The sequence below is a fragment of the gamma proteobacterium symbiont of Axiagastus rosmarus genome (assembly GCF_059730925.1).
In genome coordinates this window covers 1605459-2062304 of sequence record NZ_AP035925.1, presented here as the reverse complement: position 1 = coordinate 2062304, position 456846 = coordinate 1605459, and the positions used below count along the sequence as shown (strand labels likewise).

Sequence of the window (456846 nt, the reverse complement as noted above, 5' to 3'; positions counted from 1 at the left end):
GCAGGCAATGGTCACAACGATTCCTTATCGCTTCAGGTTCAGTACGTTGCACTATAGCCATAATCGGTGACGGAATGCAGCTTTACCGCTGGCTGGCAGGCTTCGCCGGATGCGGTGCGAGGCATTTTTCAACGCCTCGCACCGTGCAACCTTCCTTCAGCCGGTCAGCGCGATGTGCGATCTCAGAACCACACTTCTGCCTGTACGCCAAAGTTCCAGCTACCGCCAGCGGTAAAGCCCGCGCTGCCGAAATCATCGTTCAGCGCATAGTTGTCCAGCGCTTTAGACCAGTTCATCCAGGTCGCGAACAGGCGAATCTCCGGTCGCACCAGCATGTCGTTGATGTTGCCGACTTTAAATGTTGGCGCAAAGGTCAGCTTATACACGTCGCCCTTCACCGCGTTGTACGTCGCGATGCTGCCGCCATCCTGATAGCTGCGGCCATTGGGTTTGAGGTCCATATACAGCCACGACGCTTCATATTGCAGCGCAAAGTTTTCCGTAATCGCCTGGGAGGCGCGCAGGTTGATGGTTGCCCAGTCATGGCGATCGCCTTTGCGGTAGCGATCCTCGCTGTGCTGCGCCAGCAGCGATGGGGCCACTGACCAGCGATCGCTCAGTGGCATCACGCCAAAGGTGGCCAGTCGCAGCGCGCTGGCGTTGCGCGTTAAGTCGCCGTCGCCACCGATCTGCCGGGTTTCTGCGCCCAGCCCTTTCCCCCATTGAATGGCGTGAGTGCTGCTGCCCGGTGCCAGTCCGTAGAAGCGGTTTTTATCGTGCCAGGCCAGCATGGTAAACACGCCGTGCTTTGCCGTATCGTCACTGCGCAGCGCATAGCTGCCGGTGGTCGATGCGCGCCCTTTCAGCTCGTCGTTGCCGTTTGCGCTCATGCCGGTCAGCATCCACTGCCAGTTACCGTAAAACTGGTTCGAGGTCAGCAGCAGGTTTTGCACGTTGTTATCGTCGTAGCGGCTGCTGCCCAGGTCGCCAAAACTGCGGCCATAAATGGAGAAATCGCTGCGCCATTGCTCGTTCCATTGCAGGTTGCTGATGCCGCCGCCGGTGCCGCCAAGAAAGACGATATCGGTATCAGTGAAGTGCAGATCAAAATTGTCGCCGTCAAAGCGTTTGCCCGCCCACAGCGAGGCATGCCGGGCAGCACCGCTGAAGCTGGGGAAATCCCCCATTTCGACATACACCTGGCGGATATTCAGATTATTGTCGTTATTCTGCACCCACGGGTCCGGACTGGATGAGCCATCTGCCAGCAGCGCTTTGAAGTTGGCCCACGAACCATTACTGAACCGGGTTTGGTTATGAAAGCCCAGCTCGATGTAGTGATCTTTTTCATTACCTAACCGGCCAATATGCGCATCGCCGCCGATCGAACTGGCAGGCGAAATAGCAGGTCCGGCACGTCCGCCGCGCCCTTTATCATTAACCAGCAGGCCGGAACGGGCGTACCCGGAAAAGCGGAACGTGTTGGTTGTTCCGGCGCTCGCCTCCTTTTGCTGCTGCTCATCGCGCGCGATTTTCTCTTCCAGCTGGGCCAGACGCTGCTCCAGCGTTAATGACTGTGCCGCTGCACTGCCACCCACCATCATCCCCGCGATAGCCAGCGCCAGGCGCGCGGTTTTAGCCTTATGCATCACCATATTTATCTCTCTTATTATGTCCATTCATTAATTACAACGGGATTGCCTTTGACGCAGCGAGAGCATAAATAAGCGGATTGCGGTTCTTTTTGATCAATATCATTAAATTAAAAAGTGATATTTTACATGAACTTATAAAATGATTGATTAATTCAAGGTCTTTTTTTACTTAAACGGGAAAATCCTTTGCGACCTGTCTTAAAAGACGGGTGAATTAATTTTTCTTTTCCGATCCCATTCGCAGAATGGCGCTTTTTCCGGCCCGGAAAATCTGCTTAGCCAGCAGCAGAAATAAAACGCAAATTTGCGAGCTGTGCCGCATCGCTTAATGCGGCAACCAGATGAGACGGCGCAATTATTCGGGCAAGCCTGCGCCTCGCTGCTACGCTTAGTGGTTGGATTATCCTTACAAAAGCTGGAGATATTATGAGCAATGACGATCGCAAGCCGACCACCACGGATGCTGGCATTCCGGTAGCCAGCGACGAACATTCTTTGTCCGTCGGTCCTGACGGCCCGCTGATGCTGCACGATCACTACCTGATTGAGCAGATGGCTAACTTCAACCGCGAACGTATTCCAGAGCGTCAACCGCACGCCAAAGGCAGCGGTGCATTTGGCTATTTTCAGGTGACAGAAGATGTCAGCCGCTACACCAAAGCGGCGGTATTTCAGCCCGGCACCAAAACCGATGTGGTGATGCGCTTCTCCACCGTGGCCGGCGAGCGTGGCAGCCCGGACACCTGGCGCGATCCGCGCGGCTTCGCGATCAAGTTTTACACCAGCGAAGGCAACTACGACATGGTGGGCAATAACACGCCGGTGTTCTTTATCCGCGACCCGATGAAATTCCAGCACTTTATCCGCTCGCAGAAGCGCCGTGCCGACAACAATCTGCGCGATAACGATATGCAGTGGGATTTCTGGACGCTGTCGCCAGAGTCGGCGCACCAGGTGACCTGGCTGATGGGCGACCGCGGCATTCCGAAAAGCTGGCGCCACATGAACGGTTACTCCAGCCACACCTATATGTGGGTTAACGCCGCCGGGGAAAAATTCTGGGTTAAATACCACTTCAAAACCGATCAGGGTGTGGAGTTCCTGACGCAGGATAACGCCGATCTGCTGGCCGGCCAGGACGGCGATTACCATACGCGCGATCTGTTCAGCGCCATCAAAAATGGTGATTTCCCCAGCTGGACGCTGTACATGCAGATCATGCCGTTTGCCGAGGCGGAAACCTACCGCTTCAACCCGTTTGATCTGACTAAGGTCTGGCCACACAGCGATTATCCACTGATTAAAGTCGGCAAACTGATGCTGAACCGCAACCCGACCGACAACCACGCGCAGATTGAACAGGCGGCGTTTGAACCAAACAGCCTGGTGCCCGGCATCGGGCTGAGCCCGGATAAGATGCTGATTGGCAGGGTGTTTGCCTATGCCGATGCCCACCGCGCCCGTCTTGGCGTTAACTACAAGCAGATTCCGGTTAACGCCCCGCAGGCACCGGTGCACAGCTACAGCAAGGATGGCGCGATGCGCATCAATCCGGTCAGCGATCCGGTTTATGCGCCGAACTCGAAAGGCGGTCCGGTGGCGGACGGCGAGCGCTACCCGACGGATTCCACCTGGGAAGCGCACGGCAACATGGTGCGCGCGCCCTACACGCTGCGTCAGGATGATGATGACTTTGGCCAGGCCAATACGCTGGTCAATAAAGTGCTGGATGAGGCGGCACGTGACCGTCTGGTGAATAACGTCAGCGGTCATCTGCTCAACGGCGTGGAGGAGCCAGTGCTGTCGCGCGCGTTTGAATACTGGCGCAACATCGACCAGACGATTGGCGATCGCATTGCCCAGCGGGTGCAAACCGAGCGCGCCAAGCGTTAATGCGCTGATATCAGAGCAATAAAAAAGGCGCCCGCGGGCGCCTTTATTGCATCGACAGGATTATTTCAGACGGAACGCCACCACGCTGTCGCCGGCTTTGGTGCCGAGCGAACCGTGACCGCCTGCGGCAATCACCACGTACTGCTTACCGTCGCTGCCCATGTAAGTGGATGGCGTCGCCTGCGCGCCGGCGCTAAGCTCCTGCTGCCACAGCAGTTCGCCGGTGGTGCTGTCATAGGCGCGAATGAAGTTATCTGCGGTCGCACCGTGGAACACCAGATCGCCGGCCGTCAGCAGTGGCCCGCCGTGCGCCACCATGCCCATCGGGAAGCCAATCGGGAAGCGGCCCGGCAGGAAGCTGGTTTTCAGGTTTTTCGTGGTGCCAACGCGACGCAGCCATTCGGTTTTGCCGGTTTTCAAATCCACGCCGACCATGCGGCCCCACGGCGGTGCAATGCACGGAATGCCGAGACCGGAGGCCAGCTGCTGGATGTGGATGGCGTAATCACCGTGGAAGTTTTCGTTCCAGTAAGGCTGGCCATCTTTGGTGAACAGGCGCTCCGTCGCCGTGGCGGGCGTACGCTTGATCAGGTTGTATTTGTAGGCGAGGCGCACCGGTGCGGCAATCAGCATCTGACGCTGCGGATCAACCGCCACCGATCCCCAGTTAAACACCCCGATATTGCCCGGGAACACCAGCGAGCCGCCTTCTGTGGCTGGCGTCCACGGATTGCCGTCATAGCGCAGGCTACGGAAATCCATACGGCAGGCCATTTGATCAAACGGTGTGATGCCCCACATTGACTTCTCAGTCAGCGGCTGCGGAATAAAGTTCAGACTGGATACCGGCTGGGTGGCGGCGAATTTCTCGCCCGGCACGCCGCCTTCCGTCGAAACCTTCACGTCGTTAACCGGATAAACCGGCTGGCCGGTCAGGCGATTGAGCACAAACAGATTGCCGGTTTTGGTCGGCAGGATCACCACCGGCTGTTTCTGGCCCTGATAATCGATATCGACCAGCGATGGCTGTGACGGATTATCTCGGTCCCACAGATCGTGATGGGAGCTCTGATAGCGCCATTTGAATGCACCGGTCTGCAGATCGAGCGCCACTAACGCATCACGGAATTTCTCTGTATTGCTATTGGCATCGCGCTCGATGCCCAGTTCATCCGGCGAGGCGTTGCCAAACGGCACATACACCAGGCCGTTTTTCAGGTCAGCGCTCAGCGTACCCCAGGCCACCGGCGTATCCTGCGGATAGGTCTGGCCAGCAGCTATCGGCGCGGTATTTTGCGGATTAGCCGGATCAAAGTTCCACACCAGACGACCACTTTGCACATCATAGGCGCGAATTACGCCAGAGGGGTTACCGCTGTTGAAGCCGTTATCCATAACCGAGCCGCCGACAATCACCAGATTGCCCGCGACCAGCGGCGCGGCGGTCTGCATCAACGCGTGTGGACGAACCTCACCCATATTGGCATGCAGATCCACCACTCCGTTGTTGCCAAAATCGGCGCACGGTTTGCCGCTGTCGGCATCCAGCGCAATCAGCCGGGCGTCAGTGGTGGCGTTAAAGATGCGCTTGCGGCACATCGCCGGCGTCGCCGCCGTGTCCTGTGCGGCAGCCGGTGCGCCCGCGTAATAGCTGACGCCACGGCAGGTCTGATGCTGCTGCAGATAAGAACGATCTTTCGCCGGCGTGTATTTCCACTTCACCGCACCACTCTGCGGATCGAGCGCGTGGACCTCATTGTGCGGCGTACAGAAATAGAGCATGCCGTTGGCTTTCAGCGGCGTGGCTTCGAAGGTGTATTCGGTGGCATCGTTATCCTGACGCAGATCGCCGGTGTGATAGGTCCAGGCCACTTCGAGATTGCGCACGTTCTCTTTGGTGATCTGATTCAGGGCGGAGAAACGCAGGCCGTCGGCGGTGCCGCCGTAGGCGGTCCAGTCAGCGCTCGCGCCCTGCTCGCTGTTTTGTTCACGCGCATTGGTGATGGTGCCGGCCTGCGGCAGCGGATCGTAAAAGCACAATCCAATTACCAGCACAATCATGATGGCCACCGTGCTGCCGAGCAGGCCGTGGAAGCGACGCTGTCCCTGATACAGCGGTTTGACCACCCACGGCATCGCCAGCCACAGGCCGATCACGCCAAACAGATCGCCGCGCGGGATCCACTGCCACTTGTCGAAGCCGACTTCCCAGATCATCCATGCCAGCGTAATCCACATCAGCACCGCATACAGGCTTAACGCGCTGCGCTGATTGCGGAACAGTAAAATGGCGGTGATCAGTAATCCCACCGCCATCAATGCGTAAAATGCGCTGCCGCCCATCATCAGCAGCTTGCCGCCCATATAGAGCAGCGCAACACCCAGAATCGCCAGCACGAGACTGGTCAGTTTGTTTATCATGCGAATCCCTCAACGCTCATCATTATTAACCACCCCAAACTAAAGACACATAAACTCAACAAAATCTTAACTTACGTAACCGTTAGTTAAAAATCTGCCTGGCGGCGTGTCGTTAGTGCCGCTTATCAATGTAGCTCTGCTCCTTCCTGCTGCGCCCCGCTTCGCTCGTAGTGTGAGTGAAATCACGTTTCAATTTTGTTGGAGGAAATTAATCAATCATCAGGAAAATCCGCATTTTTTGATAACGCAGCGTGCGATATGACTCAAGGCGCGACAGGCGTGCTGCCCGGCAGCCTGCAATTTGTCGGCGTACGTATTTCTGGTGAAATTATTTAATTGATTAGTGGCGTACAAATGCGATTTGTCCTGGTCATGTCAGAACCGGATGCAAAAAAAGCAGGCAACGCTGCGCTTTGCTCCAAAAATAACGCCTGTCCGGCGCGGTGACATTGATAAATGAAATAGCGTATTTATTATTTTGAGAGTTTCCTTAGCCTGTCTGCCAAATTAATCGGTGATATATATTATCTGACTGCTCTGCGGCAAAGCCGCTTATAAAAAGAAGGTTATTATGATCAGCGCAGACGCTTTTTATCGCAAATTACGTTTTCCATTTAAACTCACACATGCTGCCATTAAATTTTCCGTGGCCAATGCGCACGCCCGGCAATATCAGGTCCTGTCAGCAGAACAGACCATCGATCTGCTGCTCAGCGATGACCGGCTCTCAGTGTGCCGCTATGGGGATGGGGAACTGGAAATGACGCTATTTAAGAATATTGGCTTTCAGTCTTTTGATGAGCGCCTTTCCATTCGCCTGAAAGAGATCATGCGCCGTGGCACGCAGAGCGATAATCGCTGTCTGTTGTGTATGCCTGATGCCTTTCGCGGCACCGGGAATATGCGTTTTGGCTCAGCGCTATTCTGGTTTTTTCATAAAGCGTTTTTCTTTCGCCACTATGAGCATTTATTAAAGAAAGGCTATCGCTATGGTAATACGTCGGTAACGCGACCTTATCATGATTATAAAGATAAACAGCCGGCGGCACGTATTTTTGCCAAATTTAAACAGCTGTTTCATGATAAAAAAATTCTGATTGTTGAGGGTAGCGGCACGCGCCTTGGTCTCGGTAACGATCTGCTGGATGGCGCACGGCAGATCCGGCGCATTACCACCCTCAACCGTAACGCGTTTTCGGTTTATAACGAGCTATACAGTAATGTGCTGGCGCACGCGCGCGATTTCGACATGGTATTGATCTCCCTTGGACCGACGGCAACCGTGCTGGCTTACGACCTCAGTCAGCACGGCATTCGCTGCATTGATACCGGCCATATCGATATTGAGTATGAGTGGATGCGCAGCGCGGCACGCACTAAGGTGCAGGTCGCGGGGAAAAATGTGAATGAGGTCGGTTTATTACAGAGTGACGAACAGCAGGAAGCGGATGCGCATTACCGCAGCCAGATTCTGCTGCACGTCGGTTTAGGTCAGGAGCCACTGCGCAGTGCCGCGGTGGTCACGCAGCCGATAGTGTGATGCAGCGCACCGTAACCGATCGTGCCCGCGATCGGTTTGGTGCAGCACGCTCAGATAGCGGCTATTTATTAGCCAGCGCGATGGTTCCGACTGCGGCGGCGCGGGCACTATGCCATGGCGGACACTAATTAGTTAGCAGCCTTAGCAATCTGGCATTACCTTTGCTTAATGATTCCTGTGTTCATTTTCAGGAGTCGCATGATGAAAGCGTCCTCAACCCGCTACACCATTTTCTCGCTGCTGTTTCTCATCGCACTGATTAACTACATCGACCGCGGTGCGCTGTCGTTCGCCGCCAACGCCATCTCGCAGGAATTTCACTTCAGTAAAGTGCAACTCGGTGCTGTGCTGGGCTACTTTGGCTTTGGCTATCTGTTCGGGTCGCTGTGCGGCGGTTTCCTTGCCGATCGGCTGGGCACCAAAAAGGTCTGGCTGATGGCCGGCATTCTGTGGTCGCTGCTGGAGATCGCCACCGCCTGGGCCGGAGAGCTGGGCATGGCGCTGTTTGGCGGCTCGGCGATCATGGGGTTTGCTGCACTGCGCGTGCTGTTTGGCTTCAGCGAAGGGCCGGCCTATGCGTTGATGAACAAAACCATCGCCCACTGGGCACCGGATAACGAACGCGGTTTCGCGCTGGGAATTGGCCTGCTGAGCACCCAGGTGGGCTCGCTGCTGACCGCACCGATTGCCGTCGGACTGCTGCTACTCACCAACGACTGGCGCATGATGTTTATGCTGCTCGGCGCGTTTTCACTGCTGGCGATGCTGCTGTTTGCGCGCCACTTTACTGATACGCCACAGCAGCATCCGCGCGCCAATGCCGTCGAGCGTCAGCTGATCATTGCCGGGCAACGCCAGCAGCCGCAGGACGAAGGCGCGCTGCCGTGGTGGCGCTTCTTCACCAGCCGCACGCTGGTGTGCAACGCGCTGGGCTATTTCAGTTTCCTCTACATCACCTTTACCCTGGTGACCTGGCTGCCGAAATATCTGCAGGATAATTTCCACTATGACCTGCACTCGCTGTGGTATGTGGCGATGATCCCCTGGAGCGGTGCCTGCCTGACGGTGCTGCTGGGCGGGCGCATCGCCGATCGCCTGCTGGCACGCTTTAACAATCTGCGGCTGGCGCGCAACCTGTTTGCCGCCGTGACGCTGTGCGCCACCGCCTGCTGCTTTATGGCTATTCCCTGGGTCGGATCTGCTGCCGGGATTATCGCGCTGATGACGCTCGGCAATGCGCTCAATGCGCTGGTGAATAACGTCTACTGGTCGGTCGTGATTGACGTGACGCCAAAGGCATCGGTTGGTACCTTCAGCGGCATGACGCTGGCCATCGCCAACCTCGCGTCGATCATTTCACCGATGCTGTGCGGCTGGCTGGCGCAGTACTACGGTTATAACGCCATGTTTACCGTCACCGCCTGTATCGCCTTTGGCAGCATGCTGGCCATGACGCTGCTGCAGCCGGAGAAACGCCTGCAAGCCGATGCGCCGCCAGCCGCCGCGCAGCAGGCTGTGTAAGGGTTATCGCCCGTGCCGCTGGCAGAAGGCGGCGATATCCGGCGACTGAAAATCCGCCAGGTGCGCCATCAGCTTCTCCAGCGGCCAGTTCCACCAGGCAATCGCCTCTAGCTGCGCCGCGATGTCAGTGCTGAAACGGGCGCGAATCGGTTTCGCCGGCACACCTCCGACAATGGTGTAAGGCGGCACATCTTTACTCACCACCGCCCCGGCCGCCAGCACGGCGCCGTCACCGACCGTCACGCCAGGCAGGACAATCACGCCGTGACCGATCCACACATCGTGACCAATGATCACCCGATCGGCACGGCGTCCGGCGAAGAAACCGGCATCACGCTGCGCGCGGCTGTCGTAATACTCCGGGCAGTAAGTGAAGCGATGCTGTGAGGCGCGGTCCATCGGATGATTCGGTGCCCCGATACGCACCTGATTGGCGATGGCCGTGAAGCGGCCAATCTGTGCATCCGCCACGCAGCAGTGTTCCCCAAGGTAGGAAAAATCACCCAGTTCGCTGTATTCCAGATAACTGTGCGCCAGAATTTCACACTGCTGGCCAATCTGCGTGTCGCGCAGACGGACGCTGGGATCGATCGCGGTGTGTTGCAGTTTAGCGGGAGGCTGGGTGGCAGAAATCATAAAGCAGGTGCTCCGTTGTGGTCAGATGTCTGGATAAGTGGTTGCCTCAACGCAACCGCGAGCCACAACACTAGAGCGGGAAGATGACAGGAATGCTATCGTGTTGCTCCACCGGGAGATCTTCAGGAGAAAATGGAATGAAAGCGTCCCTGCCGTTATTAGCCTTGCTATTCAGTACCGCACCCGCCTTTGCCGCCCTGCCGCCCGACATCAAAGCCGGAGAAATTGTGCAGGTCGAACTGGCGCAGCTGCATCCCACTCAGGCCGCCATTGGTTATCGCCAGCTGGATTACAAGCAGCATCGTTATCAGGCCGATCCGGAAAAGCTGTTCGATGACTATTGCGAAAGCATGGGACAAAAAGGGGTGAAAAGTTTCACGCCGCGCTCCACCCTGCGCGATCCGGCCAGTTTCAGCTGTAAGGCGCCGGTCGGCAGCGAGTCCGGCCCGATGAAAACCGCGGTGATCGGTCCGGATAATCAACTGTACCTGACTGATGGTCACCACACGTTCAGCAACTTTGCTGACATGGCCGGCCTGTCAACGCCGGTGCAGGTGCGCATTACCGATGATTTCCGCCCGCTGAAAAGCCAGGCTGCTTTCTGGCAGAAAATGGCGGCGGCACATCTGGTGTGGCTGGAGACGCCAAACGGTAAAATCGCCCCTGAAGCGCTGCCGCAGGAGCTGGGTCGCCAGCATATGCAGGATGATGAGTATCGTTCGCTGATCTACTTTGTGCGCGATATCGGCTTCGATAAGCCAGACAATCCGCCGCCGTTCCTGGAGTTCTTCTGGGGACAGTGGCTGAGCCGGGAACTGCCGCTGAAAGCGTTCAACCTGCGCGACCGCGACGGCTACGCCGCAGCGGTGAAAAAGGTGGCGGAGAAGATGGTGAGCGTGCCGAAGGATACGGTGATTGCGCAGAGTGATAATGGTCCGCTGACGGCGCAGGCGCTCGGTGCCAGAGACGCGGTGAACCAGAAGGCGCTGAACAAGTTAAGCGCCGATAACGGTAAGCTGAGCTGGGCGTTTAAACGTTAAGCGGGCTGGGTAGTGTTGGGTTTATCCAGGTGCGCATCAATGCGCACCCGACAAAATCACACACTATTGCTGCTGGTGCGCATCAATGCGCACCCGACAAAACCCCCATACCATTGTTGCTGGTGCACGGGCAGGCGTCTTTCACCGTTGTGGCAGGGTCGCCATGGATGGCAACCGAAAACGGCGGTTATACCAGCTCGCTGTTTTTAACATCCGCGGACGGTGCCAGCAGGTTTTGATCGAAGGCGCGCAGCGGCTGGCCGTGGCGAACGCGCAGTGGCCAGTCCGGGTTGGCCAGCGCGCTTTTGCCCAGCGCCACATAATCTGCGCCCTGATACAACGCCATGCCGGCGCGTTCGGCATCTGACAGCGATCCGTTGATCACCACCGGCAACTGTGGCGCAGCCTGGCGCGCCAGCTGCAGCAGCGACTCTGCCGCGTCCGAGAACGCTGGCTGCAACGCATCGTGCTCGGTCAGATGCAGATAATCGATACCTGATTCAGCCAGCAGCGCAAATACCTGGCGCGCTCCGGCAGCGCCCTCCTGCCATTTATGCGTAAAATCATTCACTTTCCCCTGGGAAATCCGCACGCCCAGCGTGACGTTGGCACCGATGCGCTGTCGCACCGCGGCAATCACCTCCCGCGTCAGCGTCAGTCTTGCGATAATATCGCCGCCCCAGCGGTCGCTGCGCTGGTTGGTGTAATCGGTAAAGAACTGATCGAGCAGATAACCGTTGGCCGCGTGAATTTCAATGCCGTCAAAACCGGCTGCCTCAATGGCGCGCGCCGCGCTGTCAGCAAAGGCGTCAATCACCTGCTCAATCTGTTCATCACTCATGGCGCGCGGCAACGGATAAGCGCCGTGGCCATGGTAAAACCGCAGCTGTTCGCCACGTGGCGGGATCGCCGAAGGCGCCAGCGTATCGCGCCGGTAAATATTGCCCTGCGATATCGCACCGGCGTGCATCAGCTGTGCAATGATTTTGCTGCCGTGCTGGTGCACGCTGTTGGTGATGGCCCGCCAGCCGGCGATCTGCTGGCGATTGACCAGCCCGGCCTGAAAAGCGTAAGTCTGTGACCAGGCTTCATCGATGTAGAGACCTTCGGTGATTACTGCGCCAAAGCCACCGCGGGCGAAACGCGTGTAGTACTGCTGCATACGCTCGCCCGGGACTCCATCCACACTGGCGGAGATGCGCGTCATCGGTGCCACCATCAGGCGATTGGTTAAATCGAGGTGGTTAAGCGTACTGCTCTGAAACAGGTGTTTGTCGGTCATTCGGCGCTCTGAAATAAATTATCATCAGGAGCCATTATAGTGAGTCGCCATTGTGGCAAAAATGACCGATTATGATACGTCTGCTTAACGGAAACCGTTACAATGAACTCCCGGGATATTGATGTTTTTCTGATGGTGTCGCAAACCCGCAGCCTGACGCAGGCGGCGCGGCGGCTCGGCACCACTACTATGACCGTGTCGCGCCGGCTGGCCTCACTGGAGGAGGATCTCGGCGTACGGCTGCTGCATCGCACCACGCGCGCCATTGCCCTTACCGATGAAGGCGAAGAGTTTCTTCCCTATGCCAGAACGCTGGCCGAGACCGAACAGAGCGCACGCAACCTGTTCGCGCCCGATAAACAGGGGGCCACCGGCCAGCTACGCATCACCGCGCCTACGGGGTTTGGCCGCCGCACCATCATTCCACTGCTGCCGTCACTGATGGAGCAAAACCCCGGGTTGCGCGTTGAGTTTCAGCTCAGCGACGATGTCACGGACATTGTCGGGCTGGGCTTTGATGTCGCGATTCGCATTGCCCCGCTGCGCGATTCCCGCCTGGTGGCACACCGCCTGGCCGATAACCCGCGCCGGCTGTGTGCGGCTCCGGGCTATCTGCAACGCTTCGGCACGCCGCGTCATCTGGCGGATCTGCATCAACACCACTGTCTGCGCCTGTCGAATGTGGTGCAGTGGAGTTTTATGGTGGACGCTCATCTCTCCAGCCTGAGTGTTGACGGGCGCTTTAGCGGCAGCAATGTCGAAGGGGTGCGTGCGCTGTGCGTGGCCGGCAGCGGCATCGCGCAGCTATCCGAATGGGATGTGCGGGAAGAGCTGGCATCCGGCGAACTGGTGGCGCTGGAGCTGGAGGACGCGCAGCCGCAGATGCTGGGCGTGTGGGCGCTGTTTCCCACCACGCGCCACCTGCCGGCGCGCGTCAGCGTGTTTGTTGCGGCGCTCAGACAGGCAATGCAACAGCAAAGCCGGCCCGGCGCGTGACGCGGGCGTACGAAAAAAGGCGGAGGGGTGAGCTCCGCCTTGTTTCAAGTTCCGGTCAGTGCGCCTGACCGGTCAGTTGCAAAAGGGCAACGATGATTTGCAGGATCACCCGGACCAGGTCCAGGAGTAATCGAACAAGTTCCATCACTTTCCTTCTCCTCTGACAGGAGCGCGCTGTTCAGCTTTCGGGGCCCTGACTCTACCCGCCGACCGCCTAAGCACATCTGTGAGGAGCGCTGAGCGGCACTCATTGTGAAAGCCACAGGCCAGCACCACCTGAAACCTGCCGGGGTTTGACTATCCGCGCCCCTGGAGTCATCAGAAAACAATAAGCATCCGCCGCGCTCAACACCTGTATAACCATACAGTATTTTAGCGAAACTTGAAATCTTTCGCTGCACATTTTATCATTCCTTTTGTGAGGAGTGCTGAGCACCCCGTTCCGAGCGCGGTTACCAGCCGGGTGACGAACATAAAAAAAGGATTTGGCGACCTGGCCAAATCCTTTTTTATTGCCTGCGATGACCCTACTGTGCGGCGCTGATACGCCAGATCGCGTTGCCGGCATCGTCGGCAATCAACACCCCGCCCTGATTATCCGTCGCCAGTCCTACCGGCAAACCGCGTACCTGCTTCTGATCGTCGGTGAGGAATCCTGACACCACCGTCTGCGGTTGCCCGACCGGTTTGCCGTTTTCAAATTTCACCCAAATCACTTTATAGCCGTTGAGCGGCGTGCGGTTCCAGCTGCCGTGTTCACTGATGAACGCGCCGCCGCGGTACTGCGGCATATTATCCGCGCCATAGAACAGCAGGCCGAGCGGTGCCACGTGTGAGCTCAGCGCATAGTCCGGTTTGATGGCTTTCGCGACCAGATCCGGCCGCTGCGGTTGCGCGCGCTCGTCGACGTGCTGACCAAAGTAGCTGTACGGCCAGCCGTAGAAACCTTTGTCCTGCACGGAGGTCAGGTAATCCGGCACCAGATCCGACCCGATTTCGTCACGCTCGTTGGCGATGGCCCACAGCTTGCCGCTTTGCGGCTCCCACTGCAGACCGGTAGGATTGCGGATGCCGCTGGCATAGATGCGGCTGGCACCGGTTGCGGCGTCCACTTCCCACACCGCCGCGCGGCCATACTCTGCGCCGATGCCGTTCTCGGTGATGTTACTGTTGGAGCCGACACCGACGTACAGTTTGCTGCCGTCCGGACTGGCGAGCAGCGCTTTGGTCCAGTGGTGATTCAGCTCACCGCCCGGCAGCGACGTCACCTCTTCCGGCGGCGTACGGATTTCGGTTTCGCCGGTCTGGTAAGGGAATTTCACCAGGCTGTCGGCGTTAGCCACATACAGCGTATTGCCAATCAGCTGCATGCCAAACGGCGCATTGAGGTTTTCGATGAACCGGTGCTGTTCCCACTTGCCGTTAACGTTGCGCAGCAGCGTGATGCGGTTGCCGCCCGGGCCACCTTTGCCGGAAGATTTCTGCACCAGGCTCATGATCAATTCTTTCGGTGCCGTGACCGGGTTTTTAACCCCGTTGGCTTCTGCCACCAGCACGTCGCCATTCGGCAGCACATACAGCTGACGCGGGTGCATCAGGCTGGCCGGGATTTTCTCGATCTTCAGGCCGTCGGCCACTTTTGGTGTCTCGCCCTCTTTCCACGCGGTGCCTTCCGGCACCTGCATCGGCGGCATAAAGAAGTTTTTGGCCTGCGGCAGCTGCGGATCAGGGCCGATTTGCCGTTGCGGATCGAGGTCCGATCCGCTGTCGCAGGCGCTCAGCAGTACCGCAATTCCCAGCGCACTCATAACACGAAATTTCATGGGCGACCTCCCTGTAAACGACGCTCGCGCAGCGCCAGCTGCAGATTCGCTATCAGCACCACCACCACCACCAGGGTGGAGAGCGTCACGCCCATCGGCACCACCGCATAGGCATCGCGGCTGTGAATGAATGCGTTGACGATGGCCAGCACGATCGCCAGCAGCGACAGCCAGAAATGGGTTTTCTCTGCGGCAGGTGCGCCACGGAATAAATGAATCAGGCTGATTAGTCGCGGCACAATCGCCAGCACCAGCCCGATGGCTATCAGCCAGCTGGCGGCTTTGGTCCACATGACGATGAAGGTTTGCAGATAGATAATATCAAACAGCCAGGCAGCAAAGAAAAAGCCCAGCGGCAACGGCTCAAGCAGGGTAAACAGCGTCACGCCAACAACCGAGCGTCCCGAGGTATGGTACATCGCACTCTCCCTATCACAGTTTTTCCAGGCGAGAGCGATCCGGCCAGGCATCGCTTCGCACGCCTGAGAAATATTAGTAAAGATAAAGAGTCATGCGCACAGCCCGCACAAAAAGTTAACCGTGCCGACGGAACTGGTTCAGTTCCTGTGCGTCGTGGCTGCAGAACAGTTGCACCTCTTGCGCGTGCTGCAGTGACAGTTCACGCAGCCGCTGCTGATTGCTGTGCCATGCGGCGCGGTCACTGCACATCAGGCGCTGATAGGCGCGCAGGCCCGGCGTACAGTGGCGCTGGCTGTGGTACATTTCACCGCGATAAAACCAGGCGTCGCCGCCATGCAGCAGCCAGCCGCCCTGGTGACGAATCGCCACGCCCGCATGGCCCAGCGTATGTCCCGGCAGCGGCACCAGCAGAATCTCATCGCTGAGATCGTCGACCGCCTTCACCGCATCAAAGCCATACCAGCGCTCGCCGCCGCTGGCGTAGCCGCGCCAGCCATCGTGCGCTGTCCACTGCTGCGGGCGAAACCGCTGACGCGCCAGCCAGCTGCTATCGCCCGCCTGGGTTACGGTATCCAGTTCACGCTGCAGCAGATGAATGCGGGCGGCCGGAAAATCACTGATGCCGCCGGCGTGGTCAAAATCGAGGTGGGTCAGAATAATGTGGCGCACATCTTCCGGGCGAAAACCCAGCAGCTGAATCTGTGCCAGCGCGCTGAGCTGCTCGTTATAGCAAATATTATTCAGCGCGCGGAAAAAGCCCGACAGGCGGCGGTCAGGATGGCGCATGTCCTGCGTGCCCAGACCGGTATCCACAAGGATTAAACCGTGACGGTCAGTTTCCAGCAGTAAGCAGTGGCACACCAGTTCAGCAAACGGACCTTTGCTGAAACCGTCGAATAGTGCGCCACCGAGCGGGCACATGCAGCCACAGTTGAGGTGATGAATTCGCATTGTTCTCCCCCAAAATAAAATGGCGCGAGCGCGCCGTTATTAAATGAATAAATAAAAAAGTGATTAAACATATATGTGCCATGATGATGGCAATTGCAAATAAACCAGAGCCATTCATTTATTACTTTATTTATTACTCATTTAATTTCAATGCATTGAAATATTGAGATTGTAGTTTTTAATGAGCAAAAAAATAACCGCAGCGCAAGGTTATTCACGCTACGGTTATTTAACGCGGTCGGTTAACCGTTATTGATTAATCAGGCAACGCGCGCCGCCCACCACAGGCGCAGCTTCAGCCCCCAGCTGCTGGTCCAGCCGCTGCTGGTGCTGACCACCTTGCCCTGATGCAGCACGATGAACGTCGGCGTGGCGCTGATTTGCCAGCGCTGTCCCAGCGCCCCGCTTTCATCATTGACGGCGAATCCCCGTACTCCTTTTTTATCCAGCCAGGTGGCAACGCGCGCATCGCTGCCGGATCGCAGAGCCACACTGACCACCTGCGTGCCGTGCTGACTGAGCGCGGCCACCGTCGGTGTGGTGAGTTTGCACACGCCACACCAGCTGGCCCAGACGTAAACCAGCACCGGCCGCTGCTGGCTCAGCGTCGCCAGGTTCACCTCGCCCTGCAGCGCGCTGAGCGGCTGCCGGGCCACATCCGCGGGCAGCTGCGGTGCACGCAGCCAGTCCATGGCCAGCAGCAGCGCCGCTGCCATCAGCACCAACAGCACGCCTTCACGCAGCCAGCGCGTTACCCGGCTCATGGCTGAGCCTGCAGCGCACCTTTTACCGCGGCTTCCAGCTGTGCATAAGGCACTGCCCCGCTGATCAGCTGATTGCCCACCAGCGTGGCGGGCGTACCCTGCACACCCAGCTGCTGCGCCAGCGTCAGGTTGAGGTTGATGGTGTCGAGGCTGGCGGAGCTCGGCGCCGACAGGCTAATGCCACTTTTGTCGAGCGCGGCGGCGATGCTGGCTTCATCATGGTTGCCTTTCTTTGCCATCAGCCGTTCATGCAGCTTAAGAAAGTTATTCGGCTGCTGCTCCCACACCGTCAGCGCCAGACGCGCCGAACTGAGCGAGCTTTCAGCGCGGTACGGCAGCGGCTTCAGTACCACCGCCACCTGCGGATAGTTGTGCAGCAGTTTTTCGATATCCGCCTCAAACTTTTTGCAAAAGACGCAGTTGTAGTCGGTGAAATAGACCAGCGTCAGTGCCGGTTTTTTGGCACCGATGCGCGGTGAGCCGGCATCGTTAAACAGCGCCGCGCGGTTTTTCTCTACCATCTGCGCAACCACGTTTTGCTGCTGGCGCGCGGCTTCTTTATCAAATGCGTCGGCGGCTTCTGCCAGAATCGCCGGATTTTGCACCAGGGTTTCGCGAATCAGCTGTTTGATGCGCGCCTCCTGCTCAGGGGTAAATGGCGCGGCGGCCAGGGCGGGTGCTGCCAGTAACATCAGCGAAAGTAACAGGGATTTTTTCATCATTTTTTTGCCTCAGAGAGTGTTGAAATCACCGCATCACGACTTAATAACGGCGATAAAATCTGGCCTTGCGGCAGTGCCGGGCCGTAAATCTGGTTAAAGGGAATCGCTACGCGATCGCGGCGGCGCAGGAACTCGCCGATGGCCGGATCCGGTTGTGTCCAGTCACCGCGCAGCAGCACCACATCCTCTGCGCCGAGGGCGGCACGCACGTCAGGCTGATTCAGCACCCGTGATTTATTCACTTTGCAGGTGATGCACCAGTCAGCGGTGACATCGACAAAGACGCGCTTATCCTGCTCCAGCGCCTGATTGATGGCGGCTTCGGTCAGTGGTTGCCACACCAGCGATTCTTCTTCCGGGGAGAGGCGCGTCAGCAGTAACAGCGCGCCCGCCAGCGTCACGGTAATGAACACCAGACCTGCCTGCGGCAGCGCGCGGCGTGCGATTAGCCAGCCCGTCAGCGCCAGCATAAGGATGGCCGCCAGCAGAATGGCGACGGTGCTGCCCCAGTGGGGAATCAGCAGCGTCACCAGCCACAGCGTTGCCAGCAGCATCAGCAGCCCCAGCAGCGTGCGCAGATGCAGCATCCAGCGCCCCGGGCGCGGCAGGCAGCGCGCCATGCCCGGCAGCGCCGCAACCAGCAGCCACGGCAGACTCATGCCGACGCCGAGCGCGACAAACAGCAGCCACAGCTGCGGCAGCGGCGCGGTCAGCGCATAGGCGACGGCGGTGCCAAGAAACGGTGCGCTGCACGGCGTCGCCAGCAGCGTAGCAAAGGCCCCCTGGCCAAAATGCCCTGCCAGACCGGCACCGCCGTGCGTCGCCAGCCGGGTAGTCAGGCCGGAAGGCAGGCGGAAATGCAGCAGATCGAACAGACTGGCGCTGAACAGGAACATCACCAGCACCATCACCAGCAGAAAGCCGCTGCTCTGAAACTGAATGCCCCAGCCCAGCGCCTGACCGCTGAGCCGTAGCACGGTCATCAGCAGCGCCAGCAGCAGGAAAGAGAACAGAATACCGGCGCTGGACGCGAGAAACTGCTGACGCGTCTGGCGTTGCGTCTGTCCCTGCTGCTGCACCAGACTGCTCAGTTTGATCGCCAGCACCGGCAGCACGCAGGGCATCAGGTTGAGAATCAGCCCGCCGAGCAGCGCCAGCAGCACTACCGACCACAGCGTGGCGTTTCCGGCAGAGGGAGAAAACAGCGGCTGATGACCAAGGGTCAGCTGGCTTTGCTGAGCGATACCGGCGTCAGCGATAACCAACGACAGCGCTTTACCGCGCAGGTCCGGCGCAGCCTCGCCCCATTCATCGCTCACCGCCACGCGGGCAGTCAGCGTCTCGCCCTGAACGCTGATTTGCGGCGCCGCCAGCATGCTGCCCTGCGGATAATCAAAGAACAGTTCCGGCTGCTGCCAGCCCTGCTGACGCTGCGCCCGGATTTGCAGCGTGCCATCAACGAAGCTGGCATCAAGCTGATCGGTCAGTCCGCTGTCAGCCGGGATCTGCCCCATCGCCTGGGCGAAGTCACGCGCAAAATCCGGACTGGCGGGCTGCGAGAGATCGAGCTGGAACGGAAAGTCCGTCAGAATGCAGACGTCGCTACAGGTGGACAGCGTCAGCGTGCCGGCCAGCGTGCCCTGCGGGGCAGATTCGAGCACGATGGGCAGCGTAACGTTGCCTTTGTAGCCCTGCGTGGTGAGGCCGCTGACGTCAAAGCGCGCTGGCACAGGCCACGACCAGCGGGCGTTGACATCCGGCGTTTGCCAGCGGATTTCCGGCGCGACGCCGCCTTCGCCCGGCGAACGCCAGTAGGTTTTCCAGCCCGGCTGCAGGCGAATATCCAGCAGCAGTTGCAGGTGATCGCCCTGCGGCGCGGCGCGCAGGCGCACTTCGGCGTGGCTGTTTTGCGCATTGCGCAGCCAGCCCGTATCGGCGGCTTGCACGGTCAGCGCGCAGCTCGCCACGAGGAGCAGCAGGCTCCTGATCAGGAATGTCATAATCGTTTCTCCGGTGAATAACAGGGTTTACGCGGTGGATCGCGTGGTGTTATTCCCGGAAGACGCAGAGCGTGAGATGGCGCCGTCGCAGCGGCACAAACAGCGGTTCACGTCGACAGACAGTGGCAGACGAGGTCTGGAAGAGCGTGGCGATCAACGCCAGCAGCAGTACGAGGAACGGCAGCGCGGTATCGAGCAGCGGCGCGCTGCCGCTGAGTGACTTAGCGCCCAGCGCACAGGGTTTATCACTGCTGGCACCGTCATCAACGGCGGCGCTGTGAACAGTAATGCTAACGACAGGCTGGGTCGGGAGATTGAAGCTGCGCTGGACGAGACAAAATGCCAGCACCAGACAAACCAGTGCCAGAATCCATTTTGCGCGTTGGGGCGATATCGTCATGCCACAGCCTCAGAGAAAAGTGCGGCCAGTTTATGCAAAAGCAGCAGAAACACCAACCCCTGCTGTGTAAACTTTTGTCTTTATGCCAGCGGGATCGTGCTGACTACTGTAGAGAGGGAGAAATTATTCACGTTGATTAATCAGCAAGCGCCAGCGGCGGCGTTCGCGCAGCAGGCGCTGATGCAGCCGCTGCAGCTGGGGTAACGTGAGCGCGGCGATCGCTTCTGGCGTAAGCACCGGCAGTCCCTGCTGTTTCCGCAGTGCCTCACTGGCGGCGTCGGCGTTCTGGTGTGGCTGGCACTGCGCCAGTAGCGTCGTCTGCCAGCCCTGCAGCGTTTCATCGTTGATGGCGGCGAGTTCACTCACCATGTCGCGCAAAAACGCTTTGCAGTGTTGCAGCAACGTGCGCCAGCCAATGGACGGTGATTGCAGCGCCAGCTGCAGTCCATCCACATCCGCCACGCGCTGGTAGCGCGCTGACACCACATAGCCAATCTGTTGCCCGACCCGCAGCCGCTGAAAGAAGCGTGGTTCAAACATCAGCGCCAGCGCACGCAGCGCCGCGAGGCTGGCATCATCGGCAGCGGGCAGCGGAATAAACAGCAACAAGGCCTGATCGTTTGCCGCACAGCGCAGCGCGCTGACGCCGTGCTGCAGCGCAGCCGCGCGCGCCGGCGCAGGCTGAGTCTGAACCACCTCGCTCAACCCGTGCGCGGCGTGCTGACTGACGCTTTCGCTGTGGCCGCACCAGGCGGCCTGCCATGCAGGATGCGCAGCCGGGGCCAGCAGCTGCTGCGGTAGCGCTTCCAGCAACTGACGAATCACAACACTTTGTGCAGCGCGGTGCGGTTGCGGCAGCACCGGTGCATTCAGCGCCGCCAGCACGCCAGGCAGCTGTTGCAGCGCGGGCATTGCATCGTCAGGCAGATCAATCACCAGTAGCCAGACGCCCTGCTGCTGTTGCCAGCGTCCGCTGCCACCGGCATGGCGCAGTGCGGCAAGCCGTGGGCGCAGCTGCTGCTGCCAGCTTAGCGCCGCCTCGTCACTCAGGGTGTGATAAAACGCCGGGCGCACCAGCAGCGTTCCCTGCGGCTGCACCGGACTTACGCGCAGCAACGGCGCGCCATTTACCGGGAGTTCCGGCAAATGCAGGACGTCAGCGCACGGATAAAATGACCAGTTAACCGGCGCGACCGGGCCAGCCGCGGTCGGTGGCCATGGCGCGCGCTGCAGGCAGAATCCCTGCGTGGTATAAGGCACGGCGGACAGCTGTCGCTGCGTCAGCAGCCGCGTGCACGAAGCCTGTGGCAGCGCGGCGATGAAACCGGTGAAATCTGCGGGAACGTCAGCTGACGGCGCCGATCCCAGCGCCCGTCCACGCAACTGCGTCAGCGGCGACAGCGCAGCGAAATCCTGCTGTGCCAGTTGCAAATAGTGACGATGCTGCGCTGGCGTGGCGGCGCGCACCGCACGCAGATGCTGCCAGAAGAGCTGTTCAATGCGTCTTGCTGCCGACGCTGACAGCACTGGCGCACAGAAGCGCAACGCCAGCCAGCTATGATCGGCGCTCTGCCACAGCCATTCACACTGCAGCGATGCGCACAGTTTCTCGCTGCGCAGCTGCGCCATCAGGCTGCCAGGAGCTTCATCCTGCCAGAAAGCCTCCAGCAATGTGACATTGTCACGCAAAGCGTTCTCTTCGCCGGTGATAAACAGGCTAAGCCAGAATGACTCTTCATCGGGAAGCTGGATGAGCGTTTCAACAGGCTCCAGCAAGGAAATGGCTGGCAATAAGGAGTACGCCGCACCGCCTGACTGGCGAACAGCAAACGCCTCGGCCAGCTGCTGTAATTCATCCAGCGATTGCGGTCCGCTCAGCCACAGTTGCTGGTTGGCGGCGACAAAATGCTGCTGATGAAACAGCCTCAGCGCCTGCTGCAGTTCCGTTACGTTGTCACCAAAGCACGCTGCGCTCCCGACGCGAAAGCGGCGCAGTGCGCCACCAGCTGCGTCGAGCAGCGCTGCTTCACTCAGCGTTTCGGCATGATGCCGCAGCAGCTGATATTCTGCCTCAATGACCGCCGCTTCCTGCGTAATCGCCGTACCGGTCAGCAGTGGCGCAGCCAGCATATCTGCCAGCCTTGCCACGCCCGCCGGCAGCGCCTGCGCCGGCAGCAGGAAGAACCAGGCACTGCGGCTGAGTTGCGTGGTGGCATTCACCTGACCACCCTGTTGCTGCAGCCACGGCATCAGGCGCTCGTCACCGGTAAAGCCAGCGCTGCCGCAAAACAGGAGATGTTCCAGCAGATGCGCCAGGCCGGGCCAGCGATCGGGTTCGTGCAGGCTGCCCGCGCCGACGCGCACCAGCGCCGCGCTTTCCCGCGCGTCGGGCTGGTGCGACAGATGACAGCGCAGACCGTTAGCCAGCGTCAGGCTGCGTTCGCACATCAGGTGACCCGCTGTTTGAAAATCAGCTCAGAATTGCTGCGGTTGCGGAACTGCAGCTGGGCGATTTTGGTATCGCTGCAGCTGGCTTCGCGGCGTGCCTCAAGAATTTTTCCATGATGCGGCGACTTGCTGCACACCGGGTCGGTGTTGTCGGCATCGCCGGTCAGCATGTATGCCTGGCAGCGGCAACCGCCGAAATCTTTCTCTTTCTCATCGCATGAGCGGCACGGTTCCGGCATCCAGTCGAAGCCGCGATAGCGATTGAAGCCAAACGAGTTGTACCAGATATCCTCCAGGCTCTGCTCCAGTACTGAAGGGAACTGCACCGGCAGCTGGCGCGCGCTGTGACAGGGTAACGCCGTACCTTCCGGCGTCACGCTGAGAAATATCGATCCCCAGCCGCCCATACAGGGTTTGGGTCGCTCTTCGTAGTAATCCGGCGTGACGAACAGCAGATTGGTGAGATTACCGCTGCTGCCCATGCGCTCACGGTAGCGCGCAACCACCGCTTCGGCGCGGGCAATCTGCTCGCGCGTTGGCAGTAATCCCTGACGGTTAAGATGTGCCCAGCCGTAGAACTGACAGGTGGCCAGTTCGACATCATCCGCCTCCAGCTCAATACACAGATCGATGATTTTATCGATCTGGTCGATGTTATGACGATGCAGCACGAAGTTCAGCACCATCGGGTAGCCGTGCTTTTTCACCGCTTTTGCCATCGCCAGCTTCTGCTTAAACGCCTTCTGCGAACCGGCCAGCGCGGCGTTCAGCGTTTCATCGCTCGCCTGGAAACTGATCTGGATGTGATCCAGCCCGGCGTCGGCGAAGGCGTCGAGCTTTTTCTCCGTCAGGCCAATGCCGGAGGTGATCAGGTTGGTGTAAAAACCCAGATCGCGCGCGGCGCGAATCAGCTCCGGCAGATCTTTGCGCGTCAGCGGTTCCCCACCGGAAAAGCCCAGCTGCACGCTGCCCATGGCGCGTGCCTGGCGGAACACCTCAATCCACTGTTCGGTGCTCAGCTCCTGTTCCTGCTGCGAAAAATCCAGCGGGTTCGAGCAGTAAGGGCACTGCAGCGGGCAGCGATAAGTCAGCTCCGCCAGCAGCCAAAGCGGCGCATTCACGCCAGGTTTATTCGGGTTCACGACACTGGATCCACTTCTGTTCAATGGCCGATTGCAGGAAGTCTTTGACGTCATCATCGACGCCGCCCGCTTCCGGAAAACGCGCATTGAGCGTGGCGATAATGGCCGCCACATCCTGCTTGCCGGTTACCAGTTCCAGAATGGCGGCAGCGGTTTCATTCAGCTTCGCCATCCCTTCCGGGTAAAGCACTACGTGGCTGTCCTGCGCGGCTTCCCATTGCAGACGATAGCCGCGGCGAAACACCGGAATCAGAGTCTCTTTCATGTGATTACACCAGTCTTGTACTGTGCCAGGCGACCTGATCGGTCACCGTGTGGTACGGCGGACGCTGCAGCGCGTATGCCATGGTCATGGCATCCAGCATGGTCCAGAGAATGTCGAGTTTAAACTGCAGGATCTCCAGCATACGGTTCTGCTGCTCAGCGCTGGTAAAGACTTCCAGCGCCAGCGCCAGGCCATGTTCCACATCGCGGTTCGCCTGGCTCAGGCGGCTGCGGAAGTAGAAATAGCCTTCCTCTTTGATCCACGGATAGTGCTGCGGCCAGCTGTCGAGGCGTGACTGATGAATCTGCGGGGCAAACAGCTCGGTGAGCGAGCTGCACGCCGCTTCCTGCCAGTTGGCGCGACGCGCAAAGTTGACATAGGCATCAACGGCAAACCGTACGCCTGGCAACACCAGCTTCTCTGACAGCAAGACTTTGCGATCGAGACCAACCGCTTCTCCCAGCTGCAGCCAGGCTTCAATGCCGCCTTCCTCACCGTTACGACCGTCGTGATCGAGGATACGCTGTACCCATTTACGGCGCGTTGCCGGATCCGGACAGTTGGCCATGATCGCCGCATCTTTCAGCGGAATATTGGTCTGATAGTAAAAACGGTTCGCCACCCAGCCCTGAATCTGCTCGCGCGTCGCGGCACCGTTGTGCATCGCGATATGGTAAGGATGGTGAATATGGTAATACGCGCCTTTGGCACGCAGCGCCTGTTCAAAGGCTTCGGGTGACAACGCCTCGGTAATGATCACGATGCGGACTCCTGCAAATGAATCGCCATGCCGTCCCAGCTCACTTCAATGCCCTGCTGCGTCAGGAACTGGCGCTGCGGCGAATGCTCGTTGAGAATCGGATTGGTGTTGTTAATGTGAATCAGAATTTTGCGTCTGGCCGGCAGCGCGGCCAGCAGCGCCATCAGCCCCTGCTCTTCCGCCAGCGCCAGATGGCCCATAGCTTTGCCGGTATTTTTGCCGACGCCGGTGGTCAGCAGCTCATCATCCTGCCACACGGTGCCGTCGATCAGCAGGCAGTCGGCTTTTTGCAGCCACGGCATAATCACCGCATCCGGTTCGCCGAGGCCCGGCGCATACAGCAGCGTCTGCCCGCTGGCGGTGTTTTCGATAAACAGCGCCACGTTATGTCCCGGCAGCGGACGATCGCGATACGGCGAATACGGTGGCGCATTGCTGAGAATCGGAATGGCGGTGAATTGCAGACTGGCGCAGACGTCAACGCGAAACGGCTCAAGCGGCGTAAGCGCACGATGCTGCAGGCCGCCGTTCCAGTGCTGCAGCATGGTAAAAATCGGGAAGCCGCTGGTGAGGTCGGCATGCACTTCCGGCGTGCACCATACCTGATGCGGGCAGCCCTCACGCAGGCTCAGCAGACCGGTGGTGTGATCGATCTGGCTGTCGGTCAAAATAATGCTGCCAATCGCCGTTCCGCGCAGCACGCCGTGTTTCACCAGTTCCGGTGTCCGGGCGATTTGCTGGCTGATGTCCGGCGAAGCGTTGCACAACACCCAGTCGGTACCGTTATCGCTAACAATGATTGAGGATTGGGTGCGCGCCTGCGCCTGGAGCGTGCCGTTACGCAGCCCGCTGCAGTTGGCGCAGTTACAGTTCCACTGCGGAAAGCCACCGCCAGCCGCCGAACCGAGGACTTTAATAAACATGTGAAGGACCGAAGCAGGAAAAGAAAATGCCCGCACGAACGGCGGGCAGGACGTCTTAGCGGTTGGAGATGTACAGCGTTACTTCCAGGCCCAGACGCAGGTCAACAAACTCAGGTTTTTTCCACATAATATTCTTCCTCATAGTCTTAAAACGCAGAGCAGGCTCTGCTAAAAACATTGCGACAGAAACAAAGCTTCCGCCAGCAATGGATAACGCGGGGCGATGTTGCGCCAATGTAGCGAGCAGATCAACCCTGATTGCGTAAGGAAATACACTTAGGCCTGCCAGATTTGGTGCAATACCCGCTGCCAGTTGCCCCAGGCAAGTTGTTCCAGCAATGCCTGATCATAGTTGAGACTGCGCATCAGCGCATACAGCCGCGGCAAACCGGTGACATCTTTAAGCTCTGCGGGCACGCTGATGCCGTCAAAATCCGACCCCAGCGCAACGTGATCGCTTCCCATAATAGTCATCAGATGCTCACAGTGTTTAACAATTTCGATCAAGCCGCCATCATCGTCGCGCTTACCGTCGGCGAGCAGAAAGGCGTTGCCGAAATTAATGCCGACCACGCCACCGCTATCGCGAATCGCCCGCAGCTGGTCGTCGGTAAGGTTGCGCGGCTGCGCGCACAGCGCGTGCGCATTCGAGTGGCTGGCGACCAGCGGCGCGGATGAGAGCCGGGCCGTGTCCCAGAACGCTTTTTCATTCATGTGCGACACGTCGATCATCATGCGCTGCTGATTCGCCAGCGCGATCAGCCGCTCGCCATCGGCAGTCAGCCCCGGACCGCTATCCGGCGAACCGGGAAATGCGCCGGTGACGCCAGCGCCAAAGCGATTTTCCAGATTCCAGAACGGACCGATGCTACGCACGCCCGCCTGCCAGAAGGCGGCAAGATCGGCGCCGTCGCCGTCAAAACCGTCCGCGCCCTCAATGTGCGCCACCATTGCCAGTATGCCATCGCGCCGGCAGGCGGCGATATCGGCGGTGCTGAGGCAGAGGCGCGCCCGGCCGTCAGAACGGGCAACCAGCGTTTTCAGAATCTCCAGCTGCTGCCACAGGATCTCCAGCGGCTGCCAGGCTTCACTGGCCAGCTGCGGCGCCTTTTCGCTGACGTAGCGCTGCGGCGGCACAAACAGCGCAAACAATCCACCGGCAAAGCCGCCCTGCTGCATGCGCGGAAAATCGAGGTGTCCTTTTTCGATACCGGTAAAGAAGGCAGCGGCCGGATCGTCGCGATGATGCAACCACAGGTTGAGCAACAGGTCATTATGACCATCAAAGGTTTTGATTAACATTGGGTTATCCGCCACGGATTTGATGCCGCCATGCTACGCGCATCCCGCCTGTTCGCCAAATACCGGCGCACAAAGGGTTACTGCTGTGCCACCTGCAGACCGCGATAAAAGGTCGGCTTGACATCGAGTGGCTGAGCAATCAGGCCGTACTTTTGATAAAAGTCGGCGGTTTCCTGCTGCTGTTGTACGGTGTGGTCGTCAATGCTCTGCCAGTGTGACTGACGTCGGGCAAAAGATTTGGCGGCAGCCTCCTGAGGAAAACCGATGATCTTTGCCAGCCTGGCGGAATACGCCTCAACGTGGTGATTGGCCCAGCGGTCAGCGGCCGCCAGCCGGTTAATATAATCCTGCAACGCCGCACGTTTACTGGCGTCACTCAGTGCCGCATCGGTGGCGGCGAGGAAGCTGTTGCCGCTGGAGAGCCCCACGCCGTTGATCAGCACGCGCCCGGTATGCGTCACTTCCGCCAGCGCGGTGTAAGGATCCCAGGTTGCCCACGCATCGACGGAGCCACTCGCCAGCGCAATGCGCGCATCGGCAGGCGTGAGAAAGCGCCAGCTGATTGCTTTATCGCTCAGCCAGGCGCTCTCCAGCGCTTTCAGCGCGATAAAATGACCGATCGACCCGCGCCCGGTGGCGATGCGTTTACCGCGCAGATCCCGCGGCGTTTTGATGGGTGAGTCCGGCGCAACCAGCACCGCCAGCCCGGCCGGGGTGGATTTGCTGACGGCCACCGCTTTAACCTGCGAACCTGCGGCCAGCGAGAACAGCAGCGGCGCATCACCAATAATACCGGCATCAACCGCCCCGGCATTCAGGGCTTCGGCCAGCGGAGCGGCGGCCGGAAATTCCGCCCATTCGATATGGTAGGAGAGATCGTTGAGCTGCTGCGCTGCTTCCAGCTCGGCGCGCATGTTGCCCTTTTGATCGGCAATGCGCAGGGTAACGCCGTGCGCCGCGACGCTGCCGCTGGCCAGTAACAGCATCGTTAAAGTCACTCTTTTCATTATCATTTCTCTGCAGATGAAAAGCCCAGACTACCCTGCGCGTAACAAATGACCGATGCCGATTTCGCATGAGGATTGCCGGAAGGAACATAACGATGCGCGGCTGATGAGGGCGCAAAAAAAAGCCCGCAACACGAGGTGCGGGCAAGGTAATACTGGAAGCAATGTGAGCAATGTCGTGCTCTTCTTCGGTAGAGCCACCGTCGAAGCGCAGAAGAATAATAATCATTCCTATTATCATCTGTAAAGCTCTAATTGAGAATTTTTCTCATTTCCACACTAAGGTTGTGCTTACCACCGTTGCCCGCTGGGTAAAAAAAGCGCAGATACGCGGCGGATTTGGGGAGTACGCTTGCTTTGCGATACACTCTCGCTATTGCCCGAGAATCGTTGAGTTCTATGCCAAAATTATTCCCCGCGCTGCTGCTTGGTCTCAGCGTCCTGAGTGCCTCTGCGCTCGCCGCGCCCGCGGACTCTATCCGCCACAGCGGCTTTGTCTATTGCGTCAACGGCACGGTTAACACCTTCAACCCGCAGATGGTCAGCAGCGGGCTGGTGGTCGATACGCTGGCGGCACAGTTGTATGACCGCCTGCTCGACGTCGACCCTTATACCTATCGCCTGATCCCCGATCTGGCGCAGAGCTGGGAAGTGCGCGATAACGGCGCGACTTACCGCTTCCACTTACGCAAAGATGTCTCGTTCCAGCACACCAACTGGTTTACGCCGACGCGCAAAATGAACGCCGACGATGTGGTCTTCAGCTTTGCCCGCATGTTCGATCGCCAGCATCCGTGGCATAACGTCAACGGCGGCAGCTATCCCTACTTCGACAGTCTGCAGTTTGCCGACTCGGTGCAGAGCGTGAAGAAGCTGGATAACGATACGGTAGAGATCCGCCTCAACAGCCCCGACGCTTCGTTCCTGTGGCATATCGCCACCCACTACGCGCCGGTGCTGTCACAGGAGTACGCCAGCCAGCTGAGCGCGGCAGGCCAGCAGGAACAGCTGGATCGCCAGCCGGTGGGCACCGGCCCGTTCCAGCTGAGTGAGTACCGTACCGGGCAATATCTGCGTCTGGCGCGCAATCCGCACTACTGGAAAGGCGTGCCGCGTCTGCAACAGGTGGTGATCGACCTCGGCGTGGGCGGCACTGGCCGCCTGTCGAAATTGCTGACCGGCGAGTGTGACGTACTGGCCTACCCGGCCGCCAGCCAGCTGTCGATTCTGCGCGACGATCCGCGCCTGCGCATGACGCTGCGTCCCGGCATGAATATCGCCTATCTGGCGTTTAACACCCGCAAACCGCCGCTCGACCGTCCGGAAGTGCGCCACGCACTGGCGCTGGCAATCAACAACGAGCGGCTGATGGAGTCGATTTATTACGGCACGGCGGAAACCGCAGCCTCGATTCTGCCGCGCGCCTCGTGGGCTTACGATAATGATGCGCGCGTGACGGAATACAATCCGGCAAAAGCGCGTGAGGCATTAAAAGCGCTGGGCATTGAGGATTTGCATCTGCGCCTGGTGGTGCCGACCACCTCGATGTCGTGGAACCCCAGCCCGCTTAAAACCGCCGAGCTGTTGCAGGCGGATCTGGCGCAGGTGGGCGTGCGCGTCACCATCGCGCCGGCCGAGGGACGTTTTCAGGAAGCACAGCTGATGGCCATGAATCACGATTTAACCCTGACCGGCTGGGCCACCGACAGTAACGATCCGGACAGTTTCTTCCGCCCGTTGCTGAGCTGCGCGGCGATTCGTTCGCAGACCAATTATGCGCACTGGTGTTCGCCGGCGTTTGATGAGGCGCTGCAGCGCGCGCTGCTGTCGCAGCAGCTGTCGGCGCGTATCGACAGCTACGATCGCGCCCAGCAGATGCTGGCGCAGGCGCTGCCGGTGCTGCCGCTGGCATCGTCGCTGCGCCTGCAGGCTTACCGGCACGACATTAAAGGCCTGGTGCTGAGTCCCTTCGGTAATGCCTCATTCGCCGGGGTTTACCGCGATGAGCACGGCGAGGAGTAAGCATGATCATCTATCTGTTGCGTCGCCTGCTGTTGCTGATCATCACCCTGTTCTTACTCTCGCTGGTGAGTTTCAGCCTGAGCTATTTCACGCCTAACGCGCCGCTGGAAGGCGCCTCGCTGTTCGATGCCTGGTGGTTCTGGTTTAAAGGGCTGCTGCAGTTTGATTTCGGTGTCTCCAGCACCAACGGTCAGGCAATTGATATACAGCTGCGCGAGGTGTTTCCCGCCACGCTGGAACTGTGCGTGCTGGCGTTTATGCTGGCGCTGCTGGTCGGTATTCCGCTCGGCATCTGCGCCGGCGTGATGCGCAATAAATGGCAGGATAAAGCCATCAGCGCGCTGGCGCTGCTCGGCTTCTCAATGCCGGTGTTCTGGCTGGCGCTGCTGTTTACCCTGCTGTTTTCGCTGACGCTGGGCTGGCTGCCGGTTTCCGGTCGTTTCGACCTGCTCTATCCGGTGCAGAACATTACTGGTTTTGCCCTGATTGACGCCTGGCTTAGCCCTTCACCGTGGCGGCATGAGATGCTGGTCAGCGCGCTGACGCACCTGATTCTGCCGGTGATCGTGCTGGCTGTGGCACCGACTACCGAAGTGATTCGCCTGCTGCGCAACAGCACCAGCGACGTGATGGATAAAAATTACGTCAAGGCAGCGGCAACGCGCGGCTTGTCGCGCTTCACCGTGATACGTCGTCACGTGTTGCACAACGCACTGCCGCCGGTGATCCCGCGTCTTGGCCTGCAATTCTCCACCATGCTGACGCTGGCGATGATCACCGAAGTGGTGTTCAACTGGCCTGGACTGGGGCGCTGGCTGATTAACGCTATCCGTCAGCAGGATTACGCGGCGATCTCCGCAGGCGTGATGGTGGTTGGCGGGCTAGTGATTCTGGTCAGCGTACTGTCGGATATTATCGGTGCGGCGCTCAATCCGCTGAAACACAAGGAGTGGTATGCCCTCAGATAACATCTACGCCGAGAAGCGGCTGCCGAGTGCGTTTCGCCTCAGCTGGCAGCGCTTTTATCGCGATACCAGCGCCATGATTGGCCTGTACGGCTTCGGCATCCTGCTGTTTCTCTGCCTGTTCGGCGGGCTGCTGTCCCCTTACGGTATCGACCAGCAGTTCCTCGGCTATCAGCTGTTGCCGCCGTCGTGGTCGCGCTACGGAGATGTCTCCTTCTTTCTCGGTACTGACGATCTCGGGCGCGATGTGCTAAGCCGTTTACTGAGCGGCGTGGCGCCGACGGTTGGCTCTGCGCTGCTGGTAACGGTGCTGGCAGCAATCTGCGCGATGCTGCTGGGCGTGCTGGCGGGGATAACCCACGGTTTGCGCTCGGCGGTGATGAATCACGTGCTGGATACGCTGCTGTCGATTCCCTCTCTGCTGCTGGCGATTATCGTGGTGGCCTTTCTTGGCCCGCGGCTGGAGCATGCAATGCTGGCGGTACTGCTGGCGCTGATCCCGCGTCTGGTGCGCGAAATCTACACGGCAGTGCATGATGAGATGGAAAAAGAGTATGTGGTGGCGCTGCGGCTGGATGGCGCTCGCAACCTGAATATTCTGTGGAATGCGGTGCTGCCAAACGTTCTGCCGCTGCTGGTCAGTGAATTTACCCGCTCGCTGTCGATGGCGATCCTCGACATCGCCGCGCTCGGCTTTCTTGACCTCGGCGCGCAGCTGCCCTCGCCCGAATGGGGTGCGATGCTGGGTGACGCGCTGGAGCTGATTTACGTGGCGCCGTGGACGGTGATGCTGCCGGGTGCCGCGCTGATGGTAAGCGTACTGATTGTTAACCTGCTGGGCGATGGCATCCGTCGCGCTGTCGCTGCGGGAGTGGAATAATGCCGTTACTCGACATCCGAAATCTCACCATTGAATTCATGACCGCTGAAGGTCCGGTGAAAGCGGTCGATCGCATCAATCTGACGCTAAACGAGGGCGAAGTGCGTGGCCTGGTGGGCGAATCCGGCTCGGGGAAAAGTCTGGTGGCGAAAGCCATCTGCGGCGTGACCAAAGATAACTGGCGCGTCACCGCCGACCGTATGGTGTTCGATGATATCGACCTGCTGCGCCTGTCGCCGCGCGAACGGCGGCGCATCGTTGGCCATAACGTGTCGATGATTTTTCAGGAGCCGCAATCCTGTCTCGATCCTTCTGAAAGTGTCGGCCGCCAGCTGATGCAGGCCATTCCACGCTGGACGTTTAAAGGCCGCTGGTATCAGCGCCTGTGGTTCTGGCGCAAAGAGCGCGCCATTGAGCTGCTGCACCGCGTCGGCATTAAAGATCACAAAGACATTATGCGCAGCTTCCCGTATGAGCTGACCGAAGGCGAATGTCAGAAGGTGATGATCGCCATCGCGCTGGCCAATCAGCCGCGCCTGCTGATTGCCGATGAGCCAACCAATGCCATGGAGCCCACCACCCAGGCGCAGATTTTCCGTCTGCTGAGCCGCCTCAATCAGAATAACAACACCACGATTTTGCTGATCAGCCATGACCTGCGCACCATGAGTCAGTGGGCGGACCGCATCAACGTGATGTACTGCGGACAAACGGTGGAAACCGCGCAGAGTGACGATCTGATGGAAACGCCGCACCATCCGTATACGCAGGCGCTGATCCGCGCCATGCCCGACTTTGGCCGCGCGCTGCCGCATAAAAGTCGCCTGAATACGCTGTCCGGCGCGATACCGTCGCTGGAACATCTGCCGATTGGCTGCCGTCTCGGTCCGCGCTGCCCTTACGCGCAGCGTAAATGCATCGAAACGCCGCGCCTGAGCGGCACTAAAGCGCATCTTTATGCCTGTCACTTCCCGCTGAATATGGAGAGCCAATAATGGAAACCCTGCTGGAAGTGCGCAACCTGAGCAAAACCTACCGCTACCGCACCGGGCTGTTCCGGCGCCAGCATGTTGAAGCGGTGAAAAACGTCAGTTTTACCCTGCGCGAAAAGCAGACGCTGGCCATTATCGGCGAGAACGGTTCGGGCAAATCCACGCTGGCGAAGATGCTGAGCGGCATGGTGGCGCCAAGCGAAGGCGAGATGCTGATTGACGATCACCCGCTTAGCTACGGCGATTACGGCTACCGCAGCCAGCGGATTCGCATGATTTTTCAGGATCCGTCGACGTCGCTCAATCCGCGCCAGCGCGTCAGCCAGATCCTTGATTTTCCGCTGCGGCTGAATACCGATCTTGATGATGAAGCACGCGAAAAGCGCATCATTGCCACGCTGCGTCAGGTCGGGCTGCTGCGCGACCATGCCGGCTACTATCCGCACATGCTGGCGCCCGGCCAGAAGCAGCGTCTGGCGCTGGCGCGCGCGCTGATTCTGCAGCCGAAGGTGATTGTCGCCGATGAAGCCCTCGCCTCGCTGGACATGACCATGCGTTCGCAGCTGGTGAACCTGATGCTGGAGCTGCAGGAGAAACACGGCATCGCCTATATTTATGTCACTCAGCATCTTGGCATGATGAAGCACATCAGCGACCAGGTGCTGGTGATGCATCAGGGCGAAGTGGTGGAGCGCGGCGGCACCGCTGACGTGCTGGCCTCGCCGCTGCACGACTTAACCAAACGGCTGATTGCCAGTCATTTTGGCGAAGCGTTAACCGCCGAGGCGTGGCGGCGCGAGCGTTGAGTGCTACGGCCGTAGCGGAAAACGCGGCGCGATTTACCCCATTTGATACAGACGTGCTAGAATCCGCACGTCGATTAACGTCGGTCGCACAATTTTTAATCATTGCGACCGCCAACAACAATGACCATAAGGATTACAGCTATGGGTTTTCTTTCCGGTAAGCGCATTCTGATTACTGGCGTTGCCAGTAAACTTTCCATCGCCTACGGTATTGCGCAGGCGATGCACAAACAGGGCGCAGAACTGGCTTTCACCTACCAGAACGACAAACTGAAAGGTCGCGTGGAAGAGTTCGCTAAAGAACTGGGTTCAGACATTGTTCTGCCGTGCGATGTGGCAGAAGACGAGAGCATCACTGCCCTGTTCACTGAACTGGCAAAAACCTGGCCGAAATTTGACGGCTTTGTTCACTCCATCGGCTTCGCCCCGGGCGACCAGCTGGATGGCGACTATGTGAACGCCGTTACCCGTGAAGGCTTCAAAATCGCGCACGACATCAGCGCCTACAGCTTTGTGGCGATGGCCAAAGAGTGCCGCGCGATGCTGAACCCGAACGCAGCACTGCTGACCCTCTCTTACCTGGGTGCAGAGCGCGCTATCCCGAACTACAACGTGATGGGTCTGGCGAAAGCGTCGCTGGAAGCCAACGTGCGTTACATGGCGAATGCGATGGGTCCGGAAGGCGTGCGTGTTAACGCCGTGTCTGCCGGTCCAATCCGTACCCTGGCCGCATCAGGCATCAAAGATTTCCGTAAGATGCTGGCACACTGCGAAGCGGTAACCCCGATTCGTCGTACCGTTACCATCGAGGACGTGGGTAATTCTGCGGCCTTCCTGTGCTCAGACCTGGCGGGTGGTATCACCGGTGAAGTGGTGCACGTCGATGGCGGCTTTAGCATTGCCGCAATGAACGAGCTGGAACTGAAATAAGTTCTGCGGGCGAGCCAGGTGCTCGCCCATTTTCTTTTCTCTCCCCGCCTTATAGCCACACGCTATTAATTATTCCCCATCATTCTTTTGCCGTGGACAGCCGTTCAGCGACGATAAGCTAGCCCTTGAGTGGCGATGCGCTTTTCAGATTTTCCCGTTGTGCACTCAGTCCGTTTTTTGCGAAAGGAATGACCATGGAACACCGCCGTTCTCCCGGCCATGACCACTGGTTTTATGAAAGCCAGACTCGCCCGCATACGTCCGCTGCTGCTCCCCTGGTTCCCGAAGCCGCTCATATTGATGACCGTTTTCTGCTCGGCCTGCAGCAGGAAGCCAGCGCACTGCAGCCGCTGCTGCAGCGCTTTCAGCCAGTGCTACAGGCGGCACGCGACCTGAGCCATACCCTGCTGCCTGATGTGGTCAGCACCTCGCTGACCCACACGCTAACGCTGTACGATCGTCTCAGCACCGCACTCACGGTGGCACAGGTGGCTGGCGTGCAGCGGCTGTGCAATCACTACTCGGCGCGGCTTAATCCGCTGCCGGGACCGGATTCTTCGCGCGAAAGCAATAATCGCCTGACGCAAATCACCCAGTATGCGCGCCAGCTGGCGATGCAGCCGGAGCTGATTACCGCCAGCAGCATCAGCGCGCTGGATGCGGTAGGCCTGACTGAATCCGATATCGTTACGCTCAACCAGCTAGTAGGCTACGTCAGCTATCAGGCGCGCGTGGTCGCCGCGCTTCAGGCGATGATGGGCCTGCCGGTGCGCTGGATCCCTGGCGTCACGCCGCCCACCGACGCCGATGCGGTGCTGTTCAGTCAGGCTGCTGCCTGGCAGCACGCCCTCAAGCCGGTTGAGCTGCGCTATGCCAGCGCTGACCAGCTGGCGGCGGTGACCTTTTGTCAGGGTATGGCCGGACTCGACGAGGCTGTCTGGCTGCTGGTGCACGATGCCCAGGCGCTGTATGGCTGGGCGACGCTGCGTCAGCGGCTTGAGGCTTATGGTGGGGAAGAGGAACAGCTGGCGCAGGCAGTCAGCGCGCGCGTACTGGGCTGCCGACGCCAGTTCGCGCAGCTGGCGAACGGCTGGCGCACGCGTTTGCTACACGATGTGGATCAGGCCAGCGATGACAGCCTGACGCAGCAGGTGATCGCGCTGAGCGCCCAGCTTACCCGGCTGCCGGAGCGCTTCAGTGCCGCCCATCTGCAGCCGCTGTTAAACGCGGGCTGGGGCAGCGAGCGCCTGTTCACACTGATGCAGGCGGTGGCATTTGCCAGCTGGCAGGATCGACTGCTGATGGCGTTGGGCGAAGCGCGCTAATCCGCCAGGTGGCGTCGTGCTTCGTCAAAGAAGTGCTGCGACAGCGGCGACGCCCTGCCCGGCTCGGCAATCACCAGCGCCGCCTGACGTCCCATCGGCGCGATATCAATCGGCCGGCGCGCCAGATGGTGCAACATTTCCGGTAGCAGATGGCCGCAGGGCGACACCATGACGCCCAGGCCAACCTGCGCACTCTGAATCAGCTGCATTACCGAGGCGCTTTCCACAATTACCCGCGGCAGCACGCCGGTTTCACGCAACTGTCCGTCGAGGTAACGCCGGAAATAGCGCGTGGGCTCGGCCAGGCACAGCGGTTGGCTCGCCAGCGTGTGCAGCGATAGCCGCTCATGCTGCAGCAGCGCCGGGAAGTGATCGGGATGGAAAATGGCTTCGACACCGCGATCGTTGAGCAGCGCGGTCTGGAAATGCAGTTCCCGCAGTGACGTCAGCTCAAAAAAGCCGATACCGCCGTCCACGGTGTGGCTGTTAAGCGCTTCCAGCAGTTGATCGGCGCTCATGGCAGAAACGCGATAGTCGAGCTGCGGATAGCGCGCTTCCACCGCTTTCAGTAACGCCGGCAGCGCCACGCTGCACTGCGGCATCACGCCCAGCCGCAGCGTGCCGTTGACACCGTGTTTGAGCGACTCCACTTCCAGCTTCAGTCCCTGATAGACCGAAACAATTTCGCGCGCCCACGTCAGCACGCGTTCCCCTTCCGGCGTGAAGCCGTCAAAGTTGTTGCTGCGATTGATCAGCGACAGCCCCAGCTCACGCTCAAGGTTTTTAAGCCGCATCGAGAGCGTGGGCTGGCTGACGAAGCTGGCCTCAGCCGCGCGGCCAAAATGGCGCTCGCGCTCCAGATTGCACAGATAAATCAATTGCTTGATGTCGATTTTCTTATCCACCGTCGAATTTTTATCGCGTTATGGTAGCAAAACTCGTCGCGCCCCAACGCGCACTCAGCGAAGAAATTTCTGCGTTGTCAGGCGGATTGCTCAGGCGGATAGCGGGTGATATATACAAGGAGACGCGGCGGGTCGCCACCGGTCGCGACCCGCATGATTAACGGTACCGCCCGGCATCAGGCGACGCCGAGCGCACTTTTCACCTCGTTAGCGATCTTCTCGACCTGCGGCCCGTAAATCACCTGCACATCGTGCTCGCTGACGCGATTAACCCCGTTAGCGCCGGTCGACAGCAGCGTTTGATCCACCACTTCTTTCATCTCTTTGACCCGCACGCGCAGGCGAGTGAAGCAGCAATCGACGTCCTCTATATTGGCCTCTCCGCCTAGCCCGCTGATGATCACGCGGGTGCGTTCATCCGCCGCCACCTGCTGCGGTTTGGCTTCCTCTTCGGATTCACGCCCCGGCGTTTCCACCTGCATCCGGGTAATCACCAGGCGAAAGCCCCAGTAATAAACCGGCGCGTAAATGGCGCCCAGCACCAGCGTCCACCACCAGTGGGTTTTGCTGCCGCCGAGAATGCCAAACACCAGCAGATCAATCGCGCCGCCCTGCACGTTACCGATCATCAGGTGCAGCATCGACATCAGCATAAACGACAGGCCGGTCAGCAGCGCGTGCATCACGTACAACACCGGCGAGACGAAGATGAAGCAGAACTCCAGCGGTTCGGTGATGCCGGTGGTAAACGAGGTCAGCGCACCGGCCAGCACCAGCGCTTTGACCCGCTGCTTATGTTCAGGTTTGGCAGTGTGATAGATGGCCAGCGCGGCGGCGGGCAGACCGAACATCATCACCGGGATTTTGCCCTGGGCGAGAAACTGCGTGGCGGTACGCACGGTGTCGTCCGGAATCGCGCCGGGATGGGTCAGCGAGGTGTTGAAAATATTCAGCGCGCCGACGATGGTCTGGCCGTCCACCGTCGCCATGCCGCCAATCGGCGTAAAGCGCACGGTTTCATTGAGGATGTGATGCAGGCCGGTCGGGATCAGCAGGCGCTCGCAGGCGCCGAGCAAAAAGGCACCGTACTGACCGCTTTTACCGATCATCTGGCCGACCCACGCAATGCCCTGGCCGATGGTTGGCCAGATAAGCGCCAGCAGCACGCCCGTCAGCGGCAGCACCACCACCGTCACGATGGGCACAAAGCGACGCCCGCCAAAAAAGCTGATCGCCGTGGGCAACTGCTGGGTATAGAAGCGGTTGTGCAGCATCACAGTGAGCAGGCCGGCAATCACCCCGCCCAGCACGCTCATGTTGTAGGTAAAAATGCCGAGCATGTCGATGTACTCGGCTGACGTCATCATGGCGCTGGTCTGGTCCATGCCCGCCTGCTGCAGCGCCTCGGGCGTGGTGGTGGCCGCCGTCAGCCCTTTCGCCGCCAGCGTGGCGCTGATCCCCACATTCATGGCGATATAGCCAATCACTGCCGCAAACGCGGCGGTGGGTTTCTCCGCTTTGGCCAGCCCAATTGCGCTGGCGACGGCAAAAAATACCGGCAGGTTGGCAAACAGCGCACCCGCCACTTTACGAATAAAACCGATGATCAACTGCGGCACCTGCAAACTGGCAAATGCTTCACCGGTGATCGCCGGATTCTGCAACGCGGCGGCCAGACCGAGAAAGATACCGGCGGCAGCAATGACGGAGATCGGCATCATTAAGGCTTTGCCGAATGCGTGAACCTGACTGGCAAGTTGCTTCATGGAGCGCGCCCTTTTGCTAACGGAAAGAGCAATTATTAGCCACTATTTGGCCGCGCACTTACCCGCCGGCGCGCGGTAGCGGATAATTTATGATGCCGATCACGCTTTCACCCCTGGCGCGCGATAAACGTTAACTATCGCACCATTAAGTCAATCAATTAGACAACTTTTGCCGTCAGTCGCACACTTCTCACCAACAGAAGTCATATTCTGATAACAATTCATAAACAATAAGCCTGCGACTATCATGAAATTTAAACGTAAGATTCAGCCCTATCGCGCCGCTGCGGGCGGCTGGGGCTCGCTGGAAGCCACCACCCGTTTTGTCCTTGACAGTAAAGCCGCCCTGAAAAACATGCGTAACCTGATGCGCATGAACAAAGCGCGCGGCTTTGACTGCCCGGGCTGTGCCTGGGGCGATGATAACAAGAGCACCTTCAGCTTCTGTGAAAACGGCGCGAAAGCCGTGACCTGGGAAGCGACACGCCGCGTCGTCGAGCCAGAATTTTTTGCCCAGCACAGCGTCAGCACTCTGTATCAGCAAAGCGACTATTTCCTTGAGTATCAGGGCCGTCTGACCCACCCGATGCGCTACAACAGCGCGACCGATCACTATGAACCGATTAGCTGGGATGACGCCTTTGCGCTGATCGCGCAGCATTTGCAGGCAATGGATCATCCGGATCAGCTGGAGCTTTACACCTCCGGTCGCGCCAGCAATGAAGCCTCGTGGCTGTACCAGCTGTTTGGCCGCGTGCTGGGCACCAACAATTTCCCTGACTGCTCCAACATGTGCCACGAAGCCAGCGGCACCGGACTGAAACGTAGCATTGGCGTCGGTAAAGGCACCATTCGCCTGGACGATTTCGACCACGCTGATGCGATTTTTGTCTTTGGCCAGAACCCCGGCACCAACCATCCGCGCATGCTGCACAGCCTGCGTCACGCCGCCGATCACGGCGCCAGAATCGTCACCTTTAATACCCTGCGTGAGCGCGGCCTGGAACGTTTTGCCGATCCGCAGAAGCCGCTGGAAGTGGTGACGTCGATGGCCGGCAACATCAGCTCCGCCTATTATCAGCCCAACCTCGGCGGCGATATGGCGGCGGTGCGCGGCATGGTTAAAGCGCTACTGGAAGAGCAGCGTAAACGGCTGGCCGCCGGTGAAAAAGGCATTTTCGATCAGGCCTTTATTGACGCCAACACCCAGGGCGTTGAGCAGTATCTGGCGGCTGTCGACGAGACCCTCTGGGAGCAGATCGTGCAGCAGTCGGGCCTGAGCGAAGCCCAGATTCGCGAAGCCGCCGCCATTTACCAGAGCGCCGAACGGGTGATCATCACCTGGGCGATGGGCATCACTCAGCACAAACACTCGGTCGATACGGTACGGGAAATCGTTAACCTGCAGCTGCTGTTTGGCCAGCTCGGCAAACAAGGCGCGGGCCTGTGTCCGGTACGCGGCCACAGTAACGTGCAGGGCAACCGCACCATGGGCATCGACGAGAAACCGTCGAAAGCGTTCCTCGATGCACTGGGCGCACATTTTGCTTTTGAACCGCCGCGCGAGCACGGTCATAACACGGTTGAAGCGCTCAACGCCATGCTGCGTGATGAAGTCAAAGTGCTGATTGCGCTGGGCGGTAACCTCGCCGCGGCGGCGCCGGACTCACCGGTTACCGAAGAAGCGCTGCAGCACTGTGGTCTGACGGTACACATCAGCACCAAGCTGAACCGCAGCCATCTGGTACCGGGCCACGAAGGCCTGATTCTGCCGACGCTGGGCCGTACCGAGCGCGATCGCCAGGCCAGCGGCAACCAGTTCATCACCGTGGAAGATTCGTTCAGCATGGTGCATGCCTCTGAAGGTGTCGGCATTCCGCTGGCGGAAACGCAGCGCTCAGAAACAGCCATTGTGGCCGGTATCGCGCACGCGACGCTGGGCAGCGACCACATCGACTGGCTCGGCATGGCCGCTGATTACAACGTCATTCGCGATCACATTGCGGCGACCATCCCCGGCTTCGCTGATTTTAACCGTCAGTGTGATATTCCCGGCGGCTTTTACCTCGGTAACGCTGCCGCAGAACTGCGTTTCAATACGCCATCGCGTCAGGCAGAATTCAGCGCGGCGGCACTGCCGACCTCGCTGTTCCCGCAGCTGGGCAATGACGTTGAAGTGCCGTTCACGTTGCAGACGCTGCGCTCGCATGACCAGTACAACACCACCATTTACGGCCTGGATGACCGCTATCGTGGCGTATACGGTCAGCGTGAAGTGGTGTTTATCCATCCGGACGACATGGCGTCACTCGGTTTCAGCGAAGGACAGCTGGTTGACATTGAAACCCTGTGGAATGACGGTCTGACGCGTCGCGTCAGCGGCTTTAAGCTGGTGCCGTATAATATTCCGCGCGGTAACCTCGCCGCCTACTATCCGGAGACCAATCCGCTGGTACCGCTCTCCAGCTACGGTGACGGCAGCGGCACGCCCACCTCTAAATCGGTACCGGTGAAGCTGGCGCTGACCGCCGCCGCGCCCACCCAGCGTATCGCCTGAGTTCTGTGCGTTACCAGAAAGTAAAAAGCCGTGTAAAGCGGCTTTTTCGCCTGTTTTAGCCTTGCCGCGCGGACCTGATTCGCGTAAAACTGTCCACCGCTCTTAGGCCACGAAACTAAATATATTATGTTCCAGGATAACCCGCTGCTCGCGCAGCTGAAAGAGAAGCTTCACGCGCAGACCCCGCGCGCCGAAGGTGTTGTGAAAGGCACGGAAAAAGGCTTTGGCTTCCTCGAAGTTGACGCTCAGAAAAGCTACTTCATTCCCCCTCCGCAGATGAAGAAAGTGATGCACGGCGACCGCATTTCCGCCGTGATCCACACTGATAAAGACCGCGAGAGCGCGGAGCCGGAAACCCTGATTGAGCCGTTCCTGACGCGCTTTGTCGGCCGCGTGCAGAAAAAAGATGACCGCCTGTCTATCGTGCCGGATCATCCGCTGCTGAAAGACGCGATTCAGTGCCGTGCGGTGCGAGGCCTGACCCACGATTTCCAGAACGGTGACTGGGCCGTGGCAGAGATGCGCCGCCATCCGCTGAAAGGCGATCGCGGTTTCTATGCCGAACTGACCGAATTTGTTGTCACCGCGGACGATCACCTCGCGCCGTGGTGGGTCACGCTGTCGCGCCACAATCTGGAGCGCGAAGCGCCGGAAGTGGGCTTTGGCGAGATGCTGGACGAACAGCTGCAGCGTGAAGATCTCACCGCGCTGAACTTTGTCACCATCGACAGCGCCAGCACCGAAGATATGGACGATGCGCTGTATGTTGAAGAGCTGGCAGAAGGCAAGCTGGCGCTGACCATCGCCATTGCCGACCCGACCGCTTACGTTGCCGCCGGCAGCGAACTCGACCAGCTGGCCTCCAGACGCGCTTTCACCAACTATCTGCCGGGCTTTAACATCCCGATGCTGCCGCGCGAACTGTCGGATGATGTCTGCTCGCTGCGCCCTAACGTCAGGCGTCCGGCGCTGGTGTGTCGCGTCACTGTACTGCCGGATGGCAGCCTGGCTGACGATGCCCACTTCTTTGCCGCGTGGATCGAATCCAAAGCCAAGCTGGTGTACGACGAAGTGTCGGACTGGCTGGAGAACAGCGGCAGCTGGCAGCCGGAAAATGACACCATCGCGCAGCAGATTCGCCTGCTGCATCGCCTGTGCCTGGCGCGCGGCGAGTGGCGTCAGACGCACGCGCTGGTGTTTAAAGATCGCCCTGACTACCGCTTCGTGCTGGGTGAGAAAGGCGAAGTGCTGGATATTATTGCGGAACCGCGCCGCATCGCGAACCGCATCGTGGAAGAAGCGATGATCCTCGCCAACGTCTGCGCCGCTAAAGTGCTGCAGGAGAAGCTTGGCTTCGGTATCTACAACCTGCACACCGGTTTCGACCTGGCGAACGCGGAACAGGCGGCTGGCGTACTGGCCGGGCACGGTATCACGGTTGATCCGCAGGCCATTACCACGCTGGAAGGCTTCCGTCAGCTGCGTCGTCAGCTTGATGCGCAGCCAACCCAGTATCTCGACAGCCGCATTCGTCGTTTCCAGAGTTTCGCCGAAATCAGCACCGAACCGGGCCCGCACTTTGGCCTCGGTCTCGACGCCTACGCGACCTGGACGTCTCCTATTCGTAAATTCGGCGACATGATCAACCATCGTCTGCTGAAGGCTATCGTGCGCGGCGAAAGCATTGCACGGCCACAGGATGACGTGACCCTGATCATGAGTGAGCGTCGCCGTCTCAACCGCATGGCCGAGCGCGATGTCGGTGACTGGCTGTACGCGCGCTTCCTCGCGCCGTTTGCCGGTACTGACCGTAAATTCAGCGCCGAGATCATCGACGTTTCGCGCGGCGGCATGCGCGTGCGCCTGCTGGAGAACGGTGCGGTCGCCTTTATCCCTGCCCCGTTCATTCACGCCGTGCGTGACGAACTGGTGTGCTCGCAGGAGAGCGGCACCGTGCAGATCAAAGGTGAAGTGGCCTACCGCGTGACCGATGTGATTGATGTGACCATCGCCGAAGTGCGCATGGAAACACGCAGCGTGGTGGCCCGTCCGGCCGCCTGAGCATGAAATCGTGCGGGATAACAGCCGTTATCCCGCATTTTTCCCCGCCCGCCTGAGCAGTTGTTAAATTTGTTTCCCGCTTCACACTTCTGATCCAATCCCCTGTCGTTAACAATTCATTACATTACTTTTAACTTGTTGTATTCCGATCGCCTTTTTCCCGGTCCCTACAAGGAGTTAACTCATGAACAACGTCAGAACCGGATTGATCTGGTTAGCGGTGGCGTTAATTGGTGCGGCTGCGTTCGCCATGCTGGCGCTCAGTCGCGGCGAGCACGTTAATGCCGTCTGGCTGGTGATAGCCTCCGTCGCCTGCTATAGCATCGCGTATCGCTTCTACAGCCTTTTTATCGCCAGGCGCATTTTTGAGCTGGACGACCGGCGCCGCACGCCGGCAGAGCGCTTCAATGACGGGCTGGACTATGTTCCTACCAACAAATGGGTGCTGTTTGGCCACCACTTTGCCGCCATCGCCGGTGCCGGTCCGCTGGTCGGGCCGATCCTGGCGGCGCAGATGGGTTTTCTGCCCGGCACCATCTGGATTCTGGTCGGCGTGATGCTGGCCGGCGCGGTGCAGGATTTTCTGGTGCTGTTTATCTCCACGCGCCGCGACGGTCGTTCGCTGGGTGAGATGGCGCGCCAGGAACTGGGCTCGTTCGCTGGCGTGGTCACCATGCTCGGTGCGCTCGGTGTGATGATCATTATTCTCTCCGCACTGGCGCTGGTGGTGGTGAAAGCGCTGGCTAACAGTCCGTGGGGGCTGTTTACCATCGCCGCCACCATTCCGATTGCCCTGTTCATGGGCGTGTATATGCGCTTTCTGCGTCCGGGTAAAATCGCCGAAGTGTCGATCATCGGCTTTGTGCTGATGATGGCGGCGATCATTTACGGCGGTGACGTGGCGGCCGATCCATACTGGGGACCGATTTTTACCCTGAAAGGCACCGAGCTGACGTGGGTGCTGGTGATCTACGGTTTTATTGCCTCGTCGCTGCCGGTGTGGCTGCTGCTGGCGCCGCGTGATTACCTCTCCACCTTCCTGAAAATCGGCGTGATCATCGGGCTGGCGGTGGGCATTCTGTTCGCCATGCCGGAACTGAAGATGCCGGCGGTGACGCGCTTTATCGACGGCACGGGGCCGGTGTTCTCCGGCGCGCTGTTCCCGTTCCTGTTTATCACCATTGCCTGCGGCGCGATCTCCGGCTTCCACGCGCTGGTGTCGAGCGGTACCACACCAAAACTGGTGGAGCGCGAAAGCCATATTCGCTTTATCGGCTATGGCGCCATGCTGATGGAGTCCTTTGTGGCGATCATGGCGCTGATTTGTGCCTCGGTGCTCGATCCGGGCGTCTACTTTGCCATGAACTCACCGGCGGCGCTGATTGGTACCACGGTGGAGAACGCGTCTCAGGTAATTAATGGCTGGGGCTTTGTGGTGACGCCGGAGATGCTGAGCGGTATTGCCGGCGAAGTGGGCGAAAGCACCATTCTCTCCCGCGCCGGTGGTGCACCGACGTTTGCCGTCGGGATGGCGCATATCATCACCGAGGTGTTTAACAGCCGTGCAATGATGGCGTTCTGGTATCACTTCGCCATTCTGTTTGAGGCGCTGTTTATCCTCACCGCCGTTGATGCCGGTACCCGCGCCTGCCGTTTTATGGTGCAGGATCTGGTCGGGACCGTGATACCTTCGCTGGCTAACAACCGCTCGTGGCTAGGGAACATGGCCGGTACCACCGTGGCGGTGGCCGGCTGGGGTTTCTTCGTGTATCAGGGCGTGGTCGATCCGCTCGGCGGCATCAATACCCTGTGGCCGCTGTTTGGCATCGGTAACCAGATGCTGGCGTCGATGGCGCTGATCCTCGGTACCGTGGTGCTGTTCAAAATGAAAAAGCAGCGTTACGCCTGGGTGACGATTGTGCCGACCGCCTGGCTGTTTATCACCTCCATGACCGCCGGCTGGCAGAAAATTTTCCATGAGAAACCGTCAATTGGTTTCCTCGCGCAGGCCAGTAAGTTCCGTAAAGGTCTCGATGAGGGCGTGATTATCGCACCGGCGAAAACCGTGGCCGACATGCAAACCATCGTGTTCAGCAACCAGATCAACGCGGCGCTGTGCGGCTTTTTCATGCTGGTCGCGGTAACCATGCTGATTGCGGCGTTCTTCGTGATCCGGCGCGCGCTGCGCAGTTCAGTGCCGACTACCCATGAGTCGGACGTGTCACTGCGTTCGGAGGTGCGAAATGTCTGAGGCCATTTTACGCTGGAAAAAGCCGCACGCGGGCTGGCAAATTCAGCAGTGCTTACCGCTCGCTGCCCGCGCCCCTGCCGCGCCGCGCTCACGCTGGCAGCGTCTGTGGCAGGGATTACAGCAGAGCTTCCGGTTAATGGTGGGCGTGCACGACTATCAAACTTATCTGAAGCATATGCGCGAAAAACATCCGGAACAGCCCCCCATGGATGAGCGCGCCTTCCATCGTTACTGCCTGGAGGCACGTTTTCCCAGCCAGGCGGGCAAACTCGGCAAGTGCCCGTGCTAACCTTTCAGCCCCGGAATTCGGGGCTTTTTCGTGCCATTCTTTAATAAAAACAAAAATATATTCAGTTTGCATCTTGTGCTGGCGCAGGAGGTTGAATACTGTTGCTAAAATAATGAGATACCCCTGCTGCGCATTCCTCCGGAGGAAGTTTCCATGACCGATGAACAAGGGCAAACGTTGCTATATACCTTGTTTGGCACAACCAGCCCTCATTGGCGTTTAACTTCAGATAGCGATGCGCTGCATTTTGCCGAAGATGAAAATGCCAATACCAATATGGCGGTGCCCCTGACGCCGGCTCAGGCCAGTCTGCTGCGTGCCATGACGGTAATTACCTCCAGCATCAACCTGACACTTTCACTGCACGGCTCGCCCGTGCCGATGCACTTTGTCGGCCGTAAAGTGAATCAGTCCACCTGGGCCGGTACCGCATCCGCCTGGGGCGATACCTCGTCGGTGGCGCGCGATTTAACCCTTGGCCTCTCCTTCGCCGAACAGGTGGTGTCAGAAGCGAATTCGGTGATCGTCATCCTCGATCAGCGCGGCAACATTCAGCGTTTTAACCGCCTGAGCGAAGAGTACACCGGCCTGAAAGAGCAGGAAGTGATTGGCCGCAATGTGTTTCAGCTGTTCATGACCAAACAGGAAGCGCAGGCGTCGCGCCGTAACATCGCCGGCTTCTTTCGCGACGGCAACTCCTACGAAGTGGAGCGCTGGGTTAAAACCCGAAAAGGTCAGCGACTGTTTCTGTTTCGTAATAAGTTCGTCCACAGCGGTAGCGGAAAAAATGAAATTTTCCTCATCTGTTCCGGAACCGACATCACAGAAGAGCGTCGGGCGCAGGAGCGCTTACGCGTTATGGCCAATACCGACACGGTGACGGGCCTGCCGAATCGCAATGCTATCCATCAGCAAATTAGCCTGGCACTGGAGCTGGCTAACGGCAGCCAGACCGGCGTGGTTTACCTCGATCTCGACAATTTCAAGAAGGTAAACGATGCCTACGGCCATATGTTTGGCGACCAGCTGCTGCAGGCGGTGTCGCTGGCGATCCTCAGCTGTCTCGGCAAGGACCAGACGCTGGCGCGCCTCGGCGGTGATGAGTTTGTGGTACTGGCTGAGCACACCAGTCAGGCGGCGCTGGAGGCAATGGCCTCACGCATTCTTGAGCGGCTGCGTCAGCCGTTCCGTATTGGGCTGATCGAAGTCTACAGCGGCTGCTCGATTGGTATCGCCCTCGCCCCGCTGCATGGTGAAGATCGCGAAAGTCTGATTCGTAACGCCGATACCGCGATGTACCACGCTAAAGAGAACGGGCGCGGCAAATTCTGCGTGTTCGCCAGCGAGATGAACCAGCGCGTATTTGAATATCTGTGGCTGGATACCAATCTGCGCAAAGCGCTGGAGCAGGATCATCTGGTGGTGCACTATCAGCCGAAGATCGATCGCGACGGCGAAGTGCGCAGTGCCGAGGCGCTGGTGCGCTGGAATTCACCTGAACGCGGCCTGGTGCCGCCTGGCGATTTCATCTCTTACGCGGAGGAGTCCGGACTGATTGTGCCGCTCGGGCGCTGGGTGATGCTGAACGTGCTGCAGCAAATCGTTAAATGGCGCAGCGAAGGCATTTACCTGCGCGTCGCTGTCAACGTTTCCGCCAAACAGCTGATCGACCAGAGCATCTACAGCGACCTGAAACAGGCGCTGAGCGAAGCGGGCATCAGCGAGTGTCCGATAGACATCGAGCTGACGGAAAGCTGTCTGATCGAGAATGAGACCGGTGCGCTGAAGCTGATGAAACAGTTTCAGGAGTTAGGCGCACAGGTGCATCTGGATGATTTCGGCACGGGCTACTCCTCGCTTTCCCAGCTGGCGCGCGTGCCGATCGATGCGATTAAGCTGGATCAAAGTTTTGTGCGCAATATCAACAAGCAACCGGTATCGCAGTCGCTGGTGCGCGCGATCGTTGCCGTGGCGAAAGCCCTGGATTTACAGGTCATTGCCGAAGGCATCGAAACCAAAGCCGAAGAGAAGTTTGTGCTGACCAACGGTGTCGATGGGCGTCAGGGTTATTATTATGCGAAACCAATGCCCGCAGAGCAGCTCGGGCATTGGCTGGCTAAGCATCCTGCCCGCGTTTAACGTCTTAGCGTACTGCTAACCGGCTTTACGCAGTGATGCGCTGTGACGATTTTGCAGCTGTACCAGACGTTCCATGTAGGCAATATCTTTCGGTTCCAGCGTGAAAGCATAGTCGACCCAATCCTCAGTGATATCCATCAGTTCTGCCCGTGACAGCTGCAGCACGCGCTGTCGCGCTTTCAGCATGGCACGGACTCCATTCAGTTTTGGCCGCAGCGTATCGATGAAGGTACGCGTGGTGCGGTAGCTGTCACCGGGCTGGAACACTTTGTCGACCAGACCACGGGTTTCATACCACTCTGCGCTGTGCGACTCCCCTTCACAGATCAGCTCTTCGGCCAGCTTCATCCCGGAGCGGCGCGCGACCAGCGAGTAGCCGCCCATGCCGGGGAACAGGTTGAAGGCAATTTCCGGGAAGCCCATACGCGCACTGTTCTGCGCCAGAATGAAGTGGTGCGCCAGCGCTGCTTCAAAACCGCCGCCTAAGGCACTGCCCTCAATCATCGCCAGCGTCACTGCGCCGGTATCAAACCCACGGGCCGCCGAATGGATGCAGTCAACACAGGCGCGGGCGTAGGCGCGCAGTGCTTCACGGCGGTTGTTGCGAATGCATTCGACAAAGAAACGCAAATCGCCCCCGGCGTTAAACATCTGCGGCACCAGCGATCCGGTCACCCAGAAATCAATCGGCAGACCGGAACGCTGGGCTGCGTAGCTCAGGTTCATGATCTCCTCAATTAATTCGTGGTTGAAACTGGGGCGCGGCTGAGCGCGCAGCATCATCCACATGGTGTGTCGGCCTTCCTCATAATAGGCGGCGAGCTGTGTGGTTTGGCCGACTTCGGTAAACAGGCGGCAGGTTGGTTGGTTAATTACTGTCATCGTCTCATCCTCTATTTATGTGATGCGTTAAACGCCACATCAGCGTAATGCAGAGTGAGGCCAGACCAAATGAGAGTTTGATTTATAACGTAAAATCCAGAGAGATCCCCGAGCCCCTGCCTGAGGAAAGATTAGCGGGCTTACTTAATGACGGCGCAACAGCCGGCAAGCGCATAAAAACGCTTAACGCATGGTGAATAAACGACAGCATCCACAGTCCCCGTCTCGTCCGGGCACGCAATCCCCTTAAATAAAAAAGGCACCCGCCGGTGCCTTGAGAAAACATCACGCGCTCAGCCTTGCCCGTACCAGGCGTTCTTCCCGTGCTTGCGCAGATAGTGCAGGTCAAGCAGGGTCTGAGCGATAGGCGGCAGCTCCGCGCGCAGCTGCTCAGTGTGCAGCGCCATATAGGCCACCTCTTCCAGCACCACCGCACTGTGCACCGCACTATGTGCGTCTTTACCCCAGGCAAACGGCCCGTGGGAGTTCACCAGCGCAGCAGGAATCGCGCCGGGCTCGATGCCGCGCTGCGCAAAGGTTTCAATGATGACCTGGCCGGTGTGCCATTCATATTCCTGCTCAATCTCTGCCCGCTGCATGGCACGGGTGCAGGGAATGGTGCCATAAAAATCATCAGCGTGCGTGGTGCCCCACGCCGGAATATCCCTGCCCGCCTGCGCCCAGATGGTGGCGTGGCGCGAATGGGTATGCACGATGCCGCCAATCTCCGGCCACGCCAGATACAGTGCGCGGTGTGTCGCGGTATCCGAGGATGGCCGCAGCTGGCCCTCCACGACATTGCCGCTTTCCAGTTCGACCACCACCATGTCGTCGCGCTGCATCTGCTCATATTTAACGCCCGAGGGTTTGATCACCAGCAGCCCGCGCTCGCGGTCTACCGCGCTGACATTGCCCCACGTAAAGGTCACCAGGTTGTAACGCGGCAGGTCGAGATTGGCCTCCAGAACCTGCTGTTTCAGCGCTTCCAGCATTGTGTTTTCTCCGCCATACAGTCATCACTGAATTGTGCGGAGCCACCGGTAAAAACGTTATGGAGGGAATGGCTGGATTAGCAGCGGAAAGTGGCTAAAGCGGGCAAAGTGTGGGGTTTGATACGGGATCCGGATGCGGACACCACGTCAGGATTTCAGAGTTTTCTTTCTGCATACACATCCGCTTACGCCTAGAATTATCTCAAGCCTGCGGCGGTACCAAAATGGTCTTTGCCAGCAGCGTGAACAACGCGCGCAAGTGGTTGCGCGCCAGCGTGCAGGCTGAAGGAAAAGCACCGCCTGAGTGCATCGGGCGAACAACTTCAGGGTGTAACATCTATACTTAACGAGTTGCCTCTGAGCAAACCATCAAGGAGATGTCCATGACTACAACAATGAAACGCGTGACGGTTGCCGTGCTGGCAACGACGTTAGTGGTGGCCCTGAGCGGCTGTTCCAACTGGTCGAAACGTGACCGCAACACGGCGATTGGCGCCGGTGCCGGTGCTATTGGTGGATCGGTGCTCACCAACGGCAGCGCGCTGGGTACCGTCGGTGGCGCTGCGGTGGGCGGAATTATTGGCCATCAGGTTGATTAATAATAATATTGTAGCAGGCTACGCAGCGCATCTACGTTACATCGGGCCACCTTGCGTGGCCCGCTTTCATTAACCACCCGCCAGTTTAACCTTCATGCCTTTGGCTTCCAGCAGCGTTTTAAGCAAATCACGCTTATCGCCCTGAATCTCAATCACGCCCTCTTTCAGCGCCCCGCCGCAGCCGCACTTCTTCTTAAGCTCGGCTGCCAGCTTTGTCAGCGCGTCATCATCGAGATCAATGCCGGTAATCAGGCACACGCCTTTACCTTTACGCCCGCTGGTCTGGCGCTGAATGCGCACGATGCCATCGCCTTTCGGTCGCTGCAGTTTCTCTTCGCTATGTGTAATACGGCCGGTTTCGGTGGAATAAACCAGCGGATTGTCCTGAGCCATTAGCCCTCCTGTAAACTGTGCAGGATTTGCTGCAGCGTCTGCGCCGGGTCGGCAGATTGGGTGATCGGTCGCCCAATCACCATGTAATCCACACCGGCCTGTTGTGCCTGCTGCGGCGTCATGATGCGGCGCTGATCGCCGGCCTCGCTACCCGCCGGGCGAATACCCGGCGTGACCAGTGCGAAGTCCTGCCCGATAACCTGTTTAAAGTGTGCGGCCTCCTGCGCCGAGCACACCACGCCATCAAGAGCGCATTCGCGCGTCAGTCGAGCCAGTCGCTCAGCCTGCTGCGCCGGCGATAAGGTGATGCCGAGGCCTTTGAGATCGTCTTCGTCCATGCTGGTCAGCACCGTCACCGCAATCAGCAAAGGCGCATCTTTGCCGAACGGCAGCAGCGCTTCGCGCGCCGCATTCATCATCCGCGCCCCGCCGCTGGCATGCACGTTGACCATCCACACGCCGAGATCTGCTGCCGCCGCGACCGCATGCGCCGTCGTGTTCGGGATGTCATGAAATTTGAGATCGAGGAATACCTCGAAACCGCGCGCATGCAACGTCTTCACCAGCGACGGCCCAAACAGGGTAAACATCTCTTTACCCACTTTCAGACGGCACTGGCCCGGATCGATACGGTCAACGAACTGCAGTGCGCTATTGAGATCATGATAGTCGAGTGCCACCAGAATCGGTGAGTGAGTAACAGGCATAACGTTTCCTCAGAGGCTGGCACCCGCAGGCGCGATGGACAAACGGCAAGCATTCTACCCGTGCAACCCGGCCACGACAACGTTGCGACGGCGATTGCCTTGCTGTTTGACGAGGCGATGCACAGTGCTGAAGCGTGGATGATAATTTCTCTATTAGTATGTTGTAACTACTATGCGCTGTAAATAATCACCGAACGCGGCCAGCTTACTGGCCGTCGAGTCCGCGAATCGGTTTAACGGAAGACCAGGCGCGGCACGATGGGCAGTGCCAGTAGAGGGCGTGCGCGGTGAAGCCACACTTCTGGCAGCGGTAGCGCGGTTTAGTGCGGATCTGCTCGCCGACCATGTCGCGCAGCACCATCAGACTCTCTTTGGCGCGGCCATCTTCTGCCTCATGCAGGTGGAAATCCATCAGACGATGGAACACCCGCATGGTGGGATGACGCTGCAGCTGACGGTTAATGTAGAGCTGCGCCGCTTCCGGCCCCTGCTGCTGCTCCAGAATGTCCGCCAGATAGAGTTCCGCCGCGGCCCCGGTGTTCTCTTCAACGCAGCGTTGCAGGAACTGCGCCCAGCTGTCAGGCTGCTCCAGCCGCTGATAGCAGGTTTCCAGCATCGGCAGCGTTTCGCTCACCAGTTCTTTGTCCTGTTCCAGCACGCGCTGCAGCCGCTGCGCCGCTTTCGCGTATTCGCCCTGCTCCATCAGGATTCGTCCCATCATGATGGAAACGCGCGCGCTTTGGTGGTCGGCCGCTTCACCCTTTTTCAACAGGCTCATGGCACGATCGAGGTCATCACTGCTCAGCGCCTGCAGCGCCAGCTCGCAGTAGAAATGAGCGATTTCGCCCTTTTGCTTATCTTTGCCGAGTTTTACCAGCCGCTCTGCCACCTCGATGGCTTTTTGCCAGTCACTGGTCGCCTGATGAATCAGCAGCAGTTGCTGCAGCGCGCTGATGCGAAAATCGGTTTCATCGATCAGCTGACTGAACATGTCTTCGGCGCGATCGTACAAGCCGGCAGCCATGTAATCGCGTCCCAGCTGCTGGATGGCCAGCAAACGCTGATCGTAAGTAAGCGACGCGCTTTCCATCAGCGACTGGTGGATGCGGATGGCGCGGTCGACTTCGCCGCGCGAACGGAACAGGTTACCGAGCGTCAGGTGGGCTTCAACGGTGCCGCTGTCCTCTTTCAACATATCGAGGAACAAATCGACCGCTTTATCCTGCTGATTAGAAAGAAGAAAGTTGACCCCTGCCACGTATTCGCGTGACAGACGGTTAGCTTCCTGTTGCTTATCCTGTTGCGCACTGCGGCGGCCCATATACCAGCCGTACGCCGCCGCGACAGGAAGAAGCAGAAACAGCAATTCAAGCATCGAACATTAATCCCGACGCACTGCAGTGGAGGTGCTATTTACCGCAGCAGATTGTTCATTTTGCGCCTGCATGCGCTTCAGTTTGCGCTGTGCATGCGCCAGCGAAACACGAATGCGCAGCCAGAACAGGCCACAGATCGCCCAGCCCAGCAAAAATCCGGCACCAAACAGGCAGGCCAGCAAGGTTGAAATGCGGAATTCGCCCTGCGCCAGCAGATAGTTGAAGGTGACAATCTGGTCATTATGCGCTCCGAGCGTGACGGAGATGATGAATATGACCAAAACCACGAGAAAAATCAGCAAATATTTCACAATGCGTCCTGTCGTGAGGTTATCCGGTAGAGTATGCCAAAAAAGTGCCGCCGTTGCTGCTTATCCGCGCAGCAGTTAGTGCCCTTTCTGCAAGTACAATCAATCATATGGGGGCAAAGGGAGAAATTACAATCCGTCATCGCGCCCGGCAATCTCACGCTGCTCTTCCGGCGGCACGCTGAGCGGGCCACAAAAGCGCTGCGCCAGCCAGGTTGCCAGCGTCACCAGCAGCCACGAGATCAGCGTCGCGACCACCAGATCGCGCGGCCAGTGCATGCCCAGTACCAGCCGGCTGCCCATGACCAGCGTCGCCCAGACAAACAGCACCACCACCGTAACAACATGCTGGCGCGGCCATAACAGGCCAATCACCAGCAGCGCCCAGCTGGCGGCAAACATGGTATGGCCAGACGGAAAAGCAAAGCCCGTCTCAAACGCCCAGTGATTTTTTAACCAGGCGGGCAGCTTTGTGTCATTGGCGAGCAAGGCGGACACCATTTCGCCGCGCTGCTGCCGTTTCAGCTGATAAAACTGCTGTTCGTTGACGCCGTGGCTGTGCTCAAGCCAGACCACATACGGCCGCGGCTCCTGCACCTGCTCTTTAATAAAGGTTTTGGTCGACTGACCGGCCAGAATCGCGCCGTTCATGATAATCAATAACAGAATGGCCGGCCTGAGGCGAAAGCGCAGGCACCACAATACCCAGCCGCTCAGAATCAGGCTGGTCAGCGTGCCCCACGGACTGGTGACGGTTTCGGTGATCCAGAACAGCACGCGCAACAGATGCCCGCTCTCCCCCGGTTGCCACTGCCAGCCGGAAAGCCATACGCCCAGCGGCATCAGCAGTAATAAAAACGCACCCAGCGTGGTGCGTTGCACAATTTTTAACATCTCGTCCCTTTATTGTTTCCCGACCTGACAGGCGTATTGCATAACTTTAGTTGAAAAAAGAATAACATACCCGTTGCGGCTTAGATAATTGTGCTTTATCACTACAATCACTCTGACTGATTAGCGGCCCTGGTTCAGGTTGTGGCACAATATTGGCAGTTTCGTCGGGCCAGTCGGGCCCGTGCGTTATCATGATGATAGCGCATCCTCTGAAGGTTCTGGAGAGTCACATGCAGCTGAAACGGGTAGCAGAAGCCAAACTGCCCACGCCATGGGGAGATTTCCTGATGGTTGGTTTTGAAGAACTGGCAACCGGCCACGACCACGTCGCGCTGGTTTATGGTGATATTAGCGATCACAATCCGGTGCTGGCGCGCGTCCACTCCGAATGTCTTACCGGCGATGCGCTGTTCAGCCTGCGCTGCGACTGCGGCTTCCAGCTGGAAGCGGCGCTGACCGCCATTGCGGAAGAAGGACGCGGCGTGCTGCTGTACCATCGTCAGGAAGGGCGCAACATCGGGCTGCTGAACAAAATTCGCGCCTATGCGTTGCAGGACAAAGGCTACGATACGGTGGAAGCGAACCATCAGCTGGGCTTTGCCGCCGATGAGCGTGACTTCACCCTGTGCGCCGACATGTTTAAACTGCTGGGCATTAATGAAGTGCGTTTGCTGACCAACAATCCGCGCAAAGTGGAGATTTTGTCAGAAGCGGGCATCAATATTGTCGAGCGCGTGCCGCTGATCGTCGGCCGTAACCCGAAAAATGCGCACTATCTCGATACGAAAGCTGAGAAGATGGGGCATCTGCTGCCGAAATCGTAATGCGGCGGTGCGCTCTCGCATCATGCACTTTCTGCGTCAATAATAAAGCCGGGCATGCCCGGCTTTGTTTTTTAGTTGAGCATATTGCGTATCACGTAATGCAGGATGCCGTCGTTCTGGTAATAGGTCAGCTCATTACCGGTATCGATACGACAACGAGTATCCAGCGTCTGCTGACTGCCGTCAGCCCGCGTCAGCGTTACCGGGACGCTGCAACCGGGCTGCAGCTGCGCCAGATTTGCCACGTCGATACGCTCTTCCCCGGTCAGCTGCAGCGTCTTACGCGTTACGCCCGCCGGGAATTCCAGCGGTAAAATACCCATGCCGATAAGGTTAGAGCGGTGAATACGCTCGAACGATTCGGCAATCACCACGCGCACGCCCTGCAGACGCGGACCTTTCGCCGCCCAGTCGCGGCTGGATCCGGAGCCGTACTCTTTCCCGGCGATCACTGCAAGCGGCACGCCCTCCTCCTGATACTTCATCGCCGCATCGTAGATAGCCAGCTGTTCCTGGCTCGGATAGTGCCGGGTATAACCGCCCTCGACACCAGGCACCATTTCGTTGCGAATACGGATGTTAGCGAAAGTACCGCGCATCATGACTTCGTGGTTGCCGCGTCGTGAGCCATACGAGTTGAAGTCGTTACGCTCAACGCCGTGCGCAAGCAGATAACGCCCCGCCGGACTCTCCGCTTTAATGCTGCCAGCAGGGGAAATATGGTCGGTCGTCACCGAATCACCGAGCATCGCCAGGATGCGCGCGCCACTGATGTCCTGCACCGGCTGCGGCGTTTTTTCCATATCGTCAAAGAACGGGGACAGCCGGATATAGGTGGAGCCTTCATCCCAGTCGTAGGTGGCGGCTTCGCTGACTTTGATCTGCTGCCACTCGGGCGTACCGTCGAACACCTCGGCATACTCTTTATGGAACATGTCGCTGGTGACTTTCTGCACCGATGCGGCAATCTCTTCCGGCGATGGCCAGATGTCCTGCAGATAGACATCATTGCCCTGCTGATCCTGACCGATCGGATCGGTCTGCAGGTTGATCTTCATGTTACCCGCCAGCGCATACGCCACCACCAGCGGCGGAGACGCCAGCCAGTTGGTTTTCACCAGCGGATGGATGCGCCCTTCAAAGTTACGGTTGCCGGACAATACGGCACCCACCGTCAGATCGCCCTCTTTGATGGCGCTTTCGATCTCATCCGGCAGCGGGCCGGAGTTACCGATACAGGTGGTACAGCCGTAACCCACGAGGTTAAAGCCCAGCTCATCGAGGTACGGTGTCAGCTGCGCCACGGCGAGATAGTCGGACACCACTTTTGATCCTGGTGCCAGCGAGGCTTTTACCCAGGGTTTACGCATCAGTCCGCGCTCGACGGCTTTTTTCGCCAGCAGGCCAGCCGCCATTAAGACGCTGGGGTTGGAGGTGTTGGTACAGGACGTAATCGCCGAAATCACCACGGCGCCATCATCCAGCTGGATGCGGTCGCCGGTTTCACTGTCCAGATAGCTGACCGTTTTATGCGGCTTCTGCGCGTGATTCACTTCCAGCTCGTTACTGGCGTCAAAGGCTGCCGGTACGTCGCCGAGGGAGACGCGATCCTGCGGACGTTTCGGACCGGCGAGGCTCGACTCAACCTCAGCCATATCCAGCGCCAGCGTGCTGGTGAAGATGGGCTCATCGCCCGGTTTACGCCACAGCCCCTGCTGTTTTGCATAGGCTTCCACCAGCTCAACCTGCTGCGCATCGCGCCCGGTGAGCGTCATGTAGCTGAGCGTTACTTCATCAATCGGGAAGAAACCGCAGGTTGCGCCATATTCTGGTGCCATGTTGGCGATGGTTGCGCGATCCGCCAGCGGCAGATCGGCCAGTCCGTCACCGTAGAATTCGACAAACTTACCGACCACCCCGTGTTTGCGCAGCATCTGCGTCACGGTTAATACCAGGTCGGTGGCGGTAATACCGGGGCGCAGTTTGCCGGTCAGCTTGAAACCCACCACATCGGGAATCAGCATCGAAACCGGCTGGCCCAGCATGGCGGCTTCAGCTTCAATGCCGCCTACGCCCCAGCCAAGCACGCCCAGGGCGTTAATCATGGTGGTATGGGAATCGGTGCCGACCAGCGTATCCGGATAAGCCACTTCTTTGCCGTCCAGCGTTTCATGCCAGATGGCTTTACCGAGGTACTCCAGATTGACCTGATGACAGATACCGGTGCCCGGCGGCACGACGCGGAAACGGTTAAAGGCTTTTTGCCCCCAGCGCAGGAAAACGTAGCGTTCGTGGTTGCGTTCCATCTCCAGGCGCACGTTTTCTTCAAACGCATCGTCATCGCCAAAATGGTCAACCGTGACCGAGTGGTCAATCACCAGATCGACCGGTGACAGCGGGTTAACTTTCGCCACATCACCGCCCAGCCGCTTCACGGCTTCACGCATCGCCGCCAGGTCAACCACGGCCGGTACGCCGGTGAAATCCTGCATTAATACGCGCGCCGGACGATAAGCAATTTCGCGATCGGCATGTGCAGTTTGCTGCCACGCCACCAGCGCCTGAATATCTGCTGCCGTTACGGAATCTTCATCCTGCCAGCGCAGCAGGTTTTCCAGCAGAACCTTGAGGGATTTTGGTAAGCGATCGATGTCACCGACCTGCTGAGCGGCTTTCGGCAAGCTGTAGTAATGATATTTTTTTGCCCCTACTTCCAGCGCATCCTGACTCTGCTCACGTAACGTTAACGACATAACTCCTCCTTTTATGGGCTCTTCTGCTAAACCTCAGAGAGTGCAAGGTTTAGCTTAAAGATAGACCACATTTTCGTTAACGTTTTGATAACAACACGAATTGACACACAAAACCGCAACGAAAAATGCCCTGACAAAAGTCAGGGCATTCAGAAAGCGTTAACTGGCAGGATTAGCGAATTACAGCACGGCCCAGACGGCCGCAGCCCAAAAGGCCATTGAGAAGGCATAAACGCTGAGCCATGAAAAAGTTGTGGTATTCATCTGTCACTCCTCCCGGATCGCGGGCAACAAAAAGCCATCGTCTTCAGCGTTGTACTGATGACACCGTTTTTTTAGATGCTGAGTGTTAAAGGACGGGCTTTTAACGTGCCCACCGGAGAGTCCGGTAAAATGCGCGACAGTATGTCTTAATAAGAATTGGACGCAGACTGCGTTATTTAGACTTCGGATCCATGAATGATTCGATAAAGCTGCGCTGCTGTTCACTCAGTTCCCAGGAAGCCGGGATTGCCACTTGCGGTTCAGCAGGCGTTTCTTTGGCTTTGCACACCGGTGCTTTAGGCTGACGCGCAGCAACCGGATATTTACGACTGAGTGTATTTGCCCACATGGCTTAACCCCACATACGCCAAATCATTAACGCCACCACTACCCAGAACAGTGCTGAAGCAGCGAAGACAGTCAACCAGGCTTTGCGACGGATGTTACCTGAACGCTCTACCTTGGTGCTTTTAGCCCGGAAGTCCGGTTGTACAGTTAATCTCGTAGTCATAGTTTTTGATAATCACTCTCAATAAAACGATTGATAACAACGATGAAGATTTAGGACGAATCCTAAACTTGTTAAGTCCAAAAATCCAGTTATTTTTATTGAGCACAACGATTAACGCTATTTATCAAAACCGCCAAAACTGATGAGATAAATTTAAGCACGCTGCAAACTATTAATTTAATAGTTACATTGTAAATTTGGCTTAAACCAAAATTAGATCCACTCTAAATTTGAGTTTAATTTAACGAGCCAGTTAAAAAGCCCTTTCTCATCAGCTCTTAACTGGAGTATGGGAATATTCCTGGCAGTCCGCAAAGCGGCAAAGTAAAAATTGTGTACTGATTCGCATTTAATAAATAACAATGAAAAAACATGTGACGCATGTTTCATTTACAAAAAAATAATGGAATTTTTTGAGGTTCTGCTGGTGCTAAGCGGCGGGAAGTGTGCGGGAAGTCGCTGGACATCCCGCAAAAATAATGGGTTAGGTGATTACCTGAAAGGAAGCTTGATATCGCGGAACATCGCTTCGATATCTTCGTTTGAGCGCAGCGCCACAGCGGCGTCCACCACGTCTCGCGTCAGATGCGGTGCGAAGCGCTGAATGAAATCATACATATAGCTGCGCAGGAAGGTGCTGCGCCGGAAACCAATCTTGGTGGTGCTATTGGTGAAGATTTCTGAAGCTTCAATGCGCACCAGATCCGGATCGGAAACCGGGTCCACCGCCATGCTGGCAATCACCCCAACCCCCAGGCCTAAACGCACATAGGTTTTGATCACGTCGGCATCGGTTGCGGTAAAAACAATACGCGGCGTTAAACCGGCACGGTTAAACGCAGTATCCAGTTCTGAGCGGCCGGTAAAACCAAAGGTGTAAGTCACCAGCGGGAAATCAGCCAGCTCCTCAATCGACACATTGGATTTCCCCGCCAGCGGATGATCCGGCGTGACCACAATGGCACGGTTCCAGTGATAGCACGGCAGCATAATTAAGTCGTCGTACAGGTGCAGCGCTTCGGTGGCAATGGCGAAATCGGCATTGCCTTTGGAGACCGCCTCAGCAATTTGTGTGGGCGAGCCCTGATGCATGTGCAGGGAAACGCGCGGATAGCGTTCGATAAAACCTTTGATTACGCCAGGCAGTGCATAACGCGCCTGAGTGTGGGTCGTGGCCACGTACAGCGATCCTTTATCTGGCCAGGTGTGTTCACCGGCAACCGATTTGATCGCATCCACTTTGGACAAAACTTCGCGGGCAATACGGATAATTTCTTCGCCCGCTGGCGTCACCTGCGTCAGATGTTTGCCGCTGCGGGCAAAAATCTGCACGCCCAGCTCATCTTCCAGCATGCGCACCTGCTTACTGATGCCCGGTTGCGAGGTATACAGCCCCTCTGCCGTGGAGGAGACATTGAGGTTGTGGTTAACGACTTCAACGATGTAACGCAACTGCTGCAATTTCATAGTTATATCTTCCCGATAGCGACAGAGGTGCATTCCCTGCAGGCGTGTATCCGCCCTGATGGCGTAATAATGAGGGAAAGCGAGTCAGCAAAATGCAATAAGCTATAACTACTATATCAGTTAACGTAAGAATGTAGAACGATTAGCTATAAGGATGGGAAAAAGGCCAGCGAACGCTGGCCTCCAGGGAGATTACTTCTTGGCTTCCTGCCACTTACCGTCGAGATAGAAAACCGACCAGCCGGTCGCTTTGCCCTCTTTTTCTGAGGCAACATACTGCTGTTTGGTCTTACGGCTAAAACGCACCAGCGTTTTATTGCCTTCCGGATCCACTGCCGGCGCTTCGGCCAGATACTTCAGTTTCTCCGGCAGACGGTCAGCAAAGCGCTGCAGCTCTTCCACCAACGGCGCACGGGTTTCACGCGATTTCGGGAAGGTGTTAGCGGCCAGGAACACGCCCGCAGCTCCGTCACGCAGCACGAAATATGCATCCGATTTTTCGCACGGCAGCTCCGGCAGCGGTACCGGATCTTCTTTCGGCGGCGCGACTTCGCCGTTACGCAGAATCTTACGGGTATTTTTACACTCGTCGTTGGTACAGGCCATGTACTTACCAAAACGCCCCATCTTCAGGTGCATTTCAGAGCCACATTTTTCGCACTCAACAATCGGACCGTCATAACCTTTAATACGGAATTCACCCTGCTCGATTTCATAACCGTCACACTCCGGGTTATTACCACAGACGTGCAGTTTACGGCCGTTGTCGATCAGGTAGCTGTCCATCGCGGTGCCGCATTTCTGGCAGCGACGACGGGCGCGCAGCGCGTTGGTTTCGGCATCATCGCCTTCCAGCACGTTAAGCACTTCGTTTTCCGGGATCAGGTTAATGGTCTGCTTGCAGCGCTCTTTCGGCGGCAGTGCATAACCGGAACAGCCCAGGAACACGCCGGTGCTGGCGGTGCGAATCCCCATTTTACGTCCGCAGGTTGGGCAATCGATCGAGGTCAGCACCATCTGGTTCGGCTGCATGCCGCCCTCTTCCGGATCTTTCTCCGCCTGCTCCAGCTGCTGGCTGAAATCACTGAAGAATGAATCCAGCACCGCTTTCCATTGCGCTTCGTTATTCGCAACCTGGTCGAGACTGTCTTCCATGTGCGCGGTGAAATCATAATTCATCAGCTCACGGAAGTTCTCTTCCAAACGATCGGTAACAATCTCACCCATCTTCTCGGCGTAGAAACGGCGGTTTTCCACCCGCACGTAACCGCGATCCTGAATGGTGGAAATGATCGAAGCATAGGTAGACGGGCGGCCAATGCCACGCTTCTCCAGCTCGCGTACCAGCGAAGCTTCGCTGAAGCGCGCCGGTGGCTTGGTAAAGTGCTGGCCAGGCAGCAGGGATTTCAGATCCAGCGTGTCGCCTACGTTCACCGGCGGCAGCGTCAAATCTTCATCATTTTTACGCAGCGCCGGCATCACTTTGGTCCAGCCGTCGAAACGCAGCGTACGCCCTTTCGCTTTCAGTTTGAAATCTGCCGCGCCGACGGTCAGCGTGGTGGAATCATATTGCGCGGGCACCATCTGGCAGGCCACGAACTGGCGCCAGATCAGCTGATACAGCTTTTGCGCATCCGCTTCCATATCCTTCAGCTGCTCGGCGGCAACGTTGACATCAGAAGGACGAATCGCTTCGTGCGCTTCCTGTGAATTCTCTTTGCTGGCGTAGGTGTTGGGCGCATCCGGCAGGTAGTTCTTACCGAATTTTTTCTCCACGTAGCCACGCGCCATCGCCACCGCATCCTGACTCAGGTTGGTGGAATCGGTACGCATATAGGTGATGTGACCCGCTTCATACAGACGCTGCGCCATCATCATGGTTTTCTTCACGCCAAAACCAAGGCGGGTGCTCGCCGCCTGCTGCAGCGTCGAGGTAATAAACGGCGCCGACGGTTTGCTGCTGGTCGGCTTGTCTTCACGATCCAGAACGGCGTAACGCGCCTTTTCCAGGATGGCCACGGCCGCTTCGGTTTGCTCGCGGTTAACCGGGCGGAACGCTTTGTCGCCCTGATGCGTCACCCTGACCGCCAGCGCATCGCCTTTCGGCGTCGACAGATCGGCGTCAATTTCCCAGTACTCTTCCGGTACGAAGGCTTTGATTTCTCGCTCGCGCTCCACCACCAGGCGCACGGCAACCGACTGTACGCGTCCGGCCGACAGGCCACGGGCAATTTTTTTCCACAGCAGCGGCGACACCATATAGCCCACCACGCGGTCCATAAAACGACGCGCCTGCTGCGCATTGACGCGCTCAATATTCAGTTCGCCCGGCTTCTCGAACGCCTGACGAATCGCATTTTTGGTGATTTCGTTAAACACCACGCGGCTGAAGCGTTTGTCATCGCCACCGATCACTTCCCGCAGGTGCCAGGCAATGGCTTCCCCTTCGCGGTCAAGGTCGGTTGCGAGATAGATGTGGTCGGCATCGGCAGCCAGGTTCTTCAGTTCGGAGACGACTTTTTCCTTGCCGGGCAGAATCTGATAGTCCGCTTCCCAGCCGTGCCACGGGTCAACGCCCATGCGATTAACCAGCGCGGCCTTTTCATCTTTCTTTACTTTCTTGCCGGTTTTCGCCTTTTCCCCGTCGGCACTTTTACGGGCCGTTGAACCACTGGTCGGCAAATCACGGATATGACCGACGCTGGATTTCACCACGTAGTCATTACCGAGGTATTTATTGATTGTTTTGGCCTTTGCCGGGGACTCAACGATGACGAGTGCTTTACCCATATGTACCTTTACCTAATTGAAACGTCCTGATAAACGGGAGAGGATTGGCAGCCCCAAAACCCAATGGGTTCAATATTGCTGCTGACTTTTTGCTTTTCAAGCCAGCGGGGACAATCTCTGGTCAGATTGCATCGGCATTTGCAACTTGATGATTAAGAGCGAGTTTTCCGTCTGACGGTATCACACATCCTGGTGTGATCTCCCTGAAAGCTGAATCGCCCACACTCTACCTGATAAAATCTGTTACGCAACTTAATTAGCATTCTGTTTAATTTCTCGCCAGTTTTCTGACCGAACGCTGATTTGCTGAACGCACCGACAGGCAAGTAATATAGAAGGAGAAAATTCGCTGTCAAAAAAGAGGTGAAAAATGTCAGCAGAAACGGAATCCATTTCACGCCAGGCGCTACTGGAAATCGCTAATCAGCTCATTGAGCAGCACGATGAATATTTTGCCGGGATGGAAGCCACTGAGGTGATTCAGCAGGGCGAGGTTCTGGTGTTTCGCGGCCCGTGGTTCCTCGACGATGAAGGGTTGCCGACTGCCAAAACCACGGCGGTGTTTAACGTGTTTAAGCACCTTGCCGTGGTGCTCTCCGCGCAGTATCACCTGGCATAAAAAAACCCGGCCTGCGCCGGGTTTATTCACAACAGCGGTTTATCACCGCGCTGCCAGATTTTCAGAATCAGCCGCTCGGCTGCCACGCTGGCACTGTGGGTCACGCGATCAATCATCTTTTTCTTACGCGCGAAGTGCACGCCCAGCACGCTAAAACGGTCCATGCGCGCAATGATCAGCGCATCGCTGGTACCAATCTCATCAATCAGCCCCAGATCCAGCGCCTGACGGCCATACCAGTGTTCGCCCGTCGCCACTTTGTCCAGATCCAGCGCCGGACGCATCTGATGCACAAAATCTTTAAACAGCTGATGGGTTTCATTCAGGTCTTCCTGAAATTTCTCCCGCCCTTCCTCGGTATTCTCACCAAACAGCGTCAGCGTACGCTTGTACTGGCCGGCAGTGTGCAGCTCCACATCAATGTCGTTACGCTTCAGTAGCCGGTTAAAGTTAGGGATTTGCGCCACCACGCCGATGGAACCAATGATGGAGAACGGCGCCGCCACGATGCGATCCGCAACGCAGGCCATCATGTAGCCACCGCTGGCGGCAACTTTATCCACTACCGCGGTCAGCTGCAGCCCCGCATCACGCAGACGTTGTAGCTGCGACGCGGCCAGGCCATAACCGTGCACCACGCCACCGGGACTTTCCAGCCGCAGCAGCACTTCATCACCCGGCTGCGCCACCGCCAGCACTGCGGAGATCTCTTCGCGCAGCGAGCTGACTTCACCGGCGTCCATACTGCCTTTGAACTCCAGCACATAGAGAGTCGGCTTCGCCGCTTCAGTCACACCGGCTTTGGCGTTGCGCTTTTCGGCTTTGGCTTTCTGTTTCTCTTCTTTCTTATGCTGCTTCAGCCACACTTTTTGCGCCTGCGGCTTCATCTTCGCCAGCTGCAGGTCCTCTTTCATCTCACGATAGGCTTCGTCGAGATGGGTTAAGCGCAGCTGACCGCCGCTGTGACGTTTACGCAGCGCGGCATTGAGCACAATCAGTACAATAGCTGCGATCGCCACCACGACGGTGACGGCCTTGGCCAGAAATAATCCATAGCTGGAGAGTAAATCCATTCTGCCGCCTTATTAAACAGTGAATTACAGTCAAACCCTGAGTTTACCCGCTTTGATGCCATTCGTCGCCTGAAATGCCGGCAGGCGGCACAGAATGCGCGTTGCGACGATTGCACCTTGCGCCAAATTGAGGCATAAAGCCAAAAAACCCTCTGACCTGCAAAGGACATCGCTGTGCATTATCAACCGAAAAGCGACCTGCTGGACAATCGCATCATTCTTGTGACCGGCGCTTCCGACGGCATCGGCCGCGAAGCCGCCCTGACCTATGCGCGCTACGGTGCGCGCGTGATTCTGCTCGGCCGCAATGCCACCACGCTACAGCAAACCGCTGAGGCGATTAATCAGCTCAATAAACAGCCCGCCGCTACGCTGCTGCTGGATCTGGCGCACGCCACACCAGAAAGCTGCCAGCAGCTGGCACAACAGGTTGCCGCGCTGGTGCCGCGGCTGGATGGCGTGCTGCATAACGCTGGCATTCTCGGTGAGATCGTGCCGCTGGCGGAACTCGATCCGGCGGTCTGGCAGCAGGTGATGCAAATCAACCTCGACGCCACCTTCTATTTAACGCAGGCGCTGCTGCCGCTGCTGCTAAAATCCGACGCCGGTTCGCTGGTGTTCACCACCTCCAGCGTGGGCCGCACCGGCCGCGCGGGCTGGGGCGCCTATGCCGTGTCGAAATTCGCCACCGAAGGCATGATGCAGGTGCTGGCCGATGAGTATAAAAACCGCCATCTGCGGGTGAACTGCATCAATCCCGGCGGCACGCGCACCAAAATGCGCGCCAGCGCCTTCCCGGAGGAGAATGCCAGCCTGCTGAAAACCCCGGCCGACCTGATGCCGCTCTACCTCTATCTGATGGGCGATGACAGCCGCCGTAAAACCGGCATCAGCTACGATGCACAACCGGGGCGCAAGCCGGGACCGGCCAGCGCATGAGCGATCGTCACCAGCAACGCCAGCAGCGGCTGAAAGAACAGGTTGACGCCCGCATCGCCGCCGCCACCGAAACGCGCGGCATCCTGATGGTGTTTACCGGCAACGGCAAAGGTAAAACCACCGCCGCTTTTGGCACCGCGCTGCGCGCCTGTGGCCACGGTAAAAACGTGGCTGCCGTGCAGTTTATTAAGGGCGAATGGCCCAATGGTGAACGTAATCTGCTGGCGCAGCACGGCGTGGAGTTTCAGGTGATGGCCACCGGTTTTACCTGGGAGACGCAAAACCGTGCCAGCGATACGGCCGCCTGCCAGCAGGTGTGGCAACACGCCAGACGCATGCTGCAAGACGCGTCGCTGGATCTGGTGATCCTCGATGAAATCACCTACATGGTGAGTATGGATTATCTCGATCTGGATGAGCTGATCGCTGCACTGCAGCAGCGTCCGCTGCAGCAAAGCGTGATTATTACCGGGCGCGGCTGTCACCGCACGCTATTGGAGATGGCGGATACCGTCAGTGAGATGCGTCCGGTCAAACACGCGTTCGACGCTGGAATTCAGGCACAGCAGGGAATCGACTGGTAAAACTGACGCCGCAGGCGCGGCGTCAGGGAGCATCAGGAACCGCGTTTATTACTGTTGCGACGCGGGCTGTTATTGCTTACCGCGCTATGACGTTTCACCGCCCGGCGGATTTGGTTCGCTTTGGTGCGGCGACGATCTTTCTCGACCGCCACTTTGGTCACCGTCTCTTCCGGCAGTCCCACCAGCTTACGCAGGTAGTTGACCGCCGGCAGTTCCATCTCCATCCAGCCGCCGCGCGGCAGACCTTTTGGCAGCTGAATATCGCCGTAGCGCACGCGCATCAGACGGCTAACCTGCACGCCAACCGCTTCCCACAGACGACGCACCTCACGGTTACGCCCTTCCGTCAGGGTGACGTTGTACCACTGGTTAATGCCTTCGCCGCCGGCGAATTTGATGGTTTTGAACGCTGCCGGGCCGTCTTCCAGCTGCACGCCCTTGCTCAGCTGACGCACTTTTTCGTCATCCACTTCACCGAATACGCGCACTGCGTATTCACGCTCAACTTCGCGGCTTGGGTGCATCAGGCGGTTGGCCAGCTCACCGTCGGTGGTGAACAACATCAGACCGCAGGTGTTCACGTCCAGACGGCCGACGGCAATCCAGCGTGAACCGCGCAGGCGCGGCAGACGATCAAATACCGTTGGGCGCCCTTCCGGATCGTTGCGCGTGCACAGCTCACCTTCCGGTTTGTAATACGCCAGTACGCGACACACCTCGGTGGCCGATTCAGCAATCGATACCAGATGGCCATCAATACGAATTTTCAGGGTTTTGTCATTTTCGATGCGATCGCCCAGCGTCGCCAGTTTGCCATCGACGCTGATGCGTCCGGCTGAAATCATTGCTTCGATTTCACGGCGCGAACCGTGTCCGGCGCGCGCTAATACTTTTTGTAATTTCTCGCTCATGGAGCTGCCTCGTTGTCGCCTTCCCAGGCGTCGTGGTAATGAAGAGGTAAGATACCGGCGTTACCAGGTCCCGTATCAGAATCTGTGACCGCTTCGCGCCAGGTGCCAGCGCGGACGGCCGGAGATTTTACACCAGCTACAGTTTCGTTAACACCTTTTCCTTTTCTGCCGATAATAAAGCGCCGGAGATCCGGAGGCTGAAGCAGGCAGCACGGTCATTGATTCAGATTTCTGATTGATTTGCGTAACGAGCGTCAGGATAGCAGGCGCAACCCGCTGAAATTACGTTGTTTTGCCTGAGACCGTTAATTTATTTAATGTTGCGCCGATTAGTGCCGCAATAGATTAAAGAGACTCACCAGTCTGTTACCCGCAGCGTTCCCGGCCATGCCGCAGTTGCGCAAACAGAAAATCGGTTCAAAACACTAAAATCAGCACAAAGAACTGAATAATGGCGTTAGCAAAGTTTATTACAGCCAGCAACCCCAGCCATACAGCGGATTGGCGCTGCAGGTTGGATTAAGTCTGTATTTTCGCTTTTATTTGATAAAGATTAAATATGATGAATTGTTCTGCCGCGAAAACTGTGTAAAATTTAATCCTGAATTCGGCTAAGCAGTATCAGAAATTATTTTAATTACTTTTTATAAGCTTTCAAACAACAAGCCATTAACAAATAATGGTACAGCTGGCCTGATAATATAATCCGGCGCGCTCGGGAAATGGCGCGCTAATCGTTTCACGGATTGAATTTAATTTGTCTGTCGAAAGTCTTCACCAGGGATTTTGCTGACGGACATTAAATGAAGACCGCCATCATGAGAACCTCCCTGCTTTGGCCGGCGCTTGCAGCGCTGGCACTGAGCGGCTGTTCCGTGGGCCATACTGAGTACAGTCGTACGGCGCTGCAGCACGTGGATATGAGCGTGACCGGCATCCCGACGGTACTGGGTTTGGGCATCCTCGGTACAACCATTCCGTTAACGCCGGAATACAGTCTGACTGCCGCGCACGTGGCCAAAACCGCCGTGCAGCGCGTGAAGGCTTATCACCCCTATTGCGACGTCGCAATTATTTATCATAAAAACAGTCCGGATACGCTGGCGAAATTCCGCAGCAGCGCGGTGGGCGAGCGAATTAAAATGTATGGCTATAGTTTTATTTCCGCGATGCCGGTGGAGTCGAGCGGCGTTAATCTGGCGCGCACCGCCATTAATAATCGCTGGAATAAAAAACCCTGTATGGCAATGGCTTCCGATGCCGGTGTCGTTCAGGGGATGTCAGGCGGCGCTGTCTATAATGCCGACCAGACAATCAGCGGAGTGATTGTGGGTTACAGCCATGAAATTGCTAACGTACGCAGCAAAAAAGTCATCTTAAAAGATGTCTCGCTGTACATTCCGTACGGCGATTTCAAACGCTGGCTGGAAGCCAATATCGGCCAGACGCCACAAACAGCGCCTGGCCCGGCGTAATCACAGGAACGGGCGGGTATCGCCTGCCCCTTCACGCACGATGACGGGCGCATCGCTGGTGAGATCGATCACGGTGGTTGGCTGCTGGCCCAGCGTGCCGCCATCGATAATTAAATCCACCAGCTTACCGATGCTGTGCTGGATCTCTTCCGGATCGGATTCAGTGAAATCATTGCCTGGCAGCATCAGTGAGGTCGACATCATCGGCTCATTGAGGCGTTCCAGCAGCGCCAGCGCCACCGGGTTTGACGGGACGCGCAGGCCGATGGTTTTACGTTTATCGTTCATCAGACGACGCGGCACTTCTTTGGTGGCCTTCAGAATGAAGGTGTAATTGCCTGGCGTGTTGTTTTTCAGAATGCGAAACGCGCTGTTATCCACCTGCGAATAGGTCGACAGCTCAGAGAGATCGCGGCACATCAGGGTAAAGTTATGGTTACCATCGAGCTGACGAATGCGGCAGATGCGCTCCATGGCATTCTTCTCTTCCAGACGGCATCCCAGCGCGTAGCCGGAATCGGTCGGATAGACAATAACGCTGCCTTTATTGAGATAATCCACCGCCTGATTAACCAGGCGCGGCTGCGGATTTTCCGGATGAATGTGAAAAAGTTGACTCATAAAAACCTCATATCACCCATCAACGTGCAATCTGACCGGCGCTAAAGCGGGAAAACGCTCCCAGACCGGCTCCACGCCGCCCGGCAGCCATAGCTTGCGCCCCAGTTCAATCCACGGACAGGGTTGGTGAAAATCGGACCCCTGTGAGGCCGCCAGCTGATTATCGCGCGCATAGCTCGCCAGCTGGGTACGTTCATTCGGTGCCTGCTGACACTGCGCCACTTCCATCGCATCGCCGCCTTCTGCGGCAAAATGCGCAATCAGTCGCTTCAGCCATTTGGCCGACAGCCCGTAGCGCGCAGGATGGGCCAGTACCGCCACGCCGCCAGAATGATGAATAGCATCAATGGCTTGTTTAATTGTACACCATTGTGGTGGCACGTAGCCGGTTTTGCCGCGCGCCAGATAGTTTTTAAATACCTGCGCCATGTTATCGGCTTTGCCCAGCTCTACCAGATAGCGGGCAAAATGCCCGCGGGTAATCACCCCGCCCTGCGCCAGACGCTGAGCGCCGGCCAGTGCGTCAGGAATGCGCGCGCGCTCCAGCCGTTCGGCAATCAGTTCTGCACGTGCCATACGGCACTGGTGCTGCTGCGCCAGAAAAGCAGTTAACGCCGGATGCTGCGTATCAACGTTGAGTCCGACAATATGAATTTCGTGATTTTCCCACAGCGTAGACGCTTCCACACCGGCCAGTACCCGCAGCGGTAGCTGAAGCTGCTGCACCGCCGCCTGCGCTTCGGCAACGCCCGCCACGCTGTCATGATCGGTAATCGCCAGCACGCCGACGTGCATCTCAACGGCGCGCTGCACCAGCGCGGTCGGCGTCAGCAAACCGTCAGAAGCCTGGGTATGGCTGTGTAAATCATAAAGTGGAAAACGGGCGATATCTGACAAGGTCACTCCAGCGACTGCATTAAACCGGCTGGCATGATAACGATTTTGCCCGTAACTGAAAAAGGGTATTGACTTTTTTCACCCGAACCAGTTAACTAGTACACAAGTTCACACATAACGGGTATTTAATCATGGCTCTTATCGGTACGCATGTTAATGGTTGGTGGCGCGATGATCCCTTTCACGGGCGACGTCGTGATGCACATTTTGCGTAACCGCAGTGCAGATACCTGAGCCCGCCACCGAGCGGGCTTTTTTTTGAGCGAAATTCAGAGAATCCATTATGGCTAATGCGAAACCTACATTGAAGTTGATTACCGGTACCGCGCCCTACCGCGAAGATCCGGCCGCAGTGTTTCATCAATTATGCGGCGCACGTCCGGCAACTCTGCTGCTTGAATCTGCCGATATCGACAGCAAGCAGAACCTGAAAAGCCTGCTGATTGTCGACAGCGCGCTGCGCATCAGCGCCCTGGGCAATGTTGTTACCCTGCAGGCGCTGTCGGAAAACGGCCGCGCGCTGCTGCCGCTGCTGGACGAAGCGCTGCCGCCCGAGGTGCGCATCGCCGTGCGCCCGGACGGACGTGAGCTGCATTTCACGCCGGTTGAGGGTCTGCACGATGAAGACTCCCGCCTGAAGGCGCTGTCGGTGTTTGATGCGCTGCGTCTGATTCCGCATCTGGTGAACAGCCCGGCCGAAGAGCGTGAAGCCATGCTGCTGGGCGGCCTCTTTGCCTACGACCTGGTGGCGGGATTTGAAGATCTGCCGCCGCTGCGCAATGACCAAAGCTGCCCGGACTACTGCTTCTACCTCGCCGAAACGTTACTGGTGATCGATCACCAGCAGCGCAGCGCCCGTCTGCAGGCCAGCCTGTTTGCGCCGTCCACCAGCGAGTTTCAGCGTCTGCAGAGCCGTATTGAACAGCTGCACGGTCAGATGACGCAGCCAGCGCCTGCGCTGCCAGTGCAGCGCGTCGAGCAGATGACGCTGAGCACCAGCCAGAGCGATGAAGCTTACTGCAACGTGGTAAGCGAACTGCAGCAGGCCATTCGCATCGGTGAAATTTTCCAGGTGGTACCATCGCGCCGCTTCTCACTGCCGTGCCCGTCACCGCTGGCGGCTTACGATACGCTGAAAAACAGCAACCCCAGCCCGTACATGTTCTTTATGCAGGATCAGGATTTTGCGCTGTTCGGCGCTTCGCCGGAGAGCTCGCTGAAGTATGACGCCAGCTCACGCCAGATCGAAATCTACCCGATTGCCGGTACGCGTCCGCGCGGTCGCCATGCGGATGGCTCGCTGGATCGCGACCTTGACAGCCGTATTGAACTGGAAATGCGCACCGATCATAAAGAGCTGGCTGAGCACCTGATGCTGGTTGATCTGGCGCGCAACGACCTGGCGCGTATCTGTGTGCCCGGCAGCCGTTACGTGGCGGATTTAACCAAAGTGGACCGCTACTCGTTTGTGATGCATCTGGTGTCCCGCGTGGTAGGCACGCTGCGCAACGATCTTGATGTGCTGCACGCCTATCGCGCCTGCATGAACATGGGCACGCTGAGTGGCGCACCGAAAGTGCGCGCGATGCAGCTGATTGCGGAAAAAGAAGGTACGCGGCGCGGCAGCTACGGCGGCGCGGTCGGCTACTTCACCGCCAGCGGCGACCTGGATACCTGCATCGTCATCCGCTCCGCCTGGGTGGAAGGTGGCGTCGCCACCGTGCAGGCCGGTGCCGGCGTGGTGCTGGATTCTCAGCCTCAGGCTGAAGCGGATGAGAGCCGCAACAAAGCCCGCGCGGTATTGCGCGCCATCGCTACTGCCCATCACTGCAAGGAGATTTTCTGATGGCCGATATCCTGCTGCTCGATAATATCGACTCCTTTACCTACAACCTCGTTGATCAGCTGCGTACTTTTGGCCACAACGTGGTGATTTACCGCAACAACGTCCCGGCAGAAGTGCTGATCGACCGCCTGCAGCAGATGGAAAACCCGGTGCTGATGCTCTCACCCGGCCCTGGCGCACCGAAAGATGCCGGCTGCATGCCGCAGCTGTTACAGGCGCTGCGCGGTCAGCTGCCGATCATTGGTATCTGTCTCGGCCATCAGGCTATCGTCGAAGCTTACGGCGGGCACGTCGGCCAGGCGGGCGAAATTCTGCACGGCAAAGCCTCCGCCATTACCCATGATGGCGAGGCGATGTTTACCGGCCTCAGCAACCCGCTGCCGGTGGCGCGTTACCACTCGCTGGTGGGCAGCAATACGCCGGCGGAACTGACGGTTAACGCCGGCTACAACGGCATGGTGATGGCGGTGCGTCACGAAACGGACCGCGTGTGCGGCTTCCAGTTCCATCCCGAGTCGATTCTCACCACGCAGGGCGCACGTCTGCTGGAGCAAACACTGGCCTGGGCGCTGGCGAAATAACAGGGAGATGATGATGCAAACTATTCTGGAAAAACTGTATCAGGCGCAAACGCTGAGCCAGGCCGAGAGCCACCAGCTGTTCAGCGCGATTATTACCGGACAGCTGGAGCCGACGCAGCTGGCAGCGGCGCTGATCGCCATGAAAGTGCGTGGCGAGCGCCCGGAAGAGATCGCCGGTGCCGCCTCCGCGCTGCTGGCCGATGCCAGACCGTTCCCGCGTCCGGACTATACCTTTGCCGATATCGTTGGCACCGGCGGTGACGGCAGCAACAGCATTAATATTTCAACGGCCAGCGCCTTTGTCGCCGCCACCTGCGGGCTGAAAGTGGCCAAGCACGGCAACCGCAGCGTCTCCAGCAAATCCGGATCTTCCGATCTGCTGGCCGCTTTCGGTATCAATCTCGACATGCCGGCGCAGCAGGCACGGCAGGCGCTGGACGATCTCAACGTCTGCTTCCTGTTTGCGCCGCAGTATCACAGCGGTTTCCGCCACGCGATGCCGGTGCGCCAGCAGCTGAAAACCCGCACGCTGTTTAACGTGCTGGGTCCGCTGATCAACCCGGCGCGCCCACCGCTGGCGGTGATAGGCGTTTATAGTCCGGAACTGGTGCTGCCCATCGCCCAGACGCTGAAAGTACTGGGCTACCAGCGTGCTGCCGTGGTGCACGGTGGCGGCATGGATGAAGTGGCGCTGCACAGTGCGACCCAGGTCGCTGAGCTGCGTGACGGCGAGATCACCAGCTATCAGCTGACGCCGGAAGACTTTGGCTTCAGCTTCCAGCCGAAAGAGGCACTGGCCGGCGGCACACCGGAAGAAAACCGTGACATTCTGACGCGTTTGCTCCAGGGTAAAGGCCAGCCCGCCCACGAGCAGGCCGTTGCGGTAAATGTCGCAATGTTGCTGAAAGTATTCGGAAATGAAGATTTGCGCGATAACGCTGAGCGCGCCATGGCTGCCATTCGCAGCGGTCAGGCGTACGAGCGCGTTGTGGCACTGGCAGCGAGAGGATGAAATGAGTATCAAGGGCACCGTATTAGAGAAAATTGTGCAGGATAAAGCCCTGTGGGTTGAAGCACGTAAATCGCAGCAGCCGCTGGCCTCCTTCCAGAACGATCTGCAGCCGGCGGAACGTCATTTTTACGAGGCGCTGCGTGGCACGCGCACCGTCTTCATTCTGGAGTGTAAAAAAGCCTCCCCGTCTAAGGGACTGATTCGCGCCGATTTTGATCCCGCGACTATCGCCGGGATCTATCGCCATTACGCCTCTGCAGTGTCAGTGCTGACCGATGAGAAATATTTCCAGGGCAGCTTTGATTTCCTGCCGGTGGTCAGCGCCGCCATCACGCAGCCGGTGCTGTGCAAAGACTTTATTATCGATCCCTACCAGATTTACCTGGCGCGCCATTATCAGGCCGATGCCATTCTGCTGATGCTGTCCGTACTGGATGATGAGCAGTACCGTCAGCTGGCTGCGGTGGCGCACAGCCTGAAAATGGGTGTGCTGACCGAAGTCAGTAATGAAGAAGAGCTGGAGCGGGCTATCGCGCTGGAAGCTAAAGTGGTCGGCATCAACAACCGCGATCTGCGTGATTTGTCGATTGACCTGGATCGCACGCGTCAGCTGGCCCCGCGTCTCAGCCATGGCGTCACCGTGATCAGCGAGTCCGGCATTCATAATTACGCCCAGGTGCGCGAGCTGAGCCATTTTGCCAACGGCTTTTTAATTGGCTCGGCGCTGATGGAAGAGCACGACCTCGACGCCGGTGTGCGCCGCGTGCTGCTGGGCGATAACAAGGTGTGCGGCCTGACCCGCCCGGAAGACGCGCAGGCCGCGCATCAGGCTGGCGCGCTGTATGGCGGCGTGATCTTTGCCGCCGGTTCGCCGCGCCAGGTTAACGAGGCGCAGGCGCAGGCGGTGATCGCCGCTGCGCCGCTGAAGTATGTCGGCGTGTTCCGCAATCAGCCTATCGGTGACGTTGTCACGTTAGCCACGCGCTTATCGCTTGCGGCCGTCCAGCTGCACGGCGATGAAGACAAAGCCTACGTCGCGGAACTGCGCCAGGCGCTGCCGGACAGCGTGCGCATCTGGAAAGCACTGAGCATTAAAGATCGGTTGCCGCCACGCGACTGGCCGCACGTTGATCGCTACGTGCTGGATAATGGCCAGGGTGGCAGCGGTCAGCGCTTTGACTGGTCGCTGGTGCAGGGCGAAGACCTGGCTGATGTGCTGCTGGCCGGTGGCCTGAGCGCCAATAACTGCGTCGAAGCCGCTCAGCTCGGCTGTGCCGGCCTCGACTTCAACTCCGGCGTGGAGTCCGCGCCGGGCATCAAAGATGCCAGCAAAGTCGCGGCGGTATTCCGCACGCTGCGCGCCTATTAATTGCGTCTGCCCGCCTGCGGGCGGGCCGGATAAGGAAGAGGACACGATGACGACATTACTTAATCCCTACTTTGGCGAGTTCGGCGGCCAGTATGTGCCGCAGATTTTGATGCCAGCACTGCGTCAGCTGGAAACGGCCTTTGTTGAAGCACAGCGCGATCCGGCGTTTCAGGCTGAATTTACTGACCTGCTGAAAAACTACGCCGGTCGCCCGACGGCCCTGACGCTGTGCAGCAACCTGACCAAAGGCAGCAAAACCCGCCTGTACCTGAAGCGCGAAGACCTGCTGCACGGCGGCGCACACAAAACTAACCAGGTGCTGGGCCAGGCGCTGCTGGCAAAACGCATGGGCAAAAACGAGATCATCGCGGAAACCGGTGCCGGTCAGCACGGCGTGGCGTCGGCGCTGGCGTGTGCCCTGCTCGGCATGAAATGCCGTATTTACATGGGCGCAAAAGACGTTGAGCGTCAGTCACCCAACGTGTTCCGTATGCGGCTGATGGGCGCAGAGGTGATTCCGGTACACAGCGGCTCGGCCACGCTGAAAGATGCCTGTAACGAGGCGCTGCGCGACTGGTCCGGCAGCTACGAAACCGCGCACTACATGCTCGGCACTGCCGCAGGTCCGCATCCATTCCCGACCATTGTGCGTGAATTCCAGCGCATGATTGGCGAAGAGACCAAAGCGCAGATTCTGGAAAAAGAGGGTCGCCTGCCGGATGCGGTACTGGCGTGCGTCGGCGGCGGTTCTAACGCCATCGGCATGTTTGCGGACTTCATCGAAGAGAGCAGCGTGCGCCTGATCGGCGTGGAGCCTGCGGGTCACGGTATTGACACCGGTGAGCACGGTGCGCCGCTCAAGCACGGTCGCGTCGGCATCTATTTCGGCATGAAGGCGCCGATGATGCAGACCGAAGAGGGACAGATCGAAGAGTCCTACTCCATCTCTGCCGGTCTCGATTTCCCGTCGGTCGGTCCGCAGCATGCGCACCTGAACAGCACCGGCCGCGCTGACTACGTGTCAATCACGGATGATGAAGCGCTGGATGCCTTTAAAACGCTGTGTCGTGCCGAAGGCATCATTCCGGCACTGGAGTCATCGCACGCGCTGGCGTATGCGCTGAAGATGATCCGCGAAAACCCGGACAAAGAGCAGCTGCTGGTGGTGAACCTTTCCGGCCGCGGTGACAAAGACATCTTTACCGTTCACGATATTCTGAAAGCTAAGGGAGAGATCTGATGGAGCGTTATAATCAGCTGTTTCAACGTCTGTCCGCAAAACAGGAAGGCGCGTTTGTGCCCTTCGTCACCCTTGGCGATCCGTCGCCGGTGCTGTCGCTGAAAATTATTGATGCGCTGGTCGCGGGCGGTGCGGATGCGCTGGAGCTGGGCATTCCGTTCTCCGATCCGCTGGCCGATGGACCGACGATTCAGGGCGCTACGCTGCGCGCCTTTGCCGCCGGCACCACCGTGGCGCAGTGTTTTGAAATGCTCGCCACCGTGCGCCAGAAATATCCCGACCTGCCGATTGGTTTGCTGATGTACGCCAACCTGGTGTTCAGCAGAGGTATCGACAACTTCTACGCGCAGTGTGCTGCGGTGGGCGTTGACTCGGTGCTGGTGGCAGACGTGCCGGTGGAGGAGTCGGCACCGTTCCGCCAGGCGGCGATGCGTCACAACATTGCGCCGATCTTTATCTGTCCGCCCAACGCGGATGACGATCTGCTGCGCGAAATCGCCTCGCACGGCCGTGGCTATACCTATCTGCTGTCACGCGCCGGCGTTACCGGTGCGGAAAATCGCGCCAGCCTGCCGCTGCACCATCTGATCGAGAAGCTGCGCGAATATCATGCTGCGCCGCCGCTGCAGGGCTTCGGCATCTCTGAGCCGGGTCAGGTGAAAGAGGCCGTTGCCGCCGGAGCCGCCGGAGCCATCTCCGGCTCGGCCATCGTAAAAATCATCGAGCGTAATCAGAACGACCCAACGGCGCTGCTCAGCGAACTGCAAACGTTCGTCAGCGATCTCAAAGCGGCTACCCGCTGAGTTGGCACGGCCCTGCACTGGCTGCAGGGCCCTTCTTACTTCCTGCCTCTTTTTTTCTCCCCTGCGACAAACTTTTTCATCGCACCTGAGTTGCCGAAATGCGAGGCACGGCCCACACTTAAGCGTGCCGTCACGTTACGGTGCACCACCATCTATGACAGGGAGATAACCAATGAAATTGTTCAAAGTCGTTGCGGGTTTTTTAGTGGCTGCAGTGATGGCGCTCACCTTAAGTGCCTGTGCACCAACAGCAACAAAGGAAGGGACCGGCGGTTACATCGATGACACGGTCATTACCACCAAAGTGAAGGCACAGCTGCTGAATGATGAGGCGCTGAAATCGACAGAAATTAACGTTGAGACCTTCAAAGGGAAAGTACAGCTGAGCGGCTTTGTCAGCTCGCCGCAGATGGCCAACCGTGCGGTTGCGGTAACGCGTAACGTAGCGGGGGTAAAATCCGTCGTCAACAATATGCAGATTAAGTAACTAAACGGGCGACCTGCGGGTCGCCCTTTTTCTTTCTGGTGTAAAAATCAGAAACGGTAGCCCGCGCCAAAGAAGAACACCCACGGATCGATGCGGGTATTGATATTCTGCTGTTCGCCCGCCGCTTTGAATTTCACCTCGGTATCGATGTCCATGTACCACAATGACGCGTTGAGCATCCAGTCGCGGTTGATCTGATAATCCAGCCCGACCTGACCCGCCACGCCCCATGAATCTTTCACGCTCAAATCGCTCAGCTGCGCATCCTGCCCGGTCTGGTTGAACTTCGCATCGTAGAAGGTGGTGTAGTTGATCCCGACGCCAACGTAAGGGCGCAGCGCGCTTTGGCTGTCGAAAAAGTAGTACTGCGCCATCAGGGTGGGCGGCAGCTGACGCACGGTAGCGAGGTTGCCGGTCGGGCCAAGTCCCACTTTGTGGCGGAACGGCGTGGCCGCCAGCAGCTCAACGCCGATATTGTCGGTCGCCATCCAGGTAAACGTCAGACCCAGCTGGGTATCATTACTGACGCTGAAGCCGCCCATACCCAGCACATTATCAGAGCCTTCGGTCGGACGAACGGTCGCGCTACCGGCGCGCACAAAAAAATCACCGGCCTGGTGAGCCAGTGCCAGTTGCGGGATCGCCAGCGCCAGCAGCAGCGCGCATTTAGCCAGTTTCATAATCACTCCTTTGCCGGAAAACAGGGTATTGAGGTTAATCGCGGCACAAGATTTACCCCTTTTTTGCGAAAAGATCATCAGCATCAATTCAAATTAATTACTTATAAAACAATGAATTGATTCAGATCAATTTTGCCTTTACAAGCGGACATAAAAATCCTGTTGCCGCCATGACACGGCGTGATTATGTTGCTATTCCCCTTTTGTGATTTTGGTTCGAAGCCTCAGGAGTGGCGGGCGATCAGATGAGCGATTTACTTAACCCCTGTATGACCTGTGGCGCCTGCTGCGCCCATTTTCGCGTTTCTTTTTACTGGGCCGAAGCCGACGACGGCGGTGGCGCGGTGCCGGTTGAACTGACAGAACCCCTGAGCCTGATGATGCGCAACATGCGCGGCACCAACGATCGTGCCCCGCGCTGCGTGGCGCTGCAGGGTGAAATTGGCGGCTGTGTATCCTGCGGGATTTATGCGCAGCGGCCGTCACCATGCCGGGAGTTCGCCATGTCCGGCGAAAATGGCGTGCCGAATGACGCCTGCGATCGCGCGCGGGCGCGCTATGGTTTACCCGCGCTTTTTCACCCTTCTTTACCTGAGATGACAGAAAGTTATGGGATTCCGGGTGCCAGCCTGCCTGCAGAACATGTACAATCGCCGGGTTAATTAACCCGGTTCCTTCAAGGAGTGTACATGTCTATCACGGCAAGCTCGTTATACCGTGACACAGGAAATTTTCTGCGCCATCAGCTGGTCACCATCGTGCTGATGGCGTTGCTGACCTCGTTTATTACCGTGATTGTTGGCCACGCCCTGACGCCGGGCGAGGATCAGTTATCCTTGCTCAGCCAGACCGACAGCAGCGCCTCATCGCTGTTTGAAATCGTCCAGAACATGTCACCAGATCAGCAACGCATTCTGCTGCGCGCCTCTGCCGCCGGCACTTTCGCTGCCCTGATTGGCAACACGCTGCTATTGGGCGGCATGCTGTGCCTGCTGCCGATGGTATCCAGTGGACAGCGCGTCAGCGCGCTGCGCGCGATTGGCGCCTCTGCGCCGCTGCTGCCGAAACTGCTGGTGCAGACCTTCCTGATCACCCTGCTGGTGCAGCTGGGCTTTATGGTACTGATGGTGCCGGGTGTGATTCTGGCGATTCTGCTGTCGCTGGCGCCGGTGATGCTGGCAAGTGAAAAAATGGGCATTTTCAGTGCGATGCGCGCCAGTATGCGTCTGGCCTGGAAGAACATTAAGGTGATCGCCCCGGCGATTATTTTGTGGCTGCTGGCGAAAATTGCGCTGATGTTCTTCTTCTCCTCGCTGACCGTGCTGCCTGCCAATATCGCTTCGGTGGTGCTCAACGCGCTGGGCAACCTGGTATCAGCCATTCTGATTATCTATTTGTACCGGCTGTATATGCTGTTACGTTAAGCGTTATGGCGCCCGCGGCGGCGCCGTAACTCAACGCTCCTGCCCCTGACTGGAAACGCTATGAAGCAGTTACTCGATTTTCTTCCCCTGGTAGTTTTCTTTATTTTCTACAAGCTGTACGACATTTTCGTCGCCTCCGGCGCGCTGGTGGTAGCGACCGGTATCGCGCTGGTGGTCAGTTGGGTGCTGTACCGCAAGCTGGAGAAGATGACCATTTTCACCTTTGTGCTGGTTGCGGTGTTCGGCACCCTGACCTATGTGTTCCACAATGATGAATTCATCAAGTGGAAAGTCACGGTGATTTACTCGCTGTTCGCGCTGGCGCTGCTGTACAGCCAGTGGTTTATGCAGCAACCGCTGATCCAGACCATGCTTGGCAAAGAGCTGCAGCTGCCGGGTGCGGTATGGCGTCGGCTGAATATCGCCTGGGCCCTGTTCTTCCTGGCCTGCGGCCTGGCGAATATTTATGTCGCGTTTTGGTTATCCCAGGCGTTTTGGGTTAACTTTAAGGTGTTCGGTCTTACCGGCCTGACCCTGCTGTTTACGCTGTTAAGCGGCCTGTATATCTGGCGACAGATGCCGCAACAAGAACAAAAATAATCGATGCAGCCCGGTCTCCGCCGGGCTTGTCTTCACCTGCAGAAGAACTGAGCAATGGACGAAAAACATAAGTTGCCGCTAGGCGAGATGGTCTCGCGTACCCTGGCGATGCCGGCAGATACCAATGCCAACGGTGATATCTTCGGCGGCTGGCTGATGTCGCAGATGGATATGGGCGGCGCGATACTGGCTAAAGAGATTGCCAAAGGCCGCGTGGTAACGGTGCGCGTGGATGGTATGACCTTCCTCAAGCCCGTCGCAGTCGGCGATGTGGTGAGCTGCTACGCGCGCTGCATCCGCACAGGCAATAGCTCGATGACCATTAACGTGGAAGTGTGGATTAAAAAAGTGTCGTCCGAACCGATCGGCCAGACCTACTGCGCCACCGAAGCGGTGTTTGTTTACGTGGCGGTCGATAACAGCGGGAAATCCCGTCCGCTGCCGGAAGGCCAGGCCAATCTGAGCAATTAAGCGTATAAAAAAGCGGCCCGGAATGGCCGCTTTTTGTTTGCCTGTCTGGCTTTACTCGATGTTCGCGCCGCCGTTAATGCGGAACACGATGTTCATCGTCAGCCCTTTGCCCGGCCGTCCTGGCTGATAGCGCCATTTCTTCATCGCCTGCTTCACTTCGCGCTCAAACATGTTGCGCGGCTCGGCGGACAAAATCTCTACGTTATCGACGCGCCCATCGCTGTCCACGTCAAACTTCACCCGCACCCGCCCTTCAACGCGCAGCGCGAACGCACGCGCCGGATAGGCCGGCTTGCTGACGCTCATCGCTTTCGGTCCATCCGACACCGTCTGCGTCGGGGCCGGGTTACTCTTTGGTGCCGTCGAGGGGCGCGTTTGCGCGGCTGGCGCGTCCTGTTTAAACGGATTCTCCTGCGGCTTCACCTGCTGACGCGGTTTCGGCTCTGCCTTCTTCTCCACCTTTGGCTTCGGTTTCGGTTTTGGCTTCGGTTTAGGTTCCGGCTTAGGGATCGGCACCGGCTCGGCTTTTGGTGGCTCTGGCGCGACTTCCGGCTCGGGTTCCGGCTCGGGCGGCGGCGGCGGGGTTACAGCTGCCGGTGCCGGTTCAGGCTGCACTTCGGGGGCCACCATGCTAATGCTGATAGGCTGAGACGCTTTAGGAACCTCAATGGTCTGATGAAATGAAGCATAAAGAATGCCGGCGATTACCGAACCGTGAAGGAGCACGGATAAAATCACGGACACAGGCGTTCGGGTTGGAAAAGGCGTAGTCAACGTCGTCATATCAGTCATGTTCATTGAGTGAAGCGCTGATTTTAAATGCAAATAGCAATCAGTTTCAATAAGCACGCTACTGAAGGCTAAAAGAAAGGCGCTTTTTAACCCTGCCTGCGTTGCAGCGCGCGCCCATTATCTTTCGTTTGCACTCTGTTTAGCGATCACTTAACGTGTCTCGCAAATTCGGCAAGTCTAACGGGAGTATCCCATCGTGCTTTACGTCATTTATGCGGAAGATACCGCAGATTCACTGGAAAAACGTAACTCTGTGCGCCCGGCACACCTGGCGCGTCTGCAGCTGCTGCAGGATGAGGGGCGTCTGATTGTCGCCGGTCCTCTGCCTGCCGTCGACAGTAATGAGCCGGGCCCGGCTGGTTTCACCGGTTCTGTGATTGTTGCCGAGTTCTCATCGCTGGAAACGGCCCAGTCGTGGGCCAATGACGATCCGTATATCGCCGCTGGTGTGTACGACAAAGTCACGGTTAAACCGTTTAAACGGGTGTTCTGATGCAGTGGCAGCCCCTTCTGTTGTTAGTGCTGGTGCTGCTGCTGATTGGTCGTGCGCTGTGGCTGTGGCGCCGTCAGGGCTGGCGTCAGGCGCGCCAGCACATCGTCATGCTGGTGGTACTGGCGGCGGCCCTGCAGATAGTGAATGTTTCACTGGTATTACGCGGCCACTGACGACCGCGTTCATTGCTCAGGTATTCTGCGTGATAAACAGGATGGAGCGGCGCTGCTGCTGCGCTACCTGATGACGAATCGCATGGATGCGCTTATAACGACGTGACTGCCCTTCCAGCCAGCGGGCACGACGGCGATGCGCCTGGCGTAACATTCTCCAGCGGGCCACTTCATTTCTGCTGCGTCTCATCACATCCTCTCTGACTGGCTAAACCCGCGACGCATTATAGTGATCTGGCTAAAAATGCCAAATCGAAACCTTCATCGAAACGTCATCAACGATTAAAGGTTTCGCTGGCGCAGATCAACACGTAAACTTTGCCCATCAAAGCGCGAACGGGACGTCCACTTTATGACCACATTTTATACCCTTATCAGCTGGTTGCTGCTGTTTGGCTACTGGCTGCTGATTGCCGGGGTTACGCTGCGCATCCTGATGAAGCGGCGTGCGGTGACCTCGGCGATGGCCTGGCTGCTGATCATCTACATTCTGCCGCTGGTGGGTATTATCGCCTATCTGTCGTTTGGCGAACTGCATTTAGGTAAACGTCGCGCAGAACGCGCCCGCACCATGTGGCCCTCGACCGCCAAATGGCTCAACGACCTGAAACAGTGTCGTCACATTTTCGCGACTGAACACAGCGACGTGGCGCGTTCCCTGTTCGAGCTGTGCCGTCATCGTCAGGGTATTGCCGGCGTTAAAGGCAATCAGCTGCAGCTGCTAACCAGCGCCGATGACGTGATGCAGGCGCTGATCCGCGATATTCAGCTGGCGCGCCATAATATTGAGATGGTGTTTTACATCTGGCAGCCGGGTGGTCTGGCTGATGATGTAGCGGAATCGCTGATGGCTGCCTCACGGCGCGGCGTGCACTGCCGCCTGATGCTGGACTCCGCCGGCAGCGTGGCGTTCTTCCGCAGTCCGTGGGTGGGCATGATGCGCAACGCCGGTATTGATGTAGTCGAGGCATTGCAGGTCAGCCTGTGGCGTGTATTCCTGCGCCGCATGGATTTGCGTCAGCATCGCAAAGTGGTACTGATCGATAACTATATTGCCTATACCGGCAGCATGAACCTGGTGGATCCGCGCTTCTTTAAACAGGATGCTGGCGTGGGTCAATGGATTGATCTGATGGCGCGCATGGAGGGCCCGGTGGCCACCACCATGGGCATCGTCTACGCCTGCGACTGGGAAATCGAAACCGGCAAACGCATTCTGCCGCCAGCGCCGGACGGCAATGTGATGCCGTTTGAGCAGGAGAGCGGTCACACCATTCAGGTGATCGCCTCAGGTCCGGGCTTCCCGGAGGACATGATTCATCAGGCGCTGCTGACGGCGGTGTATTCGGCGCGCGAGCAGCTGATCATGACCACGCCCTACTTCGTGCCGAGCGACGACTTACTGCACGCCATCTGTACCGCCGCGCTGCGTGGCGTTGAGGTGAGCATTGTTGTACCGCGCCACAATGACTCGCTGCTGGTCGGCTGGGCCAGCCGCGCCTTCTTCACTGAACTGCTGGAAGCCGGGGTGAAAATCTATCAGTTTGAAGATGGCCTGTTGCACACCAAGAGCGTGCTGGTGGACGGTCAGCTCAGCCTGGTGGGCACGGTGAACCTGGATATGCGCAGCCTGTGGCTCAACTTCGAGATCACGCTGGTGGTGGATGATGACGGCTTTGGTAGCGATCTCGCCACCGTCCAGGATGATTATATCGCCCGTTCGCGTCTGCTGGACGGCGCGCGCTGGGCAAAACGTGCCTGGTGGCAGCGCATCGTCGAACGACTGTTTTACTTCTTTAGCCCTTTACTGTAAAACGAGCGAAAATATTACCGCCTTAGGGCAAGCAGGAATGACCATGGATTTAAATAATCGCCTTACTGAAGATGAAACGCTGGAACAGGCTTACGATATTTTTCTTGAGCTGGCAGGCGATAACCTCGATCCGGCAGACATCATTCTGTTCAATCTGCAATTTGAAGAGCGCGGCGGCGCCGAGCTGTTTGATCCATCCGAAGACTGGCAGGAACATGTGGATTTCGATCTCAACCCTGACTTCTTCTCAGAAGTGGTGATCGGCCTCGGTGAAGCGGATGGCGAACCGATTACCGATGTGTTCGCGCGCATCCTGCTGTGCCGTGAGAAAGACCACAAGCTGTGTCATATTCTGTGGCGTGAATAAGCCGCAGCGCATAAAAAAACGCCGGGCACTGCCCGGCGTTGTTGTTTATGGCACCGCCCTTATAGCGGATCAACTTTCAGACAGGACACCGCATGGCGGAAACTGCCTTCGAGTAGCGGTCGGGTTTTGGCGCACTCCGGGCCGGCAATCGGGCAGCGGGTGCGGAATACGCAGCCTGATGGCGGATTGATCGGCGACGGCAGTTCCCCTTCCAGCAGCTGAATCTGCTTATTCTTCTCCAGGTCCGGATCAGGAATCGGCACCGCCGACATCAGCGCTTTGGTATACGGATGCTGCGGATCGTTATACACCGCATCATAGGTACCCAGCTCAACCGCGTGGCCGAGATACATCACCAGTACACGATCAGAGATGTGCTTCACCACCGCCAGGTCATGCGCGATGAAGATCAGCGACAGGCCCATTTCATGCTGCAGTTTCTGCAGCAGGTTGACCACCTGCGCCTGAATCGACACGTCGAGCGCCGAGACCGGCTCATCACAGATAATCAGCTTCGGCTCAAGAATCAGCGCACGGGCGATGCCGATACGCTGGCACTGGCCACCGGAGAACTCGTGCGGATAGCGGTTGATGAGGTTCGGCAGCAGACCGACCTTCATCATCATGGTTTTAACCTTATCCTTCACTTCCTGACGCGGCATCTTCGGATAGTAGGTGCGCAGCGGTTCGGCAATGATGTCACCAATGGTCATACGCGGGTTGAGCGAGGCCAGCGGATCCTGGAAGATCATTTGAATGTCGCTGCGCGCCTGACGCCACTCTTCCTGGCTCTGACCCAGCAGATCGCGCCCCAGCCACGCCACGCGCCCGTCGGTGGCTTTCACCAGACCGATAATGGCGCGCGCCAGCGTGGATTTGCCGCAGCCGGATTCACCGACCACGCCGAGGGTTTCGCCTTCATACAGACGCAGACTGACACCATCCACCGCTTTCAGGGTTTTCGGCGGCTGCCAGAACCACTGCTTGCCGTCTTTGATATCGAAATGCACCTTGAGATCGGCGATTTCCAGCAACACTTTTTTCTCTTCAGTTACGGTGCTCATACTAACTCCTCCACCGGTTTGAAGCAGGCGCGCAGGCGCCCTTCGGCAAACGGTTCAAGCGGCGGTGATTTGGCACAAATATCCATGGCATATGCGCAGCGCGGCTGGAACGGACAGCCCTGCGGCAGACGCAACAGGTTGGGCGGGTTGCCGGGAATGGTGGTCAGCGACTCTCCCTCCGCGTCAAGACGCGGCACCGCGCTTAGCAAACCGATCGAATACGGATGGGCCGGCTGGTAGAACACATCGCGCGCACGGCCATACTCCATGGTGCGCCCGGCATACATCACCAGTACCTTGTCACAGATCCCGGCAACAACGCCGAGATCGTGGGTGATCATGATGATGGCGGTGTTAAATTCACGCTTCAGCTCATTCAGCAGCGTCATGATTTGCGCCTGCACGGTGACATCCAGCGCGGTGGTTGGCTCATCGGCAATCAGCAGCTTTGGCCGGCACAGCAGCGCCATGGCGATCATTACGCGCTGACGCATGCCACCGGAAAACTCGTGCGGGAACATCTTCATGCGCTTGCGCGCTTCCGGCATTTTCACCGCGTCCAGCATGCGCACCGACTCTTCAAACGCCTGGGCGCTGCTCATGCCTTTATGCAGTTTCAGCACCTCCATCAGCTGTTCGCCGACGCGCATGTACGGATTGAGCGATGTCATCGGGTCCTGGAAAATCATCGCAATCTGTTCCGCGCGCAGCTTGTTCAGTTTGCTTTCCGGCAGATTGAGGATTTCGCTGCCGTTGAACTGCGCCGAGCCGCCAATGCGACCATTTTTCGCCAGCAGTCCCATCAGTGCAAACGCGGTTTGCGATTTTCCGGAGCCGGATTCACCGACAATGCCCAGCGTTTCACCGGCGCGCAGGGAAAAGTTGAGGTCGTTCACAGCGGTCACGTCGCCGTCGTGAGTACTAAAGGTGACGCGCAGATCTTTAACGTCCAGCAGCAGGTTAGCGTTTCCCGCAGGTGCAGCCGCCAGCGGCTGCTGAGTATCATGATGGGTCATCGGGAAACTCCTTAACGATCTTTCGGGTCGAGGGCGTCACGCAGGCCATCGCCGATAAAGTTGAAACAGAACAACGTCACCACCAGGAAGCCCGCCGGGAACATCAGCAGCCACGGTGATACTTCCATCGAGTTGGCGCCGTCGCTCAACAGCGCGCCCCAGCTGCTCAGTGGCTCCTGGGTGCCGAGGCCAAGGAAACTCAGGAAGGATTCAAACAGGATCATGCTTGGCACCAGCAGCGAGGCATACACCACCACCACGCCCAGCACGTTCGGCACGATGTGGCGCAGCACGATATTGCCGGTAGAAACGCCGCCGACCTGCGCCGCTTCGATGAACTCTTTGCGCTTCAGTCCCAGCGTCTGGCCGCGCACGATACGCGCCATATCCAGCCATGACACCATGCCAATGGCAACGAAGATCAGCAGGATATTGCGACCAAAGAAGGTCACCAGCAGGATGACGAAGAACATAAACGGGAACGAGTTGAGGATTTCCAGAATACGCATCATCACCGAGTCAATCTTGCCGCCGAGGTAGCCGGCCAGCGAACCGTACAGCGTGCCCACCAGCACCGCGATCAGCGCTGAAGCGATGCCGACCATCAGCGAGATACGGCCGCCAATCGCCACGCGCACCAGCAGGTCACGTCCGGAAGAGTCGGTGCCAAACCAGTGCCCTGAGGTGGTGTCCGGCGGTGCAGACATCATCGCCCAGTCGGTATCATCATATTTGAACTGCGCCAGCATCGGGGCGAACACCACGAACAGCGCAATCACCAGCAGCACCAGCAGGCTGATAAGGGCCGCACGGTTATGAATAAAGCGGCGACGTGCGTCCTGCCACAGGCTGCGCCCTTCCACTTCCAGCTTTTCGCTGAACGCGTCCAGAGCTTCGCTATTTTTCTTACTTAACATCATGAGCGAGCTCCACCATCAGTAACGAATTTTCGGATCGATAACGGCGTACAGCACGTCAACGATCGCGTTGAACAGGATAGTCAGCACGCCGACCAGAATGGTCAGGCTCATCACCAGCGAGTAGTCACGGTTCAGTGCGCCGTTGACGAACAGCTGACCGATGCCCGGCAGACCGTAAATTGATTCGATTACCATCGAACCGGTGATGATGCCAACAAACGCCGGCCCCATATAGGAGAGCACCGGCAGCAGCGCCGGCTTCAGCGCGTGGCGCAGCACGATACGGCGCAGCGGCAGCCCTTTCGCACGCGCGGTGCGGATGAAGTTGGAGTGCATCACTTCAATCATCGAGCCGCGGGTGATACGGGCGATACTGGCGATGTAAGCCAGTGACAGCGCCACCATCGGCAGCAGCATGTAGTTCCACTGGCCGCCATTCCAGCCGCCGCCTGGCAGCCAGCGTAGGGTGATGGCAAAGATCAGTACCAGCAGCGGTGCCACCACGAAGCTGGGAATGACCACCCCGGTCATCGCCACCCCCATGACCGCATAATCCCACAAACTGTTTTGCTTCAGCGCGGCGATAACCCCCGCCGTGACGCCCAGCACCACCGCAAGGAAGAAGGCTGCCAGCCCCAGTTTGGCCGATACCGGAAACGCATGACCGACCAGGTAGTTAACCGAGTAGTCTTTATATTTAAACGACGGCCCGAAATCACCGTGTGCCAGCTGCACCAGGTAGCTGAGATACTGTTTGCCGATCGGATCGTTGAGATGATATTTGGCCTCAATGTTGGCCATGACTTCCGGCGCCAGCGCACGCTCGCCGGTGAACGGACTGCCGGGTGCCAGTCGCATCATAAAGAAGGAGATGGTGATCAGAATGAATAGCGTCGGGATGGCTTCAAGGAGCCGACGCAGGATGAATTTTAACATTGCCGTACCTACCAGGCTGTTGCTTCACAAAGTCAAAAAGGCGGCGCCGCAGCACCGCCACTGTCGATAGCCTGAGTGCTATTAATGCTTAATGATGTACAGGTTCTTATCCAGGGTTTTATCCAGCGGATCGTTGCCGGTGTAGCCGCCAACGTACGGTTTCACCAGACGCGCGTTCACGTAGTAGTAAACCGGCACGATGGTGCTGTCTTTATCCAGGATCTGCTCTGCTTTCTGATAATCGGCCACGCGCGCTTTGTCATCCGCCGCTTTCACCGCATCGTGAATCACTTTGTCGAAGTCCGCGCTCTTATAGTGCGAGGTGTTACTGCTGCTGTCCGACAACATGATGTTCAGGAAGGAAGTCGGTTCGTTATAGTCGGCACACCATGCCGCGCGGGAGACATCGAAGTTGCCCTGATGACGGGTATCCAGGAAGGTTTTCCACTCCTGGTTTTCCAGCTTAATGTTGACGCCGATGTTCTTTTTCCAGATGGACGAGGCGGCAATCGCCAGTTTTTTGTGCAGATCGGAGGTGTTGTACAGCAGATTGAAGGTCAGCGGTTTGTCAGCGGTATAACCGGCTTCGGCCAGCAGTTTCTTCGCTTCTTCGTTACGCTTGTTCTGATCCCACTTGTACCAGTCCGGCGGCAGCAGTTCCATGCCGTCAGTGGCTGGCGGTGTGAAGCTGTAGGCCGGCTGTTGACCCTGCGCCAGCACTTTGTTCACCATGATGTCGCGATCCAGACCCAGCTTCAGCGCGGTACGCACGCGGACATCGGTAAACGGTGCTTTCTGGTTGTTGATTTCATAGTAGTAGGTGCACAGATACGGTTTCACCATCAGCTCTTTACCGTTATCACGCTGCAGTTTTTTAAACAGCTCGATCGGCATGTTGTTGTAAGTGATGTCGCTGCCGTTCTCAGAGAAATAACGGTTCACATCGCTGACTTCGGAGTTGATTGGCAGGAAGGTGACTTTATTCAGTACGGTATGTTCGTTGTCCCAGTATTCCGGGTTACGCACCAGCGTCACGCGTTCGTTGATCACGTGAGATTCCAGTTTAAATGCACCGTTGCCGACCCAGTTCTGCGGCTGCGTCCACTGGTCGCCAAACTTCTCAATGGCGGGCTTATACACCGGTGACATCACCGCGTTGATCAGCAGCTTATCGAAGTACGGTACCGGCTCGCTCAGCGTCACTTCCAGCGTGTGGTCATCCAGTGCTTTCACGCCAAGATCGGAGGTCGGTTTTTTACCGGCGATGATGTCATCCACGTTGAGGATGTGGCCATACTGCGGGTAGCTCGCATAAGGCGAGGCGGTTTTTGGATCGACCAGACGCTGCCAGCTGTAGACGAAGTCCTGCGCGGTGACCGGCTCGCCGTTTGACCATTTGGCATTTTTACGCAGATGGAAGGTCCAGACTTTGTAGTCTTTGTTTTCCCAGCTTTCCGCGACGCCCGGAACCGGCTTGCCGTTGCTGTCGCTCACGATCAGACCTTCATACAGGTCACGGGCGATATTATCTTCCGGCACGCCTTCAATTTTGTGCGGATCCAGCGACTGCACTTCATCGCCATTGCCGCGCACCAGTTCCTGTTTCGCTGCCAATTCGGTACCCGCCGGTACGTTGGCCGCCAGTGCAGCATTCCCTGCCAGCGCGCCGATGGCCGCCAGTACGCCTGCGGCGATCAGGCTTTTTTTCGTGATGTTGTTCATTATTACGCTCCAGTTTTATTATCGTCACCGGGTCGGCTGACCGCCCGGCGTACCCCGTTTCCGGGAGATCTCCGCCTGTCTGCGCGAAGATCACTACCACCCTGCAGGGTTACCACGGCAACGTGACGCCCGACTGTAGCGCCAGATCGTCACATTACTCAATGTTTCTTTATGTAATAGTATTTCAGCGCCAGCATATCCTGCGGATCTTTGCCGCTGAAACCGCCCACCCACGGCTTCACCAGCCGCACGCTAACGCGGTAGTAAACCGGGATGATCGGTGAATCCTGATCCAGCTGTTGTTCCGCCTGCTGATAGAGTTGCGCGCGCTGCGCGTCATCAGCGGTGTTGAGCGTTTGCGCCATCAGCGCATCAAATGCGGCGCTGTGATAAAACGCGGTGTTGATGGAGGAGCCACTCAGCAGCAGATTGAGGAAGCTGGATGGCTCGTTGTAATCCGCACACCAGGTGGCGCGCACCACGTCAAACTGTGCCTGATGACGGGTCTCCAGTAGCGTTTTCCACTCCTGATTTTGCAGCGTGACCTGCGCACCGAGATTCTTTTGCCACATCGAGGCAGCCGCGATCGCCTGACGCTTGTTCTGTTCTGAGGTGTTATACAGCAGGGTAAAACGCAGCGGATGCTGGGCATTGAAGCCAGCTTCCGCCAGCAATTGCTTCGCTGCCGCGTTACGTTGCGCCTGCGTCTGCTGCGCCCACGCTGGCGTATTGAGAGCAATACCGTGAATAAAGGGCGGCGTCAGGCCGTAGGCCGGGATCTGTCCCTGCCCCATAATTTTCTGCGCGATGATGTCGCGGTCGAGCGTTAACTTCAGCGCGTTGCGTACGCGAACGTCGTCAAACGGCGCTTTCTTGTTATTGATTTCGTAATAGAAGGTGCACAGCAGCGGGCTGACTTTTACTTCATCTCCAAGCGCCTGCTGCAGTTTTTTGAACATATCGGGCGGCACCACGCTGTTGGTCATGTCGGTGCCGCCACTGCGATAGCGGTTTATATCGCTATTCTCAGAGGTGAGTGCCAGAAATACGCCTTCGTCCAGCGTGGTATGGGCATTGTCCCAGTAGTGCGGATTACGCTTCACCACAATCTGCTCATTCACCACCCAGTCCGCCAGCGTGTAAGCGCCATTACCCACGTAGTGCTGCGGCTGTGTCCAGGCATCGCCCCACTGCTCTACCGCCGGACGATACACCGGTTTCATCGAAGTATGAGCCAGCATATCAACAAAATACGGTACCGGTTCAGAGAGCGTAACCTGCAAATGATGGTCGTCCAGCGCTTTCACGCCCAGCTGGGAAGGCGCAGCTTTACCAGCCAGAATGGCATCAATGTTGCTGATGTGCGCAGCCTGCAAATAGCTGGCGTACGGCGAGGCGGTGCGCGGATCGGCCAGACGCTGCCAGCTGTAGACAAAGTCCTGCGCGGTGACCGGCTCACCATTGCTCCAGCGGGCGTCTTTACGCAGCGTGAACGTCCAGATGCGGCCCTGCTGATTTTGCCACTGCTGCGCCACGCCGGGCACCAGTTGACCATTGTTGTCGGTCTCAACCAGTCCTTCCAGCAGATTGCGAATCACATTGGATTCCGGCACGCCCTCGACTTTTTGTGGATCAAGCGAGGACACTTCGCTGCCATTGTTAATAACGATGCGTTGCGTATCCGCTAATGACGTCCCGGCTGGGATCTCAGCGGCCTGACTTTGCGCCAGCGCACTGGAGAGGCAAAGCGCCAGAAACGTGCGCGCTACCGTTTTCGCTACCATGCTTTTCATCAACCAATATCAACCTTCAACATAAACCTGATAGCAGTAAGCAAGAAGCGTACACATTTGTTGCTAGCAGATAAAAAATTTTGCGGTGAGCCGAAAATTATCAGAAGCGTTGCCCGCACGCCAAAGCTAAACCACAAAAATGTTAGCTGATTCTCTTTTATCACGTTGCCGCGCACAGGAAAAGTGTTAATTCTTGAGCAGAATTATCGATTAATCCACTGATAAATAATGAATTTCAGCCTGATTTGCACGTTAATTATTCGTTAATCAACTAGCTTTATAATATTTACGAATATTGCTGCTTTTAATGCTGAAGCCCGGATATTTATTCAGATTTACAGCGCAAGCTATAGAATGATACTGCGGATGATTTAGAGAGTAGCGGGATATACTGTGACGATTATCACAGTATTTTGCCGCCTGGACTAAGGGCGGGATAACACCAGTAGTAAAACTGATGAGGTTAAGCCGATATTAAGCGCGACAAATAAAATCACTATAATGGTGCAATATTTCGTTTAATTGCACCATTCTGGTTCATAAAGCGCTTAGCGATAAAAAATAACCGCCGTTAATTCAGTAATCCTGGAAACAGGGCTTTCATTCCGGTCACGACAAACTCAATGCCCAGCGCCATGAGCAGCAGCCCCATGATACGCGTAATGACGTTGATACCGGTTTGTCCCAATACGCGCACCATCAGCGGTGCGGCCCGGAACAATAACCAGCAGCAGAAGGCAAATATCGCAATCGCCAGGGTAAAGCCAAGCAGATTTGGCCAGCTGTGATAACGCGAGCTCCAGACAATGGTCGAGCTGATCGCGCCCGGCCCTGCCATCAGCGGCAGCGCCAGCGGCACCACGCCGATGCTTTCACGAATCGCCGTTTCTGACTTCTCCTGCTTGTTCTGTTTGTCTTCACCCAGCTTGCCGCTGATCATCGACATAGCGATGGTGACCACCAGAATGCCACCGGCGATGCGGAAAGAGTCAATCGAGATACCAAACAGATGCAGGATACCGTCGCCAAGAAACAGCGAGGTCCAGAGGATAATCGCCACCGCCAGGTTCGCGGTCAGGTTAGTTTTATTGCGCTCCGCCACCGCCTGGTAGCTGGTCATGCTGATAAATACCGGAATAATGCCGACCGGGTTAACCAGCGCGAACAAACCCACAAAAAATTTAATGTAGCCAGAAAGATCGAGTAGCGCAGGGGTCACGGTGGGCTCCAGGTGATGGCGAAAAAAATCGCGCTTAATGTAGTGCAAAAGCCTGGCGAAACACCAGAGGCTAACGCAGAAATAAATGCTGCACTTAAAGCACTATCCCAGTTTATTCCGCTACTGTTAGCGCGATGTTATCGGCCTGCAGCGGGTCAGATCGGCTTCTGTAGCCGTCGACGCTAACTTTACTTGCAAAAGTGAGCGCTGAAAGGTGTCAGCTGATAGTTAAATTGATCTGCATCATAAATTGCCTACCCCATCAGGGGTAATCTTAGCCCATCGGAACTCAACCCAGTGACACAGGTCATCCTGGCGGAAAAACCTTTTTAGTAAGCAACGGCACGGGCATCGCCATCCTTAGCTATCCATAAGCGTAACGAGACTATACTTCTGGATTCAGGCTTGTTTACTAAAAAAGTTTAACTTCCTTAGGAGAGTATTATGGCCGTTACTAATGTTGCCGAGCTTAACGCACTGGTAGAACGTGTTAAAAAGGCACAGCGCGAATACGCCAATTTTAGTCAGGAACAAGTTGATACCATTTTCCGTGCGGCCGCCCTCGCCGCTGCCGATGCCCGTATCCCTCTCGCCAAAATGGCCGTTGCCGAATCCGGCATGGGTATCGTTGAAGATAAAGTCATCAAAAACCACTTCGCTTCCGAATATATCTATAACGCTTACAAAGACGAAAAAACCTGTGGCGTGCTGGACACCGATGATACCTTTGGCACCATCACCATCGCTGAGCCGATTGGCCTGATTTGTGGCATCGTGCCCACCACCAACCCGACCTCTACCGCCATCTTCAAAGCCCTGATTAGCCTTAAAACCCGTAACGGTATCATCTTCTCTCCTCATCCACGAGCCAAAGATGCCACCAATAAAGCGGCTGACATCGTACTGCAGGCTGCTATCGCGGCCGGTGCGCCAAAAGACATTATTGGCTGGATTGATGCGCCATCGGTTGAGCTCTCTAACCAGCTGATGCATCACCCGGATATCAACCTGATTCTCGCCACCGGTGGTCCGGGCATGGTGAAAGCGGCTTACAGCTCCGGCAAACCAGCGATTGGTGTGGGCGCGGGTAACACCCCGGTGGTGATTGACGAAACGGCCGATATCAAACGCGCGGTTGCTTCGATCCTGATGTCAAAAACCTTCGACAACGGCGTGATTTGCGCGTCTGAACAGTCAGTGATTGTCGTGGATTCTGTCTATGATGCCGTGCGTGAGCGCTTCGCCAGCCACGGTGGCTACCTGCTCCAGGGCAAAGAGCTGAAAGCGGTGCAGGATATCATCCTGAAAAATGGCGCGCTGAACGCGGCGATTGTCGGTCAGCCGGCTTACAAAATTGCTGAACTGGCAGGGATTAGCGTGCCGGTGAGCACCAAAATTCTGATTGGTGAAGTGAAACTGGTGGATGAGTCTGAGCCATTCGCCCATGAGAAGCTCTCGCCAACGCTGGCCATGTACCGCGCGAAAGATTATTACGATGCGGTGGATAAAGCAGAAAAACTGGTGGCAATGGGCGGTATCGGCCACACCTCCTGTCTTTACACCGACCAGGATAACCAGCGCGAGCGCGTTAACTTCTTCGGCGACAAAATGAAAACCGCGCGCATCCTGATCAACACCCCGGCTTCACAGGGCGGGATCGGTGACCTGTATAACTTCAAGCTGGCCCCTTCACTCACGCTGGGCTGCGGTTCATGGGGTGGTAACTCTATCTCTGAAAACGTGGGTCCAAAACACCTGATCAACAAGAAAACCGTGGCCAAGCGAGCTGAAAATATGTTGTGGCATAAACTTCCGAAGTCTATCTACTTCCGCCGCGGTTCTCTGCCAATTGCGCTGGAAGAAGTGGCGACTGACGGTGCAAAACGCGCCTTTATCGTCACCGACCGCTTCCTGTTCAACAACGGTTATGCTGACCAGGTCACCCGCGTGCTGAAATCACACGGAATCGAAACCGAAGTGTTCTTTGAAGTAGAAGCAGACCCAACGCTGAGCATCGTGCGTAAAGGTGCCGAGCAGATGAACAGCTTCAAACCTGACGTGATCATTGCCCTGGGCGGGGGTTCACCGATGGATGCGGCTAAGATTATGTGGGTGATGTACGAGCATCCGGAAACCCATTTTGAAGAACTGGCGCTGCGCTTTATGGACATCCGTAAACGTATCTACAAGTTCCCGAAAATGGGTGTCAAAGCGCGCATGGTGGCCATCACTACCACTTCCGGTACCGGTTCAGAAGTTACCCCGTTTGCGGTAGTCACCGACGATGCCACCGGCCAGAAATATCCGCTGGCAGACTATGCCCTGACGCCGGATATGGCGATTGTCGATGCCAACCTGGTGATGGAGATGCCGCGTTCACTGTGCGCCTTTGGTGGTCTGGATGCCGTCACCCATGCGCTGGAAGCCTACGTATCGGTACTGGCTAACGAATACTCCGATGGTCAGGCGCTGCAGGCACTGAAGCTGCTGAAAGAGAATCTGCCTGCCAGCTACCGCGACGGCGCGAAAAATCCTGTGGCGCGTGAGCGTGTTCATAATGCGGCGACCATTGCCGGTATCGCTTTCGCCAACGCCTTCCTCGGCGTGTGTCACTCCATGGCGCATAAACTGGGCTCTGAGTTCCACATTCCACACGGTCTGGCCAACGCCCTGCTGATTTGTAACGTGATTCGCTACAACGCGAATGATAATCCAACCAAGCAGACTGCCTTCAGCCAGTACGACCGTCCGCAGGCACGCCGCCGCTATGCTGAGATTGCTGACCATCTCGGTCTGAGCGCTGCCGGTGACCGTACCGCGCAGAAAATTGAAAAACTGCTGGCATGGCTGGAAGAGATGAAAACTCAGCTGGGTATCCCAACCTCTATCCGCGAAGCGGGCGTGCAGGAAGCTGACTTCCTGGCGAAAGTCGACAAGCTGGCGGATGATGCGTTCGATGACCAGTGTACCGGTGCTAACCCACGCTATCCGCTGATTGCTGAACTGAAACAAATCATGCTGGATACCTTCTATGGACGTGAGTTCTCAGAAGCAGATAACAGTGTTGCTGCTGAGGGTGAAGCTAAAGCCGTTAAGAGTGAGAAGAAAACCAAGAAGGCCTGATTGGCCTGATACAAAAAAACCCGCTGCGGCGGGTTTTTTTATGCTGCGGCTATTCAGGCGTGAGGCAGTTGTGAACCGTAAATGGCGTTTAGCGAGCCGTCATTTATCGCCTGTTTATAGTGCTTGCGGCACACAGAGATATAACGCTCATTACCACCGATCACCACCTGCTCCCCTTCGCTGAACGGTTTACCCTTAGCATCCAGTCGTAACACCATGCTGGCTTTGCGTCCACAGTGACACACGGTTTTCAATTCCACCAGCTTATCGGCCCAGGCCAGTAAATACTGACTGCCGGTAAATAACTCACCGCGAAAGTCGGTACGCAGACCATAACACAGCACCGGAATATCCAGATTATCTACCACGTCCGACAGGGCTTTCACCTGCTCCCGCGTCAGAAACTGGCTCTCATCCACCAGTACACAGTGAACCGTCTGCTTCGCGTGCTGTTCCGCAATTTCACTTTCCAGGTTGGTCTGCGCGTTATATAAAAAAGCCGGAGACGAAAGACCAATACGCGAGCTGACTTTTCCGGCGCCGAAGCGGTCGTCAATTTCCGCGGTATACACCAGCGTACGCATGCCGCGCTCATGGTAATTGTAGGAAGACTGCAGCAATGCGGTGGATTTTCCCGCGTTCATCGCTGAGTAATAAAAATAGAGTTGCGCCATAAATGTCTCTTGTCACTGCCCGAAACTGTTGCGCGTGAGTCTATCATAAAGCTGCTGCACTGTTGCGATGCATTATTTTTATCAACTGCTCAAATTAACGTCATCGTCATAGATCAGCAGCATCGTTATCAACATTTCGCACGTTATGTCAAAGCCGTGATCATGCAGCAATTTTATTCAGTATTATTATCGCTGATGCCCGGGCGAAAGGCGCACAGCGGTATTTATCCCTGCAAAACCTGTGCTATCAAATCTATAAAAAGAATAATAAATAGCGCCTTAAAAAGCTTAACAACATTAACTTTACGTTTTGCTTTTTAATCTGGCTATTGCAGTTATTTTTCACCGCCACTATTATGAGGCGGCAGAACAACTCCATTTATTATATTTTGAGATTAGGACAATGAGCGAAGCACTTAAAATTCTTAATAATATCCGTACATTGCGCGCGCAGGCTCGGGAATGCTCTCTGGAAACACTGGAAGAGATGCTGGAAAAACTTGAGGTTGTGGTGAATGAACGTCGTGAAGAAGAATCTCTTGCCCAGGCGGAAAATGCCGAGCGCAGCCGTAAGCTGGAACAATATCGTGAAATGCTGATGGCAGACGGTATTGATCCAAACGAACTGCTGCAGGCATTAGCTGAAACCAAAGCGCCAGGTAAAGCCAAACGCGCGGCACGTCCGGCGAAGTATGGTTACGTCGACGAGAACGGTGAGAACCGTACCTGGACCGGCCAGGGACGTACGCCAGCCGTGATTAAAAAAGCGATTGAAGAACAAGGTAAACAACTGGACGATTTCCTGCTGTAAGGAACCAGTGCTTCGCAGCATGCCAGCCCTGGCGCTGTGCTCTGTTTTACACCGGGTAAGAAAAAAGGAAGCCGCTGGCTTCCTTTTTTTATCGCGACTTATTGCTGATAGAAGTCGCGGTACCAGTCAACAAAACGCTGCACGCCCTGCTCTACGCTGGTCTGCGGGCGGAAATTTATCGCGTCATACAGCGGCTGGGTGTCTGCACTGGTGCCTAATACATCGCCGGGCTGCATCGGCAGCATATTTTTCTTCGCCTCAATCCCCAGCGCTTTTTCCAGCGACTCAATGTAAGTCATCAGGCTGGTAGGCTGACTATTGCCAATATTGTACACGCGATACGGCGCCGAACTGGTGGCAGGCGAGCCGTTTTCCACCGTCCAGTTTTCATCTGCCTGCGGAATCACGTCCTGCAAACGCACAATCGCTTCGGCAATATCATCAATATAGGTGAAGTCACGTGTCATCTGGCCGCGGTTATACACATCAATCGCGTCACCGGCCAGCATCGCGCGGGTGAACTTAAACAGCGCCATATCCGGACGGCCCCACGGACCATAAACGGTAAAGAAGCGCAATCCGGTGGAAGGTAATTGGTAAAGGTGTGAATAGGTATGCGACATTAATTCGTTGGCTTTTTTCGTCGCAGCATAAAGTGATACCGGATGATCAACCGAATCATCCGTGGAGAACGGCATTTTACGGTTCAGGCCATAAACCGAACTCGATGAAGCATACAGCAGGTGGCCAATCTTATGATGACGGCAACCTTCCAGAATATTTAAGTGACCAATCAGGTTGGCATCAGCGTAGGCGTGCGGATTCTCGATGGAATAGCGAACCCCTGCCTGTGCGCCTAAATGGATCACGCGCGCAAAAGCATGCTGTTCAAACAGGGAAGAAATGGCCTGGCGATCCGCCAGGTCCATTTTAAGGAAAGTAAACGCGGGATGTGCGGTAATCTGGTCGAGGCGCGCCTGTTTCAGGCTGACATCGTAGTAATCATTCAGGTTATCGATACCAACAACCTGGTGACCGGCAGCCAGCAAACGCTGACTAACGTGAAAACCAATAAATCCTGCCGCGCCGGTGACCAGAAAATTCATACATCCCTCATTTATTACACAATTTGAATAGACGCTCCGCGGCCGATTGCATAATAAACGAAACCGCGTTTGCTGATACGCTCCGGATCATACAGGTTACGACCATCAAAAATCACGGGTTGTTTTAACGAGGATTTAATCACGTCGAAATCCGGAGCACGGAAGTTCTGCCACTCGGTGCAGATCACCAGACCATCGGCGCCCTGCAGCGCAGCTTCTTTAGTGCCGCACAGCTTCAGATCGTCACGATGACCGTAGATGCGCTGGGCTTCTTCCATCGCTTCCGGATCAAACGCCTGCACCGTTGCGCCTGCCTGCCACAGTGCTTCCATCAGCACACGGCTTGAGGCTTCACGCATGTCGTCGGTGTTCGGTTTGAACGCCAGCCCCCACAGCGCAAACGTCTTGCCACGCAGATCGTCGCCAAAGTGACGTTTAATAAACGTCGGCAGCTTGTTCTTCTGCGAATCGTTGACGTCTTCTACCGCCTGCAACAGGCGCGGGGTGTAGCCGATTGACTCTGCAGTGCGAATCAGCGCCTGCACGTCTTTCGGGAAGCAGGAACCGCCGTAACCACAGCCCGGATAAATAAAGTGATAACCGATGCGTGAATCAGAACCGATGCCCTGACGTACTTTTTCCACGTCAGCACCCAGGCGTTCCGCAAGGTTGGAAATCTCGTTCATGAAGCTGATTTTGGTCGCCAGCATGCAGTTAGCTGCATATTTGGTCAGCTCTGCACTGCGGATATCCATCAGAATCATGCGATCGTGATTACGGTTAAACGGTTCGTACAGTTCACGCAGCAGTTCGACCACTTCATCATTATCGGTGCCCACCACGATACGTTCCGGACGCATGCAATCGTTAACTGCGGCGCCCTCTTTCAGGAACTCCGGGTTGGAGACCACATCGAACGCAATATTGGCATCACGCTGCTTCAGCGTTTCGCTCATCACCGCGCGCACGCGGTCAGCGGTGCCTACCGGTACGGTAGATTTGTCGATGACGACTTTGTGATCGTTCATGTGCTGCGCAATAGTACGCGCAACCGCAGTCACATATTTCAGGTCGGCAGAGCCATCCTCATCCGGCGGCGTGCCCACAGCAATAAACTGCATTACGCCATGGTTTACGCCCTCTTCTGCGTTGGTACTGAATTTCAGACGCCCCGCTTCATAGTTAGACATAACCAGCGGCGTCAGGCCCGGTTCAAAAATTGGGATGATGCCCTTTTTCAGGCTTTCGACTTTCTTTTCGTCGACATCAATACAGAGAACGTCATGTCCGACTTCGGCCAACACCGCAGCCTGAACCAGACCGACATAGCCGATACCAAATACAGTGACTTTCATTGAATTATCCTGTGCTTAATGAATTACTTTTTGTTGCCTGCAACGCCGTCGAGCCACTGAGCGAAATCTTTGCCCAGTACCGGATGACGCACGCCATACTCAACAAAAGCTTGCATATAACCCAGTTTGTTACCGCAGTCGTGGCTCACGCCGGTCAGGTGGTAAGCTTCTACGGTCTCTTTTTCCATCAGCATGGCGATGGAGTCGGTCAGCTGCACTTCGCCGCCGGCACCCGGAGGGGTTTTCGCCAGCAGAGGCCAGATGTCCGCAGACAGCACGTAACGACCGACTACCGCCAGGTTAGATGGCGCTTCCGAGGCTTTTGGCTTCTCAACCACGCCCACCATCGGTGCGCTCTGGCCCGGTGCCAGCTCTGCGCCCTGGCAGTCAACCACGCCGTAAGCGGTGACATCGGCAACTGGCTCAACCATGATCTGGCTGCGACCGCTCTCTTCGAAGCGCGTCAGCATTTCTGCCAGGTTATCTTTGGTTGGGTTAGATTCGTACTCATCAATAATCACGTCTGGCAGAATCACCGCGACTGGCTCATCACCGACCAGCGGATGAGCACACATCACGGCGTGACCGAGGCCCTTGGCGATACCCTGACGTACCTGCATGATGGTGACGTGTGGCGGGCAGATTGACTGGATTTCATCCAGCAGCTGACGCTTCACGCGTTTTTCCAGCATCGCTTCCAGTTCGAAACTGGTATCAAAATGGTTTTCGATGGAGTTTTTAGAGGAGTGCGTAACCAGCACGATCTCATTAATACCCGCAGCAATACACTCGTTCACGACATACTGGATCAACGGCTTATCGACCAGCGGTAACATCTCTTTTGGAATAGCTTTGGTGGCAGGCAGCATACGCGTACCCAGACCTGCAACCGGGATTACCGCTTTTTTTACTTTAGACTTATAGGCAGACATCAAATACCTCTCTTAATAGGCCGTTCAAGTTAATACTTGATATGTCGGTTTAAAAACGAAATGAGTATATCAGTTAGTGTCAGACGGATTTATCCTGGATGGAGTTAATCCGCGGAATTTAAGACTATTACCCAAGTGTAAAGCTAAGCTTTGGCCCTGTCTTTAACCCGCGGAAAATATAAATCTGAGTGGCTATTCTTCGGACGATAACATCAGGCGAAGCCGGCCGCCGGCTCCCCAGACGTGACATTGCCAGGCATCGGCGCGCTGGCTGATTTGATTAAGATGGGTGCTGCCCATAGTGCCAAGCGGCACACCGTTACTGAGCTGGATTTGCTGAGTATTGATGTGCAGCGTGGCATTCAGACCGGCTGAGACCAGAATCAGATTTTTCAACTGACGATGATAGTAGCCCACCAGCAGCGGGAACTGACCGTTCAGGTTGGCCTGACGCAACAGCATATTCACCTGGCGCAGCAGACCATTGAGTTCCGGCAGACGCTGTTTTTGCCCGGACAGTTGCTCCTGCAATAAACCGTTAAACAGTGCTCTGAGCAATAATGCAGCCAGCACGCCGTTGTCGCCGGCACGCGTTACGTCCAGGCAATAAAACGCCAGATCTTTGTCCGACAGCGCGGCGATATCCAGCACCAGCCCCGGCTGTTCCGCCATGGTGAGTTGACGATAGTTTATGCGGCAGCTGGCGATGGTTTGCTGGACTGGCGGTTGCAGCTGTTTGAGCAGCTTGGCGGCAGCGAGCGGATCGCGCACCAGGGCATCCCAGTCCTGAAAGAGCTGTTCATCTTCTTCCACTTTCGAGGTGAACATCGAAGGATAGAGGCACTCAAACACCGCTTCACGGAAACGTTCCAGGTTTTTTAGCGGCTTGAGCAGCACATCCTGCACGCCAAGGCGCAGCACGTGGGCAATATCGGCCATGTTCTGCGTGGCGGAGATGATCAGGATGGGCACGCTATTACCGCGTGTACGAATTCGCTCGACAAACTCAATACCGCCCATGCGCGGCATTTCCAGATCGCAAATGACCAGGTCCACCGACTGCGCGGCGAGTAAATTCAGGCCGTCGAGTCCGTCGCCCGCTTCGAACGTGCTGGCTCCAAGGCCAGTTAACAATGTGTCCAGCAATGAACGGAAAACGACCTCATCTTCGACAATGAGTATCTTTTTGCCGATTAGCGGTTTTTCCATTCTCTCCCCCTGCGTACCAGATATTTCAATAGTGGTTCATAAAACGCCGTTGCGCCTTTCAGAATTGGCTGAAGTCACAACCCCCGTGAATGAACAACTGATTATCTGCTACGGACCAGCGGTAATAGTTCATCCATTTTTTTCTCCACGGCGGCCTTGCCTGCCGCAATGGCCTCTTCAGCCCGATGAAAGTCCAGCGTTGAAATCTGCGGACAAAAAGGCTGAATCAGCACATCCGGCGGATCGCCTGCCATACGGTTACGTTTCAGGCGATTTTCCAATACCTGGATTGACGTTGACATAATTTCCATCGCGCCTGGAGACTGGCTGGCGCGCCGATGGGTTAACCCCATCAGACGCTGGCGCAGTTTTTTGCCCCAGCTCAGTGCTTCTGCCGCTGCCGCTTCTTCACCGCTCTGCGGCGTGACCGACAGCAGATCCTGCTGCATCAGGTGCGCATCATGTTGCAGGTCAACGGCAATCACAATGTCAGCGCCCAGCGCGCGGGTCAGCGAAATCGGCACCGGATTGACCACCGCACCATCCACCAGCCAATAACCATTGTAGCCAACCGGAGGCAATAAGCCTGGCATACTACATGAAGCACGCACCGCCTGGTGCAAATCCCCTTCAGTTAGCCACAGCTCGCGTCCGGTGCTGAGGTTGGTTGCCACCACGCCAAAGCGCTTATCCGCGTCTTCGATGAGCTCGTTAGGGATCAGCTGACGGATATGGCTAAACACCCGGTCGCCGCGCAGCAGGCCGCCACGCTGCCATGAGAGATCCATCAGACGGATAACATCCCAGTAGCGAAATGCGCTGACCCACTTCTCCATTAACGCCAGCCGGCCGTTGACGTAGGCAGAACCCACCAGTGCGCCGACGGAACAGCCGGCGACGACATCCACCTCAATACCGGCGCGCTCCAGCGCGTTAATGACACCGATATGCGCCCAGCCTTTGGCAGCGCCCGATCCCAGGGCCAGCCCAATCCTGACTTTTCTCATCTCACCTCGTGATCAACCTGATGCGTAGCTTCACGCTGGCCAGTCGGCTAACATAGCGCACACTTTCATTAACTTTAATCACTCTCAGGAGATGATGTGTCCGAAAAGTGCCCCTGCTGCAGCGGAGAGCAGTATAGCCTATGTTGTCAGCCCTTTCTGAACGGGCAACAAACGCCACAGCGCGCTGAACAGTTAATGCGCTCGCGTTACAGCGCTTACGTTAAGCAAAACGCCGCCTGGCTGGTAGAAACCTGGCATCCCAGCCAGCGCGTGGCCGGACTGGAGACGCTATTATCCGAAAGTTTCGCCACCACAGAATGGCTTGGCCTGAATGTAACCCGTTGTAATCACGGAAGCCATGAGAATGAAGCCTTCGTGACTTTTTTTGCGCGTTATCTCGAAAAAGGCCGTACCTGCAGCCTGTATGAATGTTCACGCTTTCTTCGCGAGGATCAACGCTGGTACTATGTCGACGGAACGACGCCGGAGTTAGGGCGTAACGATCGCTGTCCTTGTGGCTCCGATAAAAAATACAAAAAATGTTGTGGCTAATCTGGACAGATGCCCAACAGCTTCACTATTCATCGCTTTGACAGGACTCTGATCGAGATGCAAGCGCAAACCATGCAACGAAAAGTTTTACGGACCATTTGCCCCGATGCCAAAGGTCTGATCGCCAAGATCACCAACATTTGCTACAAGCACGAACTGAACATTGTGCAGAACAATGAGTTCGTCGATCACCGTACCGGGCGCTTTTTCATGCGCACAGAGCTGGAAGGCATTTTCAACGACAACACGCTGCTGGCTGACCTCGACAGCGCGCTGCCGACCGGTTCGGTACGTGAACTGCACAGCGCCGGACGTCGCCGCGTAGTGATTCTGGTCACCAAAGAGGCGCATTGCCTGGGCGATCTGCTGATGAAGAGCGCCTTTGGTGGTCTGGACATGGAAATCGCCGCCGTCATTGGTAACCATGAAACGCTGCGTTCGCTGGTCGAGCGTTTTGACATCCCGTTCGTGCTGGTCAGCCATGAAGGCCTGACGCGCGAAGAGCACGATAACCGCATGGCGGATGAGATCGATCGCTATCAGCCGGATTACGTGGTGCTGGCGAAATACATGCGCGTGCTGACGCCGGCGTTTGTGCAGCGTTATCCCAACCAGATCATCAATATTCACCACTCGTTCCTGCCAGCCTTTATTGGCGCCCGTCCTTATCATCAGGCCTATGAGCGCGGCGTGAAGATCATCGGTGCCACAGCGCACTACGTGAACGACAACCTGGATGAAGGCCCGATCATCATGCAGGACGTGATTAACGTCGATCACAGCTATACCGCTGAAGAGATGATGCGTGCCGGACGCGACGTGGAAAAGAATGTACTAAGCCGCGCGCTGTATAAAGTGCTGGGCCAGCGCGTGTTTGTTTACGGCAACCGCACGATCATTCTTTAACCACTGCGGCGCTGATTTGCGCAACTCTTCAGCGCCGCGCGTAAAAAGTGGGCAAACGATTGAGTTTTTTACTGTGGGCGCTTTACAGACTGAACGCATTTGGTATGATGCGCCCCGCTTTCAGGCATAAAGATTCAGGCCAGTGGCGGGATTCCCGAGCGGCCAAAGGGAGCAGACTGTAAATCTGCCGTCATCGACTTCGAAGGTTCGAATCCTTCTCCCGCCACCATCTGAATCCATTCTGTGCCTGAATCTTCTGAGCTTCATATCCCTGGCGGGATTCCCGAGCGGCCAAAGGGAGCAGACTGTAAATCTGCCGTCATCGACTTCGAAGGTTCGAATCCTTCTCCCGCCACCATCTCATGCTGCACTCCTCTTCCAGCCAGTCAATAAAGCCAGTTAATAACACCTGGAGAAGGATGAGAAGCTTCGACCGAAGGTTCGGGTCGAACGCAGTGAGACAACGCGCGTCAGCGCGGCCCGCAGGGTGAGCCGCTTGCGGCGAATAATCATTCTCCCGCCACCCTTTCATGCTGCACTTTTCACCAGACCGACATCTGAATTTACGCGATGCCAGGCCGGCATCAATGGCGCCCCTTATATCCCGATCATTCTCCTCCGGGTATGATGATCCCCGACTGATCATCGGGAAGTTGCTGGTGAGATGGGGGTGCCCCCTGGGCATAAAGCCTGCTTCGTAGATTCATCCCCGGCAACTTAACTCCCGCCTTCAAGACCGGACGGTATCCTGTGCCCCGAGCACGCATCCATAAGGATGGTCATGGCGGTTTCCCTGTGCTGTTAAGGAGAATCTATGCAAACCCGTATGCCTGTCGGCATTGATGTTGCCTCCGGAAAGTTTGATGTGGCCGTCTGGAAAGGCGACACGTCTTACAAAACCAAAGTCTTTCCCAACACCCCTAAGGGCTTTATCGCCCTGAAAAAATGGCTGGAGCCGTTCGGCTGCTGCCATATCTGCATGGAGGCTACCGGCGCGTACAGTGAGCCGCTGGCCACCTTCCTGCACGACGAAGGCTATGATGTCAGCGTGGAAAATCCCGCGCGCATCAGGCGCTTCGGACAGGCGGAGCTGAGCCGTAACAAGACGGATAAAGACGATGCGCGCATGATAGCGCGCTACTGTAAACTGCACGGCCCGTCGCTGTGGCAGCCGGCGCCGCTGAATGAACGCAGGCTGAAGGCGCTGGTGAAGCGCCTGACGAATCTTCAGGAAATGCGGCAGATGGAAGAGAACCGGCTGGAGGTCTCGGATGCGGTGGTGCAGCCCTCAATCCGCGTGGTCATTGCGGCGCTGGATGCGCAGATAGACGAAACGAAGCGGGCAATAAACGACCATATCGACAATGATCCGGGCCTTAAAAAGAACAGGGAACTGCTGGAGTCCATCCCGGGCATCGCGGGCGTGCTGAGCAGCACGATGCTGGCGTATCTGGGGGACATGTCGAGGTTCAGCAGCAGCAAGGCGCTTGTGGCGTGGGTGGGTCTGAATCCGATGCGGCAGGAGTCCGGTGAGTGGAAGGGCAAAAGCAGGATATCGAAGATGGGCAACAGCGCGATGCGCAAGGCCCTGTACATGCCTGCGATAGTGGCGATGAAGTGGAATCCGGCGGTGAGTGCGCTGAAGAAACGGCTGGATGCGGGTAAGAAAACGGGAAAAGTCGTGGTGTGCGCGGCGATGAAGAAGCTGCTGCAGCTGGCTTATGGCGTGCTGAAATCGGGTCGTCCGTTCGATGCCGAAATATGTCTTGCCAGGTAACCGGCAAGACGGTATCTACAGTGATACGGACTCAAGTGTTACCCATGTGACCGGTTTATATTCTCATCGTCCCAGTTGTCACCCGGATTGTAGGGTGCGCATTAATGCGCACCAGAAGGTTCACGCAAACGCCCCTCAGGCTAAACGGCGCCGCCTGCCTTAGCCCGCTCTCCTGCGTCTCCCACCACAAATCACCTGCGTGCTGCCTCTCGCTCTTATCGGCACGCTCTTATGACGCAAGCCATGACTTTTGCCGCAAACCTGGTTACCATCGCCGCAACCTTTTGCGACGAAAAATGGCAGCGAAATGAAATTTGTCTCTTTTAACATCAACGGTTTGCGCGCACGCCCTCATCAGCTGGCGGCGCTGGTTGAACAGCATCAACCGGATGTCATCGGCCTGCAGGAAACTAAAGTGCACGATGATATGTTCCCGCTGGAAGAGGTCAGCAAGCTGGGTTACAACGTGTTTTATCACGGCCAGAAAGGCCATTACGGCGTGGCGCTGTTGACCAAGACGCAGCCGGTGGCAGTTCGACGCGGTTTTCCTGATGACGGCGAAGATTCCCAGCGACGTCTGATCATGGCAGAAATTCCCAGCCCGATTGGCGATATCACCGTCATCAACGGTTACTTCCCGCAGGGGGAAAGCCGTGACCATCCCATCAAGTTCCCGGCCAAAGAGAAGTTTTATCGCGACCTGCAAAGCTATCTTGAGCAGCAACTGGCGGCCGACAAGCCGGTGCTGATCATGGGCGATATGAACATCAGCAGTACCGACCTGGACATTGGTATTGGTGAAGAGAACCGCAAGCGCTGGCTGCGCACCGGCAAATGCTCTTTCCTGCCGGAAGAGCGCGAGTGGATGGACCGGTTGCTGCAGTGGGGACTGGTCGATACGTGGCGTGAGAAAAACCCGGAAACCGCCGATCGCTTCTCGTGGTTCGACTATCGCTCAAAAGGATTTGATGACAACCGCGGTCTGCGCATCGATCTGCTGCTGGCCAGCCCACCGCTGGCATCACGCTGCATCGACAGCGGCATCGACTACAACATTCGCAGTATGGACAAACCGTCCGATCACGCGCCGGTGTGGTCCAGCTTCAAGCTGTAACTGAACAGCGTGGCGCCTGCGCGCCACGCCCGCTTACTTAATGATTTTCCAAATCAGCGGATTGGTGCCCAGCACTTTTTCGTCACGCGCACACTGCAGCAGTACGCCTTCCGCTTTCACCACTGCGCCTTCGGAGTAGCTGCGGTTTTCATAGATACAGCACTGCAGGCAGTTGTTCTGCTGGCGATTCTGCCCCTGGGTCCACACTTCCGGCGGCATATCCACCACCACATCGGTATTGCCCATTCGCGCGGGCTCCGGCTGGCGATTAGCCAGCGCGGCATGGCTGCACAGCAGCAGCCCACTCAGCAACAGCGTTGCGTAACGCATTATTCCGTCTCCTTCGTTTTGCGCCGGGGCGTTTTGCCTTTACTGCGCGTCTTCGCTCCGGTCGCGGCTAATCCACGAAAAGCCTGCAGCGACGGCCTCTGGCGCGCCTCACCGATCAGTCCGATCAAGGTACTGACCAGCGGCTGCATAAACTCATCATAGCGACAGGCTTTTTCACTGATGCGGGTAAGCGTTGACTCCCAGTGCGCCGTCATATCCGGCCGCGCGGCCATCTCAGGTAACGCATGAATCAGCGCCCTGCCCGCCTCGGTTGAGTGAATATAGCGACCTTTTTTCACCAGAAATGTACGGCGGAACAGCAATTCTATGATGCCGGCACGCGTCGCTTCCGTTCCTAAACCATCGGTCGCACGCAGCACTTTCTTTAATTCTTTATCCTGCACAAAGCGGGCAATACCGGTCATGGCCGACAGCAGCGTGGCGTCGGTGAACGGCCGCGGCGGCTGAGTCTGCTTCGCCAGCACCTCACCACGCTCACACAGCAGCTCATCGCCTTTACTCACCACCGGCAGCGGCGTGCCGTCATTCTCTTCATCGCGCTCTTTGCTGCCCAGCAGCGCACGCCAGCCGGCTTCAGCGAGAAAACGCGCTTTGGCAACGAACCTGCCACCGCCGATATCGAGGTCGATGACGCATTTGCGAAATACCGCGTCGGGACAAAACTGCATCAGATACTGGCGCGCAATCAGACCGTAAATATTGGCTTCATTGTCGCTCAGGTTCACCTTGCTGGCGCGCGCCGTAGGAACGATGGCATGGTGCGCATCCACTTTTTTATCGTCCCAGCAGCGATTTTTCTGATCCGCATTGAAATCCGCCGGCAGCGATACGTCCGGCTGATGCGCCTGAATGGCGTTCAGCACCGCATGACGTCCGGCAAAATGTTCGTCCGGCAGATAGCGGCTGTCCGAACGCGGATACGTGATCAGCTTATGGGTTTCATACAAACGCTGACAGCAGTCCAGGACCGTCTGGGCACTCAGGCCAAAACGCTTCGCCGCCTCGATTTGCAGGCTGGAGAGGGAAAACGGCAGCGGCGCCGTTTCTGACTCCCGCTTATCGTTGTAGCCGGTAACCCACGCCGGTTTGCCGTTGATACGTTCAAGCACGTGGTCAGCGAGAGGACGATGCAGCAAACGGCCCTCGTCATCCTGCCACGGTTCACAGGCATCGCTGGGGATCCAGCTGGCAACGAAGCGCTCCTCTTTCGGGGTGACGATGTGCGCTTTGACTTCGAAGTAATCCTTCGGCACAAAGTTTTCGATCTCTTCATCGCGCCTCACCACCAGCCCCAGCACCGGCGTCTGTACGCGTCCCACCGAGAGCACGCCGTCGTAACCGGCGTTGCGGCCCAGCAGCGTCCAGGCGCGGGTCATGTTGATGCCATAAAGCCAGTCGGCGCGCGCCCGGGCCAGCGCCGAGACACACAATGGAATGAATTCACGGTTCTCGCGCAGACGGCTTACCGCGCGCTCGACCGCCGCAGGATTCAGGTCGTTAATCAGGCAGCGCTGCACCTGCTGGCGCTTTTCAGCCGGCAGCTGCAGATAATCGAGCACTTCGTCGACCAGCAGTTGTCCTTCGCGATCCGGGTCACCGGCGTGCACCACCACGCTGGCCTGCTGCAGTAAACCCTCGATCACTTTGAGCTGCTTCGCCACCGACGGGCGCGGCTGCAGGCGCCATTTATCCGGGATGATGGGTAAATCTGCCAGATTCCAGCGCGCATAGCGGCTGTCATAGCTATCAGGCTGCGCCTGCTCCAGCAGATGCCCGACACACCAGGTCACAACCTGGTCATTACCACAGGCAATATAGCCGTCGCCACGTCGATGCGGTTTGGGTAGCACATCGGCGATGGCGCGTGCCAGACTGGGTTTTTCAGCAATAAACAAACGCATGAATGGCGTCGTTCCTTTACGTCAGGTGACTACAGTAATCAGTGGATGGGCGCGGTCGGCCGGCAGCAGTGTGCCAATCGCCGTGGCCTCAACGCCAGCCTGCGCCACGCACGCGCGAAACGCCGCCACAGCGTCAGGCTGTACCGCCACCAGCAGCCCGCCGGAAGTTTGCGGATCGCACAGCAGTGCGCGCGTGGCCTCATCCATGGCAGAAATGTGCTCGCCGTAGCTGGCGAAGTTGCGGCTGGTGCCGCCCGGCACCGCGCCGGCCGCAATGTACTGGTCCACGCCGGGCAGACGCGGTACCTGTGCGGCCTGCACGTGTGCGCGCAGGCCGGAGCCCAGACAGATTTCACTCAGGTGCCCCAGCAGACCAAAGCCGGTGACATCGGTCATGGCGCTGACGCCGGGCAGTTTAGCAAATTCCGCCCCTGCGCTATTGAGCTGGCACATCACCTGCGCCGCCAGCGTCTGATGCTCCGCACGCAGCAGCCCTTTTTTCTCTGCAGTAGTCAGAATACCGATGCCGAGCGGTTTGGTGAGGAACAGCTCGCAGCCCGCCTGCGCAGCGCTGTTCTTTTTCACGCGCGCCACGTCAACGATGCCGGTAACGGCAAGGCCAAAAATCGGCTCCGGCGCATCGATTGAGTGGCCCCCCGCCAGCGCGATGCCGGCCGCCTGGCAGGCCGCGCGACCGCCTTCAATCACCTGCTGTGCCACCTTCGCATCCAGCACATTAACCGGCCAGCCGAGAATAGCGATGGCCATGATCGGTTTGCCGCCCATGGCGTAAATATCACTGATGGCGTTAGTGGCCGCGATACGGCCAAAGGTGTGCGGATCGTCAACGATGGGCATAAAGAAGTCAGTGGTGCTGACCACCGCCGTGCCGTTACCAAGATCGTACACGGCAGCATCGTCACGGGTTTCATTGCCGACCAGCAGTTGCGGATCGTGAAAGGCAGCCAGTTCGCTGTGCAGAATGGTCTCAAGCACCTGAGGTGAAATTTTACAGCCGCAGCCAGCGCCGTGGCTGTATTGCGTCAAACGAAGCGGTTCGCTCATGGCGGGTTCCTTGTGCGCTGAACAGAGAGGGCTATGTTAGCCTGGCAGCCCGCTGCTGGTAAGCGCTGTCGCCGCTAAGCGCGATCTTTCGCACAGCGACTGTGCAATCAGTGTCGTTGCATGCACCTTGCCGCAGAAACCCGCTGCTGTCTGTCAGAAATAACTGACAAACGCCTCGCTATCGGGCGCAACCACGGTGGTATTCGCTTTCAGCTGCGGCGTTCCGAGGTAGAGGAAACCCACAATCGCATCCTGCTCGCGGCAGCCAAAGGCGGCGCGTACCTGCGGATGATCGGTCCACGGCCCGCTGCGCCAGATGCCGTTAAAGCCCTGCGCGACGGCCGCCATTTGCATCGCCATCACCGCGCAACCCGCGGACACGACCTGCTCCCAGCGCGGCACTTTGGCGGAGGCTTCGCAGTGCGCGACAACGGTGATGATCATCGGCGCGCGGAATGGTGACGTCCGGGCCTTCTCGATGGCTTTGTCATCCAGCTGGCTGTCGCGTGCGGCCTGCTCCAGCAGATGGCTGAAGCGTTCGCGCCCCTCATTTTCAATGATGATGAAGCGCCACGGCTGCAGCGTGCCGTGATCCGGTGCGCGCATACCCGCGTGCAGAATATTCTGCAGCACTTCACCGGCGGGTGCCGGCTCGGTCAGGCGCGACGCTGAACGACGGTTTACCAGTAATTCCAGTGCATCCATCTTGATTCTCCCGTGATTAACAAAGCATGGGCTAATCCTGGCACAGCGCGATCTTTTGTAACAGTCTGGCGCGATTTCCTGCTGACTTTTCGCACGCTGCTCTTTAGGATGAACCCGACATCGGGGCAGACCGCATACCGGCTGCCCTGGCTACGTGAATATGGAGAGTTTATGCGCACATTGTGGCGAATTATTGCTGGCCTGTTCCGCTGGAGCTGGCGGGTGCTGAATTTTATCCGGGAATTTATCCTGAATCTGTTCCTGATTGTGTTAATTCTGGCCGGCGTCGGCATCTGGCTGCAGCTATCCAGCGCCAGCAGCAGTGAACCAGTGCAGCAGGGTGCGCTGAAAGTCGATCTGAGCGGCGTGCTGGTGGACAAACCGTCGGTCAGCAATCGTCTGAGCCGTATCAGCCGCCAGCTGCTGGGTGCCAGCAGCGATCGTTTGCAGGAAAACTCGTTGTTTGATGTGGTCGATGCCATTCGTCAGGCAAAGAGCGATAAAAATATCACCGGCATGGTGCTGGATCTGCGCGATTTTGCCGGCGGCGATCAGCCTTCGCTGCAGTACGTTGGCAAGGCGCTGCGCGAATTCCGCGACGCGGGCAAACCCATTTTTGCCCTCGGCGACAGCTATAGCCAGGCGCAATACTATCTCGCGAGCTACGCCACGAAGGTCTATCTGTCCCCGCAGGGCACAGTGGATCTGCACGGTTTCGCCACCAACGGCCTGTATTACAAATCCCTGCTGGATAAGCTGAAAGTCAGTTCGCACGTGTTCCGTGTCGGCACCTATAAGTCCGCAGTTGAACCTTTCCTGCGTGATGATATGTCGCCGGAAGCGCGCGATGCTGACGGCCGCTGGGTCGGCCAGCTGTGGCAGAACTACCTCAACACGGTGTCCGCCAACCGGCAAATCACGCCGCAGCAGCTGTTCCCGGGGGCGGCGGGCATCATCAGCGGTCTGCAGGCCGTTCAGGGCGATACCGCTAAATATGCTCTGGATAACAAACTGGTGGATGTGCTGGATTCGCGCGCTGCCGCCGATCGCGAGCTGGTGAAAACCTTCGGCTGGGATAAAGCCAGCAATGACTACCGCAACGTCAGCATCTATGACTACAACGTCAAACAACCTACGCAGCAGGATGGCAACATTGCGGTGATTCTCGCCAGCGGCGCCATCATGGACGGCGAAGAGAGCGCCGGTAACGTCGGTGGCGACACCACCGCTGCACAGATCCGCGACGCCCGCCTCGACGACAAAATCAAAGCCATCGTGCTGCGCGTCAACAGCCCGGGCGGCAGCGTAACGGCCTCTGAAGCCATCCGCGAAGAGCTGGCGGCGGCGCACGATGCCGGTAAGCCAGTGGTGGTGTCAATGGGCGGCATGGCGGCATCGGGCGGCTACTGGATCTCCACGCCGGCCGACTACATCGTTGCTGCGCCGAGCACCCTGACCGGGTCGATCGGCATCTTCGGCGTGATCAATACGGTGGAGAACAGCCTGAGCAGCATCGGCGTGCACAGCGATGGCGTTGCCACCTCGCCGCTGGCGGATGTGTCGACCACCAAAGCGCTGCCGACTGAAGTGCAGCAGCTGATGCAGCTGACCATTGAAAACGGTTATCGCAACTTTGTCGGTCTGGTGGCGGCGTCACGCCATAAAACGCCACAGCAGATTGATGCCATTGCGCAGGGTCACGTCTGGACCGGTAGCGATGCCAAGGCCAATGGGCTGGTGGATGCGCTGGGCGACTTCGACGATGCGGTGGCCAAAGCCGCCGAGCTGGCGAAGGTCGCGAAACCTGAACTGAGCTGGTATCAGGACGATCCGGGGATGATCGACCTGCTGCTTAACCAGATGAATGCGTCGGCGCAGGCCGTGCTGCCGGCCGCGCTGAAAGTGTGGCTGCCGGCACCGGTCAGCGAAGTGATGGGCGCGCTGCAGGCGCAGCCAGGCCTGATGAATAATCTCAACGATCCGCAAAACCGTTACGCGTTCTGCCTGACCTGCGGCAACGTACGCTAATCTTTACAGCCCGGCCGCTGGTCGGGCTGCTTTTCCCCGCTAATCCCCTTATACTGCGCGTTTTACGGCAAGTCTGAGTCCATTCATGCAAAAGAAAAATATCTATGTAGCCTACACGGGCGGGACCATCGGTATGCAACGCTCCGCGCAGGGTTACATTCCGGTCTCTGGCCATCTGCAGCAGCAGCTGGCGATGATGCCAGAGTTTCACCGTCCGGAAATGCCGGATTTCACCATCCACGAATACCATCCGCTGATTGACTCCTCGGATATGACGCCGCAGGACTGGCAGTCAATCGCTGACGACATCCAGCTGAACTACGATCGCTATGACGGTTTCGTCATTCTGCATGGCACCGATACCATGGCGTTCACCGCGTCGGCGCTGTCGTTCATGCTGGAGAACCTGGCCAAGCCGGTGATCGTCACCGGGTCGCAGATCCCGCTGGCCGAGCTGCGCTCAGACGGTCAGCAAAATTTGCTGAACTCGCTGTATGTCGCGGCCAACTATCCGATTAATGAAGTGGCGCTGTTCTTCAACAACACACTGTTTCGCGGTAACCGCACCACCAAAGCCCACGCCGACGGCTTTAATGCGTTTGCTTCACCGAACCTGTCGCCGCTGCTGGAAGCAGGCATCCACATTCGCCGTCTCAATACGCCGCCGGCACCGCGCGGCAGCGGTGAGCTGATCGTCCATCCGATCACGCCTCAGCCGATTGGCGTAGTGACCATCTATCCGGGCATCTCTGCCGACGTGGTGCGCAATTTCCTGCGTCAGCCGGTGAAGGCGCTGATTCTGCGCTCTTACGGTGTGGGCAACGCGCCACAAAACGCCGAGTTTCTTGCCGAACTGCAGCAGGCCAGCGAGCGCGGCATTGTGGTGGTGAACCTGACGCAGTGCATGTCCGGTAAGGTCAATATGGGCGGTTACGCCACCGGCAACGCACTGGAACACGCCGGCGTGATCAGTGGTTTTGATCTGACCGTCGAGGCCACCCTGACTAAACTGCACTTTTTGTTAAGCCAGAACCTCACCAGCGCTGAAATTCGTGCCAAAATGCAGCAGAATTTACGTGGCGAACTGACCGAAGACTGATACGGAGCAAAATCCCATGAAGCGGGCATTGATAATCATCGATATTCAGAACGATTTTTGCCCCGGCGGCCCGATGGCCGTGCGTGAAGGTGACCAGACGGTTGCCGTTGCTAATCGCTATGCACGCGAATTCCGCGCGCGCGGTGAATGCGTGGTGGCGTTGCAGGACTGGCATCCGGCCAATCACGGCAGCTTTGCCTCGGTCTCTGGCGAGCCGGTGTATACCCTCGGTGAACTGAATGGTCTGGCGCAGATCTGGTGGCCGGATCACGGCGTGCAGCACTCACACGGCGCGGATTTCCATCCGGATCTCGATCGCAGTCTGATTGATGCGGTGTTCCATAAAGGCGGCGATGTGGATGTGGATAGCTATAGCGCCTTTTTCGATAACGGGCACCGCCGCAAAACCGAGCTCGACAGCTGGCTGCGCGAGCGCGGCATTACTCACCTCGTGATGCTGGGCCTGGCGACCGATTATTGCGTCAAGTACAGCGTGCTGGATGCGCTGGAACTGGGATATCACGTTGAGGTGGTGCAGGAAGGCTGCCGGGGCGTCAATCTCAATCCGGACGACAGCGAGATCGCGATCGCGCAGATGCAGGCGCAGGGTGCGGTCATTATCTGAAAATCAGGGCTGGAACTCTCCAGCCCTGCAGCCAGTTAATGCAGGTTGATGCGCGTCACGTCGGACTCGATTCCCCACTCTTCCTTCAGCTGTTTTTTCGACTTCATCACCATCTCGCCGCCTTTACCGATGGTCATGTGCTGCGGTTCGTCGTTGTGCCGCGCCTGCCACAGCATCACCAGCTGCAGACAGTTATCTTTCTGATCCTGCGTCAGCGCCACGCCGTCTGGCCACTTGCCGGTTTCCACCGCGCTGGCGAGGCGCTCGTAGACTTCCGGCGTCATCGCCGCCAGCATTGCTTCCAGTTCCTGCTTCATGCTCAGCCCTCGTGCTGATTGCCCTGCTCGTCGGTAAAGTTCAGCGACGCTGAGTTGACACAATAGCGCTCACCGGTTGGCTGCGGGCCATCCGGGAAGACGTGGCCCAGATGGGCGTCGCAGTTACCGCAGCGGATTTCGACGCGGTGCATACCGTGCGAGTCATCTTCCAGATAGCGGATAGCTTCATCGTTATACGGCTGGTAAAAGCTCGGCCAGCCGCAGCCGGAGTCATACTTGGTTTCGGAGAGAAACAGCGGTGTGTTGCAGACCAGGCAGTGATAGATACCCTCCTGCTTGTTGTGCAACAGCGCGCCGGTGAAAGGCGGTTCGGTTCCACGATGCTGAGTGACGTAGCGCTGCATTTCCGACAGCTGGGCAATTTTTGCCTCGGGTGCGGTGTCTTTAGCCATTTTGAGTTCCGGAGTGTCATTCTGTAAAAATCGTCTAGTATTCTAACAAACGAACAACATCTTCCGGGTCTTTTTTCGTGCGGATGCTTTTGCCCCGACCAGCACTGCGCAATTTTGTGATGACGATCACTCTTTGCAACAGTCATCCCTTTTTAGTCTGCATTCGGCGTAAGATAGGTGCGCAATAAGGGCGCTGCGCAAGCGTTTGCGCACCCAATTATTCCTGGCGCTGGAATTGACCTGTCGCAACAATTGACACGATTCCGCTTGACGCCTGGTAAGGTTTTTGTAATTTTACAGCCAACCTTTTATTCACTAACAAATAGCTGGTGGAATATATGACTATCAAAGTAGGTATCAACGGTTTTGGCCGTATCGGTCGCATCGTTTTCCGTGCTGCTCAGCAGCGTTCTGACATCGAAATCGTCGCGATCAACGACCTGCTCGACGCCGATTACATGGCTTACATGCTGAAGTATGACTCTACACACGGTCGTTTCGACGGCACCGTAGAAGTGAAAGATGGCGCGCTGATCGTTAACGGTAAAAAAATCCGTGTTACCGCTGAGAAAGACCCGGCTAACCTGAAATGGGACGAAGTGGGCGTTGACGTTGTTGCTGAAGCAACCGGTATCTTCCTGACCGACGAAACCGCACGTAAACACATCACTGCCGGCGCGAAGAAAGTGGTTCTGACTGGCCCGTCTAAAGATGACACCCCAATGTTCGTTCGTGGTGCCAACTTCGACAAATATGCCGGCCAGGACATCGTGTCTAACGCTTCCTGCACCACCAACTGCCTGGCACCGCTGGCTAAAGTAATCAACGATAAGTTCGGTATCGTTGAAGGTCTGATGACCACTGTTCACGCCACCACCGCCACTCAGAAAACCGTTGATGGCCCGTCTCACAAAGACTGGCGCGGCGGCCGCGGTGCAGCGCAGAACATCATCCCATCTTCTACCGGCGCAGCAAAAGCAGTAGGCAAAGTTCTGCCAGAGCTGAACGGTAAACTGACCGGTATGGCGTTCCGCGTACCAACGCCAAACGTGTCTGTGGTTGACCTGACCGTTCGTCTGGAAAAACCAGCGTCTTACAAAGACATCTGTGCAGCCATCAAAGCCGCTGCTGAAGGTGACATGAAAGACGTGCTGGGCTACATCGAAGACGACGTGGTTTCTACCGACTTCAACGGCGAAACCCTGACTTCCGTGTTCGACGCGAAAGCCGGTATCGCTCTGAACGACAACTTTGTGAAACTGGTTTCCTGGTACGATAACGAAACCGGTTACTCCAACAAGGTTCTGGATCTGATTGCACTGGTTGCTGCTAAGTAAGCTAACCGGCTAAACAGACAAGGGGTGACTTCGGTCGCCCCTTTTTTTTCGATTGGATGAGAGAAGGTCTGACAATGCACAATTCGCTCTTTAACACGCCCGTGGTGACGCAGATCACCCCTTACCTGTCGCAGCGTCAGATGGGTGAATTGCCGATTCTGGTGATCAGCCATCCGAAAGTGCGCTCCGCCATTGCCCTGCAGGGTGCGCACCTGCTGGCATGGCAGCCGGCCGGTCAGCAGCCCGCCATCTGGCTTAGCGACAAGACGCCGTTTGTCAGCGGCAAAGCCATTCGCGGCGGTGTGCCGGTCTGCTGGCCGTGGTTTGGTCCGACAGGTGAACCTGCACATGGTTTTGCCCGTAATCAGCCATGGACGCTGACGGCGCATGATGAGAACGAAGATGCGGTCATGCTGACGTTCACGCTGGAAAGTAATGCACAAACGAAAAAACTGTGGCCGCACGACTTCACGCTGCTGGCGCGCTTCCGCATTGCTGAACACTGTGAGATTGAGCTGGAAGCCTGGGGCGATTATGAAGCCACTGCCGCGCTGCACAGCTATTTTCAGGTGGCGGACATTGCGCAGGTTGAAGTTAGCGGGCTCGGCAACAGCTACATCGATAAGGTGCAGGACAATGCCATCGGCAGCGCAGCGGACGGGAAACAAACCTATCCCGAGCGGGTTGATCGCATTCATACCGCAGCGGAAGACTGCAGCGTGATTCACGATCGCGCCGGTAAGCGCCAGATTGAAGTCTATCACCATTATCAAAGTGACGTTGTCACCTGGAATCCTGGCCCGGCACTGTCCTGCAGCATGGCCGATATGCCTAATGATGGTTATAAAACGATGGTGTGCGTGGAGACGGCGCGGATTAACAAGCCGATGAAAAGTGCCGGAGAAACCCCTGCCCGCCTTGGCGTCACGCTGAGAATCCGCAATAAGTAATGCTGAACGGCGCGCACGCGCCGTTTACACCACATCCAGCGCCAGTTTATGCTGCGGCGGCGGAAAGGCGCGATCCAGCAGCGCCAGCTCATCGCTGGTCAGGGTGATATTCAGGGCCGCCGCATTCTCCTGCACGTGCGCCACGCTGCCCGCCTTGGGAATGGCCATTACGCCCGGCTGGCGAATCACCCAGCTCAACAGCAACTGAGCGATGCTGATGCCCTTCTGTTGTGCAATCTGCTGCAGAGTCGCATCGTCAAACAGCGCCTGACGCAGCCGTCCGGCCTGCGCCAGCGGACAGTAAGCCATGACGGGCGTATGGTGCTGCTGACAGAGCGGCAGTAAATCAAATTCAATGCCGCGCGAAGCCAGATGGTACAGCACCTGATTAGTCGCGCAGCCCATCCCTCCGGCTTCACTCCACAGCTCCTGCAGATCGTCGCTATCAAAATTGGAGACGCCCCAGTGGCGGATTTTGCCCTGCTGCTGCAGCGTTTGCATGGCGCGCACGGTCTCTTCCAGCGGTACATTACCGCGCCAGTGCAACAGATAAAGATCGAGATAGTCCGTCTGCAGACGGCGCAGACTGCGCTCACAGGCGTCAATCGCATCGACCTCACCGGCGTTCCACGGGTAAACTTTTGATACCAGCCAGGCTTGATCGCGCCGTCCGCGCAGCGCAGCGCCGACCACCTCTTCCGCGCCGCCTTCGGCATACATCTCAGCGGTATCGATCAGTTTCAGTCCGGCGTCCAGTCCAGCCTGCAGCGCAGCGATTTCCTGCGCCCGCTGTGCCGGATTCTCGCCCATATACCAGGTGCCCTGGCCGATAGCCGGTAACGGCGTATCGTCGTTAAACTGAATCGTCTTCATCTCACCTCCCGTTGCGCCATTACGGGGCGCAATATTGGTGCAGGGTAACAAAAACGCCTCGCTATGAGGCGTTCGTGCGGTCATCAGAAGCTGTAGCTGACGCCGGTCCACAGCGTAAACTGACCGTCTTTATCCACCATCGGACTGTCTTTAATTTCACTGGCGAAGCGGGTGTATCGCCCTGACAGGCTGGCGTTCCAGCTCTCGCTTATCTGGTAGCTGGCGTTCATCTCGACGTAAGGCGACCAGCTGTCGTCCGGGTGATAGCGATCAATGCCGGTACGCGCGCTTTCGTGGCCGGAAACGCCGTAGTAATAGCGGTTTTGGTTGGCACTGTTCCACATTGCGCCAATGCCCGGTGTCAGGCTGAACGCGCCGAAATCAAAGCGGTACAGGTAGGTCAGGTCCCAAATCATGCCGTTGCTGTTATTCAGCACATCGCCCAGCAGCGCGGTACGCACAATCCCCCAGTCGGCAACGTGACGATAAGTCGCGCCGGCCATCAGCGTCATGCGACGCTTGTCCAGCCCTTTCATGTCGCCCAGATCGTTATCTTTCGGGTCATACTGCTGCGGCGAGCCCAGCAGCGTTAACGACAGCTGATTCTGCGGGTCTTTCCACAGGTAATAACCGCCCTGCAGGCTGCGGAACCAAAAGTTTTCTCCCTCATAATTGATGACCGGGATCGGCAGATAACGGTCCTGGCCGCCGCGGTACGGCGACTGGGCATAAATAACCGAAGCCCCAAGTGACAGGGGTTCAGCGTAAGTGCTGAACGCCGCAAAATAGCAAGGACACATCAGAGCAAGCGCTTTAAGTTTGAAATGGTTCACAATTTATTCATTCCATTAATATAACAATCACACGCAGAGTCTAACCAAATTTTGCCACTGGTTTAACTTTTAATGTTGATTTCCTTTTTATCCTGTCAGACGCGTCTGAGACGCAGCGCACCTGTTGCCGCAAGGGCGTGACGGCCTTAGCGCTTATGAGACTTTGTTATTGATATATCGCTAAATAAGGAGAAAAGACGGAGCAATTTTTCTGATTGCCTTCTACAGTAAAAGTAAGACGAGAATTTTTTGTACGAGCAGAGTAACCATAAGAATTGTGAATCCCGATAAAAAATCGTCAGGTTGGCATAAGGGTTGCTGTACTCAATAAAGAATATCTTCCGGGAGCTGCAAGAGCATCTTATTACGCTCCTTTACCTGTGCTAAAAACGAAAGGACGGGCATCGCTATGAATATATTCGATCACTATCGTCAGCGTTATGAAGCTGCCAAGGACGAAGAGTTCACACTGCAGGAATTCCTCACCATCTGTAAGCAGGATCGCAGTGCATACGCCAACGCGGCAGAACGACTATTGATGGCCATCGGTGAGCCTGTGATGGTCGATACTGCCCAGGAGCCTCGCCTTTCCCGTATCTTCTCGAACCGCGTCATCGGACGCTATCCGGCCTTTGAAGAGTTTTACGGTATGGAGGAAGCGATTGAGCAGATCGTCTCCTACCTGAAACACGCCGCGCAGGGGCTGGAGGAGAAGAAACAGATTCTGTACCTGCTCGGCCCGGTGGGCGGCGGTAAATCCTCGCTGGCCGAACGGCTTAAAGCGCTGATGCAGCGCGTGCCGATCTATGTGCTGAGTGCCGACGGTGAACGCAGCCCGGTCAATGACCATCCGCTGTGCCTGTTTAATCCGCAGGAAGACGCCAATATTCTGGAAAAAGAGTACGGCGTGCCGCGGCGTTACCTTGGCACCATTATGTCGCCGTGGGCGGCTAAACGGTTGCATGACTTTGGCGGCGACATCACCCGCTTCAAAGTGGTGAAAGTGTGGCCGTCGATTCTGGAACAGCTGGCTATCGCCAAAACCGAACCGGGTGATGAGAACAACCAGGATATTTCAGCGCTGGTGGGTAAAGTGGATATCCGTAAGCTGGAAAACCACGCGCAGAACGATCCGGATGCCTACGGCTATTCAGGTGCGCTGTGCCGCGCCAACCAGGGCATCATGGAATTCGTGGAGATGTTTAAAGCACCCATTAAAGTGCTGCATCCGCTGCTGACCGCCACTCAGGAAGGTAACTATAACGGTACCGAAGGGATTTCCGCCCTGCCGTTTAACGGCATCATTCTGGCGCACTCCAACGAATCAGAGTGGGTGACATTCCGTAACAACAAGAACAACGAAGCTTTCCTTGACCGCGTGTACATCGTGAAGGTGCCTTACTGCCTGCGCGTGTCCGAGGAGATCAAAATTTATGAAAAACTGCTCAACCACAGTGAGCTGACCACCGCGCCTTGCGCACCCGGCACACTGGAAACGCTGGCACGTTTCTCGATTCTGTCGCGCCTGAAAGAGCCGGAAAACTCCAGCATCTACTCGAAGATGCGCGTCTATGACGGTGAAAGCCTGAAAGACACCGATCCGAAAGCGAAATCGTGGCAGGAGTATCACGATTACGCCGGGGTGGATGAAGGCATGAACGGCCTGTCGACCCGTTTCGCGTTTAAGATTCTGTCACGCGTGTTTAACTTCGACCATGCCGAAGTAGCGGCTAACCCGGTACACCTGTTTTACGTGCTGGAACAGCAGATTGAGCGCGAGCAGTTCCCGCAGGATCAGGCGGAGAAGTATCTGGAACACCTGAAAGGCTATCTGATTCCGAAATATGCGGAGTTCATCGGCAAAGAGATTCAGACCGCTTACCTCGAATCCTATTCGGAGTATGGTCAGAATATCTTCGACCGCTACGTCACTTATGCGGATTTCTGGATTCAGGATCAGGAGTATCGCGATCCGGATACCGGCCAGCTGTTCGATCGTGAATCACTCAATGCCGAGCTGGAAAAGATCGAGAAACCTGCCGGGATCAGTAACCCGAAAGATTTCCGTAACGAGATTGTCAACTTTGTGCTGCGCGCACGGGCGCAGAATAACGGACGCAATCCAAACTGGACCAGCTACGAAAAACTGCGCACGGTGATCGAGAAGAAAATGTTCTCCAACACCGAGGAGTTGCTGCCGGTGATTTCGTTCAACACCAAAACATCCACGGACGAACAGAAAAAACACGACGATTTTGTCGATCGCATGATGGAAAAAGGCTATACCCGCAAGCAGGTGCGTCTGCTGTGCGAATGGTATCTGCGCGTGCGCAAATCGTCATAATCGACAGCGGTAAGCTACGCGGCATCCACATGCCGCCTGAGGAGGCCGGATCCGTTCCGGCCTGGCTTACAGCGTAGTTTGGGGGAATTTATGGCCTATTTCATCGATCGGCGTCTTAACGGCAAGAATAAAAGTGCGGTCAACCGGCAGCGCTTTTTGCGCCGTTATAAGTCGCAAATCAAACAGTCGATCTCCGAGGCCATCAACAAGCGTTCGGTCACCGACGTGGAGAGTGGCGAATCGGTGTCGATTCCTGTTGACGACATCAACGAGCCGATTTTCCATCAGGGGCGCGGCGGCAGTCGTCATCGCGTGCATCCGGGGAACGACCACTTTGTGCAAAACGACCGCATTGAGCGGCCGCAGGGCGGCGGTGGTGGCGGCAGCGGTCAGGGCAATGCCAGCCAGGACGGAGAAGGTCAGGACGAGTTCGTGTTTCAGATATCGAAGGATGAGTACCTCGATCTGCTGTTTGAAGACTTAGCGCTGCCTAACCTGCGCAAAAATCAGCATCGCCAGCTCAATGAGTACAAAACTCACCGCGCGGGCTTCACCTCGAATGGCGTGCCGGCCAATATCAGCGTGGTGCGCTCGCTGCAAAACTCGCTGGCGCGAAGAACCGCCATGACCGCAGGCAAACGTCGTATGCTGCACGAACTTGAAGCCACACTGAGCGAAGTCGAAAACAGCGAGCCGGCGCAACTGCTGGAAGAGGAGCGGCTGCGTAAAGAGATTGCGGAACTGCGGGCGCGCATTGAGCGCGTGCCGTTTATCGACACCTTTGACCTGCGTTACAAGAATTTCGAGAAGCGGCCTGAACCGTCCAGCCAGGCGGTAATGTTCTGCTTAATGGACGTTTCCGGCTCGATGGACCAGGCAACCAAGGATATGGCGAAACGCTTTTATATCCTGCTCTATCTGTTCCTCAGCCGGACTTACAAAAACGTCGATGTGGTGTATATACGTCACCATACTCAGGCGAAAGAAGTCGATGAACAGGAGTTCTTCTACTCGCAGGAGACCGGCGGCACTATCGTCTCCAGCGCGCTTAAGCTGATGGACGAAGTGGTGAAAGAGCGTTATGACCCGTCGCAGTGGAATATCTATGCGGCGCAGGCCTCGGACGGCGATAACTGGGCGGATGACTCACCGTTGTGTCATGAAATTCTGGCGAAGCATATTCTGCCGGTGGTGCGCTATTACAGCTACATTGAGATTACCCGACGGGCGCACCAGACCCTGTGGCGCGAGTATGAGCATTTGCAGGCGATGTTTGATAACTTTGCCATTCAGCACATCCGCGAGCCGGAAGACATCTACCCGGTATTTCGTGAGCTTTTCCATAAACAGGTCGCTGAAGCCTGATTTTACCAGCCGGTCACCGACCGGCTTTTTCTTTCCCCCGCCCGGCTTAACTCCTCTGAAAACCCTGCTGTTTTTCTGTGCGGATTTAACCTTCTATGGGATAGCGCGCCACAGAATGAAAAAATGTGCAATTAACCGCTGACAAGCTATTGATAAGGCATTATCTTTTCACCTTGTCTGTGTGAATTGCCCGCAATTTGCTTTTTTACGCCCCGCCGCAGGAGAACGCCGTTGAATGCCAGCATGATTTACAGTTTGTTCATTATTGGTTCCGTGCTGGTCGCAGCAAGTATTCTGCTGAGCTCCTTCTCGTCGCGTCTCGGTATCCCGATTCTGGTGATCTTCCTGGCGCTGGGGATGCTGACCGGCGTGGACGGCATCGGCGGCATTGCTTTTGATAACTACCCGGTGGCCTATCTGGTGTCCAACCTGGCGCTGGCCATCATTCTGCTTGATGGCGGCATGCGCACCAAGGCCAGCTCGTTCAAGGTGGCACTTGGTCCGGCGCTGTCGCTGGCCACCGTTGGCGTGATGATTACCGCCGGGCTCACCGGTCTGGCTGCCGCCTGGCTGTTTAAGCTCGATCTGATGCAGGGCTTCCTGATTGGCGCCATTATCGGCTCGACCGACGCCGCAGCGGTGTTTTCACTGCTGGGCGACAAAGGGCTTAACGAGCGCGTCAGTTCCACGCTGGAGATTGAATCAGGCAGCAACGATCCAATGGCGGTGTTTCTTACCATTACGCTGATCGACATGATCCAGCAGGGGCAGAGCGGCCTGAGCTGGATGTTTGTGGTGCATCTGGTGCAGCAGTTCGGCCTGGGCATTGTGCTCGGACTGGGCGGCGGCTGGGCGCTGCAGCAACTGATCAATCGCATCAGCCTGGCACAAGGGCTCTATCCGCTGCTGGCGCTGAGCGGCGGCATTATCGTGTTTGCCCTGACCACGGTGATGGAAGGCAGCGGCATTCTGGCGGTCTATCTGTGTGGTTTCCTGCTGGGCAACAGCCCGATTCGTAACCGCCACGGCATTCTGCAAACTTTCGACGGCATGGCCTGGCTGAGCCAGATTGGTATGTTTATCGTGCTCGGCCTGCTGGTGACGCCGTCTGATCTGTGGCATATCGCGCTGCCGGCGATGATTCTCTCGCTGTGGCTGATTCTGGTGGCGCGTCCGCTGTCGATTCTGGTCGGGCTGCTGCCGTTTAAAGGCTTTACCGGACGTGAACGCATCTTTATCAGCTGGGTAGGCCTGCGCGGTGCGGTGCCGATCATCCTCGCGGTGTTCCCGATGATGGCCGGGCTGGAGAATTCCAAACTCTACTTCAATATCGCCTTCTTCGTGGTACTGGTATCTCTGATGCTGCAGGGCACGTCGCTGGGCTATGCCGCTAAACGGGCTAAGGTGGTGGTACCGCCGACCGCATCGCCCATCAGCCGCGTCGGGCTGGATATCCATCCGGAAAATCCGTGGGAGCAGTTCGTTTACCAGCTCAGCGCCGACAAATGGTGTGTTGGTGCGGCGCTGCGCGATTTGCAAATGCCGCGCGAAACGCGCATTGCCGCCCTGTTCCGCGATAACGCGCTGATGCACCCCAACGGCAATACGCGTCTGAAAGAGGGTGACGTGCTGTGCGTTATCGGCCGCGAGCGCGATTTGCCGGCGCTGGGCAAAATGTTCAGCCAGACGCCGCCGGTGGCGCTGGATCAGCGCTTCTTTGGTGACTTTATCCTTGATGCCGAGGCGCGCCTGCGCGATGTCGCACAGATCTATGGCCTGGAGCTCGATGAAGAGACCAACGATCAGCAGTCGCTCGGCCAGTTGATTATGGGTCTGCTCGGCAGCACGCCGGTGGTAGGAGATCAGGTCGAGTGGAACCAACTGACGTGGACAGTGGCGGAAAAAGAGGATAACCAAATCGTCAAAATCGGGGTGCGCGTGCGGGAAGAGAAGGAATAATCTGAGGCCGTATCGCTCGTAAACTGCGTGTCAGCGTCTATGATCACTATTCCACCCAGCAAACGGGAGAAGATGATGGGACACGTGGTGAAGATTGGTCGTTACGAGATCGTCGATGCAGTAATGGATGTGGAGAAGCTGGATACCGTCGGCATCCCCTGCCATACCAACCCCGGCCTGAGTTATCAGCTCGACGGCTGGGATCATGAAACCAGCGTACCGGCGTGGATTGATGGCGAACCGGTCGATCTGCAGATCGGCCACTATGACAAGCAGCAAGACCGCTGGGTATTGAAAAAACCGGCCTGATATTTTCCTCACCGCCATTCACTTTGACTGGCGGTCATTCCGAAAAGTAGTCTTAAAATAGTCTGTTATTTCTCGGCACCTTTTACTTTTAATATTATTTTTCAAGAGATTAGGCAGTTTATACTTTAATCAAATATTGTTTTTTCAGACTCTTTCCATATTAACTCTGTCAAATAACTCCTGCATACTCTTAAACGTTGCTGCAGCTTTTCGTGACGTAAATCACGTCTCAAACGGCCCTTTCCATGCAGCGCTTATGGCAGCACTGACTCATATCTCGCTGAATATTATTTTATTTCTGCTTTCAGCGGACGACTCCTGAGCGCGTACTTGATTCTGGTCAGGCCATCTTTTACTTAAGAAAAGAGAGCAGGTTTTATGGCAAGTACATTGGTAATGAACGATGCAACCCGCTCGTGGAGCGGACTGCGCAAAAATCTCATCGCGAAAGTGGCACTCAGCTTTTCGGATTTAATTGCACTGAACCTGGCATTATTTTTATCCGCGGCCACCGTCCAGGGTATTTGGGGAGAACTGGACAGTTTTATTCCGCCGCAGCAAATTGAATACCGCTTTGTCGCACAGTTAGGTCTGTCAGTGCTGTGCACAGCCTGGTTCTGGGTGCGTATGCGCCACTACACCTATCGCAAACCGTTCTGGTTTGAGTTGAAAGAAATCGTCAAAACGCTGTTTGTGTTTTCGCTGCTGGATCTGGCGCTGATTGCCTTTTCCAAATGGGACTTCTCGCGCATGGTGTGGGTGTTTAGCTGGACCTATGCCCTGCTGCTGCTGCCGCTAATGCGCGCCGGCGTGAAGCGTGCCATCAACCGCGCTGGTCAGTGGCAAAAAGAGACCATTATCATCGGCTCCGGTAAAAACGCCATGGAAGCCTACGCAGCGCTGCAGAGCGAGGAGATCCTCGGCTATAACGTGCAGGCGTTTATCTCGCTGGACGATGAGCCTCACCAGGAAAGTGTTAACGGCGTGCCGGTTATTACCTGGAAAGACATCAACTGGCAAACCATGGACCGTGACAACACGCAATTTATCGTCGCCACCGAATTTGAACAGCAGGTGGTGCGCGATAAATGGCTGAAGTTTTTGTCCAAGATGAAATGCCGCTCAATTTCGGTTATCCCGACGCTGCGCGGTGTGCCGCTGTATGGCACCGATATGTCGTTTATCTTCAGCCATGAAGTGATGATTCTGCGCGTCAGTAACAACCTGGCGAAACGCTCATCGCGTTTCCTCAAGCGCACTTTCGACGTAGTGGTTGCCTCCCTGCTGCTGCTGTTTCTTGCCCCGGTGTTCGGTCTGCTGTGCTGGATGGTAAAACGCGATGGCGGCAATGCCATTTATGGCCACGAACGCGTCGGTCAGGATGGCGTGAAATTTAAGTGCCTGAAGTTCCGTTCAATGGTGACCAACTCGCAGGAGGTGCTGCAGAATCTGCTGGCCAACAGTGCCGAAGCGCGCGCTGAGTGGGATCGTGATTTCAAACTGAAGAACGATCCGCGCATCACCAAAATCGGTGGCTTCCTGCGTAAAACCAGCCTGGATGAACTGCCCCAGCTGTGGAACGTGATTCGTGGCGAAATGAGTCTGGTGGGACCGCGTCCGGTGATTGAAGCTGAGCTGGAACGCTACGCCGGCGATGTCGACTACTATCTGATGGCCAAACCGGGCATGACCGGTCTGTGGCAGGTCAGCGGGCGTAACGATATCGACTACGACACGCGCGTCTATTTTGACTCCTGGTACGTGAAGAACTGGGCGTTGTGGACCGACATCGCCATTCTGTTCAAAACCGCTGGCGTGGTGCTGCGCCGCGACGGTGCTTACTGATACCCTCGACGCGATGTCTGCGCCGTCCCGGCAGACATCGCCTTTTCGTTTTAGCCCTTTCTTTTTGGCCGCAGACTCATTACCCTTCTCGCCTGTTTAACAGGACGTTACTGGTTCGTAATGCAAAAGTTTACCCTACTCCTTTTGAGCCTGGTGCTGCTGGCACCGCTGGGCATCGATCTCTATCTCCCGACACTGCCGCAGATTGCCGACGGTCTTAACAGCCCGGTCAGTCTTATCCAGACCACCATTCCGCTGTTTTTGCTGGTGATGGGTATCGGTCAGCTGGTCACCGGTCCGCTGGTGGATAATTTTGGCCGTAAGCCGATCGCGCTGATCGGCCTCGCGCTCTACATCATCGGCAGCGCAGTGGCCGCAACCGCCACCGTGTGGCCGGTGTTCTTCCTGGCGCGCCTGATTCAGGGCTGCGCGGTATGCTGTAGCGCGGTGGTGGCATTTAGCGGCGTGCGCGATCGACTGAGCGGCGATGCCGCGGCGCGCGCTTATGGTTTCCTCAATGGCGCGCTGAACATCGTGCCGGCGCTGGCACCGCTGCTCGGCGGTATTCTGGCGGAAGCCTATGGCTGGCGTGCGCCCTTCTGGTTCCTGTGCGGCTATGCGCTGGTGATTGGCGTCATTGTGGTGGTCGCACTGCCGGAAACGCGTCCGGCGGACACGCTGCGCGTTGAAGGGCTGCCGCTGGCGCAGTATGCTGCCATCGCCCGGCAGCCGCGCTTTCTCGCTTTCGCCTTTGCCAACGCGGGCGCGCTCGGCATGGTGCTGACCTACGTTTCGCTGGCGCCGCACGTGTTGATGACCGAAGGTGGCCTGACGCCGCTGCAGTTTTCCTTTGCCTTTGGCGCCAACGGTTTCTGGATCATGCTGGTCAGCGCCTTTGTTAATAAAACCATTCGCAAGGCGGGCCGGCCATTTTGTCTCGCCATGGGGTTTGTCACCATGCTGCTCGGTGCGCTGCTGCTGGTGGCGGGGATGACGCTGTTACCTGCGGCCTGGCAAACCCACTGGTCGCTGTACATGATTCCGGTGGCGATCTCGGTAGCCGGCCTGGCCTTCACCGTCGGGCCGGCCACCAGCTATGCGCTGGAGCCGTATCAGCAGCAGGCGGGTGTGGCGGCGGCGCTGCAGGGATTTATTCAGATGGCGGGCGGTGCGGGTGGCAGCCTGGCGATGGTGGCGCTGCCGGTGGCAGAGAAATCAGCGTTAGCGCTGATGATGCTGGTGGGTGCAGCGCTGGCGCTGATCGCCTGGCGCTGCAGTAAGAACATGCGTGGTACAGTGACGGCGCTTAACTAAGCGTGACCGGGACGCGCGGCGCGAGTGCACACATCAGCTCGTAGCCTACCGTTCCGGCGGCTTTCGCCACCTCATCAATTTTCACCTCGTTGCCCCACAGCTCCACGCGCGAACCGATACCCGCCTGCGGGCAGGGTTCGAGGTCAATCATCATCATGTCCATCGAGATCGCCCCGAGCGTTTGCGTGCGGATGCCATCGACGCTGACTGGCGTACCGGTCGGTGCGTGGCGCGGATAGCCGTCAGCATAGCCGCAGGCAACGATACCGATACGCTGTGGCGCGGCGGCATGGTAGCGATAACCGTAGCCAACGCCTTCACCGGCGCTGAGCTGCTGCACGCCAATGATTTCACTGCTCAGCGTCATTACCGGCTGCAGACCGGTACTGGCGATATCCTGCCAGTCGCCGCTCGGTGACGCACCGTAAAGAATAATGCCGGGGCGCACCCAGTCAAAATGCGCCTGCGGATGCCACAGCGTCGTTGCCGAGTTAGCGAGCGAGCGCGGACAGTGGAGCCCTTCCGCCGCCTGTTCGACACGCTGCATCGGTTCCACCAGTCCCTGCGGGTTTTCCGCATCGGCAAAGTGCGCCATCAGCGTCATTTCCCCCACGTTGGGCAACGCACGCAGCTTGTGCCAGGCCGCCTGTGCCTGTTCCGGACGAAAACCGAGACGGTTCATGCCGCTATTGATCTTCAGATAAACATCGACTGGTGCCGACAGCTGCGCCTTCGCCAGCGCCTGAATCTGCCAGTTACTGTGTACGCTGGTGGTCAGGCGATAGCGATCGATCAGCGTCAGGTCATCGGCGTGAAAGAAGCCTTCCAGCAGCAGAATTGGCTTTTTCCAGCCCTGCTGGCGCAGCAGGATCGCCTCTTCCATATTCAGCAGCGCGAAACCGTCGGTCTCCGCCAGACTCTGCCATACGCGGGCAATGCCGTGGCCGTAGGCATTGGCCTTCACCACCGACCAGACGCGCGCGTGCGGTGCCGCCTGACGCACAATCGCCAGATTGTGGCGCAGCGCCTGTTGATTAATGGTGGCACCCGTAGGACGTGACATGTTTTTACTCTCCCTGAAGTATCAGCGCGTCGCGCTGGCATTACGCAGCGGCGATGCCGTGGCCGCAAAGCCCGGCAGATAACGCAGCACCGACAAGTCGTCGGCGGCGATGGCCGGTTTACGTCCCGAAATCAGATCGGCCAGCAACTGGCCGGAACCACAGGCCATCGTCCAGCCCAGCGTACCGTGCCCGGTGTTCAGCCAGAGATTGGTCAGCGGCGTGCGCCCGACAATTGGCGTGCCATCCGGCGTCATCGGGCGCAGTCCGGTCCAGAACGTAGCCTGTTCAACATACCCGCCTTCAGGATAGAGATCGCGGACCACCATCTCCAGCGTTTCACGTCGTGCCGGCAACAGTTTGGTGTTAAAACCAACGATTTCGGCCATGCCACCGACGCGAATGCGGTCATCAAAGCGTGTCACCGCCACTTTATAGGTCTCATCCAGAATGGTGGAAACCGGCGCGCCCTGCGGATCTTTGATCGGGATAGTCAGGGAATAGCCTTTCAGCGGATAGACCGGAATCGACACGATGTCTTTCAGCAGCGCCGTGGAGTAAGAGCCAAACGCCACGACGTAAGCATCGGCTTTAATGACCTCATCGCCGCACTTCACGCCATAAATGCGATTGCCTTCGCGCAACAGCTGATCCACTGACGTGTCGTAACGGAAAGTGACGCCGGCTGCGGCTGCCATTGCCGCCAGCCGCTGGGTAAACAGCTGGCAGTCACCGGTTTCGTCATTCGGCAGGCGCAGGCCGCCGGTCAGCTTGTGCGCGGTACCCGCCAGCGCCGGCTCCACGCTGTGCAGCTGATGCGCTTCCAGCAGCTCATAAGGCACACCCGCTTCACGCAGCACCGCGATGTCTTTGCTGGCGCTGTCAAACTGTTGCTGCGTGCGGAACAGCTGCAAAGTGCCGCCCTGGCGCCCTTCATAGGCGATGCCGGTGCTGCTGCGCAGTGCCTTCAGGCAGTCGCGGCTGTATTCGGCGATGCGCACCATACGGCCCTTGTTTTCCTGGTAGTGACGCATGTCGCAGTTGCGCAGCATATTCCACATCCACTCCAGCTGGAACTTGCTGCCGTCAAGTCGCACCGCCAGCGGTGCGTGTTTCTGAAACATCCACTTTACCGCCTTGAGCGGTACACCGGGCGCCGCCCAGGGTGCCGCATAGCCGGGCGAAATCTGCCCGGCATTGCCGGCACTGGTTTCCAGCGCCGCGCCGGGCTGGCGATCGATTACGGTGACGTCATGCCCCGCCTGCGCCAGATACCACGCACTGGCTACCCCTACGACACCACTACCCAGAATGACTACGCGCATAAGCCCCTCATCGCGAAAAGCATAATTAACTGGTATCACCATCGGGTTTAGCATAACCCGATGGCTGAACTGATATTACATTCGACCCTTTCATTTCACATGTTTTTCACTTAACTGCACACTGAAATCATGCGGTCGCGCCAAAATCAGAGTTTTTTGTGCCTTAAAAGCGTTAACCAGCGAATTATTATGCGAAAGGCAGAGCATCTCACTTTTTTCAGGAGAAAGCGCCGCAGTCATATCGCGTGCTTATAAACAGGATTTAATGCTGCAATTTATCACTCAGATAAAACATAACCTTATTAGCTACCAAAGCACGCCTATTATGATGATTTTGTACCAAAAGAATTCGATTGAGTTCCCGCATCGGATAAGCGACAGTGGACTATCATTGAAGTGTTCGCTCAGTTTTTTTGGGCTGTCTTTCTCAGGATGAAGCCTTAAACGATCGTGACAGGTGACACTCTGTTGCCTGCCGCTTGCAAAACAGAGGTGCGCTATGACGACAATGTTTGACGAGCCAACCCGCAACAGCAAACGACTCAGTGACGGTCCCGACTGGACCTTTGAGCTACTTGATGTCTACCTGGCGGAGATCGACCGCGTGGCCAAAAGCTATGGGCTCGAAACCTACCCGCACCAAATCGAAGTGATCACCTCCGAGCAGATGATGGATGCGTACTCCAGCGTGGGGATGCCCATCAATTATGCCCACTGGTCGTTCGGCAAGAAGTTCATCGAAACAGAGCAGCGCTACAAACATGGCCAGCAGGGACTGGCGTACGAGATCGTTATTAACTCGAATCCCTGTATCGCTTATCTGATGGAAGAGAACACCATGACCATGCAGGCGCTGGTGATGGCGCACGCCTGCTATGGCCACAACTCTTTCTTCAAAAATAACTACCTGTTCCGCAGCTGGACCGATGCCAGCTCAATTGTCGATTACCTGCTGTTCGCGCGTAACTACATCTCTGATTGCGAAGAGCGTTATGGCGTGGAGGAGGTCGAGCGGCTGCTGGATTCCTGTCATGCGCTGATGAACTATGGCGTCGATCGCTATAAACGCCCGCAAAAGATTTCGCTGCAGGAAGAGAAAGCGCGGCAGAAAAGCCGGGAAGAGTATCTGCAGAGCCAGGTCAATACGCTGTGGCGCACCCTGCCACGCAAAGAGAAAGAGTTTACTCAGGTCGAGGCGGCGCGCTATCCCTCTGAGCCGCAGGAAAACCTGCTGTACTTTATGGAAAAGAACGCGCCACTGCTGGAGTCGTGGCAGCGTGAAGTGCTGCGCATTGTGCGTAAAGTCAGCCAGTATTTTTACCCGCAGAAACAGACCCAGGTGATGAATGAAGGCTGGGCGACCTTCTGGCACTACACCATCCTGAATCACCTGTACGATGAGGGCAAAGTGTCGGAACGCTTCATGATGGAGTTCCTGCACAGCCATACCAACGTGGTGTATCAGCCGCCGTATAACAGCCAGTGGTATAACGGTATCAACCCGTATGCGCTGGGCTTTGCCATGTTCCAGGACATCAAGCGCATCTGTCAGTCGCCAACTGAGGAAGATCGCTACTGGTTCCCGGACATCGCCGGCTCCGACTGGCTGAAGACGCTGCATTTCGCCATGCGCGAATTTAAAGACGAGAGCTTCATCAGTCAGTTCCTGTCGCCGAAAGTGATGCGGGATTTCCGTCTGTTTACGGTAATGGACGACGATCGTAATAACTATCTTGAGATTGCCGCCATTCATGATGAGGCGGGATATCGCGCGATTCGTCAGCAGCTGTCGGCGCAGTACAATCTGAGCAATCTGGAGCCGAATATTCAGGTGTACAACGTTGACCTGCGCGGTGACCGTTCGCTGACGCTGCGCTATGTGCCGCAGCAGCGCGCCCCGCTCGATAAGAGCCGTCGCGATGTGCTAAAGCATGTGCATCGGCTGTGGGGTTTTGATGTCAATCTGGAACAGCAGAACGAAGATGGCAGCGTGGAGCTGCTGGATCGCTGTCCGGCGCGCGGACCGGCGCTTTGAGAGGAAGATAAAACGCGCAGGGTTGCGCTGGACCTGCCGCATCGGCTGCTGCCGGGCCAGATCCTCGCGCCGCTACGCGGTACCTGCGGCGTTTACGTTACGCCTTACGGACCGGCCGGTATCGGTCATCCTGACCGGCCCGGCCTGATTCCCGCTTCCCACGGGAATCTCCTGGCGCAACGTAAAAGCCTCAGCGCTGCGGATTGCCCTTGCATCAGCCGACGCGTCAGGTCAGTCAAAATTGTGCCCGGCTAAAACCGTACCTGGCAGGGCAAACTTAACGCTTACTGCTCAAATCATCCGGCATGCTTTTCTGCATACTGTGCCAGATTTCACCGCTGCGGCGGCCGTAGTTACGCACGCTGTCGACGATCTGATCCTGCGTCGGCTGTTTGCCACACAGATCCGCCAGCTGACGATAAAAGTTACGCGCCAGTTCACGCGCTTCCGGATTTGAGAAGTAATGGCGGCCAACGCGGGTGTACAGCCCTTTCAGACCGTTGAGAATCAGGCCGTAAATCGGGTTGCCGGAAGCGAAGGCCAGGCCGCGAAACACGCGGTAATCCAGCTCGGTATAGGCTTCAGCCTGATCTTCCTCGCTCAGCGCACTCTCCAGCACTTCACGCGCCTTATCCGGATGATGACGCAGCGCGCGGCTGATAAAGATCGACGCGATATTTGTGCGCACTGACAGCAGGTTATCAATTAACTGCGGCACACTGTCGTGGTCAAGACGGGCGAGCGTTTCGAGGATATTAAGACCAGACGTTTCCCAGAAATCATTGACGCGGGTGGGTTTACCATGCTGAATGGTCAGCCAGCCATCACGAGCCAGCCGCTGCAGCACTTCACGCAGAGTGGTGCGGGTCACGCCGATCAGTTCAGAAAGCTCACGTTCAGCAGGAAGAATCGATCCCGGCGGAAAACGGCTGTTCCAGATGCTTTCAATTATGTACTCTTCAGCGAATCCTGCAGGGCTCTGTGCCTTAATCACCATAGCATTTATTTCTCGTTGCTTTCTTTGTCGTAATGGCACTCATCATACCAGAGGGGTCATAGCGGAAATAGCCTGCCAGCGGATTAAAAGCGCGCGCTGGCGCAAAATTCAGCAGCTGCGCAGCGAAAAAAGCCGTGGGTTACGCTGCGCTTGCGTGGGCGCTTTTGATGCCGTGTGCTAAAAGCCACGATTTTTTGGCGTGGATCAGGGATAAGTCATTTTTATACATGATTTTTTCCGCCTGCCTGGCTGGCACGGGTACGCTTTTGGTTTACACTGCGATGCATTAACGGCTACGGGAAAAGCAATATGTTGCGATACTTGAATCAATGCTCACGCGGACGCGGTGCCTGGTTATTAATGGCCCTGACCGCCCTGGTTTTTGAACTGGTTGCGCTGTTCTTTCAGCACGTGATGGGACTGCAACCCTGCGTAATGTGTATCTATGAGCGTTGTGCGCTGTTTGGCGTCATGGGCGCCGGCCTGGTGGGTGCAATTGCGCCTAAAACGCCGCTGCGCTGGGCGGCCATCGCCATCTGGCTCTACAGCGCTTATGAAGGGGTACGCCTCTCTTATGAGCACACCATGATTCAGCTGCATCCCAACCCGTTTGTGACCTGCGATTTTGCTGCTCGCTTCCCGAGCTGGCTGCCGCTGGATAAATGGCTGCCGGCGGTATTTGTCGCCAGCGGTGACTGCGCCGAACGCGGATGGACTTTCCTGACCTGGAGCATGCCGCAGTGGATGATCGTGATTTTTGCCGCTTATCTGCTGGTGGGCATTCTGGTATTGATTGCGCAACCGTTCAAAGCGAAACGTCGCGATCTGTTTGGTCGCTGAGTCCCAGCCAAATTAAGTCTCAGACAAAACAGGCAGCCGCGGCTGCCTGTTGCGTTATCAGCCGTTCCGATCCGGCCGGTCAATAATGTGTTCTTCCCAGTCGCGCACTTCACTCTCGCGCACCGCGATATATCGCACAGAAATACGCTGAGCATGCATCGCTTTCTTCGATCCGGCAATCAGCGGGTGCCACGCCGGCAGCGTTTTACCCTCCCCCAACAGCCGGTAAGCGCAGGTGCGCGGTAGCCAGTTAAAGGTGGTGAGATTCTCGCGCGTCAGCTTGATGCAATCTTCTTCGTACTCGAAGCGACGCTCATAATTGCGGCACTGACAGGTCTTGATGTTGAGCTGATTGCAGGCGACATTGGTGAAGTAAATCTCATCGGTATCCGCATCCTGCAACTTATTCAGACAGCACTGTCCACAGCCGTCGCACAGCGATTCCCACTCTGCGTCGTTCATTTGGTCCAGGCGTTTGGTCTGCCAGAAAGGTTGGTCGGTCATGATAGCGGTCCGGGTTGAGCAACAAGACCGCACCTTATAAAGCTTCAGGTGCGGTGATGCAAGTATTACAGTACGCGGGTGCTGATACCGTGACCGGCCAGCGACACTTCCAGCTTATCGCCGGAGCGCAGCGGGCCCACGCCTTCAGGCGTACCGGTCAGCACCACGTCACCGGCGCGCAGCGTAAAGTACTGGCTCATGTAAGCAATCAGCGGCAGAATTTTGTGGATCATATCTGCCGTAGTGCCGTGCTGGCGCACCTCGCCGTTAATGACCAGTTTGAGTTCGGCATCCTGCGGATCGACGCTGAATTCAGCCGCCGGGATAAACCCGGACAGCGGACAGGAGTTATCGAAACTCTTGGCGCGCTCCCATGGCTGACCGGCTTTCTTAAACCCGGCCTGCAGATCGCGCAGCGTTAAATCCAGCGCGACACCATAACCGGCAATCGCTTTCGCCACGTGCTCTTCACTGGCCTGCTTCAGGGTGGCGCCAATCAGCACCGCCAGCTCCACTTCATGATGCACCTCGCCAAAGCTGGCCGGGATCGACAGTGGCTGCCGCAAATCGCACACCGCGGTTTCCGGTTTGATAAACACCACCGGCTCACTCGGGGTGGCGCTGCCCATCTCTTTAATATGCTTTGCATAGTTGCTGCCGACGCACACCACTTTGCTGACCGGATAATCCAACAGCGCGCCCTGCCAGTTACGATGCTGATACATGCTAATCCCCTGCTTGAGTTGTGTTTGGTGCCAGCCGCGCTGGCGAAGATGTCTCATCAGCCGCCGGAACGTGGCAGGCTGCTGAGCACTATATTAGCGGGTTTATCGCGGCGCACGTGACGGAAAGCGGCAAAAGCCGTTCCCCTGTTCATCAGGTCCGCCGCTTAAGACAACGATTATTGCCCACAATAATGGGTTAAGGTGAGCAATTAAATTAATGCCGAAGCACTGATTATATTTACAGGATATATTTTTACAGATGAATCTGAATTAAACTTTTTTACCCTGTTCAAGATGAATGTTGAGCAGACTTTCAACCGGTGGTGGGATCTGCAAATAATAACCTTGTTCACTTAAACCCTGCTTCACTTTATTGATGTCAGCCTTGGCCAGCCTGTCGCGCTGGTCGAGCGACAGCACCATCGCCAGCTGCGGTTTACCAAAGCCGCGCAGCAGTTCTTCCGGGACGCGCGAAAAATCGTCTTTTTTTTCTACATACAGATAAGTCTGGTCACGTTGCGGGCTTCTATAGATCACACAAAACATATTTTTTACTCGAATTAACCAAGGGCGTCACTTGCCTGAATATAGCAGTAACTATAACATGCTTGCAGAACTTCGAATATTGACCCGCGGGTGTTAATGACGATTTTATCGGCGTTTACTTCAGGGTCGTAAAACAGGACTGAGCCAGGACAGATGTCGCAATCGCCAATCGAATTCAAGGGCAGCAGTTTTACCCTGTCAGTTGTTCATCTGCACCATTCGCAACCCGAGGTGATTCGTCAGGCGCTGCAGGACAAAATCGACCAGGCCCCGGCTTTTCTGCACAACGCGCCGGTGGTGCTGAATGTGTCAGCCCTGAACGGTGACATCAACTGGAAGCAGATGCAGCAGGCCGTCAGCGCCACCGGCTTACGCATTGTGGGCGTGAGCGGCTGTAAAGACGAAGCCCTGAAAAAGATGATTGCCCGCGCTGGCCTGCCGGTGCTGTCAGAGGGTAAAGAGAACCGCAAACGCGCTGATGCGCCCGCGCCGGAGCCGGAAGCGGTCGCGCCGCCGGTCAGCGAACCGGCCAGCAAAACGCGTATCATCAATACGCCAGTGCGTTCCGGTCAGCAGATTTATGCGCGCAACGCCGATTTGATCGTCACCAGCAGCGTCAGCGCCGGTGCCGAACTGGTGGCTGACGGCAACATTCATATTTACGGCATGATGCGCGGCCGCGCGCTGGCCGGTGCCAGCGGCGATCGCGACTGCCAGATTTTTTGCACCAACCTGTCAGCAGAGTTGGTCTCCATTGCCGGCGAATACTGGATCATGGACCAGATCCCGGCGGAATTCTTTGGTAAAGCTGCGCGCCTGTGCCTTAAAGAGGGCGCGCTCACCATCCAGACACTTAATTAGGCCCCTTTTCTTTCGTTAAGGAAATCAACATTTATGGCACGCATCATTGTAGTTACATCGGGTAAAGGGGGCGTTGGCAAGACCACGTCAAGCGCGGCCATCGCCACAGGGTTAGCGCAGAAAGGCAAAAAAACCGTGGTGATCGATTTCGATATAGGTCTGCGTAACCTCGACCTGATCATGGGCTGTGAACGCCGCGTGGTGTATGACTTTGTCAACGTTATTCAGGGCGATGCGACGCTGAATCAGGCACTGATTCGCGACAAGCGCACCGAGCAGCTTTATATTCTGCCCGCCTCACAAACCCGTGATAAAGATGCCCTGACCCGCGAAGGCGTGGAAAAAGTGCTGAACGACCTGGCGGCAATGGACTTCGATTTTATCGTCTGCGACTCGCCGGCCGGTATCGAAACCGGTGCGCTGATGGCGCTGTACTTCGCGGATGAAGCAATCATTACCACCAACCCGGAAGTCTCTTCCGTGCGTGACTCAGACCGTATTCTCGGCATCATCTCGTCGAAATCACGTCGCGCTGAAAACAGCGAAGAGCCGGTAAAAGAGCACCTGTTACTGACCCGCTATAACCCGGGACGCGTAACGCGTGGCGACATGCTGAGCATGGAAGACGTGCTGGAAATCCTGCGCATTCCTCTGGTCGGCGTGATTCCGGAAGATCAGTCGGTGCTGCGCGCGTCTAACCAGGGTGAGCCCGTGATCCTCGATGCAAACTCTGACGCCGGTAAAGCTTACGCTGATACCGTAGATCGCCTGCTTGGCGAAGAACGCCCCTTCCGCTTTATCGAAGAAGAGAAGAAGGGTTTCCTGAAACGCCTGTTCGGGGGATAACCAATGGCATTACTTGATTTCTTTTTATCCCGTAAGAAGAACACAGCCAACATAGCCAAGGAGAGGCTGCAGATTATCGTGGCCGAACGCAGAAGGGGCGACAGTGAGCCCCACTATCTGCCGCAGCTCAAGCGCGATATCCTGGAAGTGATCTGTAAATACGTGAAAATTGACCCGGACATGGTCACGGTGCAGCTGGATCAGAAAGGGGATGACATCTCTATCCTCGAGCTCAACGTGACGCTGCCGGAGACGGAAGACGTTCCTAAATGATTGTAGCGGGTTCCTGATTTTCCCCTGCGTGGTTGCGCAGGGGAAAACGTTCCGCTTACAGCGTGTGTAAAATCTCGTCGATACCGGCTTTCAACACCTCACCCCGCCAGCCTGCCAGCAGTTCCGGCGGACGCGTGGCGCTCTTCAGTCCCCAGTGCACGCTCAGCACCTGGTTAATCTGGCGCCGTGATGCTAACAGCTCCTGACTGTAACCGGTCTGCTCACTCACCTGCTGTACCAGCGCTTTAATCGCTTTAAACGCCTGCTTGTAATGCGCGTGGTCAATCAGATTAGGCAACGGCGGCGGTAATGCGGCCTCATCCAGCGCCTGCGCTTCTGCCACCATCGCCACCAGCGCCTTACCGTGGAAGCGAATTTCGTGACCGTTCAGGCCGAGATGATCCAGCTCGCCAAGGCTGCCGGGCATAAAGCGCGCGACTTTCCACAGGTTCTCTTCGCGCACCACAAAATTCACCGCCATGTCTTTCTGCCGGGCGAGGTTGAGACGCCACGCGGCCAGGCGCTGCAGCACCGCCAGCTGGCGCGGACGCAGCTGCCACGCGTTGGTGATATCGCGCCACGCCTCTTCCGGCTGCAGTACGTCAAGACGGCGCTGACACAGCGTAGCGCATTCACTCAGCGCCGCCGCCATGTTGCCTGCCGCTTCGGTTTGCGCCACCAGCTGATGGGCGATCGGCAGCAGATAAGCCACATCGGCCGCAGCGTACTGGCACTGCCGCTCGGTAAGCGGACGCGCCAGCCAGTCGGTGCGCGCTTCGCTCTTATCCAGCTCAATCTGGTTGAAATGATTGACCATCGCGGCAAAGCCCCACGACAGCGGCTGCCCGGCGAAAGCGGCCAGAATCTGCGTATCGATCATCGGCTCCGGCAGACAGCCGAAACGATGCAGGAAGACTTCGAGGTCTTCCCCGCCGGCGTGCAGGAACTTGGTCAGCTGACGATCCTGCAGCAGCGCAATAAACGGTGCCCAGTCGCTGATGGTTAACGGATCGATCAGAACCAGTTGCTCGCCATCGAAGAGCTGGATCAGGCCAAGCTGCGGATAGTACGTGCGGGTGCGCACGAATTCGGTATCCAGCGCCACGGCGCGATGCTGACGGGCCTGCTGGCATACCGCGGCCAGCTGGTCATTGTGGTCGATCAGGGTGTAATTCACGTTGTCTTTCTCGCTGCGACAAACCTCGCACAGCGCTCCATGTTAAAAGCAATAAAAACGCCGGACGGTGCCGGCGTTAACCTGAGCATTCAGCGGAAGCCAGTACTACGCTTCGCGCTTCGCCTCGTCGCGCAATTCGCGACGTAAAATTTTACCGACGTTGGTCTTCGGCAGCTCATCACGAAACTCGATAATCTTCGGCACTTTATAGCCGGTGAGCTGACGACGACAATGATCCAGCACTTCCTCTTTCGTCAGCGACGGATCTTTTTTCACGATGCACACTTTCACCGCTTCGCCGGAGAGATCGCTCGGCACGCCAATCGCCGCCGCTTCGCGCACCTTGGCGTGCTGCATCAGCACATCTTCGATTTCGTTAGGATACACGTTAAAGCCGGACACCAGTATCATGTCTTTTTTACGATCGACGATGCGGATAAACCCTTCAGCGTCCACGGTAACAATATCACCGGTGTGCAGCCAGCCATTTTTCAGCACTTCCTCGCTGGCATCCGGCCGCTGCCAGTAGCCAATCATGACCTGTGGCCCGCGAATGCACAGTTCGCCCGGTTCGCCCGGCGGCACGTCGCGATCTTCATCATCGACAATACGCACGTCGGTGGACGGAACCGGCAAACCGATGCTGCCGGTGTGGCAGGTAATATCATACGGATTAACCGACACCAGCGGTGAGCATTCGGTGAGTCCGTAGCCCTCCAGCAGATAGTGTCCGGTGAGTTTCTCCCAGCGCTCGGCCACCGCTTTCTGCACCGCCATACCGCCGCCGGCAGACAGACGCAGCGTGGAGAAATCCAGCTGGTTAAAATTGGCATCGTTCAGCAGGGCGTTGAACAACGTATTAACACCGGTGATGGCGGTAAAGGGAAATTTGCTCAGCTCTTTAACGAAGCCGGGAATATCACGCGGGTTGGTAATCAGCAGGTTGGTGCCGCCCAGGTCGAGGAACAGCAGACAGTTCACCGTCAGGGCAAAGATGTGATAAAGCGGCAGCGCGGTCACCACCTGCTCCTGACCGGCGCGCAGCAGTTTACCGTAGGTGGCTTTGGTCTGCTCCAGATTAGCCTGCATGTTGCCGTGGGTCAGCATGGCGCCTTTCGCCACGCCGGTAGTGCCACCGGTATACTGCAGAAATGCCAGATCCTGATTACTGATCACAGGACGATGATAACTCATCTGCTCGCCCTGCTGCAGCGCATGACGGAACGGTACCGCCCCTGGCAGATGGTATTTCGGTACCAGCTTTTTCACGTATTTAACGACGAAATTGACCAGCGTGGCTTTCACCGGCGCCAGCTGATCGCCCATGCGCGTCAGCATCACGTGCTTAACCGGGGTTTCCGCGACCACTTTTTCCAGCGTATGGGCGAAGTTGGAGACAATGACAATCGCACTGGCACCGCTGTCGTTAAGCTGGTGCTTCAGCTCACGCGGCGTGTACAACGGGTTAACATTCACCACCACCATACCGGCACGCAGCACGCCAAACAGCGCCACCGGATACTGCAGCAGATTCGGCATCATCAGCGCGACGCGATCGCCCTGCTGCAAGCCTAATCCCTGTTGCAGCCAGGCCGCAAAAGCACGGCTCTGCTGCTCCAGCTGGCGGTAAGTCATTGGCTGGCCCATGTTAATGAAAGCCACCTGATCGGCATAACGTTGCGCTGCGTGTTCGAAAAGATCGACCAAAGAGGGATAACGGTCTGCGTTAATTTCCGCTGGTACATCTGGCGGATAGCGTTTCAGCCAAACCTTGTTCAAAGATTCACCCCGATATTCTTGTTGCGTAGCCATCGCTGCCTCTGCAATCAGTGTTGTTAACAATATTTTAACTGATTGTACCAGTTTGCCTGTTCCGGCATTTTCAGGTTGCGAGGCGCATCACTAAATTTCGCGCATCGGTTGCGCGCCCAATAAAAAGGCCCGTTCGCGAGCACCGCGACCGGGCCGTAAAAAAACCTGTTTAGCGCTATTCGGTAAGAATGGTCTCAACCTGCGCCGGACCGCCGGTGTTCATGCCCCAGTAGGGGTTAGGACCCCAATAGCCGGGATGGCGACGCGTCGGCCCGTACCAAATCCACGGATCGATCGGCTGCGGCGGCGTCATCACCTGCTGAGTCAGATGCCAGCGCTGATAACCGCGCACATCAATCACCACAAAGTTGTAACTGGCTTTGCCAATTTCCCCTTTCTCGGTGCCTTTGATGTTGCCCAGCACCGTGACGTACTGATTATTGACGTCGATCGGATCAACAAAGCCATGAATGTCAGCATAAATGCGGCCAATTGAGGCAGCACCGAGGCGCGGTCGCGCGCTGTCATCCAGCGGCTGAGTGGCAATTTCCAGCCGGGTCAGGCCGTTAAGGTTGGTCACCTTCACGACTTTGCCGCCGAAGCGCGACTCCTGGCCGACATACAGCTGCGGCGCATTCATCACGCGTAATAAATCCTGCTGTGGAAGCTGAGAACTCCCTTTAATGGCATCCGGCACTGACACGCAGCCGCTGAGCAACAGCGCACAGGCTAACAGAGCGCCAGACATCCCTTTACGACTAATTGGCATAGCACTTCTCCTGTTATTTCTCCGTTAGACTGAAGGCGCAAAAATAAGTTGCGTGGGCGCCTAGCGTCCCGGCAATTTTTTCCATGCCACTTCATTGCGCAGATAAACCGGCTCAGCATTTTCCACTGCCACGCTATCGCCGCGCTGCCAGGCGCTGAGCGCCAGCGGCAGCATATCTTCTGCGGCAGGCAGCGTGACCGTGGTGGTCAGCAGTTGTGCCCCGCTCGTGCCAGCCAGCAGCTGCGGATAAGCCTGCCAGCCGGTGCCGACGGTGGCCCACTCGCCGCTCAGCTGCGCGATGCGCGCCTGTGCCGCTTCCGGCTTGAGTACGGCTTCGCTCTCAGCGCCCTGCCACTCGCCCTGTTCATCACGCTGATACTCTGCCCAGTAGACTTCACCCATGCGCGCATCAATCGCCGCCAGCACGCGCGTTGCCCCGGTCAAACGCCAGGCGCCCTGCGCCATGGTTGCCAGCGAGGATACGCCAATCATCGGCAGATTTGCGCCCAGCGCCAGGCCCTGCGCGATGCCAATGCCGATGCGCACGCCGGTAAAACTGCCGGGCCCGCGGCCAAACGCCAGCGCGTCCAGCGCGCTCAGCTCCAGCGACTGCGCCTGCAGCAATTCCTGCACCAGCGGCAGAATACGTTGAGTATGATCGCGGGGCGCGATTTCGAAGCGGGCATCGATCTGCTGCTGATTCAGCAGCGCGGCAGAACAGGCTTCTGTCGCGGTGTCCAGGGCTAAAATTCGGGCGGACATAACAACCTCAGAGAATCAAAATGGCGCGCATCTTACCACAGCCTGGCACAAATTAGTGCTGCTCTGGCGGACGCACAAAGTCAATCGCACGCTGTAAATCGCGGGTGCGCGGTGTCGGCGGCAGGCTATTAAGGAACAGACCGCCATACGGACGCGACACCAGCCGCTGGTCACAAATCACCAGCACGCCGCGATCGTCGGTATCGCGAATCAGACGGCCCACGCCCTGCTTGAGGGTGATCACCGCGTCCGGCAGTTGCACATCGTTGAACGGATCGCCGCCGCGCAGACGGCAATCCTCCATGCGCGCCTTCAGCAGCGGATCTTCCGGCGAGGTAAACGGCAGCTTGTCGATGATCACCAGCGACAGCGCATCACCGCGCACGTCAACGCCTTCCCAGAAGCTGCTGGTGGCCACCAGCAGTGCGTTGCCGGCATCAAGAAACTGTTTGAGCAGCTGCCCTTTGCTGGTTTCGCCCTGCAACAGCACTGGTAAGGTCATGGAGGCGCGGAACTCCGCCGCCAGCTCACGCATCATTTTGTGCGAGGTGCACAGGAAGAAGCAGCGCCCTTTGTTGGCTTCAATCAGCGGTTTCATCATGCGTGCCAGCTGACGCGCACCGCCAGGATAGTTGGGTTCCGGCATGTTGCGCGGCACGCACAGCAAGGCCTGCTGCGCATAATCAAACGGACTTTCGAGGATCAGGGTGCGGGCATTATCCACGCCGAGCCGGCTGGCGAAGTGGCTCATCTGTTCGTTGACCGCCAGCGTCGCCGAGGTAAATACCCACGCCGCTTTGCGTCCGTCCATCACTTCGCGGAAGCGCTCCGCAACCGACAGCGGCGTCAGCGCCAGCGTAAAGTGCCGGCTGCTGCATTCGTACCAGTAGCTAAAGCCCGGTTCATCAATCGCACGTAAACGCTTGAGCCGGGTGCGATACAGCGCGGCACGCTCGAAGGCAGCGTCCAGCAGCGCGGAACGGCCCAGCGACAGCTTAATCACGTCGTAACACAGCTCGAGCGCATCATCCAGCAGCGTAAACATGCGCATGATATTGTTGTCGCTCAGCAGGTCACGCAGATTGCCGCGAAAACCGGGCTCGCCCAGCGTCAGGCGGAAATCCTGTGCGCACTGCGCCAGCCGGTCGGCGGATTTCTGCAGCTGCTGCACATCGCGCACCTCGGTGCGGTAGGCAAGGATAATGTCTTTGGCGAGATCCTGCAGTTGCCGGCTCGACAGCTGCTGACCAAAATACTGGCTGGCAATATCCGGCAGCTGGTGCGCTTCATCGAAGATCATCACGTCGGCTTCCGGGATCAGCTCGCCAAATCCCCCCTCTTTGACCACCAGGTCAGCGAGAAACAGGTGATGGTTCACCACCACCACATCCGCATCCATCGCTTTTTTGCGCGCCTTCACCACGAAGCAATCTTTATACAGCGGGCAATCGCTGCCAAGGCAATTATCGTTGGTGCTGGTAACGTAAGGCCAGATCGGGCTGTCTTCCGCGACGCCGGCGCAGCTGCTGACGTCGCCATCAACGGTCTCCGAAGACCAGCTGCGCACGTTAATCAGATCGCCGAGCGCCTGCACGCTGAGATCGCCGCCGGTCTGATTTTGCTGCTCCAGCCGTTCCAGGCACAGATAGTTGGATCGCCCTTTCAGCAGCGCAGTTTTGCCGCTGAACGCCAGGGCGCGGGCAATGGTCGGCAGATCGCGGTTGTAGAGCTGATCCTGCAACGCTTTGGAACCGGTCGACACGATGACTTTTTTCTTCGCCCGCAACGCCGGTGCCAGATAAGCATAAGTTTTACCGGTGCCGGTGCCGGCCTCGACCACCAGCTCGCCCGCCTGCTGCACCGCTTCGCTCACTGCCTGCGCCATTTCGCGCTGTGCCGCGCGCGGCTTAAAGCCGGGAATCGCCTGCGCTAACGCGCCATCCGCTGCAAAATCGTCTGCCACACATCCTCACCGATTGCTCTTAAAACACCTGTAATTATGTCAGGATTCACCGCAGGCGACCACAACAGATGACAGCCGGCCATGGGATATGGCAGGCTAACGCAGCAAAAATAAAGGAGAACAGCATGACCATTACGCGTATTGATGCCGAGCACCGCATGTCCGAAGCGGTTGTACATGACCAGACCGTGTATTACACCAGCGTGCCGGAGAATCTGGATGACGATGCGGAAGCGCAGACCGCCAACGCGCTGGCGGTGATTGACCGCATCCTGACGCGCGTGGGTTCGGATAAAAGCAAAATTCTCGACGCTACCATTTTCCTGGTAGACAAAGAGGACTTTGCCGCGATGAACCGCGCCTGGGATGCGTGGGTCTCGCCGGGTAATGCGCCGGTACGCTGCACGGTGCAGGCCGGCCTGATGAATCCGCGCTATAAAGTGGAAATCAAAATCATCGCCGCGCTATAACGCTCGCCGGGCGCTATTCGTCGTCTTCGTCCTCTTCGAAGCGCGCCCGAATCGCTTCGCCCTGATGGTTCTGGCGAATTTCCTGCGCCACCTGCGCAATCGCCTGCCCGCTGGACATGCCGCCGGCCATCAGTTCCTGAATACGTTCCACTGCCTGCTGCTGCTGTTCGTGCGATAAAGCCGGAAGACCTGAAAACATGATGCACTCCTGTAATGGGGGGACGCATTATTCCACGCTGAACAAACAGGTGCCAGCAGCAAAAAAATATGCCAGGCTACGCGCCTGCCTGCTGAACTGATTTAGCCAAACGAACGTGAAAACCCTCTCGCTACAGTATACGCCCGATACACTTTTACACCGTTTTTCCACGCTGGCGCACCGCCCGTGGGCGATGCTGCTGACCTCTGGTCACGCCGAGCACGCGGATAACCGTTTCGATATTCTCACCGCCGACCCGCGGGTGACCCTGACGACGCGCGGTGACAGCACCGCCATCGACGACGGCACCGGCATCAGCCACTCTAACGCGGATCCGCTGCAGTTGGTGCAGCAGCAGCTGGACGCGCTGGGCACCCGGCCGGCGTTTGATGCAAATCTGCCGTTTCAGGGCGGCGCGCTGGGTCTGTTTGGTTATGACCTCGGTCGCCGTTTCGAAACGCTGCCGCAGCGGGCGCAGCAGGATTTACACACGCCGGATATGGCGGTCGGCATTTATGACTGGGCGCTGATTGCCGATCATCATCGCCAGACGCTGACGCTGATTGCCCTGCACGACGCGGAGCAGCGCTGGCAGTGGCTACAGGCGCTGGCGGTGCCGCAGCCCAAACCTTTTGCCCTGACCAGCGACTGGCAGGCCAATATGAGCTATGCGCAGTACGCCGCGCGTTTCCAGGCAGTGCAGGCCTACATTCAGGCGGGCGACTGCTACCAGGTTAATCTGGCGCAGCGTTTTCAGGCCAGCTATCGCGGCGATGAGTGGCAGGCGTTTTTACGTCTCAACCGCGCCAACCGCGCGCCGTTCAGCGCCTTCCTTCGTCTGCCGCACAGTGCCGTGCTGAGCCTGTCACCGGAGCGTTTTCTCTCGCTGCAGCAGCAGCAGATTGAAACCCGCCCGATTAAAGGCACGCTGCCGCGTCTGGCCGATCCGCAGGCCGATCGGTTGCAGGCGGAGAAACTGGCCAGCGCCGAAAAAGATCGGGCGGAAAACCTGATGATTGTGGACCTGCTGCGTAATGATATTGGCCGCGTCGCCGAGCCGGGCAGCGTCAGCGTGCCGGAGCTGTTTGTGGTGGAGCCGTTCCCGGCGGTGCATCACCTGGTGAGCACGGTGCGGGCCAGGCTGCCAGACGCGCTCTCCGCTACCGATTTGTTGCGCGCCTGTTTCCCCGGCGGCTCCATTACCGGCGCGCCCAAGATCCGTGCCATGGAGATTATCGAAGAACTCGAACCGCAGCGGCGCAATGCGTGGTGCGGCAGTATCGGCTACATCAGCCTGTGCGGGCGTATGGACAGCAGCATTACCATCCGCACGCTGATTGCCGAAAATCAGCAGTTGTACTGCGCGGCGGGTGGCGGTCTGGTGGCTGACAGCGAGGCTGAGGCGGAATATCAGGAGACGCTGCACAAGCTCAACCGTATTCTGCCCTGTCTGCGTGATGAGGCGTGATATGGAGCTGACGCTGGCGCAGTTTCTCAGTCGCTTTGTGCTGCAGCCGCCGCTGGCGAGCGCGCACAGCGTGATCAGCGGACGCCGTGCCGCGGTGCTGGTACCGGTGATTGATGGCGACCAGCCCGAACTGCTGCTGACCCGCCGCTCCGCGCTGCTGCGCAAACATGCCGGGCAGGTGGCGTTCCCCGGCGGCATGATGGATGCCACTGACGATTCGCTGATCGCCACCGCGCTGCGTGAAGCGCAGGAAGAAGTGGGCATCGCACCACAGCAGGTGCGGGTGGTCGGCGTGCTACCGCCGGTCACCAGCAGTACCGGTTTCGCCGTCACGCCCGTGGTCGGTATCATCCCGCCGCACCTGCCGCTGCAGCTCAACCCGGATGAAGTTGAAAGCGCCTTTTCCATGCCGCTCGCAGAGGCGCTGCGGCTGGGGCGCTACAGCGGACTGACGCTGCGCCGCGGTCATCGCCAGCACCAGGTGTGGCTGTCATGGTATGAAGATTATTTTATCTGGGGCATGACCGCCGGTATCCTGCGCGCGCTCGGCCAGCAGATCGCCCTGCCCTGATCCCCCGTCCCGTTTCACCCTGCCCGAAAAATTGATCCCGTTCACATCCGGGGATACGGATAACTATTTCTGTGGTTTATAATTAGTTTATTTCATGCGAAAAGCTGCTCGCTGCCGCCCGCTGGCGATTACTATTAGCCGCATTAACGGCCTGCGCCGTAGAAAAGAAGATTTGTGAGGAGCGTCACCGGTGATAAGTGTTTTTGACATGTTCAAAGTGGGTATTGGCCCGTCCAGTTCGCATACCGTTGGCCCGATGAAAGCGGGCAAACAGTTTGTTGACCTGCTGATCGAACAGGGCAAGCTGCAGGACGTGACGCGCGTGGCGGTGGATGTCTACGGCTCACTGTCGCTCACCGGGAAAGGACACCACACCGACATTGCCATCATCATGGGTCTGGCCGGCTTTGAGCCTGCCAGCGTCGACATCGACAGCATTCCGGCGTTTATCAAAGATGTCGAAACGCGTGAGCGCCTGCTGCTGGCACAGGGCGCGCGCGAGGTCGACTTCCCGCGTGACGGCGGCATGGTATTCCGCAGCGAAAACCTGTCGCTGCATGAAAACGGCATGACCCTGTACGCTTTTGCCGGCGATCGGCTACTTGAGCGCAAAACCTATTACTCGATTGGCGGCGGCTTTATTGTCGACGAAGCGCATTTTGGTCAGTCAGTGCTGGATGAGGTCGCCGTGCCCTACCCGTTCCATTCAGCCAAAGAGTTGCTCAGTCATTGCCGCGATACCGGCATGTCGCTTTCCGGGCTGGTAATGAAAAACGAACTGGCGCTGCACAGCCGTGACGAGATTTACGCCTATTTTGGCAACATCTGGCAAACCATGCAGGCGTGTATCGATCGTGGCCTGAATACCGAAGGCGTTTTGCCGGGCCCGCTGCGCGTGCCGCGTCGGGCGGCGTCGCTGCGACGTCTGCTGGTCTCCTCGACCAAACACTCCAACGATCCGATGAACGTCATCGACTGGGTCAATATGTTTGCGCTGGCGGTGAATGAAGAGAATGCGGCCGGTGGTCGTGTGGTCACCGCACCGACCAACGGTGCCTGCGGCATCGTGCCGGCGGTGCTGGCGTATTACGATCACTTCATCGAAACGGTCACGCCGGATATCTTTATCCGCTACTTCCTCGCCTCGGGCGCGATTGGCGTGTTGTACAAAATGAACGCTTCGATTTCCGGTGCCGAAGTCGGCTGCCAGGGCGAAGTAGGCGTGGCCTGCTCAATGGCCGCCGCTGGCCTCGCTGAACTGCTGGGAGCCAGCCCGGAGCAGGTGTGTGTTGCCGCTGAAATCGGCATGGAACACAACCTCGGACTGACCTGCGATCCGGTCGCCGGTCAGGTACAGGTGCCGTGCATTGAGCGTAACGCCATTGCTTCGGTGAAAGCGATCAACGCCGCGCGGATGGCGCTGCGCCGCACCAGCGAGCCGCGCGTATCGCTGGATAAGGTGATCGAGACGATGTACGAGACCGGCAAAGATATGAACGCTAAATATCGTGAGACCTCGCGTGGCGGTCTGGCGATCAAGGTGCAGTGCGACTGACCGGCAACGTCGCGTTTCGCTGCTGACAATTGCAGCGATCGGCCATTATTTCTGCAATGGCCTCTACCTCCGCGTTATCAAACCAGATACATTATTTTTGCGCGCGACCTCTACCGGTCGCGCGATTTTTTAGTGCCGCTTTTTTTCTCCAGCCGCGCTAAATTTGGCCGCCGCCATGCCGATAACCTTCACGTTAATTTGGCCTCATTCTTTGTCTTAGCAAGGTGGTTACTGATGCTCCTTCCCCAGCAATTTGTGGGTCAATTTCGCCGTAAGCGCCTGCTTATTGCGTTGGTGATCGCGTCGCTGGTTCTCATTCTTACGCTGACTTTTCGCTACATCGAAGAGAAGTCACGCATTGAGCAGCAGTCCCTTAACTTTGCCACCCGCGCGATTGAACGCTTTGACCGCATGTTTTCGCCGCTGGACGTCTCCGCCAACAACACGCTGGGGCTGGTGGGCGTGCCCTGCACGCAGGTGCGCTACCCGCTGATTGAGAAGATCGCCGCGCTGCAAACCGTGCGCACCGTGCTGCTGGTGCAGGACGATACCATCTACTGTTCGAGTATTTATGGCCCGCGCCACATCTCGTTCAGCCAGACTTATCCCGAGCTGGCGATCAACAACCAGCGCATGATGCTGTCCACCGACGACTACCTGCTAAAAGGTTCGCCGGTGCTGCTGCTGTGGACGCCAAAGTCGCTGGATAACCAGGACGGCCTGCTGCAGATCATCAACATTGAACTGATGACCAATTATCTGCTGGAGCCGCAGCTGCCGTGGGTGGAGCGCGCGATCTTTAACGTAGGCGGACAGAGCCTCGAATACGGTAATCCGCTTATCGAGCATACCGTGCCGTCCGATGACGAAGTGGCGTACGATCAGGCCTCGCTGCGTTATCCCTACAGCATTACGCTGTACGGCCCGTCCCCGGCGCGACTGGCGCTCAATACCCTGCCGTCTCAGCTGCCGCTGGCGGTACTGCTGAGCCTGCTGCTGGGCTATATCGTCTGGCTGGCCACCGCCAATCGCATGAGCCTGAGCTGGCAAATCAGCTATGGCATCACCGCTAACGAATTTATGGTCTACTGCCAGCCGCTGATCAATGCCCGCAGCGGCGACTGCGATGGTATCGAGCTGCTGCTGCGCTGGCACAATCCGCGTCAGGGCTGGATTGCCCCGGACGTATTTATTCCGCTGGCCGAACGCCAGAATCTGATTGCACCGCTGACGCGCTTTGTGATTGCCAGAGTCGTCGCGGAGTTGCCTAATCTGCCACAGTGCCCGACATTTCATATCGCGATTAACGTCGCGGCCAGCCACTTCCGCGATCGCCTGATTGTTGAGGATTTACAGCGCTACTGGTGGCCCGCCAATCCCCTGCCAAAACTGGTGGTGGAGCTGACCGAGCGCGATGCGCTGCCGGTCATCGACCAGACGGTCGTGGCGCAGCTGCATGAAATTGGCGTGCGGCTGGCGATTGACGATTTCGGTACCGGCCACAGTTCGCTGGCCTATCTGAAGGATCTGAAGCCGGACGTACTGAAAATCGATAAAATTTTTACCGCCGCGATTGGTACTGACGCGATCAACGCCACGGTGACGGATATGGTGATTTCACTGGCGCAGCGGCTGAACATCGCGCTGGTCGCGGAGGGAGTGGAAACCGCCGAGCAGGCGCATTATCTGCGCGAGCGCGGCGTGGATCATCTGCAGGGTTACTACTATGCGCGCCCGATGCCGATTGAGGACTTCCCGCAATGGCTGGCGCAGCATCAGGCGCAGCTGGGCGCCTGATGCCGGACGACATCAGGCGTCGCCCTCTTCCTCGTCATGGTGCGGCTTGTCTTTGGTGACGCGCACCAGATCGATACGGTAATCCGTGGCTTCGATAATCTGGAAGTGCAGCGGTGGCAAATCGATAATCTCGCCCGGCAGCGGCAGCTGCCCCTTCTGCTCAATCAGCAGGCCGGCCAGCGACGCGTGATCTTCATCCGGATCGACCAGCTCATGGTGGTCGAGCAGCTGCTGCAGCGAGTGCAGATCGGTACCGCCCTTCACCAGCCAGCCGTCGCCATCGGCCACCACATCCGGCGTTTCGTCTTCGTCCGGGAACTCACCGGCAATCGCTTCCAGCACGTCCAGCGGCGTAATCAGGCCCTGCACCACACCAAATTCGTTGGTAACGATGACGAAGCTCCCTTTAGCGCGACGCAATACGCCCAGCAGGTTGATCGGATCCAGTGTTTCCGGCACCACAATCGGCGGCGTGTTGGCCGCGAAGGTCGCGACATCCATACCGTGCTCCAGCGCCACCAGCAGCTCTTTCGCGCGCACCACACCGATGATCTCATCCAGCTCGCCACGACACACCGGGAACAGACTGTGTGGCGTATCCAGCAGTTGAATGCGGATCTCATCCAGCGGACGCGAGACGTCAACCCACGAGATATCGCCGCGCGGCGTCATGATGCTGCGAATCGAACGCTGTGACAGCGTCAGCACGCCGTTAATCATGTAACGCTCTTCGTCTTTAAACGCTTCCTGCGGCATCGCTTCCGTCAGTGACGCTTCTTCGGTATGCGCCGGCTGGTTACGCTGGCGCCCGCCCATCAGACGCAGAATCGCTTCGGCGGTACGTTCACGCATCGGACGGTGCGCCTGATGACGGATAAAGTTCCGGCGCGCAATCTGGTTAAACAGCTCGATCAGAATCGAGAAGCCAATTGCCGCGTACAGATAACCTTTCGGAATATGGAAACCAAAGCCTTCCGCCACCAGCGACAGACCGATCATCAGCAGGAAGCTCAGACACAGCACCACCACCGTTGGGTGCGCGTTGACGAAGCGGGTCAGCGGTTTTGAGGCCAGCAGCATCACGCCCATGGCAATCACCACTGCCGTCATCATCACCGGCAGATGGTTCACCATACCGACGGCGGTAATCACCGCATCCAGGGAAAACACCGCGTCCAGCACCACAATCTGCGTCACGACCGCCCAGAAGCTGGCATAGGCTTTGTTGCCCTGATGCTCCATGCCACGGTTTTCCAGCCGCTCGTGCAGTTCCATGGTGGCCTTGAACAACAGGAACAAACCACCAATCAACAGAATTAAATCTCGTCCGGAAAAGCTGAAATCGCCTACGCTGAATAGGGGTCGCGTTAGCGTCACCATCCAGGAGATCAGCGACAGCAGGCCGAGGCGCATCACCAGCGCCAGCGACAGACCAATCAGGCGCGCTTTATCGCGCTGTTTCGGTGGCAGCTTGTCGGCAAGAATGGCGATAAACACCAGGTTGTCGATGCCGAGCACAATCTCCAGCACGATCAGCGTCAGTAAACCCGCCCAGATTGAGGGGTCGAAGAGAAATTCCATCAATGACTCCTTGCTAAACGTAAGGGCGAACGCGACTGAGCCTGCGCCGGAAGGCGAGACGAGAGAGCGTTAACGGATGAGGCAACACCGGCAGGTGTCAGGGTGCGCGCTGAGCAGCGCGGGGAACAAGTGAAGCGACGTCGGTGACGGTCCATATAGGTGAGCTAAAGCCCGGTACTCCTGAGTAATAAACAGAAAGCTAATGTATCAGTTACATCAACAACGTCAAAAAATTTTCTTACATTTACAAATAACTGCGCCAGCGCAAGAAACTGCCATAAAAATGCCCGTTGCCGCCGGTACGCTCTGAATAGCAGAGCAATGTCACATATTTTATTTTTTCGCTCACTAAAATAAATCGCGACCTTACTGCTGTATCGCGGAATGTTTTGGGCCTTTTCCTGATGACTTTCTTCAATTTAGTCCCGGGCGATCCACAGAAAATAACAACGGTAATTCTCAATGATTCCCGGCCATGGTCGGGAACTCTCATGCGAACGGAGGTAGCAAGTGACCATTGCGCTTGTAATTGGTACACATGGCTGGGCGGCAGAACAGCTGCTGAAAACAGCAGAAATGCTGTTGGGCGAGCAGGAAAATGTCGGATGGATTGATTTCGTGCCCGGCGAGAATGCAGAAACGCTAATCGAAAAATATCAGGCGCAGCTCGCCCGACTCGACACGTCGAAAGGCGTGCTGTTTCTGGTGGACACCTGGGGCGGCAGCCCGTTTAACGCCGCCAGCCGCATCGTAGTGGACAAACCGGGCTATGACGTTATTGCCGGGGTCAACATTCCCATGCTGGTGGAAACCCTGATGGGGCGCGATGACGATCCATCGCTGGAAGAGCTGATCCATATCGCCGTCGAGGCCGGCCGCGAGGGGGTGAAAGCACTCAAAACCGAATCCGCCGCGCCGGCAGCGGCAGCGCCGGCTCCGAAAGCTCCTGCCCAGCCGCAGAAACCGCTGGCACCGGGCGAGCACATGAAAATTGGCCTGGCCCGTATCGATGACCGTCTGATCCACGGCCAGGTGGCCACGCGCTGGACCAAAGAGACCAACGTGACGCGCATCATCGTCGTCAGTGATGAAGTGGCTAACGATCACGTACGCAAAACCCTGCTGACTCAGGTGGCACCGCCGGGCGTGACCGCCCACGTGGTGGATATCGCCAAGATGATCCGCGTGTGGAACAACCCGAAGTACGGTTCCGATCGCGTGATGCTGCTGTTTACCAATCCGACCGATGTTGAGCGCGTGGTGGAGCAAGGCGTGGATATCAAGTCGGTAAATATCGGCGGCATGGCCTTCCGTCAGGGGAAAACGCAGGTTAATAACGCGGTGTCGGTGGATGAGAAGGACATCGCTGCCTTCCGCAAGCTGAATGAGCGCGGTATCGAACTGGAAGTGCGTAAAGTCTCCAACGACCCGAAACTGAAAATGATGGACCTGATTGCGAAGGTCAATGCCTGATTCGCCTGTGCCTGCGCACGTGGGCAAAAAGTTCTGATCTTGCTGAGGAAAAATGCAATGGAAATAACCTCGCTACAAATAGTGTTGATATTTATTGTGGCCTGTATTGCCGGGATGGGATCGATTCTCGATGAGTTCCAGTTCCACCGGCCGCTGGTGGCCTGTACCCTGATTGGTGCAGTACTGGGTGATATGAAAACCGGCATCATCATCGGCGGTACGCTGGAGATGATCGCGCTGGGCTGGATGAACATCGGTGCGGCAGTGGCACCGGATGCGGCGCTGGCCTCCATCATCTCCACCATTCTGGTCATTGCCGGCGGTCAAAGCGTCGGTGCCGGTATTGCGCTGGCCATCCCACTGGCCGCAGCCGGTCAGGTGCTGACCATCATCGTGCGTACCATCACTGTCGCCTTCCAGCACGCCGCGGATAAAGCTGCGGAGAAAGGCAATCTGACGGCGATTTCATGGATCCACGTCTCTGCCCTGCTGCTGCAGGCGATGCGTATCGCTATCCCGGCGCTGATTGTGGCGGTCTCGGTCGGTACCAGCGCGGTACACAGCCTGCTGAGTTCGATTCCGGAAGTGGTCACCAATGGTCTGAACATCGCCGGCGGCATGATCGTGGTGGTCGGTTACGCGATGGTCATCAACATGATGCGTGCCGGTTACCTGATGCCGTTCTTCTATCTTGGTTTTGTCACCGCCGCGTTCACCAACTTTAACCTGGTGGCGCTGGGCGTGATTGGCGTGGTAATGGCGGTGCTGTACATCCAGCTGGCACCAAAATACAACCGCGTCGCAGGCGCTGCCTCGGCGGGCCCGGCTAACAACGACCTCGACAACGAACTCGACTAAGAACAGGTGACATCATGGTAGATACAACCAATACTCCAAAGAAACTCACCCCCGGTGACGTGCGCGGTGTGTTCCTGCGCTCCAACCTGTTTCAGGGTTCGTGGAACTTTGAACGCATGCAGGCGCTGGGCTTCTGCTTCTCAATGGTGCCGGTGATCCGTCGCCTGTATCCGGAAAACAACGACGAGCGCAAGCAGGCGATTAAGCGTCACCTTGAGTTCTTCAACACCCATCCTTACGTGGCCGCGCCAGTGCTCGGCGTGACCATGGCCATGGAAGAGCAGCGCGCCAACGGGGCAGCGATCGATGACGGTGCCATTAACGGGATCAAAGTGGGTCTGATGGGTCCGCTGGCTGGCGTGGGCGACCCGATTTTCTGGGGGACCGTGCGTCCGGTGTTCGCCGCACTGGGTGCCGGTATCGCGATGAGCGGCAGCCTGCTTGGTCCGCTGCTGTTCTTCTTCCTGTTTAACATTGCGCGTATGCTGACCCGCTATTACGGCGTGGCTTATGGCTATCGCAAAGGGGTGGATATCGTCAGCGATATGGGCGGCGGCTTCCTGCAAAAACTCACCGAGGGGGCATCGATACTCGGCCTGTTTGTCATGGGGGCGCTGGTCAACAAGTGGACACACGTCAACGTGCCGCTGGTGGTATCCCGCATCACCGACCAGACCGGCAAAACCACGGTCACCACCGTGCAGTCAATTCTCGACCAGCTGATGCCTGGCCTGATTCCACTGCTGCTGACCTTTGGCTGTATGTGGCTGCTGCGCCGTAAAGTTAACGCGCTGTGGATCATCGTTGGCTTCTTTGCCATCGGTATCTTTGGTTACTGGATCGGCCTGCTCGGTCTGTAATCTCACCGCCGGGAGTCAGACTCCCGGCGTTTTTTGAACGGCGTGACCTGAGCGCCAACGCTGAGGTCACTTCGGTTGAGGAAGAAGCCTGTATGTCACTGACTGACGCCCTGATTGCCCTGCTGATCGCCGCTCTCGCCCTGTTTGCGATTTACGACGATCTCATCCTGCCCCGCCGCAATGGACCGACCCGACTGCGCGTCACCCTGCGCCGCCGCCATAAAATCGACAGCGGCATCTTTATCGTGCTGCTACTGATTCTGCTGTGGAACAACGTCAGCCATCATGGCCCGCAGCTCACCACCACTTTGCTAATGGTGCTGTGCTTTATGGCTATCTGGCTGTTCTGGATCCGCAGCCCGCGGCTGCTGATGAAAAATGACGGCCTGTTTTTTGCCAGCGTGTGGATCGATTACCGGCGTATTCAGAGTATGAACCTGTCAGAGGATGGCATTCTGGTGATGCAGCTGGAGCAGCGTCGCCTGCTGATAGCGGTGAAACAGCTCGACGACCTGGAGAAAATCTATCATACGCTGGTGGAGGCGCGTTAAACGCGCTGCCACAGCGTCAGGGTGAAATCCGCGTCACAGCTAAAGGTGGCGCTGGAGGCCAGCTGCTGCCACACCGCTTCACGCGCACGCCAGGCAAAGGGGGTCATCTGCAGCAGGCTCACCGCTTCCGCCCCGTTCAGCGTCATTGTGTAGTGAAGGTTTTGCTGATCGATCTGCTCAAATCCCGCATAGTTTTTCTCTTCCGCTGTATGCAGCTGCACTTCGCGATAGATCAACGCCTTAAACTGCTGCAGATGGTGCGGCCCCGGCGTCACCGTCAGTAAATAGCCGCCAGGCCTGATGACGCGGCTCACTTCCTGCTCGTTACAGGGCGCGTAAATGCGCACGATGGCGTCCAGTGAACCATCGGCAAACGGCAGGCGCTGGCTGGAGGCGACACAAAAGTTAACCGCGCGATAGCGCTTTGCCGCCATGCGCACCGCGGCTTTGGCCACATCCAGACCGTACAGCTGGCTGTCGGGCAACGCGGCAGCCAGGGCGGCGGTGTAATAACCTTCGCCACAGCCGATATCCAGCAGCTGCGCGGGCCGGTTCGTGAGCGGCTGAGCCAGACATTGCGCCACCCGATCGCGCAGCGGCTGATAGTGTCCGGCATCCAGAAAGGCCCGGCGCGCCTGAAGCATCTCTGCGCTGTCGCCCGGTTCCCGTGAACCTTTGTGCTGCACCGGCAGCAGGTTGACGTACCCCTCTTTCGCCCGATCGAACTGATGACCGGACGCACAGCGATAACTGCTGGCGTGCAGGTGCAAAGCGAGGTGGCAAAGTGGGCAAATCAACGACATAGATAACTCCGGGTTAGCGATTCGCGGCGCAGTTTACCCTGATCATCCGGTAACAGAAAGGATAAAGAAAAGCCCCGCTCATTGAGCAGGGCTTTTGAGATTCGATTCAGCGGTGCATGACACCGAGCCTGAGTGCGAAATCAGATAGCAGTAACGTTAACTGCTGCCGGGCCTTTCTGGCCGTCCTGAATTTCAAACTCAACTTGTTGACCTTCGGCCAGGGTTTTAAAACCGTTGCCCTGGATAGCAGAGAAGTGAACGAACACGTCTTTGCTGCCGTCAGCAGGAGTAATAAAACCAAAACCTTTAGACTCGTTGAACCACTTAACCTGACCTTTAATCTTTGCCATTTTTGCAAATTCCTTAGAGTGTTTATATTGCCCGCAGGCAGTCTTACAGAGAAACCAGAGACATTACTGAATGAGGCACTAATTTAAGGTTCGGCAAGGAAGCGGTATTCAACGTCAACGTCTTTACTCGTAACTTCTTTACTGAAGATGCCATACATAAACAGAACTGTACCTCGTTTGACCCACGATTCGTTATCACATATCCGCTAATTAATGGCAAGCCATTTTTAAACAGTGATCGACATGCCGCACATAATTGCCTGAAACCGGCAGCGAAAGGTGGATAACGTTATTGACAGCAACGCCTCGGCGTGTGCAAAAAAGTCTATGCGTCAGTATAGTTAGCGCCAGACTCGCGTTTCGTCAAGCGCAGCGGCAAACGCTGCTTTTTCACATTTAAACCGAATAATTCTAGGCAAAAAATATTGCATTAATATGGCACAGATAAGCTATTTCACTGGCCGTTGTGCAATGAGCAACATAACTGCGCAGCGCTTAAATCTTGTACAATAAATTCCTGACAGTACAAGTTAATAATAGTTTTGCACCAAAATCAGGAAAATATAATCGCCGTTGCCCCAAATATAGGCAGACTGTAAGCTGGCATTTATCTCATTTTTTTCTAAACACCCAACAATTAAATGTTAAAAAGCGCGGAAGCCGCTGGCATTAACAAAAAGGGCTTAGGATAAATCTTAATCGTAATTCATCAGGCTGCGGCTCTCGCCAATTCGCCATGGGGCAAAAGGCGCATCGACCTCGCCCGCCTGCTGCAATGCTTGCGCCAGCACCGTCGGCGGATCGTCAAGCGACTCGTCCGCCAGCTCAAACACGCCCCAGTGAATAGGAATTGCCAGCGGTCGCCCTATCTGCTGCCAGAGTTGTACCGCCTGATCCGGGTCCATGTGCTGGCCGCGCATGAACCATTTTGGTGCATAGGCACCTATCGGTAACGCAGCCAGATTAAACGGCCCCAGCCGCTGCGCGATGGCAGAGAGATTATCGCTGTAGCCGCTATCGCCGGAGAACCAGAAATTGAGCTGCGCATTACGCACGACCCAGCCGCACCACAGCGACCGGTTGCGATCCCAGAAGGTGCGCATGCTCCAGTGGCGCGCGGGAACGGCTGTAAAGCTGATGTCGTCCAGTTGCACCTGCTGCCACCAGTCCAGTTCGGTGACGGTGCGCACGCCAAGCCGGCGACACCAGTCGGCCATTCCCAGCGGCACCAGAAAGTGCGCAGCAGGAAAGCGGCGGGCGATGCGTTTCACTGTAGGCCGATCAAGGTGGTCGTAATGGTTATGCGAGATCAGCACATAATCAAGATGCGGCAGCTGCGCCACGCTGAGCGGCGACGGGGTTTTACGCTGCGGCCCGGCAAACGGCAACGGCGAAGCGCGTGCCGACAGCGCCGGATCGATCAAAATATAGCGCTGATTGAGACGCAGCAGCAGCGCGGCATGGCCCAGCCACCAGACACGGTCATCTTCACCGCTCAGGTCGGCCTGCTGGCACCAGCTGGCGGTAAAGGCCGCATAGCCGGACTGCGGTGGCAGCGGCAGATTCTGCTGCTTACGCTCGCGCCGCCAGCGCTGAAGATCGCCAGGCTGACGCAACTCCTCTTCCGGGTTACGAAAGCCGTGCGGCGTATGATGGGCCAGCGAAGCGTCATACCAGGGATTTTGCCAGGCCATGGCCTCTCCGTTGTGGGCTTAACGTTCCGGAATCAGGCGAATAAAGTCGCGCTTGTCCCCGGCATCCTGCTCATCCTGCGCTTTTTCGGCCACCGGCTGCGCCTCAGCGATACGGCGCAGCAGCGCGTTCTGTTTCTTTTGCTCTTCCAGCAGCGCTTCCAGCAGCTGAAGCTGTTCACTGGCGCGCACGCTGGCCCGGTTAACAAAAAACCAGGCAATAAACGCCACAATCACAATGATGGCCAGCACGCCATAGTTAAACAGCGGACCGGTACTGGCGGCTAATTCGTTCATAACTGCATCAATCCTCAAACATCATTCAGGTACATCGCCGCTGATTCTACTCGTTGCGTGCGGAAAAGATATGGTGGCGGAGATAAAGCAGATTATCCCGCCTGCGTGCCGCTTTCAGTTATCTCTGATCGATCCGGCGAGAAAAGCGAGGCATGCTGCTACTATAGAGTTCGCAGCAATGCGGGAACAGCTGCGTTATGTAACACAAGGAGATAAAAATGAAACTACTGATTCGTGCGGTGATGGTGCTGGCTGTCTTGTGGCTGGCGATGCTGTTTACCGGCTACGGCGTGTTAACCGGCAGCAATAAAAACGCAGCCGGGCTGGGCTTACAGTGTAGCTACCTGACCGCGCGCGGCATGATTACCGCACAGTATCTGCACACCGACAGCGGCATTGTTGGCGTTACCGATTGTCCACTGCTGAAGAAAAGCGGCGAAGTGGTCGATAACTAAGTTAAGCCGCCTGCCGGGCTGCGCGTCAGCCCGGCAGGATTCAGAACGGATAGTCGTAATAGCCCATTTGCTCCGACACCTTACGCGCGGCACGGTGCAGCATCGCCACATACTCTTTTTTTGCCGGTTCGAAGAAGCGCACCGTCGGGAACGAGAGGCTCATGCCGGCAATCACCACGCCGAAGCGATCAAACACCGGTACCGCCAGACAGCGAATTCCCGCTTCCTGCTCTTCATTATCCTCACCAAAGCCCTGTTGCCTGACCTGATCCAGCACCGGCAGTAGCGCCTGCGCGTTGACGATAGTGTTAGCGGTGCTGCGACGGAATTCCACTTCACGCAGAATGTCGTTCACCTCCGCGCGCTCACGCCACGCCAGCAGCACTTTGCCGATGGCGGTACTGTGCAGCGGATTACGCCGGCCGATGCGCGAATACATGCGCAGGTTATACAGCGAGTCAATCTTATGGATATAGACGATGCAGTCTTCTTCCAGCGCGCCGAGATGAATGGTCTCTTTGGTCTGGCGCGACAGTTCGCGCATCTCCACATCGGCGCTGCGAATCAAATCCACGTTCTGCAGCGCGTGCGCGCCAAGTTCAAACAGTTTGAGCGTCAGTGAATATTTTTCGCTCTCGCCCTCCTGCGCCACGTAGCCGAGCGATTTCATGGTCTGCAGAAAGCGGTAGACCGTGCTTTTCGACATCATAACCCGCTGCGAAAGCTCGGTGATGCCGTGATCGCGCTCTTCGCCCAGCGCCTGCAGAATGCCAAACACTTTCATCACCGATGAAACGGCATCCGGCTGTTTATCGTTATCGCGGCTCGCCATGCGGGACTTCCTTAACGCTTTTACAAAAAACGCCAGTATAGAGGTTACAGCCGGACGGCGGCAACGACACATCCACTTGTAATTTTTGTCCATTAATGCGGTGATTTCAGGCAGAAAATTGATTAGCATGATGATATTCACTTACTTCACTTCTCCCTGTTTATGTCTCCTACCGTGTCTCAGGATGGATTACCCGTTCCACAGCGCTACGGCGCAATAATTACCATTGCGCTTGGCATCATGATGGCGGTGCTGGACGGCGCGATTGCCAACGTGGCGCTGCCGACCATTGCGCGTGAGCTGAACGCCAGCCCGGCGGAATCGATCTGGATCGTCAACGCCTATCAAATCGCTATCGTGATTTCGCTGCTGTCGCTGTCGTTTCTTGGCGATATGTTCGGCTACCGGCGCGTCTATCAGGTCGGGCTGGTGCTGTTTGTATTCACCTCGCTGTTCTGCGCCCTTTCCTCTTCGCTGAATATGCTCACCGTGGCGCGCGTGCTGCAGGGCTTCGGCGGTGCGGCGCTGATGAGCGTCAACACGGCGCTAATCCGTATCATTTACCCGCAGCGCTTCCTGGGACGCGGCATGGCCATCAACTCGCTGATCGTGGCCGTCTCCAGCGCCGCCGGTCCCACGGTGGCGGCCGCGATTCTCTCCATCGCCAGCTGGAAATGGCTGTTCCTGATCAACGTGCCACTCGGTGTGGTGGCGCTGTGGCTGGCGCTGCGCTTCCTGCCGGATAACACGCAGAAAGCGAAGCAGCAGAAATTTGATGTGCCGAGCGCCATCATGAATGCGCTGTTTTTCGGCCTGCTGATTTCAGCGCTGACCGGCTTCGCGCAGGGAGAAAATGGCTGGCTGATTGCGGGTATGCTGCTGGCGCTGCTGCTGATCGGCGTGGTGTTTGTGCGGCGTCAGCTGGCGATGCCGGTGCCGCTGCTGCCAGTAGATTTGCTGCGCATTCCGGTGTTTTCGTTGTCGATCGGCACCTCGATCTGTTCGTTCTGTGCACAAATGCTGGCGATGGTGTCGCTGCCGTTTTTCCTGCAAAACGTACTGGGCCGGGATGAAGTCGCGACCGGCCTGCTGCTGACGCCGTGGCCGCTGGCTACCATGGTGATGGCACCGATTGCCGGCCGTCTGATCGAGAAGTTTCATGCCGGGCTGCTGGGTGGGCTGGGGCTGGCGCTGTTTGCCGCCGGGCTGTTCCTGCTGGCGCTGCTGCCTGCACAGCCCACGGATGCCGATATTATCTGGCGCATGATGCTGTGCGGTGCCGGCTTCGGGCTGTTCCAGTCACCCAACAATCACACCATCATCTCGTCGGCTCCGCGCCAGCGTAGCGGCGGTGCCAGCGGCATGCTCGGCACCGCACGACTGGTCGGCCAAAGCACCGGTGCCGCGCTGGTGGCGCTGATGTTTAACCTGTTCAACGACAGCGGCACGCATGCCTCGCTGCTGCTGGCCGGAACCTTTGCCAGCGTGGCGGCGATCGTCAGTATGCTGCGCATGACGCAAAGCCGTCAGCCGGCAGAGTCATAAAAAAAGGGCGCCCGCAGGCGCCCTGTTCATTTTCTATGTGGCTTACTTAAGGTAGGCACCGCTGCGCAGCGCTTCGATACGCTTGTCGAGCGGCGGGTGCGACATAAACAGCTCGCTCAGCGACTTACCTTTACCGTTAATACAGAACGCCATCATGCTGCTGGGTTCCTGCGGTTCGTAGCTGGTTTTCAGGCGCTGCAGCGCGGCAATCATCTTTTCACGACCCACCAGCTTCGCAGAGCCGGCGTCGGCGTGGAATTCGCGATGGCGCGAGAACCACATGGTAATGATGCTGGCGAGAATACCAAACACCAGTTCCAGCACTGTCGCCACGGCAAAATAGACCAGCGGATTGCCGTTGCTGCTCTCTTCGCCGTCGCGGTTGCCGGACAGGAAGCCAGACGCCACCTGCGCAATGATACGCGAAATGAAGATCACGAAGGTGTTCACGATACCCTGAATCAGCGTCATGGTGACCATGTCACCGTTCGCGATGTGGGCGATCTCGTGCGCCAGCACCGCCTCCGCTTCATCGCGGCTCATGTTCTGCAGCAAACCGGTGGAGACCGCTACCAGCGAGGCGTCACGGCGTGCGCCGGTGGCAAAGGCGTTGATATCGGGCGCGTGGTAAATCGCCACCTGCGGCATCGCAATGCCGACCTGCTGAGCCTGGCGGCCGACGGTTTCCATCAGCCAGCGTTCCGTCTCGTTACGGGGTTGTTCAATCACTTCACCGCCGACCGAGCGTAACGCCATCCATTTGGACATCAGCAGTGAAACAAACGCACCGCCAAAGCCAAACAGACCTGCCATAATCATCAGACCCTGAACACTGCTTGACTGGATTCCTGTCAGACTCAGAATCAGTCCGAATACCAACATCACCGCCAGGTTGGTGACCAGGAAAAGCGCAATACGCATCATAAACGTTAATCTTCCTCAGTTGTGCTCGCGCTCATGCGCGGATATACATCCTATGTCCATTGTGGCGCTTTTCAAGCGACCTTAATCTTTAAGTGCCTAAAAAGACATAACTTTACATTTGGTAATGGTAGCAGGTGCAGCCTGCCGGGCGGCGAGTTGCAGGCAAAAAAAAGCACCGCCGCAGCGGTGCTGTGATTTCAGGCCGAAGGGTTACTTCGCTGCGGCCGGCGCTGGCTGATCTTTTTCCAGCTGGGCCAAATCGTTAGCGATTTTCACCGTTTCATCCAGATACGGATCCGGCTCTTTGTAGTCTTTCGGCAGATCGTCCAGGCTCTTCAGCGGCGCTTTGCCTTCCGCCTGGTAGCGCGCATTGATACGTTCCAGACGCAGCGCATCTTCTTCGTGGTTCTCTTTCTCGCGCTGAGCCAGATTGAGCGACACGATGTTACGCTTGTCCTTCATCGCGTTGAAACGCGCGATGTCTTTCATGATGTACTGGAACTCGCGATCTTTGGCGATGCGATCGGCGTGCTCTTTGGTCAGCTGCGGCACCAGCGGCGTGATATCGCCGGTTTTGGTGTAGGTCGCCGCGTTGATGCTGTCCCACGGCAGCGCGTTATCCTCAAACTTCTCGCCGGTCTCTGCTGCTTCCACACCGGTCGGCATCAGCAGGTCTGGCGTGACGCCTTTCCGCTGAGTACTGCCGCCGTTGATGCGGTAGAACTTCTGAATGGTGTACTGGACTGAGCCCAGCGCCGGCCATTCCGGACGCAGCATCTGATCGTAGATGCGGTTGAGTGAGCGATACTGCTGCACCGTGCCCTTACCAAAGGTCGGTTCGCCGACAATCAGCGCGCGGCCGTAATCCTGCATCGCCGCGGCGAAGATTTCCGACGCCGAGGCGCTGAAGCGATCGACCAGCACCACCAGCGGACCTTTGTAGTAAACGATGCCGTCGTTGTCGCTGTCCTCACGCACGCGACCATTATTGTCACGCACCTGCACCACCGGGCCACTCGGAATAAACAGGCCGGAGAGCGATACCGCTTCGGTCAGCGCGCCGCCGCCGTTGGTACGCAGATCGATGACGATGCTGTCGACGTTCTGCTTCTGCAGTTTCTGCAGCTGCACTTTCACATCATCGGTCAGGCCAACGTAGAAGCCCGGGATATCCAGCACGCCGACTTTCTCTTTGCCGACGTTGTGCACGGTGCCCTTCACCGCGCGATCTTCCAGACGGATTTTCTCACGCGTCAGCGTCACGGTACGGGTTTTGGTGCCCTTGCCGGCTGGCAGGATCTCGAGGCGCACTTTGCTGCCCTTCGGCCCTTTAATTTTGGACACCACGTCATCCAGACGCCAGCCAATCACATCTTCCATTGGCTTGCCCGGCTGGCCGACGCCCACAATGCGGTCGCCCACGCTGATGGATTTGCTCTTGGCCGCCGGACCACCGGCGACCATCGAGTTGATCACCGTGTAGTCATCATCCATCTGCAGCACGGCACCGATACCTTCCAGCGACAGGCTCATTTCGGTATTGAACTGCTCGGTGTTGCGCGGTGACAGATAGTTAGTATGCGGGTCGATTTCATGCGCGAACGCGGTCATAGCCAGCTGGAACACATCTTCGCTGTTGCTTTGTGCCAGACGACGGATGGCAAAGTTGTAGCGCTTGGTCAGCGTCTCGCGAATCTCTTTGTCATCTTTCCCGGCCAGCTTCAGGCTCAGCTCGTCATACTTCACCTTGGCATCCCACAGCGCGTTTAGCTCATCTGTGCTTTTCGGCCACGGTGCTTTGGCACGATCGATATCGATGGTGTCATTGCCGGTGAAGTTCATCGGGCGGTTCAGCACGCTGAGCGCATACTGATAGCGCTCGAAGCGGCGCTTCTGCGCCAGATTATAAAGATCGTAAAACACATCCAGCTTGCCGCTGCGCAACTCATCACCGAGCGTGGTTTTCTTGTCGGCGAATTGTGCCACGTCCGACGCCAGCAGCACGTTATGGCTGTAATCGAGCAGATTCAGGTAGCGGTCAAAAATTTTCGCCGAAAAATCCTGATTCAGATCGAACTGACGATAGTGAGAGCGGGTGAAACGCGAAGTGACGCGTTCACTGACGGTAGGATGCTGTGCTTCTTCGTGTAACTGGGGAATCTGGTCGGCGCGGGTAATGTTGTCCGCGCCAAAGGTGGGGCCTGCCAGCAGCAGGCCCGCGATCATACCGATCTTAAAAATGCTGTTCATGCCAGGGTCGGGCCTCCGTTTCAGAACTGCAAGTGTTCTGCGCGCACAATCATTGCCAGGCCGGAAGCGAGCTGGACCCGGACGCCATCTTTGGTAATTTCCAGGATGGTAGCGTCCATTGCACTTTTGCCTGCTTTGACTTTGATGTTTTGACCCGCTTGCAACGTTGAAGTGTCAGTGACGGGTTTTGCCCGCGGTGGACGCGGAGCAGCCTGACGCTCACCGGCCGCAGCACGCGGTGCCTGTGGACGTGGCTTACGCGGTGCGTCACCCTCCGCCGCTTTACGGGCAGCAGGCTTGCGCGGACGACGCTCAGCGGTCTCTTCACCGGCTTCACGTTTTTTCGCTTTTTGCTGCTCGCGCTGCGCCTGCACGCGCGCTTTGGCTTCTTCCAGCTGCTTGCGCGCATGTTCTACGTGCTGCTCATCCAGCACGCCACAGGCGTTGCCGTCGAGATCGACACGGGTGGCACCGGCTTTAATGCCGTAAAGATAACGCCAGCTTGAGGTATAAAGGCGTAAGGCCGAACGCAGTTGCGTCTTGCTCAGGCTGTTTTCGCCCTGAACGCGCTCCACCAGATCCTGAAAGATACCGATTTTGAGCGGACGCGCTTCACCTTCGGCGCTAAAGCAGTGCGGAAAACGCTGCGCCAGAAAGGCGATGACTTCTTTACTGCTGTTCAACTTAGGTTGATTTTCCATGAAATTTCCTGATTACAACGGGTTTGCCGACCAGAGCAGGCATGAACAGGCGACATTATAATGACAACATCGCCAAATGCTATGTGATCCAGTCGATTAGCTGCGCGTCAGCTGAAGAAATTTTTCAATGTCGCTGTTCGCCAGCACTGCACAAAGCCCGTCGGTAAGGGCTACCAGCCCCGCTTCATCCTCGCTATCGAAGCGAGAATAAACCGTACTGTCGATGTCGAGAACACCGACCATCGTGCCATTCACTTTCAGAGGAATCACGATTTCCGCGTTGCTGGCGGCGTCGCAGGCAATGTGCCCCGGGAAAGCGTGCACGTCCTCAATCCGCTGCACGCTATCCTCCGCAACCGCGGTGCCACATACGCCTTTACCCACCGGAATGCGTACGCAGGCGATTTTGCCCTGGAACGGACCCAGCACCAGCGTCTCCGGCTCGGTCAGCAGATAGAAGCCTGCCCAGTTAACCCCTTCCAGGCGTTCAAACAGCAGCGCACTGCAGTTGCCCAGCGCCGCCAGGAAAGAAGTTTCGCCCGCTAACAGTGCGCGGACATCGCGATTTAAATCCTCGTAAAAGGCTTTTTTGTTCATTGTTTAACCATAACTCATCACTGGCGTGACCTTGTTGTCACTCAGTTGTTAAAATAAGCACTAATAATCCAACCCCACAAGGTGAATCATTGTGTTAGTTACTATACCCTTAGCACGCTATGCTTGAGACTATTCTCGTACCATAGATTGATGCAGACAGACGTGCTCTGCTCCGCATGCCGGTAACTGTAACGAACAATGGGCCCCTTGCGTCATTTATGAAAATTCACGCCATCAGCCAGACGTTGCCCCACGCACGTTATCAGCGTTGCCCGCAATGCGATACCCTTTTTTCCTTACCGGATGTGAAATCGCATCAGTCGGCTTATTGCCCGCGCTGTCATGCCCGTATTCAGAACGGTCGCGACTGGTCAATGACGCGGCTCACCGCCATGGCCGTCACGATGATCGTACTAATGCCGTTCGCCTTCAGCCTGCCGCTGGTGGATATCCGCCTGCTTGGCATGCGCATCAACGCCAGCCTGCTGGAGGGCGTGCTGCAGATGGCGCAACAGGGCAACGTGCTGACAGCCGCCATGGTGGCGTTTTGCACGATTGGCGCGCCAGTGACGCTGGTGGCCGGCATCTGCTATTTGTGGATTGGCCACGCGCTCGGCATGAACCTGCGCCCGGTCCTGCTGATGCTGGAGAAGCTCAAAGAGTGGGTCATGCTGGATATCTATCTGGTCGGCGTGGCGGTGGCATCGATTAAGGTGCAGGATTATGCCGCGCTGGAGGTCGGCTACGGGCTGGTCGCCTATATCGCGCTGACCATCATGAGCCTCCTGACGCTGATTCATCTCAACGTGGAGGAGCTGTGGGAACATTATTACCCGCAGTCGGTGCCGCACGAACCGCCCGAGCGGTGGCAGGTTTGCCTGAACTGCCACCATACCGGTATGCCCGATGAACGCGGACGCTGCACGCGCTGCCATACGCCGCTCGATTTTCGCCGCCGCCACAGCCTGCAAAAATCCTGGGCGGCGCTGATCGCCTCGATTGTGCTGCTGATCCCGGCTAACCTGCTGCCGATTTCGGTGGTGTACGTCAACGGTGCGCGGCGCGAAGACACCATTTTCTCCGGGATTCTTGGCCTCGCCTCCGGTAACGTGCCGGTGGCGGCAGTGGTGTTTATCGCCAGTATTCTGGTGCCGTTTACCAAGGTGTTAGTGATGCTGACGCTGTTGCTTAGCATCCATTTTAAGTGTGAACAGGGTTTGAAAACCCGCATCCGTCTGCTGCGTGCCGTCACCTGGGTGGGCCGCTGGTCGATGCTGGATCTGTTCGTCATTGCTTTAACCATGTCGCTGGTCAATCGTGACCAGCTGCTGGCTTTTACCATGGGACCTGCCGCCTTCTACTTTGGCGCGGCAGTCATCCTGACCATTATGGCCGTTGAGTGGCTCGATAGCCGCCTGATCTGGGATGCACATGCAACAGGAAACGCCGACTACACCGACTAGCGCTAATCTGCGTAATAAACGCAAGATTTCGCCGTTCTGGCTTTTGCCCATTATCGCCCTGCTGATTGCCGGCTGGCTGTTATGGACCAATTATCAGGAGCGCGGCACCACCATCACCATCAACTTCCAGACCGCGGACGGCATCGTGCCGGGCCGCACGCCGATTCGCTATCAGGGCGTGGAAGTGGGCACCGTGCAGGGCATTGTGCTGAGCGATGACTATCGCAGCATTCAGATCAAAGCCAGCATCAAGAGCGACATGCGCGATGCGCTACGGGAGAACACCCAGTTCTGGCTGGTGACGCCAAAAGCCTCGCTGGCGGGCGTCTCCGGGCTGGATGCGCTGGTGGGCGGTAACTACATCGGCATGATGCCCGGCGACGGCAAAGAGCGCGATCACTTCACCGCGCTGGACACCCAGCCAAAATACCGGGTAAACACCGGCGAACTGCTGATTCACCTGCACGCGCCCGATCTCGGCTCGCTCAACACCGGTTCGCTGGTCTATTACCGTAAAATTCCGGTCGGCCGCGTCTATGACTACAGCATCAACGGTAATACCGATGGCGTGACCATCGATGTGCTGATTGAGCGGCGCTTTACCAACCTGGTGAAAAAACAGAGCCGCTTCTGGAATGTCTCGGGTGTTGACGCCGATGTCAGCCTGAGCGGCGCCAAAGTGAAGCTGGAGAGCCTGGCCGCGCTGGTGAATGGCGCGATTGCCTTTGACTCGCCGGACAGCGGCGAACAGGCCAACAGCGATCAAAACTATCAGCTCTATTCGGATCTGGCACACAGCCAGCGCGGCGTGCTGATTTCGCTCGATCTGCCCAACGGCGACAACCTGAAAGCCGACAGCACGCCGCTGATGTATCAGGGGCTGGAAGTGGGCACCCTGACCAAACTGACGCTGCTGCCGGGCGGCAAAGTGTCCGGCGAGCTGACGATCGATCCCTCCGTCACCGGCCTGATGCGCAGCGGCACGCGGATTGAGATGCGCGCGCCGAAACTCAGCCTGACCGACACCAGCCTGAGCAGCCTGCTGACCGGCAATACGCTGGAACTGGTCCCGGGCGAAGGTGAGCCGCAGGATCACTTCAGCGTGCTGCCGGCCAGCGAAACGCTGTTGCAGAAGCCGGATGTGCTCACCGTTCAGCTCAGCGCGCCGGAAACCTACGGTATCGACGCCGGACAGCCGGTGATGCTGTATGGCGTGAAGATCGGCCAGGTGATTTCGCGCCGGCTGGATGAAAACGGCATCAGCTTTGTAGCGGCCATCAATCCGGAGCACCGCCAGCTGGTACACGCCGACAGTAAGTTCATCGTTAACAGCCGTCTCGACGTTAAATTTGGCCTCGACGGCATGCAGGTGCTGGGTGCCAGCGCGCGCGAATGGGTCGACGGCGGTATCCGGCTGGTGCCGGGTGCGAAAGGTCAGCCGTCCAGCCGCTATCCGCTGTACGCCGACTCAGAGCGCGCGGCGGAAGGCATTACCGGCGATCAGCCGCCGACCACGCTCAAACTGACCGCCAACAGCCTGCCGGATGTACAGGCCGGCTCGGTGGTGCTGTACCGCAAGTTCCAGGTCGGTGAAGTGGTGGATGTGGTGCCGCGCGCCGATGCGTTTGAGATTTCGGTCCATATCCAGCCGCAATATCGCAAGCTGCTGACCAGCGAAAGCGTGTTCTGGGCCGAAGGCGGTGCCAAAGTCCAGCTCAACGGCAGCGGTCTGACCGTGCAGGCTTCGCCGCTGAACCGCGCGCTAAAAGGCGCAATCAGCTTTGATAACCTGACGGGCGCGCAGGCAGCGAAAGGCGTTAAGCGCGTGCTCTATCCGTCAGAAACCGCCGCACGTGCGGTCGGCAGCCAGATTACCCTGCACACCTTTGATGCCAGCAAACTGTCGGCCGGCATGCCAATCCGCTACCTCGGCATCAACGTCGGTCAGGTGGAGTCGCTGGCGCTGAGCCAGGATAACAACCAGGTGGTGGCGAAAGCGGTGCTCTATCCGGAGTATGTGCAGGACTTCGCGCGCATCGGCAGCCGCTTCTCTGTTGTCTCGCCGGAGATTTCGCCCGCCGGCGTTAATCACCTGGAAACGCTGCTGCAGCCGTATGTGAACGTGGACCCGGGCAAAGGCGCGCTGGCGCGCAGCTTTGAGCTGCAGGAGAGCACCATTACCGATTCGCGTTACCTTAACGGGCTGAACATCTATGTGGATACCACCGAAGCCGGTTCGCTGTCGATTGGCACGCCGGTGCTGTTCCGCGGTGTAGAAGTCGGCACGGTAACCGGCACTTCGCTGGGTAACATGGCCGACCGCGTGCAAATCGCGCTGCGCATCAGCAAGAAGTATCAGCATCTGGTGCGTAACAACTCGGTGTTCTGGCTGGCCTCCGGTTATAACCTCGACTTTGGTCTGATTGGCGGCGTGGTGAAAACCGGCACCTTCCAGCAGTTCATTCGCGGCGGCATCCAGTTTGCCACACCACCAACGGTGCCGCTGGCGCCGCAGGCCGGTGCCGACAAGCACTTCCTGCTGCAGGATGAAGCGCCAAAAGAGTGGCGCAACTGGGGCACGGCGATTCCGTCGCCAAACTAGGACAACGGGCAGCCTGCGGGCTGCCCGACTTATTTGCGCCGGGGATATTGCGCACGGCTGTACCTGAGCCGGGCTCGGCGTTACACTTCGCCCTCACTTTGTTAGTCCGGTAGATATCCGTGTCCGATCGTTTTCCTGAAGATTTTCTCGCGCTGATGCGCGCCAGCCTGGCCGACGAGGCCGAACTCGAACGCTTTCTCGCCATCAGTCAGCAGCCGCTGCGCCGCAGTCTGCGCGTCAATACGCTGAAAATCAGCGTGGAGGATTTTCTCACGCGCGTGGCGGGCTATGGCTGGCAGCTGACGCCGATTCCGTGGTGTCGGGAAGGCTTCTGGATTGCGCGTGATGACGAATCGCTGCCGCTCGGCAGCGTCGCGGAACACCTCAGCGGTCTGTTCTATATTCAGGAAGCCAGCTCAATGCTGCCGGTCAGCGCGCTGTTTGACGCCGCGCCGGATGTCCGCCAGGTGATGGATGTGGCCGCTGCGCCGGGCTCTAAAACCACGCAGATGGCCGCGCTGATGCGCAATCAGGGCGCGATCCTCGCCAATGAATACTCCGCCAGCCGGGTGAAAGTGCTGCATGCCAATATCAGCCGCTGCGGCGTCAGCAATGTGGCGCTGACCCATTTCGACGGGCGCGTCTTTGGTGCCGCGCTGCCGGAACAGTTCGACGCCATTCTGCTGGATGCGCCCTGCTCCGGCGAGGGTGTGGTGCGCAAAGATGCTGACGCGCTGCGCAACTGGACGCTGGCCAGCACCGAGGCCATCGCCGCCACCCAGCGCGATTTACTCGACAGCGCTTTTCACGCGCTGCAACCGGGTGGCACGCTGATTTACTCGACCTGTACGCTTAATACTATCGAAAACCAGCAGGTGATTGCCTGGCTGCAGCAGCGCTATCCGCAGGCGCTGGAAATTGTGCCGCTCAACGATCTGTTCGCTGGTGCCGAACGCGCGCTGACGCCGGAAGGGTTCCTGCACGTGTTTCCGCATATCTTCGACAGCGAAGGCTTTTTCGTCGCGCGGCTGCGCAAAACTGCCAGCGTGCCGCCATTGCCGGCGCCGACCTACAAACTCGGCAAGCTGCCCTTCTCGCCCGCCAGTCGCAAGCTGGTGGCGGAGGTGGCGCAGGCCGCGCACAAGGTGGGACTGCACTGGGATGAGAGCCTGACGCTGTGGCAGCGCGACAAAGAGCTGTGGCTGTTCCCGGCGGCGCTGGAGAGCTGGCTCAGCAAAGTGCGTTTCTCGCGTATCGGTCTCAAACTGGCGGAAACCTTCCCGAAAGGCTTTCGCTGGCAGCATGAAGCGGTGGTGGCGCTGGCGCAACCGGACAGCGCGCTGGCGTTCGAACTGGACGAAGCGCAGGCGGAAAGCTGGTATCGCGGTCAGGATGTTCATCCCGACACGCCGCCCGCGCGCGATGAAGTGATTGTCACCTACCAGCAGCAGCCGCTGGGCCTGGCGAAACGCGTTGGAAGCCGCATCAAAAACAGCTATCCGCGTGAACTGGTGCGCGACGGGCGGCTGTTCCGCTAACACGCATTACTGCAACTGCACCAGCGTCAGCCGGTTGCCAAATACCGCGCCGGTATCAATATAATGCTGATTCGCGGCGTTAAGCGGCTGCTCCAGCGGCGTATGGCCAAAGTAGAACGCACTGGCACCGGCGATCGGCTGCGAACGGCCGCGCTGATGGCGAGCGAGCCGGTCGCGGCTCCAGACGACCTGATGCCAGTCGACATCCTGTCCCAGTGCATAGGCACTGGCAGGATAGTCAGCATGAGCAATGACGATGACGCGCTCCTCGAATTGCAGATGTAAAATCAGCGGCAGTTCGGCACAGCGCTTCAGCGCATGACGCGCGGCAATCAGCCGCGCACCGCTCAGCTGCCAGAACCAGTCCCCGCCGTTCATCATCCACAGCATCGGATCGTCGCCCTGCAGCGCATCGAGCGCCATCTGCTCGTGATTACCGCGCACGCAGCGGAACCACGGCTCTTCCAGCAGTTGCAGACAGCCAAGGCTGTCCGGCCCGCGGTCGATTAAATCCCCGACCGATAGCAGCAGATCCTGTTGCCGATCAAAGCCCTGCCGCATCAGCTGCGCATCAAGCTGCGCGCGGCAGCCGTGCAAATCACCGACCACCCAAATATTGCGCCAGTTATTTGCACGCAGCGTCTGATAAAACATGTAATCTGCCCCGGTTGACTGGAAGTTTAGTAAACCCGGCATAAAGTATAGTCCGGTGAGGGGTAGCCGCGGAGGCATCAGCGTGAGCAGTCGGAAACAGTTTGTTGGCATCCTCGTGATGATTTTTATTGGCAGCCTGCTGCTGCTGGAGTCGCTCGCGCGCCTGGTGCATCTGCTTTTTGTTGGCTGAGCGGTGTTTCATGCCGCGCTAAACGCTTACACTCCTTTGCGTCTTACTGAAAGGAGTCTCCATGAGTCAGAATATCTACGATAACCCCGAATTTTTTGCTGGCTATGCCACCCTGCCGCGGTCGGTCAACGGACTGGACGGCGCGCCCGAGTGGCCCGCGCTGCGGGCAATGCTGCCTGAACTGCGTGACCAGCGCTTGCTGGATTTGGGCTGCGGCTACGGCTGGTTTTGTCGTTACGCGCAACAGCAAGGCGCGCGTGAAGTTGTGGGGCTGGATGTGTCAGAAAAAATGCTGGCGCAGGCCGCTGCCATGACCGATCGGCCTGGCATCACTTACCAGCGCGCTGACCTCGAAACCCTGCAGCTCAGCAGCACCTTTGATGTGGTGTACAGTTCGCTGGCGCTGCACTATCTCAGCCATATCGACGCCCTGTTTGCCACAATTTTTCATGCGTTACGTCCCGGCGGCGCGCTGGTGTTTTCATGCGAGCATCCGATTTATACCGCTCCGCGTCAGCAGGAGTGGTTCATTGATGATGCCGGGCAGCGCAGCTGGCCAGTCAATCAGTATCAGCAGGAAGGTGAACGGGTCAGCAACTGGTTTGCCGCTGGCGTGAAGAAGCAGCACCGCAAGCTGGCAACGTGGATCAATGCGCTGATTGCCGCCGGTCTGGTGATTGAACGGCTGGATGAGTGGGGTCCGGATGTACAGCAGGTAGCGGAGAATCCGGCGCTGGACGAGGAGCGCGAGCGTCCGATGCTGTTTTTGCTGGCGGCGCGCAGGCCGCTGTAAGGTTTTCAGCAGTGGCTGCATCCTGCAGCCCTGTGAAAATTCCCCCCGGCGCTTATCTCCGGCACTCAATCAAGGTGTTAGCTCTGTAAGGGACGGCACCAACTGTAACGCTTAAGATTATTCCGAACAAGTTAAATGATATTAACTATCATTCTCAACTATTGATCTGGCACGCTGTTAATGCCCGTTGCGTTTGTGTCGCTTCTGTCTGCTGAATCCCACAGGAGCCCGCATGATCACTGACTACACCTTTAACTATCTGAATGGCCTTGATGTGCACTATCGCTATAAACCGGCCAGTCTGGATAATCAGCATCTGTTGATTGTCATGTCCGGGTTTAACCTGCCCGATCCTACCGTGTATGATTTTACTTTGCTGGAGCACACCCGCGCAGCGGTGTTGTGGATCAAAGACGATTTCAACGGTTTGCCAGCGTATTACCTGTGTAACAATCTTCAGTTCAACATCGAGCACGGCGTCAGCCAGCTCATCCGGGCGGTGATTGAGCTAACCCAACCTTCTGACGTGACCATTCTCGGTGCGTCGAAAGGCGGCAGTGCCGCGCTCTACTTCGGTATCCGCCACAACATTAGAAATATTATTACTGCAGTACCGCAGTTTTTTCTCGGTGACTATGCAAGCCAGATTTGGCCCAGTGTGGGTAAAGCGATGATGGGAGAGATAAGCCCGGCTGCGGTCGCGTTGCTAAATAAATACCTGCCCAATGCCCTGCGTCGCGATCGCCAGACGCAGAAAAATATTTATTTGTTTACTGCTCTGGCCGATCATCAGCGCGAGCAGGAAGTGTTACCGCACCTCGGGCTGCTGGAAAAATACAGTAATTTCAATCTGATAGAATCGTCATCACCCTGTATCACGCAACATAATGAGGTGACCCGCTATAACCTCAACCTGATTCTGGCGCTGATATATCAGCTGGAGCAGAATATCACCCCGCGCTGGGGCCATATTCGCAACGGCAGCGGTTGGTAACGGCGCAGCTGAGAATCATAGGTTGGCTATGACGAATCCCCGGTTAACGCGTGATTAAAAAGATCGCCAGCATAAAACCGACAAACAAACCGGCAAAGGTCAGCAAACCGGTGCGCGGCGTTTTGGCCTGACCGACAATCGCGCCGATAAAAATGCTCAGAATGGTGAGCGTGCCAATCATCACCCAGAGAAGATATTGTGTATTTGCTGCCATGCGAAATCCTGTTAAGCGGCCATCAATCAATGCGCCCTGTTATACCATTTTTCGCTGTGGCTGGCTGCTGCAAATATCCGCTGTGTTGCGCTCAGCATAACAATGCATCACATGTGACAACGTCACTTGTGTATTATCTCACGCAATGTTATCGCGCTTAATAATTGCGCTAATTGAGCAAATAAAGTCCGGCAACAAGGGTACCGACGGAAATAATATGGAATAGCTCAGTCATGGTAGCAACCTCAATTTAATGCCTGTACGACTCAGTCAAGAACAGCATCTGGCGTTCGTCAAATCATCACCGCCTGCAATAAGCGCAGCCGATGGCATAAATACCAATCGATGCTTAACTGAATACGTACCCATAAGACAGGAGGAAAGCCATGAGCCAGTCTGCATTAGCCACCTACCTTGCGTTAAGCGACGACGACCTCAATGAGATGGGCATCCGTCCGGACACGCTGTTCGAAGCGCAGCCCGACGATAACGGCGCCGCCGGTTACTATTTCAACGTACCGGACACCACGCCGCAGCGCGTGCTGGGGCAGAAACGCTGGTCGCTGGGCGATCGCATCGACATTCCGGCCAGCGTGCTCAATAACGATTCAGCGTAACGGCTCCCGGGATGCGCGATCCTGTGCCAGGCTTAAGTCATTGTGGAATGTTGCAATCAAGAGGGAATGATTATGATGAAAAAAACGGTACTGGCGTCACTGCTGATGGTGTTTAGTCTGGGCGCTATCGCTGAACAGGGCGGCTTTGAGGGCGGTAAAACCCCGCCGCCGCAGAAACAACAGGACGCCGGTTATAAAGGTTCTGAAGACACCGGCCAGACGCATATCGAACAAATTCGGGATTTTCGTCAGGGCGGCTATGTCACGCTGGAAGGCTATATCGTTAAAAAGTTAAGCGGTGATAATTATCAATTCCGCGACAGCACCGGCACCGTGACCATTAAGGCTGCAGCCGATACCTTCAAAGGCAAAACCTATAACGCCGAGGATCAGGTCCGGGTGAGCGGCAAAGTATATGGCCGGGGCGAAAATACCCGTGTGGATGTTGCACGTATCGAAGAACCTTAATGCATTATTGTCCGGTCCGCCGTCGCGTGTGCGGCGGACGTTATCTTTCCATTCGCAGGAAATCATCGCATGAAGAGCCTGTTTGCCAGTCTGTTAATCCTCTCCACCCTGACCGCGCTGGCTGGCTGTCAGCAACCTGAACGGCCAATTGGCCCGGACGGACGCCCTAATGTCCCTGCAGAACAACCGGTGCCCGGCGGTCCAATGAGTAAAGGGCCGGTAGGTCAGCCGCAGGCCTGACCGTTAGCGGCATCAGTACTTACCGCGCCCTGCCCTGAAAATTTATTGTCCTTATTGCCGCCGGGTATTATTACCGGCGGCATTTTTACGTCTGGCTTAATTAACGCCCACCACCATTACCCTGATTAAATTTTCATGGCTATGCTTGGTTATTACGCTGAACTAAAGGATATGCTGATGCACAGTCTTGATCCACAAATGTTGCTGTTACTCTATTTTGTCCTACCGGTTTGGCTTATTGCTGGTTTTGCCGACTGGCTTTGTCATCGCGCAACCGAAATAGAGCACACCTCCGGCGTTAAAGAGACGTGGATACATATTTTAATGTTTCTGGAGATGGGCACTCCGCTGCTGCTGGCATTATTTCTTGAGGTGAATGCGCTGATTATTGCGCTAATGATCGTGCTGTTTTTTTGTCATGAAGCCACTGCGTTATGGGACGTCAGCTATGCGGTGAAAAGCAGAAAAGTGACGCCGGTCGAACAACACATCCACAGTTTTCTCGAAATGGTGCCGCTGATGGCGCTGCTACTGGTGATCTCCCGTCACTGGCCGCAATTTCTCGCGCTGTTTGGGGCCGGCAATGAAGCGCCCCGGCTTACTCTTAATCTGCGTGCCGATCCGTTGCCGCAGGGTTATATTATTGGCGTACTGTGCGCAATCGTGGTGTTTGAACTGCTGCCTTATCTGGAAGAATATCTGCGTACCCGGCGCGCGAAGAAAAACGCCTCAACGTGAACAGCATTACCCACCGTACTGAACGAAAAAGCGAATGACTGCGGGGAATATTAATTCACCACAGCCAATACCGGCATGATAAAAAAACCTCCCGCGGGAGGTTTATCGATTAGATCGGTTTTTGCCCATCGTCTTCAGGCAATCCGGTATCATCATCGTCATCCAGCGGCTCTTCGCCGGGCACCTGCGCATCATCAGGCAGCGGAGTGACATCATCGGGTCGTTCTGACATAAGCACCTCCATACCCCACATTGGGTAATAACTATTTTAGTTGCGTTATCCTTCAGCCCGGCGGGTTTATCACGCATCTGTGAATTAAGCGTAAGAAGTAAATTAGTCAGCGATTTACGCTTTGCTTATCGCCAGGCTTCAGCTAGTAACCATAAAAAAGGCCACCCGAAGGTGACCAATAATAGGGTACTCGCTGCGTTAGTCATCATGTGTGGTTATTAATTTATTTCGCCACATGAATAACACAACTGAATTAATTCGCTTCTTTCATCACATACAACGACGAGGCGATGGCAATCATAATCGACTTACAAAAAATACATTTTGCGCCGAGTGGATTTTGCCTGTTCCTGTCAAAAATGGACTGGCGATATTGAGAGCCCTGACATTGTGGGCATCTCATAGCATTAATTACTGTAATAATCAGAGACCTGTAACGTTAACAGCTGACGGACCTTTAGGGCCGTTTTCTACAGAGAATTCAACTTTCTGACCGTCATCGAGTGAGCGGAAGTCAGTTCCCTGAATGGCAGAGAAATGGACGAAAACGTCTTTGCTGCCGTCTTCCGGAGAAATGAAGCCGAAACCTTTCTCAGCGTTGAACCATTTTACTGTACCGAGCATTTTATTTGACATGTTTTTTACCTTGATAATGAGCCATATGGCATTAGAGGCTGAACCGCAGAGACACATCAGAACCTGAGATAAAACTCAAAGAGAAAGGCGCAGGTTAGGCACTAACACAGATGAGAGATACAAAACGAACTAACTATGGGACTGTCTGCTTATCAGACCGGAGATGCATTAACGCACGTCTGGCGGGTAAACACAAGGGGTAATAAATTTTAATGGCCAATTAAAGGCGTAACGAAACGGTGAACGCTCCGCGTTAAAATTTTTAAGTGGATAGAATCAGTCACTATTTTAATCTCTGAAAGCCTCAGGCATTTAAAATAATTATTTTGCTGCGGCCACGACTGCCATTTCGCCAGGTAAAGGGTAGGCCGAAAAAGAGACAAAAAAAGACCCAATACTATTTTACCCATTACAATCAATTACTTACGCGGATAAAGGGCGATAAAATGGCTACACCGAAAATTTAGCAACTTGCTCTTGAATCACATCATCAAGAATCTGCTGTATCTCGGAATCTGTTAGAAGGTCACAATTATTACCTATTGAACGTTGCAGTTCGGTTAGGTGCTCACTGCTTTTACTAGCGATAAAAAAATCTTTTGAGCATTTAGCAATCATCTCATTAAGAATCTTTAACTTCGCTTCAGAATCATCTTTAGAGGCGTAGATGAAGATATTAGTTTCAATTGGAAAGTATATTGCTTTAAGAGTATTTTTTACATCATAGAAGGGTTTAAATTCTTCACAATCTTCAAACTCGAATACAATGATTGAATCACCCAATATTACGTCAAAGTCTGTCTTGATGACTTTATAATTTAGCCCCTTATATATATCCACCTTCGAGTTTTCTGCAACATGTTTAAGCATTCCGTTAATGTGTCCTTGCTTTATGACATTTTTCAACCTTTTACTAATTTCCAAGTTAAATGATTCCTTTATCCTCTCCATGTAAACATTCAAGTTCTGATCTAAATTAGCATTAACCAACGGCAGGATTTGTTCGGAAAGCATCTCCCGGTACTGAATAGGAACCTTCATGTTATCGAATAAGTTTCCTAAAATGCCGCCACTGTTAATGTTTTTACTAATCTCATTCTTAATCAATGGCTTAATAACATCTACTGATGTGAAAGAGTCTATCATTTTGTTTAAAAACCCCTCACTTGAAGAATGAAAACTCTTCCTTAAGTTATTAGTTCGCACTTCTAAGTGAGAAATAATTTCTGCTAAAATTGATTTATTAATGTCACCTTGAGGATTAGTCCTCAAAATACTTATCGCAGAGGCATAAATACCTTCCAGATCAGTAAAAATATCATCTAATTCGGCCTCTCTATCTACTGAGTAAAAGTATCCTTCAACTCCAACCTTATCAATTTTTATAGTCCTCTGCTCCCCTCCTTTTAAATATACATGTGTAAATTCTTTTTTTGGCAAGCCTGTTAGAAAACCACGTTGTAGAAACCTTGGAATATAATGATGTCGTTTACCCGCCATAGATCCACCTGATTAATTAAGATAAGATGATTGCAGATTTATAAGTAAAAATTCAAAAAAAACCCATTAATTGCAGCTAACCCCTTACAAATTATTATTAAAAATTATAATCCATAGTCAAAATTACCTTACCGGCAGTCCTTACTTCCTCAGCGCCACAAATGAAATTTGTTTCCTTATTAGTAACGCTAATTTTACGCCCCGGTAAAAGAGCGATGTCATAAACATCGTATTTTCCGTCAATTCCCATTAACCAACGCCCATTGCTAATCTCGCCAATATTCATATCAATAATCCACGCAGAGCTATTGCTCGATACGAACACCGGTTCAACAAGATTTTGAGAGATAAAACTGAGGTTAATTTCCCATAGACCAGCTTCATGCAAGCTGCCAGCCAGAAGATTGTTTCGGGGAATAGAATAGCTATCTGTTTGTACAGAATCTTCTTTGTTCTGCCTCCCCTTCCCTGTTGCCAACCAATGCAGGTCAACACCTGTATCAAGCGCACACGCTACAACGACATCACCCGGGAAATAGTTTCGTCTTACCCAAGTGCTAACAGTCCCTGATGAAATGTCTAGCAGCTCACATAGTTGTTTTTGTAGCGTAAATCCATATGCATCAAGGATTCGCCGCAGCACTGGCTTACCACCATTAGCCATGACTTCATCATAAACAGCCTTACCACTGACGTTTGCCGTCGCACTTACGAAACTTGCTTTTTCAAGTTCCCCTGTCACTAACCAATTAACGTCCGCGCCGGTATCAAGAGAACATTGGACGATAACGTTGCCCGGTTCCTGTCCACGCGCCAACCAACTAGCAACATTGCTCTTAGCTATTTCAAGTCTATCGCTAAGTTGCTTCTGCATGGTGAAGCCATAGGCTGACAGGATTCGCTCAAGAACATCTCCCGCCACCGCATTTTCAAGACGCATTACTTTCACCAATAGACGCTAAATTATGCTTACAGTTAAACAATAGCGATCTAAAGTGTTCACACACCACATGTAACACCATAGAACACGTTTAACTACGAGGAGATACTGCGTTATGTATACTGAAAATGCAAACAACCAGAACGCATTTGATTTAATGCAATCACAAGATTTTATTGCCAATGTCGCTGCTCTTTTAATGCCAGCCATAAGCGAAGTTATCAACGACGCAGTTAAAAAGGCTGTCACGCTAGCCACTGCGCCAACAATGTCCAAGCAAGACTTTGCCGCCGCTAACCGCCTCAGCATGTCATTGCTGGAGAAATGGATTGCAAATGGCGTAGTGCTGCTCGCCCCGACCCCATCCATCACTTACACACAGAGTCGTACCAATCGTAAAACCGGAGAGGTGGTTGAAACCACCATGACTCGACATGGCAATCCTCTAATCAATGTTGCCGCGTGGCGCGAAAAAAATCGCCAGCAGGCAATCAAATGTCGCTACATCAAACCATAACTTGATTTTGCAAGTTCAGGGCTATTAGCACATGTTTGATTTCAATGTTTCTACCCATGCGCATTATGACGATGCCTGCCGTAAATTCGCTTTATCACACAATATGGAAGACGTTGCCAAGCAATCTGGAATGCGCGCCCAAACTCTACGTAACAAGCTCAACCCAGATCAGCCACATCAGCTGACGGTGCATGAGGTTCTGACGCTCACCGATGTCACCGAAGATGCGACGCTCATTGATGGCCTGCTTGCACAAATCCAGTGCTTGCCTTGCGTGCCGGTCAACGAAGTCGCCAACGACAAGCTGACGCTATATGTGATGAGAGCAACCGCTGAGGTTGGTCAACTCGCTGCTGGCACGATCTCAACTGAGCAACTAAGCGCGAGCTGTAAACTCGGTCTATTACAAAACGTTAATAGCGGTATTCGCTGCTTAACGCTGGCCGCAATCGCTGTTCAAGCGCGCTTACAAGCTAACCCTGCTCTGTCTTCAACAGTGGATGCAATCAGCGGCCTTGGCGCTTGGTTAGGCGTGGTGTGAGGTGCAGCCATGATTTCATTTGCTGCACAGCTCAAAAGCCAAGCCCGTCAATGTCCTACGGGTATGGATGGATTTTAGGTGACAAAGATAAGCGCTGGCATCCGGTTAAACAGGTTTAATGCCCACCACGTTCTCAGGCAATACCCATGAGAGGCAAATTATGGCTATCGAAGGCGATTCAATGCTTGTCGAATTGAGTGCCGGTCAGCGCGTCGCGGCACTCAATCACGTTGCGTTATTGCGATCGCAATTTAAGGGCGGCGACGGTGAAAAAGATTTATCGCGATTTTTCGACTCAATGCGTGATGTGAGAGACAACAACTACCAGGACAATAAGCGCGCACTAAGCGCAATCTTTTTTCTGGCGAATATTGGTAAAGACTGACACAGCGCTGATTTTAGCGAATTAAGCACCGATGGAAAATCTGCAGTCATTTGTGCAATGAACCAATTAAAAGCCGTTGTGAGTTTATTCCCTAAGCGAATGACGCTTTCTAACTAAATAACTCAATGCAATTAATTGGCGTAAACCCGCCGGGGTTCACTTTACCCAAAAACAGGAAATCACATGCTGAATAATTCATCCCAATCTAAACATACGGCTTCATATATCGACCTCGACATGATGCTCAATGACGCGCGCAAAGAAGAACGTCGCGATCGCGCTGACTTGATGGTCAATCGCCTGAACATGCTGCCGCGAAAATCCACCACGACGAATTATCCTCGATTGAAGCCGCTGAACTGTTGCATCAGGAAATCGAAAAAATCCTAACGCAAATCGCGGAGGCGAACTAATGGCTGATTCAATGGATATTGTGCAGCAGCGCACCGAGGAAATGCTCGAACGCAACATCGCGTTAATTACTAATCGCCCTCTAGGTGTATCTGCGTCATTCTGTGAAGACTGCAACGCCCCTATTCCAGAACAGCGTCGCCGCGCCATTCATGGCGTGACCCGCTGCGTATGCTGCCAAGAGATTGAAGAAAGATTCGGCATTGCTCGCACAGGCGGTGCGGCATGAGTAATTCTAAATCTCACGTTCAGCGTAAATCGGATGCAGTCCATTACGGCATCCCGGTGTCATTTCGCTATCAACCGTTGAAATCCATGCAGGACTTACAGTTCCAGCAATCAGAGTGCAAAGAAACTTCCCGAAGTGATCAGGAACCAAGAACAAGTCTGTCGGCATTGGCAGAAATCGTGGATCTCCCGCGCAGAAAAACTCAACAGTCCTACGAGTCGCTTGAAGCGAAATGTGAATATCTGACTGTAGAGATTCCCAGTCATCCCACTCATCGAATTCGTGTCTATGGCTGCTCTCTAGCTGTTGGAGCACGTTATTCAATGCGCGCTGAACTGAGCCTTTCCATTCTCCGTAAGGTAGCCAATCTGCTCCAGTATTCCATTCGAAAAGACGAGCAAGATCGTCTCGACTGGATTTTGAACCAAGCCAACGCTCTGGTCGGTAATTTTGTGTCTGACTCAAGAACGCGTCGCAAGCAGCATACATGTCGCGCGCTGATAAAAGTCGTACAGCGCGTAGAGGCGCTCTCCCGCCAGCCAGAAAGTGAATATTCTCGGCGTAATAAGGGCGTTGTGTAGATGATTCCGGTTCCATTGGATGTTTCCCTTTGTGAAATTAGCCAAGAAAATAATATCATTTCCGTCGAGCCGCAAGCATATGCTTATCCGTGGAATGCTCCACGGAAAGCCATTGCCAGCCCCTATCCTACCTATCAGGAACTGCGAGGCCGCCATCAGTTGATTGCGGCTTTAGCGCATGCTGAGCAGTTACTCGCTCAGCAGCCAATGCTGATACAGCTTGATGTCAGGCGGCGTGTCGCCGAACTGGAAAAATCACAGGGCATTGCCCGTGCCAACGCGTACTTAACAAAGACATTTATTGAGCGCACATTGCCACGCGTTGAATGTGTGAACACCAAGTATCGCCTCAACGAAATGAAGGCCGGCACGCAAACTCTACTCACTAATAATTCAGACAAAGCAAATGGCGCAGCCAGAGCAAGCGGTGCGCTATGGGAATTGATGCGTCGTTTTAACCGTCTGCCCGATATGGCACGAGCCGATGTTGATTTACTGGCTGGTAACATTGCCAACTTTACCTTGGCTGAACTGGTGCAGGCGCATGCTCAATCTGACAACGAATCGGATTACAAATACGCGCACCGCATTTACATGACGGCCGCCGCCATTACCCGCGAATTCAACTAAACACCGCCGTTGTGGGAAAAAGTCACGTCCCGATTCTTTGAGCCAGAAAAAGTTACACCCGAGATTATGCGCATGCAGACCGAGAAATGGTGGAAGGGTCGTCTGCGTCGTATCGCGGCATCATGGCGTGAACATCTGCAAATCGCCCTCGCCAATGTCAGCAAAAAACACACGCCCTATGCCAGCAGAATGACAGTGTCGGAGTGGCGCGAGCAAAAGCGCCGCACGCGTGAATTTCTTAAAGGGCTTGAGCTGGAGAATGAGGAAACCGGCGAAAGAATCAGCCTAATCGACAAGTTTGATGCAAGCGTATCGAATCCTGCCATTAAGCGCTGCGAGTTGATGAATCGCATTCGCGGTTTTGAAAACATCTGCAACGACATGGACTTTGTTGGTGAGTTTTATACGATCACCGCCCCTTCTCGATACCACGCCACTATCAAGACCGGTCATCGTCATCGCAAGTGGAATGGCGCCAGCCCGGCAGACACGCAGCGTTACCTTTGCAATGTGTGGCAGAAAATTCGCGCCAAGCTGCACCGCGAAGAAATCCGCATCTTCGGCATTGGTGTTGCCGAACCTCATCACGATGCGACACCGCACTGGCACATGCTGATGTTTATGCTGCCTGAAAATGTCGATCGCGTGCGCGAGGTGATCAGCGGCTACGCATGGCGTGAAGATGGCATAGAACTAACCAGCGAGAAGGCGCGCAGAGCGCGTTTTCATGCCGAAGCTATTGATCCTGACAAGGGCAGCGCCACCGGTTATGTGGCTAAATACATTTCAAAAAACATTGATGGCTATGCGCTCGACGGCGAGCTGGACGACGAAAGCGGCAAAGAGCTGAAAGAAACCGCGCCAGCCGTTTCGGCATGGGCTGCACGTTGGCACATCCGGCAATTCCAGTTCATTGGTGGTGCTCCGGTCACGGTTTATCGCGAACTACGCCACATGGCCGACAGCGAAACCGCGCATGGACTCAGTATCGAGTTCGCGGCCGTGCATGACGCTGCTGATGCAGGCGATTGGGCTGGCTACGTTAACGCACAGGCGGCGCATTTGTGCGTCGTGATGAGCTGGCCGTGCGCACCTAGTATCAACCAAGCGAAGATCTCAACGCTTACGGCGAAGAAACTATTCGTATCAAAGGTGTGTAGGCCACTGACGCTGGCGCAGATACACCAATCCTAACCAGATTGACGCAATGGAAGATGGTGCCGAAGCGTGCTGTTGATTTGGCCGTTGACGTTAAGGGCGCGTCCGCGCCCTCTTGGAGTTCTGTCAATAACTGTACGGCGTCGCCGCCAGTAGATACCCCTCTCGATTTCTCAAGTCCGCCAACACGAGCAGAAAGGCGGCATATTTTGCGGCGACTGCACGAAAGCACACCGGTTAAGCAGCGAAAGCAGTCACCACCAACCCCAAGTGCGCAGCAATTGGAGAAACGCGAGCAACTTAAAGAGATATTCCACGATGTCTCGCGTTTGCACCTATCCGAAGGTGAGATCACTTGGATGATGAGTGGCCGTAAACTCAAAGTTGGTGAGCAGTAATTCTGGAGTGGTAGCAGTGGGCATCTGTTCCGCAATCGGCGTAAAACATCAACTGCCCTTAGTCGATTTGAGGCATTAGCTGAGAAATTTATGGGCAAACTCAGCGCTCAATAAAACAGCATTTAATTTTCAAAAAGCCATGCGAATCTTTACGGTTCCTAAACCGCACAACACTGTTCATCCATACAGTATAAAGATTGATTGAGGAGTTAATTAGCTGATGTATCTAGATAATCTTAGCGAGACCGTTGCACGCATTCAGTTTATCGCCGATGTTTCGCTTGTCGCACACTGCAAAGAAAATGAACTAAAATTGGCACTATCGATGATCAGTGAGATGGCCGGAACGATTGATACGGCGATTTATCAGGATGCTATTTTCCGCCAGGCTTAATGACTTCTTTTTTAGCAACTCCCCTGCCCTGAGCCACCATTTCGGTGGCTTTTTTCATGCTGCAGCAAAGCGCATTCTTGTGCATGGTTTTGCATGATCCAGATAGGATCGCTGAACGCTACAGCGCCCATAGCTGGCGCGGCTTGACAAAGCGCATGCATCTGCATGAAAAGCGATGCATAAAGCGGGCAGGCGTGGCGGGGATAGCATTGTGCGCAACACATGTAAATCAAAAAATCAATTGATTTTTTCTTAAAAATTATTTAATTTTATCTACCTCCTTTTTAACTAAAAATAACAAAATGATATTAAGAGAAAAAAAACGTTTTCTTCCCTTAAACCAAATTCCAGCTTCTCTATGGGATGTTAAGGAAGAGACTCTCAAATTGCCCAAAGAGTTGATTTCAAGCTGGGAGCAATTGCTTGATAGTGAAAACCTACGAGAAATGGCTTTAAATGACAGTGTGAGTAATAGTACAGGTGGGCAGGATAAATTCGAAACCGACACGCATTTAGCCAGTAAATACACTGGCTCATGTGCCAGAACAATCCTTTCTATTATTGACCCACTGGATAAAGCTGAACTTGCATCAGATACATACATATCAATATTTTCTGGAGGAGACGTTTTCTTATTAGACATCCCTGCTGGAGCTGGATCTGGAAGCATTTCCATATTATCCACATTATATGAATTAAGAAGAGAAAATATCCTCCCCAGATATCCACTTAACTTAAAAATCCTAGCTGGTGAAATTTCACCATCAGCAAGGGACTATTTCACTCGGCAGCTTAAAGAGTTAAAACCACTTTTAGAGACTCAAGCAATAATTGTGGAGCATGAGATTACATCTTGGAATGCAATCAATCTTCAAAATAACTTAGATTTTGTAGTCAAGATGTATGAAAAAGGAAAAGGGATTCCATGCAAACTAATTTTAATAACTAACTTTTCCGGTTTTTTAGGAAGTGACCAAAATTGGGAGTCAGCAAAAAATAGTTTTGAATCAATTTTTCATGTTAATAAAGATGATAATAGTCATGTTATATGGATTGAACCACAAATCAATAAAGCAAGAAGAATTTTCGAAAAAATAGCAAAATGGTTCTTCGTAAAGTTCCCTTTCTTTACTCAAGAAAGCAAAGGTGAGGATGACCTACATTGTGAAACTGAGATTAACTGCTTGCATCCACTTAAGGATGTAAAGTTCAAAGCAAGAATGAAACTTATGTGTTTTAGACTAATGCAAAGGAATGATCAATGAAGACCACTTTAGCCGTCAAGGCATTATCTACATATCGTAAAAGAGATATCATTCCTTACTTAGCATTAAGGTATTATCTTGTAGCACCGACCTCTAAAACTGATTATTGGATAAGTAACATTTGTACACGGCTTGCTAATAACACAAAAAAAAACTACATAAACGTCAAACACTTTAAAGAAAGCGTTGGCGATGAATACATCTTTCGCGACATATTTTATCCTTCACCTAACGAAGCATTGGCCGAAACCTTCCTAATAAGCGAGATTAGCAAAGTATCAACAATGCACCCTGAGAAATATGTATACAGTTACATGCTTGAGGATGCCACATCAAAAAATGGTGTTTTCGTCAATTATTTCGATGGATTAATTAGAAGGCAAAAAGATATAGCTCAAGCATGTAAGTCAAATACTGGTAAGAAACTTTCATATAGTGATATTAAAAAGTTTTACCCAAGCATTTCCTTGGAAGATGCAAAATCCACATGGGAAGAGCACACTACTAAAAACAATATTGACAGGAAGTACATTGACCTCGGCTTGGTTTTATTAGAAAATCAAATTACAGCTTCGACATTTTTTCATGACAATCAAAAACTACTTGTCGGCCCGTCATTCAGCCATGTTATCGCAAATATATTATTAAATGATATTGATATTAAAATGCATAATATAACAGGTGGTCATTACTATCGTTACGTTGATGACATTATTATGATAGGTGATGAGAAAGAAATTGAATCTTGGAGAAGTATTCTTAAAGAACACCTGCTTGAAAAGAAATTAGAACTACACGACAAAACCAAAGATTTTGTGATATCTACCAATGAATGGCTTTCAGGTGAACACGACTTTTCAGATAATCTAAGCCAAGACTGGGGCTATCTAATTGGTGATATTAAGAAATTTTTGTTACTCCACCCTGAAAACACTGACTCTTTAGAATCAGAGTTTAAAAAAAATGGAATAAGGATACCTGTTTTAGACTACTCAAATTCCATTCGTAATAAAAGTTATATTGAGAAGTTCATAAGCAATTACAACTTTAAAAAATGGTTTCGACGAAAATCAAACTCCTTATCAATTGACTCTATATTATTTTCAGCTAAAAAATGCAAGGCTAGCTTACTCAGGGCTTTGGATGAAGAAGATGCCTTATTCAATTCAGCTGAGTCTGCATATGAGAAAAAAAGAAGAGTACCCAAAATAAGATATACTTCTGGAAGGCTATTATACTTACTCAACAAAGAAGAATTGAATGTTTTATTGAGTAAAACGATAAAATATCCTGAGCTGCATCTGCTTAATGCAATTGCAAAGAGCTTAATTAGTAGAGATGTTACTCAGATTATTCAGATGGGTATCAATACCACGCAGGCAGCTGCGCAACTACTTATTGCTGATGGGAATGACGTTACATTTGATGTATTAAAAATTGAAGATAGCGACCCTAATGTAGTAGAACAATCACTCTCTATCTTGGGGTTATATAAAATGAATTTCCCTAACACTGAGTTCGGTGGGAGCTTCATAAAACTACTTTCTGGCAATGAGGATGATATTACCGAGATGATGAAATCTAAGAATGACTTTATCAAAGAGTTTGCTTGTCTACATGGCATTTCCCATCCAGACCACCTAAAAGTCTTACAATCAGGATTCGATGAGGATGAAGATATCGTGCTCGATCTTTTAGATCAAATACAACCATCGAGCACATAAAATTTACAGGTCGTAATTTTTAAACTTGACTACCTCTATTACAATCCACTCATTTATATCTGAGATTCTATTTTGTAAGGAATGAAGTTCATTCCTTACAAAAACTTTTGCGGCCTTTTCCACATCTCCAAATCCCCCACTGTTTTCAGATGATATCCCCATCATCTGCGGTGGCACGCGGTGCGCACTGAGCAAATCATCGCGGCTTGCCTTCTTGATGTTAAAGAAATCACCTTTGGTCGCCACTTCGCTGAGCGGCAAAATATTAATGCCGTCGGGCTTGCCGTTGGGGGCGTACATAAATAGGTTGCGGAAATTGCCGATCCCTTTGGTGTCGCGCATCGCCTGCCGCATGCGCTCGATGTCACTGCTACTTTGCGCTGCATCGGTCATGTACAGGATTTAACCCGCGTGCGCGCCGTTCTGGTAATACTTGCGGCGGAACAACGTAGCAGCCTCATTTAGCCAGGCGGAATTAAGCGCGCTAAGATATTCCGGCAGACCGTAAAGCTCCTGATTCACGTCTAGCTCAATCAGGTGGAAAACCCGATCCGTTTCAAACTGGTGCGCCTCCTTCCACTCATTCACGAACCAGTAAACACCCTTCTCCACGCCGCGCCGCGTGTACTTGGCTGGTGACGTTTCCAGACGCAGCGGTTTGCCGAGCGCGTTGCGGCGCAGCTCCGCGAATGCATTGCCAAACACCAGATAGTCAAGCGCAAACTTGCTGAACTCCTGCTGGCTCAGCAGCGGATGCGGGATAAACGTTGAGGCCAGTATGTTGCGCATCACGTAGAGCGGCGAGCTGTGATGCACTGCCGAACGCAGGCTTTTGGCGAGGCCGTGGAAGCTGACCGGCGGCTCGTACCAGCGGCCGTTATGGATGCACTCGGCGTAATCCATGATGTCGCGCTTATCGAGTACCGCCGTTGGCTCGCCGAAGCTGAACGCCTCAAAAGGCTGTGACGCATCCTGCGCGGGCTGGGTTTGTGCGGTAAATGCCTTGTGGCGGTTGCGTTTACTCATCAGTAAAACTCCATAAATGAAAGGTTAGCGCCGCCGCTGGCGGCGGTGAGCGGTTCGTTCAGCAGGGCGTGCATGATTGCCCACGCGACATCGGCGTGGCTGGCTTCCTCGCTGTGGCTGGCCTCGTAGGTTGAGCGGTTGCCGCTGGCCGTCATGGTTTTGCGGATCGACATAAACGACTACGTGATGTCGGTCTGGCCTGCGTCGTATTCGAGACGACCGCAGCTGATGGTGTCCTTGGCTTTCAGCACCATTGCGGTTTTTACTTCCGGCGAATATTTGATTTCGCGCGTCGCCGGAAAGAACTGGCGCAAAAGCTGGAATACGCCCTGACCGATGCCAGTGGTGTCCACGCCGATGTATCGCACTATGCCGATCGGTAAAGAGCTGCACGATGAATTGAAAGATAAAGAGGGAGAGTTTTTCGCGGAGTATTATCGCCAGTTTTATCGCGTAATACGTCTAACCCGAATTGAATTGCCAGAAGGATTCATGAGCCACATTCCACGCCATAGATTCACCAGCCACTTCATAATGACCTGTGGTATCCCCCTGGAGTTACAGCGCATATTTGAACACTAAGATATAAGCGTAACCATGCGTTATCCCCACTTCGCGCCTGATCATCTTGAAGATGCTATTCACTGCAATCCATTAACGATTATGGCCGGAAAAAGTGGCGGAAGAATGGCGGCGAAGGTTATCACAGGGTAGAACACGGTATAACAGGATTGGTAATAACTCATTGATAAGTATGAAATTATTGTCAGTCAACAGTAAATAAAAAAAGACCCAATACGATTCCTGTATCGGGTCCAGGGAAATGGCTCGTTGAGAGCCGTGCGCTAAAAGTTGGCATTTTTGCAGGCGAGGACGCCTTGCCTTTTAAAGGTAGACCAGCATCGGTGATTTTCCAGCCAGCGGGCTTCGCCGCCGGCAAAAGCTGCCAACTCTGTGATCGGGCTGGCACTAACGGCTGGCAGGCGCAGCGGCAAAAATGTGCGCTACGCCTGAAAATGCAGGGATTATTTACCGCACAGTTGCTGGGCACGATCGACGATCGGCTGCAGGCTCATCTTTTGTCCCGGATGCGCTTTATCGGCGGCAAGGATGGTATCGATGGACTGCAATGTGCCCTGCCCGGCATTGCCGCGCGCCAGCGCTTTATCATTGAGCGGATACTGCAGCAATGTGCTGGGGTTGATGGCAAACAGCGCGCCATCTTTCTCGCAGGTCAGCATCACCTCTTCACGGGTGAACGGCCACTTATCTTTGCCCATTTCAAAACGGCTGACGGTGATAATCTGCCCGGCGAACGCCTGGCTGCACAACGCCATCAGTAACCCAGCTGGAATCAGTTTCTTCAGCAAAATCTCGACCTCATCTCATCTTTTAACAGATTCAGGCCGGTGAAAGCGTGGCAAACACGCTCACCAGCCCGATAACAATCAACGCCAGCAGCAGCTCGAGCTGCGTCAGGCGGATAAAAAGTTTCGGTGCCCGGCTGGCGGCCAGGCGAAAACGCGGCACCAGCAGATAGCGATTAAGCAGCGCAATCAGCACCATCAGTGCCACCAGCAACGCTTTGCTCACCAGCAACTCGCTCCACAGCGTGGCGGTCCAGTTGAGCGGCGTGCCGGCAATCAGCAGGCTGTTGACCGTGCCGGTAACAATCGCCAGCGCCACGGCCAGATGACCATAGCGTGAAAAGCGCATCATGCTGCGAATGGCATCGGTGCGCCAGGCAATGTTACGCGCCTCGCGCATTAATAGCAGCAGCGGCAGTAGGCCACCGGCCCAGAAGGCGGCCGCGATCAGGTGCAGCGCATGATTCCCCTGCTGCAGCAGTCCCGGCATGCCATCGCGCATCGCCGCATGGCCGACGCCCGCCAGTGCCACCAGCTGCAACAGCGCAGTCGTCAGTAACGCCTGCTGGCGCAGATTACCGCGCAGGCGCAGCGCCAGCGTGCTGAGCAGGGCAAACAGGATAACCCAGCGCCACACCGCGCCGAAGCGCGTGCCCAGCACCGCCAGCCAGACGTCAATGCTGGCGATACTGCGCCAGTCGCCGCTCATCAGCCCGGTCTGCGCCGCCAGCATCAACAGCGCACTGAGTAAACTCAGCACGGCGCTGTATCCCATCAGCCGCCGCCAGCGCTGTGTCAGCACCGGTCGGTAGCGCGCCGGCGCCAGCAGCGCGGTATAAAATGCACTGCCGGTCAGCAGAAACAGCGCCAGAAAATGCAGCGCCCGCAGGCCGATCCAGAACGCGCTAAGACTCATTACTTCACGCTGAAGCTGTAGCTACCTTTGGTTTTGTGGCCGTCCACTGACAGCACGTGCCAGTTGACCTGATACTGGCCCGACGCCAGCGCCTGGGCGATCGGCACAATCAGCTGATCGTGCTGCTGCGGATTCAGCTGGGCTTTATCCAGCGCCACCGGCTGCTGCTGCGCGTTGGTCATTTCCACGCCGCTGAATGCCGGTTCAATATCTTCGGTAAATGTCAGGGTGAGTTGCTGCGGCGCGTGCTCCACCACGGCGTTATCCGCCGGCACCGGGGCTTTCAGGTGGGCATGTGCCAGAGCCAGCTGGCTGAAGCCCAGCGTCGCGCCCGCCAGCAGTAGCGCGATAACGCGCCTGGATGCAGTTTTCATCATCACGTCTTCCCTTTTAACTGCGGCACTGCGCCGCAAATGTGGCAGCAGGATACGCCGCTGCTTTTAGGCTGTCGAGACTTGCGGTGCGATCCAATTCCCTTGATCCAGCAGGGCGAAACCATTATTTTTGCCCCTGTTTATCAGGAGAAAAGCATGAGCCAAAACCTTGCCCTGCTGTCGCAGGAAGAGAAAGACAAAGTTAACGTCGATCTCGCCGCCGCTGGCGTGGCGTTTAAAGAGCGCTATAACATGCCGGTGATCGCCGAGATGGTGGAGCGCGAGCAGCCGGAAGCGCTGCGCGACTGGTTCCGTCAGCGCCTGATGGCCTATCGCCAGGCATCGCTCAGCCTCTCCCGCCTGCCCTACGAACCTAAGCAGAAATAATTTATGTTACGCGTAATCGATACGGAAACCTGTGGCCTGCAGGGCGGCGTGGTGGAAGTGGCGTCAGTGGATGTCATTGACGGCCAGATCGTCAATCCGATGAGCGATCTGATCTGCCCGGATCGGCCCATCAGTCGTCAGGCGATGGCGGTGCACCGCATCACTGAAGCCATGGTGGTAGGCAAACCGACCATCGAAGAGGCGATTGGCCGCTATCACGGTAGCCCGCACTATGTGGCGCATAACGCCAGCTTTGACCGGCGCATGCTGCCGACGATGCCGGGCGAATGGATCTGCACCATGACGCTGGCGCGCCAGCTGTGGCCGGGCATTAAATACGGTAATCAGGCTCTGCGTCACAGCCTGAAACTTGAGGTGTCGCCACCGGATGACCTGCACGCGCACCGCGCGCTGTACGATTGCTACGTCACCGCCGCGCTACTGATCCGCATTATGGAAACCTCCGGCTGGAGCGCCAGTGAGATGGTGAGTCGCTGCCAGCCGGCGCCGGTCAGCGACGAGGTGTTCCCGTTTGGTAAGTATCGCGGTCAGAGCATCGGCAGCATCGCGCGTAAGGATCCGGGCTATCTGCGCTGGGTGCTGGAAAACGTACGTGATTTGCGCGCGCCGCTGCGGCAGACGCTGCGCAAATACGTTAAGGACACTCAGTAATCGCTGCGCGGCGGCAGCGTACCCTGCGCAAGGGCGATCAGGAAAGTGAACTCCTGCGCCACGCCTTCATAGGATTTATAACGTCCTGATTTGCCGCCGTGGCCGGAATCCATATCGGTGCAGAGTAACAGCAGCGCATCGTTGGTGCGCAGCTCACGCAGCTTTGCCACCCACTTCGCCGGCTCCCAGTACTGTACCTGCGAATCGTGCAGCCCGGTGGTCACCAGCAGGTGCGGATACGCCTGCGCCGTCACGTTGTCATACGGGCTGTACTGGCGGATGTAGCGATAGAATTCCGCCTGCTCCGGATTGCCCCACTCATCATATTCACCGGTGGTCAGCGGAATCGACGGATCGAGCATGGTCGTGACCACATCGACAAACGGCACCTGAGCGATCACGCCGTGAAACAGCTGCGGGGCCATATTCAGCACGCCGCCCATCAGCAAGCCTCCGGCACTGCCGCCCATGGCGTACAGCTGCTGCGGGTTGCCGTAGCCTTTCGCCACCAGCGCTTCAGTCACATCAATGAAGTCGGTGAAGCTGTTCATTTTATGTTGCAGCCGGCCATCGTCATACCACTGCTGGCCCAGCTCGCCGCCGCCGCGCACGTGGATAATCGCGTAGATGAAACCGCGCTCCAGCAAACTGATGCGGCTGGTGCCGAAACTGGCCTCCATGCTGCTGCCATAGGCGCCGTAGCCGTACGCCAGCAGCGGATTGGCGCCGCGCTGAAAGTGTTTGCGGTGATAAACCAGCGAGACAGGCACTTCCGTGCCGTCGCGCACCGTGATCCACAGGTGTTCACTTTTGTAGTCGGCAGAGTCAAAGCCCGGCACCGGGGTTTGCTTGAGAATGCGCCGCTCGCCGGTCTCCATGTTCAGTTCGAACAGCGTGGTCGGCGTCGTCATCGACGAGTAGCCGTAGCGCAGCGTGTCACTTTCCGGCGTGGGGTTGTAGGCCAGCCAGGTGACATAGGCCGGATCGTCAAAGGCAATACCGTAACTCTCGCCGCTCGCCCAGTTAATCTGGCGCAGCGTGTTTACCCCGCGCTGACGCTCTTCGACCACCAGCCAGTTACGAAACAGCTGGAAATCTTCCATCACTACGTGGTCGCGCGGCGGAATCAGGGTTTGCCAGCGATCTTCAGCCAGCCACGCGCTGCGGTACAGGCCGAAATTTTTGCCGTCGCGGTTGGAGCGAATGAAGAACTGGTGATCGTAGTGATCGATGCTGTATTCATGATCGCGCCGCCGTGGACAAAACACCTGCGGCTGTGCGTCCGGATATTCCGCGTCAATCAGCAGAATTTCACTGGTGGTAGTGCTGAACAGCGCGATCAGAATGAAGTGTTCCGAGGTGGTTTTATGCACGCTGAGGTGGAAAGACTCATCCTGCTCTTCATACACCAGCTGATCTTCCGACTGCGGATGCCCCAGTTCGTGACGCCACACCTGATAAGCCAGCAGCGTTTTCGGATGCTTGCGTACGTAGTAGAGGGTGCGTGAGTCGTTGGCCCACGCCACGCTGGAGGACGCGTCGCGCAGCACCTCCGGATACCAGCTGCCGCTGTTGAGGTTACGAAAGCGGATGCCGTACTGGCGGCGCGATAAAAAATCTTCCGCCAGCGCCATCACCTGGTTATCCGGGCTGATATCCAGCGTGCCCATGGTGTAAAAATCACTGTGTGCCGCGCGCTGGTTGCCATCCAGCAGCAGTTGCCACGGCTGGTCGGCGGGCGCATCCACCGGCTGGCGGAAATAGGCCGCGTACTCATTGCCGGCTTCGTAACGGCTTTGATAGCGGTAGCCGTTTCTCACATACGGTACCGAATGGTCCTGCGCCGGCAGCCGGTCAATAATCTCCTTCAGCACCCGATCCTGCAGCGCATCCTGAGAAGCCATCATCGCTTTACCGTAGCGGTTTTCCGCCTCCAGATAAGCCAGTACCTCGGGGTTTTGCCGGTCATCATCACGCAGCCAGAAATAGTTATCGGTGCGCGTTTCGCCGTGTAACGTCATGTGGTGGGGGATTTTTTTCGCTTGCGGCTGATTCATTACAGAGTTTCTCCCTGAAAGACGACATCCTGCAAGCGTGGCACTTCTGGCAGCGGAAGCCAAGCCGGAAACGCACGCGAAGTGTAACCAAAGGCCGCCGCAGCCGCCTCTGGCATGACTCAGGCCGCTTTTTCCGCCGCGATGTCGCGCTGAATACCGTCGCGCACGTCCTGCGGGATTTTCAGCGCATCACCGAGCGCGGAGAGGTAACTGCGCTCCATGAAATGATCGACATCGATCGCCGCACAGCTAAGGAAATAGAGCTCCAGCGCTTCCTCTTCGTTTTTCACGTCGGCGGCCAGCCACTGCGGATCGAGCGGACGGTTCATTGCCTGCTGAATCAGCGCTTCCGCCTGCGCCCCGTAACCGGCCTGATGGATATTCTGCTCGATGGCCGAGCGCTCGCGATCGTCAATGTGCCCGTCGCTTTTCGCGGCAAACACCAGCGCGGTCACCAGTCGCTCCGCGCGCTGATCGAGCGGCGTCTGCAACTGGCCAAACGCAGGCTCATCCTGATGGGTTTCCCGCACGCGCTGCTTGTATTTATTCCACAGCACCGCGCCTGCCGCCGCCCCGCCGCCGACCAGCAGCGCGGTGCCGCCGTATTTGGTTAACAGCTTGCGCGACGATTTGCTGGCAACCAGTAAACCCGCCAGGCCACCCAGCGCGCCGGGTGCCAGCATATCGCTCAGGCCGCCTGATTTGCCGTCACCGCCCTTCTTTGCCAGAACCGATTGAATTTGCTGCAGCCAGTTACTCATCGTTTAACTCCTGTTTAAGTTTCCGCTCACTATGCTGCCGCACGCTATGTCAGTTAACGTCAGAGCCGGCAAAGTATGGCAAAGCCGGACGTGCGCAATGCGTGAGTACGCAAACGTTTTCGTTTATACTGCGCGCGCATTTTGACTGCTAAGGTGAAATTATGACGACTCTCGGAACCGCGCTGCGTCCTGCCGCAACGCGTGTCATGCTGTTAGGTTCAGGTGAATTGGGCAAAGAGGTGGCGCTGGAGTGTCAGCGTCTCGGGGTGGAAGTGATCGCCGTCGATCGCTATGCCGATGCCCCGGCGATGCACGTTGCGCATCGCAGCCACGTCATTAACATGCTGGACGGTGACGCACTGGCGGCGCTGATTGCGCAGGAGCAGCCCCACTTTGTGGTGCCGGAAATTGAAGCCATCGCCACCGAAAAACTGCTGGAGCTGGAAGCGCAGGGGCAAAAAGTGGTGCCGACGGCCCGTGCTGCGCGTCTGACCATGAACCGCGAAGGCATTCGCCGTCTGGCGGCAGAAGAGCTGGCGTTACCGACCTCAACCTACCAGTTTGCGGATAGCAAAGCGCGTTTCGTCGCGGCCGCGCACGAGATCGGTTTTCCCTGCATCGTGAAACCGGTAATGAGCTCCTCCGGTAAAGGCCAGAGCTTCATTCGCGAAGCCAGCCAGCTGGATCACGCCTGGGATTACGCGCAGCAAGGCGGACGCGCGGGCGCGGGCCGGGTGATCATAGAGGGCGTCGTGAAGTTCGATTTTGAAATCACCCTGCTGACCATCAGCGCGGTGGACGGCATCCATTTCTGCGCGCCAATTGGTCATCGTCAGGAAGACGGTGATTATCGTGAATCCTGGCAGCCACAGCAGATGAGCGAACTGGCCCTGCAGCGCGCGCAGGACATCGCCGCTAACGTGGTGAAAGCGCTCGGCGGTTACGGCCTGTTTGGCGTAGAGCTGTTTGTGTGCGGCGACGAGGTGGTGTTCAGCGAAGTCTCTCCGCGTCCGCACGATACCGGTATGGTGACGCTGATTTCGCAGGATCTCTCTGAGTTTGCGCTGCACGTACGCGCGTTCCTCGGCCTGCCGATTGGCGGCATTCGCCAGTATGGACCGGCAGCGTCAGCGGTGATCCTGCCACAGCTCGATAGCCACAACGTGCAGTTTGTGAATGTGGAAGCCGCACTTGGCGCCGGTTTGCAGCTGCGCCTGTTTGGTAAGCCGGAAATTGCGGGGCAGCGCCGTCTGGGTGTCGCGCTGGCGACCGGTGACAGCACAGATGATGCCGTGGCCCGCGCCATTGCCAGCGCCGCAGCCGTGCAGGTTCAGGGCTGATTGACCGGGTGATGACGCAGCGCCATCACCAACCGCAAAAATAGACCGCTGCCGCGTAGCAGTTGCGCGGCAGCGCTATTTGCGATCAGCGGGGTGAAGCCGCGCCTGCCACAGCCTCACGCGCCAGCTGCGTAATACGATCCCAGTCGCCGCTCTCCAGCGCATCGTTTGGCACCAGCCACGAGCCGCCAATACACAGCACGCTTTTCAGCGCCAGATAGTCACGATAGTTGGCCGGGGAAATGCCGCCGGTCGGGCAGAAACGCACCTGCGGGAATGGACCACCAATCGCCGCCAGCGCTTTGACGCCACCGTTCGCCTCTGCCGGGAAGAACTTGAACTCGCGCAAACCATAATCCATGCCGACCATCAGTTCCGACACGGTGCTGATGCCTGGAATCAGCGGCACCGGGCCTTCCACCGCCGCCTTGAGCAGCGGTTCGGTGAGCCCCGGGCTAATGACAAACTGCGCGCCGGCGTCGGTCACTTCTTTCAGCTGCTGGGTATTGATCACCGTGCCGGCACCCACAATCGCTTCCGGGACTTCTTTGATCATTGCCCGCAGCGCATCCATCGCCACCGGCGTGCGCAGCGTCACTTCCAGCACGCGCACGCCACCTGCGACCAGCGCTTTGGCCATCGGCACCGCATGTTCCAGCTTGTTGACGACAATCACCGGCACAACCGGGCCGGTAGTCAGAATCTGTTCCGCACTCGTTTTCCAGTTCTTCATTACGTTTCCTCAGGAGCGACAGCCCAACGCGCGGTCCGGCTGTCAGAAAGAGAGCCCTACCATACAAGATCGGCCGGACGGACGTCTATTGGATATCATCAATTTTTGAAACCGCGGTTCATTTTGGTGATGACCTGTATCCGCTCGCAAGTTGAGCCTGATGCCTGCGTCTGCAGTTTTAACCCAGCACCAGTGAGACAACAGCTAAAACAATTAATAAAAACACCAGTGCACTGACCAGAGCCATACCAGCCACGATGGTATGGAACGTCAGAGAGGCACCTGCGAAAAACAGCGCGCCGTAAACACTCCAGCGGCTCTCTTTGCGCATACCACCAAACGCGGCCAGCAGCAGGGCAATAGCCGCCAGCACAACATCCGTAATGGTAAGCAGCCCATCGATGTCCATCTTGCTGGTTTTCGGTGTAGAACTTTGCACGTTCTCCCCTTTTAGTCCGGCAAGAACACCTTTCTTCACTGCGGCAACCTGTTCTGCTACCACCTGCTCAATTGAGGGACGATGTTGGAACGGGCCGATAGTAAAGTGAACTGCAACCAGCATGAATGCTATGGCCCCCAGCAGCATACCGACAGAACTCCATTTATTGCGCAATAGCGTTTCCATACGTTTCCTTAGCATTATCATTTGCGCATCATTGCGCACCATTCTGTAGGGTTGCCATTAATGGCGACCAGGATAAACCCTGCTGACTGAAAACAAAACGCCCCTGGCGAACAGCGCAGGGGCGTAAATATAAACTTCTCAGTCAGCGATGCAGGACCGGTTATTCAAACTCGTTCCACGAACGGCCGTCGCGGGTGATCATCGCTACCGACGCCACCGGGCCCCAGGTGCCGGCCTGATACGGTTTGGAGGCGTCGCCATCCGCATTCCACGCTTCAATAATCGAATCGACATAGGTCCACGCCGCTTCAACTTCATCGCGGCGCACAAACAGCGCCTGAATGCCACGCATGGTTTCCAGCAGCAGACGCTCGTAGGCATCCGCCAGATGCGACTGATTGAAGGTTTCGGAGTAGCTCAGATCCAGTTTGGTGGTCTGCAGCTTATGCTTGTGATCGAGACCCGGCACCTTGTTGAGGATCTCAATATCCACGCCTTCGTCCGGCTGCAGACGAATCGTCAGCTTGTTCTGCGGCAGCTCGGCGTAAGAGTCCTTAAACAGGTTCATCTCCGGATTTTTGAAGTACACCACCACTTCTGAGCACTTGGTCGGCAGACGCTTACCGGTGCGCAGGTAGAAAGGCACGCCCGCCCAGCGCCAGTTATCGATATCCACGCGGATGGCAACGAAGGTTTCGGTGCTGCTCTGCTTGTTAGCCCCCTCTTCTTCCAGGTAGCCCGGCACTTTTTTGCCCTGCACAAAACCGGCAGTGTACTGACCGCGTACGGTTTTCTCGCGCACGTTGGTCTGGTCGATGCGGCGCAGCGAGCGCAGCACTTTCACCTTCTCATCACGAATCGCGTCAGCGCTGAGATCGGACGGCGGCGACATGGCGATCATGGTCAGGATCTGCAGCAGGTGGTTCTGGATCATGTCACGCATCTGGCCGGCTTTGTCGAAGTAACCCCAGCGGCCTTCGATACCCACCTCTTCCGCCACGGTGATCTGCACGTGGTCGATGGTGCGGTTGTCCCAGTTATTGACGAAAATCGAGTTGGCAAAACGCAGCGCCAGCAGGTTGAGCACCGTCTCTTTACCGAGATAATGGTCGATACGGAACACCTGGCTTTCATCGAAGAATTTACCGACGCTGTCGTTAATCTCCTGCGAGGTCTCCAGTGAGGTGCCAAGCGGCTTCTCCATTACCACGCGCGCCGGTTTGGCGTTGAGTTTAGCGGCGCCCAGGCCTTCACAGATGGCGCCAAAGGTGCTCGGCGGCATGGCAAAGTAGTTGATGGTGACGCGGTTTTTCTGATCCAGCATCTTGCCCAGTTTCGAGAAGTGCGAGGTGTCGTTAACGTCGAGGTTGCAGAAGTCGAGACGGCCGCTGAGTTTGTCCCACAGCGCTTCGTCAATCTTCTCCTTCATGAAGGTTTCCAGCGCTTCACGCACCACTTTGGTGTAGGCCTCTTTGTCCCACTCCGCGCGACCCACGCCAATAATGCGCGTGGTATCGTGAATCTGACCGGCTTTCTCCAGCTGATACAGTGAAGGCAACAGTTTCCGGCGTGCAAGATCGCCTTTGGCACCGAAAATCACCAGATCGCATGCCTGGGCTGTTTGTGTTACCGCCATTTTCCTCTCCTCGTTGCAGGATATACCCGGCCTGAGCGTCCTCATCCTGCCGGGTCCTTATTGTAATTTTCTTACAGCACAATGTACTTTTTTCACCGCGCCAGGACAACCCGGCTGCGGTCGGTTACAGGTGATAATCCTGCACCGCCGGGGCGCATTTAACGTGTTGCGAAGTGCGCTAACGCGCCTTTTTCTGTTTCGATGTTTGTCGGGCGAAAACCCGGCAGCGATCAAAGTATGACAAAAAAAGCGCGGTTACATTTGTCCGCCGCTGCGTACGTCAGGCTATTACACGGTATATTCCGCATAATTGGCAGCGATTTCACGCACGGGTGAACGCAAAAAAGTGATTGATGGTCATCGGGTTAACAACATGCTGGATCAAATACAGGCGCAGCTGGCCGCGCTGAGCAAATCAGAACGCAAAGTGGCAGAACAGATTCTGGCCGCGCCGCAGCAGGCGATGCACTCGAGCATTGCCACGCTGGCACAGGCGGCCCAGGTCAGCGAACCGACGGTGAACCGCTTCTGTCACCGCATGGGCACGCGCGGCTTTCCCGATTTCAAGCTGCAGCTGGCACAGAGTCTGGCCAAAGGACCGAGCTGGGTCAGTCTCGATGTCGAAGAAAATGACAGCGTAGAACGCTACAGCCACAAGATTTTTGATTCCGCGCTGGCGGGACTCAGCCGCGTGCGTCAGCAACTGGATATGCAGGTGGTGGCTCAGGCGGTGCAGGCATTGTCACAGGCGCATAAAGTAGCCTTCTTTGGTCTTGGCGCCTCGGCGGTGGTGGCGCATGATGCCACCAATAAATTTCTGCGTTTTAATCTGCCGGTCATCTGGTCCGAGGATATTGTGATCCAGCGCATGAGTTGCATAAATAGTGGACCAAATGACGTGTTTGTTCTGATATCGCATACTGGCCGCACCAAAAATATGATAGAACTGGCTCGCCTGGCGCGTGTAAACGCTTCCACCGTGCTGGCTATCACCTCGCCCGGATCGCCGCTGGCAGATGAAGCCACGCTGGCGCTGACGCTGGATGTACCGGAAGATACCGACATCTATCTGCCGATGGTTTCCCGCCTGGCGCAGCTCACCGTGGTTGACGTGCTGGCAACCGGTTTTACCCTGGAGCGCGGTACCGCTTTCCGCGAGAATCTCAAACGGGTAAAAGAGGCGCTGAAAGCGTCGCGCCTCGAAAAGCCGGCACCGGAATCACGTGCACAGCAAAATAATTAACATCACATTCACAATGTGAGTCGAATCACAGCCCCTCGATCATATAGAATGAGTGACCATTGCGTGTCACTTGTGATCGACACGATACTTTGTCAACGGAGTCCTTCATGTCCAGACGTCTCAGAAGAACCAAGATCGTTACAACCCTCGGCCCCGCCACCGATCGCGACAACAACCTCGAAAAAATCATCGCGGCAGGCGCTAACGTTGTGCGACTCAATTTCTCCCACGGCACCCCGGAAGATCATCAACTGCGCGCCGATAAAGTGCGGCAGATTGCGGCCAAACTCGGTCGCCACGTCGCCATTCTTGGCGATCTGCAAGGCCCTAAAATTCGCGTATCAACCTTCAAAGAAGGCAAAGTTTTCCTCAATGTCGGTGACCGCTTCCTGCTGGATGCCAACCTGAGCAAAGGCGAAGGCGACAAAGAGAAAGTCGGTATCGACTATAAAGGCCTGCCGGAAGATGTGGTTCCGGGCGATATCCTGCTGCTGGACGACGGTCGTGTGCAGCTGAAGGTGCTGGAAGTTCAGGGGGTGAAAGTCTTCACCGAAGTGACTGTCGGCGGCCCGCTCTCCAACAATAAAGGCATCAACAAGCTCGGCGGCGGTTTGTCGGCTGAAGCGCTGACCGAAAAAGATAAGCTGGATATCATTACCGCGGCGAAAATTGGCGTCGACTATCTGGCGGTCTCCTTCCCGCGTAACGGCGAAGACATGAACTACGCGCGCCGTCTGGCACGCGATGCCGGCTGCGACGCCAAACTGGTGGCCAAAGTGGAGCGCGCCGAAGCGGTGGCAACGCAGGAAGCGATGGATGACATCATCCTCGCCTCTGACGTGGTGATGGTGGCGCGTGGCGATCTCGGCGTGGAAATTGGCGATCCGGAGCTGGTGGGCATTCAGAAAGCATTGATTCGTCGTGCGCGTCAGCTGAACCGCACCATCATTACTGCTACCCAGATGATGGAGTCGATGATCACCAATCCGATGCCGACCCGCGCGGAAGTGATGGATGTGGCAAACGCCGTGCTGGACGGCACCGATGCGGTGATGCTGTCGGCGGAAACGGCGGCCGGTCAGTATCCGGCGGAAACCGTGTCAGCGATGGCGAAGGTGTGTCTCGGCGCGGAAAAAATTCCAAGCGTGAACGTATCCAAACACCGCCTGGACGTGCAGTTCGACAACATCGAAGAAGCGATTGCCATGTCGGCGATGTACGCCGCTAACCATTTGCAGGGCGTGTCGGCCATCATTACCATGACCGAATCTGGCCGTACCGCACTGATGACGTCGCGCATCACTTCCGGTCTGCCGATCTTCGCAATGTCACGTCATGAACGTACCCTGAACCTGACCGCGCTGTACCGTGGCGTGACGCCGGTGTTCTTTGACAGCAACAACGATGGTGTCGCCGCCGCGCACGATGCAGTTAATCTGCTGCGCGACAAAGGGTTCCTCGTCTCCGGCGATCTGGTGATTGTCACCCAGGGCGACGTGATGGCGACCACCGGCACCACCAACACCAGCCGTGTCCTGCGCGTAGACTGAGTTTTACGCACCTCCTGACAGCGGCTGTAACAACATGGACAAACGCGACTGCCTGGCAGTCGCGTTTTATTTTTCACTGACAAGGAGGCCAGATGGCCCGCTATCAACCCATCAGTCAACTCACCGGGCGCGTGCTGCTGTTTCCGCTCGCGCTGGTGCTGTTTGAGTTCGCGACCTACATCGCCCATGACATGATTCAGCCCGGCATGCTGCTGGTCACCGCCGAGTTTAACGTCGGTCCGGAATGGGTATCCACCTCACTCACTGCCTATCTGATGGGCGGCGTGGTGCTGCAGTGGCTGCTCGGTCCGCTGTCGGATAAATATGGCCGGCGTCCGGTGTTGCTGTTCGGCATTCTGTTCTTTGCCGCCGCCTGTGTTCTCACCACCTGGGTGAGCAACATCGAGCAGTTCGTTACGCTGCGTTTTATCCAGGGCATCAGCCTGTGCTTCATTGGCGCAGTAAGCTATGCCGCAGTGCAGGAGGCGTTTGACGAGGCGTTAGCTGTGCGCATGATGGCGCTGATGGCTAACGTGGCGCTGCTGGCACCGCTGGCGGGTCCGCTGGCCGGTGCCGCCTGGCTCACGGTGGGCGAATGGCGCAGCATGTTCTGGCTGTTTGCGGTTTGCAGCCTGCTGGCGTTTGTGGTGCTGTGGCGCATCATGCCGGAAACCGCCGGCGATCGCAGCCACTCCATTGCATTACCAAACCTGGCGCGCGGCTACGGACGGCTGGCGCGCGATAAGCAGGTGATGTACGGCTCCTTCGCTATCGGCCTGGTGTTCATCCCGATTCTTACCTGGGTGGCGCTGTCGCCGGTGATTCTGATGCATAAAGAGGGCTTATCCCGCCTGCAGTATGCATTGCTGCAATTACCGGTGTTTCTGGCGATGATCGCCGGTAACCTGACGCTGGGTAAACTGGCGGGACGCGTGGCCATCGAGCAACCGGTAAAATTTGCCGCCTGGCCGATTCTGCTCGGCCTGAGCATCGCGCTGGTGGCGAACCTGCTCAACAGCCACAGTTACCTGCTGCTCACCGCCGGCCTTAGCCTGTATGCGTTTGGTGCCGGGATGGTCAACGCCGGGCTGTACCGGTTGACGCTCTATTCCAGCAGCGAAGGCAAAGGCAGCATCGCCGCTATGCTGGGGATGATCAGCATTCTGACGCTGGCGGCAGGGATTGAAGTGGCGAAAAGCGGTTATTTCAGCGGCGGTACGCCGTGGTTCAGCGCAATTAACTTCGTCGCCGGCGTGTTGTGGTTTGGCCTGGTGACGCTGTTCCTGCGCGAGCGTAAGCGGCGCAGTCGCCTGACAAGCGTCGAATGAGTGATGACGAACCGTGCCGGGCGGCACGGTTCAGCACGCGTTAGCTATTTACGCGGGTACAAATCCTTACGCGCGTAAGGCTCGATATCCCCTTCTTTACGCGTCTTCAGCAGTTTGAGAATCCATGTGTACTGCTCCGGATGCGGGCGCACGAAGATTTCCACCTCTTCGTTCATGCGCCGCGCCAGCGTGGTGTCATCGGCATCCAGCAAATCGTCCATCGGCGGGCGCACATAAATCTCCAGCTTGTGCGTCGCGCTGTTATACACCGGGAACAGCGGCACTACGCGCGCGCGGCACACTTTCATCAGACGCCCGACCGCCGGCAATGTCGCTTTATAGGTAGCAAAGAAATCGACAAACTCGCTGTGCTCAGCACCGTGGTCCTGGTCCGGCAGATAGTAGCCGTAATAGCCCTGACGCACCGAGGCGATAAACGGTTTGATGCCGTCGTTGCGCGCGTGCATGCGGCCGCCGAAACGGCGACGGACGGTGTTCCAGATATAATCCATCAGCGGATCGCTTTGATTGTGGAACATCGCCGCCATCATCTGGCCTTCCGAGGCCAGTAGCATCGCCGGAATATCCACGCCCCAGCCGTGCGGCACGAGGAAAATCACGTTCTCATGATTCTCCTGCAGCGCCGTAATGATCTCGCGGCCGTGCCACTCAACGCGCTGGCGCACGCGTTCAGGATTACGCATCCCCAGCTCGGCCATCATCACCATCGCCTGCGGCGCGGTGGCAAACATACGATCAGCAATCTCTTCGCGCTGCGCTTCGCTGAGCTCCGGCAGGCAATAATAGAGATTGATCAGCGCACGGCGGCGCGCACTTTTCGCCAGCTTGCCGGCAAACTTACCCAGCCCGCCCAGCACCGGATCGCGCACCCTGGCCGGCAGCATCGCCATACCGGCCAGCGCACCAATCGCCAGCCAGCTGCCCCAGTATTTCGGCTTTAAAAAAGAACGTTGAAAAACGGGAATAAACTCACTGTTATTTTTTTTTCGGGTTTCCATGCACTCGCCTCTGACAATGACGGCTCAATAATAGTGACGGCAGGTAATTTTGCAATCTTCACAGGCCAGATAGCAAAAAACCGACGAAGAATCCGTCGGTTTTTGCGCGTTTGCCCGGAAATTAACGTTATTTCAGCGTCAGCTGTGGCAGATAACTCTTCACCTGCGCCAGATAAGTGCTGCGATCTTTACCAGTCAGCCCTTCCATGCGCGGCAGCTTCGCCGTCAGCGGGTTGACCGCCTGGTTGTTGATCCACACTTCATAATGCAGATGCGGTCCGGTGGAGCGACCGGTGTTACCGGAAAGCGCGATGCGATCGCCGCGTTTCACTTTCTGTCCCGGTTTCACCAGCGCTTTGCTCAGATGCATGTAGCGGGTCATGTACTGGCGACCGTGACGGATCGCGACGTAGTTACCGGCGGCTCCGCCGTTTTTCGCGATCACCACTTCGCCATCGCCGACGGCCAGTACAGGCGTACCAATCGGCAGCGCAAAATCGACGCCTTTGTGCGGCGCAATGCGCCCGGTTACCGGATTGAGACGGCGCGGATTGAAGTTTGACGAGACGCGGTACTGTTTCACCGTCGGGAAGCGCATGAAGCCCCGCGCAAGACCGGAGCCGTTGCGGTCGTAGAACTTGCCGTCTTCCGCGCGGAACGCGTAGTAATCTTTACCGCCGGTGCGCAGGCGCACGCCGAGCAGCTGACTCTGCGCACTTTTACCGTCCAGCATCTCGCGCGACATCAGTACGCTAAAGTCATCGCCGGCGCGCAGTTTGCGGAAATCCATCTGCCACTGCATGGCTTTAATCACGCTGCTGGTTTCGGCGCTGGTCAGGCCGGCGCGCTGGGCGCTGGCGGCGAAACTGCCGCGCACTTCGCCTTTCAGGACGCTGTTCTGCCATTCACCTTTCTGCATCTCCTGCTGCATCTTAAAGCTACCGTTCGGCTGACGCGCATAGGTGCGGGTTTCACGCCGATCGATCTCCCAGGTGAAATCCTGCAGCGCGCCATCGGCATCCAGCGTCCAGCTTAGTTGCTGCCCCACGCGCAGATTACGCAAACTCTTGTCGCTGCTGACCAGCGCGTTGATGTCACCGAGATCGATACCGTACTGATTAAGCGCGCTGCTCAGCGTATCGCCCGAGGAAACGGTGTAGTCATGCTGATCGGGATTGACCGGTACGTCTTTGTCGATGTCATCCGACGGGATCTCGTCTTCCGGTTCCGCCGTGGTTTGATCGATCGGTTCACTGGCTTCCGGCAGCAGCGTGCGCAGTTCGTTTTTGTCCAGCGTGATGTCTTTCACGATGGGCGCAACATCGCGGGGATGATAGACGTAAGGCCGCCAGACAGCGACGGCCAGTGTAACAACGGTGAGTGACCCCAGCATAACGCGGTGGGGGCGCGGCAAATTATTAAATGCGAGGGCGACAGAGCGGGCTATCTGCTGCACTTTTACCTATTCCTCTATGCTCCATTCAGGCAGCTCGCATACTGGCTTGACAGCTGTGAGAGGAATTTCACGTAGCTGTCTTTGGTTAAGCTGATTCCCATGCCTAACGGGTCGAGGGTGCCTTTACGCACGCTGGTTCCGCGAGACACGGCATCGATGACCGCCGGCCTGAATTGTGGTTCAGCAAAAACGCAGACTGCTTTCTGCTCAACCAACTGTGTTCGTATTTGATGTAAACGCTGGGCGCCCGGCTGGATCTCAGGATTGACGGTAAAATGACCTAATGGTGATAAACCGTAATGTTTCTCAAAGTAGCTGTAAGCGTCGTGAAAAACGAAATAACCCTTGTTCCGTACCGGCGCGAGTTGTGCGCCAATCCGTTTGTCTGTGTCCGCCAATTGTGCCTCAAACTGCTGCAGGTTGGCGTCAAGTTTGGCTTTGCTTTGCGGCATAAGTTCCAATAATTTTCCGTGGATTGCAACAGCAGATTGTTTCGCAATCTCCGGCGACATCCACAGGTGCATATTAAACTCGCCGTGGTGATGATGAGTATGAGACGGGTCCTGGTTCTCAGAATTGTCTGAGTCATGGTCGTGATCGTGACCGTGCTCATGTTCGTCCTCATCTTCACCACCGCTAATCAATAGCGGTTTTACGCCAGGCAAGGCGGCAATTTCAAGGTTTTTACTGGCTGGTAACTCTCCGGCGGACTTCGTCAGAAAGGCTTCCATCTCCGGACCGGTCCATACTACTAAGTCAGCGTTTTTAATACGTTTTACATCGGATGGCCGTAAGGCATAATCGTGCTCTGAGGCACCGTCCGGCAGCAATACTTCAACCGGCGTAATGCCATCGGCAATGGCGGCTGCGATAAATCCGAGAGGCTTGATTGAAGCCACCACCGCAGACTGCGCGGAAAACGTGGTGGCGAGGCTTAACGTCGCCGCAGAAAGGGTAAAAGCCAGGCGCTTTTTATTGTGTAACATAATGCGTCATTCCATCGTGACCAGGTGATGGAATGTGATATTATAACATTCGAAATTCAATGCAACCCGTAAATATCATGTCGTCACTTGTTACACTCGAAAACATTTCGGTGAAGTTTGGCCAGCGTGCGGTGCTGGCAGGCATCAGCCTGTCGCTGCAGCCGGGCAAAATTCTCACCCTGCTGGGTCCCAACGGAGCCGGCAAGTCCACGCTGGTGCGCACGGTACTCGGCCTGCTCACGCCAGACAGCGGCAGCGTCCGCCGCGCGCCGGGGCTGCGTATTGGCTATGTGCCGCAAAAGCTGCACATCGATCCGACGCTGCCGATCAGCGTTGAGCGCTTTATGCGTCTGACGCGCGGCAGTCGCCGTGATGATATTTTGCCGGCGCTGAAGCGGGTGCAGGCCGGCCATCTGCTGCAGTCACCGCTGCAAAAACTGTCTGGTGGTGAAACGCAGCGCGTGCTGCTGGCGCGCGCCCTGCTCAACCAGCCGCAGCTGCTGGTGCTGGACGAACCGACGCAGGGCGTGGATGTTAACGGCCAGGTGGCGCTCTACGATTTGATCGATCAACTGCGACGCGAGCTCAACTGCGGCGTGCTGATGGTGTCGCACGACCTGCATCTGGTGATGGCAAAGACCGACGAAGTGCTGTGCCTCAACCATCACATCTGCTGTTCCGGCACGCCGGAAGCCGTCTCGCAGCATCCGGAATTTATCGCCATGTTTGGCCCGCGCGGCGCACAGCAGCTGGCGATCTACCGCCATCACCATAATCACCGTCACGATTTACAGGGACGCATTGTTCTGCGCAAAGGAAACGGCCCGTCATGATTGAACTGTTATTACCCGGCTGGCTGGGCGGCGTATTGCTGGCCCTGGCGGCCGGTCCGCTCGGCTCTTTTGTCGTCTGGCGCCGCATGTCCTATTTCGGTGATACCCTCGCCCACGCCTCTCTGCTCGGCGTGGCGTTTGGTCTGCTGCTCAACGTGAACCCCTATTATGCGGTGATTCTGGTGACAGTGTGCCTGGCGCTCGGGCTGGTGTGGCTGGAGCGACGCCCGCATCTGGCGATCGATACGCTGTTAGGGATTATGGCGCACAGCGCGCTGTCGCTGGGTCTGGTGGTGGTCAGTCTGATGCAGGGCGTGCGCGTTGATTTGATGGCCTATCTGTTTGGCGATTTGCTGGCGATCACCCCGGATGATTTGTCGCTGATGGCGGGCGGCGTGGCAATCGTGCTGGTGGTGATGGCGTGGCAATGGCGTTCGCTGCTGTCGATGACCATCAGTCCGGAGCTGGCGCAGGTGGACGGCGTAAACATTCAGCGTACCCGCCTGATGCTGATGCTGGTAACCGCGCTGACCATTGGTGTGGCGATGAAATTTGTTGGCGCGCTGATCATTACTTCACTGCTGATCATTCCGGCCGCCACGGCGCGACGCTTCTCGCGTTCGCCAGAACAGATGGCCGGCTTTGCGGTGCTCATCGGCATCATTGCCGTCACCGGTGGCCTGACTTTCTCTGCCAGCTACGACACCCCGGCCGGTCCGTCGGTGGTGCTGTGTGCTGCGGTACTGTTCATTATCAGCATGGCAAAAAAACCGGCGGCGTGACGCCGGTTACTCTTCGCGGCTGATGCCGAAATGCTTATAGGCGTGCTGCGTGGCCATCCGGCCGCGCGGCGTGCGCTGAATAAAGCCCTGCTGGATCAGGAAGGGTTCGATAACGTCCTCAATGGTTTCACGCTCCTCACCAATCGCCGCCGCCAGATTATCCAGCCCCACCGGACCGCCCATGAACTTGTCGATAATCGCCAGCAGTAGCTTGCGGTCCATATAGTCGAAGCCCTGATTGTCCACATTGAGCATATCCAGTGCGCTGGCGGCGACTTCGCCACTCATGTTGCCACTGGCGCGCACTTCGGCGAAGTCACGTACACGGCGCAGCAGGCGGTTGGCGATACGCGGCGTACCGCGCGCACGGCGCGCCACTTCCAGCGCGCCCTCTTCGCTCAGCGTTAGCCCCAGGCAGGCGGCGCTGCGTCCGACGATGTGCTGCAGATCCGGCACATTGTAGAATTCCAGGCGCTGCACGATCCCAAAGCGATCGCGCAGCGGTGAGGTGAGCGAGCCCGCACGGGTAGTAGCGCCAATCAGGGTAAACGGCGGCAAATCCAGTTTGATCGAGCGCGCCGCGGGTCCGTCACCGATCATGATATCCAGCTGATAATCTTCCATCGCCGGATACAGCACCTCTTCAACTACCGGCGACAGGCGATGAATTTCATCGATAAACAGGACGTCGTGCGGTTCAAGGTTGGTGAGCATCGCCGCCAGGTCACCGGCCTTTTCCAGCACCGGACCGGACGTGGTGCGCAGATTGACGCCCATCTCATTAGCCACGATGTTGGCCAGCGTGGTTTTGCCCAGCCCGGGCGGACCAAAGATCAGCAGGTGGTCCAGCGCATCGCCGCGCAGTTTGGCGGCCTGGATGAAAATCTCCATCTGCTCGCGCACCTGCGGCTGCCCGACATATTCCGTCAGCAGTTTGGGGCGAATAGCGCGGTCGAGGCTCTCTTCCTCAGTGAAAGAACTGCCCGAGACCAGGCGGTCGGCTTCAATCATGCATTACCTCAAATAGCAGCGCGCAGGGCTTCGCGAATCAGGGTTTCACAATCCGCATCTGGTTTGCCAACCTTGCTGACCATACGGCTGGCTTCCTGCGGTTTATAACCCAGCGCTACCAGCGCCGCAACTGCTTCAGCCTCGGCGTCATTGTTATCCTGCTGTGCCGACGGTGTGGTCAGGGTAAACGCCGAGTCGCCGCCAAACAGGTCGCCGTGCATGCCTTTGAAGCGATCTTTCATCTCAACCACCAGACGCTCAGCGGTTTTCTTGCCCACGCCCGGCAGCTTCACCAGCGAGGCGATCTCTTCGCGCTCCACCGCCGTGACAAACTGCTGCGCCGACATGCCGGATAGAATCGCCAGCGCCAGTTTGGGCCCGACGCCGTTGACTTTGATCAGCTCACGGAACAGCGCCCGCTCCTGCTTACTGTTAAACCCGAACAGCAGCTGCGCATCTTCCCGCACCACAAACTGGGTGAAGATAATCGCTTCCTGGTTGATGTCCGGCAGCTCGTAAAAGCAGGTCATTGGCAGGTGCACTTCGTAACCCACACCGTGCGCCTCAATCAGCACCAGCGGTGGCTGTTTTTCCAGAATAATGCCTCGTAAACGACCAATCACCTGAGCAATTCCTTAGTGTATGTGTAAGCGTCTGAATCATCGACCTCCTGCCACACCGCGCTCAACCGCGCGCCTGCTGGAGGTAAAATGTCGGCTATGTATATCATAAAAAAGGCTGGATGCATATCCAGCCTATTGAATGGCCACGCTTTTGCTAACCGGATCGCAAACGTCCGCGCGTCAGCACCAGTTTGCTGTCGCTCATGCGCGCCGCATTCTGGCTGACGTGGCAATGGGTGATGGCGATGGCCAGCGCATCGGCGGCATCCGCCTGCGGATTGGCCGGCAGTTTGAGCAGCGTGCGCACCATGTGCTGCACCTGGCTTTTTTCCGCGCTGCCGATGCCGGTTACCGTCTGCTTCACCTGACGGGCCGCATACTCAAACACCGGCAGATCAAGGTTGACTGCTGCGACAATCGCCGCGCCACGCGCCTGCCCCAGCTTGAGCGCCGAATCCGCGTTCTTCGCCATAAACACCTGCTCAATGGCGAAGTAATCCGGCGCGAACTGGGTGATGATTTCGCTGACGCCAGCGTAAATCAGTTTGAGGCGGGAAGGCAGATCGGTGACGTTAGTGCGGATACAGCCGCTGCCCAGATAGCTGAGCTGGCGGCCGGTCTGGCGGATGACACCGTAGCCGGTGACGCGCGAGCCGGGGTCAATCCCGAGTATTATCGCCATAGCGCGTCTCCGTATTGCAGGGGGGGGCGTAACGCCATTACAGCGTTTCCGCTACCTCATCAGAAATTTCACCGTTATGGTAAACTTCCTGCACATCATCACAATCTTCCAGCATGTCGATCAGACGCAGCAGTTTAGGTGCCGTCTCGGCATCCAGTTCCGCTTTAGTTGATGGAATCATCGACACTTCAGCACTGTCGGCTTTCAGACCAGTGGCTTCCAGTGCATCGCGCACGCTGCCCAGCTCTTCCCACGCGGTAAAGACGTCAATCGCGCCATCGTCATAGCTCACGACGTCTTCTGCACCGGCTTCCAGCGCCGCTTCCATCACAGCATCTTCGTCCTGGCCTGGCGCGAAGGAGATCACGCCTTTCTTGCTGAACAGGTAAGAGACCGAACCGTCGGTGCCGAGGTTACCGCCGGTTTTGCTGAAGGCGTGACGCACTTCGCCCACGGTACGGTTACGGTTATCACTCAAACACTCCACCATGACCGCAGAGCCGCCCGGACCGTAACCTTCATAGATGATGGTTTCCATGTTGCTGTCATCTTCACCGCCGACGCCGCGCGCAATAGCACGGTTCATGGTGTCACGCGTCATGTTGTTGGACAGTGCTTTGTCCATCGCTGCGCGCAAACGCGGGTTGGAGCCGGCATCGCCACCGCCCAGCTTGGCCGCTGTCACCAGCTCGCGAATGATTTTGGTGAAGATTTTACCGCGCTTGGCGTCCTGAGCCGCTTTGCGGTGCTTTGTATTCGCCCATTTACTATGTCCAGCCATCTTACATATTCTCCGATCTTTAACAGGGTGCAGGCTATCTTGCTGGCAATCTTGTTCCCCGGCAGTGCGCGCAATCCTCACGTACTCATGTACGCTCCGGTTGCTGTGCGCTGGCGGTGAACAACCTTGCTGCGCCGATGACGCCTGACTGTTCTATTTTAGCGGTGCAAATCTTTCGACTTACACCGTATGTCTGTAATTTAACGATAAAACCACCGGAAAAACGCGCGGTGGCGGGCATTCAGATAAATTCGTCGATTGCCTGACGATTACTCCACGAGCGGGTTAGTGCGGCGGCGGCGGCCGGTGTCAGCCACTGGGCGGCGAGGTGCTCGCTCAGCAGTGGCTGGCGTTCGGCGGGCAACGCCAGCCGGAACCAGTGTTCCCGGTTATGCGTGATGCCCGGCGCATAGCGATGGCGGTAGTGCGGAAAGATCTCAAACTCAATCTGTTTGTGGCAATCTTCCAGCACCAGCCCCTCTGCGGCGATATCAATCGCCAGCTCTTCAGCCACTTCGCGCTGCGCCGTTTGCGCCGGCGTTTCGCCCGGCTCCAGGCTGCCGGTAACCGACTGCCAGAAGCTGGGGTCATCACGCCGCTGCAGCATTAACACCCGGCCGGTATCTTGCGCAAAAATCACCACCAGCACCGATACCGGGTGTTTATAGCCCATTATTTCGTCTCTGGAGTGACTTTCTTCGGCGCGATCTGGATACCGAGGTCCGCCAGCGCCGCCGGGTTGGCTTCGCTTGGCGCTTCGGTCATCAGACAGGCCGCCGCGGTGGTTTTCGGGAACGCAATCACATCGCGGATATTGTCGGTGCCGGTCAGCAGCATGGTAAGACGGTCAAGACCGAATGCCAGACCTGCATGCGGCGGGGTACCGAACTTCAGCGCATCCAGCAGGAAGCCAAACTTCTCACGCTGCTCTTCTTCGCTGATGCCCAGAATGCTAAACACCGTCTGCTGCATATTGCCGCTGTGGATACGCACTGAACCGCCGCCCACTTCATAACCGTTGATCACCATATCGTAGGCGTTAGCCACCGCCTGCGTCGGATCGGCCGCCAGCTGTTCCGCCGTCAGCGCTTTTGGCGAGGTGAACGGATGGTGCATCGCCGCCAGGCCGCCCTCGTCGTCCTCTTCGAACATCGGGAAGTCGACCACCCACAGTGGAGCCCAGGCTTTATCATTGGTGATTTGCAGATCACGGCCCACTTTCAGGCGCAGTGCACCCAGCGCATCCGCCACCACTTTGGCACGGTCGGCGCCGAAGAAGATCAGGTCGCCGTCCTGCGCGTCGGTACGCTGCAGAATAGCTTCAACGATCTCCGGCGTCAGGAATTTGGCCACCGGGCTCTGCACGCCGTCGAAACCGCTGGCGCGCGCATTGATCTTCATCCACGCCAGACCTTTGGCACCGTAAATGCCAACAAAGCTGCCGTATTCGTCGATTTGCTTACGCGTCAGCGCGGCACCGCCCGGCACGCGCAGCGCCGCGACGCGCCCTTTCGGGTCGTTTGCCGGGCCGGCGAACACCTGGAATTCAACGCTTTTCAGCAGGTCAGCAACGTCCACCAGCTCCATCGGGTTACGCAGGTCTGGCTTATCGGAGCCGTAACGGTTCATCGCTTCGGCGAAGGTCATCTGCGGGAAGTCACCGAGGTCGACGCCTTTGATGTCCAGCCACAGCTCACGGATCATCTGCTCCATCACGCTGCGCACCTGCTCAGCGCTCATGAACGAGGTTTCCACGTCGATCTGGGTGAACTCCGGCTGACGGTCTGCGCGCAGGTCTTCATCACGAAAGCATTTGACGATCTGATAGTAGCGGTCAAAACCAGACATCATCAGCAGCTGTTTGAACAGCTGCGGTGACTGCGGCAGCGCGTAGAATTTACCTTTGTGCACCCGGCTCGGCACCAGGTAGTCACGCGCGCCTTCCGGCGTGGCTTTGGTCAGCATCGGGGTTTCGATGTCGAGGAAACCTTCACCGTCCATAAAGCGGCGCACGAAGCTGGTAATTCTGGCACGGGTTTTCAGACGCTGCGCCATTTCCGGACGACGCAGGTCGAGGTAGCGATAGGTCAGACGCGCTTCTTCGCTGTTGGTCTGGTTAGAGTCCAGCGGCAGCGGTTCTGCGCGGTTGATGATGTTCAGCTCATGGGCGAACACTTCGATGTCACCGGTGGCCATGTCGCTGTTGCGGTTTTTCTCTTCACGCGCACGCACGGTACCGGTGATCTGGATACAGAATTCATTACGCAGTTCAGACGCCAGCTGGAAAGCCTGCTGATGATCGGCATCGAAAAACACCTGCGCGATGCCTTCGCGGTCACGCATATCGATAAAAATCAGGCTGCCGAGATCGCGACGGCGATTGACCCAGCCGCAGAGAGTAACTTGCTGACCCACATGAGACAGATTGAGCTGTCCGCAATATTCTGTACGCATAACGTATCCTTTTAACTTCGCCGCTGCTGCCAGACAGCATCAGGCCGCGTAACCTTCTGAGATGCTGCCGCAAAAAAGGCAGCTATTATAATGGAAAATGGCAGGCAGGATAAGCAGATCCCGCGCAAAGCGGACAAATCGTCAGCTTTTGCCGCGCGATCGGTTCCTGCCCGTGGCAAAACCACGTAACGTACGGCGCATTTTCCGCGCCACAGCAGGCAGGAGCAGTTTTGACACTTCGTATTGGATTACCACAATGGCAGCACGCCAACTGGAAAGTATTGGGTATCGAAACCCTGGCGGATTACGCCCGGCTGTTCGGCTGCGTTGAAGGCAACACCACGCTTTACGCGCTGCCTAAACCCGAAGTGGTGCAGCGATGGTATGACATGACTGACGACGCCTTTCGCTTCTGCTTTAAATTTCCTGACACCATCAGCCACAAAGCGGCGCTGAAGAACTGCGATGAGCTGGTGAATGAATTTCTGCGCCTGCTGGATCCGCTCAGCCAGCGCATCGGTCAGTACTGGCTGCAGCTACCCGCCGCCTTTTCACCGGCGCAGCTGACAGATTTATGGGCGTTTCTCGATCGCCTGCCGCGCAGCTTTCACTATGGCGTTGAAGTGCGCCATGCGGCCTTTTTTGCCAAAGGCGAGGCCGAGCGCGCGCTGAATCGCGGCCTGCATCAGCGCGGGGTTAATCGGGTGATTCTCGACAGCCGTCCGGTGCACGCCTCTGCCTCGCTCAGCCCGGCCGCCGTGCATGCGCGCGCGCAAAAGCCGCGCGTGCCGACGCACGCGGTGCGCACTGCCGGTCAGCCGATGGTGCGCTTTATCGGCAGCGACAGCGTGGAGGAGAGCCTGCCGCTGTTTGATGTCTGGCAGCAAAAACTGGCGGACTGGCAGCACGACAGCGACCCGCTGCTGTTCATCCACACGCCGGATATGGGCGCGGTGTTTCCGCTGCTGCAGGCGCTGTGGCCGCAGCTGCAACAGCTGGAGCCGACGCTGCGCCCGCTCCCCGCCTGGCCACAGCAATCCAGCCTGTTCTAAACGCAGGGAAACGGGTGCAGCCTGCGGCAGTTTCTGCCAGAATAGCGCCCTTTCCGTTTTCTCTCCGGATAATTCATTATGTCTGACCGCGATACGCTATTCTCCGCGCCCATCGATAAACTGGGCGACTGGACCTTTGACGAGCGCGTGGCTGAAGTCTTTCCCGATATGATTCAGCGCTCGGTGCCGGGTTACTCCAACATCATTTCGATGATTGGCATGCTGGCAGAACGCTTTGTGCAGCCCAACAGCCAGGTTTACGATCTCGGCTGCTCGCTGGGCGCGGCCACGCTGGCGGTGCGCCGCAATATTCAGGCACCGGGTTGCCAGATTATTGCCGTCGATAATTCGCCGGCGATGGTGGAACGCTGCCGCCGTCACATCGACGCCTTCCGCGCCGCTACGCCGGTGCAGGTGCTGGAAGCGGATATCCGCGATATCCACATCGAAAACGCCTCACTGGTAGTGCTCAACTTTACCCTGCAGTTCCTTGAGCCGGACGCGCGCCTGACGCTACTGCAGAAAATCGCCGCCGGCCTCAATCCGGGCGGTGCGCTGGTGCTGTCGGAAAAGTTCAGCTTTGAGGATGCCGACGTCGGCGAACTGCTGTTCAACATGCACCACGACTTTAAGCGCGCCAACGGCTACAGCGAGCTGGAGATCAGCCAGAAGCGCAGCATGCTGGAGAACGTGATGCTGACGGACAGCGTGGAAACGCATAAGGCCCGCCTGAAAAGCGCCGGCTTTGCCCATGCCGAATTGTGGTTCCAGTGCTTTAACTTTGGCTCACTGGTGGCGTTGAAATGATTGATTTTGGCCGTTTTTATCAGCAAATCGCCACCGGCCCGCTCGCCAGCTGGCTGGAAGTGTTGCCGGCGCAGGTCGCCGCCTGGCAGCGTGAAAACCTGCACGGACATTTTCGCAACTGGGAGAAGTCGGTCGACAATCTGCCGCTGCTGGTGCCGCAGCAGCTCGATCTGCTGCACAGCGTCAGCGCGCAGCATGACGCGTTAACCGATCGCCAGCGCGCCGGCATCGAAAAGCTGCTGCGTAACCTGATGCCGTGGCGCAAAGGGCCGTTTTCGCTCTACGGCTGCGACATCGACACAGAATGGCGCTCCGACTGGAAGTGGGACCGCGTGCTGCCGCATATCTCTTCGCTGGCCGGTCGAACCGTACTGGATGTGGGCTGCGGCAGCGGTTATCACATGTGGCGTATGATTGGTGCCGGCGCGCAGCTGGTGGTCGGTATCGATCCGATGCAGCTGTTCCTGTGCCAGTTCGAAGCGGTGCGTAAGCTGCTGGGTGACGATCGCCGTGCACATCTGCTGCCGCTGGGCATTGAGCAGCTACCGGCGCTGCAGGCGTTCGATACCGTGTTCTCCATGGGCGTGCTCTATCACCGGCGTTCGCCGCTCGACCATCTGCTGCAGCTGAAAAATCAGCTGGTCAGCGACGGCGAACTGGTACTGGAAACGCTGGTGATTGAAGGCGATGAAAACGCGGTGCTGGTTCCGGGTGAACGCTATGCGCAGATGCGCAACGTTTACTTTATTCCGTCTGCAGCGGCGCTGAAAAACTGGCTGGAGAAGTGTGGTTTTGTCGATGTGCGCATCGCCGATTACGCCATCACCTCGGTGGAAGAGCAGCGTCGCACCGACTGGATGACCAGCGAATCGCTGGCGGAGTTCCTCGATTCGCACGACAGCAGCAAAACGATTGAAAGCTATCCCGCCCCGCTGCGTGCCGTGCTGGTGGCGCGCAAACCGTAACGCTTAACGCCGCGACAGCGCCAGCTTCGCGGCGAAACCAATAAACACGCAGCCGGTCAGGCGATCCATCACTTTTAACACTGCCGGACGGCGCAGATGACCAGCAAAGTACTGGCTGCCGCTAATCAATACCGCGTTCCACACTAAGCCAATCACCATGTGGGTGAGCGCCATCAGCGTGCACCACAGCGCCACCGAGCCGCCGGCCGGGATAAACTGTGGCAGGAAAGTGACGTAAAAAACTCCGACTTTGGGATTGAGCAGGTTACCGGTCAGGCCACGCGCGAAGCAGGTCAGATAGCGCTCTTCCCGCTTTTGCCCCTCCTGCCCGCTGGCCACCGTGCTGCGCGGGTTAAGCAGCAGTCTGACGCCGAGATACAGCAGGTACACGGCACCGATGCCTTTCAGCAGGTTATAAGCCATTTCCGAAGCCAGCAGCAGCGCGCCTAAGCCCAGCCCGACCGCCACGCCCCACACCAGACAGCCGAGCGTAACGCCCAATGCTGTCGCTGAGGCACGCTGCCAACCCTGCGCAGCCGCTGAACGCAGCACCAGCGCGGTATCGAAGCCGGGCGTCAGCGTAAGCAGGGTAATGGCGAAAAGGAATGAAATAATCAGTGTCATGATGGGCTCCCGGGTTGTGCACAGAACAGCATACGCGACGGCGCATCAATTGTCCGTCGCCGGACGATCCCAGTACTGATATTTGTAGGCCGAACTCAGATGCCGCTCAATGGTGCCTTTGGCAAACACTTCGGTCTCATGCAAATAGCTCAGCGTGCAATTGCCCACCTCGTCCCACAGCTGGCACTCATCCACCGATCGCAAAGTGCTGACCGGCGTGGTCGAGGTGCCGTGCAGCCGCAGTTCACGCCACTGATTATCGTAGCTATAGGTCTCTTTGCTGCGCGCGCTGGTGGATGCCACCACCAGCCCCTGCGGATTCCAGCGCCAGGTATTCTCGCCGTTAGTCAGTTCATCGCTGCCGCGCGCAATACTTTTTTCCAGCCGGAAGTGTTTATCGTAGCGGTAAGTGGTATCGGTAAAGCCCTCTTTCCCCATGCTGGTAAATTTGTCTGAGGCGCTGATGATGTTGCCGTGTTGCCCCATCTGCCAGCTGATGGTGCCCTGCCGGTTATCCACCACTTCCTCTTTACCCGCACGGGTCACTTTAACCAGATAAGCATAGTCAGCCACCCAGCCGCGCTGCACGCGCGCGATATGCTGCTCCATGCTCAGCACCACGTTACCTTCGCTTTTGTCATAGGTGATGTCAGCCACCATCAGATCGCCGCACTGGTCAAACTGCCCGAGCACGCGCTTCTGCGAGTTGACGTCTTTACCAAACTCCCCGGCCACCACCTGGCGCACCGCGCCTTTGGCGTCGCCGCCCAGCATAATCCAGTTGTTGCTGCTGGTGATATTTTTGCTCAGCGGCGGGCAGGTGCTGCTGGCGGCCAGCGCCGCGCCGGCAACGGGGAACAGCAGAATCACAACAGCATAAGGGAGGGATTTCATCAGCGTTATCCGCGCGTTAAGCCATAGAGTAATCAAAGCATCTTTTTCACCAATGCGCTATTCATGGCGAAGCGGCAGACAAAAAGAACCCCAGCAAGGAACTGGGGTTTGGTACTTGCAAACATCACGTCAGGTTTTCGGCGTGCTGCGCGGCAAAATTGGTACGGGTCAGGCGACCCGGTCAACGCTCATCTGCATCATGCTCTTCATGGCTTCGACGACATCGCCATCGACACAGGAGCGGCTGAATTCATCGGTTTCCGCTTCAGAACACATCGAGACACCGGCTTTACGGTAGCGCATCGGTGACGCGACGGCACGGCTGGCGGAGCTGTGGACTTCCTGCAATCCGCTGTCGAGGAACTTTTGCAGATTGCTGAGGCGCACGCCTGCCCCTGCCATAATGATTGGACCGGTGCTGTATTCATTTAGTTCCCGTAATAATGCAATTCCGGTTTCAGCGCTCTGCTGCTGACCGGAAGTCAGAATGCGGGCGATCCCTAAATCAGTCAGCACCTCCAGCGAACGCTTCGGGCTGTGGCACAAATCAAAGGCGCGATGGAAAGTCACCGCCATGCCGTCGCACAGCGCCATAATCTGCTGCATGCGTACCGTGTCGACGTGCGCATCTTCGTCCAGCATGCCAATCACCAGGCCAGGAAAACCCAGCTCGCGGATGCGCGCCACGTCCGATTTCATCACCTCAAATTCGCGTGCGGTGTAACAAAAATCGCCGCCGCGCGGCCGCACGATCGGGTGGACCGGAATGGTCAGTTCACGTTGTGCGGCTTCCAGCATACCCGCCGAAGGTGTCAGTCCGCCTTCACGCGGAGCACTGCACAGCTCCACGCGATCGGCACCGGACGCCTGCGCAGTCATTGCGCAGTCGATGCCATAGCAACAAATTTCCAGTTTCGTCATACCTTGCTCCTTTTCATGACTGCTGGCTCGGGAGGAGTGCATCAGTTAGTCTGCTCATTCAGACAGTTTACGTGGAAAGCGCACTATGGCATTCGATTTTGATCAAGGGATAGACCGTCGTCACAGCGATAGTTTGAAATGGCACAAATATGGTGATCGCGATGTGCTGCCTTTGTGGGTTGCCGACACCGATTTTCGCTCGCCGCCGTGCATCATTGAGGCCATTAAACAGCGTGCCGACCACGGTGTTTTCGGCTACGGCGCGACGCCGCACGGTTTGATTGATATCACTATTTCCCGCTTAGCCCAGCGCTATGGCTGGCAGATTGAGCCGGAATGGATTGTGTTGCTGCCGGGCGTGGTGAGCGGACTGAATTTATCGGTCCGGGCATTTACCGAGTCGTCGCAAAGCACCGTGGCACCGACGCCGATTTATCCGCCGTTTCGCGCGGCGGCGCGGCTGGCGCAGCGCGCTCAGGTCAATCTGCCATTGCAGTTGCAGCAGGAACGCTGGGTGATGCAGCTGGATGACAGCCAGATGCAGGGCAACGAGCGCCTGCTCATGCTGTGCAATCCGCAGAATCCGGGCGGCACCGTCTACCGCCGTGATGAACTGGAGGCGCAGCTGGCCTTTGCCCAACGCCACGATTTGCTGGTGTGCTCCGATGAAATCCATTGTGACCTGCTGTTGACGCCTGGCGTACAGCACATTCCGTTTGCCTCGCTGAGCGAAGACGCCGCCCAGCGCAGCATTACCCTGATTTCGCCGTCTAAAACCTTCAACATCGCCGGGCTGGGTGCGTCCATGGCCATTATCCCTCATCCCGAACTGCGGAAACGCTTTAAGCAGGTGCGTGAAGGCATCGTACCGGGCGTGGATATTCTGGCGCTGGTAGCGGCGGAAGCCGCATGGCGCGGCGGTGATGCATGGCTGGCGGACCAGCTGGCTTACCTGCGCGCCAATCGCGACTGGCTGGTGCAGCAGGTGAATGCGCTGCCGGAACTCAGCATGGTTGCGCCAGAGGCCAGCTACCTCGGCTGGATTGACGCCAGCCAGCTGGATGTCGCCAGCCCGGCGCTGTATTTCGAAAAACACGGTCTCGGTTTCTCGCCGGGCCGTGATTTCGGCGACGATCGCTTCGTGCGCTTCAACTTTGGCTGCACGCACGCCACCCTGCAGCAGGCGGTATCGCGCCTGCTGCAGGCGGTGGCAGCACGGCGCTAAGCCTGTTCGCTGGCAACGATCTCCTCCAGCCGCCACGGATGAAACTTGATGGTAGTTTGCCCGTCCGTCACCGCTAAGGTCGGATTGGGCAGACGTTCATTTTCGCCCTGCGGCGTGCTGGTTTTAAACGCGATGCCCGGCTGCGTCAGCGCCTCGTCTGCCAGCAACGCCATCGCACGCATGCCCAGCGTTTCCGGCTCGCCGCGCAACACAATTTCCACATGCTCCCAGCCTTCATGGCGATACAGCTTCTCACCGGGCCACGGCAGCTCGATCACATCCACCTGCCAGCCCGCGATGCGCAGCGGCTGATGCAGCTTAAACAGGCAGATCGGCCGTCCATTAATCATCGCTTCGGAAAACTGCTCGCCGATTTGCAGTAACCCGGCTTTCCAGCGTTCTGCCGTGGCGAACTGGTGACAGCGCACCGCCACGTGGTCCGCCTCATGCTGCGTGAGGTCAAGGCCGAGGCGTGCCGCAAAGTGTTGCAAAGCCTGTTCAAATCGGGACAGGTCTTGTTTTAAGTCACTCAGTTCTGAAGGAAAATCCAGATTCATACGTTAAATACCTCAAACTCAGTTCAGATCTTTTAATCAATAAAAAAACAGGGCTGCCGCAGCTTTCGCTTGACAAAATGCTCGGATTCATCCGATTTCACGCCAGAAACCTTCAAAAACCGCATAAATCGCCCCTCTCTTTCGGATTAATCGCGTAATCAGGTCCACACGTTACTTTATAAAAGTGCCTTAACCAACTGTTATTATTAACAATAGTTAATACAATGAGATAACTCTTATTTACCCGTCAATCAATTGCAGTAGCTGACCCTTTCTTATAAATTTGGGTTTCACAACTACAAGGAATGGCCCTATGTCTATGCTCATTGTTGTCGCGGTCCTGATAGCCTTGATGGGATTTGCAATTTCCCGCCACTGGAAGGTGCGTGAAGACAAAAGCGTTAAAAATCCCCGTCGCCACCCGCGCCGCCGTTAACCGGCGCGCGGGCCTGCGTCCACCGGCAGCCATAACCGATTGCTGACGCACCCAAACATTTCACGTATACTTCCCCTCTTATTTTTTCCGTCCCGACACGCACGCGGGATGACGACATCGGCTCGCCCTCAGCTGGCGGGCCTTTTCAGCATATGAAGGTAACGCGGTGAATATTCAGGCTCTTCTTTCCGATAAAGTCAGTCAGGCGATGGTGGCGGCAGGCGCACCGGCCGATTGCGAACCGCAGGTTCGTCAGTCTGCAAAAGTGCAGTTCGGCGATTACCAGGCGAACGGTATCATGGCCGTGGCGAAAAAGCTCGGTCAGGTGCCGCGCCAGCTGGCTGAGCAGGTAGTTCAGCATCTGGATCTGGCTGGCATCGCCAGCAAAGTCGACATCGCCGGTCCCGGCTTTATCAACATCTTCCTCGACCGCCAGTGGCTGGCACAGCAGGCCGCGCAGGCGCTGCAGCTGCCACGCCTGGGCGTCAGCGAAGTGACACCTCAGACTATCGTGATTGACTACTCGGCGCCTAACGTGGCGAAAGAGATGCACGTCGGTCACGTGCGATCCACCATCATCGGTGATGCCGCAGTGCGCACCCAGGAGTTTCTCGGTCATCACGTCATCCGCGCTAACCACGTCGGTGACTGGGGCACACAGTTTGGCATGCTGATCGCCTATCTGGAGAAGCAGCAGAACGAGCACCATGAAGATATCGCGCTGGCTGACCTTGAAGCCTTCTACCGCGAAGCGAAACGCACCTATGACGAAGACGAAGCCTTCGCCGAGCGCGCCCGCGGTTACGTGGTGAAACTGCAGGGTGGCGACGAATATTGCCGCGCCATGTGGAAAAAGCTGGTGGATATCACCATGAGTCAGAACCAGCAGGTGTATGACCGCCTTAACGTCACCCTGACGCGTAAGGATGTGATGGGTGAAAGCCTGTATAACGACATGCTGCCGGGCATCGTCGCCGATCTGCGCGAAAAAGGGCTGGCAGTGACCAGCGAAGGCGCCACCGTGGTCTTCCTTGATGAGTTTAAAAACAAGGAAGGTGAACCGATGGGCGTGATCATCCAGAAGAAGGATGGCGGCTATCTCTACACCACCACCGATATCGCCTGCGCCAAATATCGCTACGAAACGCTGCATGCCGATCGCGTGCTGTACTACATCGATTCCCGCCAGCATCAGCATCTGCAGCAGGCGTGGACCATCGTGCGCAAAGCGGGCTACGTGCCGGAGTCAGTGCCGCTGGAGCACCATGCGTTCGGCATGATGCTGGGTAAAGATGGCCGTCCGTTTAAGACACGCAGCGGTGGCACCATCAAACTCTCCGATCTGCTGGATGAAGCCGTTGAGCGCGCCCATGCGCTGGTGAGCGAGAAGAATCCGGAGATGAGCGCGGCAGAGCTGAAAGAGCTGGCGGAAGTGGTCGGTATTGGCGCGGTGAAATACGCCGACCTGTCGAAAAGCCGCACCACCGATTACATCTTCGACTGGGACAACATGCTGGCGTTTGAAGGCAACACCGCGCCGTACATGCAGTATGCCTACACGCGTGTGCTCTCGGTATTCCGTAAAGCGGGCATTGAGGCAGACAGCCTGCACGGTGATATCATCCTGACTGACGAGCGCGAAGCGCTGCTGGCGACCCGTCTGCTGCAGTTTGAAGAGACGATCACCCAGGTCGCGCGCGATGGCACCCCGCACGTGATGTGTGCTTATCTGTACGATCTCGCCGGTCTGTTCTCGGGCTTCTATGAGCACTGCCCGATTCTCTCCGCGGAAGAGGAAAACGTACGCAATAGTCGCCTGCAGCTGGCTGCGCTGACAGCGAAAACCCTGAAGCAGGGGCTGGATACGCTGGGCATCAAAACCGTCGAGCGAATGTAAGCCTAAAAAAACCCGCTGCGGCGGGTTTTTTATTGGCTATTGGCTATTTGCTATTGGTAATTGACCATCACTTCACTGCTCACCACCCGCAGGCCGGGCGGCAACGCGCCCTGCCCCTGAAATCCGAAAGCCAGATGCAGCGTTTCATCGGCTGCCACGTTGGCGAGGCCGCGTGTGCTGCCGCTGGCGCCGTCCAGCTCCACGCAGCGCTGGCTGGCGCACAGCCGCACCACCAGACCGGATGGCGCCGGGCGGCTCAGCGTGTAGCGCCAGTTCACCAGCGAAATAGTCCCTGCAGCCGCCGAGGGCGCTTTAAGCGCCGGCGACAGCAGCCAGTTGCCGCGCACGCCAAGGCTCGGGCCGCTGGCGCTGGCCTGCCACGCACCGCTGGCGGCTTTGCCCGTTAGCGGCAGCGCCAGCAGCGCTGCCAGCAGCCATGAGAGCATCACGCCTCGCATTATTTGCCGCCTATGGTAGCAGTCATGCGGATCTGCCGGTTATCGGTCAGTTCCATATTGGACAGCACCACCAGCTGCGGCAGGTTACGGCGCAGGAAGCGCGCCAGCAGCGCCCGCAGCGGATGATTAACCAGCAGCACCGGCGGCGCACCGGTCATCTCCTGCTGCTGCAGCGCGGCCTGCGCCTGCATCAGCAGTCGATCGGCAAGACCCGGTTCCAGACCGCCACCGCCCTGCAGCGCCTGCAGCAGCAGACGCTCCAGTGTGGCATCCAGTCCAATCACCTGCACTTCGCCGTTGCCCGGGAACCACTGCTGGGTAATCGCGCGGCCCAGCGCGACGCGTACCACGCTGGTCAGTTCCTGCGGATCGTTCTGCACCGGCGCATGTTCGGCCAGCGTTTCGATAATGGTGCGCATGTCGCGGATCGAGACGCGCTCGGTCAGCAGATTTTGCAGCACTTTGTGCAGCGTGGTCAGGGTAATCACGCCCGGCACCAGATCTTCCGTCAGCTTTGGCATCTCCTGGGTGACGCGGTCCAGCAGCTGCTGCGCTTCCTGACGCCCAAACAGCTCGCTGGCGTACTGGCCGATCAGGTGATTAAGGTGGGTCGCCACCACGGTACTGGCTTCCACTACAGTGTAGCCCTGAATCTGTGCCTGCTCTTTCAGCGCGCTGTCGATCCAGATGGCCGCGAGCCCAAACGCCGGGTCCACCGTCGCTTCACCCGGCAGCGTGCCCGCCGCCGTGCCCGGGTTGATCGCCATCCAGCGTCCCGGATAAGCATCGCCGCTGCCAATCTCCACGCCCTTCATCAGGATGCGATAGCGCGCCGGCGGCAGCTCCATGTTGTCACGAATGTGCACCACCGGTGGCAGGAAGCCAACCTCCTGCGCCACCTTTTTACGGATACTGCGGATACGCCCGAGCAGCTCGCCGTTTTGCAGATGATCGACCATCGGAATCAGGCGATAGCCCACTTCCATGCCAAGCGAATCTTCCAGCTGGACGTCGGTCCACGAGGCTTCGACCGTGGCCGGCGTCTCCTGCGTTTTCACCACGCTGGAGGCTTCACTTTGCTTCTTCGGCTGCATTTCGCGGCCGCGCAGCCACCAGGCCAGGCCGAGCAGCGCCGCGGTGAACAGCAGGAACACAAAGTTCGGCATGCCGGGCACCAGGCCCAGCAGGCCAATCACGCCGGCGCTCAGCATCAGCACGCGCGGATTGTTAAACAGCTGGCCCACCATCTGTTCGCCGACGTCCTGATCGGTGCTGACGCGGGTAACGATGACACCGGCAGCGGTCGAGATCACCAGCGCCGGAATCTGCGCCACCAGGCCGTCACCGATGGTCAGCAGCGTATAGGTTTCCCCGGCGTGGCCGAGATCCATACCGTGCTGCACCACGCCCACCAGCAGGCCGCCGATCACGTTAATCACCATGATCAGGATGCCGGCGATGGCGTCGCCGCGCACAAACTTACTGGCACCATCCATTGAGCCGTAGAAATCTGCTTCCTGGGTCACCTCGGTGCGCCGGCGTTTGGCTTCGTCTTCACCAATCAGGCCGGCGTTCAAATCGGCATCGATCGCCATCTGCTTGCCGGGCATACCATCCAGCACGAAACGCGCGCCCACTTCGGCGATACGTCCGGCACCTTTGGTGATGACCATGAAGTTGATGATTACGAGGATGATGAACACCACGATACCAATGGCGAAATTACCGCCCACGAGGAAGTGACCAAAGGCTTCAACCACGCGCCCGGCGGCATCAGCACCCGTATGCCCTTCCAGCAGGATGATACGCGTTGAGGCGACGTTCAGCGCCAGACGCAGCAGCGTTGAGAACAGCAAAATGGTCGGGAAGGCAGCGAATTCCAGCGTGCGCTGGGTGAACATCGCCACCAGCAGCACCATGATGGACAGCGCAATGTTGAAGGTAAACAGCAGGTCAAGGATGAACGCCGGCAGCGGCAATACCATCATTGACAGGATCAGCATGATCAGCACCGGACCAGCCAGCACCTGCCATTGCGTGTCTTTAAAATTGCCCGGTAAACGCAGCTTTTCGGCCAGATTAGCCATGGTTGGTGTTCTCTCCTGCAAAGTCCATCTCTGCCGGGACCGGCAGATGTTTTGGTTTGTTTGGAATCAGGCCGCCTTCGCGCTTCCAGCGTCGCAGCTGCCAGACCCACGCCAGCACTTCTGCCACGGCGGCATAGAGCGCGCCGGGAATAAACTGGCCAATTTCCGTATGACGATAGAGCGCACGCGCCAGCGGCGGCGCTTCCAGAATCGGTACGCGATGCTCTTTTGCGATTTCACGAATGCGCAGAGCAATGTCACCGGCGCCTTTGGCAATCACTTTCGGCGCACTCATCTTGCCTTCCTGATACTGCAGCGCCACCGAGTAGTGCGTCGGGTTAGTCACGATGACGTCCGCCTTCGGTACGTCGGCCATCATGCGGCGGCGGGCGGCGGCACGCATCGCCTGGCGGATACGCCCTTTAACGTGCGGATCGCCCTCGTTCTGCTTGTGTTCATCGCGAATTTCCTGGCGCGTCATGCGCAGCTTTTTGAAGTAGCTGTAGAGCTGCCAGAACACGTCAAAGCCAACCATCGGGATCAGTCCCAGCATCACCAGCGCACAGCTGATGGCGGTCATCGACAGGCCATGCTGCAGCGCATTCACCGGCGATTCGCTCATCAGGCGCAGCATCTCCTGCCAGTGACTCCACAGATACCAGCCGGCCACCAGCGCCACCAGCACCGCTTTGAGGATTGCCTTCACCAGTTCCGCCCACGTCTGACCGGAAAACATGCGCGCAATACCCGGTAACGGGTTGAGCTTTTTGAAATCGAATTTGATGGATTTTCCGCTGATGTTGATTCCGCCCAGAATCATCGGCGCGGCGATGGCCACGATCACCAGCCCGGCCATCAGCGGCAGCAGCGCGATCACCGCCTGCATCACCAGGTTGCCGATGTGCGAGACGATAATTTTATCGTCGTTGACCATGCCGTGGTCAAAGCGGAAGCCGGTGGCCACCATGCTGGCCAGCCGTTGCGCCATATTGTGGCCGCCCAGCCAGATGATCAGCAGCCCGGCCAGCAGCATCAGTACCGAAGTCAGCTCGCGCGAACGCGGAATCTGCCCCTCCTGCCGTGCTTTCTCAAGTCGGTGGGGGGTGGGCGATTCTGTTTTGTCCTCGTTGCTCTCTTCAGCCACGACATACCTCAGCTGGCAGGAATTCTGAGCATAGGATGCCAAAACCCTTCGGGTCTAAAGCGCGGATTAAGCGAGAAAAAGATGGGTTTATTTAGCCATAAGTGAAATCAGGCCCTGCGCTAACCTGATGCGGGCCAATCACCAGCGCACGGTTCCGCGACCTTTGCTGCTCATTACGGATTAAGTGGCGCAGCCAAGCAAAAGCCGTGCCGGACTGGCTGGGTTAATGACACGGCTGCGCCCGGAAATTCCGAAAATCATAAAATTGTTTCGCCGCGCAATCTTTTTTTATCTGAAAAAATAGATAAATCTTATTTACCAATTCCCCTAAGCACCATCAAGGGGCAAATGTCGCGCCGCACGCCAGCCGCGCTTGCTTACGCAAATAAATTAATGCAGCTTATCTATCGTCCCAGCCAGAACGATCGTGGGGTGCCGTTAAGGCGTTTTTTCGCCCGGTAGCACGGGATTTGCCGCGGTGCAATGGTTTGAATTCTCAAAAGTCTTAGGTAGACTTAAGTCAGCACTATCTTTCTGTAATTTGACTGTTTTTTAGTGGCCTTCTCACTGCATAATCTGCCCGCCCGCTAAGTGCGTGCCGGATACAACTCTGCAGCGATACTGATGAAAATTTGAGGATCATGGTGAATAAGAGTCTCTTGCTAACGCTGCTGGCGGCTTTAACGCTGGCGGGATGTAAAGCGCCTCCACCGCCCGTGACGGATGACACCCTGGTCACCAGCGAAGTGAACGGCGTAAAACTGGTTCATCGTCATGCAGTGGCAGCACCCGGTGAATTTACCCCGGTGAATGAGAGCTTTCGCGCGCTGTATGCCGCCTCTGTGATGACCCTGCCGGATTACGGCGGCAAAGTGGTCCGTTATCTGGATAACGCCCAAACCTTTGAGGTGCTGGGTCGCGTCGAGCACAACTGGCTGGCGATTGCAGAAGAACCCAGCGGTCAGCTGATTGGCTACGTGCCCCCCAAAGCTGGCGTGGAGAGCAGCCGCTATGATGCCACGCTGCGCAGCGACCGGCCGCGTCCCCGTCGTACTAAACAGGTCTGCGTGGCCGTGGGCGGCGCCAGTAAAGCATGCCGCACCAATGATACCGCGACCTGGATCTTAGACTGATGATGCAATCCGGCGCATATTGCCCGCAGCACACCGCTGCTTTGCGGGCTAACCGTTCCGTTATTGCCAGGATAATTGAGATTTAATGACTCAGGACTCCCTTGCCCGCGATGGCATTGTCGCGGGCAACGATAACCTTTTGCTGAATGCCGCAGCCCCGATTCTGAATGCCGTCGTGCGTATACGGCAGGCGGCGACGCACGACGATCCCGCCGGCCTGCGTCAGCTGCTGATTGAAGAGATCCGCCAGTTCGAGCAACGCTGCAAGCAGGCGGGTTTGCCATTTGAGATGATCATCGGTGCACGCTACTGCCTGTGTAGCGTGCTGGACGAAGCGGCGGCGCAAACTCCCTGGGGCACGCGCGGCGTCTGGTCCGGCAATGGCATGCTGGTGACCTTTCATAACGAAAGCTGGGGCGGCGAAAAAGTGTTCCAGCTGCTGTCGCGCGTGTCGCAAAGCCCGCAGCAGCATTTATGGCTGCTGGAAGTGATTCACTACTGCCTGCTGCTTGGCTACGAAGGGCGCTATCGCGGCAGCGACAGGGGACGCGCGCAGTGTGAAGGCATCCGTAAACGGCTGGCGCAGCTGATCGCGGAAACCCGACCGGCGGCACCACCGCGCGCGCCGCTGGTGGAAGTGCATCCGCTGGTCAGCACCCTGACGCGACCGATGGTGCCACTGTGGGCCTGCGTCACGCTGGCCACGCTGATTGCCTGTCTGGTCTACAGCGGGCTCAACTGGCGGCTGGGCAATGCGGCCGAACCGCTGCTGCGCGCCATCTATCAAACCCCGCTGCCGCAAATCATGCCGGGCCGCCGCCCCACCTCACCGCAGGCGCTGCTCGATCTGCATCAGCGTCTTAACGACGTGATTGCCGCAGGCCAGCTGGAAGTGAGCGATGGTGCCTTTGGCAGCAAAGTGATCATCCCTGCGGACAAGCTGTTTGCGCCGGACGGTACGGTGGTAAACCAGGTTGGCCGCGCGCTGCTGGCGCACGTGGCCAGCGCGATGAAGACGGTAAAAGGCACGGTGCTGGTATCGGTCTATACCGATAATCGTCCGGTGGATGGCCGTTTCGCCTCCAGCTATGAATTCTCCTTCGCCCGCGCCCGTGCCGTTACGCAACTGCTGAATACGCAGCTGGCGGACGGTCACAGCGTTAAAGCCGAAGGCCGCGGTGACAGCAATCCGCTCTTACCCAATGACAGCAATGAAAACCGCGCCCGCAATCGCCGGGTGGAGATCACCCTGTTTGCGGCACCGGAAACCCTCGGCAACCATCAGGGAGGCCAGTGATGCGCGCATCACTCCAACATCTGTTAACCCATCGCCTGCTGTGGGGCCTGATTGGCGTCACGGCACTGAGCTGCGTGCTGTGGATGCTCGGTCCGCTGTGGAGCTGGGGTGACACCCGTCCACTGGAGCCGGTATTCCCGCGCCAGCTGGCGGTCGGCCTGCTCTATTTCTGCTGGGTGCTGTTCCAGTTTATTCCTGCCATCTGGCGCGGCTGGTTTAACAGCAAGCTGCTCAATCGCCTGCAGGAGATGAGTCACGAAGAAGCGTCCGATCGCCAGGCGACCGAGACGCTGCTGACCCAGCGCTTCAGCGAAGCGGCGCTGCGGCTGAAACGCACCCAGTTTGGTCGCCGGCATCAGAAAAGCTGGCTGGCGCGTTTTCAGAGTCACTATCTTTATCAACTGCCGTGGTACGTGATGATTGGCGCGCCCGGTGCCGGTAAAACCACCGCGCTGCTGAATGCTGGCCTGGAGTTTCCGTTAACTGACAGCCTCGGCAAAGAGGCGGTACGCGGCGTCGGCGGCACGCGTCACTGCGACTGGTGGTTCACCGACAGCGCAGTCTTAATCGACACCGCGGGCCGTTACGCACTGCAGGAGAGCCAGCGCGCGCGCGACGGCGCCGAGTGGCACAACTTCATAAAACTGCTTAAGCGCTACCGCACGCGCCAGCCGATCAACGGCGTGATCATGACCATCAGCGTGGCCGACCTGCTGACCGACTCCGCCGAGGCACGTCACGCCCAGGCCAGCGCGCTGCGCAGCCGCATGGTCGAGCTGCATCAGCAAACCGGCATTCATTTCCCGGTGTATGTAATGGTCACCAAAACCGACCTGCTGAAAGGGTTTATGAGCTTTTACGGCAACCTGAGTAAGCCACAGCGCGATGCCATCTGGGGCTTCACCTTCCCGTGGGAACCGGGCAAGCCGCATAAAGATGACTGGCACCGCAGCTTTAGCGAGCGCTTTCAGCAGCTGGAGCAGCGTCTGCAGCAGCAGCTGGCCGACGTGATGGCCGGCGAGCGCGATCTCACCCAGCGCGCCGACAGCTTCCTGTTCCCGCAGGAGTTCAGTTCACTGCGTCCGTTACTCAACGAATATCTCGACGTGGTGTTTTCCCGCCATGAGGATGAGATTGCCTGGTCTGCGCGCGGGCTGTTCTTCACCAGCGGTACCCAGGAAGGCCTGCCGTTTGACCGCATCATGGGCGAACTCAACCGCAAGCTACAGCTGCCGCACACCGGCGAGTCGAGCCTTGCCGCGTGGGACAGCGTTAACCGCAGCAATCCGATTCCGGGTACCAAAGGCCAGAGCTTCTTTATTCGCGACCTGTTAAGCGACCTGGTGTTCCGCGAAAGCGGCCTTGCCGGCAGCAACCGTCACTGGGAGTATCGTAACCGGCTGCTGCACTGGATCGGTTACGGCGCGCTCACCGGCGCGTTGGTGCTACTCTCCGGTTTGTGGCTCACCAGCTACGTGCAGAATCAGCGTTATCTCGATCAGGTCGCGGCGCGTATCGGGCCGATTACCGCGCAAAGTCAGCAGGTTATTCATCAGCCAGCCGATAATATTTTTGATCTGCTACCCTTCTTAAATAACCTGGTGAAACTGCCGCTGTCGGCGCATTTTTCTCTCGACAATCCACCGCTTACCATGCGCGCTGGACTGTATCGAGGTAACCAGGTGAGCGATGCCGCATGGGTGCTTTATCAAAATGCGCTTAAGTCTTTACTGCTGCCGCGCGTGGCCCAGCAAATTACCAACCTGCTGCGTGACGATCCCGGCACCGACAATGACTACAGCCGCAATGCGCTGCGCGCTTATCAGATGCTGTATCAGCCGCGTAACTACGACGGCGAATTTCTGCGCGGCTGGCTGATGCAAAATCTGCAGCGCACGCTGCCGGACAACGTCAGCGCGCGCGATCTGCAGCAGCTTGACTGGCACCTGAGCCAGCTGCTCGATCAGCAGATTCAGTCTTCGCCTTATGCGCGCGACAATGCGCTGATGATGCGTAAGCTTGCGGAAAATCTGAAAAATGCCGGTCAGAATGGCCGTATGCTGGCGGTTGCGCCACACACCGTATCGCAGCGATTGACCGGACACAGTGAGTAATGGTGAGGTAACCATGGCGAGTTACACCGCGCCGGGCTGGTATGGCAAATTACCGGCCACCGGTGATTTTCTGCGCCAGCGGCTCAGTGAAGCCACGGTGACGCCGTGGAGCCACTGGTTTCAACAAGGCTTAATCCACTGGCATCAGCAGGAAGAGGCCAGTACGCAACAGTTTTTACGCGCGCCGGTATGGAATTTTGTCCTGCCGCTATCGCCGCTGCGCCAGCAGGTGCAGCTGGGCTGTCTGCTGCCCTCGTGCGATCGCGTCGGCCGTGCGTGGCCGCTGCTGGCGCTGCACAGCATTCCGCTCAGCGCGTGGCATGCTTCACAACTGGCGATCTCCGGCGACTGGTATCAGGAACTCGGCGCGCTGCTGTGGCAGGCGGTGCGCGATCGCCACAGCCCGGACGCGCTGGAGACGCAGATTCAGCAGCTGGCTCCGCTGCTGCTGCCGGATAAGCAGCGCAGTGACATCATGGATGTGATTGGTTTTGACGATTTGCCCTGCACCCTGAGCTGGCGTGAAGTGGCCGACCGTTTTGATCCCCAACAGCACATTAGCTACTGGTGGAGTAATCGCAGTGACGGCTTTGCCCACGCCACGCATAAACACAGTGGCCCGCTCACCGCGCAACTTTTTTCGTTATTGTTTAACCCGGCGGCGGGTGCCCAGCCGGGACGTAATGGCCTCTATCCACCGATGTTTGAGTAGGCCAGTGCGCTTGCCTTGTTAACGGGATGACTCATGCAATTTACCATTGTGCAGTGCAATACGGATGTGCCCGCCAAAACCGTCGCGTTTAGCCCGCCTGGCGGGACTATCGGCCGCAGCCAGGATAACGACCTGGTGCTGCCCGACGAATCGCGCGCTATCTCGCGCCTGCAGGCGCTGGTGCACCTGTCGCCAGACGGCGAGTGCCGCCTGACCAACCAGGGCAGCGTCACTTCGGTGGTGCTGAACGGCGTGGCGCTACAACGCGGCTCGCAGGTGCGGCTGCGCCACGGCGATACGCTGCAGATTGGCGAATATGGCCTGGAAGTGCGCGACCCGGCGTGTCAGAACGCACCGCAGGATGATCCGCTGGCGTTTTTTGCTGACAGCGCCGCCGATCCGCTGGGTATGCAGCAGGACGAAAACGTGCCGGAACCGGAAGTCCTGCCGCAGAGCGACAGTCCGCGTCACGAACGCCGCCCGGACGCGCGCCTGGCGATCGATCCGCAAAGCGATGCGCCCGTGATGCCAGCCGTGCTGGCAGACGCCGATCAGGACAAACTGATCGCCGCGCTACTGGAAGGTATGGGCCTGAATAATGGTCACCAGACGCCGATCACCGAAGAGCAGATGCGCGTCACCGGCCGCATGCTCAGCCTGTTTTCGCAGGGTACGGTTGCCCTGCTCTCTTCGCGCTCCATCCTCAAGCGCGGCGTGAAAGCCGACATGACGATGATCCTTAACGAAGCCAACAACCCGTTTAAAATTCTGCCCTCCGGCAAAACCGTGCTGATGCAGATGTACCAGAGCCAGATGCCTGGCTTTATGCCGCCGGAAGCGGCGGTGCGCGATGCGCTGGTGGATTTACAGGCGCATCAGCTGGGGATGATTGCCGGCATTCGCGCCATCATTGCCGCGATGCTGCAGTCGTTTAATCCGCAGCGTCTGGAAGAGGAAGCGTGCAAAGACGGCGTGCTGCCTAAGATGCCGTTCAGCGGCGGACGCAAAGCGGCGCTGTGGGACTATTTTCTCCGTCACTATCAGCGCACCGCGGGCGAGATTGAAGATGACTTCCACACCCTGTTTGGTGAAGCCTTTCTGCATGCCTACGACATGGAAGTGAATCAGTACAAAGATTCCCAGACGCGGACCGAAGACGCATGAAGATGAAGTTTGCCAGCCGCTGCCAGCAGGGTATGCGTGACGAAAACCAGGATCGCACCGGTGCCGAAGTCGATGAACAAAAAGCCTGTTTTCTGGTGTGCGACGGCGTGGCCGGTCTGCCCGGCGGCGATTATGCCGCCCAGCTGGTACGCGATACCCTGCTGACGCAGCTGCAGCAAAGCGACACGTTCACGCCGGAGAGTACGCGCGCGGCGATTGAGAAGTGTCAGCAAACGCTGGTCAGCGCCCAGGGGAACAATCCGAATTTTTCACGCATGAGCACCACCCTTGCCGCCCTGTTTATTGACCGCACAACGCAGCGCGCATGGTGGGCTCACGCCGGTGATAGCCGGGTTTATCACTTCCGCCACGGGGTGCTGCATCAGGTGACGCGTGACCACAGTCTGGCGCAGCAGCTGTGCGAAGCCGGCTATGAAAATACCGGCATTAACAGTAATTTACTTTATAATGCGCTGGGTATTGAGCCGGCCCGACCGGCCACCTTCAGCGAGGTGATTGAGCTGACCGATGGTGACGCATTTCTGGTCTGTACCGACGGCTTCTGGCTCAACCTCACCACCGACGAAATGGAACAGGCACTGCGCATGGTGAACGCCTGCGAAGAGTGGCTGGCATTGATGGAACAGGCCGTAAACCGCAGTGTTAAAAGCGACAATCTCAGCGCTCTGGCAATCTGGATTGGCGAACCGCAGGACGCGACGCTGCTTTATTCCCAGGCTGATGCGGCACGTTTTCTGCCGTCACGTTATTGATTGCAAGGATCATTATGAAACTGTGGTTGCCGGGCGTTGCCGCCCTGTTACTGGCCCTGAATGCGCAGGCGGAAGATTACCGGGTGGTCTACTCGCCCAGCCTGTCGCTGGAAGTCTATATCGATAACGTTGCCAGTAATGCGCCCGACGACTGGTGTAAAGAGACGCTGCCGCTGCGCATCGTGTCCGGTAAAAGCAGCGACACCAGCATTCTTACCAGCTTCCTGCCGCGCGTCGGTACGCTGCTGGCGAACCAGTGCGGCCTGCTGGATGAGATCCCCTGGCAGATGACCAGCAAAGAGGGCAGCGTGCTGGCTAACGGCAGCGCGGCAAAACTGCAGAACTGGCGGCCGATCATCCTCAACGACGCAACCGCCAGCGCCAGCGCAAATACCGCGGCGCCGCTGGATTTATCGCGTCCGGCCGACAGCACGCCGCTGCAGCACTTCGCCCTGCCCGGCGGCTGCCATTTCCGTACCTGGTGGGATGAAAACGGCGGTTCGCTGTTTATCCCTGAGAACCCGCAGCAGCATTGCTCAACCGAGGGCTGGCTGGAAGGTCCGGCGGCGATGACGCTGCTGAGTGACGGCAAAACGCGCAGCCAGACGGTAACCTTCCTGCAGGGTTATCCCATCGCCGATCTTACGCTGACCCGCACGCCGCTGGAGGTGGTAGCGGTGAACAAACAGCGCATGATTGTCACGCGGCCCGATGCCAGTGATAGCTGGCTGGTGCTGCCGTTTGATGCTCAGCAGCACGTCTGGCGTTTCAGCGGCACGCTGCTGATTAAAATGGATAAAAACACCGGCACGGATAGCGAAGCGGTGAAATCGCGGGTTGATAGCTTACGCGGCATCTGGTCGCCGCAGTTTATGCCACAGCAAAAAGTGACTGTGTTACTGATTGACACCCTGCACGCCGATCTGGCCGATCCGGCAATTGGTGCCTGGCGTAACATTAATTAATTAGCGGTTGTTGCCCGCCGTCACCGGCGTGACGGGGCGCTACAGGACGTGTTCAGAGAGCTCACTATGTCGGCAAACGAAAATCATACCCCCAATGCCCTGCCTGCGGGCTACCGGTTTAACGAGTTTGAAATCAAGGAAGTGATCGGCGGCGGCGGCTTTGGCATTGTCTATCGCGCCTGGGATCATCAGCTGGAACGCACCATCGCCATCAAAGAGTACATGCCGGTGTCGCTGGCGGTACGCGGTGCGGATCTGGCGCTGGAACTGCGCGGCGAGCGCTTCCAGAAACTGTTTAATGCCGGACGCAACAGCTTTATTCAGGAGGCACGGCTGCTGGCGCGCTTCAATCATCCCGGTCTGCTGCACGTCCTGCGCTTCTGGGAAGAGAACGGCACGGCTTACATGGGCACGCTCTACTACAGCGGCATGACGCTGAAAGAGTGGCAGCTCACCAGCCCGGACAGCATTGACGAAGCGTGGATTCGCCGTCTATTACCGCCGCTGTTTGGTGCCATCAACACCATTCACACCGCCGGTTACCTGCATCGTGATATTTCGCTCGATAACATTCAGATTCAGGAAAACCAGCTGCCGGTGCTGCTCGACTTTGGCTCGGCGCGCAAAGAGATTGGCAACCTGTCGGATGAAACCGAGATCATGCTCAAGCCGGGCTTCGCGCCAATTGAGCAGTACAGCGAAGAGGGAGAAGTCGAACAGGGACCCTGGACCGATATTTACGCGCTGGGCGCGGTGCTGCATACGCTGATCACCGGCCACGCGCCGCCGGTCAGCGTGGTGCGCTGCATTGAAGATAACTACCAGCCGCTGGTGGAGCGCAAGCCTGAGGGGTATTCGCTGCCGCTGCTGCACGCGATCGACTGCGCGCTGGCGATGAAGCCGGAAGACCGGCCACAGAGTATTGATGCTTTTGCCCGGCTGATCGATCTGCCGGTGAGCGATGTCGAAGCGCTGGTGACGACCTTCCCGGTAACCGCGGAGAGCCAGCCCGTGCCCGAGCCGGTAGCGGCCGTGCCGGAACCGCAGGTAATGGCGGTTAATCATGCTGCAGCCGCGATTGAACCGGTGACGCCACGCAATGTGCGCCGTCTGTCGCCCGCCCTGCTCGCTGCCGCTGCCGTGGCGTTGCTTGCCGTGGTGGTCGTAGTGTGGAAAGCCAATCGCCCGAGCGACGCACCGCCGGTGGCGGCCAGCAACGCCCCGGCGGCAACACCCTCAGCGGGCAGCGCGCCCGCCAGCAGCGCACCAACCATGGCGACGGTTTATCTGCAGTTGCAGGCAGGGGAAAATATCGTGCTGAACGGCGAAGCGAAGGATGTGAAACCCGCCAGCAGCGGTTTCGCCTCGCTGAATCTGGCGGCAGGCAGCTATCGTATTGAAGTGCATCACGGCAGCCAGGTGCGCAGCCAGATGCTGACGATTAACCAGCCGGGCACCTGGCTGATTAATCCGGGTAATTGAGGTTAGCCGCGCGCGGCGCTCTGCTGCAGCGCGCGCACTTCGGCCGCAAGGCGCGTTAACGCTTCTTCCTGCATGCCGCGTTTGCCCAGCTCCTGTTCCAGCGAAAACAGATACTGCGCGTTGCTGCCGAGCGGACCGCTAGCCTGAGCGATCAGCGGAGCAATGGTGCTGCGGCAGGAGTCGGCTTCATACAGCGGATGACGCGGATCCATGATAAACACCAGCGCCGTAACCGTGCGGCCATCCTCCAGCGTCAGTTCACACCAGGTGGGCAGATAGCAGCCGGTGATCATTTCCCGTTTCCACAGCAGTTCAAGCTCTTCATGCAGGCGCGCTTCCGGCAGGCGAAACGCCAGACCGCTGGTAGAACCGCCCTCTTTCAGCGCCAGCATCCGTCCTGGTGCGGCAACGGTGCCGCGTCCGGCGGTCAGCCGCAGGCAAAAGGCACGATGCCAGCCCTCAAGCCGTCCGGTCGCCACCTCTTCCGCTTCAAAAACCGGGTTCCACATCAGGGAACCGTAGCCGAAGATCCACACCGGGCTTTGATCGGGACGACAGGCAAGCGTGGCGCAGAGCGACGCCGCGCGCTTCTCACAGCTCCACAGCAGCGCTTCGTCAATATCACCAAATGAAGTTTTGCAATCCGCTTTTAGTAAGAATTCCCGGGTTAACACTGCGATCTCCTCTACTGCGCTGACCTTCCTGTCGTTATGGCTCCCTGAATCTGCGATTTTACAGGCGGCGCCCGCGGCGTCGACTTAAGACAAGACAGTAATGCATTTGCCATAAACGTTTCAAGATTGACCCCGATCACAAAGGGGAAATTATCTGTAAATAGCATCGGCTGCCTGGCAGGATTCTTGAACGAAGCGCGGAGAAGTGTGAAGCGGGCCGCAGTGGCCCGCGCGGGAGCTAGTGTTTAGGATGCCACTTGTCGTCCTCGCCTTTGGCGTACTCTTTTTTGACCGCCGCCCAGGCGACTTTGTGTGCCACCTGCTCGCGCGATTCATCACCGCGACGATCGTCTTCATCTTTATACTGATCCCAGGCGCTGTTAAACGCCTTTTGGTAGATGGTTTGCGCATGGCCCGGCAGCACGTTGCGCACGCTGTCCGGCAGTTCCCGGTTCGATGAATAAGGCATAGTTCCTCCTGTTTCAGGTTCCCTGTATAAGTCTGGAAGAGAACGGCAAAAACGCAAACCTGCTATTTCATACTTCTGCCAGCAAAAAAGGCGGGTAGTGAGGATAAGGCCAGATAATTCAGTTCTTTTCTTCCTCCTTTTATGCAGGATAGATGAGAAACACGCAACATTAACCTGCTGATGAAAAGGGTTAATTCGCTGATTAACGCGAATTTCGCTTCATTCAGATAAAAATGACAAAAAGTAAAAACGCGTAAAAAATCTGCGTGAGCAGTGGTGAAAAGTTACACTGCGCTTCGTCAGATGAGTCACTATATTTATCAGGCAGCAATTGCCTGTTTTTGTTCTTTTTGCCGAAGAGGATGGCGCATGGCTGGACATGAGAAGACCCGACACAGCGAGTATTCGCTGATTTTCCCGATTCTGGCGCTGGCGGTGCTGAGCTTTTTTGGCGGCCAGACAGCGCTTCTGCCGGTGATCGGCATCAATCTGCTGGCGCTGGTAGCGATTTTAAGCAGCGCCTTCAGCGTAGTACGTCACGCCGACGTTCTGGCGCACCGGTTAGGTGAACCCTACGGCTCGCTGATCCTCAGCCTGTCAGTGGTCATTCTGGAAGTGAGCCTGATTTCGGCGCTGATGGCGACCGGCGATGCAGCGCCCGCGCTGATGCGCGATACGCTCTACTCCATCATCATGATCGTTACCGCCGGACTGGTGGGCTGTGCCCTGCTGCTTGGCGGGCGTAAATTTGCCACCCAGTACGTTAACCTGGCCGGCGTGAAGCAGTACATGATCGCCATTTTCCCGCTGGCGATTCTGGTGCTGGTGTTTCCCAATGCCCTGCCCGGCGGTAATTTCACTACCGCGCAGGCGCTGATCATTGCTGCGATCTCTGCGGCGATGTACGGCGTGTTCCTGCTGATTCAGACCAAAACCCACCAGAGCCTGTTTGTTTACGAGCATGAAGACGAGAGCGATGATGGCGACCCGCACCACGGTAAGCCTTCCGCGCACAGCTCGCTGTGGCACACCGCGTGGCTGATTGTGCATCTGATCGCGGTGATCAGCGTGACGAAGATGAACGCCAACTCGCTGGAAATGCTGCTCACTGAAATGAACGCGCCGGAGCAGTTTACCGGTTTCCTCGTCGCGCTGCTGATTCTGTCGCCGGAAGGTCTGGGCGCAATCAAGGCGGTGCTGATGAATCAGGTGCAGCGCGCGATGAACCTGTTTTTCGGTTCGGTGCTGGCCACCATTTCATTGACGGTGCCGACGGTGACGATCATCGCCACCCTCACCGGTCAGCAACTGATTTTCGGCCTTGAGCCGCCGCATATGGTGATCATGAGTGCGGTGCTGATTCTGTGCCACATCTCGTTCTCCACCGGACGCACCAACGTGCTCAACGGCGCGGCGCATCTGGCGCTGTTTGCCGGTTATCTGCTGACAATTATGCTGTGATGTTGAATGAAGTGGTCGCCATAAATGGCGACCCTACAGCGCAGGGTGCGCATTCATGTGCATCAGGTGAAACGGTCGCCATAAATGGCGACCCAACAACGCTGGGCGCGCATTCATGTGCATCAGGTGAATCGGTCGTCATGAACGGCGACCGTACAACGTGAGGTGCGCATTCATGTGCATCAGGTGAAACGGTCGCCATAAATGGCGACCCAACAACACTGGGCGCGCATTCATGTGCATCAGGTGAATCGGTCGTCATGAACGGCGACCGTACAATGTAGGGTGCGCATTTATGCGCACCTGGATAGAGATATCCTAACGGCTCAATGACGGGGGATGATTGCAACGTCATCTTGCTGATTGATAACAATCAGTTACTGGTGTCCAGCTCCGGGAAGCTTTTAACCAGATCGTCAATCGCTTTCATCTGCGCCAGGAACGGTTCCAGCTTATCGAGCGGCAGCGCGGACGGGCCGTCACATTTGGCGCTGTTCGGTTCCGGGTGCGCTTCGATGAACAGACCGGCGATGCCTACCGCCATGCCCGCACGCGCCAGTTCGGCAACCTGCGCACGACGACCGCCGGAAGCCGCGCCAAACGGATCGCGCGTCTGCAGCGCATGGGTAACGTCAAAAATCACCGGGCTGTTGTTAGTGACTTTCTTCATCACATTGAAACCGAGCATATCAACCACCAGGTTGTCATACCCGAAGTTACTGCCGCGGTCGCACAGAATCACCTTGTCGTTGCCACCTTCGGCAAACTTATCGACGATATTGCCCATCTGGCCTGGGCTGACGAACTGCGGCTTCTTCACGTTGATCACGGCACCGGTTTTCGCCATCGCTTCCACCAGATCGGTCTGACGCGCCAGGAAGGCTGGCAGCTGAATCACATCCACCACGTCGGCGACCGGCTGCGCCTGCCAGCTTTCGTGCACGTCAGTGATAATTTTCACGCCGAACGCCTGCTTCAGCGCCTGGAAAATTTTCATGCCTTCGTCGAGGCCGGGACCACGGTAAGACTTGATGGAAGAGCGGTTGGCTTTGTCAAAAGAGGCTTTGAACACATACGGAATGCCGAGCTTGTCGGTTACCTTCACGTAATGTTCGCAGATGCGCATGGCGAGATCCTGGGATTCCAGCACGTTCATGCCGCCGAAGAGAACAAATGGCAGATCGTTTGCGACCTTGATATCGCCGATACTCACTACTTTCTGTGTCATGCCCTTTCCTTAAATGTCGGGGGACGCTTAGTGCAGCGTCACCTGTTTCTGTTCAATTGCGTGGATCTGCACTTTAATCATCTCGCTAACCGGGTCTTCAGGACACTGTTCAACGAAATAGGTCAAATCGGTCAGTGCGATATGCTCGCACTCCAGCTGGGCGTAAATCAAACCGCGGTCGCGAATCTCATAGGGATCGTCCGGGTCGATTTGCAACAGCACCTGGCTGACGTTGAGCGCCAGCTCCATCTGCTTCTCATCCATCAGCGCCGCTTTCAGCGTGTCGAGCATTTTGCGCATCACGCTGACGGTTTTCGCTTCGTCGAGATCGTCAGAATAGAGCTTTGCCGTCGGGCTGATGTTGCCCTTCAGCCACACTTCCAGCGTATGGGTGTCGAGCGTTTCACCGTTAAACGGATTGATCAGCCACATTTCACCGTCGAGCCAGTCGGCACGCAGAATAAGCTGCGTCGGGAAAATCACCGGCATCAGCGGCAGCTCTAGCTCATCCGCAATGTGCAGCAGAATCACGCCGAGTGATACCGCCGTCCCCTGCCGGCTCTTCAGCACTTTATCGATCCACAGCGCGTCTGACAGATTGTAGACGCCGCTGGCACCGCCAAAGCCCCACTGCTGGTAAAACAGATCGAGCAGCTTCTCCAGCTGCAGATCCGCATCCTGTTCGCTACTGACATAGCGCCGCGCCTCTTCAACCAGGTCAGCCAGCTGCTGCTGGACGGAAGGCGCTGAAAAATCATTGCGTATGGCGCAGGTCGCGCCGATCACCGCTTCACTTAACGGTGTTTCACTGTAATCAAGTTGCACTGGCGAGGTCATACTATCCCCAATAACGGCATTTTGGTCATCGCCAGTTTAATCACCAGCAACAATGCGACCACGGCGACTAAACAGGCGACCCAGCGGGTCGCCATGCTGCGCGGGCGACGACTCAATGCCACGGAACCTAAGGCGATGTAGATGATAACCGCTAACAGCTTCTCCGTCAGCCAGCTTCCTTGTGGGGTAAACGGATAAAAGTGGGTAATCAGCACCAGCAGTGCACCGCTGAGCAGCAGGAATGTATCGTTGATGTGCGGCGCAATGCGCACCCAGCGGCGCTGCAGCAGGGCAGATCCGGTGGTCAGCCAGTAAAAACGCAGCAGAAACAGTGTGATGGTGATCGCGACTGTCAGCAGATGGAAATTTTTAATCAGCGGATACCAGCTGGCCATAGTGCTTCCTTAAGTAAGTTGTCCAAGCGTGACGCGCGGATTGCCGCCGTAATCCTCAACGGTGGTGACCGCCAGGAAACCGTGATGGGTCATCAGCGCGCGTACAGCCTCGCCCTGCTGCCAGCCGTGTTCCAGCAGCAGCCAACCCTGCGGCTGCAACCAGTGCGGCGCGCGTTCAATGATTAATCGTAAATCGGCCAGCCCAGCCTCCTCCGCCACCAGCGCGCTGAGCGGCTCAAAACGCACGTCGCCCTGCTGCAGATGTTCATCGGCGGCATCAATGTAAGGCGGATTGCTGACAATCAGATCGAAACGTTGGGCGGGCAGATCGTCGAACCAGTGGCTGAGCACAAATCCGGCATTGGTGAGGTGCAGGCGCTGGGCGTTGTCCTGCGCCAGCGCAACCGCGGCGGCGATGCGGTCGCAGCCGGTAATCTGACAATCGGGCCGCTCGCTGGCCAGCGCCAGCGCAATGGCGCCGGTGCCGGTACCGAGATCGAGCACCGCGGACGGCGTCGCGGGCAGCCGCAGCAGCGCCTGCTCCACCAGCACTTCGGTATCCGGACGCGGAATCAGCGTGGCATCACTGACGCGCAGCGGCAGCGACCAGAACTCGCGTTCGCCCACCAGATGCGCAATCGGCTCACCGCGCACGCGGCGTGCCAGTAACGTCTCCAGCTGTGCCAGTTGCGCATCATCGAGCGGGCTGTCGTCAAACGCTATCAGCCAGCTGCGCGACTTGCCGGTGACAAAACCCAGCAGAATCTCCGCGTCGCGCTTCGGGCTATCGCCTCCGCACAACGCAGCCTGCGCCTGCTGCAGCCAGCGTCGGACGTTCATCACTCCTGCCCGGCCAGTGCGGCCAGCTGGTCAGCCTGATACTCCTGCACAATCGGCTCGATCAGCGTATCCAGTTTGCCTTCCATGGTTTCGTCGAGGCGGTAGAGTGTCAGGTTGATGCGGTGATCGGTGACGCGCCCCTGCGGGAAGTTATAGGTACGGATTCGGTCGGAACGGTCGCCGCTGCCCAGCAGGTTACGCCGCGTTGAGGCTTCCGCCGCCTGGCGCTTTGCCATTTCCGCTGCGTGAATGCGTGCGCCCAGCACCGCCAGCGCTTTGGCTTTGTTTTTGTGCTGCGAGCGCTCATCCTGGCACTCCACCACGATGCCGGTTGGCAGGTGGGTGATACGGATCGCCGAATCGGTGGTGTTAACGTGCTGACCGCCCGCGCCGGAAGAGCGGAAAGTGTCGATTTTCAGATCGCCCGGATTGATGTCCGGCAGCTCGGCTTCCGGCAGCTCCGGCATCACCGCCACGGTACAGGCGGAAGTGTGAATGCGCCCCTGCGATTCAGTTTCCGGCACGCGCTGCACGCGATGACCGCCGGATTCAAACTTCATGCGACCGTAAGCCCCGTCACCGGTGATACGCGCAATGACTTCTTTGTAGCCGCCATGCTCGCCATCATTGGCGCTCATGATCTCCACCTGCCAGCGGCGCGCTTCGGCATAGCGGCTGTACATGCGGAACAGATCGCCGGCGAAAATCGCCGCTTCGTCGCCGCCGGTGCCGGCGCGCACTTCGATAAAGCACGGACGTTCATCGTCGGGATCTTTCGGCAGCAGCAGCACCTGAAGCTGCTGTTCCAGCACCTCGCGCTTTTCGCGCGATAGTTTCAACTCTTCCTGCGCCATGTCGCGCATTTCCGCATCGTCGAGCAGCATTTCAGCCGTTTCGACATCTTCCTGCACCTGCTGCCATTCGCGGAAACAACGGGTGACGTCGCTCAGCTGGGCATATTCACGTGATAACGCGCGGAAACGGTCCTGATCGCCAATTACGCCGGCATCACCCAGTAACGCTTCAACTTCTTCATGGCGTTCCTGCAGCGCTTCCAGCTTGGCAACAATCGAGCTCTTCATCTAATAGAGGGTATCCCAATGATAGGTCGTGACAGACCAGATTACTCTAAACCGAGGCTGTCACGTAAGATCTGCAGGCGTTCGCTGTCGCCGTCGCGCGCGGCCTGCTGCAGTGATTTGGTTGGTGCATGAATTAAACGGTTGGTGAGCTTGTGTGCCAGCTCCTGCAAGACTTTTTCGGCATCAGCACCCTGACGCAACGCCGCCAGCGCGCGATCCTGCAGCTCGGCGCGCACGTCGTCAGCCTGCGCGCGGTATTCGCGGATGGTCTCACCGGCGCTTTGCGCGCGCAGCCAGGCCATGAATTCACCGCTCTCCTGCACCACAATGCTTTCCGCCTGCACCGCCGCCGCTTTGCGCTGCGCCATGTTCTGCTCGATGATCGCCTGCAGATCATCCACGCTATACAGGTAGGCGTTAGCCAGCTTGCCCACTTCCGGCTCAACATCGCGCGGCACGGCGATATCCACCAGCAGCATAGGCTGGTTGCGGCGCGCCTTCAGCGCCCGTTCCACCATGCCTTTACCAATAATCGGCAGCGGACTGGCGGTGGAGGAGATAATGATATCGGCATCGGCCAGGCGGGTTTCGATATCGGCAAGGCCAATCACTTCGGCGCCGACTTCGTCCGCCAGCAGCTGTGCGCGTTCGCGCGTGCGGTTGGCGATCATCAGTTTGCGCACGCTGTGTTCGCGCAGGTGACGCGCCACCAGTTCGATGGTTTCACCGGCACCAACCAGCAGCACGTTAACGCTGCTGAGTGATTCGAAAATCTGACGGGCTAAGGAGCAGGCAGCGAAGGCGACCGACACCGCGCTGGCGCCGATTTCGGTTTCGGTGCGCACGCGCTTGGCCACCGAGAAGGTTTTCTGGAACATGCGTTCCAGCTCGCTGCTCAGCGCATGGTCGCGCGAAGAGTCAGCATGAGCTTTTTTGACCTGACCGAGAATCTGTGGCTCGCCCAGCACCAGCGAGTCGAGCCCGCTGGCCACGCGCATCAGGTGGCTGACTGCCGCGTTGTCCTGATGCCAGTACAGGCTGTTGCGCACGTCCTCTTCACGTAAGTCGTGATACTCGCACAACCAGCGCACCAGCTGCTCCTGCAGATCGGTCTGCTGCTCTACGCTGAGGTAGAGTTCCGTCCGGTTACAGGTAGAAAGCACCACCCCGCTCTGCACCATCGGCTGAGACAGCAAGCTGTTCAGCGCCTGGTCCAGCGTGTCTGGCGTGAACGAAACACGTTCGCGCAGCGCAACAGGTGCGGTTTTGTGGTTGATTCCGAGAGCAAGCAGCGTCATGGTGATTCGGGTTGGGAAGTCCCAATAATTGTCAGGTTTTGTGCTGCGCATTCTACAAGATGCAACAGATCAAGAAAAGCCATACAAAGCCTATGACTGTAATAAGATTAAACTGATCGTGCGCAATTATCCTGACATCGCCATTGACGGCACAGAGACGGATGGTTAGCGTTACCGGTTACGACGTAAAAACGTGTCTGAGGAGACGACCACGTGATGCATTTGCCCCCGCGCCAGCTGTTGCGCCTTTTGCCCCTTGCCAGCGTGTTGCTGGCTGCCTGTAGCATCAACAAACCCCAGCAAGGTCCCGGTCCCAGCACGACATCGCCGCAGTGGCAGCAACATCAGCAGGCGGTAGCGAAAATTACCCAGTACCAGACGCGCGGCGCGTTTGCCTATCTGTCGGATAAGCAGAAGGTTTATGCCCGCTTCAACTGGCAGCAAACTGCTGCAGACCGTTACCGTCTGCTGCTGACTAACCCGCTCGGCAGCACAGAACTGCAGCTCGACGCGCAGGGTTCGGTGGTGCAGATTGTCGATAACAAAGGCAAACGCTACGTCAGCAACGACGCGGAGAAGATGATTTCCCAGCTCACCGGCATGGATATTCCGCTGGCGAACCTGCGTCAGTGGATGATGGGTCTGCCTGGCGACGCCAGCGACTACCAGCTGAACAACAATTATCAGCTGCAAAGCCTGACCTACAGCCGCAACGGCCAGCAGTGGAAGGTGACTATCAGCGATTACGACAGCAAGGTGAACCCGCCGCTGCCGGCCAACCTCGAACTGACCGAAGGCGGTCAGCGCATCAAACTGCGCATGGATAGCTGGACCACACAATGATCACCACCTGGCCCGCGCCGGCAAAGCTCAACCTGTTTCTCTACATTACCGGCCGTCGTGCAGACGGCTACCACAATTTGCAGACGCTGTTTCAGTTTCTCGATGTTGGCGACACCCTGGAGATTACCCCGGATAACAGCGGCAATATCACCCTGCTGACGCCGCTCGACGGCGTGGCCGATGAAGACAACCTGATCGTGCGGGCGGCGCTGGCGCTGCGTGCCGCAGCGGCGGACAAAGGCACCCTGCCGCCGCAGGCCGGTGCCCGGATCGCGCTGGAGAAGCGCCTGCCGATGGGCGGTGGTCTGGGCGGTGGCTCGTCTGATGCAGCGACGGTGCTGGTGGCGCTGAACCATCTGTGGCGCACCCAACTCAGCGTGGATGAGCTGGCTACGCTTGGCGTGCGTCTCGGTGCCGATGTGCCGGTATTTGTGCACGGCCATGCGGCGTTTGCCGAAGGGGTCGGCGAGCAATTGCAGCCCGCGTTTCCGGCGGAAAAATGGTATCTGGTGGCCCATCCTGGCGTCAGCATCGCCACCCCGGATCTGTTTCGCGATCCTGAACTGACGCGCGATTCACCAATACGCACATTAGATGAACTGTTGCAGCGTCCTTTTCACAATGATTGTGAAGCGGTAGCAAGAAAACGTTTTCGTGAGGTTGATGCGCTGCTTTCCTGGCTGCTAGAATACGCGCCGTCGCGCCTGACAGGGACCGGCGCTTGTGTGTTTGCTGAATTTGACACCGAGTCCGCTGCTCGTCAGGTGCTGGAGCTTGCCCCGAAATGGATGTGCGGATTTGTGGCGCGTGGGCTTAATCTCTCGCCGTTACAGCGTACCCTTTCCGGGCTCTAAGCGTAAACGTGACAGTGTCACCCTGTTCCAGACACTGCACGTGACGCATTAACACACCCGTATGAACAGGCTCAAATGTATTCGCCGGTTATTTTTGAGCGGTTCATTCTCTGGACGCCAAGCCTGAGGTTCTTCTCGTGCCTGATATGAAGCTATTTGCTGGTAACGCCACCCCGGAACTAGCACAACGTATTGCCAACCGCCTTTACACCAGCCTCGGAGACGCCGCTGTCGGCCGTTTCAGCGATGGCGAAGTAAGTGTACAGATTAATGAAAATGTACGCGGTGGTGATATTTTCATCATCCAGTCCACCTGTGCCCCCACCAATGATAACTTGATGGAGCTGGTTGTGATGGTCGACGCACTGCGTCGGGCTTCTGCTGGTCGTATTACTGCTGTAATCCCTTACTTTGGCTATGCCCGTCAGGACCGCCGCGTGCGTTCTGCCCGCGTACCAATTACCGCCAAAGTTGTGGCTGATTTCCTCTCCAGCGTCGGCGTGGACCGTGTACTGACGGTTGACCTGCACGCGGAACAGATCCAGGGCTTCTTTGATGTCCCGGTGGATAATGTGTTCGGTAGCCCGATTCTGCTGGAAGATATGCTGCAGATTGGTCTGGAAAACCCGATTGTGGTTTCGCCGGACATCGGTGGCGTAGTGCGCGCTCGCGCTATCGCCAAACTGCTCAACGACACCGACATGGCCATCATCGACAAACGTCGCCCGCGTGCGAACGTGTCGCAGGTGATGCACATCATCGGTGACGTTGCCGGTCGTGACTGCGTACTGGTCGACGATATGATCGACACCGGCGGTACGCTGTGCAAAGCGGCTGAAGCACTGAAAGAGCGCGGCGCGAAACGCGTGTTCGCTTACGCCACCCACCCAATCTTCTCTGGCAACGCGGTGGAAAATCTGCGCAAATCAGTGATTGATCAGGTGATTGTTTGCGACACTATTCCGCTGTCGGAAGAGATGAAGTCGCTGCCAAATGTGCGTACGCTGACGCTGTCTGGCATGCTGGCCGAAGCCATTCGTCGTATCAGCAACGAAGAATCGATTTCGGCGATGTTCGAACATTAATTGTTCGCGAAAACCGGGCGCCCTGCCCGGTTTTTATTGCCTGTGCGCGGAGTAACATCCCGATAAAGCCGCTTCCGCCGCCACTATTTGCGCGATAAATGGCCTCAAAATCCGCCAATCTCCCCGCCTTCCACTCTTTTTATCAGACAAGCGCATCCGGGCTTTAGCGGTCCAGTGATTAGTGATATTTTTCACCACACTTTTGCTGAGAACTCCGACCACCATGCTACTCGACATTTATACGTTGTTTATTTGCGAGCTCTACGTGCTGGGGTTTCTGAGCATTATTTTGATTTTTGCCTGGGTCGGGGCGCAGTACGACCGGGTGCTGGGTTTTACCACCCTGACGCTAATACTGACGCTTGCCGCCGTGCTGCTCAGCAGCCTGCGCAGCGCCGGTTTGCACTTTTTGCCGGTGGCGGTCGGGAATGTCATCATGCTGCTGGCTTACGGCACCCTGCTCAACGCCTTTCGTACTTTTTGCCGCCTTCCGCTTGGTTTTTGCTGGATCACTGGTGCGCTACTGTGGGCCCTGCTTTGTGCCTTTCCGCAGTTCTATCACGGCCAGCCGAAACGCGTGCTGGTCATGTGCCTGCTGTGCATCATCTTTACCGCCGCGCTGATTCGTCTGCTGTGGCAGGCGCGCGCCACGCTGACCGTCACTTTCTGGCCCGCGCAGATACTGCTGTGGATCCACTTACTGTTCCACCTGGCGCGCATTTTCCTTGACGATGCGGTATCCACCCCCGTACCGGGTGCCATTGGCGGTTCCGGCTTTTCGGTGTATGTGATTCTGGAGTCGATCCTCTTCGTCATCGGCCTGACATTCACTATCCTGGCGATGGTCAATGAGCGCACGCAGATCGCCCATAAGCTGGCGTCGCTACACGATCCGCTCACCGGCGTATGGAACCGGCGCGCATTGTTTGAGGCCGCGGAAAAGCTGCTGCTGCGTCAGGGGCGTTTGCCGCGGCCCTATATTTACAGTGCAGTGCTGTTCGACCTCGATCATTTCAAAAGCATTAACGATCGCTATGGCCATCAGCAGGGGGATCGGGTGCTGGTGGATTTTTGTCAGGTGGTAAAAGCATTAATGCCGGTTGAGGGTCAGTTTGCCCGGCTGGGCGGTGAGGAGTTTGCCGCGTTGCTTCCTGGCGACAGTGAGCAGGCGCAGCGCATATGTGAGCGTATCCGGCTGGCGACACAGCTGTCGCTACCCAACGACATCGGCTATACGGTGAGCATTGGCTTTGCCACTGCCAGCCAGCAGCATCAGGCGTTTCCCGCCCTGCTGGCGCTGGCTGATGAAGCCTTGTATCGCGCTAAAGCCGCCGGACGTAACCGCGTCGAAGGTTATCAGACGCCGCAGGCGGCAATGGCGGAAGCCGGTTAGTGCGTTGAGTGGTGATCGCGACGGCAGCGTTTGTCACCGTAGTGACGCAGCCAGTAATAGCGGTCTTCCACCCTCTCCCGCCCGCTGACGCGTGCGCCGACCAGCCACAGTAGCGCACCCACGAAAATACTGAACATCGCTCCATGCGCGAGGAATTGTGGCAGGTTGACCGACGGTAGCTGGTTAATAATGGAATAACCCACCCCGAGCACCATGGTTAACAAGCCGAGACACATCAAACCATTACCGACAGTGCGGCAGTGTTGACGTTTCATGATTCACCCCCATCCTTTTCAGCAACGCAGAAAACAGCACGTTTGGTTAACTGGCCATAAGTTTAGGCAATGGCTGGCGGTTAAGATGCGTACAGGATCACACATCCTTCACAATGTCTGACAAAACTTTACCGCCAGCACCTTGATTTCGATAGAAATTGATTAGTCACCCCTGGTCATTAGTCTGTCATTGCGCCCTTTGTCATCCCCGCCGGCAGGCAGTAAACTATCGCCCTTTCGCAGCGAGACAGGATAAACATCGTGAGCAGCATTAAACTGATTGTGGGGCTGGCCAATCCCGGCGCTGAATACGCGGCAACGCGCCATAACGCTGGCGCCTGGTATGTGGATTTGCTTTGCTCGCGCCATAATCAGTCCCTCAAAGAGGAGCCGAAGTTTTTCGGCTACACCGCGCGCCTGTCGCTGGCCGGCGAGGATGTGCGCCTGCTGGTGCCCACCACCTTTATGAACCTGAGCGGCAAAGCGGTGGCGGCGATGGCAACGTTCTATCGCATTACGCCGGAAGAGATTCTGGTGGCACACGATGAAATGGACCTGCCGCCAGGCGTGGCGAAATTCAAACAGGGCGGCGGTCATGGCGGTCATAATGGCCTGAAAGACATCATCAGCAAGCTCGGTAATAACAACAATTTTCATCGCCTGCGCGTCGGTATCGGCCATCCGGGCGATCGTAACAAGGTCACCGGATTTGTGCTCGGTAAGGCACCGGCCAGCGAGCAGAAGCTGATTGACGAGGCGGTCGACGAAGCGGTGCGCTGCACCGAGCTGTGGCTGAAAGAGGACAAGATCAAGGCGATGAACCGCCTGCACGCCTTCAAAGCCAGCTAAGCCAATTCCCGCGCCGCCGCAGGGAATTCTGTGTATAATGCGCGAAAATTTTTGAATCAGTCGGCGCTGTCTGCCAGCGCTGCACACTCAGTGAGAAAGGTAAGATCATGGGATTTAAATGCGGTATTGTGGGCCTGCCGAACGTCGGTAAATCCACCCTGTTCAACGCGCTGACCAAAGCGGGTATCGAAGCAGCCAACTTTCCGTTCTGCACCATCGAGCCCAACACCGGCGTGGTGCCGATGCCTGACCTGCGCCTCGATCAGCTGAGCGAGATTGTTAAGCCACAGCGCGTGGTGCCGACCACCATGGAGTTCGTGGACATCGCCGGTCTGGTAAAAGGCGCGTCCAAAGGTGAAGGCCTGGGCAACCAGTTCCTGACCAACATCCGCGAAACTGAAGCTATCGGCCACGTGGTACGCTGCTTTGAAAACGACAACATCATCCACGTCTCCGGTAAAGTAAACCCGGCGGAAGATATTGATGTCATCAACACCGAGCTGGCGCTGTCGGATCTCGACACCTGCGAACGTGCCATTCAGCGCTGCCAGAAGAAAGCCAAAGGCGGCGACAAAGATGCTAAGGCGGAACTGGCCGCGCTGGAGAAGTGCCTGCCGCATCTGGAAAACGCCGGTATGCTGCGCTCGCTGGCTCTGGACGCCGATGAGAAAGCAGCGATCCGTTATCTCAGCTTCCTGACGCTGAAGCCGACCATGTACATCGCCAACGTCAATGAAGACGGTTTCGAGAACAACCCATATCTCGACCAGGTGCGCGCGATTGCTGAAGCCGAAGGCTCAGTGGTGGTGCCGGTCTGTGCGGCAGTGGAATCGGACATCGCCGAGCTGGAAGATGAAGAGCGCGACGAATTCATGGCCGAGCTTGGCCTGGAAGAGCCGGGCCTCAACCGCGTGATCCGCGCCGGTTATGCCCTGCTCAACCTGCAGACTTACTTCACCGCAGGCGTGAAAGAAGTGCGTGCCTGGACCATCCCGGTTGGCGCGACCGCACCGCAGGCGGCCGGTAAAATCCACACCGACTTCGAGAAAGGCTTTATCCGTGCTCAGACTATCGCCTTCGAAGATTTCATCACTTACAAAGGTGAACAAGGCGCGAAAGAAGCCGGCAAAATGCGTTCAGAAGGTAGAGAGTACATCGTGAAAGATGGCGATGTGATGAACTTCCTGTTTAACGTCTGATTGGCTTCCAGGGTGTCATGAGGTTCCACTTAACTCATGAACCCGGAAAAAATAAAATCCACGCATTTGCGTGGATTTTTTATGGCTGAAGCCCTGTCGCCAGGCTAATTATCCGATCCGTTAGTGGCATACAGCGGCCATGACTCAAACAGATAGCCGTCGAAATCGATGTCGTCCACATCGGAGAACTCCAGCAGCAGCTGCTTGACGTTTTCCAGGTGCTGCCACATCGCCTGTTTCGCGGCGCGCGCGTCTTTCTTGATTAAGGCGGCGAGGATCTTTTTATGATCGTCGAGCCACTTTTTGCGGTAGTTGGTGTTGATCAGATGCCGGTGCAGCTGGCTCCACATCACATTGTCTTCGCGCCACTGCCAGGATTGTTTGAACAGCTCCACCAGCATGCTGTTGTGCGTGGCTTCGGCAATCGCCAGATGGAAATTGCGGTCGCCGTTTTCGCTGTCGTTTACCGCGCCTGACGCCAGCTCACGCTCTTCCAGCGCCAGCGCCTGGCGCATTTTGATGATGTCTTCACGCGTCGCCTGTAACGCAGCGAATTCGGCGATATTGCTCTCCAGCAGCTGGCGGGCCTGCAGCATCTCAAACGGACCGGCCGCATTGCAGGCGGTTTGCGCAGCGGCACGCGGTGCCGGCGTGTCGTTGATCACATAAATGCCTGCGCCACGCCGCACTTCAATCAACCCTTCCAGCTCCAGCATAATCAGCGCCTCACGTACCAGCGTGCGCGTGACGTTAAGCAGCATCGCCAGTTCACGCTCCGGCGGCAACCGCTCGCCAATCGCGTACTGTTTCTGCGTAATCATGTTGCGAAGCATCTCGCCCACTTCCTGATAGGGTCGCTGTGCTGAAGCTTGTGGTTTCATAACGCTCTTTTCTGCTGGTTCAGACATTAGGCCGCCAAATTTTCTACCCTGCACTATAACACAGGGCGTGATTTTCACCGTGGGTTAAGGCTGAAGTAGCGTCGGGCGTTATGGAAGCAGATATCCTGCAACATCGCGCCAAGCGCGGCTTCATCGTGCGGCACAATGCCGTCACGCACCCACTCGCCAAACAGATTACACAGAATGCGGCGGAAGTATTCGTGCCGCGTATAAGAGAGAAAACTGCGCGAATCGGTCAACATGCCAACGAACTGGCTGAGCAGCCCCATCTGCGCCAGCTGCTCCAGTTGCCGCAGCATCCCGTCACGCTGATCGTTGAACCACCAGCCAGAGCCGAACTGCATCTTGCCCGCCATCCCTGCGCCCTGAAAGTTACCCGCCATGGTAGCCAGCACTTCGTTGTCACGCGGATTGAGGCAGTAAAGAATGGTTTTTGGCAGCTGGTCATTGGTGTCCATCGCGTCCAGCAGGCGTGCCAGCGGCCAGGCAACAGGATGATCGCCAATGGAGTCGAAACCGCTGTCCGGGCCGAGCTGACGGAACATGCGCGTGCTGTTATTGCGGATCGCACCGATATGTAACTGCATCGCCCAGCCGCGGCGGGCATACTCCGCGCCCAGCCACACCAGCACAGCGGTACTGAACTGCGCAATCTCCAGCTCGCTCAGCGCCGCATCGCTGCGGCGTCTGTTGAGAATGCCATCCAGCACACTGTCGGCTGGCACCGCAGCATAGCGCAGCGTTTCAATGCCGTGGTCGGCGGCGCGGCAGCCATGGGCGGAAAAGTGGTCCAGACGGCGCAGTAACGCCACACGCAGCGTATCAAAGCTGTCGATACTGACATCCGCGGCGGCTTCCAGCCGGGTCAGGTAATCGCTGAATCCTTCCAGTTCAATCTTAAACACCCGATCCGGACGCCAGCTCGGTGCCACCTCAATATCAAAGCTGCTGTCTTTAGCTATCTGACGATGATACTGCAGGGAATCAACCGGATCGTCGGTGGTGCCCACCATGCGGACATTCATCTGGCGCATAATACCGCGTGCGGAAAATTCAGGCGTGGCCAGCTTCTCCGCACACTCATGCCAGATGCGCGCTGCGGTTTCAGGTCCAAACAGCGTGTCAGTGATACCGAACGGCCGGCGCAGCTCCAGATGCGTCCAGTGATAGAGCGGATTGCCAAGCGTTTTCGGCACGGTCTGCGCCCAGGCCAAGTATTTATCGTAATCGCTGGTGGTGTTACCGGTGATCAGTGATTCCGCCACGCCTGCCGCGCGCAGTGCGCGCCATTTGTAGTGATCGCCCTCCAGCCAGATTTGCCCGAGGTTGGCAAACTGACGGTCTTCTGCAATCTCCTGCGGATTGAGGTGGCAGTGATAATCATAGATCGGCATCCCCGCCGCCACGTCGTGATACAGGCGACGCGCCACCTCGCTGTGCAACAGAAAATCGTCATCCATAAAACGCTTCATTTGGCCTCCGGATTAAGGGATGCAACCGCGGCTCTGGCACCCTGCTGGCACAGGCGGTCATAGGTGTGTTGCAGGGCGGCAACAAAGGCCGGATTGGCGGGTAAGTCGTCCGCGAAGATCTCGTTAATGCCCAGCAGCGCCTGCACGCGGGCGGGACCTGAAGGGAACTGCTGATTAATCCGCTCAAACTTAGCGACCAGCGGATCAGCCACCGGGTAGCGCTCGCCCTTTTCGTCTTCGCCGAGGATATAACGCATCCAGCCTGCGATGCCGAGCAGCAGATGCCGGCAGTCACTGCCGTGGTGCAGATGATAACGCAGCGAATCCAGCATGCGCTGTGGCAGTTTCTGACTGCCATCGCTGGCAATTTGCGCCGTGCGATGGCGCAGCGACGGATTACTGAAGCGCTCAAGCAGTTGATGCGCATACGCGTTCAGATCGCTGCCTGCCGGCATCGTCAATGTGGCACGCTGTTCAGTCAGCATCAGCGACAGCGCGGCCTGACGGTAAGCGGGCAGCTGCATGGTATCTGCGATAGTTTCACAACCGCCGAGGTAGCCAAGATACGCCAGGAACGAGTGCGTGCCATTCAGCAGACGCAGTTTCATCAACTCGTAGGGGGCGACATCCGGAACAAATTGCGCACCAACGCGCTGCCAGTCGGGACGTCCCGCCACGAAGTTATCTTCGATCACCCACTGACGAAACGGCTCACAGGCGACACCACAGGGATCGGCGATGCCCAGTAGCCCGGTAATCTCACGCTGCGTCTCTTCCGTCACGGCCGGCACGATGCGGTCAACCATGGTGCAGGGAAACGTGACCTGTTGCTCAATCCATGCCGCCAGCGCCGCATCCTGCCGTTGTGCCAGACCGATGACCGCAGCCCGCGCGACGTGGCCGTTATCACGCAGATTGTCGCATGACAGCACGGTAAAAGGCGCTAACCCGGCTTCACGCCGCAAGCGCAGCGCCTCAACGATAAAACCAATGGCGGATTTCGGCTGCCGGGGATGGGCCAGATCGTGCACGATAAGCGGATGAGTGCTGTCCAGTTCGCCGGTTGCGCCATGAGTGCAATAGCCTTTTTCGGTTACCGTCAACGAGACGATGGCGGTTTCCGCGCGGGCAAGCGCGTTGAGAACGCCGTCACCACCGTCCAGCGCCGGGTGCAGCGCTGAATGCACGGAACCAATGATTTTGACGTCATGACGCGTCGCACCTTGCTCGGTGACGCTGTAGAGCAAATTCTGCGCGCGCAATTGTTCCACCAGCTGTCTGCCGCTGGCCGACATCAGGTTGACCTCGCAAATGCCCCAGTCGCTGTCGCTCATCTCCAGCAGATGGTGCTGATAGAGCGCCTGATGCGCGCGATGAAACGCGCCGCAGCCAATATGCACGATGCGCGGCACCAGCCGCTGCTGCTGCCATGCGGGCCGCGCCACCTTAATGCTGGCGTCGGCAAGGTTGTGTTGCATGTGAACTCCTCAGTGTCCGGCGCGACTGCGCGTCCGCCGGGCAAGCGGTACAGGGCGACCGGCGTCAGAAAAAGGCGCGGTGTATCGCCAGCTCAACGCCACGAATCTCAGCCAGACCTTTCAGCCGGCCAATCGCGGAATAGCCCGGGTTGGTTTTCTTATGCAGATCGTCCAGCATCTGATGCCCGTGGTCGGGCCGCATCGGGATCAGGTCTTCCTGCCCCGCATTACGACGGCGCTGCTCCTCTTCAGCAATCGCTTTGATCACCGCAAACATATCGACATCGCCGCCAAGGTGCGCGGCTTCGTGGAAAGTTTTGGGGTTGGCTTCACGCCGGGTTGAGCGCAGATGGGCAAAATAGATGCGCGCCCCAAAACGTTTCACCATGCCGGCTAAATCATTTTCCGCCAGTACGCCGTAGGAGCCGGTACACATCGTGAAGCCGTTGGCCGGGCTGTCGATGGTGTCGATCATCCACTGCAGGTCGTCGGCACTGGAGACGATACGCGGCAGGCCGAGGATCGGGCGCGGCGGATCGTCAGGATGTACCGCCATGCGAATACCGACCTCTTCAGCGACCGGGATAATGCCGCGCAGAAACGTGGCGAAGTTTTCGCGCAGCCGGGCTTTGTCGATGCCGTCATAACGCGCCAGCTGAGCACGGAACTGCGCCAGCGTGTAGCCCTCTTCCGCGCCGGGTAATCCGGCGATAATGTTACGCGTCAGCCGCAGCTTGTGCTCTTCGCTCATGCTGGCGAAGCGCGCAGCGGCCTCGGCTATCTCGTCAGCGCTGTAATCATTTTCTGCGCCCTGACGCTGCAGGATATGCAGCTCAAATACCGCAAATTCAATCTGATCGAAGCGCAGCGCTTTCGCGCCATCCGGCAGCTCGAACGCCAGGTCGGTGCGCGTCCAGTCCAGAATCGGCATGAAGTTGTAGCACACGGTGTGGATGCCGCACTGCGCCAGATTGCGCAGCGACTGCTGATAGTTGCTGATCCACTTTTGGCACTGCCCGCTGCCGGTTTTGATCTCCTCATGGATCGGCACACTCTCCACCACCGACCAGACCAGCCCGGCCGCTTCAATCATCGCTTTGCGCTGCAAAATCTCCTCCACCGGCCACACCTCGCCGTTCGGGATGTGATGCAGGGCAGTCACAATGCCGGTAGCGCCCGCCTGTCGGGCATCGGCGAGTGAAACGGGATCGTCAGGGCCATACCAGCGCCAGGTCTGCTTCATGTCGTTCTCTCCTGCGGGCCTGAGCATCACTCTCAAAGCCCTTCCATTTTGGTTGACCAATTTTACAAGCGAAGCGCTTTATGAGTCATAAAAAGCGCCTGAGCAGCGTCAAATTCGGCTTTTCACCGGCGGAAGTCAACCTGATAAATGATTTTGGTTAACCAGATCACAAATACCGCATCAGGCTGGCGACCACCTGGCCTAACTGTGGTTCACTCCCGGCGGATGGTTAAAACAGGACGCATCACGCCACGCCCGGCAATCAAGGGCCAGGGGTTATGCGCTGGCCGGTATGGACTCCACCTCCGGCCAGGCAGTCACAGACGTTGCTCACACATGCTGTTAATAATGAATGGAGAATCCGATGAACCGCAGTTTGAACCCAGGGATTGCCGCAACCGGCACGAAACGCGTCATCCGTCATCTGCGCTGGTGGGTGCTGGTGCTGTTTCTCGCCGGTGTCACCGTCAACTACATTACCCGTAACTCGTTAGGCATTCTGGCCCCCGAGCTGAAAACCAGTCTCGGCATCACCACAGAACAATATTCATGGATAGTCGGCGCTTTTCAGCTGGCTTATACCTTCTTTCAACCGATCTGCGGCTGGCTGATTGACGTCATTGGCCTCAAACTCGGCTTCTTCATCTGCGCCACCATCTGGGCGCTGGCCTGTCTGTTCCATGCCGGCGCCGCCAGCTGGTTGCACCTGGCCATTTTGCGCTTTGTCATGGGCGGAGCTGAAGCGGCCGCCACGCCGGCTAACGCCAAAGTGATTGGTGAATGGTTCCCGAAAAAAGAGCGTCCGATCGCGGCCGGCTGGGCCGGGGTCGGCTTCTCGATTGGCGCCATGCTGGCGCCTCCCATCATCTACTTTGCCCACGCCTCGTTCGGCTGGCAGGGCGCATTCCTGTTTACCGGCTGTCTGGCTCTGGGCTGGGTGGTGCTGTGGTGGCTGTTGTATCGCGATCCGGAACGTAACCCGAATCTCAGCAGCGATGAGCTGGCTTTTATTCGTCAGGATAATGAGCCACCGGCGGTCAAACTGCCCTTTTTCAAAGCCCTGAAAACCGTCTCCAGAAACAAGCGTTTTTACGGTATCGCCATTCCCGCTTTTATGGCTGAACCGGCATGGGGCGTGCTGAGCTTCTGGGTACCGCTCTATCTGGCAAAAGACCTGGGAATGGACCTGAAACAGATTGCTATGTTCGCCTGGCTGCCGTTCCTCGCGGCGGATCTTGGCAGTGCAGCCAGCGGCTACCTGACGCGCATCTATACCCGGCTGTTTGGCTTCAGGCAGGTAAATTCCGTCGTCGCCAGCTCGGTCACCGGCGCCTTTCTGATGCTGTCGCTGGCACTGGTGGCAATGACCAAAGACCCCTATGTCGCGATTGCCCTGATCTCGATTGGCGGTTTTGGTCATCAGATCATCTCCTGCATGTTAAGTGCGCTGGTGGTGGAAAAATTTGATAAGGGCCAGATGGCCACGGTGAATGGCATGCGCGGCTCGTTTGCCTGGATCTCCAGCTTCCTGTTTTCGCTGGTGATTGGTGTGACGGCTGACAAGATCGGCTTTAACCCGCTGTTTGTCGCCATGGGCTTCTTTGACCTGATCGGTGCAGTCTTCCTGATTGCGTTTATTGCTGAGCGTCGTTCAGCGACCCAATGAAGTAGGTAACGATGAAAACCTTAAAAAACTGGTCTTTAGCCCATTCTGATCGTCACCATGTGGTGCTTAACGTCGATGGCAAACACCATCTGTGCCTGTACGTGCTGGAAAAAGGTCTGTTCCGCGTGGTGATCAAGCGCCACGGCAACTACAGTCTGGACCGCACCTGGAGCATTGCGCCGGAACAGGATGTTCCGTGGGAAGGGCGTCCGCGCGACAGCCTGGCCGGGTTTAGCCTGCCCGGCTTTACGCTGGAGGAAGAAGCCAATTGTCTGACCATCAGTACCGACACGCTGCGCGTGATAGTGCGTCAGCCGCTGGCGCTCGAGTGGCAGTACCGTGATGCCGCTGGCCACTGGCAACTGCTGACCGGCGATCGCCCCACCAGCGCCTATCAGATCAACGCACACGGCGACGGCGTGGCGCACTATCAGCGCCGCATGGCGGACGACCGCTACTACGGTCTGGGCGAAAAAACTGGCGATCTGCAACGCAACGGCAAACGCTATGAGATGCGTAATCTGGATGCTATGGGCTACAACGCCTCCTCCACCGATCCGCTGTACAAACATGTGCCCTTCACCCTCACGCGGCGTAACGACGTCAGCTTTGGCCTGTTCTACGATAACCTCAGCACCAGCTGGTTCGATCTGGGTAACGAGCTGGATAACTATCACCAGCCGTATCGCCGCTGGCAGGCGGAGAGCGGCGATATCGATTACTACCTGTTTGTCGGTAAGCGGGTGCTGGATATCACCAAAACCTTCGTACGCCTGACCGGCAAAACGCTGTTCGGCCCCAAATGGAGTCTGGGATACAGCGGCTCGACCATGCATTATACCGATGCGCCGGATGCGCAAAACCAGCTGATGAACTTCATCCGCCTGTGCGAAGAGCACGCTATTCCGTGCGACTCTTTCCAGCTCTCCTCGGGTTATACCTCCATCAATAACAAGCGCTATGTGTTCAACTGGAACTACGACAAAGTGCCGCAGCCGGAAGCGATGAGTCAGGCGTTTCACGATGCCGGGCTGCGCCTGGCGGCCAACATCAAACCCTGCCTGCTGCAGGATCACCCGCGCTATGAAGAAGTCGCGGCTCAGGGACTGTTTATCCGCGATTCGGAAGACGATGTGCCAGAGCGCTCGGTGTTCTGGGATGATGAAGGATCGCACCTCGATTTCACCCATCCGCAAACGGTGGCCTGGTGGCAGGAGAACGTCACCCGTCAGCTGCTGGAAAAAGGCATCGACGCCACCTGGAATGATAACAACGAGTATGAAGTCTGGGACGGCGAAGCGCGCTGCCACGGCTTCGGTACGCCGATTGCCATCAAGCATATTCGCCCGGTGATGCCGCTGCTGATGATGCGCGCCTCGATGGAGGCGCAACAGCGCTTTGCCCCCGAACAGCGACCGTTCCTGATTTCGCGCTCCGGCTGCGCCGGGATGCAGCGCTACGTGCAAACCTGGAGCGGCGATAACCGCACCAACTGGACCTCGCTGCGCTACAACATTCGCATGGGCCTCGGCATGAGCCTGTCCGGCTTGTATAACGTCGGTCACGACGTCGGCGGCTTCTCGGGCGATAAACCCGACGCGGAGCTGTTTGTGCGCTGGGTACAGAATGGCGTCATGCATCCGCGCTTCACCATTCATTCGTGGAATGACGATCACACCGTGAATGAGCCGTGGATGTATCCTTCGGTCACGCCCGCGATTCGGGCGGCCATCGCGCTGCGCTATCGCCTGCTGCCGTATCTCTACACGCTGCTGTGGCAGGCGCATGCGGACGATGAACCGATGCTGCGCCCGACGTTCCTCGATCATGAACACGATGCCCAGACCTTTGCTGAGTGTGATGAATTCCTGCTCGGCCGCGACCTGCTGGTCGCCAGCGTAGTGGAACCCGGCCAGCGTGAACGCCGCCTGTGGCTGCCCGACAACCAGACAGGCTGGTATGATTTCGCCACGCAGCAGTGGTATAGCGGGGGTCAGTGGATCACCTTACCTGCTCCCCTGGAAACGCAGCCGCTGCTGGTGCGCGCAGGTGCGGCACTGCCACTCAGCGAGCGAATTGCTCACGTCGAGGCCGCCGCAGACGATCGTCGCACGCTGCAGCTTTACCCGTTGCAGGGCAAAGGCGTTAGCCACGGCGAACTGTTCGAAGATGATGGCGAGTCCTGGGGCTATCAGCAGGGCAATGCGCTGTGGCTGCAGTGGGAAATGCGCTGCGAAGCCACAGCCATTCACCTTACGTTGCGGCGCAAGGGTGATTATCAGCCGGCATGGCAAACGTTGCAGATTGCCCTGCCCGCCGGTGAACAGCGTGCGCTGTTTATCGACGGTGTTGCCGCAGACGCTGCGTCAGCCGACGTGACGCTGGCGCAGATTTCCCGCAGCTGATAAACCACAAGAGCGCACCGATGTCGGGTGCGCCTGATTAACTTCAGCCCGTTCTTCTATCCCTCAGCGGCTTACACCAACACGCTATCTGCCCGTTTTCTGTCCCGACGTTATCCCGCGAATAAGTCTATCCGGTTTAATACGCTTATTTCACCGCCCTGCTCACCCGATTAATCCTGGTTGCTTACTAATATAATAGCTGCGCTTAATGCAGGCATAAGCGTTTACTGCTGAGGCGATTGCGTAAAACATGACGACGCACTGGCTAAGCCATCGCAATAATATGCCTCAACACGGAAACGCCGCGGTTTAAGCAATATTCAACTGTGGCGCGCTATTAGTCATTAAGACGACATTAATCGGGTAATTCCCGACTTCTTAAAGGGCCTCTGTGATGAAAAGATTGCTGTTACCGATGATAGCTTTACTTGCCAGCCACGCCACCCTTGCCGCCGACGGTCAAATCACTTTCGTCGGCGCGATCGTTGAACCCTCCTGTGATTATGCCGTGACGCGCAGCGTCTCGCTGAACTGCACGCGCGAAGGGATTAAAAAGAGCGAAACCCTGCAGGTTAATGGTGCCGCGCGTGAATTACCTTACGCGCTGGGCACCGCGCGCATTACCCGGGAGCGTGGTTTGACTTTTCTGCAGGTTGAATATAATTGATGGTTTTAAGTCTGATTTACTCAGCTGCTCATTATCGTAGTCATTATCACTGCCTGGCAAAGGAATGCTTTATAAAATAGAGTTTCTCTTAACCCATCCAGGCATTTCACTTCCAAAATAACAGGCATCTGATTAATCTGGCATCCAACGCTTCAGTCTGCAGATATTTTTAACTGCATGATGAGGGATATAAGCATCATTTGCGACTTCATGATTTTATATAAAAATAGCGCCTGTACGGTGCCGCCGGAAGCGCCCCGTCTGATGGCCGCGGCCGGGTATTCAGCTCACGCGCCTGATCGCCCATAGCACATTGACTTCTTTCGTGGCGCAGGTACATTTTACGCCATGAAAACCTTTCTGATTATTGTCCCGGATGGCGGCATGCTGTTCGAAGCGGCGGGTATCGCCGACATCCTGATGCACGCCAACCTGCACCTGCCGGTGGGCGTGGCTGGCGCACGCTATCGCATCAGCATTGCGACCACGCAGCCGCACCAGGTGATCCACGGCCAGTCTGGCCTCAATCTGCTCGCCGACCTCAAACTGGCTGAACTCGATCCGCGCGAACGCTGGGACACCATCATGATTACCGGCCGCGGTGATAACCCCGAAGAACGCAACATGGTGGTGGACTGGATTAAGCTGGCTGCCCCGCAGGCGCGCCGCGTGGTGTCGATTTGCGGGGCGGCAATGCTGCTGGCGGAAGCGGGATTGCTGGATGGCCGGCGCGCCACCAGCCACTGGCGTCTGCTGGACACGCTGCAGGCCAGCTATCCGCGCGTGCAGGTTGAAGGCGGCCCGCTGTATATTCAGGACGGCCCAATCTGGACCTCCGGCGGCGTCAGCTCCGGCTTCGATCTGACGCTGGCGCTGGTAGAGGAAGATTTTGGTTTCAGCGTGGCGCGCGACATCGCGCAGGATATGGTGATGTATCTGCGTCGTCCCGGCGGCCAGATGCAGTTCAGCCGCTTTCACCTGCAGTCCGTCAGCGAGTCGGGGCCGATTGCTCAGCTGCAGAGCTGGATCGCCGCCCATCTGGCGGAAGACCTGTCGGTGGAGAAACTCGCAGCCCAGGTGGCGATGAGCCCGCGTAACTTTACCCGCGTGTTCAGCCGTGAAACCGGCGTTTCACCGGCGCGCTATGTGGCAGAAGCGCGGCTGGCGGCGGCGCGCGAACGGCTGGAGCAGACGCGCGAGACGCTGGAACGCATCGCCATCGCTACCGGCTTTGGCAGCAGCATCAATCTGCGGCGCAGTTTCGAGCGCCAGCTGCATCTCACGCCCAACGAATATCGCCAGCGCTTTCACAGCCGCAAAATGGCGTAAAGTGTTCCTTTTTTGTCGTTTACGCCAGTGCGCGCCAGGCCTACAGTGACTGCAGTAACTTCACTAAGGAGTCAGTCATGATCAAGGTAGGCATTAACGGTTTTGGCCGTATCGGACGTAACGTATTCCGCGCCGCGCTGGGCAGCAGCGACATCGATATTGTGGCGATTAACGATCTCACCGACAGCAAAACGCTGGCGCATCTGCTGAAGCACGACTCCCTGCTGGGTCGGCTGCCAGCCGAAGTCAGCGCTGGCGACGGCGAGCTGCGCATTGATGGCAAACCAGTGCGGGTGTTCAGCGAGCGCGATCCGGCCAATATTCGCTGGCGTGACGTGGGCGTGGATATCGTCATCGAAGCCACCGGCTTTTTTACCGAGCGTGACAAGGCCGCGGTGCATATCACGCACGGCGGCGCCAAACGCGTGATCATCTCTGCGCCGGGCAAGAATGATGATTTGACGATTGTGATGGGCGTCAACGACCAGCGCTACGATCCGCAACAGCACTTTGTGGTGAGTAACGGCAGCTGCACCACTAACGGCCTGGCACCGGCCGCGCAGGTGCTGCATCAGGCGTTTGGTATTGAGCACGGTCTGATGAACACCACCCATGCCTATACCAACAGCCAGGCGCTGCATGACCAGCCAGAGAAAGATCTGCGCGGCGCGCGTGCGGCGGCGCTGTCGATTGTGCCGTACTCCAGCGGCGCAGCTAAAGCGCTCGGCCGGGTGATTCCGGAACTGGAAGGCCGCTTAACCGGTTACTCGCTGCGCGTGCCGGTGCCGGTGGTCTCGGTGGTGGATCTGACGGTAACGCTGAAACGCGACGTGACGGCCGAAGAGGTGAATGACGCCTTTAAAGCCGCTGCTGCTGCGGGTCCGCTGCAGGGTATCCTCGGCTACAGCGATGAGCCGCTGGTCTCCAGCGATTATCAGGGCGATGCGCGCTCATCGATTATCGACGGCTTATCGACGCTGGTGATTGGTGGCAACCTGGTGAAGATCCTTGCCTGGTACGATAACGAATGGGGCTTCTCCAACCGTCTGGTTGACCTCGCGCGCCTGATGGCACAGCGCGGTCTGTAATCTCCCCGGCGGCGTGCGCCCGACCTGCGCACGCCGCGCTAATGCGCCAGATAGAAAATCAGATGCATTCCCGGTGCCTGCTCAATTTGCAGCGAGGTAAAGGTATATGTCTGCATCCTGCCTTCGACATCAATCAGGGTTTTATTGCCCGCGCCGATTTTCCCCACATCATGGTCATTCCACAGCGTGCGAAACCCGGCGCTGCGCGCCAGCAAATCCTCGATCACCACTTCGAATTCCTGCGCCTGATTGCTGGCGGCATAACCGGCGCGAAACGCCGACAGCGTATGGCGCGCCGCCTCTTCCCAGCCATGAATGCGCTGCTGGTAGGCTTCACTGATGAACATCAGCTTGAGCGAGTTGCGATCCGCCGGTGGCAGGGCCGCCCAGTCGACAATCAGCGACTGCGCCGCCGGATTCCAGTAGACAATATCCATGTTGGCGCGGCGCACAAATGCCGGATGCGGGTCCAGCGCATCCACCATCGCCCTCACTTCAGGCGGCAACTCATGACTGAAGGGTTGCGAGTGTGCGTTACCAAACACCAGCGCTTCAAGATACTCCTGCTCGGTAACCGAGAGATGTAGCACTTTGCCGATGCGCTGCAGCGCGGCGGGCGAAATACTGATGTCGCGACCCTGCTCGAGCCAGGTGTACCAGCTGACGCTAACCGCCGCCAGTTGTGCCACTTCTTCGCGCCGCAGTCCGCTGACGCGCCGGTTTTGCCGGCTGAAGCCATAGATCTGCGGATCAATACGCGCGCGCTGGCGGGTAAGGAAGTTTTTCACATCTTCACCACGCGATTTGACGGTCTGGGTATGACCTGTAGTCATAGGATAAACCACCCCATTTTTCACTGACTGATTGACATTTACTATCACCGGACAGAGTAAGGTATCTCAGCGGAGTAAAGCAAAGTATGTCAGCAGATTCAGTTTCCGCCGGACGGCAAGCAGTCCGGCACACCCGGGTGAGCCTGATCACCATGCTCACCGGCATGGTGACCCTGATTGTGGTAATGGGTATCGGCCGCTTTTCACTCACGCCACAGATCCCGCTGATGATCGCCAACGGTCACCTGACCCTCTCCAGCGCTGGTGTGCTGGCGGCGATGAATTACATCGGCTACCTGCTGGGTGCACTGCACGTGAGCCGCATCACCGCCCATCACGCGCGCTACCTGAAGGCCGGTTTGCTGGCCACCGCGCTGGTGACTCTGCTCTCCGGCTTTAGTCATGCCTGGGTACTGCAGTGCCTGTTCCGTGTGGTGGCGGGTATCGGTGGTGCCTGGGCCCTGATTATCGTCACCTCCTGGACGCAGATGGTGCTGGCACAGCAGCAGGCCCCGCGCATGTCCGCCGCGGTATTTGCCGGCCCGGGGGCCGGCATCACCCTGAGCGGCGTGCTGGCGTGGCTTATCACCCGGTTACACCTGAATGACGATCGCGCCTGGCAATGCTATGGCGTGGTCGCGCTGGCTGGCGTGCTGCTGGTGTGGCGCGCGCTGCCCGCGTCGCTCCCCGCCCGGCAGCGGGAAAGTGCGCCGGCGGCACCGGGTAGTGCGGTAAAACGGCTATGGCTGGCCTATACGCTGGCCGGTTTCGGCTACATTTTGCCCGCGACGTTTCTGTCACAAATGGCGCACAGCCTGTTTGCGCAGGGTCAGCTGGCAGCGCTTTTCTGGCCGCTGTTTGGACTCTGCGCAGTGGCTGGTGTGGTGCTGATTATGCTGTTTTCAGCGCGCCTGAATACGCGCCTCAGCCTGGCGTGGGTTATGGTCCTGCAGGGGTTGGGCGTGGCCAGCGGCGTGCTCATCCCGGGCGTGAGCGGGCTGCTGATCTCAACGGTGATAGTCGGGCTGGGGTTTCTTTCGATTATGCAGCTGTCGATGCAGCTGGCGCGCGCCGTCTCCAATATCAGCGTGGCAAAAACCGTGGCGATATTGACGTCAGGCTATGCCACTGGTCAGCTAATCGGGCCGCTGATCTCCGCCGCCAGCGTGCAGATTTTTGCTTCCCTGCACCCCGCGCTGCTGCTGGCCGCTGGCGGACTGGTGCTGGGCGGGCTGCTGGTGCTGCGCATCTGCCCGCACTGACGCGCTTACTTCAGTGCCATCGCCTGCTTAAGCGTGAAGAACAGGTCGGTCTGATCGGTCAGGCCGACCACATTCGCCGCGTGCGGACCGTAGGCCGCGATGCGCAACTGGGTGCCGGTGTGCTCCTGGGAATCCTCTTCCGAGTTACCGTAGCTGATGGTCATCACTGCGCCATCTTTGGTGTTGAGCGCCTGAGTCAGACCCGGCGCTTTGGTGCCGTTTTCAACGATCTGGCTGCTGTGCGCGTGATCGGCGGTGACCACCACCAGCGTATCGCCGTGCTCGCGCGCATACGTCAGCGCCACCTGCACCGCCTCATCTAAATCGACGGTTTCACCAATCTGACCGCACGGGTTAGCAGCGTGATCCTGCTTATCAATCGACGCGCCCTCCACCTGCAGGAAGAAGCCATGACTGTTGTGGCTGAGCAGGTCGATGGCTTTTTGCGTCATCTGCGCCAGGGTTGGCATTGATGCCGGGCGGTCTTTGTTGACCTCACAGGTCACCACCGGTTTATCCAGATTGCCATGATAGCTGGCTTTTGGCCCCTGCCAGCGCACCGGCATGTTGCCCTCCGAGAACAGCCCCAGCAGTGGCGTCTGTTGATTCGCCTGCTGTACCGCATTCAGCGCGGCGAGATTATCGACCAGCTGGAATCCCCGTACTTCGGCCTGCTCGCGCAGGGTTTTGCCCTGATAATCACCCGCTTTAGCCCGCTCAGCGAAAGATTTGGCACCGCCGCCCAGCGTGACGTCGGGTCGGGTTTGCAGCAGCTGCTCGCTGATCGATCCTTTCCCGCCCTGCTCCAGCGCGTTACCCGGACACAGCTCAGTGGTTTTTTCCGGGCCGTAGCATTTGCGCGAGGTGACGTGCGCCATCAGCGCGGCCGGCGTGGCATCCTGCAGTTCTGCGGTCGAGACGTTGCCGGTGGCTTTGCCTGCTGCTTTCGCCAGCTCCAGCAGCGTAACCTGATCTGTGCCGTTGACATCGACACCAATCGCGCCGTTATAGGTTTTCGTGCCGGTGGCCCAGGCGGTGGCCGACGCGGCAGAATCCGTTACGTAGTTTGGCTTATGCGTTTTCTTGTCCAGCGAGTAATGGGTGTACTGGCCGGTGAGCGGCAGCGCATCAATACCGGGAAAGAAGCCGCCGGCCCCCATTGCCTGATTGCGTGCCGCGGTGATTTCGGAATCGCCCATGCCATCGCCAATCAGCAGGATGACATTCTTCGCCGTGCTATTGCTCAATGAGGCTTTCAGCGCCTCGGTCTGGTCGCCGCTCAGGCGACGCGCGCCGCCGTGCTGGGTAATATCGCCAATGGCGGCGCGTTGATAGCTGGCGCTCTCTGCCAGCGCGGACATGGTGGTGAGTGAAGCCAGCAGAGAGAGGGTGAAAAGAGGTAAGCGTTTCATTTATCAGCATCCTTATCCGTAGATATAACCAAATGTTTCCGCCGACAAGTCTGCGACAGTGCGGTGACACTTTTGTGTCAGTTAAGGAATGTTTTGATGACAAAAGCAGCAAAGTGGAGAGGCTTAAGGCAATCTGCGCAGAGGTTAAGCGAATAGAAAAAAAGGAGAAAATAGCCCTTGACCCTTATCGCTGAACTCCCTATAGTAGCGCCCCGTTGACCCAGTGCGGTTAACAAAAAAATGTGGTGAGGTGTCCGAGTGGCTGAAGGAGCACGCCTGGAAAGTGTGTATACGGCAACGTATCGGGGGTTCGAATCCCCCCCTCACCGCCATCATTTATATAAAAGTGCCCAGTTAATAGCTGGGCATTTTTATTTGTATATTCTCCAGACGTGGGGGGATGAGAATCCCCGATTGGGGGTTCGACAACTGGCGCATGCCAGTTGGACAGCGGAGCCTGCGACGCTGCCCGCAGGGTGAGCGAAGTGACAAAACGGCAGGATAGCCGTTTTGCATGGCTGCAAGCCACCCGAAGGGCGAGGCACAGGGATGTGCCGAGTGATATCAATCCCCCCTCATCGCCATCATTGCTCTGATGCCTCTTTGCAAAAGTGCTTATCGGTAAGGCTGCCGTTTTTCTACGGCTTCCACGAAACCGATATTTCCGATTCGTATTCAGGGATTGTAAGGCTGAGCTTCTGCCAGGCTATTTCCCTCACTGATTCGGCTTCGTGTAACCAGCACAGCAGAAAGCGCACTTTCGACTTGATGCTGCCGAGGTTGTGGCGCAGGCCACAGCACACGTAATTCACACTTTTGGCGATGGTTCGAATGTACTTCTCGCCGGTATCGAAATTAGTCGCCAGCCAGGGAACGCCACGAATCGCCAGCTTCACCTCTTCCATGCTTGACTCTTCAGGTTAGTTCATAAACTCGCGCGCCTACAGAATCACCCCGCTCTTGCGATTCATCATCGCCTGACACGCTTTAATAGCCGTCATCATGGCGAATTGTGCGGGTCTTAGCGCTACCTCGCCCATCGTTTGAGCTGCGGTAGCGTTTATTGGCGGCGGTGAACAGAGGAGCAAGCTTAGCGGGACTCCATCTTAAGCATGTAATCTGGCGCGAGGTATAACCAAGCGCCATCTTGCTGAGCAATGCCAGTGAAGCCGTTCACGATTTCCGGCTGCGACCTATTCATCAGGTCAGAATTTGTTTCGTTGTACCTGATGGTTACGGTAATACGGAAGGTATCTGACATATTAGCCTTACTAAAAAACCGCCCGAGGCGGTCAGTCGAAAATTTTGTCCATCTGCTTGGCCAGCGCTCTGTTAAATAGCTCTTTTGATACCGTCATTAGCGTGCCCATGCTGGCATCTTTAAAGCCGGTCTTAAGGGTTGACCAAACCTCTTTATTTCTTAATGCGTCGATAAAATCATGCCCTGTGGCTGTAAGCCTGAGTGGCATTACCGCCCAGTGAGTTTGTCCATCCAGAGATTGAATGGCCCCAAACCCGCGTTCGCCATCGCTCCTGACGATTAGCCCTCTGTCCTCAAGCAAGCGCATATGGAATATGAAAGCGTCTGTATCACAGTTATACCCTTGGTCATTTAAATGCATGATATCGGTGTCTGGGGTTTCAGATGATTCAAAAGCTTCTAGTAATCCCTTCAGATAGTCTTGGTCAATCTTCATTATTATCTCCTATTTCTTCAGAGCTAATTTAACATCATTTCAAGCATTGCTATTTGATGTACTTCTGGAATTCATCACAGGGCGTCCTCGCAAATGCACCCTGCGATGAACACTTCACAACGCTATTATCGATTTTCTGGATATCCACACCATCCTGCTGCTTGATGATATTGAGCTGGACGCTGTAAGCATTTTGCTTGTCAAGGACGTTAACATCTTTCTGGTCGTCACACTTGAAGTCACCCTGCTGTGAGAGTGCAACCGCCTAAAGATAGTTGTCCGTGCTGAATAGAACATACTTCACGACTTTGTTCTTATCACTGATCTTAACACCAACAGCCCCGGTCACGTCGTTCTGGTAAAGGTCGTAAACGACTCCATTTCGGGAGCAGATGAGGACAACAGGCATGCTACTGCTAAATTACTTTCCTCATGACTACCTATCCCTAATATAGGGCCGGGCAAAGGAATCGAACCCCTGACGTACTGCTTTCAAGCCAGCCATTTTGCCACTGAACTAGACCGGTGTAAGAAAAAGGCACCGCTGGAGCAGTGCCTTTTTCTTACACCGGTACGAATCAAGATAATTTGCAGTATTTATCCATACCTTTTTTTGCAGCTTCGAGAGCCAGTACCACAGCTGCTGGCAGACCTATTAGCTGAAGGGCTTTGGCTATTTCTAACCCTGCTTCAACTTTGTTTTTGTACTCATTTTGATAAACCTGGCAGTCAACATGCAACTTGGGCTTCCCATAAAGATTATTATCTTCAAGAACAAAACCCTTCAATTCATCAAGTTGCTCTTCAGATATCTCTTCATTAATTTTAAGCTCCAGAGGCGTAAACCATTTAGTAACTCAGCGTTACCATATGAGCTTATGATGTGGATATTTAAAAACAACCTACAGAGCCTAAATCGGAATTCCCTCAATAAAAAAGCGCCTTTGGTTGGTGACCCTGGCGCTTTTAATCACTCATTTTAAACGGAACTTGTTGCTGCTCTCACCCTTACAACAACAGAGCGCAACTTCAACTGTTAGAAATCATATCCCCTACTTCCTGTTTGATGCCACAATCCATCACAAATCTGCCCACCAACTCTACACACTCACCGCTTTTGTGCCACAGGACGCATAATCGAAAGATCCCCTTTCGCTGCAATATCGCGTGGGCAGCGGACCGTGTACTCTTACCGGAAATTCTGCAGGGTATCCTTTTCATCCACTGATGATGTCTTTGAATTAAGAGGGAATGCGCGATGACCAGACTGAAAAAGCACCGGCCATGTTCCGGCCACTCTTTTCGCTGTTTAATGAGACGGACGAACCATTACCTGACGGGAGAGCGTTAACATGGCCGTACAGTCAAACGTATCCCATATTCTTACCGAACTCGCCCACAACGCCCGGCAGATAGACGAGAGCCAGGCGCAGGCATTGATTGCACAAATTCGCAGTGCCAAACACATTTTCCTGCAGGGTGCCGGGCGCAGCGGCATTGCTATCCGCGCGTTCGCTAACCGTCTGTTGCATTTGGGTTTCTCTGTCAGCATGGTCGGTGAAATCTCGTCACCCCACTCCAGACCTGGCGATTTATTGATTATTGGTTCTGGCAGTGGCGAAACCGCGAGCCTGAAAGCGCTGGCGCTGAACGCCGTTGAGCGCGGTGTCGATGTGGCGCTGATTACCCTGAAAGCAGATTCAGGCATCGGCAGACTGGCCAAATGCGTGTTGGTATTACCCGGCAACGTTAAAACCGATAACGCACGTAGCGCCGGACGATTCTCGCAGCCAATGGGCTCGGCCTTTGAGCAGCTTTGCTTCATTACCTGTGACGCCATGGTGCTTGAAATCATGCATCAGTGCGGTGAAACCAGCGAGAGCATGTTCAGCCGCCATGCGGATTTCGAATAACAGCATAACGCATTCCCGAACGTCGCTGATTTATACGCGGCAAATCTGACACCAAAACCCTGTGTGCTGACACGGTGTCGCCGCTGATACGGGTGTGCAGGTTAGATAATTTATTCTGTTTATATTTAAGCGTAATTGATTTCCCTGGTGCCGGACTCAGTTATTGATGTGGATAAGGCCACGCATGATCGAGGCCGGTTGATGACAGGATGCCCGTGACGGCCAGCCAGGCGATCACCAGCGCGAAGACAATAATTGCTGTAATTTCAATTGATTTAATCAAATGACGCTTAGCCATAAATACCCCTTCTCAGTTCAGGTGTTTGTGCACGCTTCTCTGAAGATAAGATGTTACCGGTAAAGCGCAAGCGTTGATCATATCATGAAACATAAAGCACAGCTTATTGATTATTTGCGGCGCGAAAATTTAGCATAGCCGATTGCCCGTCTGCTGGCGTCCTGGTGCATCAGGGTTTTTCGTGGGGTGAGTGATGTGATCATTTAGACGCTGCGAGCACCGGGCTAAGCGCATCCGTTGCCGCTAACCCATTTTTGTGACGCACAATATCCGCCATGATTGCCAGCGCGATTTCCGCCGGGGTTTTGCTGCCGATATCCAGCCCAACCGGTGCGTGAATGCGCTGCAACTGCGCCGGCGTCAGCTCCGCAATCGCGCTCAGGCGCGCTTTGCGTTTTGCGCTGTTGCGCTGCGAGCCCATCGCACCGAGATAAAACGCCGGCAGATTGACCGCTTCCATCATGGTGAGATCGTCAATACGCGCATCATGGGTCAGCGAGAGGATCGCCGTAGCGGCATGACAGCCCTCGCGTTCCAGATACACTGCCGGAAACTGCTGCACCAGCTTGACGTCCGGCGCCAGTTCGGCCGCCATATTACTCAGCACCTCTTCACGGTGTTCACAGACGATGGTTTCAAATCCCAGTGCCAGCGCGAAGTTGGCACAGTAAACGGCGACGCTGGAGAGTCCGGCAAGGATCAGGCGCGGCGCGGCACTCAGGGTCAGAACGATTTCACCGTCAGTGACCTGGGTGCGGGTGCGGTGGGTATAAGGCGCCGGTTCGAGGGCGTGACACGGCTGCGGCAGCGTCAGGCGTTTGGTGATGGCACGCGCGCCGGTCAGCGCATCCTCCAGCTGCCGTAAGTAGCGCAGCGTGGCGGCACCGGCAGGCAACCGTTCGACCAGAATATCCAGTACGCCGCCGCACGGCAGCGCGCGGTCAGGCGTGTCGCCCCCCTCGCCGTAGCGCACCAGTTGACTGGCGGCAGAGAACGCCTGCTGCTGAACGCGGGTGATAAAATTCTCCTCGACGCAGCCGCCGGAAAGGGAACCGCTGTAGCGCCCATCGGCGCGAATCACCATCATCGCGCCCGGCGGGCGCGGCGATGATCCGTACGTGCTGAGCACGGTACACAGCCACACCGGCTGCGCTTCCGCCCACTGCTGCGCCATCCTTACCACCTGCACATCAAGAGAGTGCATGACTTTCTCCGCTCATCGTTTCCGCCCTTTTTCTTCCCGTAAGCATAGCAATGAAAAACCCGGCCGCAGCCGGGTTGAGATTAGCTATTTTTTCAAGGTTAACTGTAAGCATGCAGCGTGCGCTGGCACAGTGCCGAGCGAACGCAGTCGTCTTTACCGAAACGCACCACGCCAATCATCTCATCCTCTTCGAAGCGCGCCAGCGCATCGGCAAGGCCAGATTTGACGCTGGCGGGCAGGTCGCACTGGGTAATATCACCGTTGACAATGACGGTGACATTTTCGCCCAGGCGGGTCAGGAACATCTTCATCTGCGCAGCGGTGACGTTTTGCGCCTCATCCAGAATCACCACCGCATTCTCAAAGGTACGTCCGCGCATATAAGCGAAGGGCGCAATCTCTACCTTGGCGATTTCGGGTCGCAGGCAGTACTGCATAAAGGAAGCGCCGAGACGTTTAACCAGAACGTCGTAAACCGGTCGGAAATAGGGAGCGAATTTCTCGGAGATGTCTCCTGGCAGGAAACCGAGATCTTCATCCGCCTGTAAAACCGGGCGCGTCACAATGATCCTTTCGATGTCCTTATTGATCAGGGCCTCGGCTGCTTTCGCAGCGCTGATCCAGGTTTTACCGCAGCCGGCTTCACCGGTCGCGAATATCAGCTGTTTCGTTTCTATGGCGTTAAGATAGTGCGCCTGAGCATCGTTTCTGGCCTCAATTGGTGACCGGTCACGCACATCGCGCGCCATGCCAATTGCATCCAGCCCACCCATCTGCACCAGCGAAGTGACCGATTCTTCTTCACGCTGACGATGACTGCGAGAGTCACTGCGAAGCACTCGGCGGGCTTCACGACGCGCTTTGATCACTGCTTTCTGTCTTCCCATAGTGGCACCTTACAGTTGGTTTCATTTATCGCGGCGGATCACCCGCGGCGATGATTTGAACGCTTTAGAGGTTTTGTTGGCTTCCTTGTAAGCCGTATCGAGCCAGTGAGAAAAGTGTGCAACAACGCCGAAACGCTGCCGCGCACCGGTAAACATCGGAAAAGAATTCGAAGGCGATAAAAGAAAAGTGAAGAGGATTCTCACGCGGGAGGCAATCCCCCGCAGCGTACTGCGCTAGCTGAAGTGTATTTAACTGTCCGTATAAGGACCGGGCCATGCGCGAACTCCAGTGGACTTAGCCACACAACTGACGACGCTATGACTAAAGTTCATCATATTTCCGCCGATTTGCAACACTATTTTTACTTTACGGCAAAGAAAACCCGCGTGGCGCTGCCTTAGTCCGGTGCGCTTAAATTAAATTAATAATAATATTCAGTAAGATAGGTAATTCAGCACTTAACAAACTGTTTCAGAAAATTCGGACATCACAGCGAGACAGGAGAAATTTAAGGCGGGCTTAGCAGCAGCGCCTGGCACCGCGAACGGCGGACAAGCGCTGTACATTAATTAATCAGGCTTCGAGCAACGGCTGCCCCAGATAATGATTTTTGTCCGCCACGCCGGGCAAAACAAAAAAGTATCCGCCGCCGATGGGACGAATATATTCTTCCAGCGCTTCGCCGTTCAGTCGTTTCTGCACGGTAATAAAGCCTTTGCTTAAATCATGCTGATAACAGACGAACAGCAGCCCCATATCCAGCTGCCCTGCCCCGGTAATCCCCGAGGAATAGCTGTAGCCGCGCCGCAGCATCAGGCTGCTGTCGGTTTGTGGGGTGCGCGGATTGGCGAGCCGGATATGCGCATCCAGCGCGATAATCTCGCCGTCCGGATCGCGGGCGTAATCCGGCACGTCGTGCTCGTGCTGCATCCCCAGCGGCGCGCCGGACAACTTCTCACGTCCAAAAATGGTCTGCTGCTCGCCCAGCGGCGTGCGGTCCCACATTTCAACGTGAAAACGGATGATGCGCACCGCCTGATAGCTGCCGCCGTGCGTCCACGCCGGTTCCTGCTGTTCCGGTGTCACCCACAGCAGCTGGTCCATCAACTGCGCATTATGCGTATCCGGATTGGCGGTGCCATCCTTGAAACCCAGCAGGTTAATCGGCGTTTCGCGCCCTTTGCTGCGTGCAGCGTGATCGGCGATAAAGCCGTCGCGCCGCCAGCGCACCGCCAGCAGATCCGGCGTGTGCTTAATGATATCGCGCAGCGCGTGAATCACCGTATCCTGAGTATTGGCGCAGATCTGAATCAGCAGGTCGCCATGACACTGTGCGGCGTCGAGCGAATCGTTGGGAAAGCGTGTCATCGTCTGCAGCTGGCTGGGCTTGTGCGCGGCCAGCCCGAAGCGCTCGTCGAACAGTGAATGCCCCACCGACAGCGTCAGGGTCAGGTTATCGGGCGCAATGTCCGCACCCAGGATGCCGGAGTCGAGCGGCGGCAACTGCGGATTGGGCACCGCCGGCGCCGGTCCGCCCTGGGTGAGAAAGGCAAAGCGCTGCGTCAGCAGCCGCAGCAGGCGTTCCAGTTCGGCTTTATCACTGGCCAGCACATCAAACGCCACCAGCATCATAGATGCCTGCTGCGGCGTCAGGATGCCGGCCTGATGAGCGCCGTAAAATGGTTGCGCCTGCTGGCGCGCGTCGGGTGCAACCGTGCCGGGTGAGAAACTCTCTGCCGCGCTGGCGGCATGGAACGGACAGCTGCCGCCCAGTGCCGCCGCGCCACCCAGCATGCCTAATCCCTGTAACAGACGACGACGCGACGGTTGCGCCGCGTCATTTTTTTTACTCATGATTAATCAAGACCTAAAGTGCCGCGCAGCAGGGAGAGATCTTCCGCCAGCGTGGTGATGGGCCCTTTCAGCGCATTACGGTCGCTGGTGGTCAGCTTTTCATAGGAGGCAAAACCGTCTTTGGTGCGGTATTTGCTGAGAATGCCATCCACCTTCTTAAAGTTCGCGTCCACTTTCGCCAGCAGCTGCGGATTGGCTTTTTGCAGCAGAGGACGCAGCAGATCAACGATTTTCTGTGCGCCGTCGATGTTGGCCTGAAAATCGGACAGATCGGTACGGCTGTAGCGATCTTCCTCACCGGAGATTTTGCTGGACGCCACCTCTTCAATCAGACCTGCCGCGCCACCGACCACTTTCGCCGGCGGGAAGGCCAGCTCGCTGACGCGGGTTTGCAGATCCTGCACATCCTTATACAGCTGGTCAGCGAACGCGTCCGCGCCTTTGGTGGTGTTGTCGGCGAACAGCAGTTTTTCCAGCCGGTGGAAGCCGGTAAATTTCGGGTCTTCCGCTTTTTTCTCGAAGTCATCTTCACGCGCGTCAATACTGCCGTCGAGGTCGGAGAACAGTTCAGCAATCGGCTCGATGCGCTCATAGTGCACGCGCGTCGGCGCATACAGCGCTTTGGCTTTTTCCACGTCACCGGCTTTTACCGCGTCGGTAAAGGCTTTGGTGCCGGCCACCAGCGCGCTCACCTCGCCCATCACGTAGACTTTGTAATCGGCAATCGGCCCGACCAGCTGCAGCACATCTGGCTTGCCGCTGCTGGCGGTTTGGCTGTCACCGCTGACCACCAGCTTGCCTTTCGGATTGGTGAGCAGGCCGCAGGTCATGTCATATTCACCCGCTTCCAGGTTGGCGGTGAGCTTCTGGCTGAAACCGGGCGCGATGTTTTCGCGCTCTTCCACCACCATCACGCCTTTGAGGATTTCCCACTCCAGCGCTTTCTGGCTATTGTTTTTGATGATGAACTGGGTTTTACCGGCCTGCACATTGAGCGACATCGGCTCGCACTGCTTGTCAGTGACCGTCACCGTGACCTGCGGTACGGCAGCGGCAGAAGCGGCACCGGACAGCGCCAGCATGGAGAGCAACAGCGCCTTACGGCGGAAGCGAATCGTCATAGTCATATCCCTGTTACATGAAGGTACAGGCGCACGCGCGCCTGCGAAAAGTTAGCGCACCGACCGTGCGGCGCTGGGTGCCGGACGCGCCGGGAAGAAAAACAGCAGCAGCGCCGGGAGCAGATAAATCAGCCATACCGCGACTTCGCTGACGCTTGGCGCTTCCTGATAACCCAGAATGCCTTCCAGCAGCGTGCCAAAGATCGAATGGGTAGAGAGCGTGTTGCTGAAGTCAAACGCGGTCGCCTGGAAGTGGTTCCACAGTCCCGCCTCGTGGAAGGCGCGGATCGCCCCCGCTGCCAGTCCGGCCGCCACCAGCAGGATGAACAGGCTGGTCCAGCGGAAGAAGTGCGCCATGTTAAGACGCACGCCGCCGTAGTAAATCAGCATGCCCAGCACGATGGCGGTCGCCAGACCCAGCACCGCGCCAATCGGCGGCGCATAACCGACATCCTGGGTGAAGGCCGCCAGCAGAAAGAACACCGACTCCAGCCCTTCCCGCGCCACGGCGAGAAACACCATCAGCACCAGCGGCAACCCGCTGCCGCCCGGCTTCTGCAGCGCCTGATCGACGGATTTTTCCAGCGTAGCTTTGATATTGCGCGACACCTTGCGCATCCAGAACACCATTGAGGTGAGGATCACCACGGCAATTACCGCCACGATGCCCTCGAACAGTTCCTGCTGTTTCTGCGGGAACTCACCGGTGGTTTCGTTGATGAAAATCCCCAGCGCGAGGCACAGCGCTGCAGCGATAAACACGCCGGCCCACATCGCGGGGAACCACTGGCTGCGCTGGGTGCGTTTGAGATAGCTGGCAATCAGGCTGACGATGAGTGCTGCCTCGAGACCTTCGCGCAGCATAATGAGAAAGGGAACGAACATCACCAACCTCTTGAATGTTAAGGAGGGTAAACCTTAGGTAAAAATACGTAAAGTGCGAACGATATCGATTATCATTATCGCGGATGAAAATACAAGTCACCGCGCGAAATTAATTTTGCTTTTGCGGGTCAGGGTGCGATGCGGGAAAGTCAGAGCGGAGTGACAGATTAGGCGATAAATCGCGCGCAGAGGACGTGACACTAACAGTGCGGGGAGCACGGCACTCGCGCTCCCCGCTTTACTCAGGCCAACACCGTTATTTGGTGTTGTATTCCGCTTCGGCAGCAATAAAACGCTGCTGCGCTTCAGCCGACGGTTCGCGACCGGCCAGGCTCACCACCACAATCGCGATGCTGGCAAACAGGAAGCCCGGGATGATTTCATACAGATTGAGCCAGGCGTACTGCTTCCAGATCAGCACCGTGGCGGCACCGATAATCATGCCGGCCAGCGCGCCGTTGCGCGTCATGCGCTTCCAGCACACGCCGAACAGCACCACCGGACCGAATGCAGCACCAAAGCCTGCCCAGGCGTAGCTCACCAGGCCGAGCACGCGGTTCTCCGGGTTGGAGGCCAGCGCAATTGCCACCAGCGCAATCACCAGCACCATTAAACGGCCAACCCACACCAGCTCTTTCTGGCTGGCATTTTTACGCAGAAACCCTTTATACAGATCCTCAGTCAGCGCGCTCGAGCACACCAGCAACTGACAGCTCAGGGTCGACATCACCGCCGCCAGAATGGCCGACAGCAGAATACCGGCGATCCACGGGTTGAACAGAATGCGCGCCAGCTCGATAAACACGCGCTCGCCGTTTTCGCTTACGCCCGCCGCCTGCTCCGGATGGTTCTGGAAATAGGCGATACCGAAGAAGCCCACCGCAACAGCACCGGCCAGACACAGGATCATCCAGGCCATGCCGATGCGGCGCGCGGTGCGAATAGAACGGTGCGAGTCTGCGGCCATGAAGCGCGCCAGAATGTGCGGCTGGCCGAAGTAGCCAAGGCCCCAGCCGAGCAGTGAAATCACCGCCACGAAGTTGAGGCCCTTCAGCATATCGAGGTTTTCCAGGCTTTTCGCTTCAATCACCGCCAGCGAATCATCCAGTCCGCCGACGGCGATAATCACAATCACCGGCGTCAGGATAAGGGCAAAAATCATCAGGCTGGCCTGCACGGTATCGGTCCAGCTCACCGCAAGGAAGCCGCCCACCAGCGTATAAAGAATGGTTGCTGCCGCGCCGGCCCACAGTGCGGTTTCATAACTCATGCCGAAGGTGCTTTCAAACAGGCGCGCACCCGCCACGACGCCCGAGGCACAATAAATGGTGAAGAAGATCAGGATTACCAGTGCGGAGATGACGCGCAGAATTTTGCTGTGGTCTTCGAAGCGGCTGGTGAAAAAGTCCGGCAGGGTTAAGGCGTTATTGTGATGCTCGGTCTGCACGCGCAGGCGACCCGCAACAATTTTCCAGTTCAGCCACGCGCCAATCGTCAGGCCGATGGCAATCCAGCTCTCAGAGATCCCGGAGAGAAAAATCGCGCCCGGCAGTCCCATCAGCAGCCAGCCGCTCATGTCCGAGGCCCCGGCTGACAGCGCGGTCACCACGCTGCCCAGGCTGCGACCGCCCAGAATATAGTCGTCAAAGTTTTTAGTTGAGCGGTACGCGATAAAACCAATCAACACCATCCCGAGGATGTAAATGATAAATGTCACCAGCATCGGTGTACTTACTGTCATCTGTCTCTCCACTTATTATCTGATCTCTTAAGAGAAATCTTTTTTCCTGCGTTACCGGAACGGGATAACGTCAGGGCTTTACCGCATCCAGAGAAAGCGATTTCTCATAAGGCGCGGTATCCTGCCGCAAAGGTGCGACGCGCACAATGCATTTAACACAGCTGTTACCTGGGTTTCACCTGACTTTGCATTTTTCATGCTCACAGGTTGCGCCTGTTCACATTTTAAGTTGCACCTGATGTCAGCCAGGACGCGTCCTGTTGCGGTGGGTTGCAACTCTGGCGAGATTCTTGCAGCAAGTTCTGTGCCGCTTTTGCTGCGTTAACAAAAAAGCCGGTTAAAAACGTGCAACCGGGGTCACATTTAACACGGTTGCACAAAGTTGCAACATGAGTGATAGTGCAGCCCACGCTGAAGTTGATTCACACTTTGAGGACGAGGAAATCATGGGAACCACCACCACGGGGGTGAAGCTGGATGAAGCCACCCGCGATCGCATTAAACTGGCGGCGCAAAAGATTGACCGCACGCCGCACTGGCTGATCAAGCAGGCAATTTTTAACTATCTCGGCCAGCTGGAAGCGGGAGAAACGCTGGCGGAGATCCCGCTGCAGCTGAATGATGCCGTAGACGATGAGCGCGTGCCGGAAGAGAGTTTCCAGCCTTTCCTCGACTTCGCCGAACACATTTTGCCGCAGTCGGTCAGCCGCTCGGCCATCACCGCCGCGTGGCGTCGTCCGGAGACCGATGCGGTGCCGATGCTGCTGGAGCAGGCGCGTCTCCCTGCCCCGCTGGCAGAGAAAACCCACCAGCTGGCATACAGCCTGGCGGACAAGCTAAGGCACCAAAAAGGGGCAACCGGACGCGCCGGCATGGTGCAAAGCCTGCTGCAGGAGTTCTCGCTCTCGTCTCAGGAAGGCGTAGCGCTGATGTGTCTGGCGGAAGCGCTGCTGCGTATTCCTGACAAGCCCACCCGCGATGCGCTGATCCGCGATAAAATCAGCAACGGCAACTGGCAGTCCCATCTGGGCCGCAGCCCGTCGATGTTCGTCAATGCCGCCACCTGGGGCCTGCTGTTTACCGGTCGTCTGGTCTCCACGCACAATGAAGCCAACCTGTCTAAATCGCTGAACCGCATCATCGGCAAGAGCGGCGAACCGCTGATCCGCAAAGGCGTGGATATGGCGATGCGCCTGATGGGCGAACAGTTCGTCACCGGCGAAACCATCGCCGAGGCGCTGGCCAACGCGCGCAAGCTGGAAGAGAAAGGCTTCCGCTACTCGTATGACATGCTGGGCGAAGCGGCACTCACCGCCAGCGATGCCAAAGCCTATCTGATCTCCTATCAGCAGGCGATTCACGCCATTGGTAAAGCCTCCAACGGGCGCGGCATTTATGAAGGTCCGGGCATTTCCATCAAGCTGTCGGCGCTGCATCCGCGCTACAGCCGCGCGCAGTATGAGCGGGTGATGGAAGAGCTTTACCCGATCCTGAAATCGCTGACGCTGCTGGCACGCTCGTATGACATCGGCATCAACATCGATGCCGAAGAAGCCGATCGCCTGGAGCTGTCGCTCGATCTGCTGGAAAAACTCTGTTTTGAGCCGGAGCTGGAAGGCTGGAACGGCATCGGTTTCGTGATTCAGGCTTATCAGAAGCGCTGCCCGTTTGTGATTGATGCGCTGGTGGATCTGGCGCAGCGCAGCCGCCGTCGTCTGATGATCCGTCTGGTGAAAGGCGCTTACTGGGATAGCGAAATCAAGCGCGCGCAGATGGAAGGCCTCGAAGGTTATCCGGTTTACACCCGCAAGGTGTACACCGACATCTCCTACCTCGCCTGTGCGCGTAAACTGCTGGCGGTGCCTAACCTGATTTATCCGCAGTTTGCCACCCACAACGCCCACACGCTGGCGGCGATCTACCAGCTGGCGGGCAACAACTACTATCCTGGCCAGTACGAGTTCCAGTGCCTGCACGGCATGGGCGAACCGCTGTACGAGCAGGTGGTGGGCAAAGTGGCCGACGGCAAGCTGAACCGGCCGTGCCGGATTTATGCGCCGGTCGGTACCCACGAAACGCTGCTGGCCTACCTGGTGCGTCGCCTGCTGGAAAACGGCGCCAATACCTCGTTCGTCAACCGCATCGCTGACAACACGCTGCCGATTGACGAGCTGGTAGCCGACCCGGTGGCTGCGGTGGAGAAAATGGGTGTCGCAGAAGGCGCAATTGGTCTGCCGCATCCGAAGATCCCGCTGCCGCGCGATCTGTATGGCGACAAGCGTGTTAACTCTGCCGGTCTGGATCTGGCCAACGAACACCGCCTGGCGTCGCTCTCCAGCGCCCTGCTCTCCAGCGCCAGCCAGCCGTGGCAGGCTCAGCCGATCATTGATGGCGAGCTGGGTAGCGGCAGCAGCCGCGCGGTGATCAACCCGGCCACGCCGGCGGATATCGTCGGTAGCGTGCGGGAAGCCACCCCTGAAGAGGTCTCCTGTGCGCTGGATGGCGCGGTGAATGCCGGACCGATCTGGTTCGCCACGCCGCCGCAGGAGCGCGCCGCGATCCTCGAACGTGCCGCACAGACAATGGAAGACCAGATGCAGCAGCTGATTGGTTTGCTGGTGCGTGAGGCGGGTAAAACCTACAACAACGCCATTGCCGAAGTGCGCGAAGCGGTAGACTTCCTCTACTACTACGCCGGCATGGTGCGTGACGATTTCGATAACGAAACCCATCGCCCGCTCGGTCCGGTAGTGTGCATCAGCCCGTGGAACTTCCCGCTGGCGATCTTCACCGGCCAGATTGCCGCCGCCCTGGCGGCTGGCAACAGCGTGCTGGCGAAACCCGCCGAGCAGACGCCGCTGATTGCCGCGCAGGCAGTGCAGATCATGCTGGATGCCGGCGTACCGGCCGGCGTGCTGCAACTGCTGCCCGGTCAGGGCGAAACGGTGGGTGCTCAGCTGACCGGCGACGAGCGGGTGCGCGGCGTGATGTTCACCGGCTCAACGGCGGTCGCCACCCTGCTGCAGCGCAACCTCGCTGGCCGCCTCGATCCGCAGGGTCGTCCGACGCCGCTGATCGCCGAAACCGGCGGCATGAACGCCATGATCGTCGACTCTTCGGCGCTGACCGAACAGGTGGTGGTGGATATCGTGGCGTCCGCGTTTGACAGCGCCGGTCAGCGCTGCTCGGCGCTGCGTCTGCTGTGCATCCAGGACGATGTGGCTGACCACACGCTGAAGATGCTGCGTGGTGCCATGGCCGAATGCCGCATGGGCAATCCGGAGCGTCTGTCGACCGACGTCGGTCCGGTGATCGACGCTGAAGCCAAAGCCAACATCGAGCGTCATATCCAGGCGATGCGCAATAAAGGCTTTACCGTGTATCAGGCGGTGCAGGAGCATCCGCAGGACAGCAAAGAGTGGCACAGCGGCACCTTTATCAAACCGACGCTGATTGAGCTCGATCAGGTCAGCGATCTGGATAAAGAGGTGTTCGGTCCGGTGCTGCACGTGGTGCGCTTTGCGCGCAACAACCTGCCGCAGCTGATTGAGCAGATTAATGCCTCGGGATATGGCCTGACGCTCGGCGTGCATACCCGTATCGACGAAACCATTGCGCAGGTGACGGCCGGGGCGAAAGTCGGCAACCTGTACGTTAACCGTAACATGGTGGGCGCGGTGGTCGGCGTGCAGCCGTTCGGCGGCGAAGGCCTGTCGGGCACCGGTCCGAAAGCCGGCGGTCCGCTCTATCTCTACCGCCTGCTGGCACATCGTCCGGACGGTGCTCTGCGCATCACCTTTGATCGTCAGGATGCCGAACGGCCGGTGGACAGCAGCGTGCGCACTACGCTGCTGAGCGCGCATCAGGCATTGCAGAGCTGGGCACAGGATAAGCCGGAACTGCTGGCGCTATGTCAGCGTTACGATGCGCTGAGCCAGGCCGGAACCGTGCGACTGCTGCCAGGCCCGACCGGTGAGCGCAACACCTTTACGCTGCTGCCGCGCGATCGGGTGCTGTGTATCGCAGATAACCAGCAGGATGCGCTGATTCAGCTGGCGGCGGTCACCAGCGTCGGTAGCCAGGCACTGTGGCAGGATGACGAGCTGCACCGGACGCTGCGCCAGTCGCTGCCGGCTGCGGTGCAGGCGCGCATCACGCTGGCGAAAGATGTGCTGGCGGCGGAGTCTGATGCGGTGATCTATCACGGCGATGCCGATCAGCTGCGCAGCCTGTGCGAACAGATTGCCGCCCGCGAAGGCGCGATTGTGTCAGTGCAGGGCTTTGCCCGCGGCGAGACCAATCTGCTGCTGGAACGTCTGCTGATTGAGCGCTCGCTGAGCGTCAATACCGCGGCCGCCGGCGGCAACGCCAGCCTGATGACCATTGGTTAAATAAAGCAGGATCGCCATGGATGGCGTAATGGAGATCGGTGAAGGACACCGTAAGTTGCAATAAGGCCGTAGCGGCGCAATTCATTGTGCGATGAATCGCGCCGCTACGAAACGTTCCGTCGTTTTTGTACCACTTTAAACCTTACCTGCGAGCATCACGCCACCGACTTACTGCGTTTCAAACCAATCAGCGTCGGGAACACAAACAGCGACTGCCCCAGCCCACGGTTGGTCAGCGACCACACCGCCACCGAACACAGCGAACAGATGCCGACAATTGCCAGCGGATAGAAGCACGCCCACAGCAGTGCAAACCACGCCTGCTCAAACAGATGATGGCGCTGCGCAAACAGAATCGCTGACATGCCGAAGAACTCAATAAAAATGCGGTGGATAACGTAGATCTGTAGCGTGTTGCGGCCAATCCAGTTGAAGTAACGCATGCTGAAGTGCGCGTTGAGCCAGCGGCATGCCGCCACGCTCACCAGCACCGCGATGATGCACATGAACAGGCTCTTATCGAGGCCAAAAATCACGTGCAGGCCGGACAGTGCGGCCAGCGCGGCCCACGGCAGAAGGTTCTCGCGGCGCAGCTGACTCAGGCGCAACATCAGCGGGCTCCAGAACGCGCCCAGCAGGAAGAACAGGAAATACTGTGCCACGCTCTGCGGTCCCCAGTAGGGAATGATCTTCTCCACCGCCAGATAATTCAGCACCACCGCCGCCACCAGCAGCGCCACTTTGTGCTGACGGAAGATTTTGGCGCACAGGAAGTAGATCGCCAGACCGTACAGGTACCACGAGGTGCTCATCGCCAGGAAGGTCAGCTTAAGGAACTCCAGCAGCGAACCGGCGTAAGCCGCGTTGAGATTCTGCGAGATACGCTGGCCGGTGATTTCAGTCGAAATGCCGACAATCGACCACCACTGAATAAAGCCCCACAGCACGTAGAGATAGAACAGATTGGTAATGCGGCTGGTAAACACCTGTTTCCACGGCCGGTTGAGAATGCCGTTGGTGGCAAGCAGGCCGGAGACGAAGAAAAAGGCGGGCATACGCAACGGTGATAACACCGTATTAAACTGCACCCATATTTCCGCCGGAATCCAGCCGGCGCTAAGATATTTAACCGTGCCTTCAAAGCCGGGTAATACGGTGTGGTAAAGTACCACCAGCAATATGCACACCCCTTTCAGGGTATTCACCCATGCAATATCTTCTTTCCTGGCGTTATTCATATTTTTTGACTCCTGCTGCGGTGTAGGTCTTAAAGGAGAAGAATGAAGAAACAGGCAGTGAAGCCTTTATGGTTATCCAACGATTATTCAACAAGCAGCAGGGACTGACTCTAGCGAAACTCCTAAAACTTTTTCGCTGGTCCTGATATAACAATACTTTACAGTACCAGAGATAAATTGACCGCCCTGCGGGTTAGCCGTGAATAGCTGTTATTTAAGCATTCATGGCGTAATTTGACGGTGCGCCGCGCACGTAATGCCGCGCAGAAATTAAGAACATTACGCAGCGGAGTAAACCAGCATTAAATATATCGCCGGAAAATAAATTTATTAATGCGTCAAAAAGGTAAGCGCGGTATTTAATACTTTGCTAGCGGGAAAATAATTCGGGCCAGCGAACCGGCCCGGAGGGATTATTGATTGAGAAACTTGTCGAGAAATTGCCGGGTGCGTGCCTGCTGCGGATTACTGAACAGCGCTTTCGCCGGGCCCTGCTCCACAATGCGCCCCTGATCCATAAAGATGGCGCGATCGGCGACGTCGCGCGCGAAGCTCATCTCATGCGTGACGATCACCATAGTGCGTTTCTCCTGCGCCAGCGCGCGGATGGTGCTGAGCACCTCGCCCACCAGTTCAGGATCCAGCGCCGAGGTTGGCTCATCGAACAGAATCACCTGCGGACGCATCGCCAGCGCCCGGGCAATTGCGACGCGCTGCTGCTGACCGCCGGAAAGACGGCGCGGGAAACTCTCTTCCTTACCGTGCAGACCGACCTTCTCCAGCAGCGTGCGTGCGCGCGCAATGGCTTCCGCCTTCGCTTCGCCTTTGACGATCACCGGCCCTTCAATGATGTTCTCCAGCACCGAACGGTGCGGGAACAGATTGAAGTTCTGGAACACAAAGCCGACCTGCTGGCGCAGTTGCCGCACTTTATCCTTCTGCTTATGCAGGCCGAGGCTTGCGTCGATGCTGATGTCACCGACTTTGACCTGGCCGCTTTCCGGCACTTCCAGCAGATTAATACTGCGCAGCAGCGTGGTTTTGCCCGAACCGCTCGGACCGATGATCGCCACCACTTCGCCGGGAGCGACATCGAGATCGATACCGTGCAGCACCGTCTGGCCGTGAAACTGTTTCACCAGCTGACGGACTTCAATTGCACTCATCTTGCCTCCCGATCCTGACGATTGACGTGCGCTTCCAGCCGGTTTTGCAGCGCCGACAGCACCGTAGCCATCACCCAGTAAATCAGCGAAGCCGCCAGATACATGGTGAACACTTCCAGCGTGCGCGAGGTGATCAGCTGCGCCTGCCGGAACAGCTCCGGCACCTGAATGGTGGCCGCCAGCGAGGTATCTTTCACCAGGCTGATAAAGCTGTTACCGAGCGGCGGCAGCGCGGTGCGCGCCGCCTGCGGCAGAATAACGCGACGCAGCGTCTGCCACGGCGTCATGCCGATGCTGGCGGCCGCTTCCCACTGACCGCGCTCAATAGCCGCAATCGCGCCACGCAGCGATTCCGAGGCATAGGCCGCGGTGTTGAGCGACAAACCAATCATCGCCGACGGAATCGGGTCGAGCTCAATGCCAAACTGCGGCAGACCGTAGTAGATCATAAACAGCTGGGCGATCAGCGGCGTGCCGCGAAAGATCGACACATAGAAACGCGCCAGCCAGTTGACCGGCCAGAAGCGTGACAGGCGCATCAGCGCCAGCACGAAGCCGAGTATCAGGCCGAAGAACATCCCGCCGATACTCAGCTGCAGCGTGAACAGCGCGCCTTTCAGCAGAAAAGGTGCTGAATCCAGCACCAGCTGTAAACTTTCCTGCATTATTTCGTGACGTCCGCGCCGAACCACTTCTCAGACAGCTTGCTCAGCGAGCCATCTTTCTGCATGTCGGCAATCGCACCATCAATCGCTTTCAGCAGCGATTCATTGCCTTTGCGCAGCGCCACGCCCGCTTCCAGACGGGAGAACGCCGGGCCAGCTACCGCCATGGTATTGCCGGTTTTCTTCACCAGATCCAGCGCGGCTAAGCGGTCGACCAGAATGGCATCAACGCGGCCTGAACGCAGATCCTGATATTTGGTTGGGTCATCATCATAGGTACGGATATCCACGCCTTTGACGTTGTCGCGCAGCCACTGCTCATAGTTAGAACCGAGACCCACGCCGACTTTCTTGCCGGACAGATCTTCCGGTTTGGTGATGGAGCCCGCGTTCTTCTTCAGCGTCAGCGCCTGCACGCCGGAGATGGTGTACGGCGTGGAGAAGTCATACTTCTTCTTGCGCTCGTCGGAGATGGTCACCTGGTTGATCACCACGTCGATACGTTTGGAATCCAGCGAGGCCAGCATACCGTCCCATTTGGTCGGTTTGAGATCCGCTTTCACGCCGAGGTGTTTTGCCAGCTCCTGGGCAAACTCGACTTCAAAACCGGTCAGCTTGCCGTTTTCATCCTGGAAGCTGAACGGCGGATAGGTGCCTTCCAGCCCGACGCGCAGCTCACCTTTGCTCTTGACCTGCGCCAGCAAATCTTCTGCCGCAAAGCTTTTTACGTTCACGCCCGCCACCAGTGCGACCGCCATCATTCCCATCACCAGCTGGCGACGAATCGGAGAGAAAGCCATGTTTACCCCATTATTGTGATGTGTTGTGTGCTTATGGTTAATTAACGCTCATTTTGGGCGCGGCGCTTTATCTCGCAATAAAGGGTGCCGCTCCGGCATGTGCTCTTTGTAATAACCGCTGGATTATAAACCTTTTTTTGCTGCTGTCTCATACCGAAGGATGATAAGCAAATAACGCCGGTGCGCCGCCGGTATGCACAAACAGCAGCGGCCCTTCCCGGCGGAAACGGTTCTGGCTGATGCCATCGATCAGACCCGCCATCGCTTTGCCGGTGTAGACCGGGTCGAGCATAATGCCCTCCAGCCGCGCCAGCAGGCGCACCGCTTCCATGCCTTCGTCATTGGGTTCGCCGTAGCGCGGCGCAAAATAGTCATCCCACAGGGTTACCGGCGCACGCGCTTCCAGCTCCAGCTGCTGTGCCAGCGCGCTGCGAATGCGCTCCACCACCGGCAGCTGCGCCTCAACCTTGCGCGACACCGTTACGCCCACCAGCTCGCTATTCGGTAATAGCTGTTCCAGACCGACCGCCAGCCCGGCATGCGTCCCGGCACTGCCCGACGCCACCACCACCGCAGCGAAATCCACCACGCCTTCGCTTTGATGGGCGATCTCCTGCGCGCATTCGACGTAGCCGAGCGCGCCAAGCGCATTCGAGCCGCCCACCGGCACAATGTAAGGTCGGAAGCCCTGCGCTTCCAGCCGTTCCGCCTGCTCTGCCAGCTGCTGCGGTGGATTGTGCAGCGCATCAACCATCACGACCTCGACATCCATCAGGTCCAGCAGCAGGCGGTTGCCGTTGCTCAGGTAGTTGGCGGCGTCGGTGCCAATCGGGTTCTCCAGCAGCGCCACGCACTTCAGGCCCAGACGCGCCGCCACGGCTGCCGTCTGGCGCACGTGGTTGGACTGAATCGCGCCGGCGGTCAGCAGCACATCGGCGCCTTCCCGCAGCGCATCGGCAGCGAGAAACTCCAGTTTACGCAGCTTGTTACCGCCCAGCGCCACCGGCGTGACGTCATCACGTTTAATAAAGATATCGCGTCCGAGGTAATCAGACAGGCGTGGCAAATGCTCTAACGGCGTCGGTGCGCCAAGCAGTTCAAGACGGGGAAACTGGTGCAGAAGATGTAAGGACAATGCAGCCTCCATTCGGGCAATGTGCAGTTATCCCTACAGTGTTGCAGAAGATGAGAAAAGTCGCATCCGGAATTGATCGCGGCGCGCCCCGGTTGCTGGCATGCTCACCAGTAACCGGGGCTGAATCACCCTTAGCCGCGCTGCCAGCCTAAGAACTGGTCATATTTGCGCAGTGCAATACGGTAGTTATTGTTGCCCGCATCGGGCAGATCGTTTTGCAGACACTCATGCCAGCTGTTGCCCCGTAACCTTTCTGCCGGGAAATTTTTCGCTTTCAGCATGTCATCAAGACGACGCAGACGCACCACATATTCACGAATGGTACTGTGACTCATCTCGGTCTGCTCAAACAGATATTGTTTGAACGCCATGATATCGAAGTAATTCGGATGGGTATTACAAAAAATATCGCTGCAGAAACGGCACAGCGCCGTCAGTTCCGGCTGGAGTTTCATCCATACCTGATCGTCAATCATCTGGTCCATGCGTGCGATGGCCTCTTTATTGATGATCTGGCCGCGGAACACTAACGCCATACGGTCTAAAACTTTGCCACAGTGTGAACAGTTGCTTTGGCTGTGTTTGTAGTCTTTAAGGTAGCGACTTAACGGTCTGGCTTTAACTTTGGCTCCCATTGCTGAGTCCCCGGTTTTTTTATTTTTGGTTCCCCAGGAACTGAGTCTGTTAGCGCGCTCCCGTCAAACGGGCCCGCAGGCGTTTGATCGCCTGACTGTGCAACTGGCTGACGCGGGATTCCCCCACTTCCAGCACCGCGCCAATCTCTTTCAGGTTCAGTTCTTCCTGGTAGTACAGTGTGAGCACCAATTTTTCGCGTTCAGGCAACGCCTCAATCGCTTCAATCACGCGTTCACGCAGGTTTCCTTCCATTAACTGATGCAACGGGTTGGCTTCCTCATGCCCCTCCGTGACCAGTTCCGCACTGTCGCCGTGTTCTTCCCGATACTCGTCGTACGAGAAAAGCTGGCTGTTATTGGTATCCAGCAGAATCTGCCGGTACTCTTCCAGCGAAACATTCAACCGCTCAGCCACTTCCTGCTCGGTAGCCGCGCGCCCCAACGCTTGCTCTACCTGATGCATAGCGCCGGCCACCTCGCGCGCATTACGACGTACGCTACGTGGTGCCCAGTCGCGGCTGCGCAGCTCATCCAGCATTGCGCCCCGGATACGCTGCACGGCGTAGGTGGTAAAGGCGGTGCCCTGCAGCGCGTCATAGCGCTCCACGGCATTCAGTAAGCCAATACCACCGGCCTGCAGCAGATCGTCAAGCTCAACGCTGGCTGGCAAACGCACCTGCAGGCGCAGCGCTTCATGCCGCACCAGAGGAACGTAGCGCTGCCAGAGCGAATGTTTATCCATCACGCCATCGGCGGTATAGAGATCGTTCACGTTGACTACCCTGCGTTAATAAAGTTATCGGCATGATTATCCAATTCTGTAGCGGTTTCGATTGGCAGAATAGGCAGGCAAAAGCGAGGTTATTTCAAATTTGTTATGGATGGCGGTGGATCGCACCGCCATTGTGCGCAGGTTCAGCGCAGATTACGCAGCCGCTGCCTTGTGCCAGGCGGGACGGCGTCCCACAGCGCACAGGTTTTGCCCTCAAGCGCCTGATAAAAAGGGCTAATGGACTCGTCGCATTCCAGCGCGGAATTAAACAGCACCTGACCGGTTTCTGCGTCAATGCTAATCATTTTATTGATAAACAGCCGCTGCAGGTCGCTGCGCAGGAACAGGCCGTTGTCGACGCTGTTATCCGCCAGAAAGCCCTCTTCATTCTCCTGGGTGTCGATATGGCAGGCTTCCACCCACGGCCAGCTGTGGCGCTCGGTTAAGCGCGTGCCGGTAATAATGCAGGCACCATAGCGCGCTTTCACCGCCGCGCTGAACTCCGCCTGGCTGGCGCGCTGGAACACTTTCGCCTTGACGCGCCGCCCCACTTCGGTACCCGGCATCACCGCGCTGGGCATTTTCTGCTGCGGCGTGCTGAGCACCACTAAAAACTGGATCTTGCGCGACAGCGGGAAACACGGGTGCGCCTGCGGATCAAACAGCTGCCAGTACTCTTCCTCTTCGGTCTGGCGCATCAGCACCAGCTTAAAGCCGCGGCTGTTGAGCAGGTTTTGCGCCTCCGCCGAGCGGGGATCGAGCATCGCGTAGACCCGGGTTTCGCCGATCACTTTCCAGCGTCCGCTTTTACGCGCTTCATCGTTACGACGAAAATAGAGAAACGCCTGCTGATTTTTAAGGTAATGCTCGAAGCGGCGCAGGTAGTTTTTGCGCTCGTTATCGTCGGAAACAAACAGCAGATCCTCCAGCGGACTGTTCAGCTCCTCCTGCGCAAACAGCGCGCGGATCACCAGATTGCGGTAGCTGGTTGACGGGCTGAGCAACCCGCGGGCGGTGAGCTCCTTCTCCTCCGGATGCTGCTGCGCATAGCGCAGCGCGATCTCATCGAAGGTCAGTTGCTCACCCGGTAACAAGTCATAATTGAAGCGCATAGACACCCCAGAAACAGGAAAAATAGAGCGTAAAAATTGGAATGATTCTGAAGAGGGTTATCGGCAGTTCTGACCCAGTCTGTAACAGGATGGTTACTTTTTTGAGGTTATGATGCGCAAGGGGAAATCGTCTGCCGCGCAAGAGCCCAATTTGATTTAGCTCAGCAGGAATGCCCACGCGCTGCTTTTCTCTCCTTCCGCTTATCCCCGGCAATGCCCGCTTTTTTATCGGTTATTCGCGCCATCAATTATTCCTGCGCGCTCGTATGCTCACAGCATGACTCTGTGGAGAGCAGAGACGCGTAATAAGGAAGGCAATGATGAAAGGTATAGTGCTGGCGGGCGGGACAGGTTCCCGCCTGCATCCTGTAACCTGCGGCGTATCGAAGCAGTTGTTACCGGTTTATGACAAACCGATGATTTACTATCCACTTTCGGTGCTGATGCTGGCAGGCATTCGTGACATCCTGGTGATTACTACCGCTGAAGATCTGGCGGGATTCCAGCGTTTGCTGGGCGACGGCAGCCATTTCGGCGTCAATCTGCAGTTCGCGGTGCAGCCATCGCCCGATGGCCTGGCGCAGGCGTTTATCATCGGTGAGTCTTTTATTGCCGGTGAGCGCTGCGCATTAGTGCTGGGCGATAACATTTTCTTTGGGCAAAGCTTTGGTAAAAAGCTCGAAGACGTGGTCGCGCGACCGCAGGGTGCTACGGTATTTGGCTATCAGGTGATGGACCCCGAGCGCTTCGGCGTGGTGGAGTTTGATAAGCAATTCCGCGCGCTGTCCATTGAAGAAAAACCGCCACAGCCAAAATCGAACTATGCCGTCACCGGCCTCTATTTTTACGATAAAAACGTCTGCGCCATGGCGCGGGAAGTTCGCCCTTCTCCCCGCGGCGAGCTGGAAATTACCACCCTCAATCAGATGTATCTCGACGATGGGTTGCTCAACGTCGAAGTGCTGGGACGTGGCTTTGCCTGGCTCGACACCGGTACCCACGAGAGCTTACTCGAAGCGTCACACTTCATTCATACCATTGAAAAGCGCCAGGGCTTCAAAATTGCCTGTCTGGAAGAGATCGCCTGGCGCAAGCGCTGGATCGGCAGCGAGTCGCTGCTGCAGCGCGCCGCCTATCTCGGCAAAACGCAGTATGGTCACTATCTGAAGATGCTGGTGGAGGAGTGAGATGGAGGTCATCACCACGAAAATTGCTGATGTAAAAATTATCCAGCCTAAAGTGTTTGGCGATGCCCGCGGCTTCTTCCTCGAAACTTTTGAGAAGCGGCGTTATCAGCAACTGCTGGATATCGACCTGGATTTTGTGCAGGACAACTACTCCCGTTCGGCGCGTAACGTGCTGCGCGGGCTGCATTTTCAGAAAACCCAGCCGCAAGGCAAACTGGTGCGCGTGGTACGCGGCGCGGTATTTGACGTTGCCGTCGATATCCGTGCGGATTCGCCCACCTTTGGCCAATGGACCGGGCTGGAGCTGTCTGAAGAGAACAAAACCCAGCTGTGGATCCCGCCGGGTCTGGCACACGGTTTTGTGGTGCTCTCCGAGGTCGCCGACTTCGAATACAAATGTACTGATTACTACAACCCACAGGATGAAGCCTGCCTGATGTGGAATGACGCTGAAATTGCGGTGCAATGGCCGGTAGCGACGCCTCTGCTATCGGTAAAAGATCAACAAGGACTCTCCCTGCAGGAGTTAGTGCAATGCGCGTTTTGTTAACCGGTGCTTATGGCCAGCTTGGCCGTTGTTTACTGGATCGGGTGCCGGCAGAGTGGATCCTGCTGGCCTGTGGCTCTGCCGAGTTAGATATTACCGACCGCCCGGCGGTGGAACGGGTGGTGAAGAAATTCCGTCCCGATGTGATCATCAATGCCGCCGCATATACCGCGGTCGATAAGGCTGAAACCGACCGTATCCGCGCCATGAAGGTCAACGCCATCGGCCCGGAAAATCTCGCCATCGCCGCTCACCAGCAGGGCGCCCGCTTGATTCATCTCTCCACCGATTACGTGTTTGATGGCAGTAAAAAAACGCCTTATACCGAAAGCGATCTGCCCTGCCCGATTAATTTCTACGGCCTGAGCAAATGGGAGGGTGAGAAACGCGTATTCTCCGTGCTGCCGGACGCCGTAGTGATTCGCACCTCGTGGGTGTTCAGTGAGTACGGTGCAAACTTTGTCAAAACCATGCTACGGCTGGCAGAAACCCGCAGCGAAATTAGCGTGGTGAACGATCAGTTCGGCTGCCCGACCTATGCCGGCGATCTGGCACAGGCGATTATCACCCTGGCATCCCGCGCAGAAGCCGCCGGCGTTTATCACTACTGTGGCGATGTGGCGGTCAGCTGGTGCGAATTCGCCCAGGCGATTTTTGTGGCCGCGCAGCGGGATGTGCTGGTGAAAGGGATTGGCAGTGCGCAATATCCGATGGCAGCGGCAAGGCCGGTCAACAGCGTAATGAATACCGCGCGGATAGCGGCGCTGGGGGTTGAGGCATCGGACTGGCAAAACCGCGTGCAATCCGCCTGCTTAGCCGGTGATTCAGCCATCGTTCAGCCCGTTCCTGACATCACCGCCCTGCAATAAATATAAAACAAGGCGTCTCAGACGCCTTGTTATTATCCCACCAGAGGTAACGCGCGGCTTGTTAGCTTTTGCTCAGCCAGGCGGTGAATGATTTGCACAATATTGTCAACTTCGGCCAATGCTAAGCCAGGATAGACCGGCAAACATAACACGCGCTGAGACATTTGTTGTGCAATCGGTAAGGCCGCTTCATCAGCGCTAGGTAATCCACGATACATTGGGAAACTGGTGATCAGCGGATAGAAATAACGGCGGGCAATAATGTTGTGCTCACGCAGATGGGCATAAAGCTCATCACGACTCAGCGGATAATCTTCCGTTACCATCACCGGCAGATAAGAGTAATTCCATTCAACATCAGCCGGAATATGCGGCAGCGCAATGCCATCGATTTCCGCGAGCAAATCATAATAGTGCGCCTGAATACGCGCCCGCTCCGCTAAGGCCTGGTCGATGTGCTTTAACTGCAGCAGGCCAAAGGCCGATTGCACCTCGTTCATCTTGCCGTTAATGCCGGTCGCCACAATGGTGGTTTCATCTGCAAAGCCAAAATTCTTCAGGTAATCGATGCGCTTTTTGGTTTTAGCATCCGGGCAAATAATTGCGCCACCTTCAATGGTATTGAAAACCTTCGTTGCGTGAAAACTTAAAATCGACAAGTCACCATAATTCAATATGCTGTTGCCGTTTTTACGGACGCCAAAGGCGTGAGCCGCATCGTAAATGACTTTCAGCCCGTACAGGTCAGCGATGCGCTGAATATTCTCCACGTCGCACGGATTGCCGTAGCAGTGCACCGGCATAATGGCTGTGGTTTGCGGTGTAATGGCCTGCTCTATTTTGGAGGCATCGATATTACAGCTTATTGGGTCGATATCGACAAACACCGGGGTTAACCCATTCCACAACAGAGAATGCGAGGTGGCGACAAAAGAATAAGGTGTGGTGATGACTTCACCGGTAATACGCAACGCCTGCAGCGCCGTCAGCAACGCCAGCGTGCCGTTGGTAAATAAGCAGAGATGCTCAACACCTAAATAGCGTGCCAGCTCCTGTTCAAGTTGCTGATGGAAGGGCCCGCCGTTGGTCAGGACTTTATTCTGCCAGATCTGTTCAAGGTAAGGCATGAACTCTTCCAGCGGTGGCATAAGCGGGCTGGTTACATACACAGGTTTATTATTCATAATCGTTCACCTCAGCAGAGTGCCTTTTCACACCAACTCACCTTTGAAGGTTGATAGCCGGGTCATTCCCTGCAGAACAGGTATTCGCCTCAGCCAGCGATGAGGCGGTGAATGACCGCAGAGTGTGGTGTTATCCAGATAGATTGAAACTGCATTGACCCGCTGCGGTGCAGCAGGTCAAAAATTAACGCTTCAGCGTCCAGGCTTGTGACCAGCTTTGCAGGTTCTCGCCTTCCAGCATCCAGTCCTGGCGAATTTCCTGCTGCAGCCTGGCGCCCATTTGGGCACTCGCTGCGGGGTCCAGCAGATGCATATTGATGGCGTCCACCCAGTCTTTATGACGGTTCTTCACGCGCGTGACGGTTAAATCCCCGCGATAACACGCCACATCACTGCAAATCACCGGAATGCCGCAGGCACCATATTCCATCAGGCGCAGATTACTTTTACAGGTGTTGAAAAAGTTATCTTCGACAGGCGCTAACGCGAGGTCGAGATTAAGCGAAGCCAGTTTGGCCGGATAACGCTCAATTTCTACGCCGTGGTGATATTCATGAATAAAAGGCCGCAGCTTTGGCGGGCACATGCCAAAAAACACCCATTCCACGTCATTAGCAAAATGGCGCACCACATCGACAATCATTTCCAGATCGCCGGTATGACTGGAGCCCCCGGCCCAGCCAACGCGTGGTTTTTTCCCCTGATTGCGCAGCGACTGCAGCTTGCCCCACCAGTCATGCGAAAGACGGTTTTTACGCACCACAATATCGTGGTGCATATCCGCGAACGCTTCGGCTAAAGGTTCGGTGGATACGACAAAGCGATCCATATAACTCAGGCTGCGCCGCATCAGTTTTTTAACATCGTTGCCAAACTGTGAGCGATGATGGTTTTTGAGCGGAATATTGGGCAGGTAGTCGTCGAGCTCATAAATTTTGAACGCCTGCGTATGCTTACTGACTTTCTCCAGCCATTCATGGAACTCCGCGTCAATCCGGCGCTGGAAAATCAGGCTATCAGGCGCGAAGCGATTGAGCTCGGCAACATTTATCAGCGTGGAGGAGAGTTTGCCATCCACCAGGCCGGCATCGCGCATCGCCTCATAGGGCTTGATGATGCGATAGTAACCACAACCGGCAAAATCAGCCATGAAAGGCATCACCACCGGCAAAGGCCGCCACGAAAGCGGACGCCATGTCAGTTCGCTGTCGGAGGACACGCTAAAGTTGATGTTGTTGAGCGTCAGGTTGGGGTTATACGCCGGATCCTGGGTCACGATGGCCTGCCATTTCTGCAGCTGACGATCTTCCTCCTGGCTTCGACTCTGCGTGTCGATCGTCAGTTCAGGATTAACCTGCCGCAGCATACGCACGTACGGTGTCCAGACCGTCATCAACCCGGCTTCGCGCACGCGCAGGCAGAAGTCGACATCGTCGAAATGCTGCAGCGTCTCATCCAGACCCTCAACGGCGCGAAACACCTCGGTACGCACCATCATCAGATCGCCTGACACCGCGCTGTAGTTCTGGTCGGCTTGCAAACGCGCCATGTGTCCTGCGGTTTCATGGCTCTCACCATAGAACGGCTCACCTACCAGGCCGTTAATCCCCAGCACATAACCGGCGTGGCGTACCTGACCATTTGCGTAGATTTGCCGGGCGCCAACAATAGCGACTTCCGGACGTTGTGCATGGTTAAGCAGGTTTTCCAGCCAGCTGTTATCAAGCATGGCCAAATCGCTACTCAGCAGCAGCAGGTAATCGCCTCTGGCCACAGCGGCGGCGGCATTGACCATTCTGGCGCGATGAAAACCGCCCTCAATCTGCAATGTGCGAATGCGTGCCGGGTCGATCTCAGCGATACCGCGCAGCCATTCGTCCTGGGCGGCGCTTCCGCCCTGAGCAGAAACCAGGAGCAATTCATAATTCTGTGAGGCGGTTTTTTCCATCAGCGAGGTGACGCAACTCACCAGGTTCGGGAGGTGATTACTCACCAGAACGATGATGGAAACCGGGGCCGACTGCGGGTGACCATAATGCAGCTGATAAACATTATGTGGGCTCAGGCTGACATCGGCCTGTGCGTAGCCGCGGTGCTGCAGGTGGGTGCGGATGAGGGCGCGCTCTTCATCCACCGGCTGTCGTAATGAAGCGGTCTGCACTAACGGCTCAGCCAGATGCCCAATCACATTAAAAGGCTGGCTTTCGATGGTGCGCAGAATCATGTCCAGTTCAAAACAGCCCGGCCAGTGCGTGGCAAACCCACCAGTCTGTTGCAAAAATTCGCGGCGGAACAGCCAGTGGCAGGCCATTCTCGATGGATTACTGAGTAGCAGGTCAAGGTTAAAGTCAGGGCGGAAGGATGCGCCAACCGGACGGCCATTGACCGGATACACCTCATCGGCATAAATCAACTGGCAATGACCGACCTCCGGCAGCACCGTTCCCAGCGCCTGCAAACCTGAGGTATACAGCTGACTGCCGGCCCGTAATACTATCAGCCAGTCGAAATGCCCCTCTTCGGTCAGCGTGTTGAGCGCAGCGACTACCTGATTGTCGCGCACATCAATACGCTGCACAGAGGCCGGAATAAACGATTGATACGGTGCCGCCAGCACCACCGGCTGCAGGCTCAGGCCGGCCACAGCGATATCCAGACTGGCCTGTGTCAGCAGCCACTCGGTCTCAGTCGCGTCGCGCACATCAATCACGACGGCAATACGTGCGACCGGCTGACTGGCAAGATGCTGTGCAATCAGCTGTTGTTCGATGGGCCGCAGTGTGCGTTGACGGAACCACTCGGCAAAATGGCTCTCTACCCGCGCATTCTGCAGCGCCGTTGTCAGGTCAAACGGCTGGAAGTCCTGCTGGCTGCGCAGCGTGGCGTGACGAATCCAGCCCTGCGGCAGCTGCTCATCATACCAGCCCAGTTTTTTGATCTCTTCCGGAAAGCGCTGGTGAGACTGACTGGCTATATTGCCATCGAGGCGCGCTTCCTGACTGGTTTGCTCACGCGAGATACGAATCTGCGCCAGCACCTGCGGTAAATAGACCAGATGACCTTGACGTAACAAGCGCAGGTAAATCACCAGATCGGCAATGAACGGTAGCCCTTCATCGATCAACGCATGCAGTTCGCGCGGCTCCTCCACCAGCTTGTGCAGCGCCGCGCTGCGCACTAATACGGCACTGGGTTCACCGATAAAGTTGTTCAGGAAATCAGCCTGCCAGCGGGCCATATCCTGACCATGAAAAATCGTGTCTTCTAATACCGGCGATACGCTGTAAATCTCGTCTGCCATCAGCTTACCGACAGAATCAATGCGATTACGTCTGGCTGTCGCCATCACCGCTTGCGGTATCTGCGACAGCGCCGCGACTAATTGCGAGACGGCCTGCGGCAGAAGTACATCATCATCATAAAGGAATTTTACGTATTCGCCTTTGGCGCGACGTATTGCCTGACTGAGGTTGGCGATTTCGCCTAATGCGGGATGATGATGCTGGTAATAGATGGGAAATTTACTGTTTACCTGATACGCACTGACAATATCCTCGATTTTTGCATCAGGACAATCATCGCCAATGATGATTTCACAATGAGGGTAATCCTGTGCTAATGCACTTTTCAGCGCCAGTTCAAACCAGGTGGCTTTATAAGCAGGGATGATTATGCTTACCAGTGCGTTCGCGTTCATTGTCGGTTGTATCCTCAGCCTCGGCGATAACTCACGTCTGTGTGACGTCTCTTTCAGCTCAGAATACGCGGCGCGCCCGGAAACAATCGCGCCATTATCCAGTAAAAAAGCGGTTAATCCCGCCCATAAAAAAGGCCCCCAGTTGGGGGCCTGATCTGCGTATGAAAGAATTAACGCAGCAGAGACAGCATGGTCTGAGGCACCTGGTTGGCCTGCGCCAGCACCGAAGAACCCGCCTGCTGCAGGATCTGCGCGCGCGACATGTTCGACACTTCTGTCGCGTAGTCAGAATCCTGAATACGGCTGCGCGCAGCTGACAGGTTGTTCACGGTGTTGTTCAGGTTGGTGATGGTTGACTCAAAGCGGTTCTGTGAGGCACCCAGCAGGCTGCGCTGTGAGTCAACAGATTTGATGGCCGCATCGATGTCTGCCAGTGGCGTGGTGCCGGACGCTGCGCCAGACGCGCCGCCGGTGACTGCGCCTTTCAGCACGTCAAAACCAACGGCTTCAGTAGAGCGCGCGGTACCGTTAACGGTATCGCCTGAGGTCATCGCTCGGGTGTTCAGCGCGGTGCCGCTGGTACCGGCTTTCGCCAGGTTATAACCATCGCTGGAGCTGATGGTGATGGCGATGGTTTCGCCATCTTTTGAACCCACCTGGAAGCTGTAGTCGGTAGAGCCGGAACCGGTGTTCAGCACTTTGATGCCGTTGAAGTCGGTCTGCGACGTTACGCGGTTGATCTCTTCCATACGCTGGTTAACTTCAGCCTGGATGGAGTCGATGTCTGAAGCCGAGTTGGAGCTGTTCTGCGCCTGCACGGTCAGGTCACGCACACGCTGCAGGTTGTTGTTGATCTCGGACAGCGCGCCTTCAGCGGTCTGAGCCAGTGAGATACCGTCGTTGGCGTTACGGGCAGCAACGGTCAGGCCGTTGATGTTAGAGGTGAAGCGGTTAGCAATCGCCTGACCTGCAGCGTCATCTTTTGCGCTGTTAATACGCAGACCAGAAGAGAGACGCTCAATAGCGGTACCCAGAGAAGCCTGAGATTTTGACAGGTTGTTCTGAGTCGTCAGCGACAATGTGTTGGTATTAATCACTGCCATAGCAAGTTTCCTTTATTAAGAGAGATAATTCAGCCCTTCAGGCCTGCGGTTCAACACCGTATTAAAGTTATCGACAGGCTGCGCAAAAACTTCACTCTTTTTAATAGTGATTTTGTCGTCTTTGCAGACAAAAAATAGATGTTAATAATCAGAAAATTAGCAACGCAGCTGTGGCTACCCTCTTCCGGAAATAAAAAAAAACGGAGCCAGCTGGCTCCGTTGAAGTCTGCGCGTTTGCGATTAACGCAGCAGAGACAGCATGGTCTGTGGCACCTGGTTGGCCTGCGCCAGCACAGAAGAACCTGCCTGCTGCAGGATCTGCGCGCGCGACATGTTCGATACTTCTGTCGCGTAGTCAGAGTCCTGAATACGGCTGCGCGCCGATGACAGGTTGTTAACGGTGTTGTTCAGGTTGGTGATGGTGGACTCAAAGCGGTTCTGAGACGCACCCAGCAGGCTGCGCTGTGAATCGACGGCTTTGATAGCGGAGTCGATGTCTGCCAGAGGCGTACTACCGGTAGCTGCACCAGACGCGCCGCCGGTGACTGCGCCTTTCAGCACGTCAAAACCAACGGCTTCAGTAGAGCGCGCGGTACCGTTAACGGTATCGCCTGAGGTCATCGCACGGGTGTTCAGATCCGTACCGCTGGTGCCCGCTTTCGCCAGGTTGAATTTGTCGCTTGAGCTCAGGGTGATGGCGATGGTTTCGCCATCTTTCGCACCGATCTGGAAGCTGTAGTCGGTAGAGCCGGAACCGGTGTTCAGCACTTTGATGCCGTTGAAGTCGGTCTGCGACGTTACGCGGTTGATCTCTTCCATACGCTGGTTAACTTCAGCCTGGATGGAGTCGATGTCTGAAGCCGAGTTGGAGCTGTTCTGCGCCTGTACGGTCAGGTCACGTACACGCTGCAGGTTGTTGTTGATCTCGGACAGCGCGCCTTCAGCGGTCTGAGCCAGTGAGATACCGTCGTTGGCGTTACGGGCAGCAACGGTCAGGCCGTTGATGTTAGAGGTGAAGCGGTTAGCAATCGCCTGACCTGCAGCATCATCTTTGGCGCTGTTAATACGCAGACCAGAAGAGAGACGCTCAATAGCGGTACCCAGAGAAGCCTGTGACTTGGACAGGTTGTTCTGCGTGGTCAGCGACAAGGTGTTAGTGTTAATGACTGCCATGATGTTTATTCCTTAACTGATGATGAATTCAGGTCGAAAACCCGTGGCGTTCTCGCCGTCGCCAAAATTTATCGGCAGCCGCTGCGTAAGCTTTAATGATGATTTCATTAAAATTAAGCGGTAAGTAACGATCGAAGAAAATCTCAGCAGCAGAAATAAAAAAGGGCCCCATGCGGGGCCCGGTCTGTGCGCGAGAGAATTAACGCAGCAGAGACAGCATGGTCTGTGGCACCTGGTTGGCCTGTGCCAGCACCGAAGAACCTGCCTGCTGCAGGATCTGCGCGCGCGACATGTTCGACACTTCTGTCGCGTAGTCAGAATCCTGAATACGGCTGCGCGCAGCTGACAGGTTGTTCACGGTGTTGTTCAGGTTGGTGATGGTGGACTCAAAGCGGTTCTGTGAAGCACCCAGCAGGCTGCGCTGTGAGTCAACAGATTTGATGGCCGCATCGATGTCTGCCAGTGGCGTGGTACCAGAAGCTGCACCAGATGCACCACCGGTCACTTTACCTTTGAGTACGTCAAAGCCAACAGCTTCAGTTGAACGCGTGGTACCGTTAACGGTATCGCCGGAAGCCATTGCACGGGTGTTCAGATCCGTACCGCTGGTGCCGGCTTTCGCCAGGTTGTAACCATCGCTGGCGCTGATGGTGATAGCGATGGTTTCGCCGTCTTTTGAACCCACCTGGAAGCTGTAGTCGGTTGAGCCGGAACCGGTGTTCAGCACTTTGATGCCGTTGAAGTCGGTCTGCGACGTTACGCGGTTGATCTCTTCCATACGCTGGTTAACTTCAGCCTGGATGGAGTCGATGTCTGAAGCCGAGTTGGAGCTGTTCTGCGCCTGCACGGTCAGGTCACGCACACGCTGCAGGTTGTTGTTGATCTCGGACAGCGCGCCTTCAGCAGTCTGTGCCAGTGAGATACCGTCGTTGGCGTTACGGGCAGCAACGGTCAGGCCGTTGATGTTGGAGGTGAAGCGGTTAGCAATCGCCTGACCTGCAGCATCATCTTTGGCGCTGTTAATACGCAGACCAGAAGAGAGACGCTCAATAGCGGTACCCAGAGAAGCCTGTGACTTGGACAGGTTGTTTTGCGTGGTCAGCGACAATGTGTTGGTATTGATAACGGCCATGATAAATTCCTTGAGTCAATGAGTTGAGATTCTATCGGGCTTTTGGCCCGGGGCCATTCAGCTTGCTTTGGTTATCGTCGGTACCTGAGAAAACCTTAGCTATTTTTTTAAACCCCGAAAACAGGCCCTTATCCCTTCTTTATTTGCCTCATTGTTTTTTTATATTTTGTCTAATATTTTTCCGCTCACTGCCGATACCCTCCTCAGTGATTATCCACCTATAAAGGATTACAACATGGCAAGTGTAAGTAACCTCAATGCTGGTAATAGCCTGGGTTTGAGCGATCTGTATGACCAGCTTGAAACGGCAGAAAAAGCCAACCTGACGCCAATTACAAATCAGCAAACCTCTTATAAAGCCAAGCTGACAGCATGGGGCGTCGTGCAAACGGCACTGGCGAAAGTCCAGACAGCTGCCGCTGCGCTCAAAGACACGTCTGCAATTGCCTCAACAAAAGTCAGTAGCACCAATACCGCGTTCACCGCCACGCTGGCCAATGATGCGGCGGCCGGTAACTTTTCGGTTGAAGTCACCCAACTGGCTAAAGCGCAGTCGCTGCTGTCGAAAAGCGCGACCAGTAAAGATGGCGATTTAGGCGATTCCAGCCTCGCCTCGCGCACCATCACCATTACGCAACCGGGTCAGAAAGACCCAATGACCATCACGCTGAGCAAAGATCAAACCAGCCTGACGGACATTAAAGATGCGATTAACAAACAGCAGGGCAGCGTTACCGCCAGTATCATCAAATCCGATGACAATACCTATTATCTGGCCCTGACCTCGCGTGATACCGGCACTACCAATGAGATGACGGTTTCTACCGATGACAGCGCCCTGGCGCAGTATATTGGTTTTACCAAAGGTGGCAGCAGCAATGGTATGACGGAGCAGGTGGAAGCGGCCGATGCCAAACTGAGCATTAATGGCGTCGCCATCACCCGCAGCAGCAACACCATTACTGATGCGCCGGAAGGCGTCACGCTGAACCTGACCAAAACCAACACCGGCAGCCCGGAGACCTTATCCGTCACCAAGGATAATGCGCCGATGATCGCCGCGGTGCAGGCTTACGTTGACGCGTACAACTCGCTGCAGACCACCATCAGTAACCAGACCAAATACACCGCCGTGGATCAGGGCAGTACCTCGCAGGACTCCAGCAATGGCGATCTGTTAGGTGATGGCACGCTGCGTAACATTCAGACCAGCCTGCGCTCCAAGCTGTCCACCAGTGCCCAAAGCGGCGGCAGTATTTCCCTGCTGTCACAGATCGGCATTACCCAGGATGTGAATGGCAAGCTGACCGTCGACAGCACCAAACTGAACAAAGCGCTGGATGAAAAATCGGCGGATGTGGTCAGTTTCCTGTCCGGTGACGGCAAAACCACCGGCTTTGCGACGCAAACCAGTAACTATCTGGATCAGATTTTAGGCAGCAATGGCTCTGTACAGAACGCCACTGACGGCATCAATAAAACGCTGAAGAAACTGTCTGACGATTACGATCGGGTAAACGCACAGATTACCGCCACTATGGCGCGCTACAAGACCCAGTTCACGAACCTGAATACGCTGGTCTCATCCATGACCCAGACCCAGAACTATCTGACGCAGCAGTTCGCGAATATGAGCAGTTAACAGGAGTTAAATATGTACGCTAAATCGGGAACGCAGGCCTACGCACAGGTCGGTCTGGAAAGTGCCGTGTTAAGCGCCAGCCCACATCAGCTGGTGGTTTTATTGTTTGATGGCGCGCTGAGCGCCATGAAGAAAGCCACCATTCTGATGGATCAGGGCGACATTCCCGGTAAAGGCCAGGCGCTGTCGAAAGCCATTAATATCATTACTAATGGCTTACGCGCCGGGCTGAATCATGAAGCCGGTGGAGAGATTTCTGCCAATCTGGATAATCTTTACGAGTACATGACCCGCCGTCTGCTGGAAGCCAACCTGCATAACGATCCGGCAGCGATTGCAGAAGTCGAGCGCTTGCTGAGCAACATTGCCGACGCGTGGAAACAAATTGGTCCTCACGCCGTTCAGGAAGCGTAACCATGACTTCAGATAACGACCTGCTGCAGGGGTATCAGCGTTTGCTCAGCCTGAGTAATCAGATGTTGAAACAGGCGCGCCAGGGGCACTGGGATGATTTAGTGGCCAATGAGGCAGTTTACGTGAGCAGCGTTACGCTCGTAGCGCGCGACCGTGATACCTCCGCCCTGCCTGCTGCACTGCGTGTCCAGTTACGGCCCATGCTGAAGCAGGTGATGGACAATGAGCTTGAGATTAAGCAGTTGATGGCGACCCGCATGGAAGAACTGCGTTCGCTGGTCCAGCAAACCACCCAGCAACAGAAAGTCACCAACGCGTATGGTCGTTTTTCCAGTCAGGTGCTTTACCCCAGCGATTTATAATTCTCTCTGTCAGGGAGACGCTGTTCTCCCTGGATTCTTACCGCCCCCGCCATGCTAAGCGTTTAATTACCCCCTTAAACTGAGCCTTATTACCGCCTTGAATGATGGCAACTGTGGCACATTTAACGCAGACCTTTTCAGCCTTGCCGGCTGTATTCTCTCTTTATAAGGCAACGACATGCTCGATATCGCGGATTTAAAAGTTTTTTTTCAGGAGCCTGAAATACAGCAGCTCATCGATGACACCTGGGATAAGGTCGGTGATGCTCTGGCACAGGCGCAGGCAGAATTACCGGCAGAGCTGGCCATGGCGCGCCGTGAACTCTCTTTCCATAGCCATGTAAAATGCCTGGGTTATCTTTGCTGGTTACTCGAGCATAATAATGTGGCGGGTGACATCATTGAAATCGGCGTGTGGAAAGGGAAATCGACGGCTTTCATGAATGAAATTTGCCAGCATAAACGTCGCATTATCAGCATCGATCCCATGGAGCTGGCAAATCAGGAAAGTGAGCTGCGCTTTTATCACGAAAAGCTGTTTCCCCAGGTTAATCTCATCCGTGGCTACTCTGAATTAAGTATTGAGCGAGTGCAGGCCCTTAATCCGCGTACCGTATTACTGCATATTGACGGCGGACACGAAGGCCGCCATGTATTGCTCGATTTCCTGTTATATTCGCCCACCCTGGTGCAAGGCGGCTTTATCGTCTTTGACGATTATCGCGATCACCAGTATTCACCGCAGGTCGGTCCTGCTGTGGATTTATTACGCGCGGGTGGCTATTTTAATGGTTTCGATGTGATTGGCAGTTTGCCCGGCTTTGAAAACAGCTATTTATTGCAGAAGCGATAACCGTTCCAGCCTGATGAAATGTCCTCTCCCGCAGCCGGGAGAGGAAGAAAAGCCTTTTAGCTCTGTCCTTTATTTCTCTGCCGTGACCGGCCTGAGAATCTGCGGCTCAATATCCTGAATCACCGCATCGCCAGGGCGCTTTGCCACTTCGTCCAGCGCCTGCTGGCACTCGACGGTTGGGCGATCCACTTTACGCAGCGTCAGGCCATCGTAGTGCAGCTCACCGTTCTCCAGCGAGAGCGGCATCACACGCGCCTGACGGTTAACGTTAACCCAGTCATCATCCAGGCGCGTCAGCTTGCCCGGTTTGGCAATCACCCGCTGCCACTGGCGGCAGTCAAGGGTAGTGCCATCAGCGCTGACGATCAGGCTGGCCATAGCCTCGCTGCTGATCAGCTTGCTCTGCGGCCCCATTGTCTGCCAGTTACCCTGCAGCTCCAGCGGTGCCGGGGTTTTTACCGCTTCGTCATAACTGTTGATTTGCGCACAGCCGCTCAGCGCCAGCGCGGCCAGTACCATCCACTTTTTCATCTTCGGTCCCTACACTCGCATCAATGGCGGCTACGTTATAATGTTTTCCCGGCGTGACGCAAGGTATCTGCGGTGGAATCCCCCTTCTCTTTCTCCGGCGCCCTCAAGCTGTTCAACTCTTCGCCGATAACCTGATGTGAAGTCTAAAGCACCTGCACCCATAACAATATTGACGACTTACTCACCCTGGTTTCGGAGAACGCTGTTATGCGATTGACCCTTCGCGCACGTCTGGCTGCGATTGTCAGCCTGCTGTGCCTGTTACTGATTATTGCTGCCGTCTGGGGAATTATCGGCCTGCGCGCTGCCGATCAGCGCGCGCAAAATGCCTATCAGAACGAGCTGCTCCCGCTGCAATACTCTTCACGCCTGTACCGCATGGTGCAGGAGCAATCCGCTACCCTGTTCGATGCGCTGCGCTACTGGACCGACAGCAGTGAAGTAGAAAAACGCCTGGCGCGCATTGCGCAGTACGGTCAGCAAATCAACGCCGATCGCCATACCTGGCAGCAGCTGGCGTTTGATGCGCAGACCAAACCGCTGAGCCAGCGCTTCCTGACCCATCTCGACGGCTGGCAGGGTGCGCTGCATGAAGCCGGTGAGCTGCTGAAAGGCGGTAACCCGTCCGCCGCACTGGTGGTCATCGAAACCCGCCTGCGCAGCGGCAGCCAGTTGCTGCAGCAGGATATCGATCAGTTGGATGCGCTGATGCGGCAGCATGCGCAGACGGCCTGGCAACAGGGCAACCGCGACTACCTGCTGGCACGCAATAGCCTGATCGCCATCCTGCTGTTGGGTCTGAGTCTGGCGCTGGTCTCCGGCTGGCTGCTGATCCGCTCGATTAACCGTTCCATCGCCCAGGCGCGCGAGCTGGCGGATGCCATTGCCGGCGGCGAGCTCAATCACCGTATCGGTACGGTAACGCGCGATGAGATGGGTGAACTGATGCAGGCGCTGCTGCGCATGGATGTGCGGCTGGCGGAGATCGTGCGCGAGGTGGGCGAAAGTGCCCATGCACTGAGCGATGCGGCACGCCAGATGGCGGATGGCAACGACGATCTGTCGGAGCGCACCCATGCGCAGGCCAGCTCGCTGGAGCAGACTGCGGCCAGCATGGAGCAGATGACCGCCACGGTAAAACACAACGCGGACAACGCCGCGCAGGCCAACGAGCTGGCAAGCGATGTGCGCCATCAGGCCGAGCGCGGCAGCGGTGTACTGCGCGACGCGGTGAGTGCGATGGAGGAGATTGAATCCTCCAGCAAGCGCATCGCGGATATCAACCGCGTGATTGATGAAATCGCCTTCCAGACCAACCTGCTGGCGCTCAATGCGGCGGTAGAAGCGGCGCGCGCCGGGGAACAGGGACGCGGCTTCGCGGTGGTGGCGTCAGAGGTGCGACAGCTGGCGCAGCGTTCGGCCGGTGCCGCACAGGAGATCAAGGCGCTGATCGATGCCAGCGTAGGTAAAGTCGAAGCCGGCAGCGCGCTGGTGCAGCGCTCTGGCGAGATGCTCAACGACATCAACCACGGCGTGGCGCGCATGGTGGATATCGTCGGCGAGATCGCCGTGGCCAGCCGCCAGCAATCCAGTGGTATTGAGCAGGTGAACACCGCAGTAATCCAGATGGACGGCGCCACCCAGCAGAATGCATCGCTGGTGCAGCAGGCCAGCGCGGCCAGCCAGACGGTGAGCCAGCATGCCGGTTTGCTGGTGGAAAAAATGGCGTTCTTCCGCCTGCAGCAGCCATAAGGAGCCGCCATGAAGCGTACCATAATCGCGCTGCTGGCCGCGCTGCCGCTGCTCAGCCAGGCCGCCACCACGCTCAATATCGCCACCATTGCCAATGGTGACATGACTATCATGCAGCAGCTGTCGAGCCGTTACGAACAGCAGCATCCGGACGTGAAACTGCAGTGGCACGTGATGGATGATGGCGCCCTGCGCCAGGCGGTGCTGGCAGCCATGAACAGTGGTGACGCAAAATTTGATGTGATTACCGTGGGTACCTATGAAGCACCGCTGTGGGGTAAAAAAGGCTGGCTGGCGCCGCTCAACAACCTGCCGCCAGAGTATGACAGCGACGATCTGCTGACGCCGGTGCGCAAAGCACTGTCCTGGCAGCAAACGCTGTACGCGCTACCGTTTTACGGGGAAAGCAGCATGACCTATTACCGCAAAGATCTCTTTGCGGCGAAAGGGCTGACCATGCCGGACGATCCCGACTGGACCGACATCAAAAATTTTGCGGCGAAACTCACCGATCCTCAGCACGGTATCTATGGCCTGTGCCTGCGCGGCCAGCCCGGCTGGGGCGATAACGTGGCCCTGCTGACTACCATGGCCAACGCCTATGGCGCGCAGTGGTTTGACGATCGCTGGCAGCCGACGCTGAATTCGCCAGAGTGGCGTGAGGTATTGACCGATTATCTGGCGATGGTGAAACAGGACGGTCCTCCGGATACGGCCAGCAATAGCTTTGGCCAGATCCTGCGTCTTACCGCACAGGGAAAATGCGCGATGTGGATCGACAGTACCGTCGCCGCCGGGCTGCTGATTAACCCGCAGATCTCGCTGGTGGCGGACAAGCTGGCGTTTGCCCCGGCACCGGGCGGCATTACGCGCAACGGCTCGCACTGGCTGTGGTCGTGGGCGCTGGCGGTACCGGCTAACTCTCCGCAGCGCGCCGCCGCCGTCGACTTCATTAGCTGGGCGACCTCGCGGCAGTATATTCAGCAGGTTGCGGATACCGTCGGCTGGGGAGCGGTGCCACCCGGCAGCCGCAACTCCACCTACCAGCAGTCAAACTACCAGCGCCTGGCGCCTTACGCCGCTCAGGTGCGCAGCGCGATTGAATCCGCCACCGTCGATCAACCGACATTGAACACCGTACCTTACACCGGTGTGCAGTACGTCAGTATTGCTGGCTTTGATCAGATGGGTAACGCCGTCGGGCAGAATCTGGCGGCGCTGCTGCAGGGCAAGCTGACGGTGGACCAAACGCTGGAAAAAAATCAGCAGGACGTGACGCGCCTGCAAGCCGCGCAGCAGTAAACATTCGGGGTTCCTGACAAGTCGCCGTGTGCGGGTTACACTAACGCGCAATTTGACCGGCAGGAACCCCCGAATGAAAACCCCTGAAGAGTATTACGCCCTGGCCCGCAGCCTGTTTTTCACCGCCCACCCTGATTTTCAGTCAGCGCTGGATGAACTGAGTGAGAGTGATGCGCGCGCCGCCAATATGTCCCTGCGTGAACTGCGCGCGTGGCACGCCGAGCGCATCTATGCCGCGTTTCTGCGTCAGAAGAAGCTCGACGGCATGCTGTTCTCCATTCAGCTGGCGGAACCGGATAAAGCGGTTGCTGCGCAAGCGATTGAAACCTATCTGAAATCTCACGCGGAAGCGTTAGGTATGACGTGGGAAGAGTTCTGTATTAAGAACGAGTTATAAGCGATGCACTGATAAAAAGGCGATCGGAGAGAAATTTCCGGGGAAAAAGTTGTACAAGATTGGAAAAGTTGTATAACTTAATACTCACGACGACTGTCGTCGATTGTCCTTGAACGAAAGGTGCTATTGCACCGCCTCTGGAGGTGTTGCTGGATTTCCACCTCCAGAGGTTCGATTTTTTGCGTACGCCCTCTGCTTTTGCCCGCTTTGCTCCCCTGTCGTTGCAACTTTACTCCGCGCTGTTTCACCCGTATGAAAATAATTGCCGCCCTGCCGCTTGTCACTGGTTTTATTTACAGTAATATGACGCTCCCACTTTGATTACTGGAATGCCCTGATGTTTGTGGAGCTGATTTACGACAAGCGCAACGTAGCCGGATTACCGGGCGCGCGCGAAATGATTTTGCAGGAGCTGGAGAAGCGCGTGCAGCGCGTCTTTCCGGATCTGGAGGTGCGGGTTAAGCCGATGGAGCGTAACGCCATCGAAACCGATATGAGTAAAAACGACAAGGCGACGATTGCGCGTATTGTTGAAGAGATGTTCGATGAAGCCGAGATGTGGCTGGTGGCCGATTAGGCCACCAGCTGCCGCGCTTAGCTTTCCTGCTCGCTGTGATTGATGGCGATTTCCAGATCCTGAATCGCCTGATCGATATCATCCAGCAGCTGTCCCTGCTTGTTGATCAGCGCATCAAAACGCGTGGCGTACTCTTTATCCTTATACTCCCCGGCATCAAAGGCCAGCCAGTGGCTGGAAAGCGTCTCAGTGTTGGTCTGCGCATAGTGACGCATCTCTTTTAGCTGTGAGGTGACATCACGCAGGTAGTCAGTTTTGGTTTTGATTGCCTCTGTATCACTCATGCTATTTTCCTTTTTGCTGATAAAGCCAGTTAAAATAACGCCTGAGCAATTAAAGTTAGCAGATAATAGCGAAGCCGCCTGCAGAATTATCTTAACTTAGTCTCCATTCGTGGCTGATTGCGATGAATTGACGTCAGATTTAGCGCTTTTCTTCCGCTACAGACTGTTGCCTTCGCACCTATAATGGCACACCAGCCCCGATCATCCGGAGAATGCATTGTGTCGACTGAACCTTTCAATCCTGGTTATTACACCGAACATGAGCTGAACAGCTTCGGCTTCAAACACGTCGGCAGGCAGGTCATGGTGGCAAAAAACTGCACCATTATTGGCCTGCACAATATCACTCTTGGCGATCACGTGCGCATCGACGGATTCTCGACCCTCGTGGCTGCCGGCGATGGGTATCTGACGCTTGGCTCCTACATTCATATTGGCGGTTACTGCGCCGTACTGGCGGGTGCCGGTGTGGAAATGGAGGATTTCTCGGGGCTTTCGCAGGGCGTAAAAATTTACTCGAAAAGTGATGACTACAGTGGGGAATTCATGACCAATCCTACCGTGCCTGCCCACCTGACCGGCGTCACCTCGGGGAAAGTGGTGCTGGGCCGACATGTTATCGTCGGTTCGCAATCCATTATTATGCCAGGCCTTACGCTGGCAGAGGGAACCGCAGTAGGCGCCAATTCACTGATAACGCGCGATACCGAAGCGTGGTCGATCTACTTCGGCTCGCCCGCTAAAAAGATTAACAGCCGGCAGCGAAACCCGCTGGAACTGGAAAAGCAGATCACGCGACCAAACGGGTGATCAGGGCATCCCTGCCCGCCTGAATTACAGATACTTTTTCGCCAGCGCAATCAGTTCATCCTTCGCGGCGCTGCCCAGCTTCAGCACGCCCTGTTCAACGAAGCTGAAGGCCTGGACAAAGTCCTTCACCCCGGCGCTGATATCCTGCGCCACCGCATCGCTGGCGGCGGTCGCAGCAGCAGCCGGCGCGTCGGGGACAGCAACCGGTGCGGCGGCCTGCGCATTGCGCACGCCAGGCGTGGCTGCCGCCGAGGCGCCTGCGCTGGCCGAGCCGTTCGCCAGCGTATCCTGCGTTGCCAGCTGCTGATCGAGATCGACCGGAGCATCCGCATGAAACGGTTGCTCAGCGCTGGCGGGCGCTGCCGGTTGCGCAGCTGGCGTTGCGACTGCCGGCGTTGCGGCTGCCGGCGGCGTCGCTGGCTGGGCAACGCTGTCAGCTGCGCTGTCAGCGGCAGCCGGCGCGCTGGCCGTTTCGTTGGCAAAACTCTCCAGCGGTGACAATGCCTGTTGCGCCGCAGCGCTGGTTGGGTTGATGACAGTTTGATCGCTCATAATTTTCTCCTTATTGCTAAATAAAGACCGCAGTTGCTGCAAACGGACTGCGATCCGCTCGGTAATACGCATCAGGTCCTCCTTAGCGCCGCGGCTGTGGCGCGGTTTGCTGACCGGCCGGCGGCGTGGAGGGCGTTGAGGTGTGGCTGGTGCTGCGCGGCGGCTGGGCATCCAGCTTTTTCTGCAGCTCAACCAGCTGGCTGGTCAGTTCGGCGACCTTTGCTTCGCGTCGATCGGAGATCGCCCGGTACTGCTGGCGAATCTCCTCCACGCGCCGGTTGGCGTCGTTATTGACGTAAAGAAACAGAATGGTCATCGCCACACACAGCAGCGATAACAGCATCAGCAGGCCACCCAGCATCAAATGACGGCGGTGGCTTCGCACCAGCAGTTCACTGTTTATCTGCACCATCGCGGTTCTCCTCCAGAGTGGTGATCAATTGATTAATCTGGCTGCGAAACTTATCGCTGTGCTCGGCTTCGGTGGTCGCCAGCAGGATACCGAGTGCGTTCTTAATCAAACGCAGATCGGTCTCCAGCGATGAGATACGCCGCAGGTTTTTGTCGTGACGGATACGCAGTTCATCGTTTTCCTGGCGCATCAGCGCATGGCTCTCCTTGAGAAGCAGCACCTGCTCTTTGTAGCTGGTGATGATCTCGCCGCCCGCGCGATTGCTGGTGACGATAGACGCGATCCCCGCCATCAGGGGTTTCCAGAACACCGCTGCCGCGCCACCGCCAAGCAGCAGTGCGCCTACGCTGGTGACCAAACTACTCTCCATGCCCTACCTCTCTCACCTGGCGAGGGTTAGCCGGACACCCCGCTGACCTCCCTCGCCAGTATCACGGCCAGCGGCATATTTAAGTTTACTTTAAATAAAGATTTTAAGTATACTTAAGTCAAGCCTGGAGGAGTTGTCAAGATGATGAAAAAAGAATCTGGTGGTGAGCGCATTCGCCAGCGCCGTAAGGCACTGAAATTAACGCAGCAGGCGCTGGCCAATGGCATTGGCGTGTCGCACGTTGCGGTTTCGCAGTGGGAGAAAGAAGAGACGGTGCCGCGTGGTGAGCATCTGCTGCGGCTGGCGGAGTTGTTGCAGTGTAGCGCGGCGTGGATTATTGATGGCGACGGCCAGCCGTTTGCCAGTACGCACGCTTCCCCCGCTCTCACTGCCGTGCCGCTGGTCACGCTGGTGCAGGCCGCGGACTGGCTGAATGAGCAACGCCTGCAGTGGCAGCAGCAGGCTGTCCGCTTTCTTTACAGTGACGAAGCACTGAGCGACAGTGCGCTGGCGGTAACGCTGGAAGATGACGCCATGAACCCGGCGTATCGCGCCGGCGACCGGTTGATCTTTGATCCGCAACGCGTGCCCCAGCCGGGCGATGTGGTGCTGGCACGGGTAGACGACGTCGCGATGGTGCGAATTATTCGGATGCACGACGAGCAAATTTTCTCGTTACGACCGCTGAACGAAGATTTTCCCGTGCAGCAGAGTCAGAAAAGTACGCTGGAACTGATTGGCACGCTGGTGGAAATGCGGCGGCGCGGCAGCCGCTGAAGCAGCAAAAAACCCGCCACGCGGCGGGTCAAATCCAACAAAAGACTACGGCAAAAATCACAACGTGTCGGTGAGATGATCGACGATCACCCCTCCCTCGGGATCGGTTTGCGTTATACGGTAACTGACGCGGTAAGAGCGGCGGTTACTCAGTTTATCGAACAGCGCCACGCTGCCCTTGTGCTCACCGTTGGCACCGACGATATGCCATTCGGTGACATCTTCCTGTCCCCGGTTATGCAGGCGTAACAAGCTCTGCTCAACTAAACGATCGCTTTCATCAATCTTCAAATAATCACGCAACATCTTTATCACCTCCGGTTAACCCGGCTAACGATACGCTTTTCATTTATCCTTTCAATCGAATTTATTTATCGTTAACCTCGCTGGCCAGCGGTTGAGTAAAAATTCCCCCTGGCGTGAGCCGCCAGCCGCTTCGGTTAAGTGGAATTTAATAAAATAGTTAACGATTACGCGTCTCAGCGCTGGACAGATCCTGCCGTCTGGCTGTTAATGTAAGGCAAAATAACGATAGCGCCGGACAATCTCATGCTGACTACCATCCTTTACCGCAGCCATCTCTATGATCACGTTCCCATCAAAACGCTGGAGGATATGGTTGGCAAAGCCAATAAGAAAAACGAAGTTTCAGATGTCACCGGCATTCTGTTATTTGATGGACGGCATTTCTTCCAGCTGCTTGAAGGGCCCGATCAGGCCGTTCAGGGCATTTACGACCGTATCTGCCGCGACGCCCGCCATCACAATCTGGTGGAACTGATGCATGACTTCGCGCCAGCCCGGCGCTTTGGTAACGTCGGAATGGAGCTGTTTGACCTGCGCGAGCACGACAAATCCAGCGTACTGCAGGCGGTGCTGGATAAAGGCACTTCGCGTTACCAGCTGACCTATGACGACCGTGCACTGCAGTTCCTGCGCACCTTCGTTGAGGCGCGGGAAAAAGAGAACTATTTCGAGATCCCGCCGGCGAATACCTGGGAATTTATTACTGATGCGGAAAGCCAGCGTCAGCTGGAGAGTCTGCAACACTATGTACAGGATTGCCGGTTTGCGTTTCAGCCGATTGTTGATCCCTTCTCGCGGCGTATTACGGCCTATGAAGCGCTGATTCGCACGCCGGACGGCGGTTCACCGCAGGAGTACTTCTCTGCGTTTGGCGGCGATGCGATTTACCACGCCGATATTCAGTCCAAGAGTCTGGCCTTCAACCTGGCGAAAAATCTCGGCCTCGGCGAGCAGACGCTGACCATCAATCTGCTGCCGATGTCGCTGGTCACCGTCCCGAATGCGGTGGATTTCCTGCTACAGGAAATCGCGGCCAACGGTCTGGTACCGGAGCAGATCGTGGTGGAAGTGACGGAGAATGAAATCATCTCGCGTGCTGAAGAATTTACGGCAGAAGTAAGAAAACTTAAGGCGGCCGGTATCAGCCTGGCGCTGGATGACTTTGGTGCCGGGTTTGCGGGGTTGTCGCTGCTGTCTAAATTCCAGCCGGATAAGATCAAAATCGATCGGGAAATCATCAGTGACGTGCACAAAAGCGGCCCAAAACAGGCGATTGTGCATGCCATTATTAAGTGCTGCGCTTCGCTGGAGATCGCGGTGATTGCTGAAGGCGTGGAGAAAGCCGAGGAGTGGATGTGGCTGGAAGCGGTGGGTGTCAGTCAGTTCCAGGGCTATCTGTTTGCCCGTCCGCAGTTTAATGGTTTTCCGGCAGTGGCCTGGCCCGAGATCAAGTAACTGCACACGCTGACCGCCGTAATTACGGCGGTCACAGGCTTAACACTCAGTCTCACGCGCCGGTTCTTCCAGCCGTTCACTCAGCACTACGTACTTCATCATCTCAAAGGTACGCTGCGTCATTGGCACCGCGCTGCACGGGCGAAACCAGCCAAACTGCTTCTGGTACAGCCACACTTCCGGATAGCGCTCGCCATCTTTAATCCAGTAATAACCATCATTCATAGGTTTGCCCAGCGGCCTGAGCCGCGAATCAGACATTCATGCGTGCCCGATAAAGTGATACGCCCTCTGGCGTAATGAGTAACCCTGCTTGCATGAAAGCTTACTCCAGCTAAATACTGTAGCAGAGAATAGAGGCAATTGTGCATTTCACGCTGGGCTTATTCAGGCAGGAAACGAGACGCGAAGAGAATAAATGCCCCTAAGCTAAGGGGCGAAACAAACAGGCAACTAAACGTCCGTGTTTCGGCAATGGAGTGGAGTACGACAGACACAGGTGTCAGGAAGCGATATCGTCAGGCGTGCGCTGAACAATAAGTTCCAGTGCCTGGCGATAAATATCCAGCTGAACCACGTCATGTTCAGACTCTAATCGCTCCAGCAGCGCCAGAATAATGAATCGCCACGGCTTTAACAGACACCTCGGAGTCATTTAAGATGGCTTAAAGAGAGGTGCCCATGAGCGGTAAGCGTTATCCCGAAGAGTTTAAAATCGAAGCAGTCAAACAGGTTGTTGATCGCGGTCATTCTGTTTCCAGCGTTGCAACACGTCTCGATATCACCACCCACAGTCTTTACGCCTGGATAAAGAAGTACGGCCCGGACTCATCCACTAATAAAGAACAGTCAGATGCTCAGGCCGAGATCCGCCGACTCCAGAAAGAGCTGAAGCGGGTTACCGACGAGAGAGACATACTAAAAAAAGCCGCGGCGTACTTCGCAAAACTGTCCGACTGAGGTACGCCTTTATCCGCGACAACCGCCGTTGCTGGCCTGTTCGTTTGCTCTGTCGGGTTCTGGACGTCCATCCGAGTGGATTTTATGTCTGGCTTCAGCAGCCACATTCACAGCGTCACCAGGCAGACCAGATGCTGACCGGGCAGATCAAACAGTTCTGGCTTGCGTCTGGCTGCGTCTATGGTTATCGCAAGATCCATCTGGACCTGCGGGATAGCGGGCAGCAGTGCGGAGTGAACCGGGTCTGGCGGCTGATGAAGCGTGCCGGTATAAAAGCTCAGGTTGGGTACCGTAGCCCACGGGCACGTAAAGGCGAAGCCAGCATCGTGGTACCGAACAGGCTCCAGCGGCAGTTCAATCCGGACTCACCAGATGAGCGTTGGGTGACGGACATAACCTACATCCGAACTCACGAAGGCTGGCTGTATCTGGCCGTGGTGGTTGACCTGTTCTCCCGGAAAGTTGTCGGCTGGTCAATGCAACCCCGCATGACAAAAGAGATTGTCCTGAACGCATTATTAATGGCGGTGTGGAGGCGTAATCCTCAAAAACAGGTACTGGTTCATTCTGATCAGGGCAGTCAATACACGAGCCATGAGTGGCAATCGTTCCTGAAATCACACGGTCTGGAAGGCAGCATGAGTCGTCGCGGTAACTGTCACGACAACGCGGTTGCGGAAAGCTTTTTCCAGCTACTGAAACGCGAACGGATTAAGAAAAAGATCTACGGAACACGGGAAGAAGCCCGCAGTGATATTTTTGATTACATCGAAATGTTTTATAACAGTAAGCGTCGGCATGGCTCGAGCGATCAGATGCCACCAACTGAATACGAAAACAAATATTATCAACGGCTCGAAAGTGTCTAGATTATCCGTGGCGATTCATAATATCTTTATTGCTCACACGCAGTTTCACCGCCGCCAGCTGTTTGTAAATCAGCGCGATGACCTCTTTTTCACTGGCATATTCTGAACCCGCGTGCTGGAAATATTCTGACAATTGAGACTCTGCTGACGTCGATGCATTCTGTTTCATAACAAGCCTCATCGGGTAAGCTGCAGTGCAAACTGCAGTGATTAATCGGTTACTCAGGTTAAATTTTTGAATCAGCACAGGTAAAAAAGCAGCCTCTGAAAGTGGAAATCCACAACACCTTCAGAGGCGATGCAAAGCATCATTCGTTACGTGTGACTGACTGCCACAAGCGAGAAGTTATACAAAGATGGAAAACTTGTACAACAATTTAGTTAGCATTTCGTGTGGTCAGAGGAGATTTGCACAATAATTTCGCCATTCTCTTCAACAATAAATCACCATTTTTGCAGGAAAAATCATGCAGTTAACCTGAATAAAATATCAGGCGCTGTGCTAAGCCTCTCTTTCTGCTCAACAAAATTATTTTTACTCCTTGCTGACGCGTGCACTTCTATACAGCCCCCATAAACTTGTACAACTTTGCAAAACTGTACAATTTAGCCGTTCTGCGTGTAGAGTGTGAAAACGATTACGGCCGCCAGAAACGGCCAGCGATCAGCTAAAATTCATCACAACAAAACCCCTGCTGGAGAGAAAGATGAAACAACACGAAACCAACAAGGAGCGTAAAAACGAGGGCGAGGTACACAAGGGTTTACCGGAAGCCGCGCCGCATGCAGGTAATGCTTATGAGGAAGATGATCATCCAGCCCATGATGATGCTCGTGAGCACGGCGAAATCCCGCGTACACGCGATGACAGTCAGGATGACAAAAAAGATCCTTATCAGGATCAGTAAAATACTTTCGATGATATCTGGACCGACCCACCGGATGTTATTTTCGTGGCCGCTGACTGCTGGCGTTAATAAGCGAAGCGGCAACCGAGATTGATCATTGAGTTTAATTAAGACATTATTTTGCGGAAATTAGAGAAGGCGTGCCTTCATTCATTTCTGGAGAGCACTGATGGATACGGGTTTTTACTGGGTAGGCAGCAGCACAACTGAGCCTGAGGTATGGTACTGGGATGCTGGACGCGGTTTTTATCGCCCGATGGAGCCGATACCGCTTTCTCTGCCTCGTTTTAAATCTGCCGGTTTTAAACTTCTCAGTGGCAAACTGATGCCACCGGAAGAGGTGCAATCTGCTTAGGTTTTCGTCTGCAGGTGAGAATATTGTCAGTTACGCTGTTAAGCGCAGCGTAGCTGAACTATATTCCTGTGAGGAGGACATGATAATGCAGGAAGGATTTTATTGGGTGCAGCGCGGCGCAGAACAGCCAGAAGTCTGGTTTTTCTCAACCAGTGGAGAAGGTGCCTGGTTTGAACCCACCAAAAACGATGCCATCAGCAAGCAACGCTTCGCTGAACAGGGCTACAGGACGATCAGCGAAAAACTGTCACTGCCCTGACCCTGACGAAACCGCCTCTCTCAGGCGGTTTTTTATTGCGCGCCGCTAGACCTGCATGCTCATGATCTCGCTGTAGGCATTCACCAGCTTGTTACGCACCTGAATCCCCATCTGCATCGAAATCGACGATTTCTGCAGATCGACCATCACATCATTCAACTGGATGCCCGGTTTACCCAGCTCAAAATCCTGCGCCTGACTGCGCGCAGCGGTCTGGGTGGCGCTGATTTTATCCAGCGCGGCTTTCATGGTGGCACCAAAATCGAGCTGACTGGCGGACTCGGTCGGTTTGCCACTGGCCTGCAGTGACGTCAGCTGCAGCTGCTGCAGTACGCCATCTATTGCCTGAATTGACATTGCCTGTACCTCATAGATGAAGGGTTCTTTTTTTCACGGAGGAAAAGTTAACACACTGTCAATAGGACAAAGGCGCTAAATGACTGCAAAAAACCCGGCTTATCCAGCCATCGAAGTGACACGATTCATCAAATAATGCCAGGCATTAGATTGGAATTTCATTTTTTCCCCTACCCCGTCGGCCAGCAACACGGCATCAACGGGCGGGGATGCGTATCAGGGAGTCAGTTTTGTCACCTACATACACCCGGTCAATTATGTCAGGCAGGAATTGGTCATGAATGCGAGTGCAGCCGCCACACAGGATACAGCAAAGAAAGGCTTTAATGACCTTCTCGCCCGCCTGCGCGCAAATCCGCGTATTCCATTAATCGTTGCTGCCGCGGCCGCTATCGCCGTGGTTCTGGCGCTGGTGCTGTGGGCCAAAGCGCCCGACTATCGCGTTCTCTATAACAACCTCTCTGATGAGGATGGCGGCGCGATTGTTACCCAGCTCACCCAGATGAACATCCCTTACCAGTTCGCTGAAAACGGCGGCGCCCTGATGGTGCCCGCCGATAAAGTGCATGAGCTGCGTCTGCGCCTTGCCCAGCAGGGACTGCCGAAAGGGGGTTCAGTAGGCTTTGAGCTGATGGATAAAGAGAAGTTTGGTATCAGCCAGTTCAGTGAGCAGATTAACTACCAGCGTGCGCTGGAAGGTGAGCTGGCGCGCACCATCGAAACGCTCGGACCGGTAAAGAGCGCGCGCGTTCATCTGGCGATGCCAAAACCGACGCTGTTCGTGCGCGAGCAAAAATCCCCGTCTGCCTCAGTAACGCTGAACCTGCAACCGGGCCGTGCGCTGGATGAAGGCCAGATTCAGGCGATTCAGCACATGGTCTCCAGCAGCGTAGCCGGTCTGCCACCAGGCAATGTAACCGTGGTCGATCAGGCGGGTCGCCTGCTGACGCGCTCCGACAGCGAAGGCCGCGATCTGAACGATGCCCAGCTGAAATACGCCTCCGAAGTGGAAGCACGCTATCAGCAGCGCATTGAAGCCATTCTGAATCCGATTCTCGGTCAGGGTAATGTGCATGCGCAAGTGACCGCGCAGATTAACTTTGACCGCAGCGAGCAGACGGATGAGAAGTATCAGCCGAATGCGAACCCGAATAACACGGCGATTCGCTCACGCCAGACCAGCACCAACGATCAGAACGGCAGCCCGTATCCGGGCGGCGTACCGGGTGCGCTGTCGAATCAGCCTGCGCCGGCCAATACCGCGCCGGTCACCAACCCGCAGCAGCAGAACAATAACAACGCTAACGGTCAGCAGAACAACAACAACGCGCAGAATGCCGCCACCTCGACCAGCACCGCGCAGAGCAGCGGCCCGAGCAGCTCCAGCCGCAACGATACGGTGAACTACGAGCTGGATCGCACCATTCGTCACACCAAACTCAACGTCGGTGACGTGCAGCGCCTGTCGGTCGCCGTGGTGGTCAACTACCGCGATGACGGCAAAGGCAAAGCGGTGGCGCTGAACGATCAGCAGATCAAGCAGATTGAAGATCTGACCCGCGAAGCGATGGGCTATTCGCAAACACGTGGCGACAGCGTCAACGTGGTGAACTCGCAGTTCAACACCACCGAGCCGACCGGCGGCGACCTGCCCTTCTGGCAGCAGCAGTCGTTCTTTGATCAGCTGATGACCGCCGGTCGCTGGCTGCTGGTGGCACTGGTTGCCTTCATCCTCTACCGCAAAATGGTGCGTCCGCAGCTGCTGCGTAAACGCGAAGCCGAGAAAGCCGCCGCCGAAGCCGCCGCTGCCCGTGCTGCCGCGCGTGAAGAAGAAGCCGCTTACAGCGTCCAGATCAATAAAGACGAGCTGGACCAGGAGCGCAAATCTAACAACCGCATGAGCGCCGAGGTGATGAGCCAGCGCATCCGCGATATGTCTGAAAACGATCCGCGCGTTGTGGCGCTGGTTATCCGCGAATGGATGAGTAACGAACTATGAGTCTGACCGGTACTGAAAAGAGCGCCATTCTGATGATGACCATTGGCGAAGAGCGTGCGGCCGAGGTGTTCAAACACCTCAACCAGCGTGAGGTGCAGCACCTCAGCGCCGCGATGGCCAGCATGAAACAGATTTCGCACAAGCAGCTGACCGAAGTGCTGCGCGAGTTCGAAACCGATGCCGAACAGTTTGCTGCGCTGAGCCTCAACTCCAACGACTACCTGCGTTCGGTGTTGATCAAGGCGCTGGGCGAAGAGCGCGCCTCCAGCCTGCTGGAGGACATCCTCGAAACGCGCGAAACCACCAGCGGCATGGAAACCCTCAACTTTATGGAACCGCAGGCGGCGGCAGATCTGATCCGCGACGAGCACCCGCAGATTATCGCCACCATTCTGGTGCACCTGAAGCGCGGCCAGGCGGCGGATATTCTGGCGCTGTTCGACGAGCGTCTGCGCCACGATGTAATGCTGCGTATCGCCACCTTCGGCGGCGTACAGCCGGCGGCGCTGGCGGAGCTGACCGAAGTGCTCAACGGCCTGCTGGATGGCACCAACCTCAAGCGCGCGAAGATGGGCGGCGTGAGAACCGCAGCGGAAATCATCAACCTGATGAAAACCCAGCAGGAAGAAGCGGTTATCGAAGCAGTACGCGACTTCGATGGCGAGCTGGCGCAGAAGATTATCGACGAGATGTTCCTGTTCGAAAACCTGGTGGAAGTGGACGACCGCAGCATCCAGCGTCTGTTGCAGGAAGTGGAGTCCGAGCAGCTGCTGATTGCCCTGAAAGGCGCCGAGCAGCCGCTGCGCGAGAAATTCCTCAAAAACATGTCGGCGCGTGCCGCCGATATCCTGCGCGACGACCTCGCCAACCGTGGCCCGGTGCGTATGTCCGCGGTGGAGAACGAACAGAAAGCAATCCTGCTTATCGTGCGCCGTCTGGCGGAAGCAGGCGAGATGGTAATTGGTGGTGGCGAGGAAACCTATGTCTGATGCCTTTTCCGCCCGTGCATGGCAGCGCTGGCAGCCTGATGATTTAGGCGCACCGCAGCCGCCCGAACCTGAACTGCTGCTGGCAGAGGAGCCGGACAGCGACCTCGTGCTGAGCGAGGAAGATGAACAGCAGCAGCAGCTGGAACGTCTGCAGCAGCAGATGCGTAAAGATGCGCAGACGCAGGGCTACAGCGAAGGTTATCAGAAAGGTTTCGCCGAAGCGCAGCAAAACGGCTATGACGCCGGGTTCCAGCAGGGACTGGCTGATGCCCAGCAGCAGCAGGCTCCGTTACAGGCGCGTATGCAGCAGCTGGTCACCGAGTTCCATCACACGCTGGAAGCGCTGGATAGCGTGATTGCGTCACGCCTGATGCAGCTGGCGCTGGAAGCGGCGCGCACGGTGATTGGCCAGGCGACGCAGGTGGATGGCAGCGCCCTGCTGCGCCAGATCCAGCAGCTGATTCAGCAGGAGCCAATGTTCAGCGGCAAACCGCAGCTGCGCGTGCACCCGGACGATCTGCAGCGCGTTGAGCAGACGCTGGGCCCAACGCTCGATTTACACGGCTGGCGGTTGCTGGCCGACAGTTCGCTGCATCCCGGCGGCTGTAAACTCAGCGCCGAAGACGGCGATCTGGATGCCAGCGTCGCCACGCGCTGGCAGGAGCTGTGCCGTCTGGCGGCACCGGGAGCATTCTGATGACGTCACGCCTTTCGCGCTGGCTGGGCGCGCTCGACAGTTTTGAAGACCGCATCAGTCAGGTGCAGACGGTGCGCCGCTATGGCCGCCTGACGCGCGCCACCGGTCTGGTGCTGGAAGCCACCGGCCTGCAGCTGCCGCTGGGCGCCACCTGCATTATTGAGCGCCACGACAACGGCACAATTACCGAAGTGGAAAGCGAAGTGGTCGGCTTCAACGGCCAGAAACTGTTTCTGATGCCGCTGGAAGAGGTCGATGGCATTCTGCCCGGCGCGCGCGTGTATGCCCGCGTGCACGGCGATCACAGCGGTAAACAGTTGCTGCTGGGGCCGGAGCTACTTGGCCGCGTGCTGGACGGCAGCGGCAAGCCGCTGGATGGCCTGCCCGCGCCGGAAACCGGCTACCGCGCGCCGCTGATCACCGCGCCGTTCAACCCGCTGCAGCGTACGCCGATCCACGATGTGCTGGATACCGGCGTGCGGGCGATCAACGCCCTGCTCACCGTGGGCCGCGGCCAGCGTATGGGGCTGTTTGCCGGTTCCGGCGTGGGGAAATCGGTGCTGCTCGGCATGATGGCGCGTTACACCAAAGCCGACGTCATCGTGGTGGGCCTGATTGGTGAACGTGGCCGCGAAGTTAAAGAGTTTATCGAGAACATCCTTGGCGCCGAAGGGCGCGCGCGCTCGGTGGTGATCGCCGCGCCGGCCGACGTTTCGCCGCTGTTGCGTATGCAGGGGGCCGCTTATGCCACGCGCATCGCCGAAGATTTCCGCGATCGCGGTCAGCACGTGCTGCTGATTATGGACTCCCTCACCCGCTATGCCATGGCGCAGCGTGAGATCGCGCTGGCGATCGGCGAGCCGCCGGCCACCAAAGGCTATCCGCCATCGGTGTTCGCGAAGCTGCCGGCGCTGGTAGAACGCGCCGGCAACGGCATTCACGGCGGCGGTTCAATCACCGCGTTCTATACCGTACTGACCGAAGGCGACGACCAGCAGGACCCGATTGCCGACTCGGCACGCGCTATTCTCGACGGCCACATCGTGCTGTCGCGTCGCCTGGCGGAGGCCGGTCACTATCCGGCCATTGATATTGAAGCGTCGATCAGCCGTGCCATGACCTCGCTGATTGATGAAACCCACTATGCGCGCGTGCGCCAGTTCAAGCAGTTGCTCTCCAGCTTTCAGCGTAACCGCGATCTGGTGAGCGTCGGCGCTTATGCCGCAGGCAGCGATCCGATGCTGGACCGGGCCATTAAGCTCTATCCGCAGATGGAAGCTTTCCTGCAGCAGGGCATTTTTGAACGCAGCGATTATGACGATGCCTGTCTGCACCTGCAGGCGATGTTCGGCTAACGCCGCCCGACTTGAGGTAACGCGATGAAGACAGCCAATGCGATTGATACGCTGCGCGACCTGGCGGAGCAGGATCTGGAACAGGCGGTGATCCACCTCGGCGACATGCGTCGCGGTCAGCAGCAGGCCGATCAGCAGCTCAGCATGCTGCTCGATTACCAGGATGAGTACCGTAACAAGCTCAATCAGGATATGTCCGGCGGCATCGCCAGCACGCGCTGGAGCAATTATCACCAGTTTATTCAGACGCTGGAAAAAGCCATCGAACAGCATCGCCAGCAGCTTAATCAGTGGAACCAGCGGCTGGAACAGGCGCTGAGCAACTGGCGTGAAAAGCATAAGAAGCTGAATGCCTATCAGACGCTGATTACCCGCGCGGAAGAGAACGCATTACGACAGGAAAGCCGTCTCGATCAGAAACGGATGGATGAATTTGCCCAACGGGCCGCATTGAGGAAAGGCGAATGAACACGCTGCCAACACTGCTGACACAGCTTGCTAAAACCGGCAAAGCACAACCTTCATCGGCAGTGGACAATCTGTCCGCTGCTGACACCCTGCCGCAGGGATTTATTACTGAGCTGGGCAACCGCCTGCTGACGCTGGTTAAGCAGCAGGGAAATGGCGTGCAATCCGCTGATCTGGCGGCAGAAATTGACGCGAAAAACGTCACAAAAGCGTCATTAAGCGCCCTGCTGCTGGCACTGGACAAACCAGAGGCGTTAAACGCACTTTTACAGCCGGAAAACACTAAAGCCGGACTGAAATCAGCCGATGATAATGACAAGCGCGCAGCAAGTTCGTTAACTGCCAGCGACTTACAGAATGTGCAGGCGCTGTTTGCCATGTTGCCAGCGGTGGTTGAAAACCGCAGCAGCCCGCCAGCGGATAACAGCACCGCGCTGGAAACCCGGGGTGAGGCGCGCACCAGCTTAAACGCTGCGTTACTTAACAGTTCGCTGCAAAGTGCGCTGAAAGAGGAACAGGCGAAGCCGGATAGCCAGCCATCTAAAGGCAGCGATGTGCTGACCAGCCAGACCGGTGTCAGCCATAGCCCGGTGCAGAGCGCGGCCGCCAGCGGCACGTCGGCCAGCAACAGCGGTATGACGCTGGATGAGAGTTTTCAGCAGGTGCTGAGCACGCTGAGCAAACCGGAAGAGCGGCGCGAGATGCTCAGCAGCCATGACAGCAGCGCGCCGGCCATCAGCAGCCCGCTGAGCAGTACCAGTCCGCTGGTCAGCACCACGGCCAGCACCAGCAGCGCGCCCTCCACGCCGATGCTGAATGCGCAGCTGGGCAGCAACGAGTGGCAGCAGGCGCTGAGCCAGCAGATTGTGATGTTCAGCCGTAACGGCCAGCAGAACGCCGAATTACGTCTGCATCCGGAAGACCTCGGCGCGATACAGATCAGCCTGACGCTGGATAAAGATCAGGCACAGTTAACAATGGTTTCCAGCCACAGCCATGTGAGGGCCGCGCTGGAAGCGGCGCTCCCACAGCTGCGTACGGCGCTGGCGGAGAGCGGCATTAACCTGGGACAGAGTAACGTCAACAGCGACGCCTTCGCACAGGGCCAGAGTTATCAGGGCCAGCAGGAAGGACGTCGCGACGGCCAGTACGGCAGCTTTACCCTCTCCCAGGACAGTGACAACGAGATAACGCCTATTGCCGTCCCGGCAGCCCTCCAGGCGCGCGCGACCGGCAACGGCGCTGTCGATATCTTTGCCTGACAGCGACTAAACGCTGAAGGTAAGCGTAAAACCCGCGTCTTTTCTTCCCATTGTTTGACTTAAGACGCGGGATAATCTGTCCAGGTAAGCCGAGAGGCTTGCCCATAATTCACAGGAAGTAACTGCAAACATGTCTGATAACGCGAAAGCTAAAGGCCGCAAACGTTCATTACTAATTCCGGTGTTACTGATTGTAACGCTGGCCGCTTGCAGCGTGGCAGGCTATGCAGTCTGGCGAATGATGAATAAACACGAGGGTGACAAGCCGGAGGCTGCCAAAGTGGAGCCACCGCCCGCCCCGGTATTTTTTGCAATGGATACGTTTACGGTTAACCTGGTCAATCCCGACAACGATCCCGATCGCGTGCTGTATGTAGGCTTTACCCTGCGTCTGCCGGATGAGGATACCCGTCGTCGGCTGAATGACTACCTGCCTGAGGTGCGCAGCCGTTTGCTGCTGCTGCTTTCACGTCAGAGCGCCAGCGCGCTGGCAACCGAGCAAGGCAAACAGGCCCTGGTTGAACAGATCAAACAGGTGCTGGCGCCACCGCTGGTAAAAGGTCAACCTGCGCAGGTAGTCAGTGACGTGCTGTTTACCGCCTTCATTTTGAGGTGACTTAATGGGCGATAGCATTCTCTCCCAGGCTGAGATTGACGCGCTGCTCAATGGCGACAGTGACAGTGCGGAAGTAGAGAACAGTTCCAAAGGGGCCGATGGCGATATCCGCCCCTATGATCCCAATACCCAGCGTCGCGTGGTGCGCGAGCGTCTGCAGGCGCTGGAGATCATCAATGAGCGTTTTGCCCGTCATTTCCGTATGGCGCTGTTCAACCTGCTGCGCCGCAGCCCGGATATCAGCGTTGGGGCAATCAAGATTCAGCCGTACCATGAGTTTGCCCGCAACCTGCCGGTGCCAACCAACCTGAACCTGATTCACCTGCAGCCGCTGCGGGGGACTGCGCTGGTGGTGTTCTCGCCGAGCCTGGTGTTTATCGCCGTGGATAACCTGTTTGGCGGCGACGGTCGTTTTCCGACCAAAGTGGAAGGCCGTGAGTTCACCCACACCGAGCAGCGCGTGATTCGTCGCATGCTCAAGCTGGCGCTGGAAGGCTACAGCGACGCATGGAAAGCCATTTATCCGCTGGAAGTGGAATACGTGCGTTCTGAAATGCAGGTGAAGTTCACCAACATCACCACCTCACCGAACGATATCGTGGTCAACACGCCGTTCCAGGTGGAGATTGGCAACCTGGTGGGTGAGTTCAATATCTGTATTCCGTTTTCGATGATTGAGCCGCTGCGCGAGCTGCTGGTCAATCCACCGCTGGAGAACTCGCGTCAGGAAGATAACCACTGGCGCGACAATCTGGTGAAACAGGTGCAGCACTCGGAGCTGGAGCTGATTGCCCACTTCGCTGAAACGTCGCTGCGTCTGTCACGTATTTTGCAACTGAAACCTGGTGACGTCCTGCCCATTGAGAAGCCGGACCGCATCATTGCCCACGTCGACGGCGTACCGGTACTGACGAGCCAGTATGGCACGCTCAACGGCCAGTATGCGCTGCGTGTAGAACATCTGATTAACCCGATTTTGAATTCGCTGAATGAGGAACAGCCCAATGAGTGACAGCAAAAAACCGTCCGATGATATCTCTGCGGACGATCTGTGGGCTGAAGCGATGAACGAGCAGGCGGCGACCAGCAGTGCGGCGGAGCCAGGCGATAACGTATTTAAGTCGCTTGAGGCCAGCGCCGCCAGCGGCTCGCTGCAGGACATCGATCTGATCATGGATATCCCGGTCAAACTGACCGTGGAACTGGGCCGTACCAAAATGACCATCAAAGAGCTGCTGCGCCTGACGCAGGGTTCGGTGGTGGCGCTTGACGGCCTGGCCGGCGAGCCGCTGGACATTCTGATCAACGGCTATCTGATCGCCCAGGGTGAAGTGGTGGTGGTGAACGACAAATATGGCGTGCGCATCACCGACATTATTACCCCGTCCGAACGTATGCGTCGTCTGAGCCGCTAATCATGTTAAAAAACGCGCAAACCGTTCAGCCCGCTCACGCCCAGCCGGTGGTGTCCACCAGTTCGGTCGTTGGGCAAGTCAGCAGCGTGCTGGCGGTGATCGTGCTGCTGATTCTGGCCTGCGGCTGGCTGGCGAAACGCCTCGGCTTTGCGCCGAAAGCGGTGAGCGGCCAGGCGCTGAAAGTCAGCGCCAGCGTGCAGGTTGGCCGCCAGGAGCGGGTGGTGATTGTTGATACCGCCGATGCGCGTTTAGTGCTGGGCGTCACCGCTCAGCAGATCACCCATCTGCACTCGCTGCCGCCGCTGCCACCGGAAGCGTCCCTGCCCGTCAGCGCGGCGCCGCAGGATTTTCGTCAGCTGTTTCAGAACCTGGTTAAACGTCCCGGAAAACCCCAATGATGCGTCGATTACTCCCTCTTCTGCCGCTGCTGATGCTGCTGGCACCGGCTGCCCATGCGCAGCTGCCGGGTTTGATCAGCCAGCCGCTGGCCAATGGCGGCCAGAGCTGGTCGCTGCCGGTGCAAACGCTGGTCTTCATTACCTCGCTGACCTTTATTCCGGCGGTGTTGCTGATGATGACCAGTTTCACCCGCATCATTATCGTGTTTGGTCTGCTGCGTAACGCACTGGGCACGCCGTCCGCGCCGCCGAATCAGGTGATGCTGGGCCTCGCGCTATTCCTGACCTTCTTTATCATGGCGCCGACCTTCGACAAGATTTACACCGATGCCTATCTGCCGTTCAGCCAGGACAAAATCAGCATGGACGTGGCGATCGACAAAGGTGCCCAGCCGCTGCGTGAGTTCATGCTGCGCCAGACGCGCGAAGCCGACCTGGCCCTGTTCGCCCGTCTCGCCAACAGCGCGCCGATTCAGGGTCCGGAAGCGGTGCCGATGCGCATTCTGCTGCCCGCCTATGTCACCAGCGAGCTGAAAACCGCTTTCCAGATTGGTTTCACCGTTTTTATTCCGTTTCTGATTATCGACCTGGTGGTCGCCAGCGTACTGATGGCGCTGGGGATGATGATGGTGCCGCCGGCCACTATTTCGCTGCCGTTTAAGCTGATGCTGTTTGTGCTGGTGGACGGCTGGCAGCTGCTGGTGGGATCGCTGGCGCAAAGTTTTTACTCCTGAGTGGCTTTCCGCCCTCACCTTTCTCTCGACAGGAGCGCAACATGACACCGGAATCGGTAATGGTAATGGGCCAGGAAGCGATGCGTATCGCCCTGATGATGGCCGCTCCGCTGCTGCTGGTGGCGATGGTGAGCGGTTTGCTGATCAGTATTTTGCAGGCGGCAACGCAGATTAACGAACAGACACTGTCGTTTATCCCGAAAATTCTTGCCGTGGCGGCCACTGCCGTGGTGGCCGGACCGTGGATGCTCAACCTGATGCTGGACTACATCCGTACCCTGTTCAGCAACCTGCCTTATATCATCGGCTAATGGTCACCCTCGACAGCAGCCAGCTGGTGCACTGGGTGGCGCAATTCTTCTGGCCGATGGTGCGTTTGCTGGCGCTGTTTGCCAGCGCGCCGCTGCTGAATGAACGTTCGATTCCAAAACGGGTCAAAATTGGACTGGCGGTAGTCACCACCTGGATTCTGATGCCGCTGCTGCCGCCGGTCGAAGTGACGCTGTTTACTCCGGCGGGCTTCTGGATGCTGGTGCAGCAGTTGCTGATTGGCGTGGGGATTGGTCTGACCATGCAGCTGGCTTTTTCTGCCGTGCGGCTGGCCGGTGAGATGATTGGTCTGCAGATGGGTCTCTCTTTTGCCACCCTGCTCGACCCGAACAGCCGGATCAACATGCCGCTGCTGGCCCGTTTTCTCGACATGCTGGCGATGCTGCTGTTCCTGACCTTCAACGGTCACCTGTGGTTGATCTCGTTACTGGTGGACAGTTTTCACACGTTGCCGATTAACGATCAGCCACTCAACGCCAACGCCTTCATGGCGCTGACCAAAGCCGCCAGCTTAATTTTCCTTAATGGCATGATGTTAGCGCTACCCTTAATAATTCTGCTCCTCACGCTAAACCTGGCACTAGGTTTGTTAAACCGCGTTTCACCTCAGCTGTCGGTTTTCGCCATCGGCTTCCCAATCACCTTAACGGTAGGGATCCTGAGTCTGGGTATGATGATGCCGTTGCTTGCACCTTTCTGTGAACATCTGTTCGGTGAAGTCTTTGATTTACTCGCGCAGTTTGTATCAGAACTTTCCCCTGCCCGTTGATTAACGATACTGTTAACCTTCTTATACGATAGTTAAGTAATCAAAAACATTCTGTGCATTTTTCGAACCATATTTTTCAGAAATCAACTGAGGATATTCTGATAAATGCGCATTTATGGTGAAAATTATTCTTATTAAACGGCGCTTCGCGTATTTTAGTCAGACGATTCCTAAGCCGGTTAAGCCGGTGAATCGGTTGATAAAATGCTCAAAGGGCTGTTTTTAAACAAAAAAAATATTACAGCGATTTTTCTTGTCTAAATCCCTTTTTTCCGGCATTGTCAACACTCGCTGAAACGTCACACTTTCGCGATTCAAATGTTTTTAAGAATTGTCCTATCAGATTTGTCTGTGACTTGCGCGATAGTGACAGGGCTCTCAAAACAGAGCGAAAGAAACACATAAACCAAATTCCCGGCGATTCCCACTATCGCGGGGACAAGAGTGACGTGGAAGTAACACAATAAACTTCGCAGAACGGGTCAGGGACGAGTCAAGATGGCGCAGGAATGCATTACGCCAGTCTGCCGAGCAGAATAAAAAAGTGTCTTTGGAAATCTCTCTCGTACCGCAAACGCGTATTCATCGTTGATTTAAACGGATAACAAATTGGTGAGGGTCGCTATAATGCCAACGATTATTATGGATTCATGTAACTACACACGCCTGGGTTTGTCAGACTATATGTCGGCAAAAGGAGTCAAAAAGAAAAATATTACTTCCGTGTCTGACATCGAACAATTGCAACAACGGTGTGAGCAATTAAAGCCGGGCGTAGTATTTATTAACGAAGAATGCTTTATTCACGAATCCGATTCCAGCGATCGCATTCGTTCTATTATCATGCAGCATCCGGATACGCTATTCTTTATTTTTATGGCGATCTCGAATATCCATTTTGAGGAATACCTCTACGTTCGTAAGAACCTGATTATTACGTCAAAATCGATAAAAACATCGACACTGGACTCCCTGCTGGGCACCTACCTGCAAAAGAAACTCAATGCCTCACCGCGCATTTCTGCCGGGCTGGATATTCATCCACTGACATTGAGCCAGACTGAATCGAATATGCTGAAAATGTGGATGTCAGGTCATGACACCATTCAGATTTCGGATAAGATGCAAATCAAAGCGAAAACTGTTTCGTCACATAAAGGCAATATTAAACGCAAAATTAAAACGCACAATAAACAGGTTATTTATCATGTGGTGCGCCTGACAGATAATGTTACTTCGGGCATTTATGTCAACGTGCGATAATTTCACCCAACGATAATACGCTTTGTGGTCAAGGCTAGTCCCCGCGACTGGCCTTGATTATTTTTGAGCGTTTTGCGAGCGCGATCCCACTTCCCCGCTAAGCCTTTATCCCCTGCTGCCGATGCTTGTTTTCAGAACCCCTTACCACTATGAGAGCAAGGAAATGAAAACAGCATCGATAGATGAGCAACATAAGCTCAGCATCTGGCAAAACCTACGCCTGATGCCTCTGTTCAGCATGATCTTTGGTGGCATTCTGCTGCTTTTTGCCCTGTGCATTGGACTCGCCAGCTACTTTCTGATTCAAAGCAATAATTCCCTCAATGACGCCACCGATGAGATTCAGGTGCGCATGGGCATTTCTAACAGCTCAAACCATCTGCGAACCGCACGCCTTAATGTACTACAGTCGGGCGCGGCGGCGCGCATCGGTGAAATGGATGGCTATCGTGCCGATCTGGCGCGCACCGAAACGCGCATTAAGCAGGCGCGCGAGGGCTTCAAAATTTATATGGATCGCAAAATGAAGACGCCGGCTGACCTGGCGCTCGACGGTCCGCTCACCACCAGCTTCAACGCCTATATTGATAAAGGCCTGAAGCCGATGATCGAATCGGCGAAACAGGGCAGCTTTGAGGGGATTGTCGCGCAGGAGACCGATGTCACCCGCAAGCTGGATGATGCCTATAATGCCGTGCTGCTGAAGGCGATTAAGATCCGCACCGAGCGCGCCGAAGCGATTAACGCCGAAGCGGCGCATCAGTCGCGCGTCGGTTTTATCGCGATGGCTGCGGCTTTTGCCGCCGCGCTGCTGCTGGTGCTGCTCACCTTCGTGTTCCTGCGCCGCGTGGTAATCAATCCGCTGCGCCTGTCGGTGGGTCGCATTGAGCGCATCGCGCAGGGCGATCTCACCGCCCCCGAACAGGCCTATGGTCGCAACGAAATTGGCAGCCTGCTGCACAACCTGCAGCTGATGCAGGCGTCGCTGGTGCGCACCGTTGGCACTGTCCGTGAAGGCGCGGTGGCGATTTATCAGGGCTCCAGTGAGATCTCCGCAGGTAACACCGATCTGTCATCACGCACCGAGCAGCAGGCTTCCGCGCTGGAGCAGACTGCCGCCAGCATGGAGCAGCTCACCGCCACGGTGAAGCAGAACGCCGAAAACGCCCATCACGCCAGCCAGCTGGCCGCCGATGCTTCTGGCAAAGCGCGCAGCGGTGGTGAACTGGTGAGCGGTGTGGTGAAAACCATGAATAACATTTCCGGCAGCTCGAAGAAAATTGCCGAGATTACCAATGTTATTAACAGTATCGCCTTCCAGACCAATATCCTGGCGCTGAACGCCGCGGTAGAAGCCGCGCGCGCCGGGGAACAGGGCCGTGGCTTCGCCGTGGTCGCCAGTGAAGTGCGCAATCTGGCGCAGCGCAGTGCGCAGGCAGCGAAAGAGATTGAGTCGCTGATTGCCGAGTCGGTGGATTTGATCAGTAACGGCTCGCATCAGGTCGGCGAAGCCGGCAGCACCATGGGCGAGATTGTCGAAGCGGTGCGCCGCGTTACCGACATTATGGCCGAGATTGCGGCAGCGTCTGATGAGCAGAGCCGTGGCATTCAGCAGGTCAGCCTGGCGGTGACCGAGATGGATAACGTGACGCAGCAGAACGCCTCGCTGGTGGAGGAAGCCTCTTCAGCCGCGGCTTCGCTGGAAGATCAGGCCGGTAAACTGACGCAGGCGGTGGCGGTGTTCCGCCTGAATGATACGCCGGCTTCGCTGGTGGCTGCTGCGCCGCAGTCGGCGCTGAAAGCGCCAGCGCTCGCTCCACGTCCGACGCTGGCTACAGCGGGCAATGATAACTGGGAGACGTTTTAAGAGGATTGAGGTGGGGTGCGGTATTTTTCCCTCACCCCAGCCCTCTCCCGCTTGCGGGAGAGGGGGCTGTCCGCGCGGCTGTTGAGTAGGTTTTCACACAACGCTTCAGGAACAACTTATTACTAAGCATCGGCGCTGAACGGTTCCCTCTCCCGCGAGCAGGAGCACTGAACGGTTCCCTCTCCCGCGTGCGGGAGAGGGTTAGGGTGAGGGCAACCTGAGAGCTACGTAGTGACAACGTGAGCACAAAGCCACACTACCCTTCCCCCGCATACGGCTCAACAAACACGCCTTCGGCGTGATCGCTCTCATTAAAGAACCAGATCCCCAGCGGGTAATCCTCCAGCGCTACCAGATACATGGTGCCCTCATTAAAGCCTTCCACAGCCAGCACAGTACCGACGCGACGTGGGCCGCCGTCGGTTTTTACCGTTACCCGGTCATTGACCTTCATTGATTTCTCTCCAGAAACAGTCCTGCGCATAGTGTAACGGAAGATAGTCAGCGCTGCCTGATCGCGATCAGCGTCGGGCGATTACCCACACCGCATGCACGATGCCGGGGATGTAACCACACAGCGTCAGCAGAATGTTGAGCCAGAAGGCGCCGCCAAAGCCGACCTGTAAAAACACGCCCAGCGGTGGCAACAGAATGGCAATAATGATCCGAATTAAATCCATACTAACTCCCTGATAACCATAATAATCAACCAGCTGTAAGCATAGCTGCTTTACGCCAGAATGGGGAATGCAGCGGGTAAAGAAGTGTCAAAGCCGGGCTTTTCACTTTCTTAACGTTTCCCGGAAAGACTTTTGACGCGGCACCCTCGTACACTTGTCAGCACTGCACCAACCCCAAAGGGGCAGTCAACCTAAAAGTAACAAGGATTTTTGCCCGCGCAGCGCGGGCTTTTTTTTGCCCGTTTCCCGTCCACGTCCCTCCCCCGCTGTCACCGTCTATACTTGTCAGGAATCCGTTTGCCTCCGGGAGGCTGTCATGGCTACAGCAAAAGAGTACAGCGATAACGTGCAGCGCGAAGTGAACATCGACGTGGACGCGCTGCTGGAAGCGATTCAGAAAAAAACGTCAGGTGAAGTGCAGGAGTTTATGCAGGCTGAAGATGCGCACCGTGTGAAGGTGAATGGCGAAGCGTTTGACTCCTACACCGAACTGGCCGAGGCGTTTGAACTCGATATTCGTGATTTCACCATCACCGAAGTGAACCGCTGAAATCGATTTCAAAAAAAGACCCGGCACGCTGGCCGGGTTGAAAAAAGAATAAATTCGTTACACCAGGAAAATCTTAACACCGCTTCAGAGTACGCCTTAGCTGAAGTAAGACAAGTCTCAATTCTGCACGCAATTCGAACAAATCTGCATAATCATGCACTGCTGTTACCGAAAACATCGCGCTACGGCTGACATTCTGCATGCACAAAACGTGCAGCCGCTTCGGTATCCGGGCGGTGTTTTAAGAATTATCCTGGATAGTGGCCGCGCCGGCGGCAAGGAAAAGTGTGATCGTGATTACGCTATTATACTGATTACACGTCGCTTTACGGATGCCTTTGGGCGTAAGGAGTGTATTGATGATCCCGTTAGATTCCTCCCTGCTGATCGTGACCGATCTCGATGGTTCGCTGCTCGATCATCATGACTATAACTGGCAGGCCGCCAGCGAGTGGCTGGCGCGTCTTAAGCAGCAACAAATTCCGCTGGTGATTTGTTCGAGTAAAACCGCAGCCGAAATTATTCCGCTGCAGAAGCGGCTGGGCATTGCCGGTGCACCCTTTATTGCGGAAAACGGCGCCCGCGTCGCCTTCGGCGGGGAAGCACAGATCGCTGAAGAGCCCGGTGCCGATTACCTTGCGCTCTGCGCCACGCTCAGCACCCTGCAGGCGGATTTTCGCTTCACCGGCTTTCATGACTTTAGCGACGCAGAAGTGGCCCGTTTCACCGGCCTGACGCTGACGGAAGCCAGCCAGAGCCGACTGCGCGATGCGTCTGAAGTCATCGTATGGCGCGATGATGAAACGCGGCTCGACGCCTTCCGCGCGGCGCTGGCGCAGCATCAGCTGGCCCTGACGCAGGGCGGACGTTTCTGGCACGTGATGCCGGCGGGCAGCGGTAAAGGCGTGGCGCTGGAACAGTTATTGCAGCAGTTGCAGCAGCAGGAAGGCACGAAGCGCACCACGATTGGTCTGGGCGATGGCCCTAACGATGCGCCGATGCTGGAGCGCGTCGATTATGCCGTGGTGATTAAAGGTTTCAGTAAAAACCCGGTGGTGCTGCAACGCAGCGATCATCATAACGTTTACCACACCGCACACGTTGGCCCTGAGGGCTGGCGCGAAGGTCTGGATTACTTTCTTGCCCAACCTGAATAACGGCAGCTGACCAGAAGGATGAGACGATGAGTGATTTTTACCAGAACGGCGTAATTACCAACTTTCATAATCTCACCCACCGCAGCGTGGAGTCGCTGGAAAAAGAGATGGTGCGCTTTGCGCGCAAGCGCAAAATGGGGCTGATTCTGCCCTCGCTTTTTTCCGAGCTGGAAGGCCCGGCGCTGGATAATATCGTCAATGAACTGGCGAAAGTGCCCTATCTGGAGGAGATTGTGATTGGCCTCGATCGTGCCGATCGCGATCAGTTTCTCTTCGCGCGCGAATTTTTCTCGCGCCTGCCGCAGCGCCACCGCATTTTGTGGAACGATGGCCCGCGGCTGAAAGCGCTGGACGCCGAGCTGGATAAAGAGGGTCTGTCGCCCAGCCAGCCCGGCAAGGGGCGCAACGTGTGGTTCTGCACCGGCTACACGCTGGCCTCCGACCGCTCGCAGTGCGTGGCGCTGCATGACTGCGATATCGTGACCTATGAGCGCGGCATGCTGGCACGTCTGCTCTATCCGCTGGCCAACCCGGCCTTTCAGTATGAATTCTGCAAAGGTTTCTATGCGCGCGTTGCGGACGGCAAACTTAATGGCCGCGTCGGGCGTCTGCTGGTGGGCCCGCTGCTGCGCTCGCTGCAGAAAGTCTACGGCCATTCGGAGTATCTCGACTATCTCACCAGTTTCCGCTATCCGCTGTCCGGCGAGTTTGCCATGCGCACCCACGTGCTGAACGGCATTAAAATTCCTGGCGACTGGGGGCTGGAGATTGGCGTGCTGTCAGAGATTTATCGCAATTACACCACGCGGCAGACCTGCCAGGTGGAAATCGCGGACAACTACGATCATAAGCATCAGCCGCTTGCGGAAGAGGACGGCACCGGTGGCCTGAAACGCATGAGTAACGATATCGTGCAGTCGCTGCTGCGTAAGCTGGCGACAATGGGCGTGCCGCTCACCAGCGACTCGTTCCGCGTGCTGAAGGCCACCTATTATCGCAACGCGCTGGACATGATGGAGATCTACAACCACGAAGCCACCATGAACGGACTGAAGTTTGATCAGCACATTGAAGAAGCGGCGGTCGAGATGTTCACCCAGGCGATTCTCGACGCCGGCCAGTCGTTCATCGAGCGGCCAAACGAGAAACCGTTTATCCCCAGCTGGAGCCGCGTGCAGTCGGCGTTCCCCGATATCCTGCAGCGCATCTACCAGGCGGTAGAAGAGGATAACGAGGGCAAAGTCTAACCGGCCGCGCACACCCGATTGCGACCGCCGCTTTTCGCCAGATACAGGCGGCGGTCCGCTACCGCCTGCAGACTTTCTGCATGGTAACTGCCCTGCTCAGTACTGCAGCTGACACCTGCCGACAACGTAACGCTAAAGGTGGTGCTGGCGTTGACCAGAATGGTTTTGGCCGCCAGCCGGCTGCGGATACGCTCCGCCACGCCCTGCGCCTCAGCCAGCGTGGTGTGCGGCAGCACGATACAAAACTCCTCGCCGCCGATGCGTCCGGCCACGTCGTAAGGGCGCAGCGTATGTTTGATGACGCCGGCCACGCGCATTAGCGCCTGATCGCCCGCGTGGTGGCCCCAGCTATCATTGACCTTTTTAAAATGATCGATATCGAGCTGGATCACCGCCAGCGGCTGTTGCTGCTGTTCGCAGCGCCGCGCCAGCGCGATAAACTGGTCGAAAAAGGCGCTGCGATTAAGCAGGCGCGTCAGGCCGTCATAATTAGCGCGCCAGGCCAGTCGCGCCGAGAGGTCCTCCAGCCGTCGTACCAGGCGGAAAATCACCTGATGCGCCAGCGCCAGTAACAGCACGAACAGCAGCCACATGCCCAACAGAAACAGCGCTACCCGCCCCAGCTCCTGCGCCAGTCCCTGGCGCAGGCTCTGCACGTTGATTAGCCAGGCATCGACATTTTTTAACTTAACCCAGCTGGCCAGCTGACTGCCGAGCCACAGTGTTCCGGCCGGCTGCTGGTGAATCGCCTGCATCAGCTGGCCGCGCTGCGCGGGGGTCAATGCCACATCGTGCGGTGCCGGCAGCCGGGTGATCTCGTTGAGTGCGCGATCTTCGAGCACCAGCTTGCCCTGCAGCACGCTGTGACGCGACTGGTGCAGCAATGCATTAATTCGCTGCTGGGTGAAATCCATCGATAACACGCCGTACCAGTGCTGATGGGCGATCACCGGCGCGCTCACCGTCAGCATCAACCCCTCGTTGAACTCCCCCTGATAGGCTTCGGTCCAGTGCCATCGCGTCTGCGGCGCCCGGCCCGGCTGCTGGTCGCGAAAATAGGGTCGCTGCGTCATGGTGGCGTAACTTTGCGCCAGCTCCTGCGCGTCGCGCGGCGGACGTGAGCTGATGTAATAGCCCGCGCGCGAGGTGTACCAGAAGCGTGAATGAAAGTCCTGCGCCTCATCGCTGAACTGCATGATAAAGCTGAACTCCAGCGCAGCGCGCAGCTCGGGCAGCAGATAAGTATCATCGCGCTGCAGCAGCGCATCACGCTGCAGCCATTCGTCGCTGACGCCGTTAATCGGCATGCTGCGCAGGTTAGCGATTTGCAACTGCCACACCGGCTGATGGCGCAACTGCTGAAAACGCTGCAGGGCGTGCTGACCATAATCGGCGTCCAGCGGGTGCGTCAGCGCGTAGCTGAGCATCCGCTGATAGTAATTAAGCTCGTCCAGACTCTCCTGAAAGCGGCTATCAAGGCTGCGCTGGATCTCGGACAGCTGGGCGCGCTGCCGCTGCTGATAGTTATTTTTTAATTCCAGCGCTTCATGGACGGTGAGAAAAAGTGAAAAGAGAAAGACCGCCAGAAAACAGAGATGCACGCGCAGCGCAGGCGTCATGCGGCGTGATGACAGTGGCGAGATTGGCATCAGTAGCCAGGCTCCGGATAACAACGAATTGAAGAAGTGTAGTCAGGCGGGAAAACGGCGTACAGGCAGAGATCAGGAAAAACGTGAAAAGTGACAATGACATCGGGACGGCGCGCTGACCGTCCCGAGGGGCTCAGCTGGCCAGCTGGCGCGCGGCCGACAGATGCGTCAGCTCATCACTGCGGAACGCTTCGCGGCGTACACTGTAGCCATCATACCAACGACACTCTACCATTCCGCTGGCATAGCCGGTCACCACCATAGTGGGTCCGCCCTGTTTGTGCTGAACTTCGTCACTGATTGCAAAGGTCATACCGCGCCCTCCCTTCTCACCGTTGAATGAACGGATTAAGGTATAGCAGCTGTGCGCGTTTTTTGCCTATAGGATATTGCTATTACTGTGACAAATTCGGAATAAGCAGTGAAAAATGCCGTAAATAAACAAAGCCGATAAAAGTTATTATCGGCTTTGAACGATTTTCCCGGGTGGAAAATCAGATTTTGCAGCCTTCGCAGTCGGCTTCGTCGCTGATATCCGCCGGCACTTCACTGGCTTTTTCTGCCGCTTTGGCTTCCGCCTGCTCCAGCTGTGCATCGATATCAAATTCAAACATATCGTCGTTCATCATCGTTCTCCTGACCCGTGATTAGAAATTTCCTGCGCTTTATACCGATTTACCGCGCAGCTTCGCAACCAGATTTACCACTAACAGCACAATCGACCCAACGATAAAGCCCAGCACCAGATTCGCACCGTTGCTCAGCAGCATGGAAACCACACCCGGGAAGCCGCTGCTGTACTCTTCAATGGCATGATGCAGCGGCGCGATACCGTGCACGATAATGCCGCCGCCCACCAGGAACATCGCGACGGTGCCAACCACCGACAGGATTTTCATCAGCCACGGTGCCAGCGCCAGCAGCGCGCCGCCGGTGGCCTGCGCCAGCGTGGAAGACTTCTCACGCAGCCAGTAGCCGAGATCGTCAATCTTAACGATCATCGCCACAATACCGTACACGCCGATGGTCACCAGAATGGCAATACCGGCGAGGATTAACACCTGATTGAGCAGCGGTGCATCCGACACAATGCCCAGGGTAATCGCCACAATTTCAGCCGACAGAATGAAGTCGGTGCGCACTGCGCCTTTCACCTTATCTTTTTCGAACTGGCGCGGGTCCTGCTGCGCCAGATTATCCAGGCGCTTTTGCCGCGCTTCCGGGCTCTTCTCCGCTTTGTCGTGGTGCAGGCTGTGCAGCACTTTTTCCACTCCTTCAAAGCACAGATAGGCGCCGCCAATCATCAGCAGCGGCGTAATCAGCCAGGGCGCAAACGCGGAGATCAGCAGCGCCAGCGGCACCAGGATCAGTTTGTTGATAAACGAGCCTTTCGCCACGCCCCACACCACCGGGAGCTCACGATTGGCCTTCACGCCCGTCACCTGCTGCGCATTGAGCGACAGGTCATCGCCCAGCACGCCGGCGGTCTTTTTTGCCGCCACTTTGCCCATGACGGAAATGTCGTCGAGCAGCGTGGCAATATCATCCAGAAGAGTCAGTAAGCTGGTTCCTGCCAAAATGTCATTCCTTATTCCGGTTCGTGATCCTGACAACAGGGGCACCGCTCAATCGCCGTCACCGTCATATCGGCGATGCCCGCACAGTCCCATTCGACGCGTAACGTTTTCCCGTGCAGATCGTCGGCGTGCAGATACTTGCTCACCGGACTTTCTGTCATGCCGCTTATCTCCTCGGTGGCCACCAGCGTATCATCAAGGTAAATGCGCGCCGTGGCATGGGCATTGACCATGCGCTCATCGCGCAGTTGATACAGGCGTCTGACCGTCAGTTTGATGCTGCTCATGGTGGTGTTCCGCGTCCCAGAGAAAACGCTGATCTAAACTGTTATGGCAGGTAAAAGCAATCACCCTGCCTTAATCCGCCCGATAGTGATGCAATCCCTGATGATCGATCTCGCTGCTGTGCGTGGCAGCCAGCAGCCACTCTTCCAGCCGCTCCACCAGCGCCTCATCTTCCAGCCGCAGTTTGCCGCGCAGCGCGCATTCCCAGACGATCAGCACCTTCCAGCCGCTTTCCTGCAGCTGCTGCACATAGCGCCGGTCACGCTCCACGTTACTGTTGATTTTGCCGCTCCAGAATTCGGTGCGCGTGGCCGGCATTTTGAACAGATAACAGTGGTGACGATGCCAGAAACAGCCGTGCACAAAGATAATGGCTTTGTGCTGCGGCAGCACAAAATCCGGCCGGCCCGGCAGCGCTTTATCCTGTACACGAAAGCTAAAGCCGCGATCTTTCAGCAGCAGCGCAATACGCTGCTCAATCGCCGTATCCTGATTGCGAATGGCGCGCATATTTTTGCTGCGAATATCATGCGAGTGGACGTCTGCCATGGCGTCTCCTTTTTTGCGGGCTTCTTCAACTTTAGCGCGTTGAGGCGAAAGCGAAAGTTTGTGCGGAGCAGATTGCGAGACGCTACGCAGCCATCGTAATTTCCACGCCGCGCCAGGAGTGGTAGCATAGCCGCTTCACTGTTAAGGAAAAACGCATGCTTGCACTCGATCCCGCCGCGACGGCTTCGCCCTCCCCGCACTCCGCTGATGATGACGCCACCGCGTTACTGCTGCAGGTACTGGATATCTACGCGGCCCGCGATCTGGTGGTCATCCTGAGCGAGGCCGGCGGCCGCGACTGGAGTATCACGCAGCTTAACCGTATTCGCGCGGGAAAAAGTGCCGCGCCCGCGCTGTCAGCGGCGGAGGTCGCCCGTCTGCAGGCGCTGCTGCCGTCGCGACCGGCGCATTATGACAATCCCCGCTTTCAGTTTATCGATCTGTTTGCCGGCATCGGGGGTATTCGCCGCGGCTTTGAGCAGATTGGTGGCCAGTGCGTATTCACCAGCGAGTGGAATAAAGAAGCGGTGCGCACCTATAAAGCCAATCACTACAGCGATCCCGCCCGGCATCAGTTCAACAGTGATATCCGGCTGATTACCCAGCCGGCCGGTTTGCCGGATGAGCAGGCGATTTATCAGCATATCGATAAGACGATTCCCGACCATCAGGTGCTGCTGGCCGGCTTTCCCTGTCAGCCCTTTTCGCTGGCCGGCGTCAGCAAGAAGAATGCGCTGGGTCGCGCCCACGGTTTTGAATGTGAAGCCCAGGGCACGCTGTTTTTTGATGTGGCGCGCATCCTCGCCGCCAAAAAACCGCCGTTTTTCGTGCTGGAGAATGTGAAGAACCTCAAGAGCCATGATAAAGGCCGCACCTTTGCCATTATTATGGCCACGCTGGATGAGCTGGGTTACGACGTCGCTGACGCGGCTGACGACTCATCGCCGGATGCCAAAGTGGTCGATGCGCGTCACTTCCTGCCACAGCACCGCGAGCGCATCGTGCTGGTGGGGATCCGGCGCGATACCGGCCTGAGCGAGGGTTTTTCGCTGCGCGCGCTGGCGGCGCTCTATCCGCCTGAAGTTCCGCCGCTGCACAGCCTGCTGGAGCCGCAGCCGCCGGCAAAATATACCCTGTCGCCCACGCTGTGGCACTATCTCTACCAGTATGCGAAGAAGCATAAAGCCAAAGGCAACGGTTTTGGCTTTGGACTCAACGATCCGCGCAATCCGCACTGCTGCGTGCGCACGCTGTCAGCGCGCTACTATAAAGACGGGTCGGAAATCCTGATCGATCGCGGCTGGGATCACGCGCTGGGTGAGCAGGATTTTCAGCAGGCCGCGAACATGGCGCGCCGCCCGCGCCGCCTGACGCCGCGTGAATGTGCCCGCCTGATGGGCTTTGAAGCGCCGGGCGAAGCGCGCTTCCGCATTCCGGTCTCCGACACACAAGCCTACAAACAGTTTGGTAACTCGGTGGTGGTGCCGGTGTTCGCCGCCGTAGCGAAACTGCTGCTGCCGCTGATTGAGCAGCACGCGCGTCAGCGCCGCTAAAACGCAGCCGCGCTTCACGCCCCGGTTTTCCGCCCCGCAATTTGCTTTAGTAACGCGCGATGTGCTGTTTTGCTGCACATCGCGCGCACTGTCACCGGACTGTCACGCATCAAACCAATACTGCGTTTTATTTTTTGCGGAGCTGTTTGATGTCTCTCCTGTCTGTAATTTCCCTGCCGCTGCGGCTGCGACCTCGTTTTACCCTGCGTCTGCCCGTCTGGCTCTCCAGCCTGCGCAGCCAGTTCATGCTGTTTATTGTGCTGTTTTGTCTGCTGCAGTTTGCCGGGGTGCTGTTGCTCAACCAGCACGTGAATCAGACGCAACACTCATTGCAGCAGGCCAGCCAGCTGCGCGAACGGCTGGCCCTGCTGGATAAAGCACGCATTGAGCTACTCACCGCCAGCGACAACAGCCATCGTGCCGGTATTTATCTGATGCAGGACCAGCAGAGCGGTTCGGTCGACAGCTGGAAAAGCCTGGCGGCGGCAGCCACTACCTCATTGCAGCAGGCGCAGCAGCTTTTTGCTGCCTATCAGGCGAAAAGCGATAGCCCGCTGGCACAGGGATTCGTGCTACTGGCCAGCGGGCTGCAGGAGCAGCTGAAAGGGCTGGCAGCCAATGATATCAACGCATTTTTTATGGTGCCGATGCAGGCTTTCCAGCAGCAGTTCAACGATGCCTGGTTTAGCGAAATCGAACAGGCCAATCAGCAGCTCGGCAGCGTTAACCAGCATTCGCTCAGCACGCTCAAGCAGAGCCGCAATCTGGCGCTGGCGATCGCCGCGTTATTAATGGCGCTGCTGCTGCTGGCCGCCGCGCTGCTGATGCGCGGCGTGTTGCTGCCGCTGCGTCACGCCAACGCCCAGCTGGCACAAATCGCGACGGGCGATCTGGTCGCCAGCCCGGCACCGACGCGCCGTCAGTCGCTGGAAACGCGCCAGCTGCTCCTGTCCATCGATACCATGCGTCAGGGTTTGCAGCAGATCGTCAGCGACATCACGACGGTAGCAACCCGGGTGGCGGCCGGCGCTGACGAGATGCAGCAGCATAATCAGCAGGTGATGCAGCAGCATCAGGCGCAAAATGCCAGCTTCCATCATCTGTCGCAGCGGCTGCATCGCGTGTCAGAAGAGGTGGAAAAAGGTGCACACTTCTCGCAACAGGCGACGCATGACGCGCAGTCCGCGGATGCGCTGATGCGTCACTGCGCCCATGAAGTCGACAATATGGATCACCAGATGCAGCAGATCGTTGCGGCCGCTGGCGATATCGCTGGCATCGTCGGCATGCTGGATAGCCTGTCGATGCAGACGCGTCTGCTGTCGCTTAATGCGGCGATAGAGTCTGCGCATGCTGGCGCTTACGGGCGCAGTTTTTCGGTCGTCGCCAAAGAGATGGGATTGCTGTCGCAGCAGAGCGGCGCATCCACGCGGCAGATCGACGGTTTAATCCAGCACACGCAGCAGCACGTGCAGGATGGCTTTGCGAAGGTGCAGGCGCTGGAAGTGCTGTTTGCGCGGATTGGCCAGGCGGTATCGGGCGTGGTCAGCCAGCTGAATGAGCTGCAGGATAACAGTACGGCGCAGAGCCATCGCGTGAGCAAAATTGCCCGGGAAGTGGTGGAAATGAGTCTTCAGCTCCAGCAAAACGAAGCTCTGACTGACCAGCAGGTGCAGGCAGCGGCGCAGTTGAGTGAACTTTCAGCGCGACTGACGCAGCGCGCGCAGCAGTTCCGCGTTAGCTAAGGTGCAGAAAGAAAAAACCCGTCAGCGACGGGTTTTGGTGTTATTTCTTTTTCTTACTTTTCTTCAGCAGTGCACGCACCTGCTTCAGCTCGGCGGCGCTCAGTTGATCGCCCGCCTCTTCGGTATGCAGGCTGTCGACGGCCGGTGGCTCAACGGCATCTAAACTGGCCTGCAGGCGGTTAACGATCTCCTGACTCATGGAGATTTGGTTATCAGCGGCTAACTGTTTAATGTGCTCTTTCAGCGCCGGGTCAATTTTAATGGTTAAGTTAACGGTCTCGGTCATCTTCACACTCCCTCTTGATTTACAACAACGTAGCGGAAGCAGATGAAAGTTAACAGACTGTCATAAAAATTTAATATTGTGCCGGAATGGGACTGAAATCGCGTAACACGGACTCATCAATATCGGTCAGATTCCCCTGCAGTTCGGCGCACAGCTTCGCCATATAGCGGACGAGAAAATCGGCGTTGTGTTCCGCCAGCAGACGGCCGGTTTCCGTCTGCATGGTCTGCGGCAGGCTCAGTAGTTTCTTCTGGAAATGATCCAGCGTCCACTTGACGTCATCCAGTTCACGATCTTTACCCAGCGGATCGTCGCTGTCGAACAAAGGACGTCCCAGCGCACCCGCGGTATAGAAAACGCGCGCAAGGCCAATCGCGCCTAATGATTCGAGACGATCGGCGTCCTGAACGATCTTCGCTTCTAACGTTTTTGGCGTAATGCGGGCGCTGAAACTGTGGGCCTGCACCGCATGCGCCACGCTGTCCAGCAGCGCTGAGGGGAAGTCCGGAAAATCCTGTTGCAGAATGCGGCGCGTCTCTTCCGCCGCGTAAGTCGAAGCCAGATGGCGTTCCGGATGGTTTTTCGGCAGGTTCACCACATCGTGGAAATAGCAGGCGGTCAGCACCACCAGCGGATCGGCATTGGTGTTTTGCATAATGCGGGCCGCGCTCATCCAGACGCGGCGCAGGTGCGCGATATCATGGGCTTTATCATCGTGCAGCCAGTTCAGCTGCAGCCAGCTTTCGTAACGGTGTTGCCAATGGGTCAGTGACATCGTGCTTCTCCTGTTATTGCTATTATTTCGCACCGGGTACGGCTTACGCCCATCATAGCGGCCCGGTGATGACACTTTCTTTACACCCTTCCCGGATGTCCAGCGCAAAAAAATGCGATCCCGATCATGTTATAGCGCTGTTAAAGCCGCTTGCCCAGTCGCGATGCGGTTTTCAGTATTTCCTTAACCTGTTTTAGTTAAGCCACTCTGTTTAATTTCGGTGATGCATTTTCCGCTGGGTGAATTTTCAGCATTGCCAAAGGTCCAGTTTAGCCTGTCGCAACCCCAGCATTAAAACGTCCATTTGCATAGCGACATAATCTGAAAAGATTCCCATTGCGACCGTTATAACGTACTGTATAGGGGAAATTTACGGCTCTCACCTGTACCCGGAGCCTTCGTCAGCACACTGTTTGCTTATGAGCCATTTTTAATACCGGAAGCGGCAGTTATTGCCCGATAATAAGGCGACAAATTATTAAGCAAATTGATTCAAACCCATTATGCTAATGCTCTCATCCGAGGATACGGATGTTTCGTCGAAGTTCTCCGGGTACGTGATACAACATGAGGTACATAATGAAAGAACGGCCGATTCTTTTTTCCGAACAGCGGGTGCGCGCCCTGCTGGTTGGCCAGCAAACTCAGACCCGGCGCATTATGAAAACTCAGGCGTTTGGCCCGGGACAGGATCATCATGAAGGCGTGCACGCGTTTGATGTCAGCGCTAATCATCTGCATGGCTATAAGCTGATGTCGATGGCGGACATTGGCGCCCAGTGCCCGTTTGGCCAGGTCGGCGATCGCCTGTGGGTGCGTGAAACCTGGCGGGGTCCGATTGTGCCTGAAGCGCAGCTGGCGGAATACGAGCGCGATCCGCTGCCGTTCCGCAATCCGGCGTTTTGCCAGTATCGCGCCGACAGCCATGAACTTGGACAACAGGAAGAAAATCAGCAGGTCGCCGAGCAGTTTGGCTGGCAGACCGCCATCCATATGCCGCGCTGGGCCAGCCGCATCGATCTGGAAATTACGGCGGTACGCGCGGAGAAAATTCAGGACATCAGCGAAGACGACATCATGGCGGAAGGCGTGCAGACCGATTCGCACTTCCTCAATAATTTCTTCACGATGAACATGAATTCCGAATCGCCGAAAGAAGCTTACCGCAAGGCGTGGCAGAAGCAGTACGGCGCCACCAGCTGGGAGGTAAATCCCTGGGTTTGGGTCATCGCATTCCAGCGTGTGGAGCGTGAAGGCTAACCGTTTGCCCTCTTCCGTACGGAAGAGGGCGTCGCCTTTTGCGCGATTCAGTGAATCACCAGCCCTTGCCCCCTCACCGGCGGCACAGCGTGCCCCCTTTCCCACCTTGCCAGTTTGCAATCCCTGTCACAGACAAATCCGCCGCTAACAGGTTGAATAAGCGGCTTTGATTCCACGCTGGCAATTTTTCGTCTGCCGCGTCAGGATATGATTTCCGCCCTGCAGAGTGAGTGACGCAATGATCAAATGGCCGTGGCGTGCACAAAAAGATGCTGCCGTGACTGCCCTGCCCTGGCAACAGGCGCTGGGGCAGCCGATCTTTTCTCTGCTGAACAGCGACGAACAGCAGGCGCTGGTAGCACTGGCGCAACGCTTCCTGCTGCAGAAAAAAATCACCCCGCTACAGGGGCTGGAACTCAGCGAGCTGCGGCTGGCTCGCCTGTCGTTGCTGTTTTGCCTGCCGGTATTGAAGCTGGGTCTGGAATGGCTCGACGGCTTCCACGAAGTGCTGATCTACCCGGAGCCGTTCAGCGTTGACGATCGCTGGGAGGACGACAGCGGCCTGGTGCACCACGCGCCGGCCGTGCATGCCGGCCAGAGCTGGACGCAGGGACCGGTGGTGCTGAACGCGCTGGACATCCAGGACTCATACGATCTCTCTGGTTACAACCTGGTGATCCACGAAGTGGCGCACAAGCTCGACGCGCGCGGCAGCGGTTACACCAGCGGCATCCCGGCCATCGCGCTGCGCGATGTGGCCAGCTGGGAGAAAGATTTACTGCAGGCGATGGCCGAGATTGAAGCGGAAGTGGAGCTGGTGGGTGAACAGGCCGCGACCCTCGATCCCTATGCCGCCAGCGATCCGGCGGAATGTTTTGCCGTGCTGTCGGAGTACTTTTTCAGCGCCCCCGACCTGCTCGCCAGCCGTTTTCCGACCATGTATCGCCACCTGCAGCAGTTTTACCATCAGGATCCGCTGGCGCGTCTGGCGCAGCAGGCACCGGAATCTGCTTAAATCACGATCGCTTTGCCGCTTTGCTAGCCAGTTGAATACAAATGTGTTTTTAGCGGTTGACACCCACAGGGGCTGCCATTAATATTCGCCTCGTTCCAACGATTCCTCTGTAGTTCAGTCGGTAGAACGGCGGACTGTTAATCCGTATGTCACTGGTTCGAGTCCAGTCAGAGGAGCCAGATTTAAAGAAGCCCGCTCAGGGAAACCTGAGCGGGCTTTTTGTTATTGCGTGACGACTAAACCTCCGTCCAGCCGCGCAGCAGGTTGTGGTACATATTCAGCAGCGACAGCAGTTCTTCGCTGTCACCGTGGCGCGCTTTCAGGCTCTGAATGTTGCGGTCCAGTTCAAACAGCATCGCGCGTTGCTTATCATCGCGCACCATCGACTGAATCCACAAAAACGAGGCGACCCGCGCGCCGCGCGTGACCGGCGTGACGCAGTGCAGGCTGCTGGAGGGATAAAGCACCAGGTCGCCTGCCGGCAGTTTTACGCGGTGCTGACCGTAAGTATCCTCGATCACCAGTTCCCCGCCCTCGTAGCTGTCGGGTTCACACAGAAATAGCGTGGCGGAGAGATCGGTACGCATCCAGCCGGCCGCGCCATTGTGGCGTACCGCACCGTCCACGTGAAAACCGTAGGTTTCCCCCTGCTGATAACGGTTGAACAGCGGCGCAGAAAGCGTGCGCGGCAGCGCGGCGGCAAAGAAGAGCGGATGGCTATTCAGTGCCTGAAGCACTGCAGCCTGCAGCCGATCATAGAGTGGCGTGCCGGTGTCAATCTGCTGGTTATTTTTTACGGTCGCGCCCTGGCTGCCGACCGTCGCCCGTCCGTCAACCCAGTCAGCCTGCTGCAGCTGGGCGGTAAAGTGCGCCAGCTGTTCAGCGTTAAGCACGGCAGGAATGTGATACATCATCGCGGAGTTCTCGCCATTAAGCGTGGAGCGTGAACGCCCCACGGTTGACCATCAGAAATGCACGTTAGCCGTCAACAGGAAGGTACGCGGCTCGCCCGGATGATAGCGGTAGCCACTCTTGTTGATCGATGCCACATAGTTGGTATCAAACAGGTTATACACGTTGAGCTGCAGGTCGAGGTTATTGTTGACCTTATACCCGAGCTTCGCGTCAGCCACCCAGTAGCCTTCGGTGTGATCCGGCGTGCCCACGGCCCCATCGCTGCCGCGACGCAGGCTGCCAACGTAACGTGCGCCCGCGCCCACCGACAACGCATCAGTGGCCTGATAGTTGGTCCACAGCGTAAAGGCGTGCTTCGGCGTATAGGCCAGCGCAGATGAGCCATCCTGCGCCACGCTGGCACCTTCACGCACCGACGCGTGCTGCATGGTGTAACCGGCAATGATTTCCCAGTCCGGCGTTATGTTGCCGGTTGCTGAGAGTTCATAGCCTTCCACGCGCTTCTTGCCGGTTTGCGAGTAAGTGCCGTCATCATTGGCATCGACCTCATTTTCGATGTCGGTGCGGAACAGCGCGGCGTTCAGCAGCAGTCGCTTGTCCAGCACCTGCCACTTGGTGCCCACTTCGCTGGATTTGGCCTTCTGCGGTTTAAAATCAGTACGGTTGGCGCTGTTGCCGCTGCCACCCGCCGCCAGCGCGAAGCTGCTGCCACCCGGCGGCTGCTGGGAAATGGCGTAATTCACATACAGGTTGCCCTGTTCGGTCAGACGATAGAGCGCCCCCGCTTTCCAGTTCACCAGATTGCCGGATTTCGCCGTGTCCACCGTGGTCACCGGCGTATTACGCGCCACGCCCGCCGGACAAGCCAGCGCGCCGCGTCCGGTGCCGCCACAGGCCGTCGCGCTGTCGTACTCGGTGTGATAGTTGTCGAGACGAATGCCGCCGTTCAGCTCAAAGTCAGAGGTAATCGCCAGCGTATCAAATGCATAGATGCCAAACGTGTCAGTCTGCCCGTTAGCGTTCGCACCGTTGCGGTCCAGACCGCCAATCGAAATGCTGCTGATGGGATGGTAGATATTCACCGCAGGCGGGGTTAGCGCGTTGACGCCATAGGTGGTCTGGTTTTCACGCGTGAACTCAACCCCGGCACTCACATCATGCCCGACGGAACCGGTGACAAATTTCGAGGTGATATTGGTCTGGTTGGTGAGAATACGGTTGCTGATATCTTTGGTATTTGCCAGGCGCGACCAGCGCCAGCTGCCCACATCGTTCGGGTTGGGTGCAGTAATGTTACTGGCTCCGCCCATCACCGCCGTCAGCAGATACTCCTGCTTCACCCGCGACCAGCGCGTGGTGTTGCGCAGCGTGGTGTTATCGCTCAAATCGTGTTCAAAGCGCAGCGTGGCACTGTCGGTGGTCGATTTATCGAAATCAGAATCGGTGCCGTAGTAGTTGCTGGTGGCGACCTTGCCGGAATTGTTCAGCGCAGCATACGCGGCAGACGGTGCCGAATAGCCTGGCAGGCCAACGGTCGGAATACCGCCGTCCGGTGTGTTGTTCTGATGGACGTGCAAATAGTTGACGTACAGCCGCGTTGCGGTGTCCAGCCCCAGCGCCAGCGAAGGCGCGACGCCATAACGCTCGTTCTGGATGTGGTCACGCGCCGCATCATGGGTTTTCTCACCCATCAGGTTAAGGCGAAACGCTGCATTGTCGTTGATTGCCTGGTTGTAATCGAGCGTGCCGCGGCGCATCCACGCGCTGCCGGCGCTGACTGACGCGTCAAGCCCGGTATCCAGCCGCGGTTGTTTGCTGATCATATTGATCGAGCCGGATGGCGCGCTGCGACCATAATCGGTGCCGGAAGGCCCTTTGATCACTTCCACCTGCTGCGTGTTGAAGGTGTCACGCGTGACGCTGGCGATGTCGCGAATGCCATCCACGTAAATGCTGTTGGAGGTATCGACTCCGCGCATGTACACCGCATCGCCGGTGGTTGAGCTGCCGTTTTCCCCGGCATAAAACGCCCCGACGCCCGGCACGTTTTTCAGCGCGTCGGTCAGATTGGTGACGCCCTGATCTTTAATAACCTGATCCGGAATCACCGTCATGGTGCGGGTGGTATCCACCAGCGGACGGGTAAATTTGGGATCGGCCGAGGCATTTGGCGCATACAGCGACGGCGTGCGCGCTTCAACCACCAGCGTATCATCAGATTTTTTGCCGGAGTTATCGGCACCCAGCGCCGCAGCCGGCGAAATACCAATACAAAGCCCGGTGAACAGGGTCAGCGAATTGAAGCTACCAAACGGCAGCTGGCGATTTTTATCCATGTTAAAAGGTGAGTTTCTTATCGTTATTAACGCACTCATTGTCTTAACCGCAACTGCCATTCAGACATAGCACTGAATCAACACGGTTTTCCCAGACAACACCTAAATGATAACGCCAATGGTTATCATTTACCTTTATATTCTTACACGCACGCTGCCGCTTGGGAATACTTTTCTTTACGTTAAAATTACGAAATCAATACAATTGAACAAACCGGCGGGACGTTACGGCAATTTTTTCATCAGGCGGGCAAACAGCATAAAAAAACCCGCTCGGCGTGAGCGGGTTTTTAGTCTGGCGTGCACAGTTCATTCCAGTAGCAATAGCGCATGCGCTGGTGGCGGCGGTTATCGCTCATAGTAGCGATACACGGAAGGATGAAACTCCACGCCGTACAGCTGGCTGATCGGGATCAGCAGATCGATATGCTCACCGGGGTCGAATTCGCGCCCGTCAGGGGTGCCGGCTTTGCTGGCTGCCAGACGCGCCAGCCACTGCTGCAGGATCTTCTTCATTGTCAGCTTCTCCATAAAAGGTTAACGCTGACAGTAAACCCCAGCCCGAACGCGGAACCAAACGACAAGTTATGCGTTGGATTACTGCATTTTGCATATCGGGATGGTCAGGGGGGCTGCGCCATGACGGTCACCCTGAAGAGTGACCCTACGGGCTGGGAGGTCCTGGCAATGCCGCACGCTGTTTACCTGATAGTCCCTGTGTCACCCCCGGCTTCCAAAGTCGTACCCCGCGAACCACAACCTAAATGAGAAGCAGTGGCGGCCCGGGCGGGCCGCCTGACCTGTCATGCACGCGCCTCTTTCAGCAACTGCTGAATTACCCTCTCCTGCTCTTCATAGTTGCCTTCACCAAACGCGGTGTAGCGCAGCTGTCCGTGTGCATCAAAGATGTAGTACGCGGGCCAGTACTGATTACCAAAACGGTTCCAGATGCTGTAGTGGTTATCCGCCACTACGGTGTAGGGCAGCTGCCAGCGCGTAATCGCGCGCTTCAGCGCCTTTTCATCCCGCTCCCACGGGTACTCCGGCGTGTGCACCCCCACAACGACCAGCCCGTCACGTTGGTACTTACTGGCCCAGTCGCGCACGTATGGCAGCGTATGCTGGCAGTTAATGCAATCCCAGGTCCAGAAATCGACCAGTACCACTTTGCCCTTTAACGTGGCAGGCGTCACCGGCGCCCCGTTCAGCCACGCCGTGCCCCCCTCCAGCGACGGCAACGCGCTGCTGGTTTGCGGCAGGCTAACCGGCTCCAGGCGCACTTTGGGTGCCGGCGTGGTCAGCCACTGGCTCAGCTGCTGCTCCAGGTTCAGGGCAAAAGCGGGCGCTGCCTGCAGCTGGCTCTGTGAGCCGGTAACAATCACGCCCACCGAGGCGAGCATCAGCACGCCCGCCGCCTGACGCAGCCGCGCACTCATCGCCAGCCCCGGACGCAGTCGCGCCACCAGCGATCGTCCGGCGAAATAGAGCAGCGCCAGCATCAGCGCGGCACCGCTGCCATACGCCAGCAGCAACACGCCAACCGACAAGGGATGATCGCCCACGACGGCCAGGCTGAGGATCGCGCCCAGCACCGGTCCGGCACAGGGCGACCACAGCAGACCGGTTGCCAGGCCCGCCAGCAGCGCGGCGAGCACCCCGCTTCGCCGCTGGCTGGCATCGTTGAGGCGGTTACCCAGCGCGACAAACGGCCGGGTGACGCGTTGGGCGAAGCGCGTCGAGATTAACGTCAGTGCGGCTATCGCCAGGAACAGCAGCGCCAGGTCGCGACCAATGCTGGTGAACTGACTGACCCAGTGGCTGGTAAGCGATACCAGCAGCGCCACCAGCGTGAACATCAGGACCATGCCGCTCAGCAGCGCCAGCAGCTGTCCGCGACGGCCGCGTACGCTGGCAAATACAAAAGGAATAATCGGTAAGGTACAGGGGCTGAGCAGCGTCAGCATCCCGGCAAGAAAAGCGATAAGCAGTGTCATAAAGAACCTCATACGGTGGATAAACGTCTGCGCGTCCGGCAGTACGTCTATTACATCCACCGCATGTGTTCAGGCTGTGTCGGGGAAACGCCGTTTTGTCGGGTTATGTGTGTAGCGGGCAGGCAGATACATCAGGTTACATATCCTGCTGCTGCAGGATGATGCACGCTTCCAGCCCGCCAGCTGCCCGGTTACGCAACTGCAGGCTACCCGCCATCTGGCTCACCAGCTGGGTGGCGATCGCCAGGCCGAGCCCGGTCCCGCCGGTGTGGCGATTGCGTGAACTCTCCACGCGGTAGAAGGGCTCCAGCACCGCCTGTAACGCCTCCTCCGGGATGCCGGGCCCGTTATCACGCACCCGAATCTCCACGCTGTCACCCTGGGGTGAACAGAGTTCAACCTCCGCTTCGCCGCCAAACTTGAGCGCATTGTCGATCAGGTTGGTCATGATGCGCCGGAGTGCCTGCGGCCGCACGGCGAAGGTGTCATGACCTGTGCACGGCACAAAGTTCACCGCTTTACCGACATCCTGATAGTCACAGACGACGCTATCCAGCAGCGCGTTGAGGCTGACGCTCTGGCGCTTCTCCTCCAGCACTTCCGATGAGCGTGCATAGGCGATGCCCTCGCGCACCAGGCGGCTCATGTTATCGAGATCGCTCAGCAGTTTGTCGCGCAGCTCAGGCTGCTCCGCCATCTCCACCCGCAGCTTCATGCGTGTGATCGGGGTTTGCAGATCGTGGGAGATGGCCGCGAGGATTTGCGCACGCGCTTTGAGGTGATCCTGAATCCGCAGCTGCATCGCGTTAAACGCACGCGCCGCCTGCTGCACTTCATCCGGGCCGTTCTCTGCCATCAGCTGTGCGTGGCTGGCGGCCGGTTTGAGCGCATCAACCGCCTGGGTAAAGCGCACAAACGGTCGCACCACCTGCCGCACCGCCAGCCACGCGCAGCACAGCAGCAGCAGGAGCTGCCCCATCAGCACCAGCGGCAGCCAGCGCGCAATCGCCGGCATACGCGGCCAGAGATCGAGCGTGAGCGGCGCGCCGTCATGCAGCGTCAGATGCACCTGAATATGCTCCCGCGGCCCCGGAATCGCATGAATGCTCATCTGATAGCGCCCGCCAAGCGTCTCCTGCAGTGAGCGTACCGCGTCGCGCGTGCGCCAGCCGGAGGGATACGGCCCCGCTTCGCCCGGCGACAGACTGTAGCGATAGTTGCCGCGCGCCAGCTTCGCCAGCCAGCCCGGACGCTCGTCCGCCGGCAGACGATCAAGGATTGCCACGCTGGTCGCCACATCGTACTCCAGGTTGCCCAGCATCACGCTTTTAGCGCTGCTCATGCGTTCTATCAGCAGGCTTGCCAGCGTGAGAGTATTTGCCAGCAGCAGCCCGCCCAACACGATAATCAGCAGGCGTGACAGCAGCGATCGCGGCCATAGCCTCATTGATGCGCCTCTTTGATCACCACCGTGCTCGCCAGTACGTAACCTTCGCTGCGTACCGTTTTGATGTAGGCCGGTTCACGGGCATCTTCGCGTAACCGCTGGCGCAGCCGGCTAACCAGCAGATCGATCGAGCGCTCAAACAGCTCCGCGTCGCGGCCCTGCGTCAGGTTGAGCAGCTGATCGCGATTCAGCACGCGCTGCGGATGGTCGAGAAACACGCGCAGCAGGCGGTACTCTGCGCCACTCAGCGCCACAATCACGCCGTCGCTGTCCAGCAGATGGCGCGCGGAGGTATCCAGCTGCCACTCGCCAAAAGCAATGATGCGGCCGGCCCCGGTAATATGTAAATTTGGCGGCAGCGCCCGGGTACGGCGCAAGATCGCTTTGATGCGCGCCAGCAGCTCACGCGCCACAAAGGGTTTGATCAGGTAATCATCCGCCCCCATCTCCAGCCCGAGAATGCGATCGGTCTCTTCGCTGCGGGCAGTAAGCATCAGTACCGGCAGGTTCTGCCGGGGATCGCTGCGCAGCTGACGGCACAGCGTCAGGCCATCGTCACCCGGCATCATGATATCCAGCACCACCAGATCCACCAGGCTGCTGCTCAGCATGGCGCGCATCTCGCGGCCATTGGCCGCACCGGTGGCGCGGTAACCGGACTTAATCAGATAGTCGGTTATCAGTTCGCGGATATCCCGGTCATCATCCACCACCAGAATGTGATCAACGTGCTCCAAAACAGCCTCCTGTCAGCCGCTTATGCAAAAAAGACCGGCACGCGATGGCCGGTCCGGGTCGTGAATTACTCCGCTACAGTGCGGCCGCATCCTCAACGGCTTGCACAAACGCCTGCGGGGCTTCCGCTGGCGGATTGTGTCCGATATTGCCCGTGAAGGTGCGATGCTGGTACCTGGCGCTGAACCTGGTGCGGTACGTCTCCGGTGCCGGGTGCGGCGCCCCGTTATTATCCCCTTCGATGGTGATGGTGGGGACGCGAATTGTCGGTAACGTGGCTAATGTTTTCTCATAAGCGGCATATTTTTGCTCGCCTTTTTCCAGGCCCAGGCGCCAGCGGTAGTTGCTGATAGTGATCGCCACCTGATCCGGATTATCCAGCGCTTCGGCGCTCTGGTTAAAGGTGGCATCGCTGAATTTCCAGCCGGGCGATGCCTGCTGCCAGATCAGTTTCGCAAAGTCGTGTGTATGGGCAGCATACCCCTGCTGACCGCGCTCAGTGGCGAAATAGAACTGATACCACCACTGCTGTTCCGCCTGTGGCGGCAGCGGTTTTTTACCCAGCTGCTGGCTACTGATCAGATAGCCGCTGACCGACACCAGCGATTTTACCCGTTCAGGCCATAGGGCCGCGACGATGTCCGCCGTGCGTGCGCCCCAGTCAAAGCCGCCCAGCACGGCCTGTTTGATATTGAGCGCATCCATCAGCGCCACGACGTCCGCTGCGATTGCCGAAGGCTGGCCGTTACGCGGCGTTTTATCCGACAGGAAACGCGTGCTGCCGAAGCCGCGCAGATACGGCACGATCACCCGATACCCTTTTGCCGCCAGCGCCGGTGCCACCTGAGCATAGCTCTGGATATCGTACGGCCAGCCGTGCAGCAGGATCACCGCCTGGCCATCACGCGGACCGATGTCCACATAGCCTGTGTTCAGTACGCCCGCATTGATCTGCTGCACGTGGCTGAAGTCAGCGGCGTAATCGCGTGAGGCCGGGGTGGCGGCAAACGCGGTGCCTGCCGCCGTGAGAACCAGCGTTGCCAACAGAGTCTGACGTAACAGTGTTTTCATAATTTATCTCCGGGTAATCAGTGCGGTGCAATCTGTACGGGCACGTTAAAGGTGATGGTTTTGCTGTCGATCGGTTTATGCGTAGGATCGGCAAGAATAAGGGTGACCTTGTGCGGCCCGACAGGCAGACCGACCAGAATCACCGGCTCACCGCTGGTGTCCGCCCAGTGCCACGGGTTGTCATCCACGATGACGTGAATGTGGCCGATGCGCGGCGTGATTTTCAGCGCTTCCTGGCCAAACACGGGCTCAATGCGCAGGTTTTCTGCCCGGTACTGGATAAACACCGCGCCCTTGCGCAGCGGTCCGGCCAGCGGGGCATCGACAATTAATCGCGCAGGCGGCTGGGGATGATCCAGTGGCGCCACGGCCGCCGGGCCGAGCACGTCAGCAGCGCTCAGTCGCTCCGCCCAGGCGCAGGTCGCAGAAGCGCCCATCAGTAACGTTGAAATAAACAGTCGGGTTAACATCGTGGTATCTCCATGTATTCAGTTGATGCGTACAGAAGACCACGGCGATGTATAGCGGATATGTACAGACTGGCGGGTTATGCAACGGCGTGTGTGCTGTGTGGGGGGAGATACAGTGTGATACAAATTGGTGTTTACCCCGCCCGGGGGCGGGAAAATTAATGAGTTAAGCGGCCCTTCGACGTGGAAATAATTCGTCCGCCTTAATTACGCAGGCGGCGAAATGATATGGCGCGCAAAGCGGCACGCGCGAGAGCTTCGCTCGAATCAATTAACGTCATTTCCTGCCAGATCGCGCTGTGTTTTAGCAAACTCAACTCTGTGCAAGCCAGAATAATGTGCGTAGCACCCTGTTGCTTCCAGCTATTTACGGCGTCCGCTAACTGGCGCATTGATAGTTCAGACACGCTTTTTGTGGCTTTTATCTCGTTAATGCAGCGTGTCACTAGCTGTTGGGTGGATGCAGCGACATTGACGATCTCGGCGTGCTGTTGCGTAAGCGCATCCTGATACAGCCTGCTCTGGTACAACATTTGAGAACCGAGCACAACGACCCGCTTGCCCTGAGGCGCAATATGCTCAAGTGTGGCATCAATAATATTAATAACCGGAATAGCTGCGTCCTTGCTCCAGCGCGACCAAAGGAGGTGAGCGGTATTACAAGGCACAACGGCAACCGTCGCACCCGCAGCAGCGAGTTCTGTGATAGTTGCGTGAATCCAGGGAGAAGGATCACGTTCACCCAGTTGCAAATGACGCCCGCGGCTGGGAATTTTACTATTATTATCAATAATAAGTCGCGGATATTGCCACTCTTTATCTGCCTGAACCAGGCCATACAGCTGCTGGCAAAAATACAGTGTTGCCCAGGGGGCTACGCCTACGACGCCTAAAACACCTTCATCTGCCGGCCAGCTAACATCGTCATAGAGAGGTGAGATATTAACCATTTTTTTGCTCAAAGTGATAAAGGCGTAATCGGGTTTCAGGATACTTATTAAGCATATGACCTTCAGGGAACATATTTTCACTCCTGGTTAAGCTGAAACCATGCCGCGCAAATATAGCTTCGTATTGCTCAGCAGTTCGATATGTAGCCGAATACTCTGCTTGCAGATTCGCAGAGTAGCGGTTATTGATTTCGAATCTTTCACCGACCCCCGTACCATCACGCAATAATATAGTGCTTTCTGGTTTACTGTAAGCACGCAAATTACCTAACAATTTTTCAGTTTGCTCATCATTAAGGTAGATCATCAGGCCAGATATAAAAATGACATCGTACTGCTCTGAGCTACAATAATTCTCAGCAGATGAAAGAATGAAATCGACATTATTAATATTGCGTTTGCTGGCTTCAAGCTTACCCACTTCAATCATTGCAGCTGAAAACTCTACAGCGGTGATTTTTTTTGCGCCCTCATGCTGAAAGCGAAAAGCCCACTGCCCGACCCCGGCGCCGAGATCAAGTACCGTTTTCCCTGTCAGGTCAGGCAACCAGGCAAAAACTTTTTGCATCTCTGTGCGAATTTTAATATCGAGAAATTTTGGATCGTTTTCCAGATTTGCTAAACTTTCAAACGATAACTTATTGTAATTATCCGCTCGGCGATCCCAAAAATCCTTCACTTTTTTTGCATCTAACATTTCATTAAGCCTGATTTTAGCGATACGTCCAGCGTTCATTATCAGCAGAAAAATCGACATCACTTTTCGCGATATTCATAATGCGGCTATTGCAGAGGAAGTCATAATTAAAGCGTGTAAATTCATTTACCTCTCCGCCAGGAATAGGTAATAAACGTACACCGAGCGGTTTCGTTAACCGCACCGCGAGTGCAGCCGTATCAAGAATAATCGCGGCAATATCTTCAGGCAGTGTCGAACCTGGCACCGGGAGCATATCTAATCCACAACCACAAACAGTTGACCATGCATTAAGCGTATCAATGCTTAATGCACGACGATTATTGGTACTCGCCAGGGCATCATCTTCCAGTACTGAGAACATGACGCCATTAAAACCCGTTGCGCGAGCACCACTGATTGCGACTGCGCTTTTAATCGCATTCGTCAGAATACTGGTTATAAAGAGTGATCCCTGAACGCCACCAGGACGCGCACCAAGATTTTCAACTAACCTGCCAACAGAAATACTGCCATCCGGAAAAGGCGCCAGTGAGGCATCCAGACCGGCATAGTCAAGCCCTGAATCAGACGCCAGCTCATGACCGAATGCATCAATTTCGCGTAAGCGTGCGCAGAGTCGAAGAATAAACTGGTCAGCAAAGTCCGCCAGCAGCATGTTGCCTTCCCGTACCTGCTCACTCAATTCCAAAGCAATATCGGTAGTTTCGAGGGCAAAACTAAACTTCAGTGTCTCACCTTCATGCCGGGAAAACGGAAAAAACGGGGCATTTGGCGGACAACGCAATGAGGCACCGAGGCGGAAATTATCAAAGCCATTATTACTGCGATGTGCTACCTGCAACATGAAACGGGCAACGTCATGGCTGGCTCGAATATTTATACCCTGCTCATCGGCTACCATCAGATTCAGAAACATACGCGGTTGCCTGAAGAGTAAAGCAAACGCGGCATCTAACCGTCCGCGGTAATTATCGCCATGCGTTAAGTCCAGCGGTAAGCAAAACCAACGAATATCAAGTCTTTCAGCCAACGCATTGATTGAATTTATTCGTGCTGGCAGGGTATAAATCTCATCTTCATCACGATCATTCAATGGTGGCAGAGTTAAACGTAAGGTTCGCAGTGGCCAACGACGAGACTGGAGTTTATCAATCACTAACGTGCGAAAGTGATGTAAACGTGACTCAGAATGCCCGTCGGAAATAGCGGAGTAAGGCAAGCCCAGCGTAATAGCTCGTATCATTAACCGTGATCCTCCTGCATCAGACGCCAGTAATCTGCCAGCGTATTAATTTCATTAAATGCATGCTCCCCCAGGTCGTGAGCGTAGAGTGCTGTCGTTTTCTGACACGGTAACGTTTGGGCGGCATACAAATTACCATACCGCAGGCATTGCTTATGCCACTGACTCAGGAGTGCCATATCACTGACTTTAAACAGACCCATAGCCTCAGGGTGCTCTGCGGCGCGTATCGGTCCCAGATACGTCTCCTCCACGATGCCCCGGCGATTAACGTCACAATGAATGGAGGTCAGCATGCAATTATGCCGCTGGTGAGTCAAAACGAGATTTCCCTCAGCGTGATCCATTTCATGGATAAGCTGAGGAGAAAAAAACATATCTCCCGAGACAACATACGTGGGGCTATTAATCTGATTCAGGGCCAATCCCAGACTCATTGCATTATTAGTCGTTGCCCAGTTGTCATTGATAACGTAATTCAGATCAGGGTAGGACTCCATAATCTGTAACGCACCAAAGCCAATCACTACGGTAATTCTTTTCCCATGAAAGGCATCAATAGCATAGTCGAGAATCGTTTTCCGCGTTTTGGGATGGCGAATTAAAACTTTATTTTTACCATCCAGTTGCAGGCTTCTGCCGGCGGCCAGAATGATGGCATTTTCAACCATGATAGCCTAACTCCTGCAGCGAAAATTGACATACCGGCATGGGTACAACGAAATCATGCTTTACCGTTTTATAAGGGTAGATGTCATTAATTAATGCACGCCTCGCCACTTCCTGCCAGTCAAATTGATGATTTTCGCGCAACGATCTTAATGGCACCGAGGCGTAATCAAATCGTACGACCGGCACTCTTTTTAGTCCCAGACTGAGCGCGACTTCCATACGGTGCTGGCCGTCCAGTACCAGATTATGGTGTAGATCAAGCGCCAGAGGTTTTACCCATACGCCTTCCTGAATAATTTTATTACGCAACCATTCAACGCGACGTGAACTGAATTTTTCAATATGACGCAATTTTTGTGGTTCAAAAAACTCTACATTCATTTTAGTGCCTCAAAATTTTCTAATAATAAATGATAATCCGCAACCGCCTGCCGGTAATCGACTTCTTCGTTGAAAGATCTTGCAAACAAATCCGTAATATCTACAGCACGGCAGGGTAAGCAAGAGCGGTGTACAATCCAGGGTGCCATGTAATATTGCTGGGTACTTGTCTGTAAAAACGTCTGCCGCAGGCGTCGATCGTTTTCCACCTGTTCCGGAGAGACACTTAGCAAGCCGACCATTTTCATCCAGCCATCAAATGCGGAGTCGTAATCGGGCACATAGGCAATTTTCTTTATAGCAGGTTCAGCTTTACTGGCTTCGACAATACCGCCAGTAAGGCAAGAGTTGTAATAACCATGGGTGAGCCAAAAACTGTCACTGCCCATTTCAGCTTGCATTAACCGCGGCCATACACGTGGATCCAGCAGAACATCCGTTTCGATAATTGTATAGCCATATTCAGGATAATTAAGCGCGCTGACACCTTTTTCAACGGATAATATGTTGACATCATTTTTATAATTATCATTGTGCGCTAACTTAATATTAGCATCAGCATAATTATCTTTAATCCAGCGTTCTACAACTGATGACTGATGACCGGTAACCAGTACAATTTCACGCTCGCCGCATTTTAACAGCTCAGTCAGCAACGTATCCAGCACGGTGATTTCACCGACCGGCAGCAAGCATTTAGGATAATTTAGGGTCAGATGCCCCATTCTCGTTCCCTGACCAGCAACCAGTAATATTGCGGCGCGTTTAGAAGACATTGTGATGAACTCCAGCGGGCATAAGGGTTTTTTCAATGATTTTTACAATCTCACTGCCTGCGCCCTGCTCTGGCATATGAAGTTCATCACGTAAAACCTGCAGTCGCTTATCACGCATGGGATCCTTGCCTGAAACAAGATTATCAACGAAAGTTTTAATATCTGCGGATTCATTCGCAACGTCATAAGCGTCATAAATAAATTCAGCGCTACTGTTAATACCGAGGCAATTTTCATGAGTCAGGAAAAGGATTGGCTTACGCGACGGTAAATACTCCAGCAAAAACGATCCTGCATCTGCCATCAGCGCATCTGATTGTGAAAAGGCGTAGCGATAATCAGCAGAAAAATCCCACTCCACATGTGATTTGAGATGAGAGTATTCGCGCAGCATTTGCCAGTTCTGAGCAGTTTCGCTGTGTGTTCCGCGCTCTTTACGAATATCCAGAAATTGTTTAAAAAGCGGATGTGGCCGAATAATCAAATTGACGTCATCACGTTTGATGATATCAAGCATTGCCTGTGTATATAAATTAAACGTAGACCACATCTTTTCATCATCAGGCATGACGAAATGCGGCGCCCATAATAGCGTTGGCTTGCCTTTATTAACTTTGCCATCCGTCTGGACGCCAAAGCGTGATGGATAGTTATCTAGCTTTGGATGTCCGCTAACATAGACGTGATGATTGCCATTTCCGCAATATTTAGCAAACTCATCTTTATGCCGCTGAGAGCGAACGAATACCCACCTGGCAACATTTTGACAGGGAAGATTGTACTGATAAACACGGTTTCTCTCGCCATCACCCATATCTAATCCATAAGGAATATAGGCGATAGAAATATTGCGTCGATTAAGCGTCAAACTTTGCAGTTCATTGGGACGTGCATCATCATAAGGATTTTGTAAAAAAACCACATGCGGCTTACGCGCCGTAATCTCATACTCGTGATACTCGGTATACCGGATACCCTTATCATTTAATAAATCACGCTGTGCAGTGTAATCCGGTGCTTTTGCGCCCCGACTGAAATAGGGCGCAAGGATAATCTGACAATCAAAATGCGGTTTGGCCTGCATAGCGCGATATACCGACTCAAAGTTAGTCCAGCCGGGGGCCCACTGGAAAAAGATATCCACTTTTATCTTTTCTTCGCCAGGTTGATAGACTGGCCAGACTATTTCTTCTAATTTTTTAGCGAAATGATCTCGATAATCAACAGGTTGGTTTTCAATATCACTTTTATCAGCGGCCTGATAGCCCGCATTGGGAAAGATACCCAACCAGCGGTCACGTTTTATCAAACTATTCCAGCGTACATCTAAAGCCCAGCACTGAGGAACGCCACCCGCCAGTAACCCCTGCAAGCTTTCTGCATAATTATCAATGAGGGTGGCGTAGTAATCACTGTTCACGATGTAAGCGCAAGCGCACCATGCATATTGCGGCTTAACAATATAATCCACACATTTTAACGGCACGACGTTATCATAGTGGGCAGCGAGCAGCGCGACATGCCAGTTGATCTGCTGTAAAGAGGAGAGAAATAGATCAATTCGCTTTTTGGTCTGAATATCATCATGGAAAACCATATCGTCTTCCAGAATCAATACATTTTTCCAGCCGTTTTGCTGAGCCATTTGCAGCACGAGAATATGTGATTTAATACAGCCGATATAGCCTGGCGTTTCTTCAATAGCCTCAAAGCGGACAATCTTTTCACGTGGTACGCCAATTGCTTTTAATTGACGAGCGATACGTACCCTGCGATCCTTGCGTTTGTTCAGGTTGATGTATACAACCTTATCTATTGTCTGCCAGTTGACTGCCATCATCTCTACACCCATCGCACTAAGAAAGCTCTCATTTTCAGGACGGCGCAATAAAGACAATTCTTAAGGAAAATAAAAAAATTTTTTAGGTTTACTGGCGAGGGCTCAGCAGGTGATGAGCCGGTGCAGGCAGCTTGTTCGGGCTGCGCCAGCCTGACAGCCATCGATCATCTCACTCGCGCTGAATCATCGCAGCTGGATGTATAACCGCCACGATGAAGGCAAGCTTTTTGTACTGTACTGCTCCGGGCTGCAAGCCTGAAGATTTGTGTAAACGCTGAAGCGGCCCGTATGCGTGGCAAGGCGCACAGTTGTCGCATCACGTTCGAATTCACGAAAGCGCTGAGTTAGGTTGCCAGCGGAAAGGCAGCGGTCAGTCCGAAAATAGCCGTGCGGCTTGAGGCGGGGCCGGGTATGGCAGGCATAGGGTGCGATCTTTTTTTGCTGGCGCAATAACCCGATCACAAAACCCTGTGCCTGTCTTTTTGTGGGGATTCCTCAGCCCTGTGGGCCACTGCTCTTCGCGAGCATTTTGCGGTAATTGTTCAGCCATTTGCCGCTGGTCAAACGCCACCAGAAACAGATACCGCGCACCGTCCAGTCGAGGAACATACCGAGCCAGACGCCAATCACCCCCATGCCCAGCACTATACCCAGCAGATAACCGGCCACCACGCGCGCGCCCCACATACTGAACATCGATACATACATGGTGTACCGTGCGTCGCGCGCGCCTTTTAGCCCGGCCGGCAGCACCCAGGAGGCGGTCCAGACAGGCATAAAGGCGGCATTCAGCCAGATCAGGTGTTTGGTTACCTCAATCACCTGCGGATCGCGGGTGTAGAATCGCGCCAGCGTGCCCGCCAGCGGCACGGTGATAAACGCCAGCGTACATAGCCCAATCATCGCCAGCCAGAATACATGCTTGATCTGCCGCTCCGCCTGCATCACCTGATTTTTCCCTAAGCGCCTGCCGGTGATAATGGTCGACGCAGAACCCAGCGCGTTGCCCGGCAGGTTAATCAGCGTGGCGATGGAGAAGGCAATAAAATTACCGGCGATCTCATTGGTGCCCATGCCGGCGACAAAAATCTGCGTCAGCAGTTTGCCGCCGTTAAACAACACCGATTCGATACTGGCCGGTACGCCAATCCCCAGCACTTCCATCAGGATGTTGCGATCCCAGCGGCGGAAATAGCTGGCCAGCGTGATTTTCAGCGCCGGGCTGATGCCGCGATACAGCACGTAAATGGCCGCCGCCGCGCCGATATAGCGTGAAATGGTTAATCCCAGCCCGGCACCGACAAATCCCATCCCTTCCCAGCCGAGCGCACCGTAGATCAGCACGCTACTGATGATGATATTCAGGATATTCATGCCGCCGTTAATCAGCATCGGAATTTTAGTGTTGCCGGCACCGCGCAACGCGCCGCTGCCTATCAGCGCAATCGCCGCCGCCGGATAGCTCCACGCGGAGGTTTGCAGATAGCTGAGCGCCAGTTCTTTGACCTGCGGCTCGGCGTTGCCGGCAATCACGTCAACAATCAGATGCCCCCAGAACTCGATGGCGATGACCAGCACAAACGCCAGCACCGTCATCAATCCCAGCGACTGCCGCGTCGCCGCACGCGCACGCTTGCCGTTGCGTTTGGCCAGGCTGAACGCGACCACCACCGTGGTACCGAGATCGATGGCGGCAAAAAAGGAGATGATCACCATGTTAAAGCTGTCGGCCAGCCCAACGCCTGCCATCGCCTCTTTGCCCAGCCAGCTCACCAGAAAAGTACTGAGAACCCCCATCAGCATCACGCACAGGTTCTCAATAAAGATGGGCACCGCCAGTGGGGTGATTTCACGCCACAACAGCGTGCGATAAGCACGGCGTTTGGGATACCACGCCGTGTTTCTGATCGCCCGCATTACTGCTACGCCAGGATTTTGCAAGGGAGTACCAAATCACTTTGGTTAAGAAGTAGAGTAATAATGATGATAGGCTGCTAACGATTATGCAAAGTGTTTCCCGTCACCATTTAATCATTATTACAAACTTTTTGCTGACTCCCCGCCCGCGCCGACGCTGCCGCCCAGATAGGCGCTGCGCACCTCTTCGTTGTGCAACAGTTCGCTGCCGCTGCCGCTCAGACGAATTTCGCCATTGACCATTACATAACCGCGATCCGCCAGTTGCAGCGCGTGGCGCGCGTTCTGCTCCACCAGAAACAGCGTCATGCCCTGCTGCGTCAGCTCACGCAGGATGCTGAAAATCTGCTTTACCACCAGCGGGGCCAGCCCGAGGCTGGGTTCATCCAGCAGCAGCAGACGCGGCCGGCTCATCAGCGCGCGGGCGATCGCCAGCATTTGCTGCTCGCCGCCGGAGAGCGTCATTGCCCGCTGTTTTCGCCGCTCCAGCAGGCGTGGAAACAGCGTGTACATTCGTTCTTTATCCTGCTTCATGTAGCGCTCGCCGATGGCGATGGTGCCCATCAGCAGGTTCTCTTCCACCGTCATATCCGGAAAGATGCGCCGTCCTTCCGGCGCCTGGGCAATACCGCTGGCGGCGATAAAATGGGTCGACCGCTGGCTGATGGGTTCTCCGCGCAGGCGAATTTCACCGCTGGCAATGCGCGGCTGACCAAAAATCGACATCAGCAGCGTGGATTTTCCTGCACCGTTGGCCCCAATCAGCGCCACGGTTTCCCCTTCCGCCACGGTCAGCGACACCTGCTTCAGCGCCTGCACCGGGCCGTAAAACACATCCACCTGTTCAAACGCCAGCATTGCTTCAGCCATGCTCGCTCTCCTCTTCCGCGCCGAGATAAGCGGCGATCACCTTCGCATCGTGTCGAATCTGCTGCGGCGTGCCCTGGGCGATCACGTCACCGTGATCCAGCACGACGATGTGATCGGAAATGCGCATCACCATCGGCATATCGTGTTCAATCAACAGCACGCTGATGCGGTGATCGGCGCGCAGCTGATGCAGAATCTGGCTCAGCGCCTCGGTTTCGACCGGATTAAGCCCCGCTGCGGGCTCATCCAGGCAGATCAGTTCCGGCCGGGTGCACATGGCGCGCGCAATCTCCAGCCGGCGCTGCTGGCCGTAAGAGAGCGTACCGGCCAGCCGATTGGCACTGCTGACCAGATCAACGCGCTCCAGCCAGTAAAAAGCGCGATCGAGCGCGCGACTCTCCGCCGCCCGATAGCCGCGGGTATTGAGAATGCCGGCCAGCAACTGACGGTTGACCTGCATATGCTGCGCCACCAATAGGTTTTCCACCACCGACATCTCGCGAAACAGGCGGATGTTCTGGAAGGTGCGCGCCAGACCGGCGCGGTTGACCAGATGTGCGCCGCCAAACATCTTGTACCAGATACGCGAGCCCAGCCGCGCCGGCCGCAGCCAGTCACCCGGCTGAATCTTCTGGCCCAGCACCTGGATCACATCGGTGCTGCGCTGATGGGCATTGAGCACGATGCGCCCGCCGCTGGCGCGATAAAATCCCGTCAGGCAGTTAAATACCGTGGTTTTGCCCGCGCCGTTGGGGCCAATCAGCGCGGTGACCGAGCCGCGCTCCACGCGCAGGCTGACATCATTCAGCGCTTTGATGCCGCCAAAGCGCATCATCAGGTTATCAACCTGCAGGATGGCATCACTCATGGCGTACTCCTTTTCTCAGCGGCACACCGACGCGTGCGGTGCGCACCAGGCCGCGCGGACGCCAGATCATCATCAGCACCATTAACATGCCAAACAGCAGCACGCGGTACTCGGCAAAGCTGCGCAGCAGCTCGGGCGCCACCGTCAGCACAAACGCGGCCAGCACTACGCCAAGCGTCGAGCCCATCCCGCCCAGCACCACGATGGCCAGAATCAGCGCGGACTCAAAAAAGGTAAACGAGGTGGGATTAACGAACCCCTGGTAACTGGCAAAAAACACCCCGGCAATACCGGCGGTTGAGGCGCCGAGCATAAAGGCTGACAGCTTCACCAGCACGTGATTCAGCCCCATGGCGCGACAGGCGATTTCATCTTCACGCAACGCTTCCCACGCCCGGCCAATCGGCATGCGCGTCAGCCGGTGCTTGATAAACAGCACCAGCAGCACCACCATTACCAGCACCACGTAGATAAAGATGAACTTCATGTTGGGGTTGTAATCGAGATGCAGAAACTGGTGGTACGGTATGCCGCCCTCCTTTGCCCGGCGGGCGAATTCAAGGCCGAGAAAGGTCGGTGACGGCACCGAGACGCCGTTCGGGCCCCCGGTGAACGACAGCCAGTTATTCAGCACCAGCCGGATAATTTCACCGAAGCCGAGCGTGACGATGGCCAGATAGTCACCGTGCATGCGCAGCACCGGAAAGCCGAGCAGCGCACCGGCCAATGCTGCCAGCAGCGCAGCGATGGGGATCATGCTCCAGAAACCCAGCCCGAGATACTGATAGCCCAGCGCCAGCCCGTAAGCACCAATGGCGTAAAACGCCACATAGCCCAGATCGAGCAGCCCGGCGAGGCCGACCACGATATTGAGCCCGAGTCCCAGCAGCACATAGATCAGCCCGAGAATCGCTACCGTCAGCAGATACTTGCTGGAGAGAAACGGAAACGCCAGGGCCACAACCAGCAGCAGCGGTATTATCCAGCGCAGGCGCGAGCGGTACCCGGGTTCACGCACGTATACGCCGTCATCGTTGCCCTCAAACTTGCGCAGAAAACGGCGCCCCACGGCGGTATGCAGAAACAGCCCCAGCAACAAACGTCCTGCCATCACCACCGCCACCAGCAGCGCCACGCGCAGCGGCGACAGCGTAAAACTGTAGCCGCTGAGTACCACGCCCACTACCGGGCCGAACACCACCAGCGCGACGGCACCGGCCAGCAGCGTGTCGAGCAGCACCTGACGGATGCCGCCTGTTTGCGTCATTGCATTCATTCTGGCTTCCTCACACTTTGGCGACCAGCGGCCGGCCCAGCAGTCCCTGCGGACGGAAGATTAAAATCACCACCAGCAGCGAAAACGAGAACACATCTTTGTAATCAGAGTTCACCAGCCCGGCGAACTGCGCCTCGGCCACGCCCAGTAGCAAACCGCCCAGCATCGCACCGGGCAGCGAACCGATGCCCCCCAGCACCGCCGCGGTGAAGGCTTTGATGCCGATAATGAAGCCGGCGTAGAAATCAAACGTGCCGTAGTTCATGGTAACCAGCACCCCGGCCAGCCCGGCCATCGCCGCGCCGATGACAAACACCAGCGAAATCACCCGGTCGGTATTGATACCGAGAATCGACGCCATGCGCCGATCCTGCTGGACCGCACGGCAGATACGGCCCAGTTTGGTGTACTGGATAATCCAGGTCAGCAGCGCCATCCCGCACAGCGCCGCCACCAGGATAAACACTTTGGTCCAGGTGATTTGCACCACGCCGCCGTCAATCTCCATACGCAGCACACCGCTGAGCAGAGTAGGAATGCCCTGCTGATTCGGTCCCTGACTGAGCTGCACATAGTTTTGCAGAATCAGCGACATACCAATGGCAGAGATCAGCGGTGCCAGCCGGGTGGAATTGCGCAGCGGACGATAGGCAATGCGCTCAATGGCCCAGCCGTAAGCGGCGGTGACCACGATGGTGAACAACAGCGTGCCAAAGATCAGCAGTGGAAAGGAGTGAATGCCAAAGTAGCTGAGCAGCGCCAGCCCGATCGCACACAGATAAGCAGAGATCATGTACACCTCGCCGTGGGCGAAGTTGATCATGCCGATAATGCCGTAAACCATGGTGTAGCCGATGGCGATCAGCCCGTAGACCGCGCCCAGCGTCAGGCCGTTAATCAGCTGCTGTATAAAGAAGGCGTCCATATTGTCTCTCGCAGGTGGAAGGCGTGCACAGGACACGCTCAGATGCGAACGGCCCCGCTGCGCGCGGGGCCGCAGAGCGAATTACAGCTGGTGATATTTGCCTTTGTCATCCCACTGATAGACCACGTAATCCGAGACTTTCAGGTCGCCTTTTTCGTCCCATGCCTTCTTGCCCATCACGGTGTCAACGCTGTTGGCCTTCAGCCAGTCGCTGGCTTTTTCATTGTCTTTGCCTGCCGCTTTGTAGGCGGCGGCCAGAGCCTGAATGGAGGCGTAGGCGTAGAGCGTATACCCTTCTGGCTCAAAACCGCTGGCGCGGAATTTTTCAATCACCGCTTTGCCATCCGCGATGGTGCGCGGGTCATTGCCGAAGGTCATGTACACGCCTTTAGTGAACTGCGGACCGCCGGCGGCAGTCACCAGTTCTTCCGTCACGATGCAGTCGCCGGAGAAGAAAGCCGCATTGACGCCCTGCTCGCGCATCTGACGCACCAGCGGACCCGCCTCCGGATGGCAGCCACCGAAATAGACCACATCCGGTTTCACCGCGCCGATTTTGGTGACCAGCGCGTTGAAGTCTTTTTCACCGCGCGACAGCCCCTCATACAGCACCTCTTTGACGCCGCGTTTCTCCAGCGCCGCTTTGGTGGCATCGGCCAGCCCCTGACCGTAGGTGTCTTTGTCGTGGATCACCGCCACTTTCTTCGCTTTCAGCGTATCGAGAATATAGTTAGCGGCAATTGTCCCCTGCTGGTCATCCCGCCCGCACATGCGGAACAGGGTTTTCATGCCGCGCTCGGTGATTTGTGGATTGGTTGAACCGGGCGTAATCGCCAGTACGCCCGCCTCGTCATACACCTCTGAGGCTGGCATGGTCGAGGATGAGCAGAAATGGCCCACCACCGCCATCACTTTGTCCTGATCCACCAGCCGGTTGGCAACGGCCACCGCCTGCTTGGGTTCGCAGGCGTCATCGCCCTGCACCAGCACAATTTTTTCACCGTTTATGCCGCCCGCCGCGTTAATGTCCGCCGCGGCCTGGCTGGCGCCCTTCCAGTATTGTGTACCGTACGTAGCATTCGGTCCGGTAAACGGACCGGCCACGCCGATCTTTATGTCAGCCTGCGCGTAGAACGCCATGCTTAAACAACCTGCCATCACCACCTTCAATGGGTGTTTTATGAATTTCAAAGACATGCTTTCAATCCTCAACGGGTCAGGAACGGAGCCATACCACGGCCTGGGAGAAATCAATCTGAAACACTTCGAGAGCAGTGTGGTCTGTGCGACCACGGTTGAAATTTAAGCAAAAAGCTCGCCAGAGAAGACAATCGGTGACAATTTTTTTGCAGCGGCATCGCAGCCGGGCGGAAAACGTGCGATGTGGCCTCCCTGCACCTGATAAACATAGCCAGCCTTTTGCCGCCTACCAGCACCGTGATGGTGCAGAATGCGGTCGATCACAGATTCTTCATCGTGATGAGAGGTTTATCCGCTATGCTCTGGTCAAATCGGTCCAAATTGCTGAAGGAGAATCTATGAATACGCAACGGAACGGATTGACCACCGAACAGGCGCTGGATCAACTGGAGCGTCTGTATGACGACGCGGTTGAAGCGCTGCGCAACGCCATTCGCACGTTCACTGCCAGCGGCACACTGCCGGACGCCGGGCTGCGCCAGCAGGGGCTGTTTGTCTATCCGGAGCTGCGCATCACCTGGCAGGGTGAAGGCCCGCAGCAAAATCGCACCCGCGCCTGGGGACGTTTTACCCACACCGGTCGCTACAGCACCACCATCACGCGCCCGGCGCTGCTGCGTCACTATCTCAGCGAACAGCTGCAGATGATCGAAAAAGAGTACGACGTGCTGATTGAGGTGGGTCCGTCACAGCAGGAAATCCCTTATCCCTATGTGATTGATGGCTCCGACCTGTCGCTGGACCGCTCCATGAGCGTCAGTATTGCGCGCCATTTCCCGACGACCGAACTGTCGCAGATTGGCGATGAAACCGCTGATGGCCTGTTCAACGCCGACGCGCTGTTCCCGCTGTCGCATTTCGACGCGCTGCGCACCGATTTCTCCCTGGCGCGCCTGCGTCACTACACCGGCACCGCGGTAGAACACTTCCAGCCGTTTGTACTGTTCACTAACTACACGCGCTACGTCGATGAGTTCGTGCGCTGGGCGATTGAGCAGGTGCAGGACCCCAGCACGCCTTACGACAGTCTCGCCTGCGCCGGCGATGTGGTGATCACGGCGGAAACGCAGGACCCAACGGCGATGATGTCGGATCTGGCGTGGAAGAAGCATCAGATGCCCGCCTGGCATTTAACCTCGCCCAATCGTCGCGGCATCACGCTGGTGAATATTGGCGTCGGTCCGTCGAACGCCAAAACCATCTGCGACCACCTCGCGGTGGTGCGCCCACATGCGTGGCTGATGATTGGTCACTGCGGTGGCCTGCGTGAAAGCCAGAGCATCGGCGATTACGTGCTGGCGCACGCCTATCTGCGTGACGACCACGTGCTGGACAGCGTATTACCACCGGATATCCCGATCCCGAGCATTGCGGAGGTGCAGCGTGCCCTGTACGACGCCACCAAAGCGGTCAGCGGTATGCCCGGCGAAGAGGTGAAGCAGCGCCTGCGCACCGGTACGGTTGTCACCACGGACGACCGCAACTGGGAGCTGCGCTACTCCGCATCTGCGTTACGCTTCAACCTGAGCCGCGCGGTGGCGGTGGATATGGAGAGCGCCACCATTGCCGCACAGGGTTATCGTTTCCGCGTACCGTACGGCACCCTGCTGTGCGTCTCGGATAAACCGCTGCACGGTGAAATCAAGCTGCCCGGCCAGGCCAACCGTTTCTATGAGGGCGCGATCTCGGAACATCTGCAGATTGGCATCTGCGCCGTTGAGCTGCTGCGCGCCGAGGGTGACAAACTGCACTCCAGGAAACTACGTACCTTCAACGAACCGCCCTTCCGCTAAATCCGCTGTTCCGGCCCATGGACGGGCCGGATTTCTGCTGGCAACCTTAAATTTTCAGCACCGCCACTTTTACCAACCATGCCAGTACGGCGAGGAGAGCCGGCAGCATGAGGGTCCAGATCAGCCTGTCATTTAATTGTTCGAACTTTTTATCGATGCGCTTCTCCACCTGACCGATCTCATTCATCAGTTGATTGCACATCAGCCCCTGTTCGGTACGCACGCGTTCCACGTCCGCTCTGGTGGCAAGGTTTTCAAAACGCGCGGTCAGGACCGCGACATCCTGCTGTAACAGCTGGGTGGAATTCGTCAGCTGTTCCACGTGTTGGGTTAATCGTACCATTAGCGGTGCTCCCTGATTTCTTAACGCCAGAAGGCGAGGCGGCAACCGATGCGGCAGCGTGCAAACGGGATAATCCATTATCTTGTCCTTCTTCAGCAACCTTGTGTCATCGCCTCACTCCACCGCTATTTAAGCAGAGCGGCAGCGATTAAACATTCCACGATCCCGCCACTGCAGGCAAAAAATTTGCGCATGGCAGAATTTACGGAAAGACAGTAAACAACAGGCCTGAAAGAGAAAAGTGGCGACGGGCAGGAATTGCGAGACATCACGCAAACAATGATTGCGCGAATGTAACAACTTACACGGAAGCCCGGGCGGGCTTCCGTTACACAGCATCAGGCACTCAGCCAGCCGAGTTTAATCACAAACAGAATCGACAGAATCACCAGCGCCGCATTGACCTCTTTGGTGCGGCCACTCAGCAGTTTCACCACCGTCCAGGTAATAAAACCAAAGGCGATACCGTTGGCGATCGAGTAAGTCAGCGGCATGGTCAGCGCGGTCACGGTGACCGGTGCCGCCGTGGTGACATCTTTCCAGTCAATTTCTGCCAGACCGGAAGCCATCAGCACCGCGACGAACAGCAGCGCTGGCGCCGTGGCGTAGACCGGCACGCTACCCGCCAGTGGCGAGAAGAACAGGCTGAGCAGGAACAGAATGGCGACCACAATCGCCGTCAGACCGGTACGGCCGCCGGCGCTGACGCCCGCAGCGGACTCCACATAGCTGGTGGTGGTTGAGGTACCCAGCAGTGAACCGAACAGCGCAGCGGCGCTGTCGGCGATCAGCGCACGGCCCATTTTCGGCACGTTGCCCTGCTCATCGGCCAGACCGGCGCGTTTCGTCACGCCCAGCAGCGTGCCGGTGTTATCAAACACGTCGACAAACAGGAACGCAAAGATCACGCTCACCAGGCCAACGTTGAACGCGCCGGCGATATCCAGCTGCATAAAGGTCGGCGCAATCGACGGCGGCGCAGAGAACACGCCCGCGAACGGTGTCAGGCCAATGCCCATCGAGATAAAGGTAACAACCAGAATGCCGATCAGTACGGCGCCGGTCACGCGACGCGCTTCCAGCACCACAATGATAAAGAAGCCCAGCAGCGCCAGCAGCGGACCCGGTTTGGTCAGGTCGCCCAGACCGACCAGCGTAGCCGGGTTATCCACCACGATGCCCGCCCCTTCCAGCGCAATCAGTGCGAGGAACAGGCCAATGCCTGCCGCAATCCCGGCACGCAGCGGCAGCGGAATGCTGGCAATAATCCATTCGCGAATTTTAAAAATCGACAGTGCAAAGAAGATCACCGCCGAGAGGAACACCGCACCCAGCGCGATCTGCCAGGTGTAGCCCATATGCAGCACCACGGTGTAGGTGAAGAAGGCGTTCAGGCCCATGCCCGGTGCCAGCGCGATCGGATAGTTGGCGATCAGGCCCATCAGAATCGAACCGATGGCTGCAGCCAGACAAGTGGCGACAAACACCGAGCCTTTATCCATACCGGTCGCCCCGAGGATGCTGGGGTTCACAAACAGGATGTAGGCCATTGCCAGAAAGGTCGTAATACCGGCAATGATTTCGGTGCGCACCGTGGTGTGGTGTGCTTTTAACTTAAAAAGTTTTTCTAACATCATCATCTCTCATCAGCGGAGACGGCCCGCAGGCCTGCTCTCTCTTGCCAAGGCGTTTTCCCGCTATTCCGCGCGTGGTGGCTAAGCTGACGCGGAAAAAGTGAGGAAAATTATTTTTTTATGCCGGCGTTTTGCCACCGCTGGCAGCAGAACGTCGTGTGCTATCCCCTGTCCACATAGCAATTGCTATGCCACTCCCTGACGCAATCGTTTTCGTTTTAGCGTGCCGTTGCGGCTAAGAAAATTCTGAACCAGAACGAGGCGCGATTATGGTGCATTGCACCACCTGCGCGCAAACGTTTTCCCGCCGTGCGCAGCCGGGGGTGAAATATTGCGGTAACGCACGCTTTCACACTCTGCCAGGCGATGGCGCTCACGTTTCTGCTGCGCGTTTCAGCAGCTTAAAAACGCCGGGTTACACTGCGTTTAACCCTTTCGCAACAAAAGAGGCAGTGCAATGAAGCCCGCGATTCTGGTCGTTGATGATGATCGTGCCATCTGCGAATTGCTGCACGATGTGCTGAGCGAACATGTGTTTACCGTTTATAGCTGTCATCAGGGGCGCGACGCCCTGGCGCTGCTGGCGCAGCATCCGGAAATCTCCCTGGTGATGCTGGATATGATGCTGCCCGATACCAACGGCCTGCTGGTATTACAGCAGATGCAGCGTCAGCGCCCTGAGCTGCTGGTGATCATGCTGACCGGCATGGGATCGGAAGCCGATATGGTGGTTGGACTGGAGATGGGCGCCGACGACTATATCGCCAAACCCTTTAATCCCCGCGTGGTGGTGGCGCGGGCCCGTGCGGCGCTACGCCGCTGCGGGCGACTGGCGCAGCCGGAAACGGTGATTGATGACGGCTGGCAGTTTAATGGCTGGCGGCTGGATGATGTGCGTTGTCAGCTGTTCAATCCGCAGCGTGAAAGCGTACCGCTCACCCAGGGCGAATACAGCCTGCTGCGCGCGCTGGTCGGCCACGCGCGTAAGGTCCTGACGCGCGACCAGCTGCTGGAGCTGACCCACAGCGAGAGCCTCGACGTGTTCGATCGCACCATTGATGTGTTGATCATGCGCCTCAGACGCAAAATCGAGGCTAATCCGCATCAGCCGATCCTGATCCGCACCATTCGCGGACTGGGCTATGTTTTTTCCGCCGATGTGATGCGCCCGTCCGCCGCGGCGCGCGAAACGCAAATCGCCTGATTCATCCAGCGCTGCATCTCGCTCAGTGGCCGGATGCCGTCCAGCGCGTTGGCCGCATGCAGATTAAAGCTGGCGCAGGTATGGGCCAGTTTTAACGTCTGCTGCAGGTTGTAGTTTTGATGGCTGGCGTAGAGCACGCCGGCGCAGAAGGCATCGCCCGCCCCGACGCTGCCGACAATCTCCTCTGCCGCTAAGCACCAGGCGGGCTGCCACAGGCCGTCGCCCGCTGACTGCTGGCCCCAGGCGCCTTCCGGTGCATGAATTACCACGCGCTGGCGCACACCCTGTGCCAGCAGCCAGCGTGCCGCAGCAGCAAAAGCCGCCGGTGACGCCAGCGTGCCACTGCTGCGCAGCTCGATGCCGGTGAGCGCCTGCGCTTCCAGTTCGTTAATCACCAGATAATCGAGCCAGCGCAGTGCCGGCTTCACCAGCGCCTGATACTCGCCGGCGCGCGAAACCAGATCGAGCGAGGTGAGATAGCCACGCTGCTGCATCTCCGCCAGCAGCCGGGCACTGCGGGTACCGTACTGCACATCGGGCTGGTCGAGCTTATCCAGTAACAGCAGATAGCCGAGGTGGAAGATGCGGTGCGCGGTGGCGAGGTGAGCAAAGTGCGCCACATCGAGCTGCGCATTGGCCCCGCGCGCGTGAAAAAAGGTGCGCTGACCGTCCGGCGCGGTCATCACCTGCGTCATCGCCGTGGCTGCCGCACCGGTGCGCTGCACGTGCTGATGATCCACATGATGTTCATCCAGCAGCTGCAGCAGGTAATCGCCGTCGCTGTCCTCGCCCAGCATCCCCACGGCGGCCAGCGGCAGACCGACCTGCATGCGCGCCAGGGTAAACAGCACATTCAGCGCCGCCCCGCCGCTGCATTTCTCGCTGTGGCTAATTTCGGCCAGCCAGCCCTGTTCTGGCCAGTGGCTGATGCGCTGCACGTGATCCACCAGCATATTACCCGCCGCCAGAATGCCGTTGCGTGCTGCCATGTCAGGCCCTCCCGGCGCTGCCAAACACCTGCATCTGCTGGGCCACAACGCTGGCGATGTCGCGTTCAACCGCCATTAACAGTTCGGCAAAAGAGTCGTAGCGCGCGTCGCGCTGGGTGATTTGCGTTTCAATCGCCCCGAGCGCCGCCTGCGACATCCCGGTGTAGAAGTTGATTTTGTGAATGCCGAGGCTGATGGCGCGACGGAAATCGGCGTCGCTGATGCCGGAACCGCCGTGCAGTACCAGCGGAATGCCGGCCGCTGCGCGAATCGCCGCCAGACGGTCAAAATCCAGCTTTGGCTCGCCTTTGTATTTGCCGTGCGCGTTGCCGATGGCCACTGCGAGGCAGTCGATGCCGGTTGCCTGGACAAATTCCGCCGCCAGCGCCGGGTCGGTGAATTTATTACTGTCCGCTTCGCCAAACAGCGCGCCACCCTCATCGCCGCCCACGGCGCCCAGCTCAGCCTCGACCGAAATGCCCAGCGCGTGGCACATCTTCACCACTTCCCGCGTCTGGCGAATGTTCTCGTCATAGCTCAGGGTTGAACCATCGAACATTACCGAGGTGAAGCCGAGACGAATCGCCTGCATCACCGCATCAAAATGCAGGCCGTGATCGAGGTTGAGCACCACCGGGATGGCGTGCAGCGCCGCTTCGGCACGGATAGCGGCGATCAGCGGTTCCAGGCTGACGTATTTAAAATGCACCTCGGCAATGTTGATGATAAACGGTGAACGCTGCTGCTCCGCCGCATGGAACAGCGCGCGCAGAAAGTGGGTGTCGAGAACGTTGAACGCGCCGAGCGCGTAACCGTGCTGCTGCGCATGGGCGAGGCCCTGCGCCAGAGAGATCAGTGCCATGGAACACTCCTGTTATGCCAGCCAGCGGTGATATTCGTTACACAGCAGCCAGCGCGGCGCTTCATCCTCATCAATCGGATTAAAGCGCGCCAGCGGGGTAAGAAAGACGTTGTCGTGCTCATCGTCATTGGGCATGGAGACTTCGCCCACCAGCACATCGCCGTAGCCGGTTTCGCCCCAGAAGCTGTGCCAGACACCGGGCAGTAACGTGACGCTTTCGCCGGGTGACAGCCGCAGCTGGGAGCCGGCGGCATGGGTCTGGCAGATGCCATCCAGCGTGACCTGTACCGGCGAATCCGCCAGCCGATCGCCGTCGCGATTGTGTAGCGTGATAATCAGGTTGCCACCGCCGCGGTTGATAATGTCTTCCATTTTTTGCGGATGATAATGCATCGGCGTCACCTGCCCTTCGCGCACGTGCATGATCTTCTCCGCATACGGTTTGCCCCACGGCTGTCCGCCGCGTGAACCGTTGCGCAGGGTAAACAGCGTCAGGCCGGTCTGGCTGAAATCATCGGCACCAAAACTGGTGACATCCCAGCCGAGGTGCAGCGCCAGCAGTTCGGCAGCGGCTGAGGTGTCCAGCGCACGCCACTGGCTGAGACCGTAATCGGCCCACGGCGGCAGATGCACATCCTGCCGCAGAAAGAATTCACGGGTCAGTTGCAAAATCGCGTTAACTTCGGAACGTTGCATAGCTGCGTCTCCGGCGGGCGTCGCGGCGCGCATGTGCACCGCGACGCCCGTGTGGCTTATTTCACCGTCCAGCCTTTGTAGCTGCTGACATTGTTACGATCGATCAGCGTTACCGGAATCAGCACCGGCTTATCCGGCGCTGGCTTGCCCTGCAGGATGTCATAGCCAATCTCAACTGCTTTAGCCGCCATCACCTGCGGATCCTGGGCTGGCGTTGCGACAAAGAGCGAGCCTTTGCGCTTCAGCGCCTCTTCGCCGTCTGGCGATCCATCGACGCCGACGATAAAGAATTCGCTACGCTGCGCCTGTTTCGCCGCCAGATCGGCACCGATAGCGGTAGGATCGTTGATGGCGAACACGGCATCTATCTTCGGATTGGCCGACAGCAGACCGGTCATCACTTCCAGTCCGCCTTCGCGACTGCCTTTGGCGTTCTGGTTGTAAGAGAGCAGTTTGATATCCGGGTGGGTTTTCAGCTCATTCATGCAGCCTTCCACGCGGTTCTGCACCGCTGACACCGGTGGTCCGTTGATGATGACCACGTTGCCTTTGGCTTTCAGGCGGTCGGAGATGTATTTACAGGCCATGGCCCCGGCCTGGGTGTTGTCAGAGGTGATGGTGGCATTGGCACCGTCCGCGGCCACGTCCACCGCCACTACCACGATGCCGGCATCACGCGCACGCTTCACCGCCGGCGCGATGCCTTTGGAGTCGGCAGCGTTGAGGATGATCATGTCCACTTTAGCGGCAATGAAGTTGTCAATCTGCGCCACCTGCTGGCCAAGATCATAGCCGCTGGAGACCAGCGTCACGTTGACCTTATCGCCCGCCAGCTGACGCGCCTTGAGCTCCGCCCCTTTGGTGATCTGGACGAAGAACGGGTTAGCCAAATCGCCCACCGTCACGCCGATGGATTTCAGTTCTTTGGCCTGCACAAATGGCGCACTGAACAGTGTCGCGGCCAGCAGTCCGGTGATAATCGGATTAAAACGCATAGTCGATGTTCTCCTGCTTTTTTGATTTTATGCCCTGATTGCCTTTGCCCTCACCCTGGCCCTCTCCCGCAAGCGGGAGAGGGAACCGTTCTGCGTGGTGTTCAGGTGAAGCACTTGTTTCTAAATCTTCCCTCCGGACAGCCCCCTCTCCCGCAAGCGAGAGAGGGAACCGTTCTGCGTGGTGTTCAGGTGAAGCACGTTAGTTACCCCTTCTCACCGGGCTGCCCCCTCTCCCGCGCGCGGGAGAGGGTTGGGGTGAGGGCCAAAGCCAGCGCACGCCCTCACCCCACGTGATGCCGCGTACGGTACTTATCGATCAGCACCGCAATGATGATCACCCCGCCCTTAATCACCAGCTGCCAGAAGTACGACACGCCCATCAGCGTCATGCCGTTGTTCAGCGTGGCGATAATCAGCGCGCCAATCAGCGTGCCGGTAATAGTGCCAATGCCGCCGACAAAGCTGGTCCCGCCAAGAATCACCGCGGCGATCGCGTCCAACTCATAGCCCACGCCGAGGTTGCCGTTAGCGCTGTACAAGCGCGATGCGCTCATCAGGCCACCCAGCCCGGACAGCAGGCCGCTCATGGCGTAGACAAACACCAGTACCGCGCCGACTTTAATACCGGTCAGGCGCGCTGCCTGCATGTTGCCGCCCACCGCATAGATGTGCACGCCAAGCGTGGTGCGGCGCAAAATAAACCAGCACAACGCAATCACCGCAAACGCAATGATAATCAGCCACGGGATCGGGCCGAGATAACCGTTGCCTATCCACTCAAAGTTGATATCCGAGTTAATCACCGTGGTGCCGTTAGCCAGCAGATAGGCCGCCCCGCGCAGCGCGGTATAGGTGCCCAGCGTGACGATAAACGGTGGCAGGCCCGCCCAGGCGACCAGAATGCCGTTGAACAGCCCCATGATCAGCCCGGCTCCCAGCGCGGCCGGGATGGTCAGCCCGGCAAACGCCGGATCGAGCGACACCACCATCGCCACCACCGCCGTGGTACCCAGCATTGAGCCAACCGACAGGTCAATACCGCCGGTGAGAATGACAAACGTCATGCCCGCCGCCAGCACAATGTTGATGGAGGCCTGACGCGTGATATTCAGCAGGTTAGCTTCGGTAAAAAAGTTCGGGGCGACAAAGCCAAATACCGCCACGATCAGGATCAGAATCGGCAAGATACCCACGGTTTGCAGCAGGTCACTCATCAACGCACGTTTTAGCGTTGGACTTTTTACGCGTGCGGTTTCACTGGTCATTCCCGTCTCCTCAGGCCTGGACCGGCTGCGCGCCGGTGGCCAGTGTCATTATGTTTTCCTGGCTAATCTGCTCGCCGCTCAGCTCGCCGGCGATGGTGCCTTCGCGCATCACGTACACGCGGTCGCTCATGCCCACCACTTCCGGCAGCTCGCTGGAGATCATCAAAATCGCCACGCCCTGCTGCGCCATCTGGTTCATCATGCGGTAGATTTCACTCTTGGCGCCGACATCCACGCCGCGCGTCGGCTCATCCAGAATCAGGATGCGCGGCGCTATCGATACCCAGCGCGAAATCAGCAGCTTCTGCTGGTTGCCGCCGGATAAACCGCCAGCGCGCACCTGGGCGTGCGGCACGCGGATATTCAGTGATTGAATCGCCTCGCTGGCGATTTTCTGCCCTTTGCGCCGGTTAAGCAGGCCGTAGCTGGCATCGCGCTCAAGTGTGGCCATCACGATGTTTTCCTGCGCCGCCAGTTCCAGAAACAGCCCCTGCTCTTTGCGGTTTTCGGTCAGGAAACCGATGCCGCGCGCAATGGCGTCTCGCGGCGAGTGAATCTGCACTTTTTCACCGTCGATCCAGATTTCCCCGCCGGCTGGCTGATGCACACCAAAAATCAGCTGCGCCAGCTCGCTGCGGCCGGCACCGACCAGTCCGGCCAGTCCGACGATCTCCCCGGCGCGCACCGCGAGGCTGCTGGGATGCACTTTGCGGTTGTCGGTCAGATGATTTACCGCCAGGCGGATTTCGCCGAAGGTAATGGCGCGATCTTTGTTGAACAGATCGCTGAGCGGACGGCCGACCATCATGCGCACCAGTTCGCTGGCGTTCAGCTGTTCGCGCGTCAGGCTGCCGACGTACTGGCCGTCGCGCAGCACGCTGACGCGATCGGAGAGTTCATACACTTCTGCCATGCGGTGGCTGATGTAGATGATCGCCATGCCTTCGCTGCGCAGGCGTTTGATCAGCGCAAACAGCTGTTCGGTTTCGCGATTCGAGAGCGCAGCGGTGGGTTCGTCCATCACCAGGATGCGGCTGTTGCGATGCAGCGCGCGGGCAATTTCCACCTGCTGCTGTTCGGCGATGCTCAGGCGGCTCACCAGATCGGTGGCGCTGAACTGCGCGCCAAGGCGGTTAATCACCTGCTGCGCTTCTTCCGCCATCTGGCGACGCTTCACCAGCCCGCCGCGGGAAATTTCACTGCCGAGAAAGATGTTCTCTGCCACCGTCAGATTCGGCGCCAGGTTGATTTCCTGATAAATCAGGGTGATCCCTGCCGCCAGCGCCTCTTTCGGGCCCCTGATCGCGTAGGGTTGACCATCGATAAGAATTTCCCCGCTGCTGGCGGTATACGCGCCGGCCAGAATCTTCATTAAGGTACTTTTACCGGCACCGTTTTCGCCCATCAGCGCGTGCACTTCACCCGGCCAGACGGTCAGGTCGACGCCTTTCAGCGCATAGAAGCTGCCGAAGCGCCGGGTAATTGCCCGCATTTCTAATATCGGTGTCGCCGCCATCTTCAGGCTCCTGCTGCCAGTGGATAGCCGCGAGTTAAGCAACGCCAGATAAATGGAAAATGTCAGACGCCGTTCATATTTGTCATATTGCGCTCCGGCCGCGCTTCTATACTCGCCGGAGTTGAGCGGTAAGGAGCGGCAGCAATGAGTCACAGTCTGCACTGGCACGCCGGCGCGCGCGGGCGCCTGCTGATGTTTAACCTGTTGGTGGTGAGCGTTACGCTGGCGGTGAGCCTGGTGGCTATTTTTGGTTTTCGCCACGCCGGTCACATTCAGGAGCAGGCGCAGGCACAAACGCTGGCCGATATGAACGGCAGCCTGGCGCTGGCGCGTGATACGGCCAATGTCGCTATCGCCGCGGTGCGGCTGGCGCAGGTGGTGGGCGCGCTCGAATACCAGAGCGAATCGGCGCGCCTGCAGCAGACCCAGCAGGCGCTGCAGCAGTCGCTGAGTCAGCTGGCCAGCGCACCGCTGGCCGCACAGCAGCCGGCGCTGCTGGCACGCATCCGCGAGCGCAGCCAGATGCTGGAGCAAAGCATCAGCCAGCTGCTGCTGGAGGGGCATCAGCGCCATTTACAGCGTAACGTGATGCTCAGCGGCCTGTGGCAGGCGCAGTTGCTGCTCAACCGTATCGACCTGCTGGCCAGCGACGGCGCGTTTCTGCCGCTGCGCCAGCAGACGGCCGCGCTGTTAACCGTGGCAATTCAGTCCGCCACGCCGCAGGCCGCAGTGCAACAGCTCAACAGCGTGCTGCCGATCTGGTCTGCGCTGCCGCTGCAGGGCGTGCTGGCGATGCAGCGCGCGCGGCTGGTCAGCACCAGCCAGCAGCTGCTGCCGGTGGCCGGTCAGCTGGAGCAGAGTGACATCGCCATCGCCTACGCCACGTATCGCATCAAGGCGCTGGTGGCGATGCTCAACGAAGACATCACCCACTACGTTCAGCTGGTAGCGCAGCAGAGCGATGCGCGCAGCGCCACCGCCCATCAGGAACTGGATTCAATCATCGGTTTCATCGGTCTGTTTATGCTACTGGCGCTGCTGATTACCGGTTACGCCGGTTACTACATCTACCGCAATCTCGGCTCCAGCCTTACCGCCATCGCGCACGCCATGACGCGGCTGGCGCAGGGGGAGAAAAGCGTCAGCGTGCCCGGCCTGGCACGGCGCGATGAGCTGGGCGATCTGGCGCGCGCCTTTAACGTGTTCGCCCGCAACACCGCTTCGCTGGCGCACACTTCGCAGCTACTGAAAGAGAAAAGTAACCAGCTGGAATCGACCTTCCTCGCCATGCGCGACGGCTTCGCGCTGTTTGATAACAGCGGTCAACTGGTGGTGTGGAATGCGCAGTACGCCGAACTGCTGGGCTTCGCGCCGCGCGAGCTGCATCGCGGCATGCACTATCAGCGTTTGCTCGATCGCGTCGATGTGCAGCTCAGCAGCCTGCACGACGCGCAGGAAGTCAGGTTGCCGGATGGCCGCACGCTGGAACTGCGCTTCAGCCCGGTGCCGCGGCGCGGCATGGTCAACACGGTGCTGGAGCGCACCTCACGTAAGGCGCTGGAAGCGGCACTGCTGCACAGCCAGAAGATGAAAGCGGTCGGTCAGCTGACCGGCGGCCTGGCGCACGATTTCAATAATTTGCTGGCGGTGATCATCGGCAGCCTGGCGCTGACCGTCGATCAGCTGCCGCCCGGCACGCTGGCCAGCCGCATTGAGCGCGCGCGTCTGGCCGCCGATCGCGCCGCTCAGCTGACGCAGCGCCTGCTGGCCTTCTCACGCAAGCAGGCGCTTTATCCGCGTGCCGTTGCGGTGGTGGAACTGGTGGAAAATCTGCAGTCGCTGCTGCAGCACTCCCTGCTGCCCGGCCAGCATCTGGTGGTGGATGCGCAGCGCCCCGGCTGGCCGGCGTGGATTGATGCCGGCCAGCTGGAGAACGCCCTGATGAATCTGGTGGTGAACGCGCGCGATGCCATGGAGCGCCAGAGCGGCGAGATCCGCCTGCGCATCTGGAATCAGCGGATTCAGGAGGCCGATGTCAAGCGCGACCGCGTCACCATTGAAGTGATTGACCACGGCTGCGGCATGTCCGCCGAGGTGCGGGAACAGGTGTTTGAACCCTTCTTTACCACCAAAGCCACCGGCAGCGGCAGCGGGCTGGGGCTGTCGATGGTGTACGGATTTGTGCGCCAGTCCGGCGGACAGATCGAACTGGAGACCGCGCCGGGCCAGGGCACCACGGTGCGGCTGCTGCTGCCGCGCGCGCCGGAAGCCGCGCAGCCGCTGGTGAGCGCGCCGGTGCTGACGCCGCGCGCCAGCCGCGATCGCCTGATACTGGTGCTGGATGACGAGCCGGCGGTGCGCCAGACGCTGTGCGAACATCTGCATCAGCTGGGTTATCTGACGCTGGAGTGTGCTGATGGTGAGAGCGCGCTGACGCTGCTGCGCCAGACGCCGGATATCGATCTGCTGATCAGTGACCTGATGCTGCCGGGTGCCCTGAACGGTGCGGATGTGATTCGTCAGGCGCAGCAGCAGTGGCCACAGCTGGCCACCCTGCTGATCAGCGGTCAGGATCTGCGCCAGACGCCGGTGACGCTGCCGCTGTGTGAACGGCTGGCGAAACCCTGGCAACAGGCGCAGCTGGTGCAGGCGCTGGAGCGCGCCTGGCAGCGCAGTGAACGGCTCAGTCGCGCGCGGCAGGCTGCCACAGCGGCACCCCTTTCCCGGTGATGTAGCGTTTACGCAGTCGGCTGGAGATGGCGTCCATCACCATCACGACTACCACCAGAATCACGGTCAGGAACATCACCACATCCCAGTTCCACAGGCGCATGTTTTCGGCGTAGACCAGCCCGACGCCACCGGCGCCGACAAAGCCCAGCACCGCCGCCGAGCGGGTGTTGGACTCAATCTGATACAGACTCAGCGCGAGAAAGGTGGGAAACGATTGGGTAAAAATGCCGTAACGGTGTTTTTGCAGGCTGTTGGCCCCCACTGCGCTCAGGCCGCGACTGGGTGAGCGTTCAACCGCTTCATGCCCTTCGGCATACAGCTTGCCCAGCAGGCCGATGTCCTGCATCACAATCGCCAGCACCCCGGCCAGCGGCCCCATGCCTACCGCCCGCACGAAGATCAATCCCCAGATGGCCATGTCGATGCCGCGCAGCACATCCAGCAGCCGGCGCACCAGCAGCGATATTGGCCGCGTCAGCGGATCGTGCATCACATTGCGCGCCGCCAGAAAGGAGACCGGCAGCGCGATGACGGTGGCGGTGAGCGTGCCGGCAAACACGATAGCCAGCGTGATGCCGACCTGCGAGAAATAGTAGCCAAACGGCCAGTTGACGAAATCCTGCCAGACGAACATGCGCAGGAAATAGCGTCCGAGCTGCTGGCAGCCGATGACAAAGCGCTGCCAGTCGATGCCGAACACGCTGAAGAAGAACAGATAGTAGAGCACCAGCGCCAGCGCAATCAGCGCGATGCGCCGCAAATAACGGTTTTGCGCGGCAAACAGTGCAGCATGCTGCTGTTTCAGTTTCGCCACGTCGGGCGCTAAGGCGATCATTTTACGTCTCCTTCAACCACACGACGGCGCAGCCAGCCGGATAGCGTATCCAGCAGCGACACCACCACGATGATCAGCAGCAGCGTCATGCTGACCTGATCGTAGCGATCCAGTTTGATGTTGGTCATCAGCTCCTGACCGATGCCGCCCGCGCCCACCAGCCCGAGGATGGTGGAGGAGCGGAAGTTAATTTCCAGCCGCATAAAGCTGTAGGAGAGAAAGGTCGGTTTCACCTGCGGCCAGAAGGCGAAGCGCATACGCTGCAGCTTGCTGGCACCACAGGCGGCGAGACCGCGCACCGGTTTGTCGGAGGCGCTCTCAATCGATTCGTAGAACAGTTTGGTCAGACTGCCGATGGTGTGCAGCGCCAGCGCCAGAAAGCCGGGGATGGCACCGATGCCGAATGCCATCACGAACATTACCGCCCACGCCAGTTCCGGCATGGTGCGCAGGAAGGCAACAAAGGCGCGAATCGCCATGCGCAGGCTGCGCGGCGACTGGGTGTTATCAGCGGCGAAAAACGCCAGCACGGCGGCGATCAGCACTGCAATCAGGGTGGAGGACAGCGCCAGCTGCAGGGTTTCCCAGATCAGCGGCAGCTGAAAGTGCAGACGATAGCCCCAATAAGCCAGCGAACCTTCGGTTTTGACGTCCGCGAACAGCAGCGGCAGGTGCAGCACCGGCAGCGTCGCGCCGATGTAGTCAAAGAAGTGAGGCAGCGATTGCCAGACCGTGACCAGGTTGAATTCCGCCACGTTGCCGGCCGCGAGATAAAGCGCTACCAGCAGCAGCGACCACAGCAGCGTGTCGCGCTTTTGCTGGCGGCGAATACGTTGGTAGTAGTGTTCGAAATCGGTCAAGGGAGAGATCCTTTGTTGATGGCGAGGGATTGCCCTCACCCTAACCCTCTCCCGCCAGCGGGAGAGGGAATTGTCCAGCAGTATGATGCAGGCCCGTACCCCATCATCTCCCGCCAGCGGCGAGGAAATTGTCCGGTAAACAATGCCGGCTCGTGCGGCTCCCTCTCCCGCCAGCGGCGAGGGAATTGTCCGGTAGCTCGTGCGGCCCCCTCTCCCCCCGGGAGAGGGCTGGGGTGAGGGAAATACCGCACGAAGCCACCCGCTCGTTACCCGCGTGCACCCTTCATCAGGTCGCGCTTCATATCGATGATATTCTGGTAATCCGCGACGCTGGCAGCGCCGATGTGCTGGGCACCGCCCACCGCTTTAACAAAGCAGCTGTGATCTTCTTTATCCAGCTTTTTGATCGCGGCCACCACTTTCGCTTTGAAGTCAGCGGGCAGGTTATTACTCACCAGAATCGGGCCGTTAGGAATCAGCGGTGACTGCCAGATGATGCGGATCTGCTTCATCAGATCCGGGTGATCCATACGAATCAGACGACCAAAGGCCCCCGAGGTATAGCCACTGTTGTAATCGCCAATCAGCGACGTCCAGGTCACCGCGCCGTCGAACTGGCCATTCAGCACGCCGAGGATGTCCTGCTCGTGGCCACCGGAAAACGTCACGCTGGAGAAGGTGTTGTTGTACTTATCATCCACCGTACCGCCAAACTCTTTCTTAAAGGCCTGATTCGGCATCAGGAAGCCGGAGGTGGAATCCGGATCGGCCATGCCAAACGATTTACCTTTCAGATCTTCCAGCTTCTTATACGGGCTGTCGGCTTTAACAATCACCACCGAGTGGTAGCCTTTCGAGCCATCTTTGTCGTCCACCACGATACCGACGATATCCACGGCCTTCGGGTTTTGCAGATAGACCGAGGCGTAAGACGCCGGCGACATGCTCAGCACCATATCGATCTTGTTGCCCAGCAGTCCCTGAATCACGCCGGCATAGTCAGACGAGTTGCGCAGTTGCGTATCCACGCCCAGCTCTTTATCGAAGAAGGTTTTCACACACTGGTTATCGCCAATCTGCTGGGTGGCGTTCTGCCCGCCCAGAATTCCCAGGTTCAGCTGTTTCGGTGCATCCGCTGCGTTAACGCCAAAAGCCATCAGAGCGCCTGTCAGTAAAGCTAAAGCAGTCAGTTTCATTGTGAGATTTTCTCTTGCCGTGGGAGTTAGTGGAGCTGGTTAATTTCGTCGCCGTACAGCGCATGCAGCAGGCTGTCGGTCAACTGAGCAGGATGACCATCAAACAGCACCTTGCCGCGCTGAATGCCGATCACCCGGGTGCAATACTGCTGCACCAGTTCAATCGAGTGCAGGTTGACCATCACGCTGATGCCCTGCTCGCTCACCTGGCGCAGCACATCCATGATGCGTTTGGTATTTTTGGGATCGAGCGACGCCACCGGCTCGTCGGCCAGCAGGATTTTCGGACGCTGCATCAGCGCGCGGCAGATGGCGACGCGCTGCATCTGGCCACCGGACAGATTCTCCGCGCGCTGCAGCGCCTGCGGCAGCATGTTCATCCACTGCAGCAGTTCAATGGCCTGCGCACGGTCGGTGTCGGAGAAGATTTTGAAAAAGGATTTCAGCGTTGAGGTCTGGCTGAGCCGGCCCAGCAGCACGTTGGTCAGCACGTCGAGGCGCGGCACCAGGCAGAAGTCCTGAAAGATCATGCCGCACTCGCTGCGCCATTCGCGCATCTGCCGGCTGTTGAGCGTCACCACATCGCGGTCCGCCTCGCCGTGACGCATGCTGAGAATCGCGCCTTCGCTGCTGGCAATGGTGCCGTTCAGCATATGCAGCAGGGTCGATTTGCCTGCGCCCGAGCGGCCGATTACCGCCACCAGCTCGCCCGCATGCAGATCGAAACTGACATCATCCAGCACGCGGTTATCACCGAAGGCTTTGCACAGCCCCTGCACCGACAGCACCTTGTCGCCATGGCGCTGGGCAGGATGTGCATTGTCGACGACGGTTTTGAGTAGTGCCTGTGCCATGTTGCGCTCCATCTCTTCTGAGGTGTTGATTGCCCGTTATTACGGACACTGGCGATGAAGGTCTGATGACAGAACCATGATTAAACGGTGACAGCGTCGCGCAAACCGACAGCAATCTGCTGGCCATCGAACGGTACGCTGACGTTTTCCGGTAACCCATTGTCCAGCAACCAGTTATCCATCTCATGTGACAGGTGCACCAGCCATGCCTGGCGCGGAGCCAGCCGGGCCACGATGTCCAGTGCGCGGGTGACGTCGTTGTGATTACCCACCGCGGCGCGCGGCGCATCGTTGCAGTCGATCACCAGCTGATCGAGCGGCTGGCCCTGCAGGAAATCGGCGGTGTCCGGTGGCAAACCACAGGTGTCGCACAGCCACGCCAGCCGCGTGCCATGCCAGTCGAACAGGTAGCCGTAAGTCAGCCGCGAATGCTGCAGTGGCAGCGCCGTCACCTGCAGGGCGCCGAAGCTGTGCGCGACAAAAGGCGTCAGCGCCGGGCGAAACGCCAGCAGGCCGGGATGCTTAAACAGATCGTCGCAGCCCTTTTCATCCGGTGGCGCCCACACCGGAATCGACGCGCCCCGGCCCCAGCGCAGACTGAACAGGCCGGCCACGTGATCCATGTGGAAATGCGTCAGCAGAATGCGGCTCAGCTCACCGGGCTGGAAGCGCTGATGCAGATCGGGCAGACCGGCATCGAGCAGGATGCGCTCGCGACCGGTGTCGATCAGCGCGCTGGTGGCGTGACGCGCATAGCGTGGCTGCTGCCGGGCGCGTTCACAGGCGCGACAGTCGCAGCCGAACAGCGGCGCGGCCTGCACGCCGCCCGTACCGAGAAAGGTCAGATTCATGGCGGATGCTCCAGTAACTGGCGCAGCTGATGGAGCGTGTCGATCAGCACGCCGTCGTTGTTGAGCGCGTGGCAGTGGGCAGGCAGCGGTTCTGCCGCGCGCGCCAGCCGTCGCTGAATGTCAGCTTCACTTTCGCGCCCGCGCTGGCGCAGCCGTGCCGCCAGCACGGCCGGCGAGACCTGCAGTACCAGCGGCAGCAACTGCTCGCCGTAGTGCTGACGCACGACTGGCAGATGCAGACGTGAACCGTTGACCAGCACGTTGAGACCGCGCGCCAGCCAGTGGTCAATCTCCTCGCCGAGCGCGTAGCTCAGGCCGTGTGCGCGCCAGCTGATGGCGAACAGGCCGAGCGCTTCCCGCCGGCGGAATTCGGCTTCACTCAGCGCCACGTGGTTTTCACCGCCGGCATCGGCCGGCCGCGTGATATAGCGATGGGCGATCACCAGCTTGTCCGGCGGCGCCTCGCGCAGCGCGTTCAGCAGGCTGTCTTTACCCGAGCCCGAGGGCCCGGTCAGCCAGATGAGGCGAGCCATCAGAACACCAGCCTGCCCTGTGACCAGACGTGGCGAATGTGCACATGACCGTGATCGGTGTGTGCCAGCACCAGATCGGCGCGCAGCCCTTCCGCAATCGTGCCGCGATCGTGCAGGCCAATCGCCTGTGCCGGGTTGCGCGTGACCAGCGCCGCCGCCTGCGGTAGCGTCAGCGCATTACGCTCGTCGGCCACCAGGCGGAATACCGCATCCAGCAGGCTGGCCGGATAGTAATCCGACGAGAGGATGTCCAGCAGACCGTGGCTGGCCAGCTGCCACGCCGCGACATTGCCGGAGTGCGATCCGCCGCGCACAATGTTGGGCGCACCCATCAGCACCCGCATGCCGCAGTCGCGCGAGGCGCGAGCCGCTTCCAGCGTGGTGGGAAACTCGGCAATGGCGCTGCCAACAGCGTGTGACTCCGCAACGTGCGCCGCCGTGGCATCATCGTGGCTGGCAACCGGAATACCGCGCGCCTGGCACAGGCCAGCGATGGCGTTACGGTTCGGCGTGGAAAATTCGGCAGCCAGCGCCAGCTGTTCGCGCTCAAACTGATCCATCTGCTCATCGTTGAGCTGATATTTGCCCTGATAGTAGGTGCGATACATCTCCAGCGACGCATACTGGCGCTGGCCCGGCGAATGATCCATCAGCGACACCAATGACAGCTCCGGGGTGCTCATCAGCGCTTCAAACAGCGGCAGCGTGGTGTGATGGGGTAACTCACAGCGCAGGTGCAGCTGGTGGTCGGCGCGGTTGATACCCTTGCGGTTGCTGTCCTGAATCGCCGTAATCATTTTGCTCAGGTTTTCAAGGCGATGACCGCCGTCGCGCACGTCACCGACGCCGATGGCATCCAGCACCGTGGTGATGCCGCTGGCGACCATCAGTGCATCGTGGCTGCTCATCGCCGAATGCGCCGGCCAGTCAACTTTAGGCCGTGGCGTGAAGAATTTATCGAGGTTGTCGGTATGCAGCTCGACCAGCCCCGGCAGCAAAAACGCGTTCCCGCCGTCCAGCGCGCCCGGCTGCTGACTGCCGCTGTCGCTGAAGCTGGCGATCCGGCCACCGCGCATCTCCAGCGATCCGCTGACGACCTCATTTTCCAGCACCAGCCGGACATTATTCACGATCATGCCTGTTCTCCTGTGTGCAGCGGCTGCATGACGTGCAGGCGGTCGGCCACCCGGGCGCGCACCGCTTCGTCATGGAAAATACCTACGATAGCGGCGCCGCGGGCGCGCGCCTGTTCAATCAGCTCCACCACCGCCGCGCTGTTAGCGCTGTCAAGTGACGCCGTGGGTTCATCCAGCAGCAGCACCGGATAGTCAGCGATAAAGCCGCGTGCGATGTTAACGCGCTGCTGTTCCCCGCCGGAGAAGGTCGAGGGAGCCAGCGACCACAGGCGCTGCGGCACGTTAAGACGCGTCAGCAGTTCGCGGGCGCGCTGTTCACAGCGGGCGCGTTCGACGCCGCGCTCCAGCAGCGGCTGCATGACAATCTCCAGCGTCGGTACGCGCGGAATCACGCGCAGAAACTGGCTGACCCAGCCGACGGTGTCACGGCGGATCGCCAGCATCTGACGCGCCGGTGCCTGTGCCAGATCGACCCACTGGCCATGATGCTGCAGCCAGATGTGGCCGCTGTTGGCCTGATAGTTACCGTACAGCGCACGCAGCAGCGTGGATTTACCGCTGCCGGAGCGCCCGTGCAGCACCACGCATTCGCCGGCGGCCACCTCAAGGCTGGCGTGCTGCAGCACCGGCAGCTCGGCGCTGTTCTGGTTGTGCAGCACAAAGGTTTTGCTGAGATTCTCTACGCGCAAAATGGGTTGCATGTTGATGTCCTGAATGTTTTGACCACTGATCCCCGCAGCACGGTCGCCATTAATGGCGACCCTACACACCACGCGGGTAGCAGACCTGTAGGGTGCGCATTAATGCGCACCGCCAGCGTGTTCTATGCCAGCACCGATGAAACCAGCAGCTGGGTGTACGGATGGTGCGGATCGTCGAGCACCCGGTCGGTGAGTCCGCTCTCCACCACTTTGCCCTGCTTCATCACCAGCAGGCGGTGCGCCAGCAGACGCGCGACGCCGAGATCGTGGGTGACGATAATCACCGCCAGATTCAGTTCGCGTACCAGCGTGCGTAGCAGATCCAGCAGGCGCGCCTGTACCGAAACATCCAGCCCGCCGGTCGGCTCATCCATAAACACCAGCGTCGGCTGCGTCACCAGGTTGCGCGCAATCTGCAAACGCTGCTGCATACCGCCGGAAAAGGTGGTGGGCAGATCGTCGATGCGGTTGGCCGGAATTTCGACGTCCTGCAGCCAGCGCAGTGCCTCGTTACGGATGTCGCCGTAATGGCGCTGTCCAATCGCCATCAGACGCTCACCAATATTGCCGCCCGCCGTCACCTGCGGACGCAGGCCATCCAGCGGATGCTGATGCACCACGCCCCACTCGGTGCGCAGTAACCGCCGGCGCTCGCTCTCGCTGAGCTGATACAGATCGCGGCCGCGATAAAGAATGTTGCCCTGCTGGGGCGCCAGACGCGCCGACAGGCTGCGCAGCAGCGTGGTTTTCCCCGAGCCGGATTCACCGACAATCCCCAGCACCTCGCCGGGATAGAGCGCAAAACTGACGTCTTCAAAACCTTTGCCCGGCGCGTAGAGGTGCGTCAGGTTATTGACCGCGAGCAGCGGCTGTTCACTGTGCATGCTGTTGTTCCTGATGCTGGTGGCAAAAATCGGTATCGGAGCAGACAAACATGCGCGTACCGGCATCATCCATCACCACTTCGTCGAGATAGCTGTGGCGCGAACCGCACAGCGCACAGGGTTGTTCCCAGCTCTGCACGCTGAACGGGTGATCGTCGAAATCAAGACTTTCCACTTTGGTGTAGGGCGGCAGCGCATAAATGCGTTTTTCACGTCCGGCACCAAACAGCTGCAGTGCCGGCATCATGTGCATCTTCGGGTTGTCGAATTTGGGAATCGGCGACGGATCCATCACGTAGCGATCATTAACCTTCACCGGATAGGCATAGGTGGTAGCGATATGGCCGTAGCGGGCGATATCTTCATACAGCTTGACCTGCATGATGCCGTACTCCTCCAGCGCGTGCATGGTGCGGGTTTCGGTCTCACGCGGTTCGATAAAGCGCAGCGGCTCCGGGATCGGCACCTGGAAAATCAGCACCTGATCCTCTTCAAGCGGCGTCTCCGGAATGCGGTGCCGCGTCTGGATCAGCGTGGCGTCTTTGGTGGCTTCGGTGGTTGCCGCCCCGCTGACGCGCTGGAAGAAGCGCCGGATGGAAACCGCATTGGTGGTGTCATCCGCGCCCTGATCGATCACTTTCAGCACGTCGCTGTCGCCAATGATGCTGGCGGTGATCTGAATGCCGCCGGTGCCCCAGCCATACGGCATCGGCATTTCGCCGCCGGCAAACGGCACCTGATAGCCGGGAATCGCCACCGCTTTCAGAATGGCGCGGCGGATGGTGCGCTTGGTCTGCTCATCCAGATAGCCGTTGTTGTAGCCGGTTAATTCACTCATCATTCTGCTCCTGATGCTGTTGGCGCAGCCGCTGCAGCAGCTCCAGCTCCGCCTGAAAATCCACGTAGTGCGGCAGTTTCAGGTGCGAGACAAAGCCGGCGGCTTCGACGTTATCGGCGTGCGCCAGTACGAACTCTTCGTCCTGCGCCGGCCCGGCAATGCGCTCCTGATACTCGGGTGCCTGCAGCGCACGGTCCACCAGCGCCATCGCCATCGCCTTACGCTCTGCGCGTCCGAACACCAGACCATAGCCGCGGGTAAAGTGTGGGGCGCTGTCGCCCTGGGTGGTGAAGCCGTTGACCATTTCGCATTCGCTCAGCAGGATCTCGCCAATTTCAATCTCAAAACCCAGCTCTTCGGGGCAGATCGACACGCTGAGATAGCCGGTGCGGATTTCACCTGCAAACGGATGGTTGCGGCCATAGCCGCGCTGGGTCGAATAGCCAAGCGCCAGCAGAAACCCTTCGTCGCCGCGCACCAGCTGCTGTAAGCGGGCAGCGCGTGACGCCGGATAACCCGGCGGCTGGCGCGTGATGTCACACGGCTCGCTGCCGTCATCCTCTTCACGCGCAGCCAGCCCTTCACGCGTCATCATGCTGAACACATGCGGGCAACGCTGCGCCAGCGCCTGATCGTCACGCGCGGCGGCCGGCGTTTCGCCGTTGGCCAGCAGGGTAAAATCCAGCAGGCGGTGGCTGTAGTCATAGGTCGGGCCCAGCACCTGACCACCGGGCAGATCTTTGTAAACTGCCGAGATGCGGCGCTCGATGCGCATTTCCGCGGTTTCCAGCGCCAGGCTGTCCGCGAGGCGCGGCAGCGTGGTGCGGTAGGCGCGCAGCAGGAAAATCGCCTCGACCAAATCACCACTGGCCTGTTTGATGGCTAAGGCCGCCAGCTGTGTGTCAAAGATGCCGCCTTCGGTCATCACCCGGTCCACCGCCAGCCCCAGCTGTTGCGCCACCTGATCGCAGCCCAGCTCCGCGACGCTGCGATCGCCACGGCGCAGATCGGCCTGCAGCTGATGGGCGCTGGCAATCGCCTTTTCGCCCCCTTTCACGGCTACATACATCAGCACACCTCCACGTCGGTGGTGCGTGGCAGCGCCATCATCGCTTCACCGCAGGTGAAAATCAGATCCACCCCCTGCGGGAACGGATGCGGGCGCTCACGCAGATAGGTCAGAATGGCGGCCGGCAGTTGCGGCGCGATGGCGCGCGGCTCACGCAGGCCGGGCCCGGAGAGGCGCAGCGTCAGCCCGCCGTTGAGCGACGGCACTTCAACAATCAGCGTGGTGCTCTTCTCAGGGGACAGATTGTCACCGGCAGCGAAGCAGGCGGGATCGGGATTGGCCGCCGCGTGGGTCAGCGCAAACGGGGCATCGCGCTCATCGACAATCGGTACGCCGGTGTGAAAGCGCAGGTTGCTGCGCAGGATATCGCTGTCCACGCGGCGATCCAGCCACAGCGCGCTCTCCTGATCGACCAGCGTCAGCAACACCGCCGTTGCGGCCGGGGAGAGATCGCCCCAGCCCTGCGCCAGCGGCAGCGAGACCATCACGCCCGGCTCGCTCATCGCTTTGAGAATGCGGCGGAAGGCGCGCTGGGCGTCGGCAACCGGATGGTTAAAACTTGCCAGTAATGTCATTCGTTATCTCCGCGAACCAGCGTAAAGAAATCCACTTTGGAGCTGGCGATCTCCCGCGCGCGCAGCTGGCGCTGCTCTTCACGCAGTGCCGCCAGCGGGGCAATAATTTTTTCCTGCAGCAGCGCCTGGGTTTCCGGCTGTTGCAGCAGCGCATCAATCAGCGCGCAGCGTTCGGCATGCGCCTTATCGCGCCCCAGCACATAGCTAAAACCCAGCGTGCCGTCGTGCAGTCTGATCACCGCGCGGGTGACGGTGGCATCGCCCATGACGAAGCGTTTCCCGCTGCCGCCCATGCGCGCCTGCAGACGGGTTAAACCGGTTTCCGCCGGGCGCAGGCGCTCGAAGGCGGGTGTAAGCTGTAGCGACTGCCAGTGGCTGGCCAGCGCGCTGGCTTCACTGTGCGCCAGCACCGAAAGCCAGTGCTGACGGGCGGTTTGCTGTTTCATTGGTGCTCCAGAGTGAGTTCAATCATGTCGCCACGCGTCAGGCTGACGGAGTACTCCGCCACCTGACCGTCCGGCTGTGTATTCAGGGTGCGCACGCACAGCAGCGGCGCGTGCAGCGTAATCTCCAGCTGTTTGCACTCTTTGGCCTGTGCGCGGCGGGTACTGATGCGGGTCTGACGGCGACTCAACTGCAGGCCGAGCTGCTGCTGCATGAAGTCGTGCAGGGAACCGTGCTGGAACGTCTGCAGCGCCGGCCACCAGCACAGGTCGGGCAGATAGTGGTTGATCACGCACACCGGCACGCCGTTGACGCGGCGCAGGGTGCGTAAGTGAATGACGCTGGCGCCCTCGTCACTGCCCAGCGCGGCGGCCACGTCGCTGCTGGCCGGACGCAGTACCGCCAGCAGCCGTTCGCTGGTGGGATGACTGCCCTGCTCCAGCAGGTTCTGGCTAAAGCGCGCCTGGGCATGCAGCGGGTAGTCGTACGGGCGCATCAGCACCAGGATGCCGACGCCATGGCGCCGCTGCAGCAGGCCTTTGTTCACCAGCTCATCTACGGCCCGGCGCAGCGTGTGGCGATTGACGGCGTAGTGATCGGCCAGCTGCTGTTCTGACGGCAGATAATCGCCGCAGCGATAGCGCTCCTGCAGCGCCTGCTCCAGCTGGGCGGCAACCGCCTGATAGACAGTGGTCGGATGTCTGGATATCTCCATCACGCTCAATACCTCATTCGCTTCAGGTTGAGGGGCGCAGCGGAAGAGGCTGCGGAATGGCGACTACAGTGCGGGAGACAGATGACAGTGCCGTGACGGCTCAGTGACGTACGGATGAATTTGCTTTAAGGCAGCAGGATGGCAGCCAGACGGCGACCAATTCAATAAAATCCACTTAACTGTTACCTTTGTGACTAAGCGCAAAAAAATCGCGTGCAGTTTCACGCCTTTAACGCTTCCCTTACCGGATGCAGGCTGCGTAAATTCTGCTAATTTAATCAGTAAGCCCTGCCCGGAGCGCGAAACCTTAAAATGATAAACACCTTCAAACTTTCGCACGGTTTTCGCCGCAATTTTTTGCGCGAAGTGATCCTGCCGCTGGTGGCGATTTTGCTGCTGACTTTTCTCGGTGCCGGTTTCGGCCTGTTCTGGAGCACCTCGGCCACCAACCATGAGGCGCGCGAGCAGCAGCAGCGGATGATCGCTGCCTCGTTCAATCAGAGCCTGAGTGAACATCTGCGCCAGCTGCGCAGCCTGACGCGCTGGTCCCCGCTTGCCGATCAACTGGCGCAGCCGCAGCCTGACAGCGACTGGCTGAATCAAAACGTCGGTAGCTGGCTGTACGATATGTTTGATCATCAGCTGATTGTGCTGCTTGACCGCACCAATCAGCCGACCGCCGTGTGGCGCAACGGCCAGCCGGTGGCGGATCTGCGCATCGGGCCGTACCTGCGCGATCTGTTGCAGACGCCACTGGTGCAAAGCAGTGATGAGGTACCCGGTCCGGCCGACCGCGCAGATTTTGTGCGCATCGGCCAGCGTGCGGCAGCGCTGGCGGTGGGCGATATCAGCAGCACGCGCGAGGCCGGGCGCTACCGGCTGGTGAGTATTAAGTTTCTTGATGATGGCTATCTGCGCAACCTGTCTGAACGCAGCCAGCTGCGGCAGCTCTTCTTTAGCGATGGCGTACCGCAGAACGAACACAAAGCGCGCTATCCGCTGACCTCGCGTCAGGGCGATATCGTCGGCTACCTCAGCTGGGATCCGGACAAGCCGGGCGCGCAGATGTTGCGTACCCTCGGCCCTTCCACGCTGATTTCGGTGCTGCTGATCACCCTGCTGTGTCTGTTTATGGTGCGGCGCATCTGGACTTCCTCGCTCGATTTATCGCAGTCGCTGCTGAAGCTCGGGGCCAGCGAGGCGCAGGCGCAGCATCTGGCGTTTCACGATGTGCTGACCGGGCTGCCGAACCGGGCGCTGGTTGAAGATCGGCTGACTCAGGCACTGGCCGCCGCGACCCGTCACGACCAGCGCGTGGCGCTGCTGCTGCTGGATCTGGATCGCTTCAAAATCATTAACGATACCTGGGGCCATCACGCCGGCGATGACCTGATTATCGAGGTGGCGCGCCGCCTGAGTCACCTGGTGCGCGCCAGCGATACCGTCGGGCGTATTGGCGGCGATGAATTTATCATCGTGATGCCGGAAGTAGAGAATATCGGTCAGGTGCAGGCGCTGGCGCAGCGCATCATCGCCGCGCTGGGCGAGCCGTATCAGCTGGTGGGCAACGAACTGTGGGTTGGCGTCAGCATTGGCCTGGCGCTGGCACCCCGCGATGGCATTGACCGGCTGGAGCTGATGCGCAAAGCCGACATAGCGCTGTACGAGGCGAAAAATGGCGGACGCGGCCAGTATCGTCAGTTTGAAAAGGTGATGGATGAATCGCTGCGCACGCGGCAGCAGATAGCGGCGGATCTGCGTCAGGCGCTGGTCACGTACGACGGTCTGGCGGTGTGGTATCAGCCGCTGATGGAGATCAGCGGCCAGCAGATTGTCGGACTGGAAGCGCTGCTGCGCTGGCATCATCCGCAGCGCGGCGATGTGTCGCCTGCGGACTTTATCGCCATCGCCGAAGAGACCGGCATGATTATTCCGCTGGGCGAATGGGTGCTGCGCGAGGCCTGCAAAACCGCCCTGAAGTTACCGCAGGTGATTGTGGCGGTGAACGTTTCGCCGGTGCAGTTCCGCGCCAGCGGGTTTGTCGAACGCATGATTGAGATTGTGCAGTCGGAAGGTGCCGATCCGCAGCGGCTGGAGCTGGAAATCACCGAAGGCGTGTTGATTGAGGATGAACACGAAGCGCGCAACAGCATCATCGCGCTGCGCGACGCCGGGTTCCGTATCGCGCTGGATGATTTCGGCACCGGTTATTCGAGCCTGAATTATCTCAGCACGTTTCCGGTCGACAAGATTAAAATCGACCGGTCGTTTACCCAGTCGCTGGGCGTGGCGGAGAATTCCACCGCGATTGTTGAATCCGTGGTGCGCCTCGGCCACGCCATGGGCCTGACCGTCACCGCCGAAGGCGTCGAAACCGAGGGCCAGAAAAACGCGCTGGCCGATGCCGGGTGTAATGAGCTGCAGGGATATTTGTTCAGCCGGGCGGTGCCGTTGAGCGAGATTGAGCGGATGGTGTGAGGGGAGTACGGCGTTCAATTTGTTTGTTTTTGTCCTGGTGCGCATAAATGCGCACCCTACAAAACCTTGTACCGTCCTGTGGGTTTGCCATTTACGGCGACCAAACACAACCCCGCACCGTCCTGTGGGTTTGCCATTTACGGCGACCAAACACAATCCCTACCCTGTAGGGTCGCCATTTATGGCGACCTGGTAAAACCCCGCACTCATCTAAAAATAACCCATTCATCGCGCTCTGAATATCTGGAATGCAACTCCCAACGTTCCCCTCTTCTAATGGCTTTACGCAAATAAAAGGAGCACATTCTTTTTGCACAAGGAGGTCATAATGAAAAATCGCAAATATCCCCGCCTGAAGCATTATAATTATCGTTCGGCAGGCGCCTATTTTTTAACGCTGGTGTGTCATCAGCGTCGCTCCTTATTTGGCGATATACATCATGGCATAATGATAGCCTCGCCTTTAGGGAATATCGTTATCTCCGCCTGGAACGAGGTTCCGCGCCGGACGCGTTTCGCCACGCTTGATACATTTGCGCTGATGCCCAATCACTTCCATGCCATCCTGTGGTTACAGGAACGTAATGAACGATCCATCAATCAAATAATTAATTTGTTTAAAGGCGGCGTCACGCGTCAGGCAGGATATAAAATCTGGCAACGCAGCTTCTACGATCGCGTTATCCGCAATGAAAACGAATTACTGCATATACGACAATATATTATGGATAATGCAAAACGGTGGGAATCAGATCGATTCTATATTCCAGGTGCGCATTAATGCGCACCCTACAGTGAAACAGTAAATATTTAGCCCGGCGTTATCCCGGGCATAAACAGGACAGCGCGCTAACCCTTGCTGTGCAGCAACTGGCTGGCGGTGTCGCTAATCACCTGCGCCATGCCGCGGTCGCCCTTCGCCATTGACGACATGAAAGCTTTGGCCTGCTTAAGTGTGATATGCGGCGGCAGCGGGGCCACTTCCGGATCGGTTTTCACCTCCAGCACTACCGGTCGGGTGGCGCTGAGCGCCTGCTGCCACGCCGCCGCCAGGTCTTCGGGCCGGTCGACATAGATGCCCTGCAAACCGAGGCTATCGGCAAAGCGCGCATATTGCACGTCCGGCAACTGCTGCGAAGCTTCAAAGCGTGGATTGCCTTCCATCACCCGCTGTTCCCAGGTGACCTGATTAAGATCCTGATTATTGAACACGCAGACAATCAGGCGCGGATCGGCCCACTGCTGCCAGTATTTCTGAATGGTGATCAGTTCGGCGAGGTTGTTCATCTGCATCGCCCCGTCGCCCACCAGCGCCACCACTGGCTGAGTGGGAAAGGCAAATTTCGCGGCGATAGCAAACGGGACGGCAGCGCCCATGCAAGCCAGCCCACCCGACAGCGTGGCGCGCTGGCCCTGCTTCACCCGATAATCGCGCGCAAACCAGTTGGCGCAGGAGCCCGAGTCCGAGGTGACAATTGCATCTTCCGGCAGCTGCGGGGACATCTCCCACACCACACGCTGCGGATTGACCGGGTTGGCGGGCGCCATGGCGCGCTGTTCCATCAACGTCCACCAGTCACGCACCTGCACCGCGATCTCCTCCTGCCAGTGGCGATCCGCTTTATGGGTCAGTAACGGCAGCAGCGCGCGCAGGGTTTCTGCCGCGTCGCCGTGCAGGTTGACCTCGCACGGATAGCGCAGCCCCAGCATCGCCGGATCGATATCGATTTGTACCGCGCGCACTTTACCTTCCGGCGGCAGAAACTCGGTCCACGGAAAACCGCTGCCAATCATCAGTAAAGTGTCGCAATTCTGCATCAGCTCCCACGACGGTTTGGTGCCGAGCAGGCCGATCGAACCGGTGACAAAAGGCGCATCGTCCGGCAGCACGTCTTTGCCCAGCAGCGCTTTGGCCACGCCCGCGCCGAGCACATTGGCAATCTGCACCACTTCAACCGCAGCACCGCGCGCACCGGCGCCAATCAATATCGCAACTTTTTTGCCGGCGTTAAGCACTTCTGCGGCGCGCCGCAAATCCTCGTCGTAGGGCACAATCTTCGGCCGCTGATAGCCCGGCCCGGAATGGGTAAATCCGTGCGCATGCTGCGGTGGCTGCCAGTTCTCATCCTGCAGATCTTTCGGCAGGATGATCACCGCGACGCCGTTCTGCGCTTTGGCAATGCGCACGCCGCGATCGACCAGATGCTGAACCTGCGCCGGCGCCGCTGCTTCCTGCACGAAGTTCGCCACATCGGCGAAGATGCGGTCCAGATTCATCTCCTGCTGGTAGCTGGCGCCGCGTGCGGTGGTTTCTGCCTGGCCGGCAATCGCCAGCACCGGCGCGTGATCCATTTTGGCATCGTACAGGCCGGTCAGCAGATGGGTGGCACCGGGGCCGCCGGTTGACAGACAGACGCCGAGCTCACCGGTAAATTTGGCGTGACCAGCAGCCATAAAGGCCGCCATCTCTTCATGTCGCACCTGAATAAATTCGATGCCTGCACCGGCTTTATTGGCCCGCTGGATAGCGCCCAGCACGCCGTTGATGCCATCGCCCGGATAGCCATAAATGCGCGTGACGCCCCATGCCTGCAGGCGTTCAACAAAGAAATCGCTGGTTTTCTTGCTCATGACGGGCTCTCCCTTAGACGTTTACAATAAACGTTAAGGGTAGCCGACGAAATGGAATGTGACAGATTACGCCTGTTCGGCGACGTTCGCCGCGTCTGGCTTAGAAATCACCGCCGTTACGCTTAGTTAACCCAGCGCAGGCGAGACCAGCGCAAAGGTCTGCGGCCCGTTCGGTGCCGCCCGCCACGGTGTGCCGTGTACCATGGCATAAGGCGCATCGACCTGCGCCAGCCCAAGGTTGAGCAGCCACGCGCCGAGCCGGGCATCGGGCGTGTCCAGCCGGACAAACTGCTGCGTCAGATCCTGCATCAGCTGCGACACCAGCGCCTGCGCCGCCGCAACATCGTCAGCAATCACCGGACCGATGGTCCAGCCGTGCCCAAAGCGGCGGCGACTGGCAAACCCCTGTAACGTGCCCTGTGCATCCTGCAGCACCACGCTTTGCGCCAGCAGCTGCTGGTGCAGACGCGTTCGCCGCAGCCCGTTCGCCTGATAATCCAGTGCGTCGATGGCGGCGGCATCCGCTTCAACGGCCGGCCGCAGCGTCAGGCCATCCGGTACGATTACCGCAGGCTGCTGCGCCAGCGCGCGCGTCTGATGCTGCGCCACGCGATCGCAGGCCTGGAAGCCGAGCTTCTCATACAGCACCTGCCCCATATCGGTGGCGTGCAGCCGCACGTTGCAGCCGGAGAATTTTTCCAGCATTGCCTGCATCACCTGACGGCCAATACCGCGTCCGCGCGCCTGTTCGCTCACAATCACCAGACCGATAGTGGCGGCATCCGCTCCCCAGCGCCAGCCAATCGCCCCGCCGAGATAGTCGCCCTGCGCCTCAACCACCACGCCTTCACCCAGGGCAATCAGCTGCTGCCAGTCTTCACGGCGGTGCGCCCAGCCCAGCTGCTGGGTCAGGTGATAACCCGCCTCAGCGTCAGCGGGGGTCATGGCGCGCAATATCGTATTCATGCGGTTCTCCCTGAAAAACATTCTGCCCGCCAGCTTGCCACGTCAGTGTGGGGAAGCAAATAAAAAAGGCCCACACGGGGCCAGAGAGGAAACTCAGATTTGGAAGTCGATGGCAGGTTCGTCGTCGGTTTCGTAAGAGAGCGCCTGACGCTTGATCTCTTCCAGTGACAGGTTGGCGTTACACAATTCAAGGAACTGCCAGACATAGTTGCGCTGCAGCTGGCCGCGCTTCAACCCGAGCCACACGGTGTTGGCCTCAAACAGATGGTGAGCATCAATCTTCACCAGGTCTTCGCCATCGTAAATATCGCACGCCTGGTCAGCGAGGATACCGACGCCCAGCCCGAGTTCGACATAGGTTTTCACCACGTCGGAATCCTGCGCGCTGAGCACAATATCCGGGCGGAGGCCAGCAGCCTGGAAAGCACGGTCCACGCGTGAGCGACCGGTAATCCCCTGACGATAGGTAATCAGCGGATGGCGGCTGAGGCTGGCGAGCGTGACCGGCTGATGCGCCAGCAGCTCGTGATCGTGCGGCACCAGCAGCGAGTGGTGCCAGCTGAACCACGGGAATGCCGCCAGGCTGGTGTTATTCACCAGCTGCTCCGAGGCGATGCCGACATCGGCCTCACCGGCCAGCAGCATGGCGACGATCTCCTGCGGTGAACCCTGATTGAGTTCCAGCCGCACGTTGGGATAGAGCTGGCGAAACGCTTTGATGACGCGCGGCAGGCTATAGCGCGCCTGGGTGTGCGTGGTGGCGATGGTCAGCACGCCACTGGTTTCATTGGTAAACACATCCGCCAGCCGGCGCACTTTGCCGGCCTCATCAAGGATGCGTTCAGCAATGGTCAGCAGCGCTTTTCCCGGTTCGGTCATGCCTAACAGCCGCTTGCCACGACGAATGAAGATTTCCACGCCCAGTTCATCTTCCAGATCGCGAATATGCCGGCTCACCCCCGATTGTGAGGTAAACAACGTATTGGCGACTTCTGTCAGGTTGAATTCGCAACGGGCCGCTTCGCGTATAATTTTAAGTTGCTGGAAATTCACACCCTTTTCTCCTGTTTCCTGCCCCTGTTTCGTCCATGTTATGAAGTTGGTGTGATTGCAACAAATAATAAAAAACGGTGTGTTATGCGGAATAGTAATAAGCGTGGGGTTGGGGATGGGTGCGATTTGCCGCCCTCACCCCGGCCCTCTCCCATGGGGAGAGGGAGTGGATCGCGCGATATTCAGATGGCGTGCCGGGATGGATGGCCGCGCCAGACGGTTCCCTCTCCCGCTGGCGGGAGAGGGTTAGGGTGAGGGAAAAAACCTCTCTATCACCCCACTAACATCAGTTCGCGCTCCTCCACCATCGGCTTATTCAGCAGCGACAGCAGAATATTTTTGACCGCCTGCGCCGATGGCGACAGCGGCAGGCGCGCTGAGACGTTCAGCGACAGCGGCAGATTCAGCGACGGACTGTTAATGCGTGCCATCCACGCATGCGTTGAACTCACCAGCGCGCGTGCCGCCGATTCCGGCAGTACGGTAACGCCCATGCCGCTCGACACCGCCGCGGTTAAGGTTGAGATCGACTCAATTTCACCGATGATTTTCGCGCTCAGACGACGCAGCGAGAACGCTTCGTCCACGCGTTTGCGCACTGCGCTGTAGTCACGCGGCAGGAACAGGTTCATCTGCGCCACGTCAGCCAGATCCACCGTAGCACCCGGACAGGCCGTCGCCCCTACCAGATACAGCTCCTCTTTCATCAGCGGAATGCTGTTGATACCGGCAGTCGGCGCGCGATCGTACAGCACGGCCATATCCAGCTGGCCATTCATCACTTTCTCATTGAGCGAAGTGCCGCTGTTCTCGTGCAGATACACCAGCACGTCAGGATACTGCTCGCGTACCGTTTGCAGCAGCGGCATGGTGAGCGAAGAGGCCGCCGTGCCCGGCGCGAGGCCAATCGATACCTGACCATTGAGCGCCTGGCCAGCGTTGATCACCGCTGTCTGCGCCTGTTCGCACTGGCGCAGGATGGTGCGTGCGTGAGCATAAAGAATTTTACCGGCTTCGGTTGGCGTTACGCCGCGCTTGGTGCGGATCAGCAACTGCTGGTCGAGTTCGTTCTCCAGCGTCGCCACCTGTTGGCTGAGTGCAGGTTGTGCGATATGCAGGACTTCTGCTGCCTGCGTCAGGCTGCCGATATCGACGATTTTTACAAAGTATTTCAGTCGTCTTAAGTTCATATTGCCTCCGTCACGGATCCCCGAATGCCCAAATGATGAGTTCTCAGCCTGCTGGCTTGTGACAAAGAAATTGCAATATGCAGGCCAGGTTTGATCTTTACCCGGCGGGCACTGACCAGAATTTTCCTAACGAACGGGAAAATAAGCGTTTCTGATTACCCCGAATGGGTTAATAAGTGCCGCACATGACCCATAACGTTTATCCGCTGGCGATGACGCACCCTGATGGTGCAGCATTTGCGAGGCAGATGTGCAAAAAAGTGATGACTGCGCGTGCTGCTGTGGTGCAAAACGGGCAGAAAATGCACGGATTGCGGGGGCAGAAAGGAGAATAAAGAGAAATTGCGCGGTGGCTATCAGTGGGAAAACTTATTGTGTCTGACGATGCCGGCAGCCCGGCAGCGTGCAATTACCGCCTTAACCCTGCTCCTCTCCCGGAAGAGAGGAGCAGAACGGGTTAGCGTTTTTTGCGGTTGCGGTGCATATCGATTGAAACCGCCGCGACGATGATCATCCCTTTAATGATGTCCTGCACGTAAGCATCGACGCCAACAAAGGTAAAGCCACTTTTGATTAAACCGAGGATCACCGCGCCGATCAGCGTGCCGGTAATCCGCCCGACGCCGCCCATCAGGCTGCTGCCACCGATAACTGCGGCGGCGATGGCGTCGAGTTCATACGCCATGCCCATGCTCGACTGGCCGCTGCTGACGCGCGCCGCCAGTACCACCCCCGCCAGACCCGAGAGCGCTCCGGCGATGGTATACACGATGATCAGGTATTTATTAACGTTGATGCCCGACACTTTGGCGGAGGTCATGTTGCCGCCAATCGCATAGACATATTTGCCGTAGCGGGTGTGTTTGAGTGCGATGTGGAACAGGAAGGCGACCACCAGGAAGATAATCACCGGCATCGCGCCCTGACCGATGGAGGTGAAACCGTCCGACAGGAAGCTGATCGGGTTGCCCTGGGTATAACATTGTGCCAGACCGCGCGCCGACACCATCATACCGAGCGTGGCGATAAACGGCGGAATACCGGTTTTGGTGATGAGCACGCCGTTGACCACGCCGCACAGCAGGCCGACGCCGATGCCGGCGACGATTGGGATGGCGGCAGGCAGATTGACCAGCGACGGATACATCGGCGACAGGCTGTCAGACGTCTGCGCCAGGCTGGCGGCAACCACCGCCGTCAGGGCGATAACCGAACCGGACGACAGGTCGATACCGGTCGTAATAATCACCTGGGTGACGCCGACGGCGATGATACCGATGATCGCCACCTGCAGCACAATCAGTACTAAACGGTTGGTGTTGAGCAGAAATGACTGGTCACGCACGTACCAGCCGGCTATTTCAAAGATCAGCGCAATGCCTAACATCACGACAAAGATGCCGGTGTCTTTCGGCAGTTTATGGCGCAGATTGCCGAAGAAAGAACTCTGTTCGGTGGCCTGCGGGGCCGTTACTTTTACGTTACTCATAGGGGTCTCGTGCCTCACTCGGATGCCAACGACAAAATGGTTTCCTGGTCGGCCTCTTCTTTATCGAGGATGCCGGTTATACGTCCGCCGTGCATCACCATCACCCGGTCGCTCATGCCGAGAATCTCCGGCAGCTCAGAGGAGACCATGATGATGGCCACGCCACGGTTAGCCAGTTCACTGATCAGGCGGTAGATTTCGGCTTTGGCGCCAACATCAATGCCGCGGGTTGGTTCATCGAGGATCAGAATCTTCGGTTGCGCCAGCAGCCAGCGCGCAATCAGCACCTTCTGCTGGTTACCGCCGCTGAGGTTATTGATGATCTGATCCATGGTCGGCGTTTTAATATTGAGTTTGCGGATCTGCTCCATGCAGTCCTGCGCCATCTTCATGTGGCTAACGAAACCGCTTTTGCCGATGTAATCGGGCATATTGACGATGCTCATGTTCTCCAGCACCGACAACACCAGAAACAGCCCGGACTTTTTGCGATCTTCGGTGAGGAACGCCATGCCCTTCTCAATCGCCGTTGACGGCGAATCGATTTTCACCGGCACACCATCAATCAGCACTTCACCGCTGTCGAAGCTTTCCATGCCGAACAGGCTCTCCATCACCTCGCTGCGTCCGGCACCCACCAGCCCGGCCACGCCGAGGATCTCGCCTTTGCGCACGCTGAAGCTGACATCGGTAAAGCGATCTTTGCAGGTCAGATTGCGCACCGTCAGCACTTCTTCGCCGATGGCACTGTTGAATTTAGGGAACAGCTGCGTCAGTTCGCGTCCCACCATCTGGGTGATCAGCGACTGACGGGTAAAGGCGGTGGTGCTGTTGCTGCCGACCCAGGTGCCGTCGCGGAAGATGCTGATCTCATCGGTGATGGCGAAAATTTCATCCATTTTATGGCTGATATAGATGATGGCTTTGCCCTGGGCACGCAGGTCGCGGATGATGGTGAACAGATGCGCCACTTCGGTTTCCGTCAGCGCCGAGGTCGGTTCATCCATAATCACGATGTCGGAGTTCCACGACACCGCTTTGGCAATTTCCACCATCTGCTGGGACGCAATGCTGAGCTCGCCGACCAGCCGATCGGCTTTCAGACGGATATTCAGTTTGTTAAGCAGTTCCTGCGTCTGCTGATTGAGCTTGCCGTGATCGACAAAGCCGTATTTCATCGGTTCACGACCGAGCCAGATATTCTCCGCCACGGTCATGTAAGGCACCAGATTCAGCTCCTGGTGAATCATGGAAATGCCGGAACGCAGCGCGTCCATGGTGTCCTGAAACTGCACTGGCTCCCCTTTAATGCGGATGGTGCCCTTATCGGGACGATACATCCCGATAAGGCATTTCATTAAAGTGGATTTGCCCGCGCCATTTTCACCCATCAGGGCATGTACCGACCCCGGCTTAATACGCAGTGAGACATTGTCGAGTGCCTTCACTCCGGGGAAGAACTTGCTGATGCCTTCGGCTTCAAGCGCAAAAGCGGTCATACATCACCTCCGTACGGCTTAAGGGGGAGCGATTATTTCTGGTTACGGTTTTCGAACTGCGCCATGTTGTCTTTGGTGATCAGCTGGTAAGGGATGTTGATGATTTTTTCCACTTTTTCGCCGTTCGCCAGTTTCACCGCAGTCTGTACGGCACCTTCGCCCTGACCTTTCGCATCCTGGAATACGGTGGCAACCATTTTGCCATTCTTCAGCATTTGCAGCGCATCAGGCGTACCGTCCACGCCGGCAATCAGGATGTGGTTCGGGTTTTTACCCAGCGCCTGCAGCGCACCAATCGCCATTTCATCGTTGTTTGAGGCAATGGCCTGGATATCGTCACCGGCGGTCATCCAGTTGCTCACCACGTCTACCGCATCGTTACGCGTAAATTTGGCGGTTTGCTTCTGTACCACCTTAATGCCCGGATATTTGGCGACCACCGCTTCGACGCCTTTAGTACGGTCACGGGTTGATTCGTTCGCCAGGTCGCCCATCAGGATCGCCACGTTGCCTTTGCCGTTCATCGCTTTGGCCAGTGCTTCCATCTGCAGACGGCCCGCCAGTTCAGAGTCGGAGCCGACGTACGCCATCTTGTCGGTCAGCTGACCCGCCGGTTTGCGGTTGACGAATACCAGTGGAATACCGGCTTTGGTCGCGGCATCCATGATCGGCTTCACCGCGTTAGTATCGACCGGGTTAACGACGATGGCGTCGACGCCCTGGCCGATGAAGTTTTGTACCTGCTGCAGCTGCTGAGAGACGTCGCCTTTGGCATCTTCCACCTGGCCTTTCACGTTATCTTTTTGCATCTCTTTTTGCATGGCTGTGCGCAGGATGGTGAGGAAGTTGTCATCAAACAGCGCCATAGAAACGCCCACCTGGATATCTTTTGCCATCACAGCGGCAGGTAACATGCAAGCTAACAGGGAAGTCACTAACGCTTTTTTGAATTTCATAGGTAACCCTTCTTATTTGTTAACGTGCTCAGGTTGGCTGAGTCCGCGAATGAAAAATATCTTTTACATTCACTCAACGTCGCTGGCGTTTTTTTTCTGTTCGTAGAGGTAAGGCTTCTGGTCTGACGCTATCGGTACCGTGCTGCTCCTTTTTTCAACATCTTCCTTATCAATATGTTACTTTCGCAAGAAGCATTGAGCGGACAAAACTCGTTTCGGGCGTGATGATAAGCAGTTCATTTGTTTCATCCCTTCTTCTTTTGAAATTTTCATCATAAAAGCACTGAAATGATTGTTTTAAAATCGGCAAATAACAAAACTTTGACACGCATCTAACATCTCAAAGGAAATGCGTTTAAAGTGAGATCTTGCTGGCAGTTTGAAATCTGCCCATTCAAGGCAGAAAAGCAGCAATCCGCTGCTTTTACGCGCACTTAAACCAGAAGTGTGCGATCGGGCTTTGACAACGGGGATCGGCATCGCTAATATTCGCCTCGTTCCAACGATTCCTCTGTAGTTCAGTCGGTAGAACGGCGGACTGTTAATCCGTATGTCACTGGTTCGAGTCCAGTCAGAGGAGCCAGATTTAAAGAAGCCCGCTCAGGGAAACCTGAGCGGGCTTTTTGTTGTGGTGAGTTTGCTGGGCGATGGAAGATGATACGGGCCGCTAAATCAAACCCGCCGGACTGATGTCAGCCACCCTTTTATTTTATAACGTTTTGCCCAGGCAAATGGCCTCTTCCCGGCCGCGGTAGGGTCCGTAATTTTCTCTCTGCCGGTAACCCTGCCTGATATAAAAATCCACGGCGCGCTGATTAACATGCCGGGTTTCCAGCCACAGTTCACGATATCCCAACGTTTTTGCCGCGGCTTCCAGAGCGCTGAGCAAGGCGCAGCCGATGCCCGGCAAACTGCGGTCGGAGAACATCCTTTTCAGTTCAGCGATCCCGGCAGCCACCGGCCGTAACGCGCCGCAGCCGACGGCCGTGCCCTGCGCGTCTCTCGCGATCACCCACAACGCGCCTTCACCCTGAAAGGTGTCAACGCTGGCGCGGCTGTTTCCGCCATCGCCAGTGATAGCCGCAAGCTCTGCGGAGAGTTTTTCAATCAGCCACTGTGATTCCGCCGAGCGCGGGTCTGCGTGTTCAATCTTCACCATCGTGATACCTGTATCGAAGGATGCTGCTGTGCCGCTATGGTTTTACGCTAATCTGAAGTAGCGTTCCAGATCCTGCAGTAAACCCGGATGCGAAGGTTGCCAGCCGGTACGCTGCCGGGTTAGTTCTGCTGATGCACGCATATCCATGGTAACGAACAGCGCCAGCCAGCCAAAGTGGGCACTGGCTTCTTCGCGGGTCAGTTGCACGACAGGAACACCCAGGCCCGCTCCGATGTCTTCGGCAATGTTGCGCAATGAAATGCCCTGTTCCGCAACGGCATGGTAACGCTGGCCAGGCAGCGCTTTCTCAAGCACTGTCCGATAAAGTGAGGCGACATCAGCAACATGCGCCGCAGCCCATTGATTGTTTCCCTCTTCCACATAGGCTGAAACGCCTTTTTCTCGCGCCAGCTGGATTAACGCTGAAACGAACCCCTGTTTTACCTCGTTGTGCACTTGAGGCAACCGGATGATGGAAACATTGACGCCACTGTCTGCGACCTGGGCTGCTGCTATTTCAGTCGATTTGCGCGGATTTTGCGTCGACGGGTCGTAAAAATCCTCGCTGGCAAGCTGACCCGGTGCACGACTGCCCATGGCAGCAACTGAAGTGATAAGTAATGGTCGCGTCGAATCCAGTAATCCCTTACCCAAGGCTGCAATTGCCTGAGTTTCCTGCATTGCCGTGTCCTGTGGGTGAGCAAAAGCGTGGTCATAAGCGCAGTGGATCACCGCGTCAGCGGCGCGGGCACCCACGGTCAGACTCAGAAGATTCTTCAGTTCGCCCCGGTGCGCGTCCGCGCCAATACGATTAAGACGCTGGACAGTCTGCTCCGAACGAGCCAGTCCGGTGACATGATGACCGGCCTGAATCAGCTCAGCGGCGAGCGCCATACCGATAAACCCGCTTGCACCTGTTATGAACACATTCATTACAATCCCCTTATCGATGGTCTGGGACAAAAACGTCCCGGTGATAAGCAGATTAAAATATGAATAATGGTACGGTCTCTGCTATAACGAGGTAATTTTATGCAGATCGTACGGAATTTTATGGATCCACTTTCCGAAGTGCTTACTCTGCTCAGATTGCAGGGGGCTATCTCAGGCGGTTTTCCAGTGGAAGCACAGACCGCGCTGGTGTTTGCGCCTCATCAGGGCATCAAATGCTACTGTGTCGTGGAAGGTAGCTGCTGGGTAGCGGTTGACGGAATCCAGCAGCCTCTGTTACTGGAAACCGGCGACTGTGTATTTCTCACCTCTGGCAAATCCTTTAGTCTGGCCACCCATCCCGCGGCTAAAAGACAGCCTTTTGTACCGCCCGACAGCGAAACGGGCGCGCTGACGCAGGTCACGCCCGATCAGGGTGCTTTTATTCTCGGCGGTCGATATACCTTCGATAGCGCACTGGCAGATATCCTGCTGCAGGCTCTGCCCGCGATCATTCCTGTCAGGCAGGGTACGGGGACCAACATTATGCGCAGTGCGATGGAATGCCTGAGAGAGGAGATACAAACTTCGCAGCCAGGCAGCGCTTTACTCTCCCAGCAACTGGTGCAGATCATGCTGGTGCAGGCGCTCAGGGTATTTCTTCAGCAGCAAGGTGAAGAACGCATTGGCTGGCTATTTGCCCTTTGCGATCCCCAACTCAAAGCCGCACTAAATTTAATGCATGCCGATCCCGCTTTCCCGTGGACGTTGCAGGAACTGGCCCATCGGACGGGGATGTCGCGTACGGTATTCGCGAAAAAATTTAAAACCAGGGTGGGGATGACGCCGATGCGATACCTGTCGAAATGGCGAATGCTGCTGGCAGGCGAGCGCCTGAGAAGCTCGCGCGAACCTATTTCGCAGATTTCATTTTCTGCCGGATATGATACGGAAAGCGCATTTGGACGCGCGTTTAAAAAAGAGTGGGGATGCTCTCCGCGAGAGCATCGTCAACAGCAACAAAACGCCACGTTGTGAGTGAATATCGCACTGACAGGCTTAATTATTTTGCCCCGCGAGGCGATCGTTAAACGCCTGATAAAAGGCAGTATAATCTCCGCGAGCGGCAAAGCGCTGAGGCTTAACCCTTTTAACCAGCACCTCGGCAGTGTACGGCTGTTCCTGCAATATTTGCAGCGTTTCCTGCATATACTCAGCCAACGGCATCGCTGCCGGATTCGTTGCGTGCTGCCTGCCCATTAATTCAGTTTGTACCAGCGGCGGAACCAGTTCCGTTACCTGAATGGCGGTATCACGCAATTGATAGCGCAGACTCTGCGTCCAGGAGTGAATTGCCGCTTTGGTGGCACAATACGCAGGGGTAAGCGACAGGGGCACAAAAGCGAGACCGGAAGAAACGGTCAGAATAGCGGCGCGGGGTTGCGCCAGAAAATGTTCAATTAGCGCAGCCGTTAAGCGAATCGGTCCTAATAAATTGGTGGTGATTTCTGCTTCAGCCACAGTGACGTCACCTCTTTTCAGATCTTCCCTGCGCATAATGCCGGCGTTATGGATCACCACGTTTAGTGCCGGCCAGCGCTGAATGACAGTTTGCGCACCGCTGAGAATTGAATCATGACTATCCATATCCATTACGATGGCGTGCATGCCAGGATTGGCTGCGATAGTTTCATCCAGTACCTCTTTTCGCCTGCCAGCAATAATAACCTGATTACCTGCAGTCAAAAGCGCTTCAGCCATAGCACGTCCTATGCCTGAACCGCCGCCGGTGATCAAAATGGTGTTACCGGTTAATTCCATAAAACTCTCCTTACGGTGCAATTAACGATCCGAATGGATATTTACGATGCGATAAGGAGAGTATATTCAGGTTGCCGATCGGCTACTCTTCAGAAGGTACGTAGTACTATGCTGAGAATACCTGCCTGACATGAAAATGTGCCCCGCGCAGAGGAAGCGGTAAGATTCCGTTTACCGCCGGTCAATGCGCTGCACCAGCCGATCGCCGAGCCACTGGATACCGCACACCAGCACGATCAGTACGGCGATCACCGCCACCATCACCGCCGTGTCAAAACGCTGATAACCATAGCGAATTGCCAGATCGCCCAGACCGCCCGCCCCGATGGCACCCGCCATTGCCGAGGCGCCGATCAGCGCCACCAGCGTGACGACAAAACCGGAAAGGATGCCCGGCAGCGCTTCAGGAATCAGCACCTCCCAGACTATACGTAATTTGCTGGCGCCCATGGCACGCACCGCATCAATCAGCCCGCGATCGACATCGCGCAGTGAAACTTCCGCTACCCGGGCAAAATACGGCGTGGCGGTGATCGATAACGGCACAATTGCTGCCCAGGTGCCCAGAGAGGTGCCGACCAGCAGACGGGTAAAGGGAATCAGCGCCACCAGCAGAATAATGAACGGCAGCGAGCGAAAGCCGTTGATCACTACGCCCAGCAGGCGGTTGATGCTCCGGTTTTCAGCAATGCCGCCGGGGCTGGTGGTCACCAGAATCAGTCCCAGCGGTAATCCGGCCAGCAGCGAAAATAGGCCGGCCACCGCCGTCATCAGCAGCGTTTCACCCAACGCGTTGAGCAGTAAATCAATCATCACTGGCGACATAACCGACCAACTCCACCTGTGCCTGCTGCGCACGCAGCCAGCTGAGAACCTGATACTCATCGGCAGCGTTGGCGGCCGGGAGCGCAATAAAGAAACGCACTACCGCGTAGTGCTGAATGTGGTCGATGCCACCCTGCAGCAGGCGAAATTTACCCGGCAGAGCGCTGGCAAACTGCGTCAGCAAATCCCCGTGCGCCGCCACGCCAGCAAAGTGAACGCTATAGATCGCCTCACCTTCACGCTGTTCGCTGAGCCGCGCTGCGAGATTCTCCGGCAGTTGTGGCAGCAGTCCGCGCAGCAGCGTGCGCGTCAGCGCGGATTGCGGATGGGCGAACACCTGCCACACCGGGCCCTGCTCGACAATCTCCCCGGCGTCGATGACGGCCACGCGATGCGCCACGGATTTGATCACCTCCATCTCATGCGTGATCAGCAGAATGGTGATACCAAGCTGCTGATTGAGCGATTTCAGCAGCGCGAGAATCGAGCGGGTGGTTTCCGGATCGAGCGCCGACGTGGCTTCGTCACACAGCAGCAGCGCCGGGCTGGCGGCCAGCGCGCGGGCAATGCCGACGCGCTGTTTTTGTCCGCCGGAGAGCGCCGCCGGATAGTGTCCGGCCTTGTCGCTCAACCCCACCAGCGCCAGCAGTTCCGCTACGCGCTGGTTGCGCTGTGCCTTTTCAATGCCAGCTATTTTCAGCGGCAGCGCCACATTCTGCTCCACGGTTTTTGCCGACAGCAGATTGAAGTGCTGAAACACCATGCCAACGCGACTGCGCACCGCCTGCAGCTGCTGTTCTGACAGACCGGTAATACGCCGCCCTTCAATCTCGATTACGCCTTCGTCGGGCTGCTCCAGCCCGTTGAGACAGCGAATCAGCGTCGATTTTCCGGCGCCGCTGCGCCCAATCAGGCCAAGGATTTCGCCTTTTTGCACTGTCAGTGAGACATTGCGCAGCGCCTGTGTCTGGCCGAAACGGCGCGACACGCCCTGCAAACGCACCACGTTGCTGTGCTGCGCCACGCGATCGCGTACTGTTGCCTCTTCGATCACGCCGCGCGCCACGGCGGTCAGGGGCACGGTGGCCTCGGAAAATAGCGTCATGGATGGGTTCCTTACCAGGCGGTTTCGCCCGTGCCTTTGTAGACCTTGTCAAATACCGTTTTGACGGCATCGTTCTGGTACGATGCCACCAGGGTTTTCACCCACGGGGCGCTGGCGTTCTCTTTTTTCACCGCGATAAAGTTGTTATACGGGTTGTCTTTCACCGGCTCCTGCGCGATACGATCCGCTGCGGTCAGGCCGCTTTTCAGCGCCCAGTCGGTATTGACCACTGCCGCATCGAGATCCGGCACCGAGCGACCAATGATGCCGGAATCCAGCTCTTTGATTTTCAGGTGATGGGGGTTGTCAGTGATGTCGGCCGTGGTCGCGGCAATGCCGACGCCCGGTTTGAGTTTGATCAGCCCCTGTTGCTGCAGCAGCACCAGACCGCGCGCCTCGTTCGACGGATCGTTAGGCACGCCGATTACCGCTCCGTCTTTCAGAGCGGCGGCACTTTTCACTTTCTTCGAATAGAGACCGATCGGCCAGACGGCGGTATCGCCGACGCGCACGATATCGTAATGATTGACCTTGATTTGATTATTCAGGAACGGCTGATGCTGGAAGGCATTGGCATCCACTTCACCATTCTGTAACGCTTCGTTGGGCTGATTATAATCATTGAAAATCACGGTCTTCACCGTCAGCCCTTTCGCGGCGGCCTGTTTTATCACTTCACGCCAGACGTCTTCGTCCTCGCCGCTCATGATACCGACCTTCACCGCGGTTTTATCCGCTGCCTGCGCCACTGAAAACGGCGCGACCACGCTGCCGGCAACCAGTAACGCGCCGACAGTTAACAACAATTTATTTTTGGCTGATACAAAGCGTGTGTGCATAAATTATTTCCTGAGTGTTATTATTACGCGAGTCAAAATAAGCTGCCGTGATCGACAGATACGCGCAGTATACGCAGTTGCTTATTCCAGCATTATGATTTATCCGGGAATGCTATTCCTGAAATGAATAAAGCCATGCCGCCGCTCATCGCGCCAAATGGCCCCGGGCGGCTGTGCTACCATGCCTGTTTGATTGACCGTTATTGAGCGCTATGTCGGATACCACACCCAAACGTAAAAATGACCCGGAAGGGTTGAAAAAACGCATCCTCGCGGGTGCGCTGCAAACCTTCGCCGAATACGGTATGCAGGGCGCGCGAATGGAGCAGATTGCTGAACTGGCACAGACCACCAAGCGCATGGTGGTGTATCACTTCATCAACAAAGAGAAGCTGTATATTGAGGTGCTGGAGCAGGTGTATCAGGCGATCCGCCAGCATGAAACCGGCCTGAATCTTACTACGCTGGAGCCGGAAGAGGCGATGATCAAACTGGTGGAAGCCAGTTTTGACTATCACGTCACGCATCCCGATTTTATGCGCCTGGTGTGTACAGAAAACCTGCTGCGCGGGCGTTACATCATGCAGTCTGAGCGCATCAAAGCGATGAACAAAAGTACCCTCGATTTGCTGGATGACATCCTGTCCCGCGGCCAGCGTCAGGGCATCTTTATCGACGGCCTGGATACTGTGGACGTACACCGCCTGCTCAGCAGTATTTGTGTACATCACGTCTCCAACCGCTACACCTTCCACACGCTGTTTACCCCCCAAGACAGTGAAGAGGACAGTATTCGCCGCAACCGTCAGCTGGCGGTGACGGCCACGCTGCGCTATATCCGCAAAGCCCCGTAATCTGCGGGTTCGCTGTGATGGTCTACGCTTGATCAAATAAACGGGACCGTGACAGACCTCAGATTAAGGAACGCTGTAGTGAAGAAAGATGCTCTCCTCTATCCGTTACGCAACACGCAAAATACCGATGACACGCCTGCGCTCTGGAACTGGGCGCAAAATTCGGTAGTTGGCCAGCGCCAGCAGTTGCATCAGCCGCGCAGTGAAGCTGAGTTGCAACAGCTGTTGCGTGACTCGCACGGCAAAGTGCGCGTGCTCGGCAGCCGTTTGTCGCCCGGTCGCATGCTGTGCGTACAGCCGCAGGACGTACTGCTGGATCTCAGTGCGCTGCGCGGCATCCTCGCTCAGGATGAAGAGAGCGTAACGTTTGCCGCGGGCACGCCGCTACAGCAGGTGTATGACAGCCTGACAAAGATGGAGCGCATGCTCGCCTCCTCGCCCGGCGTGATTGCGGTGCAGACGCTGGCCGGTGCGCTGGCAACCGGCACCCACGGTCAGGGCCTGGCACAGAGTTCGCTGGCGGACGAAGCGCTGCATATCCGCATGGTGCTGGCCGATGGCAGCGTGCGCGAGTTTCAGCGCGGCGACGCCGATTTCCCGGCGGCGATGGTGTCGCTTGGCGCGCTCGGCATCGTCACCGCCATTACCTTGCGTACTCAGCCATTTCGCCTGTTTACCTGCCATAAATTCGCCGCGTCTGCCGATTCTCTGGAACAGGATTTGCTGACGTGGAATGAGCAGCACGAACTCAGCAAAGCGTGGTGGTTTGTCGATGACAACCTGATGCATGTCTGGAACGCCGATGTCGCCAGTGCGGAAGACAGCCAGGCGTGGTACGACCATCAGCGCGAAGTGATTGAGCACGGCGATCAGGCCGACAGCAGCCTCAACGACACCATTGATCAGACGCTGGAACACATGCATCGCGACACGCAGATTCACGGCAAAGGCGGCAAACAGTTCCGTACCGTCACCCGCTTCCGTGATTTCACCGACATCAGCGGCGATATTTACCAGCTGTTTTGTCGTGGCATCGCCGTACCGCAGATCAACGTCGAGATTGGCGTGCCGCTGGCCAAAACGCCGGAAATTATCAGCAAGATCAAAGCCTGGTACGCACAGAATCGTCCGCACATGCACTATCCCATCATCCTGCGCTGCACCGGCGCTTCTCAGGCGTGGATGAGCCCGGCGCATCAGCAGCCGACCTGCTTTTTTGGTTTCGTGGTGTATTACGCGGATGACGGCTCGCTGTCGCAGGACGGACTGCATTTCCTCACCGAAGTGGAAAAACTGCTGGCGGCAGAAGGCGGACGTCCGCACTGGGGTAAATATTACGATCCGCAGCGCTATCAGTGGCGCGCCATCTATCCGCAGTGGGATGCGTTTCGTGCGGTGCGTGAACAGCTGGATCCGACGCACCGCTTTAGCAATGACTATGTCACGGCTTTGTTTGATTGATTGAGTTTGATGGGGAGAATTTATGTACGCCTGGGTAACGCTGTTAACGCAGCCGGAATATTATGTCGGGGTGAAAGCGCTGCATCGCTCACTCAAACGCAGCGAAACGCGCTGGCCGCTGATTGTGATGGTCACCGATGCCATCGACCTGAGCATGCGCGAAGCATTACAGGCGCTGGGCTGCGTGATCCATCCGGTCCAGCCGCTGATGCCGGACGCTGCGCTGGAGCAGCATTATGCCTCGGCACAGTTTGGTGAAGTGTGGAGCAAGCTGCGCGCCTGGGAGCTGACCGGCTGCGAGCGCGTGGTGTTTCTTGATGCCGATATGCTGGTGCTGCGCAACATGGATGAGCTGTTTACGCTCGACCTCGGCAAGCACGCGCTGGCGGCCTGTCACGCCTGCCGCTGCAACCCGAATCAAATCGCCAGCTATCCTGACAGCTGGCAGCCGGAGCATTGCCATTATACCTGGCAGGCGCGCGGTGAAACGCCTCCCGCCGATCTTGATAACTATCTCAACGGCGGTTTTCTGGTGCTGCAGCCGGATCAGGCGGTATTTGACTGGCTGCAGCAGAAAGTGGCTGAGATTGACGACCTGCGCCGCTATCCGTTCTCCGAACAGGATTTGCTCAATGAAGTGTTTGCCGGACGCTGGCTGCCGCTGCCGTACATCTACAACGCGCTGAAAACCCTGCCGTTCCAGCACGCCGGCTTATGGCATGACGATGAGGTGAAGAATCTGCACTACATTCTCGCCAAACCGTGGAAACGCGACCTGAACCAGCCAGAGGCGCAGCGCGACCGTTATTATGCGCTGGATAAGCTGTGGTGGGAGCTGGGCGCGGATTAATGGCTGGTCGCGGCGCGATTTATCGGGTAATAGTTGGTCGCCATAAATGGCGACCCTACAGAATCTAAAACGGGTCAAAGCCTTTGCTGAATTTCCCAGGGTGCGCATTTATGCGCACCTGGTAACGGCGCGATTTATCGCGCAATGGTTGGTCGCCATAAATGGCAACCCTGCAGAATCTAATACGCGTCAAAAGACCTTGCCGCATTTCGTAGAGTGCGCATTTATGCGCATCTGGTCGCGGCGCGATTTATCGGGCAATAGTTGGTCGCCATGAATGGCGACCCTACAGGGTTGAATGCGGGTTACAAGGTCTGGGTGCGTTCGTGAAGGACGCGTTGTCGCCATCAATGGCGACCCTGCAGAATCTGATACGTGTCAAAAGACCTTGCCGCGTTTCCCAGGGTGCGCATTAATGCGCAGCTGGTAGCGGCGCGATTTATCGCGCAATGGTTGGTCGCCGCAAAACTGCCATCGTTTCGCCCTTCCTACTTCAGCGCGTTTTTGCAATGCGCTCCAGCGCAACCTGCGCCAGAAATCCTGAACGGGTTTTAAATTCTGGATGCGTCGCTACGCAACGGTCGATGCGATCAATCAGTAACTTCGGCAGAGTGACATTGATTTTTTCCGAGCCGCCCAGAATTCGGGTCACATCAACATCCACCAGCACCCACACGTAACCAGCAAACTCCGCCGATTTCATCAGCGATTTAAGGTCCGAGACCGCCGGAATATCCTGGCCAAGCTCAACCATTAACTCCAGATGACCGGTAATCGCCTCTTTGGCGTTTTTTACGGCCTCCTCCAGCGTATCTCCCGCGGAAAAGCAGCCGGGTAAATCCGGCACCGTAACGCCGTACGCGGTGGTTTCATCTCCCGCTTCGATTGCGATGGGGTAAAACATAAGTGTGCCTCTTGCAAATTAATGGACGGTCAATCCGGCCTGTTTTCTGATACTTTTTACCGTTTTAATCGGCAGATCCTTTTTTGGATGCGGTATCGTGACCAGGCCTTTTTTCGTCGGATGGACAAAATGATGGTGGCTACCGTTAATTCGTATCAGCTCCCAGCCGTCGGCTTTGATTTCGGCCATTAGCGATCGGCTATCCATGCGCGTGTCCTGCTACGTCCTGAAAGCAATAAAATAACCCCAATAACCCTGAAATGCAACGGTCAGAGTTATTGGGGTTATCAAATTTCAATAATGGTGCGCTTCCCTGCGCACTGTGGCTTAACGCCAGCCGAGCTCTGGCGCGACGTGGGTCAGAATGCTGTCGATCACGTGCGCACAATAATCCACACCGAGCTGATTAGGGATGGTCAGTAACAGGGTATCGGCTTCCGCAATCGCTTCATCCTGTGCCAGCTGTTTGATCAGCTGCTCCGGCTCTGCAGCATAGCTACGCCCAAAGATGGCGCGGGTTTTCTCATCGAGGAAGCCGACGGAATCCTGCTCCTGTCCGCCGCGACCAAAGTAAGCGCGGTCGGTGTCGTTCATCAGGGCAAAAATACTGCGGCTGACCGACACGCGCGGCGCACGCTGATGCCCTGCCGCCTGCCAGGCTTCTTTATAGGCGCGAATCTGCTTCGCCTGCTGCACATGGAACGGTTCGCCGGTCTCGTCATCCTTGAGCGTCGAACTCTGCAAGTTCATCCCCAGCTGGGCTGCCCAGATCGATGTGGCGTTCGAGCCGGAGCCCCACCAGATACGCTCGCGCAGGCCTTCGGAATACGGCTCCAGGCGCAGCAGCCCCGGTGGATTCGGGAACATCGGCTGCGGATTGGGTTTGGCGAACCCTTCGCCGCGCAGCACTTCCAGCAGCTCTTCGGTGTGACGACGTCCCATATCCGCATCGGTTTCCCCTTCGCGCGGATTAAAGCCAAAGTAGCGGTAGCCTTCAATCACCTGCTCCGGCGAGCCACGGCTCAGGCCGAGCTGCAAACGGCCGTTGGCGATCAGGTCCGCTGCCCCGGCGTCTTCCGCCATATACAGCGGATTTTCGTAACGCATGTCGATCACACCGGTACCAATCTCGATGCGGCTGGTTTTGGCACCGACAGCCGCCAGCAGCGGAAACGGTGAACTCAGCTGGCGGGCAAAGTGGTGTACGCGGAAATAGGCACCGTCGGCACCCAGTTCTTCGGCGGCGACAGCCAGGTCAATCGACTGCAGCAGCACATCCTGCGCCGAACGGGTGGCCGAGTGTGGTGACGGGGTCCAGTGACCGAAAGATAAAAAGCCAATTTTTTTCATGCTAAATGCTCCTCGCGGGCCAGAACGGCGCCGGCGTCATCAATCAGAATTCGATGAGGTAAGGTTACGCCTGTGCGAAGAGGACTGATAGCCAATAGTTTTCGCGCGCTTCTTCAACTTTTTTGCATAACAAAGCAATTTTCCGTCTTTGTGTTTATCACGCGTATCGCGCATCGTGAGCGCATCTTTTCCCGTCTCGCTGACTGAATACATGAACATGGTCAAAGGAACCTCCGCCTACCTCAGTGCGCAACAGCGTGAAGTGGTGCAACAGCTGGCGCGCAGCTGGCTCTGGCGCAGCGAATTGCCGACCTGGCTGTTAATCATTACCGTTTATAGCGGCTGGTTCGCCAGCGTGCTGTACTGGCAAACGCTGGGCCTGCCCCTCGCCACGCTGCTGCTGATCCTGTTCACCACCTGGTATTTGTCGCTGCAGCATGAGCTGATTCATGGCCATCCGACGCGCCTGCCGCGTCTTAATCAGCTGTTTGGCACGCTGCCGCTGGCGGTGTGGTATCCGTATGGTCTGTACCGGGATTCGCACCTGGCGCATCACCGCAACCACACCCTGACCGATCCGCATGATGATCCGGAAACCTATTATCTGTCGCCGGCGCACTGGGCACGGCTCAAACCCTGGCAACAGCGCGTTATACATCTGCGCAACACCTTTCCGGGACGTCTGCTGCTGGGACCGCTGCTGGATATCCTCGCCACGCTGCGCGCGCTGACGCAAAGCGTGGTGCAGCGCGACGTGCCGGCGATGATGATGTGGCTGGTGCATCTGCTACTGCTGGCCGGGCTGTTTTACTGGCTCAGCCTGCACGGCTTTTCCCCGCTGTGGCTGGTGCTGGCGGTGAGCTATCCGGCGCTGATGCTGACCAAGGTGCGCTCATTTTACGAACATCGTGCCGATGAGGCGCCGCTGGCGCGCTCGGTGAATAACGAAGCGGCCTGGCCATGGCGCCTGCTGTTCCTGAATCTCAACTATCATTCTGTACATCACGATCTGCCCGGTTTACCCTGGTACGGTCTGCGCAAAGTCTATTTGCTCTACCGCGACGGCTACTATCAGCGTAATCAGGGTTTTCGCGTTGCCGGTTACGGCGAATGGATGAAGCGCTTCTGGCGTCAGCCGATCGACGTTAACGCCCACCCGGGACACCACAAGGACGCACAGAATGCACATCATCTCTTTACCGATGTACGACATCGACCACCCGAGCACGCTGGCCATGACCTCAGTGCTGACGCGGCTGCTGGCGAAGCGCGGCGTGCAGGCTGAGGTGCAGTGGCACGACGACCTGCTGCCACACTGGCGTGATGACAATCTGCTGCTGAGTCAGACCTGCGGCTATCCGCTGGTCGCGCTATTGCCTGACGTGCAACTGGTGGGCACGTTTCAGTCCAATGCGCCTGGCTGCCATGATCTGCGCTATCGCAGCTGGCTGGTGGCACGGCAGGAAGATGAGAACCTGAGTCTCGCTGATTTCCGCGGCCGTCGCGCAGTGTGCAACAGCAATGACTCACACTCCGGATACAATTCGCTGCGCTATGTGGTCGCGCCGCTGGCCCGGGACGGCAAATTCTTCGCCACCACCCGGTTCAGCGGCAGCCACCGCCAGTCGCTGGCCGCGCTGCGCGCCGGACAGGCCGACCTCGCCGCGATTGATTGCATCACCTGGGCGCTGCTGCGCAAATACCGGCCGCAGGAGCTGCAGGGCTTAGCCATTATCGGTGAAACCCCGCTGTGTGCCGCGCTGCCGCTGATAACCTCGGCGAAAACCGACAGTCTGTTGCTGGAAAAGCTGCGCAGCACGCTATTTGAGCTGGCCAATGTGGAGGACTACAAGGATGTGATGAAGGCCAACCTGCTGGCGGGCTTTTCTGTACCGCAGCGCGACTGGTTTGACGAGGTTAAACGCTGGGAAGATGACGCCGCCGCGCTGGGCGTGACGGCGCTGTAAATTAAGCACTAACCGGCGACATCCCTGCCGCCAGCAAGCTTACTGTGCACGAGCCGCGATAATCGCCTCCGCGACGTTACGCGGTGCTTCGGCGTAGTGGGCAAACTCCATGCTGTACGTGGCGCGACCCTGCGACATTGAGCGTAGCGTGGTGGCGTAGCCAAACATCTCGGCCAGCGGCACTTCAGCACGGATAATGCGCGCGCCGAAACGCTCGTCCATGCCCTGCAGCGTGCCGCGCCGGGATGACAAATCGCCCATCACGCCGCCGGCATACTCTTCCGGCGTCTCCACTTCCACCTGCATCACCGGCTCAAGTATCACCGGATCGGCCTGCTTCGCTGCCGCTTTGAAGCCAAAGATCGCCGCCATGCGGAACGCCATCTCGGACGAGTCAACGTCGTGATAAGAGCCAAACGTCAGCGTGGCTTTGATGTCGACTACCGGATAACCGGCCAGCACGCCGCTGTTGAGCGCTTCGCGAATGCCCTTCTCCACTGAAGGAATAAATTCGCGCGGCACCACGCCGCCTTTGGTCGCGTCTTCAAAGGCGAAACCGCTTCCGGCCGCCTGCGGCTCCAGCGTCAGCACCACGTGACCATACTGGCCCTTACCGCCCGACTGACGTACAAATTTCCCTTCTACCTCGCGCACCGTTTTGCGGATGGTTTCGCGGTAGGTTACCTGCGGCCGGCCAATATTGGCTTCCACGCCAAACTCGCGTTTCAGACGGTCGACGATGATCTCCAGATGCAGTTCACCCATGCCGGAGATGATGGTCTGACCAGACTCCTCATCGGTGTGCAGCCGGAACGACGGATCCTCTGCCGCCAGCCGCTGCAGCGCCAGCCCCATTTTTTCCTGATCGCCTTTGGTCTTTGGCTCAATCGACAGCGAAATCACCGGATCGGGAAACTCCATGCGCTCCAGCGTGATTACCGCATTAGGATCGCACAGCGTTTCGCCGGTGGTGACCTCTTTCAGCCCGACACAGGCGGCAATATCACCGGCGCGGATCTCATCAATTTCGATGCGATCGTTAGCCTGCATCTGCACGATGCGGCCAATGCGCTCTTTACGCCCTTTCACCGCGTTCCACACGCTGTCACCCTTGCGCAGCACGCCAGAATAGACGCGCACAAAGGTCAGCTGACCGACGTAAGGATCGCTCATCAGCTTGAACGCCAGCGCCGAGAAAGGTTCCTCATCGTCAGCATGGCGTTCGTCGTGTTCGCCGCGCTCGTTGATGCCGGCGACCGGCGGCACGTCGAGCGGTGAAGGCATCAGTTCGATGACCGCATCGAGCATGCGCTGCACCCCTTTGTTTTTAAACGCGCTGCCGCACAGCATCGGCTGGATTTCGCCCGCCAGCGTGCGCTGCCGCAGCCCGGCAATCACCTCGTCTTCACTGAGATCGCCCTGCTCAAGATAGCGATCCATCAGCGTTTCGCTGGCTTCTGCCGCTGCTGCCACCATGTTTTCCCGCCACTCCGCCGCCTGCGCCTGCAGCGCGTCCGGAATCGGCGCATAGCTAAAGCTCATGCCCTGGCTGGCGTCGTCCCAGTAGATGGCGCGCATTTTGTTGAGATCGATGACCCCGCTGAACTGCTCTTCAGCGCCGATGGGAATGACAATCGGCACCGGATGCGCCTGCAGGCGATCTTTCATCATCTGCACCACGCGGAAAAAGTCCGCGCCCTGGCGGTCCATCTTGTTGACGAACGCAATGCGCGGCACGTGGTATTTATTCGCCTGCCGCCAGACGGTTTCTGACTGCGGCTGAACGCCACCGACCGCGTCGTACACCATCACGGCACCATCCAGCACGCGCATTGAGCGCTCCACTTCAATGGTGAAGTCAACGTGTCCGGGAGTATCAATGATGTTGATACGGTGCGGCGTAAAACTGCCGTCCATGCCCGGCCAGTAGCAGCTGACCGCCGCCGAGGTGATGGTAATGCCGCGCTCCTGCTCCTGCGCCATCCAGTCGGTGGTTGCCGCGCCATCGTGCACTTCACCCAGCTTGTGGCTCATTCCGGTGTAAAACAGGATGCGCTCAGTGGTGGTGGTTTTACCGGCATCGATGTGCGCGGAGATGCCGATGTTGCGATAACGTTCGATGGGGAGGGGTCGGGGCATGATGCGTCCTTAGTCTGTTGACGAAAAAAACCGGCAGGCACCATTGCCCGCCGCTGTGCCCCAGCATAAACCCATTGTACGAATGAATACGAACAGTTTGAGCTTTTTTTGCTCATCGCTGAGATTGTCACGGTTTTCCGCATTTGCGGTGTGGCGCAGTGACGCGCAGCGCTTTAAGGTAAGGCTTTCATGCTTAACGGGAAAACAGTCCATGCGTATTCTGATTGTGGGAGCCGGTGCCACCGGCGGGTACTTTGGCGCGCGCCTGGCGCAGGCCGGCCGTGATGTGACCTTTCTGGTGCGCGAGCGCCGGCAGCAGCAGTTGCAACAGACCGGACTGGTGCTGCAAACGCCGGAAGGCAGCACGGTGCTGCAACCGCAGCTGGCGCTGGCCTCGACGCTGACCGGTGATTACGATCTGATTATCCTGACGGTGAAAAGCTTTGCGCTGGAACAGGCGATTGAAGACATCGCTCCGGCGGTTGGCGCGCAGACGCTGATCATGCCGATCCTCAATGGTATGCGTCACATTGATAGGCTGCGCGCACGTTTCGGTGACAAGGTGATTGGCGGGCTGTGTAAGATTCACGCCACGCTGGGCGAGCACGGCGAAGTGATGCAGCTGTCGCCGCTGCACGTGCTTTACTACGGCGCGCTGGACGGCAACAACGATGCCCGTCTGGCGCGCGTGGATGCCGCGCTGCGTGATGCGCAATTTGATAGCGTGTTCGCCGATAACATTATCAGTGAGCTGTGGGAGAAGTGGCTGCTGCTGAGCACGCTGGGTGCCGTGTGTTGTGTGGCGCGCGGCAATACGCAGCACATCCTGCGTTCAGCCGGTGGTGAAGCGCTGTTACAGGGCATTTTCGCCGAGGTGCTGGCGGTGATCACCGCCGATGGCTACCAACAGCGTCCGGCCGTGACGGCGAAGATTTATGAGACGCTGAACAATCCTGATGCAGCGATGACCTCATCCATGTACCGCGATTTAACCCAGGGCTACGATATCGAAGCCGATCAGATCATCGGCGATTTGCTGGTGCGCGGCGCACGCCATGCGGTGGCGACGCCGTTGCTGAACGCGGTGTATGTGAATTTACAGGTGTATTTGCAGACGCGGTGATCGGTCCGGTGCGTGGCGTGCCAGGTGCGCATGAATGCGCATCCTGTTATTTGTGCGACAGGTCATTGCGGCACCAGCCAGTCGCACAAACCGTAGCGGCGCGATTTATCGCGCAATGTGCATTTCCGCACCGCGGCCGGTTGCGCAATAAATTGCGCCGCTACGGATAGTGCAAAATATTATTTTACTCAATCACATATGCTTTTGGTGACGGTTTAACCCAACCGCGACTGCACGCCGGGCAGCTGCATCAGGCGCTGCCAGGCTGCTTCGACCGCGTCGGGTATATCAACGTGCCCGAAGAACCCCTTGCCGTTCGGGCCGTAGCCGCTGGCGTCGTCACGCAGGCGCTGCACCTCGCCCATCAGCAGCGACAGAAAACGCTCCACTGACCACAACCCCTGCGGCGGCGCGCCAACGATGCGCAGCATGCCCGCATCCATCATCACCTGAGGCACAAACACCGGCCAGCTGATGAATTCCGGCGCATGCTCGCGATCGCGCCACTGCCAGCGGAAGGTTTCCCAGCTGCGGCGCTGCATCAACGGATCCTGCACCAGCAGCACGCGCTGCGGCTGCCACTGCTGCTCATCCAGCAGGCGCTGGCTCAGGGCGGCGTTTTCGCCACAGTTGCGTGAGGCGGTTTCCAGCAGCAGCTGATCGTCAGGCAGCTCAGCAAATACGCGCGCCATCTCGCCCAGCAGCTGTGCTTCGCCCTTGCCGGCGGTGTCGATCTGGCGATAGAGCGGATGGCTGGCAATCATCGCGGCCAGCAGCGCGGTTGAATGACCGATGCCGCCGCTGATCAGCAACGGCAGCTGATATTTCTTCGCCAGCGCAATCACCGCTTCGACGTTTGGCAGCACCGCATGTCCGGCAAGTATGGCTAAATCGACCTCCAGCGTACCGTCCTTTGGCAGCTGATCGAGCGCCAGCCAGGCGGCAATGGTGTTGATATCCTGAATTTGATGGTCATTGAGCTGCATCACTTTCTCCTTGCGTTATCACTGGCAGTGTAACGCCTTAATACCGCGACGGCAGGGAAAAATTTGCTACACTCGCCGCATTCTCATCAGGAGGGATCAATGACAGCGCGTTCCGTAACGCTTGACGATGTCGCCCGGCTGGCTGGCGTCTCCTATCAAACGGTTTCCCGGGTGCTGAACCATTCGGCGCAGGTGTCACCCCGCACCCGCGCGCGGGTGGAAGCCGCGATGCAGCAGCTCAGCTACGTGCCAAACCGGGTCGCGCAGCAGCTGGCCGGTAAGGCCACGCGCACGCTCGGTCTGGCGACCAGCGATCTGGCGCTAATGGCGCCAGCGCAGATTGCTTCTGCGATTCAGCAGCGCGCGGCGGCGCAGGGCTATCATCTGGTGATCGCCATGGCCAATGCCACCAGCCACGCGCAGGACACGGTACATGAACTGCTGGCGCAGCGCGTCGATGCTCTGCTGATCAACCTGCCGCTGGATGCCGCGCAGGCGGCGCAGATTCAGCAGCAGTGCGGCAGCAAACCGACGCTGTTTCTGGATGTGGAGCGCAGCGCGGCCGTGGCGCAGTGTCAGTACCGGAGTACCAGCGGTGCGCAGCAGGCGGTGGATCATCTGGTGGCGCTCGGCCACCGGCAGATTGGCGTGCTGAACGGGCCTGCCAGCTCCGCGTCAGCGCGGGCGCGATTTAGCGCCTGGCAACAGGCGCTGGCGCGTCATCAGCTGGTGCCGCACTGCGTACTGAGCGGCGACTGGAGCGCAGCGTCCGGCTATCAGGCGCTGCTGACCCGGCTGCCCGACCAGCTGCCGCAGGCGCTGCTGGTGGCCAACGATCAAATGGCGCTGGGCGCGATGCGCGCGCTGCATCAGCATGGCGTACGAATTCCGGCGGAGATGTCGATCATCGGTTACGACGACACGGCGGAGAGCGCGTGGTATCAGCCACCGCTGACCACGGTGCGCCAGGATTTACAGCAGTTAGGCACGGTGAGCGTCGATCGTCTGCTGGCGCAGCTGGAGGGAGAGATGCCGGACAGTCAGCCGCTGGAGACCGAGCTGGTCCTGCGCGCCACCACGGCGGCGCCGTTGCAGCAGCAGGTGGATGTGGCGGAGATTGCGCAGCAGTTACAGCAGCTGGCGCGGGCATTAAAAAGGTCGCCATAAATGGCGACCCTGGAACAAAACGCGGCTATCGAGCCCGTGAAGCTTACTGCCCTTTTGGTTCGCCCATCGCTTTGAGCTTTTTCGACAGCTCGCGACGCTCTTTCGACAAATCGGCGTTTTTGATGATGTACTCGTCTACGCGATCTTCATAATCCACGCGCATGCTGGCGATGATTTCCTGAATCGCTTCCACGCTCATACCAGGTTTGATGTACTCGCTCAGGTTGTCCAGCAGCAACACACGTTTCTGGTTATCACGGATTTTCTTTTCGTTGTCCGTAATTTCGCGCTGCAGTTTGTTTTTACGACGAAACATACGCACAAACTCCAGTACGTCCTGAAATGATTGCTTGGCATTTTCCATGTTGGCACCTTTCTTGTGGCCTGCCGCGGCAGGCAAAATAGTCATAAACCGGGAAGACATTTAGCTTAGCGGCTTATAAGCCGGGTTCGCAATTTTCACCGCTAAATTCGGACTGGCACTTATCTTAGCGCAAAGAAAGGGCAATTCGCACTAAGTCATTGCCTGAGAAAACTATTTGCGCAGCGCCAGACGCACCAGGTCTGTCATGCGCTCCAGCTGACGCGCCTGCTCAAGACTCAGCCAGACGTAACCGTAAATCGCGGTGGTCTCCAGCCGCGCGCTGCCGTTGGCGATCAGCGCTTCCAGCTCCTGGGTGATGGCTTCCAGCTCGTGGCTGTTGGCAATCACCTGTTCGGTCTCGCCTTTCACCATCAGCGCCGCCAGCGCGTTCAGGGTGTTCTCGGTCATCTGCTGCGTGCGGCGCAGCGTCGGCGCGTTAAGCAGAATCAGATGGCTTTCGCGCGACGCCCACCAGGCTTCAATCTGCATCTGCATGGTGTTAACCATATTACGGTTAATGGTCTGAATGGCTTCAAACACCGATTTAGGGATGCGCGTCTCTTTGCTCGCCGGCTCCAGCAGCGCGCGCATTTTGATCACGCTGGTGAGCAGCTTCTGGAAGCGCGGATTGAGGCGCGGCTTCTCCACCAGATTGGCAGAAAAGCCGGCGTGATGAATCTTCGCCATGTTGATAAAGGCGTCCGACAGCTGAATGCGCCAGTGAGTATAGGCGCGCTGCGCCCAGATGGCGCTGAACAGTAAAGCCATCAGCGAGCCGAGGATCACATCGCCGCCGCGCCACAGCGCCACGGTGAAATCGCCGGCCGGCGCGCCGACCACCACGCCAAGCGTGATGCCGATCAGCAGTGCCATATACGGGTGTTTGCCCAGCGTCAGATAGCCGCAGACGATCATCACGATAAAGCACCACACCAGCATCAGCGGCAGTGACAGCAGCTCCAGCTTCAGCGCGATCAGCCCTGATATCAGCCCGGCAAAGGTACCGCTGATACGCTGCACCACGCGCGGCAAAACATTGCCCCAGGTGGAGATCGGTCCCATCACCACCACCAGCGTGATCAGCGGCCAGGTGCCTTCCGGAATATCGGTGAGACGGACAAACAGAAAACACAGCACAAAGGCGATAGCGATGCGTACGCCGTGCACGGCGCGGTAGTGGCGGTAAAACCAGAACTCAATCGGAGAGATGGGCTTGTCAGCGCGTAACATGGTGGTCCGGGTGCGATAAAAATTTGCGCGCTATGTTACCCTGGCGCAGCACGAACATTGAGGGGCTGGCGCAACTTTTTGCGCAATAATACAACTGCGCTACATCTTGTTTTCTCAGTGCACACAAGGATGTAACGCAGCGTTTGCTTATCGCCCGACGGCTTACAGTTTCTGTTTCACGTAATCGCTGATGCGCGTGATGATGCCTGCTTCATCGACCGACTGCAGCGCGTACAGCGGATAGCTGGCCAGCTGCTTGTCTTTATCCAGCACCTGAATTTCGCCCACCTGCTCGCCGGCTTTCAGTGGCGCTTCGAGGTCTTTACGATTGATCACGTACTTCGCCATTACGTTCGACACTTCGCTGCGCGGCAGTGACAGATAGATATCCTCGGTGGTACCGACGTCCACTTTGTGCGGGTTGCCGTACCAGACGTTTTCGCTGCCGATCTTTTTCCCGGCGTGGAACAGCTGCACGGTGTCGAAATTGTTCTGTCCCCACACCAGCAGTTTACGCGCCTGCTCTTCTCGTCCCTTCGAACTTTTCCCGCCCATGATCACCGCAATCAGACGATGGCGACCGACGATGTTCGAGGCGACGATGTTGAACCCGGCGCTCTCGGTGTGGCCGGTTTTCATGCCGTCGACGTGCAGATTCTGATCCCACAGCAGGCCGTTACGGTTGTTCTGGGTAATGCCGTTGAAGCTGAGGGTTTTCTCGCTGTACATGGCGTAGAAATCCTGCTCACCGTTGATGATGGCGCGCGACAGCACCGCCAGATCGCGCGCGGTGGTGTGCTGCCCCGGCGCATCGAGACCGTGCACGGTTTCGAAGTGGGTGTGCGTCAGGCCGAGTTTCTGCACGTAGCTGTTCATCATGTTGACGAAGCTCTGCTGACTGCCGGCCACATAGTCGGCCAGCGCCACGCAGGCGTCATTGCCGGAATCGATGATCACGCCGCGCATCAGGTCGCGCACGGTGACTTTATCGCCCGGCTTAAGAAACATCAGCGACGAGCCTTTAAACACCGGATTGCCGGCGGCCCACGCATCTTTGCCCACCGTGACCACATCGTCGCGGGTGATTTTCTTCTGATCGACCGCGCGGTCGACGACATAACCAGTCATCAGTTTGGTCAGGCTGGCCGGGTTGCGCTCCGCGTCCGGGTTGCCCGCGGTGAGGATCTGCCCGGTGGTGGCGTCCATCAGCACCCAGGACGCGGCATCAATGGCCGACGGCGTCAGGGGAAACGGCATGCTGTCATCCGCGTGCGCCAGCGATGCCCAAACAATCATTCCAGATACAGTTACCAACAGACGCCTTTTCAACACTTCTTCCTCAACATCAAATAAATGAATTTACCGCCGCACGTTTTACGGCAAATAGCGCTTTGATATCTGAATAAATTGAAAAAAAGTATGAACCGCGGACAAATGCTGCGCGCCCGCTCGCAGCGATGGCGATCGAGGTTGTGCTGTACCGGGCTGACGACTATTCTGTGCGTTGATTTTCCATAGCCAGGATAACGCCGTGCCCGCCTCTGAGTTTACTTTTCTGTTCCACGATTATGAAACCTTCGGCAAAAGCCCGTCGCTGGATCGCCCGGCGCAATTTGCAGGCCTGCGCACCGACAAAGCCTTTAACGCCGTGGGCGAACCGCAGGTGTTTTACTGCCAGCTCGCGGACGATTACCTGCCGCAGCCGGAAGCGGTAATGATCACCGGTATCACGCCGCAGGTGGCCAACGCGCGCGGCGTGCCGGAAGTGGAGTTTGCTCAGCGCATTCACGCGCTGTTCAGCGAACCGCAGACCTGTGTGATCGGTTACAACAACGTGCGCTTCGATGACGAAGTGACGCGCAATATCTTCTACCGCAACTTTATCGACCCGTATGGCTGGAGCTGGCAGAACGGCAATTCGCGCTGGGATCTGCTCGACGTGATGCGCGCCTGCTATGCGCTGCGCCCGGAAGGCATCGTCTGGCCGGAGAACGACGACGGTTTCCCGAGCTTTAAACTGGAGCATCTCACCCAGGCTAACGGCGTGGCACACGAACAGGCGCACGATGCGATGTCCGATGTGTATGCCACGCTGGCGATGGCAAAGCTGGTGCAGGAGAAGCAGCCGAAGCTGTTTGAGTTTCTGTTTACTCATCGCAACAAGCAGAAACTGATGACGCTGATTGATATTCCGCAGATGAAGCCGCTGGTGCACGTTTCCGGCATGTTCGGCGCGGCGCGCGGTAATACCAGCTGGATTGTGCCGCTGGCATGGCATCCGGATAACAAAAACGCGCTGATCGTGGCCGATCTGGCCGGCGACATGACGCCGCTGCTGACGCTGCCGCCGGATGAGTTGCGCGAGCGGCTGTATACGCGGCACAGCGATCTGGGCGATTTGCCGGCGGTGCCGATCAAGCTGGTGCACATCAATAAGTGCCCGGTCCTGGCCCCGGCCAATACATTGCGCCCGGAAGATGCCGAACGACTGGGTATCGATCGTCAGCACTGTCTGGCGAATCTGGCCCTGCTGCGCCAGCATGCCGAGGTGCGGGAAAATGTGGTGACGCTGTTTGCCGAAGCGGAGCCGTTCACGCCGTCGGAGGATGTCGATGCGCAACTCTATGACGGCTTCTTCAGCGACGCCGATCGCGCCGGCATGAACATCCTGCGCCAGACGCCGCCGCAGAACCTGCCTGCGCTCGATTTGACCTTTGAGGATAAGCGTATCGCGAAGCTGCTGTTCCGCTATCGCGCCCGCAACTTCCCCGGCACGCTGGATGATAAAGAGCAGCAGCGCTGGCTGCAGCACCGCCGCGAGCAGCTTAATGCGGAGCGGGTGCAGGCGTTTTTGCTGGAGCTGGAGTCGCTGGCCAGTTTACATGAGGGTGATGCAGAGAAGATGGCGCAGTTGAAAGCGCTGTATTTGTATGCGCAGGAGCTGGTTTCGTAGCAGGGTTTCGTGCGGGCTGATGCCCTCACCCCGGCCCTCTCCCACAGGGAGAGGGGGAGGTATGGTGCGTTTTGGTGCCCTCACCCCGGCCCTCTCCCACGGGGAGAGGGGGAGGTATGGTGCGGGCTGATGCCCTCACCCCGGCCCTCTCCCACAGGGAGAGGGAGAGGTCTAGTGCGTTCTGGTGCCTTCACCCCGGTACTCTCCCACGGGGAGAGGGAGAGGTATAGTGCGTTCTGGTACAGCTACTGGGCTGATACCTGACACACGCTCGGGCGGTTCCCTCTCCCGCGGGCGGGAGAGGGTTAGGGTGAGGGAAAAGCCTTACACCTCTTCGCTAAACTGCGGTACCGGATTGCGGAACGTGCGGGTCACAAACGCCAGGTAAACAATACCAATCGCCGCCCACACCAGGCCGAGCACCATCGAGGTCTCTTCCAGGTTGATCCACAACGCACCCACCGTTAGCGCACCCATAATGGGCAGCACCAGATAGTTGAGGTGGTCTTTCAGCGTCTTATTACGCTTCTCACGAATCCAGAACTGGGCAATCACCGACAGGTTCACAAAGGTGAACGCCACCAGCGCACCGAAGTTAATCAGCGCCGTTGCGGTGACCAGGTCGAAGTTGATCGCCAGCAGCGCTACCGCACCAACCAGCAGCACGTTCAGCGACGGCGTGCGGAATTTTGGATGCACGAAGCCAAAGAAACGCTGCGGGAACACGCCGTCACGGCCCATCACGTACATCAGACGCGAAACGCCGGCGTGTGCCGCCATGCCGCTGGCCAGCACCGTCACCACCGAGAAAATCAGAATGCCGATCTGCAGCGCTTTACCCGCCACGAACAGCATGATTTCCGGCTGTGAAGAGTCCGGATTCTGGAAACGCGAGATATCCGGGAAGTACAGCTGCAGGAAGTACGAGACGCCAATAAAGATCACCCCACCAATCAGCGCGGTCAGGAAAATCGCGCGTGGAATGGTGCGCTCGGCATCTTTGGTCTCTTCCGACAGCGAGCTGATACCGTCAAAGCCAAGGAACGAGAAGCAGAGAATGGTCGCACCGGTAATCATCGGCACCACCTGCGCATTTTCAGACCAGAACGGCTTCGTACTGGTCAGCGTACCAGCGCCAATACCGTGTGCCACACCATACACCACCATACCGGTGATCACCGCCATCACCACTACCTGCAGCACCACAATGACGCTGTTGAAGTTGGCCACGGTTTTGATCCCACGCAGGTTGGAGATGGTCATAAACGCCACCAGCAGCACCACGAAAATCCACGACGGAATGCCCGGCACCAGCGACTCAAAGTAGCTTTTCGCCAGCAGGATGTTGATCATCGGCATGAACAGATAGTCCAGCAGTGATGACCAGCCCACCATAAAGCCGACGTGCGGACTGATAGCCTTCTGAGCATAGGTGTAAGCGGAGCCCGCAGATGGGAAGCGGCGTACCAGCTTGCCGTAGCTCACGGCAGTAAACAGTATCGCGATCAGCGCGAAAGCATAAGCGGTGGCGACGTGACCGTCGGTGAGGCCTGACACGATGCCGAAGGTATCAAACAGGGTCATTGGCTGCATATACGCCAGGCCCATCATGACGACCGGGATCAGAGTCAGAGATTTTTTCAGATGTGCACGCTGTGGTGCGGCAGAGGTATTAAGCGACATTGTTCAGGCCCCCTACAGCAACAACTGAGTTCAGTTGTACCACAGGGATACTGCGCAACGTGCTGCAGTGAGAAGTGATATTAGTGTTTGCGATTGTCGCCGCGCCATAATCATCACGGAAGCGAGAACCAGCATGCGCTGGTGCAATTGTAAACAGTCCCATCTTTGTTCCTCAAATCTCACGCACAAGCGTGTTTCAGTGTCTATCTATCCGGATGCGTGTCCGGCCTCGTTCATGTAGTGAAAGCACCATGCAAAAAAATAACCGACGTAATAAGCGTCGGTTATGTTTTGTCTTTTGCAGGGCGCGTATTTTGCCCCAACTTAGGCCATCGACACAAGACGTTGGATCAATTCTTCTGTCGGTCAGGCGTTCTTCAGCATCCAGTCAATTTCCGTGGCGGTGATCAGCCGTTCAAACTCGCGCAATTCATACTGTTTGCAGCTGTGCCACACGCCGCTGAAGCGTTCGCCGAGCAGCTTTTGCAGCGGATAGCTGTTTTCAAACTCGTACAGCGCATCGCTCTGGCGAATCGGCAGTTCCAGCCCTTCCGCCTCGTGACCGTTGCCCTTCACCGGATGCGGTAAGGGTAGCTGATTATCCAGACCGTGCAAGATACCGGCAATAATTGCTGACACCACCAGATACGGATTGGCATCGGCGCCCGCCACACGGTACTCGACGCGATGGTTTTCTACATCGCCGCAGGGAATGCGCAGCGCCACCGTGCGGTTGTTGTGCCCCCATGACGCCTGCAGCGGCACAAACGCCTCCGGCAGGAAGCGACGAAACGCATTGACGTTGGGCGCCAGCAGCGCCATTGATGCCGGCATCAGATCGATCATGCCAGCCAGCGCCCGCTTCAGCAGCGGCGAATCGCTGCCATCATCCAGCGCAAAGGCGTTGTGATCGGCCGCATCCAGCATGCTGATGTGTACGTGCATGCCGCTGCCCGCATACTCCTCATACGGCTTGGCCATAAACGTGGCGGTCATGCCGTGATTCTCTGCCACCTGACGCACCAGCCGCTTCAGCAGAATGGCGTCGTCGCAGGCTTTGAGGATATCACGCGTATGGTGCAGGTTGATTTCGAACTGGCCCGGTGAGGCTTCCGCCAGCGCGCCGTCGGCTGGGATATTCTGCAGTTTCGCCAGCGCGTCAATATCGCGCAGTACGTCGGCAAAATGGTCGAGATTATCCAGCGAATAGACCTGACTCTGCATGTTGCGCTCTTCGCTCCCCGGCGCACACGGCGGCTGAATATAGCCTTCGGCATCGCGCTTTTTGTCCACCAGATAGAACTCCAGCTCTACCGCTACCACCGGAAACAGACCGCGATTGCGCAGCTGTTGCCACAGCCGGTTCAGCACGTTTCGGGGTTCAACGTCAAAGGGAGTGCCATCTTGGTCGCACATGGTCAGCAGCAGCTGGGCGATGCGTTGCGGGTCAGAGGCGGAAGGAATTAAGGTCCCGGGGACCGGTATGCAGAGGTTATCAGGTTCGCCGAGCGCCTGTCCGAGGCCGGCTTCCTCGACGGTGTTGCCGAGAATGTCCATGGCGAAAACCGAGGCCGGAAAGTAACACCCTTTTTCCAGCTTAGCTAACGCGGAGACGGGAATGCGTTTACCGCGAAATACCCCGTTGAGATCGTTTAACAGAATATCGACATACTGCGTTTCCGGATGGCGTTCCAGCCAGGTTTTCACCTCCAGCTGGAACGCGCTGGTTCGTTTTTCTTCACTGTGTCGCGTGAAGTCTTCTACTTCCACGAGGTTCGTCATCTTCCCACCCGCCCTATACCGTTTAAGATGGTTTGCACATGCTCAAAATAACAGCCACACCTCTAACATAGCTCTAACGCAAATGGTGTGCAAATGTAACAATTCTGTTTGAAGAACAACCAGACGGTTGCTAGATTGACAATATATTGCACACTTTTTCTACTTAGCGCGCAAAACCGGCGAAAATATTGAACAGCAGCGTGGAGACGTAATGGGCATTATTTTTGACAAGCCTTTGATTGGCGTAGTGATGTGCCAGAACCCCATCGGCAACCATGTTGGGCAGACCGTGCATAACAAATACCTCGACGCCGTGGTGCTCGCCGGTGGCGTGCCGCTGCCTTTGCCGCATCAGCTGATGCACGCGCCGCAGCTATTAGAAAACAGTATGACGCTGCTGGACGGCATTTTGCTCACCGGCAGCCCAAGCAATATTGAACCCTGGCATTACGGTGAAGAGGGCCATGAGGCGCATGCCGATCCGTCGCGTGACCGCTTGTCCTTTGCGCTTATCACCCACGCCAGCGGGAAAAAAATGCCGATGCTGGGCATCTGCCGCGGTTTGCAGGAGCTGGTGGTCGCCAACGGCGGCGCGCTGCATCGCCAGCTGCATCAGACGCACCTGTTTCAGGAGCACCGCGAAGATGACAGCCAGCCGCTGGAACAGCAGTACGCGCCGGCGCATTTGGTGCAGCCCGAACCCGACGGCCTGCTGAGCCAGCTGCTGGGCAGCGCTGCTGCTTTCGCGGTCAATTCGCTGCACGGCCAGGGCATCCGCGAGCCTGGCCCGCAGTTACGCATTGAAGCCCGCGCGCCGGATGGCCTGATCGAAGCCGTCAGCCTGCGCCAGCATCCGTTTGCGCTGGCGGTGCAATGGCATCCGGAGTGGCAATCCGATCGCGATCCGGTCTCGCGCCGTTTATTCGAGGCCTTTATCCACGCCGCAGCACGTTATCACAAGGAAAAGCAGCCATGAATGATGCCACTCTGGCGCCCGGACGACGCTTATCGCAAATCCGGCAGGAGTTGGGATTGTCTCAGCGTCGCGTCGCTGAGTTGTCAGGTTTAACACACAGCGCTATCAGCACCATTGAGCAGGATAAAGTCAGCCCGGCAGTCAGCACGTTACAAAAGCTACTCAAAGTGTATGGACTGTCGCTGTCGGAGTTTTTCTCGGAGCCGAAAGTGAATGCCACGCCGCGCATCATCGTGCGCCCGGATGATTGCGTTGAGATCGGCAGCCTCGGTGTTTCTTTACAGCTGATTGATAACGGTGCGGCGAAGCGCGCGCTGGCGATGCTGCTGGAACGCTACGAGCCGGGGGCCAGCACCGGTGAAAAGCTGCGCCATCCGGGGGAAGAGACCGGCACGGTGCTGGAGGGGGAAATCACCCTGGTGGTGAACGGTCAGAGTTATCACCTTAACCGCGGCGAAAGCTACGTGATTGATACCGGTTTGCCGCACAGTTTTACCAATACGTCAGATCAGCCGTGTCGCATTGTCAGCGCGCATACGCCCGCCAATTTCTGAGTTCACGCGCTACAGGAGGTTATGATGCACCACGTGCAAAGTTATTACGCCGCGACCGCCAACGCGCACGCGCCGTGGCCGCAGCTGCAGGAGAGCATTCAGTGTGACGTCTGCATCATCGGCGGCGGGTTTACCGGGCTCTCTTCCGCGCTGTTTCTCACCGAAGCCGGTTACGATGTGGTGGTGCTGGAAGCGGCCCGCGTCGGCTTTGGCGCCAGCGGCCGCAACGGCGGCCAGGTGGTGAATTCCTACAGTCGCGATGTCGATGTGATTGAGCAGCGCTACGGCAAACAGACTGCGCAGATGCTGGGCAGCATGATGTTCGAAGGGGCGGAGATTATCCGCGACCGCATCGATCGTTACGCCATCGCCTGCGACTATCGTCCCGGCGGCATTTTCGCAGCCCTCAATCAGCGCCAGATGGGGCATCTGCGCAGCCAGCAGGCCAGCTGGGCGCGTTACGGCAACAGCGATCTGGAGCTGCTGGACGAGCGCGGCATCCGCCGTGAGGTGGCCACCGACCGTTACGTCGGCGGTCTGCTGGACCGGCGCGGCGGTCATCTGCATCCGCTCAATCTGGCGTTAGGTGAAGCCGAGGCAATTCGCCGGCACGGCGGCCGTATTTATGAGCAGTCGGCGGCGCTGGCAGTGACCTACGGCGCACCCAACCGGGTCAAAACCGCGCAGGGTGAAGTCAGTGCCACCTTTGTGATTTTTGCCGGCAACGCTTATCTGCCATCACAGCTGGAACCGCGACTGGGGCGCAAAAGCATGCCGTGCGGCTCGCAGATCGTCACCACCGAGCCGCTGAGCCGCGATCAGGCGCTGGGGCTGATGCCTAATAACCACTGTGTGGAAGATTGTAACTATCTGCTGGATTACTTCCGCCTGACCGCCGACAACCGCCTGCTGTACGGCGGCGGCGTGGTGTACGGCGCACGCGAACCGGAAGACATCGAGGCGTTGATCCGGCCCAAGCTGCTGCGCACCTTTCCGCAGTTGCGCGACGTGAAGATCAGCCATCGCTGGAGCGGTAACTTCCTGCTCACGCTGTCGCGCATGCCGCAGTTTGGTCAGCTGGAGAAGAATGTGTTCTTTATGCAGGGCGATAGCGGACATGGCGTGACCTGTACGCACCTCTCCGGCAAGCTGATCGCCGAAGTGCTGCGCGGCCATGCAGAGCGGTTTGATGCGTTTGCGAAGCTGCCGCACCTGCCGTTTCCCGGCGGAAGACGCTTTAAGGTGCCACTGACGGCGATGGGCGCGGCCTGGTATGCGTTAAGGGATCGGCTGGGGGTTTAGGTGGGTGCGGTTTGCTGCCCTCACCCCGGCCCTCTCCCACGGGGAGAGGGAGAAGGATGGTGCGTTCATCTGCAGGGAGAGAGAGAATGATGGTGCGTTCATCTGTATAGAGTAGGAAAATGGTCGTGAGATCATCTGTCTGAGGGTGATGCTGCCGTTTGTCAAAGTGACGAAACCAGCGAAATAAACGCTCGGGCGGTTCCCTCTCCCGCGGGCGGGAGAGGGTTAGGGTGAGGGCAACCCCGCACCGCCCCTACTCCAGCGGCATCTTCATCGGGTCATCGTAGCTGTACTCAAACCCCAGCTCGTGACAAATCTTCGAACCGTCAATCACCTTGCCGCTGGCGCGCACTGGCTCGGCAACAAACGTCGGTGGCACCAGGCCTAACTGCTTCGACACGCTCGGGTAAAAGCTGTCGCGTGATGGATGTTTCGGGGCGCACAGGTTGTAAACGTGCCCGCCCTTCGGCGTTTGCAGCAGCAGCACAATCGCGTCGACCACATCATCAAGATGCACCAGGTTCACCGCGTGCGCGCCGTTTTCCAGGTTGGTTTTACCGGCGAGGAAACGCCCCGGATGGCGGTTCGGGCCGACCAGTCCGGCGAGACGCACGATATCCACGCTGGTGCCCGGCAGGTCATGCAGCCAGTTTTCCAGCTCCACCAGCGTTTTGCCCGCTACCGTCTCCGGCTGCAGCGCACTGCTCTCTTTTCTCACTCCGTCGCCGCTGCCGTATACCGAGGTAGAGCTGGTAAAGATGATGCGCGGCACTTTATTCGCCAGCGCGGTATCGACCACGTTCTGCACCGCCTGCATGTAATCTTCGCCGCCCTGCACGGTGCGGCTGGCAGGCAGCGTCACCACCAGCGCATCCACCGCCATCAGTGCGGCCAAATCATCTGCTTCACACTCCAGCTCCGGTGACAGCACCAGCTGAAACGCATCAATGCCACAGCGGCGCGCCGCATCGACGCCATCCGGTGAGGTTTTGCTGCCGGTCACCTGCCAGCCGCGCGCTGACAGCGCCATCGCCAGCGGCATTCCCAGCCATCCCAGACCTACAATCGCCACCTTTTTCATATCGACTCCTGCTCTCCCGCGCTAAGACACCCCATCTTAGTGCCAGCGCGTCAGCCAGACCAGCGCAAACTGTTGCCGAAGGTTGCGAAAACTGACGTTAAAAAAGGGTTGCCAAGCGCCGCCATCTTCGTTAGGTTAATCAGCACGCAAATGAATACTCATTCAGCAACGGAATTTTTTATGACACGCGTTCAGTTCAACCACCATCATCACCATCACCCTGACTAGTCTTTCAGGCGATGTGTGCTGGAAGACGTTTAGGATCTTCCAGTGGTGCGAGCGCAAAGAGAGCCCCCGGAAGATCATCTTCCGGGGGTTTTTTTATGGGCTAACGCAACCCGATACGCTTCAGACAGGATTGAATAAGAGGACAGGAACCATGTTAGATAACACCCGTTTACGCATAGCTATGCAGAAATCTGGCCGTTTGAGTGATGAATCACGCGAACTGCTGGCACGCTGCGGTATTAAAATTAACCTTCAGCAGCAGCGTCTGATTGCGTTTGCGGAGAACATGCCGATCGACATCCTGCGCGTGCGCGATGACGATATCCCTGGCCTGGTGATGGATGGCGTGGTCGACCTCGGTATCGTTGGCGAAAACGTGCTGGAAGAGGAGCTGCTGACGCGCCGCGCGCAGGGCGAAGACCCGCGCTACTTTACGCTGCGCCGCCTCGATTTCGGCGGTTGCCGCCTGTCACTGGCAATGCCAGTCGATGCCGAGTACACCGGTCCGCAATGCCTGAATAATGCCCGTATCGCCACCTCTTACCCGCACCTGCTAAAGAAATACCTTGATAAACAAGGCATCGCGTTTAAATCCTGCCTGCTGAACGGCTCCGTTGAAGTGGCACCGCGCGCCGGTCTGGCCGATGCCATTTGCGACCTGGTGTCTACCGGCGCCACGCTGGAAGCTAACGGCCTGCGTGAAGTTGAAGTGATCTACCGCTCTAAAGCGGTGCTGATTCAGCGCGATGGCGAACTGCCAGCGGCGAAACAGCAGTTGGTGGACACGCTGATGACGCGTATTCAGGGCGTGATTAAAGCGCGTGAATCCAAATACATCATGCTGCACGCGCCGAGCGAGCGGCTGGAAGAAGTTATCGCCCTGCTGCCGGGTGCCGAGCGCCCTACCGTGCTGCCGCTAGCCGGTGAAGTGAGCCGCGTGGCGATGCACATGGTGAGCAGCGAAACGCTGTTCTGGGAAACCATGGAAAAACTGAAGGCGCTGGGTGCCAGTTCGATCCTCGTGCTGCCAATTGAAAAAATGCTGGAGTAACCGATGAGCGCAATCATGCAACCTATCGACTGGCAGGCGTGCAGTGCCGAACAGCAGCAGGCGCTGCTGCAGCGTCCGGCAATCTCGGCATCGGCCAGCATCAGCGCCACCGTGCAGGACGTGCTGGTGCAGGTGAAACAGCAGGGCGACGCGGCACTGCGGGCGTTCAGCGCGCGCTTCGACAAAGCCCAGGTGGAGAATCTGCGCGTATCTGCCGCTGAGATGCAGGCGGCCGGCGAGCGGCTGAGCGACAATTTAAAGCAGGCGATGGCAGACGCCATGGCGAATATCGAAACCTTCCACAACGCGCAGATTCTGCCGCCGGTGGACGTGGAAACCCAGCCGGGCGTGCGCTGCCAGCAGATCACCCGTCCGGTGAAGTCGGTCGGCCTGTATATTCCTGGCGGCTCGGCGCCGCTGTTCTCTACCGTGCTGATGCTGGCAACGCCGGCGCGCATTGCCGGCTGCGGCCGCGTGGTGCTGTGCTCGCCGCCGCCAATTGCCGATGAAATTCTGTACGCGGCGCAGCTGTGCGGCGTGCAGGAAGTGTTTCAGGTCGGCGGCGCGCAGGCGATTGCCGCCCTCGCCTTCGGCACAGAAAGCGTACCGAAAGTGGACAAGATTTTTGGCCCGGGCAACGCGTACGTGACCGAAGCGAAACGCCAGGTCAGCCAGCGTCTCGACGGCGCGGCGATCGACATGCCTGCCGGTCCGTCTGAAGTGCTGGTGATTGCCGACGAAGGCGCGACGCCGGCGTTTGTCGCTTCAGATTTGCTGTCGCAGGCCGAACACGGTCCGGATTCTCAGGTGATCCTGCTGACGCCTTCACTGCAGCTGGCCGAAGGCGTGGCGCTGGCGGTTGAACAACAGCTGGCGCAGCTGCCGCGTGCCGCTACGGCCCGTCAGGCGCTGGAGAGCAGCCGCCTGATTGTGGCGCAGGATCTGGCGCAGTGCGTGGAAATCTCCAATCAGTACGGCCCGGAGCACCTGATTATCCAGACGCGCCAGCCGCGCGCATTGGTTGAGGAGATCACCAGCGCCGGTTCGGTATTCCTCGGCGACTGGTCGCCGGAATCCGCCGGTGATTATGCCTCCGGCACTAACCACGTGCTGCCGACCTATGGCTACACCGCGACCTGCTCCAGCCTTGGGCTGGCCGATTTCCAGAAACGTATGACGGTACAGGAGCTGACGCCGCAGGGCTTCCTCAACCTCGCCGCCACCATTGAAACCCTCGCCGCCGCGGAACAGCTGGACGCGCACAAAAATGCCGTAAGCCTGCGCGTTGCCGCCCTGAAGGAGCAAGCATGAGCAACAACGTTGAAGATTTAGCCCGCGCCAACGTGCGTGCGCTGACGCCCTATCAGTCTGCTCGTCGCCTTGGTGGCAACGGTGATGTATGGCTGAATGCGAACGAGTTTCCGCTGCCGGTGCCGTTTGAGCTGTCGCAGCAGACGCTGAACCGCTATCCGGAGTGCCAGCCCAAATTAGTCATTTCGCGCTATGCCGCCTATGCCGGCGTTCAGCCGGAGCAGGTGCTGGTGAGCCGCGGGGCGGATGAAGGGATTGAGCTGCTGATGCGCGCCTTCTGCGAACCGGGCAAAGACGCCATTCTGTTCTGCCCGCCGACCTACGGCATGTACAGCGTCAGCGCCGAAACCATCGGCATTGAGTACCGCACCGTGCCGGCACTGGACAACTGGCAGCTCAACCTGCCCGCCATCGCGGACCAGCTGGACGGCGTGAAAGTGGTTTACATGTGCAGCCCGAACAACCCGACCGGCAATCTGATTAATCAGGATGACATTCGCCAGCTGCTGGCGATGACCGCCGGCAAAGCGCTGGTGGTCGCCGACGAAGCCTACATCGAGTTCTGCCCGCAAGCAACGCTGGCCGGCTGGCTGCAGGAATTCCCGCACCTGGTGATTCTGCGCACGCTGTCGAAGGCCTTTGCGCTGGCTGGCCTGCGCTGCGGCTTTACGCTGGCCAACAAGCCGGTGATCGATCTGCTGCTGAAAGTGATTGCACCTTACCCGCTGGCGACGCCGGTGGCCGACGTGGCGGCGCAGGCGCTGAGCGAGCAAGGCATCGCGCTGATGCGTCAGCACGCGCAGCAGCTTAACGACAACCGCGCCTGGCTGTGCGAACAGCTGCCGCAGCTGAGCGTGGTACAGCAGGTCTTCCCGAGCGAGACTAACTATATTCTGGCGCGCTTCACTGACTCGCCAAAAGTGTTTAAAACGCTGTGGGATCAGGGCATTATTCTGCGCGACCAAAACAAAAACCCTGGCCTGGCGGGATGTCTGCGCATCTCCATCGGCACCCGTGAAGAGTGCGAGCGCCTAATCGCCGCGCTGCAAGCCTTATCTGTGGAGCAAGCATGAGTCAGAAGATCCTTTTTATCGACCGCGATGGTACCCTCATCTCTGAGCCGCCGACGGATTTTCAGGTGGACCGTATGGAGAAGCTGGCGTTTGAGAAGAACGCCATCCCGGCCCTGCTGGCGCTGCAGGAGGCGGGTTATCAGCTGGTGATGATCACCAACCAGGACGGCCTGGGCACTGAGCGCTTCCCGCAGGCCGATTTTGACGGCCCGCACAACCTGATGATGCAGATCCTGCGCTCACAGGGCGTGAACTTCAGCGACATCCTGATCTGCCCGCATCTGCCGGAAGAGAACTGCGACTGCCGCAAGCCAAAGACCAAAATGGTCGAAGCCTGGCTGGCCGACGGCGCGCTGGATACCGCCAACAGCTATGTGATTGGCGACCGTCTGACCGACATCCAGCTGGCGCAGAACATGGGCATTCAGGGCCTGCGCTACGGTGCGGAAGGCGAAGACTGGGACGCGATTCAGGCGCGCCTGACCAAACGCGATCGTCACGCGCTGGTGAACCGCAACACCAAAGAGACGCAGATTAAAGTGGAAGTGTGGCTGGATCGCGAAGGCGGCAGCAAAATCAACACCGGCGTCGGCTTCTTTGATCACATGCTGGATCAGATCGCCGTGCACGGCGGCTTCCGCATGAACATCGAGGTGAAAGGCGACCTGTATATCGACGATCACCACACGGTAGAAGACACCGGCCTGGCGCTGGGCGAAGCGCTGCTGAAGGCGCTGGGCGACAAGCGCGGCATCGGCCGCTTCGGCTTCGTGCTGCCGATGGATGAGTGCCTGGCGCGCTGCGCGCTGGATATCTCCGGTCGTCCGCACCTCGAATACAAAGCCGAGTTCAGCTATCAGCGCGTTGGCGACCTGAGCACCGAAATGGTCGAGCACTTCTTCCGCTCGCTGTCGTACGCCATGATGAGCACGCTGCACCTGAAAACCAAAGGCCGCAACGATCATCACCGCGTGGAAAGCCTGTTCAAAGCCTTTGGCCGCACGCTGCGTCAGGCGATTCGCGTTGAGGGCAACACCCTGCCGAGCTCGAAAGGAGTGCTGTAATGAACGTGGTGATTCTTGATACCGGCTGCGCCAACCTCTCTTCGGTTAAGTGGGCGATTGAGCGTCTTGGCTACACGCCCGCGGTGAGCCGCGATCCGGACGTGGTACTGCGCGCCGACAAACTGTTTCTGCCCGGCGTCGGTACCGCGCGGGCGGCGATGGACCAGCTGCAGGAGCGCGAGTTGATCGAGCTGGTGAAAGCCTGCACCCAGCCGGTGCTCGGCATCTGTCTCGGCATGCAGCTGCTCGGACGCGGCAGCGACGAGAACGGCGGCGTCAGCACGCTCGGCATCGTTGATGAGCCGGTATCGCTGATGGATACCCGGGGTTTACCGCTGCCGCATATGGGCTGGAACCAGATCACCGCGCAGGCCGGCAATCACCTGTTCCGCAACATTCCGGACGGCAGCTATTTCTACTTTGTGCACAGCTACGCCATGCCGGTGAATGCCGCCACCATCGCCCAGTGCGACTATGGCCTGCCGTTCACCGCCGCCCTGCAGAAAGATAACTTCTTCGGCGTGCAGTTCCACCCGGAGCGCTCGGGTAAAGCCGGCGCGCAGCTGCTGAAAAACTTCCTGGAGATGTGATGATTATCCCCGCATTAGATTTGATTGACGGCAAAGTGGTGCGCCTGCATCAGGGCGACTACAGCCAGCAGCGCGATTACGGCAACGATCCCCTGCCGCGCCTGCAGGATTATGAACGCCAGGGCGCGGAAGTGTTACATCTGGTGGATTTGACCGGGGCGAAAGATCCGGCAAAGCGCCAGATCCCGCTGCTGACCACGCTTTTACGCGGCGTCAGCGTGCCGGTGCAGGTTGGCGGCGGTATTCGTCATCGTGACGATGTGGCCGCCCTGCTGGCAGCCGGCGCCACGCGCGTGGTGGTTGGCTCCACCGCAGTGAAGCAGCCGGAAGAAGTGAAAAGCTGGTTCAGCGAATTCGGTGCCGACGCCATTGTGCTGGCGCTTGACGTGCGCATTGACGCCAGCAATCGCAAAGAAGTGGCGATCAGCGGCTGGCAGGAAGCGGCAGGCGTGACGCTGGAAGAGGTGATCGGCTGGTATCAGCCGGTGGGCCTGAAACATGTGCTGTGCACCGATATTTCGCGCGACGGCACGCTGAGCGGCTCCAACGTGGCGCTGTATCAGGAAGTATCCCAGGCGTTTCCGGATATCGCGTTCCAGTCTTCCGGCGGCATCGGTTCACTGGACGATATCGCGGCCCTGCGCGGCAGCGGTGCACAGGGTGTGATTGTCGGTCGCGCCCTGCTGGAAGATAAATTTACGGTAGCGGAGGCAATTGCATGCTGGCAAAACGGATAATCCCCTGTCTGGATGTGCGTGACGGGCAAGTAGTGAAAGGCGTGCAGTTCCGCAACCACGAAATCATTGGTGACATCGTACCGCTGGCGCAGCGCTATGCCCAGGAAGGCGCTGACGAACTGGTGTTTTACGATATCACCGCCTCTTCCGACGGCCGCGTGGTGGATAAAAGCTGGGTATCGCGCGTGGCGGAAGTGATCGATATTCCGTTCTGCGTCGCCGGGGGCATCAAAACCCCGGAAGATGCGGCGCGCATTCTGCAGTTTGGCGCAGATAAGATCTCCATCAACTCACCGGCGCTGGCCGATCCGACGCTGATTACCCGGCTGGCGGACCGCTTCGGCGTGCAGTGTATCGTGGTCGGCATCGATACCTGGTTTGATGAAGCCAGCGGCAAGTATCACGTCAATCAGTATACCGGCGACGAAGCGCGCACCCGCGTTACCCAGTGGGAAACGCTGGACTGGGTAGAGGAAGTGCAGAAGCTGGGCGCTGGCGAGATCGTACTGAATATGATGAATCAGGACGGCGTGCGTAACGGCTACGACCTGGTGCAGCTGAAGAAGGTGCGCGATGTGTGTAAGGTGCCGCTGATCGCCTCCGGCGGCGCAGGAACCATGGCGCATTTCCTCGAAGCCTTTGAGCAGGCAAACGTCGACGGCGCGCTGGCGGCTTCGGTGTTTCACAAACAAATTATCAATATCGGCGAGTTGAAAAACTTCCTGATCGACAACGGTGTGGAGATTCGCGCGTGTTAACTGCAGAACAACTGGCCAGACTGGACTGGGCCAAAACCGCGGGCATGATGCCCGTCATCGTCCAGCACAACGTCTCCGGCGAAGTGCTGATGCACGGTTATATGAACGGGGACGCGCTGCACAAGACGCTGGCCGACGGCAACGTCACCTTCTTCTCCCGCACCAAAAACCGTTTATGGACCAAAGGCGAAACGTCGGGCCACTTCCTCAAAGTGATCAGCATCACGCCGGATTGCGATAACGACACGCTGCTGGTGCTGGCCAATCCGATTGGCCCCACCTGCCATCTCGGTACCTCGAGCTGCTTTTCGCCTGCCGCACCGGACTGGACTTTCCTGTATCAGCTGGAGCAACTGCTGGCCTCACGTAAAAGTGCCGATCCGGCCAGCTCCTATACGGCGAAGCTGTACGCCAGCGGCACCAAGCGTATCGCACAGAAGGTGGGAGAAGAAGGTGTTGAGACCGCGCTGGCCGCTACCGTCAATGACCGCCATGAACTGACTAACGAAGCCTCCGACCTGCTGTACCATCTGCTGGTGCTGCTGCAGGATCAGGAACTGGATCTCAGCACCATCATCAACAACCTGCGCGCACGCCATAAGTAACGCTTGTGCGCCATGCTGCTCAAAACGGGCTTTCTGGCTCGATTTTGAGCAGAATTCTTCTCAAAAGAGTGCGATCAATTGCGCTTCATCAGAATGGAACCCCCCATGACCACGCATGAAAAATTGCTCGCCCTGCTCGATCAGCACAACGCCCGTTACCGGCTCATGGAGCATGAAGCGACCGGAAAGTGTGAAGCCGTGGCCGCAATTCGTGGCACGGAAGTGGGACAAGGCGCCAAAGCGCTGGTGTGTCACGTCAAGGGCAACGGCATCAAACAGCATGTGCTGGCGGTGCTACCGGCCGACCAGCAGGCCGACCTGAGTAAAGTGGCAGCCGCCGTGGGTGGCCGTCGCGCATCGCTGGCCTCGCCGGCTGAAGTGGATGCGCTGACCGGCTGCGTGTTTGGCGCGATTCCACCGTTTAGCTTTCATGCGGATTTACAGCTGGTGGTGGACCCGCTGCTGTTCGAGCGCTACGACGAAATTGCCTTTAACGCCGGGCTGCTGGAGAAGTCGGTGGTACTGCAGGTGGAGGATTACCGCGCACTGCATAATGGTAACGTGATGAAAATAATACTCTAATTGCCATACACCACGCTGAGCGGTACTCTCGATGACTTATCATCACGACAAAAGAAGACCGCAACTATGGCAAGTTCCCGTTTTACCGCCCGTCTGCGCCAGACGCTGGCACTGGCTGTGCTGGCAGGCTGCGCGTTCGGCGCTCAGGCAAAAATCGATCAGGTGCGTTTCGCCGTTGATCCAACCTATCCCCCTTTTGAATCCAAAACGCCGCAGGGCAAGCTGGTCGGGTTTGACATCGACCTCGGCAATGCGCTGTGCGCGCAGATGCAGGCCAAATGCGTGTGGGTCGAGAGCCAGTTTGATGGCATGATCCCGGCACTGAAGGCGCGTAAGTTTGACGCCATCCTGTCGGATATGGGCATCACCGAAGAGCGTCTGAAGCAGATCGACTTCACCGTGCCGCTGTACGACACACACACCCAGCTGATTGCGCGTAAAGGCTCCGGCCTGCTGCCCACCGCAGAATCGCTGAAAGGCAAAACCGTGGGCGTGGAACAGGGTACCGTGCAGGAGCGCTACGCGCTGGCAAAATGGCAGCCGCACGGCGTGAACGTGGTGCCGTATGGCGATCAGGCACAGGTTGAGAGCGACCTGATTTCCGGACGCCTTGACGTGGTGTTCACCGATGCCGCACAAGCCGCAAACGGCTTCCTGAAACATCCGCAGGGCAAAGATTTCGAACTGGCTGGCCCGATTGTGCAGGATCCGATTATCGGCCCTGGCACCGCCATCGGCCTGCGCAAAGGCGACACCGAATTAAAAACCGCGCTGGACAACGCCTTCGCGGAAATCAAAAAGAACGGTACCTTTGATACCTTGCAGAAGAAGTATTTTGCGACGGATATCTCTATTAAGCCGTGATCGATGGGGCGGCGCATTTGCCGCCCTTTTTCCAGCAGAACTATAATTCCCTTCATCAATTTCATGCGGCGCGGCCACGAGCGTGCCCCAGACACAGGACATCGACTGCGTTATGCAACAACAACATCATCCTTTGTTAAGCGCGACGCTGGGCACCCAGCGGGAAATTGTCAGCTTCCACTTCGGCACCGACTCACAGCAGCGGGTGTATATTCAGGCGGCGCTGCACGGCGATGAGCTGCCGGGCATGGCGGTGGCGTGGTATCTCAAGCAGAAGCTGCTGGCGCTGGAGTCGGCGGGCAAGCTGAAAGCCAAAGTCACTTTGGTGCCGGTCGCGAATCCGCTCGCGCTGGGTCAGCACTGGCACGGCACTCACCTCGGACGTTTTCATACTCTTTCTGGTCAGGATTTTAACCGTCGCTTCCCGGCGCTGGGCGATACGCTGGCGGCAGAACTGGCTGGCTCGCTGACACAGAGTGAATATGAAAACAAACGACTGATTCGCGACGCCATCGATCGTCACTACCGCGACCGCATCGCCAAAAGCGAACTGGAGGCCCAGCGATTCACCCTGATGCGCATGGCCAGCCAGGCAGACCTGATGATTGACCTGCACTGCGACTGGGATGCCTTGCCGCATCTTTACACCACACCGCACGCCTGGTCGGAGATTGAGCCGCTGGCGCGCTGGCTTGGCAGTGAAGTGCAGCTACTGGCGCAGATCTCTGGCGGAGAGCCGTTTGATGAGGCCTGCTGCGAACCCTGGCTGACACTGGCTGAGCGTTTTGGCAAGGACTACCCGATGCCGCGCGGCCTGCTGCCGGTGACGCTGGAACTGCGCGGCGTAGCCGATGTATCGCCGGAACAGGCGGAGAAGGATGCGGATGCGATTATCAATGCGCTGATTGAAGGGGGTTATATTGCCGGAGAAACCGGAGACTCCCCTGCCCTGATCCACGCGCCAACGCAACTGGCGGGCTGTGAGTACATCCACGCGCCACACTCCGGACTGCTGCTGAACCGCAGAAAGTTAGGCGAGTGGGTTAAAGCGGGCGAAGTGGTGGCGGAGGTTGTCGACCCGATTAATGACTACGTGACACCGCTGGTGGCTGAGTTTGGCGGCGTGCTGTATGCACGAAACCTGACCAAGTTTGTCACGACTGGGATGCTGGTGGTGAGGCTGGCGGGGGAAAATGCGGGACGCAGAGGGGATTTGCTGGTATAGGAAAAAAACGGCCTATTTAAAGGCCGTTAAAGATTAATGTTTTATAGATACTTCCTGTAAAGAAAGTCCTAACATTCTGTTATCCGTACCAAGACCTAACTCAGCTGGAGATTTAGCGTCCTTTACAAACAACTCTATCTTTTGGACCTTCTGAGAATGATCGATTGGAATTAAAACAATCGAAGCATCATTGGTTTTGGATGTAACTTCCTCTGTAACAATCTGATTATTTTGTGAAGTTTTAAACTCTATATCAACCGAATTTCTTACGTTTGATAATAAAACATTATATTTAAGCACATAAAAATTCGATGAGTCATTTGGCACTGGAAGTTGTAAAACTGCCTTATCTTTTGACCAAACATGACCCGGTTCTCTATAATACCATCCATCATCAAGTACAAAGTCAAGATTGAAATCTGTATCATTTATAACAAAAGGATAATGGATGTTTTCGGAGTTAAGATATTCGGTATATTTCTTTTCATCTAAACTAATAACAGCATAGTAATCTCTTTCTTTAACATTGAAGAATGGAATCTCATCTAATTTATAAATTAAAGACGAATAATTCTTTTTTATAACAGCGGGACACTTGAAATCCAGATCATTTTTAAGTGAAATCCGCTTTTCTGATGATAAAGGCAGTAGTGTATCCTCAGGGCATTCCCAATAATGGGCAGACCATAACATGTTAACAAAAGGAATTATGATATAATCAACGTCTTTATTTAATAACAACTGAGTTATATAAGGAATTTGAGCGTCAGAAACTGCTCCTTGTAGATTGAGCATAACCGGCGGCCAATGCAATTTAGCCACATCTAAATTCTTATCACCACCAATATTAAAGGTTTTGAAATTAGAATAAGGCGCTAAATAATTAGCAAAGAAATCATTATTCCATGGAATGAATGCCACTCGAGACGAACGATCGATATCAATTTTAAGATTGTCGACCATTTTCTTGTTAATATCCGCTACGGATAAAAAATTAGCTCTTCCATAGTTCCAGGCCTTAGATAAATGAGGAAGAAATAGAGCGACCAGTAGAATTGAAAATATATATTGCCTCTTTTTACTTACTCTTACCAACATACTTAAAGTTAGGACCCAAAAGCAAAAGGATGCTAAAGCGATCCACCTATATGAGGCTCGCATAACATTGAAGCCAGGAAGGTATTGCGATATAAAAGAATTACCAGTTGGAGCTAATGCATACTTCTCAGGCATTAGCATAGTATTAGCCATATCAGATGGCGCGATGTAATTATCAGGTTTAAATGAGAAAAGCTTTATCGATGGTCCTAGTGCCATATAAACAGAAAAAACACCCAAAATAAAAACACAATAAAACCAGATACTTTTTCTCTTGTTTTGATACCATCCAATTACACCTAACAATAAAAATGGCAAAATAAAGCTCGTATTCCATACTGAGGCATCACCAAAAAATTGTGATGCTGTTCGATGTTTCGATAAAGCTAATAGATCATAAAACCAAAACACACCTTGAGTAGGAATAAATAAAAAGCTTAAATCTAACCCCCAACCTCTAAAAAAATCTAAAGACTCTGGCTGATATGAACTTTTCCCTATGAAACAGGAATAAAGAAGGTAAGCACAGCAAAAAGCCACTAAATATCCAATTAATTTCTTGAGAAAGAATGGTTTTTTATTGGCTGATTGAAGGAATGAGAATAAAGCTATTGCAGATGCTGCTACCGCAAACATGATAAAAGTATAGCCATCCATAAAAACGGATATAATTACAGAACTTAGAAAGGCTAAAAACTTTAATGAAAGCTGACTGAAATCATATTCAGATGCCTGAAAGAAAACATAGGTTATCCAACAATAAAATGGAATGAGAGCTATTCCAAGCATCAACATCGAATAGCCTGAGTGGCGTCCGATAACTGGTGTGATAAGCCAAAGTAATGAAAAAATAGATGCAATATTTTGGCTTGCATGAAATAACCTACTGATTTTATAGCATCCTAAGAATGCCAAGCCAATATATAAAGCAAAAACTAAGCTATAAGCAGCCTCGGGCAAAATGCCGAACTTAATTAACCAACTTAATGGTAAAACAGCGGATAATCCAAATGCGATAGCGGCAGGGTGTGGGAACCCTATATCATAAGCATATAAATTGAAAAAACCTTCGTTAGATAGAGATTTCGCATAACCCATAGCCCACAGCGCCTGTCCCATTGTAGGCAGTGATAAAAAAGGTATAACATTGTTGATTATTAATGCCAATAATAAGCATATTGTACAGAAAACAAAATTCCCAGAAGAGAATTTAACATCACCAACCATCATCTTAGTTGATTCTCCGAATATAAAAAGAAATAGTATAAAAAAACACATCACCTAACACAGTGACTATCCTGGAGATCAATACTGTTAAAATTATAATATCCTTATCGTATAATCCGCCCAATAAGTAAATAAGCACAACCTCTCTAATCCCCATTCCTGCCGGAGCTCCAGGGGTGACCAATCCTATTAACCAGGCTGTAACAAAGGCTGCAGGCACGAAAAAGAGGAAATGCATTTTACTAAAATCAAGAAAACCCTGTTCACTTACAATGCAAATAAGGAAATAAAAGATAAATCCTGACAAGGTTAGAAATATAACTTGCTGTATAAAAGCTTTACCTAACAACTCATTAAAAAAAACAGATAAAAAGTAATAGAAAACGACTGTTGTTACTAAAAAAACAGGCAAAGATAATACTGTCGCTATTTCAGGAAGATTAAAATAAGCGGGGGCTGCAATTATCAGAAAAACTGCTCCACTTATTGCTAACAAACCAAGCTCCCAAACAGTGGACTTAGCAAGGGCTACTCCTGATACGCCATCTTTCAAACCTAATGCCTGACGGCCTGCCAAATGAAATATATTGCCGGGTATATATTTTCCAATTTGGGCTAGACCATAAGTTGAAATTGCCCACTTAAGCTTTTTCTCAGAACCAGACATTGCCAAAATGTTTTTCCAGGCGCATCCTAACAATAGACTACCAAGTCCATAAAGAACAACCAGTATCAACACAATGAAAACATGCTTCAAATTAAAAAACGACAAGCTTTCACTTGTAAGATAGCTATTCAAACGCAATGCTACAAAGATAATGCTCAGTATTGCAATAAGGCCACCAATAAAATTCAACGCTTTTGCGTAATTTTTTTTATTAGCACTTACACTTGTGCTATTGTTTACAGGTATTTTACCGTTCATCTCATCCACACCCTAATAAAATACCGAATCACTCTTTTTCATCATGTAATATCTTATTTGTCTTAACACGAATATCTTCTAATAATTTCCGGTTGGCGGATAACAAATCAGCCAAAAATGAGACTAATATCGTTTGGAATCCCATCATGATTAAAATGGCGGAAAGAATCAGCGACTGAATATGCCCTTCACCATCACGGAAAAAGTAAAAATATAAATATCTTATACTAATCAAAACCCCGACTGACATCAATAAAGAACCAATTGTTAAAAAGAATCTGAATGGTCTATAGATGACAAATATTCTTATAATAGTAAATATACTTCTTTGAATATATGAGGGAATACTTTTTACTAGCCTTGATGGGCGAAGGTCATCATTAACGTCAACAGGTACAGAGCAGATTGAAATATCTTTTTGTCCCGCCTGAATTATGGTTTCTAATGTGTAAGTATATTCGCTAAAAACGATCAATTTCTGTGCAGCGCTTCGGCTTATTGCTCGAAACCCACTAGGTGCGTCAGGAATATTTGTTTTACTTGCTCCCCTTACAACCCAACTACCCAATTTTTGCAGAAACTTTTTTGCAGGTGAAAAATGTTCAATGGTTGCTATTGGTCTGGCACCGATAACCATTTCAGCTTTTTTTTCAAGAATTGGAGTTACTAAATCAGGAATATTATCAGCATTGTATTGATTATCTGCATCAGTGTTAATTATTACATCAGCACCTAATTTTAGACAGTTATCTATACCCGTCATAAAAGCTACTGCTAATCCTTTATTACCCATATGTTGAACAATATGATCAACACCGCATTCCTTAGCGACTTCAACAGTATTGTCCGTACTGCCATCATCAATTATAAGCCATTCGACTTTATCAAACCCCTTGACATGACGGGGTAACGCTGCCAAAGCAATTGCTAAAGTTCCAGCCTCATTGAAACATGGCATTTGAATAATAAGTTTCACTTTTTAAATCCCGAGATAATTTAATTGAATAATAAAAGAAAACAAAAAATCCCAGCAAGCTGGGATTTTTTACTAAAGATAAATGATCAAACTAGCCATTCAGTATGGAACACACCGTCTTTATCAATACGCTTATAAGTGTGCGCACCAAAATAGTCGCGCTGCGCCTGAATCAGGTTGGCAGGCAGCACTTCTGAGCGATAGCTATCGTAGTATGCAATTGCCGCTGAGAAGGTTGGCGTTGGAATACCGTTCTGGATGGCATAAGAGACAACATCACGCAGCGCCTGCTGATATTCATCAGCGATGTTTTTGAAGTAGGGATCCAGCAACAGGTTTGCGATGTTAGCATCGGTCGCATAAGCATCAGTAATTTTCTGCAGGAACTGTGCACGGATGATGCAACCAGCACGGAAGATCTTCGCGATTTCACCGTAATGCAGATCCCAGTTGTTCTCTTCTGAAGCCGCACGCAGCTGAGAGAAGCCCTGAGCATAAGAAACGATCTTACCCAGATACAATGCACGGCGCACTTTCTCAATGAACTCAGCTTTGTCACCGGTGAAGGCTTGCGCCTGAGGGCCGCTCAGCACTTTAGAAGCTGCAACACGCTGTGACTTGAGTGAAGAGAGGTAACGAGCAAATACTGACTCAGTGATCAGAGAAAGTGGCTCGCCAAGGTCCAGGGAGCTCTGGCTGGTCCATTTACCAGTACCTTTGTTGGCTGCCTCATCCAGAATCACATCAACCAGGTATTTACCGTCTTCATCTTTTTTGGTGAAGATATCTTTGGTGATGTCGATCAGGTAGCTGCTCAGCTCACCGTTGTTCCAGTCAGTGAAGGTTTTAGCCAGCTCTTCATTATTCAGACCGAGTGCGCCTTTCAGTAAAGCATATGCTTCTGCAATCAGCTGCATATCGCCATACTCGATACCGTTGTGAACCATCTTCACATAGTGACCAGCACCGTCCGGACCGATGTAAGTAACGCAGGCTTCACCGTCTTCTGCACGCGCAGCAATTTTATCCAGAATTGGCGCTACCAGTTCATACGCTTCTTTCTGACCGCCAGGCATGATCGATGGGCCTTTCAGTGCGCCCTCTTCGCCGCCGGAGACACCGGTACCGATGAAGTTGAAGCCCTGATCAGACAGTTCTTTATTACGACGGATAGTGTCTTTATAGAAGGTGTTACCACCATCAATCAGAATGTCGCCCTTATCGAGGTGTGGCGTCAGTGAAGCGATGGTTTTATCTGTCGCTTCGCCTGCCTGTACCATCAGAAGGATGCGGCGGGGTTTTTCTAACGACTCGACAAATTCTTCCACGGAGTAATAAGGAGCAAGTTTTTTGCCCTGATTTTCAGCGATAACTTCATCAGTCTTTTCACGTGAACGGTTAAAGATTGAGACTGTGTAACCGCGGCTTTCGATGTTAAGAGCAAGGTTGCGCCCCATCACTGCCATACCTACAACGCCGATCTGTTGCTTGGACATTACATACTCCTGTCTGTGGTCTCGCTAGGTGTTACCAGTAACACCATTCAGTAAGTGACCAATATGTTAACTCATGAGAGGTGATAAGAGGTAATTATTGATGCTTTTTGAGAAATGCAGCGAGTGATAAAATTTACTTATTTAACAGAGACATATATAAACCTGCATAACTTTCAATCATCTTGTCCGCTGTAAAAAGTTTTTCGAATCGTTGTTGAGCAGCCTGGCCAAAGGTATGAGCCTTCTCTGGGTTGAACCAGATCTCATCCATAGCTTCGCGTAAAGCCCTGGGGTCTGAAGGCGGGACAACCAGACCGGTAAGACCGTCAATATTGATGAAAGTAGTACCGGTTCCAATTTCGCTTGAAATCAGTGGTTTTGAGTACAAAGCCCCTTCAAGCAAAGAAATACCAAAAGCTTCTGAACGAAGATGTGAAGGAAAAACTAAGCAAGTGCAAAGCTGTAATAACGCAGATTTATCGTCATCCTGTAATGCACCAAGGAAATGAATATTGTCGATACCCAACGATTGGGCTTGCGCTTTCAGTTCAGATTCGATGGGTCCCGCACCAACAATGACAACAGGATAATCACTACCAGCGACAGCATCGATGAGTATGTGAAGCCCTTTATAGTAACGAAAAGTCCCAATGAAAAGAAAAAAGCCGTTAGGGAATCGCTGGGACCACTTTTCTAATACCTGGGGATCATTGTTTTGATAAAAACTTTCATTCAGACCATAGGGAATGACCTTAACTTTATCTTTAAATTTTTGCAGAATCGGGCTACTTTCGACATAATTTGGTGATGCAGCAACAATGCAATCTACACTGGAAAGGAACCTATTCATCAATGGTGTATAAAGTTTTAGCAAAGCCTTTTGTTTAACAATATCGGAA

At 56.9% G+C, this 456846-nt stretch carries 439 protein-coding genes, 6 tRNA genes, 1 other RNA gene, 8 pseudogenes and 2 other annotated features (2 of these 456 running past the window's edge); of the genes and pseudogenes, 204 read left to right on the top strand and 250 right to left on the bottom strand.

Annotated features, from left to right (window positions below):
- On the bottom strand, nt 1-15 hold the start of the coding sequence (locus AC6I8F_RS09595; protein WP_064511383.1) for a hypothetical protein. It extends 663 nt beyond the left edge of the window; the window shows 15 of its 678 coding nt (coding positions 1-15); it begins with the start codon at nt 13-15; its stop codon lies off the left edge, out of view.
- 167 nt (nt 16-182) lie between these two features.
- The gene (locus AC6I8F_RS09590; RefSeq protein ID WP_498028796.1) at nt 183-1604 is read right to left on the bottom strand and encodes a carbohydrate porin; all 1422 of its coding nucleotides are present in this window, start codon (nt 1602-1604) and stop codon (nt 183-185) included.
- 477 nt (nt 1605-2081) lie between these two features.
- On the opposite strand from AC6I8F_RS09590, the gene AC6I8F_RS09585 reads away from it, so the two are divergent.
- On the top strand, nt 2082-3548 hold the full coding sequence (locus tag AC6I8F_RS09585; RefSeq protein ID WP_498028772.1) for a catalase: 1467 nt from the start codon (nt 2082-2084) through the stop codon (nt 3546-3548).
- Between the two features lie 60 nt (nt 3549-3608).
- Here AC6I8F_RS09585 and AC6I8F_RS09580 read toward each other — a convergent pair whose 3' ends face one another.
- Complete coding sequence (locus AC6I8F_RS09580; RefSeq protein ID WP_159378148.1) at nt 3609-5969, bottom strand: membrane-bound PQQ-dependent dehydrogenase, glucose/quinate/shikimate family; 2361 nt, start codon at nt 5967-5969, stop codon at nt 3609-3611.
- A 195-nt stretch (nt 5970-6164) separates the two neighbouring features.
- Here AC6I8F_RS09580 and AC6I8F_RS09575 point away from each other — a divergent pair, with 195 nt between their 5' ends.
- The 3 genes from AC6I8F_RS09575 to AC6I8F_RS09565 all read left to right on the top strand — a co-directional run bounded on the left by AC6I8F_RS09575 (nt 6165) and on the right by AC6I8F_RS09565 (nt 9030).
- The gene (locus tag AC6I8F_RS09575) at nt 6165-6305 is read left to right on the top strand and encodes a hypothetical protein (RefSeq protein ID WP_158251392.1); all 141 of its coding nucleotides are present in this window, start codon (nt 6165-6167) and stop codon (nt 6303-6305) included.
- Between the two features lie 235 nt (nt 6306-6540).
- Nucleotides 6541-7509: a GT-D fold domain-containing glycosyltransferase gene (locus tag AC6I8F_RS09570; protein ID WP_498028771.1), complete on the top strand. Its 969-nt coding sequence runs from the start codon at nt 6541-6543 to the stop codon at nt 7507-7509.
- A gap of 201 nt (nt 7510-7710) precedes the next feature.
- Nucleotides 7711-9030 (top strand): MFS transporter, encoded by a 1320-nt coding sequence (locus AC6I8F_RS09565; protein ID WP_058769834.1) that lies wholly within the window; start codon nt 7711-7713, stop codon nt 9028-9030.
- Between the two features lie 3 nt (nt 9031-9033).
- Here the strand turns inward: AC6I8F_RS09565 and AC6I8F_RS09560 are convergent, their stop codons facing one another.
- Nucleotides 9034-9666 (bottom strand): DapH/DapD/GlmU-related protein, encoded by a 633-nt coding sequence (locus tag AC6I8F_RS09560; protein ID WP_498028770.1) that lies wholly within the window; start codon nt 9664-9666, stop codon nt 9034-9036.
- A gap of 137 nt (nt 9667-9803) precedes the next feature.
- Between AC6I8F_RS09560 and AC6I8F_RS09555 the strand changes: the two genes are divergently transcribed.
- Nucleotides 9804-10706, top strand: coding sequence for a ParB/Srx family N-terminal domain-containing protein (locus tag AC6I8F_RS09555; protein WP_498028769.1), 903 nt, complete (start codon nt 9804-9806; stop codon nt 10704-10706).
- 187 nt (nt 10707-10893) lie between these two features.
- On the opposite strand, the gene AC6I8F_RS09550 is transcribed toward AC6I8F_RS09555, so the two are convergent.
- Complete coding sequence (locus tag AC6I8F_RS09550; RefSeq protein ID WP_498028768.1) at nt 10894-11988, bottom strand: oxidoreductase; 1095 nt, start codon at nt 11986-11988, stop codon at nt 10894-10896.
- Nucleotides 11989-12090: 102 nt separating this feature from the next.
- On the opposite strand from AC6I8F_RS09550, the gene AC6I8F_RS09545 reads away from it, so the two are divergent.
- Nucleotides 12091-12984: a LysR family transcriptional regulator gene (locus tag AC6I8F_RS09545; protein WP_498028767.1), complete on the top strand. Its 894-nt coding sequence runs from the start codon at nt 12091-12093 to the stop codon at nt 12982-12984.
- Nucleotides 12985-13511: 527 nt separating this feature from the next.
- Here AC6I8F_RS09545 and AC6I8F_RS09540 read toward each other — a convergent pair.
- The 15 genes from AC6I8F_RS09540 to AC6I8F_RS09470 all read right to left on the bottom strand — a co-directional run bounded on the left by AC6I8F_RS09540 (nt 13512) and on the right by AC6I8F_RS09470 (nt 27911).
- Nucleotides 13512-14807: a PQQ-dependent sugar dehydrogenase gene (locus AC6I8F_RS09540; protein ID WP_021505987.1), complete on the bottom strand. Its 1296-nt coding sequence runs from the start codon at nt 14805-14807 to the stop codon at nt 13512-13514.
- A complete protein-coding gene (locus AC6I8F_RS09535) occupies nt 14804-15226 on the bottom strand; it encodes a DUF2231 domain-containing protein (protein ID WP_498028766.1) in 423 nt (140 codons plus the stop codon). The genes AC6I8F_RS09540 and AC6I8F_RS09535 overlap by 4 nt, the downstream gene beginning before the upstream one ends.
- A gap of 115 nt (nt 15227-15341) precedes the next feature.
- Nucleotides 15342-16178 carry an MBL fold metallo-hydrolase gene (locus tag AC6I8F_RS09530; protein WP_498028765.1) on the bottom strand — a complete coding sequence of 279 codons (837 nt, stop codon included), beginning with the start codon at nt 16176-16178 and terminating at the stop codon, nt 15342-15344.
- Nucleotides 16179-16438: 260 nt separating this feature from the next.
- Nucleotides 16439-16942 carry a thioredoxin domain-containing protein gene (locus AC6I8F_RS09525; protein ID WP_104186604.1) on the bottom strand — a complete coding sequence of 168 codons (504 nt, stop codon included), beginning with the start codon at nt 16940-16942 and terminating at the stop codon, nt 16439-16441.
- Entirely contained in the window at nt 16939-17661 is a 723-nt protein-coding gene (locus tag AC6I8F_RS09520) for a DsbA family protein (protein WP_498028795.1), read from the bottom strand. The genes AC6I8F_RS09525 and AC6I8F_RS09520 overlap by 4 nt, the downstream gene beginning before the upstream one ends.
- Nucleotides 17661-19664 carry a protein-disulfide reductase DsbD family protein gene (locus tag AC6I8F_RS09515; RefSeq protein WP_498028764.1) on the bottom strand — a complete coding sequence of 668 codons (2004 nt, stop codon included), beginning with the start codon at nt 19662-19664 and terminating at the stop codon, nt 17661-17663. The genes AC6I8F_RS09520 and AC6I8F_RS09515 overlap by 1 nt, the downstream gene beginning before the upstream one ends.
- Before the next feature lie 49 nt (nt 19665-19713).
- Entirely contained in the window at nt 19714-20064 is a 351-nt protein-coding gene (locus tag AC6I8F_RS09510; RefSeq protein WP_211726159.1) for a hypothetical protein, read from the bottom strand.
- Nucleotides 20065-20187: 123 nt separating this feature from the next.
- Entirely contained in the window at nt 20188-22512 is a 2325-nt protein-coding gene (gene pqqF / locus AC6I8F_RS09505) for a pyrroloquinoline quinone biosynthesis protein PqqF (RefSeq protein WP_498028763.1), read from the bottom strand.
- On the bottom strand, nt 22512-23654 hold the full coding sequence (gene pqqE / locus AC6I8F_RS09500) for a pyrroloquinoline quinone biosynthesis protein PqqE (protein ID WP_498028762.1): 1143 nt from the start codon (nt 23652-23654) through the stop codon (nt 22512-22514). Before pqqE ends, pqqF begins: the two co-directional genes overlap by 1 nt.
- Nucleotides 23641-23919 (bottom strand): pyrroloquinoline quinone biosynthesis peptide chaperone PqqD, encoded by a 279-nt coding sequence (pqqD, locus tag AC6I8F_RS09495; RefSeq protein WP_394521723.1) that lies wholly within the window; start codon nt 23917-23919, stop codon nt 23641-23643. Before pqqD ends, pqqE begins: the two co-directional genes overlap by 14 nt.
- Nucleotides 23920-23923: 4 nt before the next feature.
- On the bottom strand, nt 23924-24679 hold the full coding sequence (pqqC, locus tag AC6I8F_RS09490; RefSeq protein ID WP_021505974.1) for a pyrroloquinoline-quinone synthase PqqC: 756 nt from the start codon (nt 24677-24679) through the stop codon (nt 23924-23926).
- Nucleotides 24676-25602 (bottom strand): pyrroloquinoline quinone biosynthesis protein PqqB, encoded by a 927-nt coding sequence (gene pqqB, locus AC6I8F_RS09485; RefSeq protein ID WP_021505973.1) that lies wholly within the window; start codon nt 25600-25602, stop codon nt 24676-24678. The genes pqqC and pqqB overlap by 4 nt, the downstream gene beginning before the upstream one ends.
- Nucleotides 25603-25657: 55 nt before the next feature.
- Nucleotides 25658-25729, bottom strand: coding sequence for a pyrroloquinoline quinone precursor peptide PqqA (gene pqqA / locus AC6I8F_RS09480; protein WP_010617686.1), 72 nt, complete (start codon nt 25727-25729; stop codon nt 25658-25660).
- A gap of 149 nt (nt 25730-25878) precedes the next feature.
- Complete coding sequence (locus AC6I8F_RS09475; protein ID WP_498028794.1) at nt 25879-26898, bottom strand: dipeptidase; 1020 nt, start codon at nt 26896-26898, stop codon at nt 25879-25881.
- A gap of 83 nt (nt 26899-26981) precedes the next feature.
- Nucleotides 26982-27911, bottom strand: a complete 930-nt coding sequence (locus AC6I8F_RS09470; protein ID WP_498028761.1) for an ABC transporter substrate-binding protein — start codon at nt 27909-27911, stop codon at nt 26982-26984.
- 399 nt (nt 27912-28310) lie between these two features.
- Between AC6I8F_RS09470 and sapA the strand changes: the two genes are divergently transcribed.
- The 7 genes from sapA (at nt 28311) to AC6I8F_RS09435 (ending at nt 35831) form a co-directional block, all read left to right on the top strand.
- On the top strand, nt 28311-29933 hold the full coding sequence (gene sapA / locus AC6I8F_RS09465; protein WP_498028760.1) for an ABC transporter substrate-binding protein SapA: 1623 nt from the start codon (nt 28311-28313) through the stop codon (nt 29931-29933).
- A gap of 2 nt (nt 29934-29935) precedes the next feature.
- Complete coding sequence (gene sapB, locus AC6I8F_RS09460; protein ID WP_021505968.1) at nt 29936-30901, top strand: putrescine export ABC transporter permease SapB; 966 nt, start codon at nt 29936-29938, stop codon at nt 30899-30901.
- A complete protein-coding gene (gene sapC / locus AC6I8F_RS09455; protein ID WP_498028759.1) occupies nt 30888-31778 on the top strand; it encodes a putrescine export ABC transporter permease SapC in 891 nt (296 codons plus the stop codon). Before sapB ends, sapC begins: the two co-directional genes overlap by 14 nt.
- Nucleotides 31778-32773, top strand: coding sequence for a putrescine export ABC transporter ATP-binding protein SapD (gene sapD / locus AC6I8F_RS09450; RefSeq protein WP_021505966.1), 996 nt, complete (start codon nt 31778-31780; stop codon nt 32771-32773). Before sapC ends, sapD begins: the two co-directional genes overlap by 1 nt.
- Nucleotides 32773-33576, top strand: coding sequence for a putrescine export ABC transporter ATP-binding protein SapF (gene sapF / locus AC6I8F_RS09445; RefSeq protein ID WP_058758607.1), 804 nt, complete (start codon nt 32773-32775; stop codon nt 33574-33576). Before sapD ends, sapF begins: the two co-directional genes overlap by 1 nt.
- Before the next feature lie 141 nt (nt 33577-33717).
- The gene (fabI, locus tag AC6I8F_RS09440; RefSeq protein WP_021505963.1) at nt 33718-34506 is read left to right on the top strand and encodes an enoyl-ACP reductase FabI; all 789 of its coding nucleotides are present in this window, start codon (nt 33718-33720) and stop codon (nt 34504-34506) included.
- A 194-nt stretch (nt 34507-34700) separates the two neighbouring features.
- Nucleotides 34701-35831: a CMD domain-containing protein gene (locus AC6I8F_RS09435; protein WP_498028758.1), complete on the top strand. Its 1131-nt coding sequence runs from the start codon at nt 34701-34703 to the stop codon at nt 35829-35831.
- On the opposite strand, the gene AC6I8F_RS09430 is transcribed toward AC6I8F_RS09435, so the two are convergent.
- Both AC6I8F_RS09430 and AC6I8F_RS09425 read right to left on the bottom strand, forming a co-directional pair.
- Nucleotides 35828-36724 carry a LysR family transcriptional regulator gene (locus AC6I8F_RS09430; protein ID WP_058758655.1) on the bottom strand — a complete coding sequence of 299 codons (897 nt, stop codon included), beginning with the start codon at nt 36722-36724 and terminating at the stop codon, nt 35828-35830. The two genes, AC6I8F_RS09435 and AC6I8F_RS09430, sit on opposite strands and share 4 nt — an antisense overlap.
- 188 nt (nt 36725-36912) lie before the next feature.
- A complete protein-coding gene (locus tag AC6I8F_RS09425) occupies nt 36913-38502 on the bottom strand; it encodes a PTS transporter subunit EIIC (protein ID WP_021505960.1) in 1590 nt (529 codons plus the stop codon).
- Nucleotides 38503-38749: 247 nt separating this feature from the next.
- On the opposite strand from AC6I8F_RS09425, the gene AC6I8F_RS09420 reads away from it, so the two are divergent.
- The 5 genes from AC6I8F_RS09420 (at nt 38750) to pdeR (ending at nt 47799) form a co-directional block, all read left to right on the top strand.
- The gene (locus tag AC6I8F_RS09420; protein WP_152390976.1) at nt 38750-41059 is read left to right on the top strand and encodes an FdhF/YdeP family oxidoreductase; all 2310 of its coding nucleotides are present in this window, start codon (nt 38750-38752) and stop codon (nt 41057-41059) included.
- A 126-nt stretch (nt 41060-41185) separates the two neighbouring features.
- Nucleotides 41186-43120, top strand: coding sequence for an exoribonuclease II (locus tag AC6I8F_RS09415; RefSeq protein WP_498028757.1), 1935 nt, complete (start codon nt 41186-41188; stop codon nt 43118-43120).
- A 184-nt stretch (nt 43121-43304) separates the two neighbouring features.
- A complete protein-coding gene (locus AC6I8F_RS09410) occupies nt 43305-45371 on the top strand; it encodes a carbon starvation CstA family protein (protein ID WP_498028756.1) in 2067 nt (688 codons plus the stop codon).
- Nucleotides 45364-45660, top strand: coding sequence for a YbdD/YjiX family protein (locus tag AC6I8F_RS09405; protein ID WP_088517171.1), 297 nt, complete (start codon nt 45364-45366; stop codon nt 45658-45660). The genes AC6I8F_RS09410 and AC6I8F_RS09405 overlap by 8 nt, the downstream gene beginning before the upstream one ends.
- Nucleotides 45661-45813: 153 nt before the next feature.
- On the top strand, nt 45814-47799 hold the full coding sequence (pdeR, locus tag AC6I8F_RS09400) for a cyclic di-GMP phosphodiesterase (protein ID WP_498028755.1): 1986 nt from the start codon (nt 45814-45816) through the stop codon (nt 47797-47799).
- A gap of 15 nt (nt 47800-47814) precedes the next feature.
- Here pdeR and AC6I8F_RS09395 read toward each other — a convergent pair whose 3' ends face one another.
- Both AC6I8F_RS09395 and araD read right to left on the bottom strand, forming a co-directional pair.
- Nucleotides 47815-48681, bottom strand: coding sequence for a crotonase/enoyl-CoA hydratase family protein (locus AC6I8F_RS09395; protein WP_021505954.1), 867 nt, complete (start codon nt 48679-48681; stop codon nt 47815-47817).
- A 293-nt stretch (nt 48682-48974) separates the two neighbouring features.
- A complete protein-coding gene (gene araD / locus AC6I8F_RS09390; RefSeq protein WP_021505953.1) occupies nt 48975-49673 on the bottom strand; it encodes an L-ribulose-5-phosphate 4-epimerase in 699 nt (232 codons plus the stop codon).
- A gap of 383 nt (nt 49674-50056) precedes the next feature.
- On the opposite strand from araD, the gene osmB reads away from it, so the two are divergent.
- The gene (osmB, locus tag AC6I8F_RS09385; RefSeq protein ID WP_031279061.1) at nt 50057-50272 is read left to right on the top strand and encodes an osmotically-inducible lipoprotein OsmB; all 216 of its coding nucleotides are present in this window, start codon (nt 50057-50059) and stop codon (nt 50270-50272) included.
- 69 nt (nt 50273-50341) lie between these two features.
- On the opposite strand, the gene yciH is transcribed toward osmB, so the two are convergent.
- From yciH to pgpB, 5 genes are all read right to left on the bottom strand, one after another.
- On the bottom strand, nt 50342-50665 hold the full coding sequence (gene yciH, locus AC6I8F_RS09380; protein WP_498028754.1) for a stress response translation initiation inhibitor YciH: 324 nt from the start codon (nt 50663-50665) through the stop codon (nt 50342-50344).
- On the bottom strand, nt 50665-51372 hold the full coding sequence (pyrF, locus tag AC6I8F_RS09375; RefSeq protein ID WP_498028753.1) for an orotidine-5'-phosphate decarboxylase: 708 nt from the start codon (nt 51370-51372) through the stop codon (nt 50665-50667). Before pyrF ends, yciH begins: the two co-directional genes overlap by 1 nt.
- Before the next feature lie 205 nt (nt 51373-51577).
- Nucleotides 51578-52747: a lipopolysaccharide assembly protein LapB gene (lapB, locus tag AC6I8F_RS09370; protein WP_058758617.1), complete on the bottom strand. Its 1170-nt coding sequence runs from the start codon at nt 52745-52747 to the stop codon at nt 51578-51580.
- A 6-nt stretch (nt 52748-52753) separates the two neighbouring features.
- Nucleotides 52754-53059 carry a LapA family protein gene (locus AC6I8F_RS09365; protein WP_058771279.1) on the bottom strand — a complete coding sequence of 102 codons (306 nt, stop codon included), beginning with the start codon at nt 53057-53059 and terminating at the stop codon, nt 52754-52756.
- A gap of 126 nt (nt 53060-53185) precedes the next feature.
- Nucleotides 53186-53950 carry a phosphatidylglycerophosphatase B gene (gene pgpB / locus AC6I8F_RS09360; RefSeq protein ID WP_498028752.1) on the bottom strand — a complete coding sequence of 255 codons (765 nt, stop codon included), beginning with the start codon at nt 53948-53950 and terminating at the stop codon, nt 53186-53188.
- 230 nt (nt 53951-54180) lie between these two features.
- Here pgpB and ribA point away from each other — a divergent pair, with 230 nt between their 5' ends.
- Complete coding sequence (gene ribA / locus AC6I8F_RS09355; protein ID WP_058758620.1) at nt 54181-54774, top strand: GTP cyclohydrolase II; 594 nt, start codon at nt 54181-54183, stop codon at nt 54772-54774.
- A 71-nt stretch (nt 54775-54845) separates the two neighbouring features.
- On the opposite strand, the gene acnA is transcribed toward ribA, so the two are convergent.
- From acnA to topA, 5 genes are all read right to left on the bottom strand, one after another.
- Complete coding sequence (gene acnA, locus AC6I8F_RS09350; protein WP_166710210.1) at nt 54846-57527, bottom strand: aconitate hydratase AcnA; 2682 nt, start codon at nt 57525-57527, stop codon at nt 54846-54848.
- A 436-nt stretch (nt 57528-57963) separates the two neighbouring features.
- Nucleotides 57964-58140 (bottom strand): YciX family protein, encoded by a 177-nt coding sequence (locus AC6I8F_RS09345; protein ID WP_498028751.1) that lies wholly within the window; start codon nt 58138-58140, stop codon nt 57964-57966.
- 3 nt (nt 58141-58143) lie between these two features.
- On the bottom strand, nt 58144-58302 hold the full coding sequence (locus AC6I8F_RS09340; protein ID WP_071813666.1) for a YmiA family putative membrane protein: 159 nt from the start codon (nt 58300-58302) through the stop codon (nt 58144-58146).
- Nucleotides 58303-58794: 492 nt separating this feature from the next.
- Entirely contained in the window at nt 58795-59769 is a 975-nt protein-coding gene (gene cysB / locus AC6I8F_RS09335) for an HTH-type transcriptional regulator CysB (RefSeq protein WP_021510116.1), read from the bottom strand.
- Nucleotides 59770-59961: 192 nt separating this feature from the next.
- Nucleotides 59962-62559: a type I DNA topoisomerase gene (topA, locus tag AC6I8F_RS09330; RefSeq protein WP_059012435.1), complete on the bottom strand. Its 2598-nt coding sequence runs from the start codon at nt 62557-62559 to the stop codon at nt 59962-59964.
- A gap of 370 nt (nt 62560-62929) precedes the next feature.
- On the opposite strand from topA, the gene AC6I8F_RS09325 reads away from it, so the two are divergent.
- Nucleotides 62930-63178: a YciN family protein gene (locus tag AC6I8F_RS09325; protein WP_159378131.1), complete on the top strand. Its 249-nt coding sequence runs from the start codon at nt 62930-62932 to the stop codon at nt 63176-63178.
- Between the two features lie 26 nt (nt 63179-63204).
- Here the strand turns inward: AC6I8F_RS09325 and sohB are convergent, their stop codons facing one another.
- The gene (gene sohB / locus AC6I8F_RS09320; protein ID WP_058758624.1) at nt 63205-64251 is read right to left on the bottom strand and encodes a protease SohB; all 1047 of its coding nucleotides are present in this window, start codon (nt 64249-64251) and stop codon (nt 63205-63207) included.
- Between the two features lie 174 nt (nt 64252-64425).
- Here sohB and AC6I8F_RS09315 point away from each other — a divergent pair, with 174 nt between their 5' ends.
- Together AC6I8F_RS09315 and cobO are read left to right on the top strand one after the other, a co-directional pair.
- On the top strand, nt 64426-65190 hold the full coding sequence (locus AC6I8F_RS09315; RefSeq protein WP_021510112.1) for a YciK family oxidoreductase: 765 nt from the start codon (nt 64426-64428) through the stop codon (nt 65188-65190).
- Nucleotides 65187-65774: a cob(I)yrinic acid a,c-diamide adenosyltransferase gene (cobO, locus tag AC6I8F_RS09310; RefSeq protein WP_059011619.1), complete on the top strand. Its 588-nt coding sequence runs from the start codon at nt 65187-65189 to the stop codon at nt 65772-65774. Before AC6I8F_RS09315 ends, cobO begins: the two co-directional genes overlap by 4 nt.
- 32 nt (nt 65775-65806) lie before the next feature.
- On the opposite strand, the gene rluB is transcribed toward cobO, so the two are convergent.
- On the bottom strand, nt 65807-66685 hold the full coding sequence (rluB, locus tag AC6I8F_RS09305) for a 23S rRNA pseudouridine(2605) synthase RluB (RefSeq protein WP_059011621.1): 879 nt from the start codon (nt 66683-66685) through the stop codon (nt 65807-65809).
- Nucleotides 66686-67503: 818 nt separating this feature from the next.
- Between rluB and AC6I8F_RS09300 the strand changes: the two genes are divergently transcribed.
- Nucleotides 67504-68160, top strand: a complete 657-nt coding sequence (locus AC6I8F_RS09300) for a S1 family serine peptidase (RefSeq protein WP_498028750.1) — start codon at nt 67504-67506, stop codon at nt 68158-68160.
- Here AC6I8F_RS09300 and AC6I8F_RS09295 read toward each other — a convergent pair whose 3' ends face one another.
- Complete coding sequence (locus AC6I8F_RS09295) at nt 68161-68781, bottom strand: L-threonylcarbamoyladenylate synthase (RefSeq protein WP_021510107.1); 621 nt, start codon at nt 68779-68781, stop codon at nt 68161-68163.
- 12 nt (nt 68782-68793) lie between these two features.
- The gene (rnm, locus tag AC6I8F_RS09290) at nt 68794-69678 is read right to left on the bottom strand and encodes an RNase RNM (RefSeq protein WP_211726143.1); all 885 of its coding nucleotides are present in this window, start codon (nt 69676-69678) and stop codon (nt 68794-68796) included.
- A gap of 155 nt (nt 69679-69833) precedes the next feature.
- Nucleotides 69834-69938: a sequence feature (Trp leader region), on the top strand.
- 23 nt (nt 69939-69961) lie between these two features.
- Here rnm and AC6I8F_RS09285 point away from each other — a divergent pair.
- From AC6I8F_RS09285 to AC6I8F_RS09260, 6 genes and pseudogenes are all read left to right on the top strand, one after another.
- On the top strand, nt 69962-71524 hold the full coding sequence (locus AC6I8F_RS09285) for an anthranilate synthase component 1 (RefSeq protein ID WP_031280219.1): 1563 nt from the start codon (nt 69962-69964) through the stop codon (nt 71522-71524).
- A pseudogene (gene trpD, locus AC6I8F_RS09280) lies at nt 71524-73117 on the top strand (bifunctional anthranilate synthase glutamate amidotransferase component TrpG/anthranilate phosphoribosyltransferase TrpD). The gene AC6I8F_RS09285 and the pseudogene trpD overlap by 1 nt, the downstream one beginning before the upstream one ends.
- A 1-nt stretch (nt 73118) precedes the next feature.
- Nucleotides 73119-74486: a bifunctional indole-3-glycerol-phosphate synthase TrpC/phosphoribosylanthranilate isomerase TrpF gene (trpCF, locus tag AC6I8F_RS09275; RefSeq protein WP_498028749.1), complete on the top strand. Its 1368-nt coding sequence runs from the start codon at nt 73119-73121 to the stop codon at nt 74484-74486.
- Between the two features lie 46 nt (nt 74487-74532).
- The gene (gene trpB, locus AC6I8F_RS09270; protein WP_021510101.1) at nt 74533-75726 is read left to right on the top strand and encodes a tryptophan synthase subunit beta; all 1194 of its coding nucleotides are present in this window, start codon (nt 74533-74535) and stop codon (nt 75724-75726) included.
- Complete coding sequence (trpA, locus tag AC6I8F_RS09265) at nt 75726-76529, top strand: tryptophan synthase subunit alpha (RefSeq protein ID WP_498028748.1); 804 nt, start codon at nt 75726-75728, stop codon at nt 76527-76529. The genes trpB and trpA overlap by 1 nt, the downstream gene beginning before the upstream one ends.
- A gap of 172 nt (nt 76530-76701) precedes the next feature.
- A complete protein-coding gene (locus AC6I8F_RS09260; protein WP_021510099.1) occupies nt 76702-77016 on the top strand; it encodes a BON domain-containing protein in 315 nt (104 codons plus the stop codon).
- Between the two features lie 47 nt (nt 77017-77063).
- On the opposite strand, the gene ompW is transcribed toward AC6I8F_RS09260, so the two are convergent.
- Complete coding sequence (ompW, locus tag AC6I8F_RS09255; RefSeq protein WP_058771265.1) at nt 77064-77696, bottom strand: outer membrane protein OmpW; 633 nt, start codon at nt 77694-77696, stop codon at nt 77064-77066.
- 245 nt (nt 77697-77941) lie between these two features.
- Between ompW and AC6I8F_RS09250 the strand changes: the two genes are divergently transcribed.
- Genes AC6I8F_RS09250 through yciA form a run of 4 tightly spaced genes read left to right on the top strand, consistent with a single transcriptional unit; the run spans nt 77942 to nt 80191 of the window.
- Entirely contained in the window at nt 77942-78358 is a 417-nt protein-coding gene (locus tag AC6I8F_RS09250) for a YkgJ family cysteine cluster protein (protein WP_021510097.1), read from the top strand.
- Nucleotides 78359-78385: 27 nt separating this feature from the next.
- Complete coding sequence (locus AC6I8F_RS09245; protein WP_104092993.1) at nt 78386-79120, top strand: YciC family protein; 735 nt, start codon at nt 78386-78388, stop codon at nt 79118-79120.
- Between the two features lie 60 nt (nt 79121-79180).
- Entirely contained in the window at nt 79181-79720 is a 540-nt protein-coding gene (locus AC6I8F_RS09240) for a septation protein A (RefSeq protein WP_058758637.1), read from the top strand.
- A gap of 54 nt (nt 79721-79774) precedes the next feature.
- A complete protein-coding gene (gene yciA / locus AC6I8F_RS09235; RefSeq protein WP_498028747.1) occupies nt 79775-80191 on the top strand; it encodes an acyl-CoA thioester hydrolase YciA in 417 nt (138 codons plus the stop codon).
- Nucleotides 80192-80242: 51 nt separating this feature from the next.
- Here yciA and tonB read toward each other — a convergent pair whose 3' ends face one another.
- Nucleotides 80243-80974 (bottom strand): TonB system transport protein TonB, encoded by a 732-nt coding sequence (tonB, locus tag AC6I8F_RS09230; RefSeq protein WP_031280217.1) that lies wholly within the window; start codon nt 80972-80974, stop codon nt 80243-80245.
- A 205-nt stretch (nt 80975-81179) separates the two neighbouring features.
- On the opposite strand from tonB, the gene AC6I8F_RS09225 reads away from it, so the two are divergent.
- Nucleotides 81180-81476, top strand: a complete 297-nt coding sequence (locus AC6I8F_RS09225) for a YciI family protein (protein WP_010617723.1) — start codon at nt 81180-81182, stop codon at nt 81474-81476.
- A complete protein-coding gene (locus tag AC6I8F_RS09220) occupies nt 81476-81649 on the top strand; it encodes a hypothetical protein (RefSeq protein WP_021510092.1) in 174 nt (57 codons plus the stop codon). Before AC6I8F_RS09225 ends, AC6I8F_RS09220 begins: the two co-directional genes overlap by 1 nt.
- Nucleotides 81650-81665: 16 nt before the next feature.
- On the opposite strand, the gene AC6I8F_RS09215 is transcribed toward AC6I8F_RS09220, so the two are convergent.
- A complete protein-coding gene (locus AC6I8F_RS09215) occupies nt 81666-81839 on the bottom strand; it encodes a YciY family protein (RefSeq protein WP_088517180.1) in 174 nt (57 codons plus the stop codon).
- Between the two features lie 162 nt (nt 81840-82001).
- Here AC6I8F_RS09215 and cls point away from each other — a divergent pair, with 162 nt between their 5' ends.
- On the top strand, nt 82002-83462 hold the full coding sequence (gene cls / locus AC6I8F_RS09210) for a cardiolipin synthase (RefSeq protein ID WP_021510090.1): 1461 nt from the start codon (nt 82002-82004) through the stop codon (nt 83460-83462).
- Between the two features lie 37 nt (nt 83463-83499).
- Complete coding sequence (locus tag AC6I8F_RS09205) at nt 83500-83829, top strand: HI1450 family dsDNA-mimic protein (protein WP_013509338.1); 330 nt, start codon at nt 83500-83502, stop codon at nt 83827-83829.
- Between the two features lie 59 nt (nt 83830-83888).
- Here AC6I8F_RS09205 and oppF read toward each other — a convergent pair whose 3' ends face one another.
- The 7 genes from oppF to AC6I8F_RS09170 form a co-directional block, all read right to left on the bottom strand.
- Nucleotides 83889-84893 carry a murein tripeptide/oligopeptide ABC transporter ATP binding protein OppF gene (oppF, locus tag AC6I8F_RS09200; RefSeq protein WP_494260929.1) on the bottom strand — a complete coding sequence of 335 codons (1005 nt, stop codon included), beginning with the start codon at nt 84891-84893 and terminating at the stop codon, nt 83889-83891.
- On the bottom strand, nt 84890-85909 hold the full coding sequence (locus AC6I8F_RS09195) for an ABC transporter ATP-binding protein (RefSeq protein WP_021510087.1): 1020 nt from the start codon (nt 85907-85909) through the stop codon (nt 84890-84892). The genes oppF and AC6I8F_RS09195 overlap by 4 nt, the downstream gene beginning before the upstream one ends.
- An 11-nt stretch (nt 85910-85920) precedes the next feature.
- A complete protein-coding gene (oppC, locus tag AC6I8F_RS09190) occupies nt 85921-86829 on the bottom strand; it encodes an oligopeptide ABC transporter permease OppC (protein WP_021510086.1) in 909 nt (302 codons plus the stop codon).
- A gap of 15 nt (nt 86830-86844) precedes the next feature.
- Nucleotides 86845-87765: an oligopeptide ABC transporter permease OppB gene (oppB, locus tag AC6I8F_RS09185; protein ID WP_021510085.1), complete on the bottom strand. Its 921-nt coding sequence runs from the start codon at nt 87763-87765 to the stop codon at nt 86845-86847.
- Between the two features lie 81 nt (nt 87766-87846).
- Nucleotides 87847-89487, bottom strand: coding sequence for an oligopeptide ABC transporter substrate-binding protein OppA (gene oppA, locus AC6I8F_RS09180; protein ID WP_021510084.1), 1641 nt, complete (start codon nt 89485-89487; stop codon nt 87847-87849).
- A gap of 158 nt (nt 89488-89645) precedes the next feature.
- Complete coding sequence (locus tag AC6I8F_RS09175; protein WP_498028746.1) at nt 89646-91280, bottom strand: ABC transporter substrate-binding protein; 1635 nt, start codon at nt 91278-91280, stop codon at nt 89646-89648.
- 571 nt (nt 91281-91851) lie between these two features.
- The gene (locus tag AC6I8F_RS09170; protein ID WP_031280216.1) at nt 91852-92499 is read right to left on the bottom strand and encodes a YchE family NAAT transporter; all 648 of its coding nucleotides are present in this window, start codon (nt 92497-92499) and stop codon (nt 91852-91854) included.
- Nucleotides 92500-92943: 444 nt separating this feature from the next.
- On the opposite strand from AC6I8F_RS09170, the gene adhE reads away from it, so the two are divergent.
- On the top strand, nt 92944-95622 hold the full coding sequence (adhE, locus tag AC6I8F_RS09165; RefSeq protein ID WP_058771261.1) for a bifunctional acetaldehyde-CoA/alcohol dehydrogenase: 2679 nt from the start codon (nt 92944-92946) through the stop codon (nt 95620-95622).
- Between the two features lie 53 nt (nt 95623-95675).
- Here the strand turns inward: adhE and tdk are convergent, their stop codons facing one another.
- Complete coding sequence (gene tdk, locus AC6I8F_RS09160; protein ID WP_058774613.1) at nt 95676-96296, bottom strand: thymidine kinase; 621 nt, start codon at nt 96294-96296, stop codon at nt 95676-95678.
- Between the two features lie 9 nt (nt 96297-96305).
- Between tdk and AC6I8F_RS09155 the strand changes: the two genes are divergently transcribed.
- Both AC6I8F_RS09155 and hns read left to right on the top strand, forming a co-directional pair.
- Complete coding sequence (locus AC6I8F_RS09155) at nt 96306-96617, top strand: hypothetical protein (RefSeq protein ID WP_127834136.1); 312 nt, start codon at nt 96306-96308, stop codon at nt 96615-96617.
- An 82-nt stretch (nt 96618-96699) separates the two neighbouring features.
- Nucleotides 96700-97107: a histone-like nucleoid-structuring protein H-NS gene (gene hns, locus AC6I8F_RS09150; RefSeq protein WP_031280215.1), complete on the top strand. Its 408-nt coding sequence runs from the start codon at nt 96700-96702 to the stop codon at nt 97105-97107.
- A gap of 98 nt (nt 97108-97205) precedes the next feature.
- On the opposite strand, the gene AC6I8F_RS09145 is transcribed toward hns, so the two are convergent.
- The 5 genes from AC6I8F_RS09145 to rssA form a co-directional block, all read right to left on the bottom strand.
- Nucleotides 97206-98213 (bottom strand): NAD-dependent epimerase, encoded by a 1008-nt coding sequence (locus tag AC6I8F_RS09145; RefSeq protein ID WP_498028745.1) that lies wholly within the window; start codon nt 98211-98213, stop codon nt 97206-97208.
- Nucleotides 98214-98227: 14 nt separating this feature from the next.
- A complete protein-coding gene (locus AC6I8F_RS09140) occupies nt 98228-99568 on the bottom strand; it encodes a UDP-glucose dehydrogenase family protein (RefSeq protein ID WP_058757711.1) in 1341 nt (446 codons plus the stop codon).
- Between the two features lie 23 nt (nt 99569-99591).
- Nucleotides 99592-100500 (bottom strand): UTP--glucose-1-phosphate uridylyltransferase GalU, encoded by a 909-nt coding sequence (gene galU, locus AC6I8F_RS09135; RefSeq protein WP_021510076.1) that lies wholly within the window; start codon nt 100498-100500, stop codon nt 99592-99594.
- A gap of 192 nt (nt 100501-100692) precedes the next feature.
- On the bottom strand, nt 100693-101709 hold the full coding sequence (gene rssB, locus AC6I8F_RS09130; protein ID WP_021510075.1) for a two-component system response regulator RssB: 1017 nt from the start codon (nt 101707-101709) through the stop codon (nt 100693-100695).
- 101 nt (nt 101710-101810) lie between these two features.
- Nucleotides 101811-102716, bottom strand: coding sequence for a patatin-like phospholipase RssA (gene rssA / locus AC6I8F_RS09125; RefSeq protein WP_021510074.1), 906 nt, complete (start codon nt 102714-102716; stop codon nt 101811-101813).
- A 96-nt stretch (nt 102717-102812) separates the two neighbouring features.
- On the opposite strand from rssA, the gene AC6I8F_RS09120 reads away from it, so the two are divergent.
- The 7 genes from AC6I8F_RS09120 (at nt 102813) to xthA (ending at nt 107065) form a co-directional block, all read left to right on the top strand.
- Nucleotides 102813-103268 (top strand): YchJ family protein, encoded by a 456-nt coding sequence (locus tag AC6I8F_RS09120; RefSeq protein ID WP_040679954.1) that lies wholly within the window; start codon nt 102813-102815, stop codon nt 103266-103268.
- 57 nt (nt 103269-103325) lie between these two features.
- The gene (gene purU / locus AC6I8F_RS09115) at nt 103326-104174 is read left to right on the top strand and encodes a formyltetrahydrofolate deformylase (protein WP_031280214.1); all 849 of its coding nucleotides are present in this window, start codon (nt 103326-103328) and stop codon (nt 104172-104174) included.
- A 144-nt stretch (nt 104175-104318) separates the two neighbouring features.
- Nucleotides 104319-104403: transfer RNA gene (locus AC6I8F_RS09110), tRNA-Tyr, on the top strand.
- A 44-nt stretch (nt 104404-104447) separates the two neighbouring features.
- A tRNA-Tyr gene (locus AC6I8F_RS09105) sits at nt 104448-104532 on the top strand.
- A 40-nt stretch (nt 104533-104572) separates the two neighbouring features.
- A non-coding RNA gene (locus AC6I8F_RS09100) (RtT sRNA) lies at nt 104573-104700 on the top strand.
- A 288-nt stretch (nt 104701-104988) separates the two neighbouring features.
- Entirely contained in the window at nt 104989-105951 is a 963-nt protein-coding gene (locus AC6I8F_RS09095; RefSeq protein ID WP_021312959.1) for an IS110 family RNA-guided transposase, read from the top strand.
- Nucleotides 105952-106258: 307 nt separating this feature from the next.
- Nucleotides 106259-107065 carry an exodeoxyribonuclease III gene (gene xthA, locus AC6I8F_RS09090; protein ID WP_058781841.1) on the top strand — a complete coding sequence of 269 codons (807 nt, stop codon included), beginning with the start codon at nt 106259-106261 and terminating at the stop codon, nt 107063-107065.
- A gap of 33 nt (nt 107066-107098) precedes the next feature.
- On the opposite strand, the gene AC6I8F_RS09085 is transcribed toward xthA, so the two are convergent.
- The 4 genes from AC6I8F_RS09085 to AC6I8F_RS09070 all read right to left on the bottom strand — a co-directional run bounded on the left by AC6I8F_RS09085 (nt 107099) and on the right by AC6I8F_RS09070 (nt 111087).
- Nucleotides 107099-107395 (bottom strand): YnjH family protein, encoded by a 297-nt coding sequence (locus tag AC6I8F_RS09085; protein ID WP_021510070.1) that lies wholly within the window; start codon nt 107393-107395, stop codon nt 107099-107101.
- Nucleotides 107395-109317 carry a DNA topoisomerase III gene (locus tag AC6I8F_RS09080; RefSeq protein WP_104189030.1) on the bottom strand — a complete coding sequence of 641 codons (1923 nt, stop codon included), beginning with the start codon at nt 109315-109317 and terminating at the stop codon, nt 107395-107397. The genes AC6I8F_RS09085 and AC6I8F_RS09080 overlap by 1 nt, the downstream gene beginning before the upstream one ends.
- Before the next feature lie 21 nt (nt 109318-109338).
- Nucleotides 109339-110382 carry a selenide, water dikinase SelD gene (gene selD, locus AC6I8F_RS09075; RefSeq protein ID WP_058781813.1) on the bottom strand — a complete coding sequence of 348 codons (1044 nt, stop codon included), beginning with the start codon at nt 110380-110382 and terminating at the stop codon, nt 109339-109341.
- 153 nt (nt 110383-110535) lie between these two features.
- Nucleotides 110536-111087 carry an NAD(P)H nitroreductase gene (locus AC6I8F_RS09070; RefSeq protein WP_058774609.1) on the bottom strand — a complete coding sequence of 184 codons (552 nt, stop codon included), beginning with the start codon at nt 111085-111087 and terminating at the stop codon, nt 110536-110538.
- A 171-nt stretch (nt 111088-111258) separates the two neighbouring features.
- Here AC6I8F_RS09070 and sppA point away from each other — a divergent pair, with 171 nt between their 5' ends.
- From sppA to pncA, 3 genes are all read left to right on the top strand, one after another.
- Entirely contained in the window at nt 111259-113115 is a 1857-nt protein-coding gene (gene sppA / locus AC6I8F_RS09065; RefSeq protein ID WP_058781814.1) for a signal peptide peptidase SppA, read from the top strand.
- 85 nt (nt 113116-113200) lie between these two features.
- Complete coding sequence (ansA, locus tag AC6I8F_RS09060; RefSeq protein WP_058757717.1) at nt 113201-114214, top strand: asparaginase; 1014 nt, start codon at nt 113201-113203, stop codon at nt 114212-114214.
- 16 nt (nt 114215-114230) lie between these two features.
- The gene (gene pncA, locus AC6I8F_RS09055) at nt 114231-114839 is read left to right on the top strand and encodes a bifunctional nicotinamidase/pyrazinamidase (protein ID WP_058757718.1); all 609 of its coding nucleotides are present in this window, start codon (nt 114231-114233) and stop codon (nt 114837-114839) included.
- Between the two features lie 35 nt (nt 114840-114874).
- Here pncA and AC6I8F_RS09050 read toward each other — a convergent pair whose 3' ends face one another.
- On the bottom strand, nt 114875-115156 hold the full coding sequence (locus AC6I8F_RS09050) for a YeaC family protein (protein ID WP_058774606.1): 282 nt from the start codon (nt 115154-115156) through the stop codon (nt 114875-114877).
- A 2-nt stretch (nt 115157-115158) separates the two neighbouring features.
- A complete protein-coding gene (msrB, locus tag AC6I8F_RS09045; protein ID WP_498028744.1) occupies nt 115159-115569 on the bottom strand; it encodes a peptide-methionine (R)-S-oxide reductase MsrB in 411 nt (136 codons plus the stop codon).
- Nucleotides 115570-115907: 338 nt separating this feature from the next.
- On the opposite strand from msrB, the gene gapA reads away from it, so the two are divergent.
- Both gapA and AC6I8F_RS09035 read left to right on the top strand, forming a co-directional pair.
- Complete coding sequence (gapA, locus tag AC6I8F_RS09040; RefSeq protein ID WP_021510061.1) at nt 115908-116906, top strand: glyceraldehyde-3-phosphate dehydrogenase; 999 nt, start codon at nt 115908-115910, stop codon at nt 116904-116906.
- 74 nt (nt 116907-116980) lie between these two features.
- Complete coding sequence (locus AC6I8F_RS09035) at nt 116981-117856, top strand: D-hexose-6-phosphate mutarotase (protein WP_498028743.1); 876 nt, start codon at nt 116981-116983, stop codon at nt 117854-117856.
- A gap of 24 nt (nt 117857-117880) precedes the next feature.
- Here the strand turns inward: AC6I8F_RS09035 and AC6I8F_RS09030 are convergent, their stop codons facing one another.
- The gene (locus AC6I8F_RS09030) at nt 117881-118729 is read right to left on the bottom strand and encodes an aldo/keto reductase (RefSeq protein ID WP_152390960.1); all 849 of its coding nucleotides are present in this window, start codon (nt 118727-118729) and stop codon (nt 117881-117883) included.
- An 83-nt stretch (nt 118730-118812) separates the two neighbouring features.
- Nucleotides 118813-119562, bottom strand: coding sequence for a MipA/OmpV family protein (locus AC6I8F_RS09025; RefSeq protein ID WP_059009705.1), 750 nt, complete (start codon nt 119560-119562; stop codon nt 118813-118815).
- A 409-nt stretch (nt 119563-119971) separates the two neighbouring features.
- Here AC6I8F_RS09025 and yeaG point away from each other — a divergent pair, with 409 nt between their 5' ends.
- From yeaG to AC6I8F_RS08995, 6 genes are all read left to right on the top strand, one after another.
- On the top strand, nt 119972-121906 hold the full coding sequence (gene yeaG / locus AC6I8F_RS09020) for a protein kinase YeaG (protein WP_021510057.1): 1935 nt from the start codon (nt 119972-119974) through the stop codon (nt 121904-121906).
- Nucleotides 121907-121996: 90 nt separating this feature from the next.
- Complete coding sequence (locus AC6I8F_RS09015; RefSeq protein WP_031280211.1) at nt 121997-123271, top strand: YeaH/YhbH family protein; 1275 nt, start codon at nt 121997-121999, stop codon at nt 123269-123271.
- A 231-nt stretch (nt 123272-123502) separates the two neighbouring features.
- On the top strand, nt 123503-125230 hold the full coding sequence (locus AC6I8F_RS09010; protein ID WP_021510055.1) for a potassium/proton antiporter: 1728 nt from the start codon (nt 123503-123505) through the stop codon (nt 125228-125230).
- 75 nt (nt 125231-125305) lie between these two features.
- The gene (locus AC6I8F_RS09005; protein WP_021510054.1) at nt 125306-125539 is read left to right on the top strand and encodes a DUF1480 family protein; all 234 of its coding nucleotides are present in this window, start codon (nt 125306-125308) and stop codon (nt 125537-125539) included.
- 378 nt (nt 125540-125917) lie between these two features.
- Nucleotides 125918-127384 (top strand): undecaprenyl-phosphate galactose phosphotransferase WbaP, encoded by a 1467-nt coding sequence (wbaP, locus tag AC6I8F_RS09000; protein ID WP_059009707.1) that lies wholly within the window; start codon nt 125918-125920, stop codon nt 127382-127384.
- Between the two features lie 120 nt (nt 127385-127504).
- Entirely contained in the window at nt 127505-128698 is a 1194-nt protein-coding gene (locus tag AC6I8F_RS08995; RefSeq protein WP_498028742.1) for a multidrug effflux MFS transporter, read from the top strand.
- Here the strand turns inward: AC6I8F_RS08995 and dadX are convergent.
- Together dadX and AC6I8F_RS08985 are read right to left on the bottom strand one after the other, a co-directional pair.
- The gene (gene dadX, locus AC6I8F_RS08990; protein ID WP_215785833.1) at nt 128691-129761 is read right to left on the bottom strand and encodes a catabolic alanine racemase DadX; all 1071 of its coding nucleotides are present in this window, start codon (nt 129759-129761) and stop codon (nt 128691-128693) included. The two genes, AC6I8F_RS08995 and dadX, sit on opposite strands and share 8 nt — an antisense overlap.
- Nucleotides 129762-129782: 21 nt before the next feature.
- Nucleotides 129783-131084 (bottom strand): D-amino acid dehydrogenase, encoded by a 1302-nt coding sequence (locus AC6I8F_RS08985; protein WP_215785831.1) that lies wholly within the window; start codon nt 131082-131084, stop codon nt 129783-129785.
- Nucleotides 131085-131583: 499 nt separating this feature from the next.
- Here AC6I8F_RS08985 and AC6I8F_RS08980 point away from each other — a divergent pair, with 499 nt between their 5' ends.
- Entirely contained in the window at nt 131584-133119 is a 1536-nt protein-coding gene (locus AC6I8F_RS08980) for a SpoVR family protein (RefSeq protein ID WP_215785829.1), read from the top strand.
- Nucleotides 133120-133396: 277 nt separating this feature from the next.
- Here AC6I8F_RS08980 and fadR read toward each other — a convergent pair whose 3' ends face one another.
- Nucleotides 133397-134116 carry a fatty acid metabolism transcriptional regulator FadR gene (fadR, locus tag AC6I8F_RS08975; RefSeq protein ID WP_058757728.1) on the bottom strand — a complete coding sequence of 240 codons (720 nt, stop codon included), beginning with the start codon at nt 134114-134116 and terminating at the stop codon, nt 133397-133399.
- Nucleotides 134117-134425: 309 nt separating this feature from the next.
- On the opposite strand from fadR, the gene dsbB reads away from it, so the two are divergent.
- Complete coding sequence (gene dsbB / locus AC6I8F_RS08970) at nt 134426-134956, top strand: disulfide bond formation protein DsbB (protein ID WP_040679952.1); 531 nt, start codon at nt 134426-134428, stop codon at nt 134954-134956.
- A gap of 57 nt (nt 134957-135013) precedes the next feature.
- Here the strand turns inward: dsbB and ycgN are convergent, their stop codons facing one another.
- The 3 genes from ycgN to AC6I8F_RS08955 all read right to left on the bottom strand — a co-directional run bounded on the left by ycgN (nt 135014) and on the right by AC6I8F_RS08955 (nt 136731).
- Nucleotides 135014-135460: a cysteine cluster protein YcgN gene (gene ycgN / locus AC6I8F_RS08965; RefSeq protein ID WP_021510046.1), complete on the bottom strand. Its 447-nt coding sequence runs from the start codon at nt 135458-135460 to the stop codon at nt 135014-135016.
- A gap of 65 nt (nt 135461-135525) precedes the next feature.
- Nucleotides 135526-136185 carry a fumarylacetoacetate hydrolase family protein gene (locus tag AC6I8F_RS08960; RefSeq protein WP_021510045.1) on the bottom strand — a complete coding sequence of 220 codons (660 nt, stop codon included), beginning with the start codon at nt 136183-136185 and terminating at the stop codon, nt 135526-135528.
- Between the two features lie 270 nt (nt 136186-136455).
- Nucleotides 136456-136731, bottom strand: a complete 276-nt coding sequence (locus AC6I8F_RS08955) for a YcgL domain-containing protein (RefSeq protein WP_498028741.1) — start codon at nt 136729-136731, stop codon at nt 136456-136458.
- A 153-nt stretch (nt 136732-136884) separates the two neighbouring features.
- Between AC6I8F_RS08955 and minC the strand changes: the two genes are divergently transcribed.
- Genes minC through minE form a run of 3 tightly spaced genes read left to right on the top strand, consistent with a single transcriptional unit; the run spans nt 136885 to nt 138711 of the window.
- Nucleotides 136885-137592, top strand: a complete 708-nt coding sequence (minC, locus tag AC6I8F_RS08950) for a septum site-determining protein MinC (protein ID WP_021510043.1) — start codon at nt 136885-136887, stop codon at nt 137590-137592.
- 33 nt (nt 137593-137625) lie between these two features.
- Nucleotides 137626-138438 (top strand): septum site-determining protein MinD, encoded by an 813-nt coding sequence (gene minD / locus AC6I8F_RS08945; protein WP_021510042.1) that lies wholly within the window; start codon nt 137626-137628, stop codon nt 138436-138438.
- Nucleotides 138439-138441: 3 nt separating this feature from the next.
- Nucleotides 138442-138711 (top strand): cell division topological specificity factor MinE, encoded by a 270-nt coding sequence (minE, locus tag AC6I8F_RS08940; protein WP_010616394.1) that lies wholly within the window; start codon nt 138442-138444, stop codon nt 138709-138711.
- 55 nt (nt 138712-138766) lie between these two features.
- Here minE and rnd read toward each other — a convergent pair whose 3' ends face one another.
- The 5 genes from rnd to yoaA form a co-directional block, all read right to left on the bottom strand.
- Nucleotides 138767-139888: a ribonuclease D gene (rnd, locus tag AC6I8F_RS08935; RefSeq protein WP_059009717.1), complete on the bottom strand. Its 1122-nt coding sequence runs from the start codon at nt 139886-139888 to the stop codon at nt 138767-138769.
- Nucleotides 139889-139993: 105 nt separating this feature from the next.
- Entirely contained in the window at nt 139994-141667 is a 1674-nt protein-coding gene (gene fadD, locus AC6I8F_RS08930) for a long-chain-fatty-acid--CoA ligase FadD (RefSeq protein ID WP_125310121.1), read from the bottom strand.
- 208 nt (nt 141668-141875) lie between these two features.
- Nucleotides 141876-142469 (bottom strand): Slp family lipoprotein, encoded by a 594-nt coding sequence (locus AC6I8F_RS08925; protein WP_010616392.1) that lies wholly within the window; start codon nt 142467-142469, stop codon nt 141876-141878.
- A gap of 60 nt (nt 142470-142529) precedes the next feature.
- The gene (tsaB, locus tag AC6I8F_RS08920; RefSeq protein WP_215785827.1) at nt 142530-143231 is read right to left on the bottom strand and encodes a tRNA (adenosine(37)-N6)-threonylcarbamoyltransferase complex dimerization subunit type 1 TsaB; all 702 of its coding nucleotides are present in this window, start codon (nt 143229-143231) and stop codon (nt 142530-142532) included.
- A gap of 52 nt (nt 143232-143283) precedes the next feature.
- Complete coding sequence (gene yoaA, locus AC6I8F_RS08915) at nt 143284-145194, bottom strand: DNA repair helicase YoaA (protein ID WP_058771245.1); 1911 nt, start codon at nt 145192-145194, stop codon at nt 143284-143286.
- Nucleotides 145195-145319: 125 nt separating this feature from the next.
- Between yoaA and AC6I8F_RS08910 the strand changes: the two genes are divergently transcribed.
- The gene (locus AC6I8F_RS08910) at nt 145320-145664 is read left to right on the top strand and encodes a RidA family protein (RefSeq protein WP_058757734.1); all 345 of its coding nucleotides are present in this window, start codon (nt 145320-145322) and stop codon (nt 145662-145664) included.
- 13 nt (nt 145665-145677) lie between these two features.
- On the opposite strand, the gene AC6I8F_RS08905 is transcribed toward AC6I8F_RS08910, so the two are convergent.
- Complete coding sequence (locus tag AC6I8F_RS08905) at nt 145678-145863, bottom strand: YoaH family protein (protein ID WP_021510035.1); 186 nt, start codon at nt 145861-145863, stop codon at nt 145678-145680.
- Nucleotides 145864-145978: 115 nt separating this feature from the next.
- On the opposite strand from AC6I8F_RS08905, the gene pabB reads away from it, so the two are divergent.
- The 4 genes from pabB to pdeD all read left to right on the top strand — a co-directional run bounded on the left by pabB (nt 145979) and on the right by pdeD (nt 151254).
- Nucleotides 145979-147331, top strand: coding sequence for an aminodeoxychorismate synthase component 1 (pabB, locus tag AC6I8F_RS08900; RefSeq protein ID WP_394517413.1), 1353 nt, complete (start codon nt 145979-145981; stop codon nt 147329-147331).
- 1 nt (nt 147332) lies between these two features.
- Nucleotides 147333-147902, top strand: coding sequence for a CoA pyrophosphatase (locus AC6I8F_RS08895; protein ID WP_058781826.1), 570 nt, complete (start codon nt 147333-147335; stop codon nt 147900-147902).
- Nucleotides 147903-148092: 190 nt separating this feature from the next.
- A complete protein-coding gene (locus tag AC6I8F_RS08890) occupies nt 148093-149457 on the top strand; it encodes an L-serine ammonia-lyase (RefSeq protein WP_058774595.1) in 1365 nt (454 codons plus the stop codon).
- 234 nt (nt 149458-149691) lie between these two features.
- Nucleotides 149692-151254 (top strand): cyclic di-3',5'-guanosine monophosphate phosphodiesterase PdeD, encoded by a 1563-nt coding sequence (pdeD, locus tag AC6I8F_RS08885; RefSeq protein ID WP_058771241.1) that lies wholly within the window; start codon nt 149692-149694, stop codon nt 151252-151254.
- Nucleotides 151255-151266: 12 nt separating this feature from the next.
- On the opposite strand, the gene AC6I8F_RS08880 is transcribed toward pdeD, so the two are convergent.
- On the bottom strand, nt 151267-152835 hold the full coding sequence (locus AC6I8F_RS08880; RefSeq protein WP_021510030.1) for a TerC family protein: 1569 nt from the start codon (nt 152833-152835) through the stop codon (nt 151267-151269).
- A 510-nt stretch (nt 152836-153345) separates the two neighbouring features.
- Between AC6I8F_RS08880 and manX the strand changes: the two genes are divergently transcribed.
- The 4 genes from manX (at nt 153346) to AC6I8F_RS08860 (ending at nt 156577) form a co-directional block, all read left to right on the top strand.
- Complete coding sequence (manX, locus tag AC6I8F_RS08875; RefSeq protein WP_058757739.1) at nt 153346-154308, top strand: PTS mannose transporter subunit IIAB; 963 nt, start codon at nt 153346-153348, stop codon at nt 154306-154308.
- Between the two features lie 57 nt (nt 154309-154365).
- Nucleotides 154366-155166 (top strand): PTS mannose/fructose/sorbose transporter subunit IIC, encoded by an 801-nt coding sequence (locus AC6I8F_RS08870; RefSeq protein WP_031280203.1) that lies wholly within the window; start codon nt 154366-154368, stop codon nt 155164-155166.
- A gap of 14 nt (nt 155167-155180) precedes the next feature.
- The gene (locus AC6I8F_RS08865; RefSeq protein ID WP_021510027.1) at nt 155181-156026 is read left to right on the top strand and encodes a PTS mannose transporter subunit IID; all 846 of its coding nucleotides are present in this window, start codon (nt 155181-155183) and stop codon (nt 156024-156026) included.
- Nucleotides 156027-156118: 92 nt separating this feature from the next.
- The gene (locus tag AC6I8F_RS08860) at nt 156119-156577 is read left to right on the top strand and encodes a DUF986 family protein (protein WP_058781830.1); all 459 of its coding nucleotides are present in this window, start codon (nt 156119-156121) and stop codon (nt 156575-156577) included.
- Here AC6I8F_RS08860 and rlmA read toward each other — a convergent pair.
- The 5 genes from rlmA to AC6I8F_RS08835 all read right to left on the bottom strand — a co-directional run bounded on the left by rlmA (nt 156574) and on the right by AC6I8F_RS08835 (nt 159718).
- Entirely contained in the window at nt 156574-157380 is an 807-nt protein-coding gene (gene rlmA / locus AC6I8F_RS08855) for a 23S rRNA (guanine(745)-N(1))-methyltransferase (RefSeq protein WP_059009725.1), read from the bottom strand. The genes AC6I8F_RS08860 and rlmA overlap by 4 nt on opposite strands.
- A 140-nt stretch (nt 157381-157520) precedes the next feature.
- Nucleotides 157521-157730, bottom strand: a complete 210-nt coding sequence (gene cspE / locus AC6I8F_RS08850; protein ID WP_021510024.1) for a transcription antiterminator/RNA stability regulator CspE — start codon at nt 157728-157730, stop codon at nt 157521-157523.
- Nucleotides 157731-157813: 83 nt separating this feature from the next.
- Nucleotides 157814-157888: a DUF2627 domain-containing protein gene (locus tag AC6I8F_RS08845; RefSeq protein WP_110866451.1), complete on the bottom strand. Its 75-nt coding sequence runs from the start codon at nt 157886-157888 to the stop codon at nt 157814-157816.
- 537 nt (nt 157889-158425) lie between these two features.
- The gene (locus tag AC6I8F_RS08840; RefSeq protein WP_498028740.1) at nt 158426-159424 is read right to left on the bottom strand and encodes an MBL fold metallo-hydrolase; all 999 of its coding nucleotides are present in this window, start codon (nt 159422-159424) and stop codon (nt 158426-158428) included.
- Between the two features lie 18 nt (nt 159425-159442).
- The gene (locus AC6I8F_RS08835; RefSeq protein WP_058781833.1) at nt 159443-159718 is read right to left on the bottom strand and encodes a YebO family protein; all 276 of its coding nucleotides are present in this window, start codon (nt 159716-159718) and stop codon (nt 159443-159445) included.
- 218 nt (nt 159719-159936) lie between these two features.
- On the opposite strand from AC6I8F_RS08835, the gene AC6I8F_RS08830 reads away from it, so the two are divergent.
- Complete coding sequence (locus AC6I8F_RS08830) at nt 159937-160173, top strand: YobH family protein (RefSeq protein WP_021510021.1); 237 nt, start codon at nt 159937-159939, stop codon at nt 160171-160173.
- Nucleotides 160174-160213: 40 nt separating this feature from the next.
- Here AC6I8F_RS08830 and kdgR read toward each other — a convergent pair whose 3' ends face one another.
- Complete coding sequence (gene kdgR / locus AC6I8F_RS08825) at nt 160214-161005, bottom strand: DNA-binding transcriptional regulator KdgR (protein WP_498028739.1); 792 nt, start codon at nt 161003-161005, stop codon at nt 160214-160216.
- A 162-nt stretch (nt 161006-161167) separates the two neighbouring features.
- Here kdgR and AC6I8F_RS08820 point away from each other — a divergent pair, with 162 nt between their 5' ends.
- On the top strand, nt 161168-162550 hold the full coding sequence (locus AC6I8F_RS08820; protein WP_058774591.1) for an MFS transporter: 1383 nt from the start codon (nt 161168-161170) through the stop codon (nt 162548-162550).
- A 42-nt stretch (nt 162551-162592) separates the two neighbouring features.
- On the opposite strand, the gene htpX is transcribed toward AC6I8F_RS08820, so the two are convergent.
- The 4 genes from htpX to AC6I8F_RS08800 form a co-directional block, all read right to left on the bottom strand.
- Entirely contained in the window at nt 162593-163474 is an 882-nt protein-coding gene (htpX, locus tag AC6I8F_RS08815; protein WP_021510018.1) for a protease HtpX, read from the bottom strand.
- Nucleotides 163475-163684: 210 nt separating this feature from the next.
- A complete protein-coding gene (prc, locus tag AC6I8F_RS08810; protein ID WP_021510017.1) occupies nt 163685-165724 on the bottom strand; it encodes a carboxy terminal-processing peptidase in 2040 nt (679 codons plus the stop codon).
- A gap of 20 nt (nt 165725-165744) precedes the next feature.
- Nucleotides 165745-166425, bottom strand: coding sequence for an RNA chaperone ProQ (proQ, locus tag AC6I8F_RS08805; protein WP_010616374.1), 681 nt, complete (start codon nt 166423-166425; stop codon nt 165745-165747).
- A gap of 96 nt (nt 166426-166521) precedes the next feature.
- Nucleotides 166522-167022: a GAF domain-containing protein gene (locus AC6I8F_RS08800; protein ID WP_058757745.1), complete on the bottom strand. Its 501-nt coding sequence runs from the start codon at nt 167020-167022 to the stop codon at nt 166522-166524.
- Nucleotides 167023-167240: 218 nt separating this feature from the next.
- Between AC6I8F_RS08800 and yebS the strand changes: the two genes are divergently transcribed.
- From yebS to rsmF, 3 genes are all read left to right on the top strand, one after another.
- Nucleotides 167241-168485: a membrane integrity lipid transport subunit YebS gene (gene yebS, locus AC6I8F_RS08795; RefSeq protein ID WP_058771236.1), complete on the top strand. Its 1245-nt coding sequence runs from the start codon at nt 167241-167243 to the stop codon at nt 168483-168485.
- Nucleotides 168454-171087 (top strand): PqiB family protein, encoded by a 2634-nt coding sequence (locus AC6I8F_RS08790; protein WP_058771299.1) that lies wholly within the window; start codon nt 168454-168456, stop codon nt 171085-171087. Before yebS ends, AC6I8F_RS08790 begins: the two co-directional genes overlap by 32 nt.
- Before the next feature lie 113 nt (nt 171088-171200).
- A complete protein-coding gene (rsmF, locus tag AC6I8F_RS08785) occupies nt 171201-172625 on the top strand; it encodes a 16S rRNA (cytosine(1407)-C(5))-methyltransferase RsmF (RefSeq protein ID WP_498028793.1) in 1425 nt (474 codons plus the stop codon).
- Between the two features lie 6 nt (nt 172626-172631).
- On the opposite strand, the gene AC6I8F_RS08780 is transcribed toward rsmF, so the two are convergent.
- A complete protein-coding gene (locus tag AC6I8F_RS08780; protein WP_498007219.1) occupies nt 172632-173279 on the bottom strand; it encodes a metallophosphoesterase in 648 nt (215 codons plus the stop codon).
- A gap of 251 nt (nt 173280-173530) precedes the next feature.
- On the opposite strand from AC6I8F_RS08780, the gene AC6I8F_RS08775 reads away from it, so the two are divergent.
- Both AC6I8F_RS08775 and AC6I8F_RS08770 read left to right on the top strand, forming a co-directional pair.
- Entirely contained in the window at nt 173531-174262 is a 732-nt protein-coding gene (locus AC6I8F_RS08775; protein ID WP_498028738.1) for a class I SAM-dependent methyltransferase, read from the top strand.
- Nucleotides 174263-174494: 232 nt separating this feature from the next.
- Nucleotides 174495-175256 (top strand): hypothetical protein, encoded by a 762-nt coding sequence (locus AC6I8F_RS08770; protein ID WP_193751821.1) that lies wholly within the window; start codon nt 174495-174497, stop codon nt 175254-175256.
- Nucleotides 175257-175299: 43 nt separating this feature from the next.
- Here AC6I8F_RS08770 and AC6I8F_RS08765 read toward each other — a convergent pair whose 3' ends face one another.
- Nucleotides 175300-175470, bottom strand: coding sequence for a hypothetical protein (locus AC6I8F_RS08765; RefSeq protein ID WP_164861043.1), 171 nt, complete (start codon nt 175468-175470; stop codon nt 175300-175302).
- 386 nt (nt 175471-175856) lie between these two features.
- Here AC6I8F_RS08765 and AC6I8F_RS08760 point away from each other — a divergent pair, with 386 nt between their 5' ends.
- The 4 genes from AC6I8F_RS08760 (at nt 175857) to AC6I8F_RS08745 (ending at nt 177533) form a co-directional block, all read left to right on the top strand.
- The gene (locus tag AC6I8F_RS08760) at nt 175857-176087 is read left to right on the top strand and encodes a hypothetical protein (RefSeq protein WP_021510007.1); all 231 of its coding nucleotides are present in this window, start codon (nt 175857-175859) and stop codon (nt 176085-176087) included.
- Between the two features lie 75 nt (nt 176088-176162).
- A complete protein-coding gene (locus tag AC6I8F_RS08755) occupies nt 176163-176555 on the top strand; it encodes a YgiW/YdeI family stress tolerance OB fold protein (RefSeq protein ID WP_058757753.1) in 393 nt (130 codons plus the stop codon).
- Nucleotides 176556-176624: 69 nt separating this feature from the next.
- Nucleotides 176625-176795, top strand: coding sequence for a hypothetical protein (locus tag AC6I8F_RS08750; protein WP_058774586.1), 171 nt, complete (start codon nt 176625-176627; stop codon nt 176793-176795).
- 177 nt (nt 176796-176972) lie between these two features.
- A complete protein-coding gene (locus AC6I8F_RS08745) occupies nt 176973-177533 on the top strand; it encodes a diguanylate cyclase (protein ID WP_421039178.1) in 561 nt (186 codons plus the stop codon).
- Between the two features lie 109 nt (nt 177534-177642).
- Here AC6I8F_RS08745 and AC6I8F_RS08740 read toward each other — a convergent pair whose 3' ends face one another.
- The 5 genes from AC6I8F_RS08740 to AC6I8F_RS08720 form a co-directional block, all read right to left on the bottom strand.
- Entirely contained in the window at nt 177643-177765 is a 123-nt protein-coding gene (locus AC6I8F_RS08740; protein ID WP_421039177.1) for a hypothetical protein, read from the bottom strand.
- A gap of 253 nt (nt 177766-178018) precedes the next feature.
- Nucleotides 178019-178168 carry a cold shock small protein YmcF gene (ymcF, locus tag AC6I8F_RS08735; protein ID WP_230857119.1) on the bottom strand — a complete coding sequence of 50 codons (150 nt, stop codon included), beginning with the start codon at nt 178166-178168 and terminating at the stop codon, nt 178019-178021.
- Between the two features lie 20 nt (nt 178169-178188).
- A complete protein-coding gene (gene cspE, locus AC6I8F_RS08730) occupies nt 178189-178401 on the bottom strand; it encodes a transcription antiterminator/RNA stability regulator CspE (RefSeq protein ID WP_021510003.1) in 213 nt (70 codons plus the stop codon).
- A 450-nt stretch (nt 178402-178851) separates the two neighbouring features.
- The gene (locus AC6I8F_RS08725) at nt 178852-179901 is read right to left on the bottom strand and encodes a DUF4238 domain-containing protein (protein ID WP_477530108.1); all 1050 of its coding nucleotides are present in this window, start codon (nt 179899-179901) and stop codon (nt 178852-178854) included.
- A gap of 97 nt (nt 179902-179998) precedes the next feature.
- Nucleotides 179999-180841 carry a phage repressor protein CI gene (locus AC6I8F_RS08720; protein ID WP_477530107.1) on the bottom strand — a complete coding sequence of 281 codons (843 nt, stop codon included), beginning with the start codon at nt 180839-180841 and terminating at the stop codon, nt 179999-180001.
- Between the two features lie 115 nt (nt 180842-180956).
- Between AC6I8F_RS08720 and AC6I8F_RS08715 the strand changes: the two genes are divergently transcribed.
- The 10 genes and pseudogenes from AC6I8F_RS08715 (at nt 180957) to AC6I8F_RS08670 (ending at nt 189074) form a co-directional block, all read left to right on the top strand.
- Nucleotides 180957-181358 (top strand): hypothetical protein, encoded by a 402-nt coding sequence (locus tag AC6I8F_RS08715; RefSeq protein ID WP_477530106.1) that lies wholly within the window; start codon nt 180957-180959, stop codon nt 181356-181358.
- Nucleotides 181359-181389: 31 nt separating this feature from the next.
- A complete protein-coding gene (locus AC6I8F_RS08710; protein ID WP_222986606.1) occupies nt 181390-181899 on the top strand; it encodes a phage regulatory CII family protein in 510 nt (169 codons plus the stop codon).
- Nucleotides 181900-182059: 160 nt separating this feature from the next.
- A pseudogene (locus tag AC6I8F_RS08705) lies at nt 182060-182401 on the top strand (DUF5347 family protein).
- Between the two features lie 66 nt (nt 182402-182467).
- Nucleotides 182468-182697, top strand: a pseudogene (locus tag AC6I8F_RS08700) (DUF2732 family protein).
- Complete coding sequence (locus AC6I8F_RS08695) at nt 182697-182924, top strand: TraR/DksA family transcriptional regulator (RefSeq protein ID WP_477530103.1); 228 nt, start codon at nt 182697-182699, stop codon at nt 182922-182924. Before AC6I8F_RS08700 ends, AC6I8F_RS08695 begins: the two are co-directional and overlap by 1 nt.
- Nucleotides 182921-183505, top strand: coding sequence for a hypothetical protein (locus AC6I8F_RS08690; RefSeq protein ID WP_222986602.1), 585 nt, complete (start codon nt 182921-182923; stop codon nt 183503-183505). Before AC6I8F_RS08695 ends, AC6I8F_RS08690 begins: the two co-directional genes overlap by 4 nt.
- A 207-nt stretch (nt 183506-183712) precedes the next feature.
- Nucleotides 183713-185691, top strand: a pseudogene (locus AC6I8F_RS08685) (replication endonuclease).
- A 220-nt stretch (nt 185692-185911) separates the two neighbouring features.
- Nucleotides 185912-186085 (top strand): hypothetical protein, encoded by a 174-nt coding sequence (locus AC6I8F_RS08680; protein WP_477530102.1) that lies wholly within the window; start codon nt 185912-185914, stop codon nt 186083-186085.
- A 302-nt stretch (nt 186086-186387) separates the two neighbouring features.
- A complete protein-coding gene (locus AC6I8F_RS08675) occupies nt 186388-187350 on the top strand; it encodes a hypothetical protein (RefSeq protein ID WP_477530101.1) in 963 nt (320 codons plus the stop codon).
- On the top strand, nt 187347-189074 hold the full coding sequence (locus tag AC6I8F_RS08670; RefSeq protein ID WP_498028737.1) for an RNA-directed DNA polymerase: 1728 nt from the start codon (nt 187347-187349) through the stop codon (nt 189072-189074). The genes AC6I8F_RS08675 and AC6I8F_RS08670 overlap by 4 nt, the downstream gene beginning before the upstream one ends.
- A gap of 3 nt (nt 189075-189077) precedes the next feature.
- Here AC6I8F_RS08670 and AC6I8F_RS08665 read toward each other — a convergent pair.
- From AC6I8F_RS08665 to copC, 5 genes and pseudogenes are all read right to left on the bottom strand, one after another.
- Nucleotides 189078-190100, bottom strand: a pseudogene (locus AC6I8F_RS08665) (phage portal protein).
- Nucleotides 190100-190468: pseudogene (locus AC6I8F_RS08660) on the bottom strand (phage terminase large subunit family protein); the annotation flags it as partial. The pseudogenes AC6I8F_RS08660 and AC6I8F_RS08665, both read right to left, overlap by 1 nt.
- Nucleotides 190469-191125: 657 nt before the next feature.
- Entirely contained in the window at nt 191126-191473 is a 348-nt protein-coding gene (locus tag AC6I8F_RS08655; RefSeq protein WP_059009741.1) for a YebY family protein, read from the bottom strand.
- A gap of 28 nt (nt 191474-191501) precedes the next feature.
- On the bottom strand, nt 191502-192383 hold the full coding sequence (copD, locus tag AC6I8F_RS08650; RefSeq protein ID WP_104093227.1) for a copper homeostasis membrane protein CopD: 882 nt from the start codon (nt 192381-192383) through the stop codon (nt 191502-191504).
- On the bottom strand, nt 192383-192760 hold the full coding sequence (gene copC / locus AC6I8F_RS08645; protein ID WP_498028736.1) for a copper homeostasis periplasmic binding protein CopC: 378 nt from the start codon (nt 192758-192760) through the stop codon (nt 192383-192385). The genes copD and copC overlap by 1 nt, the downstream gene beginning before the upstream one ends.
- A 153-nt stretch (nt 192761-192913) precedes the next feature.
- On the opposite strand from copC, the gene AC6I8F_RS08640 reads away from it, so the two are divergent.
- Nucleotides 192914-193144, top strand: coding sequence for a DNA polymerase III subunit theta (locus AC6I8F_RS08640; RefSeq protein WP_010616356.1), 231 nt, complete (start codon nt 192914-192916; stop codon nt 193142-193144).
- 3 nt (nt 193145-193147) lie between these two features.
- A complete protein-coding gene (gene exoX, locus AC6I8F_RS08635) occupies nt 193148-193816 on the top strand; it encodes an exodeoxyribonuclease X (protein WP_021509985.1) in 669 nt (222 codons plus the stop codon).
- Here exoX and AC6I8F_RS08630 read toward each other — a convergent pair.
- Both AC6I8F_RS08630 and AC6I8F_RS08625 read right to left on the bottom strand, forming a co-directional pair.
- The gene (locus tag AC6I8F_RS08630; RefSeq protein ID WP_104188976.1) at nt 193810-195873 is read right to left on the bottom strand and encodes a prolyl oligopeptidase family serine peptidase; all 2064 of its coding nucleotides are present in this window, start codon (nt 195871-195873) and stop codon (nt 193810-193812) included. The genes exoX and AC6I8F_RS08630 overlap by 7 nt on opposite strands.
- Before the next feature lie 119 nt (nt 195874-195992).
- Nucleotides 195993-196634: a tellurite resistance TerB family protein gene (locus AC6I8F_RS08625; protein WP_159378101.1), complete on the bottom strand. Its 642-nt coding sequence runs from the start codon at nt 196632-196634 to the stop codon at nt 195993-195995.
- Between the two features lie 161 nt (nt 196635-196795).
- On the opposite strand from AC6I8F_RS08625, the gene purT reads away from it, so the two are divergent.
- On the top strand, nt 196796-197974 hold the full coding sequence (purT, locus tag AC6I8F_RS08620) for a formate-dependent phosphoribosylglycinamide formyltransferase (protein WP_059009748.1): 1179 nt from the start codon (nt 196796-196798) through the stop codon (nt 197972-197974).
- A gap of 85 nt (nt 197975-198059) precedes the next feature.
- On the opposite strand, the gene AC6I8F_RS08615 is transcribed toward purT, so the two are convergent.
- From AC6I8F_RS08615 to zwf, 3 genes are all read right to left on the bottom strand, one after another.
- A complete protein-coding gene (locus AC6I8F_RS08615; protein WP_058757515.1) occupies nt 198060-198707 on the bottom strand; it encodes a bifunctional 4-hydroxy-2-oxoglutarate aldolase/2-dehydro-3-deoxy-phosphogluconate aldolase in 648 nt (215 codons plus the stop codon).
- A 178-nt stretch (nt 198708-198885) separates the two neighbouring features.
- Nucleotides 198886-199332, bottom strand: coding sequence for an inner membrane protein YidI (gene yidI, locus AC6I8F_RS08610; protein ID WP_498028735.1), 447 nt, complete (start codon nt 199330-199332; stop codon nt 198886-198888).
- 160 nt (nt 199333-199492) lie between these two features.
- Nucleotides 199493-200968, bottom strand: coding sequence for a glucose-6-phosphate dehydrogenase (gene zwf, locus AC6I8F_RS08605; protein WP_021509979.1), 1476 nt, complete (start codon nt 200966-200968; stop codon nt 199493-199495).
- 373 nt (nt 200969-201341) lie between these two features.
- Here zwf and AC6I8F_RS08600 point away from each other — a divergent pair, with 373 nt between their 5' ends.
- From AC6I8F_RS08600 to AC6I8F_RS08590, 3 genes are all read left to right on the top strand, one after another.
- Nucleotides 201342-202211: a MurR/RpiR family transcriptional regulator gene (locus AC6I8F_RS08600; protein ID WP_264239871.1), complete on the top strand. Its 870-nt coding sequence runs from the start codon at nt 201342-201344 to the stop codon at nt 202209-202211.
- 107 nt (nt 202212-202318) lie between these two features.
- A complete protein-coding gene (gene pyk, locus AC6I8F_RS08595; RefSeq protein WP_021509977.1) occupies nt 202319-203761 on the top strand; it encodes a pyruvate kinase in 1443 nt (480 codons plus the stop codon).
- A 92-nt stretch (nt 203762-203853) separates the two neighbouring features.
- Nucleotides 203854-205089 carry an MFS transporter gene (locus AC6I8F_RS08590; protein ID WP_498028734.1) on the top strand — a complete coding sequence of 412 codons (1236 nt, stop codon included), beginning with the start codon at nt 203854-203856 and terminating at the stop codon, nt 205087-205089.
- 44 nt (nt 205090-205133) lie between these two features.
- Here AC6I8F_RS08590 and lpxM read toward each other — a convergent pair whose 3' ends face one another.
- From lpxM to znuA, 3 genes are all read right to left on the bottom strand, one after another.
- Nucleotides 205134-206108, bottom strand: coding sequence for a lauroyl-Kdo(2)-lipid IV(A) myristoyltransferase (gene lpxM / locus AC6I8F_RS08585; RefSeq protein WP_058757512.1), 975 nt, complete (start codon nt 206106-206108; stop codon nt 205134-205136).
- Nucleotides 206109-206235: 127 nt separating this feature from the next.
- The gene (gene mepM, locus AC6I8F_RS08580; RefSeq protein WP_031280193.1) at nt 206236-207564 is read right to left on the bottom strand and encodes a murein DD-endopeptidase MepM; all 1329 of its coding nucleotides are present in this window, start codon (nt 207562-207564) and stop codon (nt 206236-206238) included.
- Between the two features lie 14 nt (nt 207565-207578).
- Nucleotides 207579-208550: a zinc ABC transporter substrate-binding protein ZnuA gene (znuA, locus tag AC6I8F_RS08575; RefSeq protein WP_058757511.1), complete on the bottom strand. Its 972-nt coding sequence runs from the start codon at nt 208548-208550 to the stop codon at nt 207579-207581.
- Nucleotides 208551-208627: 77 nt separating this feature from the next.
- Here znuA and znuC point away from each other — a divergent pair, with 77 nt between their 5' ends.
- Both znuC and znuB read left to right on the top strand, forming a co-directional pair.
- On the top strand, nt 208628-209383 hold the full coding sequence (znuC, locus tag AC6I8F_RS08570) for a zinc ABC transporter ATP-binding protein ZnuC (RefSeq protein WP_058774752.1): 756 nt from the start codon (nt 208628-208630) through the stop codon (nt 209381-209383).
- The gene (gene znuB, locus AC6I8F_RS08565; RefSeq protein ID WP_021509971.1) at nt 209380-210165 is read left to right on the top strand and encodes a zinc ABC transporter permease subunit ZnuB; all 786 of its coding nucleotides are present in this window, start codon (nt 209380-209382) and stop codon (nt 210163-210165) included. Before znuC ends, znuB begins: the two co-directional genes overlap by 4 nt.
- 6 nt (nt 210166-210171) lie before the next feature.
- Here the strand turns inward: znuB and ruvB are convergent, their stop codons facing one another.
- The 6 genes from ruvB to aspS form a co-directional block, all read right to left on the bottom strand.
- The gene (gene ruvB / locus AC6I8F_RS08560; RefSeq protein WP_021509970.1) at nt 210172-211176 is read right to left on the bottom strand and encodes a Holliday junction branch migration DNA helicase RuvB; all 1005 of its coding nucleotides are present in this window, start codon (nt 211174-211176) and stop codon (nt 210172-210174) included.
- An 8-nt stretch (nt 211177-211184) separates the two neighbouring features.
- Nucleotides 211185-211799, bottom strand: a complete 615-nt coding sequence (ruvA, locus tag AC6I8F_RS08555) for a Holliday junction branch migration protein RuvA (protein WP_021509969.1) — start codon at nt 211797-211799, stop codon at nt 211185-211187.
- A 154-nt stretch (nt 211800-211953) separates the two neighbouring features.
- Entirely contained in the window at nt 211954-212481 is a 528-nt protein-coding gene (gene ruvC, locus AC6I8F_RS08550; RefSeq protein WP_021509968.1) for a crossover junction endodeoxyribonuclease RuvC, read from the bottom strand.
- Between the two features lie 37 nt (nt 212482-212518).
- The gene (locus AC6I8F_RS08545; protein WP_021509967.1) at nt 212519-213262 is read right to left on the bottom strand and encodes a YebC/PmpR family DNA-binding transcriptional regulator; all 744 of its coding nucleotides are present in this window, start codon (nt 213260-213262) and stop codon (nt 212519-212521) included.
- 241 nt (nt 213263-213503) lie between these two features.
- Nucleotides 213504-213935, bottom strand: coding sequence for a dihydroneopterin triphosphate diphosphatase (gene nudB / locus AC6I8F_RS08540; protein ID WP_058771222.1), 432 nt, complete (start codon nt 213933-213935; stop codon nt 213504-213506).
- Nucleotides 213935-215716, bottom strand: coding sequence for an aspartate--tRNA ligase (gene aspS, locus AC6I8F_RS08535; RefSeq protein WP_058757509.1), 1782 nt, complete (start codon nt 215714-215716; stop codon nt 213935-213937). The genes nudB and aspS overlap by 1 nt, the downstream gene beginning before the upstream one ends.
- A 230-nt stretch (nt 215717-215946) precedes the next feature.
- Here aspS and AC6I8F_RS08530 point away from each other — a divergent pair, with 230 nt between their 5' ends.
- The 3 genes from AC6I8F_RS08530 to cmoB all read left to right on the top strand — a co-directional run bounded on the left by AC6I8F_RS08530 (nt 215947) and on the right by cmoB (nt 218540).
- Complete coding sequence (locus tag AC6I8F_RS08530) at nt 215947-216768, top strand: DUF72 domain-containing protein (RefSeq protein WP_058757508.1); 822 nt, start codon at nt 215947-215949, stop codon at nt 216766-216768.
- 78 nt (nt 216769-216846) lie between these two features.
- The gene (gene cmoA / locus AC6I8F_RS08525; RefSeq protein WP_058757507.1) at nt 216847-217575 is read left to right on the top strand and encodes a carboxy-S-adenosyl-L-methionine synthase CmoA; all 729 of its coding nucleotides are present in this window, start codon (nt 216847-216849) and stop codon (nt 217573-217575) included.
- On the top strand, nt 217572-218540 hold the full coding sequence (cmoB, locus tag AC6I8F_RS08520; protein WP_498028733.1) for a tRNA 5-methoxyuridine(34)/uridine 5-oxyacetic acid(34) synthase CmoB: 969 nt from the start codon (nt 217572-217574) through the stop codon (nt 218538-218540). Before cmoA ends, cmoB begins: the two co-directional genes overlap by 4 nt.
- Nucleotides 218541-218543: 3 nt before the next feature.
- Here cmoB and AC6I8F_RS08515 read toward each other — a convergent pair whose 3' ends face one another.
- The 3 genes from AC6I8F_RS08515 to cutC form a co-directional block, all read right to left on the bottom strand.
- A complete protein-coding gene (locus AC6I8F_RS08515) occupies nt 218544-219164 on the bottom strand; it encodes a LysE family translocator (RefSeq protein ID WP_058757506.1) in 621 nt (206 codons plus the stop codon).
- Nucleotides 219165-219209: 45 nt separating this feature from the next.
- On the bottom strand, nt 219210-220058 hold the full coding sequence (locus AC6I8F_RS08510; RefSeq protein ID WP_088517807.1) for a hypothetical protein: 849 nt from the start codon (nt 220056-220058) through the stop codon (nt 219210-219212).
- A gap of 168 nt (nt 220059-220226) precedes the next feature.
- On the bottom strand, nt 220227-220979 hold the full coding sequence (gene cutC / locus AC6I8F_RS08505; protein WP_021509959.1) for a copper homeostasis protein CutC: 753 nt from the start codon (nt 220977-220979) through the stop codon (nt 220227-220229).
- An 85-nt stretch (nt 220980-221064) separates the two neighbouring features.
- Here cutC and AC6I8F_RS08500 point away from each other — a divergent pair, with 85 nt between their 5' ends.
- The gene (locus AC6I8F_RS08500; protein ID WP_278708211.1) at nt 221065-222204 is read left to right on the top strand and encodes a MalY/PatB family protein; all 1140 of its coding nucleotides are present in this window, start codon (nt 221065-221067) and stop codon (nt 222202-222204) included.
- On the opposite strand, the gene AC6I8F_RS08495 is transcribed toward AC6I8F_RS08500, so the two are convergent.
- Nucleotides 222201-222761: a VOC family protein gene (locus AC6I8F_RS08495; protein WP_058757503.1), complete on the bottom strand. Its 561-nt coding sequence runs from the start codon at nt 222759-222761 to the stop codon at nt 222201-222203. The genes AC6I8F_RS08500 and AC6I8F_RS08495 overlap by 4 nt on opposite strands.
- A gap of 313 nt (nt 222762-223074) precedes the next feature.
- Between AC6I8F_RS08495 and AC6I8F_RS08490 the strand changes: the two genes are divergently transcribed.
- Both AC6I8F_RS08490 and argS read left to right on the top strand, forming a co-directional pair.
- Complete coding sequence (locus AC6I8F_RS08490) at nt 223075-223197, top strand: hypothetical protein (RefSeq protein ID WP_007889544.1); 123 nt, start codon at nt 223075-223077, stop codon at nt 223195-223197.
- Nucleotides 223198-223363: 166 nt separating this feature from the next.
- Nucleotides 223364-225094 (top strand): arginine--tRNA ligase, encoded by a 1731-nt coding sequence (argS, locus tag AC6I8F_RS08485; protein WP_031280190.1) that lies wholly within the window; start codon nt 223364-223366, stop codon nt 225092-225094.
- Nucleotides 225095-225144: 50 nt separating this feature from the next.
- On the opposite strand, the gene flhE is transcribed toward argS, so the two are convergent.
- From flhE to flhB, 3 genes are read right to left on the bottom strand one after another with little or no spacing between them, the layout of a single operon-like run.
- Entirely contained in the window at nt 225145-225540 is a 396-nt protein-coding gene (gene flhE / locus AC6I8F_RS08480) for a flagellar protein FlhE (RefSeq protein WP_262264729.1), read from the bottom strand.
- Between the two features lie 11 nt (nt 225541-225551).
- Nucleotides 225552-227639 carry a flagellar biosynthesis protein FlhA gene (gene flhA / locus AC6I8F_RS08475; RefSeq protein ID WP_021509954.1) on the bottom strand — a complete coding sequence of 696 codons (2088 nt, stop codon included), beginning with the start codon at nt 227637-227639 and terminating at the stop codon, nt 225552-225554.
- Complete coding sequence (flhB, locus tag AC6I8F_RS08470) at nt 227632-228783, bottom strand: flagellar biosynthesis protein FlhB (RefSeq protein WP_021509953.1); 1152 nt, start codon at nt 228781-228783, stop codon at nt 227632-227634. The genes flhA and flhB overlap by 8 nt, the downstream gene beginning before the upstream one ends.
- 641 nt (nt 228784-229424) lie before the next feature.
- On the opposite strand from flhB, the gene AC6I8F_RS08465 reads away from it, so the two are divergent.
- The 8 genes from AC6I8F_RS08465 to AC6I8F_RS08430 all read left to right on the top strand — a co-directional run bounded on the left by AC6I8F_RS08465 (nt 229425) and on the right by AC6I8F_RS08430 (nt 238423).
- On the top strand, nt 229425-229916 hold the full coding sequence (locus AC6I8F_RS08465; RefSeq protein WP_021509952.1) for a hypothetical protein: 492 nt from the start codon (nt 229425-229427) through the stop codon (nt 229914-229916).
- A gap of 85 nt (nt 229917-230001) precedes the next feature.
- The gene (gene icmH / locus AC6I8F_RS08460) at nt 230002-231213 is read left to right on the top strand and encodes a type IVB secretion system protein IcmH/DotU (RefSeq protein WP_498028732.1); all 1212 of its coding nucleotides are present in this window, start codon (nt 230002-230004) and stop codon (nt 231211-231213) included.
- A complete protein-coding gene (gene tssM, locus AC6I8F_RS08455; protein WP_058774570.1) occupies nt 231213-233327 on the top strand; it encodes a type VI secretion system membrane subunit TssM in 2115 nt (704 codons plus the stop codon). The genes icmH and tssM overlap by 1 nt, the downstream gene beginning before the upstream one ends.
- Nucleotides 233328-233340: 13 nt before the next feature.
- A complete protein-coding gene (gene tagF / locus AC6I8F_RS08450) occupies nt 233341-234039 on the top strand; it encodes a type VI secretion system-associated protein TagF (protein WP_058771215.1) in 699 nt (232 codons plus the stop codon).
- A gap of 33 nt (nt 234040-234072) precedes the next feature.
- The gene (gene tagH, locus AC6I8F_RS08445) at nt 234073-235203 is read left to right on the top strand and encodes a type VI secretion system-associated FHA domain protein TagH (RefSeq protein WP_498028731.1); all 1131 of its coding nucleotides are present in this window, start codon (nt 234073-234075) and stop codon (nt 235201-235203) included.
- Entirely contained in the window at nt 235200-235976 is a 777-nt protein-coding gene (locus tag AC6I8F_RS08440; protein WP_136548312.1) for a PP2C family protein-serine/threonine phosphatase, read from the top strand. The genes tagH and AC6I8F_RS08440 overlap by 4 nt, the downstream gene beginning before the upstream one ends.
- 14 nt (nt 235977-235990) lie before the next feature.
- Complete coding sequence (locus tag AC6I8F_RS08435) at nt 235991-236941, top strand: hypothetical protein (protein ID WP_058757494.1); 951 nt, start codon at nt 235991-235993, stop codon at nt 236939-236941.
- Nucleotides 236942-237007: 66 nt separating this feature from the next.
- Nucleotides 237008-238423, top strand: a complete 1416-nt coding sequence (locus tag AC6I8F_RS08430) for a serine/threonine protein kinase (protein ID WP_498028730.1) — start codon at nt 237008-237010, stop codon at nt 238421-238423.
- Between the two features lie 2 nt (nt 238424-238425).
- Here AC6I8F_RS08430 and AC6I8F_RS08425 read toward each other — a convergent pair whose 3' ends face one another.
- Nucleotides 238426-239097, bottom strand: coding sequence for a gamma-glutamylcyclotransferase (locus AC6I8F_RS08425; protein WP_021508695.1), 672 nt, complete (start codon nt 239095-239097; stop codon nt 238426-238428).
- A gap of 238 nt (nt 239098-239335) precedes the next feature.
- Nucleotides 239336-239566, bottom strand: a complete 231-nt coding sequence (gene chaB / locus AC6I8F_RS08420; RefSeq protein ID WP_498028729.1) for a putative cation transport regulator ChaB — start codon at nt 239564-239566, stop codon at nt 239336-239338.
- A gap of 369 nt (nt 239567-239935) precedes the next feature.
- On the opposite strand from chaB, the gene chaA reads away from it, so the two are divergent.
- Nucleotides 239936-241027 (top strand): sodium-potassium/proton antiporter ChaA, encoded by a 1092-nt coding sequence (gene chaA, locus AC6I8F_RS08415; RefSeq protein ID WP_498028728.1) that lies wholly within the window; start codon nt 239936-239938, stop codon nt 241025-241027.
- A 373-nt stretch (nt 241028-241400) separates the two neighbouring features.
- Here chaA and kdsA read toward each other — a convergent pair whose 3' ends face one another.
- Genes kdsA through hemA form a run of 6 tightly spaced genes read right to left on the bottom strand, consistent with a single transcriptional unit; the run spans nt 241401 to nt 246707 of the window.
- Entirely contained in the window at nt 241401-242255 is an 855-nt protein-coding gene (kdsA, locus tag AC6I8F_RS08410) for a 3-deoxy-8-phosphooctulonate synthase (RefSeq protein ID WP_021509944.1), read from the bottom strand.
- A 27-nt stretch (nt 242256-242282) separates the two neighbouring features.
- Nucleotides 242283-243092, bottom strand: a complete 810-nt coding sequence (sirB1, locus tag AC6I8F_RS08405; protein WP_021509943.1) for an invasion regulator SirB1 — start codon at nt 243090-243092, stop codon at nt 242283-242285.
- Nucleotides 243089-243487, bottom strand: coding sequence for a SirB2 family protein (locus AC6I8F_RS08400; RefSeq protein WP_058757490.1), 399 nt, complete (start codon nt 243485-243487; stop codon nt 243089-243091). Before AC6I8F_RS08400 ends, sirB1 begins: the two co-directional genes overlap by 4 nt.
- 9 nt (nt 243488-243496) lie before the next feature.
- Nucleotides 243497-244327 carry a peptide chain release factor N(5)-glutamine methyltransferase gene (prmC, locus tag AC6I8F_RS08395; protein ID WP_498028727.1) on the bottom strand — a complete coding sequence of 277 codons (831 nt, stop codon included), beginning with the start codon at nt 244325-244327 and terminating at the stop codon, nt 243497-243499.
- Nucleotides 244327-245409, bottom strand: a complete 1083-nt coding sequence (gene prfA / locus AC6I8F_RS08390) for a peptide chain release factor 1 (RefSeq protein ID WP_021509940.1) — start codon at nt 245407-245409, stop codon at nt 244327-244329. The genes prmC and prfA overlap by 1 nt, the downstream gene beginning before the upstream one ends.
- 41 nt (nt 245410-245450) lie before the next feature.
- On the bottom strand, nt 245451-246707 hold the full coding sequence (gene hemA / locus AC6I8F_RS08385; protein WP_021509939.1) for a glutamyl-tRNA reductase: 1257 nt from the start codon (nt 246705-246707) through the stop codon (nt 245451-245453).
- Nucleotides 246708-246923: 216 nt separating this feature from the next.
- On the opposite strand from hemA, the gene lolB reads away from it, so the two are divergent.
- From lolB to AC6I8F_RS08365, 4 genes are all read left to right on the top strand, one after another.
- Nucleotides 246924-247550 carry a lipoprotein insertase outer membrane protein LolB gene (gene lolB, locus AC6I8F_RS08380; protein ID WP_058757488.1) on the top strand — a complete coding sequence of 209 codons (627 nt, stop codon included), beginning with the start codon at nt 246924-246926 and terminating at the stop codon, nt 247548-247550.
- Complete coding sequence (ispE, locus tag AC6I8F_RS08375; protein ID WP_498028726.1) at nt 247547-248404, top strand: 4-(cytidine 5'-diphospho)-2-C-methyl-D-erythritol kinase; 858 nt, start codon at nt 247547-247549, stop codon at nt 248402-248404. Before lolB ends, ispE begins: the two co-directional genes overlap by 4 nt.
- A gap of 137 nt (nt 248405-248541) precedes the next feature.
- A complete protein-coding gene (prs, locus tag AC6I8F_RS08370; RefSeq protein ID WP_006118899.1) occupies nt 248542-249489 on the top strand; it encodes a ribose-phosphate diphosphokinase in 948 nt (315 codons plus the stop codon).
- 223 nt (nt 249490-249712) lie between these two features.
- Complete coding sequence (locus AC6I8F_RS08365) at nt 249713-250882, top strand: GGDEF domain-containing protein (protein WP_498028725.1); 1170 nt, start codon at nt 249713-249715, stop codon at nt 250880-250882.
- On the opposite strand, the gene ychH is transcribed toward AC6I8F_RS08365, so the two are convergent.
- Nucleotides 250879-251157 carry a stress-induced protein YchH gene (ychH, locus tag AC6I8F_RS08360; RefSeq protein WP_021509933.1) on the bottom strand — a complete coding sequence of 93 codons (279 nt, stop codon included), beginning with the start codon at nt 251155-251157 and terminating at the stop codon, nt 250879-250881. The two genes, AC6I8F_RS08365 and ychH, sit on opposite strands and share 4 nt — an antisense overlap.
- A gap of 261 nt (nt 251158-251418) precedes the next feature.
- Between ychH and pth the strand changes: the two genes are divergently transcribed.
- Together pth and ychF are read left to right on the top strand one after the other, a co-directional pair.
- A complete protein-coding gene (gene pth, locus AC6I8F_RS08355) occupies nt 251419-252006 on the top strand; it encodes an aminoacyl-tRNA hydrolase (RefSeq protein ID WP_021509932.1) in 588 nt (195 codons plus the stop codon).
- Nucleotides 252007-252113: 107 nt separating this feature from the next.
- Nucleotides 252114-253205 carry a redox-regulated ATPase YchF gene (gene ychF / locus AC6I8F_RS08350; RefSeq protein ID WP_498028724.1) on the top strand — a complete coding sequence of 364 codons (1092 nt, stop codon included), beginning with the start codon at nt 252114-252116 and terminating at the stop codon, nt 253203-253205.
- A 104-nt stretch (nt 253206-253309) separates the two neighbouring features.
- On the opposite strand, the gene uxuR is transcribed toward ychF, so the two are convergent.
- The 4 genes from uxuR to uxuA form a co-directional block, all read right to left on the bottom strand.
- Nucleotides 253310-254086, bottom strand: a complete 777-nt coding sequence (uxuR, locus tag AC6I8F_RS08345; RefSeq protein WP_031280188.1) for a Uxu operon transcriptional regulator — start codon at nt 254084-254086, stop codon at nt 253310-253312.
- A gap of 74 nt (nt 254087-254160) precedes the next feature.
- Nucleotides 254161-255579 (bottom strand): glucuronate isomerase, encoded by a 1419-nt coding sequence (uxaC, locus tag AC6I8F_RS08340; RefSeq protein ID WP_498028723.1) that lies wholly within the window; start codon nt 255577-255579, stop codon nt 254161-254163.
- Entirely contained in the window at nt 255576-257057 is a 1482-nt protein-coding gene (locus AC6I8F_RS08335) for a fructuronate reductase (RefSeq protein ID WP_498028722.1), read from the bottom strand. Before AC6I8F_RS08335 ends, uxaC begins: the two co-directional genes overlap by 4 nt.
- Before the next feature lie 64 nt (nt 257058-257121).
- Nucleotides 257122-258300 (bottom strand): mannonate dehydratase, encoded by a 1179-nt coding sequence (uxuA, locus tag AC6I8F_RS08330; protein WP_498028721.1) that lies wholly within the window; start codon nt 258298-258300, stop codon nt 257122-257124.
- A 364-nt stretch (nt 258301-258664) separates the two neighbouring features.
- Between uxuA and AC6I8F_RS08325 the strand changes: the two genes are divergently transcribed.
- The 5 genes from AC6I8F_RS08325 to gap all read left to right on the top strand — a co-directional run bounded on the left by AC6I8F_RS08325 (nt 258665) and on the right by gap (nt 265455).
- Nucleotides 258665-259966 carry an MFS transporter gene (locus AC6I8F_RS08325; RefSeq protein WP_021509925.1) on the top strand — a complete coding sequence of 434 codons (1302 nt, stop codon included), beginning with the start codon at nt 258665-258667 and terminating at the stop codon, nt 259964-259966.
- Between the two features lie 11 nt (nt 259967-259977).
- Nucleotides 259978-262371 (top strand): glycoside hydrolase family 31 protein, encoded by a 2394-nt coding sequence (locus AC6I8F_RS08320; RefSeq protein WP_498028720.1) that lies wholly within the window; start codon nt 259978-259980, stop codon nt 262369-262371.
- Nucleotides 262372-262786: 415 nt separating this feature from the next.
- A complete protein-coding gene (locus AC6I8F_RS08315; RefSeq protein ID WP_150361533.1) occupies nt 262787-263038 on the top strand; it encodes a YmdA family protein in 252 nt (83 codons plus the stop codon).
- A gap of 348 nt (nt 263039-263386) precedes the next feature.
- On the top strand, nt 263387-264367 hold the full coding sequence (locus AC6I8F_RS08310; protein WP_059009576.1) for a GlxA family transcriptional regulator: 981 nt from the start codon (nt 263387-263389) through the stop codon (nt 264365-264367).
- A 77-nt stretch (nt 264368-264444) separates the two neighbouring features.
- Complete coding sequence (gap, locus tag AC6I8F_RS08305) at nt 264445-265455, top strand: type I glyceraldehyde-3-phosphate dehydrogenase (protein ID WP_058757433.1); 1011 nt, start codon at nt 264445-264447, stop codon at nt 265453-265455.
- A 38-nt stretch (nt 265456-265493) separates the two neighbouring features.
- Here the strand turns inward: gap and AC6I8F_RS08300 are convergent, their stop codons facing one another.
- Nucleotides 265494-266288, bottom strand: coding sequence for a helix-turn-helix transcriptional regulator (locus tag AC6I8F_RS08300; RefSeq protein ID WP_498028719.1), 795 nt, complete (start codon nt 266286-266288; stop codon nt 265494-265496).
- Between the two features lie 86 nt (nt 266289-266374).
- Here AC6I8F_RS08300 and AC6I8F_RS08295 point away from each other — a divergent pair, with 86 nt between their 5' ends.
- A complete protein-coding gene (locus tag AC6I8F_RS08295) occupies nt 266375-267550 on the top strand; it encodes a YbfB/YjiJ family MFS transporter (RefSeq protein ID WP_498028718.1) in 1176 nt (391 codons plus the stop codon).
- A gap of 5 nt (nt 267551-267555) precedes the next feature.
- Here AC6I8F_RS08295 and phoA read toward each other — a convergent pair whose 3' ends face one another.
- Nucleotides 267556-268962, bottom strand: coding sequence for an alkaline phosphatase (gene phoA, locus AC6I8F_RS08290; protein WP_498028717.1), 1407 nt, complete (start codon nt 268960-268962; stop codon nt 267556-267558).
- 244 nt (nt 268963-269206) lie between these two features.
- On the opposite strand from phoA, the gene AC6I8F_RS08285 reads away from it, so the two are divergent.
- Nucleotides 269207-269294: transfer RNA gene (locus AC6I8F_RS08285), tRNA-Ser, on the top strand.
- A gap of 309 nt (nt 269295-269603) precedes the next feature.
- On the opposite strand, the pseudogene AC6I8F_RS08280 reads toward AC6I8F_RS08285, so the two are convergent.
- The 4 genes and pseudogenes from AC6I8F_RS08280 to AC6I8F_RS08265 all read right to left on the bottom strand — a co-directional run.
- Nucleotides 269604-270108 (bottom strand): annotated as a pseudogene (locus AC6I8F_RS08280) (phage terminase large subunit); the annotation flags it as partial.
- Between the two features lie 146 nt (nt 270109-270254).
- On the bottom strand, nt 270255-270659 hold the full coding sequence (locus AC6I8F_RS08275; protein WP_278428202.1) for a DUF2513 domain-containing protein: 405 nt from the start codon (nt 270657-270659) through the stop codon (nt 270255-270257).
- A gap of 455 nt (nt 270660-271114) precedes the next feature.
- Nucleotides 271115-271185 (bottom strand) — tRNA-Ser (locus tag AC6I8F_RS08270).
- A 52-nt stretch (nt 271186-271237) separates the two neighbouring features.
- The gene (locus tag AC6I8F_RS08265; protein ID WP_498028716.1) at nt 271238-271447 is read right to left on the bottom strand and encodes a hypothetical protein; all 210 of its coding nucleotides are present in this window, start codon (nt 271445-271447) and stop codon (nt 271238-271240) included.
- Between the two features lie 564 nt (nt 271448-272011).
- On the opposite strand from AC6I8F_RS08265, the gene hxlB reads away from it, so the two are divergent.
- Nucleotides 272012-272572 (top strand): 6-phospho-3-hexuloisomerase, encoded by a 561-nt coding sequence (gene hxlB, locus AC6I8F_RS08260; RefSeq protein WP_150361540.1) that lies wholly within the window; start codon nt 272012-272014, stop codon nt 272570-272572.
- A 160-nt stretch (nt 272573-272732) separates the two neighbouring features.
- Here the strand turns inward: hxlB and AC6I8F_RS08255 are convergent, their stop codons facing one another.
- The 7 genes from AC6I8F_RS08255 to putP all read right to left on the bottom strand — a co-directional run bounded on the left by AC6I8F_RS08255 (nt 272733) and on the right by putP (nt 280563).
- Nucleotides 272733-272870 carry a hypothetical protein gene (locus AC6I8F_RS08255; protein WP_193718013.1) on the bottom strand — a complete coding sequence of 46 codons (138 nt, stop codon included), beginning with the start codon at nt 272868-272870 and terminating at the stop codon, nt 272733-272735.
- A gap of 199 nt (nt 272871-273069) precedes the next feature.
- Nucleotides 273070-274074 (bottom strand): XdhC family protein, encoded by a 1005-nt coding sequence (locus AC6I8F_RS08250; protein ID WP_498028715.1) that lies wholly within the window; start codon nt 274072-274074, stop codon nt 273070-273072.
- Between the two features lie 98 nt (nt 274075-274172).
- Entirely contained in the window at nt 274173-274961 is a 789-nt protein-coding gene (phoH, locus tag AC6I8F_RS08245; protein ID WP_058757427.1) for a phosphate starvation-inducible protein PhoH, read from the bottom strand.
- 574 nt (nt 274962-275535) lie between these two features.
- Nucleotides 275536-276816 (bottom strand): iron uptake transporter deferrochelatase/peroxidase subunit, encoded by a 1281-nt coding sequence (efeB, locus tag AC6I8F_RS08240; protein WP_498028714.1) that lies wholly within the window; start codon nt 276814-276816, stop codon nt 275536-275538.
- Nucleotides 276817-276818: 2 nt separating this feature from the next.
- Nucleotides 276819-277937: an iron uptake system protein EfeO gene (gene efeO, locus AC6I8F_RS08235; protein ID WP_136547029.1), complete on the bottom strand. Its 1119-nt coding sequence runs from the start codon at nt 277935-277937 to the stop codon at nt 276819-276821.
- Between the two features lie 51 nt (nt 277938-277988).
- On the bottom strand, nt 277989-278822 hold the full coding sequence (efeU, locus tag AC6I8F_RS08230) for an iron uptake transporter permease EfeU (RefSeq protein ID WP_498028713.1): 834 nt from the start codon (nt 278820-278822) through the stop codon (nt 277989-277991).
- Between the two features lie 256 nt (nt 278823-279078).
- Nucleotides 279079-280563 (bottom strand): sodium/proline symporter PutP, encoded by a 1485-nt coding sequence (gene putP / locus AC6I8F_RS08225; RefSeq protein WP_215787688.1) that lies wholly within the window; start codon nt 280561-280563, stop codon nt 279079-279081.
- 446 nt (nt 280564-281009) lie between these two features.
- Between putP and putA the strand changes: the two genes are divergently transcribed.
- A complete protein-coding gene (gene putA, locus AC6I8F_RS08220; RefSeq protein ID WP_498028792.1) occupies nt 281010-284954 on the top strand; it encodes a trifunctional transcriptional regulator/proline dehydrogenase/L-glutamate gamma-semialdehyde dehydrogenase in 3945 nt (1314 codons plus the stop codon).
- Between the two features lie 155 nt (nt 284955-285109).
- Here the strand turns inward: putA and AC6I8F_RS08215 are convergent, their stop codons facing one another.
- From AC6I8F_RS08215 to AC6I8F_RS08180, 8 genes are all read right to left on the bottom strand, one after another.
- Complete coding sequence (locus AC6I8F_RS08215) at nt 285110-286192, bottom strand: acyltransferase family protein (RefSeq protein WP_058774543.1); 1083 nt, start codon at nt 286190-286192, stop codon at nt 285110-285112.
- A 413-nt stretch (nt 286193-286605) separates the two neighbouring features.
- Nucleotides 286606-287358 (bottom strand): L-cystine ABC transporter ATP-binding protein TcyN, encoded by a 753-nt coding sequence (tcyN, locus tag AC6I8F_RS08210; RefSeq protein WP_021509905.1) that lies wholly within the window; start codon nt 287356-287358, stop codon nt 286606-286608.
- The gene (tcyL, locus tag AC6I8F_RS08205) at nt 287355-288023 is read right to left on the bottom strand and encodes a cystine ABC transporter permease (RefSeq protein ID WP_058757420.1); all 669 of its coding nucleotides are present in this window, start codon (nt 288021-288023) and stop codon (nt 287355-287357) included. Before tcyL ends, tcyN begins: the two co-directional genes overlap by 4 nt.
- Nucleotides 288023-288823: a cystine ABC transporter substrate-binding protein gene (gene tcyJ, locus AC6I8F_RS08200; RefSeq protein WP_021509903.1), complete on the bottom strand. Its 801-nt coding sequence runs from the start codon at nt 288821-288823 to the stop codon at nt 288023-288025. The genes tcyL and tcyJ overlap by 1 nt, the downstream gene beginning before the upstream one ends.
- A 148-nt stretch (nt 288824-288971) precedes the next feature.
- Nucleotides 288972-289958: a D-cysteine desulfhydrase gene (locus tag AC6I8F_RS08195; protein ID WP_021509902.1), complete on the bottom strand. Its 987-nt coding sequence runs from the start codon at nt 289956-289958 to the stop codon at nt 288972-288974.
- Between the two features lie 131 nt (nt 289959-290089).
- On the bottom strand, nt 290090-290593 hold the full coding sequence (gene fliZ / locus AC6I8F_RS08190; RefSeq protein WP_031280184.1) for a flagella biosynthesis regulatory protein FliZ: 504 nt from the start codon (nt 290591-290593) through the stop codon (nt 290090-290092).
- A 49-nt stretch (nt 290594-290642) separates the two neighbouring features.
- Nucleotides 290643-291365, bottom strand: coding sequence for an RNA polymerase sigma factor FliA (locus AC6I8F_RS08185; protein ID WP_021509900.1), 723 nt, complete (start codon nt 291363-291365; stop codon nt 290643-290645).
- Nucleotides 291366-291508: 143 nt separating this feature from the next.
- Nucleotides 291509-292477, bottom strand: a complete 969-nt coding sequence (locus AC6I8F_RS08180; RefSeq protein WP_159378080.1) for an HNH endonuclease signature motif containing protein — start codon at nt 292475-292477, stop codon at nt 291509-291511.
- A 320-nt stretch (nt 292478-292797) separates the two neighbouring features.
- Between AC6I8F_RS08180 and rfbA the strand changes: the two genes are divergently transcribed.
- Genes rfbA through rfbD form a run of 3 tightly spaced genes read left to right on the top strand, consistent with a single transcriptional unit; the run spans nt 292798 to nt 295080 of the window.
- A complete protein-coding gene (rfbA, locus tag AC6I8F_RS08175) occupies nt 292798-293664 on the top strand; it encodes a glucose-1-phosphate thymidylyltransferase RfbA (RefSeq protein ID WP_021509898.1) in 867 nt (288 codons plus the stop codon).
- 1 nt (nt 293665) lies between these two features.
- Nucleotides 293666-294214 carry a dTDP-4-dehydrorhamnose 3,5-epimerase gene (rfbC, locus tag AC6I8F_RS08170; RefSeq protein ID WP_021509897.1) on the top strand — a complete coding sequence of 183 codons (549 nt, stop codon included), beginning with the start codon at nt 293666-293668 and terminating at the stop codon, nt 294212-294214.
- The gene (gene rfbD / locus AC6I8F_RS08165; protein WP_498028712.1) at nt 294199-295080 is read left to right on the top strand and encodes a dTDP-4-dehydrorhamnose reductase; all 882 of its coding nucleotides are present in this window, start codon (nt 294199-294201) and stop codon (nt 295078-295080) included. The genes rfbC and rfbD overlap by 16 nt, the downstream gene beginning before the upstream one ends.
- Nucleotides 295081-295112: 32 nt before the next feature.
- On the opposite strand, the gene AC6I8F_RS08160 is transcribed toward rfbD, so the two are convergent.
- From AC6I8F_RS08160 to AC6I8F_RS08140, 5 genes are all read right to left on the bottom strand, one after another.
- A complete protein-coding gene (locus AC6I8F_RS08160) occupies nt 295113-296264 on the bottom strand; it encodes a DegT/DnrJ/EryC1/StrS family aminotransferase (protein WP_498028711.1) in 1152 nt (383 codons plus the stop codon).
- Between the two features lie 184 nt (nt 296265-296448).
- Nucleotides 296449-299961 carry a glycosyltransferase gene (locus AC6I8F_RS08155; RefSeq protein WP_498028710.1) on the bottom strand — a complete coding sequence of 1171 codons (3513 nt, stop codon included), beginning with the start codon at nt 299959-299961 and terminating at the stop codon, nt 296449-296451.
- Between the two features lie 170 nt (nt 299962-300131).
- The gene (locus tag AC6I8F_RS08150) at nt 300132-301064 is read right to left on the bottom strand and encodes a flagellin N-terminal helical domain-containing protein (protein WP_058757414.1); all 933 of its coding nucleotides are present in this window, start codon (nt 301062-301064) and stop codon (nt 300132-300134) included.
- Nucleotides 301065-301304: 240 nt separating this feature from the next.
- Nucleotides 301305-302237: a flagellin N-terminal helical domain-containing protein gene (locus AC6I8F_RS08145; RefSeq protein WP_058771165.1), complete on the bottom strand. Its 933-nt coding sequence runs from the start codon at nt 302235-302237 to the stop codon at nt 301305-301307.
- Nucleotides 302238-302436: 199 nt separating this feature from the next.
- Nucleotides 302437-303369 carry a flagellin N-terminal helical domain-containing protein gene (locus tag AC6I8F_RS08140; protein WP_058771164.1) on the bottom strand — a complete coding sequence of 311 codons (933 nt, stop codon included), beginning with the start codon at nt 303367-303369 and terminating at the stop codon, nt 302437-302439.
- 235 nt (nt 303370-303604) lie between these two features.
- On the opposite strand from AC6I8F_RS08140, the gene fliD reads away from it, so the two are divergent.
- The 4 genes from fliD to AC6I8F_RS08120 all read left to right on the top strand — a co-directional run bounded on the left by fliD (nt 303605) and on the right by AC6I8F_RS08120 (nt 306640).
- A complete protein-coding gene (gene fliD, locus AC6I8F_RS08135; RefSeq protein ID WP_021509890.1) occupies nt 303605-305011 on the top strand; it encodes a flagellar filament capping protein FliD in 1407 nt (468 codons plus the stop codon).
- Nucleotides 305012-305023: 12 nt separating this feature from the next.
- The gene (gene fliS / locus AC6I8F_RS08130; RefSeq protein WP_021509889.1) at nt 305024-305425 is read left to right on the top strand and encodes a flagellar export chaperone FliS; all 402 of its coding nucleotides are present in this window, start codon (nt 305024-305026) and stop codon (nt 305423-305425) included.
- A 2-nt stretch (nt 305426-305427) separates the two neighbouring features.
- Nucleotides 305428-305787 carry a flagella biosynthesis regulatory protein FliT gene (gene fliT / locus AC6I8F_RS08125; protein WP_058771163.1) on the top strand — a complete coding sequence of 120 codons (360 nt, stop codon included), beginning with the start codon at nt 305428-305430 and terminating at the stop codon, nt 305785-305787.
- A gap of 178 nt (nt 305788-305965) precedes the next feature.
- Complete coding sequence (locus AC6I8F_RS08120; RefSeq protein WP_058757411.1) at nt 305966-306640, top strand: class I SAM-dependent methyltransferase; 675 nt, start codon at nt 305966-305968, stop codon at nt 306638-306640.
- Between the two features lie 69 nt (nt 306641-306709).
- On the opposite strand, the gene yedD is transcribed toward AC6I8F_RS08120, so the two are convergent.
- Nucleotides 306710-307171, bottom strand: a complete 462-nt coding sequence (gene yedD / locus AC6I8F_RS08115) for a lipoprotein YedD (RefSeq protein ID WP_058757410.1) — start codon at nt 307169-307171, stop codon at nt 306710-306712.
- A gap of 207 nt (nt 307172-307378) precedes the next feature.
- On the opposite strand from yedD, the gene AC6I8F_RS08110 reads away from it, so the two are divergent.
- The 4 genes from AC6I8F_RS08110 to AC6I8F_RS08095 all read left to right on the top strand — a co-directional run bounded on the left by AC6I8F_RS08110 (nt 307379) and on the right by AC6I8F_RS08095 (nt 311199).
- Nucleotides 307379-308923 carry a methyl-accepting chemotaxis protein gene (locus AC6I8F_RS08110; RefSeq protein WP_058771162.1) on the top strand — a complete coding sequence of 515 codons (1545 nt, stop codon included), beginning with the start codon at nt 307379-307381 and terminating at the stop codon, nt 308921-308923.
- Between the two features lie 9 nt (nt 308924-308932).
- The gene (locus AC6I8F_RS08105; protein ID WP_394521638.1) at nt 308933-310225 is read left to right on the top strand and encodes an ABC transporter substrate-binding protein; all 1293 of its coding nucleotides are present in this window, start codon (nt 308933-308935) and stop codon (nt 310223-310225) included.
- Between the two features lie 73 nt (nt 310226-310298).
- A complete protein-coding gene (locus tag AC6I8F_RS08100) occupies nt 310299-310622 on the top strand; it encodes a DUF6388 family protein (protein WP_021509883.1) in 324 nt (107 codons plus the stop codon).
- A 337-nt stretch (nt 310623-310959) separates the two neighbouring features.
- A complete protein-coding gene (locus tag AC6I8F_RS08095; RefSeq protein WP_021509882.1) occupies nt 310960-311199 on the top strand; it encodes a DinI-like family protein in 240 nt (79 codons plus the stop codon).
- A gap of 17 nt (nt 311200-311216) precedes the next feature.
- Here the strand turns inward: AC6I8F_RS08095 and AC6I8F_RS08090 are convergent, their stop codons facing one another.
- The gene (locus AC6I8F_RS08090; protein ID WP_021509881.1) at nt 311217-311483 is read right to left on the bottom strand and encodes a hypothetical protein; all 267 of its coding nucleotides are present in this window, start codon (nt 311481-311483) and stop codon (nt 311217-311219) included.
- Between the two features lie 219 nt (nt 311484-311702).
- On the opposite strand from AC6I8F_RS08090, the gene AC6I8F_RS08085 reads away from it, so the two are divergent.
- Nucleotides 311703-312293 carry an acyltransferase gene (locus AC6I8F_RS08085; RefSeq protein WP_262417926.1) on the top strand — a complete coding sequence of 197 codons (591 nt, stop codon included), beginning with the start codon at nt 311703-311705 and terminating at the stop codon, nt 312291-312293.
- A gap of 24 nt (nt 312294-312317) precedes the next feature.
- On the opposite strand, the gene AC6I8F_RS08080 is transcribed toward AC6I8F_RS08085, so the two are convergent.
- The 3 genes from AC6I8F_RS08080 to AC6I8F_RS08070 all read right to left on the bottom strand — a co-directional run bounded on the left by AC6I8F_RS08080 (nt 312318) and on the right by AC6I8F_RS08070 (nt 313627).
- On the bottom strand, nt 312318-312845 hold the full coding sequence (locus AC6I8F_RS08080) for a hypothetical protein (protein WP_498028709.1): 528 nt from the start codon (nt 312843-312845) through the stop codon (nt 312318-312320).
- Nucleotides 312846-312927: 82 nt separating this feature from the next.
- Nucleotides 312928-313257 (bottom strand): hypothetical protein, encoded by a 330-nt coding sequence (locus AC6I8F_RS08075; protein ID WP_248295873.1) that lies wholly within the window; start codon nt 313255-313257, stop codon nt 312928-312930.
- A complete protein-coding gene (locus AC6I8F_RS08070) occupies nt 313238-313627 on the bottom strand; it encodes a hypothetical protein (protein WP_031280179.1) in 390 nt (129 codons plus the stop codon). Before AC6I8F_RS08070 ends, AC6I8F_RS08075 begins: the two co-directional genes overlap by 20 nt.
- 141 nt (nt 313628-313768) lie before the next feature.
- Between AC6I8F_RS08070 and AC6I8F_RS08065 the strand changes: the two genes are divergently transcribed.
- Complete coding sequence (locus tag AC6I8F_RS08065) at nt 313769-314404, top strand: S24 family peptidase (RefSeq protein ID WP_058776034.1); 636 nt, start codon at nt 313769-313771, stop codon at nt 314402-314404.
- A gap of 57 nt (nt 314405-314461) precedes the next feature.
- Here AC6I8F_RS08065 and AC6I8F_RS08060 read toward each other — a convergent pair whose 3' ends face one another.
- Nucleotides 314462-314710 (bottom strand): hypothetical protein, encoded by a 249-nt coding sequence (locus AC6I8F_RS08060; protein WP_498028708.1) that lies wholly within the window; start codon nt 314708-314710, stop codon nt 314462-314464.
- 243 nt (nt 314711-314953) lie between these two features.
- Between AC6I8F_RS08060 and AC6I8F_RS08055 the strand changes: the two genes are divergently transcribed.
- Nucleotides 314954-316165: a diguanylate phosphodiesterase gene (locus tag AC6I8F_RS08055; protein WP_058757401.1), complete on the top strand. Its 1212-nt coding sequence runs from the start codon at nt 314954-314956 to the stop codon at nt 316163-316165.
- 39 nt (nt 316166-316204) lie between these two features.
- Here the strand turns inward: AC6I8F_RS08055 and AC6I8F_RS08050 are convergent, their stop codons facing one another.
- A complete protein-coding gene (locus tag AC6I8F_RS08050; protein ID WP_058757400.1) occupies nt 316205-316426 on the bottom strand; it encodes a hypothetical protein in 222 nt (73 codons plus the stop codon).
- 241 nt (nt 316427-316667) lie between these two features.
- Nucleotides 316668-316784, bottom strand: a pseudogene (locus AC6I8F_RS08045) (biofilm development regulator YmgB/AriR family protein); the annotation flags it as partial.
- 62 nt (nt 316785-316846) lie between these two features.
- Here AC6I8F_RS08045 and AC6I8F_RS08040 point away from each other — a divergent pair.
- A protein-coding gene (locus AC6I8F_RS08040) for an IS3 family transposase (protein WP_117111563.1) occupies nt 316847-317994 on the top strand; the annotation gives its coding sequence in 2 pieces (ribosomal slippage) (nt 316847-317084 and nt 317084-317994; 1149 coding nt in all).
- Between the two features lies 1 nt (nt 317995).
- Here the strand turns inward: AC6I8F_RS08040 and AC6I8F_RS08035 are convergent.
- Nucleotides 317996-318163: a hypothetical protein gene (locus AC6I8F_RS08035; RefSeq protein ID WP_498028707.1), complete on the bottom strand. Its 168-nt coding sequence runs from the start codon at nt 318161-318163 to the stop codon at nt 317996-317998.
- A gap of 538 nt (nt 318164-318701) precedes the next feature.
- Here AC6I8F_RS08035 and AC6I8F_RS08030 point away from each other — a divergent pair.
- The 3 genes from AC6I8F_RS08030 (at nt 318702) to AC6I8F_RS08020 (ending at nt 319516) form a co-directional block, all read left to right on the top strand.
- Nucleotides 318702-318902 (top strand): hypothetical protein, encoded by a 201-nt coding sequence (locus AC6I8F_RS08030; protein WP_058757398.1) that lies wholly within the window; start codon nt 318702-318704, stop codon nt 318900-318902.
- A 169-nt stretch (nt 318903-319071) separates the two neighbouring features.
- Entirely contained in the window at nt 319072-319257 is a 186-nt protein-coding gene (locus tag AC6I8F_RS08025; RefSeq protein ID WP_058785645.1) for a hypothetical protein, read from the top strand.
- 85 nt (nt 319258-319342) lie between these two features.
- The gene (locus AC6I8F_RS08020; protein WP_158251397.1) at nt 319343-319516 is read left to right on the top strand and encodes a hypothetical protein; all 174 of its coding nucleotides are present in this window, start codon (nt 319343-319345) and stop codon (nt 319514-319516) included.
- Nucleotides 319517-319561: 45 nt separating this feature from the next.
- Here the strand turns inward: AC6I8F_RS08020 and fliE are convergent, their stop codons facing one another.
- Complete coding sequence (gene fliE, locus AC6I8F_RS08015) at nt 319562-319873, bottom strand: flagellar hook-basal body complex protein FliE (RefSeq protein ID WP_021509871.1); 312 nt, start codon at nt 319871-319873, stop codon at nt 319562-319564.
- 277 nt (nt 319874-320150) lie between these two features.
- Here fliE and fliF point away from each other — a divergent pair, with 277 nt between their 5' ends.
- The 15 genes from fliF to AC6I8F_RS07940 all read left to right on the top strand — a co-directional run bounded on the left by fliF (nt 320151) and on the right by AC6I8F_RS07940 (nt 334035).
- Nucleotides 320151-321872 (top strand): flagellar basal-body MS-ring/collar protein FliF, encoded by a 1722-nt coding sequence (gene fliF, locus AC6I8F_RS08010; protein WP_498028706.1) that lies wholly within the window; start codon nt 320151-320153, stop codon nt 321870-321872.
- Nucleotides 321869-322861 (top strand): flagellar motor switch protein FliG, encoded by a 993-nt coding sequence (fliG, locus tag AC6I8F_RS08005; RefSeq protein WP_021509869.1) that lies wholly within the window; start codon nt 321869-321871, stop codon nt 322859-322861. Before fliF ends, fliG begins: the two co-directional genes overlap by 4 nt.
- On the top strand, nt 322854-323558 hold the full coding sequence (gene fliH, locus AC6I8F_RS08000; protein ID WP_021509868.1) for a flagellar assembly protein FliH: 705 nt from the start codon (nt 322854-322856) through the stop codon (nt 323556-323558). Before fliG ends, fliH begins: the two co-directional genes overlap by 8 nt.
- Complete coding sequence (fliI, locus tag AC6I8F_RS07995; protein ID WP_021509867.1) at nt 323558-324913, top strand: flagellar protein export ATPase FliI; 1356 nt, start codon at nt 323558-323560, stop codon at nt 324911-324913. Before fliH ends, fliI begins: the two co-directional genes overlap by 1 nt.
- Before the next feature lie 24 nt (nt 324914-324937).
- Nucleotides 324938-325381 (top strand): flagellar export protein FliJ, encoded by a 444-nt coding sequence (fliJ, locus tag AC6I8F_RS07990; RefSeq protein WP_021509866.1) that lies wholly within the window; start codon nt 324938-324940, stop codon nt 325379-325381.
- The gene (locus tag AC6I8F_RS07985; protein ID WP_498028705.1) at nt 325378-326643 is read left to right on the top strand and encodes a flagellar hook-length control protein FliK; all 1266 of its coding nucleotides are present in this window, start codon (nt 325378-325380) and stop codon (nt 326641-326643) included. The genes fliJ and AC6I8F_RS07985 overlap by 4 nt, the downstream gene beginning before the upstream one ends.
- A gap of 130 nt (nt 326644-326773) precedes the next feature.
- Complete coding sequence (gene fliL, locus AC6I8F_RS07980; protein ID WP_021509864.1) at nt 326774-327259, top strand: flagellar basal body-associated protein FliL; 486 nt, start codon at nt 326774-326776, stop codon at nt 327257-327259.
- Between the two features lie 4 nt (nt 327260-327263).
- Nucleotides 327264-328271, top strand: a complete 1008-nt coding sequence (gene fliM / locus AC6I8F_RS07975) for a flagellar motor switch protein FliM (protein WP_021509863.1) — start codon at nt 327264-327266, stop codon at nt 328269-328271.
- The gene (gene fliN / locus AC6I8F_RS07970) at nt 328264-328674 is read left to right on the top strand and encodes a flagellar motor switch protein FliN (RefSeq protein ID WP_021509862.1); all 411 of its coding nucleotides are present in this window, start codon (nt 328264-328266) and stop codon (nt 328672-328674) included. Before fliM ends, fliN begins: the two co-directional genes overlap by 8 nt.
- A 2-nt stretch (nt 328675-328676) precedes the next feature.
- The gene (gene fliO / locus AC6I8F_RS07965) at nt 328677-329072 is read left to right on the top strand and encodes a flagellar biosynthetic protein FliO (protein ID WP_058757392.1); all 396 of its coding nucleotides are present in this window, start codon (nt 328677-328679) and stop codon (nt 329070-329072) included.
- A complete protein-coding gene (fliP, locus tag AC6I8F_RS07960; protein ID WP_031280176.1) occupies nt 329072-329806 on the top strand; it encodes a flagellar type III secretion system pore protein FliP in 735 nt (244 codons plus the stop codon). The genes fliO and fliP overlap by 1 nt, the downstream gene beginning before the upstream one ends.
- Before the next feature lie 41 nt (nt 329807-329847).
- Nucleotides 329848-330117: a flagellar biosynthesis protein FliQ gene (gene fliQ, locus AC6I8F_RS07955; protein WP_010618647.1), complete on the top strand. Its 270-nt coding sequence runs from the start codon at nt 329848-329850 to the stop codon at nt 330115-330117.
- Nucleotides 330117-330905 (top strand): flagellar biosynthetic protein FliR, encoded by a 789-nt coding sequence (gene fliR, locus AC6I8F_RS07950; protein ID WP_021509859.1) that lies wholly within the window; start codon nt 330117-330119, stop codon nt 330903-330905. Before fliQ ends, fliR begins: the two co-directional genes overlap by 1 nt.
- A gap of 627 nt (nt 330906-331532) precedes the next feature.
- Nucleotides 331533-332168, top strand: a complete 636-nt coding sequence (gene rcsA / locus AC6I8F_RS07945) for a transcriptional regulator RcsA (protein ID WP_021509858.1) — start codon at nt 331533-331535, stop codon at nt 332166-332168.
- A gap of 163 nt (nt 332169-332331) precedes the next feature.
- Nucleotides 332332-334035, top strand: coding sequence for a methyl-accepting chemotaxis protein (locus AC6I8F_RS07940; protein WP_498028704.1), 1704 nt, complete (start codon nt 332332-332334; stop codon nt 334033-334035).
- Nucleotides 334036-334291: 256 nt separating this feature from the next.
- On the opposite strand, the gene dsrB is transcribed toward AC6I8F_RS07940, so the two are convergent.
- A complete protein-coding gene (dsrB, locus tag AC6I8F_RS07935) occupies nt 334292-334489 on the bottom strand; it encodes a protein DsrB (protein ID WP_010618650.1) in 198 nt (65 codons plus the stop codon).
- A 67-nt stretch (nt 334490-334556) separates the two neighbouring features.
- Nucleotides 334557-334715: a YqaE/Pmp3 family membrane protein gene (locus AC6I8F_RS07930; protein WP_021509855.1), complete on the bottom strand. Its 159-nt coding sequence runs from the start codon at nt 334713-334715 to the stop codon at nt 334557-334559.
- Nucleotides 334716-335031: 316 nt separating this feature from the next.
- Here AC6I8F_RS07930 and AC6I8F_RS07925 point away from each other — a divergent pair, with 316 nt between their 5' ends.
- From AC6I8F_RS07925 to AC6I8F_RS07915, 3 genes are all read left to right on the top strand, one after another.
- Complete coding sequence (locus AC6I8F_RS07925; protein WP_058757390.1) at nt 335032-335265, top strand: YodD family protein; 234 nt, start codon at nt 335032-335034, stop codon at nt 335263-335265.
- A 359-nt stretch (nt 335266-335624) separates the two neighbouring features.
- On the top strand, nt 335625-336422 hold the full coding sequence (locus AC6I8F_RS07920; protein WP_058780716.1) for a mannosyl-3-phosphoglycerate phosphatase-related protein: 798 nt from the start codon (nt 335625-335627) through the stop codon (nt 336420-336422).
- Between the two features lie 26 nt (nt 336423-336448).
- Nucleotides 336449-337669, top strand: coding sequence for a glycosyltransferase family protein (locus tag AC6I8F_RS07915; RefSeq protein WP_058757388.1), 1221 nt, complete (start codon nt 336449-336451; stop codon nt 337667-337669).
- On the opposite strand, the gene dgcQ is transcribed toward AC6I8F_RS07915, so the two are convergent.
- The 6 genes from dgcQ to AC6I8F_RS07885 form a co-directional block, all read right to left on the bottom strand.
- Complete coding sequence (dgcQ, locus tag AC6I8F_RS07910) at nt 337666-339318, bottom strand: cellulose biosynthesis regulator diguanylate cyclase DgcQ (RefSeq protein WP_288443927.1); 1653 nt, start codon at nt 339316-339318, stop codon at nt 337666-337668. The two genes, AC6I8F_RS07915 and dgcQ, sit on opposite strands and share 4 nt — an antisense overlap.
- A gap of 133 nt (nt 339319-339451) precedes the next feature.
- Complete coding sequence (locus AC6I8F_RS07905; RefSeq protein ID WP_010618657.1) at nt 339452-339631, bottom strand: YodC family protein; 180 nt, start codon at nt 339629-339631, stop codon at nt 339452-339454.
- Between the two features lie 181 nt (nt 339632-339812).
- Nucleotides 339813-339947 carry a hypothetical protein gene (locus AC6I8F_RS07900; RefSeq protein ID WP_254919505.1) on the bottom strand — a complete coding sequence of 45 codons (135 nt, stop codon included), beginning with the start codon at nt 339945-339947 and terminating at the stop codon, nt 339813-339815.
- Nucleotides 339948-339983: 36 nt separating this feature from the next.
- Nucleotides 339984-340895, bottom strand: coding sequence for a DUF808 domain-containing protein (locus tag AC6I8F_RS07895; RefSeq protein WP_058757386.1), 912 nt, complete (start codon nt 340893-340895; stop codon nt 339984-339986).
- Between the two features lie 11 nt (nt 340896-340906).
- Nucleotides 340907-341182, bottom strand: coding sequence for a hypothetical protein (locus tag AC6I8F_RS07890; protein WP_021509848.1), 276 nt, complete (start codon nt 341180-341182; stop codon nt 340907-340909).
- 70 nt (nt 341183-341252) lie between these two features.
- Entirely contained in the window at nt 341253-341729 is a 477-nt protein-coding gene (locus AC6I8F_RS07885) for a very short patch repair endonuclease (RefSeq protein WP_058757385.1), read from the bottom strand.
- Nucleotides 341730-341884: 155 nt separating this feature from the next.
- Between AC6I8F_RS07885 and dcm the strand changes: the two genes are divergently transcribed.
- Entirely contained in the window at nt 341885-343282 is a 1398-nt protein-coding gene (gene dcm / locus AC6I8F_RS07880) for a DNA (cytosine-5-)-methyltransferase (RefSeq protein ID WP_211725524.1), read from the top strand.
- Between the two features lie 149 nt (nt 343283-343431).
- Nucleotides 343432-345027 (top strand): methyl-accepting chemotaxis protein, encoded by a 1596-nt coding sequence (locus tag AC6I8F_RS07875; protein ID WP_459747036.1) that lies wholly within the window; start codon nt 343432-343434, stop codon nt 345025-345027.
- 40 nt (nt 345028-345067) lie between these two features.
- Here AC6I8F_RS07875 and AC6I8F_RS07870 read toward each other — a convergent pair whose 3' ends face one another.
- On the bottom strand, nt 345068-345313 hold the full coding sequence (locus AC6I8F_RS07870) for a hypothetical protein (protein WP_021509844.1): 246 nt from the start codon (nt 345311-345313) through the stop codon (nt 345068-345070).
- A gap of 70 nt (nt 345314-345383) precedes the next feature.
- Entirely contained in the window at nt 345384-346088 is a 705-nt protein-coding gene (locus tag AC6I8F_RS07865; RefSeq protein WP_058757381.1) for a phosphohydrolase, read from the bottom strand.
- Between the two features lie 579 nt (nt 346089-346667).
- Between AC6I8F_RS07865 and AC6I8F_RS07860 the strand changes: the two genes are divergently transcribed.
- The 3 genes from AC6I8F_RS07860 to AC6I8F_RS07850 all read left to right on the top strand — a co-directional run bounded on the left by AC6I8F_RS07860 (nt 346668) and on the right by AC6I8F_RS07850 (nt 348542).
- A complete protein-coding gene (locus AC6I8F_RS07860; protein ID WP_058771148.1) occupies nt 346668-347348 on the top strand; it encodes an ASCH domain-containing protein in 681 nt (226 codons plus the stop codon).
- A 238-nt stretch (nt 347349-347586) separates the two neighbouring features.
- Entirely contained in the window at nt 347587-348363 is a 777-nt protein-coding gene (gene mtfA / locus AC6I8F_RS07855; RefSeq protein WP_264443040.1) for a DgsA anti-repressor MtfA, read from the top strand.
- 103 nt (nt 348364-348466) lie between these two features.
- Nucleotides 348467-348542: transfer RNA gene (locus tag AC6I8F_RS07850), tRNA-Asn, on the top strand.
- A gap of 57 nt (nt 348543-348599) precedes the next feature.
- Here the strand turns inward: AC6I8F_RS07850 and ybiX are convergent.
- The 22 genes from ybiX to AC6I8F_RS07740 all read right to left on the bottom strand — a co-directional run bounded on the left by ybiX (nt 348600) and on the right by AC6I8F_RS07740 (nt 371213).
- The gene (gene ybiX, locus AC6I8F_RS07845; RefSeq protein ID WP_058771146.1) at nt 348600-349277 is read right to left on the bottom strand and encodes a PKHD-type hydroxylase YbiX; all 678 of its coding nucleotides are present in this window, start codon (nt 349275-349277) and stop codon (nt 348600-348602) included.
- A 51-nt stretch (nt 349278-349328) separates the two neighbouring features.
- Nucleotides 349329-351614: a catecholate siderophore receptor Fiu gene (locus AC6I8F_RS07840; RefSeq protein WP_498028703.1), complete on the bottom strand. Its 2286-nt coding sequence runs from the start codon at nt 351612-351614 to the stop codon at nt 349329-349331.
- Nucleotides 351615-351962: 348 nt separating this feature from the next.
- Nucleotides 351963-352130 (bottom strand): hypothetical protein, encoded by a 168-nt coding sequence (locus AC6I8F_RS07835; protein ID WP_170264769.1) that lies wholly within the window; start codon nt 352128-352130, stop codon nt 351963-351965.
- A 287-nt stretch (nt 352131-352417) separates the two neighbouring features.
- Nucleotides 352418-353608: a cytochrome c biogenesis protein/redoxin gene (locus tag AC6I8F_RS07830; protein WP_498028702.1), complete on the bottom strand. Its 1191-nt coding sequence runs from the start codon at nt 353606-353608 to the stop codon at nt 352418-352420.
- A gap of 136 nt (nt 353609-353744) precedes the next feature.
- Nucleotides 353745-355055 (bottom strand): sensor histidine kinase, encoded by a 1311-nt coding sequence (locus tag AC6I8F_RS07825; RefSeq protein WP_498007072.1) that lies wholly within the window; start codon nt 355053-355055, stop codon nt 353745-353747.
- Nucleotides 355052-355792 (bottom strand): response regulator, encoded by a 741-nt coding sequence (locus AC6I8F_RS07820; protein ID WP_498028701.1) that lies wholly within the window; start codon nt 355790-355792, stop codon nt 355052-355054. The genes AC6I8F_RS07825 and AC6I8F_RS07820 overlap by 4 nt, the downstream gene beginning before the upstream one ends.
- 73 nt (nt 355793-355865) lie before the next feature.
- Entirely contained in the window at nt 355866-356861 is a 996-nt protein-coding gene (locus tag AC6I8F_RS07815) for an alpha/beta fold hydrolase (protein ID WP_498028700.1), read from the bottom strand.
- Nucleotides 356862-356878: 17 nt separating this feature from the next.
- Nucleotides 356879-357331 (bottom strand): DUF6130 family protein, encoded by a 453-nt coding sequence (locus AC6I8F_RS07810; RefSeq protein ID WP_021509834.1) that lies wholly within the window; start codon nt 357329-357331, stop codon nt 356879-356881.
- A 203-nt stretch (nt 357332-357534) separates the two neighbouring features.
- Nucleotides 357535-358281 carry an aspartate/glutamate racemase family protein gene (locus tag AC6I8F_RS07805; RefSeq protein ID WP_498028699.1) on the bottom strand — a complete coding sequence of 249 codons (747 nt, stop codon included), beginning with the start codon at nt 358279-358281 and terminating at the stop codon, nt 357535-357537.
- Nucleotides 358274-358978, bottom strand: coding sequence for a class I SAM-dependent methyltransferase (locus AC6I8F_RS07800; protein WP_021509832.1), 705 nt, complete (start codon nt 358976-358978; stop codon nt 358274-358276). The genes AC6I8F_RS07805 and AC6I8F_RS07800 overlap by 8 nt, the downstream gene beginning before the upstream one ends.
- A 16-nt stretch (nt 358979-358994) precedes the next feature.
- A complete protein-coding gene (locus AC6I8F_RS07795; protein WP_071813658.1) occupies nt 358995-360224 on the bottom strand; it encodes a DUF711 family protein in 1230 nt (409 codons plus the stop codon).
- Nucleotides 360224-360895, bottom strand: a complete 672-nt coding sequence (locus tag AC6I8F_RS07790) for an NTP transferase domain-containing protein (RefSeq protein ID WP_498028698.1) — start codon at nt 360893-360895, stop codon at nt 360224-360226. Before AC6I8F_RS07790 ends, AC6I8F_RS07795 begins: the two co-directional genes overlap by 1 nt.
- Entirely contained in the window at nt 360888-361277 is a 390-nt protein-coding gene (locus tag AC6I8F_RS07785; RefSeq protein WP_058757367.1) for a ParB N-terminal domain-containing protein, read from the bottom strand. The genes AC6I8F_RS07790 and AC6I8F_RS07785 overlap by 8 nt, the downstream gene beginning before the upstream one ends.
- On the bottom strand, nt 361274-362053 hold the full coding sequence (locus AC6I8F_RS07780) for an NTP transferase domain-containing protein (RefSeq protein WP_072217098.1): 780 nt from the start codon (nt 362051-362053) through the stop codon (nt 361274-361276). Before AC6I8F_RS07780 ends, AC6I8F_RS07785 begins: the two co-directional genes overlap by 4 nt.
- Nucleotides 362043-363893, bottom strand: coding sequence for a glycosyltransferase family 25 protein (locus AC6I8F_RS07775; RefSeq protein WP_166711565.1), 1851 nt, complete (start codon nt 363891-363893; stop codon nt 362043-362045). Before AC6I8F_RS07775 ends, AC6I8F_RS07780 begins: the two co-directional genes overlap by 11 nt.
- A gap of 495 nt (nt 363894-364388) precedes the next feature.
- Nucleotides 364389-365810: an EmmdR/YeeO family multidrug/toxin efflux MATE transporter gene (locus AC6I8F_RS07770; RefSeq protein ID WP_498010222.1), complete on the bottom strand. Its 1422-nt coding sequence runs from the start codon at nt 365808-365810 to the stop codon at nt 364389-364391.
- A 120-nt stretch (nt 365811-365930) separates the two neighbouring features.
- Nucleotides 365931-366680, bottom strand: coding sequence for an ABC transporter ATP-binding protein (locus AC6I8F_RS07765; RefSeq protein ID WP_058757363.1), 750 nt, complete (start codon nt 366678-366680; stop codon nt 365931-365933).
- Nucleotides 366673-367548, bottom strand: coding sequence for an ABC transporter ATP-binding protein (locus tag AC6I8F_RS07760; RefSeq protein ID WP_021509824.1), 876 nt, complete (start codon nt 367546-367548; stop codon nt 366673-366675). Before AC6I8F_RS07760 ends, AC6I8F_RS07765 begins: the two co-directional genes overlap by 8 nt.
- A complete protein-coding gene (livM, locus tag AC6I8F_RS07755; RefSeq protein WP_215787653.1) occupies nt 367541-368824 on the bottom strand; it encodes a high-affinity branched-chain amino acid ABC transporter permease LivM in 1284 nt (427 codons plus the stop codon). The genes AC6I8F_RS07760 and livM overlap by 8 nt, the downstream gene beginning before the upstream one ends.
- A 10-nt stretch (nt 368825-368834) precedes the next feature.
- Nucleotides 368835-369749 (bottom strand): ABC transporter permease subunit, encoded by a 915-nt coding sequence (locus AC6I8F_RS07750; protein ID WP_021509822.1) that lies wholly within the window; start codon nt 369747-369749, stop codon nt 368835-368837.
- 81 nt (nt 369750-369830) lie between these two features.
- Nucleotides 369831-370889 (bottom strand): branched-chain amino acid ABC transporter substrate-binding protein, encoded by a 1059-nt coding sequence (locus AC6I8F_RS07745; RefSeq protein ID WP_498028791.1) that lies wholly within the window; start codon nt 370887-370889, stop codon nt 369831-369833.
- Between the two features lie 162 nt (nt 370890-371051).
- Nucleotides 371052-371213, bottom strand: coding sequence for a hypothetical protein (locus AC6I8F_RS07740; protein WP_155519940.1), 162 nt, complete (start codon nt 371211-371213; stop codon nt 371052-371054).
- A gap of 74 nt (nt 371214-371287) precedes the next feature.
- Between AC6I8F_RS07740 and AC6I8F_RS07735 the strand changes: the two genes are divergently transcribed.
- Nucleotides 371288-372742 carry an AMP nucleosidase gene (locus AC6I8F_RS07735; RefSeq protein WP_498028697.1) on the top strand — a complete coding sequence of 485 codons (1455 nt, stop codon included), beginning with the start codon at nt 371288-371290 and terminating at the stop codon, nt 372740-372742.
- Between the two features lie 46 nt (nt 372743-372788).
- On the opposite strand, the gene AC6I8F_RS07730 is transcribed toward AC6I8F_RS07735, so the two are convergent.
- Nucleotides 372789-373163 carry a hypothetical protein gene (locus AC6I8F_RS07730; protein ID WP_338670994.1) on the bottom strand — a complete coding sequence of 125 codons (375 nt, stop codon included), beginning with the start codon at nt 373161-373163 and terminating at the stop codon, nt 372789-372791.
- 260 nt (nt 373164-373423) lie between these two features.
- A complete protein-coding gene (locus AC6I8F_RS07725; protein WP_031280170.1) occupies nt 373424-374719 on the bottom strand; it encodes an NCS2 family permease in 1296 nt (431 codons plus the stop codon).
- Nucleotides 374720-375176: 457 nt separating this feature from the next.
- Here AC6I8F_RS07725 and AC6I8F_RS07720 point away from each other — a divergent pair, with 457 nt between their 5' ends.
- Entirely contained in the window at nt 375177-375923 is a 747-nt protein-coding gene (locus AC6I8F_RS07720) for a response regulator (RefSeq protein ID WP_104188831.1), read from the top strand.
- Here AC6I8F_RS07720 and AC6I8F_RS07715 read toward each other — a convergent pair.
- The 6 genes from AC6I8F_RS07715 to AC6I8F_RS07690 all read right to left on the bottom strand — a co-directional run bounded on the left by AC6I8F_RS07715 (nt 375860) and on the right by AC6I8F_RS07690 (nt 382246).
- Nucleotides 375860-376912, bottom strand: a complete 1053-nt coding sequence (locus AC6I8F_RS07715; RefSeq protein WP_497998770.1) for a carbohydrate kinase family protein — start codon at nt 376910-376912, stop codon at nt 375860-375862. The genes AC6I8F_RS07720 and AC6I8F_RS07715 overlap by 64 nt on opposite strands.
- A 1-nt stretch (nt 376913) precedes the next feature.
- Nucleotides 376914-377774: a ketose 1,6-bisphosphate aldolase gene (locus AC6I8F_RS07710; RefSeq protein ID WP_058757359.1), complete on the bottom strand. Its 861-nt coding sequence runs from the start codon at nt 377772-377774 to the stop codon at nt 376914-376916.
- Nucleotides 377775-377786: 12 nt separating this feature from the next.
- Nucleotides 377787-378470, bottom strand: a complete 684-nt coding sequence (locus AC6I8F_RS07705; protein ID WP_141495269.1) for a D-lyxose/D-mannose isomerase — start codon at nt 378468-378470, stop codon at nt 377787-377789.
- 56 nt (nt 378471-378526) lie between these two features.
- Complete coding sequence (locus tag AC6I8F_RS07700; RefSeq protein ID WP_058757358.1) at nt 378527-379465, bottom strand: ABC transporter substrate-binding protein; 939 nt, start codon at nt 379463-379465, stop codon at nt 378527-378529.
- A 281-nt stretch (nt 379466-379746) separates the two neighbouring features.
- Nucleotides 379747-380730: an ABC transporter permease subunit gene (locus AC6I8F_RS07695; protein WP_021509811.1), complete on the bottom strand. Its 984-nt coding sequence runs from the start codon at nt 380728-380730 to the stop codon at nt 379747-379749.
- 10 nt (nt 380731-380740) lie between these two features.
- Nucleotides 380741-382246 (bottom strand): sugar ABC transporter ATP-binding protein, encoded by a 1506-nt coding sequence (locus AC6I8F_RS07690; protein ID WP_059012350.1) that lies wholly within the window; start codon nt 382244-382246, stop codon nt 380741-380743.
- A 144-nt stretch (nt 382247-382390) separates the two neighbouring features.
- Between AC6I8F_RS07690 and AC6I8F_RS07685 the strand changes: the two genes are divergently transcribed.
- Entirely contained in the window at nt 382391-384976 is a 2586-nt protein-coding gene (locus AC6I8F_RS07685; RefSeq protein ID WP_498028696.1) for an ATP-binding protein, read from the top strand.
- Here AC6I8F_RS07685 and phnE (AC6I8F_RS07680) read toward each other — a convergent pair.
- From phnE (AC6I8F_RS07680) to phnF, 14 genes are all read right to left on the bottom strand, one after another.
- A complete protein-coding gene (gene phnE, locus AC6I8F_RS07680; protein WP_058757355.1) occupies nt 384930-385814 on the bottom strand; it encodes a phosphonate ABC transporter, permease protein PhnE in 885 nt (294 codons plus the stop codon). The genes AC6I8F_RS07685 and phnE (AC6I8F_RS07680) overlap by 47 nt on opposite strands.
- A complete protein-coding gene (phnE, locus tag AC6I8F_RS07675) occupies nt 385811-386674 on the bottom strand; it encodes a phosphonate ABC transporter, permease protein PhnE (protein ID WP_152390698.1) in 864 nt (287 codons plus the stop codon). Before phnE (AC6I8F_RS07675) ends, phnE (AC6I8F_RS07680) begins: the two co-directional genes overlap by 4 nt.
- A 266-nt stretch (nt 386675-386940) precedes the next feature.
- Nucleotides 386941-387870: a phosphonate ABC transporter substrate-binding protein gene (gene phnD, locus AC6I8F_RS07670; RefSeq protein ID WP_031280167.1), complete on the bottom strand. Its 930-nt coding sequence runs from the start codon at nt 387868-387870 to the stop codon at nt 386941-386943.
- A gap of 26 nt (nt 387871-387896) precedes the next feature.
- Nucleotides 387897-388724 (bottom strand): phosphonate ABC transporter ATP-binding protein, encoded by an 828-nt coding sequence (phnC, locus tag AC6I8F_RS07665; RefSeq protein WP_021509805.1) that lies wholly within the window; start codon nt 388722-388724, stop codon nt 387897-387899.
- Nucleotides 388725-388804: 80 nt separating this feature from the next.
- Complete coding sequence (phnP, locus tag AC6I8F_RS07660; protein WP_264251526.1) at nt 388805-389575, bottom strand: phosphonate metabolism protein PhnP; 771 nt, start codon at nt 389573-389575, stop codon at nt 388805-388807.
- Nucleotides 389572-390108, bottom strand: coding sequence for a ribose 1,5-bisphosphokinase (gene phnN / locus AC6I8F_RS07655; protein WP_349844361.1), 537 nt, complete (start codon nt 390106-390108; stop codon nt 389572-389574). The genes phnP and phnN overlap by 4 nt, the downstream gene beginning before the upstream one ends.
- Nucleotides 390108-391244, bottom strand: coding sequence for an alpha-D-ribose 1-methylphosphonate 5-triphosphate diphosphatase (gene phnM, locus AC6I8F_RS07650; RefSeq protein ID WP_021509802.1), 1137 nt, complete (start codon nt 391242-391244; stop codon nt 390108-390110). The genes phnN and phnM overlap by 1 nt, the downstream gene beginning before the upstream one ends.
- Nucleotides 391241-391945, bottom strand: a complete 705-nt coding sequence (phnL, locus tag AC6I8F_RS07645) for a phosphonate C-P lyase system protein PhnL (RefSeq protein WP_021509801.1) — start codon at nt 391943-391945, stop codon at nt 391241-391243. The genes phnM and phnL overlap by 4 nt, the downstream gene beginning before the upstream one ends.
- A 122-nt stretch (nt 391946-392067) precedes the next feature.
- Complete coding sequence (gene phnK, locus AC6I8F_RS07640) at nt 392068-392829, bottom strand: phosphonate C-P lyase system protein PhnK (RefSeq protein ID WP_021509800.1); 762 nt, start codon at nt 392827-392829, stop codon at nt 392068-392070.
- Nucleotides 392819-393670 (bottom strand): alpha-D-ribose 1-methylphosphonate 5-phosphate C-P-lyase PhnJ, encoded by an 852-nt coding sequence (locus AC6I8F_RS07635; protein WP_498028695.1) that lies wholly within the window; start codon nt 393668-393670, stop codon nt 392819-392821. Before AC6I8F_RS07635 ends, phnK begins: the two co-directional genes overlap by 11 nt.
- Nucleotides 393660-394736, bottom strand: coding sequence for a carbon-phosphorus lyase complex subunit (locus tag AC6I8F_RS07630; RefSeq protein WP_498028694.1), 1077 nt, complete (start codon nt 394734-394736; stop codon nt 393660-393662). Before AC6I8F_RS07630 ends, AC6I8F_RS07635 begins: the two co-directional genes overlap by 11 nt.
- Entirely contained in the window at nt 394736-395311 is a 576-nt protein-coding gene (gene phnH, locus AC6I8F_RS07625; protein WP_058774784.1) for a phosphonate C-P lyase system protein PhnH, read from the bottom strand. Before phnH ends, AC6I8F_RS07630 begins: the two co-directional genes overlap by 1 nt.
- Nucleotides 395308-395757 carry a phosphonate C-P lyase system protein PhnG gene (phnG, locus tag AC6I8F_RS07620; RefSeq protein WP_058757348.1) on the bottom strand — a complete coding sequence of 150 codons (450 nt, stop codon included), beginning with the start codon at nt 395755-395757 and terminating at the stop codon, nt 395308-395310. Before phnG ends, phnH begins: the two co-directional genes overlap by 4 nt.
- Nucleotides 395754-396470 (bottom strand): phosphonate metabolism transcriptional regulator PhnF, encoded by a 717-nt coding sequence (phnF, locus tag AC6I8F_RS07615; protein ID WP_059012653.1) that lies wholly within the window; start codon nt 396468-396470, stop codon nt 395754-395756. Before phnF ends, phnG begins: the two co-directional genes overlap by 4 nt.
- 312 nt (nt 396471-396782) lie before the next feature.
- Here phnF and AC6I8F_RS07610 point away from each other — a divergent pair, with 312 nt between their 5' ends.
- Together AC6I8F_RS07610 and AC6I8F_RS07605 are read left to right on the top strand one after the other, a co-directional pair.
- On the top strand, nt 396783-398948 hold the full coding sequence (locus AC6I8F_RS07610) for a putative bifunctional diguanylate cyclase/phosphodiesterase (RefSeq protein WP_222986470.1): 2166 nt from the start codon (nt 396783-396785) through the stop codon (nt 398946-398948).
- A 328-nt stretch (nt 398949-399276) separates the two neighbouring features.
- A complete protein-coding gene (locus AC6I8F_RS07605; RefSeq protein ID WP_498028693.1) occupies nt 399277-399729 on the top strand; it encodes a transposase in 453 nt (150 codons plus the stop codon).
- 68 nt (nt 399730-399797) lie between these two features.
- Here the strand turns inward: AC6I8F_RS07605 and AC6I8F_RS07600 are convergent, their stop codons facing one another.
- From AC6I8F_RS07600 to nac, 4 genes are all read right to left on the bottom strand, one after another.
- Nucleotides 399798-401579 (bottom strand): thiamine pyrophosphate-requiring protein, encoded by a 1782-nt coding sequence (locus AC6I8F_RS07600; protein WP_104093154.1) that lies wholly within the window; start codon nt 401577-401579, stop codon nt 399798-399800.
- Between the two features lie 126 nt (nt 401580-401705).
- Entirely contained in the window at nt 401706-402545 is an 840-nt protein-coding gene (locus AC6I8F_RS07595; RefSeq protein ID WP_498028692.1) for a GNAT family N-acetyltransferase, read from the bottom strand.
- Nucleotides 402546-402638: 93 nt separating this feature from the next.
- Nucleotides 402639-403598 carry an HTH-type transcriptional regulator Cbl gene (gene cbl / locus AC6I8F_RS07590; RefSeq protein ID WP_498028691.1) on the bottom strand — a complete coding sequence of 320 codons (960 nt, stop codon included), beginning with the start codon at nt 403596-403598 and terminating at the stop codon, nt 402639-402641.
- A gap of 272 nt (nt 403599-403870) precedes the next feature.
- Nucleotides 403871-404788 carry a nitrogen assimilation transcriptional regulator NAC gene (nac, locus tag AC6I8F_RS07585; RefSeq protein ID WP_058757341.1) on the bottom strand — a complete coding sequence of 306 codons (918 nt, stop codon included), beginning with the start codon at nt 404786-404788 and terminating at the stop codon, nt 403871-403873.
- Between the two features lie 185 nt (nt 404789-404973).
- Between nac and AC6I8F_RS07580 the strand changes: the two genes are divergently transcribed.
- Nucleotides 404974-405123, top strand: coding sequence for a hypothetical protein (locus tag AC6I8F_RS07580; protein ID WP_155519939.1), 150 nt, complete (start codon nt 404974-404976; stop codon nt 405121-405123).
- 122 nt (nt 405124-405245) lie between these two features.
- Here the strand turns inward: AC6I8F_RS07580 and AC6I8F_RS07575 are convergent, their stop codons facing one another.
- From AC6I8F_RS07575 to AC6I8F_RS07565, 3 genes are read right to left on the bottom strand one after another with little or no spacing between them, the layout of a single operon-like run.
- Nucleotides 405246-406277 (bottom strand): ABC transporter permease, encoded by a 1032-nt coding sequence (locus AC6I8F_RS07575; RefSeq protein ID WP_498028690.1) that lies wholly within the window; start codon nt 406275-406277, stop codon nt 405246-405248.
- Between the two features lie 14 nt (nt 406278-406291).
- A complete protein-coding gene (locus AC6I8F_RS07570) occupies nt 406292-407776 on the bottom strand; it encodes a sugar ABC transporter ATP-binding protein (protein WP_021509786.1) in 1485 nt (494 codons plus the stop codon).
- A 32-nt stretch (nt 407777-407808) separates the two neighbouring features.
- Nucleotides 407809-408732, bottom strand: coding sequence for a sugar ABC transporter substrate-binding protein (locus AC6I8F_RS07565; RefSeq protein ID WP_058757339.1), 924 nt, complete (start codon nt 408730-408732; stop codon nt 407809-407811).
- Nucleotides 408733-409239: 507 nt separating this feature from the next.
- Here AC6I8F_RS07565 and AC6I8F_RS07560 point away from each other — a divergent pair.
- Nucleotides 409240-409315, top strand: a tRNA-Asn gene (locus tag AC6I8F_RS07560).
- Between the two features lie 126 nt (nt 409316-409441).
- Here the strand turns inward: AC6I8F_RS07560 and AC6I8F_RS07555 are convergent.
- Together AC6I8F_RS07555 and AC6I8F_RS07550 are read right to left on the bottom strand one after the other, a co-directional pair.
- The gene (locus AC6I8F_RS07555; RefSeq protein WP_222951881.1) at nt 409442-409891 is read right to left on the bottom strand and encodes a GNAT family N-acetyltransferase; all 450 of its coding nucleotides are present in this window, start codon (nt 409889-409891) and stop codon (nt 409442-409444) included.
- 42 nt (nt 409892-409933) lie between these two features.
- Nucleotides 409934-410824, bottom strand: a complete 891-nt coding sequence (locus tag AC6I8F_RS07550) for an SDR family oxidoreductase (protein WP_136545780.1) — start codon at nt 410822-410824, stop codon at nt 409934-409936.
- Between the two features lie 120 nt (nt 410825-410944).
- On the opposite strand from AC6I8F_RS07550, the gene AC6I8F_RS07545 reads away from it, so the two are divergent.
- The gene (locus tag AC6I8F_RS07545; RefSeq protein ID WP_338670982.1) at nt 410945-411859 is read left to right on the top strand and encodes an AraC family transcriptional regulator; all 915 of its coding nucleotides are present in this window, start codon (nt 410945-410947) and stop codon (nt 411857-411859) included.
- A 21-nt stretch (nt 411860-411880) separates the two neighbouring features.
- Here the strand turns inward: AC6I8F_RS07545 and AC6I8F_RS07540 are convergent, their stop codons facing one another.
- The 4 genes from AC6I8F_RS07540 to AC6I8F_RS07525 form a co-directional block, all read right to left on the bottom strand.
- Nucleotides 411881-412642: an SDR family oxidoreductase gene (locus AC6I8F_RS07540; protein ID WP_264442913.1), complete on the bottom strand. Its 762-nt coding sequence runs from the start codon at nt 412640-412642 to the stop codon at nt 411881-411883.
- A 171-nt stretch (nt 412643-412813) separates the two neighbouring features.
- Complete coding sequence (locus tag AC6I8F_RS07535; RefSeq protein ID WP_058771108.1) at nt 412814-413467, bottom strand: methionine ABC transporter permease; 654 nt, start codon at nt 413465-413467, stop codon at nt 412814-412816.
- Nucleotides 413448-414572, bottom strand: a complete 1125-nt coding sequence (locus tag AC6I8F_RS07530) for a methionine ABC transporter ATP-binding protein (protein ID WP_498028689.1) — start codon at nt 414570-414572, stop codon at nt 413448-413450. The genes AC6I8F_RS07535 and AC6I8F_RS07530 overlap by 20 nt, the downstream gene beginning before the upstream one ends.
- An 11-nt stretch (nt 414573-414583) precedes the next feature.
- On the bottom strand, nt 414584-415411 hold the full coding sequence (locus AC6I8F_RS07525; RefSeq protein WP_088518052.1) for a MetQ/NlpA family ABC transporter substrate-binding protein: 828 nt from the start codon (nt 415409-415411) through the stop codon (nt 414584-414586).
- 212 nt (nt 415412-415623) lie between these two features.
- Here AC6I8F_RS07525 and AC6I8F_RS07520 point away from each other — a divergent pair, with 212 nt between their 5' ends.
- The 3 genes from AC6I8F_RS07520 to AC6I8F_RS07510 all read left to right on the top strand — a co-directional run bounded on the left by AC6I8F_RS07520 (nt 415624) and on the right by AC6I8F_RS07510 (nt 418576).
- On the top strand, nt 415624-416265 hold the full coding sequence (locus tag AC6I8F_RS07520) for a TetR/AcrR family transcriptional regulator (protein WP_498028688.1): 642 nt from the start codon (nt 415624-415626) through the stop codon (nt 416263-416265).
- A 78-nt stretch (nt 416266-416343) separates the two neighbouring features.
- Nucleotides 416344-417726: a D-arabinono-1,4-lactone oxidase gene (locus AC6I8F_RS07515; RefSeq protein WP_498028687.1), complete on the top strand. Its 1383-nt coding sequence runs from the start codon at nt 416344-416346 to the stop codon at nt 417724-417726.
- A 22-nt stretch (nt 417727-417748) separates the two neighbouring features.
- On the top strand, nt 417749-418576 hold the full coding sequence (locus AC6I8F_RS07510) for a glycosyltransferase family 8 protein (RefSeq protein WP_058771104.1): 828 nt from the start codon (nt 417749-417751) through the stop codon (nt 418574-418576).
- 493 nt (nt 418577-419069) lie between these two features.
- Here the strand turns inward: AC6I8F_RS07510 and AC6I8F_RS07505 are convergent, their stop codons facing one another.
- The 3 genes from AC6I8F_RS07505 to AC6I8F_RS07495 all read right to left on the bottom strand — a co-directional run bounded on the left by AC6I8F_RS07505 (nt 419070) and on the right by AC6I8F_RS07495 (nt 420830).
- Nucleotides 419070-419480: a type II toxin-antitoxin system HicB family antitoxin gene (locus AC6I8F_RS07505; protein WP_058781997.1), complete on the bottom strand. Its 411-nt coding sequence runs from the start codon at nt 419478-419480 to the stop codon at nt 419070-419072.
- Nucleotides 419481-419498: 18 nt separating this feature from the next.
- Nucleotides 419499-419687 carry a type II toxin-antitoxin system HicA family toxin gene (locus tag AC6I8F_RS07500; protein ID WP_141495245.1) on the bottom strand — a complete coding sequence of 63 codons (189 nt, stop codon included), beginning with the start codon at nt 419685-419687 and terminating at the stop codon, nt 419499-419501.
- Nucleotides 419688-419807: 120 nt separating this feature from the next.
- Nucleotides 419808-420830 (bottom strand): LLM class flavin-dependent oxidoreductase, encoded by a 1023-nt coding sequence (locus AC6I8F_RS07495; RefSeq protein ID WP_021509376.1) that lies wholly within the window; start codon nt 420828-420830, stop codon nt 419808-419810.
- Between the two features lie 217 nt (nt 420831-421047).
- Between AC6I8F_RS07495 and AC6I8F_RS07490 the strand changes: the two genes are divergently transcribed.
- Nucleotides 421048-422115 carry a fatty acid desaturase gene (locus tag AC6I8F_RS07490; protein WP_498028686.1) on the top strand — a complete coding sequence of 356 codons (1068 nt, stop codon included), beginning with the start codon at nt 421048-421050 and terminating at the stop codon, nt 422113-422115.
- Nucleotides 422012-422797, top strand: coding sequence for a phosphate/phosphite/phosphonate ABC transporter substrate-binding protein (locus AC6I8F_RS07485; protein WP_223815647.1), 786 nt, complete (start codon nt 422012-422014; stop codon nt 422795-422797). The genes AC6I8F_RS07490 and AC6I8F_RS07485 overlap by 104 nt, the downstream gene beginning before the upstream one ends.
- Nucleotides 422798-422836: 39 nt before the next feature.
- Here the strand turns inward: AC6I8F_RS07485 and fusA are convergent, their stop codons facing one another.
- Nucleotides 422837-424936 carry an elongation factor G gene (fusA, locus tag AC6I8F_RS07480; RefSeq protein WP_021509373.1) on the bottom strand — a complete coding sequence of 700 codons (2100 nt, stop codon included), beginning with the start codon at nt 424934-424936 and terminating at the stop codon, nt 422837-422839.
- A gap of 211 nt (nt 424937-425147) precedes the next feature.
- On the opposite strand from fusA, the gene AC6I8F_RS07475 reads away from it, so the two are divergent.
- Complete coding sequence (locus AC6I8F_RS07475) at nt 425148-426059, top strand: ketopantoate reductase family protein (RefSeq protein WP_498028685.1); 912 nt, start codon at nt 425148-425150, stop codon at nt 426057-426059.
- 215 nt (nt 426060-426274) lie between these two features.
- Here AC6I8F_RS07475 and AC6I8F_RS07470 read toward each other — a convergent pair whose 3' ends face one another.
- Complete coding sequence (locus AC6I8F_RS07470; RefSeq protein WP_058782001.1) at nt 426275-427045, bottom strand: YdcF family protein; 771 nt, start codon at nt 427043-427045, stop codon at nt 426275-426277.
- A gap of 99 nt (nt 427046-427144) precedes the next feature.
- On the opposite strand from AC6I8F_RS07470, the gene AC6I8F_RS07465 reads away from it, so the two are divergent.
- Nucleotides 427145-428212 (top strand): LacI family DNA-binding transcriptional regulator, encoded by a 1068-nt coding sequence (locus AC6I8F_RS07465; protein WP_498028684.1) that lies wholly within the window; start codon nt 427145-427147, stop codon nt 428210-428212.
- 43 nt (nt 428213-428255) lie between these two features.
- Here the strand turns inward: AC6I8F_RS07465 and tmaR are convergent, their stop codons facing one another.
- The 3 genes from tmaR to dacD form a co-directional block, all read right to left on the bottom strand.
- Nucleotides 428256-428576, bottom strand: a complete 321-nt coding sequence (gene tmaR / locus AC6I8F_RS07460; protein WP_021509369.1) for a PTS system regulator TmaR — start codon at nt 428574-428576, stop codon at nt 428256-428258.
- Between the two features lie 171 nt (nt 428577-428747).
- On the bottom strand, nt 428748-429806 hold the full coding sequence (locus AC6I8F_RS07455; RefSeq protein ID WP_021509368.1) for an FUSC family protein: 1059 nt from the start codon (nt 429804-429806) through the stop codon (nt 428748-428750).
- A gap of 162 nt (nt 429807-429968) precedes the next feature.
- Nucleotides 429969-431135 carry a serine-type D-Ala-D-Ala carboxypeptidase DacD gene (gene dacD / locus AC6I8F_RS07450; protein WP_282955287.1) on the bottom strand — a complete coding sequence of 389 codons (1167 nt, stop codon included), beginning with the start codon at nt 431133-431135 and terminating at the stop codon, nt 429969-429971.
- A 202-nt stretch (nt 431136-431337) separates the two neighbouring features.
- Here dacD and sbcB point away from each other — a divergent pair, with 202 nt between their 5' ends.
- Nucleotides 431338-432759, top strand: a complete 1422-nt coding sequence (gene sbcB / locus AC6I8F_RS07445) for an exodeoxyribonuclease I (RefSeq protein WP_159378489.1) — start codon at nt 431338-431340, stop codon at nt 432757-432759.
- Nucleotides 432760-433083: 324 nt separating this feature from the next.
- On the opposite strand, the gene AC6I8F_RS07440 is transcribed toward sbcB, so the two are convergent.
- Together AC6I8F_RS07440 and AC6I8F_RS07435 are read right to left on the bottom strand one after the other, a co-directional pair.
- On the bottom strand, nt 433084-434442 hold the full coding sequence (locus AC6I8F_RS07440) for an APC family permease (protein WP_058757322.1): 1359 nt from the start codon (nt 434440-434442) through the stop codon (nt 433084-433086).
- Nucleotides 434443-434808: 366 nt separating this feature from the next.
- Entirely contained in the window at nt 434809-436224 is a 1416-nt protein-coding gene (locus AC6I8F_RS07435) for a glutamine synthetase family protein (RefSeq protein ID WP_021509364.1), read from the bottom strand.
- A 211-nt stretch (nt 436225-436435) separates the two neighbouring features.
- On the opposite strand from AC6I8F_RS07435, the gene puuD reads away from it, so the two are divergent.
- The 3 genes from puuD to AC6I8F_RS07420 are packed head-to-tail and all read left to right on the top strand — an operon-like array spanning nt 436436 to nt 439056.
- The gene (gene puuD, locus AC6I8F_RS07430) at nt 436436-437200 is read left to right on the top strand and encodes a gamma-glutamyl-gamma-aminobutyrate hydrolase (protein ID WP_021509363.1); all 765 of its coding nucleotides are present in this window, start codon (nt 436436-436438) and stop codon (nt 437198-437200) included.
- Nucleotides 437197-437754 (top strand): HTH-type transcriptional regulator PuuR, encoded by a 558-nt coding sequence (gene puuR, locus AC6I8F_RS07425; RefSeq protein ID WP_031280073.1) that lies wholly within the window; start codon nt 437197-437199, stop codon nt 437752-437754. The genes puuD and puuR overlap by 4 nt, the downstream gene beginning before the upstream one ends.
- A 21-nt stretch (nt 437755-437775) precedes the next feature.
- Nucleotides 437776-439056: an NAD(P)/FAD-dependent oxidoreductase gene (locus tag AC6I8F_RS07420; RefSeq protein ID WP_058771096.1), complete on the top strand. Its 1281-nt coding sequence runs from the start codon at nt 437776-437778 to the stop codon at nt 439054-439056.
- 253 nt (nt 439057-439309) lie between these two features.
- On the opposite strand, the gene AC6I8F_RS07415 is transcribed toward AC6I8F_RS07420, so the two are convergent.
- Nucleotides 439310-440137, bottom strand: coding sequence for an SDR family oxidoreductase (locus AC6I8F_RS07415; protein ID WP_058757317.1), 828 nt, complete (start codon nt 440135-440137; stop codon nt 439310-439312).
- Between the two features lie 180 nt (nt 440138-440317).
- Here AC6I8F_RS07415 and hisL point away from each other — a divergent pair, with 180 nt between their 5' ends.
- From hisL to AC6I8F_RS07355, 12 genes are all read left to right on the top strand, one after another.
- Nucleotides 440318-440365: a his operon leader peptide gene (gene hisL, locus AC6I8F_RS07410; protein ID WP_100396937.1), complete on the top strand. Its 48-nt coding sequence runs from the start codon at nt 440318-440320 to the stop codon at nt 440363-440365.
- Nucleotides 440341-440462: a sequence feature (His leader region), on the top strand. (Overlaps the previous gene by 25 nt.)
- 54 nt (nt 440463-440516) lie before the next feature.
- Complete coding sequence (gene hisG, locus AC6I8F_RS07405; RefSeq protein WP_031280070.1) at nt 440517-441416, top strand: ATP phosphoribosyltransferase; 900 nt, start codon at nt 440517-440519, stop codon at nt 441414-441416.
- Nucleotides 441417-441419: 3 nt separating this feature from the next.
- Nucleotides 441420-442727: a histidinol dehydrogenase gene (gene hisD / locus AC6I8F_RS07400; protein ID WP_125311276.1), complete on the top strand. Its 1308-nt coding sequence runs from the start codon at nt 441420-441422 to the stop codon at nt 442725-442727.
- Entirely contained in the window at nt 442724-443800 is a 1077-nt protein-coding gene (gene hisC, locus AC6I8F_RS07395; RefSeq protein WP_021509355.1) for a histidinol-phosphate transaminase, read from the top strand. The genes hisD and hisC overlap by 4 nt, the downstream gene beginning before the upstream one ends.
- Nucleotides 443797-444864, top strand: a complete 1068-nt coding sequence (gene hisB / locus AC6I8F_RS07390) for a bifunctional histidinol-phosphatase/imidazoleglycerol-phosphate dehydratase HisB (protein WP_021509354.1) — start codon at nt 443797-443799, stop codon at nt 444862-444864. The genes hisC and hisB overlap by 4 nt, the downstream gene beginning before the upstream one ends.
- On the top strand, nt 444864-445454 hold the full coding sequence (gene hisH / locus AC6I8F_RS07385; RefSeq protein WP_141495236.1) for an imidazole glycerol phosphate synthase subunit HisH: 591 nt from the start codon (nt 444864-444866) through the stop codon (nt 445452-445454). The genes hisB and hisH overlap by 1 nt, the downstream gene beginning before the upstream one ends.
- Nucleotides 445454-446191 (top strand): 1-(5-phosphoribosyl)-5-[(5-phosphoribosylamino)methylideneamino]imidazole-4-carboxamide isomerase, encoded by a 738-nt coding sequence (gene hisA, locus AC6I8F_RS07380; RefSeq protein WP_058782007.1) that lies wholly within the window; start codon nt 445454-445456, stop codon nt 446189-446191. The genes hisH and hisA overlap by 1 nt, the downstream gene beginning before the upstream one ends.
- Nucleotides 446173-446949 carry an imidazole glycerol phosphate synthase subunit HisF gene (hisF, locus tag AC6I8F_RS07375; RefSeq protein WP_021509351.1) on the top strand — a complete coding sequence of 259 codons (777 nt, stop codon included), beginning with the start codon at nt 446173-446175 and terminating at the stop codon, nt 446947-446949. The genes hisA and hisF overlap by 19 nt, the downstream gene beginning before the upstream one ends.
- Nucleotides 446943-447554 (top strand): bifunctional phosphoribosyl-AMP cyclohydrolase/phosphoribosyl-ATP diphosphatase HisIE, encoded by a 612-nt coding sequence (gene hisIE / locus AC6I8F_RS07370; RefSeq protein ID WP_264251463.1) that lies wholly within the window; start codon nt 446943-446945, stop codon nt 447552-447554. The genes hisF and hisIE overlap by 7 nt, the downstream gene beginning before the upstream one ends.
- 105 nt (nt 447555-447659) lie before the next feature.
- A complete protein-coding gene (locus AC6I8F_RS07365) occupies nt 447660-448136 on the top strand; it encodes a YbaK/prolyl-tRNA synthetase associated domain-containing protein (RefSeq protein ID WP_072209928.1) in 477 nt (158 codons plus the stop codon).
- Between the two features lie 66 nt (nt 448137-448202).
- The gene (locus AC6I8F_RS07360; RefSeq protein WP_058782016.1) at nt 448203-449000 is read left to right on the top strand and encodes an ABC transporter substrate-binding protein; all 798 of its coding nucleotides are present in this window, start codon (nt 448203-448205) and stop codon (nt 448998-449000) included.
- A gap of 112 nt (nt 449001-449112) precedes the next feature.
- Nucleotides 449113-450225 (top strand): succinylglutamate desuccinylase/aspartoacylase family protein, encoded by a 1113-nt coding sequence (locus AC6I8F_RS07355; RefSeq protein WP_498028683.1) that lies wholly within the window; start codon nt 449113-449115, stop codon nt 450223-450225.
- A 33-nt stretch (nt 450226-450258) separates the two neighbouring features.
- Here the strand turns inward: AC6I8F_RS07355 and AC6I8F_RS07350 are convergent, their stop codons facing one another.
- The 5 genes from AC6I8F_RS07350 to AC6I8F_RS07330 form a co-directional block, all read right to left on the bottom strand.
- Nucleotides 450259-452553, bottom strand: coding sequence for a hypothetical protein (locus tag AC6I8F_RS07350; RefSeq protein ID WP_498028682.1), 2295 nt, complete (start codon nt 452551-452553; stop codon nt 450259-450261).
- 1 nt (nt 452554) lies between these two features.
- The gene (locus AC6I8F_RS07345; protein WP_146068683.1) at nt 452555-453475 is read right to left on the bottom strand and encodes a hypothetical protein; all 921 of its coding nucleotides are present in this window, start codon (nt 453473-453475) and stop codon (nt 452555-452557) included.
- Nucleotides 453476-453503: 28 nt separating this feature from the next.
- Nucleotides 453504-454451: a glycosyltransferase family 2 protein gene (locus tag AC6I8F_RS07340; RefSeq protein WP_088516586.1), complete on the bottom strand. Its 948-nt coding sequence runs from the start codon at nt 454449-454451 to the stop codon at nt 453504-453506.
- Nucleotides 454452-454537: 86 nt separating this feature from the next.
- Nucleotides 454538-455947, bottom strand: a complete 1410-nt coding sequence (gnd, locus tag AC6I8F_RS07335) for an NADP-dependent phosphogluconate dehydrogenase (protein ID WP_058757307.1) — start codon at nt 455945-455947, stop codon at nt 454538-454540.
- A 133-nt stretch (nt 455948-456080) separates the two neighbouring features.
- On the bottom strand, nt 456081-456846 hold the 3' portion of the coding sequence (locus tag AC6I8F_RS07330) for a glycosyltransferase family 4 protein (RefSeq protein WP_168715151.1). It continues 350 nt past the right edge of the window; the window shows 766 of its 1116 coding nt (coding positions 351-1116); the start codon falls outside the window, past its right edge; it ends in the stop codon at nt 456081-456083.

Coding starts and splice junctions, on each gene's coding strand:
- fadR (WP_058757728.1), bottom strand. CDS start 134,116: ATGGTGATTAAGGCACAGAGCCCTGCAGGATTCGCTGAAGAGTACATA.
- AC6I8F_RS08865 (WP_021510027.1), top strand. CDS start 155,181: ATGGTAGATACAACCAATACTCCAAAGAAACTCACCCCCGGTGACGTG.
- AC6I8F_RS08065 (WP_058776034.1), top strand. CDS start 313,769: ATGATGAAAAAAGAATCTGGTGGTGAGCGCATTCGCCAGCGCCGTAAG.
- ompW (WP_058771265.1), bottom strand. CDS start 77,696: ATGAAACTGGCTAAATGCGCGCTGCTGCTGGCGCTGGCGATCCCGCAA.
- tonB (WP_031280217.1), bottom strand. CDS start 80,974: ATGACGACGTTGACTACGCCTTTTCCAACCCGAACGCCTGTGTCCGTG.
- cmoA (WP_058757507.1), top strand. CDS start 216,847: ATGTCTGACCGCGATACGCTATTCTCCGCGCCCATCGATAAACTGGGC.
- AC6I8F_RS09300 (WP_498028750.1), top strand. CDS start 67,504: ATGAGAACCTCCCTGCTTTGGCCGGCGCTTGCAGCGCTGGCACTGAGC.
- phnP (WP_264251526.1), bottom strand. CDS start 389,575: ATGAATCTGACCTTTCTCGGTACGGGCGGCGTGCAGGCCGCGCCGCTG.
- msrB (WP_498028744.1), bottom strand. CDS start 115,569: ATGGCTAAAGACACCGCACCCGAGGCAAAAATTGCCCAGCTGTCGGAA.
- AC6I8F_RS09585 (WP_498028772.1), top strand. CDS start 2,082: ATGAGCAATGACGATCGCAAGCCGACCACCACGGATGCTGGCATTCCG.
- yeaG (WP_021510057.1), top strand. CDS start 119,972: ATGAATATATTCGATCACTATCGTCAGCGTTATGAAGCTGCCAAGGAC.
- sohB (WP_058758624.1), bottom strand. CDS start 64,251: ATGGATTTACTCTCCAGCTATGGATTATTTCTGGCCAAGGCCGTCACC.
- ispE (WP_498028726.1), top strand. CDS start 247,547: ATGATCACCACCTGGCCCGCGCCGGCAAAGCTCAACCTGTTTCTCTAC.
- flhA (WP_021509954.1), bottom strand. CDS start 227,639: ATGGCTAATCTGGCCGAAAAGCTGCGTTTACCGGGCAATTTTAAAGAC.
- AC6I8F_RS07835 (WP_170264769.1), bottom strand. CDS start 352,130: ATGAAGAAGATCCTGCAGCAGTGGCTGGCGCGTCTGGCAGCCAGCAAA.
- AC6I8F_RS07490 (WP_498028686.1), top strand. CDS start 421,048: ATGGTCAAAGGAACCTCCGCCTACCTCAGTGCGCAACAGCGTGAAGTG.
- AC6I8F_RS07805 (WP_498028699.1), bottom strand. CDS start 358,281: ATGGTTAATATCTCACCTCTCTATGACGATGTTAGCTGGCCGGCAGAT.
- AC6I8F_RS08095 (WP_021509882.1), top strand. CDS start 310,960: ATGTTTGTGGAGCTGATTTACGACAAGCGCAACGTAGCCGGATTACCG.
- AC6I8F_RS07520 (WP_498028688.1), top strand. CDS start 415,624: ATGTCGGATACCACACCCAAACGTAAAAATGACCCGGAAGGGTTGAAA.
- cls (WP_021510090.1), top strand. CDS start 82,002: ATGACCACATTTTATACCCTTATCAGCTGGTTGCTGCTGTTTGGCTAC.
- AC6I8F_RS08035 (WP_498028707.1), bottom strand. CDS start 318,163: ATGAAACAGAATGCATCGACGTCAGCAGAGTCTCAATTGTCAGAATAT.
- AC6I8F_RS08145 (WP_058771165.1), bottom strand. CDS start 302,237: ATGGCAGTCATTAACACTAACACCTTGTCGCTGACCACGCAGAACAAC.
- AC6I8F_RS09560 (WP_498028770.1), bottom strand. CDS start 9,666: ATGATTTCTGCCACCCAGCCTCCCGCTAAACTGCAACACACCGCGATC.
- cutC (WP_021509959.1), bottom strand. CDS start 220,979: ATGACGAAACTGGAAATTTGTTGCTATGGCATCGACTGCGCAATGACT.
- dgcQ (WP_288443927.1), bottom strand. CDS start 339,318: ATGCCAATCTCGCCACTGTCATCACGCCGCATGACGCCTGCGCTGCGC.
- AC6I8F_RS09545 (WP_498028767.1), top strand. CDS start 12,091: ATGAACTCCCGGGATATTGATGTTTTTCTGATGGTGTCGCAAACCCGC.
- AC6I8F_RS08590 (WP_498028734.1), top strand. CDS start 203,854: ATGGCCCGCTATCAACCCATCAGTCAACTCACCGGGCGCGTGCTGCTG.
- fliE (WP_021509871.1), bottom strand. CDS start 319,873: ATGTCAATTCAGGCAATAGATGGCGTACTGCAGCAGCTGCAGCTGACG.
- AC6I8F_RS07535 (WP_058771108.1), bottom strand. CDS start 413,467: ATGTCGCCAGTGATGATTGATTTACTGCTCAACGCGTTGGGTGAAACG.
- AC6I8F_RS09540 (WP_021505987.1), bottom strand. CDS start 14,807: ATGAAATTTCGTGTTATGAGTGCGCTGGGAATTGCGGTACTGCTGAGC.
- AC6I8F_RS09250 (WP_021510097.1), top strand. CDS start 77,942: ATGAGCGATTTACTTAACCCCTGTATGACCTGTGGCGCCTGCTGCGCC.
- AC6I8F_RS09580 (WP_159378148.1), bottom strand. CDS start 5,969: ATGATAAACAAACTGACCAGTCTCGTGCTGGCGATTCTGGGTGTTGCG.
- purT (WP_059009748.1), top strand. CDS start 196,796: ATGACGACTCTCGGAACCGCGCTGCGTCCTGCCGCAACGCGTGTCATG.
- AC6I8F_RS08080 (WP_498028709.1), bottom strand. CDS start 312,845: ATGAGCGATCAAACTGTCATCAACCCAACCAGCGCTGCGGCGCAACAG.
- AC6I8F_RS08400 (WP_058757490.1), bottom strand. CDS start 243,487: ATGGCCAGCTGGTATCCGCTGATTAAAAATTTCCATCTGCTGACAGTC.
- AC6I8F_RS07610 (WP_222986470.1), top strand. CDS start 396,783: ATGATAAACACCTTCAAACTTTCGCACGGTTTTCGCCGCAATTTTTTG.
- AC6I8F_RS08780 (WP_498007219.1), bottom strand. CDS start 173,279: ATGTTTTATCAGACGCTGCGTGCAAATAACTGGCGCAATATTTGGGTG.
- lpxM (WP_058757512.1), bottom strand. CDS start 206,108: ATGGAAACCCGAAAAAAAAATAACAGTGAGTTTATTCCCGTTTTTCAA.
- AC6I8F_RS07355 (WP_498028683.1), top strand. CDS start 449,113: ATGCAACAACAACATCATCCTTTGTTAAGCGCGACGCTGGGCACCCAG.
- AC6I8F_RS08070 (WP_031280179.1), bottom strand. CDS start 313,627: ATGGAGAGTAGTTTGGTCACCAGCGTAGGCGCACTGCTGCTTGGCGGT.
- adhE (WP_058771261.1), top strand. CDS start 92,944: ATGGCCGTTACTAATGTTGCCGAGCTTAACGCACTGGTAGAACGTGTT.
- AC6I8F_RS08155 (WP_498028710.1), bottom strand. CDS start 299,961: ATGAACGCGAACGCACTGGTAAGCATAATCATCCCTGCTTATAAAGCC.
- minD (WP_021510042.1), top strand. CDS start 137,626: ATGGCACGCATCATTGTAGTTACATCGGGTAAAGGGGGCGTTGGCAAG.
- cysB (WP_021510116.1), bottom strand. CDS start 59,769: ATGAAATTGCAGCAGTTGCGTTACATCGTTGAAGTCGTTAACCACAAC.
- tsaB (WP_215785827.1), bottom strand. CDS start 143,231: ATGTCCGCCCGAATTTTAGCCCTGGACACCGCGACAGAAGCCTGTTCT.
- AC6I8F_RS07860 (WP_058771148.1), top strand. CDS start 346,668: ATGAAAGAACGGCCGATTCTTTTTTCCGAACAGCGGGTGCGCGCCCTG.
- galU (WP_021510076.1), bottom strand. CDS start 100,500: ATGTCTGCCTATAAGTCTAAAGTAAAAAAAGCGGTAATCCCGGTTGCA.
- AC6I8F_RS08985 (WP_215785831.1), bottom strand. CDS start 131,084: ATGCGCGTAGTCATTCTGGGTAGTGGTGTCGTAGGGGTAGCCAGTGCG.
- AC6I8F_RS07730 (WP_338670994.1), bottom strand. CDS start 373,163: ATGGATTATCCCGTTTGCACGCTGCCGCATCGGTTGCCGCCTCGCCTT.
- phnN (WP_349844361.1), bottom strand. CDS start 390,108: ATGGCTCGCCTCATCTGGCTGACCGGGCCCTCGGGCTCGGGTAAAGAC.
- AC6I8F_RS08625 (WP_159378101.1), bottom strand. CDS start 196,634: ATGAGTAACTGGCTGCAGCAAATTCAATCGGTTCTGGCAAAGAAGGGC.
- AC6I8F_RS07595 (WP_498028692.1), bottom strand. CDS start 402,545: ATGAATACGATATTGCGCGCCATGACCCCCGCTGACGCTGAGGCGGGT.
- nudB (WP_058771222.1), bottom strand. CDS start 213,935: ATGGGCTATAAACACCCGGTATCGGTGCTGGTGGTGATTTTTGCGCAA.
- AC6I8F_RS08075 (WP_248295873.1), bottom strand. CDS start 313,257: ATGGTGCAGATAAACAGTGAACTGCTGGTGCGAAGCCACCGCCGTCAT.
- AC6I8F_RS09525 (WP_104186604.1), bottom strand. CDS start 16,942: ATGAGCCGGGTAACGCGCTGGCTGCGTGAAGGCGTGCTGTTGGTGCTG.
- AC6I8F_RS07360 (WP_058782016.1), top strand. CDS start 448,203: ATGGCAAGTTCCCGTTTTACCGCCCGTCTGCGCCAGACGCTGGCACTG.
- AC6I8F_RS08755 (WP_058757753.1), top strand. CDS start 176,163: ATGAAAAAAACGGTACTGGCGTCACTGCTGATGGTGTTTAGTCTGGGC.
- fusA (WP_021509373.1), bottom strand. CDS start 424,936: ATGCCCCGACCCCTCCCCATCGAACGTTATCGCAACATCGGCATCTCC.
- AC6I8F_RS09260 (WP_021510099.1), top strand. CDS start 76,702: ATGAAATTGTTCAAAGTCGTTGCGGGTTTTTTAGTGGCTGCAGTGATG.
- AC6I8F_RS08320 (WP_498028720.1), top strand. CDS start 259,978: ATGAAAACCTTAAAAAACTGGTCTTTAGCCCATTCTGATCGTCACCAT.
- AC6I8F_RS09420 (WP_152390976.1), top strand. CDS start 38,750: ATGAAATTTAAACGTAAGATTCAGCCCTATCGCGCCGCTGCGGGCGGC.
- AC6I8F_RS09015 (WP_031280211.1), top strand. CDS start 121,997: ATGGCCTATTTCATCGATCGGCGTCTTAACGGCAAGAATAAAAGTGCG.
- xthA (WP_058781841.1), top strand. CDS start 106,259: ATGAAATTTGTCTCTTTTAACATCAACGGTTTGCGCGCACGCCCTCAT.
- AC6I8F_RS07985 (WP_498028705.1), top strand. CDS start 325,378: ATGAACACGCTGCCAACACTGCTGACACAGCTTGCTAAAACCGGCAAA.
- AC6I8F_RS08255 (WP_193718013.1), bottom strand. CDS start 272,870: ATGGCTAAGCGTCATTTGATTAAATCAATTGAAATTACAGCAATTATT.
- putA (WP_498028792.1), top strand. CDS start 281,010: ATGGGAACCACCACCACGGGGGTGAAGCTGGATGAAGCCACCCGCGAT.
- AC6I8F_RS07885 (WP_058757385.1), bottom strand. CDS start 341,729: ATGGCAGACGTCCACTCGCATGATATTCGCAGCAAAAATATGCGCGCC.
- tagF (WP_058771215.1), top strand. CDS start 233,341: ATGGCGAGTTACACCGCGCCGGGCTGGTATGGCAAATTACCGGCCACC.
- tcyN (WP_021509905.1), bottom strand. CDS start 287,358: ATGAGTGCAATTGAAGTCCGTCAGCTGGTGAAACAGTTTCACGGCCAG.
- AC6I8F_RS07630 (WP_498028694.1), bottom strand. CDS start 394,736: ATGTATGTAGCCGTGAAAGGGGGCGAAAAGGCGATTGCCAGCGCCCAT.
- copC (WP_498028736.1), bottom strand. CDS start 192,760: ATGATGAAAACTGCATCCAGGCGCGTTATCGCGCTACTGCTGGCGGGC.
- AC6I8F_RS08510 (WP_088517807.1), bottom strand. CDS start 220,058: ATGAAATCCCTCCCTTATGCTGTTGTGATTCTGCTGTTCCCCGTTGCC.
- rcsA (WP_021509858.1), top strand. CDS start 331,533: ATGCCAACGATTATTATGGATTCATGTAACTACACACGCCTGGGTTTG.
- AC6I8F_RS08440 (WP_136548312.1), top strand. CDS start 235,200: ATGAAGATGAAGTTTGCCAGCCGCTGCCAGCAGGGTATGCGTGACGAA.
- AC6I8F_RS08720 (WP_477530107.1), bottom strand. CDS start 180,841: ATGCGTCTTGAAAATGCGGTGGCGGGAGATGTTCTTGAGCGAATCCTG.
- znuB (WP_021509971.1), top strand. CDS start 209,380: ATGATTGAACTGTTATTACCCGGCTGGCTGGGCGGCGTATTGCTGGCC.
- AC6I8F_RS07690 (WP_059012350.1), bottom strand. CDS start 382,246: ATGGCGGCGACACCGATATTAGAAATGCGGGCAATTACCCGGCGCTTC.
- oppC (WP_021510086.1), bottom strand. CDS start 86,829: ATGATGTTAAGTAAGAAAAATAGCGAAGCTCTGGACGCGTTCAGCGAA.
- proQ (WP_010616374.1), bottom strand. CDS start 166,425: ATGGAAAATCAACCTAAGTTGAACAGCAGTAAAGAAGTCATCGCCTTT.
- phoH (WP_058757427.1), bottom strand. CDS start 274,961: ATGGGAAGACAGAAAGCAGTGATCAAAGCGCGTCGTGAAGCCCGCCGA.
- tagH (WP_498028731.1), top strand. CDS start 234,073: ATGCAATTTACCATTGTGCAGTGCAATACGGATGTGCCCGCCAAAACC.
- ruvB (WP_021509970.1), bottom strand. CDS start 211,176: ATGATTGAAGCCGACCGCCTGGTCTCGGGCAGTTCTTTCACTGAGGAA.
- ychH (WP_021509933.1), bottom strand. CDS start 251,157: ATGAAACGTCAACACTGCCGCACTGTCGGTAATGGTTTGATGTGTCTC.
- AC6I8F_RS07775 (WP_166711565.1), bottom strand. CDS start 363,893: ATGATGGCAGTCAACTGGCAGACAATAGATAAGGTTGTATACATCAAC.
- AC6I8F_RS08760 (WP_021510007.1), top strand. CDS start 175,857: ATGAGCCAGTCTGCATTAGCCACCTACCTTGCGTTAAGCGACGACGAC.
- AC6I8F_RS08495 (WP_058757503.1), bottom strand. CDS start 222,761: ATGAATCTGGATTTTCCTTCAGAACTGAGTGACTTAAAACAAGACCTG.
- AC6I8F_RS09405 (WP_088517171.1), top strand. CDS start 45,364: ATGTCTGAGGCCATTTTACGCTGGAAAAAGCCGCACGCGGGCTGGCAA.
- AC6I8F_RS07455 (WP_021509368.1), bottom strand. CDS start 429,806: ATGTTACGCGCTGACAAGCCCATCTCTCCGATTGAGTTCTGGTTTTAC.
- AC6I8F_RS07345 (WP_146068683.1), bottom strand. CDS start 453,475: ATGAACGGTAAAATACCTGTAAACAATAGCACAAGTGTAAGTGCTAAT.
- AC6I8F_RS09080 (WP_104189030.1), bottom strand. CDS start 109,317: ATGCGTTTGTTTATTGCTGAAAAACCCAGTCTGGCACGCGCCATCGCC.
- fliM (WP_021509863.1), top strand. CDS start 327,264: ATGGGCGATAGCATTCTCTCCCAGGCTGAGATTGACGCGCTGCTCAAT.
- dadX (WP_215785833.1), bottom strand. CDS start 129,761: ATGTCACGTCCTACGGGTGCCACCATTAATCAACAGGCGCTGCGCCAC.
- dsbB (WP_040679952.1), top strand. CDS start 134,426: ATGTTGCGATACTTGAATCAATGCTCACGCGGACGCGGTGCCTGGTTA.
- gapA (WP_021510061.1), top strand. CDS start 115,908: ATGACTATCAAAGTAGGTATCAACGGTTTTGGCCGTATCGGTCGCATC.
- livM (WP_215787653.1), bottom strand. CDS start 368,824: ATGAATGCAATGACGCAAACAGGCGGCATCCGTCAGGTGCTGCTCGAC.
- AC6I8F_RS08680 (WP_477530102.1), top strand. CDS start 185,912: ATGTATCTAGATAATCTTAGCGAGACCGTTGCACGCATTCAGTTTATC.
- nac (WP_058757341.1), bottom strand. CDS start 404,788: ATGAACTTAAGACGACTGAAATACTTTGTAAAAATCGTCGATATCGGC.
- AC6I8F_RS09530 (WP_498028765.1), bottom strand. CDS start 16,178: ATGCGAATTCATCACCTCAACTGTGGCTGCATGTGCCCGCTCGGTGGC.
- AC6I8F_RS08765 (WP_164861043.1), bottom strand. CDS start 175,470: ATGGCAGCAAATACACAATATCTTCTCTGGGTGATGATTGGCACGCTC.
- fliF (WP_498028706.1), top strand. CDS start 320,151: ATGAATGCGAGTGCAGCCGCCACACAGGATACAGCAAAGAAAGGCTTT.
- pdeD (WP_058771241.1), top strand. CDS start 149,692: ATGCTCCTTCCCCAGCAATTTGTGGGTCAATTTCGCCGTAAGCGCCTG.
- yciH (WP_498028754.1), bottom strand. CDS start 50,665: ATGGCTCAGGACAATCCGCTGGTTTATTCCACCGAAACCGGCCGTATT.
- fliN (WP_021509862.1), top strand. CDS start 328,264: ATGAGTGACAGCAAAAAACCGTCCGATGATATCTCTGCGGACGATCTG.
- AC6I8F_RS07725 (WP_031280170.1), bottom strand. CDS start 374,719: ATGTTAGAAAAACTTTTTAAGTTAAAAGCACACCACACCACGGTGCGC.
- AC6I8F_RS07530 (WP_498028689.1), bottom strand. CDS start 414,572: ATGACGCTATTTTCCGAGGCCACCGTGCCCCTGACCGCCGTGGCGCGC.
- AC6I8F_RS07470 (WP_058782001.1), bottom strand. CDS start 427,045: ATGCAGCTCAATGACCATCAAATTCAGGATATCAACACCATTGCCGCC.
- AC6I8F_RS08435 (WP_058757494.1), top strand. CDS start 235,991: ATGAAACTGTGGTTGCCGGGCGTTGCCGCCCTGTTACTGGCCCTGAAT.
- ycgN (WP_021510046.1), bottom strand. CDS start 135,460: ATGACCGACCAACCTTTCTGGCAGACCAAACGCCTGGACCAAATGAAC.
- copD (WP_104093227.1), bottom strand. CDS start 192,383: ATGAGTCTTAGCGCGTTCTGGATCGGCCTGCGGGCGCTGCATTTTCTG.
- purU (WP_031280214.1), top strand. CDS start 103,326: ATGCAAGCGCAAACCATGCAACGAAAAGTTTTACGGACCATTTGCCCC.
- dsrB (WP_010618650.1), bottom strand. CDS start 334,489: ATGAAGGTCAATGACCGGGTAACGGTAAAAACCGACGGCGGCCCACGT.
- cspE (WP_021510024.1), bottom strand. CDS start 157,730: ATGGCAAAGATTAAAGGTCAGGTTAAGTGGTTCAACGAGTCTAAAGGT.
- prfA (WP_021509940.1), bottom strand. CDS start 245,409: ATGAAGAGCTCGATTGTTGCCAAGCTGGAAGCGCTGCAGGAACGCCAT.
- kdsA (WP_021509944.1), bottom strand. CDS start 242,255: ATGACACAGAAAGTAGTGAGTATCGGCGATATCAAGGTCGCAAACGAT.
- AC6I8F_RS08490 (WP_007889544.1), top strand. CDS start 223,075: ATGTCTATGCTCATTGTTGTCGCGGTCCTGATAGCCTTGATGGGATTT.
- AC6I8F_RS08905 (WP_021510035.1), bottom strand. CDS start 145,863: ATGTTTTCAGGTCTTCCGGCTTTATCGCACGAACAGCAGCAGCAGGCA.
- sirB1 (WP_021509943.1), bottom strand. CDS start 243,092: ATGACCTCGCCAGTGCAACTTGATTACAGTGAAACACCGTTAAGTGAA.
- topA (WP_059012435.1), bottom strand. CDS start 62,559: ATGGGTAAAGCACTCGTCATCGTTGAGTCCCCGGCAAAGGCCAAAACA.
- AC6I8F_RS09035 (WP_498028743.1), top strand. CDS start 116,981: ATGCACAATTCGCTCTTTAACACGCCCGTGGTGACGCAGATCACCCCT.
- hisB (WP_021509354.1), top strand. CDS start 443,797: ATGAGTCAGAAGATCCTTTTTATCGACCGCGATGGTACCCTCATCTCT.
- AC6I8F_RS08750 (WP_058774586.1), top strand. CDS start 176,625: ATGAAGAGCCTGTTTGCCAGTCTGTTAATCCTCTCCACCCTGACCGCG.
- AC6I8F_RS07890 (WP_021509848.1), bottom strand. CDS start 341,182: ATGAGCAGCATCAAACTGACGGTCAGACGCCTGTATCAACTGCGCGAT.
- rssA (WP_021510074.1), bottom strand. CDS start 102,716: ATGAGAAAAGTCAGGATTGGGCTGGCCCTGGGATCGGGCGCTGCCAAA.
- AC6I8F_RS08500 (WP_278708211.1), top strand. CDS start 221,065: ATGGCATTCGATTTTGATCAAGGGATAGACCGTCGTCACAGCGATAGT.
- AC6I8F_RS07365 (WP_072209928.1), top strand. CDS start 447,660: ATGACCACGCATGAAAAATTGCTCGCCCTGCTCGATCAGCACAACGCC.
- fliL (WP_021509864.1), top strand. CDS start 326,774: ATGTCTGATAACGCGAAAGCTAAAGGCCGCAAACGTTCATTACTAATT.
- AC6I8F_RS07915 (WP_058757388.1), top strand. CDS start 336,449: ATGAGTGATTTTTACCAGAACGGCGTAATTACCAACTTTCATAATCTC.
- AC6I8F_RS08030 (WP_058757398.1), top strand. CDS start 318,702: ATGAAACAACACGAAACCAACAAGGAGCGTAAAAACGAGGGCGAGGTA.
- rlmA (WP_059009725.1), bottom strand. CDS start 157,380: ATGTCGTTGATTTGCCCACTTTGCCACCTCGCTTTGCACCTGCACGCC.
- AC6I8F_RS07540 (WP_264442913.1), bottom strand. CDS start 412,642: ATGGAATTAACCGGTAACACCATTTTGATCACCGGCGGCGGTTCAGGC.
- rluB (WP_059011621.1), bottom strand. CDS start 66,685: ATGAGCGAGAAATTACAAAAAGTATTAGCGCGCGCCGGACACGGTTCG.
- phoA (WP_498028717.1), bottom strand. CDS start 268,962: ATGAAACGCTTACCTCTTTTCACCCTCTCTCTGCTGGCTTCACTCACC.
- efeU (WP_498028713.1), bottom strand. CDS start 278,822: ATGTTCGTTCCCTTTCTCATTATGCTGCGCGAAGGTCTCGAGGCAGCA.
- fliS (WP_021509889.1), top strand. CDS start 305,024: ATGTACGCTAAATCGGGAACGCAGGCCTACGCACAGGTCGGTCTGGAA.
- hns (WP_031280215.1), top strand. CDS start 96,700: ATGAGCGAAGCACTTAAAATTCTTAATAATATCCGTACATTGCGCGCG.
- hxlB (WP_150361540.1), top strand. CDS start 272,012: ATGGCCGTACAGTCAAACGTATCCCATATTCTTACCGAACTCGCCCAC.
- AC6I8F_RS07780 (WP_072217098.1), bottom strand. CDS start 362,053: ATGTCTTCTAAACGCGCCGCAATATTACTGGTTGCTGGTCAGGGAACG.
- rfbC (WP_021509897.1), top strand. CDS start 293,666: ATGGAGGTCATCACCACGAAAATTGCTGATGTAAAAATTATCCAGCCT.
- AC6I8F_RS08020 (WP_158251397.1), top strand. CDS start 319,343: ATGCAGGAAGGATTTTATTGGGTGCAGCGCGGCGCAGAACAGCCAGAA.
- pqqD (WP_394521723.1), bottom strand. CDS start 23,919: ATGAAAGAGACTCTGATTCCGGTGTTTCGCCGCGGCTATCGTCTGCAA.
- minE (WP_010616394.1), top strand. CDS start 138,442: ATGGCATTACTTGATTTCTTTTTATCCCGTAAGAAGAACACAGCCAAC.
- puuR (WP_031280073.1), top strand. CDS start 437,197: ATGAATGATGCCACTCTGGCGCCCGGACGACGCTTATCGCAAATCCGG.
- pgpB (WP_498028752.1), bottom strand. CDS start 53,950: ATGTTAAAAATTGTGCAACGCACCACGCTGGGTGCGTTTTTATTACTG.
- oppA (WP_021510084.1), bottom strand. CDS start 89,487: ATGAACAACATCACGAAAAAAAGCCTGATCGCCGCAGGCGTACTGGCG.
- AC6I8F_RS09515 (WP_498028764.1), bottom strand. CDS start 19,664: ATGACATTCCTGATCAGGAGCCTGCTGCTCCTCGTGGCGAGCTGCGCG.
- AC6I8F_RS07925 (WP_058757390.1), top strand. CDS start 335,032: ATGGCTACAGCAAAAGAGTACAGCGATAACGTGCAGCGCGAAGTGAAC.
- fliZ (WP_031280184.1), bottom strand. CDS start 290,593: ATGGGAGCCAAAGTTAAAGCCAGACCGTTAAGTCGCTACCTTAAAGAC.
- AC6I8F_RS08790 (WP_058771299.1), top strand. CDS start 168,454: ATGCAACAGGAAACGCCGACTACACCGACTAGCGCTAATCTGCGTAAT.
- AC6I8F_RS09345 (WP_498028751.1), bottom strand. CDS start 58,140: ATGTGGGCAAATACACTCAGTCGTAAATATCCGGTTGCTGCGCGTCAG.
- AC6I8F_RS07350 (WP_498028682.1), bottom strand. CDS start 452,553: ATGATGGTTGGTGATGTTAAATTCTCTTCTGGGAATTTTGTTTTCTGT.
- AC6I8F_RS08050 (WP_058757400.1), bottom strand. CDS start 316,426: ATGTCTGATTCGCGGCTCAGGCCGCTGGGCAAACCTATGAATGATGGT.
- AC6I8F_RS08925 (WP_010616392.1), bottom strand. CDS start 142,469: ATGCCAATTAGTCGTAAAGGGATGTCTGGCGCTCTGTTAGCCTGTGCG.
- AC6I8F_RS07785 (WP_058757367.1), bottom strand. CDS start 361,277: ATGAATGTAGAGTTTTTTGAACCACAAAAATTGCGTCATATTGAAAAA.
- AC6I8F_RS08215 (WP_058774543.1), bottom strand. CDS start 286,192: ATGAATAACGCCAGGAAAGAAGATATTGCATGGGTGAATACCCTGAAA.
- AC6I8F_RS07465 (WP_498028684.1), top strand. CDS start 427,145: ATGACAGCGCGTTCCGTAACGCTTGACGATGTCGCCCGGCTGGCTGGC.
- AC6I8F_RS08430 (WP_498028730.1), top strand. CDS start 237,008: ATGTCGGCAAACGAAAATCATACCCCCAATGCCCTGCCTGCGGGCTAC.
- tmaR (WP_021509369.1), bottom strand. CDS start 428,576: ATGGAAAATGCCAAGCAATCATTTCAGGACGTACTGGAGTTTGTGCGT.
- AC6I8F_RS07525 (WP_088518052.1), bottom strand. CDS start 415,411: ATGCACACACGCTTTGTATCAGCCAAAAATAAATTGTTGTTAACTGTC.
- yebS (WP_058771236.1), top strand. CDS start 167,241: ATGAAAATTCACGCCATCAGCCAGACGTTGCCCCACGCACGTTATCAG.
- tcyL (WP_058757420.1), bottom strand. CDS start 288,023: ATGCAGGAAAGTTTACAGCTGGTGCTGGATTCAGCACCTTTTCTGCTG.
- htpX (WP_021510018.1), bottom strand. CDS start 163,474: ATGATGCGTATTGCGCTTTTCCTGGTCACCAACCTGGCGGTGATGTTG.
- AC6I8F_RS09240 (WP_058758637.1), top strand. CDS start 79,181: ATGAAGCAGTTACTCGATTTTCTTCCCCTGGTAGTTTTCTTTATTTTC.
- prmC (WP_498028727.1), bottom strand. CDS start 244,327: ATGAACGTCCGACGCTGGCTGCAGCAGGCGCAGGCTGCGTTGTGCGGA.
- exoX (WP_021509985.1), top strand. CDS start 193,148: ATGTTACGCGTAATCGATACGGAAACCTGTGGCCTGCAGGGCGGCGTG.
- AC6I8F_RS08695 (WP_477530103.1), top strand. CDS start 182,697: ATGGCTGATTCAATGGATATTGTGCAGCAGCGCACCGAGGAAATGCTC.
- AC6I8F_RS07715 (WP_497998770.1), bottom strand. CDS start 376,912: ATGGCAGCACGCAACGGCATTCTGGCGGCGGGTAATATGCTGGTGGAT.
- AC6I8F_RS09195 (WP_021510087.1), bottom strand. CDS start 85,909: ATGACCCATCATGATACTCAGCAGCCGCTGGCGGCTGCACCTGCGGGA.
- AC6I8F_RS09145 (WP_498028745.1), bottom strand. CDS start 98,213: ATGAATTTTCTGGTCACCGGCGCGGCAGGATTTATTGGTTTTCACGTT.
- AC6I8F_RS07815 (WP_498028700.1), bottom strand. CDS start 356,861: ATGAAAACACTGTTACGTCAGACTCTGTTGGCAACGCTGGTTCTCACG.
- AC6I8F_RS08880 (WP_021510030.1), bottom strand. CDS start 152,835: ATGGAATTTCTCTTCGACCCCTCAATCTGGGCGGGTTTACTGACGCTG.
- AC6I8F_RS09415 (WP_498028757.1), top strand. CDS start 41,186: ATGTTCCAGGATAACCCGCTGCTCGCGCAGCTGAAAGAGAAGCTTCAC.
- fliD (WP_021509890.1), top strand. CDS start 303,605: ATGGCAAGTGTAAGTAACCTCAATGCTGGTAATAGCCTGGGTTTGAGC.
- AC6I8F_RS07435 (WP_021509364.1), bottom strand. CDS start 436,224: ATGACGAACCTCGTGGAAGTAGAAGACTTCACGCGACACAGTGAAGAA.
- AC6I8F_RS09140 (WP_058757711.1), bottom strand. CDS start 99,568: ATGAAAGTCACTGTATTTGGTATCGGCTATGTCGGTCTGGTTCAGGCT.
- uxaC (WP_498028723.1), bottom strand. CDS start 255,579: ATGAAGCGTTTTATGGATGACGATTTTCTGTTGCACAGCGAGGTGGCG.
- chaA (WP_498028728.1), top strand. CDS start 239,936: ATGGCTGGACATGAGAAGACCCGACACAGCGAGTATTCGCTGATTTTC.
- AC6I8F_RS09325 (WP_159378131.1), top strand. CDS start 62,930: ATGTCAGCAGAAACGGAATCCATTTCACGCCAGGCGCTACTGGAAATC.
- AC6I8F_RS09470 (WP_498028761.1), bottom strand. CDS start 27,911: ATGAAAAGAGTGACTTTAACGATGCTGTTACTGGCCAGCGGCAGCGTC.
- aspS (WP_058757509.1), bottom strand. CDS start 215,716: ATGCGTACAGAATATTGCGGACAGCTCAATCTGTCTCATGTGGGTCAG.
- phnC (WP_021509805.1), bottom strand. CDS start 388,724: ATGGCACAGGCACTACTCAAAACCGTCGTCGACAATGCACATCCTGCC.
- AC6I8F_RS07930 (WP_021509855.1), bottom strand. CDS start 334,715: ATGGATTTAATTCGGATCATTATTGCCATTCTGTTGCCACCGCTGGGC.
- AC6I8F_RS07475 (WP_498028685.1), top strand. CDS start 425,148: ATGCGTATTCTGATTGTGGGAGCCGGTGCCACCGGCGGGTACTTTGGC.
- uxuA (WP_498028721.1), bottom strand. CDS start 258,300: ATGAAGCAGACCTGGCGCTGGTATGGCCCTGACGATCCCGTTTCACTC.
- yciA (WP_498028747.1), top strand. CDS start 79,775: ATGGACGAAAAACATAAGTTGCCGCTAGGCGAGATGGTCTCGCGTACC.
- AC6I8F_RS07495 (WP_021509376.1), bottom strand. CDS start 420,830: ATGAAAAAAATTGGCTTTTTATCTTTCGGTCACTGGACCCCGTCACCA.
- sapB (WP_021505968.1), top strand. CDS start 29,936: ATGATCATCTATCTGTTGCGTCGCCTGCTGTTGCTGATCATCACCCTG.
- AC6I8F_RS09555 (WP_498028769.1), top strand. CDS start 9,804: ATGAAAGCGTCCCTGCCGTTATTAGCCTTGCTATTCAGTACCGCACCC.
- trpCF (WP_498028749.1), top strand. CDS start 73,119: ATGAGTATCAAGGGCACCGTATTAGAGAAAATTGTGCAGGATAAAGCC.
- AC6I8F_RS08980 (WP_215785829.1), top strand. CDS start 131,584: ATGACGACAATGTTTGACGAGCCAACCCGCAACAGCAAACGACTCAGT.
- AC6I8F_RS08895 (WP_058781826.1), top strand. CDS start 147,333: ATGGAGCTGACGCTGGCGCAGTTTCTCAGTCGCTTTGTGCTGCAGCCG.
- AC6I8F_RS08180 (WP_159378080.1), bottom strand. CDS start 292,477: ATGCGCTTCAATTATGACTTGTTACCGGGTGAGCAACTGACCTTCGAT.
- znuA (WP_058757511.1), bottom strand. CDS start 208,550: ATGTTACACAATAAAAAGCGCCTGGCTTTTACCCTTTCTGCGGCGACG.
- AC6I8F_RS08995 (WP_498028742.1), top strand. CDS start 127,505: ATGCAAAAGTTTACCCTACTCCTTTTGAGCCTGGTGCTGCTGGCACCG.
- AC6I8F_RS08325 (WP_021509925.1), top strand. CDS start 258,665: ATGAACCGCAGTTTGAACCCAGGGATTGCCGCAACCGGCACGAAACGC.
- AC6I8F_RS07940 (WP_498028704.1), top strand. CDS start 332,332: ATGAAAACAGCATCGATAGATGAGCAACATAAGCTCAGCATCTGGCAA.
- selD (WP_058781813.1), bottom strand. CDS start 110,382: ATGAGCGAACCGCTTCGTTTGACGCAATACAGCCACGGCGCTGGCTGC.
- AC6I8F_RS07555 (WP_222951881.1), bottom strand. CDS start 409,891: ATGGTGAAGATTGAACACGCAGACCCGCGCTCGGCGGAATCACAGTGG.
- AC6I8F_RS09395 (WP_021505954.1), bottom strand. CDS start 48,681: ATGACAGTAATTAACCAACCAACCTGCCGCCTGTTTACCGAAGTCGGC.
- AC6I8F_RS07770 (WP_498010222.1), bottom strand. CDS start 365,810: ATGCGGGCGATCAGAAACACGGCGTGGTATCCCAAACGCCGTGCTTAT.
- AC6I8F_RS07735 (WP_498028697.1), top strand. CDS start 371,288: ATGAATACGCAACGGAACGGATTGACCACCGAACAGGCGCTGGATCAA.
- AC6I8F_RS08310 (WP_059009576.1), top strand. CDS start 263,387: ATGAAAACCTTTCTGATTATTGTCCCGGATGGCGGCATGCTGTTCGAA.
- AC6I8F_RS07830 (WP_498028702.1), bottom strand. CDS start 353,608: ATGACACTGCTTATCGCTTTTCTTGCCGGGATGCTGACGCTGCTCAGC.
- osmB (WP_031279061.1), top strand. CDS start 50,057: ATGACTACAACAATGAAACGCGTGACGGTTGCCGTGCTGGCAACGACG.
- gap (WP_058757433.1), top strand. CDS start 264,445: ATGATCAAGGTAGGCATTAACGGTTTTGGCCGTATCGGACGTAACGTA.
- oppB (WP_021510085.1), bottom strand. CDS start 87,765: ATGTTAAAATTCATCCTGCGTCGGCTCCTTGAAGCCATCCCGACGCTA.
- AC6I8F_RS09510 (WP_211726159.1), bottom strand. CDS start 20,064: ATGACGATATCGCCCCAACGCGCAAAATGGATTCTGGCACTGGTTTGT.
- AC6I8F_RS08745 (WP_421039178.1), top strand. CDS start 176,973: ATGCACAGTCTTGATCCACAAATGTTGCTGTTACTCTATTTTGTCCTA.
- AC6I8F_RS09410 (WP_498028756.1), top strand. CDS start 43,305: ATGAACAACGTCAGAACCGGATTGATCTGGTTAGCGGTGGCGTTAATT.
- AC6I8F_RS08295 (WP_498028718.1), top strand. CDS start 266,375: ATGTCAGCAGATTCAGTTTCCGCCGGACGGCAAGCAGTCCGGCACACC.
- AC6I8F_RS07795 (WP_071813658.1), bottom strand. CDS start 360,224: ATGATACGAGCTATTACGCTGGGCTTGCCTTACTCCGCTATTTCCGAC.
- lolB (WP_058757488.1), top strand. CDS start 246,924: ATGCATTTGCCCCCGCGCCAGCTGTTGCGCCTTTTGCCCCTTGCCAGC.
- AC6I8F_RS08740 (WP_421039177.1), bottom strand. CDS start 177,765: ATGTCAGAACGACCCGATGATGTCACTCCGCTGCCTGATGATGCGCAG.
- minC (WP_021510043.1), top strand. CDS start 136,885: ATGTCGCAATCGCCAATCGAATTCAAGGGCAGCAGTTTTACCCTGTCA.
- fliG (WP_021509869.1), top strand. CDS start 321,869: ATGAGTCTGACCGGTACTGAAAAGAGCGCCATTCTGATGATGACCATT.
- AC6I8F_RS07705 (WP_141495269.1), bottom strand. CDS start 378,470: ATGCAACGTTCCGAAGTTAACGCGATTTTGCAACTGACCCGTGAATTC.
- AC6I8F_RS08105 (WP_394521638.1), top strand. CDS start 308,933: ATGAAGCGTACCATAATCGCGCTGCTGGCCGCGCTGCCGCTGCTCAGC.
- AC6I8F_RS07605 (WP_498028693.1), top strand. CDS start 399,277: ATGAAAAATCGCAAATATCCCCGCCTGAAGCATTATAATTATCGTTCG.
- pdeR (WP_498028755.1), top strand. CDS start 45,814: ATGACCGATGAACAAGGGCAAACGTTGCTATATACCTTGTTTGGCACA.
- phnF (WP_059012653.1), bottom strand. CDS start 396,470: ATGGAGATATCCAGACATCCGACCACTGTCTATCAGGCGGTTGCCGCC.
- AC6I8F_RS07720 (WP_104188831.1), top strand. CDS start 375,177: ATGAAGCCCGCGATTCTGGTCGTTGATGATGATCGTGCCATCTGCGAA.
- AC6I8F_RS07570 (WP_021509786.1), bottom strand. CDS start 407,776: ATGACCGCTTTTGCGCTTGAAGCCGAAGGCATCAGCAAGTTCTTCCCC.
- AC6I8F_RS09085 (WP_021510070.1), bottom strand. CDS start 107,395: ATGCGTTACGCAACGCTGTTGCTGAGTGGGCTGCTGCTGTGCAGCCAT.
- hisD (WP_125311276.1), top strand. CDS start 441,420: ATGAGCGCAATCATGCAACCTATCGACTGGCAGGCGTGCAGTGCCGAA.
- AC6I8F_RS07485 (WP_223815647.1), top strand. CDS start 422,012: ATGCACATCATCTCTTTACCGATGTACGACATCGACCACCCGAGCACG.
- AC6I8F_RS07500 (WP_141495245.1), bottom strand. CDS start 419,687: ATGGATAGCCGATCGCTAATGGCCGAAATCAAAGCCGACGGCTGGGAG.
- ansA (WP_058757717.1), top strand. CDS start 113,201: ATGCAAAAGAAAAATATCTATGTAGCCTACACGGGCGGGACCATCGGT.
- efeB (WP_498028714.1), bottom strand. CDS start 276,816: ATGAGTAAAAAAAATGACGCGGCGCAACCGTCGCGTCGTCGTCTGTTA.
- AC6I8F_RS08725 (WP_477530108.1), bottom strand. CDS start 179,901: ATGGCGGGTAAACGACATCATTATATTCCAAGGTTTCTACAACGTGGT.
- fliQ (WP_010618647.1), top strand. CDS start 329,848: ATGACACCGGAATCGGTAATGGTAATGGGCCAGGAAGCGATGCGTATC.
- pncA (WP_058757718.1), top strand. CDS start 114,231: ATGAAGCGGGCATTGATAATCATCGATATTCAGAACGATTTTTGCCCC.
- AC6I8F_RS07810 (WP_021509834.1), bottom strand. CDS start 357,331: ATGTTAACCCGACTGTTTATTTCAACGTTACTGATGGGCGCTTCTGCG.
- ychF (WP_498028724.1), top strand. CDS start 252,114: ATGGGATTTAAATGCGGTATTGTGGGCCTGCCGAACGTCGGTAAATCC.
- AC6I8F_RS08830 (WP_021510021.1), top strand. CDS start 159,937: ATGAAACTACTGATTCGTGCGGTGATGGTGCTGGCTGTCTTGTGGCTG.
- fliT (WP_058771163.1), top strand. CDS start 305,428: ATGACTTCAGATAACGACCTGCTGCAGGGGTATCAGCGTTTGCTCAGC.
- AC6I8F_RS08690 (WP_222986602.1), top strand. CDS start 182,921: ATGAGTAATTCTAAATCTCACGTTCAGCGTAAATCGGATGCAGTCCAT.
- fliI (WP_021509867.1), top strand. CDS start 323,558: ATGACGTCACGCCTTTCGCGCTGGCTGGGCGCGCTCGACAGTTTTGAA.
- AC6I8F_RS07440 (WP_058757322.1), bottom strand. CDS start 434,442: ATGTCGCTTAATACCTCTGCCGCACCACAGCGTGCACATCTGAAAAAA.
- AC6I8F_RS08025 (WP_058785645.1), top strand. CDS start 319,072: ATGGATACGGGTTTTTACTGGGTAGGCAGCAGCACAACTGAGCCTGAG.
- AC6I8F_RS07750 (WP_021509822.1), bottom strand. CDS start 369,749: ATGGACGCCTTCTTTATACAGCAGCTGATTAACGGCCTGACGCTGGGC.
- cmoB (WP_498028733.1), top strand. CDS start 217,572: ATGATTGATTTTGGCCGTTTTTATCAGCAAATCGCCACCGGCCCGCTC.
- puuD (WP_021509363.1), top strand. CDS start 436,436: ATGGGCATTATTTTTGACAAGCCTTTGATTGGCGTAGTGATGTGCCAG.
- AC6I8F_RS09590 (WP_498028796.1), bottom strand. CDS start 1,604: ATGATGGTGGGTGGCAGTGCAGCGGCACAGTCATTAACGCTGGAGCAG.
- AC6I8F_RS07900 (WP_254919505.1), bottom strand. CDS start 339,947: ATGATGAACGACGATATGTTTGAATTTGATATCGATGCACAGCTGGAG.
- AC6I8F_RS08870 (WP_031280203.1), top strand. CDS start 154,366: ATGGAAATAACCTCGCTACAAATAGTGTTGATATTTATTGTGGCCTGT.
- AC6I8F_RS07700 (WP_058757358.1), bottom strand. CDS start 379,465: ATGCGTTTTAATCCGATTATCACCGGACTGCTGGCCGCGACACTGTTC.
- dcm (WP_211725524.1), top strand. CDS start 341,885: ATGCTTGCACTCGATCCCGCCGCGACGGCTTCGCCCTCCCCGCACTCC.
- AC6I8F_RS08515 (WP_058757506.1), bottom strand. CDS start 219,164: ATGACACTGATTATTTCATTCCTTTTCGCCATTACCCTGCTTACGCTG.
- AC6I8F_RS07635 (WP_498028695.1), bottom strand. CDS start 393,670: ATGATGAGTGAATTAACCGGCTACAACAACGGCTATCTGGATGAGCAG.
- tdk (WP_058774613.1), bottom strand. CDS start 96,296: ATGGCGCAACTCTATTTTTATTACTCAGCGATGAACGCGGGAAAATCC.
- AC6I8F_RS07695 (WP_021509811.1), bottom strand. CDS start 380,730: ATGACCAGTGAAACCGCACGCGTAAAAAGTCCAACGCTAAAACGTGCG.
- AC6I8F_RS07790 (WP_498028698.1), bottom strand. CDS start 360,895: ATGGTTGAAAATGCCATCATTCTGGCCGCCGGCAGAAGCCTGCAACTG.
- AC6I8F_RS09340 (WP_071813666.1), bottom strand. CDS start 58,302: ATGACTACGAGATTAACTGTACAACCGGACTTCCGGGCTAAAAGCACC.
- AC6I8F_RS07800 (WP_021509832.1), bottom strand. CDS start 358,978: ATGTTAGATGCAAAAAAAGTGAAGGATTTTTGGGATCGCCGAGCGGAT.
- AC6I8F_RS07415 (WP_058757317.1), bottom strand. CDS start 440,137: ATGAAAAAGGTGGCGATTGTAGGTCTGGGATGGCTGGGAATGCCGCTG.
- AC6I8F_RS07905 (WP_010618657.1), bottom strand. CDS start 339,631: ATGACCTTTGCAATCAGTGACGAAGTTCAGCACAAACAGGGCGGACCC.
- AC6I8F_RS08275 (WP_278428202.1), bottom strand. CDS start 270,659: ATGAAGATTGACCAAGACTATCTGAAGGGATTACTAGAAGCTTTTGAA.
- tcyJ (WP_021509903.1), bottom strand. CDS start 288,823: ATGGCTTTCTCTCCGATTCGTCGCCAGCTGGTGATGGGAATGATGGCG.
- AC6I8F_RS07870 (WP_021509844.1), bottom strand. CDS start 345,313: ATGACCGAGACCGTTAACTTAACCATTAAAATTGACCCGGCGCTGAAA.
- AC6I8F_RS08090 (WP_021509881.1), bottom strand. CDS start 311,483: ATGAGTGATACAGAGGCAATCAAAACCAAAACTGACTACCTGCGTGAT.
- sapC (WP_498028759.1), top strand. CDS start 30,888: ATGCCCTCAGATAACATCTACGCCGAGAAGCGGCTGCCGAGTGCGTTT.
- flhE (WP_262264729.1), bottom strand. CDS start 225,540: ATGCTCTCATGGCTGCTGGCAGCGCTGCTGGCGCTGCCGCTAACGGGC.
- znuC (WP_058774752.1), top strand. CDS start 208,628: ATGTCGTCACTTGTTACACTCGAAAACATTTCGGTGAAGTTTGGCCAG.
- gnd (WP_058757307.1), bottom strand. CDS start 455,947: ATGTCCAAGCAACAGATCGGCGTTGTAGGTATGGCAGTGATGGGGCGC.
- AC6I8F_RS08600 (WP_264239871.1), top strand. CDS start 201,342: ATGCTGGATCAAATACAGGCGCAGCTGGCCGCGCTGAGCAAATCAGAA.
- AC6I8F_RS09175 (WP_498028746.1), bottom strand. CDS start 91,280: ATGAAAAGCATGGTAGCGAAAACGGTAGCGCGCACGTTTCTGGCGCTT.
- putP (WP_215787688.1), bottom strand. CDS start 280,563: ATGACAGTAAGTACACCGATGCTGGTGACATTTATCATTTACATCCTC.
- AC6I8F_RS08670 (WP_498028737.1), top strand. CDS start 187,347: ATGAAGACCACTTTAGCCGTCAAGGCATTATCTACATATCGTAAAAGA.
- AC6I8F_RS07545 (WP_338670982.1), top strand. CDS start 410,945: ATGGATCCACTTTCCGAAGTGCTTACTCTGCTCAGATTGCAGGGGGCT.
- sapA (WP_498028760.1), top strand. CDS start 28,311: ATGCCAAAATTATTCCCCGCGCTGCTGCTTGGTCTCAGCGTCCTGAGT.
- lapB (WP_058758617.1), bottom strand. CDS start 52,747: ATGCTTGAATTGCTGTTTCTGCTTCTTCCTGTCGCGGCGGCGTACGGC.
- AC6I8F_RS08800 (WP_058757745.1), bottom strand. CDS start 167,022: ATGAACAAAAAAGCCTTTTACGAGGATTTAAATCGCGATGTCCGCGCA.
- tssM (WP_058774570.1), top strand. CDS start 231,213: ATGCGCGCATCACTCCAACATCTGTTAACCCATCGCCTGCTGTGGGGC.
- acnA (WP_166710210.1), bottom strand. CDS start 57,527: ATGTCGTTAACGTTACGTGAGCAGAGTCAGGATGCGCTGGAAGTAGGG.
- AC6I8F_RS09205 (WP_013509338.1), top strand. CDS start 83,500: ATGACCATGGATTTAAATAATCGCCTTACTGAAGATGAAACGCTGGAA.
- AC6I8F_RS08775 (WP_498028738.1), top strand. CDS start 173,531: ATGAGTCAGAATATCTACGATAACCCCGAATTTTTTGCTGGCTATGCC.
- icmH (WP_498028732.1), top strand. CDS start 230,002: ATGACTCAGGACTCCCTTGCCCGCGATGGCATTGTCGCGGGCAACGAT.
- AC6I8F_RS09570 (WP_498028771.1), top strand. CDS start 6,541: ATGATCAGCGCAGACGCTTTTTATCGCAAATTACGTTTTCCATTTAAA.
- AC6I8F_RS08860 (WP_058781830.1), top strand. CDS start 156,119: ATGTCACTGACTGACGCCCTGATTGCCCTGCTGATCGCCGCTCTCGCC.
- AC6I8F_RS08300 (WP_498028719.1), bottom strand. CDS start 266,288: ATGACTACAGGTCATACCCAGACCGTCAAATCGCGTGGTGAAGATGTG.
- AC6I8F_RS08160 (WP_498028711.1), bottom strand. CDS start 296,264: ATGAATAATAAACCTGTGTATGTAACCAGCCCGCTTATGCCACCGCTG.
- ymcF (WP_230857119.1), bottom strand. CDS start 178,168: ATGAGATGCCCACAATGTCAGGGCTCTCAATATCGCCAGTCCATTTTT.
- AC6I8F_RS09565 (WP_058769834.1), top strand. CDS start 7,711: ATGAAAGCGTCCTCAACCCGCTACACCATTTTCTCGCTGCTGTTTCTC.
- AC6I8F_RS09245 (WP_104092993.1), top strand. CDS start 78,386: ATGTCTATCACGGCAAGCTCGTTATACCGTGACACAGGAAATTTTCTG.
- uxuR (WP_031280188.1), bottom strand. CDS start 254,086: ATGAAACCACAAGCTTCAGCACAGCGACCCTATCAGGAAGTGGGCGAG.
- AC6I8F_RS08110 (WP_058771162.1), top strand. CDS start 307,379: ATGCGATTGACCCTTCGCGCACGTCTGGCTGCGATTGTCAGCCTGCTG.
- fliO (WP_058757392.1), top strand. CDS start 328,677: ATGTTAAAAAACGCGCAAACCGTTCAGCCCGCTCACGCCCAGCCGGTG.
- AC6I8F_RS09435 (WP_498028758.1), top strand. CDS start 34,701: ATGGAACACCGCCGTTCTCCCGGCCATGACCACTGGTTTTATGAAAGC.
- phnM (WP_021509802.1), bottom strand. CDS start 391,244: ATGATCGTGAATAATGTCCGGCTGGTGCTGGAAAATGAGGTCGTCAGC.
- araD (WP_021505953.1), bottom strand. CDS start 49,673: ATGCTGGAAGCGCTGAAACAGCAGGTTCTGGAGGCCAATCTCGACCTG.
- AC6I8F_RS07575 (WP_498028690.1), bottom strand. CDS start 406,277: ATGAGTAACGTAAAAGTAACGGCCCCGCAGGCCACCGAACAGAGTTCT.
- rfbA (WP_021509898.1), top strand. CDS start 292,798: ATGAAAGGTATAGTGCTGGCGGGCGGGACAGGTTCCCGCCTGCATCCT.
- cspE (WP_021510003.1), bottom strand. CDS start 178,401: ATGTCAAATAAAATGCTCGGTACAGTAAAATGGTTCAACGCTGAGAAA.
- AC6I8F_RS08365 (WP_498028725.1), top strand. CDS start 249,713: ATGCTACTCGACATTTATACGTTGTTTATTTGCGAGCTCTACGTGCTG.
- AC6I8F_RS09520 (WP_498028795.1), bottom strand. CDS start 17,661: ATGAAAAAATCCCTGTTACTTTCGCTGATGTTACTGGCAGCACCCGCC.
- AC6I8F_RS08960 (WP_021510045.1), bottom strand. CDS start 136,185: ATGTATCAGCATCGTAACTGGCAGGGCGCGCTGTTGGATTATCCGGTC.
- AC6I8F_RS07510 (WP_058771104.1), top strand. CDS start 417,749: ATGTACGCCTGGGTAACGCTGTTAACGCAGCCGGAATATTATGTCGGG.
- AC6I8F_RS08100 (WP_021509883.1), top strand. CDS start 310,299: ATGAAAACCCCTGAAGAGTATTACGCCCTGGCCCGCAGCCTGTTTTTC.
- hisC (WP_021509355.1), top strand. CDS start 442,724: ATGAGCAACAACGTTGAAGATTTAGCCCGCGCCAACGTGCGTGCGCTG.
- AC6I8F_RS07825 (WP_498007072.1), bottom strand. CDS start 355,055: ATGAGGCTATGGCCGCGATCGCTGCTGTCACGCCTGCTGATTATCGTG.
- AC6I8F_RS09220 (WP_021510092.1), top strand. CDS start 81,476: ATGCAGTGGCAGCCCCTTCTGTTGTTAGTGCTGGTGCTGCTGCTGATT.
- rssB (WP_021510075.1), bottom strand. CDS start 101,709: ATGGAAAAACCGCTAATCGGCAAAAAGATACTCATTGTCGAAGATGAG.
- ruvC (WP_021509968.1), bottom strand. CDS start 212,481: ATGGCGATAATACTCGGGATTGACCCCGGCTCGCGCGTCACCGGCTAC.
- AC6I8F_RS07505 (WP_058781997.1), bottom strand. CDS start 419,480: ATGTTTTACCCCATCGCAATCGAAGCGGGAGATGAAACCACCGCGTAC.
- ybiX (WP_058771146.1), bottom strand. CDS start 349,277: ATGATGTATCACATTCCTGCCGTGCTTAACGCTGAACAGCTGGCGCAC.
- pqqF (WP_498028763.1), bottom strand. CDS start 22,512: ATGTGCGAACGCAGCCTGACGCTGGCTAACGGTCTGCGCTGTCATCTG.
- phnD (WP_031280167.1), bottom strand. CDS start 387,870: ATGAAACTGACTGCTTTAGCTTTACTGACAGGCGCTCTGATGGCTTTT.
- AC6I8F_RS07865 (WP_058757381.1), bottom strand. CDS start 346,088: ATGTCACTGACCCATTGGCAACACCGTTACGAAAGCTGGCTGCAGCTG.
- AC6I8F_RS07875 (WP_459747036.1), top strand. CDS start 343,432: ATGTCTCTCCTGTCTGTAATTTCCCTGCCGCTGCGGCTGCGACCTCGT.
- chaB (WP_498028729.1), bottom strand. CDS start 239,566: ATGCCTTATTCATCGAACCGGGAACTGCCGGACAGCGTGCGCAACGTG.
- pyk (WP_021509977.1), top strand. CDS start 202,319: ATGTCCAGACGTCTCAGAAGAACCAAGATCGTTACAACCCTCGGCCCC.
- fliP (WP_031280176.1), top strand. CDS start 329,072: ATGCGTCGATTACTCCCTCTTCTGCCGCTGCTGATGCTGCTGGCACCG.
- trpB (WP_021510101.1), top strand. CDS start 74,533: ATGACGACATTACTTAATCCCTACTTTGGCGAGTTCGGCGGCCAGTAT.
- fliH (WP_021509868.1), top strand. CDS start 322,854: ATGTCTGATGCCTTTTCCGCCCGTGCATGGCAGCGCTGGCAGCCTGAT.
- AC6I8F_RS07920 (WP_058780716.1), top strand. CDS start 335,625: ATGATCCCGTTAGATTCCTCCCTGCTGATCGTGACCGATCTCGATGGT.
- AC6I8F_RS09285 (WP_031280219.1), top strand. CDS start 69,962: ATGGCTAATGCGAAACCTACATTGAAGTTGATTACCGGTACCGCGCCC.
- AC6I8F_RS08955 (WP_498028741.1), bottom strand. CDS start 136,731: ATGTTTTGTGTGATCTATAGAAGCCCGCAACGTGACCAGACTTATCTG.
- ribA (WP_058758620.1), top strand. CDS start 54,181: ATGCAGCTGAAACGGGTAGCAGAAGCCAAACTGCCCACGCCATGGGGA.
- AC6I8F_RS08315 (WP_150361533.1), top strand. CDS start 262,787: ATGATAGCTTTACTTGCCAGCCACGCCACCCTTGCCGCCGACGGTCAA.
- zwf (WP_021509979.1), bottom strand. CDS start 200,968: ATGGCGGTAACACAAACAGCCCAGGCATGCGATCTGGTGATTTTCGGT.
- phnG (WP_058757348.1), bottom strand. CDS start 395,757: ATGAAACAGCAAACCGCCCGTCAGCACTGGCTTTCGGTGCTGGCGCAC.
- phnE (WP_058757355.1), bottom strand. CDS start 385,814: ATGATCGCCTTAGCGCCCGACGTGGCGAAACTGAAACAGCAGCATGCT.
- AC6I8F_RS08545 (WP_021509967.1), bottom strand. CDS start 213,262: ATGGCTGGACATAGTAAATGGGCGAATACAAAGCACCGCAAAGCGGCT.
- AC6I8F_RS08675 (WP_477530101.1), top strand. CDS start 186,388: ATGATATTAAGAGAAAAAAAACGTTTTCTTCCCTTAAACCAAATTCCA.
- AC6I8F_RS07745 (WP_498028791.1), bottom strand. CDS start 370,889: ATGGCGTTCTACGCGCAGGCTGACATAAAGATCGGCGTGGCCGGTCCG.
- trpA (WP_498028748.1), top strand. CDS start 75,726: ATGGAGCGTTATAATCAGCTGTTTCAACGTCTGTCCGCAAAACAGGAA.
- AC6I8F_RS09070 (WP_058774609.1), bottom strand. CDS start 111,087: ATGGATGCACTGGAATTACTGGTAAACCGTCGTTCAGCGTCGCGCCTG.
- phnH (WP_058774784.1), bottom strand. CDS start 395,311: ATGACATTACTGGCAAGTTTTAACCATCCGGTTGCCGACGCCCAGCGC.
- AC6I8F_RS09050 (WP_058774606.1), bottom strand. CDS start 115,156: ATGAAGCAGGAACTGGAAGCAATGCTGGCGGCGATGACGCCGGAAGTC.
- hisG (WP_031280070.1), top strand. CDS start 440,517: ATGTTAGATAACACCCGTTTACGCATAGCTATGCAGAAATCTGGCCGT.
- AC6I8F_RS08910 (WP_058757734.1), top strand. CDS start 145,320: ATGACCATTACGCGTATTGATGCCGAGCACCGCATGTCCGAAGCGGTT.
- sapF (WP_058758607.1), top strand. CDS start 32,773: ATGGAAACCCTGCTGGAAGTGCGCAACCTGAGCAAAACCTACCGCTAC.
- phnL (WP_021509801.1), bottom strand. CDS start 391,945: ATGCAACCCATTTTGCGCGTAGAGAATCTCAGCAAAACCTTTGTGCTG.
- AC6I8F_RS09425 (WP_021505960.1), bottom strand. CDS start 38,502: ATGAAGCAACTTGCCAGTCAGGTTCACGCATTCGGCAAAGCCTTAATG.
- AC6I8F_RS08250 (WP_498028715.1), bottom strand. CDS start 274,074: ATGCACTCTCTTGATGTGCAGGTGGTAAGGATGGCGCAGCAGTGGGCG.
- AC6I8F_RS09550 (WP_498028768.1), bottom strand. CDS start 11,988: ATGACCGACAAACACCTGTTTCAGAGCAGTACGCTTAACCACCTCGAT.
- AC6I8F_RS09535 (WP_498028766.1), bottom strand. CDS start 15,226: ATGTACCATACCTCGGGACGCTCGGTTGTTGGCGTGACGCTGTTTACC.
- hemA (WP_021509939.1), bottom strand. CDS start 246,707: ATGACGCTGCTTGCTCTCGGAATCAACCACAAAACCGCACCTGTTGCG.
- AC6I8F_RS08120 (WP_058757411.1), top strand. CDS start 305,966: ATGCTCGATATCGCGGATTTAAAAGTTTTTTTTCAGGAGCCTGAAATA.
- AC6I8F_RS07565 (WP_058757339.1), bottom strand. CDS start 408,732: ATGAAATTCAAAAAAGCGTTAGTGACTTCCCTGTTAGCTTGCATGTTA.
- sapD (WP_021505966.1), top strand. CDS start 31,778: ATGCCGTTACTCGACATCCGAAATCTCACCATTGAATTCATGACCGCT.
- AC6I8F_RS08615 (WP_058757515.1), bottom strand. CDS start 198,707: ATGAAGAACTGGAAAACGAGTGCGGAACAGATTCTGACTACCGGCCCG.
- AC6I8F_RS08055 (WP_058757401.1), top strand. CDS start 314,954: ATGCTGACTACCATCCTTTACCGCAGCCATCTCTATGATCACGTTCCC.
- AC6I8F_RS09295 (WP_021510107.1), bottom strand. CDS start 68,781: ATGAGTCAACTTTTTCACATTCATCCGGAAAATCCGCAGCCGCGCCTG.
- AC6I8F_RS07760 (WP_021509824.1), bottom strand. CDS start 367,548: ATGAGTGATGCCATCCTGCAGGTTGATAACCTGATGATGCGCTTTGGC.
- AC6I8F_RS08710 (WP_222986606.1), top strand. CDS start 181,390: ATGTTTGATTTCAATGTTTCTACCCATGCGCATTATGACGATGCCTGC.
- AC6I8F_RS07600 (WP_104093154.1), bottom strand. CDS start 401,579: ATGAGCAAGAAAACCAGCGATTTCTTTGTTGAACGCCTGCAGGCATGG.
- hisA (WP_058782007.1), top strand. CDS start 445,454: ATGATTATCCCCGCATTAGATTTGATTGACGGCAAAGTGGTGCGCCTG.
- AC6I8F_RS07420 (WP_058771096.1), top strand. CDS start 437,776: ATGATGCACCACGTGCAAAGTTATTACGCCGCGACCGCCAACGCGCAC.
- yidI (WP_498028735.1), bottom strand. CDS start 199,332: ATGGAAACGCTATTGCGCAATAAATGGAGTTCTGTCGGTATGCTGCTG.
- fliR (WP_021509859.1), top strand. CDS start 330,117: ATGGTCACCCTCGACAGCAGCCAGCTGGTGCACTGGGTGGCGCAATTC.
- prc (WP_021510017.1), bottom strand. CDS start 165,724: ATGAACAGCATTTTTAAGATCGGTATGATCGCGGGCCTGCTGCTGGCA.
- AC6I8F_RS07765 (WP_058757363.1), bottom strand. CDS start 366,680: ATGGCTGAAGCAATGCTGGCGTTTGAACAGGTGGATGTGTTTTACGGC.
- pqqB (WP_021505973.1), bottom strand. CDS start 25,602: ATGTTTATTAAAGTCCTCGGTTCGGCGGCTGGCGGTGGCTTTCCGCAG.
- AC6I8F_RS07710 (WP_058757359.1), bottom strand. CDS start 377,774: ATGGCACTGATCTCTCTGGCGCAGGGCCTCGCCCATGCGCAGCAGCAC.
- AC6I8F_RS09215 (WP_088517180.1), bottom strand. CDS start 81,839: ATGAGACGCAGCAGAAATGAAGTGGCCCGCTGGAGAATGTTACGCCAG.
- AC6I8F_RS08630 (WP_104188976.1), bottom strand. CDS start 195,873: ATGAATCAGCCGCAAGCGAAAAAAATCCCCCACCACATGACGTTACAC.
- AC6I8F_RS07550 (WP_136545780.1), bottom strand. CDS start 410,824: ATGAATGTGTTCATAACAGGTGCAAGCGGGTTTATCGGTATGGCGCTC.
- sppA (WP_058781814.1), top strand. CDS start 111,259: ATGCGCACATTGTGGCGAATTATTGCTGGCCTGTTCCGCTGGAGCTGG.
- AC6I8F_RS07685 (WP_498028696.1), top strand. CDS start 382,391: ATGAGTCACAGTCTGCACTGGCACGCCGGCGCGCGCGGGCGCCTGCTG.
- yedD (WP_058757410.1), bottom strand. CDS start 307,171: ATGAAAAAGTGGATGGTACTGGCCGCGCTGGCGCTGAGCGGCTGTGCG.
- AC6I8F_RS08835 (WP_058781833.1), bottom strand. CDS start 159,718: ATGAACGAATTAGCCGCCAGTACCGGTCCGCTGTTTAACTATGGCGTG.
- AC6I8F_RS08335 (WP_498028722.1), bottom strand. CDS start 257,057: ATGCAACACAACCTTGCCGACGCCAGCATTAAGGTGGCGCGGCCCGCA.
- oppF (WP_494260929.1), bottom strand. CDS start 84,893: ATGAGCACCGTAACTGAAGAGAAAAAAGTGTTGCTGGAAATCGCCGAT.
- AC6I8F_RS09095 (WP_021312959.1), top strand. CDS start 104,989: ATGCAAACCCGTATGCCTGTCGGCATTGATGTTGCCTCCGGAAAGTTT.
- fliJ (WP_021509866.1), top strand. CDS start 324,938: ATGAAGACAGCCAATGCGATTGATACGCTGCGCGACCTGGCGGAGCAG.
- rfbD (WP_498028712.1), top strand. CDS start 294,199: ATGCGCGTTTTGTTAACCGGTGCTTATGGCCAGCTTGGCCGTTGTTTA.
- AC6I8F_RS07840 (WP_498028703.1), bottom strand. CDS start 351,614: ATGGATAAAAATCGCCAGCTGCCGTTTGGTAGCTTCAATTCGCTGACC.
- pyrF (WP_498028753.1), bottom strand. CDS start 51,372: ATGCCTGTTACTCACTCACCGATTCTGGTGGCACTCGACTATCATGAT.
- AC6I8F_RS09030 (WP_152390960.1), bottom strand. CDS start 118,729: ATGAAGACGATTCAGTTTAACGACGATACGCCGTTACCGGCTATCGGC.
- AC6I8F_RS07580 (WP_155519939.1), top strand. CDS start 404,974: ATGACCCATAACGTTTATCCGCTGGCGATGACGCACCCTGATGGTGCA.
- AC6I8F_RS08770 (WP_193751821.1), top strand. CDS start 174,495: ATGATCACTGACTACACCTTTAACTATCTGAATGGCCTTGATGTGCAC.
- phnK (WP_021509800.1), bottom strand. CDS start 392,829: ATGCACAGTGAACAGCCGCTGCTCGCGGTCAATAACCTGACGCACCTC.
- AC6I8F_RS09005 (WP_021510054.1), top strand. CDS start 125,306: ATGGGACACGTGGTGAAGATTGGTCGTTACGAGATCGTCGATGCAGTA.
- fabI (WP_021505963.1), top strand. CDS start 33,718: ATGGGTTTTCTTTCCGGTAAGCGCATTCTGATTACTGGCGTTGCCAGT.
- AC6I8F_RS08060 (WP_498028708.1), bottom strand. CDS start 314,710: ATGTTGCGTGATTATTTGAAGATTGATGAAAGCGATCGTTTAGTTGAG.
- AC6I8F_RS08465 (WP_021509952.1), top strand. CDS start 229,425: ATGGTGAATAAGAGTCTCTTGCTAACGCTGCTGGCGGCTTTAACGCTG.
- AC6I8F_RS08150 (WP_058757414.1), bottom strand. CDS start 301,064: ATGGCAGTGATTAATACCAACACATTGTCGCTGACGACTCAGAACAAC.
- hisH (WP_141495236.1), top strand. CDS start 444,864: ATGAACGTGGTGATTCTTGATACCGGCTGCGCCAACCTCTCTTCGGTT.
- kdgR (WP_498028739.1), bottom strand. CDS start 161,005: ATGGCGAGCCGCGATAACGATAAACAGCCGGATGCCGTTTCATCGGTG.
- AC6I8F_RS08820 (WP_058774591.1), top strand. CDS start 161,168: ATGTCTCCTACCGTGTCTCAGGATGGATTACCCGTTCCACAGCGCTAC.
- AC6I8F_RS08840 (WP_498028740.1), bottom strand. CDS start 159,424: ATGGCCTGGCAAAATCCCTGGTATGACGCTTCGCTGGCCCATCATACG.
- hisF (WP_021509351.1), top strand. CDS start 446,173: ATGCTGGCAAAACGGATAATCCCCTGTCTGGATGTGCGTGACGGGCAA.
- AC6I8F_RS08140 (WP_058771164.1), bottom strand. CDS start 303,369: ATGGCCGTTATCAATACCAACACATTGTCGCTGACCACGCAAAACAAC.
- AC6I8F_RS08715 (WP_477530106.1), top strand. CDS start 180,957: ATGTATACTGAAAATGCAAACAACCAGAACGCATTTGATTTAATGCAA.
- wbaP (WP_059009707.1), top strand. CDS start 125,918: ATGGCAAGTACATTGGTAATGAACGATGCAACCCGCTCGTGGAGCGGA.
- efeO (WP_136547029.1), bottom strand. CDS start 277,937: ATGACGATTCGCTTCCGCCGTAAGGCGCTGTTGCTCTCCATGCTGGCG.
- AC6I8F_RS08640 (WP_010616356.1), top strand. CDS start 192,914: ATGAGCCAAAACCTTGCCCTGCTGTCGCAGGAAGAGAAAGACAAAGTT.
- cobO (WP_059011619.1), top strand. CDS start 65,187: ATGAGCGATCGTCACCAGCAACGCCAGCAGCGGCTGAAAGAACAGGTT.
- mtfA (WP_264443040.1), top strand. CDS start 347,587: ATGATCAAATGGCCGTGGCGTGCACAAAAAGATGCTGCCGTGACTGCC.